This window comes from Mesorhizobium shonense, from assembly GCF_040545255.1.
Lineage (GTDB): Bacteria > Pseudomonadota > Alphaproteobacteria > Rhizobiales > Rhizobiaceae > Mesorhizobium > Mesorhizobium shonense.
The window spans coordinates 718,138-1,115,174 of record NZ_JBEPLM010000001.1; the positions used below are offsets into that span (position 1 = coordinate 718,138).

General features: G+C 64.1%; 358 protein-coding genes, 6 pseudogenes and 2 riboswitches (1 of these 366 running past the window's edge). Of the genes and pseudogenes, 162 read left to right on the plus strand and 202 right to left on the minus strand.

Annotated elements, in window-relative coordinates:
* The 3 genes from tldD to ABID26_RS03695 form a co-directional block, all read left to right on the plus strand.
* Positions 1 to 591 carry the final stretch of a metalloprotease TldD gene (tldD, locus tag ABID26_RS03685; protein WP_292372634.1) on the plus strand. It extends 822 nt beyond the left edge of the window, so the window shows 591 of its 1,413 coding nt (coding positions 823-1,413); the start codon falls outside the window, past its left edge; it ends in the stop codon at positions 589 to 591.
* Between the two features lie 34 nt (positions 592 to 625).
* Entirely contained in the window at positions 626 to 895 is a 270-nt protein-coding gene (locus tag ABID26_RS03690; RefSeq protein WP_292372632.1) for an AbrB/MazE/SpoVT family DNA-binding domain-containing protein, read from the plus strand.
* 135 nt (positions 896 to 1,030) lie between these two features.
* On the plus strand, positions 1,031 to 1,696 hold the full coding sequence (locus ABID26_RS03695) for a transglutaminase-like cysteine peptidase (RefSeq protein WP_189521314.1): 666 nt from the start codon (positions 1,031 to 1,033) through the stop codon (positions 1,694 to 1,696).
* A gap of 260 nt (positions 1,697 to 1,956) precedes the next feature.
* Here ABID26_RS03695 and ABID26_RS03700 read toward each other — a convergent pair whose 3' ends face one another.
* From ABID26_RS03700 to ABID26_RS03710, 3 genes are all read right to left on the minus strand, one after another.
* Positions 1,957 to 4,653 carry a caspase family protein gene (locus tag ABID26_RS03700; protein ID WP_354413888.1) on the minus strand — a complete coding sequence of 899 codons (2,697 nt, stop codon included), beginning with the start codon at positions 4,651 to 4,653 and terminating at the stop codon, positions 1,957 to 1,959.
* 167 nt (positions 4,654 to 4,820) lie between these two features.
* Positions 4,821 to 6,062 carry a class I SAM-dependent RNA methyltransferase gene (locus tag ABID26_RS03705; RefSeq protein WP_292372628.1) on the minus strand — a complete coding sequence of 414 codons (1,242 nt, stop codon included), beginning with the start codon at positions 6,060 to 6,062 and terminating at the stop codon, positions 4,821 to 4,823.
* Positions 6,059 to 6,832: a TlyA family RNA methyltransferase gene (locus tag ABID26_RS03710; protein ID WP_292372626.1), complete on the minus strand. Its 774-nt coding sequence runs from the start codon at positions 6,830 to 6,832 to the stop codon at positions 6,059 to 6,061. The genes ABID26_RS03705 and ABID26_RS03710 overlap by 4 nt, the downstream gene beginning before the upstream one ends.
* 110 nt (positions 6,833 to 6,942) lie before the next feature.
* Here ABID26_RS03710 and ABID26_RS03715 point away from each other — a divergent pair, with 110 nt between their 5' ends.
* Positions 6,943 to 7,344 carry a GFA family protein gene (locus ABID26_RS03715; RefSeq protein ID WP_126101459.1) on the plus strand — a complete coding sequence of 134 codons (402 nt, stop codon included), beginning with the start codon at positions 6,943 to 6,945 and terminating at the stop codon, positions 7,342 to 7,344.
* Positions 7,345 to 7,402: 58 nt separating this feature from the next.
* Here the strand turns inward: ABID26_RS03715 and ABID26_RS03720 are convergent, their stop codons facing one another.
* The 6 genes from ABID26_RS03720 to ABID26_RS03745 all read right to left on the minus strand — a co-directional run bounded on the left by ABID26_RS03720 (position 7,403) and on the right by ABID26_RS03745 (position 12,422).
* Positions 7,403 to 7,687 (minus strand): hypothetical protein, encoded by a 285-nt coding sequence (locus ABID26_RS03720; protein WP_292372625.1) that lies wholly within the window; start codon positions 7,685 to 7,687, stop codon positions 7,403 to 7,405.
* A gap of 209 nt (positions 7,688 to 7,896) precedes the next feature.
* Positions 7,897 to 9,810: a 1-deoxy-D-xylulose-5-phosphate synthase gene (dxs, locus tag ABID26_RS03725; protein WP_292366800.1), complete on the minus strand. Its 1,914-nt coding sequence runs from the start codon at positions 9,808 to 9,810 to the stop codon at positions 7,897 to 7,899.
* Between the two features lie 132 nt (positions 9,811 to 9,942).
* The gene (locus ABID26_RS03730; protein ID WP_292372623.1) at positions 9,943 to 10,863 is read right to left on the minus strand and encodes a pirin family protein; all 921 of its coding nucleotides are present in this window, start codon (positions 10,861 to 10,863) and stop codon (positions 9,943 to 9,945) included.
* A 9-nt stretch (positions 10,864 to 10,872) separates the two neighbouring features.
* Entirely contained in the window at positions 10,873 to 11,139 is a 267-nt protein-coding gene (locus tag ABID26_RS03735) for a DUF2277 domain-containing protein (RefSeq protein WP_126101463.1), read from the minus strand.
* A 101-nt stretch (positions 11,140 to 11,240) separates the two neighbouring features.
* Positions 11,241 to 11,492 (minus strand): exodeoxyribonuclease VII small subunit, encoded by a 252-nt coding sequence (locus ABID26_RS03740; RefSeq protein ID WP_126101464.1) that lies wholly within the window; start codon positions 11,490 to 11,492, stop codon positions 11,241 to 11,243.
* A gap of 3 nt (positions 11,493 to 11,495) precedes the next feature.
* Positions 11,496 to 12,422: a histone deacetylase family protein gene (locus ABID26_RS03745; protein WP_292372621.1), complete on the minus strand. Its 927-nt coding sequence runs from the start codon at positions 12,420 to 12,422 to the stop codon at positions 11,496 to 11,498.
* 114 nt (positions 12,423 to 12,536) lie between these two features.
* Positions 12,537 to 12,715: riboswitch (cobalamin riboswitch) on the plus strand.
* 43 nt (positions 12,716 to 12,758) lie between these two features.
* Between ABID26_RS03745 and bluB the strand changes: the two genes are divergently transcribed.
* The gene (bluB, locus tag ABID26_RS03750) at positions 12,759 to 13,496 is read left to right on the plus strand and encodes a 5,6-dimethylbenzimidazole synthase (protein ID WP_126101466.1); all 738 of its coding nucleotides are present in this window, start codon (positions 12,759 to 12,761) and stop codon (positions 13,494 to 13,496) included.
* 31 nt (positions 13,497 to 13,527) lie between these two features.
* On the opposite strand, the gene ABID26_RS03755 is transcribed toward bluB, so the two are convergent.
* Positions 13,528 to 14,508, minus strand: a complete 981-nt coding sequence (locus ABID26_RS03755) for a hypothetical protein (RefSeq protein WP_126101467.1) — start codon at positions 14,506 to 14,508, stop codon at positions 13,528 to 13,530.
* A gap of 130 nt (positions 14,509 to 14,638) precedes the next feature.
* Positions 14,639 to 15,229 carry a TetR/AcrR family transcriptional regulator gene (locus ABID26_RS03760; RefSeq protein WP_126101468.1) on the minus strand — a complete coding sequence of 197 codons (591 nt, stop codon included), beginning with the start codon at positions 15,227 to 15,229 and terminating at the stop codon, positions 14,639 to 14,641.
* Between the two features lie 121 nt (positions 15,230 to 15,350).
* Here ABID26_RS03760 and ABID26_RS03765 point away from each other — a divergent pair, with 121 nt between their 5' ends.
* Positions 15,351 to 16,571, plus strand: a complete 1,221-nt coding sequence (locus ABID26_RS03765; RefSeq protein ID WP_354413897.1) for an MFS transporter — start codon at positions 15,351 to 15,353, stop codon at positions 16,569 to 16,571.
* Between the two features lie 350 nt (positions 16,572 to 16,921).
* Here ABID26_RS03765 and ribB read toward each other — a convergent pair whose 3' ends face one another.
* Complete coding sequence (gene ribB / locus ABID26_RS03770; protein WP_126101470.1) at positions 16,922 to 18,022, minus strand: 3,4-dihydroxy-2-butanone-4-phosphate synthase; 1,101 nt, start codon at positions 18,020 to 18,022, stop codon at positions 16,922 to 16,924.
* A gap of 91 nt (positions 18,023 to 18,113) precedes the next feature.
* Positions 18,114 to 19,229 (minus strand): chorismate synthase, encoded by a 1,116-nt coding sequence (gene aroC / locus ABID26_RS03775; RefSeq protein WP_292342399.1) that lies wholly within the window; start codon positions 19,227 to 19,229, stop codon positions 18,114 to 18,116.
* Positions 19,230 to 19,442: 213 nt separating this feature from the next.
* On the opposite strand from aroC, the gene ABID26_RS03780 reads away from it, so the two are divergent.
* Complete coding sequence (locus ABID26_RS03780; RefSeq protein ID WP_292302861.1) at positions 19,443 to 19,697, plus strand: DUF1344 domain-containing protein; 255 nt, start codon at positions 19,443 to 19,445, stop codon at positions 19,695 to 19,697.
* Between the two features lie 291 nt (positions 19,698 to 19,988).
* Here ABID26_RS03780 and ABID26_RS03785 read toward each other — a convergent pair whose 3' ends face one another.
* The 4 genes from ABID26_RS03785 to ABID26_RS03800 form a co-directional block, all read right to left on the minus strand.
* The gene (locus tag ABID26_RS03785; protein WP_292343335.1) at positions 19,989 to 20,576 is read right to left on the minus strand and encodes a histidine phosphatase family protein; all 588 of its coding nucleotides are present in this window, start codon (positions 20,574 to 20,576) and stop codon (positions 19,989 to 19,991) included.
* A 56-nt stretch (positions 20,577 to 20,632) separates the two neighbouring features.
* Positions 20,633 to 21,451, minus strand: coding sequence for an enoyl-ACP reductase FabI (fabI, locus tag ABID26_RS03790; protein ID WP_126101474.1), 819 nt, complete (start codon positions 21,449 to 21,451; stop codon positions 20,633 to 20,635).
* Between the two features lie 108 nt (positions 21,452 to 21,559).
* Entirely contained in the window at positions 21,560 to 22,492 is a 933-nt protein-coding gene (locus tag ABID26_RS03795) for a J domain-containing protein (protein WP_292342401.1), read from the minus strand.
* Positions 22,493 to 22,611: 119 nt separating this feature from the next.
* Positions 22,612 to 23,076: an RT0821/Lpp0805 family surface protein gene (locus ABID26_RS03800; RefSeq protein WP_126101476.1), complete on the minus strand. Its 465-nt coding sequence runs from the start codon at positions 23,074 to 23,076 to the stop codon at positions 22,612 to 22,614.
* Between the two features lie 40 nt (positions 23,077 to 23,116).
* Here ABID26_RS03800 and pdxH point away from each other — a divergent pair, with 40 nt between their 5' ends.
* Positions 23,117 to 23,734: a pyridoxamine 5'-phosphate oxidase gene (gene pdxH / locus ABID26_RS03805; RefSeq protein ID WP_292372615.1), complete on the plus strand. Its 618-nt coding sequence runs from the start codon at positions 23,117 to 23,119 to the stop codon at positions 23,732 to 23,734.
* A gap of 201 nt (positions 23,735 to 23,935) precedes the next feature.
* Here pdxH and ABID26_RS03810 read toward each other — a convergent pair whose 3' ends face one another.
* Genes ABID26_RS03810 through ABID26_RS03825 form a run of 4 tightly spaced genes read right to left on the minus strand, consistent with a single transcriptional unit; the run spans position 23,936 to position 27,002 of the window.
* A complete protein-coding gene (locus tag ABID26_RS03810; RefSeq protein WP_292372613.1) occupies positions 23,936 to 24,505 on the minus strand; it encodes a hypothetical protein in 570 nt (189 codons plus the stop codon).
* Positions 24,506 to 24,515: 10 nt separating this feature from the next.
* Positions 24,516 to 25,094, minus strand: a complete 579-nt coding sequence (locus ABID26_RS03815; protein ID WP_292372611.1) for a hypothetical protein — start codon at positions 25,092 to 25,094, stop codon at positions 24,516 to 24,518.
* Positions 25,091 to 25,684 carry a hypothetical protein gene (locus ABID26_RS03820; RefSeq protein ID WP_292372609.1) on the minus strand — a complete coding sequence of 198 codons (594 nt, stop codon included), beginning with the start codon at positions 25,682 to 25,684 and terminating at the stop codon, positions 25,091 to 25,093. The genes ABID26_RS03815 and ABID26_RS03820 overlap by 4 nt, the downstream gene beginning before the upstream one ends.
* Complete coding sequence (locus ABID26_RS03825) at positions 25,677 to 27,002, minus strand: hypothetical protein (protein ID WP_354413906.1); 1,326 nt, start codon at positions 27,000 to 27,002, stop codon at positions 25,677 to 25,679. Before ABID26_RS03825 ends, ABID26_RS03820 begins: the two co-directional genes overlap by 8 nt.
* Before the next feature lie 246 nt (positions 27,003 to 27,248).
* Here ABID26_RS03825 and ABID26_RS03830 point away from each other — a divergent pair, with 246 nt between their 5' ends.
* Positions 27,249 to 27,881, plus strand: a complete 633-nt coding sequence (locus ABID26_RS03830) for a LysE family translocator (protein WP_292343340.1) — start codon at positions 27,249 to 27,251, stop codon at positions 27,879 to 27,881.
* A gap of 6 nt (positions 27,882 to 27,887) precedes the next feature.
* Here ABID26_RS03830 and ABID26_RS03835 read toward each other — a convergent pair whose 3' ends face one another.
* Both ABID26_RS03835 and ABID26_RS03840 read right to left on the minus strand, forming a co-directional pair.
* Positions 27,888 to 28,643 (minus strand): crotonase/enoyl-CoA hydratase family protein, encoded by a 756-nt coding sequence (locus ABID26_RS03835; protein WP_292343342.1) that lies wholly within the window; start codon positions 28,641 to 28,643, stop codon positions 27,888 to 27,890.
* Positions 28,644 to 28,670: 27 nt separating this feature from the next.
* Positions 28,671 to 30,440 (minus strand): acyl-CoA dehydrogenase family protein, encoded by a 1,770-nt coding sequence (locus ABID26_RS03840; RefSeq protein WP_292372604.1) that lies wholly within the window; start codon positions 30,438 to 30,440, stop codon positions 28,671 to 28,673.
* A 275-nt stretch (positions 30,441 to 30,715) separates the two neighbouring features.
* On the opposite strand from ABID26_RS03840, the gene ABID26_RS03845 reads away from it, so the two are divergent.
* The 3 genes from ABID26_RS03845 (at position 30,716) to ABID26_RS03855 (ending at position 32,415) form a co-directional block, all read left to right on the plus strand.
* A complete protein-coding gene (locus ABID26_RS03845) occupies positions 30,716 to 30,952 on the plus strand; it encodes a hypothetical protein (protein ID WP_292372602.1) in 237 nt (78 codons plus the stop codon).
* A 10-nt stretch (positions 30,953 to 30,962) separates the two neighbouring features.
* Positions 30,963 to 31,157 carry a type II toxin -antitoxin system TacA 1-like antitoxin gene (locus tag ABID26_RS03850; RefSeq protein WP_292372600.1) on the plus strand — a complete coding sequence of 65 codons (195 nt, stop codon included), beginning with the start codon at positions 30,963 to 30,965 and terminating at the stop codon, positions 31,155 to 31,157.
* A gap of 148 nt (positions 31,158 to 31,305) precedes the next feature.
* Positions 31,306 to 32,415 (plus strand): glycoside hydrolase family 25 protein, encoded by a 1,110-nt coding sequence (locus tag ABID26_RS03855; protein ID WP_292372845.1) that lies wholly within the window; start codon positions 31,306 to 31,308, stop codon positions 32,413 to 32,415.
* A gap of 119 nt (positions 32,416 to 32,534) precedes the next feature.
* Here ABID26_RS03855 and ABID26_RS03860 read toward each other — a convergent pair whose 3' ends face one another.
* Positions 32,535 to 33,377 (minus strand): AraC family transcriptional regulator, encoded by an 843-nt coding sequence (locus ABID26_RS03860; RefSeq protein ID WP_292372598.1) that lies wholly within the window; start codon positions 33,375 to 33,377, stop codon positions 32,535 to 32,537.
* Between the two features lie 247 nt (positions 33,378 to 33,624).
* Between ABID26_RS03860 and melA (ABID26_RS03865) the strand changes: the two genes are divergently transcribed.
* From melA (ABID26_RS03865) to melA (ABID26_RS03890), 6 genes are all read left to right on the plus strand, one after another.
* The gene (gene melA / locus ABID26_RS03865; RefSeq protein ID WP_292372596.1) at positions 33,625 to 35,091 is read left to right on the plus strand and encodes an alpha-glucosidase/alpha-galactosidase; all 1,467 of its coding nucleotides are present in this window, start codon (positions 33,625 to 33,627) and stop codon (positions 35,089 to 35,091) included.
* 96 nt (positions 35,092 to 35,187) lie between these two features.
* The gene (locus ABID26_RS03870; protein WP_292342412.1) at positions 35,188 to 37,266 is read left to right on the plus strand and encodes an ABC transporter substrate-binding protein; all 2,079 of its coding nucleotides are present in this window, start codon (positions 35,188 to 35,190) and stop codon (positions 37,264 to 37,266) included.
* Positions 37,267 to 37,379: 113 nt separating this feature from the next.
* Positions 37,380 to 38,387 carry an ABC transporter permease gene (locus ABID26_RS03875; protein WP_292372594.1) on the plus strand — a complete coding sequence of 336 codons (1,008 nt, stop codon included), beginning with the start codon at positions 37,380 to 37,382 and terminating at the stop codon, positions 38,385 to 38,387.
* Positions 38,388 to 39,527, plus strand: a complete 1,140-nt coding sequence (locus ABID26_RS03880) for an ABC transporter permease (protein WP_292372592.1) — start codon at positions 38,388 to 38,390, stop codon at positions 39,525 to 39,527. It begins immediately after the preceding gene.
* Positions 39,528 to 39,536: 9 nt separating this feature from the next.
* Complete coding sequence (locus ABID26_RS03885; RefSeq protein WP_292372590.1) at positions 39,537 to 41,207, plus strand: ABC transporter ATP-binding protein; 1,671 nt, start codon at positions 39,537 to 39,539, stop codon at positions 41,205 to 41,207.
* A 20-nt stretch (positions 41,208 to 41,227) separates the two neighbouring features.
* Complete coding sequence (melA, locus tag ABID26_RS03890) at positions 41,228 to 42,598, plus strand: alpha-glucosidase/alpha-galactosidase (protein ID WP_354413911.1); 1,371 nt, start codon at positions 41,228 to 41,230, stop codon at positions 42,596 to 42,598.
* Here melA (ABID26_RS03890) and purD read toward each other — a convergent pair whose 3' ends face one another.
* Positions 42,599 to 43,879 carry a phosphoribosylamine--glycine ligase gene (purD, locus tag ABID26_RS03895; protein WP_292302872.1) on the minus strand — a complete coding sequence of 427 codons (1,281 nt, stop codon included), beginning with the start codon at positions 43,877 to 43,879 and terminating at the stop codon, positions 42,599 to 42,601.
* Positions 43,880 to 44,057: 178 nt separating this feature from the next.
* Entirely contained in the window at positions 44,058 to 44,852 is a 795-nt protein-coding gene (locus ABID26_RS03900) for a phytanoyl-CoA dioxygenase family protein (protein ID WP_354413913.1), read from the minus strand.
* Between the two features lie 90 nt (positions 44,853 to 44,942).
* On the opposite strand from ABID26_RS03900, the gene ABID26_RS03905 reads away from it, so the two are divergent.
* Both ABID26_RS03905 and ubiA read left to right on the plus strand, forming a co-directional pair.
* Entirely contained in the window at positions 44,943 to 45,854 is a 912-nt protein-coding gene (locus ABID26_RS03905) for a LysR family transcriptional regulator (protein ID WP_354413916.1), read from the plus strand.
* A gap of 51 nt (positions 45,855 to 45,905) precedes the next feature.
* Positions 45,906 to 46,889, plus strand: coding sequence for a 4-hydroxybenzoate octaprenyltransferase (gene ubiA / locus ABID26_RS03910; RefSeq protein ID WP_354413919.1), 984 nt, complete (start codon positions 45,906 to 45,908; stop codon positions 46,887 to 46,889).
* Between the two features lie 154 nt (positions 46,890 to 47,043).
* Here ubiA and ABID26_RS03915 read toward each other — a convergent pair whose 3' ends face one another.
* The 3 genes from ABID26_RS03915 to ABID26_RS03925 all read right to left on the minus strand — a co-directional run bounded on the left by ABID26_RS03915 (position 47,044) and on the right by ABID26_RS03925 (position 50,220).
* Positions 47,044 to 47,610: a DUF6101 family protein gene (locus ABID26_RS03915; RefSeq protein ID WP_126101500.1), complete on the minus strand. Its 567-nt coding sequence runs from the start codon at positions 47,608 to 47,610 to the stop codon at positions 47,044 to 47,046.
* Between the two features lie 185 nt (positions 47,611 to 47,795).
* Entirely contained in the window at positions 47,796 to 49,238 is a 1,443-nt protein-coding gene (locus ABID26_RS03920; RefSeq protein ID WP_354413921.1) for an FAD-binding oxidoreductase, read from the minus strand.
* Between the two features lie 19 nt (positions 49,239 to 49,257).
* Positions 49,258 to 50,220, minus strand: coding sequence for an L-threonylcarbamoyladenylate synthase (locus tag ABID26_RS03925; RefSeq protein WP_354414237.1), 963 nt, complete (start codon positions 50,218 to 50,220; stop codon positions 49,258 to 49,260).
* Positions 50,221 to 50,609: 389 nt separating this feature from the next.
* On the opposite strand from ABID26_RS03925, the gene ABID26_RS03930 reads away from it, so the two are divergent.
* Positions 50,610 to 51,119, plus strand: a complete 510-nt coding sequence (locus ABID26_RS03930; RefSeq protein ID WP_354413924.1) for a hypothetical protein — start codon at positions 50,610 to 50,612, stop codon at positions 51,117 to 51,119.
* Between the two features lie 82 nt (positions 51,120 to 51,201).
* Here the strand turns inward: ABID26_RS03930 and ABID26_RS03935 are convergent, their stop codons facing one another.
* Together ABID26_RS03935 and glyS are read right to left on the minus strand one after the other, a co-directional pair.
* Entirely contained in the window at positions 51,202 to 51,516 is a 315-nt protein-coding gene (locus ABID26_RS03935; RefSeq protein ID WP_292304844.1) for an ATPase, read from the minus strand.
* A gap of 269 nt (positions 51,517 to 51,785) precedes the next feature.
* The gene (gene glyS, locus ABID26_RS03940) at positions 51,786 to 54,113 is read right to left on the minus strand and encodes a glycine--tRNA ligase subunit beta (protein ID WP_354413927.1); all 2,328 of its coding nucleotides are present in this window, start codon (positions 54,111 to 54,113) and stop codon (positions 51,786 to 51,788) included.
* 256 nt (positions 54,114 to 54,369) lie between these two features.
* Between glyS and ABID26_RS03945 the strand changes: the two genes are divergently transcribed.
* A complete protein-coding gene (locus ABID26_RS03945; protein ID WP_292301485.1) occupies positions 54,370 to 54,549 on the plus strand; it encodes a hypothetical protein in 180 nt (59 codons plus the stop codon).
* Here the strand turns inward: ABID26_RS03945 and ABID26_RS03950 are convergent.
* A complete protein-coding gene (locus ABID26_RS03950) occupies positions 54,546 to 55,607 on the minus strand; it encodes a glycine--tRNA ligase subunit alpha (RefSeq protein WP_354413930.1) in 1,062 nt (353 codons plus the stop codon). The genes ABID26_RS03945 and ABID26_RS03950 overlap by 4 nt on opposite strands.
* 177 nt (positions 55,608 to 55,784) lie before the next feature.
* Here ABID26_RS03950 and ABID26_RS03955 point away from each other — a divergent pair, with 177 nt between their 5' ends.
* Positions 55,785 to 56,246, plus strand: coding sequence for a GNAT family N-acetyltransferase (locus tag ABID26_RS03955; protein ID WP_354413933.1), 462 nt, complete (start codon positions 55,785 to 55,787; stop codon positions 56,244 to 56,246).
* 61 nt (positions 56,247 to 56,307) lie between these two features.
* Here ABID26_RS03955 and ABID26_RS03960 read toward each other — a convergent pair whose 3' ends face one another.
* The 8 genes from ABID26_RS03960 to ABID26_RS03995 all read right to left on the minus strand — a co-directional run bounded on the left by ABID26_RS03960 (position 56,308) and on the right by ABID26_RS03995 (position 63,053).
* Positions 56,308 to 58,086, minus strand: coding sequence for a tetratricopeptide repeat protein (locus ABID26_RS03960; protein ID WP_354413935.1), 1,779 nt, complete (start codon positions 58,084 to 58,086; stop codon positions 56,308 to 56,310).
* A gap of 189 nt (positions 58,087 to 58,275) precedes the next feature.
* Positions 58,276 to 58,692 carry a DUF1284 domain-containing protein gene (locus tag ABID26_RS03965; RefSeq protein ID WP_354413938.1) on the minus strand — a complete coding sequence of 139 codons (417 nt, stop codon included), beginning with the start codon at positions 58,690 to 58,692 and terminating at the stop codon, positions 58,276 to 58,278.
* Between the two features lie 6 nt (positions 58,693 to 58,698).
* The gene (locus ABID26_RS03970) at positions 58,699 to 59,298 is read right to left on the minus strand and encodes a biotin transporter BioY (RefSeq protein ID WP_292342016.1); all 600 of its coding nucleotides are present in this window, start codon (positions 59,296 to 59,298) and stop codon (positions 58,699 to 58,701) included.
* Positions 59,299 to 59,504: 206 nt separating this feature from the next.
* Positions 59,505 to 60,170, minus strand: a complete 666-nt coding sequence (locus ABID26_RS03975) for a GntR family transcriptional regulator (RefSeq protein WP_126101510.1) — start codon at positions 60,168 to 60,170, stop codon at positions 59,505 to 59,507.
* A gap of 329 nt (positions 60,171 to 60,499) precedes the next feature.
* Positions 60,500 to 60,832 (minus strand): hypothetical protein, encoded by a 333-nt coding sequence (locus ABID26_RS03980; RefSeq protein WP_354413940.1) that lies wholly within the window; start codon positions 60,830 to 60,832, stop codon positions 60,500 to 60,502.
* Positions 60,833 to 60,844: 12 nt separating this feature from the next.
* Positions 60,845 to 61,402, minus strand: coding sequence for a hypothetical protein (locus ABID26_RS03985; RefSeq protein ID WP_354413943.1), 558 nt, complete (start codon positions 61,400 to 61,402; stop codon positions 60,845 to 60,847).
* Positions 61,403 to 61,472: 70 nt separating this feature from the next.
* Positions 61,473 to 62,360, minus strand: coding sequence for a peptidoglycan-binding domain-containing protein (locus tag ABID26_RS03990; RefSeq protein ID WP_354413946.1), 888 nt, complete (start codon positions 62,358 to 62,360; stop codon positions 61,473 to 61,475).
* Between the two features lie 36 nt (positions 62,361 to 62,396).
* Positions 62,397 to 63,053: a hypothetical protein gene (locus ABID26_RS03995; RefSeq protein WP_354413948.1), complete on the minus strand. Its 657-nt coding sequence runs from the start codon at positions 63,051 to 63,053 to the stop codon at positions 62,397 to 62,399.
* A 543-nt stretch (positions 63,054 to 63,596) separates the two neighbouring features.
* Between ABID26_RS03995 and ABID26_RS04000 the strand changes: the two genes are divergently transcribed.
* Positions 63,597 to 63,779: a hypothetical protein gene (locus ABID26_RS04000; RefSeq protein WP_126101515.1), complete on the plus strand. Its 183-nt coding sequence runs from the start codon at positions 63,597 to 63,599 to the stop codon at positions 63,777 to 63,779.
* Here ABID26_RS04000 and ABID26_RS04005 read toward each other — a convergent pair.
* Positions 63,772 to 64,785 (minus strand): polyprenyl synthetase family protein, encoded by a 1,014-nt coding sequence (locus tag ABID26_RS04005; protein WP_126101516.1) that lies wholly within the window; start codon positions 64,783 to 64,785, stop codon positions 63,772 to 63,774. The genes ABID26_RS04000 and ABID26_RS04005 overlap by 8 nt on opposite strands.
* Positions 64,786 to 64,944: 159 nt before the next feature.
* On the opposite strand from ABID26_RS04005, the gene ABID26_RS04010 reads away from it, so the two are divergent.
* The 7 genes from ABID26_RS04010 (at position 64,945) to ABID26_RS04040 (ending at position 69,216) form a co-directional block, all read left to right on the plus strand.
* Positions 64,945 to 65,169, plus strand: coding sequence for a putative signal transducing protein (locus ABID26_RS04010; RefSeq protein WP_059186744.1), 225 nt, complete (start codon positions 64,945 to 64,947; stop codon positions 65,167 to 65,169).
* Positions 65,169 to 65,963 carry a tRNA1(Val) (adenine(37)-N6)-methyltransferase gene (locus ABID26_RS04015; RefSeq protein ID WP_292367703.1) on the plus strand — a complete coding sequence of 265 codons (795 nt, stop codon included), beginning with the start codon at positions 65,169 to 65,171 and terminating at the stop codon, positions 65,961 to 65,963. Before ABID26_RS04010 ends, ABID26_RS04015 begins: the two co-directional genes overlap by 1 nt.
* A gap of 108 nt (positions 65,964 to 66,071) precedes the next feature.
* Positions 66,072 to 66,929 carry a S49 family peptidase gene (locus ABID26_RS04020; RefSeq protein WP_126101518.1) on the plus strand — a complete coding sequence of 286 codons (858 nt, stop codon included), beginning with the start codon at positions 66,072 to 66,074 and terminating at the stop codon, positions 66,927 to 66,929.
* Positions 66,930 to 67,013: 84 nt separating this feature from the next.
* Entirely contained in the window at positions 67,014 to 67,199 is a 186-nt protein-coding gene (locus ABID26_RS04025; protein ID WP_066999017.1) for a hypothetical protein, read from the plus strand.
* 25 nt (positions 67,200 to 67,224) lie between these two features.
* A complete protein-coding gene (locus ABID26_RS04030) occupies positions 67,225 to 68,106 on the plus strand; it encodes a 4-(cytidine 5'-diphospho)-2-C-methyl-D-erythritol kinase (protein ID WP_354414239.1) in 882 nt (293 codons plus the stop codon).
* Positions 68,106 to 68,663 (plus strand): molybdenum cofactor biosynthesis protein B, encoded by a 558-nt coding sequence (gene moaB / locus ABID26_RS04035; RefSeq protein WP_354413958.1) that lies wholly within the window; start codon positions 68,106 to 68,108, stop codon positions 68,661 to 68,663. Before ABID26_RS04030 ends, moaB begins: the two co-directional genes overlap by 1 nt.
* 124 nt (positions 68,664 to 68,787) lie before the next feature.
* On the plus strand, positions 68,788 to 69,216 hold the full coding sequence (locus ABID26_RS04040) for a GFA family protein (RefSeq protein WP_292342021.1): 429 nt from the start codon (positions 68,788 to 68,790) through the stop codon (positions 69,214 to 69,216).
* On the opposite strand, the gene ABID26_RS04045 is transcribed toward ABID26_RS04040, so the two are convergent.
* Positions 69,217 to 70,191: a hypothetical protein gene (locus ABID26_RS04045; RefSeq protein ID WP_292342022.1), complete on the minus strand. Its 975-nt coding sequence runs from the start codon at positions 70,189 to 70,191 to the stop codon at positions 69,217 to 69,219.
* Between the two features lie 180 nt (positions 70,192 to 70,371).
* Entirely contained in the window at positions 70,372 to 70,875 is a 504-nt protein-coding gene (locus tag ABID26_RS04050; protein ID WP_292301459.1) for a glycosyltransferase family 2 protein, read from the minus strand.
* A gap of 149 nt (positions 70,876 to 71,024) precedes the next feature.
* Here ABID26_RS04050 and ABID26_RS04055 point away from each other — a divergent pair, with 149 nt between their 5' ends.
* Together ABID26_RS04055 and ABID26_RS04060 are read left to right on the plus strand one after the other, a co-directional pair.
* On the plus strand, positions 71,025 to 72,179 hold the full coding sequence (locus tag ABID26_RS04055) for a PA0069 family radical SAM protein (protein WP_292367712.1): 1,155 nt from the start codon (positions 71,025 to 71,027) through the stop codon (positions 72,177 to 72,179).
* A gap of 197 nt (positions 72,180 to 72,376) precedes the next feature.
* The gene (locus ABID26_RS04060; protein WP_126101526.1) at positions 72,377 to 73,075 is read left to right on the plus strand and encodes a ribonuclease HII; all 699 of its coding nucleotides are present in this window, start codon (positions 72,377 to 72,379) and stop codon (positions 73,073 to 73,075) included.
* A 221-nt stretch (positions 73,076 to 73,296) separates the two neighbouring features.
* On the opposite strand, the gene ABID26_RS04065 is transcribed toward ABID26_RS04060, so the two are convergent.
* The 7 genes from ABID26_RS04065 to ABID26_RS04095 form a co-directional block, all read right to left on the minus strand.
* Positions 73,297 to 73,788 carry a F0F1 ATP synthase subunit B gene (locus ABID26_RS04065; RefSeq protein WP_354413963.1) on the minus strand — a complete coding sequence of 164 codons (492 nt, stop codon included), beginning with the start codon at positions 73,786 to 73,788 and terminating at the stop codon, positions 73,297 to 73,299.
* A 10-nt stretch (positions 73,789 to 73,798) separates the two neighbouring features.
* Entirely contained in the window at positions 73,799 to 74,380 is a 582-nt protein-coding gene (locus ABID26_RS04070) for a F0F1 ATP synthase subunit B (RefSeq protein ID WP_126101527.1), read from the minus strand.
* Positions 74,381 to 74,442: 62 nt separating this feature from the next.
* On the minus strand, positions 74,443 to 74,667 hold the full coding sequence (locus tag ABID26_RS04075) for a F0F1 ATP synthase subunit C (RefSeq protein WP_027164582.1): 225 nt from the start codon (positions 74,665 to 74,667) through the stop codon (positions 74,443 to 74,445).
* 80 nt (positions 74,668 to 74,747) lie between these two features.
* A complete protein-coding gene (locus ABID26_RS04080; protein ID WP_126101528.1) occupies positions 74,748 to 75,509 on the minus strand; it encodes a F0F1 ATP synthase subunit A in 762 nt (253 codons plus the stop codon).
* A gap of 66 nt (positions 75,510 to 75,575) precedes the next feature.
* Positions 75,576 to 75,968, minus strand: a complete 393-nt coding sequence (locus ABID26_RS04085; RefSeq protein ID WP_126101529.1) for an AtpZ/AtpI family protein — start codon at positions 75,966 to 75,968, stop codon at positions 75,576 to 75,578.
* Positions 75,969 to 76,256: 288 nt separating this feature from the next.
* Complete coding sequence (locus ABID26_RS04090) at positions 76,257 to 77,438, minus strand: cell wall hydrolase (protein WP_126101530.1); 1,182 nt, start codon at positions 77,436 to 77,438, stop codon at positions 76,257 to 76,259.
* 129 nt (positions 77,439 to 77,567) lie between these two features.
* A complete protein-coding gene (locus ABID26_RS04095) occupies positions 77,568 to 78,842 on the minus strand; it encodes an MFS transporter (protein ID WP_126101531.1) in 1,275 nt (424 codons plus the stop codon).
* Between the two features lie 116 nt (positions 78,843 to 78,958).
* Between ABID26_RS04095 and ABID26_RS04100 the strand changes: the two genes are divergently transcribed.
* Complete coding sequence (locus tag ABID26_RS04100) at positions 78,959 to 79,879, plus strand: LysR substrate-binding domain-containing protein (RefSeq protein WP_292372550.1); 921 nt, start codon at positions 78,959 to 78,961, stop codon at positions 79,877 to 79,879.
* 264 nt (positions 79,880 to 80,143) lie between these two features.
* Here ABID26_RS04100 and der read toward each other — a convergent pair whose 3' ends face one another.
* The gene (gene der, locus ABID26_RS04105; RefSeq protein WP_354413974.1) at positions 80,144 to 81,574 is read right to left on the minus strand and encodes a ribosome biogenesis GTPase Der; all 1,431 of its coding nucleotides are present in this window, start codon (positions 81,572 to 81,574) and stop codon (positions 80,144 to 80,146) included.
* A gap of 6 nt (positions 81,575 to 81,580) precedes the next feature.
* Positions 81,581 to 82,246, minus strand: coding sequence for a tetratricopeptide repeat protein (locus ABID26_RS04110; RefSeq protein WP_126101534.1), 666 nt, complete (start codon positions 82,244 to 82,246; stop codon positions 81,581 to 81,583).
* Positions 82,247 to 82,448: 202 nt separating this feature from the next.
* Here ABID26_RS04110 and ABID26_RS04115 point away from each other — a divergent pair, with 202 nt between their 5' ends.
* Positions 82,449 to 83,462: a polysaccharide deacetylase family protein gene (locus tag ABID26_RS04115; RefSeq protein WP_292372546.1), complete on the plus strand. Its 1,014-nt coding sequence runs from the start codon at positions 82,449 to 82,451 to the stop codon at positions 83,460 to 83,462.
* Between the two features lie 17 nt (positions 83,463 to 83,479).
* On the opposite strand, the gene sbmA is transcribed toward ABID26_RS04115, so the two are convergent.
* The 3 genes from sbmA to ABID26_RS04130 all read right to left on the minus strand — a co-directional run bounded on the left by sbmA (position 83,480) and on the right by ABID26_RS04130 (position 86,310).
* The gene (sbmA, locus tag ABID26_RS04120) at positions 83,480 to 84,757 is read right to left on the minus strand and encodes a peptide antibiotic transporter SbmA (RefSeq protein ID WP_292367730.1); all 1,278 of its coding nucleotides are present in this window, start codon (positions 84,755 to 84,757) and stop codon (positions 83,480 to 83,482) included.
* A gap of 122 nt (positions 84,758 to 84,879) precedes the next feature.
* On the minus strand, positions 84,880 to 86,040 hold the full coding sequence (locus ABID26_RS04125; RefSeq protein ID WP_354413977.1) for a YbfB/YjiJ family MFS transporter: 1,161 nt from the start codon (positions 86,038 to 86,040) through the stop codon (positions 84,880 to 84,882).
* A 72-nt stretch (positions 86,041 to 86,112) separates the two neighbouring features.
* Positions 86,113 to 86,310, minus strand: coding sequence for a hypothetical protein (locus tag ABID26_RS04130; RefSeq protein ID WP_292304657.1), 198 nt, complete (start codon positions 86,308 to 86,310; stop codon positions 86,113 to 86,115).
* Positions 86,311 to 86,407: 97 nt separating this feature from the next.
* On the opposite strand from ABID26_RS04130, the gene ABID26_RS04135 reads away from it, so the two are divergent.
* From ABID26_RS04135 to ABID26_RS04145, 3 genes are all read left to right on the plus strand, one after another.
* Entirely contained in the window at positions 86,408 to 87,322 is a 915-nt protein-coding gene (locus ABID26_RS04135) for a LysR substrate-binding domain-containing protein (RefSeq protein WP_354413979.1), read from the plus strand.
* 239 nt (positions 87,323 to 87,561) lie between these two features.
* Entirely contained in the window at positions 87,562 to 88,818 is a 1,257-nt protein-coding gene (locus ABID26_RS04140; protein ID WP_354413982.1) for an aminopeptidase, read from the plus strand.
* A 79-nt stretch (positions 88,819 to 88,897) separates the two neighbouring features.
* A complete protein-coding gene (locus tag ABID26_RS04145; RefSeq protein ID WP_292367738.1) occupies positions 88,898 to 89,251 on the plus strand; it encodes a DUF488 domain-containing protein in 354 nt (117 codons plus the stop codon).
* Positions 89,252 to 89,495: 244 nt separating this feature from the next.
* Here the strand turns inward: ABID26_RS04145 and ABID26_RS04150 are convergent, their stop codons facing one another.
* Positions 89,496 to 89,843: an ArsC family reductase gene (locus tag ABID26_RS04150; protein ID WP_354413984.1), complete on the minus strand. Its 348-nt coding sequence runs from the start codon at positions 89,841 to 89,843 to the stop codon at positions 89,496 to 89,498.
* Between the two features lie 147 nt (positions 89,844 to 89,990).
* Here ABID26_RS04150 and ABID26_RS04155 point away from each other — a divergent pair, with 147 nt between their 5' ends.
* Both ABID26_RS04155 and ABID26_RS04160 read left to right on the plus strand, forming a co-directional pair.
* Positions 89,991 to 90,347 carry an ArsR/SmtB family transcription factor gene (locus ABID26_RS04155; RefSeq protein WP_292342028.1) on the plus strand — a complete coding sequence of 119 codons (357 nt, stop codon included), beginning with the start codon at positions 89,991 to 89,993 and terminating at the stop codon, positions 90,345 to 90,347.
* Positions 90,344 to 90,823: an SRPBCC family protein gene (locus ABID26_RS04160; RefSeq protein ID WP_354413987.1), complete on the plus strand. Its 480-nt coding sequence runs from the start codon at positions 90,344 to 90,346 to the stop codon at positions 90,821 to 90,823. Before ABID26_RS04155 ends, ABID26_RS04160 begins: the two co-directional genes overlap by 4 nt.
* 95 nt (positions 90,824 to 90,918) lie before the next feature.
* Here ABID26_RS04160 and ABID26_RS04165 read toward each other — a convergent pair whose 3' ends face one another.
* The 8 genes from ABID26_RS04165 to ABID26_RS04200 form a co-directional block, all read right to left on the minus strand.
* A complete protein-coding gene (locus ABID26_RS04165; RefSeq protein ID WP_292342030.1) occupies positions 90,919 to 91,272 on the minus strand; it encodes a nuclear transport factor 2 family protein in 354 nt (117 codons plus the stop codon).
* Between the two features lie 111 nt (positions 91,273 to 91,383).
* Complete coding sequence (locus ABID26_RS04170; protein ID WP_292367742.1) at positions 91,384 to 92,370, minus strand: 2-dehydropantoate 2-reductase; 987 nt, start codon at positions 92,368 to 92,370, stop codon at positions 91,384 to 91,386.
* Positions 92,370 to 93,899, minus strand: coding sequence for an acyl--CoA ligase (locus ABID26_RS04175; RefSeq protein ID WP_354413990.1), 1,530 nt, complete (start codon positions 93,897 to 93,899; stop codon positions 92,370 to 92,372). The genes ABID26_RS04170 and ABID26_RS04175 overlap by 1 nt, the downstream gene beginning before the upstream one ends.
* Before the next feature lie 50 nt (positions 93,900 to 93,949).
* On the minus strand, positions 93,950 to 95,536 hold the full coding sequence (ggt, locus tag ABID26_RS04180; RefSeq protein WP_354414241.1) for a gamma-glutamyltransferase: 1,587 nt from the start codon (positions 95,534 to 95,536) through the stop codon (positions 93,950 to 93,952).
* 22 nt (positions 95,537 to 95,558) lie between these two features.
* Entirely contained in the window at positions 95,559 to 96,359 is an 801-nt protein-coding gene (locus tag ABID26_RS04185; RefSeq protein ID WP_354413993.1) for an ABC transporter permease, read from the minus strand.
* Positions 96,356 to 97,279 carry an ABC transporter permease gene (locus ABID26_RS04190; RefSeq protein WP_292344383.1) on the minus strand — a complete coding sequence of 308 codons (924 nt, stop codon included), beginning with the start codon at positions 97,277 to 97,279 and terminating at the stop codon, positions 96,356 to 96,358. Before ABID26_RS04190 ends, ABID26_RS04185 begins: the two co-directional genes overlap by 4 nt.
* Positions 97,276 to 98,358, minus strand: a complete 1,083-nt coding sequence (locus ABID26_RS04195) for an ABC transporter ATP-binding protein (RefSeq protein ID WP_292344391.1) — start codon at positions 98,356 to 98,358, stop codon at positions 97,276 to 97,278. Before ABID26_RS04195 ends, ABID26_RS04190 begins: the two co-directional genes overlap by 4 nt.
* 78 nt (positions 98,359 to 98,436) lie before the next feature.
* Positions 98,437 to 99,477 carry an ABC transporter substrate-binding protein gene (locus ABID26_RS04200; RefSeq protein WP_292344382.1) on the minus strand — a complete coding sequence of 347 codons (1,041 nt, stop codon included), beginning with the start codon at positions 99,475 to 99,477 and terminating at the stop codon, positions 98,437 to 98,439.
* A gap of 233 nt (positions 99,478 to 99,710) precedes the next feature.
* Here ABID26_RS04200 and ABID26_RS04205 point away from each other — a divergent pair, with 233 nt between their 5' ends.
* A complete protein-coding gene (locus ABID26_RS04205) occupies positions 99,711 to 100,412 on the plus strand; it encodes a GntR family transcriptional regulator (protein WP_292344381.1) in 702 nt (233 codons plus the stop codon).
* 17 nt (positions 100,413 to 100,429) lie between these two features.
* On the opposite strand, the gene ABID26_RS04210 is transcribed toward ABID26_RS04205, so the two are convergent.
* The 6 genes and pseudogenes from ABID26_RS04210 to ABID26_RS04235 all read right to left on the minus strand — a co-directional run bounded on the left by ABID26_RS04210 (position 100,430) and on the right by ABID26_RS04235 (position 106,575).
* Complete coding sequence (locus tag ABID26_RS04210) at positions 100,430 to 101,572, minus strand: ABC transporter ATP-binding protein (protein ID WP_292344380.1); 1,143 nt, start codon at positions 101,570 to 101,572, stop codon at positions 100,430 to 100,432.
* Positions 101,562 to 102,170 carry a cupin domain-containing protein gene (locus ABID26_RS04215; RefSeq protein ID WP_292344379.1) on the minus strand — a complete coding sequence of 203 codons (609 nt, stop codon included), beginning with the start codon at positions 102,168 to 102,170 and terminating at the stop codon, positions 101,562 to 101,564. The genes ABID26_RS04210 and ABID26_RS04215 overlap by 11 nt, the downstream gene beginning before the upstream one ends.
* 207 nt (positions 102,171 to 102,377) lie before the next feature.
* Positions 102,378 to 103,448 carry an ABC transporter substrate-binding protein gene (locus ABID26_RS04220; protein ID WP_292344378.1) on the minus strand — a complete coding sequence of 357 codons (1,071 nt, stop codon included), beginning with the start codon at positions 103,446 to 103,448 and terminating at the stop codon, positions 102,378 to 102,380.
* Between the two features lie 27 nt (positions 103,449 to 103,475).
* Positions 103,476 to 104,297 carry an ABC transporter permease gene (locus ABID26_RS04225; protein WP_126101555.1) on the minus strand — a complete coding sequence of 274 codons (822 nt, stop codon included), beginning with the start codon at positions 104,295 to 104,297 and terminating at the stop codon, positions 103,476 to 103,478.
* Positions 104,294 to 105,180 (minus strand): annotated as a pseudogene (locus ABID26_RS04230) (ABC transporter permease). The gene ABID26_RS04225 and the pseudogene ABID26_RS04230 overlap by 4 nt, the downstream one beginning before the upstream one ends.
* A 111-nt stretch (positions 105,181 to 105,291) precedes the next feature.
* Positions 105,292 to 106,575: an NAD(P)/FAD-dependent oxidoreductase gene (locus ABID26_RS04235; protein ID WP_292344375.1), complete on the minus strand. Its 1,284-nt coding sequence runs from the start codon at positions 106,573 to 106,575 to the stop codon at positions 105,292 to 105,294.
* A gap of 443 nt (positions 106,576 to 107,018) precedes the next feature.
* On the opposite strand from ABID26_RS04235, the gene ABID26_RS04240 reads away from it, so the two are divergent.
* From ABID26_RS04240 to ABID26_RS04260, 5 genes are all read left to right on the plus strand, one after another.
* Positions 107,019 to 108,176, plus strand: coding sequence for a fumarylacetoacetate hydrolase family protein (locus ABID26_RS04240; RefSeq protein ID WP_292344374.1), 1,158 nt, complete (start codon positions 107,019 to 107,021; stop codon positions 108,174 to 108,176).
* A 275-nt stretch (positions 108,177 to 108,451) separates the two neighbouring features.
* Positions 108,452 to 109,384, plus strand: a complete 933-nt coding sequence (locus ABID26_RS04245; RefSeq protein ID WP_292304089.1) for a sugar ABC transporter substrate-binding protein — start codon at positions 108,452 to 108,454, stop codon at positions 109,382 to 109,384.
* Between the two features lie 208 nt (positions 109,385 to 109,592).
* The gene (locus ABID26_RS04250; RefSeq protein ID WP_354413999.1) at positions 109,593 to 110,579 is read left to right on the plus strand and encodes an ABC transporter permease; all 987 of its coding nucleotides are present in this window, start codon (positions 109,593 to 109,595) and stop codon (positions 110,577 to 110,579) included.
* A gap of 3 nt (positions 110,580 to 110,582) precedes the next feature.
* Positions 110,583 to 111,377, plus strand: coding sequence for an ATP-binding cassette domain-containing protein (locus ABID26_RS04255; RefSeq protein ID WP_354414002.1), 795 nt, complete (start codon positions 110,583 to 110,585; stop codon positions 111,375 to 111,377).
* Between the two features lie 43 nt (positions 111,378 to 111,420).
* Entirely contained in the window at positions 111,421 to 112,443 is a 1,023-nt protein-coding gene (locus ABID26_RS04260; protein WP_354414003.1) for a LacI family DNA-binding transcriptional regulator, read from the plus strand.
* A gap of 269 nt (positions 112,444 to 112,712) precedes the next feature.
* Here the strand turns inward: ABID26_RS04260 and ABID26_RS04265 are convergent, their stop codons facing one another.
* Positions 112,713 to 113,294 carry a TetR/AcrR family transcriptional regulator gene (locus ABID26_RS04265; protein ID WP_354414004.1) on the minus strand — a complete coding sequence of 194 codons (582 nt, stop codon included), beginning with the start codon at positions 113,292 to 113,294 and terminating at the stop codon, positions 112,713 to 112,715.
* Positions 113,295 to 113,547: 253 nt separating this feature from the next.
* On the opposite strand from ABID26_RS04265, the gene ABID26_RS04270 reads away from it, so the two are divergent.
* From ABID26_RS04270 to ABID26_RS04310, 9 genes are all read left to right on the plus strand, one after another.
* Positions 113,548 to 113,787 (plus strand): hypothetical protein, encoded by a 240-nt coding sequence (locus ABID26_RS04270; RefSeq protein ID WP_126101563.1) that lies wholly within the window; start codon positions 113,548 to 113,550, stop codon positions 113,785 to 113,787.
* A complete protein-coding gene (locus tag ABID26_RS04275) occupies positions 113,781 to 116,975 on the plus strand; it encodes an efflux RND transporter permease subunit (protein ID WP_126101564.1) in 3,195 nt (1,064 codons plus the stop codon). Before ABID26_RS04270 ends, ABID26_RS04275 begins: the two co-directional genes overlap by 7 nt.
* Before the next feature lie 14 nt (positions 116,976 to 116,989).
* The gene (locus ABID26_RS04280; RefSeq protein ID WP_354414005.1) at positions 116,990 to 118,144 is read left to right on the plus strand and encodes an efflux RND transporter periplasmic adaptor subunit; all 1,155 of its coding nucleotides are present in this window, start codon (positions 116,990 to 116,992) and stop codon (positions 118,142 to 118,144) included.
* A gap of 157 nt (positions 118,145 to 118,301) precedes the next feature.
* A complete protein-coding gene (locus ABID26_RS04285) occupies positions 118,302 to 119,006 on the plus strand; it encodes a GntR family transcriptional regulator (protein ID WP_354414006.1) in 705 nt (234 codons plus the stop codon).
* Positions 119,007 to 119,020: 14 nt separating this feature from the next.
* A complete protein-coding gene (locus ABID26_RS04290) occupies positions 119,021 to 120,124 on the plus strand; it encodes a mandelate racemase/muconate lactonizing enzyme family protein (protein WP_354414009.1) in 1,104 nt (367 codons plus the stop codon).
* A gap of 364 nt (positions 120,125 to 120,488) precedes the next feature.
* Complete coding sequence (locus tag ABID26_RS04295; RefSeq protein ID WP_126101568.1) at positions 120,489 to 122,153, plus strand: ABC transporter substrate-binding protein; 1,665 nt, start codon at positions 120,489 to 120,491, stop codon at positions 122,151 to 122,153.
* Positions 122,154 to 122,222: 69 nt separating this feature from the next.
* Complete coding sequence (locus ABID26_RS04300) at positions 122,223 to 123,176, plus strand: ABC transporter permease (RefSeq protein WP_292300158.1); 954 nt, start codon at positions 122,223 to 122,225, stop codon at positions 123,174 to 123,176.
* Complete coding sequence (locus ABID26_RS04305) at positions 123,173 to 124,057, plus strand: ABC transporter permease (protein WP_354414012.1); 885 nt, start codon at positions 123,173 to 123,175, stop codon at positions 124,055 to 124,057. Before ABID26_RS04300 ends, ABID26_RS04305 begins: the two co-directional genes overlap by 4 nt.
* Positions 124,050 to 126,071 carry an ABC transporter ATP-binding protein gene (locus ABID26_RS04310; RefSeq protein WP_354414015.1) on the plus strand — a complete coding sequence of 674 codons (2,022 nt, stop codon included), beginning with the start codon at positions 124,050 to 124,052 and terminating at the stop codon, positions 126,069 to 126,071. The genes ABID26_RS04305 and ABID26_RS04310 overlap by 8 nt, the downstream gene beginning before the upstream one ends.
* Positions 126,072 to 126,077: 6 nt before the next feature.
* Here the strand turns inward: ABID26_RS04310 and ABID26_RS04315 are convergent, their stop codons facing one another.
* Complete coding sequence (locus ABID26_RS04315; RefSeq protein WP_354414018.1) at positions 126,078 to 126,986, minus strand: LysR family transcriptional regulator; 909 nt, start codon at positions 126,984 to 126,986, stop codon at positions 126,078 to 126,080.
* A gap of 125 nt (positions 126,987 to 127,111) precedes the next feature.
* Here ABID26_RS04315 and ABID26_RS04320 point away from each other — a divergent pair, with 125 nt between their 5' ends.
* The 5 genes from ABID26_RS04320 (at position 127,112) to ABID26_RS04340 (ending at position 133,588) form a co-directional block, all read left to right on the plus strand.
* Entirely contained in the window at positions 127,112 to 128,767 is a 1,656-nt protein-coding gene (locus tag ABID26_RS04320; protein WP_354414020.1) for an ABC transporter substrate-binding protein, read from the plus strand.
* A gap of 2 nt (positions 128,768 to 128,769) precedes the next feature.
* Positions 128,770 to 129,660, plus strand: a complete 891-nt coding sequence (locus tag ABID26_RS04325; protein WP_354414022.1) for a DUF427 domain-containing protein — start codon at positions 128,770 to 128,772, stop codon at positions 129,658 to 129,660.
* A gap of 344 nt (positions 129,661 to 130,004) precedes the next feature.
* On the plus strand, positions 130,005 to 131,327 hold the full coding sequence (locus ABID26_RS04330) for an NAD(P)H-dependent oxidoreductase (RefSeq protein ID WP_354414025.1): 1,323 nt from the start codon (positions 130,005 to 130,007) through the stop codon (positions 131,325 to 131,327).
* 123 nt (positions 131,328 to 131,450) lie between these two features.
* Entirely contained in the window at positions 131,451 to 132,935 is a 1,485-nt protein-coding gene (locus ABID26_RS04335; protein WP_354414028.1) for a xylulokinase, read from the plus strand.
* Positions 132,936 to 133,009: 74 nt separating this feature from the next.
* Positions 133,010 to 133,588, plus strand: coding sequence for a hypothetical protein (locus tag ABID26_RS04340; RefSeq protein WP_354414030.1), 579 nt, complete (start codon positions 133,010 to 133,012; stop codon positions 133,586 to 133,588).
* Positions 133,589 to 133,597: 9 nt separating this feature from the next.
* Here the strand turns inward: ABID26_RS04340 and ABID26_RS04345 are convergent, their stop codons facing one another.
* Complete coding sequence (locus ABID26_RS04345) at positions 133,598 to 134,560, minus strand: sugar-binding transcriptional regulator (protein WP_354414032.1); 963 nt, start codon at positions 134,558 to 134,560, stop codon at positions 133,598 to 133,600.
* A 309-nt stretch (positions 134,561 to 134,869) separates the two neighbouring features.
* Here ABID26_RS04345 and ABID26_RS04350 point away from each other — a divergent pair, with 309 nt between their 5' ends.
* The 5 genes from ABID26_RS04350 to ABID26_RS04370 all read left to right on the plus strand — a co-directional run bounded on the left by ABID26_RS04350 (position 134,870) and on the right by ABID26_RS04370 (position 140,077).
* A complete protein-coding gene (locus ABID26_RS04350; protein WP_292300160.1) occupies positions 134,870 to 135,787 on the plus strand; it encodes an ABC transporter permease in 918 nt (305 codons plus the stop codon).
* A gap of 146 nt (positions 135,788 to 135,933) precedes the next feature.
* Positions 135,934 to 136,872: a sugar ABC transporter substrate-binding protein gene (locus ABID26_RS04355; RefSeq protein WP_354414035.1), complete on the plus strand. Its 939-nt coding sequence runs from the start codon at positions 135,934 to 135,936 to the stop codon at positions 136,870 to 136,872.
* 29 nt (positions 136,873 to 136,901) lie between these two features.
* Complete coding sequence (locus ABID26_RS04360; RefSeq protein ID WP_292372505.1) at positions 136,902 to 138,410, plus strand: sugar ABC transporter ATP-binding protein; 1,509 nt, start codon at positions 136,902 to 136,904, stop codon at positions 138,408 to 138,410.
* A 107-nt stretch (positions 138,411 to 138,517) separates the two neighbouring features.
* Positions 138,518 to 139,282 (plus strand): SDR family oxidoreductase, encoded by a 765-nt coding sequence (locus ABID26_RS04365; protein WP_354414038.1) that lies wholly within the window; start codon positions 138,518 to 138,520, stop codon positions 139,280 to 139,282.
* 9 nt (positions 139,283 to 139,291) lie between these two features.
* Entirely contained in the window at positions 139,292 to 140,077 is a 786-nt protein-coding gene (locus ABID26_RS04370; RefSeq protein WP_354414040.1) for a glucose 1-dehydrogenase, read from the plus strand.
* Positions 140,078 to 140,128: 51 nt separating this feature from the next.
* Here ABID26_RS04370 and ABID26_RS04375 read toward each other — a convergent pair.
* From ABID26_RS04375 to ABID26_RS04400, 6 genes and pseudogenes are all read right to left on the minus strand, one after another.
* A pseudogene (locus ABID26_RS04375) lies at positions 140,129 to 141,367 on the minus strand (NAD(P)-binding domain-containing protein); the annotation flags it as partial.
* Positions 141,367 to 142,487, minus strand: a pseudogene (locus ABID26_RS04380) (LLM class flavin-dependent oxidoreductase); the annotation flags it as partial. The pseudogenes ABID26_RS04380 and ABID26_RS04375, both read right to left, overlap by 1 nt.
* A gap of 191 nt (positions 142,488 to 142,678) precedes the next feature.
* A complete protein-coding gene (locus ABID26_RS04385) occupies positions 142,679 to 145,828 on the minus strand; it encodes an efflux RND transporter permease subunit (RefSeq protein ID WP_354414043.1) in 3,150 nt (1,049 codons plus the stop codon).
* 246 nt (positions 145,829 to 146,074) lie between these two features.
* A complete protein-coding gene (locus ABID26_RS04390; RefSeq protein WP_292372497.1) occupies positions 146,075 to 147,241 on the minus strand; it encodes an efflux RND transporter periplasmic adaptor subunit in 1,167 nt (388 codons plus the stop codon).
* Between the two features lie 53 nt (positions 147,242 to 147,294).
* A complete protein-coding gene (locus ABID26_RS04395; RefSeq protein ID WP_126101585.1) occupies positions 147,295 to 147,900 on the minus strand; it encodes a TetR family transcriptional regulator in 606 nt (201 codons plus the stop codon).
* A 228-nt stretch (positions 147,901 to 148,128) separates the two neighbouring features.
* Positions 148,129 to 149,769, minus strand: a complete 1,641-nt coding sequence (locus ABID26_RS04400) for an acyl-CoA synthetase (protein WP_126101586.1) — start codon at positions 149,767 to 149,769, stop codon at positions 148,129 to 148,131.
* A gap of 203 nt (positions 149,770 to 149,972) precedes the next feature.
* Between ABID26_RS04400 and ABID26_RS04405 the strand changes: the two genes are divergently transcribed.
* The 4 genes from ABID26_RS04405 (at position 149,973) to ABID26_RS04420 (ending at position 155,000) form a co-directional block, all read left to right on the plus strand.
* Complete coding sequence (locus tag ABID26_RS04405) at positions 149,973 to 150,938, plus strand: sugar-binding transcriptional regulator (RefSeq protein WP_292340051.1); 966 nt, start codon at positions 149,973 to 149,975, stop codon at positions 150,936 to 150,938.
* 82 nt (positions 150,939 to 151,020) lie between these two features.
* Entirely contained in the window at positions 151,021 to 153,075 is a 2,055-nt protein-coding gene (locus ABID26_RS04410) for a bifunctional aldolase/short-chain dehydrogenase (RefSeq protein WP_292340050.1), read from the plus strand.
* Between the two features lie 216 nt (positions 153,076 to 153,291).
* Positions 153,292 to 153,906: a hypothetical protein gene (locus tag ABID26_RS04415; protein WP_354414047.1), complete on the plus strand. Its 615-nt coding sequence runs from the start codon at positions 153,292 to 153,294 to the stop codon at positions 153,904 to 153,906.
* Between the two features lie 17 nt (positions 153,907 to 153,923).
* Positions 153,924 to 155,000, plus strand: a complete 1,077-nt coding sequence (locus ABID26_RS04420; protein WP_354414244.1) for a D-alanine--D-alanine ligase family protein — start codon at positions 153,924 to 153,926, stop codon at positions 154,998 to 155,000.
* 205 nt (positions 155,001 to 155,205) lie between these two features.
* Here the strand turns inward: ABID26_RS04420 and ABID26_RS04425 are convergent, their stop codons facing one another.
* The 3 genes from ABID26_RS04425 to ABID26_RS04435 all read right to left on the minus strand — a co-directional run bounded on the left by ABID26_RS04425 (position 155,206) and on the right by ABID26_RS04435 (position 158,881).
* Positions 155,206 to 156,258 (minus strand): substrate-binding domain-containing protein, encoded by a 1,053-nt coding sequence (locus ABID26_RS04425; protein WP_126101591.1) that lies wholly within the window; start codon positions 156,256 to 156,258, stop codon positions 155,206 to 155,208.
* 40 nt (positions 156,259 to 156,298) lie between these two features.
* Positions 156,299 to 157,294: an ABC transporter permease gene (locus ABID26_RS04430; protein WP_292340048.1), complete on the minus strand. Its 996-nt coding sequence runs from the start codon at positions 157,292 to 157,294 to the stop codon at positions 156,299 to 156,301.
* A 75-nt stretch (positions 157,295 to 157,369) separates the two neighbouring features.
* Entirely contained in the window at positions 157,370 to 158,881 is a 1,512-nt protein-coding gene (locus ABID26_RS04435; protein WP_354414052.1) for a sugar ABC transporter ATP-binding protein, read from the minus strand.
* A gap of 138 nt (positions 158,882 to 159,019) precedes the next feature.
* Between ABID26_RS04435 and mtnK the strand changes: the two genes are divergently transcribed.
* From mtnK to ABID26_RS04465, 6 genes are all read left to right on the plus strand, one after another.
* On the plus strand, positions 159,020 to 160,285 hold the full coding sequence (mtnK, locus tag ABID26_RS04440) for an S-methyl-5-thioribose kinase (RefSeq protein WP_292340046.1): 1,266 nt from the start codon (positions 159,020 to 159,022) through the stop codon (positions 160,283 to 160,285).
* Entirely contained in the window at positions 160,282 to 161,376 is a 1,095-nt protein-coding gene (gene mtnA, locus ABID26_RS04445; RefSeq protein ID WP_292340045.1) for an S-methyl-5-thioribose-1-phosphate isomerase, read from the plus strand. The genes mtnK and mtnA overlap by 4 nt, the downstream gene beginning before the upstream one ends.
* 209 nt (positions 161,377 to 161,585) lie before the next feature.
* Positions 161,586 to 161,730, plus strand: a riboswitch (FMN riboswitch).
* A gap of 77 nt (positions 161,731 to 161,807) precedes the next feature.
* A complete protein-coding gene (locus tag ABID26_RS04450) occupies positions 161,808 to 162,275 on the plus strand; it encodes a 6,7-dimethyl-8-ribityllumazine synthase (protein WP_126101595.1) in 468 nt (155 codons plus the stop codon).
* Between the two features lie 157 nt (positions 162,276 to 162,432).
* On the plus strand, positions 162,433 to 163,497 hold the full coding sequence (gene fba, locus ABID26_RS04455) for a class II fructose-bisphosphate aldolase (protein WP_126101596.1): 1,065 nt from the start codon (positions 162,433 to 162,435) through the stop codon (positions 163,495 to 163,497).
* Positions 163,498 to 163,619: 122 nt separating this feature from the next.
* Positions 163,620 to 163,778, plus strand: coding sequence for a peptide ABC transporter permease (locus ABID26_RS04460; protein WP_126101597.1), 159 nt, complete (start codon positions 163,620 to 163,622; stop codon positions 163,776 to 163,778).
* 121 nt (positions 163,779 to 163,899) lie between these two features.
* The gene (locus ABID26_RS04465; RefSeq protein WP_292340043.1) at positions 163,900 to 164,601 is read left to right on the plus strand and encodes an MgtC/SapB family protein; all 702 of its coding nucleotides are present in this window, start codon (positions 163,900 to 163,902) and stop codon (positions 164,599 to 164,601) included.
* A gap of 27 nt (positions 164,602 to 164,628) precedes the next feature.
* Here the strand turns inward: ABID26_RS04465 and ABID26_RS04470 are convergent, their stop codons facing one another.
* The 12 genes from ABID26_RS04470 to ABID26_RS04525 form a co-directional block, all read right to left on the minus strand.
* The gene (locus tag ABID26_RS04470) at positions 164,629 to 165,864 is read right to left on the minus strand and encodes a VWA domain-containing protein (RefSeq protein ID WP_292340042.1); all 1,236 of its coding nucleotides are present in this window, start codon (positions 165,862 to 165,864) and stop codon (positions 164,629 to 164,631) included.
* A complete protein-coding gene (locus tag ABID26_RS04475) occupies positions 165,857 to 168,115 on the minus strand; it encodes a DUF5682 family protein (RefSeq protein WP_292340041.1) in 2,259 nt (752 codons plus the stop codon). Before ABID26_RS04475 ends, ABID26_RS04470 begins: the two co-directional genes overlap by 8 nt.
* A 3-nt stretch (positions 168,116 to 168,118) precedes the next feature.
* Positions 168,119 to 169,198 carry an ATP-binding protein gene (locus ABID26_RS04480; RefSeq protein WP_354414059.1) on the minus strand — a complete coding sequence of 360 codons (1,080 nt, stop codon included), beginning with the start codon at positions 169,196 to 169,198 and terminating at the stop codon, positions 168,119 to 168,121.
* 20 nt (positions 169,199 to 169,218) lie between these two features.
* A complete protein-coding gene (locus ABID26_RS04485; RefSeq protein WP_354414062.1) occupies positions 169,219 to 170,664 on the minus strand; it encodes a DUF5691 domain-containing protein in 1,446 nt (481 codons plus the stop codon).
* Positions 170,661 to 172,055: an SWIM zinc finger family protein gene (locus tag ABID26_RS04490; protein WP_126101603.1), complete on the minus strand. Its 1,395-nt coding sequence runs from the start codon at positions 172,053 to 172,055 to the stop codon at positions 170,661 to 170,663. Before ABID26_RS04490 ends, ABID26_RS04485 begins: the two co-directional genes overlap by 4 nt.
* Positions 172,056 to 172,165: 110 nt before the next feature.
* Positions 172,166 to 173,443, minus strand: a complete 1,278-nt coding sequence (locus ABID26_RS04495) for an MGH1-like glycoside hydrolase domain-containing protein (protein WP_292344791.1) — start codon at positions 173,441 to 173,443, stop codon at positions 172,166 to 172,168.
* Positions 173,444 to 173,459: 16 nt separating this feature from the next.
* On the minus strand, positions 173,460 to 174,500 hold the full coding sequence (locus ABID26_RS04500; protein ID WP_126101604.1) for an ABC transporter ATP-binding protein: 1,041 nt from the start codon (positions 174,498 to 174,500) through the stop codon (positions 173,460 to 173,462).
* 21 nt (positions 174,501 to 174,521) lie between these two features.
* Positions 174,522 to 175,370, minus strand: a complete 849-nt coding sequence (locus ABID26_RS04505; RefSeq protein ID WP_126101605.1) for a carbohydrate ABC transporter permease — start codon at positions 175,368 to 175,370, stop codon at positions 174,522 to 174,524.
* A gap of 13 nt (positions 175,371 to 175,383) precedes the next feature.
* Complete coding sequence (locus ABID26_RS04510) at positions 175,384 to 176,229, minus strand: carbohydrate ABC transporter permease (protein WP_292340035.1); 846 nt, start codon at positions 176,227 to 176,229, stop codon at positions 175,384 to 175,386.
* A 93-nt stretch (positions 176,230 to 176,322) separates the two neighbouring features.
* Entirely contained in the window at positions 176,323 to 177,594 is a 1,272-nt protein-coding gene (locus tag ABID26_RS04515) for an ABC transporter substrate-binding protein (protein WP_292340034.1), read from the minus strand.
* 25 nt (positions 177,595 to 177,619) lie between these two features.
* Entirely contained in the window at positions 177,620 to 178,675 is a 1,056-nt protein-coding gene (locus tag ABID26_RS04520) for a substrate-binding domain-containing protein (RefSeq protein WP_126101608.1), read from the minus strand.
* 107 nt (positions 178,676 to 178,782) lie between these two features.
* Positions 178,783 to 180,174 carry a transaminase gene (locus ABID26_RS04525; protein ID WP_189521319.1) on the minus strand — a complete coding sequence of 464 codons (1,392 nt, stop codon included), beginning with the start codon at positions 180,172 to 180,174 and terminating at the stop codon, positions 178,783 to 178,785.
* 161 nt (positions 180,175 to 180,335) lie between these two features.
* On the opposite strand from ABID26_RS04525, the gene ABID26_RS04530 reads away from it, so the two are divergent.
* Entirely contained in the window at positions 180,336 to 181,082 is a 747-nt protein-coding gene (locus ABID26_RS04530; protein WP_126101609.1) for an IclR family transcriptional regulator, read from the plus strand.
* 5 nt (positions 181,083 to 181,087) lie between these two features.
* On the opposite strand, the gene ABID26_RS04535 is transcribed toward ABID26_RS04530, so the two are convergent.
* Both ABID26_RS04535 and ABID26_RS04540 read right to left on the minus strand, forming a co-directional pair.
* Positions 181,088 to 181,780: a glutathione S-transferase family protein gene (locus tag ABID26_RS04535; protein WP_292340030.1), complete on the minus strand. Its 693-nt coding sequence runs from the start codon at positions 181,778 to 181,780 to the stop codon at positions 181,088 to 181,090.
* Between the two features lie 85 nt (positions 181,781 to 181,865).
* Positions 181,866 to 182,852, minus strand: a complete 987-nt coding sequence (locus tag ABID26_RS04540; RefSeq protein ID WP_126101611.1) for a zinc-dependent alcohol dehydrogenase family protein — start codon at positions 182,850 to 182,852, stop codon at positions 181,866 to 181,868.
* 102 nt (positions 182,853 to 182,954) lie between these two features.
* On the opposite strand from ABID26_RS04540, the gene ABID26_RS04545 reads away from it, so the two are divergent.
* Positions 182,955 to 183,857 carry a LysR family transcriptional regulator gene (locus tag ABID26_RS04545; protein ID WP_354414071.1) on the plus strand — a complete coding sequence of 301 codons (903 nt, stop codon included), beginning with the start codon at positions 182,955 to 182,957 and terminating at the stop codon, positions 183,855 to 183,857.
* 28 nt (positions 183,858 to 183,885) lie between these two features.
* Here ABID26_RS04545 and ABID26_RS04550 read toward each other — a convergent pair whose 3' ends face one another.
* From ABID26_RS04550 to ABID26_RS04560, 3 genes are read right to left on the minus strand one after another with little or no spacing between them, the layout of a single operon-like run.
* A complete protein-coding gene (locus ABID26_RS04550; protein WP_354414074.1) occupies positions 183,886 to 185,376 on the minus strand; it encodes an aldehyde dehydrogenase in 1,491 nt (496 codons plus the stop codon).
* Positions 185,377 to 185,378: 2 nt separating this feature from the next.
* Positions 185,379 to 186,566 carry a cytochrome P450 gene (locus ABID26_RS04555; protein WP_292340028.1) on the minus strand — a complete coding sequence of 396 codons (1,188 nt, stop codon included), beginning with the start codon at positions 186,564 to 186,566 and terminating at the stop codon, positions 185,379 to 185,381.
* A gap of 55 nt (positions 186,567 to 186,621) precedes the next feature.
* A complete protein-coding gene (locus tag ABID26_RS04560) occupies positions 186,622 to 188,067 on the minus strand; it encodes an APC family permease (RefSeq protein ID WP_292372483.1) in 1,446 nt (481 codons plus the stop codon).
* A gap of 178 nt (positions 188,068 to 188,245) precedes the next feature.
* Between ABID26_RS04560 and ABID26_RS04565 the strand changes: the two genes are divergently transcribed.
* The 4 genes and pseudogenes from ABID26_RS04565 to ABID26_RS04580 all read left to right on the plus strand — a co-directional run bounded on the left by ABID26_RS04565 (position 188,246) and on the right by ABID26_RS04580 (position 192,340).
* Positions 188,246 to 189,019: an IclR family transcriptional regulator gene (locus ABID26_RS04565; RefSeq protein ID WP_292300146.1), complete on the plus strand. Its 774-nt coding sequence runs from the start codon at positions 188,246 to 188,248 to the stop codon at positions 189,017 to 189,019.
* A 28-nt stretch (positions 189,020 to 189,047) separates the two neighbouring features.
* Positions 189,048 to 190,298, plus strand: a complete 1,251-nt coding sequence (locus ABID26_RS04570; RefSeq protein WP_292372480.1) for a Tm-1-like ATP-binding domain-containing protein — start codon at positions 189,048 to 189,050, stop codon at positions 190,296 to 190,298.
* Positions 190,295 to 190,948 (plus strand): annotated as a pseudogene (locus ABID26_RS04575) (HAD-IA family hydrolase); the annotation flags it as partial. The gene ABID26_RS04570 and the pseudogene ABID26_RS04575, both read left to right, overlap by 4 nt.
* 33 nt (positions 190,949 to 190,981) lie before the next feature.
* Positions 190,982 to 192,340 (plus strand): aminotransferase class III-fold pyridoxal phosphate-dependent enzyme, encoded by a 1,359-nt coding sequence (locus ABID26_RS04580; RefSeq protein ID WP_292372478.1) that lies wholly within the window; start codon positions 190,982 to 190,984, stop codon positions 192,338 to 192,340.
* A gap of 51 nt (positions 192,341 to 192,391) precedes the next feature.
* Here ABID26_RS04580 and ABID26_RS04585 read toward each other — a convergent pair whose 3' ends face one another.
* Positions 192,392 to 193,264 (minus strand): helix-turn-helix domain-containing protein, encoded by an 873-nt coding sequence (locus ABID26_RS04585; protein WP_292372476.1) that lies wholly within the window; start codon positions 193,262 to 193,264, stop codon positions 192,392 to 192,394.
* Positions 193,265 to 193,355: 91 nt separating this feature from the next.
* Here ABID26_RS04585 and ABID26_RS04590 point away from each other — a divergent pair, with 91 nt between their 5' ends.
* Complete coding sequence (locus ABID26_RS04590) at positions 193,356 to 194,900, plus strand: 4-hydroxyphenylacetate 3-hydroxylase N-terminal domain-containing protein (RefSeq protein ID WP_126102817.1); 1,545 nt, start codon at positions 193,356 to 193,358, stop codon at positions 194,898 to 194,900.
* Positions 194,901 to 194,912: 12 nt separating this feature from the next.
* Entirely contained in the window at positions 194,913 to 195,422 is a 510-nt protein-coding gene (locus ABID26_RS04595; protein WP_126101620.1) for a flavin reductase, read from the plus strand.
* Positions 195,423 to 195,609: 187 nt separating this feature from the next.
* Here ABID26_RS04595 and hpaR read toward each other — a convergent pair whose 3' ends face one another.
* Positions 195,610 to 196,014 carry a homoprotocatechuate degradation operon regulator HpaR gene (gene hpaR / locus ABID26_RS04600; RefSeq protein WP_245460374.1) on the minus strand — a complete coding sequence of 135 codons (405 nt, stop codon included), beginning with the start codon at positions 196,012 to 196,014 and terminating at the stop codon, positions 195,610 to 195,612.
* 221 nt (positions 196,015 to 196,235) lie between these two features.
* Between hpaR and ABID26_RS04605 the strand changes: the two genes are divergently transcribed.
* The 5 genes from ABID26_RS04605 (at position 196,236) to hpaH (ending at position 201,090) form a co-directional block, all read left to right on the plus strand.
* Entirely contained in the window at positions 196,236 to 196,622 is a 387-nt protein-coding gene (locus ABID26_RS04605) for a 5-carboxymethyl-2-hydroxymuconate Delta-isomerase (RefSeq protein ID WP_126101622.1), read from the plus strand.
* A gap of 36 nt (positions 196,623 to 196,658) precedes the next feature.
* A complete protein-coding gene (hpaE, locus tag ABID26_RS04610) occupies positions 196,659 to 198,176 on the plus strand; it encodes a 5-carboxymethyl-2-hydroxymuconate semialdehyde dehydrogenase (RefSeq protein ID WP_292344786.1) in 1,518 nt (505 codons plus the stop codon).
* A 13-nt stretch (positions 198,177 to 198,189) separates the two neighbouring features.
* Positions 198,190 to 199,170: a 3,4-dihydroxyphenylacetate 2,3-dioxygenase gene (gene hpaD, locus ABID26_RS04615; RefSeq protein WP_126102818.1), complete on the plus strand. Its 981-nt coding sequence runs from the start codon at positions 198,190 to 198,192 to the stop codon at positions 199,168 to 199,170.
* A 244-nt stretch (positions 199,171 to 199,414) separates the two neighbouring features.
* Entirely contained in the window at positions 199,415 to 200,290 is an 876-nt protein-coding gene (locus ABID26_RS04620) for a fumarylacetoacetate hydrolase family protein (RefSeq protein WP_126101624.1), read from the plus strand.
* The gene (gene hpaH, locus ABID26_RS04625; protein ID WP_189521321.1) at positions 200,287 to 201,090 is read left to right on the plus strand and encodes a 2-oxo-hept-4-ene-1,7-dioate hydratase; all 804 of its coding nucleotides are present in this window, start codon (positions 200,287 to 200,289) and stop codon (positions 201,088 to 201,090) included. Before ABID26_RS04620 ends, hpaH begins: the two co-directional genes overlap by 4 nt.
* A 261-nt stretch (positions 201,091 to 201,351) precedes the next feature.
* Here hpaH and ABID26_RS04630 read toward each other — a convergent pair whose 3' ends face one another.
* On the minus strand, positions 201,352 to 202,371 hold the full coding sequence (locus ABID26_RS04630; protein WP_126101625.1) for an isopenicillin N synthase family dioxygenase: 1,020 nt from the start codon (positions 202,369 to 202,371) through the stop codon (positions 201,352 to 201,354).
* Between the two features lie 26 nt (positions 202,372 to 202,397).
* On the opposite strand from ABID26_RS04630, the gene ABID26_RS04635 reads away from it, so the two are divergent.
* A complete protein-coding gene (locus tag ABID26_RS04635; protein WP_354414083.1) occupies positions 202,398 to 202,670 on the plus strand; it encodes a hypothetical protein in 273 nt (90 codons plus the stop codon).
* Here the strand turns inward: ABID26_RS04635 and ABID26_RS04640 are convergent.
* The 7 genes from ABID26_RS04640 to ABID26_RS04670 form a co-directional block, all read right to left on the minus strand.
* Positions 202,658 to 203,314, minus strand: coding sequence for a methionine ABC transporter permease (locus ABID26_RS04640; protein ID WP_126101626.1), 657 nt, complete (start codon positions 203,312 to 203,314; stop codon positions 202,658 to 202,660). The genes ABID26_RS04635 and ABID26_RS04640 overlap by 13 nt on opposite strands.
* On the minus strand, positions 203,295 to 204,386 hold the full coding sequence (locus ABID26_RS04645) for a methionine ABC transporter ATP-binding protein (protein ID WP_292372472.1): 1,092 nt from the start codon (positions 204,384 to 204,386) through the stop codon (positions 203,295 to 203,297). The genes ABID26_RS04640 and ABID26_RS04645 overlap by 20 nt, the downstream gene beginning before the upstream one ends.
* Positions 204,387 to 204,469: 83 nt before the next feature.
* Positions 204,470 to 205,321 (minus strand): MetQ/NlpA family ABC transporter substrate-binding protein, encoded by an 852-nt coding sequence (locus tag ABID26_RS04650; protein ID WP_354414086.1) that lies wholly within the window; start codon positions 205,319 to 205,321, stop codon positions 204,470 to 204,472.
* Positions 205,322 to 205,527: 206 nt separating this feature from the next.
* The gene (gene cuyB, locus ABID26_RS04655; protein ID WP_292340014.1) at positions 205,528 to 206,325 is read right to left on the minus strand and encodes a cysteate racemase; all 798 of its coding nucleotides are present in this window, start codon (positions 206,323 to 206,325) and stop codon (positions 205,528 to 205,530) included.
* The gene (locus ABID26_RS04660) at positions 206,322 to 207,686 is read right to left on the minus strand and encodes a dicarboxylate/amino acid:cation symporter (RefSeq protein WP_354414089.1); all 1,365 of its coding nucleotides are present in this window, start codon (positions 207,684 to 207,686) and stop codon (positions 206,322 to 206,324) included. Before ABID26_RS04660 ends, cuyB begins: the two co-directional genes overlap by 4 nt.
* 2 nt (positions 207,687 to 207,688) lie before the next feature.
* Complete coding sequence (locus tag ABID26_RS04665; protein WP_354414092.1) at positions 207,689 to 208,519, minus strand: substrate-binding periplasmic protein; 831 nt, start codon at positions 208,517 to 208,519, stop codon at positions 207,689 to 207,691.
* A gap of 213 nt (positions 208,520 to 208,732) precedes the next feature.
* Positions 208,733 to 209,422 carry an SDR family NAD(P)-dependent oxidoreductase gene (locus ABID26_RS04670; protein WP_354414095.1) on the minus strand — a complete coding sequence of 230 codons (690 nt, stop codon included), beginning with the start codon at positions 209,420 to 209,422 and terminating at the stop codon, positions 208,733 to 208,735.
* A gap of 484 nt (positions 209,423 to 209,906) precedes the next feature.
* On the opposite strand from ABID26_RS04670, the gene ABID26_RS04675 reads away from it, so the two are divergent.
* The gene (locus tag ABID26_RS04675; RefSeq protein WP_354414098.1) at positions 209,907 to 211,022 is read left to right on the plus strand and encodes an anhydro-N-acetylmuramic acid kinase; all 1,116 of its coding nucleotides are present in this window, start codon (positions 209,907 to 209,909) and stop codon (positions 211,020 to 211,022) included.
* Here ABID26_RS04675 and ABID26_RS04680 read toward each other — a convergent pair whose 3' ends face one another.
* Together ABID26_RS04680 and ABID26_RS04685 are read right to left on the minus strand one after the other, a co-directional pair.
* On the minus strand, positions 211,023 to 211,451 hold the full coding sequence (locus tag ABID26_RS04680; protein ID WP_354414100.1) for a GNAT family N-acetyltransferase: 429 nt from the start codon (positions 211,449 to 211,451) through the stop codon (positions 211,023 to 211,025). It abuts the gene before it with no gap.
* Between the two features lie 69 nt (positions 211,452 to 211,520).
* The gene (locus tag ABID26_RS04685; RefSeq protein WP_292373832.1) at positions 211,521 to 212,708 is read right to left on the minus strand and encodes an MFS transporter; all 1,188 of its coding nucleotides are present in this window, start codon (positions 212,706 to 212,708) and stop codon (positions 211,521 to 211,523) included.
* A 48-nt stretch (positions 212,709 to 212,756) separates the two neighbouring features.
* Here ABID26_RS04685 and ABID26_RS04690 point away from each other — a divergent pair, with 48 nt between their 5' ends.
* Entirely contained in the window at positions 212,757 to 213,296 is a 540-nt protein-coding gene (locus ABID26_RS04690; protein ID WP_126101635.1) for an Lrp/AsnC family transcriptional regulator, read from the plus strand.
* Between the two features lie 22 nt (positions 213,297 to 213,318).
* On the opposite strand, the gene ABID26_RS04695 is transcribed toward ABID26_RS04690, so the two are convergent.
* The 3 genes from ABID26_RS04695 to ABID26_RS04705 form a co-directional block, all read right to left on the minus strand.
* Positions 213,319 to 213,633: an EthD family reductase gene (locus tag ABID26_RS04695; RefSeq protein ID WP_292373818.1), complete on the minus strand. Its 315-nt coding sequence runs from the start codon at positions 213,631 to 213,633 to the stop codon at positions 213,319 to 213,321.
* Between the two features lie 145 nt (positions 213,634 to 213,778).
* Positions 213,779 to 215,065, minus strand: coding sequence for a D-tagatose-bisphosphate aldolase, class II, non-catalytic subunit (locus ABID26_RS04700; protein ID WP_292373816.1), 1,287 nt, complete (start codon positions 215,063 to 215,065; stop codon positions 213,779 to 213,781).
* Positions 215,062 to 216,009 (minus strand): sugar kinase, encoded by a 948-nt coding sequence (locus tag ABID26_RS04705; RefSeq protein WP_292373814.1) that lies wholly within the window; start codon positions 216,007 to 216,009, stop codon positions 215,062 to 215,064. The genes ABID26_RS04700 and ABID26_RS04705 overlap by 4 nt, the downstream gene beginning before the upstream one ends.
* Positions 216,010 to 216,251: 242 nt before the next feature.
* Here ABID26_RS04705 and ABID26_RS04710 point away from each other — a divergent pair, with 242 nt between their 5' ends.
* Positions 216,252 to 217,274: a LacI family DNA-binding transcriptional regulator gene (locus tag ABID26_RS04710; protein WP_126101639.1), complete on the plus strand. Its 1,023-nt coding sequence runs from the start codon at positions 216,252 to 216,254 to the stop codon at positions 217,272 to 217,274.
* A 47-nt stretch (positions 217,275 to 217,321) separates the two neighbouring features.
* On the opposite strand, the gene ABID26_RS04715 is transcribed toward ABID26_RS04710, so the two are convergent.
* Complete coding sequence (locus tag ABID26_RS04715; RefSeq protein ID WP_126101640.1) at positions 217,322 to 218,470, minus strand: Gfo/Idh/MocA family protein; 1,149 nt, start codon at positions 218,468 to 218,470, stop codon at positions 217,322 to 217,324.
* 268 nt (positions 218,471 to 218,738) lie between these two features.
* Positions 218,739 to 219,500 (minus strand): DeoR/GlpR family DNA-binding transcription regulator, encoded by a 762-nt coding sequence (locus ABID26_RS04720; protein WP_126102821.1) that lies wholly within the window; start codon positions 219,498 to 219,500, stop codon positions 218,739 to 218,741.
* 162 nt (positions 219,501 to 219,662) lie between these two features.
* Between ABID26_RS04720 and ABID26_RS04725 the strand changes: the two genes are divergently transcribed.
* The 17 genes from ABID26_RS04725 to ABID26_RS04805 all read left to right on the plus strand — a co-directional run bounded on the left by ABID26_RS04725 (position 219,663) and on the right by ABID26_RS04805 (position 236,783).
* Positions 219,663 to 220,463 (plus strand): beta/alpha barrel domain-containing protein, encoded by an 801-nt coding sequence (locus ABID26_RS04725; RefSeq protein WP_126101641.1) that lies wholly within the window; start codon positions 219,663 to 219,665, stop codon positions 220,461 to 220,463.
* Positions 220,464 to 220,466: 3 nt separating this feature from the next.
* Complete coding sequence (locus tag ABID26_RS04730; RefSeq protein ID WP_126101642.1) at positions 220,467 to 221,417, plus strand: PfkB family carbohydrate kinase; 951 nt, start codon at positions 220,467 to 220,469, stop codon at positions 221,415 to 221,417.
* A gap of 83 nt (positions 221,418 to 221,500) precedes the next feature.
* Positions 221,501 to 222,646, plus strand: coding sequence for an ABC transporter ATP-binding protein (locus ABID26_RS04735; protein WP_126101643.1), 1,146 nt, complete (start codon positions 221,501 to 221,503; stop codon positions 222,644 to 222,646).
* A 111-nt stretch (positions 222,647 to 222,757) separates the two neighbouring features.
* Positions 222,758 to 224,005 (plus strand): ABC transporter substrate-binding protein, encoded by a 1,248-nt coding sequence (locus ABID26_RS04740; RefSeq protein WP_126101644.1) that lies wholly within the window; start codon positions 222,758 to 222,760, stop codon positions 224,003 to 224,005.
* Positions 224,006 to 224,144: 139 nt separating this feature from the next.
* On the plus strand, positions 224,145 to 225,041 hold the full coding sequence (locus ABID26_RS04745; RefSeq protein WP_292373811.1) for a carbohydrate ABC transporter permease: 897 nt from the start codon (positions 224,145 to 224,147) through the stop codon (positions 225,039 to 225,041).
* A gap of 5 nt (positions 225,042 to 225,046) precedes the next feature.
* Positions 225,047 to 225,889: a carbohydrate ABC transporter permease gene (locus ABID26_RS04750; RefSeq protein WP_126101646.1), complete on the plus strand. Its 843-nt coding sequence runs from the start codon at positions 225,047 to 225,049 to the stop codon at positions 225,887 to 225,889.
* A 107-nt stretch (positions 225,890 to 225,996) separates the two neighbouring features.
* A complete protein-coding gene (locus tag ABID26_RS04755) occupies positions 225,997 to 226,818 on the plus strand; it encodes a sugar phosphate isomerase/epimerase family protein (protein ID WP_126101647.1) in 822 nt (273 codons plus the stop codon).
* Positions 226,819 to 226,821: 3 nt separating this feature from the next.
* Positions 226,822 to 227,898, plus strand: a complete 1,077-nt coding sequence (locus ABID26_RS04760) for a Gfo/Idh/MocA family protein (RefSeq protein WP_126101648.1) — start codon at positions 226,822 to 226,824, stop codon at positions 227,896 to 227,898.
* Positions 227,898 to 228,716 (plus strand): sugar phosphate isomerase/epimerase family protein, encoded by an 819-nt coding sequence (locus ABID26_RS04765; protein ID WP_126101649.1) that lies wholly within the window; start codon positions 227,898 to 227,900, stop codon positions 228,714 to 228,716. The genes ABID26_RS04760 and ABID26_RS04765 overlap by 1 nt, the downstream gene beginning before the upstream one ends.
* Positions 228,713 to 229,540 carry an alpha/beta fold hydrolase gene (locus ABID26_RS04770; RefSeq protein ID WP_292373809.1) on the plus strand — a complete coding sequence of 276 codons (828 nt, stop codon included), beginning with the start codon at positions 228,713 to 228,715 and terminating at the stop codon, positions 229,538 to 229,540. Before ABID26_RS04765 ends, ABID26_RS04770 begins: the two co-directional genes overlap by 4 nt.
* The gene (locus tag ABID26_RS04775; RefSeq protein ID WP_292373807.1) at positions 229,537 to 230,259 is read left to right on the plus strand and encodes a ribulose-phosphate 3-epimerase; all 723 of its coding nucleotides are present in this window, start codon (positions 229,537 to 229,539) and stop codon (positions 230,257 to 230,259) included. Before ABID26_RS04770 ends, ABID26_RS04775 begins: the two co-directional genes overlap by 4 nt.
* Positions 230,259 to 231,290: an ROK family protein gene (locus ABID26_RS04780; RefSeq protein ID WP_126101652.1), complete on the plus strand. Its 1,032-nt coding sequence runs from the start codon at positions 230,259 to 230,261 to the stop codon at positions 231,288 to 231,290. Before ABID26_RS04775 ends, ABID26_RS04780 begins: the two co-directional genes overlap by 1 nt.
* Positions 231,283 to 232,374: an ABC transporter ATP-binding protein gene (locus ABID26_RS04785; protein WP_292373805.1), complete on the plus strand. Its 1,092-nt coding sequence runs from the start codon at positions 231,283 to 231,285 to the stop codon at positions 232,372 to 232,374. The genes ABID26_RS04780 and ABID26_RS04785 overlap by 8 nt, the downstream gene beginning before the upstream one ends.
* A 524-nt stretch (positions 232,375 to 232,898) precedes the next feature.
* On the plus strand, positions 232,899 to 233,885 hold the full coding sequence (locus ABID26_RS04790) for a sugar ABC transporter substrate-binding protein (protein ID WP_354414113.1): 987 nt from the start codon (positions 232,899 to 232,901) through the stop codon (positions 233,883 to 233,885).
* Positions 233,882 to 234,886 (plus strand): ABC transporter permease, encoded by a 1,005-nt coding sequence (locus tag ABID26_RS04795; protein WP_292373801.1) that lies wholly within the window; start codon positions 233,882 to 233,884, stop codon positions 234,884 to 234,886. The genes ABID26_RS04790 and ABID26_RS04795 overlap by 4 nt, the downstream gene beginning before the upstream one ends.
* Positions 234,883 to 235,647: an ATP-binding cassette domain-containing protein gene (locus tag ABID26_RS04800; RefSeq protein WP_292373799.1), complete on the plus strand. Its 765-nt coding sequence runs from the start codon at positions 234,883 to 234,885 to the stop codon at positions 235,645 to 235,647. The genes ABID26_RS04795 and ABID26_RS04800 overlap by 4 nt, the downstream gene beginning before the upstream one ends.
* Positions 235,648 to 235,697: 50 nt before the next feature.
* Entirely contained in the window at positions 235,698 to 236,783 is a 1,086-nt protein-coding gene (locus tag ABID26_RS04805; RefSeq protein WP_354414116.1) for a Gfo/Idh/MocA family protein, read from the plus strand.
* On the opposite strand, the gene ABID26_RS04810 is transcribed toward ABID26_RS04805, so the two are convergent.
* Complete coding sequence (locus tag ABID26_RS04810; RefSeq protein WP_292373795.1) at positions 236,749 to 237,309, minus strand: hypothetical protein; 561 nt, start codon at positions 237,307 to 237,309, stop codon at positions 236,749 to 236,751. The genes ABID26_RS04805 and ABID26_RS04810 overlap by 35 nt on opposite strands.
* A gap of 12 nt (positions 237,310 to 237,321) precedes the next feature.
* Positions 237,322 to 238,152, minus strand: coding sequence for a class I SAM-dependent methyltransferase (locus tag ABID26_RS04815; protein ID WP_292373793.1), 831 nt, complete (start codon positions 238,150 to 238,152; stop codon positions 237,322 to 237,324).
* Positions 238,153 to 238,235: 83 nt separating this feature from the next.
* Between ABID26_RS04815 and ABID26_RS04820 the strand changes: the two genes are divergently transcribed.
* Positions 238,236 to 239,183: a LysR family transcriptional regulator gene (locus ABID26_RS04820; protein WP_354414120.1), complete on the plus strand. Its 948-nt coding sequence runs from the start codon at positions 238,236 to 238,238 to the stop codon at positions 239,181 to 239,183.
* Between the two features lie 83 nt (positions 239,184 to 239,266).
* Here ABID26_RS04820 and ABID26_RS04825 read toward each other — a convergent pair whose 3' ends face one another.
* The 11 genes from ABID26_RS04825 to tssH all read right to left on the minus strand — a co-directional run bounded on the left by ABID26_RS04825 (position 239,267) and on the right by tssH (position 250,535).
* On the minus strand, positions 239,267 to 239,974 hold the full coding sequence (locus ABID26_RS04825) for a GntR family transcriptional regulator (protein ID WP_292339990.1): 708 nt from the start codon (positions 239,972 to 239,974) through the stop codon (positions 239,267 to 239,269).
* A 118-nt stretch (positions 239,975 to 240,092) separates the two neighbouring features.
* Positions 240,093 to 240,839: an aspartate/glutamate racemase family protein gene (locus tag ABID26_RS04830; RefSeq protein ID WP_292373790.1), complete on the minus strand. Its 747-nt coding sequence runs from the start codon at positions 240,837 to 240,839 to the stop codon at positions 240,093 to 240,095.
* Between the two features lie 12 nt (positions 240,840 to 240,851).
* Complete coding sequence (locus ABID26_RS04835; protein WP_292373788.1) at positions 240,852 to 241,574, minus strand: ABC transporter ATP-binding protein; 723 nt, start codon at positions 241,572 to 241,574, stop codon at positions 240,852 to 240,854.
* Positions 241,571 to 242,350 carry an ABC transporter ATP-binding protein gene (locus tag ABID26_RS04840; RefSeq protein WP_126101664.1) on the minus strand — a complete coding sequence of 260 codons (780 nt, stop codon included), beginning with the start codon at positions 242,348 to 242,350 and terminating at the stop codon, positions 241,571 to 241,573. The genes ABID26_RS04835 and ABID26_RS04840 overlap by 4 nt, the downstream gene beginning before the upstream one ends.
* A gap of 3 nt (positions 242,351 to 242,353) precedes the next feature.
* Entirely contained in the window at positions 242,354 to 243,334 is a 981-nt protein-coding gene (locus ABID26_RS04845; RefSeq protein ID WP_292367935.1) for a branched-chain amino acid ABC transporter permease, read from the minus strand.
* Between the two features lie 7 nt (positions 243,335 to 243,341).
* Positions 243,342 to 244,208, minus strand: coding sequence for a branched-chain amino acid ABC transporter permease (locus tag ABID26_RS04850; protein ID WP_292373786.1), 867 nt, complete (start codon positions 244,206 to 244,208; stop codon positions 243,342 to 243,344).
* Between the two features lie 184 nt (positions 244,209 to 244,392).
* The gene (locus tag ABID26_RS04855) at positions 244,393 to 245,595 is read right to left on the minus strand and encodes an ABC transporter substrate-binding protein (protein WP_292367937.1); all 1,203 of its coding nucleotides are present in this window, start codon (positions 245,593 to 245,595) and stop codon (positions 244,393 to 244,395) included.
* Positions 245,596 to 245,894: 299 nt separating this feature from the next.
* Complete coding sequence (locus tag ABID26_RS04860) at positions 245,895 to 246,167, minus strand: hypothetical protein (RefSeq protein ID WP_126101668.1); 273 nt, start codon at positions 246,165 to 246,167, stop codon at positions 245,895 to 245,897.
* Between the two features lie 94 nt (positions 246,168 to 246,261).
* Positions 246,262 to 247,059 carry a sigma-70 family RNA polymerase sigma factor gene (locus tag ABID26_RS04865; protein ID WP_292373830.1) on the minus strand — a complete coding sequence of 266 codons (798 nt, stop codon included), beginning with the start codon at positions 247,057 to 247,059 and terminating at the stop codon, positions 246,262 to 246,264.
* Between the two features lie 59 nt (positions 247,060 to 247,118).
* Positions 247,119 to 247,607: a carboxymuconolactone decarboxylase family protein gene (locus ABID26_RS04870; RefSeq protein ID WP_292373784.1), complete on the minus strand. Its 489-nt coding sequence runs from the start codon at positions 247,605 to 247,607 to the stop codon at positions 247,119 to 247,121.
* A gap of 90 nt (positions 247,608 to 247,697) precedes the next feature.
* Positions 247,698 to 250,535 (minus strand): type VI secretion system ATPase TssH, encoded by a 2,838-nt coding sequence (gene tssH / locus ABID26_RS04875; RefSeq protein ID WP_292373782.1) that lies wholly within the window; start codon positions 250,533 to 250,535, stop codon positions 247,698 to 247,700.
* 345 nt (positions 250,536 to 250,880) lie between these two features.
* Here tssH and tssA point away from each other — a divergent pair, with 345 nt between their 5' ends.
* From tssA to ABID26_RS04965, 18 genes are read left to right on the plus strand one after another with little or no spacing between them, the layout of a single operon-like run.
* Positions 250,881 to 252,062, plus strand: coding sequence for a type VI secretion system protein TssA (gene tssA / locus ABID26_RS04880; protein ID WP_354414128.1), 1,182 nt, complete (start codon positions 250,881 to 250,883; stop codon positions 252,060 to 252,062).
* Positions 252,063 to 252,068: 6 nt separating this feature from the next.
* Positions 252,069 to 252,605: a type VI secretion system contractile sheath small subunit gene (tssB, locus tag ABID26_RS04885; RefSeq protein WP_126101673.1), complete on the plus strand. Its 537-nt coding sequence runs from the start codon at positions 252,069 to 252,071 to the stop codon at positions 252,603 to 252,605.
* Between the two features lie 3 nt (positions 252,606 to 252,608).
* Complete coding sequence (gene tssC / locus ABID26_RS04890) at positions 252,609 to 254,114, plus strand: type VI secretion system contractile sheath large subunit (protein WP_126101674.1); 1,506 nt, start codon at positions 252,609 to 252,611, stop codon at positions 254,112 to 254,114.
* Between the two features lie 50 nt (positions 254,115 to 254,164).
* The gene (locus ABID26_RS04895; protein WP_126101675.1) at positions 254,165 to 254,647 is read left to right on the plus strand and encodes an Hcp family type VI secretion system effector; all 483 of its coding nucleotides are present in this window, start codon (positions 254,165 to 254,167) and stop codon (positions 254,645 to 254,647) included.
* Positions 254,634 to 255,389 (plus strand): type VI secretion system baseplate subunit TssE, encoded by a 756-nt coding sequence (gene tssE, locus ABID26_RS04900; protein WP_126102822.1) that lies wholly within the window; start codon positions 254,634 to 254,636, stop codon positions 255,387 to 255,389. Before ABID26_RS04895 ends, tssE begins: the two co-directional genes overlap by 14 nt.
* A 1-nt stretch (position 255,390) precedes the next feature.
* The gene (gene tssF, locus ABID26_RS04905; RefSeq protein WP_292373777.1) at positions 255,391 to 257,265 is read left to right on the plus strand and encodes a type VI secretion system baseplate subunit TssF; all 1,875 of its coding nucleotides are present in this window, start codon (positions 255,391 to 255,393) and stop codon (positions 257,263 to 257,265) included.
* Positions 257,229 to 258,290, plus strand: coding sequence for a type VI secretion system baseplate subunit TssG (gene tssG, locus ABID26_RS04910; RefSeq protein WP_126101677.1), 1,062 nt, complete (start codon positions 257,229 to 257,231; stop codon positions 258,288 to 258,290). The genes tssF and tssG overlap by 37 nt, the downstream gene beginning before the upstream one ends.
* Positions 258,290 to 259,744: a type VI secretion system-associated FHA domain protein TagH gene (gene tagH / locus ABID26_RS04915; protein ID WP_292373775.1), complete on the plus strand. Its 1,455-nt coding sequence runs from the start codon at positions 258,290 to 258,292 to the stop codon at positions 259,742 to 259,744. Before tssG ends, tagH (ABID26_RS04915) begins: the two co-directional genes overlap by 1 nt.
* 3 nt (positions 259,745 to 259,747) lie before the next feature.
* Positions 259,748 to 260,200 (plus strand): type VI secretion system lipoprotein TssJ, encoded by a 453-nt coding sequence (tssJ, locus tag ABID26_RS04920; RefSeq protein ID WP_126101679.1) that lies wholly within the window; start codon positions 259,748 to 259,750, stop codon positions 260,198 to 260,200.
* A gap of 37 nt (positions 260,201 to 260,237) precedes the next feature.
* On the plus strand, positions 260,238 to 261,572 hold the full coding sequence (gene tssK / locus ABID26_RS04925; RefSeq protein ID WP_126101680.1) for a type VI secretion system baseplate subunit TssK: 1,335 nt from the start codon (positions 260,238 to 260,240) through the stop codon (positions 261,570 to 261,572).
* A 4-nt stretch (positions 261,573 to 261,576) separates the two neighbouring features.
* Positions 261,577 to 262,905, plus strand: coding sequence for a type VI secretion system protein TssL, long form (gene tssL / locus ABID26_RS04930; RefSeq protein ID WP_126101681.1), 1,329 nt, complete (start codon positions 261,577 to 261,579; stop codon positions 262,903 to 262,905).
* A complete protein-coding gene (tssM, locus tag ABID26_RS04935) occupies positions 262,905 to 266,447 on the plus strand; it encodes a type VI secretion system membrane subunit TssM (RefSeq protein ID WP_292373773.1) in 3,543 nt (1,180 codons plus the stop codon). The genes tssL (ABID26_RS04930) and tssM (ABID26_RS04935) overlap by 1 nt, the downstream gene beginning before the upstream one ends.
* Positions 266,429 to 266,968 carry a type VI secretion system-associated protein TagF gene (gene tagF, locus ABID26_RS04940; RefSeq protein ID WP_126101683.1) on the plus strand — a complete coding sequence of 180 codons (540 nt, stop codon included), beginning with the start codon at positions 266,429 to 266,431 and terminating at the stop codon, positions 266,966 to 266,968. Before tssM (ABID26_RS04935) ends, tagF begins: the two co-directional genes overlap by 19 nt.
* A 2-nt stretch (positions 266,969 to 266,970) precedes the next feature.
* Positions 266,971 to 267,831, plus strand: a complete 861-nt coding sequence (locus tag ABID26_RS04945; protein WP_126101684.1) for a DUF4150 domain-containing protein — start codon at positions 266,971 to 266,973, stop codon at positions 267,829 to 267,831.
* Positions 267,832 to 267,842: 11 nt separating this feature from the next.
* Positions 267,843 to 268,265, plus strand: coding sequence for a hypothetical protein (locus tag ABID26_RS04950; protein ID WP_126101685.1), 423 nt, complete (start codon positions 267,843 to 267,845; stop codon positions 268,263 to 268,265).
* Positions 268,265 to 268,747, plus strand: a complete 483-nt coding sequence (locus tag ABID26_RS04955) for a hypothetical protein (RefSeq protein WP_126101686.1) — start codon at positions 268,265 to 268,267, stop codon at positions 268,745 to 268,747. The genes ABID26_RS04950 and ABID26_RS04955 overlap by 1 nt, the downstream gene beginning before the upstream one ends.
* A 3-nt stretch (positions 268,748 to 268,750) precedes the next feature.
* On the plus strand, positions 268,751 to 269,839 hold the full coding sequence (locus ABID26_RS04960) for a DUF2169 family type VI secretion system accessory protein (protein WP_292373769.1): 1,089 nt from the start codon (positions 268,751 to 268,753) through the stop codon (positions 269,837 to 269,839).
* The gene (locus ABID26_RS04965) at positions 269,836 to 270,885 is read left to right on the plus strand and encodes a hypothetical protein (RefSeq protein WP_126101688.1); all 1,050 of its coding nucleotides are present in this window, start codon (positions 269,836 to 269,838) and stop codon (positions 270,883 to 270,885) included. Before ABID26_RS04960 ends, ABID26_RS04965 begins: the two co-directional genes overlap by 4 nt.
* Position 270,886: 1 nt before the next feature.
* Here the strand turns inward: ABID26_RS04965 and ABID26_RS04970 are convergent, their stop codons facing one another.
* The 3 genes from ABID26_RS04970 to ABID26_RS04980 are packed head-to-tail and all read right to left on the minus strand — an operon-like array spanning position 270,887 to position 274,827.
* Complete coding sequence (locus ABID26_RS04970; protein WP_126101689.1) at positions 270,887 to 272,050, minus strand: hypothetical protein; 1,164 nt, start codon at positions 272,048 to 272,050, stop codon at positions 270,887 to 270,889.
* Between the two features lie 9 nt (positions 272,051 to 272,059).
* Positions 272,060 to 272,482 (minus strand): DUF6484 domain-containing protein, encoded by a 423-nt coding sequence (locus ABID26_RS04975; RefSeq protein WP_292302222.1) that lies wholly within the window; start codon positions 272,480 to 272,482, stop codon positions 272,060 to 272,062.
* Between the two features lie 17 nt (positions 272,483 to 272,499).
* Entirely contained in the window at positions 272,500 to 274,827 is a 2,328-nt protein-coding gene (locus ABID26_RS04980) for a type VI secretion system Vgr family protein (protein ID WP_126101691.1), read from the minus strand.
* A gap of 308 nt (positions 274,828 to 275,135) precedes the next feature.
* Between ABID26_RS04980 and tagH (ABID26_RS04985) the strand changes: the two genes are divergently transcribed.
* The 8 genes from tagH (ABID26_RS04985) (at position 275,136) to ABID26_RS05020 (ending at position 289,722) form a co-directional block, all read left to right on the plus strand.
* Positions 275,136 to 276,218 carry a type VI secretion system-associated FHA domain protein TagH gene (tagH, locus tag ABID26_RS04985; RefSeq protein ID WP_126101692.1) on the plus strand — a complete coding sequence of 361 codons (1,083 nt, stop codon included), beginning with the start codon at positions 275,136 to 275,138 and terminating at the stop codon, positions 276,216 to 276,218.
* Between the two features lie 544 nt (positions 276,219 to 276,762).
* A complete protein-coding gene (gene tssL, locus ABID26_RS04990; protein WP_354414143.1) occupies positions 276,763 to 278,007 on the plus strand; it encodes a type VI secretion system protein TssL, long form in 1,245 nt (414 codons plus the stop codon).
* Positions 278,008 to 278,032: 25 nt separating this feature from the next.
* On the plus strand, positions 278,033 to 281,557 hold the full coding sequence (gene tssM, locus ABID26_RS04995) for a type VI secretion system membrane subunit TssM (protein ID WP_189521323.1): 3,525 nt from the start codon (positions 278,033 to 278,035) through the stop codon (positions 281,555 to 281,557).
* A 135-nt stretch (positions 281,558 to 281,692) separates the two neighbouring features.
* Entirely contained in the window at positions 281,693 to 282,463 is a 771-nt protein-coding gene (locus ABID26_RS05000) for a PP2C family protein-serine/threonine phosphatase (RefSeq protein WP_126101695.1), read from the plus strand.
* A gap of 5 nt (positions 282,464 to 282,468) precedes the next feature.
* Positions 282,469 to 285,006 (plus strand): serine/threonine-protein kinase, encoded by a 2,538-nt coding sequence (locus ABID26_RS05005; protein ID WP_292373765.1) that lies wholly within the window; start codon positions 282,469 to 282,471, stop codon positions 285,004 to 285,006.
* Between the two features lie 90 nt (positions 285,007 to 285,096).
* Positions 285,097 to 285,507, plus strand: a complete 411-nt coding sequence (locus ABID26_RS05010; protein WP_189521588.1) for a DUF1036 domain-containing protein — start codon at positions 285,097 to 285,099, stop codon at positions 285,505 to 285,507.
* Positions 285,504 to 287,915, plus strand: coding sequence for a M23 family metallopeptidase (locus ABID26_RS05015; protein ID WP_126101697.1), 2,412 nt, complete (start codon positions 285,504 to 285,506; stop codon positions 287,913 to 287,915). Before ABID26_RS05010 ends, ABID26_RS05015 begins: the two co-directional genes overlap by 4 nt.
* Before the next feature lie 190 nt (positions 287,916 to 288,105).
* Positions 288,106 to 289,722 carry a caspase family protein gene (locus tag ABID26_RS05020; RefSeq protein ID WP_126101698.1) on the plus strand — a complete coding sequence of 539 codons (1,617 nt, stop codon included), beginning with the start codon at positions 288,106 to 288,108 and terminating at the stop codon, positions 289,720 to 289,722.
* Positions 289,723 to 289,814: 92 nt separating this feature from the next.
* Here ABID26_RS05020 and ABID26_RS05025 read toward each other — a convergent pair whose 3' ends face one another.
* Positions 289,815 to 290,348, minus strand: coding sequence for an OmpA family protein (locus ABID26_RS05025; protein WP_189521324.1), 534 nt, complete (start codon positions 290,346 to 290,348; stop codon positions 289,815 to 289,817).
* A 235-nt stretch (positions 290,349 to 290,583) separates the two neighbouring features.
* Between ABID26_RS05025 and ABID26_RS05030 the strand changes: the two genes are divergently transcribed.
* Entirely contained in the window at positions 290,584 to 291,150 is a 567-nt protein-coding gene (locus tag ABID26_RS05030) for a DUF6931 family protein (RefSeq protein ID WP_189521325.1), read from the plus strand.
* Between the two features lie 25 nt (positions 291,151 to 291,175).
* Here ABID26_RS05030 and ABID26_RS05035 read toward each other — a convergent pair whose 3' ends face one another.
* The 4 genes from ABID26_RS05035 to ABID26_RS05050 all read right to left on the minus strand — a co-directional run bounded on the left by ABID26_RS05035 (position 291,176) and on the right by ABID26_RS05050 (position 296,626).
* The gene (locus ABID26_RS05035; protein ID WP_126101700.1) at positions 291,176 to 292,414 is read right to left on the minus strand and encodes a caspase family protein; all 1,239 of its coding nucleotides are present in this window, start codon (positions 292,412 to 292,414) and stop codon (positions 291,176 to 291,178) included.
* A gap of 7 nt (positions 292,415 to 292,421) precedes the next feature.
* Positions 292,422 to 293,528, minus strand: coding sequence for an OmpA family protein (locus ABID26_RS05040; RefSeq protein ID WP_126101701.1), 1,107 nt, complete (start codon positions 293,526 to 293,528; stop codon positions 292,422 to 292,424).
* Positions 293,529 to 293,736: 208 nt separating this feature from the next.
* On the minus strand, positions 293,737 to 294,057 hold the full coding sequence (locus ABID26_RS05045) for a hypothetical protein (protein ID WP_292373762.1): 321 nt from the start codon (positions 294,055 to 294,057) through the stop codon (positions 293,737 to 293,739).
* 19 nt (positions 294,058 to 294,076) lie between these two features.
* Positions 294,077 to 296,626 (minus strand): caspase family protein, encoded by a 2,550-nt coding sequence (locus ABID26_RS05050; RefSeq protein WP_292373761.1) that lies wholly within the window; start codon positions 296,624 to 296,626, stop codon positions 294,077 to 294,079.
* A gap of 244 nt (positions 296,627 to 296,870) precedes the next feature.
* Here ABID26_RS05050 and ABID26_RS05055 point away from each other — a divergent pair, with 244 nt between their 5' ends.
* Positions 296,871 to 298,367: an HAL/PAL/TAL family ammonia-lyase gene (locus tag ABID26_RS05055; protein ID WP_292373758.1), complete on the plus strand. Its 1,497-nt coding sequence runs from the start codon at positions 296,871 to 296,873 to the stop codon at positions 298,365 to 298,367.
* Positions 298,368 to 298,402: 35 nt separating this feature from the next.
* On the opposite strand, the gene fghA is transcribed toward ABID26_RS05055, so the two are convergent.
* From fghA to ABID26_RS05075, 4 genes are all read right to left on the minus strand, one after another.
* The gene (fghA, locus tag ABID26_RS05060) at positions 298,403 to 299,239 is read right to left on the minus strand and encodes an S-formylglutathione hydrolase (protein ID WP_292373756.1); all 837 of its coding nucleotides are present in this window, start codon (positions 299,237 to 299,239) and stop codon (positions 298,403 to 298,405) included.
* A 548-nt stretch (positions 299,240 to 299,787) separates the two neighbouring features.
* On the minus strand, positions 299,788 to 302,067 hold the full coding sequence (locus ABID26_RS05065; protein WP_292373755.1) for a xanthine dehydrogenase family protein molybdopterin-binding subunit: 2,280 nt from the start codon (positions 302,065 to 302,067) through the stop codon (positions 299,788 to 299,790).
* A 2-nt stretch (positions 302,068 to 302,069) separates the two neighbouring features.
* Positions 302,070 to 303,092, minus strand: coding sequence for an FAD binding domain-containing protein (locus tag ABID26_RS05070; RefSeq protein WP_292373753.1), 1,023 nt, complete (start codon positions 303,090 to 303,092; stop codon positions 302,070 to 302,072).
* Positions 303,093 to 303,094: 2 nt separating this feature from the next.
* Positions 303,095 to 303,664, minus strand: a complete 570-nt coding sequence (locus ABID26_RS05075) for a (2Fe-2S)-binding protein (protein WP_292373751.1) — start codon at positions 303,662 to 303,664, stop codon at positions 303,095 to 303,097.
* A 635-nt stretch (positions 303,665 to 304,299) separates the two neighbouring features.
* Between ABID26_RS05075 and ABID26_RS05080 the strand changes: the two genes are divergently transcribed.
* Both ABID26_RS05080 and ABID26_RS05085 read left to right on the plus strand, forming a co-directional pair.
* Positions 304,300 to 305,247, plus strand: coding sequence for an HlyD family secretion protein (locus ABID26_RS05080; RefSeq protein ID WP_292373749.1), 948 nt, complete (start codon positions 304,300 to 304,302; stop codon positions 305,245 to 305,247).
* A complete protein-coding gene (locus ABID26_RS05085; RefSeq protein ID WP_292373747.1) occupies positions 305,244 to 306,842 on the plus strand; it encodes a DHA2 family efflux MFS transporter permease subunit in 1,599 nt (532 codons plus the stop codon). The genes ABID26_RS05080 and ABID26_RS05085 overlap by 4 nt, the downstream gene beginning before the upstream one ends.
* 103 nt (positions 306,843 to 306,945) lie before the next feature.
* On the opposite strand, the gene ABID26_RS05090 is transcribed toward ABID26_RS05085, so the two are convergent.
* The 18 genes and pseudogenes from ABID26_RS05090 to ABID26_RS05175 all read right to left on the minus strand — a co-directional run bounded on the left by ABID26_RS05090 (position 306,946) and on the right by ABID26_RS05175 (position 322,878).
* Positions 306,946 to 307,914 carry a D-2-hydroxyacid dehydrogenase gene (locus ABID26_RS05090; protein WP_292373745.1) on the minus strand — a complete coding sequence of 323 codons (969 nt, stop codon included), beginning with the start codon at positions 307,912 to 307,914 and terminating at the stop codon, positions 306,946 to 306,948.
* Position 307,915: 1 nt separating this feature from the next.
* Entirely contained in the window at positions 307,916 to 308,833 is a 918-nt protein-coding gene (locus tag ABID26_RS05095; RefSeq protein WP_292373743.1) for a dihydrodipicolinate synthase family protein, read from the minus strand.
* Between the two features lie 347 nt (positions 308,834 to 309,180).
* Positions 309,181 to 309,606: pseudogene (locus ABID26_RS05100) on the minus strand (O-antigen ligase family protein); the annotation flags it as partial.
* Between the two features lie 380 nt (positions 309,607 to 309,986).
* The gene (locus ABID26_RS05105) at positions 309,987 to 311,006 is read right to left on the minus strand and encodes an NAD-dependent epimerase (RefSeq protein WP_292373739.1); all 1,020 of its coding nucleotides are present in this window, start codon (positions 311,004 to 311,006) and stop codon (positions 309,987 to 309,989) included.
* A 33-nt stretch (positions 311,007 to 311,039) separates the two neighbouring features.
* Complete coding sequence (locus ABID26_RS05110) at positions 311,040 to 312,320, minus strand: nucleotide sugar dehydrogenase (RefSeq protein ID WP_292373737.1); 1,281 nt, start codon at positions 312,318 to 312,320, stop codon at positions 311,040 to 311,042.
* 310 nt (positions 312,321 to 312,630) lie between these two features.
* Positions 312,631 to 313,623 carry an IS481 family transposase gene (locus ABID26_RS05115; RefSeq protein WP_292369885.1) on the minus strand — a complete coding sequence of 331 codons (993 nt, stop codon included), beginning with the start codon at positions 313,621 to 313,623 and terminating at the stop codon, positions 312,631 to 312,633.
* Positions 313,624 to 313,786: 163 nt separating this feature from the next.
* Complete coding sequence (locus ABID26_RS05120) at positions 313,787 to 314,611, minus strand: D-glutamate cyclase family protein (protein ID WP_292373735.1); 825 nt, start codon at positions 314,609 to 314,611, stop codon at positions 313,787 to 313,789.
* 167 nt (positions 314,612 to 314,778) lie between these two features.
* Entirely contained in the window at positions 314,779 to 315,594 is an 816-nt protein-coding gene (sctT, locus tag ABID26_RS05125; RefSeq protein ID WP_292373734.1) for a type III secretion system export apparatus subunit SctT, read from the minus strand.
* 9 nt (positions 315,595 to 315,603) lie between these two features.
* Positions 315,604 to 315,873, minus strand: a complete 270-nt coding sequence (locus ABID26_RS05130; RefSeq protein ID WP_126085461.1) for an EscS/YscS/HrcS family type III secretion system export apparatus protein — start codon at positions 315,871 to 315,873, stop codon at positions 315,604 to 315,606.
* A gap of 18 nt (positions 315,874 to 315,891) precedes the next feature.
* Positions 315,892 to 316,545, minus strand: coding sequence for a type III secretion system export apparatus subunit SctR (gene sctR, locus ABID26_RS05135; protein WP_126101731.1), 654 nt, complete (start codon positions 316,543 to 316,545; stop codon positions 315,892 to 315,894).
* Positions 316,538 to 317,518: a type III secretion system cytoplasmic ring protein SctQ gene (gene sctQ / locus ABID26_RS05140; RefSeq protein ID WP_292373732.1), complete on the minus strand. Its 981-nt coding sequence runs from the start codon at positions 317,516 to 317,518 to the stop codon at positions 316,538 to 316,540. The genes sctR and sctQ overlap by 8 nt, the downstream gene beginning before the upstream one ends.
* A 152-nt stretch (positions 317,519 to 317,670) precedes the next feature.
* A complete protein-coding gene (locus ABID26_RS05145) occupies positions 317,671 to 318,159 on the minus strand; it encodes a hypothetical protein (RefSeq protein ID WP_292373730.1) in 489 nt (162 codons plus the stop codon).
* Complete coding sequence (locus ABID26_RS05150; protein ID WP_292373728.1) at positions 318,156 to 319,505, minus strand: FliI/YscN family ATPase; 1,350 nt, start codon at positions 319,503 to 319,505, stop codon at positions 318,156 to 318,158. The genes ABID26_RS05145 and ABID26_RS05150 overlap by 4 nt, the downstream gene beginning before the upstream one ends.
* A complete protein-coding gene (sctL, locus tag ABID26_RS05155) occupies positions 319,502 to 320,122 on the minus strand; it encodes a type III secretion system stator protein SctL (protein ID WP_292369249.1) in 621 nt (206 codons plus the stop codon). Before sctL ends, ABID26_RS05150 begins: the two co-directional genes overlap by 4 nt.
* Positions 320,122 to 320,745: a SctK family type III secretion system sorting platform protein gene (locus ABID26_RS05160; protein WP_292373726.1), complete on the minus strand. Its 624-nt coding sequence runs from the start codon at positions 320,743 to 320,745 to the stop codon at positions 320,122 to 320,124. The genes sctL and ABID26_RS05160 overlap by 1 nt, the downstream gene beginning before the upstream one ends.
* The gene (gene sctJ / locus ABID26_RS05165) at positions 320,742 to 321,578 is read right to left on the minus strand and encodes a type III secretion system inner membrane ring lipoprotein SctJ (RefSeq protein WP_354414161.1); all 837 of its coding nucleotides are present in this window, start codon (positions 321,576 to 321,578) and stop codon (positions 320,742 to 320,744) included. Before sctJ ends, ABID26_RS05160 begins: the two co-directional genes overlap by 4 nt.
* A gap of 10 nt (positions 321,579 to 321,588) precedes the next feature.
* Positions 321,589 to 322,209, minus strand: coding sequence for a hypothetical protein (locus ABID26_RS05170; protein ID WP_292373722.1), 621 nt, complete (start codon positions 322,207 to 322,209; stop codon positions 321,589 to 321,591).
* A gap of 12 nt (positions 322,210 to 322,221) precedes the next feature.
* Positions 322,222 to 322,878 carry a type III secretion protein gene (locus ABID26_RS05175; RefSeq protein WP_292373720.1) on the minus strand — a complete coding sequence of 219 codons (657 nt, stop codon included), beginning with the start codon at positions 322,876 to 322,878 and terminating at the stop codon, positions 322,222 to 322,224.
* A gap of 234 nt (positions 322,879 to 323,112) precedes the next feature.
* Between ABID26_RS05175 and ABID26_RS05180 the strand changes: the two genes are divergently transcribed.
* Both ABID26_RS05180 and ABID26_RS05185 read left to right on the plus strand, forming a co-directional pair.
* Complete coding sequence (locus tag ABID26_RS05180; protein ID WP_354414164.1) at positions 323,113 to 323,832, plus strand: L,D-transpeptidase; 720 nt, start codon at positions 323,113 to 323,115, stop codon at positions 323,830 to 323,832.
* Between the two features lie 3 nt (positions 323,833 to 323,835).
* On the plus strand, positions 323,836 to 324,813 hold the full coding sequence (locus ABID26_RS05185; RefSeq protein ID WP_292373718.1) for a LysR family transcriptional regulator: 978 nt from the start codon (positions 323,836 to 323,838) through the stop codon (positions 324,811 to 324,813).
* On the opposite strand, the gene ABID26_RS05190 is transcribed toward ABID26_RS05185, so the two are convergent.
* Together ABID26_RS05190 and ABID26_RS05195 are read right to left on the minus strand one after the other, a co-directional pair.
* Positions 324,786 to 334,583: a LysM peptidoglycan-binding domain-containing protein gene (locus ABID26_RS05190; protein WP_354414167.1), complete on the minus strand. Its 9,798-nt coding sequence runs from the start codon at positions 334,581 to 334,583 to the stop codon at positions 324,786 to 324,788. The two genes, ABID26_RS05185 and ABID26_RS05190, sit on opposite strands and share 28 nt — an antisense overlap.
* Positions 334,584 to 334,658: 75 nt before the next feature.
* Positions 334,659 to 335,519 (minus strand): MurR/RpiR family transcriptional regulator, encoded by an 861-nt coding sequence (locus tag ABID26_RS05195; protein WP_126101740.1) that lies wholly within the window; start codon positions 335,517 to 335,519, stop codon positions 334,659 to 334,661.
* 213 nt (positions 335,520 to 335,732) lie between these two features.
* Between ABID26_RS05195 and ABID26_RS05200 the strand changes: the two genes are divergently transcribed.
* From ABID26_RS05200 to ABID26_RS05230, 7 genes are all read left to right on the plus strand, one after another.
* On the plus strand, positions 335,733 to 335,915 hold the full coding sequence (locus ABID26_RS05200; protein ID WP_292299484.1) for a hypothetical protein: 183 nt from the start codon (positions 335,733 to 335,735) through the stop codon (positions 335,913 to 335,915).
* 125 nt (positions 335,916 to 336,040) lie between these two features.
* Positions 336,041 to 337,039 carry a SctD/MshK family protein gene (locus tag ABID26_RS05205; RefSeq protein ID WP_126101742.1) on the plus strand — a complete coding sequence of 333 codons (999 nt, stop codon included), beginning with the start codon at positions 336,041 to 336,043 and terminating at the stop codon, positions 337,037 to 337,039.
* On the plus strand, positions 337,036 to 337,476 hold the full coding sequence (locus ABID26_RS05210; RefSeq protein ID WP_245460068.1) for a hypothetical protein: 441 nt from the start codon (positions 337,036 to 337,038) through the stop codon (positions 337,474 to 337,476). The genes ABID26_RS05205 and ABID26_RS05210 overlap by 4 nt, the downstream gene beginning before the upstream one ends.
* Before the next feature lie 137 nt (positions 337,477 to 337,613).
* Complete coding sequence (locus tag ABID26_RS05215; protein ID WP_245460069.1) at positions 337,614 to 337,805, plus strand: hypothetical protein; 192 nt, start codon at positions 337,614 to 337,616, stop codon at positions 337,803 to 337,805.
* Entirely contained in the window at positions 337,802 to 339,958 is a 2,157-nt protein-coding gene (sctV, locus tag ABID26_RS05220) for a type III secretion system export apparatus subunit SctV (protein ID WP_292373714.1), read from the plus strand. The genes ABID26_RS05215 and sctV overlap by 4 nt, the downstream gene beginning before the upstream one ends.
* A gap of 48 nt (positions 339,959 to 340,006) precedes the next feature.
* Entirely contained in the window at positions 340,007 to 341,368 is a 1,362-nt protein-coding gene (locus tag ABID26_RS05225) for a type II and III secretion system protein family protein (protein ID WP_126101744.1), read from the plus strand.
* 12 nt (positions 341,369 to 341,380) lie between these two features.
* On the plus strand, positions 341,381 to 341,830 hold the full coding sequence (locus tag ABID26_RS05230; protein ID WP_126101745.1) for a hypothetical protein: 450 nt from the start codon (positions 341,381 to 341,383) through the stop codon (positions 341,828 to 341,830).
* Positions 341,831 to 342,000: 170 nt separating this feature from the next.
* Here the strand turns inward: ABID26_RS05230 and ABID26_RS05235 are convergent, their stop codons facing one another.
* The gene (locus ABID26_RS05235; protein ID WP_292373711.1) at positions 342,001 to 342,804 is read right to left on the minus strand and encodes a tetratricopeptide repeat protein; all 804 of its coding nucleotides are present in this window, start codon (positions 342,802 to 342,804) and stop codon (positions 342,001 to 342,003) included.
* 85 nt (positions 342,805 to 342,889) lie between these two features.
* Here ABID26_RS05235 and ABID26_RS05240 point away from each other — a divergent pair, with 85 nt between their 5' ends.
* Positions 342,890 to 343,930 (plus strand): EscU/YscU/HrcU family type III secretion system export apparatus switch protein, encoded by a 1,041-nt coding sequence (locus ABID26_RS05240; RefSeq protein ID WP_126101747.1) that lies wholly within the window; start codon positions 342,890 to 342,892, stop codon positions 343,928 to 343,930.
* A 225-nt stretch (positions 343,931 to 344,155) separates the two neighbouring features.
* Here ABID26_RS05240 and ABID26_RS05245 read toward each other — a convergent pair whose 3' ends face one another.
* From ABID26_RS05245 to ABID26_RS05335, 19 genes are all read right to left on the minus strand, one after another.
* A complete protein-coding gene (locus tag ABID26_RS05245; RefSeq protein ID WP_189521330.1) occupies positions 344,156 to 345,079 on the minus strand; it encodes a LysR substrate-binding domain-containing protein in 924 nt (307 codons plus the stop codon).
* The gene (locus ABID26_RS05250; protein ID WP_126101749.1) at positions 345,066 to 345,911 is read right to left on the minus strand and encodes an alpha/beta hydrolase; all 846 of its coding nucleotides are present in this window, start codon (positions 345,909 to 345,911) and stop codon (positions 345,066 to 345,068) included. The genes ABID26_RS05245 and ABID26_RS05250 overlap by 14 nt, the downstream gene beginning before the upstream one ends.
* Positions 345,908 to 347,014, minus strand: a complete 1,107-nt coding sequence (locus ABID26_RS05255) for a zinc-binding dehydrogenase (RefSeq protein ID WP_189521591.1) — start codon at positions 347,012 to 347,014, stop codon at positions 345,908 to 345,910. The genes ABID26_RS05250 and ABID26_RS05255 overlap by 4 nt, the downstream gene beginning before the upstream one ends.
* Positions 347,014 to 348,258 (minus strand): NAD(P)/FAD-dependent oxidoreductase, encoded by a 1,245-nt coding sequence (locus ABID26_RS05260; RefSeq protein WP_292373709.1) that lies wholly within the window; start codon positions 348,256 to 348,258, stop codon positions 347,014 to 347,016. The genes ABID26_RS05255 and ABID26_RS05260 overlap by 1 nt, the downstream gene beginning before the upstream one ends.
* Before the next feature lie 9 nt (positions 348,259 to 348,267).
* Positions 348,268 to 349,269, minus strand: a complete 1,002-nt coding sequence (locus tag ABID26_RS05265) for a fatty acid desaturase (protein WP_292373707.1) — start codon at positions 349,267 to 349,269, stop codon at positions 348,268 to 348,270.
* Between the two features lie 96 nt (positions 349,270 to 349,365).
* Positions 349,366 to 350,850: a sugar ABC transporter ATP-binding protein gene (locus ABID26_RS05270; RefSeq protein WP_126101753.1), complete on the minus strand. Its 1,485-nt coding sequence runs from the start codon at positions 350,848 to 350,850 to the stop codon at positions 349,366 to 349,368.
* A 5-nt stretch (positions 350,851 to 350,855) separates the two neighbouring features.
* Complete coding sequence (locus tag ABID26_RS05275) at positions 350,856 to 352,406, minus strand: xylulokinase (RefSeq protein ID WP_354414176.1); 1,551 nt, start codon at positions 352,404 to 352,406, stop codon at positions 350,856 to 350,858.
* A 21-nt stretch (positions 352,407 to 352,427) separates the two neighbouring features.
* Positions 352,428 to 353,447, minus strand: coding sequence for an ABC transporter permease (locus ABID26_RS05280; protein ID WP_292373702.1), 1,020 nt, complete (start codon positions 353,445 to 353,447; stop codon positions 352,428 to 352,430).
* Complete coding sequence (locus ABID26_RS05285) at positions 353,444 to 354,433, minus strand: ABC transporter permease (RefSeq protein ID WP_126101756.1); 990 nt, start codon at positions 354,431 to 354,433, stop codon at positions 353,444 to 353,446. Before ABID26_RS05285 ends, ABID26_RS05280 begins: the two co-directional genes overlap by 4 nt.
* A 75-nt stretch (positions 354,434 to 354,508) precedes the next feature.
* Positions 354,509 to 355,807 (minus strand): sugar ABC transporter substrate-binding protein, encoded by a 1,299-nt coding sequence (locus ABID26_RS05290; protein ID WP_292369213.1) that lies wholly within the window; start codon positions 355,805 to 355,807, stop codon positions 354,509 to 354,511.
* Between the two features lie 58 nt (positions 355,808 to 355,865).
* Positions 355,866 to 356,210, minus strand: a complete 345-nt coding sequence (locus tag ABID26_RS05295; protein ID WP_292369211.1) for a non-heme iron oxygenase ferredoxin subunit — start codon at positions 356,208 to 356,210, stop codon at positions 355,866 to 355,868.
* Between the two features lie 333 nt (positions 356,211 to 356,543).
* Positions 356,544 to 356,672, minus strand: a complete 129-nt coding sequence (locus tag ABID26_RS05300) for a hypothetical protein (protein WP_292373699.1) — start codon at positions 356,670 to 356,672, stop codon at positions 356,544 to 356,546.
* Between the two features lie 42 nt (positions 356,673 to 356,714).
* A complete protein-coding gene (locus ABID26_RS05305) occupies positions 356,715 to 357,680 on the minus strand; it encodes an ABC transporter ATP-binding protein (RefSeq protein ID WP_292369195.1) in 966 nt (321 codons plus the stop codon).
* A gap of 2 nt (positions 357,681 to 357,682) precedes the next feature.
* A complete protein-coding gene (locus tag ABID26_RS05310; protein ID WP_292373828.1) occupies positions 357,683 to 358,690 on the minus strand; it encodes an ABC transporter ATP-binding protein in 1,008 nt (335 codons plus the stop codon).
* Between the two features lie 4 nt (positions 358,691 to 358,694).
* Positions 358,695 to 359,612, minus strand: coding sequence for a dihydrodipicolinate synthase family protein (locus ABID26_RS05315; protein ID WP_126101761.1), 918 nt, complete (start codon positions 359,610 to 359,612; stop codon positions 358,695 to 358,697).
* Positions 359,613 to 359,626: 14 nt separating this feature from the next.
* Positions 359,627 to 360,499, minus strand: a complete 873-nt coding sequence (locus ABID26_RS05320) for an ABC transporter permease (RefSeq protein WP_292373826.1) — start codon at positions 360,497 to 360,499, stop codon at positions 359,627 to 359,629.
* 17 nt (positions 360,500 to 360,516) lie between these two features.
* Entirely contained in the window at positions 360,517 to 361,476 is a 960-nt protein-coding gene (locus tag ABID26_RS05325) for an ABC transporter permease (RefSeq protein WP_292373697.1), read from the minus strand.
* A 97-nt stretch (positions 361,477 to 361,573) separates the two neighbouring features.
* Complete coding sequence (locus ABID26_RS05330; RefSeq protein WP_292373695.1) at positions 361,574 to 363,160, minus strand: ABC transporter substrate-binding protein; 1,587 nt, start codon at positions 363,158 to 363,160, stop codon at positions 361,574 to 361,576.
* A 20-nt stretch (positions 363,161 to 363,180) separates the two neighbouring features.
* On the minus strand, positions 363,181 to 363,918 hold the full coding sequence (locus ABID26_RS05335) for a FadR/GntR family transcriptional regulator (RefSeq protein ID WP_292299489.1): 738 nt from the start codon (positions 363,916 to 363,918) through the stop codon (positions 363,181 to 363,183).
* Positions 363,919 to 364,009: 91 nt separating this feature from the next.
* Here ABID26_RS05335 and ABID26_RS05340 point away from each other — a divergent pair, with 91 nt between their 5' ends.
* Genes ABID26_RS05340 through ABID26_RS05350 form a run of 3 tightly spaced genes read left to right on the plus strand, consistent with a single transcriptional unit; the run spans position 364,010 to position 366,895 of the window.
* Positions 364,010 to 364,981 carry a Gfo/Idh/MocA family protein gene (locus tag ABID26_RS05340; RefSeq protein WP_292373693.1) on the plus strand — a complete coding sequence of 324 codons (972 nt, stop codon included), beginning with the start codon at positions 364,010 to 364,012 and terminating at the stop codon, positions 364,979 to 364,981.
* Positions 364,978 to 365,964: a Gfo/Idh/MocA family protein gene (locus tag ABID26_RS05345; RefSeq protein WP_292341448.1), complete on the plus strand. Its 987-nt coding sequence runs from the start codon at positions 364,978 to 364,980 to the stop codon at positions 365,962 to 365,964. The genes ABID26_RS05340 and ABID26_RS05345 overlap by 4 nt, the downstream gene beginning before the upstream one ends.
* The gene (locus ABID26_RS05350; RefSeq protein ID WP_292341447.1) at positions 365,957 to 366,895 is read left to right on the plus strand and encodes a dihydrodipicolinate synthase family protein; all 939 of its coding nucleotides are present in this window, start codon (positions 365,957 to 365,959) and stop codon (positions 366,893 to 366,895) included. Before ABID26_RS05345 ends, ABID26_RS05350 begins: the two co-directional genes overlap by 8 nt.
* A 465-nt stretch (positions 366,896 to 367,360) precedes the next feature.
* Here the strand turns inward: ABID26_RS05350 and ABID26_RS05355 are convergent, their stop codons facing one another.
* The 7 genes from ABID26_RS05355 to ABID26_RS05385 all read right to left on the minus strand — a co-directional run bounded on the left by ABID26_RS05355 (position 367,361) and on the right by ABID26_RS05385 (position 374,524).
* Entirely contained in the window at positions 367,361 to 368,137 is a 777-nt protein-coding gene (locus tag ABID26_RS05355) for an ABC transporter ATP-binding protein (RefSeq protein ID WP_435528541.1), read from the minus strand.
* Positions 368,134 to 368,862, minus strand: a complete 729-nt coding sequence (locus ABID26_RS05360) for an ABC transporter ATP-binding protein (protein WP_292373691.1) — start codon at positions 368,860 to 368,862, stop codon at positions 368,134 to 368,136. The genes ABID26_RS05355 and ABID26_RS05360 overlap by 4 nt, the downstream gene beginning before the upstream one ends.
* Positions 368,859 to 369,806 carry a branched-chain amino acid ABC transporter permease gene (locus tag ABID26_RS05365; RefSeq protein WP_126101769.1) on the minus strand — a complete coding sequence of 316 codons (948 nt, stop codon included), beginning with the start codon at positions 369,804 to 369,806 and terminating at the stop codon, positions 368,859 to 368,861. The genes ABID26_RS05360 and ABID26_RS05365 overlap by 4 nt, the downstream gene beginning before the upstream one ends.
* Entirely contained in the window at positions 369,803 to 370,666 is an 864-nt protein-coding gene (locus ABID26_RS05370; RefSeq protein ID WP_292373689.1) for a branched-chain amino acid ABC transporter permease, read from the minus strand. The genes ABID26_RS05365 and ABID26_RS05370 overlap by 4 nt, the downstream gene beginning before the upstream one ends.
* Positions 370,667 to 370,696: 30 nt before the next feature.
* Positions 370,697 to 371,905 carry an amino acid ABC transporter substrate-binding protein gene (locus tag ABID26_RS05375; RefSeq protein ID WP_292373687.1) on the minus strand — a complete coding sequence of 403 codons (1,209 nt, stop codon included), beginning with the start codon at positions 371,903 to 371,905 and terminating at the stop codon, positions 370,697 to 370,699.
* 367 nt (positions 371,906 to 372,272) lie between these two features.
* The gene (locus ABID26_RS05380; RefSeq protein ID WP_126101772.1) at positions 372,273 to 373,610 is read right to left on the minus strand and encodes an aspartate aminotransferase family protein; all 1,338 of its coding nucleotides are present in this window, start codon (positions 373,608 to 373,610) and stop codon (positions 372,273 to 372,275) included.
* Positions 373,607 to 374,524: a MurR/RpiR family transcriptional regulator gene (locus ABID26_RS05385; protein WP_354414186.1), complete on the minus strand. Its 918-nt coding sequence runs from the start codon at positions 374,522 to 374,524 to the stop codon at positions 373,607 to 373,609. The genes ABID26_RS05380 and ABID26_RS05385 overlap by 4 nt, the downstream gene beginning before the upstream one ends.
* A gap of 73 nt (positions 374,525 to 374,597) precedes the next feature.
* Here ABID26_RS05385 and ABID26_RS05390 point away from each other — a divergent pair, with 73 nt between their 5' ends.
* From ABID26_RS05390 to ABID26_RS05410, 5 genes are all read left to right on the plus strand, one after another.
* Positions 374,598 to 375,818, plus strand: a complete 1,221-nt coding sequence (locus ABID26_RS05390; RefSeq protein WP_292373685.1) for an ABC transporter substrate-binding protein — start codon at positions 374,598 to 374,600, stop codon at positions 375,816 to 375,818.
* Between the two features lie 71 nt (positions 375,819 to 375,889).
* Positions 375,890 to 376,789 (plus strand): branched-chain amino acid ABC transporter permease, encoded by a 900-nt coding sequence (locus ABID26_RS05395; protein ID WP_126101775.1) that lies wholly within the window; start codon positions 375,890 to 375,892, stop codon positions 376,787 to 376,789.
* Between the two features lie 11 nt (positions 376,790 to 376,800).
* On the plus strand, positions 376,801 to 377,784 hold the full coding sequence (locus ABID26_RS05400; RefSeq protein ID WP_126101776.1) for a branched-chain amino acid ABC transporter permease: 984 nt from the start codon (positions 376,801 to 376,803) through the stop codon (positions 377,782 to 377,784).
* On the plus strand, positions 377,774 to 378,514 hold the full coding sequence (locus ABID26_RS05405; RefSeq protein ID WP_292341443.1) for an ABC transporter ATP-binding protein: 741 nt from the start codon (positions 377,774 to 377,776) through the stop codon (positions 378,512 to 378,514). Before ABID26_RS05400 ends, ABID26_RS05405 begins: the two co-directional genes overlap by 11 nt.
* 1 nt (position 378,515) lies before the next feature.
* The gene (locus ABID26_RS05410) at positions 378,516 to 379,295 is read left to right on the plus strand and encodes a branched-chain amino acid ABC transporter ATP-binding protein (protein WP_292341442.1); all 780 of its coding nucleotides are present in this window, start codon (positions 378,516 to 378,518) and stop codon (positions 379,293 to 379,295) included.
* Between the two features lie 128 nt (positions 379,296 to 379,423).
* Here ABID26_RS05410 and ABID26_RS05415 read toward each other — a convergent pair whose 3' ends face one another.
* Positions 379,424 to 380,929 (minus strand): amidase, encoded by a 1,506-nt coding sequence (locus ABID26_RS05415; RefSeq protein WP_292373681.1) that lies wholly within the window; start codon positions 380,927 to 380,929, stop codon positions 379,424 to 379,426.
* Between ABID26_RS05415 and ABID26_RS05420 the strand changes: the two genes are divergently transcribed.
* Both ABID26_RS05420 and ABID26_RS05425 read left to right on the plus strand, forming a co-directional pair.
* On the plus strand, positions 380,907 to 381,743 hold the full coding sequence (locus tag ABID26_RS05420; RefSeq protein ID WP_292373679.1) for a beta-keto acid cleavage family enzyme: 837 nt from the start codon (positions 380,907 to 380,909) through the stop codon (positions 381,741 to 381,743). The genes ABID26_RS05415 and ABID26_RS05420 overlap by 23 nt on opposite strands.
* A gap of 158 nt (positions 381,744 to 381,901) precedes the next feature.
* On the plus strand, positions 381,902 to 382,894 hold the full coding sequence (locus tag ABID26_RS05425; RefSeq protein ID WP_292373677.1) for an IS481 family transposase: 993 nt from the start codon (positions 381,902 to 381,904) through the stop codon (positions 382,892 to 382,894).
* 337 nt (positions 382,895 to 383,231) lie between these two features.
* Here ABID26_RS05425 and ABID26_RS05430 read toward each other — a convergent pair whose 3' ends face one another.
* Genes ABID26_RS05430 through ABID26_RS05455 form a run of 6 tightly spaced genes read right to left on the minus strand, consistent with a single transcriptional unit; the run spans position 383,232 to position 386,577 of the window.
* Positions 383,232 to 383,516 (minus strand): hypothetical protein, encoded by a 285-nt coding sequence (locus ABID26_RS05430; RefSeq protein ID WP_126101780.1) that lies wholly within the window; start codon positions 383,514 to 383,516, stop codon positions 383,232 to 383,234.
* An 8-nt stretch (positions 383,517 to 383,524) separates the two neighbouring features.
* Positions 383,525 to 384,223 carry a hypothetical protein gene (locus ABID26_RS05435; RefSeq protein ID WP_292303021.1) on the minus strand — a complete coding sequence of 233 codons (699 nt, stop codon included), beginning with the start codon at positions 384,221 to 384,223 and terminating at the stop codon, positions 383,525 to 383,527.
* Between the two features lie 58 nt (positions 384,224 to 384,281).
* On the minus strand, positions 384,282 to 385,679 hold the full coding sequence (locus tag ABID26_RS05440; RefSeq protein ID WP_126101781.1) for an APC family permease: 1,398 nt from the start codon (positions 385,677 to 385,679) through the stop codon (positions 384,282 to 384,284).
* Between the two features lie 10 nt (positions 385,680 to 385,689).
* Complete coding sequence (locus ABID26_RS05445; protein WP_189350760.1) at positions 385,690 to 385,857, minus strand: hypothetical protein; 168 nt, start codon at positions 385,855 to 385,857, stop codon at positions 385,690 to 385,692.
* Between the two features lie 10 nt (positions 385,858 to 385,867).
* On the minus strand, positions 385,868 to 386,251 hold the full coding sequence (locus tag ABID26_RS05450; protein ID WP_126101782.1) for a hypothetical protein: 384 nt from the start codon (positions 386,249 to 386,251) through the stop codon (positions 385,868 to 385,870).
* A gap of 11 nt (positions 386,252 to 386,262) precedes the next feature.
* Complete coding sequence (locus tag ABID26_RS05455; RefSeq protein WP_126101783.1) at positions 386,263 to 386,577, minus strand: hypothetical protein; 315 nt, start codon at positions 386,575 to 386,577, stop codon at positions 386,263 to 386,265.
* Positions 386,578 to 386,719: 142 nt separating this feature from the next.
* Here ABID26_RS05455 and ABID26_RS05460 point away from each other — a divergent pair, with 142 nt between their 5' ends.
* The gene (locus tag ABID26_RS05460) at positions 386,720 to 386,929 is read left to right on the plus strand and encodes a hypothetical protein (RefSeq protein ID WP_126101784.1); all 210 of its coding nucleotides are present in this window, start codon (positions 386,720 to 386,722) and stop codon (positions 386,927 to 386,929) included.
* A gap of 224 nt (positions 386,930 to 387,153) precedes the next feature.
* Here the strand turns inward: ABID26_RS05460 and glyA are convergent, their stop codons facing one another.
* Together glyA and ABID26_RS05470 are read right to left on the minus strand one after the other, a co-directional pair.
* Positions 387,154 to 388,458 carry a serine hydroxymethyltransferase gene (glyA, locus tag ABID26_RS05465; protein WP_292373673.1) on the minus strand — a complete coding sequence of 435 codons (1,305 nt, stop codon included), beginning with the start codon at positions 388,456 to 388,458 and terminating at the stop codon, positions 387,154 to 387,156.
* A 44-nt stretch (positions 388,459 to 388,502) separates the two neighbouring features.
* Entirely contained in the window at positions 388,503 to 391,394 is a 2,892-nt protein-coding gene (locus ABID26_RS05470) for a phosphoenolpyruvate carboxylase (RefSeq protein ID WP_292341435.1), read from the minus strand.
* A gap of 176 nt (positions 391,395 to 391,570) precedes the next feature.
* Here ABID26_RS05470 and ABID26_RS05475 point away from each other — a divergent pair, with 176 nt between their 5' ends.
* Positions 391,571 to 391,915 (plus strand): BRA0787 family protein, encoded by a 345-nt coding sequence (locus tag ABID26_RS05475; RefSeq protein ID WP_126101786.1) that lies wholly within the window; start codon positions 391,571 to 391,573, stop codon positions 391,913 to 391,915.
* A gap of 182 nt (positions 391,916 to 392,097) precedes the next feature.
* Here the strand turns inward: ABID26_RS05475 and ABID26_RS05480 are convergent, their stop codons facing one another.
* The 5 genes and pseudogenes from ABID26_RS05480 to sucC all read right to left on the minus strand — a co-directional run.
* Positions 392,098 to 392,733 (minus strand): response regulator transcription factor, encoded by a 636-nt coding sequence (locus tag ABID26_RS05480; RefSeq protein WP_126101787.1) that lies wholly within the window; start codon positions 392,731 to 392,733, stop codon positions 392,098 to 392,100.
* Positions 392,734 to 393,061: 328 nt separating this feature from the next.
* The gene (locus ABID26_RS05485) at positions 393,062 to 394,348 is read right to left on the minus strand and encodes a glycerate kinase type-2 family protein (protein ID WP_292373670.1); all 1,287 of its coding nucleotides are present in this window, start codon (positions 394,346 to 394,348) and stop codon (positions 393,062 to 393,064) included.
* Positions 394,348 to 395,316 (minus strand): 2-hydroxyacid dehydrogenase, encoded by a 969-nt coding sequence (locus ABID26_RS05490; protein ID WP_292373668.1) that lies wholly within the window; start codon positions 395,314 to 395,316, stop codon positions 394,348 to 394,350. Before ABID26_RS05490 ends, ABID26_RS05485 begins: the two co-directional genes overlap by 1 nt.
* Positions 395,317 to 395,426: 110 nt before the next feature.
* On the minus strand, positions 395,427 to 396,326 hold the full coding sequence (sucD, locus tag ABID26_RS05495) for a succinate--CoA ligase subunit alpha (RefSeq protein WP_292341432.1): 900 nt from the start codon (positions 396,324 to 396,326) through the stop codon (positions 395,427 to 395,429).
* Between the two features lie 15 nt (positions 396,327 to 396,341).
* Positions 396,342 to 397,037: pseudogene (gene sucC, locus ABID26_RS05500) on the minus strand (succinate--CoA ligase subunit beta); the annotation flags it as partial.

Below are 397,037 nucleotides of genomic sequence, written 5' to 3' on the forward strand. Positions count from 1 at the left end.
CAGCAGGTCGCGGCAAAGGACGTCACCGTGGTCGATGACGGCACGATCGCCGAGCGGCGCGGCTCGCTCACCGTCGACGACGAAGGAACACCTTCGGCGCGCAACGTGCTGATCGAGGACGGCAGACTGGTCGGCTACATGCAGGACCGCCAGAACGCTCGTCTGATGGGCATGAAGGCGACGGGCAACGGCCGCCGCGAGGGCTACGCGCATCAGCCGATGCCGCGCATGACCAACACCTACATGACCGCGGGCGACATGCCGCCGGAAGAGATCATCGCCTCGGTCAAGAGCGGCATCTATGCCGTCTCCTTCGGCGGCGGCCAGGTCGACATCACCTCGGGAAAATTCGTGTTCGGCTGCACCGAGGCCTACATGATCGAGGACGGCAAGGTGACGCAGCCGATCAAGGGTGCGATGCTGATCGGCAATGGGCCGGATGCCATGCATCGCGTCACCATGGTCGGCAACGACATGAAGCTCGACAACGGCATCGGCATGTGCGGCAAGGCTGGACAAGGCGTGCCTGTCGGCGTCGGCCAGCCGCATCTCAGGATGAACCAGATGACGGTGGGCGGCACCAGGGTTTGAGGCATGGGGGCCGTTTCGGTATTATCAAGCCCAAATGACCGGCTCCAAAAAACTCACAACGACCGTCTCGACCAAGGGACAGGTGACCCTGCCCAGCGCCATACGGGAACGAAGGGGCTGGGGTGCTGGCACGCACCTGCAGGTCGAAGACACGCCAGAGGGCGTTCTTTTGAGGCCGGTGCCGGCCTTTGCGCCGACGCGGGCGGAGGACGTGTTTGGCGTCCTGCCGCATGGTGCGAAGACGCTGGAAGAAATGGACGCCGGCGTCCTTGCCGAAGCGCAGCGGCGCCACGCTCGCGATTGATGCCAATCCTTGAAGAGGCGTAGCGGCCTCGTCGGACGCGAACACGATCATGTTAGGAAATTATTAATTGTTCAATTGATTGGACCGCCGTTTCCGCGTTAACTCGTCACCAGTCTTCTCGTTGCGGTGTTGGCAGTGCTGCGTTTCCCTGGCGTCCTGACCTCTTCTTTCCTCCTCGGCCTCGTTTCGTTGATTGGTACGACGTCGCTATCCGTAGACACGGCAGCGGCGCAGTCGACACTGTTCAAGCGGCCATCGACTCAGTCTTCCGCAGATAGCGTTCGCTCCGCCTCGGTCGGGGGGCGCACCAGCGTTCCCTATGGCTGGCTCGATTTCTGCGGCCGCCGGCCGAAAGAATGCAAGGTGGCGGCTTTGCCGGCCGCTCACGTCAAGCTGACCGCGCAGAACCTGCGCACCCTCAAGCGGATAAACCAAAAGGCGAACCGCGCCATCAAGCCCGTCAGCAATTACGATCACTGGGGCACGATGATGGACCACTGGGACTATCCGGTGGACGGCAAGGGCGACTGCAAGATTTACGCGCTCTACAAGCGCAAGCTTCTCATGGAAGCGGGATTTCCCAGGCAGGCGCTGCTGATGACCGTGGTGCGCGACCTCAACAATGAAGGTCATACCATACTGACGGTGAAGACGGACAAGGGCGATCTCGTGCTCGACAATCTGGTCGATGAAATCAGGCCCTGGAACGCGACCGGCTATTATTTCCTGAAACGCCAGTCGCAGCAGAACCCGAACATCTGGGTGTCGATCAACCAGCGCGGCGGCACGCCGAAAACCTGACGGACGCCGCCAGGCGTGCAGGCTGAGCGGCCTGCGAGAGCCTAAAGCATGTCTCCCGAAAGTGGGCCCGGTTTCGGGACGAAGACATGCTTAAAATCAAGAACCTAAAGCAAGGTCGCGTGAATCCTTTTTCACGCGACCTACTTTAGGCATTCCACTTTTGACGGTTGATACGCGCTACAGACCGGCGCCCCTGCCTTGCAAGTTCATGGCCGAAAAATCGGTTCGCAAAGGTAAGGCGCAGGTCCGACCGCGCCAGCCTACTGGTTGCAGGCCGGCTCGCCCTGCTGTCCGCAAGAAGGCTTCTTCTTGAGCTGCGGTTGCTGCTGCGGAAGACGCCGTTCTTGCATCTGCGGTCTGGGCTGCGAACGGAATTCCGGCCGTGGCTCCGATCTCTGCCGCCGCAGCACCTGCTCGTCAGGCCTTTCCTGCCTGAACTGGCGCTGCGCATTCTCGTTCGGCCTGTTGACCTTGAAGTTGCGTTGGACGTTGACCTCCGGGCCGCCCGCCCCTTCTTCGTTCTGCAGCCGGCGCAACATCCTGCGCCTGTCGTTTCCGCTGACCGAGCCCTGATTCTCGTCGGAGAACACGGTCGGATTGTTCCTCCTGAGTCGCTTCTGGATGCTCGGCTCGTTGTCGGCCGGCTCACCGTTGACGGTCGGCAGCCTGCGGAACTTCCTGCTCTTGGCGTTGGCGGAGCCCTGATTTTCATCGGAGAACACGTCGGGATTGTTCCTCCTGAGTCGCTCGCGCACGCTCGGCCGGTTCTCGGCCGGCATCTCGTTGACGGCAGGCAGCTTGCGGAACTTCCTGCCCTTTTCGCGTACGCCGGCCGAACCTTGATCGTTCGGTTCGACAACGGACTGGCCTGCGGACAATTCCTTGCGCGTCAGCTTCCTCGGCTTGCCATTGTTGCGATCGGATAATGCCTTGGGATTGTTCTGCCTGAACCTCTCCTGCGCGTTCTGCCCGTTGTCGGCCGGCATGCCGTTGACGGTGGGCAGCTTGCGGAGCTTTTTGCCCTTCCGCTGACCGGTGTCCTGCTCTCCGGTCACGGCGGCACCGGCATTTCCCGTCGCCTCCTGGTTGCCGCCTACTATGCCTTGCTTACCGAGCTGCTTCCTGGACTTGTTGCTTGGCAAATTCTCGCCATTCAGCGCCGGCTTGCCGTTGACGAGCGGCAGCCTCTTGCCATTGGCTCCGGGCAAGGCGTGATCGGTTGAGAGCTTGCCGGTTCTGGACAGGGTCTCCGGCTGCGGGGTCACGGCACCAGGCTGCTGCTGGCCCTGGATAACACGCTGGCCAGGCTTCGGCGGCAAGGCGCCCTGTTGCTGATTGGACGGGGCCTGACGGACCTTGGCCGCCCTCTTCTGCAGAAGCGGCGGCAACGCGACCTTGGCCGCCAGCGCATCCGCGCGGGCACCAACGGCGCCTTCCATCGTCTTCTGGCCTGTTCTGCGGTCCACCTGGACACCGGCGCTAGGCTGCGCCGCCCGATTGATGGTCTCGTTTTTGATCGTCGTGTTGATGTTGTTGATGACGGTCGTGTTGTGGATGTTGTTGAAGATGATGTCGTTCGGCGGCCGCACGATGTGGCGCGGCGGGTTGATGAACACGGGTATCGGCACGAACACCGGAGTCGGTAGCACGAAGATGTCGACCGGCGGCGGCGGTGGCTCAAGCACGACGAAATCCGGCGGCGGCGGCGGCAGGAAGATCACAGTGATCGGCGGCGGCGGCTCGAAGTCGAAATCGGGATCGTCGAAATAGAGCACCGGCCTATCGACATAGATGATCTCTTCCTCCGGCGGCGGCGACACATCATAGACAATGACGGTGAATTCCTCCGGCGGCTCCAGGGCGGCATCGAAGTGCTCGAGGCGGCGGCGCGCGTCCCACGCATGCGGGCCACGCGGATAACGCCGCAAATAGGACCAGTAGGCTTCGGGCGTGTCCTGCAGCCAGGTCTCGCGCCAGGTGATCGCCTCGCGCCGCGCAGCGATGATAACGCGCACGCGCTTAGCCATCGGATCGTGTGGATAAGCGACGAGGAAATCCTCGTAGCCGCGCATCGTGTCGCGGTCGAGAGCCGCGACATAGGCATCATGGGCGTTGAAATCGCGGATCGCCCTGGTCCGATTGGACCGGGATTCGGCCTCAGAAACCTTGGGCGCGGGCGCGTCCGCAGCACGATCGAAGAAAACGAACGACGTGGTGATCTTCGAGGCGTTCCACGGCACTTCCGCGCCTTGCGTCACCTCGTTGACGCGCAGACGTGTGCGGTCGAAGACTTCGTCGAGCGACAAACCGCCTTCGCGGATCATCTCGGCGAGGGCCTGAGCATAGGCGCCGTAGGGGCCCTTGCCTTCCGGCGCGACCGTTCCTGGAGCCGCGTTGAACGCAATCAGCATGTTCGGATCGGGATCGACCAGCGCGAGACCACCGGCCAGAGGCTGGCTCATCTTCGGGAAGGCGTTCGGCCGCGCCGCGTCGAGCACGACGATGTTTACCTTCGTCGGCAATCCGGCCAACGACCTGGTGACATCGGAGAGCCGCATCGCCTGAAGCGGCACGTCCGCCGGACTGGCGATCTGGGCATCGACTGGTAGGAAGTAATTCTCGCCCTCGAACTGCACGCCGTGGCCGGCGAGGTAGACGAAGACGACCGCGTCGGGACCGGCGGCCGAGACCTTGCCGAGGAAGTCGCGCAGCGCGCCGCGCAACGAGTCCTGATCGACATCACGCGCGCCGACCACGTCGAATCCTGCCGCCTGCAAAGTTTGCGCGATCAGGCCGGCGTCATTGGCGGCAGTCGCGAGCTCGCCGGACTGATAGGCGCCGTTGCCGATAACGAAAGCGAGGCGTTTCTGCTCTTGCGCGAGCGCGCCCGTCGCGGACGCGACGCCAAACGCGGTAAGAACAACGATGAGGCTGATGAATTTTAGAAGCGTCTGCATTGCAATCCGCTGTCCATTATCTCCCATCCGCCATATTAGTAACGCCGGAAAGGCAGGAATGTTTCCCTAACGGCGCAAAATTAAAACCCGCAAAAAGGCGGCTTTGGGGCGCAATTTCGTCGAAAGAACAGGGCCTTCACAAATTTCCGCGAACCACCGGTTGTGAACTACCGGCGTCGTCTCGGTTTCTCCAGCAGCGCGACGGCCTCGACATGCGGCGACCACAGGAACTGGTCGATCGGCGTCACGCTCTTCAGTTGATAGCCGCCGTCGAGGAGGATGCGCAGGTCGCGCGCCAGCGTCACCGGATTGCAGGACACGGCAGCGACCAGCGGCACATCCGAACGTGCGATCTGCTTGGACTGGTCCTCGGCGCCGGCACGCGGCGGATCGAAGACCAGGCCGTCGAAGCCGTTCAATTCCTTGAAGGTCAGCGGCCGGCGGAAGAGGTCACGGCGCTCGCTGGTTACCCGCTTGAGGCCGCTGGCGAAACGGAAGGCGCGGTCGAGCGCCGCGAGCGCCGGCGCGTCTCCCTCCACCGCATGGACCTCCGACTTCGCCGCGAGCCTGAGCGCGAAGCTGCCACAGCCGGCAAACAGGTCGGCGACCTTCTTCGCCCGCGAAAGGTGCTGGCCGACGAGACCGGCCATCGCCTGCTCGGCGGCCTCCGTCGCCTGCAGGAAGGCGCCGGGCGGGACGGCGACGGCGACCGATCCAAACTGCACCACCGGCTTCTTCGGCTCGACGATGATCTCGCCATCGACGGAAAGCCTCGCCAAACCCTCGGCCATCACGAAATTGGAGGCGATGCGGCGCTGGTTCTCGCCAAGCTTGCCGGCATCCTGGACGGCGACGTCGAGGCCGGACGCCGTGACGGTGATCATCATGTGGAAGGCTTTCGGCGTGGCGCAGACCAGATCGGCCAGCCGCCGCAGGCGATCGAGTGCGGCAACGATCGCCGGCAGCGAGATCGGGCATTCCTCGATCGGGATGATCTCGGAGGAAAGCGCGCGCACGAAGCCGAGCAGCATGCCGGCCTCGGTACGCCGGGCGCTGAAGACGACGCGGCGCCGGGTGTGCGGCGCGCAAGGCACCAGCGCGTCGATCTCGCAGGCGATGCCCTTGACCTTCAGCGCCTGCACCACCCGTTCGCGCTTCCATTTGCGATAGGCCTCGGCCTCAAAATGCTGCAGCGCGCAGCCGCCGCATTCGGTGAAATGCCGGCAGGGTGGCTCGACCCGGAGCGGCGAGGCTTCCAGAACCGACATCAGTGCCGCGCGATCCTTCTGGCGCGCCGCTGTGACCGTCTCGCCCGGCAGCGTGAACGGGATGAAGACCTCGCCGTCGTCGGCAGCGGCGATGCCGTCGCCCTGCGCGCCAAGCCTGGCGATGGTGAAGCGCGAGCTCATCGCGGTGCCGCGTCCTTGACGGCACCAAGCAAAAACTCGCGATTGCCGTCGCCGCCTTCGATCGGCGACGGGTGCAGCCCGAGCACGCGCCAGCCCGGCAGAGTGGCAAGCCAGTCGCGCAAATCGACGGCAACATGCTCGGCATCGCCTGGGTCCTTGAGCAGGCCGCCCTTACCGATCGCTTCGCGTCCGGCCTCGAATTGCGGCTTGACAAGCAGCAGCGCCCTGGCGCCCTCGCCCGCCAAGGCGAGCGCCGGCGGCAGCGCCAGCTTCAGCGAGATGAAGCTGACGTCGCAGACGAGGAAATCCGGGATACGGCCGCCGAGATCGGCGGCGGTCAGGTCGCGGGCGTTGAGCCCTTCGATCACCGTCACACGAGGATCGCCGGCAATGTCGGGATGGATCTGGCCATGGCCGACATCGATCGCCGTGACATGGGCAGCGCCGCGCTCGAGCAGCACCTGGGTGAAGCCGCCGGTCGAGGCGCCGATGTCGAGCGCTTCGCTGCCCGAGGCATCGAGCCCGAAATGATCGAGGCCGGCAATCAGCTTCAGCGCCGCGCGCGACACATAGGCCTGCGCGGGATCGTCGATGGCGACGAGGCAGTCCGGCGCGACGGATTGGCCGGGCTTGCGGGCAACAGCACCGTCGACGGTGACCGTGCCGCGCTCGATCGCGTCGCGGGCGCGCGAACGGCTGGCGAACAGGCCGCGCTCGACGAGCAGTTCGTCGAGCCGCTGGCGCTGGCTGGCTGGCAACGGAGAGTTCATCTGCCTTCATTGGCGAAACCAAGCCGCGAAGGCAATGGCAGCGTGTTGAATATGGCGGATGACGCGGCAGAATGCGGAGGCGAAAAGCCGTTTCACCTTGGGAGGACGCGATGCTGAAGGGAACCTGCCATTGTGGCGCTGCCCACTGGACCCTGGAAGGCGATCCGGGCCCGATCACGGCCTGCAACTGTACGCTTTGCCGCCGCTATGGCACGCTCTGGGCCTACGACTATGTCGACGAGCGCATCCGCGTCGCGGGACCGGTGAGTTCCTATAGGCGTGCCGAAGTGACCGAGCCCGCGCTCGAGATCCTGTTCTGCCCGAAATGCGCCTGCGTGCTCGCCTGGCGCGGTTTGCGCTCCAGCTCCAGTGGCCGTACCCGTATTGCCGTCAATGTCAGGCTGGCGCCGCCGGAGGCCGTCGCCGACCTGCCGATCGACCATTTCGACGGTCTCGAAACATTCGACGACCTGCCGCGCGACGGCCGCTGCGTGCGCGATATGTGGTTCTGATTTTTGTTCGATGCATGTCGTTGTCCCAAAACCGCCAGGCACTTTTGGGCGACATGCATCAGAAAACCGTCCGCGAGACCGGGCGCTCGACGGCCGGCATCAGGCCGTCATTGTTGGAAGCCTGCTTACGCGGCTCAACCGGAACGGGCGCGGCCGGTGCGGCGTCCGGCAGCACCACGAGCTGAGGAACCTGCCTGTAGGAAAAGCCGCCGCGGATCTTGCCCATCTTGCCGGCGACGATGTCGACCACTGCCTTTTCGAGGTTGCGGTCATAACGCGTTTCGGCTGCCACCGGCGCGGCTATGGCCATCACAAGGGCCATGCCGCAAAGCAACGATTTCATTGTTCTTATCTCCCTGCCTCAGACCAAGGTCTTACCAGGGCGCCGTTGAAAATCGGCCAAAAGATACGGTAACCGAACCGCCAAACAGAAGCGTTAACAAATAGTTACGATTCTAGCTTTACGCAATTCGGGACGTAAAACCGCTTAACACTTTTTCTGGAATTGCTTCCGAAGCCGGCAAAGAGCTTCAGCACGGTTGAGATTTCGATTCAGGCGCGCTGCGCCTGAACGCCATGGCCAAGGGCGGCGAAGACGGTGCGCACGATGCCGGCGGTGTCGAGGCCCGCGTCGGCATACATCTTTTCGGGCTTGGCGTGATCGGTGAATTCATCGGGCAGGATCAGCGGGCGGACCTTGAGGCCGTTTTCCAAGAGCCCTTCATGGGCGAGGAAATGCAGCACCTGGCTGGCGAAGCCACCGACCGCGCCTTCTTCCACGGTCACCAGCACCTCGTGCGAGCGCGCGAGGCGGCGGATGAGATCTTCGTCCAGCGGCTTGGCGAAGCGGGCGTCGGCGACGGTGGTGGAAAGGCCCGCCGCGCCGAGCTCTTCCGCCGCCAGCAGGCAATCCTGCAGCCGCGTGCCGAAGGAGAGAAGCGCCACCTTGGTGCCTTCCTTCAGGATGCGGCCCTTGCCGATTTCAAGCACCGAGCCGCGCTCAGGCATGTCGACGCCGACGCCATTGCCGCGCGGATAGCGGAAGGCGATCGGGCCGCCATCGTAGTCGGCTGCGGTGCGCACCATATGGCGAAGCTCCGCCTCGTCGGCGGCGGCCATGACCACGAAGCCAGGCAGCGAGGCCAGGAAGGTGGTGTCGAAGGCGCCGCAATGGGTGGCGCCATCGGCGCCGACGAAGCCGGCGCGGTCGATCGGGAAACGCACCGGCAGTTTCTGGATCGCCACGTCATGCACGACCTGATCGTAGGCGCGCTGGAGGAAGGTCGAATAGATGGCGGCGAAGGGCTTGTAGCCTTCGGTGGCGAGGCCGGCGGCGAAGGTCACCGCATGCTGCTCGGCAATGCCGACATCGAAGGTTCGGGTCGGAAACACCTCGCCGAAGAGGTCGAGTCCGGTGCCGCTCGGCATGGCGGCGGTGATCGCCACGATGCGGTCGTCCTCGCGCGCCTCCTGGATCAGGCTTTCGGCGAAGACCTTGGTGTAGCTCGGCGCGTTGGCCGGCGCCTTGGCCTGCGCGCCGGTGATGACGTCGAACTTGTTGACGCCATGATATTTGTCGGCGGCGGCTTCCGCCGGCGCGTAGCCCTTGCCCTTCTGGGTCACGACATGGATCAGCACCGGGCCGTCGGCATTGTCGCGAACGTTCCTCAGCACCGGGATCAGGTGCTCCAGATTGTGTCCGTCGATCGGGCCGATGTGGAAAAAGCCCATTTCCTCGAACAGCGTGCCGCCGGTGACATAGCCGCGCGCGTGCTCAACGGCGCGCGTGATGGCGTTGTCGGCGCGCTTGCCGAGATAGGAGGTCAGCTTCTTGCCGAAATCGCGCAGGCCGAGATAGGCCTTGCCGGAGGCGAGCCGGGCCAGATAGGCGCTCATCGCGCCGGTCGGCGGGGCGATTGACATGTCGTTGTCGTTGAGGATGACGATGAGGCGGGCATTGAGCGCGCCGGCATTGTTCATCGCCTCATAGGCCATGCCGGCGGACATGGCGCCATCGCCAATGACGGCGATGACGTTGTTGCGGCCGCCCGAAAGGTCGCGGCCCATGGCCATGCCGAGGCCGGCGGAAATCGAGGTCGAGGAATGCGCCGCGCCGAAGGGGTCGTATTCGCTCTCGACTCTCCGGGTGAAGCCGGAGAGGCCGCCCTCTTGGCGAAGCGTGCGGATGCGGTCGCGGCGGCCGGTCAGGATCTTGTGCGGATAGGCCTGATGGCCGACATCCCAGATCAGCCGGTCCTGTGGCGTGTTGAAGACGTAGTGCAGCGCAACCGTCAGCTCGACCACGCCCAGCCCGGCGCCAAGATGGCCGCCCGTGTGTGACACGGCATCGATCAACTCGGTGCGCAGTTCGCTCGCCAGCTGCGGCAGCTCACTTTCCTCGAGCGCCCGCAAATCCGCAGGAATGCGGACCTTGTCGAGGAGCGGCGTATCGGGCTTCGGGTTCACTCTGTTGCGGCCTGTTAACTTAACCTTGGGTTAACCTTCAAATATGCGCTTTGATATGAGCGAGATAGGCTGACGGCGCGCCAATGTAAATGCGTGTCAGTGACGCGGTTGGCGCAGGATGTCCATCCTGCTCTAACCTTCCGGCAGCGGAATGAATTCTTCCTCATCGCCAGGAACGATATCGAAGCGGCCCGTCTTCCATTCTTCTTTGGCCTGCTCGATGCGTTCCTTCGAGGACGAAACGAAATTCCACCAGATATAACGCTTGGAACCCAGCGACGCTCCGCCGAACAGCATGAAATGCGCGCCGCGCTCGGACGAGACGACGATTTCCTCGCCCGGTTTGAACACCAGAAGCCGCTCAGCCGGAAAACGATCTCCGGCGATCGAAACCTCGCCTTCCAGCGTATAAATGGCGCGTTCCTCGGCATCGGCGGGGATTTTCACGCTCGCGCCAGCCGCCAGCCGCAGATCGGCATAAAGCGTCTCCGAGGCGGTCGCGACCGGCGAGCGCAGCCCGGAAAATTCGCCGATGACGACGCGGCCGCTGACCCCTTCGGCATCGATTTCGGGCAGGCGGATCACCGATGTGTTCGCGAACACCGGGGCGATCTCTTCCTGGCTATCCGGCAGCGCCAGCCAGGTTTGCAGGCCGGAGATCGACATCGGCGCGCCGCGCAACTCCTCCGGCGTGCGCTCGGAATGGACGATGCCGCGGCCGGCGGTCATCAGGTTCACGTCGCCGGGCGCGATCACCATTTCGGTGCCGAGCGAATCGCGATGCCTGATCTTGCCGTCGAACAGATAGGTGACGGTGGAAAGCCCGATATGAGGATGCGGGCGCACGTCGATCGCGTGGCCGGCGCGCAGGATCGCCGGCCCCATGCGGTCGAAGAAGATGAACGGTCCGACCAGCCTGCGTTTTGCGGTCGGCAAGGCGCGGCGGACCTCGAAGCCGCCAATGTCCTTGGCGTTGGGGATGACCATCAATTCGATCTGGTCGCAGGCGAAGACATCGCCGGCCTCAGGATCGTTGCCCGGAAAGAAGCTCATGTCACGACCTCAGGCAAAGCGGAGCGCGGACCTGGCTTTCGCCTTGGCGGCCTCTTCCTCGCGGTTGCGCGGCTCCTGGGTGGTCTCAAGCGAATCGATGAGCTCGCGCGCGGCGGCGGCGATCGCCTCGACGGCGTGGTGGAAGGCATGCTCGTTGCGCTTGGACGGCTTGGTCGAGCCGCTCAGCTTGCGCACGAACTGCAGGGCCGCGTCATGAACCTCGTCGTCGGTCGCCGGCGGTTCGAAATTGAACAGGGTCTTGATGTTGCGGCACATGCTTGCTTGCCTCCTGTCTATCGTTTCCCGCCGTTCGAGATTATGCACCAAGGTGTGTTGAGATTCAGGTCAGGCCGACCTCACCTGAATATCAATACAGCTTACTCGGCGTCGAGCGGCTCCGTTCCCACCGGCTTGCCGTCGCGCGAGAGCCTGATCTTCTCGACCTTGTCCTCGGCCGCCTTGAGCAGCCGATCGCAATGCGCCTTCAGCGCCTCGCCGCGCTCGTAGATGCGGATCGACTGGTCGAGCGGGACATCGCCGCGCTCCAGATCATCGACGATCTTCTCCAGCGCGTCGAGCGCCTGTTCGAAGCTCATCGCCTTGACGTCCTGGTTAGCTTCATCAGCCATAATTCATCCCTTCATCAGCCGCCCGACATGGGCGGCGACCGAAAATGCCAGTCCCTGCAGATCGTAGCCGCCCTCCAGCAGGCTGACGAGCCGGTTGCCGCTATGGCGCCCGGCGCGGTCCATCAGCTGGCCGGTCGCCCAGTCGAAATCATCCTCGGTCAGGTTGATCTCGGCCAGCGGATCGCGATGGTGCGCATCGAACCCAGCGGAAATGATGATCAGGTCGGGGGCGAACGCATCGACGGAGGGCAGCACGCGCGACAGGAAGGCGTCGCGAAACGTCTCGCTGCCGGTGCTCGGCGCAAGCGGCGCGTTGACGATGTTGCCGGCGCCGGTTTCGCTCTTGGCGCCGGTGCCGGGATAAAGCGGCATCTGGTGGGTCGAGCAATAGAGGACCGACGGATCGTCCCAGAAAATGTCCTGCGTGCCGTTGCCGTGATGCACGTCCCAGTCGACGATGGCGACGCGCTCGGCCTGATGCTTCTTCTGCGCATGGCGGGCGGCGATCGCCGCGGTGTTGAACAGGCAAAAGCCCATTGCGGTCGTCTTCTCGGCATGGTGGCCGGGCGGGCGGGCGGCAACGAAGACATTGGCGGCTCGGCCTTCGAAGACATCGTCTATCGCCGCATTGGCGGCGCCGATCGCGGTCACCGCGGCCTGCCAGCTCTTCGGGCTGGCGCTGGTGTCGGCATCGATCGAGACAATGCCGCTCTCTGGGATGGCCGCACGCACGCGGGCGATAAAATCTTCCGGATGCGCATAAAGGATGGTCGCCTCGTCGCCTTCCGGCGCCTTGACGCGGTCGAGCGCCGAAAAAGCCTCGTCGTCCAGCACGCGCTCGATGGCGCGCAAACGGTCCGGCCGCTCGGGGTGGCCGGGCGGCGTCAGGTGTTCCAGGAATACCGGATGGCTATAGAGACGGGTGGTCATGGCGCCTAATCTAGGCATGCCTAGCCCGGATGGCCATGTTTAAGCGCCGAATGGCTGGGGAAAATCGCGTCTTGATATGTCGCCGACGGCATTGGCGCGGCCGAAGCTTCGCGATAAGGTCGCGCCGCTGCCTGGTGCCCGCAACGCGGGAGAATCGGGAACACGGTTGAACTCCGTGGCGTGCCCAACGCTGTAAGGGGGACCGCGCCGGCAAAGCCACTGTCTCAGACGGGAAGGCGCCGGACGCGGGACGATCCCAAGCCAGAAGACCGGCCCGGCAGACATGGTCGTCCGCATGGTCAGGTGGAGGACTGCTTATCGCCAAGGGGAAAAGCGATGCAGGCACAAGCGGCCGCCACCGGCGGCGATGACTTTGACCAATTGGCGCGCGACGCCGTCTACCGGGCGATGTTCACCAGGCGGGACGTGCGCAGCCATTTCGTTTCGGACGAACTCGACGATGCCGTGCTGGCGCGATTGCTGACGGCCGCGCACCACGCGCCATCGGTCGGCTATATGCAGCCATGGAACTTCATCGTCATCCGCGATTCCGAGCGGCGGCGGCAGGTGCGCGACCTGTTCCTTGCCGCGCGGGAGCTGGAATTGCCGGCGATCGAGGCGGAACGGCAGGCGCTCTACCGCAAGCTGAAGCTGGAGGGCATCTGCGAAAGCGCCCTCAACCTCTGCGTCACCTGCGACCGGCAGCGCTCGAAGAATTCGCCGCTCGGGCGCTGGCATAACCCGGAGATGGACCTCTACAGCACCGTCTGCGCGGTGCAGAACTTCTGGCTGGCGGCGCGGGCCGAGGGCGTCGGCGTCGGCTGGGTGAGCATCATCGAGACAGAAGCGCTGAAGCGGCTTTTGTCGATTCCCGAGCATGTCACGCCGATCGCCTATCTCTGCGTCGGCCGCGTCTCGGAATTCGCGCCGCGGCCGGATCTCGAAGCGCATGGCTGGGGCCGGCGCCTGTCGCTGCCCGAGCTGGTGATGAGCGAGACCTTTTGCGGCGCCGGCGAGGCGCCGCTCAAGTCGGCGATTGCAAAGCTTCGTGGCATAGAGCTGCCGAAGCCGTGATCATGCTGTCCTTCGTAGGTCAAGCTGCTGATCAAGCAGCCCGGGGCGCATCCCAGCGCGAGCCGCCGAAGGAGCCGAGGGCCTTGTCGCGAAGCTCCCTGAATTTCGACGAGGCCTCTGCCAGGCGCAGATCCCACTCCGGATTGGGCACCTGGCCCTCGATGGTGTCGAAATAGACCTGCATCAGCGAAGCGATGGCGAAGGGTTCGATGAAGGCCGCCTTGAAGGCCCAGGCAAAGACGATTGCCAGCACAAAGGCCCAGCCGGCGAGTTGCCCGGGCATCACCCAGAGAATGGCGGCTGCCGGGGCCAGCATCAGCAGGAAGATGACGAAGGACACACCCCACATGATCACCGCCAGCCAGACGGCGTTCTTGACCATGTGCTTGCCGTTCTGCGCGTAGAGCACGACGCCTTGCCTGGCGGTCTCGAAAGGCGAGTTGGAATTGATGCGGATGTTGTAGCCGAGGATGATCTCGTCGACATAGGTCAGCGACAGGCGGATCACGGTGTTGATGAAGCTGACGAGGCCGCTCAAGCCCGGAATGGGCAGGAAGGCGGCGATGCCGCCGAGCAGTCCGGTGATGGCGCGGATGGCGCCCTTGACCAGTTGGTCGACGACGAAAAGGATATTGGCCTCGGCAAAACGCTGGGTGACAACCTCCTTCGCATAGGCGATCTGGTTCTGGCCGTCGGGAACGTCGTGGCCGTCGATCAGATGGACCATGACGGCGATGTGGCCGGCCTTGAGCACATAGAGGATGTATTCGCGGATCCAGTAGACGGCGATCGAGACGACGCCGAAGCCGACGACGCCGCCCCATAAGGCAAACGACATCGGCCCGTCGGGATCGGTCGAGATGTGTCCGACGCCATAGCCGACGCTGGCGCCGGTGCCGGTCGCCATGATGTAGGCGACCGTGATGCCGAAATAGACGATCATACGAAAGACGATGAACGGCCATGTCCGCATCATGATGGACACCGACCGGCCGATGCTGAAGTCCCACATGGCCCCGACTCCCCGCCTCAGAGAATGGCCGGGAAGGATGCGCTCACCCCTGCCATTGTCAATGTCGGCGCGATTTTGAGCGGGGGACAATTATTGAAGAAGTTGCTGCCCCTCATCCGCCTGCCGGATGCTACTTACTTTTCAAGCCTTCGAGCAGTTGCTTGAACGCCGCCACCACCTGTTTCGATGTCGCTTCCGGCTCGTCCGAATTGGCGATGCGTTGCGAGGCCTGGCTGCTGGCGCCGTTGATCAGCCGCGCCGCGGTCTCGGGGTCGAGGTCGGGAACGACGACGCCCTCTTCCTGCAGCTTGGTCAGGTGATCGGTCATTGAAGCCGTGCAGGCGTTGGCGTTCGGCCACTGCGCCGGATCGCCCAGCACCGCCGGGCCGTCGCGGAACATGATGCGCTGGATCTCCGGCTCCAGCGCCATCTCGATATAGGTGGTGCATTCATCGACGAAGTGCTGCCATCGCGTCGGGGCCCGCGCGGCAACTTCGTTCACCCGCGCAGCCATCTCGCCGTCGATCTCGGCGATCACCGCCTGCAGCAGCCCCTTCTTGTCGCCGAAGTGATGATAGAGCGCGCCGCGCGTCAGGCCAGCCGAGGCAGTGAAATCGTCCATCGAGGCCTCGGCGTAGCCGATCGTGCCGAAGGCGTGGCGGGCGGCTGCGATCAGCTTGGCGCGCGTCTCGGCGATCATCTCCTTGCGGGGTCGGTGCATTGCTTCTGGCCCTATTCACATACGCAACGTATGCCAATTGACATACACGACGTATGAACTATCTGACATTCATACGCTGCGTATGTAATTGCGGCGCCTTCCCTTGTCGAGGAGCAGGACCATGCGAAACCCCTATTCGGAAATCTTCCAGGCTCCCGGCACGAAAGGCTTTGCCGCGGCGGCCTTCATCGCACGGCTGCCGATCGCCATGGCGCCGATCGGCATCGTGGCGATGCTGTCGCAGACGCATGGTGAATACTGGCTGGCCGGCGCCGTTTCGGCGACCTACGCGCTGGTCAACGCCTTCCTGTCGCCGCAGATCTCGCGGCTCGTGGACCGGCTCGGCCAAAGCCGGGTTGCCGTGCCCACGACCCTTGTTTCGGTGCTTTCCTTCGCGACCCTGATCGCGGCGGCGAACCAGCACTGGCCGGTGTGGACCTTGTTCCTGTCCGCGCTGCTTGCCGCCGCCATGCCCAGCATTCCGGCGCTGGTCAGGGCGCGCTGGACCGAGATTTTCCGCAATCGCCCCGAGCTCAACACCGCCTTCGCCTTCGAATCGGCGGCGGACGAATTGGTCTATGTCGCCGGCGCGTCGCTCTCAGTCGGCCTGAGCGCCGCGCTGTTTCCGGAAGCCGGCATGCTGGTGAGCACGCTGCTGCTCGCTCTCGGCTCGGCGGCATTCCTGCTGCAGCGTTCGACGGAGCCGCCGGTCCGTCCGACGGAGCATGGCGCGGGCGGATCGGCGATCCGCTTGCGGCCGGTCCAGATCATCACCTTTGCCCTGATCTTCGTCGGCGCGACCTTCGCCACCACCGAAGTGACTACGGTGGCGATCACCAAGCAGCTCGGCCAGCCCGAAGCGGCGAGCCTCGTCATCGGCGTCTATGCGCTGGGGTCCTTCGTGCTCGGCATCATCGTCGGGGCGCTCAACCTGAAGGCGCCGCTGCAGCGGCAACTGGCGATCGCGGTCGCCGTCATCGCGCTCACCACGCTGCCGCTGCTCTTTGCCGATACCGTGCCGACGCTGGCGCTTGCCGTCTTCGTCAGCGGCGTCGCGATCTCGCCGACCTTCATCACCGCCTTCGGCCTGATCGAGCGCCATGTACCGGCGGCGATGCTGACCGAAGGCGTCACCTGGGTGACGACCGGGATCGGAATCGGCATGGCGCTGGGCTCCTTCGCCGCCGGCTGGGTGGTCGACACTTTTGGACCGCAGAACGGGTTCTTTGTGTCGGTCGCGGCAGGCGCCATTGCTTTGGCCACCGTGCTCGCCGGCCAATGCCGGCTGGCGACGGAAGACTGCGATGTGGACAGGGGTGAAGCGGTAATGCCCGCTGAGTGACGGTACGAGCGTACAGCCATCCGGTGATCATTGCAGAGGTCGGAAGTTGGCCGTGGCCTCCGGGACGGCGTCATCCACGGGCGGAGCGACGCGAAGCGGGGCGCAGACCCGAGGATCCATTCCGTTACCTTGATCGTAAAGCGCAGCGGAGCAGAATTCTGAACCGTCGCAACGCTTCGAAGTCACGGAATGGATCCTCGGGTCTTCGCGCGTCGCTTCGCTCCTTGCTCCGCCCGTGGATGACGCCGTCGCGGAGGCTCCGGTCAATCGCCTACGTCGCGGAGGCTTCGGTCAGCCAGCAACGCCGGCGGGCTGCCGTAGGACCTCCGGCGCGTCAATCCCTCGACGGCCTAAAGAATCTCGGTCTTGGCGATATGAATGCCAAACCCTTCGAGGCCGACATAGTGGCGCTCGCGCGAGGCGATCAGGTTGATCGAGGAAATGCCGAGGTCCTTGAGGATCTGGGCGCCGAGGCCGATCTCGCGCCACTCGTTCTCGCGACGGCGGGCTTCCTCATGATCCTCGCGGTCGCCGCTCTGCGGCCGCTTGCGCTCCTGATGGGCGACGCCGACCGAGCCTTCGCGCAGATAGACGATGACGCCGCGCTTGCGCTCTCCCATCGCCTTCATGATTGTATCCAGGCGGTGGCTGGTGCCGAAGACGTCGGTCACGACATCTTCCGAATGCAGGCGCACCGGCACTTCCTCGCCGTCGCGTATGTCGCCGAAGACGACCGCGACGTGATGCATGGAATCCCAGGGCAGCGTGTAGGTGAAGACCTGCGCCTTGCCGCCGGGCGTGTCGATGTCCGAGCAGGCGACACGCTCGACCAACGTTTCCTTGCGCTGCCGGTAGGCGATGAGGTCGGCGACCGACACCTGCTTCAGGCCATGCTGCTCGGCGAAAGCCTGAACTTCGGGCCCGCGCTTGACCGTGCCGTCGTCGTTGACCAGTTCGGAGATGACGCCGACCGGCGGCAGGCCGGCGAGCTTGCAGAGATCGACTGCGGCTTCGGTATGGCCCGAGCGCATCAGCACGCCGCCTTCGCGCGCGATCAGCGGGAAGATGTGGCCGGGGCGCACGAAATCGGAGGCGCCGACATTGCCATTGGCGAGATTGCGCACGGTAAGCGTGCGGTCATCGGCCGAAATGCCGGTCGTGGTGCCGTGCTTGAAGTCGACGCTGACGGTGAAGGCCGTGGTGTGGGCGGAATCATTGTCCGCCACCATCGGCGCCAGGTTCAGCCGCCTCGCATCCTCGCGCAGCATCGGCGTGCAGACGATGCCCGACGTGTTGCGCACGATAAAGGCCATCTTTTCCGGGGTGCAGTGGACGGCGGCGACGATCAGGTCGCCCTCGTTCTCGCGCCCGTCATCATCCATGACGACGACGATCTCGCCGCGCTCGAAGGCGCGGATCGCTTCGACGATCTTCTTCTGGTCGTATGGCATGGGGCGCTCGCTTCGCTCGCAGGGAATAGGAATTAGGCAGTAGGCAGCAGGGAAGGAAAGGTTGTGCTAGGCTGGGCCGCGTCCCTACTGCCTATTCCCTACTGCCTACTCCCTTTCCTGTCTGTCCTCTATGCCGCAAATAGTGGTCCGCAATCGCGCAGGCAACCATGGCCTCGCCGATCGGCACGGCGCGGATGCCGACGCACGGGTCATGCCGGCCCTTGGTCATGACCTCGACGTCTTTGCCGTCCTTGTCGATCGATTTCCGCGGCGTCAGGATCGAGGAGGTCGGCTTGACGGCGAAGCGGGCGACGATCGCCTGTCCGGTCGAGATGCCGCCCAGGATGCCGCCCGCGTTGTTGGATAGAAACACCGGCTTGCCGTCATTGCCGATGCGCATCTCGTCGGCGTTCTGCTCGCCGGTGATGCGCGCCGCCTCGAAGCCGTTGCCGATCTCGACGCCCTTGACGGCGTTAATCGACATCAGGCCGGAGGCGATGTCCTGGTCGAGCTTGGCGTAGATCGGCGCGCCGAGACCAGCCGGAACGCCGTCGGCGACGATCTCGATGACCGCGCCGACCGAAGAGCCGGCCTTGCGGATGCCGTCGAGATAGGCGGCGAATACGGAAACCGAGGCCGGGTCCGGGGTGAAGAACGGGTTTTCGGCATCACTGACGAAATTCCAGTTCCAGTTGGCGCGGTCGATGGATTTTTCGCCCATCGAGACCAGCGCGCCGCGCACCACCATGCCAGGCACCACCTTGCGCGCCAGCGCGCCCGCCGCCACCCGCGCGGCGGTCTCGCGTGCCGAGGAGCGGCCGCCGCCGCGATGGTCGCGCAACCCGTATTTGACGTCATAGGTGTAGTCGGCATGGCCCGGCCGGTACTGGCGGGCGATCTCGCCGTAATCCTTGGAGCGCTGATCGACATTCTCGATCAGCATCGACACCGGCGTGCCGGTGGTGATCATCGTCTCGCCGTCCTCGTCGAGGATGAAGCCGGAGAGGATCTTCACCTCGTCGGGCTCACGCCGCTGGGTGACGAAACGCGACTGGCCGGGGCGGCGACGGTCAAGCTCGGCCTGGATATCCTCGCGCTTGAAGCGGATGCCGGGCGGGCAGCCGTCGACCACGCAGCCGAGCGCGGCGCCGTGGCTTTCACCCCAGGTGGTGACGCGGAACAGATGGCCGAAGGTGTTGTGAGACATGGAAAAAACGCCTTGCCCGGCGGCGAAGCCGGTTCGCCGGTTCAAGGGTGCCTTCTATTGGCGTTTTCCACAGCGGTCAAACGGTGATCGGACGCAGCAATCTGTGATCTGGCGGATTTAGTTTTGACACATTCGATTGGTTTCTGCTCTCTTCCATCCGCCGTTGAGGATCCGCCGTTGCTCATGCCGGCGCAATGACCAAAGAGGACGACGATGCGTACCCTGATTGGCGCTGTTGGCGCCATGCTCATGATTTCCACAGCCGCGTTCGCCGGCCAGACCGAAGGCCTGATCAAGAAGGTCGACAAGGACACGCTGACGCTGACGCTCGACGACGGCAAGGCCTACAAGCTCAACGCCGAGACCGATCTCGACGCGCTGAAGCCCGGCATGGATATCGTCATCGCATATGACGTGACCAATGGCGAGAACGTCGTGACCGATATGCAATTGCCGGACAGCGACTAGGACTAATCTAAGCCGCGAGGCCTTAGCCAACGCGGTACGCCGGTAAAGGACCCTTTAGGCATTGGCCGCAACGCCGAAAGCTTCTCATTCTAGGGCGAAGCAAGGAGCGGAGCGACGCGCGCAGACCCTAGAATCCATGCCGTTGCGTCGGAGTTTTGCAGCGGTGCAGAACGACCTCTGTTCTGCACCGCTTTTGTCATTCGGCCTAGGTCATGGCATGGATTCCTAGGGTCTCCGCAACGGAGCTTCGCTCCTGCTCCGCCCTAGGATGACGATGCTGAGGCGCGGCCCCTACAACCACTCCAGTCTCCGGCCCTGCAGGCGGAGCAGACGGTCCTGCGGGATCTCGAGACTGGCCGCTTCCTTGTTGGACATCCCTTCGACAAAGCGAAACAGGCAGCGCATGACGCCGCCATGGGTGACGCAGACGGTCTGCCGGTCAAGCGCGTCGAACCACGGCTTGATCCGCTCGAGCAGCATTTCGTAGCTTTCCGCGCCCTCGCCCGGCGGCTGGAAATCCCATTTGGCGGCGCGGCGGCCATGCGTCGAGCCAGGATGCCGGGCCTCGAGCTCGGCGAAAGTAAAGCCCTGCCAGTCGCCGAAACTCAATTCCACCAGACGCGGTTCTGTCCGGTAAGCGAGCGGATCGAGCCCCATCGCGGCGCGCATCAGCTCCATCGTCTCGCGCGTGCGCCGCATCGGGCTGGCGACAAAGTCGAAATCCGCAGGATTTCTGACGAGCGCTGCCAGCCGACCGCCATTATGCGTCGCCTGCTCGCGGCCAAGCGCATTCATGTCGGTGTCGGCCTGGCCCTGCAGCCGACCCTCGGCATTCCACTGCGTCCGGCCGTGGCGCACGATGTAGACGAGCGGATACATCGGATCTCCCGGAGGTCGGGCCACGGCCTGGGCGGAGAAGGAAAAGGTGGAGAGAGTTAGTCCTTGACGGTGGAGATGTCCGGCGCGTCGACCGCCTTCATGCCGACGACATGGTAGCCGGAATCGACATGGTGGACCTCACCTGTCACGCCGCGCGACAGATCCGACAGGAAGTAGACGCCGGAATCGCCGACTTCTTCCTGCGTCACCGTCTGCTTGAGCGGTGCGTTGTACTCGTTCCACTTGAGGATGTAGCGGAAGTCGCCGATGCCTGAGGCGGCGAGCGTCTTGATCGGGCCGGCCGAGATCGCATTGACGCGGATCTTCTTGGCGCCGAGGTCGACGGCGAGATAGCGCACGCTGGCCTCGAGCGCCGCCTTGGCAACGCCCATGACGTTGTAGTGCGGCATCACCTTCTCGGCGCCGTAATAGGTCAGCGTCAAAAGCGAGCCGCCTTCGCTCATCAGCGGTTCAGCGCGCTTGGCGATGGTGGTGAAGGAAAACACCGAAATGTCCATGGTGCGCAGGAAATTGTCGCGCGTCGTCTCGACATAGCGGCCGGTGAGCTCGTCCTTGTCGGAGAAAGCGATGGCATGGACGAGGAAATCGATCTTGCCCCAATGCTTGGCAATGTCGGCGAAGACGGCGTCGAGGCTTTCCGGATCGGTGACGTCGCAATGGCCGGCGACATGCGCGTTGAGTTCGGCCGCCAACGGCTCGACGCGCTTCTTGAACGCCTCGCCCTGATAGGTCAGCGCGATTTCCGCGCCATGATCGACGCAAGCCTTGGCGATGCCGAAAGCGATCGACCGATTGTTCGCGACGCCGAGAATAAGGCCCCGCTTACCGGCCATCAGGCCCTGTCCACCCGCCATGTGCGCGTTCTCCGCAAGAATGTCTGCTTCGTGTGGAGCCCTATCGCACAGGCACAGGGCCCCTTCAAGCGTCGAAAACAGACTGGCTTGAGGAGAAAATCGCCTCGATCAGCCTTTTCGGTTGCGCATCAGGGCTTCGAGATCGGCATCTCCACCCTCCGGCAGCATCAGCCGCACATGGGCGTAGAGGTCGCCGTGGCCGCCCACTTTTTCCGGCAAACCCCTGCCCTTCAGGCGCAGCACCTTGTCGGAACTCGACCATGCCGGAACGTTGACCGCGAGCTTGCCGGTCGGCGTTTCGACCGCCACCTTGGCGCCAAGCACGGCGTCGGCCAGGTCGACGGGCAGGTCGACATGCAGGTCGCGGCCCTCGATGCGATAACGCGGATGGCGGCGGATGTGGATCTTGACCAGCGCGTCGCCGGGCTGCCCAGGCCCCTGCTCGCCCTGGCCCTTGAGCCGGATGGTCTGCCCGTCCTCGACATAGACAGGAAGCTTGACCGCCATCTTGCGGCCATCGGGGAACATCGCCGTCACCTTGTCGGCGGTGGCCGCCTCCTCGACGGTGATGTCCAGCGTGACGTTCAAATCGGCGGCCTGTACCGGCTGGCGGCGGTCGCCACGGCCGGCGCCGCGGGCGCCAGAAAAGGCATCGCCGAAGATCTGGCTGAAAATGTCGCTGTTGCCGTCGAACGGATCGCCGCCCGGACGGCCGGTGCGGAATTCGAAATGCTGCGCGCCGCCAGGGCCCTGCTGACGGCGGAACCCGGCGAACGGATCGCCGCCGCCTGCCGTGCCCTCGAAGCCCTGGAATCTCGGCTTGCCGTCGGCGTCGATCTCGCCGCGATCGTAAGCGGCGCGTGTCTTCTCGTCGCCGACGATCTCGTAAGCCTGGTTGGCGGCGGCAAAACGCTCCTTCGCCTTCGGATCATTCGGATTCTGGTCCGGATGATGCTGCTTGGCGAGCTTGCGGTACGCCGATTTTATGTCCTTGGCCGATGCGTTCCTGGCAACGCCCAGCACCTCATAGGGGTCGCGCATGCTTCCTGCCTGAAAGAGAGAATGGGTCCACGGTTGCCCCCTATATGCGCTCGGATAGGAAGAAATTCCAGTAGCGCAAGTGGGATCGGCGAGCGAAAATCAGAGCGCCCCGAACTAAATCAGAGCGCCTTGAATTCTTGCATGCGCCAGCCGCCGGCGCCAGCCATGCAAAGCTCGCCCCTGTACAAGGCGACGCCGTCGAAGCTCTCGCGCGTGGCGGTGAAGCGACGGCAGCTGAGGCCGCCATCCTTGAGTTCCACCAGCTCGGTGATCGCGCCGCGCGAGCCGGTGCCGGCGTTGGCCCATGGCACGGCCTGGCCGCCGAGTTCCTGGATGTCGGCGGAGGAGACAGCGTTGCCGATGGTGGTCTGGTCAGAATCCTTGTCGCTGCTTGCCGGCTGGACTGGCGAGTAAGGCGCGCTGGAGGTGATGATCGAGCGGTCGACCTCCGCTTTCTCGAGGCTGAAGCCGCCGGCACCGCAACCTGCAAGGGGGAGCGCCAACGTCAGCAGCGCAGCCTTGGCACTGGCCGAAGCGATAACGCTCCATTGCCCGCTGTCAAAAGCTTGCGCGATACGCGACAATCGGCGAACTCCTCCCGCAATGTTAAAAATTTGGAAAACTATGAACGAAACCGAGTTAACAAGCAGTGACTTCACCGAGGCGGCGGAGCCGTTCCGGCTCTTTGCCGCATGGCTGGCGGATGCCACCAAGAGCGAGCCAAACGACCCCAACGGCGTGGCGCTGGCAACCGTCGATGCCGACGGCATGCCGGATGTGCGGATGGTGCTGCTCAAGGGGTTCGACGAAAAGGGGTTTGTCTTCTACACGAATTTCGAGAGCGCCAAGGGCCGCGAGATTCTTGGCAGCATGAAGGCGGCGATGTGCTTCCACTGGAAATCGCTGCGCCGCCAGGTGCGCGTGCGGGGGCCGGTGGAGATCGTCAGCGACGCCGAGGCCGACGCCTACTACGCAACGCGGCCGCGCGGCAGCCGCATCGGCGCCTGGGCCTCGAAACAGTCGCGGCCGCTGGAAAGCCGCTTCGCGCTGGAGAAGGCGGTGGCCGAGTACACCGCGCGCTACGCGATCGGCGAGATCCCGCGGCCGAAACACTGGTCAGGCTTCCGCATCCTGCCGCAGACGATCGAGTTCTGGCACGACCGCCCGTTCCGGCTGCATGACCGCATCGCGTTCTCGCGCAACGACAAGGGCGGCTGGGACAAGACGCGGCTGTACCCCTAGAGCAGTTCACCGTTTCACGGAAACGCCGAACTGCTCTAACTATTTGTTTCTACGCAATTCCGGACGGAAAACCGTTACACACTTTTCCTGGAATTGCTTTAAAGTGCGTCGCGATCTTTCAGATTCGCTCCGTGCGCTTCAGGTTTTTGATTTTACGCATGTCTTTGTCCCGAAACCGGTCCCACTTTCGGGAGACATGCCTTAATCTTTTTCCAGCTGGAACAGCAGGAAATGCGGCCGCTCGCTGGCGACACCGACGGCCGGGCGTATTGATTTGGTCGCCTCCTTCGGGACCAGAAACGTCTCGCGCAGATTGAGCGTGTCGCCGCTCTTGGCGCCGGAGAAGATCGCCGAGGTGCAGGTCTGCACGTTGTCCGGCGTCTTCAACGACACGACGGAAGTCGAAAGCCAGCGTCGGCCGTCCTTATCAATCAGCATCGCCTTGCAGCCGAGCCATCGGCGCTGCAGATCGGGATCGCCGATCTTCACCTGGAAGTCGGCCAGCACCGGCACCGAATCGGGCGGCAGCTTCGACATCCCGAAAGCGCCGCGCAGATCCGTCAGCTTCCAGTCGCTGCCGCCGAAACGGGCGCTCTCGCCCCAGGCAACGCGGCGTGGGAAGAGGTCGTTGTCGCCAAGCAGCGCCTTGACGCTGTCATAGGACTCAATGGCCAGGCTCAGCGGGATGAGCAGAACAAGCGACCAAAGGCCGCGGCGGCGCCATTTCCGCTCGCTCGTCCCGCTCTCGCGATCCAGAACCTGTGCCGTCATTCGATACCTCTCAGATCGGCTCAGCCATATCCAGCATGCCGACCGTGCCGGGCGGCAAGCCGTCGGGTCCAATGGCGACCGGCCCGAGCGATATTTCGGCTTGCGAGTCGAGCGCGGACATCAGCTTTTCCGAAACCAGCAAGGTGGCATCGCTGACTTCGTCCGCCCGCAACTCGAAGATCAGCCTGACCTTTTTCGGCAGGCCGGGGTCGATGGCCACCGGAAGCAGCCCATCGGCGAAGGACAGCCGCTCGGTCTGGTCATAGGTCAGGCCGGTCGCCCCGCGCCAGGACGCAACCGCCACCGTCGTCGATTGCGCCCGTGCCGCAAACTCCACCGTGACAACGGCCCAAATACCGCCCGTGGTCAGAACCTTGCTGTCACCGAACCTGTCCACTTTCAGGTTGCGGGCGAATTCCACCTTTTCGGCGCGCAGCTCGAAGCTACGCCCGACGACCGTGTCACCCAGATCGCCACGCGCAGGGATCGGTCCGATCAGGTCGCCATAATGCGGCTTCGAGACCTGCAGGCCGTAGCAGAGCGAGACAGCGGCGAGCAGCAGCACGATGTTGGCGAGCTTGCGCATCATGGCTGGATATCCGTTGTGTCGGGGCCGCTGCCAACAGGCAGCTTCAGCGTGCCGATCGGCGCCGGATTGAACCAGCCCGGCAGGCCATAGAGATTGTCGCGCTGCTTGTACGTCTTGCGGATGACGGTCAGGTCGACTTTCGCCGGCGGCGCCGCTCCGTCCGGCAGTTGCCAGATATAGGCCATGCGTTCCGGCAAGCCGGGGTGCAGTTCCGGCGACAGCGTGGAATCGCGCATCAGCGCGATGAAGGGTTTCGTCGCCGGATCGATCGTTGCCTGGTTTGCCTGCAGGACGTCGAAATAGTCCTTTGTCGATCTGGCCGTCCGGTTGATCATCTCGACCTCGAGGACGAGCGCCTTCGCGCCGGGCCTGAGCGGCACGCCGTAGAGGTTATCACCTTCGGCGGCATAAGCCTTGAGCGGTCTCAGCAGCCATTCGCCCGTTTCAATCTGGCTGGCCGGCGCCAGGACAAGCAGCGGCTCGTGCCTTACGCCGAATGCGCCCATGACGCCGGCGACGGCAATCGCCGCCGCGGTGCCGATGCCGGCCACCAGCCAGGCTTTCAGGCGGGAACCGGCATTCTCAAGCATTGTAGGCCCCGACTTCCGCACCGGCGGGGGAGCCCGCCGGTCGAGCGTCTTCGCCGGTCCGGCGCTTCGGCAGCGCGAAGGCCGTTTCGAGGATCGCGGCGAGGAAGCAGATCCTGAACGGCTCGACGAGAATGCCGGTCGATGAGTCCTGGAACGGGCTGCCGAACAGCAGCGAGACGCCCTCGGACAGCACCTGCCAGACATCGAGCTCATGCGGGCCGATGAGACGCGTCATGCCGAGCCATGCCCAGGCCGCCAACCAGTCGATCAGCCGGTAGCCGACGATCAGCGTGACGATCAGCACCACGCCCGAGCTCAGCGTGATGCGCATGCCGTTGGCGATCGGCAAATAGCGAGAGCGGTAGCCGGAGATGAAATGCTCGACGAAGTCGCGCAGGAATTTCGGAATGGCGCGGTAGCGCTCGCCAAAATGCATGATGCGCCGATGCATGCGCATCAGTTCCTTGTCGTCGCGCACGTCGTAGCCGTAGATCAGCGCGGCGAGCACCAGCCAGATCACCGGCAGGAGCATGTAGAAGAACAGGTTGACCAGCCTGGCGGTCGTGTCGATGGACGTGACCTCGACGGGAACCAACTGAGCGGCAAAGGCGCTTGCGATCGGATTGGCGATCCCTTCAGCGGCGGCCTGCAGGACGGAAAAAATGTTGCGGCTCATGATCCAGCCGACGGCCTCGTCCTTCCAGCGCGAGATCACGTAGAGACCGATGAAGATCCAGTTGGTCTCGCAGATAACCACGACGATCTGCCAGAAGGAGCGCGATGCGCCGCGCGCCTGCATCATGATGGCGAAGCGCCGGATCAGCCAGGAGATCGCGACCGAAAAGATCAGCCAGCGCGAATCGAGCACGTCGAGAACGTTGCCCGCCCCTTCGCCGAAGGGCGCCATGTCGAGCGCGACGCGCGAATACTGCCGCACAGTGTCGCCGAGAAAGCCCCAGGCGGCGTAGTAGGCGAAGAAGGGCAGCATCGCGACGGTGACCATGCGCGCCAGCCGTGCGCCGCCGGTCCGAGGTTCGCCTGTGCTTTCGCCACGCGCCGCCTGCTGCGCGGCACGTGTCGCCGGCAGAGCCGGCGGCAGCGTCTGGAACATGGCGACGGTGACGATGAGCTGGGTCAGCGCGACAAGCGTCAGCAAGGCGAGCCCCGCCATGTGATTGACAAGGGCGGTACGCGCGGCGATCTGCATGAACAGGTCGCCGAACACGATGCCCAACAGCACCATGGCGACCAGTTGCGGCCAGAAGCGCCACCAGAGCCTGAATGTCAGCACCAGCGGCTTTGCGGCATCGGCAAGCATGTCGAGGCGTTCAATGCGTCAGTGAACGTCCTCCAACCGCTCTGGCGGGTTCGGCGGCAGCGTGTCGGATCATGTCCCCTCCATTCCACGAGCCCCCGCCACGCGTCGTCGAGACATAGGGCAAACCGGATTGCTTTGACACCCCTGCACCAACCTTTAGGCGAAATTGGCCGGCCGCCTCGCCTTACGCTTGGTGCCATTTCCGGCCATACTGTCGCAAAGGCTTCAGGCCTTCGGAGGTTCGGCATGGCAATCTTCCTGGCATTCCTTGGCGTCTCTATCGTGGTGATCGTCACCCCCGGTCCGGATACCGCGATCACCATCCGCAACACCTTGCTCGGCGGCCGTTCTGCAGGAATCTTGACTGCGCTTGGTGTCGGCTGCGGGCTGACGATCTGGGCGCTGGCGACAAGCGCCGGTTTGGTCGCCTTGCTCACGGCTTCCGAGCCGCTCTTCCTGACCGTCAAATATGCCGGCGCCGCCTATCTGATCTATCTCGGCATGCAAGCACTGCGTGAAGCCATCTGGCCGACGCAAAGCCAACATGCGCAGTCACCGGCCATGCCGCATATGCGGCTTGCCCCAGTTGCCGCATTCCGGCAGGGCTTCGTCAGCGATCTCGGCAATCCGAAGATAGCGGTGTTCTTCCCCAGCCTGTTGCCGCAATTCGTGCCGGCCGGTCAGCCGTCCTTCCTGTCACTTTTGCTGCTCGGCATCGTCTTTGCGCTGATCACCTTCGCCTGGCTGACCATCTATGCGACCGTCATCGCCAAGGCCGGCGACTGGCTGCGCCGGCCGAATGTGCGCCGCGCCGTCGAAGCAATCAGCGGCACGCTGCTGATTGCCCTTGGCATTCGAATCGCGGCCGAGCAGCGCTAGATCCCCTCAGCTCGGCTTCTTTCGCGTCATGAAGGCGGTGAGCGCGGCGCGCGCCTCGTCCGACTTCAGCCGCTCACGGAAATGCTCGCTTTCGACCTTGATGCGGGCGATCAATTCCTCGCGCGGCTCACGCATCAGGTCGCGGGCGATCTTCAGCGCCTGCGGCGGCTTGGCGGCGATTTCGTTGGCGGCCGCCAGCACCGCGCCTTCCAGCGCCTCTTCCGCGACCACCTCGTAGATCAGGCCGGCGGCCTTGGCGCGCTCGGCCGAAAAGCCTTCGCCGAGACCCAGCAGCGCGAAGGCGCCCTGCCGGCCGAGGATCCATGGCGCCAGCAGGCTCGATCCGGCTTCAGGCACCAGGCCGAGGTCGACGAAGGGCGTGCGGAAGAGCGTGCGCGGCGTGGCGAAGGTCAGGTCGCAATGCAAATTGAGCGTGGTGCCGATACCGACCGCGATGCCGTCGACGCCCGAGACCGTCGGCTTCTCCGCCTTGGCCAGCGCCATGAGAAAATCCCAGACCTCGTTGCCGCCCTCGCCGCCTGTGGCAATGACCAGGAAATCGGCGAGATCGTTGCCGGAGGAAAAGGCGCCGGGGACGCCGAGGAAGACATGGACGCGGACCGCCGGATCGGCGTCGCCTTCGGCAAGAGCGGCCGACATTTTCGCGTACATGGCGCGGGTCAGCGCGTTCTTCTTGTCCGGCCGGTTCATGCGGATGATCTGCACGGCGCCCCGGCGCTCGACGAGGATATGGTCGGTCACGGTCGGTTCCTTCGAATGCCAGGATGTTCAGGCGGAGATCAGCATCTTGCCGGCCGCGGCGAGGCTATCGGCGCCGTCGATGACGCGCTCCTTCAGGGCACGCGTCTCGCCAAGCAGGTTTTCGGCAAAGAAGCGGCAAAGCGGAACTCGGCCGCGGTCGGCCAGCCCGCCCTGCGCCAGATAGGCGCCGCCGGCAGCGAGCGAGATCAGGCGCAAGTAGGGCGTGGCGCCGGCCATCGCGGTATCGGCCTTGCCGTCGGCCAGAAGCCCTTGCAGGAAGCGGGTCGCTTCGTCGAGATCAGTGAGCGCACGATCGAGATTGTCGGCGGTGCGCCCAAAACCCTCGATGTTGGAGGTGCGCACCGCATCGGCCACGGCTTTCAATTCGCCGATGTAGCGATGGACATGCTCGCCGCCGCCGAGCGGCAGTTTTCGCGAGACGAGGTCGATCGCCTGGATGCCGTTGGTGCCTTCATAGATCGGCGCGATGCGGGCATCGCGATAAAGCGCGGCAGCACCCGTCTCCTCGATGAAGCCCATGCCGCCATGCACCTGCAGCCCAAGCGATGCAACCTCGACGCCGACATCGGTGGAGAAGGCTTTCGCCAGTGGCGTCAGCAGGTTTGCGCGGTCGCTCCAGGTGGCGGCGGCCTCGCCCTCGGCGACGCGCGCCCTGTCGATGGCGTGCCCGCAGGAATAGGCGATGGCGCGCGCGATCTGGGTCAGCGCCCGCATGGTCAAAAGATTGCGCTGCACGTCCGGGTGATGGACGATCGGCGCCATGCCTGAGCCGGCATAGTCCGAGGCCTTGCCCTGGCGGCGCTCATTGGCATAGGCGATCGCCTTCTGTGTCGCCGTCTCGGCCACCGCCACGCCCTGCATGCCGACGGCAAGGCGGGCGTTGTTCATCATGGTGAACATGCAGGCGAGACCTTTGTTCTCCTCGCCGACCAGCCAGCCGATCGCGCCCGGGGCCGCGCCCTCAAAACCGTCGCCATAGATCATGGTGCAGGTCGGAGATGCATGGATGCCGAGCTTGTGCTCGAGGCTGGAACAGAAGACGTCGTTGCGGGCGCCGAGCGAGCCGTCGTCATTGACCAGGAATTTCGGCACCAGGAACAGCGAGATGCCGCGCGTGCCGGCCGGCGCGTCGGGCAGCCTGGCCAGCACCAGATGGACGATGTTGTCGGTGAAATCGTGCTCGCCATAGGTGATGAAAATCTTCTGGCCGAAGATGCGGTAGGTGCCGTCGCCGGCGGGCTCGGCGCGGGTGCGCAGCGCCGCGAGGTCCGAACCGGCCTGCGGCTCGGTCAGGTTCATCGTGCCCATCCACTCGCCGGAGACGAGCTTGGCGAGATACTTCGCCTTGAGCTCCTCCGACGCGTGCTTGTCGAGGGCTTCCACCGCGCCGATGGTGAGCGTCGGGCCGATGCCGAAGGCCATGGCGGCGGAGTTCCACATTTCGAGCGCGGCGACGGCGAGCATTGTGGGCAGGCCCTGGCCGCCGAATTCCTCCGGCCCCGACAGCGCGTTCCAGCCGCCGTCGATCCAGCGGCGGTAAAGCTCCTTCCAGCCGGGCGGCGTGGTGACGGAAGCGTGCTTCAGCACCGCGCCATGCTCGTCGCCGATCTTGTAGAGCGGCGCCACTTCCTCGCTGGCGAAGCGACCGGCCTCGGAAAGGATCGCGTCGACAAGGTCCTCGCCGAGCTCGCCGAAGGTGCCGGCGTCCAATGCCGGCTTCAGGCCGGCCACATGCTTCAACGTGAAGGCGATGTCCTCGACCGGTGCGCGATACATAACTGCTCCTCCTCCGTTCCGGCCGATGGATCGTAGGATCTCAGCCGCCGCGAAACCATCCGCCTTTGGGTCGGCCTCGTCGGCTTCTTTTTACGTAAACGTCAAACTTTGTCACGCGGATTTTGCAAGCGAAGGCTTTGGCTAATTTTCAAGGCTGCTGATTGCCACTGAAAGGTACAATCCAATCTCTCGAAATTTCTGCGATAACGGACTACATCCGACTGGTATTATCTGCCGTTGGCAGACCAGAGAGACATCGTGCACTGGGAACTCCCATGCTTGCCAGACCTGAAGTCTATCGCTGCATCGAATGCGGCCTCCCTTACCGGGCCACGGGGTTCTGGTACCACGAGGGCAAGATCGAGCATGGACCGGCCTACTGGACCGATCGCGGCATATTGTGCTCGCCGCAATGCTCGCTGGCGCATCACACGAAGCGCGCCGCCGAAGGCACGCTGCCGCAGGAGCCGGCGCCCGATCCATTCGAGGTGCAGTCGCTGTTCCGGCGCTGAGGTCGCTACAATGCCAAGCCAACGGACTCCCCGTAGCGCCCTCCTCGATGCGGTGCAGCAGATCAGCAGCGGGACCACCAGCATCCGGCTGTCGGCCGCAGATCAACTCGCTTTGGTCGAGGCAATTGCGAACCCGCCGGAGCCGAATGAAGCGCTGCACCGAGCCTTCGACGCCTACAAAAGCCTGGTCATTGAATCACGGTAGCCACTATGGGCCCCAGTGCTAAAGCTCTTCGGACCTGAAAGCACTTCCTTAACCATAGCGGTTCAGGATCGTCCCCTGGTCAGTGGGGACACCCTGATTGAAAAAGCCGGCGCGCCCTCTTCGCCGCCTGGCGCTTCTCGCGGCGGCGATGGCGCTGGGCACGGCGGCAAAGGCCTCGGATTTCTCCGAGCCGTGGAAGAATGCCGACCGGGCGCTGGTGATCGACGCCTACGAGTACAACGCAATCGACTGGGCGCAGCTTGCCACCGACAAGCGCGTCGTCGGCTTCATCAACAAGGCCTCCGACGGGCTGCCACCGCCCTATTTCTGCTTCGGCGGCGAGACCGACGTCAAGCTCTGCAAGGCGTTGTGGAAGCGCTATGCGGTGACGCGCGAGCTGTTCCAGACGCGCAAGGTGGTGGCCAAGGCGCTCGGCCTGAAATGGGGCGCCTATCACCTTGCCCGTCCCGGCAATCCTGTCGAGCAGGCCAACAATTTCGTCGATTTCGCCGAGCCGGCGCCGGACGATTTGATTGCCCTCGACATCGAGGGCATCGACCCGACGCAATGGATGTCGCTCGAGGACGCGGAAGAATTCGTGCGTCAGGTGCACAGGCGGCTCGGCCGCTTCCCGGTGCTCTACTCGAACGGCAAGACCGCCCAGTACATCGCCGACAACCGCTACACTTACCGGCTCTTGTCGCGGCTGCCGCTCTGGTACGCGCGCTACAAGCCGGACATCGAGGTGCATTTCCCGATGGGCAACTGGCAGGGCTACGCGCTCTGGCAGTTCTCGGCGCGGGCGAATTGCGGCCGCTTCAGTTGCCCTTATCGCGTGCCGGGCACGCCCAACGATATCGACGTCAGCGTCGCGCCGATGAAGGCGGAAGAATTGCGCCGGCAATGGGCCGTCGGCGGACTGATCGATGTGCCGCCGGATTACCTCGCCTCGATCCCGGTGCCGATCCCGCGCGAAGCGGGCCTCGCCGGCAAGGTCACCATCACCTATGCCGATGTCGCGACGCCGCCGACCATCGAGGAGCTGGTCGCGGTGCTCGGCGCGCGCTGGAATAAATTCCGCGACGGTTTCCGCATGCCGGTGGTGAAGACGGTGCCGCAGCGCCCAGGTTTCGGCATCGTCCAATATGTCGCCTGGAAGCGGGCCGGGCAGCGCACGCCCGAACAGCTTGACGCAGCCTTCGCCGCTGCCGACCCGGTGAGCACCGCATCGACGACACCCGATCGGTCGCGCCGCTGATCATTCTAAAGCGCGTCGCGATCTTTCAGATTCGCTCTGTGCGCTTTAGTTTTTTGATTTTACGCATGTCTTCGTCCCGAACCCGGTTCCCACTTTCGGGAGACATGCTCTAGATGCCGTCAGCGATGGTTGCCCAGGCTGGCATACATGCCGGTGGTGCGAAACTGCGTCGGCGTGATGCCGTAGCAACGGCGAAACACCTTGGAGAAGTAATTCGCGTCCTCGAAGCCGCACAGCATCGCGACTTCCTTGACCGGCAGGAAATCGGCTTTGGTCAGCAACTTCGCCGCGCGCTGCAGCCTTTGCTGCAACACGAATTCGGCCGGCGGCAAGCCCTCGCTCTCGGCAAAGCAGCGCGAGAAATGGGCGCGGCTGAGGCCGCTGATCTCGACCAGCTCCGCCACCGGCAGCGGCTTGTCGAGATTGGCGTTGATGTGGTCGATGACCGGCTGCATGGCGCTTTGCTTTTCCGCGAAAGCGTGCGAACCGAAGACATCGTCGTAGAGCGCCATCGCTGCCTCGTAAGCGACCGCAGAGGCGGCGCCCGGCGAAGCGGCACCCTTGATGAGGCGGAGACTGCAATCTGCTAGGTGATCGATGGTCGCCGGCTGCAGCCGGAACACGGGACCGGAGACGCTAAGAATCGATTTGTGGATGCGCAGCGCCTCTTCGCCATTCATCGAAATCCAGAAATATTCCCAGCGGTCGCCCTTGCCCAACCAGTAGCGATGGTTGTGCGGCACCAGCACCAGCAGCGTGTCGTTCGCCTGCAGGCGATAGTTGCGGCCCTCGTAGCGCAACTGCCCGGTGCCGCTGATCGTGTGCTGGAGCACGGTGAACGGCGTCTGGCCACGCCTTCGCCCGTCCCAGTCATAGGTCTCGTCCTCGCGCACCTCATAGCCGGTGCTGGTCGGCATGGCATGCAGGCGCTGGCGGCCGCGCGGCAGCGAGATCGTGCGCATCAACTTTCCATTGGCGATCAGGTCTCGCAGCACAAAATTACCCTCGAAAGCATAATCCTTCTCTGGCCGCGCCGGCGAATAAGCGCATAATCCGGCTTCTCAGAACGCGAGAGACCCGCGGTCGAGGAGCGGGCGGGAGGAGAAAAAGCCGGATTTCCGGCTTGAATGGCACGCACGCCGTTGGGCGGCGGCCATATCCTCCCTTGTTGCTCCTTGCCTAGCATTTGATTGGATCGAGGTGAAGGTGATGAGCTTCAAAATCGCTATTATCGGCGCCGGCAGCGTCGGATTCACCAAGAAGCTGTTCACCGACATTCTATGCGTCCCGGAGTTCAAGGACATCGAATTCGCGCTGACCGATGTCAGCGAGCACAATCTCGGGATGATCAAGGCGATCCTCGACAGGATCGTGGAAGCGAACAATTTGCCGACCAAAGTGACGGCGACCACGAACCGCCGCGAGGCGCTGGAGGGGGCGCGCTACATCATCAGCTGCGTGCGCGTCGGTGGCCTCGAAGCCTATGCCGACGACATCCGCATCCCGCTGAAATACGGCATCGACCAATGCGTCGGCGACACGATCTGCGCTGGCGGCATCCTCTACGGCCAGCGCAACATTCCGGTGATCCTCGACTTCTGCAAGGACATAGGCGAGGTCGCGGAAACCGGCGCCAAGTTCCTCAACTACGCCAACCCGATGGCGATGAACACCTGGGCAGCGATCGAATACGGCAAGGTCGACACGGTCGGGCTCTGCCACGGCGTCCAGCACGGCGCCGAACAGATCGCCGAAGTGCTCGGCGCCAAGTCGCCCAAGGAGCTCGACTATGTCTGTTCGGGCATCAACCACCAGACCTGGTTCATCGAATTGCGGCTGAACGGCCGGCCGATCGGCAAGGACGAGCTGGTCGCCGCCTTCGAGGCGCATCCGGTCTATTCGAAACAGGAGAAGCTTCGCATCGACGTGCTGAAGCGTTTCGGGGTCTATTCGACCGAAAGCAACGGCCACCTGTCCGAATATCTGCCCTGGTACCGCAAGCGCCCCGACGAGATCACGCGCTGGATCGACATGTCGGACTGGATCCATGGCGAGACGGGCGGCTATCTGCGCTACTCGACCGAAACCCGCAACTGGTTCGAGACGGAATATCCGCAATTCCTCGAAGCGGCTTCGAAGCCGATCGACCCGGCCAGGCGCTCCAACGAGCATGCCAGCCACATCCTCGAGGCGCTGGAGACCAACCGCGTCTATCGCGGCCACTTCAACGTCAAGAACAACGGCGTGATCGCCAACCTGCCGCAGGACGCCATCATCGAATCGCCCGGCTTCGTCGACCGCTTCGGCATCAACATGGCCGCGGGCATCACGCTGCCGGAGGCGTGCGCGGCCACCTGCATGGCCTCGATCAACGTGCAGAGGATGTCGGTGCATGCCGCGATCGCCGGCGACATCGACCTCTTGAAGCTCGCGGTGCTGCACGACCCGCTGGTCGGCGCGGTGTCGACGCCGGAGGAGGTCTGGCAGATGGTGGACGAGATGGTCGTCGCCCAGGCCGCCTGGCTGCCCCAATACGCAGATGCCGTTCCGGCGGCAAAGGAGCGGCTTTCGAAATCCAAGGTCAAGACACGCGAATGGGCGGGCGCGGCGCGGCGAAGCGTACGCTCGATCGAGGAATTGCGCGCCGAAAAGGCGGCACTCAAACAGGCCGGCTGAGATGGCAGGCGCACGTGCAGGAGGCACGTCCGCCAAATCAGCCGTCCAGAACAAGAGGCGGGCAGCAGCAGGCGTCCAAACAACTGGGAGGAGACGATGAGGACCTTACGCAAAATTGGCTTTGCCGCCGGACTGGCGCTGAGCGTTGCCGTTCCGGCACACGCCTTCGCATCCGAGCCGACGATCCCGCCCGAGCCGGCGACGTTCCCGGCCGAGGGCAAGATCCACTATGTGGCGCGCGACTCCATCCTGGAGTTCAAGGCGCTGCCCGAATATCACGAGCCGGACTGGGTGACGGAGAAATACGTCAAGACCGGCAAGCTGCCGCCCGTGAAGGACAGGCTGCCGAAGGAGCCGCTGGTCTTCAAAACCGCCAACATGACGGACGGCACAGGCGTCTATGGCGATACGATGCGCCATGTCATCGGCGGCCGGCCGGAGGGCTGGAACTACGGCGCCGGCCAGACGCAAGGCTGGGGCGGCATCGATATCGGCCTCTCCGAATGCCTGACGCGCACGGCGCCGCTGTTCCAGGTCGAGGCGAAGGACACCGAGCCGCTGCCGAACCTCGCCAAGAGCTGGGACTGGTCGAGCGACGGCCACAAGCTGACCATGCATCTGATCGAAGGCGCCAAATGGTCGGACGGCGTGCCCTTCAACGCCGACGACGTCATGTTCTACTGGGACGACGAAGTGGTCGATCCGAACGTCTCGCCGCTCAACGGCGCGACACCGGAAACCTTCGGCGTTGGCACGACGCTCAAGAAAGTCGACGACTACACCGTCGAGTGGACCTTCAAGGAGGCCTTCCCGAGACAGTATCTCTACGCGATGGCCTACGGCACCTTCTGCCCCGGCCCGGCGCATATCCTCAAGCCGCAGCATCCGAAATATTCGAAGAACACCTACGACCAGTTCAAGAACGCCTTCCCGCCGGAATACATGAACCTGCCGGTAATGGGCGCCTGGGTGCCGGTCGAATACCGGCCGGACGACATCATCGTGTTGCGCCGCAACCCCTACTATTGGAAGGTCGACGAGAAGGGCAACCAGCTGCCCTACCTCAACGAGCTGCAATACAAGCTCTCGACCTGGGCCGATCGAGACGTGCAGGCTGTGGCGGGTTCGGGCGACTTTTCCAACCTCGAACAACCGGAGAATTTCGTCGCCTCGCTGAAGCGCGCGGCTGACAAGAATGCACCTGCGCGCCTCGCCTTCGGCCCGCGACTGATCGGCTACAATCTGCGTATGAACTTTTCCGCCAATGGCTGGGGCAACCCGGACGAGCGCGGCCAGGCGATCCGCGAATTGAACCGCAACGAGGATTTCCGCAAGGCCGTCACCATGGCGGTCGACCGCAAGGCGCTCGGCGATTCGCTGGTCAAGGGACCGTTCACCGCCATCTATCCCGGCGGCTTCTCCTCCGGCACCAGCTTCTATGACCGCAAGTCGACCGTCTACTATCCGTTCGATCTCGAAGGCGCCAAGGCCGAGCTCGCCAAGGCCGGGCTCAAGGATACCGACGGCGACGGCTTCGTGAACTTCCCGGCCGGCACCGCCGGCGGCAAGAATGTCGAGATCGTGATGCTGGTCAACAACGACTACACCACCGACAAGAGCCTTGCCGAAGGCGTCGTGGCGCAGATGGAGAAACTGGGCTTGAGGGTCGTGCTCAACGGGGTCAACGGCACGCAGCGCGACGCGATCCAATATTCCGGCCGCTTCGACTGGCTGATCCGGCGCAACGACCAGGAGCTCACCTCAGTCGTGCAGAACACGGAGCAACTCGCTCCCGTCGGCCCGAAAACCAGCTGGAACCATCGCGCGCCGGAAAGCGGCGAAGTCGATCTGATGCCGTTCGAGAAGGACCTCGTCGACATCGTCAACAAGTTCGTCACGACGCAGGACAACGACCAGCGCGCGGATCTGATGAGGCAATTCCAGAAGATCTCGACGGAAAACGTCTACAATGTCGGCCTGACGGAATATCCAGGCGCGCTGATCATCAACAAGCGCTTCTCGAACATCCCGCAGGGAACGCCGATCTTCATGTTCAACTGGGCCGAGGATTCGATCGTCCGCGAACGCATCTTTGTCGCGGCCGACAAGCAGGCCAAGTATGAATTGTACCCGGAAGAGCTTCCCGGCAAACCGGGTGACAAGGGTCCGATGTAAGGTTTACCTCCCTGACGAAGAGACGTCCGGCCGCGCCGCGGCGCGGCCGGACAAATAGAACCTCCGAACGCACCCGAGGGAGCGACCGGCCAGACAAAGGAAGCGGACCGTCCATGCTGCGATTCCTGCTCATGCGCATAGCGTCGGCGCTTCCCGTCCTCGCCATCTTAAGCCTCGTCACTTTCGCCATCATCCAAGCGCCGCCCGGCGATTATGCCGACTATATCCGCTCGCAGTTGATCAACCAGGGCGGAGCCTCCTACGCCCAGGCCGAAGCGCAGGCGCAGGCCTATCGGAAGGAACATGGCCTCGATAAGCCGCTGCCCGTCCAGTATCTCAACTGGATCGGCGGCATCGTCACCCGCGGCGATTTCGGCTACAGCCTCTATTACAACAAGCCGGTGGCCGACGTGGTCGGCGAGCGCCTGCCGCGCACGCTGCTTCTGGCGCTGGTCTGCCACCTGCTCGCCTCGGTGCTCGGCATAAGCTTCGGCATATGGGCGGCGACCCGGCAATATTCCTGGATCGACTCCACACTTTCGGCCATCTCCTTCCTCGGCATGACGGTGCCGCGCTTCCTGATGGCGCTGATCATCGTCTATCTCTTGGTCTTCCAGTTCAACGTGTCGGAGATCGGCTCGTTCTTCTCGCCGCAATATGGCGGCGCGCCGTGGTCGTGGGCGAAATTCGTCGACCTCGTCAAGCACGTCTGGCCGGTCGTGGCGATCGCGACCTTCGGCGGGCTCGCCTACAACATGCGCGTCATGCGCGGCAATCTGCTCGACACGCTCAACGCGCAATATGTCGAGACGGCGAAGGCCAAGGGTCTGACCGGCGGCGCGGTGGTGATGCGCCATGCCGTGCCCAACGCGCTGCACCCGTTGGTCATGTATCAAGGCGTGGTGCTGCCCTACATGCTGACCGGCGAGATCGAGACTGCGATCATCTTCGCGCTGCCGACCGTCGGGCCGGCGATCGTCGGGTCGATGGCGGTGGGCGACGTCTATGTGACGGCCACCTTCATGATGGTGCTGTCGGCAACGCTGATCGTCGGCAACATCATCGCCGACATGCTGCTCGCCTTGCTCGATCCGCGCGTGCGCCAGTTCGGAGAGCGTTAGATGCTGGCGCGCGATCCCTCACCCCCACCAATGCCGGCCGAAGGCGTCGCCGTTGCCGAGCCCGCGCACGGCAATGAAAGCTACATCGCGCTGGTCTGGCGCCGGCTGAAGCGCTCCTGGACCGGCATGGCCGGGCTTTGCCTGGTCGTGCTGCTGCTTTTGATGGCGGTCTTCGCGGAATTCCTGGCGCCTCTGGACCCTAAGGCGACCGATATCGCCTTCGCGCCGCCGGAGGTGCCAAGCTTCCACGACAAGGACGGCAATTTCATCGCGCGTCCCAGGATCTATGCGCTGGCCGAATCGACCGACCTCGACCCGGTGACCTTCCAGCCGATCCTCGGCCCCGACTATGACCATCCGCGCCTGCTCGGCTTCTTCGTCGAGGGCGCGCCCTACAAGCTCCTCGGGCTCATCCCGGCGAACCGGCACTTCTTCGGCTCGATGGACGGCCAGCCGGTACATTTCCTCGGCACCGACAAGTTCGGCCGCGACGTGCTGTCGCGCGCCATCCATGGCTCGCGCGTCTCGCTGATGATCGCGCTCACCGTCGTCTTCATCATCACCGTCATCGGCACCAGCGTCGGCATGGCCTCCGGCTATTTCGGCGGCCGGTTCGACGTCTGGACGCAGCGCTTCGTCGAACTTGTGCTCGCCTTCCCGCAACTGCCGCTCTATCTCGCGCTGACGACGCTGATCCCGGTCACCGCGCCGACCAACGTCTTCCTCGCCTTCGTCATCATCGTCATGTCGGCGCTGGGCTGGGCGCAGATGTCGCGCGAGGTGCGCGGCAAGACGCTGGCGCTGGCGCGGATCGACTATGTGCGCGCCGCCATGGCGGTCGGCGCCACCGACCGGCGCATCATCATGCAGCACATCTTCCCCAATGTGATGAGCCACGTGATCGTCGCCGTGACGCTGGCGATCCCGACGGTGGTGCTTCTGGAATCCTTCCTCGGCTTCCTCGGCTTCGCGGTGAAGCCGCCGCTGATCTCCTGGGGCCTGATGCTGCAGGACACCGCGACCTACTCGGTCATCGGCACCTATCCCTGGATCCTGTCACCGGTCGGCTTCGTGCTTGTCACCGTCTTTGCCTTCAACGCGCTGGGCGACGGCCTGCGCGATGCCGTCGATCCTTATTGAGGTGGTTGGATGACAACCGTCGCGCTAGCCGAATCCTTCGCTCCAGCCGTCAGGCACGACCACAATGGCCGCCATGACCAGCCCGTCATCGACGCCCGCAACATCGAGGTCGCCTTCAAGGTCGAGCACGGCATCGTCGAGGCGGTGAAGGACGTCTCGTTCCAGCTCTATCGCGGCGAGACGATCGCGATTGTCGGCGAATCCGGCTCCGGCAAGTCGGTGACGGCGCGCACCGTGATGGGGCTGCTGTCGCGGCGAGCGACGGTGTCGCCGCGGTCGAGCGTCGACTATCACGGGCAGAACGTCCTGAAATTCTCCGAGCGCGCCCGGCGCAAGCTGCGCGGCAACCGCATCTCGATGATCTTCCAGGAGCCGATGAGCTCGCTGAATCCGATCTACACGGTCGGCAGCCAGATCGTCGAGGCGATCAGGGTGCATCGCAAGGTAAGCCGCAGGCAAGCCTGGGCGCGGGCGCTCGAGCTTTTGCGGCATGTCCAAATCCCCGAGCCGGAAGCGCGGCTCAAGCAATATCCGCACCAGCTCTCCGGCGGACAGCGCCAGCGCGTGATGATCGCCATGGCTTTGGCCAACGAGCCCGACGTGCTGATCGCCGACGAGCCGACGACGGCGCTCGACGTCACGGTGCAGGCGCAGATACTGAACCTGATCCGCAACCTGCAGAAGGAACTGCGGATGGCGGTGATCCTGATCACGCACGACCTGACCGTGGTGCGCAAGTTCTCCGACTACGTCTACGTCATGCAACATGGCGAGATGCGCGAGCATAACGTCACCGAACGGCTCTTCGCCGATCCGCAGCACCCTTATACGCAGCGGCTGCTCGCCTCCGAGCCGCGCGGACGGCCGAAGGCGCTGCCCGAGGGCTCCGGCACCATCCTGGAGGCCAATGGCGTGCGCGTCTGCTTCACGCTGCGCCACGGCAACTTCCTCAAGCCCGACTGGCGCGAGCTGGTCGCGGTCGACGACCTCGACCTGAAGCTTTGCCGCCACGAGACGCTCGGACTGGTCGGCGAATCCGGCTCCGGCAAGACCACGTTCGGCCAGGCGCTGCTTCGGCTGCTGGACGCCAAGCGCGGCGAAATCCGTTTCGACGGCAAGCCGATCGAGGGCCTGTCGCGGGCCGAGATGCGGCCGCTGCGCTCGCGCATGCAGATCGTCTTCCAGGATCCGTTCTCTTCGCTCAACCCGCGCATGACGATCGGCCAGATCATCGAGGAAGGGCTGGTGGTCAACAGGTTAGGCGCGACGCGGCGCGAGCGCATCGAGCGGGTGCGCGAGGCGCTGGTCAGCGCCGGCATGCCCGGCGATATCCTGTCGCGGTTTCCGCATGAATTCTCCGGCGGCCAGCGGCAGCGCATCGCGATCGCGCGGGCCATCGCGCTGGAGCCGGAATTCATCCTGCTCGACGAGCCAACATCGGCGCTCGACCTTTCCGTGCAAGCGCAGATCATCGACCTGTTGCGCAAGCTGCAGGACGAGCGCGGCCTGAGCTATCTCTTCATCTCGCACGACCTCAAGGTGGTGCGGGCGCTGTGCCACCGCGTCATCGTCATGCAGCACGGCAAGATCGTCGAGCAGGGACCCGTCGACGAGGTCCTCACCAATCCCAAGACCGCCTACACCGAACGGCTCGTCAGGGCCGCTTTCGACGTGGCGTGACCATATGCCGGAGGTTCATAGTGGCTAGAAATCCCAAGATCACTTTCATCGGCGCCGGCTCGACGGTGTTCATGAAGAACATCGTCGGCGACGTGCTGCAGCGGCCGGCGCTGTCGGGCGCGACGATCGCGCTGATGGACATCAACCCGCAGCGGCTGGAAGAAAGCGCCATCGTCGTCAACAAGCTGATCGCGACGCTCGGCGTGAAGGCCAAGGCCGAGACCTATTCCGACCAGCGCAAGGCGCTCTCCGGCGCCGACTTCGTCGTCGTCGCCTTCCAGATCGGCGGCTACGAGCCTTGCACCGTCACCGATTTCGAGGTGCCGAAGAAATACGGCCTGCGCCAGACGATCGCCGACACGCTCGGCGTCGGCGGCATCATGCGGGGCTTAAGGACCGTGCCGCATCTGTGGAAGATCTGCGAGGACATGCTCGCCGTCTGCCCGGAGGCGATCATGCTGCAATATGTCAACCCGATGGCGATCAACACCTGGGCGATCGCCGAGAAATACCACCAAATCAGGCAGGTCGGGCTCTGCCATTCGGTGCAGGGCACGGCGATGGAATTGGCGCACGATCTCGACCTTCCCTATGAGGAGATCCGCTACCGCTCGGCCGGCATCAATCACATGGCCTTCTATCTCAAGTTCGAGCATCGCCAGCCGGACGGGTCCTATCGCGACCTCTATCCGGATCTCGTCCGCGCCTATCGCGAAGGGCGGGCGCCGAAGCCGGGCTGGAACCCGCGCTGCCCGAACAAGGTGCGCTACGAGATGCTGACCCGGCTCGGCTATTTCGTCACCGAAAGCTCGGAGCATTTCGCCGAATACACGCCCTATTTCATCAAGGACGGCCGCCCCGACCTGATCGAGAAATACGGCATTCCGCTCGACGAATATCCAAAACGCTGCATCGAGCAGATCGAGCGCTGGAAGGGCCAGGCGGAGGCCTATCGCTCGGCCGACCGCATCGAGGTCGAGCAATCCAAGGAATACGCCTCCTCGATCATGAATTCTGTGTGGACCGGCGAGCCGTCGGTGATCTACGGCAATGTCCGCAACAATGGCTGCATCACCTCGCTGCCTTTCGACTGCGCGGCGGAAGTGCCGTGCCTGGTCGATGCCTCCGGCATCCAGCCGACCTATATCGGCGAGCTGCCGCCGCAACTCACCGCACTGATCCGCACCAACGTCAACGTTCAGGAACTGACGGTGCGGGCGCTGATGAGCGAAAACCGCGAGCACATCTACCACGCGGCGATGATGGACCCGCACACGGCGGCCGAGCTCGACCTCGACCAGATCTGGTCACTGGTCGACGACCTTCTCGCCGCTCACGGCGACTGGCTGCCGGCCTGGGCGCGCAAGGATGGCAGGAGCAAGGCCGCCTGATCAGGCGCCAATCCTCTCGCGCTCGACGGCGCGCCAGCCGATGTCATGGCGGAAGAAACCCTGCGGCCAGTCGATATGGTCGATCGCCGCGTAGGCCTTTTTCTGCGCCTCGCCAACCGTGGCGCCGGTTGCCGTGACGTTGAGCACGCGGCCGCCATTGGCGACCAGCGCGCCGCCGTTGATGGCGGTGCCGGCGTGGAAGATCTCGGCGCCTTCGCTCGCGGCCTCGTCGAGGCCGCGGATGACCGAGCCCTTTTCCGGCGTGCCGGGATAGCCCCTTGCCGCCATCACCACCGTCAGCGCCGCTTCGTCGCTCCAGCGGACTGACATGTGCGCGAGCTGGCCGTCGACGGCGGCATTGAGCAGGACCAGCAGATCGTCCTTGAGTCGCATCATCAGCACCTGGCATTCCGGATCGCCGAAGCGGGTGTTGTACTCGATCAGCTTCGGGCCCTGGTCGGTGATCATCAGTCCGGCAAACAGGATACCGGCGAAGGGCGCGCCGAGATTGGCCATGCCGCGCATGGTCGGCTCGATGATCTCGCGCATGGTGCGCTCGGTCATTTCCGCCGTCATCACCGGCGCCGGCGAGTAGGCGCCCATGCCGCCGGTGTTCGGGCCGGTATCGCCGTCGCCGACGCGCTTGTGGTCCTGCGCGGTGCCGAAGGGCAGCGCGGTGGCGCCATCGCACAGGCAGAAGAAGCTCGCCTCCTCGCCGGTCAGATATTCCTCGACGACCACCTCGGCGCCGGCGGCGCCAAAAGCGCCCTCGAAACAGGCCTCTAGCGCGGCGAGCGCCTCCTCCAGAGTCATGGCGATGGTGACGCCCTTGCCGGCAGCGAGCCCGTCGGCCTTGATGACGATCGGCGCGCCCGTCTTCTCGACATAGGCCTTGGCCGAGGCGAGGTCGCCAAAGCGGCCATAGGCGGCGGTCGGGATGTTGAATTTCGCGCAAAGGTCCTTGGTGAAGCCTTTCGAGCCTTCGAGCCGCGCCGCAGCCTTGGACGGTCCGAAGACGCGGATGCCCCAAGGGCGCAGGTCATCGGCGATGCCGGCCACCAGCGGGCCTTCCGGACCGACCACGACGAGGTCGATGTTCTTCTCCTGGCAGAAGGCGGCCACAGTGGAATGGTCGGACATATCCAGCTTGACCAGTTCGGCGACGCCGCCGATGCCGGGATTGCCGGGCGAGGCATAAAGCTTCGTCAGCAGCGGCGAGGCGGCGATCTTCCAGGCAAGCGCATGTTCGCGGCCACCCGAGCCGAGAAGAAGAACGTTCATGGCCACCTCTTGCTGATCGTCTCCCTGAACCCGCTATTGGTCCGCGAGCGACGGGTCAAGGCGTCTTGGCGTTTTGGTGGCGATTGCACACGGGAACATGGCCCGCATCAAGACGTGATCGGGCAATTTTGCCGGTCAAGAAGAAACCGATCCGGCCTGGTTAGCTCCGGAAGATGACTTAGCTTCGGAAAACGACGGGGAACCAGTCCTCGCGCAGTTTCTGGCCGGGCTTCATGTCGTGGCCCGGATAGGGCGGCGAGGTGCGGCCCGGCCGCTCGACATAATGCGCGTCGTCACCGACCCAGCGCAGCGACAGCGCCCGGCGCCTGGCCGAGGTCATGTTGCCGCGCGCCCCATGCGCGGTGCGGAAATCGAACAGGATGGCGTCGCCCGGCTCCATCTCCCATTCAAGCACTTTCATCGAAGGGTCGTTGTCGGGATCGGGCACCGGCAGATAGTCGCCTTCGCCGGCATAGAAATTGGCGTCGTTCAGCCAGCGCACCGGCAGGACCATCTTTTCCCATCTATGCGAGCCGGCGATCAGCCTGAGCGTCGCCTCCTTCACCGGATCGATCGGAATCCAGAAGCTCACCGTCTGGCTGCCGTCGACGAAATAATAGGGAATGTCCTGATGCCAGGGCGTCGGCTTCTGCGTGCCGGGCTCCTTGACCAGAACGTGGTCGTGGAAGAATTGCGCGCTGCGCGATTGCATGACGGCTGCCGCCAGTTCGGCGGCGGGCGATTCCCGCACGATCCTGACGAATTCCGGGATGCGCTCCCAGTTGCAGTAATCGTCGAAGAAGCTGCCCTTGCCGCCGGCGATGTCGGAGGCGGTGGCGCTGCGGTTCTGTATGTTGCGCTCGATGCCGTCGGCGATGACGTCGACCCAGTCCTTGAAGGCGCCGCGGATGCAGACCGCGCCGTCGCGCCGGTAGTCGGCAATCGTTCCGGCATCGATTTTTGGGTTGGCCATCGCACTCTCCGTGGGTTCGATAGCCGACTATCGCAGGCGCCCCATATCGAGTAAAATAATAACTTGTCATCTCACTTATAGTTTTACTCTATGGCTTTGACCCTCACGCAGTTGCGCTATCTCGTCGCCGTGGCGCGCTATGGCAGCGTCACCATGGCCGCCAGGGCGCTGAATGTGTCGCAGCCTTCGATCTCGGTAGCGATCGACAATGTCGAGGATGCGCTCGGCCAAAAACTGTTCGTGCGTCAGCGCGGGAGCGGCATCGCGCTGACGTCGTTCGGCCGCAGCGCCGTGGCGAAGGCCAGGCAGGTTCTCAGCGAGGCGGATGAATTGGCCGCGCTCGGATCGCGCGAGGCCGATGTCGGCGGCGAGCTGGTGCTCGGCTGCTTCGAGGATCTGGCGCCCTACTTCGCGCCGGCGCTGATCCGCTCGTTTTCGGAACGCTGTCCCTCGGTGACCGTCATTGTCCGCGACGAGAGCTTCGAGACGCTCGGACGACGACTGGCCGACAGCGCCATCGATCTCGGCCTGACCTACGATCTGGGCCTGCCGGCGCATTTCAAGCGCGTCCTTCTGCATGAGCTTCGGCCGCACGCGCTGCTGCCGGCCGGTCACGTGCTGGCGGACAAGCGGACCGTCAGCCTGGCGGATCTCGCCGCCTATCCGCTGATCAGCACCGACCAGCCGCACAGCTGGCAGCATATGCTCGATCTTTTCCTCAGCCGCGGCCTGTCGCCCATCGCGCAGTCATCGACGAGCTCGTTCGAGCTGCAGCGCTCCATGGTGGCCAACGGCTTCGGCGTCGCCGTCAGCTATACGAGGCCGCATGGCGACAGGAGCTATGACGGCTTGCCGCTGGTCTGCAAACCGCTCTCCGATCCGCTTCCCATGCAGCGCATCATCCTGACCCATGATACGCGCCAGCGCCTGCCGAAAGCGGCGCTAGCCTTTATCGAGGTCGCAAAAGGGTGGTTCGCCAGTCACGATGTTTTCACTGCTTGAGCGACAACGCGGCCGCTTGACGCCGCCTGCCGCTGCTGCCACTCCAGCACAATGGAACCCATCCAGTCGAAAGCGGCCCAGGGCCGCGTCGCCGATGCCCCGAGCGGCCATTGGGTCTACCGGGTGCTGCCGCGCTGGCTGTGGCCCTACGCGCAGCTTGCGCGCTGGGACCGGCCAATCGGCTGGCAATTGCTCTTATGGCCCTGCTGGTGGTCGGCGGCCCTTGCGGCAAGCGCCTATCCGCGCCCGACGGACCCGCTGCTCACGTTGCTGCCGGCGCCCTGGTACCTGTTGCTGTTCTTTGTCGGCGCCGTCGCCATGCGCGGGGCCGGCTGCACCTACAACGACATTGTCGACGAGGACATCGACAACCAGGTCGAGCGCACCCGCTCGCGGCCGCTGCCGGCCGGCAAGGTGACGCGCCGCCAGGCATGGGCGTTCCTTATCGTCCAGGCGCTGGTGGGCTTGGCGGTGCTCTTGCAGTTCAACAGCTTCGCCATCCCGCTCGGCATCGTCTCGCTCGCCATCGTCGCGGTCTATCCATTCATGAAACGCATCACCAACTGGCCGCAATTCGTGCTTGGGCTGGCCTTCTCCTGGGGCGCGCTGATGGGATGGGCGGTCGAGTTCGGCGATCTCGATGGCCCCGCCATCATGCTCTATATCGGCTCGATCCTGTGGGTGATCGGCTACGACACGATCTATGCGCATCAGGACAAGGAAGACGACGCCATCGTCGGGGTGCGCTCGACGGCCCGGCTGTTCGGCGACGACACCAAGACCTGGCTGGTCGGGCTCTATGGCGGCACCCTCGTCTGCTTCGCCATCGCCTTCGCCTCGGCGCAGGTGCCGATGCCAGCGCTAGCCGGACTGATCGCCGCCGGCGCGCATATGACGCGCCAGATCATCCGGCTCGACATCAACGATCCGGACCAATGCCTGAAGCTGTTCAAGTCGAACAACCAGGTCGGCTGGCTGATCTTTCTGGGACTGATCGGCGGCGCGCTGTGGGTGGCGCTGAAGCCGCTGGTGTAGCGGGGCGTCCCCTTCTCCCCTTGTGGGAGAAGGTGTCGCCGAAGGCGACGGATGCTCCAGGGAAAGCCAGCGTCTCACTCCACTGGAACACCCCTCATCCGTCTCGGCGCTGCGCGCCGATCCACCTTCTCCCACAAGGGGAGAAGGAAGACGCCTACTCCCTTGCGATAATCTCCTCACCGCCGATGACGAGCCGCAGGCCGAGATTGCCGGTCCTGCGGCGGGCGAGGAAGCGCGGGCGGCGCATGTTGGAGACACGGCCCTTGCGGCGTTCCTGCGGCGGCAGCGCCTTGATGGCGGCGCCGAGCGATTCCTCAAGCGTGCGGGCAATGCCGTCGGCCTCGATCAAAAGCATCGGCAGGCGATAGGCGTCGGCCCAGGCGCGCCAGTCGGCGGCAACGTCGTCGAGATCGTCGGCGACCAGCAGCGGCACCGACAGCATCGGATCATTGTGCAGAAGTTCCAGCGTCACCGTGACGTTGCCGTCCGGATCTTCCATGGCGCGGGCGGCGACGCCGCGGAACGCGTTGGCGGGCAGCGCGATGATCGCCGGCAGGTTGCTCATCTCCAGCATGCGCCGGATGACGGCGCCGCGCTGGTCGATGGTGAAGGTGACATCGCCGTAGTCGTCGCGCGTGGCATAGCTTACCATCTGCGGCAGGCGAAACGGGTCGAGACGCATGTTGCGCCCCGCCCAGACTGGCTTCAGTCCAGTGTTCATCGAATGCCTTCCTGTTTCTCCTGAGGGCCGTTTTCCGGTTCTCTCCGGGCCGGTTTTTCCGGCCTCGTTATGGGCAGAAACATTAGCGCTCGCTTCTTACCGCCGCGCTTAAGAAAGTCGGTTAAATTTTGCTGATCGGAGCCGATGGTTATCGGAATGCGACCAGCCACCAGATGTTGGAAGGATCAGATAACCTTACCGGGATTCATGATGCCGGCCGGATCGAACGCCGCTTTGATGCGGCGCATCAGGTCGATCGCCATCGGCGGCGCGGTGGCGAGCAGCTCGTCGCGCTTCAGCTGGCCGATGCCGTGCTCGGCCGATATCGATCCGTGGAAAGAGCGCACGACGTCGTGCACGGCATTGTTCATCGGGCGGTAGAGGCCAAGGAACGCTTCGTCGTCACCGCCTTCGGGGCGCGAAATGTTATAGTGCAAATTGCCGTCGCCCATGTGGCCGAAGCAAACGACGCGCGCGCCGGGGCTGACGGACGCGACGGCGACAGCCGCCTCCTCGATGAAATCCGGGATCGCGGCGATCGGCACCGAAATGTCGTGCTTGATCGAGGCGCCCTCCGGCTTCTGGCACTCGGGCAGCGTCTCGCGGAAATTCCAGAATGCGTCGCCCTGGGCAAGGTTTGCGGCGACCACCGCATCGCCGACGATGCCTTGCTCGAGGCCGGCCGAAAGAATCTCCTCGATCAGCGCCCTGCCGTCCTCTTCAGAGCGGCCGGAGGAAACCTGCATCAGCACATACCATGGCCAGTCGTCGGCCAGCGGCCGCTTGATGCCTTGCCCGTGCCGAAGCGTGAAGTCGTAAGGCCTCTTGGCGATTAGCTCGAAGGCGGTGAGCGCCGCGCCGGCGCGGTCCATCGCCAGGGTGAACAGCGAAAGCGCTGCCTGAGCCGAAGACAGGCCGGCAAAGGCAACCTCCCTGCCCTTCGGCTTGGGAAAGAGTTTCAGCACCGCGGCGGTGATGACGCCGAGTGTGCCTTCGGCGCCGACGAAGAGGTTCTTCAAATCGTAGCCGGTGTTGTCCTTCTTCAGCTTGCGCAGATCGTCGAACACTTCCCCCGTCGGCAGCACCACCTCGACGCCGAGGCAGAGCTCGCGCGCATTGCCATAGGCAAGCACGCCGGTGCCGCCGGCGTTCGAAGAAAGATTGCCGCCGATCTGGCAGGAGCCTTGCGCGGCAAGCGACAGCGGAAACAACCGGCCGGCGGCGTCGGCCGCTTCCTGCAGCGTCTGCAGGATGACGCCGGCCTCGGCGGTGACCGTGTTCGACAGCACATCGATCTCGCGGATGCGGTTCAGCCTGGACAACGACAGCACGATGTCGTGCCCGGACTTGTCCGGCACCTGGGCGCCGACCAGGCCGGTATTGCCGCTTTGCGGCACGACCGGCGTTCCGGTCTCGGTCGCGAGCCGCATGATGCGGCTCACTTCCTCGACGCTGCCTGGCCTCAGCACCAGGGATGTCCGGCCATGCCAGAGGCCGCGCCGCTCGGTGATGTAGGGCGCGATATCGGGCTGATCGCGCAGCGCGTATTTCTCGCCGACGATGGCCGCGAAGCGGTCGATAAGGGCGGGATCGAGCTCGAAGGGCTGGTCGTCGGTCAGATCGTTCATGCGCCAGAACCTATGGCGCTCAGGCGATCTTGTCACGCGGGGCGGCGGCGCGGACGAGCCGGTCGTTGATCGCCTCGCCCAGGCCGTCGAATGGAATAGGCTCGACGGCGATGGTGGCGGCGCCGCTGCGGTCGAGCGCCTGCATATAGGCGAACAGATTCGTGGCCGCCTCGCGCAGATCGCCCGCCTCGGAAAGATTGCGCACCGCCACCGCATCCTGCCAGCCTTCGGCGCGATCGCGGCCGAAGGCGAGCAGCGCCTCGCCGCTGGCGATCTTGCCGGCATTGAGCCGCATCGATGCGCCCGGCGCATAGTGCGAGGCAAGCATGCCCGGTGCCTCGATGCCGGCGGCGCCGCGCATGAGTTTTTGGCCGGAAACAGCTTCAATGTCCTCGGCGGCGATGCCGCCGGGCCTCAGCAGCGTCAGCCTGCCGTCCTCGACCTTGACGATGGTCGATTCCAGGCCGACTGGCGTCGCGCCGCCGTCGACCACCAGCCTGATCCTGTCGCCGAGATCGGCGGCGACGGCTTCGGCCGTCGTGGCGCTGATTTTGCCGGAGGAATTAGCGCTGGGCGCGGCGAGCGGCCGGCCGAGCCGCGCGATCAGCTCGCCGCCAAAACCCCTGGGCATGCGCAGCGCGATGGTGTCCAACCCGGCGGTGACCAGCGGATGGATGCCGTTTTCCGCGCGCTGCTGCAGCACCAGCGTCAGCGGGCCAGGCCAGAAGGTCTCGGCCAGTTTCGCCGACAGCGGATCGAAGTCGGCGATGCGGCCTGCCATGGCGAGATCGGCGACATGGGCGATCAGCGGATTGAAGCGTGGGCGGCCCTTGGCCTCGAAGATACGCGCCACGGCAACGCCGTTGGTGGCGTCGCCCGCCAGCCCGTAGACGGTCTCGGTCGGGATGGCGACGACATCGCCGCCTTCGAGCAGCGCCAGCGCCCGCTCCATCGCCTCGCCGACGGCAAGTATCTCAGCCAAATTCACCACCGTTCCTGAACACGCGGGTCCCGTAATACGGCATGGAACGAGGGGCAAGGGCGGGTATTGGCGATTTATCAATCCCTAAAATGTTAAGTTTCGATGCAAGCCGGCATCAATTCGCCGTCACTAGGCTGCGGATTTCCGGTTGTTGGGCTCGGGGAGTTATCGTGATGCGTATGCCTTGCTTTGACGCAATTCCGCATGGCAGGCTACGGCGAAGTCGCCGAGCCCAGCCGTTACACACATTTCCTGGAATTGGTCTAGAGCGGTTCACCGTTTCACGGAAACGCCAAACCGCTCTATATCTTTGTTTTTACGCAATTCCGGACGGAAAACCGCTACGCACTTTTCCTGGAATTGCTCTAGCAGCGGTCGGTATCGGCCTTTTGGCGACGGCCGGTCTGGCACAGGCTTCGTCCATCGTGGTGCTCGGCGTTTCGACATCGACGCCATCCGTGGTCAGGCCGGCCGCGATCGAACCCGGCAACGTCTCCGCGGCTTCCACGCCATCCGTGGTGGCGCTCGGCGAGCCGGTGCCAGCCGTCACCGATGAGAAGGTGGCCGCGATCCCGGAGAAATCCGGGCAGAGACACGCGCAGGCGCCGATGATCATTCGCGGCGGCATCGTCGGCGGCGCCCCCGCGACGCCAGCGGCGACCGCCTCAGCCAAGTCCACCGCGCCCGCGGCCGCGACACCGGCAAACGACACCGCGCCTGCTGCGGCCACACCTCCCAACGGCACAGCCGCGGCTGCTCCCAACGGCGACGCCAAAACGACCGACAACAAGGCCGCCGCGACGGCGGATGCGTCGGACGACCAGGCGCAGCCGCAAGCTCAGCCACAAGCTCAACCGCAAGAACCCCCGATATCGCCGCGCTTCAGCAAGGCGATGTAGGCACGCAGCCTTTCAGGACCGATAAAAAGGGGCGACGCCTGCCGCGTCGCCCCTTTCTTCTTTTCAAGCGGCAAGAAACGGCTCAGGCCGCTTCTTCCTTGTCGTCATCGTCGGACTCGTCGTCCTCGTCCTCGCCGTCTTCGTCCTCATCACTGCCCGAGGCCGTGGCGTCTTCGTCGGCGTCCTCATCGTCGTCGCCGTCTTCGTCGTCCTCGTCGCCGCCCGAGGCTTCCTCATCGGGGTCTTCGTCGCCTTCTTCCTCGTCGTCTTCAGACGGTTCGGCGGCTTCGATCGCCGCGGCGGCGGCATGGTCGAGGATGTTGTCGGAAGCGGATACGATGCCCTCGGCGGCGGCCGGGGTCTCTTCAGTCAATTCGGTATCGTGAACGGAATTCATGGCATGCCTCCGTGGTTTGGGAACGTCTTAAATCGCGTCACGCTGAAACGGATTCAGGCGACGCGCTTTAAGTCTTTGTTTGATGCATGTCGTTGTCCCAGAACCGCTGCACATTTCTAGGCGACATGCATTGGTTCTCCCACGCGGAGGTCATCGTCATATGACTGTAAGCCGGCTCCGGCGCATCAAATTTCGGGCGATGAAATTGTCGAAGCACATCCCGCGCCTTATGAGGCGCAGGCAGCTTCGGATCACGCGATTTTGCGCTGTCAGCCGACGATTTTTGAAAAATCGGCGACCTGGTCGGTGGCGGCGCGGATGCGGGCAAGCAGCGCCAGGCGGTTGGCGCGCACGGCCTGGTCCTCATCATTCACGAGAACGCCTTCAAAGAATGAATCAACCGGTTCACGCAAAACGCTAAGCGACAGCATGGCGGTGGAAAAATCTTCGTTTTGAATCGCTTGTCCGGCTTCCTTCTCGGCCTGATTCACCGCTGCAAACAGTTTCTTTTCCGCGTCTTCGCGGAATAGCGCTGGCTCAACGCCATCGGCGACCAATGTTTTCTTCTTCTCCTCGGCAGCCAGGATGTTGGCAGCGCGCTTGGTGCCGGCGAGCAGGTTCCTGCCATTCTCGGTGTCGAGCAAGGAGCCCAGCGCCTCGACGCGGCGGACGATCTGCAGAAGGTCGTCGGACTGCGGCGTGATGACGGCATCGATCAGATCGTAACGCGCGCCCTGGTCGCGGAGATAAACTTTCAGGCGGTCGTGGAAGAAGGCGAGGAGGTCCGACGTCTGGCCGGCGCCGCCGGCGAAATTCGCAAAAGCCTTGGCGAAGATCGAGGTCAGTCCCAGGCGAATGCGGTTCTCGACCAAAATCCTGACCACGCCGAGTGCAGCCCTTCTGAGTGCAAACGGATCCTTGCTGCCGGTCGGCTTTTCATCGATCGCCCAGAAGCCGGTGAGCGTGTCGAGCTTGTCGGCAAGGGCGACGGCAACCGACACCGGGTCGGTCGGCACCCGGTCGGAGGGCCCTTGCGGCTTGTAGTGCTCCTCGGCGGCCGCGGCCACGGACGGATGCTCGCCCTGCAGCAGCGCGTATTTACGGCCCATGGCGCCCTGCAATTCCGGGAACTCGCCGACCACCTCGGTCTGCAGATCGGCCTTGGCGAGCACTGCGGCGCGGGCGACGAGCGCGGCAATCTCCCTCTCAAGGGGGGAGATCGACTTCGCCACCGTCGGCGCCAGTTCCTCGGCCAGGCGCTTGATCCGCGCGACCCGCGCGCCCTGCGTGCCGAGCTTGGCATGGAAGGTCACGTTCAGATGATCGAGCCGCGCCATACGCTGGTCCAGCGGCTTCTTCAGATCCAGGTCGAATTTCGCCGCCGATTCCTTCAGCTGATCGAGGTCCGGCAGGTCGCCCTGGTCGGTCTTCCAGAAATAGAGCGCGTCGGAGAGCCGCGCCCGCACCACCTTGCCGTTGCCATATGCGATCTCCTTGCCGCCGTCCTTCGCCTCGATGTTGGCGACGAGGATGAAGCAGTTGGAGAGTTGGGTGATCTCCCCCCTCGAGGGGGAGATGGCCGGCAGGCCAGAGGGGGTCGCTTCGGCTGGCTCGACGCGTTCTGGTCTTTCGAAGACAGAAGATGTTGGCGCTCCACGCGAGACGACCCCCTCTGTCGGCTTCGCCGACATCTCGCCCTCAAGGGGAGAGATTTGGCGTCCGGTCACAAAACACTTCTGGTTGGCGCGGATGGTGAGCCGGATGACCTCGGCCGGAATGATGAGAAAGTCCTGTTCGAACTCGCCCATGAGCACGACCGGCCATTCGACCAGGCCGGAGACTTCCTCGAGCAGGCCTTCGTCCTCGACAAGGTCGAGGCCGTTGGCAAAGGCGACGTTGCGCGCGTCCGCCAGGATGATCTCCTTGCGCCGATCGGCGTCGAGTACGACCTTGGCCGCCTCGAGCTTGGCCACGTAGTCGTCGAAACGGCGAACGGTGATCGCGCCTGGCGCGTGGAAGCGGTGGCCGTAGGTGATGTTGCCGGAGCGGATGCCGTCGATCTCGAAATCGACCACCACCGGCTCCTCGGTCTCGGGGCCGAAGGTGCAGACGATCGATTGCAGCGGGCGCACCCAGCGCAGCGAACCGGGCTTGGCCGATGCCGGCCCCCAGCGCATCGACTTCGGCCAGGGGAAGTTCTTGATGATGCCCGGCACCAGCTCGGCGATGATTGCTTCGGCCGCCCGGCCCGGCTTCGCAATGTGGGCGACGTAGAAGTCGCCCTTCTTCGGATCCGAATGGACATGCGCCTCGGCGATCGATGAAAGGCCGGCTTTGCGCAGGAAGCCTTGCACGGCCTGCTCGGGCGCCGTGGTCGAGGGGCCCTTGATCTCCTCGCGAATGTCCTTCGAGCGCGCGGTCAGCCCGCGGATGTCGAGCGTCAGGCGCCGCGGCGTCCAGTATTCGCGTGCCGCCTCATAGGTGAGACCCGCCTCGACCAGACCGTCGGTCAGCATCTTGCGAAGATCGCCGGCAGCCTTGCGCTGCATACGCGCGGGAATCTCTTCCGAGCGGAGTTCCAGAAGCAGGTCAGGCATTGGTTAGCTCCTCACCCTCCCCTCGATGGGAAGGGTCGGCGCGGCCGCGCCGGTGTCACGAATGCGCGGGAAATAGCAACTCGGCCGGCCGCTGTCACCCCGCAAGCAGATCGCCTCTTCGTTCGATTTCTGGAAATTTTTCAGCCGGCTGTCGGGACAGATCAAGCCCGCCCGTCCTTTGAGCAGAAATTCCCATGAACCAAACGCAGCACTGAAGCGACCAACGCTCAGACAGAGAACTATTGGCTGAACGACGATGAAGACGGCATCGAGAACCCTGCAGATCCTGGCGCTGAGCGCCTGCTTCGCCGCCCAGGCGCATGGCACGATTACGATGCCGGGGGTGAGACAGGCGCTGCGCACGATCGATGGCGCCTTCAGCCAAAGTGCGTTGCCGGTCGCCACCGTTGAGATCGCAAAAGTTGTTTTGAGCTAAGCCGCCAGGCCGCCCGCCTTCGTCTTCAGGAACGCCTCCCCGCAAGCCTTGGCCAGATTGCGCACGCGCAGGATGTAGCTCTGCCGCTCGGTGACGGAGATCACGCCGCGCGCGTCGAGCAGGTTGAAGACATGGCTCGCCTTGATGCACTGGTCATAGGCCGGGAAGACGAGGCGGTGATACCCCTCCCCCTTGAGGGGAGGGTCGCCCGAAGGGCCGGGAGGGGTCGCCGGCGACAAGCTCGACGCCTCATTGGCGGTGCCTTCTGCTGCGACCCCCTCTGTCGGCTTCGCCGACATCTCCCCCTCGAGGGGGGAGATAGGCGCGCCGGCGGCAAGAAGCGCCTTGCACTCGGCCTCGGCGTCCTCGAAATGCCGGAGCAGCATCGCCGTGTTGGCGAATTCGAAATTGTGGCGCGAATATTCCTGCTCGGCCTGCAGGAAGACGTCGCCATAGGTGACCTTCTCGGCGCCCTCGCGGCCGTTGAAGTTCAAATCGTAGACATTGTCGACGCCCTGCACATACATGGCGAGGCGCTCGAGCCCGTAAGTGAGCTCGCCCGCCACCGGCGCGCATTCGATGCCGCAGACCTGCTGGAAATAGGTGAACTGCGAGACCTCCATGCCGTCGCACCAGCACTCCCAGCCGAGACCCCAGGCGCCGAGCGTCGGGCTTTCCCAGTCGTCCTCGACGAAGCGGATGTCATGCAGCAGCGGATCGACTCCGATCGCCTCGAGCGAGCCGAGATAAAGCTCCTGCAGGTTCGGCGGGTTCGGCTTCAGGATCACCTGGTACTGATAGTAATGCTGCAGGCGGTTCGGGTTCTCGCCATAACGGCCATCCTTCGGGCGGCGCGACGGCTGCACGTAAGCCGCGTTCCAGCGCAGGGGCCCAAGCGCGCGCAAGGTGGTCGCCGGATGGAAGGTGCCGGCGCCGACCTCCATGTCGTAGGGCTGCAGGATGACGCAGCCGTAAGCCGCCCAGTAATTGTGCAAGGTCAGGATCAGCCCCTGGAAGGAGCGGCTGGGATGCATGTGGGCAGGAATCTCGATGGTCACGGCGGCCTCGGAAAGCGCTGGGATTCAAGCATTCCCTAGTTGCCGGGCCGGCGAGCGTCAAGGCAGCGCCTTGCGCCACAGCTCCGAGATGTTGAACGCTTTGCGGCCGGCTGGCCCATTGCCGGGCGGTCACGCCCGCCGTTTGCTCGGATAAGCCGCAACGACAAAGGTTCCGCCATGCCCGGTCAACTCACCGTCCGCCCCGTCACCCGGCAGGACTACGAGCAATGGCTGCCGCTCTGGGATGGCTACAACGCCTTCTACGGCCGTTCGGGCGAGACGGCCCTTGCCGGCGAGATCACCAGGATGACCTGGGCGCGCTTCTTCGATACCTATGAGCCGGTGCATGCGCTGGTGGCCGAGCGCGACGGGAACCTTCTCGGCCTCGTCCACTATCTCTATCACCGCTCGACCACGGCGATCGCGCCCAACTGCTACCTGCAGGATCTTTTCACCTCTGAGGCCGCGCGTGGCCAGGGCGTCGGCCGGGCGCTGATCGAAGGCGTCTATGAGCGCGCCAAGGCCGCCGGCTCAGGCCGCGTCTATTGGCTGACGCACGAGACCAACCACACCGCCATGCAGCTCTACGACAGGATCGGCGAGCGTTCGGGGTTCGTCGTCTACCGAAAAATGTTCTGACAGAGCCGCTGAAAGAATTGCGGGGCCCGAGGGCCCCGCAAAAATGCATGATTGCGAAATCTCAGCCCTTCGGCGGCGCTGTCGGCGGGACCGGCTTCACCTTCGGGGTCTCCTGCGCCGTGTTGGATTCGATCGGCGGCAGGCCCTTGAGCAGCTTCTGCTGCAGGGTAGCGAGCACGTCCGGATCCGGCTTCAGGTCGCGCGCCTGGGTCCACTGGAAGGTCGCTTCCAGCTTGCGGCCGACGCGCCAGTAGGCGTCGCCCAGATGGTCGTTGAGGACCGGATCTTCCGGCTTCAGCGACACGGCGCGCTCCATTTCGCGCACGGCGTCGTCGTAGCGGCCAAGGCGGTAGTAGGCCCAGCCCAGCGAATCGACGATGTAGCCGTCGCTCGGCCTGAGATCCACGGCCTTCTGGATCATCGCCAGGCCTTCCTTGAGGTTCATGTTCATGTCGACCCAGGAATAGCCGAGATAATTCAGAACCTGAGGCTGGTCGGGCTGCAGCTCCAGCGCCTTGCGGAAATTGGGCTCGGCCTTCGGCCATTCCTTCAGCCGCTCATAAGCGATGCCGCGCTGGTAGAAGATGTTCCAGTTGGCGGCGGTCGGCGCCTTCAGCTCCTCGACCGCCTTGTCGTAGAGATTGGCTGCCGAACGGAAATCCTCCTTGGAGGAGTAGACGCCGCCGAGCGCCAGATAGCCGCGCATGTCGGTCGGATGCGCATCGACATAGCCCTTGAGGTGCGCGATGGCTTCGTCGTGGCGGTCGATGTCGGCAAGGTTCAGGCCAAGCTGCAGCTCCGAAAGCTCTTTCAACGGCGAGGCGTTCGGAATGCGGCGATAGAGCGCGATCGCGCCTTCACCGTCCTTCAGCTGCTCGGCGACGGCGGCAAGCTGCACGAGGGCGGCGTCGCTGTCCGGCTTCAGCGCCAGCGCATATTGCAGATAGAGCCGCACGAAAGGCTCGCCGCCGCCACGATTGAGCGCGGTGGCGAGGTCGAGCAGGATTTCCGAGGCGCCGTCCGCCGGAGTGGCGACCAGGGGCTCGATCTTGTCGCCCTTGTTGATCCGGTCGCGCAGCGTGGTGATTTCCAGCTTGCCGGGCGCGAAGGCCTCGGCCTGGTTGAGCACCGCGATCGCCTTCGACTTGTCGCCCTTGCGGGCGAGGAACGAGGCATAGGCCTGCGCGTTGCGCATCCACGTCTCGGGCGCGGAGCCGCCGGCGGCGGTGTCGGCCAGGGTGGCGGCGTAGATTTCATCGGCCTTGTCGGAAAGGCCGGCGGCATCGGCGATCAGCGCGCGGTGGTAGGACTTGAACAGGCCGAACCAGTCCGGCCCCTTGAGCTTGTCGATCGAAGCCATCGCCTCGGAGGCATCGCCCGCGCCTTCCTTGGCCCAGCCGTCCATCACGCCGGAGAGCAACCGGTCGAGATCGGATTCGAGCGAGAGCTTCAGCCAGTACTGGGCCTTGGTGTAGTCCTTCTTGTGGAAGGAATCGACGGCAAGCGCCAGCCGCGAGAAGCGCTCGACATCGGGCACTTCCTTGAGCTTGTCGGCGTAGACCAGCGATTCCTCGAAGCGGCCTTGCGCGACCAGCGCCAGCATCAGGCTCTGCTGCAGCTCGGTGTCGTTGGGGGCAAAGGCCAGCGCCTGCTTGTAATAGGCAATGGCGTTGTCGAGATCGTTGTCGCTCTCCGCAGTATGAGCAGCAAGATAGGCGCCCGAGAAGGACGTGATCTGGATCGGTTTGGCGTTTTCCTTGGCATGGGCAGGCAGCACCGAAAGCGCCACACCCGTCAAAAATGCCAGCCTTGTCAGCCAGCGCGCACGTCCTTGCTGCATCTTATCCCTTTCAGCCAGACGGGATCCCGCCCTCGGCGGACCGCCCACAGACTTGACCTTTTCCAGACAAAGCATGGCCTTTTTGGGGACAGGCTTCAATCCGGCGCGAATCACAATGCAATCATCCGGCTTAAAAAACGATGCCGCGCGAGCAAAAAGTCCGGCGCGGGGGACACCGATGGGTGTTGCCTAAAGGCGCGTGTCGTGAAATCCGCTGCCGGCAACCGCGCTGCACAGGCCGGACCATTCGCAGCCTGAGCACGCCTGGCGCGTCAGGCCGGCGGAAAACGCCTTGCGCATCCGTGACAGGCCGGAAGCGTCCAATACGAGCCGGTCACCGGCCTGGATCGGCCGGCCGAGGAGAGCTCCGACATCGCGCGCGGCGAGCCCGTCCCGCTCGGCGGCGCCCTCGCCCAGGCAATGCGGCTCGGGCTCGCTCAGCATCGGGGCACAGATGTCGTCCGGCCCGGAAACGATCAGGACCGCCTCGCCCTCGCCCAGCCGCCCCACCACCTTGTCATAGTTGGCGGTGAAGGCGGGCGAGTAACCCTTGCCGACATAGGTCAGCAAGCAGAGCAGATGATGGGCGCGCAGCCGGACGGTCATCGCGTCCTACGCGCGTGGGTCGCGCGGTTCCGCCCGATAGGTGGAAAAGAGCTTCAGCGTCGCGGCGCCCAGCGCCGACTTCAGCAGGCCGCCGACGATGAAGGGCAGGAAGCCGAAGGTGATCGCCTTCCCAGCGCCGATCATGGCGGCAAGCCAGGCAGTGCCGAGAACCAGGCACAGAAGATTGCCGATGAGCATGGCGGCGAAGGCGAGCATCACGCGATTGCCGTTCCAGCCGCGTTCGGCCAGCCAGCCGACGACAGCGCCGACGACCGGGAAGGAGAAGAGATAGCCGCCGGTCGGGCCGACGAAATGCTCAACGCCGGCAGCGCCGCCCGCCAGAACCGGGAAGCCGGCCGCGCCCTCGACGAGCCAGGCCGCGATGGTGAGCGCACCGAACCGCCAACCATAGAGCGCGCCGACCAGCGTCACGGCAAAGGTCTGCATGGTCACCGGAACGGGCACCATCGGCACCTCGATATAGGACGACAGCGCCAGGAACAGCGAGCCGAGAATGACGGCGCCGGCCTTCCAGGCGACGGAGCGGCTATCCAGCCGGAGCGGGCTGAAGGAGGGCTTGCGGGTCGAAACGGCGATGTTTGTCACGGTGATGTCCCTGGTTGAGTTGAAATTATAGATAATTTCCGTATTCGATCTATTATCCAATCCACATTTTTGGAGAGATGGCAAGCGTTGCATTGCGGAAGGCAGATCGCACGAGTGGTGAGGCTGAGCCATTCACGGGGCGTTGGGGCGCCCAAAACCGACATTTGACTGCGATAGAGCGCAGAAAGGTAGCTGTGTGTGCCTCGCTAGCCGACGATGGCGAAGGCGTCGCGGGTTCTGCCGGAGGCGGTCTTGACCGGTTTCTGGCCGATCCATTGCACATGCCGGCCAAGCGTGGCGGCGGCCGATTCAGTATTGCCCTGCCGGAGCGCGCTGAGAATTGCCCGGTGATCCTGGTCGGTTCGGGTTTCCCATTCGGAACGCCAGGCCGCGAACAGGAAGCGGGCGCTTGCGGCATGCAGATCGTCGATGGTGGAAAGAAGGCGCGGCATGTTGCAGGGCGCCAAGATCAAGCGGTGGAAGGTACGATTGGCCTCTTCCCAGGAACGGACGTCGCGGGACTTGTCGCCCGCCTTGGTGGCTTCCTCGGCCAGGTCGAGGATCGCCGGCGTCAGATGCGGCGCGGCGTGCCGCAGCGCCAGCACCTCGAGCGCCGCGCGCATCTCGGCGACTTCCCTGACCTCGCCGAGGTCGAAAGCGGCGACGCGCACGCCGCGGCGCGGCTCGCTGATCGCCAGGCCTTGCGCCTCGAGGCGGCGGAAGGCCTCGCGCACCGGGACGTGGCTGGTGCCGAATTCCTCGGCGACATGGTCCTGGCGCAGCCGCGATCCGGGCTCGATCGCGCCCGAAATGATGCGGTCCGCCAGTTCCTTGCTGATGCGGACGGCGATCGTGTCCTCTGTGTTGGCCATATTTTATAGATAATTTGCGCGGTGACCGTTTGTCGAGACGGACAAATCGGGAATTCAAGACTTTCGCAACCACCCGTCTTAAAGCGCGTCGCGATCTTTCAGATTCGCTCCGTGCGCTTTAGGTTTTTGATTTTACGCATGTCTTTGATTTTACGCATGTCTTTGTCCCGAAACCGGTTCCCACTTTCGGGAGACATGCTTTAGCCGCCCGAACAAGACAAGTGTTCGCGCCGATCGCAGGCGACGGCGATCCGGCACTGGCTCGGGCGCCCACCCCCGCCGCAGCCCTGCGGAAGGGACGGCTGATTGCAACGTGACCGACGCGATCTTTAAATCAACAGTGCAAATCCAGCAGCCTTGTTGACGCTGTCCTTCACGATCGCAAGCGCGCCGTTCACGATCTTTTCGATCACGGCATCCGTCATCACTGTCATCATGGCGATCGTGGCGATGACATGGAACCTGGCGGTTCGCAGATGCTGCTTGGCACGCGCTTGGCTGAGTTCCCCGTCCGCATACGCCTCCACGATCAAGACTATACGCTGTGCCAGTCCCCGCAGTTCCACGGTTGCCGCGGTAGCCATTGCCTTCCAGCCGTCCCCTGCTACCTGCGCAGCCTGGGCGACGATTTGGGAGCCGATAACGCCGACGTCGAGGGCCATTTCAGTTTCCTCCTAGTATTTTTTCGCGCGCAACGCAGTCAGAGCAACGCGTACCGCCGCGTCGATCTCCTGACTGTCGAGCAATGCAACCGTTGGGGTCAGTTTGCTTGCTTCCCGATGATCGGCCTCAAGGTCGCTCTCGGCCATTCGCACGCCGCGCACCACAATCGCGATGCAGTTGCCCGAGACATCGAGAGCTTCAGAATCGGCGGCGCCGCCGACCCGCTTTTCGGCATTCGCTATCGCTGCCTGGCTCGTATCGACGCCGGCCGATGCAAATAGCTGAAGGGCCTTCGACGTGGGACAGGTCCGGCTGCTGAGAACATCCGCGCGAAGCTGCAGATTGGAAAGGCTCGCCGCTGCCGAGGCATAGTATTTTCTGGCTTCATCGGACTGATAGGATCCCCTTGCCGTGCCGGCATTCATCTGCATGCTCTTGATGAACTCCGCCGTCGACTTCTGAAATACATTCAGCTCGTCATCGATGGCCTTGTCGTACGGCTCCCCGATCACAAAGGATGTGCAACCGGACAGAAGAAGGCCAAACACGACGGGCAGGATCCTGTTCATGCGACGAAACATTGATGAAAACCCAGGTTAGCCGGTTAAAATCGGCAGTTGCGTTTCAATCAGCGGCCTCTCAATGGCCGATGACTCCGCTTCCGGGCACAACGGCCGTCATGAACCGGTAGGATGAATTGGCCTGATGTCTGGGGTCGGACTTGACCTTCGCCATGAACTGGACATGGCCAGCCCTGGTGCGGCCAACCAGGCACCCTGCGCTGGTGCGACCCAAATCGTCCTTCGGCGCGTCGTAACCCCAATGCTGGTTGACCGCGAAAAGCCCGAGGTCGACGGCGTCGCCCTGGCGCTTGAAGTCCTTGTTCAGGTCGCGATAGACCAGAATTGGCTCGACCTGAACCAGCGCTTCATGCGCCGCGGCCGTGCCGGGGTGATGGGTTCCGACAACCCATGACTTGTACTGTCCGAACGCGATGCGCGCGGCGCCCTTGGGGCTCATCGGATGCGTCGTCCAGTAAAGGCCCGGCTCGGTCGTTCCGTCCCACATCTGCGTAACCGGCAAGCCCGTGGAATCGATGGAAAATACGATCCGCACGTCATTGAACAGGTTGGGCTTGTTGTCGTTCGGAGTGCCGTCGAGATTGGTCCCCTCAAGATAGACGATGTTCAGCGCGAGCGGGTGTCGACAAATCCAGTGCTCCTTGGCGTCCATGTAGGCGATGACATCGTCGAACCAGTCGCCCCGCTTGCGAATGGCCGGAAGCGACGGACTGCCGACGTCCAGAAGCGCCCGGGCCAGCGCCTTGGTAAGACCCTGGCCCGTCGAAAGGCCCTTGCGGTAGGCGAATTCCGACAACGCCCAATTTGAGACGCCGCCGAACTTTCCGTCCGCCGGCGGATCGAGGTAACCATGCGTCGTCAGAAGTTGCTGGATCTGTTTCACGAGGTCGATATCGCCGCCGAGGACCGATATCGGGATGGAGTCGGTTACGTCTTCGAGTCTCATCGAGGTCCTCCGCCTGCCTCAAGCCACCTTTGCGCTTCATGTATCGGCAGGAAGCAGCAGCGCTCCCGCCTGCACGGATTGATCGAGATGGGCAGCATTGCCTGGATTGGAAGTGTAATAGTCGGTCGCCATCAAATAGCCCCGCATGTCACTCCCACCGACAAGCTGCGGAGGCTTCGGCAGCGGATGCTGCAGATGCGGATCGTCGCCTTTCAGCCATGTCAGGAGCTTTGACGGATGGCCGGACATGTTGATCCACAGCGCAGCATACAACAGAGCCTTGGCGCTGATCTTGCGATGAGCTTTTGCGGCCGCCTCGATACACTTGTCCAGATCGGAATAGACGTCGGCGGCAATTGCCTGGTCCATCGCATCGACCTTCGCACTGCCCGTCTTGAGCGCGTTGTTGACGAATTTTGTATCAGCGCTTGAAAGCGGATTTCCAATCAGGTGCACCGACAGCTTGTCGAGATAGCGCTGAATATCAGCCTTGCTGGCGTCGGCGTCCGCCAATATCTGCCTGAACGTCTTTGTGACGATATCCTGACCAGCGGCGAGATCGCCCTGCATGAATCCGAACGAACCGCCACTTTTTCCTTTGGCGGCGAAGTAGAGCTGGTAAGGGCTTTTCGTGCCGATCTCGTGCATACGCAGCGCGGCACTGATGGCTGCTATGAGCCTGGCTTCCGGCATTCGCTGCCCCCATCGCACGCCAAGCAACCGCTCGGCTATGCCACACCCCAGGTCGGTCAGGAATCCTCTGCGCTGAACGGGCGCGGCTTATGAATAGCCCTCAATCCCGTTCAACCCAGGCCAAAGAAAAATACTTTCCGGAGGAATTCGGCGGACTATTCTCTCGCCAACCCCTAGAAACCCAACGCCCATAGTTATTAAAACTACATCAGTGCTTTAAAGTCAATACTTAAAAACAACCTCTACTTCGGCCTCTGCCAATTGGCTTAAAGCATGTCTCCCGAAAGTGGGACCGGTTTCGGGACAAAGACATGCGTAAAATCAAAACCTAAAGCGCATGGAGCGAATCTGAAAGATCGCGACGCGCTTTAGGGCTAGTTAGTGGCGACATGCCAGCAAACAGCAAGCATCACGATGCCACAGGAGAATATGGGGCGAGCAGGCTTATGATGCACGACTATTTCCCACGAATGCAGGAATGGTTCAGTCGACCAGCCCAATGCATGTCGCCCGAAAAGTGTTCAGCGGTCTTGGGAAAACGACATGCATAAAAACAAAGACTTAATGCATGTCGCCCAAGAAGTGCGCAGCGGTTCTGGGGCAACGACATGCATCAAAACAAAAAGGCTTAAAGCGCGTCGCCTGAATCCGTTTCAGCGCGGCGCGCTTCAAGTCAAGCTGGCCGACACCGCACGCGCTGCCTGCGGTCGGAAGGGCCTCAGCTGACGCGGCTGATGCAGAAATCGATGACGTCGATCAGCGCCGACTTCTGCGGCGTCGCCTCCAGCGGCGCCAGCGCGTCGCGGGCGATCTCGCCGAAGTGACGGGCGCGGCCGATCGTGTCGGCGATGGCGCCGTGACGGGTCATCAGGCCGATCGCCTTTTCGAGCCCGGCATCGTCGGCGACATTGTCCTCGATGGCGCGCTTCCAGAAGGTGCGCTCGGCCTTGGTGCCGCGCCGGTAGGCGAGGATCACCGGCAGCGTCACCTTGCCCTCGCGGAAATCGTCGCCGACATTCTTGCCAAGGTCCTGGCTGGAGCCGCCATAGTCGAGCGCATCGTCGATGAGCTGGAAGGCAAGGCCTAGGTTCATGCCGTAGGAACGCAGCGCGACGCGGTCGGTGCGGGAGGCCTGGGCGATCACCGGGCCGACCTCGGCGGCCGCCGAGAACAAGGCGGCGGTCTTGGCCTTTATGACGGCGAAATGCTCGTCCTCGGTGGTCTCCAGGTTCTTGGCGGCGGCAAGCTGCATCACCTCACCCTCGGCGATGATGGAGGCGGCGCTCGACAGGATGTCCAAAGCCTCCAGCGAGCCGACCTCGACCATCATGCGGAAAGCCTGGCCGAGCAGGAAATCGCCGACCAGCACGCTTGCCTGGTTGCCCCAGATCATGCGCGCCGTCTTCTTGCCGCGGCGAAGCGCGCTCTCGTCGACGACGTCGTCATGGAGCAGCGTCGCGGTGTGCATGAACTCGACCGCGGTGGCGAGCTTGACGTGGCCCTCGCCCGCATAGCCGAACATCTGGGCGGCGGCGAGCGTCAGCATCGGCCGCAGCCGCTTGCCGCCGGACGAGATCAGGTGGTTGGCGACCTCCGGGATCATCTCGACGTCGGAGCCGGCCTTCGACAGGATCAGCTCGTTGACGCGTCCCATGTCGGCTGCCGTCAGGTCGATGAGATCCTTGATGGAAGCGGGTTCCCGCTTGCCTTCGATATTCAGAACGACACCCACCACGATCACTCCCGTCCAATTGACGCGCACAACACCCTGGTCCCTGTGGGACTCTAGGTCGGTACAACCGAGCACGGCAAGAGGCGAATTGGCGCGGCTTGGCTGGAACGGGCCTACCTCAACGTTTACATGAACGCCGCAACCTGCGATTTTCATTCCATGATTGAACTCGTCCGCACCAACGACGCCGTCCTTATCTCCTTCGTCGAATCGCTGATGCGCGACGCCGGCATCGCCTGCTTCGTCGCCGACCAGAACATGAGCGTGCTCGACGGATCGATCGGCATCCTGCCGAGGCGCATAATGGTCGACGCCGACAAGGCGGACGCGGCGCGCCGCATCCTGAAGGATGCGGGCATCGAGAACGAAATCCGCCGGAAATAATGGCAGCTTCAACCGCCCTTGCCCCGGATACGCCGGCCCACACGGTCGATGCCTTCCATCGCGGGCGCTTCTGGCTGGTGCAGCCACGGCAAGGCCATCGCGCCGGCATGGATGCCATGATGCTGGCGGCAGCCGTCCCGTCGGCTTTCTCCGGCAAGCTCGCCGATTTCGGCGCCGGCGCAGGCGCCGCGGCGCTCGCCGTTTTGTCGCGCTGCCCTGAGGTGCAGGCGGTGCTGGTCGAGCGCTCCGCCGAGATGGCGGCGTTTGCCGCCGCCACGCTTGCGCATCCGGGCAATGCGCATCTGGGCGGCCGCGCCTCGGCGCTTAAGGCCGACGTCACGCTTGCCGGTCGCGCGCGGACCGAGGCCGGGCTTGCCGATAATTCCTTCGACTTCGTCATCATGAACCCGCCTTTCAACGCCACCGAGGATCGCTCGACGCCGAACGCGTTGCGCAGGGAGGCGCATGTCGCAGAGGACGGGCTGTTCGAGCGCTGGATCAGGAGCGCCGCCGCCGTCGTCAAGCCGCGCGGCGGGCTTGCGGTGATTGCCCGGCCCGAGCAGCTTGTCGCCATCCTCGATGCGGTCGAAGGCCGCTTCGGCGATGCCGAGATGCTGTGCGTGCACCCGCGCCCGGACGCGGCGGCGATCCGCATCGTCGTCAGGGCGGTGCTCGGCGCGCGCGGCAAGCTGTCGATCCGGCCGCCGCTCACCCTGCATGGCCCATCGGGCAACGGGCCGACGGAGCGGACCGAGATGATCAACAATGGGCTGGCGTCGCTGTTCGGCGATTGATCAAAGGCCGGCAATGCGGCATTGCCGTTGGCTGTGGAATTCCTACATGCCGGGGGCAAGGATGAGGTCCCGCCTTGCTCTTTGCACCTCTTGCGGAGACAAGCTTTCGTGAAACGCCTCTTCAACCGCCTGCTGCCGAAATCCTGGCGCTCGACAGTCGTCACCATTCCCGTCATCCGGCTGCATGGCACCATCCTGCCCGGCGGCGGCCAGTTCCGGCCGAGCCTGTCGCTCGCCTCGACGGCTGGCGTTATCGAAAAGGCGTTCGGCTTCGACGCGCCGGCGATTGCGATTTCGATCAACTCGCCGGGCGGCTCGCCGGTGCAGTCGCGGCTGATCTTCAAGCGCATCCGCGATCTGGCCGTGGAAAAGAACAAGAAGGTGCTGGTCTTCGTCGAGGACGTGGCGGCCTCCGGCGGCTACATGATCGCGATCGCCGGCGACGAGATCTTCGCCGACCCCTCTTCGATCGTCGGCTCGATCGGCGTCGTTTCGGCCTCGTTCGGTTTCCCGGAACTGTTGAAGAAGATCGGCATCGAGCGGCGCGTCCACACCGCCGGCCAGAACAAGGCCGTGCTCGACCCGTTCAAGCCGGAGAAGAAGGAAGACGTCGAGCGGCTGAAGGCGCTGCAGCTCGAAGTGCACGAGACCTTCATCGATCTGGTCAAGGAGCGGCGCGGCACCAAGCTCAAGGACGATCCGGACCTGTTCACGGGGCTGTTCTGGACCGCCAAGAAGGGCCTGGAACTCGGCCTCGTCGATGCGCTGGGCGACATGCGCAGCGTGCTCAAGACCCGTTTCGGCGAAAAGACGCAGCTCAAGCTGATCACCGCGCCGCGCGGGCTTTTCGGCCGTTTCGGCCTGTTCGGCTCGCGCTTTTCGGCGCCCGACATCGCCGCGGCGGCGGCTAGCGGCGTCATCGATGCGGCGGAAGAGCGCGCGCTGTGGGCGCGCTTCGGCCTTTGAAAAAGTGCTGAAAGCGTCTAGCATAATCGCTTGACCGACCCGTACGGCCGGCCTTGCCGCGAGAAACGCGGAAGGAGTTTTAGGATGCCGCAGATCATTTTCTTCGTTGTCGTCGGCGCCGCCGCCTATTTCGGCTATCGCGCTTTTGTGCGCGAGGCCGAGCGTGTGACGGCCAAGATCCGCCGCACCGAGAAACAGGCGGCCAACGGCACGATGGGCACGCTGGTCAAGGATCCGAAGACCGGCGAATACCGTCTGGCCAAGGACTGAAGCCATCTCGCCAGCAGCCGACATTCTGGAGTCCGAGGCCAGGTCCCGGACATGGCTTGCGCCTGCCAAGATCAATCTGGCGCTGCATGTCACCGGACGGCGTGCGGACGGCTATCATCTCATCGACAGCCTTGCCGTGTTCACCCGTTTTGGCGACCGGCTGCAGATCGAGTTGGCGGAGCGCGACGAGTTCTCGATGTCGGGCCCCTTCGCCGCCGGCGTACCGCTCGACGGCGACAATCTGGTCGTCAAGGCGCGCGAGGCCCTGCGACGGCAAGCCGGCGCGCAGCCGATGCCGCCCGTCGCCATCCGGCTTGAAAAGAACCTGCCGATCGCTTCCGGCGTCGGCGGCGGCTCGGGCGACGCGGCGGCCGCGCTCAGCGGCCTTTCGCGCCTCTGGGCACTCGATATCGACGAAGCCGGCCTGGCGCGGATCGGGCTGACGCTCGGCGCCGACCTGCCGATGTGCCTCAAGGCAAAGCCGCTGATTGCGCGCGGCATTGGCGAAGAATTGTCGCCGCTGGCAGGCTTTCCCGCGCTGGCCCTGGTGCTGGTCAATCCGGGTGTGGCGGTTTCGACGCCAGACGTCTTCAAGGCGCTTTCCAAGCGCGACAACGAGGCATTGCCGCCCCTGCCCGGCCGCCTGGATTTTCACACCATCCGCAACTGGCTCGAGACGACCCGCAACGATCTCGAACCTGCCGCTCAAGCCATCCAGCCAGCCGTCGGCGAAGCGCTAGGGGCGCTGAAAAAAGCAGGTGCCGCCTTCGCCCGTATGTCAGGCTCCGGCGCCACCTGTTTCGGCCTGTTCGAGACCGGTAATGTCGCCAAGCGCGCGGCGATCGAGATCCGCGGCCGCCATGCCGGCTGGTTCGTCGCCGCGACGCGCAGCATGGAGGCTGATTGATGGCGAGGACCGACGGCAGCCGCCCCTTCATCCCCGTGCGCATCGCGGTGCTGACGGTTTCCGACACGCGCGACCTTGCCGACGACAAATCGGGCCAGACGCTGGCCGACCAGATCGCGGAAGCCGGCCATATTTTGGCCGCCCGCGATATCGTCACCGACGACCGGGAAAAGATCCGCGAGAAAGTGCTCGGCTGGTCGAAGGATCAAGCGGTGGACGTCGTCATCACCACCGGGGGCACCGGATTCACCGGCCGCGACGTGACGCCGGAGGCGCTCGAGCCAATCTTTGAAAAGCGCATGGACGGTTTTTCGGAGGTCTTCCACCGCATCTCCTACGACAAGATCGGCACCTCGACGATCCAGAGCCGGGCGACCGGCGGCGTCGTGAATGCCACCTTCGTCTTCGTGCTGCCGGGCTCCCCCGGCGCCTGCAAGGACGCCTGGGACGGCATCATCAAGGCGCAGCTCGACTACCGGCACATGCCCTGCAACTTCGTCGAGATCATGCCGCGGCTGGACGAGCATCTCAGGCGCGGCGGCAAGCCTGCCTCGTAAACCGCAGGCAAAACATTCAATCGGCATCCGGTTTGCAGGCGGAATGGCGCTCCCGCCTTCGCGGTGCCATTCCGAAGCCGATGCGGGCAAAGTACCTTGTGCGAGGAAACAAGGGACCTTTGCCATGGCCGTTCACAGCGGCGGATGCCATTGCGGCAATATCCGCCTGAGCTTCTCCACTGCGCTCGACCCTACGAGCTTGGAGATCCGCGCCTGCCAGTGCTCGTTCTGTACCCGTCATGGGTCGCGCGCTGCCGCCGATCCGAACGGGCATCTGACCATCTCGGTCGAAGACAAAGCACGGCTGCAGATCTATCGCTTCGGCCTGCGCACGGCCGACTATCTCCTGTGCCGCGAATGCGGCGTCTATGTTGCCGCGATTGCCGGCGACGGTGACGGAGCCAGGGCGATCGTCATCGTCAACGCACTCGACGATCGCGAGCAATTCTCTCGCGAACCGATCCCTGTCCGATACGATGCCGAAAGCCGCGAGCAGCGTCTGGCGAGGCGCCGCACCGCCTGGATGCCGGTCGAAATCCGGGGAATGACCTGATCAGCGAATGACGGGCTCGCCGTGGAAGCGGCGGCGCGATGGCCGCGAGACGCCGAAGCCGATCTCCATCATCAGCCTCGGCGTATGCGCCGGCACCGTGCCCATGTGGAAGCCGAACGGGTCCTCGACGAATCCGAGACCCGCCTCGCCCGTCAGCGTCACAGGGCTTTCCTGGCCGTAGACGTCCAGCACCTCATCCGCGGCGTGGCCGACCAGAAGCGTCAGCTGGTGCTTGAGAGCGCGGCGCCTGTGGCTGCCGCGGACATAGACATGCGGGCCGGTGCCGGCATCGCAGGGCTTCAGATAGAAGAAGAACTTCAGCATGCGCCAGTCGTCGAGGTCGAAATGGTATTTGCCGAGCGAGGCGAGGTTCTTGTCGGCGTTGGAAGCCTTGCCGGTCGGGAAGCTCCACCAGACGCGCGTCGTGATCAGCTTCGCCTGGCCGCCGAGATAATGCCGGGCGACGTCGAGCAGCAGCGGATCCTTCTGGATGGCAAGGGCCGCCGGACAATCCAGGATGCGCTCGAAATAGTGCCCGCTGAGCAGCGAGCGGCCTAACCGCTTTTCCGCCTCGTCATGCTCGCCTGGCATGAATTCGAGACGGCGGTCGAAATTGCCGAAACAGGGCGTGCGCTGCGCGAAAGCAGCGATCTCCTCGTGGATCGCCGGCGGCAGCATGAAGCCCGAAAACAACCCATCGGAGCGCAGCGCCTCGACCACGACCCCGCGCTCGATGCCGGTGAATATCGTCTCACCCGCACTGCCGAGCGGACGGGCTCGCTTTGCACCCAGCCAGTGGATGCGGCGCCCCGGCATGGTGCGAGCCAGCACGAACATCGGCAGCCAGGCCGGGTTTTCGCGCAGGTCCTTCAGATAGGTCGGTATGCGCACGACCATGCGCCTGAGCAGGCTGCCGTCGCGGGCGATGGCCTCCAGGCTGGCCGCGCCGGAATTGTCTGGGGGAGCAAGATTCATCGGGGGTCCTCATATGCATTGACGTTCGACGAAGCGACGCCCGCCTATCGCTTCGGCATTACCCAATCCCGATTGTCCCGCATGCCGGGATGCTAACCTCGCCTTTATTTTTGTGCAATGCACAATAAAGCAATGAAGACTGAAATCTGCTGCCCGGCTTTCCTCTTGCGGGCGCCTGCATCACTTCGGCGGCGCCACCCAGATCTCGGCATTCAGCCTCCTGGTCGCGAGACCGCGTGCCAAAGCTTCGGCGCTGCGCGCGCTTTTCGCGAGCGCCGCGGCCTGGCGCTTGGTGATGACAAGGCCTTCGGCCAGCGCCCGGTTGCCTGAAAAGACCCGGGCTAGGAACGGCACGCGATTGGCGCGCGCGCGGGAAAAACGCGCCGGCATCGTCTGCTTGGCCGTGTGGGCGGCGACCTCCTCGATCCAGCCTTCGGCCAGCCGCGCGCCTGGCTCGAGCAACAGCAGCCAGTCGCCCTTGGCCTGGCCGATGCCGTCGGCGACGCCGCCGGCCATATAGTGGCAGCCGGCATGCTCTGCGACGTAGTGAGTCTGGTCGGTCGAACCAGTGTCGCAGACGATGACGTCGCGCACCACGCCTTCGACCGCGCCGCCGATCAGCGAGGCGAGCGTGCGGGCAAGACCCTCTTCGTCGTTGCGGGTTTCGATGAGAACGCTGAGCATTCCTAGCCGAATAGCGGAAAGCCGGGCGCGGCGCCAGTTGCGCGTCCCAATCGAAAAAGTTCTTGCTTTGTTCTCATCGACAAAATAGGAATAGTTTCATGAACAGAGCGATTCGACAGCCTGCCGACAGTCCCTGGGAGAGGGCGAAAATGGAACAAATCGTCCGCGCCGATATTGCCGCCTTCGGAGCAGGCAGAGCCGAGATGGCGAATGCCGTGATCGAACAGAGCGGCATGCGCGTTCGCCCCGAGCGCAATCGCGGACGCTCCGCCGGCATCAACCCGTCCGGCCGCTTCGAGCCGGTCAGCCGGCATGTGTTCGACGACGGCTGGAACTCGCTGGAAGATCTGCCGCCGTTCAAGACGGAAGTGCAGGTCGAAAAGCCGCGCACCATCATCACCCGCAACGAGTCGCCGGACATTTCCTTCGACCGTTCGATCAATCCCTATCGCGGCTGCGAGCATGGCTGCGTCTATTGCTTTGCCAGGCCAACGCATTCCTTCATGGGGCTGTCGCCGGGGCTCGATTTCGAGTCCAAGCTGTTCGCCAAGCCGGACGCGGCACGCATGCTGGACAGGGAATTGTCGAAGCCCGGCTACCAGCCGCGCACCATCGCCATCGGCACCAACACCGATCCCTACCAGCCGATCGAGAAGCAGTACCGGATCATGCGCGAGATCCTGGAGGTGCTGGAGGCGCGCGGCCATCCGGTCGGCATCGTCACCAAGTCGGCGCTGGTGACGCGCGACATCGACATCCTGTCGCGCATGGCCGAGCGCGGCCTTGCCAAGGTGGCGCTATCGGTGACGACCCTCGACCGCATGCTGGCGAGAACGATGGAACCCCGTGCGTCGACGCCGACGAAGCGGCTGGAAGCGATAAGGCAGCTTTCGGATGCCGGCATCCCGGCCTCGGTGATGGTGGCGCCGATCATTCCGGGCCTCAACGATCCGGAGATGGAGCGCATCCTCGATTCGGCACGCGCCGCCGGCGCCAGGGAAGCAGGCTATGTCGTACTGCGGCTGCCGCTGGAAGTGGCGCCGATCTTCAAGGACTGGCTCTTGCGGCATTATCCGGACCGCTACCGGCATGTGATGTCGCTGATCCGTTCGATGCGCGACGGCAAGGACTACGATTCGGAATGGGGCAAGCGCATGAAGGGCGCCGGTCCTTATGCCTGGCAGATCGGCCGTCGCTTCGAGATCGCCGCCAAGCGGCTCGGACTCAATGTCGAACGGCGGCAGCTTCGGACCGACCAATTCGTCGCAGGCTCCGGCGCCGGCGAGCAGCTGATGCTGCTTTGACAATTGTGCCGGCCGCAGGAGGCCGGCGCCAAGCAATTCCAGATAAAGCGATTTTTCTCTCTGGAATTGCGATCGATTTCAAGAATCCCGTCCGGCCCTTGTCCCCCGGCCGTGAGACGGTGCCCTCCCGGTCCGACGCCCCATCCGACCCGGAGGGACTTGCGGAGAATCGGAGCCGATGCGAACCTCGCCGCACCATGGCTCGCGCGCGTTCCGATTCTCCGCTTTTGTTCGAAATGGTCGAGAAGCCCGACTTCTCCGTTGAGACGAAGGCGATGGCCGACGGGCTGTGGCCGGTCGCCGGCATGGACGAGGCGGGCCGCGGGCCGCTCGCCGGTCCGGTTGTGGCAGCCGCGGTAGTGCTTGATCCCGCCAACATTCCGGAAGGCCTCGACGACTCCAAGCGCCTCACCCATTTGCAGCGCGAGGCCCTGTTCCTGAAAATCCTGGGCTCGGCGCTCAGCGTTTCGATGGCCTCGATCAGCGCCGAAGGCATCGACAACAGCAACATCTTGAAAGCCAGCCTGGAAGCGATGCGTCGCGCCGCCGCCGGCTTGTCGCTGCAGCCGAAGCTGGCTTTGGCCGACGGCCGCGACGTGCCGCCCGGTCTGCCCTGCGAGGGCCGCGCGCTGATCAAGGGCGACCAGCGCTCGCAGTCGATCGCCGCCGCCTCGATCGTCGCCAAGGTGATGCGCGACCGCATGATGTGCGGCTGCGGCGGCCATCACGAACATTATGGCTTCGAGGTGCATATGGGCTATGCGACGGTCCGGCACCGCACGGCAATCGAGGCGCATGGCCCGGTGGCACGATTGCACCGCGCCTCGTTCGCGCCGTTCAGGCTGGGTGGCGTCGAGGTGCTGGAAGAGGAAGAGAGCTTCGCCGGGCTGGAATAATCTCCCCCCTCGAGGGGGAGATGGCCGGCAGGCAGGGAGGGTCGCCGCGCGTGAAGCGCCAACGCCCTCTTTAATCGTACAAAGCGTCGAGCTCTACGCGCAACGACCCCCTCTGTCGCCTTCGGCGACATCTCCCCCTCGAGGGGGGAGATTATCCGCGCAACAACAAAAAGCCGCCGGGTTGCCCAGGCGGCTTTTTCGATTCCGTAAAGCGAAACTCGTCAGTTCAGCTTGGCCTTCACGTCCTGCAGCGCCGACTTGAAAAGGTCTGCACCGGCCTTGGCGTCGACCTTGGCGGCAAGCAGCGCGCGGGCGGCTTCGACGGCGATGTCGACGGCGCTGGCGCGCACCTCGCCGATCGCTTCGCGCTCGGCCTGGCTGATCTTCTGTTCGGCCAACGCGGTGCGCCGGGCAACATAGTCCTCGGTCTTCTTGTGCGCCTCGGAGGCAAGGAGTTCGGCCTCGCGCTTGGCGGCGGCGACGATGTCGGCGGCCTCCTTCTCGGCTTCCTTGCGCTTCTGCTGGTATTGGCCGAGCAGCTGCTGGGCCTCCTCGCGCAGGCGGCGCGCTTCATCGAGCTCGCTGCTGATCTTGGCCGCACGGGTGTCGAGCGACTTGGCGAGCATGCCCGGCACCTTCAGATAGATGACGGCGCCGATGAAGATGATAAGGGCAATCGTTGCCCAGAGCGTAGCGAGTGATGTGGCGTCCATGATGCGCTCCTCACCGGGTCGCGGATTTGACCGCGGCCGAGATCTCGGCCTTGTCGGTCTTGCCGCCGACCAGCGCCTCGACGATGGCCGACGTGGTGTCCTCGGCGATCGTGCCGACTTCCTTCATGGCCTTGGCCTTGATCGAGGCGATGCTCGCCTCGGCCTCGCCGAGCTTCTTCTCGAGTTCGGCCTCGAGCTTCTTGCGCGTGCTTTCGGCTTCGCTCTTGGCGGCGTCGTTCGCCTGCTGGCCGATCTTGTTGGCGTTGGCCTTGGCTTCCGCCAGCTCCTGCTCATAGGCGGCAACGGCCGCATCGGCCTCACCCTTCAGCCTGGCGGCATGGTCGAGATCCTGGGTGATGCGGTCGTTGCGGACATCGATGATACCGCCGACGCGCGGCATCACAACCCGCTTCAGGAACAGATAGAAGAGCCCGAAGGTGATGACCAGCCACAGGATCTGCGACGGGAAGGTCTCGGCATTGAACGGCGGGAACGTTTCATGCGCCTCGGCAGGCACGGCGGTGCCGGCATGCGTATCGCCTTCGGCCGCAGCCGGCGCGGACTCTTGCGCAAAGGCAGATGTCACGAACATCTCATTCCCCTGTCCATACGGCGGGGCCGCACCATGCGGCCCCTTTCGTCAGCGTGTGCTTCTTACTTGAAGACCAGCAGCAGCGCGATGAGGAGCGAGAAGATGCCCAGAGCTTCAGTCACGGCGAAGCCGAAGATCAGGCGGCCGAACTGGCCGTCAGCGGCCGACGGGTTGCGGAGCGCGCCCGAGAGGTAGCTGCCGAAGATGTTGCCGAGGCCGATGCCGGCGCCGCCCATGCCGATGCAGGCGATACCAGCACCGATAGCAGCTGCTGCAGTTGCGTCCATTTCAAAACTCCTGTGGTTTTTCGTAATCGTTGCGGTTGGTATGTTGGGTATGCTGGCGCCGGGGCGCCGGTGAAAATCGATCAGTGACTCGGGTGCAGAGCGTCGTTCAGATACATGCAGGTCAGCACCGCGAAGACGTAGGCCTGCAGGAAGGCGACCAGCAGTTCCAGCGCCGTCAGCGCGACGGCCATGGCTAAAGGCAGAACCGAGCCGGCGACGCCGACGGCGCCCAGCGCGCTGAGGCTGACGACGAAGCCGGAAAACACCTTCAGCGTGATGTGGCCGGCCAGCATGTTGGCGAAAAGACGAACCGAGAGGCTGACGGGACGCGAAACGAACGAAATGATCTCGATAGCCACCACCAGCGGCAGAAGATAGCCGGGAACGCCGTGCGGCACGAACAGCTTGAGGAAGCCGAGGCCGTGCTTGGCGAAACCGTAGACGAGGACGGTGCCGATGACCAGGATCGCCAGCGTGAAGGTGACGATAATGTGGCTGGTGACGGTGAAGAAATAGGGGAACAGGCCGATGAGGTTGGCGACCAGCACGAACATGAACAGCGAGAACACCAGCGGGAAGAACTGCATCCCCTGCTTGCCCGCTGCGTCGCGCAGCATGTTGCCGACGAACTCATATGCCATTTCAGAGATCGACTGCAGGCGGCCCGGAATGAGGCTGCGGCTGGCGGTGCTCATGTAGAGGAAGGCGGAAGCAACGACGATCGTCGCGACCATGAACAGAGAGGAATTGGTGAAAGAGATGTCGTAGCCGCCGATGTGAATCGGGATGATCGGATGGATCTGGAACTGGTGGATCGGATCGACCTTGTCAGCAGCAGCCACTTTTAATCCCCGTCAAAGCCACAACCGGCTTCTTAAGTTCGCTTTCGCGCCTTGCGGCGCCTCATCTCATTTCTTCGGCTCGGGCGGCTCGCCGCCCTGACCGAATTGCGGCGCCAGTCCCGCCGAACGCAGGACATTGAGTATACCGGCGCCAAAGCCCAGCAGCAGGCCGACGATCAGACCCCATGGCGCTGTTCCCGCCAGGCGGTCGATGATCCAGCCCAAGCCGACACCGACCACCACTCCGGCGATGAACTCGCTGGACAGCTTCAGTGCCTGACCGTAACCGGTCGCAGCTTTCGCTTCGTCTTTCCCCTCGAGCCGGTCCGTGCGTCTTGATGCAAGCGATGCTTCAAGCTCGCGCCGGCGGCGCTCAAGTTCGTCGTCGCGGATGGCGGCTTCATGCTGTTTGCCGCGGCCGGTTTCTCCGGTTCCGTCTGGCCCGTTTTTGTTGGCCATCGCAACCCCCCTGCCCGGGCAGACTGTCATCGTCCGTCCGCTTCTAAAGTCGCCGGCAACATAGTTAGAGGGTCCGCCCCCGTCAAGCCACGGGCCGAACTTCGAAGTGCTGTATTTTTGCTTTTTAAATCAATGGCTTATTGAGGTGCGACATCGTGCCCGTTATGCCCGCGCGGGGACTCGGCGCGAATCCGCGCGGCAAGCCGCGCCGATTGGTGCGCGCGGCGAGCGATAAACGGTGTTGACGGAGGCACCGATTAAGCGGCTCAGCCGAGCCGCCCAAACGGCTCAGCTCCAGCCGCCGCCATAGGTGCGGTAGAAGATATGCAGGCCGATCCTGGTCATGCGCTGCATGGCGCGCGCCCAGCCGGGATGGACGTAGTTGGCGTAGTAATGCGTCGAGGAGCCGACCTCGGGAATGAAGATCTTGCCGGCAGTCACCGCCATGGCGACTTCCTGGGCGGTCTTATAGGAGGCCGTGTCGGTGATGCGCTTCTTCCTGCCGTCGCAGGCGAAGGAGAACTGGCAGCGGTTGAACCAGTCGTCGTTCTGGTAGACGACGCCGCAGATCGTCTTCGGATAGGCCGGGTTGCGAACGCGGTTGAGGATCACCTGCGCCACCGCTGCCTGGCCGCGCACCGGCTCGCTGCGCGCCTCGAAATAGATGCCCTTGGCGAGGCATTCCTGTTCCGGCTTGGAGAAGACGGCCGCCGGCAGCGGGTTCTGCATCCATGCGTGGTCGCCCTTGCCCATCGGCGGGATGAAGCGTCCGTTGTTCGGATCGTCCTGCAGCAGCGCCTCGAAGGGCGAGGCCTTGGCATAGTCCGGCGCCGACTGGGCATAGGCGGTGGCAAGGATATCCGGCTTGTCGTTGTTGACGAGAGCGACGAGAGCCGCCGGCAGGCCGGGATCCGGCTTCTTGTCCTCGCGGATATGGAAGGCCTGGGCGATCTGGACTTCCTTGCCCTTGATCTCAGGCTTGGCGAAGGTGAGCTTCAGGTTGCTGTCCATCGCGGGACGGAGCAGCGAGGAGCTGCGCTCGAAGATCGAACCGGCGCTGAAATTCTTCGGCGGCGCCACCGGCGACACCTGGACAAGGCGGCCCTTCTTATCGGCGCGTACGACGCGGTCCTCGTCGGGCGTGGCGCCGGCGACGTTGCCCTTGCCGCGAAACGCCACCGTGCCGACGCCGGGCAATGCCACGCCGGAACCGGAGATCGAGCCCGTGGCGGCCGAATCGACGAACGGCATCTCGGCGGCATGCACCGAACCTGCGACGGATTTTTCGACATAGGCGTTCCAGCGATGGCTGGGCGACTCCAGCCCGGAAACGAGGCTCGCCATGTCCTGATAGGCGACGACGGACGGAAAGCCGACCCAGAAGCCGAGCCCCAGAACCAAGGGAGGAAGGAAGGAAGGTTTATTCGCAACGGCGGCGGCGACGAGCCGCTTTAAAACGCGTCGATGCACGGAACTCTCCAGAAACGCTACTGACCCCGGAGAGCCAAAATGAAGCATTAACCTTGATGCGGGGTTAACGGCATCGATCGTGTTTTTTTCATGTTGAAGGCAAGCCGGCCAAGAATCAGGCTGGGTTAATCAGGCAGGGCGCAGGAAGATCGGCCAGGCGATCGCCGCGCAGATCGCGGCCGCCAGCCACACGCCCGGCCATGCGAAGACAATCAAGAGCCAGGGAATGGCGATCGGCACCAGGCAGAAGCCGACGAAGACAAGGGTGTTGGCGAGGCTGAGCGCGGTGCCGACATGGCCGGCGCCGGCGAGCGTGGCAAGCTCGGTATAGGCAACGCCATGCCAGGCCGAGACGGAGATGCCGGCTACGACCACCATGACGGGCAGGAACACCATCAGCGCCGGCTGTCCGGCCGCCGCGATCGCCAACAGCCAGAGGACCAGGAAGGCCAGCGCGCTGAGCGCTGCGCAGAGCCTCAGGAACGGCCGGCGGTTGCCGTGGCGGTCGGTGAAGCGGCCGCTCCAGACGCGCATCGCCATGGCGCCGGTCTGCACGATAGCGAGGCTGGCGCTGGTCGCCCACGTGCCCATGCCGGCGAAGTCGTGCAGGAAGACCGACGCAAAGGTGAGCACCGCCACCTGCGGGAAGCAGAGCAGGCCGATGGCTGTCGAGATGCGCCAGACGTCGATGTTGCGCAGCGGCGCCGGGCCGCTCGCTGCGGCGCTGGCGTGAGCGCCGCCTTGCGCCGGCGGCTCGTGCAGCCAGCGCCAGGCAAAGAAGGCTGACAGCGCGGATAGAGCCGCCAGGAGGCCGAACACCGCGGCAAAGCCCAGGGTAAGCGCCAGCGACGGCAGGACCAGCGCGCCGAGCCCGCCGCCGAGCGGCACCGCCGTCTGCCTGATGCTCATGGCAAAGCCGCGCTCGCCCTCGCCGAACCATCCCATGATGGCGCGGCCGCTTGAGCCGTTGACGCTGCCGCCGAGCAGGCCGGCAACGAGCAGGCTTGCCGAAAGCAGCGCAACGCCCGGAACGGCCGTTTTCGCCGGCACGACGAGCATCGCCATGATGAAAAGCCATGCCGCCGTGGCGCCGAGCCCGGTCAATAGCACGCGGCGGTCCCCCCAGCGGTCGGTGAGCACGCCCCAGGGCAGTTCGCTGAGCGCCACGCCGAGGCCGAGAAGCCCGAGCGCCAGGCCGAGCTCGGCATTGCCGAGATGGTAGCCCTGGCGCATCGCCACCGCGGTTGCCGGTATGCCGGAAAAGGTCGCGGAGAAGCCGGCGTTGGCGGCGACACCGATGCCCAGCACTTTCCAGCGATGATTGGGCCCGAAGGTTCGGCCGGTCGAAACTCCGGTGTCTCGCGCAGGCGGTTGGCAGTCGTTGCGGGTGACGATGGCTGACATGATTCCATTCCCGTGATGCCGGTCGACCGGCCTTGACGGGGTGGATGTAGCGCCATAGCTTCATCCATAAAATCAGGAAGTTTTTGATCGGCAATCCTGAAAATAAGGACGGTTCCATGCGACGCATCACATTCGACCTCGACGTCCTCAGGACCTTCGTCACCGGCATGGAGCTGGGCAGCTTCGCCAAGGCGGCCGAGCGGCTTGGCCGCTCGACCTCAGCCGTCAGCGCGCAGCTGAAGAAGCTGGAGGAACAGGCGGCAACGCCGATCTTCCGCAAGGCGGGGCGCGGCCTGGCGCTCACCGAAGCCGGCGAGACCATGCTCGGCTATGCGCGGCGCCTGATCGAGCTCAACGACGAGGCGGCCTCCGCCATCCGTGACGTCGAGCTGGAGGGCTGGGTGCGGCTTGGCCTGCAGGAGGATTTCGGCGAAGCCGTGCTGCCGGAAGTGCTCGGTCGCTTCGCCCGCGCCCATCCCAAGGTGCGGATCGAAGCGCGGATCGGACGCAGCCACGAGCTTGCCGAGCGCGTGCTTTCAGGCAGCCTCGACATCGCGCTCGCCTGGCACGACGGCACGACGCTGCCCTATAGCCGGCACGTCGCCGACGTGCAGGCGCGCTGGATCGGTCCGGCCAAACCGGTTGCGCCGGCCCCCCGAGACCGCGAAGCGCTGCCGCTGGTGGTGTTCGAGGCGCCCTGCCTGCTCAGAACCGTGGCGACCGAGACGCTCGACCGTGCCGGCCTCGCCTGGCGCATGGCCTTCTCCAGCCCCAGCCTTGGCGGCATCTGGGCGGCGGTGGCGGCGGGGCTCGGCCTGACGATCCGCACCGATATCGGCCTGCCGGCCAATGTCAGGGCGCTCGCGCCCGGCGTGCTCGGGTTGCCGGCGCTGCCGAAGATGGCGCTGCATCTGCATCAGAAGGACGCCGAGCTCGATCCGGTGGCGGCGCGCCTGGCCGACATTCTGCTGCAGTCGGCGCTCGAGGCGCTGCCGGAAGGGGCGCGAACCGGTGAGGGGCTGCGGAAGGTCGCTTAGCTTTTTCGGACAAGCAGCGCCGCGAATCGGAGCATCCAGCGTCGCGTTCCGTCACACCCCCCTCTGTCCTGCCGGACATCTCCCCCGCAAGGGGGGAGATTGGATTTCGCCACTGCTTTCGCCAATCACCAACGTTGAAAAGGGCGCGCCAAGAACAAAGCTGCTGATCTCCCCCTTGCGGGGGAGATGTCCGGCAGGACAGAGGGGGGTGCTGTCCCGCCAGCGTTGCGAAAATCCTAGCTACCCCGCGATGGACGATAACCTTCAGCGCTTCTTCGCCCTGCCGGCGAAAGGATTGTCCGAGGTGCGCAGCGCCATGCGGATCGGCACGCCGGGCATGTCGAAGGCCTCGCGCAGGCTGTTCGACAGGTAGCGGACATAGGATTGCGGCATCGCATCCGGGCGCGAGCACGACACCACGAAGCCCGGCGGGCGGGTCTTTGCCTGCGTGACATATTTGATCTTCAGCCGGCGGCCGGCGACGGCGGGCGGCGGATGATGCGCAAGGATGCCTTCCAGCCAGCGGTTGAGCTTGCCGGTCGAGACGCGGCTGTTCCAGACCTTGTGTGTCTTGATGACGGCATCCATCAGCCGGTCGAGGCCGCGCCCGGTCTCGGCCGAGACCGTCACCGCCTGGATGCCGCGCACCTGCGGCAGCAGGCGTTCGGTCTTCTCGCGCAGCTCGGCCAAAAGCTCCTGCGGGTTGTCGATCAGGTCCCATTTGTTGAAGGCGATCACCGGCGCACGTCCCTCGCGGATGATCAGGTCGGCGATCTGCAGATCCTGCTTCTCGAAGGGGATGGTGGCGTCGAGCACGATGATGACGATCTCGGCGAAGCGGATGGCGCGCAACCCGTCCTGCACGGAAAGCTTCTCGAGCTTCTCCTGGACCTTCGACTTGCGCCGCATGCCGGCCGTGTCGAAGAGTTTTATCCGGCGGCCTCGCCAGTCCCAGTCGACCGAGATGGAATCGCGGGTGATGCCGGCTTCCGGGCCGGTCAGCAGCCGCTCCTCGCCGATCAGCGCGTTGATCAGCGTCGACTTGCCGGCATTGGGGCGGCCGACGACGGCGATGCGCAGCGGCTTGGTGTCGTCATAGACAGGCTCGGCATCTGGATCGGCGATGTCCTCGCCGATCAGCACCTCGCTGACGGCGATCTCGTCGCTTGCCGCTTCCTCGTCCTCGCCGAAGGCGCGCTCCTCGCCAATGGCCGCGATCACCGCGTCGCGCAGATCGGGCATGCCCTGGCCATGTTCGGCCGAGACGGGGATCGGCTCACCAAGGCCAAGCTCCCACGCTTCCAGCATGCCGCCCTCAGCGCCGCGGGCTTCCGCCTTGTTGGCGACCACCACGACCGGCTTGCCGGACTTGCGCACCACCTCGGCAAAAGTCCGGTCGTCGGGCATCAGGCCCGACTTGGCGTCAATGGTGAAAAAGATCAGGTCGGCGTCGCGGATCGCGATCTCGGTCTGCAGGCGCATGCGGCCGGGCAGCGTGGAAGCCGCCGCATCCTCGAAGCCGGCGGTGTCGATGACGTCGAAGTGGAGATCGTAAAGCTTGGCCGCGTGGACGCGACGGTCGCGCGTCACCCCCGGCGTGTCGTCGACAAGCGCCAGCTTCTTTCCCACCAGCCGATTGAAAAGAGTCGATTTGCCGACATTAGGCCGGCCGATGATGGCGACTTTGAACGACATCCGGGGTCACGAAGCGTTGCCCGACCCGCGGATCAGTTCGGCCATCAACTGCGCCCGCTGGCGCACATTGCGCGGAGCGCCGTCATCCGAAGAGATCTGGTCGAACAGTTTGAGCGCGTCCGCAGACTTGCCTTCCTTCCAGGCGGCAAGGCCAAGCGCCTCGCGCGCCGAGCTGCGCAGCGGGTTGGTGTCGGCGGTCAACGCCTCGACACGGCTGGAGACATCGGCGAAGGAGCCGTGATCGACCAGCAACAGCGCCGCCCTCAGGCGGGCCATGTCGCGGATGCCGGTCGGAATGGCAGTGTCGGCTGCAACCTCGTCGAAATCCTTGACGGCGGCGTCGACGTCGCCCTTGTCGGCCTTGACGGTCGCGGCGCGCATGCGGGCGAGCAGCGGATAGGCGCCGTAGCCATCCTTTTCCAGTTGGTCCAGAGCGGCGATCGCCTCGTCGTTCTTGCCGTCATTGGCAAGCTTGAGCGCCTGCGAGAACGCATCGCCCGAGCGATTGGCGCGGGTCTCGTCCCAATAGCGGTAGCCAACGACGGCGGCCGTGCCCACCACCACCAGGATGGCGAGGCCAAGCAGCGCCGGGCCAAAACGGTCCCACAGCGCCTGCGCCTGCTCGCGACGAATCTCTTCGTTCACTTCGCGGATAAAACTGTCGTCCGACATCAATCAAAAAACCATTGCGGCCCCGGATGAGGCGCTTCTTGAGCCCCGCGTTTTAGCGAAATTTTGTCGGCATGGAAGGGGGATGCGTGGAAAATCGGCGGGACGAGCCAAGGCGGTTTCCAGGCGAGCCGGAACGCACCGGTGCCACATTTGGCCGATAGCCGGCTTTGGAATAGTCCGAAAGATCGCCCAAAGGTTGCCAGTGCCACATCCGTTCCGCGTCCTTGCGTTCAGTCTCGCCGCGTTTGCCACCATTGGTGCGGCTTTCGCCGATCCGCCCAAATCGCGGCAGCCCATATCGGCGAAGCCAAAGCAGATCGTGCTGATCTCCTTCGACAGCGCGCGCGAGATCTCGCAATGGGAACGCAGCCGTGCGCTGGCGAAGCGCACCGGCGCGCGCTTCACCTATTTTCTGTCCTGCGTCTTCCTGCTCTCGCCGGAGACGCGCGGACAATACGTCGCGCCCGGCAAGGGCGCCGGCAAATCCAATATCGGCTTCGCCGCCTCGAAGCAGGAGGTGGCGGACCGGCTGGAGCAGATCGGGCTCGCGGCAAGCGAAGGCCACGACATCGGCAGCCATGCCTGCGGCCATTTCGACGGCAAGGACTGGAGCAAGGCCGACTGGCTGGCAGAGTTCGGCGCGTTCCGGCACATCCTCGAAAATGCCTATGCGATCAACGGCATTTCACCCGAGCCGCCCGGCTGGCGCGAGTTCGCGCGCCATGCCGTGACCGGTTTTCGCGCGCCGTACCTGTCGACCGACAGGGCGCTTTACGAAGCGCTGCCCGAGGCCGGCTTCCACTATGACGCAAGCGGGGTCTCGAACGGCCCTGCCCTGCCGCCGACGAAGAACGGCACCACCCGCTTTGCGCTGCCGCTGATCCCGGAAGGGTCGAGGTCGAAGCCGGTGGTCGCCATGGACTACAACCTCTATGTCCGCCATTCCGGCGGCTTCGAGATGCCGGCCAAGGCGGACGAGTTTGCCGACCGCGCCTACCACGCCTTCCGCGCCGCCTTCGATGCCCAATACGACGGCAAGCGCCTGCCGCTGGAACTCGGCTTCCACTTCACCCAGATGAATGACGGCGCCTACTGGAGCGCGCTCGAGCGCTTTGCCGATGAGGTCTGCGTCATGCAGCAGGTCGAGTGCATCAGCTTCCGCGACTATGTCGCGCGGCAGCGAGCGGGCCAGGCACAGGCAGCAGTGGGCGGCTGACGGGACACAGCCGCGCCCTAACTTACCGGCTGATCTTCGGGGCGCATGCCAGCCTGCTCGCGTTCTAGATAATGCTGATCGATAACCGGCAGCTGTTCGCCTTGCAGCGTCGCCTCGAAGGCACGCAAACGTTTGTGCACAGATTGCAGTTCGACAATCGTCGACCAGGAATTCAACAGGAACTGCAGCGAATTCGTCACCTTGCCGAACGCGTTCGATATCTGGTTCAGCGCGCCGAACGTGATCTTGTGCGCGACCAGCGAAGGCCCGAGGATCAGCAGCGAGAAGATGTTGTCGGCCTGCAGGTAGGTATAACGAACAACGTTGAAATAGATGTAGTGGAAATATAGCTTGAAATAATTGCGGCGGACATTGGTGAACAATTGTGTCGTCGTCGCCGGCTGAGCCCGGTCGGCATGATCTTCGCCGTAGACAAGCTCCTTACGATAGGCTGCCTCGACACGCTGGTTGCGGAACTGCAAGCCCGGCAGCTTGAGACCCGCCACCATGACGGAAATCGTTCCGAACAGACACCAACCCAATGCGGCAATGACCAGTGGCTGCGGGACCGTGCCGATGATCGGCAATTCGGTGATGTGAGCCTGCAGTTGAATCAAAACCGGAAGGAAGGCGATCAGGGTCATGATCGACTGAACGAAGGTCGAGCCGAGATCCTCCATGATCTGCGAGAAGCGCATCGTGTCTTCCTGGATACGCTGTGAAGCGCCCTCGATGTGGCGCAGCCGGCCCCAGTTGGCCATGAAGTAATCATTCATCGCGGTGCGCCAGCGGAAGATCCAGTGGCTGACGATGAAGGCATTGACCACCTGCACGTTCATGCCGACCAGCGCCAGCCAAGAGAAATCGGCCAGCCCCTTGTAGAATTCCGTGTCGGTCGAGGCCGTCGTTCCCGACATCAGGCCCTGGACGTAGTCGAAGAACGGGCCATACCAATTGTTGACCGCAACCGAGACCTGAACGTTGAAGTAGATGAAGAACAGGATGACGGCGGTCATCAGGATCGACCAGTTCTGCCACGGGTGCGGGGCGTACCAGCTCCAGAAGGCGTAGAAGATCACCACGCAGGCGGCAAAGTAGATGTAGAACCACAGGAACGGCTTCGACCACAGCACCGCGATGCCGATGATGGGCGGCGTGCCTGCCGCAGCAGGAGGGAAGCCTAAGACAGCGCCCAGCTGCTCGCCGCCGAAGAACCAGAACAGGATCCCCACGAGGCTCCAGACGGCGGCCGAGGTGAAGAAAAGCTTCGGCTGCGGGAAGAAGGATACGAACACTGTGACGGGTTTCCTCGGTCTGACCGCAAATCAGCGGCGTTGCTGTTTGGCGGGCATAAGGTCACACATTAGTGGGAAAGAAAATGCCCTGCCCGATGCCCGGCACCGAGCAAGACCACAAATCATGGCGATTTTGGTGCAGCCGACCAGGCAATGACGCCAGACACCAGCAAAGCGGCAGCCGCCATTGCCGAGGCAAGCACGTAATTGCCCGAGGCCTGCGCGAGCAGGCCGGCAGCGATCGGGCCAATGATCTGGCCGAGGCCGAAGGCGGCGGTCATCACCGCGAAGATGCGGCGCGGCGCCTGCGGCGCGAGCTGCCTCGCCGCCTGCAGGCCAAGTGCCGTGATGGCGATGAAGGTGCCGCCGAGCAGGATGCCGGCGAGCAGCGGCCCGGTGAAACCCTTGACGACGACGCTGGCGGTGACGCCGACCACCTCGACCAGGCAGCTCACGGCGTAAGCCGCATAGAGCCCGGTCCTGGCGGCGAGCTTCTGCCAGAACCAGGTCGAGGGAAAACCGGCAAGGCCGGCGACCATCCAGACAGTGGCCTCGAAGACGCGTCCGCCGCCGCCCTGGCGAACGATGGCGACCAGGAAAGTGGCCGTCACCACATAGCCGAAGCCGAACAGCCCGTAGGCAAGGATCATCTTCGTCAGCGACCTGTCGTTCGGCAATGCCGGCTCAGGTCCATCGACGCCGTTGGCCGGCGTGGCCGACCCTGCGAGCAGCGTGACGACGAGCAGGCCAGCCGCCGAAAGCGCTCCCGACCAAAGCCATCCGGCGGCCCAGCCGGCATGTTCGGTAACGAGAATGGCCAACAGCGCCGAGGAAGCCGCGATGCCCAGGCCGACGCCGCCGAAATGCAGCGCCTGCAGGTCGCCGCGACCGGCCTCGGCGAGATGGCTGAAGACGATCGACGACATGAACACCATGACGAAGGCGCTGGCCAGCCCGGCAAGGAAACGGACGACGAGGAAAGCACCCATCGTCTCGTTCAGACCCATCAGGGCCGCAAGCACTGCGCTGGCGGCAAGGCTGGCGAACATCAGCAAACGCTCGCGGCCGTGCGCCCAGCCGCCGGCAGCGGCAAGCGCGCCGATGAGGTAGCCGAGATAGTTGGCCGAGGCGATCCAGCCGGCATCGGCCGGCGTCAGGTGGAGCTCCTCCATCATGCCGGGCAGGATCGGCGTGTAGACGAAGCGGCCGATGCCCATGGCGACGGCGAGCGCCACCATGCCGGCGACGGCAAGACGCAAAGGGGATGGCGAGGCGGCTTTCATTGCAGCGCAACATAAGTGTGTGCGCAGGCGAAACAACCGTGCTTGCGTTGGGCCAGTTCGGTCAGGCCGCCTTCAGCGGCAGGCCGTCTCGTATGCCGTGCGGCGGGCCGTCAGGCGGAATGGCATGTCGCCGAGCTCGCGCTCCGACATGGTGTCGAGCACCGGGTGCGACAGCGGGTCGACGACCCAGCGGGCGATCTCGTCCTCGCCATACCGGCCCTGTTTGGGCTCGGTGTTGGAAAGCGCCCTCAGCAAAGATAAAATCTTCATTGGATTTGCCTCCAAGCTCTGACCAGCCTCGCTAAAATCAGCCTTTTCTTGCCAAGTTTCAATTGAGATTTCGGCCCCACGGGTTTAGAAAAACTGAATGGCTTTGCTGAACCGCGTCCATTTGAACGGCCTGCGTGCCGTCGAAACCGTCGCCCGGCTGGGCTCGCTCGCCGCCGCGGCCGCCGAGCTCAATGTCTCGGTCAGCGCGGTCAGCCAGCAGATCAAACGCACGGAAAAGCAACTGGGACAGGCGCTGTTCGAGCGAACGTCCGGCGGACTAGTCCCGACCGAATTCGGCAATGTCTTCACAGCGCGGCTCAGCGCAGGCTTTCGTGAGCTCGCGCAAGCGGTGGCGCTGGCCGGCGAGGCAAGCGAGTGCACGCTGGTTGTGTCGGTGGCGCCGGCCTTTGCCTCGAAATGGCTGCTGCCAAGGCTGTCGCGGCATTTCGCCCGGTACCCGAACGTTTTGCTGCGCATCGACGCATCAGGGCGGATCGCCGATCTCGACCATTCCGACATCGACATAGGCATCCGGATGGGCGACGGCAAATGGCCGGACGTGCGCGCGGAACTGCTGCTGGCGCAGGAAATGTTTCCAGTCTGCGCACCGTCGATCGCGGCCAAGCTGAAGTCGATCCAGGATCTGGCGCAGACCTGCGCCATCACCGACGAACGGTCGATGATCAGCTGGGACAGCTGGTTCGAGGCGGCGGGGGTGAAGCCTGTCACCTTCCTCAAGGGGGCGCGCTTCACCGATCCGATGCTTTGCCTGGAGTCCGCAATCGCCGGCCATGGCGTGATGCTTGCCTGGCAATTGCTCACCGCAGATGCATTGGCCGACGGTCGGCTGGTCGCGCCTTTCGGCGTGCGGGCTGAGAGCGGGCTCGGCTACTGGCTTGTGACATCGGAAACAAAAAGCGAGAGCCGCAAGGTGCGCGACTTCAAGGTCTGGATCCGCGAGGAGATCGCGGCCACCATGGCGCAGTTCCGCGCATTGGACAGCGCCGCCTAAGCTCGTTTGAGCATGGTCCTTTCCAAACCGAAGGTCAGCGCAGCAAAAACCGCCGCGCACTTTTCGCTGACGCGGTCCTCCGGTTCGGGATCATGCTTTTTTCGAGCATGATCTTTCCGAAAACCGCTGCCCACTTTCCGGGATCATGCTTAGAGAACAGGCCCAGTCGATCGCGGTGGAAAGGTCAGGCTCACCGGTCTATGTAAGAACCAGACCCCAACATAATGGCAGGCAGGATCATGACCACACATTCGCGCGGCGTCTCGGCAACAATCGACCCGGTGAAGCTCGACAGGCTGGCCGAGGTGGCCGTCAAGGTCGGGCTGCAGCTGCAGCCGGGACAGGACCTGGTGCTGACCTCGTCGATCGCGGCGCTGCCGCTGACCCGGCGCATCGTCGAGCATGCCTACAAGGCCGGCGCCGGGCTGGTGACGCCGATCTTCAACGACGACGAGATCACAGTGGCGCGCTTCCGTTATGGCGCCGACGCCGGCTTCGACCGCGCCGCCGGCTGGCTCTATGAAGGCATGGCAAAGGCCTTCGCCAACAATGCAGCGCGGCTCGCGGTGCGCGGCGAGGACCCATCGCTGCTGTCTGAGCAGGACCCGGCCAAGGTGGCGCGCGCCAACAAGGCGAATTCGATGGCCTACCAGCCGGCTTTGGAAAAGATCACCGGCTTCGACATCAACTGGAACATCGTCGCCTATCCCGATCTTGCCTGGGCGAAGCAGGTATTTCCTGGCGAGCCCGACGACGTCGCGGTGGCGAAGCTGGCGGACGCCATCTTCTCGGCCTCGCGAGTGGATGTCGAGGATCCGATCGGCAACTGGAAGGCGCACAACGCGGCGCTGGCCGAGCGCACGAAATGGCTGAACGAGCACAATTTCCATGCGCTGCATTTCAGCGGACCGGGCACCGACCTAACCGTCGGACTGGCGGAAGGCCATGAATGGATGGGCGGCGCCTCGACGGCCAAGAACGGCGTCACCTGCAATCCGAACATCCCGACCGAGGAAGTCTTCACCACGCCGCATGCCTGGCGGGTCGAAGGCCACGTCTCCTCGACCAAGCCGCTCTCCTACCAGGGCACGCTCATCGACGAGATCTCGGTGCGCTTCGAGGGCGGACGGATCGTCGAGGCCAAAGCCTCGAAGGGCGAGGACGTGTTGAAGAAGGTGCTCGACACCGACGAGGGCGCGCGCCGGCTCGGCGAGGTGGCGCTGGTGCCGCATTCCTCGCCGATCTCGAAGAGCGGCCTGTTGTTCTTCAACACCCTGTTCGACGAGAACGCCGCCTGCCACATCGCGCTTGGACAGTGCTATTCGAAGTGCTTCGTCAACGGCGCTTCGCTCAGCCAGGACGAGATCGCGCAGCGTGGCGGCAACAAGAGCTTTATCCACATCGACTGGATGATCGGCTCGGACAAGATCGACATAGACGGCGTCGGCAAGGACGGCAGCCGCGTGCCGGTCATGCGCAAGGGCGAATGGGCCTGAGAGGGCTCATTGTTTTGCGCAATTCCGGACGGAAAACCGCTGCGCACTTTTCCTGGAATTGCTTGGCAAAGGAGGCGTAATGGCCTTCGACATAGCGGTGAAGCGCATCTACGAGGCGCCTGAGAAGACAGACGGCCAGCGCGTGCTGGTCGACCGCATCTGGCCGCGCGGCGTCGCCAAGAAGGACGCCGCCCTCACCCTTTGGCTAAAAGAGATCGCCCCGAGCGACGCGCTGCGCAAATGGTTCGGACACGATCCCGAGCGCTGGGCGGAGTTCCAGAAGCGGTACCGTGTCGAGCTCGACCGGAACGAGGAGGCGGTGGCGCAACTGCGCAATGTGCTTCGCGAGGGCAAGGTGACGCTGCTCTACGGCGCGCATGACGAGGCGCACAACAATGCGGTGGCGCTGGCGGGGTATTTGCGAGGGGCGTGAGGAGTCTCACAGCGTTGGCGATTGGCGAAGGCCGATGCGACGTCCAATCTCCCCCTTGCGGGGGAGATGCCCGGCAGGGCAGAGGGGGGTGCTGTCCCTCCGGCCTCTCAACCATTCGCTGCCGCATACCAAGACAGATTCGCGCTGGAACACGTTCGGCCAAGGTCGCGTTCCTTCACACCCCCTCTGGCCTGCCGGCCATCTCCCCGCAAGGGGGGAGATTGGCAGCTTCGCCGTCCCGCCTCTACTTCACCGCCTCTTCATATACATCGGGCTTGAACCCAACGAGAACCCGATCCCCCACCTCCAGCACGGGGCGCTTGATCATGGTCGGCTTCGCAAGCATCAGCTTCTTAGCCTTCTTCTCGTCGAGCGCTTCCTTGTCCTTCTCCGGCAACTCGCGAAAAGTGGTGCTCCCCTTGTTGAGCAGCTTTTCCCAGCCGACCTTGCCGACCCAGCCGTTCAGCCTTTCCGCCTCCATCCCTTCGGCGCGATAGTCGTGGAAGCGATAGGGAACGTCGCGGCCCTCCAGCCAGACGCGCGCCTTCTTGATCGTGTCGCAGGTGGTGATGCCGTACATGGTGATCGTCAACAGATGCTCCTCGTGCGGACGTTGAATTCCGCGGCACCGTAGAACCACCACTTACCCATTGCCAGCGGAATGCGGAGATTTGGTCTTGCCAACACTAAGGTTTTTTCCTAAGTATTTGCCGCGGCAGCAACGAGAAATGGACAGTCGATGATCAGCCCGCAGACCGCCACTCAGAGCACGCCGCCGATCGACGGTATTTTCCGCGCGCTTGCCGATCCGACACGCAGGCGTGTGGTGGAGCGACTGAACAGAAGCCCCGCCTCGGTCAGCGAACTGGCAGAGCCGTTCGAGATGGCCCTGCCCTCCTTCGTCGAGCACCTGAAAGTGCTGGAAGGCTGCGGACTGGTGCGATCGGAAAAGGCCGGCCGAGTGAGGACCTACAGGCTTTCGCCCGAACCGCTGAAGCTCGCGGAAAACTGGCTCGCCGAACAGCGCGCGCTGTGGGAGCGCCGCCTCGACCAGTTCGACGCCTATGTGATGAACCTCAAGGAGACAGAAAAGTGAGCTATCCGTTCAAGCCCAACCCGAAGCTGGATCTGACTCTGGAGCGCTTCCTGGATGCGCCGCGCGAATTGCTGTGGCGCGCCTGGACCACGCCTGAGCACGTCAAGCAGTGGTTCACGCCGAAGCCGTGGATCATCACCAATTGCGAGATCGACCTTCAGCCTGGCGGCCTGTTCCGCACGCGCATGCAGTCGCCCGACGGCAAGGAGGTGAGCGATCGCCATTGCTGCTATCTCGAGATCGTGCCGAACGAACGACTGGTTTGGACCGACGCGCTGCTGCCTGGCTACCGGCCGTCCGGCGAGCCCTTCATCACCGCGGTCATCGCGCTGACGCCCGAAGGCAAAGGCACGCGCTACACCGCCACCGCCATCCATCGCGACGAGGCGACCCGCAACAACCACGAGGAGATGGGTTTCTTCGACGGCTGGGGCACGGTGGCCGACCAGCTTGCAGAGTATGTGAAGACCATTTGAGAAGCTGGCATGGCGGCCAAGATATCATCCTGGCCGCCACGCCTGATTTTTAGATCTGACAGCGAGAGACGCGAGATGCTACGGGCCGATCGGCCTCAATAATAGAAGCGCTCTTCGCTGATCTTGCCGTTCTTGACCGTGTAGAGGCCAACCTCGTCCATTTTGACGCGTTCGCCGGTGGATTTGGGTGTCACGTCGAAGGTGAAGCGCAATGCGAACTGGTCGCCATTGACATAGGGGCCATCGATCGAGCCGCCGTGAACCTCATGGTTCGCTTCCCACCATTCGCCCTTCTGCTTCACGGCTTCCTTGCCGTTGCAAACGGACATCGGCCCTTCCATTGCCTCGTAGCTGGTGATGTCGTCGGCATTGTATTTCGCGGCAGCGCTGTGGCTGTCGCCCTGCTTGAGGAGTTCGGTGAAGTCCTTGGCAATATCCGCAGTGGTCATGATTTCCTCCCGTTCGAGACGAGACTTGAAGTAGGGTACCGCCCGCTGGGCCGCCACCGCCGACCCCGCTGGTAGCTGACACTTCGTGTCAGGATGGATCGACGGTTGCGATCAACCTTCGCGATAGCACCCGCGTTCGATTGCCAAGCGACGTACCAGCGCCAGCACGCTGTCGATGGTCGGCGTCGGCTTGCCGGTCAGGCGGCCGAGCTCCTGCACGGCGCCCACCAATGCGTCGATCTCCATCGGGCGGCCGCGTTCCAGGTCCTGCAGCATCGAGGTCTTGTGCTCGCCGACATCGCCGGCGCCCTTGATGCGCCGGTCGACAGGGATGAGAAAGCGCACGCCGAGGCTCTCGCCGATCGCCTGCGCCTCGATCATCATAGAACGGACGACTGCCCGCGTGCCTTCATCGGCGACGATGGCCGCCAGCGTGCTGCCGGTCAGCGCCGAGATCGGGTTGAAGGAGAGATTGCCCCAGAGCTTGACCCAGATCTCCGAGCGTATGTCTTCGCGGACCGGCGCCTGCAGCCCGGCCTTGACCATTTCGCGCGCAAGCGCTGCGACACGGTCGCTCTTTTCGCCCGAAGGCTCGCCGAGCGAAAAGCGCGTCCCCTCGACATGGCGAATGAGGCCCGGCGCATCGACCTCGACGGCCGGATAGACGACGGAGCCGATGACGCGTTCGGGCTCGATGGCTTCCCAGATCCTTCCGCCGGGATCGACCGCATCGAGCCGCGTGCCCTCGAGCGCGCCGCCGGTTTTGTAGAAATACCACCAGGGCACGCCGTTCTGCATGGTGACGACCGCCGTCCCCTCGCCCAGCAACGGCGCGATTTCCTGGAGCGCCGGCGCCAGCGAATGCGCCTTCAGCGCCAGCACGACATAATCCTGCTTGCCGAGTTCTTCGGCCCGCGCGGCGGCTCTCACCGAAGCCACCGTCTCCTTGCCGTCCTCGATCAGGCGAAGACCGCTAGCTTTGATCGCTTCGAGATGCGCGCCGCGCGCCACGATCGACAGATCGACCCGGCCGGCGATCGCCAGCTTGGCGGCGAGATAGCCGCCGATCGCGCCGGCGCCAAAAACTGTAACGCGCATCAGCCGAGACCGAGCTTTGCCGCGAGTCCGATGCGCTGCAACTTGCCGGTCGCGCCCTTGGGGATCTCGTCCAGGATCACCACCTTCCGCGGCACTTTGAAATCGGCGAGCCGCATCGCCGCAAAACTGCGGATATCGGTCTCGCTGGCGCTCTGGCCTTCGCGCAGCACTATCGCCGCGGCGACCTCCTCGCCGAGCTTGTCATGCGGCATGGCGAAGGTGACGACCTGCGCGACGGCCGGGTGGTCCATCAGCACGCCGTCGACCTCGAGCGGCGAGATTTTTTCGCCGCCGCGGTTGATGATCTCCTTCAGCCGGCCGGTGACGCGTAGGTAGTTGTCCTCGTCGAGCACGCCTTGGTCGCCGGTGTGGAACCAGCCATGGGCGAAGGCGCTGGCGTTGGCGTCCGGGTTCTTCTCGTAGCCGGCGGTGACGTTGGGACCGCGAATGACGATCTCACCGGTCTCGCCCGCTTTGAGCAGCCGTCCGTCCGGCGCCATGACGGCCACTTCCGGTCCCGCAGATGCGCCGACGCTGCCCGGCTTGCGCTGGCCGGGCGGCAGGCGGTTGGACGCCATCTGGTGAGCGGCCTCCGTCATGCCATAGGACTCGATCACCGGACAGCCGAAGGTCGCCTCCAGCTCGGCCATCACCTGCGCCGGCAAGGAGGCCGACGACGAGCGGATGAAGCGCAAATTTGCTCCGGCGAGCTGTTCGGCGTTGCGCGCGGCGCGCGGCAGGATCGCCTGATGCATGGTCGGCACCGCCGTGTACCAGCTCGGCTTCGCTTCGGAGAGCCACTGGAAGAAGCGCAGCGCGTTGAAGCCCGGCGTGCAGAACACGCTGCCGCCGGCGGCGAGCGAGGAGAGCACGGCCGCGATCAGCCCGTGGATGTGGAACAAAGGCATGATGTTGAGGCAGCGATCGGCCGGCCTTAGGCCAAGTGTCGCGCCGATGTGGGCGGCCGAAGCGGCGAGATTGGCGTGGCTGAGCGGCACCAGTTTCGGACGCGAGGTGGTGCCCGAGGTGTGCAGTAGAAGCGCGGTGTCCCCATCCTCGGCCAAGCCCGACGAAACAGGCGGGCCGACCGGGTCACCCTCGATCGCGAAGACACCGGCCGGGGCGCCGGCCGGCACGATCAAGCGCAGCACGGGGATGCCGAGGCGTTCGGCAACTTCGACCGAGGGACCTGCCTCGTCCTTGCCGACGAGGATCGCCTTGACGCCGATGTCGCTCAGATAGAAATCGAGCTCGTCGGCGCGATAGGCAGGATTGAGCGGTGCCGTGGAAGCGCTTGCTGCGACCGCGATGAAGGCCGTCGCCATCTCGGGGCCGTTCGGCAGCACGATGGCGACGCGATCGCCACGGCCGATGCCGAGCGCGTTGAGCCGCGCCACCGTCTCGCCAATCAGCCGGCGCAATCCGCCATGCGACAGAGCCAGCCGGTCGGGCGCCGCGATGGCCAGCGCGTCTTCGGCGCCGGGGGCCAGGCGATGGGCGAGATCGATGGAGTTTTCGCTTGTTGTCATGGTTCCAGACTATGTTTCGAACGATCGGCCGATGTCCAGCAATGGGCCGCTCAAAATCCGAGCGCCAGTCCGTCCTTGCGCGGATCGGAAGCGCCGGTCAGCGTGCCTTTTTCCCAATCGATCAGCACCGCCTGTCCGCCGCCAAGCGGATGGTCGGGCTCGACGACACGATGGCCACGGCCACGCAGGCCCTCGATGGCGTCGGCACGAACGCTGCGCTCGGCCTCGACGACGTCATGGTTGTAGAAGACTCGCGCGGCATCCAGCGCCTGCTGCGGATCCATGCCGAAGTCGATCATGTTGGTCAAAAGATGCACATGGCCGAAGGGCTGGTAGCCACCCCCCATGACGCCGAACGGCATCACCGCGCGCCCGTTCTTCGTCATCATCCCCGGCATGATCGTATGCATCGGCCGCTTGCCCGGCGCTATTGCGTTCGGGTGCTTCGCATCGAGCCGGAAGCTCGAGCCGCGGTTCTGCAGCACGACACCGCTCTTGGGACCGACGACGCCGCTGCCGAAGGAATAATAGGTCGAGTTGATGAAGCTCACCGCGTTCAAGTCGCGGTCGACGACGGTGATGTAGACCGTGTCGCTGCCCGGCAGGTCGAGGCGCGGAAGATTGGTCATGGCACGCTCAGGATCGATCGTGGCGCGGAGACGATCGGCATAGGCGCTGGAAAGCAGCTCCTTCACCGGCACCGCGACATGGTCCTGGTCGGCGATCAGGTTGTCGCGATCGCGATAGGCCAGCCGCCCGGCCTCGATTTCCAGATGCAGCCGCTCGGCGCCATTCGGGTCGAGCATGCCAAGATCGAAGCCGGAGAGCACGTTCAGCATCAAGAGCGCGGTCAGGCCCTGGTTGTTGGGCGGCATCTGGTGGATGTCGTGGCCGCGATAGGAGGTGCCGACCGCGGTCTTGTAATCGCCCTTCGTGGCGGCGAAGTCGTCGAGCGTGTGCAGTCCACCCAGTTCGCGAAGCCGGCCGACAATATCCTCGGCAACAGCGCCCTCGTAAAAGCCGCCGCGGCCCTTTGCGGCGATGACGCGCAGCGTCTCGGCGAGTTCCGGCTGGCGATGCACATCGCCGGCCTTCGGCGGCTTGCCGCCCGGCAGGAAGATGCGCGCTGCCACCTCGTCGGCCGACAGATCGGTTTCCGGGTCATGCCAATCGAAGGCGACGCGGTCATGCACGACATAGCCGTTCTCGGCATAATGGATGGCCGGGGCGAGAGCATCGGCGATGCCCTTGCGGCCATGGTCCTCCAGCAGCCGGCACCAGGCGTCGACGGCGCCGGGAACGGTGACCGCGTGCGGGCCTTGTTTCGGCAGCTCGCTAAAACCCTTGTCCAAGTACCAGTCGACAGCGGCTGCCTGAGGCGCGCGGCCCGATCCGTTGAAGGCAAGCACCTCGCCCTGCCCCTTCGGGCAATAGAGGACAAAGCAGTCGCCGCCGATGCCGGTCGATTGCGGCTCGACCACAGCCTGCACGCCAGCGGCACAGACCGCCGCGTCCATGGCGTTGCCGCCGGAGCGCAGCATGTCGATGGCCGCAAGCGTCGACAGAGGATGCGAGGTCGCGGCCATGGCTTCGGTGGCGCGGACCGGCGAGCGGCCTGGGAACTGGAAATCACGCATGCTGGTATTGGTATCCCTCACTTCAACGTCCGCGGCCGAAAAGCTGGGCGGCGGACAACAAGACGATCGATAGCACGATCAGGCAAGTCGAAATGGCGGCAATCGTCGGATCGATCTGGTCGCGCAGCGCATTGAACATGCGACGCGTCAGCGTCGTCGTCTCGCCGCCGGAAATGAACAACGAGACCACGACCTCGTCGAAAGAGGTGATGAAGGCGAACAGCGCGCCCGACACGATTGAGAAGCGCAGCTGCGGCATGGTCACCTGGAAGAAGGCCGCGAAGCGCCCGGCGCCGAGGCTGCGCGCGACCATCTCCTGGTTCATGTCGTAGGAGCGCAGTCCCGACAGGACTGTGAGCACGACCAGCGGCAGCGCTTGCACGGTATGGGCGATGACGAGGCCGGTCAGCGTGTTGTTGAGGCCGATGCGGGCGTAGAGAAAGAAGGTGCCGATGCCGATCAGGATGACCGGAATGATCACCGATGCCGTGAGCAGCGCGTTGATGGCGCCGGTCAGCCGCAGCGTGCCGGCGTTGATGGCGTAAGCCGCGGCGGTGCCGAGCGGCGTCGCCACGATCGCCGTCATCACCGCCACCTTGACCGAGACGATGGTGGCGTCGCGCCATTCGACGGAGCCGAAATAGGCTTCGTACCAGCGCAGCGACCATTGCTCGGGCGGGAACTGCAGCAGCGTCGAGCCTGAGAAGGACATGATGACGATGATCACCGAAGGGGCGATCAGGAACAGCATGACGAAGCCGCCGAGCAGATAAAGCCAGAGGCGTTGCCAATGCGAGATGGGCAGGCTGTTTTCCGCGCTCATCGCCGGCTCCATACGCCGGTGGCGCGGGCACCGAGCAGCCACTGGAACAACCCTAAGAGCGCCAGCGTAACGGCAAGCAGCACGACGCCAAGCGCGGCGCCCGCGCCCCAGTTGGAATAGAGGCTGGTGGCCTGCTCCATGCGCATCGCCCACATGATGACCTTGCCGCCGCCCATCAGCGCCGGCGTGACGAAGAAGCCGAGGCAAAGCACGAAGACGATGACCACGCCGGACGCCAGACCCGGCAGCGACAGCGGGAAGAAGATCTGCCGGAAAGTGGCGGCGGGGCTGGCGCCGAGATTCATGCCGGCGCGCAGGCAGTCGACGTCGATGGTCTTCATCGAGGCATAGAGCGGCAGAACCAGGAACGGCAGCATGATGTGGGTCATGCCGATGACGACGCCGGCGAAATTGTTGGCAAGCGGCAGCGGCTGGCCGATCAGCCCGAGGTCGATCAGCCAGTTGTTGATGAGGCCCTTGCGCTGCAGGATGACCAGCCAGGCATAGGTGCGCACCAGCACCGAGGTCCAGAACGGCAGGATGACGAAGATCAGGCAGATCGAGGCGGCGCGGCGCGGCAGCTGCGACAGCATGTAGGCCAGTGGATAGCCGAACAGCACGCAGGCGCCGGTGACGACGAAGGCGACCTTGAACGTCGTGGCAAAAGTCTTGATGTAGGACGCCTGCTCGAAGAAGCGCGCGTAGTTGGCGGCGCTGAGCTGACCGGTCTCGTCGAACAGCGAGAGCCAGAACAGCCAGCCGATCGGCACGATGATGACGGCGAAGACCAGGAACAGCCCGGGCGACAGCAGCGCCAGCAGCCCCAGCGCCTGGCGCCGGGCATCGGCGCGCAGCGCATCGGCGTTCAGCACGCCGTCCGGCCTGCCGGCATGGTCGAGGCTGGCGGACCCGACGCTCATTGATCCACCACCAGCACGACATCCTGCGCGTCGATGCCGAGCGTGATCGGCTCGCCCGGAGCCGGCAGCTTCGCCAGCACGTCCGAGCGGCAATAGTCGCGCAGCGTCACTTGCCGGCCGTCGCGCAGCGTCGCGTAGCAGATGAAGCTGTCACCCTGATAGATGACATCGCCGACGGTCGCCGGCAGCATATTGAGTGTGCCGGCCTGTTCCGCCTCGGCGACCAGCCGCAGCTTTTCCGGCCGCACCACCATCAGATGCCGGCCGGCGGACGGCGCCGCACCGTTCATGCGCAGCTTCCTGTCCTCATGCCAGACGCTGCCATTGCGGCATTCGACCGGGATGAAGTTGGATTCACCGATGAAGCTGGCGACGAATTTTGTCCGTGGCCTGGCGTAGAGGGCTTCGGGCTGGTCGATCTGCTCGATGCGGCCGGCGTTCATGACGGCGATGCGGTCCGACATGGTGATCGCCTCACGCTGGTCGTGCGTGACATAGACGGTCGTCATGCCGAGCCGGCGGTGCAGGTTGCGCAGCTCGATCTGCATATGCTCGCGCAGGCCTTTGTCGAGCGCCGACAGCGGCTCGTCCATCAAAACGATGCGCGGCTCGAAGACAATGGCGCGGGCCAGAGCCACTCGCTGGCGCTGGCCGCCGGAAAGCTGGTCGACGCGGCGCTCGCCCAGGCCTTTCAATTGCACCAGGCCCAGCGCCCTCTCCACACGCTCGGCCGTTTCCGCTGCCGACACGCGCCGCTGCTTGAGCGGAAAGGCGATGTTGTGGAAGACGTTCATATGCGGAAACAGTGCGTAGTTCTGGAACACCATGCCGATGTTGCGCTTGTGCGGCGGCATGGTGATGATCTCTTCGCCACCCACCTTGATTGAGCCGGCATTGGCCCGCACGAACCCCGCCAGGATCATCAGCAGCGTCGTCTTTCCCGACCCTGACGGACCGAGCAGCGTCAGGAATTCGCCCGCGGCGACGTCGAGGCTGAGGTCGCTGAGGATCGAGAGAACGCCGAAGCGCTTCTCGATGCCGTGGATGCCGATGGGAAGCGCGGACGGCGCAAGAGACAAGAGCATCTCCTTCAACTCCGGATCATTGTCGGCGAACGGTGCGGAGCGGCGCATTATGCGCCGCACCGAACACGTTCATCATTGCTGGATCAGGTTGTTGAATTTTTCCGTCGCCTCGACGAGGTTGTCGCGCCAGAACTCGGGATCCTGCAACACCTGCTTCTTGACGTTTTCCGGTGCGGAATTGATGTCCTTGATCCGCGCCTGCGGGATCTTGCCGGTCTCGAAGGCCTTCTCGTTGGCCGGGCCGTTGTCAACATAGAGCGGCAAATTGGCCTGGAGATCGGGGCTGACGAACTTGGCCAGCGCCTTCATGGCGATGTCCTTGTTCTTCGATCCCTTCGGGATGACCAGGCAGTCGGCGGTGAGCACACCCTGGTCGAAGGAGAAACTCACCGGTGCGCCTTCCTTCTTCAAAGTGCCGGCGCGGCCGTTCCAGATGCTCGCCATATCGACCTCGCCGTCCTTGACGAGCTGCATGGCCTGTGCGCCGGACGTCCACCAGGCGTCGATATGGCCCTTGACCTTGTCGACGGATTGCAGCGCGCCGTCGATGTCGACCGGATAGACCTTGTCGATCGGGAGCCCCTTGGCGAGCGCGGCGACGCTCAGCGTTTCCGTCGCCTGGCTGCCGGACAGCGCGCGGCGGCCCGGGAATTTCTCGACGTCCCAGAAATCGGCCCAGGTCTTCGGTCCCTTGTCGCCGAAAACATCGGTCCGATAGATCAGCACGACGGACGTATACGAGACGCCGACCCAGTCGTCATGGACGAGCTTCGGGTTGATGCCGCTCTTGTCGATGAGATTGTAGTCGAGCTTCTCAAACAGGCCTTCCTTGGAACCGCGCGCGCATTCATCGGCGCCAAGCTCGGTGATGTCCCATTTGACCGCGTTGCCGGTGACCTGCAGGCGCACGTCGTCGAGGCCGTTGGTGGTGTCCTGCTTGATGGTGATGCCGAGCTCCTTGGCCGTAGGATCGAAGAAGGCCTTGGTCTGCGCCTCCTGATAGGTGCCGCCCCATGAGGCGACGGTGATGGTGTCAGCGGCCGATGCCGGAACGGCGACTGAGGCCAGCAGGCCGGCGGCGGCCAGGCCGCGCATGCAAATTGTCTTCGTCATTTTCGCTTCTCCAACCGGTGTTCCCGTTATCGTTGATTTGGTATGCGAATTTGTATACAATTTTGAGTGTAATTCGCCACGAGCCGATGTCAACATGGGTCGTGCGGTTTTTAGCGGCGATGCACAAAGGCTCGGCCCGGAGCGTTTGCTCCTGTCGAAACGGCGCCTGTTTCAAGCAGGCGCTAAAAGGCACTAGACTGCGAATCCATAACTGACCGTTGGAGGCGGGACGTTTGAGCAAGGAACGGAAAAACACGCTGCGCGACTCGGTGTTCGAGAAGCTGAAGGCGATGATCATCACCGGCCAAATCCCGCCGGGCGGTCGCGTGACGGAAAGCGACATCGCCGAGCGTCTGAAGGTGAGCCGCACACCGGTGCGCGAGGCCTTCAACCGGCTGGAACGCGACGGCCTGGTGATCGGGCGGCCGCGCCAGGGCTATGTGGTCGCGGAATTCAACATCAACATGTTCCGCGAGGCCTTCGACATTCGAGAATTGCTTGACGGGCGCGCGACCGAGCTGGCGGCTGCCAACGCGACCGCCGCCGACAAGGCAAGGCTGCGCGATATGCTCGCCGAATGCGAGCGGCTGGCGGCGATCCCCGACCGCAGCACCAGGGAGAAATTCGAGGAATTGCAGGTCGGCATCGACCTGCACCGGGTGATCGCCGAAATCAGCGGCAACGAGATGCTCTACGGCATGCTTTGCGGCATCCTCGACAAATGCCAGCAATATGTCTGGACGGAGCTTTTGTGGCTGGACGAGTGGAAGCTCACCCGCGAGGAGCATACCGGCATCGTCGACGCGATCTGTGCCGGTGATGTCACCCTTGCCGGCGAGCGCGCCCGTGCGCATGTGCGCGGCTCACGCGAGAACATCCTACGCCTGCTGCAGGCAAAGTCCGATTACCAGGGGTTTTTCGCCAAGGCGTCGTGAGCCGGCGCCCTATCGCATCAGCTCGATAGCACCGGGCAGTTGGCGCCGCGCCGCAGGCTGACATGTGCCACGTCGCCGACGCTGAATTGAAAACCGTCGGCGCGGCGTGGAGCATCGATGACGATCGGAGTCCCCTGCCCGAGCTCGGCGTGCAGGCGCAGCGTGCGGCCGTGGAAGACGATGCCGCTCACCCGCGCCGGCGCGGTGCCTTCGGCGGCCTCGGTGGCCGCCAGCAGATCCTCCGGCCGAACGCCGATGGTGCGCGTATCGCCCGCCGCCGGCGTTTCGCCGGTGTCAGAGACTGCCTCCAATGGCAGCTGGCCGGCGGCGAAGCGCAGACGCTCGCCGTCGCGGCCGACAAAGCGCGACTGAAGAAGATTCATCGTGCCGATGAAGGACGCGACGAACTTCGTCGCAGGCCGATCGTAGAGCGTTGCCGGCGGTGCGATCTGCTCGATGCCGCCCTTGTTCATGACGACGATGCGGTCCGAGATCGACAGCGCCTCGGTCTGGTCGTGGGTGACCATGACGAAGGTGGTGCCGAGCCGCGACTGCAGCCGCTTCAGCTCCACCTGCATCTGCTCGCGCAGATGCGCGTCGAGCGCCGACAGCGGCTCATCAAGAAGGAGCACGCGCGGCTCGCAGACAATGGCGCGGGCAAGCGCCACGCGCTGGCGCTGGCCGCCGGAAAGCTCGGAGATACGGGCGCCGAGCTTGTCGGCGAGCCCCACCATGTCGAGCGCTTCGCCGACGCGGCGCGCCTGCTCGGTGCCGGACAGTTTGCGCAGCGACAGGCCGAAGCCGACATTCTCAGCGACATCCATATGCGGGAACAGCGCATAATCCTGGAAGACGGTGTTGACCGGCCGGTCGAAGGGCCTCAGGCCGGTGATGTCGCGGCCTTCGAGCAGGACATTGCCGCTGGTCGGGCTCTCGAAGCCGGCGATGACGCGCAGGCTCGTCGTCTTGCCGCAGCCGGAGGGGCCGAGCAGGGTCAGAAACTCGCCAGCGGCAATATCGAGGTCGACGGTATCAAGACCGACCACGCCACCTGGAAAGACCTTTGAGACTTTCTGCAGCCGAACCAATGGTTCCCGCAATTCCGGACGGAAAACCGCTTCGCGCTTTTCCTGGAATTGCTCTGAGGCATCAGGCGCCATCGCGCACCTCGGACGGCTTTGTCGTGTTGACCCAGAGGATCTGGCAGCGCTCGGCGCCGGGATTGCGGAAGGCGTGCAGCAATGTGCTCTTGAAGGCAAAGCTGTCGCCGGCCTTCAGCACATAGGTCGTGGCATCCACCACCAGCTCGACCTCGCCCGTCATCACGAAGCCGAATTCGTGGCCGGCATGGGCGTAGGCTTCCGCCGTGCCGCCGCCGGCCTCGACCGTCACCAGCATGCCGGTGAGCGTCGCGGCGGGAGGCGACAGCAACGCCTTGGCGATGCCTTCCGACTTCACCGGGATCGAGCGCCGCTTGTCGGCCCGTACACAATAGAGATCGTTGACAGCTTCGTTGCCGTCGGCGATCAGCGCAGAAGGCTCGATGTCGAGGGCGGCGGCCAGCGGCCAGATCACCTTGACGCGCAGCGAGGACATGCCGCGCTCGATCTGGCTGAGCGCGCCGATGGAAATGCCGGCTTTGGCCGCGAGCTCGGCCAGCGACAGCTTGCGCTCTAACCTCAGCGCCCGCACGCGCCGGCCGACGCGGACGTCAGCATCGTCCTTCGGTTTCTCGGCTGTTTCGTCGACTATGTCCATACGTTGGTCCTCGTTCAGTCTCTTCACTGGCGCGGAGCAGCGCCGACAGGCTCCTCTTTCTCCCCTTGTGGGAGAAGGTGTCGCCGAAGGCGACGGATGAGGGGTGCTCCAGCTCGGCAGCGACGGCGATCCGTCACCCACCCCTCAACCGTCTCGGCGCTGCGCGCCGATCCACCTTCTCCCACAAGGGGAGAAGGGGAGTCGCGCTCACCCGCCAGCCTTCACTTTCTCGAACATCTTCGCCACATCGTCATTCTGCTTCATCGGGCCGGTGAAGATGGTGCTCTTCAGCATCACGTCCGGATCGGCCGGCAGCTGCAGCTTGTCCAGCTCGTCCTTCGACACGCCGGCGAAGGCGGTGGAGAGCGAGCTGCCATAGCCGTAGGACTGGATCAGGTATTTGCCCGAGTCCGCGTCGAGCCGGCTGTTGATAAAGTCATAGGCGAGATCGACGTTCTTGGCGTCTTTCAGCATGACGAAGCCGCAGGCCCAGGTCAGCATGCCTTCCTTCGGCTTCATGAACTCGACCGGAACGCCCTGCTTCTTGAGCGAGGTGGCCGAGGCGTTCCAGGTCATGGCGGCGACGAGCTGGCCGCTTGCCAGCGCCTGCTCGACCGAGGTCATGTCGGTGGTGTAGCTCGACAGCAGCGGCCGCTGCTCGCGCAGTTTTGCGGCGACCTTGTCCATCTGCTCCGGCGTCATGTCGAAAGGATTAACGCCCGCCAGAAGTGCGGCGACGATCGGCGTGTCATGGACCGCGTCGATGGTCGCCATGCGGCCGGCATATTGCTTGTCCCAGAGAAGGTTCCAGCTCGCCTCGGGGTTCTTCACAAGATCGGTGCGGTAGAGGATCGAGGTGTTGCCCCAGTCCCACGGCACCATCCAGACCTTGCCGTCACCGGCCTGCAGGTCGGGCAGGTTCTTGAACACCGGGAAGATCGAATCCCAGTTCTTGATGCGCTTGGTGTCGATCGGCTGCAGCAGGCCTTCCTTGTTCCAGCGCGCCACCTTGTCATAGCAGGGATGCGCGATGTCCGGCCGGAAGCCGGCCTTGACCTTGGTGAAAGCGTCGTCGTCATCGCCGAAGATCGAGGCCTCGACGCCGTCGGGATGCGCGGCCAGGAAGCTCTTGTTGAAGTCCGGCAGTTCGTAGCCCGACCAGGTAAAGTATTGCAGCTTGTCGGCGGCCAAAGCGACCGTCGACGACAGGGCCAAAGCCAATGCGGCAAGGCCGGCCCGGGTTTTGTGCCCGGCGATCGATTTCAGGTGGAATGTCATTTTCGTTCTCCTCTTCTTTGTTGTGGTTCAGGCTGGATTGCGGCGCGCGGCGCCGAGACCGCGATGGCGCAGGATTTCGGCGAGCGCAGCGATGATGAAGGACACGGTGAGGATCGCCGTGCCGAGCGCCATCACGGTCGGCAGCGAGCGCGGGAAGCGCAGTTGGCTCCAGATGTAGAGCGGCAGCGTCGGCTGGGTGCCGGCGAGGAAGAAGACGACGATGAACTCGTCGAAGGAAGTGAGGAAGGCGAGCATGAAAGCCGACAGCACGGCCGGCGCACTCAACGGCAGCATGACGCGCCGGAATGTCGTCCAGTCGGAGGCGCCGAGGTCGAGCGCCGCCTCGCGGATGGTTTTGGGAATGGCTGCGAAGCGGCTGCGCATCACCACCACCGTCGTCGGCAGCGCCACCAGGATGTGGCCGAGCACGATCGCGATGCGCGATGGTCCGAGGCCGATGAGGTTGACCAGGATCAAGAGCGAAATGCCGACGATCACGCCGGGGATCAGGATCGGCAACCGAGCCGCGGCGCTGATCGTGGCCGCCAGCGGCGAGCGGCCATAAAGATCCATATAGGAGACGGTGATGCCGCAGAGCGTCGCGCCGGAGGCGGCGATGACGCCGATGACGAGGCTGTTGGCCAAAGCACCGGACAGCGCCGGATTGCCGTAGAGCGTCTCATACCAGCCCAGCGTAAAACCCTGCAGCGGAAACGCCGCCTGGATGGAGTCGTTGAAGGAAAACAGCGGGATCAAAAGGATCGGCAGATAGAGGAACACCAGATAGGCAAGCACATAAAGGCCGAGCCAGCGGCCGCCTGCATTTGCCTCTTTGCGTGCCACGCTCATGTGCGGCTGCCAAATCTGCGATCGGCGCCACGCGCGACCAGCACCACGCACAGGATGACCAGCATGACGCAGACCGAGAGTGCCGCGCCGAACGGCCAGTCATTGGCCTTGCCGAATTGCGACTGGATCAGCGTGCCGATCATGGTGCTGGCCGGGCCGCCGACCATGGCCGGCGTGACATAGTCGCCGACGGTCGGCACGAAGACGACGAGGGCCGCAGCCAGAACGCCGGGCATCGAATTGGGCAGCACGACGCGGCGGAACGAAGTGAAGGGCCGCGCGCCGAGATCGGAGGCGGCTTCGAGCAGCGATTTCGGGATCGTGTCCAGCGCCACGTAGATCGGCAGGATGGCGAAAGGCGCGTAGGCGTGGGCGAGCGTGACCACCACGGCGGCCGGCGTGTTGAGGAAAGCGAGCGTCGGTTCCGACCAGAGCCCGCTTTCGATGAAGGCCGAATTCAGCACGCCGTTATAGGCAAGCACGATCTTCCAGGCGAAGACGCGCAAAAGGTAGCTGGTCCAGAACGGCAACGTGACCAGGAAGAGCAGCAGGTTGCGCCGCCGCCCGGCATGGAAGGCGAGATAGTAGGCGACCGGATAGGCGGTGACGACGGTCGCCAGCGTCACCAGGCGGCGATGACCAGTGAGCGCAACGTCACTGTCCAATAGAGCGGGTCGGTGGCCACGGTGACGAAATTCGCGACCGTCAGGCCGGCGCCGAGCAGCGAGCCGTCATTGCTCCTGAAGGCGAGGAAAATCACCAGGCCGAGCGCGAACAGGATCAGGAAGAAAGTGACCAGCCCGCCCGGCAGCAGCATGGCGAAGCGGAAGATCGGCGAGGTGCGGTTTTCCGGCGATAGCCGCGCTGCAACGATGGTCGACATCCTATTGCCTATCGGGGGCTGCCCATCGGATTTTTGAAATCCGCTAATGCTTTTTCATATTCATGAAACTGTCAAGCTGAATCGTTTGTGCGCTGCAATACCGGCGAAAGCTCAGCGTTCGAACGCATCGAGCATTCGGTACCAGGCGATCGTGGCGGCGACGCCGACCTGGCGAAAAGCATGGAACGGGATCGGCCGGATCGGCGACAGCGGGAACGGCAATTGCCTGGCATCGCCGCTTACGAGGTAGTTAGCCATGCGTTTTCCCAGCGCGCTCATCAGGCCGACACCCCTGCCCTGGCAGCCGACCACGGCGAGCAGGCCCTTTTCCGGTTCATGCAGATGCGGCAGATGATCCGGCGTCATCGCCACACGGCCGAACCAGCGCTTTTCGATGGCGATGCCGGCAAGCGCCGGGTAGAGCCGGATGAGCGCGCGCTCGAGATGCGCCCAGTCCGAAGCGCTGGAAGGCAGCGCCATGCGGCCGCGACCGCCGAGCACCAGCCGGCCGTCCGCGCTCTTGCGGTAATAGACGAGGATACGGCGCGAATCCGAGACGGCCTGGCCACCCGCCAGGATGCTCGCGGCGAGCTCGGCCGGCAGCGGCGCGGTGGCGATCTGGAAGGAATGCAACGGCACGATCGTCTGCGCAAGGCCAGGCAGCAGGCTGTCCGTATAGGCGTTGGTGGCGAGCACGACGGACTTGGCGCGCAGTTCGGCGCCGCCTTGTGTTGAAACCCGCCACAGGCCGGCTCCCTTGCTGAGCTTCACCACTTTCTGCTGTTCGGCGATATTCGCCCCTGCAACCGAGGCGACGCGCGCCAGTTCCAGCGTGTAGGACAGCGGATCGATGACGCCGGCGCGGCGGTCGAGCCAGCCGCCAAGATAGCCCTTGGCCCCGGTCATCGCCGCGATCTCGGTCTGGTCGAGCAGCTTGACGTCGGCGCCGCGTGTTCGCCATTGGCGATCTCGGTTCGCTGCCGCTGTCAAAGCGGTTTCGGTATGCGCGGCCTGGATCCAGCCGTTACGTGTGAACGGTACCGGGAGCTTCTCCTCGCGGATCAAGTCGAACACGGCGTCGGCGGTCGAGGCGGCGAAGTCGACCAGGGCCTCGCCGCGCTCCTTGCCGAATTGCCCGATCAGCCATTCCGGATCGTATTTGAGGCCTGGAATGACCTGGCCGCCATTGAGCCCGGAAGCGCCCTGCCCGACTGCTGCAGCCTCCAGCACCTGGACCGAAAGACCGGCGCGGGCTCCGTGCAAGGCGGTCGACAGCCCCATGATGCCGGCGCCGACAATGATCGCGTCTAGCGTGCCGCCGGACGAAAGCTCGGGCTTGAACGCCGTGGCCGTTTTGGGCTTCTGCCAGATCGGATCGGAAAAGGCTGCGGACAAGAGGGCACCCTCGCGCTGGAACTTCGTGAAAATCCTATTGTCGATTTCATGGATTTGAAAGTGCGTTTCGATTTCGTCGTTTGGGGCACGGGGAACTCGATCAGGGGTCCAGCGGTCGCCAATCACGTGCTCGCCGACAGCCAATCGCCAAGGCCGGCGCTGCCCCTCATCCGCCTGCCGGCACCTTCTCCCCGTGAAAAACGGGGAGAAGGGAAGCGCTCCAGCGCTGGCGACCCTCTCCCCGTTCTTCACGGGGAGAGGGTAAGGGTGAGGGGCAGCGCAGACATCGGCGATCTGCCTCGACCAAAGGGACAAGGCATCAATCGGGGTGGACCTTTGGGAAGAATTTGTTGAGATTGCCCCCGAAGAACGGCGGGCTCGCGATCACACTGACCGTGAGCGGAATGCTGAAAGCCGATCAGCCGACTAAGAGGACCGACACCATGACCGACCCGACCCGCCTCCCCGCCGACGGCCTGTTCGTCGGCCGTGCCAGGACCGGCGATGCTTCCCACCCGCTGGTGGTCACGGTGCGCGACGGCGAGGTGATCGACATCACCTCAAGCGCGGCGCCCACAGTGCGCGACCTCTGCGAGTTGAAGGACCCGGCTAGCCACGTGCGCTCGGCCAAGGGCAAGGCGATCGGTGCGCTGGAAGACATTGCTGCAAACAGCTTCGAGGCGAAGCGCGATGCGAAGAAGCCCATCCTGCTTTCGCCCGTCGACCTGCAGGCGGTGAAGGCTTCAGGCGTCACCTTCGTCGTCAGCCTGCTCGAGCGCGTCATCGAGGAACAGGCGCGCGGCTCGGCCGAGAAGGCCGACGCCATCCGCGCCGACATCGCCGGACTGATCGGCCATGACCTCTCGAAGCTGAAGCCGGGCTCGCCGGAGGCGATGGAGATCAAGGCCAAGCTGATACAGCGCGGCGCCTGGTCGCAATATCTGGAAGTGGGCATCGGGCCGGATGCCGAGATCTTCACCAAATGCCAGCCGATGGCCTCCGTGGGCTTCGGCGCCGATGTCGGGCTGCACCCGGTCTCGACCTGGAACAATCCGGAGCCGGAGATCGCCATGATCGCCGACAGTTCGGGCCGCATCGTCGGCGCCACGCTCGGCAACGACGTCAATCTGCGCGATGTCGAGGGGCGCTCGGCGCTGCTGCTGGGCAAAGCCAAGGACAACAACGCTTCCGCCTCGCTCGGGCCGTTTGTCCGGCTGTTCGACGAGACCTTCGCAATCGCCGACGTGAAGCGCGCGACGGTGCGGCTCAGCGTCGAGGGCGAGGACGGGTTTTCGCTGGAGGGCGCGAGCTCGATGGCCGAGATCAGCCGCTCGCCAGAAGAGCTGGTGAAGGCCGCGATGGGACCGCACCACCAGTATCCGGACGGGCTGGCGCTCTATCTCGGCACCATGTTCGTCCCGTCGAAGGACCGTGGCGAGAAGGGCAAGGGTTTTACGCACAAGGTCGGCGACATCGTCACCATCTCGTCCGAAAAACTCGGCGCGCTGGTCAACCGGGTGCGGCTCTCGCCCGATTGCCCGCACTGGACCTACGGCGCCAGCCATCTGATGCGCGACCTCGCCAAGGCCGGCCTGATCTAGCAGCGGATCACAGCGGCCATATGCTTGTGATCATCACGACAGGCTGATGGAGCGCAATGGCGGGGTTTGCGGCAAAATATCATCGCAACTGATGCAATCTGATGGGTTCGTTGATGGCGTGTGGACCTGTGCCAACATCCATTGGCGATGGAGGCTTGCCATCGGCCCAAAAAGGGAATGCTCTTAACATTCCGGTCGGCGCTGGCAGGAGATGCGGTTCTCGGGCCGCATCGCGCTCGATGTGGAGGAGAGTTTTCAACATGGGAGGAAATCGAATGCTTTCGAGGCTGAGACTCATCGTGCTTGGCTTGATCGCGGCACTCGCCATTCCGGCGATGGCCGAGGCCAAGACGTTCTACTGGATTTCGCATGGCGGGCCGGCCGATCCGGTCTGGACCTACTTCCTCGCCGGCGCCAAGCAATGGGCGACCGACACCGGCAACAAGGTGAACACCTCGTTCCACAATGGCGACGTCGCCTCGCAGCAGGAGGCCGTCCGCGCCGCCATCTCGGCCAAGGCCGACGGCATCGTCACCACCAGCCCCGATCCGGGCAGCCTCGTCGAGATCGTCAAGGAGGCCCGCGCGGCCAACATCCCGATCATCAACTTCAACACGCCCGATCCAAAAGCCAACTTCAACGCCTATGTCGGCGGCGACAACGTCACCTTCGGCAAGCACTGGGCGCAATATCTGGTCGACAAGGGCCTGGTGAAGAAGGGCGACTTCGTATGGATGCCGGTCGAGGTTCCCGGCGCCACCTATGGCGTCCAGGAAGAGGAAGGCATCAAGAGCGTGTTCGAGCCGGCGGGCATCACCTATGAGGTGACCGAAGCGACGCTCGACCAGGCCGAAGTGATCAACCGCATGGTCGACTACCTCACCGCGCATAAGGGTAAGGTGAAGGCCATCATCGGTCTCGGCGATCTCGTCACCGGCTCGATCAAGCGCGTGTTCGATCAGGTCGGCGTCAAGCCGGGCGAAATCCCGGTCGTCGGCTGGGGCAACTCGCTCGACACCACCCAGGAAGTGCTGAACGGCTACGTCAACGCCGCGCAGTGGCAGGACCCCCAGGCGACCAGCTATGTGGCGCTCTCGCTCGCCAACATGGCTGCCGCCGGCATTCCTCCGGGCTTCAACGTCATCACCGGCGCGCTCTATGAAAAGGACACCGCCGGCGTCTACGACAAGATCCTGTCCGGCAAGTAATCCGCGACCAATGGCCGTGACCGCTCCGGCGGCCACGGCCATTCCTTTCGCCGAGCCTGCGGCCGCGCGGGCTTCAGCTAAAGCACGTCGCGTCGAAACGGATTCGAGCGACGCGCTTTAAGTCTTTGTTTTTATGCATGTCGTTTTTCCCAAAACCACTGCACACTTTTGGGCGACATGCATTAAGTTCACTCACGTCGCGGGCCCAATGGAAAACCGTTCCTTCATCCAAAGTTTCATCGCACGGCCGGAATTCGGGCCGCTGGTGCTGCTCGTCGTCGAGCTCGTCGTCTTCTGGGGCATCAATCCCGACTTCCTGTCGCCGCAGAACATCTCCAACATCCTGGCCTTCACCGTCGAGCTCGGCCTGATCGCGCTGGCGATGACCTTGCTGATGACATCGGGCGAGTTCGACCTTTCGGTCGGCTCGCTGTTCGGCTTCTCGCCGGTGCTGATGTGGACGCTGTTCAACGGCGGCGTCACCTCGCTGGAAATGGGTTTCCTGATCGCGCTGGTGGTCGCGGCCTTCATCGGCCTGGTCAATGGCTGGTTCGTGACCCGGCTCAAGATCCCGTCCTTCCTGGTCACGCTCGGCATGCTTTTGGTGGTGCGCGGCACCGCGCTCTTCGTCACCGACGGCTTTCCGCAGCGCACCTGGAGCGCCGAAGGCAGCTTGCTGGCGGACACACTGGTCGGCGATTTCTACATCGGGCCGTTCCGCATCTACGCGTCGCTGTTCTGGTTCCTAGGTGCTGCGATCGTGCTCGGCTATGTGCTGACGCAGAGCCGCACCGGCAACTGGATCCAGGCCGCCGGCGGCAACCCAAATGCGGCGCGGGCGCGCGGCGTCAACGTCAACCGCGTCAAGGTCGGCCTTTTCGTCCTGTCGGCGGTGATGGCCTCGCTCGCCGGCGTCATCTCCTCGCTGCGCACTTCGGCCGCCAACCCCAACAGCGGCACCGGCTACGAGCTGGAAGTCATCGCCATGGTGGTGATCGGCGGCACGGCGCTGACCGGCGGGCGCGGCACCATCATCGGCACGGTGCTCGGCATCCTGATCCTGCGCGTCATGCGCAACGGCATCGTGCTGATCGGCGTGCCGGGGCTCGCCTACAACATCTTCATCGGCGCGATCATCCTCGGCATGATGGCGCTGCATTCATGGCTCGAACGCCGGCACCAGGCAGGGACGTGACCCATGGCCGAACCGCTCATCCGCATGACGAACATCCGCAAGTCCTACGGGCGCGTGCAGGCGCTGGTGGATGCCAATTTCCATGTCAATGAAAGGGAGATCGTCGGGCTGCTTGGCGACAACGGCGCCGGCAAGTCGACCTTGATCAAGGTGCTGTCGGGCGCGGTGCCGCTGACCAGCGGCGACATCTTCGTGCGTGGCAAGAAGGTGGATTTCCGCAGCACCAGCGACGCCATCGCTGAAGGCATCGAGACCATCTACCAGGACTCGGCGCTGGTCACGCAGCTGTCGATCGCCCGCAACCTGTTCCTCGGGCGCGAGCCGATCAAGCCGCCGCGCTTTTTGAACCGCATGGACCAGGACGCCATGAACGTGGTGGCGCGCGACCTGCTCAAGCAGGTCGGCATATCGAAAAACATCCCGCCGACGACGCCGATCGGCTCGCTCTCGGGCGGCGAGCGGCAAGCGGTGGCGATCGCGCGCGCCATGCATTTCGACAGCGACCTGATCATCCTCGACGAGCCGACCAACAATCTCGGCGTCGCCGAGACGCAAGGCGTTTTGAGCTTCGTGCGCAGCGCCCGCGATTCCGGCCACTCCTGCATCTTCATCGCCCACAACATCCACCACGTCTTCCAGGTGGTCGACCGCATCGTGGTGATGCGGCGGGGCAAGGTGGTGGCCGACGACATCGATCCGAAAAAGACAACCGTCGCCGAGGTCGAGCGGATCATCACCGGCATGTCGGACAAGGAAATCCGCGACGCGATTTCCGACGGCCCGCGGCCGCATGGCTGATCGGGCCTGAGACGGGCTCGGATCCCATCCTATGGCTGGAGCCATGAAAGCTACCGTTGCCGACATCGCCAGGAGCTGCGGCCTGTCGACCGCGACGGTCGACAGGGTGCTCAACAACCGTCCAGGAGCGAGCGCGGCCAACCGGCAGCGCGTCATGGAGGCGGCCAAGCAACTCGGCTACCTGCCGACGCTCGACCAGGTCGTGCTGCCGTCCAAGCCGGCGCATCTGGAATTCTTTCTGCCGATCGGCAGCAATGCCTTCATGGCCGATCTCGCGCATCATATCGAGGACTATGCCGCGCGGCTGCCGCTGGTCGCCTCCTGCCGCATCCACAACCTTGCCGGCATCTCGCCGGGGGCGCTGCAGACCGCGGTCGAGAACCTTTCTCTCAAAGCGAATGGCGTCGGCGTCATCGCCGTCGACCATCCGCGCACGCGCAACATTTTGCGCGAGCTGGTCGAGGCCGGCATCCGGCTGGTCACGCTGGTCTCGGATGTGCCCGCCGCCCCGCGCTCGGCCTATGTCGGCATCGACAACCGGGTCGCCGGGCGCACGGCGGCGCTGCTGATGGGCCGCTTCCTCGGCGGCCGGACCGGACATCTGGCGATGGTGGTCGGCTCGCGTTCCTATCGCGGCCATGAAGAGCGCGAGATGGGTTTTCGGTCGGTGCTGAACGAAGAGTTTCCCAACCTCACCATTTCGAGCGCCGTCGAGATCAACGACGAGCCCGACGCCAGCTACGGCGCAACCATGAAGGCGCTGCACAACGAGCCGGAACTGCTCGGCATCTATTGCGTCGGCGCCGGACGCTCCGGCGTGGCGAAGGCGTTGCTCGAAGCCAGGCCGTGCAAGAAACCGGTCTTCATCTGCCACGACCTGACCAAGGAAACGCGCCGCTATCTCGTCGACGATCTCGCCGATGTCGTCATCGACCAGAACGCGCGGTTGATCGCCGAACAAGCGGTGATCTGCCTGCTCGGCTCGATCGCCTCATCGGCACCGTACCTGACGAAAAAGTTCATCGAGCCGCGGCTGATCTTCAAGGAAAACGTGCCGGTTCAATGAGTTAGCGCGCCGACAAAGGGCGGCTTTTTCCTGATTTGTCGGAGGATTGGCGGATGGTGCGGCAATTCTGCACACCTGCTATGCACGTTTCGTAGTTGCCGAATCGTTGGGCAAATCGTAAATGTTGCGGTGTCGGATGTCTTCCTCCTCCCAGACACCGACGAGGAATGCGGTGCACCTCCTCCCGCACCGTATTCGAAATCGAGCCCGCTGCCTTCTCCTCCCGGCAGCGGGCTTTTCTTTGCCCGCACCAAAATCGAACCCCAAAGTCAGCGCGCCCTGAACGACGCGATGAGGCTCTCGGCCATGCGTACGAATTGCGCACTCGGGCCTTCGGCGCCGACGCTCTGCATACTCACACGCGCGCCTTCGAGCAGCAGCGACAGCGTGTCGGCGAGCAGCTCGGCCTGGCCGATGCCGGCATCGTGGCAAAGCGCAACGAGCTTTTCGCGCTGGGCTTCCTTCAGTTCCTTGATGACGCGCCTTGCCGGGTGATCGGTCTCGCTGAGCTCGACGGCGGCATTGGCCATGTCGCAGCCGCGACAGTCGGCGCTGAGCATTTCCGAAGCCTTGTGGACCCAGGCATGCAACTGCGCGAGCTTGTCGCCGGGATGCTGAGCCTCAAACTCGTCCCACACCTTTGATGCCTTCGCCGCCGTGGCGCGCAGGCATTCGATGATCAGCTCGTCCTTGGATTCGAAGTGACGATAGAGCGTCATCTTGTTGGTGCCGGCAGCCTCGGTGATGGCGTCGACGCCAACACCCTTGATGCCGTGCTTGTGGAACATGTCCTGCGCCGTTTCCAGGATCCGATCCCGGGGGCGGGAACGCTCCGCGACGCCGTCAGTCATCATGCTCTCCTTTCGTCGTTTCCAAAAAAAACCGAGGTCACCTCTTGACTAGGGTGTTACCGGTCTGTAACTTTTATATGTTACTTACTGGTAACACCTATATCACTCCCCGTCAAACGACAAGGCCCACCGATAGCCCTGCCAGAGTGAGTTAGGACAGAAAACCTGCCTGTCATGCGGCTTCGGCCGGTGAATTAGAGAAGAAAACGGTCCGTGATCATCCGATGCGGGCCGCAAGCAAGGAGCTACTCCTATGCAAAAGCGCAAAGACCTGACGATCGACGAGGCCATCCGGGATCCGATGATCCGGCTGGCGATGAAGGCGGACGGGATCGACCCCAAGGCCTTCGAACGGATGCTGCGCTCGCGCGCGGCAGAACAGGCGCCGGACGACGAGGGCCTGCCATCCTTCCTGCAGGACTCCGGCTCCGGCCGGGCCCGGCGCCTGCGCCACTTCGCAAAGCCGTTCGGCGAGGCATCCGCGTCATGGTAAACTTCTTCATCCACCGTCCGATCTTCGCGTCGGCGATCGCCATCATCATGGTGCTCGCCGGCGCTATCGCCTATTTCCTGCTGCCGGTCTCGCAATTCCCCGACATCACGCCCCCGCAAGTCGTGGTCAGCGCCCACTATCCCGGCGCCAGCGCGCAAGTCGTGGCCGATACGGTCACCACGCCGCTCGAGCAGCAGATCAACGGCGTGCAAGGCATGACCTACATGTCGTCGACGAGCTCGAATGACGGCTCCTCGACCATCACCATCACCTTCGATGTCGGTTATCCGCTGAGCACGGCGGCCGTCGACGTGCAGAACCGCGTCTCGCAGGCCGCGTCCTCCCTCCCGGCTATCGTCAACCAGGGCGGCGTGACGATCAAGAAACAGAACCCCAATTTCGTTTTGATCGTCGACCTCACCTCGCCGGACGGCTCGGTCGATCCGGTGGCGCTGAGCAACCTTGCCTATCTTCAGGTCGTCGATCCGCTGAAGCGGCTACCCGGCGTCGGTGACGTGCAGATCTTCGGCGAACGCCGCTATTCGATGCGCGTCTGGCTCGATCCGGACAAACTGGCCAATCTCGGCATCACCGCCGTCGACGTGCAGAACGCCATCTCGGAACAGAACGTCCAGGTGGCGGCGGGCAAGATCGGCCAGTCCCCGGCGCCTGCCGGCACCGCCTTCGAGATGCAGGTCAACGCGGTCGGCCGCCTCAGCGACCCGAAGGAATTCGGCGACATCGTCGTGCGCGCCAATTCGCAGAACGGCTCGCTTGTCAGGCTTCGCGATGTCGCCCGCATCGAGCTCGGCGCGCTGCAATATTCCTCCTCCGCCTTCTTCGGCAAGGACCCGACCGTGGTGCTCGCCGTCTATCAGATGCCCGGCTCCAACGCGCTGGACCTGCAGCAGAGGGTCAAGGACAAGATGCAGGAGCTGTCGGCGCGCTTCCCAAAGGGCGTCCACTACGCCATGCATTACGACACGACGCGCTTCGTCTCGGCTTCGATGCATGACGTGCTGATCACGCTCGGCGAAGCGCTGGTGCTGGTCGTGGCGGTGGTGTTCATCTTCCTGCAGAGCTGGCGCACCACCATCATCCCGACCATCGCCATCCCGGTGTCGCTGATCGCGACGCTGGCTATCATGTACATGCTGGGCTTCTCGCTCAACATGCTGTCGCTGCTCGGCATGGTGCTGGCGATCGGCCTCGTCGTCGACGACGCCATTGTCGTGGTCGAGAATGTCGAGCGACAGCTCGAGGCCGGCCTCAAGCCGCTTGCGGCGACGCGCGCCGCGATGGCCGAGGTGACCGGGCCGATCATCGCCACCACCGCGGTGCTCGCGGCGGTGTTCATCCCTGTCGCCTTCATCCCCGGCGTCTCCGGACGGCTCTACAACCAGTTCGCGCTGACGGTAGCGATCTCGGTCGGCATCTCCGCCTTCAATTCGCTGACGCTCAGTCCGGCGCTCAGCGCCGCCTTCCTGCGCCATCGCGGCGAGACGCAATTCGTGCTGTTCCGCTGGTTCAACGCCGGCTTCGACTGGCTGTCGCATGCCTATGCCCATGGCGTGCGCATCCTGATCCGGCTGCGCTGGGCCATGCTCGGCCTGTTCGCGGCGGGCCTGGTCGCCACCTATTTCGTCTGGCAGAAGCTGCCTTCGACCTTCCTTCCCGTGGAAGACCAGGGCTATTTCTTCGTCGTCATCCAGTTGCCCGACGGCGCTTCGCTGGAGCGCACCGACGCGGTGGCGCAGAAGGCGCGCGACATCCTGCAGAACACGCCCGGCGTCGACATCGTCGGCTCGATCAGCGGCCTGAACTTCCTGACCAGCGCCGCGCAGTCCAACTCGGCGGTGGAGTTTGCCATCCTGAAGCCGTGGGACGAACGCGGGCCCGACCAGAACGCCTCGAAGCTGGTCGAGCAGGTGCGCGGCAAGCTGCTGCAGCTACCGGAGGCCTTCGCGCTGTCCTTCGATCCGCCCTCGATCCCGGGCCTCGGCACCACCGGCGGCTTCGAGTTCCAGGTGGAAGACCTTTCGGGCCGCGGCAGCGCCGCGCTGAACGAGGTGACCCAGGCACTGATCGCCGAGGCACGCAAGCAGCCGGAGCTCAACCCGCAGCAGCTGTTCTCGTCCTTCTCGACCTCGACGCCGCAGTTCAACTACGACCTCGACCGCAGCAAGGCGAAGCTTCTCGGCCTCAACCTGCCCGACGTGTTCAACACGCTGCAGATTTATCTCGGCTCGCTCTACGTCAACGACTTCAACCTGTTCGGCCGCACCTTCCGGGTGACCATCCAGGCCGATAAGGACGCGCGCGCCGACGCCACCGACATCTCGCGGCTCTACGTGCGCAACGCGTCGGGCGGCATGGTGCCGCTGAGCACGCTGGGCAAGCTGGTGCCGATCGTCGGTCCGGAGACGGTGCCGCACTACAACAACAATGCGTCAGCGCTCATCAATGGCGGCGCCGCTCCGGGCTTCTCGTCCGGACAGGCGGTGGCGGCGATGGAGCGGGCGGCGGCAAACGTGCTGCCGCGCGACTTCGGCTATGAGTGGACCGGCATCACCTATCAGGAGCTCAAGGCCGGCTCGATCGCCTCTGTTGTCTTCGGGCTGGCGATCGTCTTCGTCTTCCTGATCCTGGCGGCGCAGTATGAAAGCTGGGCGATGCCCTTCATGGTGCTGCTCGCCGTGCCGCTCGCATTGTTCGGCGCCTTCGTCGTGCTTTTGCTGCGCGGCATGCAGATCGACGTCTACTCGCAGATCGGCTTTGTCATGCTGATTGGCCTGGCGGCGAAGAACGCGATCCTGATCGTCGAGTTCGCCAGGCGACGGCGCGAGGAAGGCCTGACCATCGTCGAGGCGGCGATGGAAGCCGCGCGGCTGAGGCTGCGGCCGATCCTGATGACGGCCTTTGCCTTCATCCTCGGCGTGCTGCCGCTGATGTTCGCGACCGGCGCGGGTGCCGCCAGCCGGCAGTCGATCGGCACCACCGTCTTCGGCGGCATGGTGGCGGCGACCATCCTGTCGCTGGTCTTCGTGCCGGTCTTCTACGCAGTCATCGAGCAGCTGCGCGAGCGCGGCGGCGAGACCGAGCCTGTCGCGGGGCATCAGTATGCCCCGCACCAACAAGAGATTGAACCGACCGCCGAGCCCGTGCGGCTCGCCGATGCGGCCGAATAGGATGGAGAGACTTCATGCGTAAATGGAAAATCGCTTTGGGAACGGCCGTCGCGCTGGGCGCGATTTCGGTGGCAAGTGTCCACCTGCTCGACATGGGCAATCTCAGCCTCAACGCCAGCACGGCGGGCGCTGCACCTGCGCCCAAGGCCTTCGTCATGCCGGTGCCGGTGGTGAACGTCGTCAAGAAGACGCTGCCGATCTATCTCGACTACGCCGCGCGCGTCGAGCCGATCCGCAGCATCACGCTGCAGGCGCGCGTGCCGGGCTATCTGCAGGAGCAGACGGCGCAGGACGGCAGCGACGTAAAGCAGGGCGACCTGCTCTACAGGATCGCGACCGAGGACTATCAGGCAGCGCTTGACCAGGCGAAGGCGCAGGTCGAGCGCGATACCGCGACGCTCGACTATGCGCGCTCCAATCTCGGCCGTGGCAGCGAGCTCGCCAAGAGCGGCTATCTCGCCAAGGACAGCTTCGACCAGCGCACCAGCACCTTGCGCGGGGCGGAGGCGGCGCTGTTGCTCGACAAGGCGGCGGTGCGGACCGCCGAGCTCAATCTCGGCTATGCCGAAATCAAGGCGCCCTTCCCCGGCCGCATCGGCCGCAACCAGGCCTCGATCGGCACGCTGGTCAGCGTCGCCGGCACCGTGCTCAACACGCTGGTGCAGCTCGACCCGATCTACGTCACCTTCAATCCGAGCGAGACCGACCTGGTCCAGATCGAGGAAGCGAAAGCAGCCGGTCCGATCGCGGTCGACGTGCTGTTGCCTGGCGAGACCGAGCCCAGCCAGAAGGGCCAGCTCACCTTCATCGACAACACGATCGACCATTCGACCGGCACGATCACGGCGCGGGCCACAATCGGCAATGCCAAGTTCAGGCTGCTGCCCGGCCAGTATGTCCGCGTGCGGCTCCATGTGAAGGAACAGCCCAACACGCTGATGGTGCCGCAGGTGGCGCTCGGCTCCAGCCAGCTCGGCAAGTATGTTTATGTTCTCGGCAAGGGCAACACGGTCGACCAGAAGCTGGTCTCGCTCGGGCCGACCGACGGCGATCTGATCTCCGTGACCTCCGGCATCTCCGAGAGCGACCAGGTGATCACGGGCAATCTGCAGAAGATCGGACCCGGAATGCCGGTTTCTCCCTTGCCGCAACCGAAACCGGCCAGCTGATAACCCCCATCAGTCCCGGTCCGACGGCGCCCTCGGCTCCCACGCCGAGGGCGCCGTTTTCTTTGTGCGTCGCAATCTGAAAAAATTGATCTCCATCCTCTTGTTGGATTGTCGACAATCTGCTTGTCTTGCAACCGGTTCATCCGGAGTGGAATGCATGGCGAAGCTGGATTTCAGTCCGATCGCGGATACGACGCGCAGGGCGGAGATCGTCGCGCTGCTCAGGCGCGCCATCCTGACCGGCCAGTTGGAGCCCGGGCAGAAGCTCAACGAGCTGCGCATCTCCGAGCAGATGCGGGTCAGCCGCGCGCCGCTGCGCGAGGCGATGCGCGAGCTGGTGCAGGAAGGCATCCTGACCAGCATCCCCTATGCCGGGACCTTCGTCATCGACGTCACCGCCAAGGACATCGTCGACGCCTATTCACTCAACAAGGTGCTCGACGACTTCGCCATCGAGCTCACCTGGCCGCAGCGCGACCAGCGCTTCCTCGATGAGCTCGACCGCCGCCACGAAGCGGTGAAGCAGGCAACGCGTTCGCTCGACACCACGCGCCAGATCGAGACCGCGCTGCAACTGCACGGGCTGGTCTACGAATGGGCCGACAATTCGGTGCTGCTGGAGACCTGGCAGCGGCTGACCAGCCGGCTGCAGATGTATTTCGCGCTGCATCAGCGGGCGCGCAACGAGCCGGTGCCGGCCGAGGACCTGCACGAAACCTATGTGGCGCTGCTCAAGGGCACGGACATGCGCGCCGCACAGCGCCATGCGCGCGAGCATATCGACGACGATTTCGAGGAGCTTCTTGCCTATGCGCGCGGCCTTGAAGAGCGCGCCTCGAAGGCCGCTGAACGACGTCGCTAACAACGGACAACAACGTGAAGATCAAAAGCATAAAAGCCTACCATGTCGTGCAGCCCTTCGTAGACGGGCCCTACCGCATGTCCAAGGGGCGCGTCGCCGATTGCTTCGACGCGGTGATCGTCGCCATCACCTCCGATACAGGCGTGACCGGCTGGGGCGAGATGGCGCCGCTCGGCAATTTCTACTCGGCCGCGTTTCCGGCGGGAACGCGCGCGGGCGTGCCGGAGATCGCGCCGCATCTCATCGGCCACGATCCGCGCGGACTGGCCGGCATCGGCAGGCTGATGGACACGGTGTTCAAGGGCCATCCCTACATCAAAGCTGCCCTCGATATGGCATGCTGGGATCTCGCCGCCCGCGCGGCCGACGTGCCGCTGGTGACGATGCTCGGCGGCCGCGAGAGCGAGACGGCGGAGCTCTACCGGGTCGTCACCCACGGCACGGTCGACCAGATGGCCGCACTTGCCAAGCGCATCGTCGCTGAAGGCTACCGCCGGCTGCAGGTCAAGGTCGGCGGCAATGTGCGCGACGACATCGAGCGGGTGACCGCGGTGGCCTCGGCCGTGCCGAAAGGCACCGTGATCTTCTGCGACGCCAATGCCGGCTGGACGCCCTACCAGGCGCGACAGTTCGCCGATGCAACGCGCGGCATCGACTACACGTTCGAACAGCCCTGCACGACGATCGACGAAAACATGTCGGTGCGCCGCATGCTCGACAAGCCGATGGTGCTGGATGAATCCGTCACCTCGCTGCAGGAGATGCTGGAAATCCACCGACGCGGCGCGGCCGACGGGCTGACGCTGAAGATCTCGCGGCTGGGCGGCGTGACGCAGACCCGGTTGATCCGTGACGTTGCCGTCGATCTCGGATTCATGATCACGGTCGAGGATACCGGCGGCGCCGAGATCGACACCGCCGCCATGGCGCATCTGTCGCTGTCGACGCCGGAGGAGCGCCGGCTGCACGCGATCGCCTTCCACGAATGGGTAACGGTGCGTACGGCCTCCAACAAGCCGCCGGTGACAGGCAGCCGCATGGGCATTCCCGAGGGGCCCGGCCTCGGCATCGATGTCGACCCGGATTTGCTCGGCAAGCCTTTCTTCGAGATCGGCTGAGATGAGGATCCAGCGCATCACGGCAACGCCGATCAACCACAGGCTGGAAGCGCCATACGTATGGGTGTCAGGCGAGATCGACGGCTTCTCGCCGACCTGAACTGGCAGGTGGTCATAGGAAAGGAGGCGGAAAGTACCGAATGAAAAAGCGGCCGCGATTTCGATCCGACCGCAAGACCGAACAGGGCATGCATCAAGAAAATCTGACCTTCCCGCTTCAAGGAGCGGATGGACCCGACCAAACCGCATGCTAGAGTTCGATCGACTGAAATTGTTGACAATGGCCGGGACAGGAGAACTCCACGGAATTCGTCAACCGGAATGCACTCGCCAACCACAAGAACTGGGGAAAGGGTTTAGACCCATGAGCAAGAACCATCGCATTCTCGATCTCATCCGGCGCAACCGCACGCCGCTCGAAAATCACCTCATCGACGGCCTCATCGACGGCCGCGTCAGCCGCCGCGACTTCGTCCGCCACGGCAGTCTGCTCGGCCTGTCGCTGCCGCTGCTCGGCCGCATCGGCATGGCGGCGGGCTTCGGCGCCGCGCCCTCGCTTGCCCGCGCCGCGGGCGCGCCCGGCGCCACCATCCGCGTCGGCAGCAACGTGCCGTCCGCCGCGATCGACCCTGTCACCATCGCGGACGCCGGCGGTCTGCTCGTGCTGCAGCAGGTTGCCGAATTCCTCTGCATCGACGGGCCGGACCTGGTGCTGAAGCCGGCGCTGGCCGAAAGCTGGAAGCCGAATGCCGACGGCACGGTGTGGACCTTCACGCTGCGCAAGGGTGTGAAATTCCACTCGGGCGGCGAGATGAAGGCCGACGACGTGGTGGCCAGCATCGACCGGCTTGCCGATCCCGCCAATTCCTCCAACGCACTGTCGGTGTTCACCGGCATCCTGCAGAAGGGCAACTCCAAGAAGGTCGACGACTATACGGTCGAATTCCATCTCGACGCGCCGAACGGCAACTTCCCCTACATGCTGTCGTCCGACAACTACAACGCCGTCATTATCCCGGCGAGCTACAAGGGCGGCTACGAGCAGAGCTTCGACGGCACCGGGCCGTTCAAGCTGGAGAAATACACGCCCAAGGTCGGCGCCTCCTTCGTGCGCAACGACGACTACTGGGGCGAGAAGGCGCTGCCGGATCGCACCGAGTTCACCTTCTTCTCCGACATGCAGGCACAGATCCTGGCGCTGCAGGGCGGGCAGATCGACATCATCAACCAGATGCCGGTGCTGGCCGGCGTCGCCATCCTCAACGATCCGAATTTCGACGTGATCAGCTTAAAATCGTCCGCGCACCAGCAGTTGCATATGCACTGCGACGAGGGCCCGACGAAGGACGCTCGCGTGCGCCGCGCCATCGCGCTCTGCCTCGACCGCGAGAAACTTGCCGCCGGCCTGATGAAGGGACGTTCGGCGCTCGGCAATGACAGCCCGTTCGCCGCCGTCTACCCTTCGACCGATACCAGCGTGCCGCAGCGCAAGCAGGATATCGCCCAGGCCAAGCAGCTGATGGAAGCGGCAGGCGCCGGCAAGGGCTTCAAGATGACGCTGACCACGGAGCGCTATCTGGAGATCCCCGAATACGCCCAGCTCATCCAGAACTGGGTCAAGGAAATCGGCATCGAGCTCGAGCTCAACATTCTCGACCAGGGCGCCTATTACGGCGACGCGGTGTTCGGCAAGTCGAACTGGCTGGATTCGGCGATGGGCATCACCGACTACGGCCACCGCGGCGTGCCCAACGTCTATCTCGCGGCACCCTTGAAGAGCGACGGCACATGGAACGCCGCGCACTTCAAGAACAAGGACTACGACCAGCTTGCGGCAAGCTATATCGCGGCCCTCGACCTCGAGGCGCAGAAGGCCGACGCCGGCAAGATCCAGAAGCTGCTGCTCGAGGAAACGCCGGTGATCTTCGGCTATTTCTACGACTATCTGACGGCGACGGCGAAAGGCGTGGCGGGCGTGCAGCCCACCGCCATGTCGCAGCTGTTCCTCGATAAGGCCTCGAAGGCCTGACGCGAGCGACTAGCTTACCCCTGACGGCCGGCCCTCCACGGAGAGCCGGCCCCAATTGGAGTATTCGCCATCCTCGCCTTTCTCGTCCGGCGCCTCGCTCTGTCGCTCGTCACGCTGTTCCTGCTCAGCGTCATGGTGTTCCTCGGCGGCCAGGTGCTGCCCGGCAATGTCGGGCGCGCCATATTGGGGCCGTTCGCCGACCAGCGCGCCGTCGACGCGCTCAACCATTCACTCGGCGTCGACCGGCCGCTGCTCGTCCAATACGGAACCTGGATCTGGAATTTCCTGCATGGCGACATGGGCACGTCCTATATTTTCCGCGCGCCGGTCGCGCCCTTCGTCATCGAGGCGCTCGGCCATTCGATGAAGCTGGCGCTCGTCGCCTTCGTGCTGGTGGTGCCGATCGGCATCCTCGGCGGCGTTATCGCCGCGCTCAACCTCAACCGGCCGCTCGACCGCATCATCAGTCTCGGCGGCCTGTCGGTGACTGTGCTGCCGGAATTCGTCACCGGCATCATCCTGATCCTGATCTTCGGCGTCTGGCTGCGCTGGCTGCCGATCGCCGCCGCCTGGCCGAAAGGCGCCGGCTTCTTCACCCAACTCTATTATCTCATCCTGCCGTCGCTGCCGCTGTTCCTGGTGCTGTTCGGCTACATCGCCCGCATGGCACGATCCGGCATGATCGAGGCGCTCGATTCCGACTACACGCGCACCGCCGTGCTCAAGGGCCTGCCGTGGCGCACGGTGATCTGGCGGCATGTGCTGCGCAATGCGCTGTTGCCGACCATCACCGTCATCGCCACGCAAACCGGCTATCTGATCGGCGGGCTGGTCGTCATCGAGACGCTGTTCCGCTACCAGGGCATCGGCTCGCTGATCTTCACCGCCGCGCGCGGCAAGGATTTTCCGATGCTGGAAGCCGGCATCCTCACCATCGGCATCGTCTATGCGGTGGCCACACTGGTCGCAGACTTCCTCTATTCGGTGCTCAATCCGCGCATCCGGTTGGGGGCAGAGCAATGACCGCGACAGATACTCCCGCGAACCTGCCGGCGCCGGACGCCGCGTCGTGGCGCGGTCCCTGGGGCGAGGTGCTGCACTCGCTCCTGCGGTCGGGCACATTCCTCACCGGGCTCGCCATCGTCTTGTTCTGGGTCATCTGCGCGCTGTTCGGCGAGCATTTCGTGCCCTACGACCCACTTGCCGACGACATCATCAACGCGCTTGCGCCGCCGTCGGCCGAACACTGGTTCGGCACCGACCAGATCGGCCGCGACGTCTTCTCGCGCGTCATCGTCGGCTCCCGCGACATCCTGACGGTGGCGCCGCTGGCGACATTGCTTGCGACCATCGCCGGCACAGCGCTGGGGCTGCTCATCGGTTATTTCCGGGGCATCGTCGACGACATCGTCAGCCGCGTGCTGGAAGCCTTCATGGCGATCCCGGTTGTGATCATCGCGCTGCTCGCCATCGTCGCACTCGGCACTTCGAAGATCACCGTCATCGTCGTCATCGGCCTGAGCTTCGCGCCGATCATCGCCCGCACCGTGCGCTCGGCGGTGCTTGCCGAGCGCGAGCTCGACTATGTCGCGGCGGCAAAGCTGCGCCACGAGGGCGCGCCGCACACGATGTTCGTCGAGATCCTGCCCAACGTCATCCCGCCGATCCTGGTCGAGACGACGGTGCGGCTCGGCTATGCGATCTTCGCCGTAGCAACGCTCTCCTTCATGGGCTTCGGCATCCAGCCGCCCTCCCCCGACTGGGGGCTCTCGATCTCCAGCAATTACGGCATGATCGGCGGCGGCTTCTGGTGGACGGTGCTGTTCGACGCTTTGGCCATCGCCTCGCTGGTGATCGGCGTCAATCTGGTGGCCGACGGCGTCCACGGAGCGTTCAATGACTGAGAAGAACGCGCTCGAACTCAACGATCTCTCGGTCGCCTATCGCGTCGGCGGCCGCAACCGGGCGGTGCTGCGCAATGTCAGCCTCAAGATCGGCCGGGGCGAAGCCTACGGGTTGGTCGGCGAGTCCGGCTGCGGCAAATCCACCGCGGCGCTATCGGTGGTGCGCTATCTGCCGCGCAACGGCTCGATCACCGGCGGTTCGATCGCGCTCGACGGCCAGGACGTCATGAAGCTCGACGCCGAAGCGCTGCGGCGGGCGCGGGCGGAAAGCGTGTCGATGGTCTATCAGGACCCCGGCAAGGCGCTGAACCCGTCGCTGCGCATCGGCCGGCAACTGACGGAGATCTTCGAGCTTGCCGGCATCTCGGGAAAGGCCGCCGCCGATAAGGCGATTGCGATGCTGAACCTTGTGCGGATCTCCGATCCGGCCAGCGTCATGCAGCGCTATCCGCACCAGCTTTCCGGCGGCATGCAGCAGCGCGTGGCAATCGCCATGGCGTTGGCCAACGATCCGTCGATGCTGATCCTCGACGAGCCGACGACCGGTCTCGACGCCACCGTGGAGGCCGAAGTGCTCGACCTGATCGGGCAATTGCGGCGCGAGCTGTCGGCCTCGATCCTGTTCATCAGCCACAACCTCGCCGTCGTCTCCAACATGTGCGACCGGGTCGGCGTGCTCTATGCCGGCATGCTGGTCGAGGAAGGCTCGACCAAGGACGTGTTCAACGATCCGCGCCACCCCTACACGGTGGCGCTGTTGCGTTGCCTGCCGCGCGGCGGCCAGCGCAAGGACCAGGGCCGGCTCGACACCATCCCGGGCTTCCTGCCCGGCATCGGCGCCAATATCGTCGGCTGCGCCTTCGCCGACCGCTGCGCGCTGGCGACGGAGCGCTGCCGCAGCGAGCCGCCGCCGCTCTACGAGCTTGGAGACGGCCGGCTGTCGCGCTGCCATTACCACGACAAGGCGCAGTCGCTGCCGCGCGCGACGCCCGCCGAGATTCCTGCCGCAGCACCCAAGCAGGCGCCGCCGGTGTTGCAGGTCGAGGGCTTGAACAAGACCTATGCCAGCCACGGCCGTCCGCTGAGAGCCGTGAAGGATGTTTCGGTCAGCCTGCGGCCCGGCGAGACGCTCGGCCTGGTCGGCGAATCCGGCAGCGGCAAGACCACCTTCGCCAGGCTGCTGCTCGGCCTCGTCCAGCCGGACGAAGGCGGCAGCATCGAGCTTGAGGGAAAGCAGTTAGCGCCGCGGCTTGCAAGCCGCTCCGAAGACCAGGTCAAGGCGGTACAGATCGTCTTCCAAAATCCGGACTCGGCGCTCAACCGCTCGCATTCGATCAGGCATATCCTGAGCCGCGCCTTGAAGCGGTTGGGCGGGCTCACCGGCAAGACACTGGACACACGGCTGGAAGAACTTGTCCGCTCGGTGCGGCTCACCGACCGCCATCTCGCCGTCAAGCCGCGACAGCTGTCGGGCGGGCTGAAGCAGCGCGTGGCGATCGCGCGCGCCTTCGCCGGTGATCCGCGCATCGTCGTTTGCGACGAGCCGACCTCGGCGCTCGACGTTTCGGTGCAGGCGGCGATCCTCAACCTGTTAGCCGACCTGCAGTCGAAGCAGGACGTCAGCTACATCTTCATCTCGCACGACCTCGGCGTGGTGCGCTATCTCTCCGATAAGATCGCCGTGCTCTATCTTGGCCGCATCATGGAGTTTGGGCCATCGGAGGCAGTGTTCTCCGGTCCGCACCATCCCTATACCGAGGCGCTGCTGTCGGCCGTTCCGAAGCTCGACCGGGCGGAAAGCGCGCGCATCCGCCTCGATGGCGAGATCCCGAGCGCAGCCAACCCGCCGACGGGCTGCGTTTTCCACACGCGCTGCCCGCGCAAGATCGGCGCGATCTGCGAGATACAGGAGCCGGAACTGGCCGAGGCCGAGCCCGGCCACACGATCCGCTGCCACATTCCGTTTGAGGAACTGGCGAGGCTGCAAAAGCCGAAAGCCGTGGAGCCCGCGTGATCGCCTTCAGGATGCCGCCGCACCCGTCATACTGAAGGCGCGGTCGCTCTCGGCGAAAACCTGATCGCTGGACAGGTTCCTGGCCAGCGTGCGCAGACCGGTCAAAGCGATGTCGAGAGCGTCGGACGAGGCCGGATTCTCCGGATAGGCGAGATAGATCGGGCGCTGGAACACCGGCGTGTCCTCGACGCGCCGCAACTCGCCGCGCTCGATATGGGGGCTCACGGCACTCAGCGGCAGATAGGCGGCTGCCCGTTGCGACAGCACATGCTGCAGGCCGATGAACACCAGTCCGGCGGAGATCGCCGGCTTCACCATGCCGGCAAAGACGCGGTCGTGCTCGACGCGGAACTCCAGTCCCCAGTCCATCAGGATGTAATTCTGCGTCCACGATCCGACCTGCGCCGTGTGCTGTACGAGGACCACCTGATCGACGGCCAAGGTCTCATAGACGATGCCGGGATGCGGCTTGGGCAGATAGAGGATGCAGATGTCGAGCAGGCCTTCGGCCATCTGGTCGATCGCGAGATCCGGAAAACTGCCTTCGAGCCGCAGCGCCACGTTCGGCCGCTTCGCCCGCATCCAGTCGATCCAGGGCGAGGTGATGCTGTCCCAGAGATAGGCGGGCGCGGTGAGCCTGAGAAGCGTCTCGTAGCCATCGGGAACGGCGATGTCCTGGCGCGATTGCTCCCAGGTCCGGGTGATCGTCGAGGCATGCGGCAGGAACTGCCGACCTGCCGGGGTAAGTGAAACGCCGTCGCTGTCGCGCACGAACAGCTTGCGTCCCAACTGCTCTTCCAGGCCGCGAATGCGTGCGCTGACGGTGGACTGGGCAAGGTTCAGCCGATGGGCGGCAATGGTGAAGCTGCCATGCGCCGCGACCTCCAGGAAACTGCGCAGATTCTCGGTATCCATGGCTTTCGCTTTCGGCTCGGCGGCAATCGAAGATTCCGATGGCCCTCATCAAAAAATATCGCTTTTCGGTCGTGGTCAACAGTGAACTAGATGGCGAAGCCCCACGCCAGCCAAGGAATGCAGCCATGCCGAAGCATTTCAGGACGATCGACGCCGCTCGCAGAAATCTCAGCGCAATCGAAAATTCCGCTATCGACCAATTGCTGGCCGGCAAGATCGGCAGGCGCGAGTTCCTGCGCCATGGCAGCGTGCTCGGTCTGTCGCTGCCCTTCCTCGGCGGCATCGCCTCGGCGGTCGGACTTGGCGCACCGCAGGCGCGTGCCGAGGGCAAGCCGGGCGGCACGGTGCGCGCCGGCGTCGCCGTGCCGGGCGGCGCCATCGATCCGGTGACCTTCTATGACAGCGGCAGCTATCAGCTCGTCTTCCAGACGGCGGAATTCCTGTGCGCGACGCAGCCGGACTTGACGCTGAAGCCGGTGCTGGCGGAAAGCTGGTCGCCCAACGCCGACGGCAGCGTCTGGACCTTCAAGCTGCGCAAGGGCGTAAAATTCCACAATGGCGAGGATTTCAAGGCCGACGACGTCGTGGCGACCTTCGATCGCCTTGCCGACCCGAACGGCACGTCCAACGCGCTGTCGGTGTTCAAGGGCCTCTTGTCGAAGGGCGGCACGCGCAAGGTCGATGATCACACCGTCGAGTTCCATCTCGACGCGCCGAACGGCAGCTTCCCCTATTCGGTGTCGATCGACAATTACAACGCCGTCATCCTGCCGGCGAGCTACAAGGGCGACTACGAGAAAACTTTTGAAGGCACGGGACCATTTCGGCTCGAGAGCTACACGCCGAAGGTCGGCGCGAGCTTCGTTCGCAACCCCGACTATTGGGGCGAGAAGGCGCTGCCCGACCGGCTCGAGTTCAAGTTCTACGCCGACGTGCAGCCGCGCATCCTGGCGCTGCAGGCGGGGGAGGTCGACGTGCTCGACGCCATCCCGCTCGACGTCAGCCAGGTGGTGCTCGGCAATCCCGACATCACGGTGCTGCGCGTAGCCTCGACCGCGCATCGCCAGCTCCACATGCGCTGCGACATGGCGCCCTTCACCGACAAGCGCGTGCGCCAGGCGCTGGCGCTCTCTATCGACCGCTCCAAGCTGGTCGACGGGCTCTGCCGCGGCATGGCGGCGGTCGGCAACGACAGCCCGTTCGCGCCGGCCTTCCCCGCCACCGACAAGTCGGTGCCACTGCGCACGCAGGACATCGCCAAGGCAAAGCAGCTGATGGAAGCGGCGGGCCTGGGAAGCGGCTTCGACATGACGCTGACCACGTTGCGCTATTCCGACATTCCCGGCTACGCGCAGCTGTTCCAGAACTTCGCCAAGGAAATCGGCGCGCGCATCTCGCTCAACATCGAGGACCAGGACAAATATTACGGCAAGGCGGTGTTCGGCCAGTCGGACTGGCTGGACAGCCCGCTCGGCATCACCGACTACGCGCATCGCAGCGTGCCGAACGTGTTCCTGAAAAGCCCCCTGGTCAGCGACGGTCCGTGGAATGCGGCGCATTTCAAGAACGCGACCTATGACGGGCTGGTCACCAGCTATCTGAAGGCGCTCGACCTCGACGCACAGCGCAAGGCCGCTTCCGACATCCAAAAACTGCTGCTCGACGAGACGCCGGTGATCTTCAGCTATTTCCCGGATCTCTTGGTGCCTGTGCGCAAGAATGTCAGCGGCCTGCCGCCGATCGCCGCCGGACTGCTGCTCGATCGCGTATCGGTAGGTTGATCATGGTCGCGCGCAGGAACCTGGCGGCAAACGACGAGAAAAGGACGACTACCATTCGCAAGCCTCATTTGCGCGGCCGCGGGCCGCATTTCCCGCTGCTCGACACTATCGTGCAGTACGAGTTCGAGCCGGGCTATGTCGCCTTCACCATGCCCTCACCCAAGCGGCTGCGCGTGCAGGTCGGGCCGATGATCGTCGCCGACACCACCAAGGCGCTGGTGTTTTACGAGAGCGACCACCTGCCGGTTTATTACTTCCCGGTGAGCGACGTGCGCGAGGAGTTCCTGCTGCCGAGCCGGACGACGACGGAAGACCCGTTCAAGGGCACCGCCACGCATTATTCGCTCAACACCGGCATCACGCTGGTCGAGGATGGCGCGTGGCGCTATCTCGATCCGGTCAAGGGCTGCCCGCCGATCGCGGACTACATATCCTTCTATTGGCCGAAGATGACGCATTGGTACGAGGAGGACGAGGAGATTTTCGTCCACGCCCGCGACCCGTTCCGCCGCGTCGACTGCCTGCCCTCGTCGCGGCGGGTGCAGGTGATCCTCGACGGCGAGCAGGTCGCCGATTCACGGCGCGGCGTGTTCCTGTTCGAGACCGGCCATCCGGTGCGCCATTATCTGCCGATCTCGGATACGCGGCTCGATATGTTTTCGCCCAGCCGCTACATCTCGCGCTGCCCCTACAAGGGCATCTCCAATTACTACCATGTGACGACGCCCAAGAAGCGGCACGAGAACCTGGTCTGGTATTATCCGGAGCCGGTGCATGAGGCCGAGCGCATCAAAGGGCTGGTGTGTTTCCATCACGAACTGGTCGACAAGATCCTGGTCGACGGGGTTGAGATTCCGAAAGAGGCGACAGCGGCGTCCGACGGGTATTTTTGAGTCCTATCTAGCCTCCGCAGCGTTCCTTCGCGCCCCCTCTGTCCTGCCGGACATCTCCCCATTTGGGGGAGATTAGCAGCTTGGGCGCTCCGCTCCTCCTGCGACGTTGAAAAATAGCGAAGACCGCGATGACGGCTAGGCTAATCTCCCCCTTGTGGGGGAGATGTCCGGCAGGACAGAGGGGGCGCTGTCCCGCCGACGATTCCGCGTTGCTGCGAGCGCTCGTCCGCCGGTTTGATTCCTGCGCAACTTTCCGAAATGCCGGTTGAAATATTTTTCAAATAGAAATAGGAATGTTCAGACGATTACGGCGCGGCGGCGCGCCAAGGACCGGAGGAAGCGACATGTCCCATCCGCAATTCGCAGCGGAACTCCTGCAGCGCGCTGAAAAACAGGGACCGATCACCATCGGGCTCGCCGGCGCTGGGCAGATGGGGACGGATATCGTCGTCCAGGTCGCACTGATGCCGGGCATGCGCATCGGCGCCATTTCCGAGGTCCGGCCGCAAGCGGCGATCGACGCGGCACTTCTTGCCGGCCATGACCGCTCCGACATCGTGCAGGCGCCCAATGCGGGGGCAATCGACCGCGCCATCGAGGCAGGCAAGATCGCCATCACCGAAGACCTGCATGCGCTCGCCGCCGCCGGCCGCATCGACGTCATCATCGACGCCACCGGCAATCCCAACATCGGCACGCTGTTCGCGCTCGAAGTGATGAAGAACGGCAAGCACATCGTCATGCTCAATGTCGAGGCCGACATCACCATCGGCCGCTTCCTCAAGGAGGAAGCACGCAAGGCCGGCGTGGTCTACACCGGGGCTGCCGGCGACGAGCCCGCCTGTACGCTGGAGATCATCGGCTTTGCCAAGAGCCTCGGCTTCAACATCGTGGCCGCCGGCAAGGGCAAGAACAATCCGCTGAACATCGACGCGATGCCCGCCGATTACGAGAAGGAGGCCAATGAGCGCAACATGAATGCGCGCATGCTGGTCGAATTCGTCGACGGCTCGAAGACGGCGATCGAGATGGTGGCGATCGCCAACGCCACGGGCCTGGTGCCCGACGTGCCCGGCATGCACGGCCCGACAGCGACGCTCGAGGAACTGGCAAGCGTGCTCTGCCCGCGCGAGGATGGCGGGGTGCTGCACCGCAAGGGCGTGGTCGATTATTCGATCGGCAAGGGTGTCGCGCCCGGCGTGTTCTGCATCATCGAAACGAAGCATCCGCGCGTGCTGGAGCGCATGATCGACCTCAAGGTCGGCAAGGGCCCCTATTTCACGATCTTCCGCCCCTATCACCTCACCAGCCTCGAAGTGCCACTGTCGGCAGCGCGCGCGGTGGTCTACAAGCGCGCCGACATGGAGCCGCTCGACCATCCGGTGGCCGAGGCAGTGGCGGTTGCCAAGACCAATCTCGGCACCGGACAGTCGCTCGGCATGATCGGCGAGAACGACTATCGCGGCTTCGCCATGACCTGGGAGGATGCGCGTGCCAAGGGCGCGCTGCCGCTCGGGCTTGCGGAACGCGCCAAGGTGGTAAAGCCGGTCAAGGCCGGCGATTTCCTGACCTATGAAAATTGTGTACCCGACGATTCGATGGTGATAACCCAGATCCGCCGTCGTCTCGACCAGTCGGACGGACGGTTCGTAACCAACGCGGCCTAAAGCGCGTCGCGCTGAAACGGATCCAGGCGACGCGCTTTAGGTCTTTGTTTTTATGCATGTCGTTTTGGCAAAACCGCTGCACACTTTTGCCGGACATGCACTAACCTTCCGGATCCTCGGCTGATGGACGATGTCGTAATCGGGATCGACGCCTCGACGACGGCCGTGAAGGCGATCGCTTTCGCGCGCGACGGCGCGGAACTATTCCAGGCGCGCGAGACCTACCCGCTGTCCAATCCGGCGCCCGGCCATTTTGAGCAGGACGCCGAGCACTGGTGGACGGCGCTGATATCGGCGCTGAAAGAGGTCGCCGACAGAGTCGGCGCGGAGCGCGTGAAGGCGATTTCGGTCGCCCACCAGCGCGAGAGCTTCACGCTGATCGACAGCGCCGGCAAGCCGCTCATCCCCGCCATCCTTTGGTTGGACGAACGAGCCCGCCGCCAGGTGGCGCGGCTTTCGGCCGAGCTCGGCCGCGAGGCGATCCGCGACTGGAGCGGCAAGCCGCCGGACCCGACGCCCGCGCTTTATGCCCTGGCCTGGCTGATGGAGCACAAACCGCAAGCGCTCGCCCAGGCGGCAGCGCTGGTCGATGTCCACGCTTTCTTTGTCCACCGGCTCACGGGCCGGCTTGTCACCAGCACGGCCAGCGCCGATCCGCTCGGCCTGCTCGACATCGCTCACGGCAGTTGGCATCCGCGACTGGTCGAGGCGGCAGGCCTGAGGCCGGAGCAGTTGCCGGAGCTCTCTGCCCCCGGCGCGGTCTGCGGCCGGCTTTCGGAAGACATCGCGGCGGTGTCGGGCCTGAAGGCCGGCACGCCGGTCGTGGCAGGCGCCGGCGACGGCCAGGCGATGGGCCTCGGCATGGGAGTCTACGGTCCCGGCAAAAGCTATCTGTCGCTGGGCTCGGGCGTCGTCAGCGGCAACTATTCCGGCACGGTCACGACTTCGGATGCGTTCCGCACGCTGGTTTCGCCGACCGGCTCCGGCTTCAATCTGGAAACCGTGCTGCGCTCCGGCATGCAGCTTGTCGACTGGATCGTGCGCACCACCGGTTCGCCTTCGGCCGCCGTGCTGGAAAAGGCGGCGATGGCGGTTGCTCCGGGCAGCGACGGCCTGCTCGTCATGCCCTATTGGGCCGGCGTCATGAGCCCCTATTGGGACGGCGCGGCGCGCGGCGCGATCGTCGGCCTGTCGCTCGACCACGAGCCGAAGCATCTCTTCCGCGCCGTGCTGGAAGGCATCGCGCTGGAACAGGCTATCGCCACCGACGCGATGGAGGAGCAGACCGGCAAGGCCGGCGCGATGATCGCGGCCGGCGGCGGCACCAATTCGACGCTCCTGATGCAGATCATGGCGAGCGTGCTCGAGCGGCCGCTCTTCGTCTCGCCGGTCAACGAGGCGGCCGCACTTGGCGCCGCCATGCTGGCGGCCTCGGCAATCGGCTGGTTCGCGTCGCCGGAAGACGCGGCAAAGGCGATGGCGGCACCACCGGCAAGACAGGTCGATCCCGTCGAGACACTGGTTCCGACCTACCGCGCGCGCAAGGCGATATACCGCGACCTCTACCACGCGACGCGCGACATCCACGCGCGGCTGGGCGCGGCCTGATTTCTATGTGAACCAACGCATTTTGCGCCCTGCCCCGCTGATGCTAGGTTCCGGCGCGCGGCGGACGATTGCACATGAAAATAAGAATTCATCATGCAGCCCTGACCTTGACTGTCGCCTTGGCGACGACGCCGGCGCTTGGCGGCGACAAGCCGGCGTTCGAGCTTGCGCTCGATATCGACCAGGACGGCACAATGGACCGCGCCGTGGTGATGCAGGACGATGGTGCCCCGGCCGATCTCTACATCTATCTGGCGACGGAAAAGCCCGATCCCTCGCGAAAGCCCGACTTCGTCAAGAAGGCGCTGACCGAGGACCGGATCCTCGATCTCGAAGCCAAGGGCAAGGGATCCCTGGCGATCACCTCCTGCTTCGGCTGCGGCGCCATCAAATCGACGGAAGACACGCTGATCATCGTCCATCGCCGCGGCCAATTCATGGTCGGCGGCTACCGCCGCTACTGGGACTGGAACACCCACAAATCCGACGGGACCGTCGAGACGACGGTTGGTGACTGCGACATCAATTACCTCACCGGAAAGGGCAAAGCTTCCAAGGATTTGGAGGACGGCAAGCCGGTCAAGGGCAGCTTCAAGCCCGTGCCGCTCAAGGACTGGTCATACGAGAAGCGCCCCGAGGCCTGCGACTTCTAGCCGGCCGGTCTACCGGCCGAGCAGCCCCTTGGCGGCGCCCTCATCGGTGATCAGCACCGAAACCTTCGTGTTGGCGAGCGCCGCGCGCATGACGGCGATCTTCTCCTGCCCGCCCGAAACCAGGATGGTGGTGGGAATGTCGGAGAGATCCCCTAGCGGATAGGCGCAAACGCGGCGGTTGACCTCGTGATCCACCGTGCGGCCCTCGGCGTCGATGAAGTGGCAGAGGATATCGCCGACCGCGCCCGCCGCCTGCAATTCCTCCAGCTCGCTCGGCTTGATGAAGCCGTAATTGGCGATTGGGCTGTCGCTGGAGAAGGAGCCGACGCTGAGCACGGCGATGTTGGCGCGCCGCGCCCTAAAGACGACGTCCTGGACGCTGCGCTGGCTCATGAAGGCATCGCGCTGCTCCGGCCTGTCGGCATAGACCGGCACAGGCAGCAGATAGCATTCGGCGCCGATCTTTTCGGCGAACTCCCAGGCGCTCTCGGTCGGGTTGAGCGGCTGCGCATGGGTGAGGCCGCCGAGCATCGAGACCACCGTCGTCCTGGCGATCGGCCGTCTGGGCAATTCGTTGATGGCGAATTTCAGCGTCCTGCCCCAGCCGAGCGCAATGACGTCGCCGGGATTGACGTTGTCGGCGAGATAGGCGGCGGCGGCGTGGCCGACCAGCAGCGGCGTGTTGCTCCTGTCGGCGGCAGAAGGCACGACCACGGCCTGGCTGAGGCCGAAGCGCTGCTTCAGGCTTTCCTCCAATTGCACGCATTCGACGACGCTGTCGCGAATGCGGAACTGGACAATACCCTCCTCGCGCGCGGCCGAGAGAATCCGGTGCACCTTGATGCGGCCGACACCGAGGATCTCGGAGATCCGCTCCTGCGTCAGTCCTTCGACATAATAGTGCCAGGCAGCGCGGGCCTTGAGCTCGGCATCCGGGAAGCGCGAGGCCTTCTCGTTCTCGATCACCGCCATCCTTATGCCTCCCGCATGTGCTGGGCTTTCCCTATGGCAAACCGTCGGTTCGTGCAAACCGCCGCCGAAAGCGTCGGTGGCACTTGACAATTTTCTGATGAACGTTTTAGCTGAACAAAATTGCATATCAAAGATAAATTGTTCACAAGGGAGGTGCCTGGTGAACAAGAGCAGCTGGCGGGCCATCGCCGGCTCGCTGACGGAGGAGACGAAGTGGCCGTGAGCAACGAGACGAGCGAGTTGAAGGCTGGCACCGGCGCCACGCAGGCGGCTTCCGGCGCGAAGCTTTCGGCGCTGTTTGCCGGAACGATGGGACCGCTGATCGGCCTGGCGCTTCTTTGCCTGGCGCTGGCGCTGACCACCGATACCTTCCTGACCTTTCGCAATATCCTGAACGTGCTCGACCAGGTGACCGTGCTCGGCATCATGGCGATCGGCATGACGCTGGTCATCCTGATCGGCGGCATCGACCTTTCGGTCGGCTCGGTGCTGGCGCTGGCCTCGATGGTGATGGGATACGTCGCCTATCCCGACTATCTCAATCTCGGTGTTCCTGTGGGCATCGCGGCCGCGCTCGTTGTCGCGGCCCTCTGTGGCCTGGTCTCGGGCCTGCTGGTGACGGTGACGAAGCTGCCGCCCTTCATCGCGACGCTTGCCATGATGTCGGTGGCCCGCGGCCTCGCCAACATGATCACCGACGGTTCGCAGATCGTCGGCTTTCCCGACTGGTTCACGAATCTCTCGATCGTGCGCCATTTCGGCTTCCTGTCGGTCACCGTCGGGCTGATGATAGTATTGGCGATCGTCTTTGCCATCTTCCTCAACTATCGCGCCACCGGCCGCAGCCTCTATGCGATCGGCGGCAGCGCCGAGGTCGCCCGCCTTTCCGGCATCCCGGTGAAGTCGCTGACCAACTGGGTCTATGCGATCTGCGGCCTGCTGGCGGGGCTCGCCGGCATCGTGCTCGCCGCTCGGCTCGATTCCGTGCAGCCGAGTTCGGGCGTCGGCTACGAGCTCGACACGATCGCGGCGGTGGTGATCGGCGGCGCCAGCCTTTCGGGCGGCATCGGCTCGATCGGCGGCACGGCGATCGGCGTGCTGATCATCGGCGTGCTGCGCAACGGGCTCAACCTGCTCGGCGTCTCGCCCTTCATCCAGCAGGTGGTGATCGGCGTGGTGATCGCGCTGGCGGTCGCCACCGACACCTGGCGTCGCCGCAGACAATGACGAATGAGGCCCCAATGGATGGGGCGCAATAGGGATTCGCCCGGATGTCCGGGCGAAACGGATCGGTCGATCCGAGACTGGGACTGTCCGGCCGGGGGCGCCGCGATGCGCAGGCGGGACAGATCGAACACCAACGGAGGAAAAACATGCTGACCAAACGTTCACTGCTGCTTGCGGCCGCGGCCATCGTCCCGCTGCTCGGCCTGTCCGACGCCGCTTCGGCCAAGGACGCCAAGAAGCTCGGGCTGGCCGTCGCCAATCTGCAGGCGGATTTCTTCAACCAGATCAAGCAGTCGGTCGAAGCTTACGCCAAGGAGAAGGGCATCGAGGTCATCACCGTTGACGCCAAGGGCGACTCGGCAACGCAGGTCAGCCAGGTGCAGGATCTCGTCACGCAGAACATCGACGCTTTGATCTACATCCCGGCCGGCGCCACCGCCGCGACCGTGCCGACCAAGACCGCGAAGGCCGCCGGCATCCCGGTGGTCAATGTCGACCGCAATGCCGACGGCGCGCCCGGCGACACCTTCATCGCCACCGACAGCGTCAACTCCGCCAAGGGCGTGTGCGACTACATCGCCAAGCAGGCTGGCGGCAAGGGCGAGATGGTGATCATCCATGGCCAGAAAGGTACGACGCCGGAAGTCGACCGCTCCAAGGGCTGCGGCGAGGCGCTGAAGGCCTATCCGGACATCAAGGTGGTCGGCGAGCTCTGGAGCGACCAATGGCACCAGGACGAAGGCTTCAAGCTGGCGCAGGACCTGCTGCAGGCCCATCCCAATGTCTCGATCATCTTCGGCCAGGCCGACGCGCTGGCGCTGGGCGCAGCGCAGGCGGTCAAGGTCGCCAATCCCGACCACAAGATCTGGATCGCCGGCTTCGACGGCGACGTGGCGGCGCTGAAGGCGCTGAAGGACGGCGTGTTCGACGTGACCGCGACGCAGCAGACGCAGGGCATGGGCCGGCTCGCCGTCGATTCGGCGGTCAAGCTGGTGGCCGGCGACAAGCTGCCTGCCGGCCAGTTGCAGGACGCGACGTTGACCACCAAGGACAATGTCGCCCAGTTCATCGAGAAACACCCTTGAGGGCTGGCTGAGACCTAAAGAGCGCCACGATGTCCCTTGATCCTCACACTGGCGAGAGCCCGCACAACGGGCTCTTCGTCAACGGCCTCTGCAAAAGCTACGGACCGGTCCAGGTCCTGGCCGATGCGAGCTTCGAGGTGCGGCCGGGCGAGGTCGTGGCGCTGCTCGGCGAGAACGGCGCCGGCAAATCGACGGTGTCCAACATCATCGCCGGCTCGACCAAGCCCGATGCCGGCACCATCATCTGGCGGGGGCAGCCCTATTCCCCCGCCAATCCCGCGGCGGCCATCGAGGCCGGCGTCGGCATGATCCATCAGGAATTGAAGCTGCTGCCGGACCTGTCGGTGGCGGAGAATGTCTATGTCGGGCGCTTGCCGATGCGCGGCGGCCGCATCGACCGCGCGACCATGAATGCGAAAGCCTCGGCGCAGCTGAAGCGCCTCGGTCTCGACGTTTCGCCCGAGCGCAAGGTACGCACGCTGCGCGTCGCCGCCCAGCAACAGGTCGAGATCGCCAAGGCGCTGACGCTGAGCGCCGAGCTTTTGATCCTCGACGAGCCGACCGCGGCCCTTGGCGGCGAGGAGACGGAACTGCTCTTCAAGCAGATACGCAAGCTGAAGGCCGAAGGCATGTCCTTCATCTATATCAGCCACCGCCTGGACGAGATCGCGCAGATCGCCGACCGCGTCGTGGTGATGCGCGACGGCCGCATCGTCGCCCGGCACGAGCGCGCCGACATCCCGGTGCGCACGGTGGTCGAGCAGATGGTTGGGCGCAGCGTCGAGCGCATGTTCCCGAAGCTGTCGCCGCCCGGCGACCAGACGCTCCTCGAGGTCGAGGGCCTGTCGTCGCCCGAGCGCAGCTTCAACGACGTTTCCTTCGCGGTGAAATCGGGCGAAATCTTCGGCATCGCCGGACTGATCGGCGCCGGCCGCACCGAACTGGTGCGGGCGATCGCCGGCGCCGATCCGATCTCTTCCGGTGCGGTGCGCGTCGCGGGCCAGCCGGTGCATCTCAGCGGACCGGCGGCGGCGATCAAGGCCGGCGTCGTGCTGGTGCCGGAAGACCGCAAGGCGCAGGGCGTGGTGCTGGAACAGACGATCGGCGAGAACCTCGCCATCGGCAATTTCGATCATGTCGCGCCCAAGGGCTGGGTGTTTCCCAAAGCGGTGCAGAGATTCGCCGAGGCCGGCATTTCGAGGCTTGGCGTCAAGGGCAGGCCGAACCAGGCCGTCTCAAAGCTTTCCGGCGGCAACCAGCAGAAGGTGATCATCGCCAAATGGGTGTCGCGGCCGCCCAAGGTGTTCATCCTCGACGAGCCGACGCGCGGCATCGATGTCGGCGCCCGCGCCGCGATCTACGACGTGATTGCCGACCTCGCCCGCTCCGGCATGGCGGTGGTGGTGGTGAGCTCGGATCTCGAGGAAGTGCTGGGGCTTTCGCACCGCGTGCTGGTGCTGAGCCGCGGCCGCCAGCGCGGCATCCTCGATCGCGAAGAGGCAAGCAATATCGCCGTAATGGAGCTCGCCACGAGCTGAGGCACGGCGGATGGGAACAAAGCGCAGCAGGTGATACCCTCCCAGGCACCGGACCGCGCGGGGCGCCAGCAAAGTTGGCGCCCCTTCATTTAGGGAGAGGGAAAGAGATGAAACTGTTCGATCTACATGGCGACGTAGCGCTGGTGACAGGCGCAGGCAGCGGCATCGGCCAGGCGATCGCCGTCGGCCTCGCGGAGGCCGGCGCCGATGTCGCCTGCTTCGGGCACAGCTCGAAGGGCGGGCTGGAAGAGACGGCCGGCAAGATCAGGGCGCTTGGCCGCAAGGCGCTGGTGCTGACCGGCACTGTGACGTCCGAAAGCGATCTCGCGGCGGCAATTGAACGCGTTGAAAAGGAACTCGGCGCGCTGACGATCGCCGTCAACAATGCCGGCGTCGCAGGGGCCGAGCCCGCCGAGACGCTGCCGATGGAGAAGTGGCAGAAGATCTACGACGTCAATGTCAGCGGCGTGTTTCTGTCCTGCCAGGCAGAGGCGCGCGTCATGCTGCCTCGCCGCAAGGGCTCGATCGTCAACATCGCCTCGATGTCGGGCTCGATCGTCAATCGCGGCCTGACGCAGGCGCACTACAATTCCTCCAAGGCGGCGGTGATCCATATGTCGAAGAGCCTCGCAATGGAATGGGCCGATCGCGGCCTGCGCGTCAATGTCGTCAGCCCCGGCTACACGCTGACGCCGATGAACAAGCGGCCGGAAGTCGCCGAGCAGGTCAAGATCTTCGAGCGCGACACGCCGATGGGCCGCATGGCGACGCCGGAGGAAATGATCGGGCCGACCGTGTTCCTGGCCAGCCGGGCCGCAAGTTTCGTCACCGGCATCGACCTGATCGTCGATGGCGGCTTCGTCTGCTGGTAGGGAGAAAAAATGCAGAAGCGTTTTGAAGGAAAGACAGCGGTCGTCACGGGCGCCAGCGGCGGCATCGGCGCAGCCATGGCCAGGCGCTTCGTGACGGAAGGCGCTGCGGTCGTGGTCAGCGCCATCGACCCACGCGTCGATGAGGTCGCGGCTACCCTTAAGGCTGCGGGCGCGAAGGTCGCCTCGATGCGCATGGACGTGACGAAGAAGGATGAGGTCGCGGCGCTCTACGATCTCGCCGAGAAGGCGTTCGGCCGCGTCGACATCTCGGTTCAGAACGCCGGCGTCATCACCATCGCCAAGATCGAGGCGATGACGGAAGCCGAGTGGGACAAGGTGATGGCGGTGAACACCAAGGGCGTGTTCCTGTGCTGCCAGGAAGCGATCTCCCGCATGCGCAAGCATGGCCAAGGCGGCCGGCTGATCAACACGGCGTCCGGCCAGGCGCGGCAGGGTTTCATCTACACGCCGCATTATGCCGCCTCGAAGTTCGGGGTCGTTGGCATCACCCAGAGCCTCGCCAAGGAAGTGGCCAAAGAAAAGATCACCGTCAACGCCATCTGCCCGGGCATCATCGACACCGACATGTGGGCCTATAACGACACCGCCTGGGGCAAGTTGCTCGGCGACTACAAGCCGGGCGAGTTGATGGCGGAATGGGTGAAGAACATCCCCATGGGCCGCGCCGGCAGCGGCGAGGATGTTTCCGGCCTCGTCAGCTTCCTTGCCAGCGACGACGCGGCTTATATCACCGGACAGACGATCAATGTCGATGGCGGCCTGATCATGTCTTAGGGCTACCGGCTGCCCGGCGATCCGGGCAGCCATGCCAGGCGCAGGCCGAGTCTACTCGGGCGCGACGCCCCTCACCTGCAGATAGCTCTCCATGGAATCGTCCATCGCCTGCAGCCAGGGCGTATGGTGCTTGGGCGCCATCGTGCCGGTCATCAGCGAGCGGTAGGCATTGTCGCGGAAGGCCATAATGTTCTCCATCTTGTGGTGCTCCCATTCCATGAAGGTGTGGTTGACCGCCTCGACGTCGAAGCCCGGGTAATCGGTCTGGTCCATGAGCTCCTTGGTGTAGTCGCCCTGGAACCAGATCATCTGCTCGGCGTCTTCGAGCGTCTCCTCGCGCCCGCGCCACTTGGCGCTGTGCTCGGCCATCGCCGCGGCGGAAGGCAGCTTGATGCGCCCCATGATGACGTTGCGCGCGTACCAGGCCTGCGCGTCGAACATGTTGAAGGTGTAGAACTGGTCCTGCATGCCGATATAGAACAGCTTCGGGTTCTTCTCCCAGACGACGCCTTCGTAGAGGTCCAGCGGCCACATGCGGTTGGCTGTCTTGAGTTTCAGGTCGTCGGTGAGGAACGGGAAGGAATGCAGGTAACCGGTGCACAGGATGATGGCATCGACCTCTTTGGTCGTGCCGTCCTTGAAGTGCGCCGTCTTGCCGACAACCTTTTGCAGGAGCGGCACCTCCTTCCAGTTCTCCGGCCATTTGAAGCCCATCGGCTTGGAACGGTAGCTGGAGGTGATCGACTTGGCGCCGTATTTGTAGCACTGCGAACCGATGTCCTCGGCCGAGTAGGAGCGGCCGATGATCAATATGTCCTTGCCCTTGAACTCCATCGCGTCGCGGAAATCGTGGCTGTGCAGGATGCGGCCGTTGAAGGTGGCGAAGCCCTCGAAAAAGGGCACGTTGGGCACCGAGAAGTGGCCGGAGGCGACGACGACGTTGTCGAACTCTTCCGAATAGGTGACGTCGTTGGTGCGGTCATGCGCGGTGACGGTGAACTTCTTGGTCTCGTCGGAGAAAGTGACCATGCGCACGGGCGTGTTGAAGCGCACCCATTTGCGCACGCCCGACTTTTCCACGCGTCCCTTGATGTAGTCCCACAGCACGGCGCGCGGCGGATAGGAGGCGATCGGCCGGCCGAAATGTTCCTCGAAGGTGTAGTCGGCGAATTCGAGGCATTCCTTCGGCCCATTCGACCACAGATAGCGGTACATCGAGCCGTGCACCGGGTCGCCATGCTCGTCGAGGCCGGTGCGCCAGGTGTAGTTCCACAGCCCCCCAGTCGGACTGCTATGGTTTTGGGCGTGCCAACGAAGGCGAGGCCTGAATAACCGCCAAGCCGCTGGGCGAGCTGACGGGCCGTGAGGTTCTCCCTGTGCGCCAGCTCGATGACGCGCTCGCGACTGCTTTTCGAGGCATTGGTGTCCGGCACATCCGGCAGCGGACCGTCGGGATCGAAGCTGGACGCATCATGGCCGAGCGCGATCGACAGCGAGGCGATGCCGCTCTCGTAGTAGACCAGGCTGTCGAGCTTTGCCCGCTTGGCGCGCGCTTCCTCGATGCTGTTGCCGACGATGACGAAAGCGCCAGGCAGGATCTTGATGTCGTCGCGCGAGCGGCCGAGTTTTTCTGCGCGGCCCTTCACATCGGCGAAGAAGCGCCGGCCGGATGCAAGGTCGGACGGCGCCGCGAAGATCACCTCGGCGGTTTCGGCGGCCAGCTGGCGCCCGGCCTCGGACGCGCCAGCCTGAACAACGACCGGCCAGCCCTGAATGGGCCGGGCGATGTTGAGCGGTCCGCGCACCGACAGATGCTCTCCCGTGTGCGCCAGCACATGCAGCTTCGAGGGGTCGAAATAGAGTCCGCTTTCGGCGTCGCGGATGAAGGCATCGTCCGCAAAACTGTCCCACAGACCGGTCACGACATCGTAGAATTCGCGCGCCCGGTGGTAGCGTTCGTCGTGCTCGAAATGCCCGTCGAGGCCGAAATTCAGGGCTGCGTCGGGGTTCGACGTCGTCACGATGTTCCAGCCGGCGCGCCCACCGCTGATGTGATCCAGCGAAGCGAAACGACGCGCGATATGGCGGGCGCGTCGAAAGTGGTCGAGGCGGTGGCGACAAGGCCGATGTGATCGGTGACAGCAGCGAGTGCCGACAACAGCGTGAACGGCTCGAAGGAGGTCACCGTATGGCTTCGCCGCAGCGCCTCGATCGGCATGTTGAGCACGGCCAGATGGTCGGCCATGAAGAAGGCGTCGAACTTCGCCGCCTCGAGCGTCTGCGCGAAACGCTTCAAATGCGCGAAGTTGAAGTTGGCGTCGGGATAGGCGCCCGGGTAGCGCCATGCGCTGGTATGAAGACTGACCGGGCGCATGAAGGCGCCGAGACGCAATTGCTTTCGTTCAGCCATGCGAAGTGATCCAGCGACGATGGGCGTTGCCGCTCCGTATCAGCACAGGATCGGACTGCGGTGGTCCGCTGAAAAGGAATTCTTTTTTGCTTGGCCGCTGCCGAGGAGCAATTTTCGCGCGTCGCAGGGTGAGATGCGGATCATCCGCCACCGATTCTCGCCGATGGCGGATGATCCTAGGTTGCCACCTTTTATTCCGCAGCCAGTGCCAGCTGCGGTCTTTCGATGCCTTCGATCTGTTCCGGCTCCGGCGCCTGCTCGTCGGTCTTGGCCTTCTTGGGCGCGCGGGCGAAGAACAGCGCATAGCCTGCCGGCAGCACCAGGATGGTGAGCACGGTGGCGACCAGGATGCCGCCCATCATGGCGTAGGCCAGCGGCCCCCAGAAGACGGCGCGCGAGATCGGGATCAGCGCGAGCACCGCGGTCAGCGCCGTCAGCATGATCGGCCGGAAGCGGCGGACGGCCGCGCCGACAATCGCCTCCGATCGCTCCATGCCCGCCGCGATGTCCTGATCGATCTGATCGACCAGGATGATCGAGTTGCGCATGATGATGCCGAGCAGCGCAATGACGCCGAGGATGGCGACGAAGCCGAACGGCGCGCCGCTGATCAGAAGCGCTGCCGCGGCGCCGATGATGCCGAGCGGACCGGTCGCCAGCACCAGCATCGACTTGCCGAAATGCTGCAGCTGGACCATCAGCAAGACGACGATGATGGCCAGCATGATCGGCGCCTTGGCCGCGATCGAGGCCTGGCTTTCGGCCGAGTCCTCAGCACCGCCCTGGATCTCGATCTTGTAGCCGGGGGCAAGACCGGCGCGCAGGTCCTTCATGTCGTTGTACATCTTGGTGACGACGTCGTTCGACTGCACGCCGTCCGGCAGCGTGCCGCGCACGCTGATCGTGGGCAGGCGATCACGCCGCCATTCGATGCCCTGCTCCATGACGGGCACCACCTTGGCCACCTGCGACAGCGGCACCGAGCCGCCGAAGTCGGTCGGGATGTAGACCGAGTCGACCGATGAGAGCAGATGACGGCTCGCCTCCGGCTCGCGGGCGACGATCGAGACCGTCTCCTCGCCGTCGCGGAAATCGTCGAGCGGCGCGCCGGACATGGTCGCCTGCAGCATCTGGCGGATGCGCTGCGAGGTGACGCCGAGCGCGCGGGCGCGGTCCTGGTCGATGACCAGCTTCATCGCCGGCACCGGCTCCAGCCAATCGTCATGGACGGCGCCGAGCAGCGGGTTCGCCTGGAACCTTGCCTTCACCTCATCGGCGATGCGGCGCACTTCCTGTCGGTCCGGACCCATGACGCGCATCTGCACCGGCCAACCGGTCGGAGGCCCAAGGAACAGGCGGTCGACCTTGGCGCGGATCGACGGGAAATCCTTGGCCAGGATCGAGCGCAGCTTGACAATCAACCGCTCGCGCGCCGGCTCGTCCTTGGCCATCACCAGGAGCTGGGCGAAGTTCGGGTTCCTGAGCTGCTGGTCGAGCGGCAGGAAGAAGCGCGGCGCACCCTCGCCGATGTAAGTGGCGATGAAGCGCTTGTCCTGATCGTCCATCATCCTTGATTCCAGCGCCTTGGCCTGCGCCTCGACCTCCTTGATTGAGGTGCCTTCCGGCAGCCAGAGATCGACCAGGATTTCCGGGCGCGAGGACTGCGGGAAGAAGTTCTGCGGAATGAACTGGAAGGCCCAGAGACTGGTGCCGAAGGTGACCAGCGTCATCACCAAAACAATGATGCGGTGGCGCACCGCCCAAGTGACCGTCGCACGAAGCCGCCGGTAGAAGCGCGTGTCGAAGACGTCGTGATGGGTGCCGGCGTGCTTGCGCTGCTTCAGGATCATGTAGCCGAGCCACGGCGTGAAATAGACGGCGACGAACCACGACACCACCAGCGCGATGCCGACGACATAGAACAGCGTGCGCACATATTCGCCGGCGGTTGAGGCGGCGAAGCCGACCGGGATGAAGCCGGCGGTGGTGATCAGCGTCCCGGTGAGCATCGGGAAGGCGGTCGAGGAATAGGCGAAGCTTGCCGCCTCGATCTTGACCAACCCCTCTTCCAGCTTTCGCTCCATCATCTCGACGACGATCATGGCGTCGTCGACCAACAGGCCGAGCGCGATGATCAGCGCGCCGAGCGAGATGCGCTGCAGGTCGATGCCGATCTCATACATGATGGCGAAGGTGGCGGCTAAAACCAGCGGAATGGCGATCGCAATCACCAGGCCGGAGCGCCAGCCGATCGACAGGAACGAGACGACAAGCACGATGAGCAGCGCTTCGCCGAGCGCCTCCATGAACTCGTTCACGGCGTCCTTGACGACCTCCGGCTGGTCGGAGATCTGGTCGACCGCCACGCCGTAAGGCAGGCCTTCCTCGAAGCGCTTGTAGGTCGCTTCGACATCCTTGCCGACGTCCCTAACGTTAAAACCCTTGGCCATGACGACGCCGACCTGGACGCTCTCGTGGCCGTTGAAGCGATATTTGCGCTGGTAGGGATCCTCGAGGCCGGAGGTGACCGTGGCGATATCGCCGAGGCGCGTCACCTGGTTGCCGGCGCGCAGCCTCAGCTCGCGGATGTCGGCGGCCTTGGCGACGTCGCCCTCGACCGAGATGCGGACCGAGCGCAGGCCGGTGTCGACCGAGCCGGCCGGATCGACGGCGTTCTGGCCTTTCACGGCGTTCTGCAGGTCGACTATGGTCAGGCCGCGCTCGGCGAGCGCCTTGGACGAGACGTCGATGTAGATCTTCTCCGGCTGGTCGCCGATGATGACGGCCTTCTCGACGCCCGGCGTCGCCAGCAGCATGTCGCGCGCCTGGATGGTGAACTTCTTCAGCTCCGGATAGCTGAAGCCGTCGCCGCTGATCGAATGCAGCGTGATGAAGGTGTCGCCGAACTCGTCGTTGAAATAGGGGCCGAGCAGGCCCTGCGGCAGTTCATTAGCGATGTCGCCGACCTTCTTGCGCACCTGGTAGAAGGCGTCCTTCACCTCTTCGGCATTGGTGTCGCCTTTCACTTGGAGCGTGATGATGGCGCTACCGGCACGGGTGTAGGAGCGCACGAAATCGAGATGCGGCGTTTCCTGCAGCTTGCGCTCGATCTTGTTGACCACTTGGTCTTCCATGTCCTGGATCGAGGCGCCAGGCCACACCGCCTGCACCACCATGACACGGAAGGTGAAGTCCGGGTCTTCCTTCTGGCCCATGCGCATCAGGCCGAGCGCGCCGGCCAGGATGATCAGGCCGAACAGGAAGCGGGCGATGCTCGGATGTCCGATCGCCCAGCGCGAGAGGTTGAAGGGCCGCTTTTCGATGCTGCTGTCGGTGGTCATGGCGCAAGTCCAGTCCAATTGGCCGGCAAGGCACGCTTGCCCTGCTGCTCATGAATTCTCGGTCGGGCTTCCGGGCGGCGAGGCACCTCAAGCGGAGAGAGACTCGCAATCGCGTTCGAAGCGGCCGTGGCGCGGGGGATACCAACATGCCGGCATCTCACGATCGGGCGCCTGCCGCCCGGAACCCATGCCCTTCCCGGCTCGCGGCTTGCGCAGCGAGAGCGGGAAAGGCGTTCGTACGCCTGGCTAGCGCAGGCTGCTGGTGGTCGCGACGTCGCCCTCCGCCGAGGCGGACTGCTGGGCGACGTCGCCGGAAAACTTGACCTTCAGGTTTTCGGTCATGAACTGCGTGCCGGCGGCTACCACCACGTCGCCCTGCTTCAGGCCTTCGGCCACGGCGACACCGTCGGCGGTGAAATTGGCGATTTTGATCGGACGCGGATGCACCGTGTCGCTCGCACGGTCGACCGTCCAGACGATGTGCTTGCCATCCTTCTCAGCCATCGCGGTCAGCGGGATCGACACGAGCTGAGCCTTGCTGCCGACGGTCGCCGCGACATTGGCTGTCATGCCGAGCAGCACGCGCGGATCATTGGGCAGCGAAACACGAACCGCGAAGGTGCGCGACTGCGGATCGGCGCTGCCGGCCACCTCGCGGACCTTGCCGTCAAGGGTCAGCGCATCGTCCGACCAGAAGCTCGCCTTGACCTCCTTGCCCGGGCGGAACCCGGCGATGTCCATTTCGGGCACCGCAATCAGCACTTCCTTCTCGCCGTCGACGGCGACCGTCATGACAGGCGTGCCGGCGCCGACCACCTGGCCGATATCGGCGGAGATGGCGGTGACGATGCCAGCCTTGCTGGCCTTGAGATCGGTGTAGTGGACCTGGTTCTCAGCCTGGGCCAGCGTCGAACGGGCGGCATCGCGCGTCGCCACCGCCTGATCGTAGCTCAGCGTCGCCTGATCGAGCTGCGACTTCGGCGCGAAGTTCTTGGCATAGAGCTGCTCTGCGCGCTTCCTGGCGAGATCGACCGTCTCGACCTGCCGCTCGGCGGCATCGAGGCTCGCCTCAGCGCTCTTCACCGACAGCTCGTAGTCGGATGGATCGACGCGGGCGAGCACGTCGCCCTCGTTCACATGCTGGCCGATGTCGACGAGACGCTCGGTGACCTTGCCGGCGATGCGGAAGCCGAGATTCATTTCGGTGCGGGCGCGCACAGAACCGGAATAATCGAGCTGGCGAGTGGTTTGCGCCTCGCCGATCTCGACCACTTTCACCGGACGGATGACTTCCTGGACGACCGCCGCCTTCTCCTGGCTGCAGCCGGCAAGGCCGAGCGCCGCGATGACGAGGCCGGCGACCGGGAGGCCGGCGACTGATAGCCTGCGGAGGATGGAATTGGACAAAGACACCTTAGCACTCCCGAACTGGAAATGAACGTCGACCGGCACCCGGCGGGCAGCGGCTATTTCAAGGCTCTGATTGCGTATTCGATGAGGTCGTCGGGCATCGCCCGGTTGGTCTTGGCAAGGCACTGCGCGACCATCTGCGGATGGCACAGAATGACGGTGGCGGCGCCGAAGCAGCGCGACGCAATCACAGGGTCCTGCTTCCTGAACTCGCCGGCCTCGATGCCCTCGCGGATCACCTCGGCGAACAGGTCGTGGATGCGATCGACATGCTTGTCGATGACGCCCCAGTCGCGTTCGAGCGCAACGATGACCATCTCGTGGACCTTCTGGTCGTCGAGCATGACTTCCAGCGTCATCTTGTATTGCGCATGCACATAGCGGCGCAGCCGCTCCTCGGCGCTGAGCGGCAGGCGCGAGATCTCGTAAGCCATCGCGTAGCTGGCGCCGAGCATGCGACCGCAAACGGCCTGGTGGATTTCCACCTTGGAGGCGAAGAAACGGTAGATGTTGGCCGGCGACATGCCGAGCTCGCGGGCAATGTCTGCGACGTTGGTCTTGCCGTAGCCGTAGTGCCGGAACAGGCGTTCGGCGCAGTCGAGAATGCGGGTCACATTCTCCTGTCTAGCGGGATCGGCCACGATGTTGGCGGCTTCTGACATGACGCTTTCGTTTGACGAGTGACGAATTTCAATTTTCATCACTCGTAAATCGAAAGAAGTGAGATGTCAACGCGAAATCGACGTACGCGTATAATTGGTGACAGATGGTGACAGCGGGGAGCTGTTTAAGAGTGAAAGGGCGATATGCCGCGATCCTTCGCGCCCCCCTCTGTTCGGCAGGACAGAGGGGGGCGCTGTCCCGCCGACGTCGAACTTGGCCTCGCCGAGCTACGCTCCCTTCGCCATTTCCCGCAGCCGGAACTTCTGGATCTTCCCCGTCGAAGTCTTCGGGATCTCGGCGAATACCACCGCTTTCGGCACCTTGAAGCGGGCAAGCAACCCTCGGCAATGCTCGATCATCTCGGCTTCGGTGGCGGTCTTGCCGGGCTTCAGCTCGACATAGGCGACCGGCACCTCGCCCCATTTCTCGTCGGCACGGGCAACCACGCCGCAGGAGGCGACGGAAGGATGCTTGTAGAGCGCGTCTTCGACCTCGATCGACGAGATGTTCTCGCCGCCCGAGATGATGATGTCCTTGGAGCGGTCCTTGAGCTGGATGTAGCCGTCGGGGTGCATGACGCCGAGGTCGCCGGAGTGGAACCAGCCGCCGGTAAAGGCCTCGTCGGTCGCGTTGCGGTTCTTCAGATAGCCCTTCATGACGATGTTGCCGCGGAACATGACCTCGCCGATGGTCTCGCCGTCGGCCGGCGTCTCCGTCATCGTCTCCGGGTTCATCACCGTGAGCCCCTCGAGTGCGGCATAGCGCACGCCCTGGCGTGCCTTCTTCGCCGTCCTCGGCCCTTTCTCGAGTTCATCCCACTCATTGTGCCATTCGTTGACGACGGCTGGCCCGTAAGTCTCGGTCAGGCCGTAGAGATGGGTCACGCCGAAGCCGGCATCGGCCATGCCGGAGAGCACGGCCTCCGGCGGCGGGGCGGCAGCCGTGTTGAAGGTTACCATCTGTTGGAACTGGCGCTTGTCCTCGTCCTTCGCGTTGATCAGCACCGACATGACGATCGGCGCGCCGCAAAGATGGGTGACGCCGTGGTCGGCGATCGCATCATAGATCGGCTTTGCCCGCACCCAGCGCAGGCAGACATGGGTGCCGGCTTGCACGGCAAGCGTCCAGGGAAAGCACCAGCCGTTGCAGTGGAACATCGGCAGCGTCCAGAGATAGACCGCGTGCTTGGCCATGCCGGCATGGATGGTGTTGGTGTAGGCCATCAGAGCTGCGCCGCGATGGTGGTAGACGACGCCCTTCGGATTGCCGGTGGTGCCTGAGGTGTAGTTGAGCGAGATGGCATCCCACTCGTCGTCGGGCATCGACCAGGCGAAGGCTTCGTCGCCGCCGGCCAGAAAATCCTCATAGTCGAGCGTGCCGATCCGCCCGCCCTTCGGATAGGGCGCGTCGGCGGCATAGTCGGGGTCGTCATAGTCGATGACCAATGGCTTGGCCTTGGCCAATGCCAGCGCTTCCCTGACCACTCCGGAGAATTCGCGGTCGACGATCAGCACCTTGGTGTCGGCATGGTCGAGCTGGAAGGCAATCACGGCGGCATCGAGGCGGGTGTTCAGCGAGTGCAGCACCGCTCTGGTCATCGGCACGCCGAAATGCGCCTCCAGCATCGGCGGCGTGTTCGACAGCATCACCGTCACGGTATCGCCCTTGCCGATGCCGCGTTTCGAAAGCGCCGAGGCGAGCTTCAGCGAGCGCCGCCAGAAATCGCGATAGGAGATGCGCTGGCTGCCATGGATGATGGCGACGTGGTCGGGATAGGTCTTGGCCGCGCGCTCAAGATAGGTGAGCGGCGTCAGCGGCTGGTGGTTGGCAGCGTTCCGGTCGAGATTTGTATCGTAGGGATTGGCCATCCCATCCTCCCCAAAAGTCTTTTCGAGCTTTCTAACCATTGCCCGGCGATCATGCCATCCCCCCTGAACGACCGGGAAATGCTATGATATGAGCGCCCGGTAGAATGGCTGTCTCGATCAAGCCGCGCCGGAGGGCGATTACACCGGCCATCGAGATTTGACTTTTGTCGAGAGCCGTGACTAATGTCAGCCGAGGAGGCGGCATGGCGATCAGACCGGCAGAACAGCTCATCCACAAGGCCGCCTGGCTCTACTATGCCCATGGCCTTCGGCAGGACGAAGTGGCGAACCAGCTCAAGATTTCGCGCGCGTCGGTCGCCATGTATCTGCGCAAGGCGCGCGAGACCGGCATCGTCAACATCTCGACCTCGACGCAGCTCTTCACCGACGACGTCATGGCGCGCAAGGTTGAGGATGCCTTCAAGCTCGACGCCGTCTGGATCGCCCCGGAAAACGCCTATGTCGCCGATCCGTCGACCGACATCGCGGTGCTGGCGGCAAGCGTCTTCCTCGAATTGGTGAAGAAGGGCGACCGTATCGGAGTCGCCTGGGGCCGCACCGTCTACACCATCGCCGACATCATGTCCTATGCCGACCTGCAGGACGTCACCGTGGTGCAGCTCTGCGGCAATCTCGGCGCGCCCTATTCCTATCGGCCTGACCAGTGCACGATGGAAATCGCGCGGCGGCTCAACGCCAAGGGCCTCAATTTCTACGCACCGCTGGTGCTGTCGAGCGAGGCACTGGCGCAGGGCCTGCGCGCCGAGCCGGTGATCCGCGACCAGCTTACCGGCGTCAGCGATTGCGACCTCGCGCTCTACTCAGTGGGCGCGGTCGACGCCGACAGCCATCTGGTGAAATGCGGCGCGCTGACCCCGGCCGAAATGACGGCGCTGCGCAGCCAAGGTGCAGCCGGCGTCATTGCCGGGCAGGTCATCGACGCCAACGGCGAAGTGCTCGACTGCGATTACAACCGGCGTGTCATCTCCGCCGAGCTCGCCTCGCTGCGCGCTATCGGCAAGCGGCTGATGGTGGTGCAGGAGGACAGTAAGTTCGAGCCGCTGCTCGCCGCGATAGCCGGCGGGCTCTGCACGCATCTGGTGATCGGCGCGCATATGGCCGGGCGTCTTCTCGACCACGCCGGCGCGGCAAGCAAGATGGCCTCCTAGAACCTTCCTCGCCACGACTGTCATCAAAGCGTCGCGGCTTCCTGTTCATGAGCAACAAAAAGACGAAATCGGACGGAACGACATGAAGAACCTTTGGAATGACGCCGACGCGGAAAAGATGGTTGCCGACTACGCCAAGAAAGGTGTCGGCCGCGACCTTGCGCTGCGCGTCTACACGACACGCCTGCTCGGCGGCGAGCCTCGGCTGGTGCTGCATGGCGGCGGCAACACCTCGTGCAAGACCAAGGCCACCGACCTGGTCGGCGACGAATGGGACGTGCTCTGCGTCAAGGGCAGCGGCTGGGACATGGCCGTGATCGAACCGCAAGGGCTGCCCGCGGTGAAGATGGGCGCGCTGCTCAAGGCGCGCGCACTCGACAATCTCTCCGATGAGGACATGGTGGCACTGCAGCGCTCCAACCTCATCGACCCCGCCTCCCCCAACCCGTCGGTCGAAACACTGCTGCATGCCTTCCTGCCGCATAAATTCGTCGACCACACGCATTCGACGGCGATCCTTGCCATCGTCGACCAGGAGGACAGCAAGGCGCTGGTGGCCAAGGTGTTCGGCGACAAGATGGGCTATGTGCCCTACATCAAGCCGGGCTTCGACCTCGCCAAGGTCGCCGCGGAAGTTTTTGACGCCGACCCCAGCGTCGAAGGCCTGATCCTCGACAAGCACGGCATCTTCACCTTCGGCGACGACGCCAGGCAGGCCTACGACCGGATGATCCACTATGTGAACGTCGCCGAGGAGTATGTCGCGAAGAACGGCAAGCCGCAGGCGGCCAAGGCGGCGCTCCCGGCGAAGCTCGCCAGGCCAGGCGACATCGCGCCGACGCTGCGCGGCGCTGTCGCGGTGGCACGCGGCGAAGGCCGCTTCGACCGTATGATCAGCGACTTCCGTACCTCGGACGCGATCGTCGATTTCATCAATTCGGCAAAGATCGCCGACTATGCCGGCCGCGGCGTGTCGACGCCGGACCTGTCGATCCGCATCAAGACCGGTCCGATGGCGGTGCCCGCGCCGGACGCCGACAAGCTCGGCGAGTACAAGGCGGCGATCCGCAGCCATGTCGAGGCCTTCGCCAAGAACTACCGCGCCTATTTCGAAACCAATGACGCGCTGGACGACGTCAAGCGCACCATGCTCGACCCGATGCCGCGCCTGACGCTGGTGCCAGGGCTGGGCATGTTCGGCCATGGCCGCACGCTGAAGGATGCCAAGATCGCCTCGGATGTCGGCGAGATGTGGATCGAAGCGGTGCGCGGCGCCGAAGCCATCGGCAATTTCCAGCCGCTCTCCAAGTCGGACCTCTTCCCGCTCGAATACTGGTCGCTGGAGCAGGCCAAGCTCGCCTCCAACAAGCCGAAGCCGCTGACCGGCCAGGTGGTGCTGATCACTGGCGGCGCAGGCGCGATCGGCGCGGCGACAGCAAAACTGTTCGCTGCGAATGGCGCGCATGCCGTCATCGTTGATCTCGATCCGGCCAAGGCCGCCGAGGCGGCGAAGGCGGCCGGCAACAACTCGATCGGCGTCGGCGCCGATATCACCAACCCGGCCGAGATGCGCGCCGCCTTCGACAAGGCGGTCGCCGTCTATGGCGGCGTCGACATCCTGGTCTCGAACGCAGGTGCGGCCTGGGAAGGAAGGATCGGTGAGCTCGACGACGCTCTCCTGCGCAAGAGCTTCGAGCTCAACTTCTTCGCCCACCAGTCGGCGGCGCAAAACGCCGTGCGCATCATGCTGGAACAGGGCACGGGCGGCGTGCTGCTCTTCAACACCTCCAAGCAGGCGGTCAATCCCGGGCCGAAATTCGGCGCCTACGGCTTGCCCAAGGCGGCGACGCTGTTCCTGTCGAGGCAATACGCGCTGGACTATGGCGCGCAGGGCATCCGCTCCAACGCGGTCAATGCCGATCGCATCCGCTCCGGCCTTCTGACCGACGCGATGATCGCCAGCCGTTCCGGCGCGCGCGGCGTCTCGGAGAAGGAATACATGTCCGGCAATCTGCTCGGGCAGGAAGTGACGGCCGACGACGTGGCGCAGGCCTTCCTGCATCAGGCGCTGGCCGAACGCACCACCGCCGACGTGACGACGGTGGACGGCGGCAACATCGCGGCGGCGCTGCGCTGAAGACGTAAAGACGCCCCCGGACTGGTTCGTCGTTTTACGAAAACGACGAACCGCTCCCTCTCCTTGTCTTGACGCAGTTCCGGACGGAAGCCCGTTTCACACTTCTGCTGGAAAACTGCTCTAACTGGTCAAAATCCGCTCAAATCCTTCGCTTATTGCTCGAACAGCTTTAAGGGGTGCCTTGCGCCTCTCATGCGACACAAGGCCGGAGCCGGTATGCAATCCAGGGAAGTGCCCTATTTCAGCCAATGGGAAACACCCGACATGACCCTGCCGCTGCTCGCGGAAGGGGTGGCGGCTCTGCACCGCGACCCGCTTTGGCGCAACTCGGGCGCCGAGACGGTCGAGGACTACGCCCGCTGGGCCGTCAATGTCTGCGGCATGGCCTGCCTGAAGATGATCCTGGCCGCGCGCGGTGAAATCCACCCCACATTGGAACTTGCCCGCGCCTGCACGACCTATGGCGGCTATGTCGTCAATGAGATCGATGGTACGATCAAAGGGCTGATCTATGAGCCCTTCGTCTGGTTCGTCCGCGAACGTTTCAGCCTCTCCGCCGAGACGATGACGAATGTCGATATGGCCATGGTGCCCCGACTTCTTTCCAGGTGGCGCTATTTCATCGCCTCGGTGCATCCCGGGATCCGCTGGCCCGAGCGCGAGCCGCCATCGAAGGGCGGACATCTGGTTCTGGTGACGGCAGCCTCGCCGAGCGAAATCCGCTTCCACAACCCGTCCGGCCACGATCCTCAGAGCCAGACGGACGTCACGCTGCCGCTCGCCAGCTTCGACCGCTTTTTCGCCCGGCGCGGCATCGCCGTCGGGTTCTGATCTTGAGCATTGTGGAGATGTCGATGGCCGAGAAAAGACTGCGTATCGGTGTGCTCTTTGGCGGGCGCTCCGCCGAGCACGACGTGTCGTTGCTTTCGGCGACCAATGTGATGCGCGCGCTGGAGCCGGCGAAATACGATGCTGTTCCGATCTTCGTCAGCCGCGAAGGGCAATGGCTGCTGAGCCGCTTCGAGGACGGCGCGCTGGCGAAACCTTCAAGTGGAGTAGAGCTCTGTCTGGTGCCGGGCGGACATGGACGGATGCTGGCCGTCCCGGCCGACGGGCTGCCTCACGAACTGCCTGCAATCGACATCCTGTTTCCCGTCCTGCACGGTCTCCATGGCGAGGACGGCGCCGTGCAGGGCCTGGCGGAAGTGGCGCGCGTGCCGCTTGCCGGCTGCGGCATCCTGGGCTCGGCCACGGCCCTCGACAAGGATATCGCCAAGCGGCTGCTGAAGGCAGCGGGAGTGCCTGTCGCGCGTTCGGTGACGATCGACGCGGGCGCAGCACCTTCCCTCGCCGTGCTGGAAGATCAGCTTGGTCTGCCGCTGTTCATCAAGCCGGCGCGGCAAGGCTCGTCGGTTGGCGTCGCAAAGGTCAACGCCAGCCAGGAATTCGATCGGGCGCTCGAGGAAGCCTTCCAGCACGATCGCAAACTGCTGGCGGAGGAATTCGTTCGTGGCCGCGAGATCGAGTACAGCGTGCTGGAAGATCCCGAAGGCGAACTCTTCGTCTCACGACCGGGGGAGATCGTGCCCGCCGAAAGTCACGGCTTCTACGACTACAATGCCAAGTATATCGACGAAAATGGCGCGGCATTGATCGTGCCTGCCGAACTGCCGCCGGAGGTCGAGGACGCCATGCGCGACATGGCCGCCAAGGCCTTCAGGGCCGTCGGTTGCGATGGGATGGCCCGTGTCGACTTTTTCCTGATGCCGGACATGACGTTCCTGGTCAACGAACTCAACACCATTCCTGGCTTCACCGACATCAGCATGTACGCCAAGGCCATGGCGGCAAGCGGCATCAGCTACCCGGAGGTCATCGACCGCCTGGTGGCGCATGGGCTGGCGCGTGCTGCGCGATCGGCCTGAAACAGAAAGAGCGACCCAAGAGCCGCTCCTTCACTGGTACTGGCGTCGCTTTAACCCGCCCACGCGAGGCGCTCTGATCATATTTCGCCGGTCAGCGCCGCCCCTCATTGCCCTGCCGGGCATTTCTCCCCGTAAAGTGACGGGGAGAAAGACGCCGTCATCGATGGTTTCGCTAACTGTCGCCGTTGCAGAATGAGGCGCCAGCTTACTTCGCGTTCGGGTTCGGCATCCAGGCAGGCATGGCGACATCGGCATGGGCGAACTGCGGCAGCTTGGCCGACAGGTCCTCCATGTTCTTGATGTCCTTGTCGACCAGCTCCTTCTGGGTGATCAGCGTCGGCGGCACGATGACGTTGTGGCCGGGATCCTCGCCTGCGAGTAGTTGCGCCAGGGCCCTCACCGAAACCTGGCCGACGACAGCCGGATTGGTGGCGGCGGTCGCCGCCCAGGCGCTGTCCGGTTCGCGCATCGCGGCGATGTCGGAGGTCGAGATGTCGGCCGAGTAGATCTTGATGCCCTTGTTCAGCCCTGCCTCGTCGACGGCGATCTTCACGCCCTTGGCGAACTCGTCATAGGGGGCGAACATCACCTTGATATCGGGATGCGCCTGCAGCACCGAGCGTGCCTGGTTGGCGACGGAATTGGCGATCGGGTTGTCGAGCGTGCCGAACATGGCAACCTCGCTGATGCCCGAATGCTTCTTCTTCACGTCGACCCAGGTTTCGTTGCGTCGGTCGAGCGGAGCGATGCCGGCGACATAGACATAGCCGGCCTTCCAGCTGTCGCCATTGTCCGTGACCGCCTGCTCGAGGGCGAGCCGCGCAAGGTCGCGGTCGGACTGCTCGATCTGCGGGATCTTCGGGTTCTCGACATTGACGTCGAAGGCGACGACCTTGATGCCGGCGTCGACCGCGCGCTGGGCGGCGTCCTTCATCGATTCCGTCAGGCCGTGCTGAATGATGATGCCCTGCACGCCGAGCGCGATCGCCTGGTCGACCATGTCGGCCTGGAGCGCCGCGTCCTGGCGGCTGTCCAGCACGCGCAGGTCGACGCCGAGCGCCTTGGCCTGCGCCTCGACGCCGGAGAGATAGGCCTGGAAGAAGTCACCGGTCGAGAGATAGCGCACCAGCGCGATCTTGACGCCCGGCTTGTCGAACGGCGCCGGGCGGTCGGCCGCCAATGCAGTCCCCTGCATCAGCAGCGCCGCGCCTGCAAGGCCGAGCGCGGCCTTCCCCAAAAGTCTTCTTGTGATGCTCACTTTTTCCTCCGTTGTTTTCTCATCAATGCCCCGGTCGAAACTATCTCTTGCCCCTGCCGGAAAGGGCGAAGGTGAAGACAAGGGCGACGACCAGAACCGCGCCCTTGACGAAATCCTGCGTGTAGTACGGGGCATTCATCATCGTCAGGCCTTGCAGCAGGACGCCGACGAACACCGCGCCGACGGCGGTGCCGAAGGCGTTGGGCTTGGCGGCGCCAAGCACCGCGTAGCCGATGAGCGCCGCCGCGACTGCGTCGAGCAGCAGATTATTACCCGAGGCGATGTCGCCGCGTCCAAGCCGGGCGGCGAGCAAAATCCCGCCGATCGAGGCAAAAACTCCCGAAATGACGTAGGCGCAGATTTTGTATGCCTTGACAGGCGCGCCGGCGAGTTCGGCGGCGCGTTCATTGCTGCCGACCGCATACATCATGCGGCCGAAGCGGGTGTATTCGAGGAAGAACCAGATCAGCACGGCCAGCACGACGAGCACCACCACCGAGACCGGGATCAGGCTCGGGATGAAGAAGTCGATGCGGTGGCGGCCAAGCGCCAGGAAGGCTTCCGAGAACTTGCCGTTGGCGACCGAGCCGTCGGGCATGGTCATGCCGGTGGCGATGGACCGGCCCTCGGTCGGAATGCGCTGCAGGCCGAGGAGCAGGAACATCATGCCCAGCGTCGCCAAAAGATCGGGCACGCGCATGTAGACGATCAGCCAGCCATTGATCAGGCCGACGACCACGCCGATGACCAGGCAGGCGATGACGGCGACGATGGCGTTCTGCTCCAGCACCACCATGGCATAGGAGGCAGCCATCATGGCGCTGGTGGCGACCGAGCCGATCGAGAGATCAAAACCGCCGACGACGAGTGTCGCGGTGACGCCGAGCGCCAGCACGCCGGTGATCGCCACCGACTGGAAGATGAAGACTGCGCTTTGCGGCGAGGCGAAGCCGTCGGCGGCGATCGCGAAATAGGCGATCAGCCCGACAAGCAGGACGATGAAACCATAGCGGATGGCATAGTCGCGCAATGTCATCGAACGCTCCCGCGCTGTCGCCCTCTCCGCCAAACTTGAACTCATGCCTGCACTCCAAATCTCGTCATCCGGATCTCACGCCGCGCTGGTGAGCGGCCCGCCGGCCACCTCGGCCAGTAACCGATCGAGGTCGATGTCGGCGTTCCTGTGCTCTCCGACGATCGTGTGTTCCGACATCACCAGGATACGGTCGGCGGTCTCCAGCGCCTCGTCGAGCTCGGTGACGAAGATGAGCGTGGCGCGACCGTCGGCATTTGCCCTGAGCTTCGCCGCGATGTCGCGCCTTGCCGAGATGTCGACGCCCTGGAACGGCTCGTCGAGGATAAACAGGCGCGAGGCCTGCGACATCCAGCGCGCCACCATCACCTTCTGCTGGTTGCCGCCCGACAGCGCCGAGAGCTCGTCCTTCTCAGAGCGGCAGACGATGCCGAGTTCGTCGATCTGGCGGCGGGCGGCGATGCGCTCGGCGCGGCGCCTCATGACGCTGAAGTCCGACATGCGCTTGAGGAAAGGTAGGCTGATGTTGCGCTCGATGTTGAAGCCGCTGACGATGCCGCTCATCGCGCGGTCCTTGGCGACGAGGAAGACGCCGGCGGCGATCGCCGCTCGCGCCGAGTGAGGCGCATAGGGTTGGCCATCCATATGCATGGTGCCGGCAAGCGGCCTGCGCACGCCGAACAGCGTTTCGGCGAGCGCCGTCTTGCCGACGCCTACAAGGCCGGTGATTGCTACCACTTCGCCGGCCCCGAGCGTCATCGAGATCGGTTTCGCGCCTTGCGCCAGTTGCAAGCCCTCGGCGGTGAAGACCGCGCTCGCCGAACTTCTGGCGACGACGCGGTCGAGATGGATCTTACGGCCGAGCATGGCGTTGACCGCGCCTTCATAGTCGAGCGGCTTCCGATCGAAGACGCCGGAAATAGCGCCGTCGCGCATCGAGACGATGCGGTCGGCAAGCCGCCTGATGTCGGACATGCGGTGCGAGATGTAGAGGATGGCGACGCCCTGCCCGCGCAGCCGGTCGATCAGCGAAAACAGTCGGTCAGCTTCGGCGCTCGACAGCGAGGAGGTCGGCTCGTCGAGGATCAGCACCTTCGGCTGGTGCGCCATGGCGCGGGCGATGGCCACCATCTGCCGGTCGGCGAGCGTGAGGTCTGCGACACGCGCCCTGAGGTCGATGGTAAGCCCCATGCGGTCGGCGACGGCCTTGGCTTCGGCGCGGACGTTGCTCGGCTTGAACAAAACCGTGGCGCCTTTGCCGCTCAGCCTATCCAGCGTCAGATTGGTGGCGACGTCGAGATCGGCCACCACGCCGTCATTGATGTTCTGATGCACGGTGACGACGCCGGCGCGGATCGCTTCGGCCGGCGTGCGGGGATCGAAGGCGTCGCCGGCCAGCCGCATCATGCCGCCGCTGCGCTCATAGACGCCGCTGACGATCTTGACCAGGGTGGATTTGCCGGCGCCGTTGGCGCCCATCAGCACCGTGACCTCGCCTGCATAAAGGTCGAGCGAGATGCCGCCAAGCACCTCGTTCTGGCCAAAGGATTTCCTCAGGCCCTCCACACGGAACACGGCATCTGCGCCCATTCGTTCCTCCCTGGCCTGTGACGCTATGGGCTACATCGGCAATTGTCAACACGATTGACATTTGCCAGAGCGCTTCCTAGCTTGGCCCCGCCGCCGTGGCTCCGCTATCGTTGGAAACCACGAGCAGGAGGGGAGAGAATGACCGGGAAGTTCGAAGCATTGTCGGTGGAGACGCTGCCGAAGCGCCTTGGCGAGAACGCGGCGCTGAGCGAGCGCATCGGCAAGGACTCGAGCCGTTGGACAGTACGCGAGGTCGGCGACGGCAATTTGAACCTCGTCTTCATCGTCGAAGGCGACAAGGGCGCGGCGGTGGTGAAGCAGGCGCTGCCCTATGTGCGGCTGGTCGGCGACAGCTGGCCGCTGCCGCTCAAGCGTTCCTTCTTCGAATATCATGCACTGACTAGGCAGGAGCGCCGAGCGCCGGGCTCGGTGCCGGCGATCTACCATTTCGACGAGGACCAGGCGCTCATCGTCATGGAATATCTGTCGCCACACGTCATTCTCAGGCGCGCTCTGATCGACGGCCGGGAACTGCCGAACATCGCGCGCGACATCGGCCTGTTCATGGCTCGCACCCTGTTTCGCGGCTCGGACCTGTCGATGGTGACAAAGGAGCGCAAGGCCGACCTCGCGCTCTTCGCCGACAATGTCGAGCTCTGCGACATCACCGAGAACCTGGTGTTTTCCGATCCCTATTTCGATGCCGAGATGAACCGGCACACCAGCCCGCAGCTCGACGGCGTGGTCGCCGAACTGCGCGCCGACCGCGACCTCAAGGTCGAGGCGCAGCGGCTGAAGCACCTCTTCGCCGCAAATGCCGAGACGTTGCTGCATGGCGACCTGCATTCGGGCTCGATCATGGTGACCGACACAGAGACCCGGATGATCGATCCGGAATTCGCCTTCTACGGCCCGATCGCGTTCGATGTCGGCATGCTGCTCGCCAATTTCTGGATGGCCTTCTTCTCGCAGCGCGGCCACGAGGAGAAAGGCAGCCGGGATTCCATGCGCGCCTACCTACTCAACGTCACGGCCGAGACCTGGGCTATCTTCCGCGCCGAGTTCTCGCAGCTGTGGCGCACCGAGCGCACCGGCATGCTCTACCACAGGAGCCTGTTCGAGGATCAGGGCGACCGGCTCGCGGCCGAACAGGCGCTCGACCACGTGCTCTCCGGCATCTGGACCGACCTGCTCGGCTTTTCCGGCATCGAGGTGCACCGGCGCATCCTCGGCCTCGCCCACAATGCCGATTTCGAGACCATTGCCGACGAAAACCTGCGCGCCAGATGTGAGGCCAAGGCTTTGCGCTTCGGCCGCCACATCGCCGTCAACCGGCGCCAGATCCACAGCATCGACGAGGTCAACAACCTGGCCGCGCTGATTGAACAGGAGAGCAGAATTTGAACGTCGGCGATCGCCACTACCGCACCATCTGGCTGAGCGACGACAAGCGTTCGGTCGAGATCATCGACCAGCGCTGGCTGCCGCATGAGTTCCGTATCGAGACGATCGGGACCGTCGCCGGCATCGCCACCGCGATCCGCGACATGTGGGTGCGCGGCGCGCCGCTGATCGGCGTCACCGCCGCCTATGGCGTCGCCATCCAGATGACGGAGGATGCGTCGGACGAAGCGCTCGACGCGGTATGGGATACGCTGCACAAGACACGGCCGACGGCAATCAATCTGCGCTGGGCGCTGGACGAGATGCGGCGGCACCTGAAACCGCTCGCGCCGGAAAGGCGCGCCGAGGCGGCCTACCGGCGGGCGGCCGAGATCGCCGACGAGGATGTCGGGCTGAACCGCGCCATCGGCGAGAACGGGCTTGCGATCATCAAGGAAATCGCGGCGCGCAAGAAGCCGGGCGAGACGGTCAACATCCTCACCCATTGCAATGCCGGCTGGCTAGCGACGGTCGACTACGGCACCGCCACCGCGCCGATCTATCTGGCGACGGAGGCCGGCATTCCGGTCCACGTCTATGTCGACGAGACCCGGCCACGCAACCAGGGCGCCCAGTTGACCGCCTGGGAGATGGCCGGGCACGGCGTGCCGCACACGCTGATCGTCGACAATGCCGGCGGGCATTTGATGCAGCATGGCGATATCGACATGGTGATCGTCGGCACCGACCGCACCACCGCCAATGGCGACGTCTGCAACAAGATCGGCACCTATCTCAAGGCTTTAGCCGCTGCCGACAATGACGTGCCCTTCTACGTCGCGCTGCCCTCGCCCACCATCGACTGGACCGTCGCCGACGGGCTTGCCGAGATCCCGATCGAAGAGCGCTCCGGCGACGAGGTTTCCCTGGTCTGGGGCAAGACGGCGGACGGCAAGGTCGCACAGGTGCGCGTCTCGCCCGACGCGACGCCGGCCGCCAATCCTGCGTTTGATGTGACGCCGGCAAGGTTGGTCACAGGGCTGATCACCGAGCGCGGTGTGGCGAAGGCCTCGCGCGAAGGACTGAAGGCGATGTTCCCGGAGCGCAGTTGATCTCCCCCCTTGAGGGGGAGATGGCCGCGAAGCGGTCAGAGGGGGTCGCCTCGCATAGATCGCCAACGTTTACTTCTTGTCATGAAAGATGCTGGCGCTTCACGCGCGGCGACCCCCTCTGTCGCCTCCGGCGACATCTCCCCCTCAAGGGGGAGATTCCCTGCGCTCCCAATTGACAGCGCCGCCCTCCTCTTCCATACCTGCCCGCGTTAAGTTCTCAGGGCGGGGTGAAAGTCCCCACCGGCGGTAAGAGCTTCGGCTCAAGCCCGCGAGCGCTTCCTGGCAACAGGAGGGTCAGCAGATCCGGTGCGATTCCGGAGCCGACGGTTACAGTCCGGATGGAAGAGAACGTACGTGAGGACGGCCCGCTTATGCGGGCCGGTTTTTGCGTCGTGCGTCCTGATTCTGGTTCGAAACGGAAGGAAGGACCCATGAATCAGCATTTCCCCAAAACCAATGAAATCCGCCGTGTCGCCGTTGTCCGGGCGCGTTGGCATGCCGACATCGTCGACCAATGCGTGACGGCCTTCGAGGCGGAGCTTGCCGCGCTCGGCGGCTTTGCCGTCGAGATCTTCGACGTGCCGGGCGCCTATGAAATCCCGCTGCACGCCAAGACGCTTGCCGAGACCGGCCGCTACGCCGCGATCCTCGGCACCGCTTTCGTCGTCAATGGCGGTATCTACCGGCACGACTTCGTCGCTGGCGCGGTCATCGACGGCATGATGAGTGCGCAGCTTGCGACCGGCGTGCCGGTGCTCTCGGCCGTTCTGACGCCGCACAACTATCATGACAGCGCCGAGCACCATCGCTTCTTCCATGAGCATTTCAAAGTGAAGGGCAAGGAAGCGGCGAAGGCCTGCGTCGAGCTCCTTGCCGCGCGGGAGCGGATCGCCGCTTAAGCTCGAGAAGGCCGGATTTCAGCCCTGCAACAAGAATTGCGGCCGAAAAGGCTCCAAAAGGTTGCGGTAACTCCGAAATCCGGCCAGAAGCAACGGGGCCGCCCGCCCGGGCGGCCTTTTCAAACACGGGCTCGAACCAGATACGGGAGACTATTCGTTGGCTCGCATCACACTGAGACAATTGCTCGACCATGCCGCCGAACACGGCTATGGCGTGCCTGCCTTCAACATGAACAATATGGAACAGGGGCTCGCCATCATGGAGGCGGCCGAGGAGACCAAGTCGCCGGTCATCCTGCAGGCCAGCCGCGGCGCGCGCGCCTATGCCAATGACGTGGTGCTGGCCAAGCTGATCGACGCGCTGGTCGAGATCCATCCCGACATCCCGGTCTGCATGCATCTCGACCACGGCAACAACGAAGCGACCTGCGTCACCGCGATCCAGTACGGCTTCACCTCGGTGATGATGGACGGCTCGCTGAAGGAGGACGGCAAGTCGCCGGCCGACTACGCCTATAATTCCGGCATCACCCGACGCGTCGTCGACATGGCGCATTGGGGCGGCGTCTCGGTCGAAGGCGAGATCGGCGTGCTCGGCTCGCTGGAGAGCGGCGGCGGCGAGCAAGAAGACGGCCATGGCGTCGAAGGCGCGATCAGCCACGACCAACTACTGACCGACCCGGTGCAGGCCGAGCAGTTCGTGCGCGACACCCATGTCGACGCGCTGGCCGTCGCCATGGGCACGAGCCACGGCGCCTATAAATTCTCGCGCAAGCCGGACGGCGCGGTGCTGGCGATGAACGTGATCGAGGAGATCCACCGCCGCCTGCCCAACATGCATCTCGTCATGCACGGCTCGTCGTCGGTGCCGGAGGAATTGCAGGAGATCATCAACAAATATGGCGGCCAGATGAAGCCGACCTGGGGCGTGCCGGTGGAAGAGATCCAGCGCGGCATCAAGCACGGCGTGCGCAAGATCAACATCGACACCGACAACCGCATGGCGCTGACCGGCGCCATCCGCAAGGTGCTGACCGAGAACCCTAGCGAGTTCGATCCGCGCAAATATCTGACGCCGGCCATGGCGGCGATGAAGAAGCTCTGCATGGAGCGCTTCGAGCAGTTCGGCACCGCCGGCAACGCGCCGAAGATCAAGCCGATCCCCCTGTCGGACATGGCCAAGCGCTACAAGTCGGGCAGCCTCGACCCGAAATTCGGCTAAGCCATCGGCTCCCGCGACCGGCTGAACCCGGTCGCGGGGGCCACATCCGGCGGAACTTCACGCCACCAAATCGGTTCCTGTCCTGACACCTCCCGCGCCCGCCAGCAGGGAAGGAGCAGATCATGAGCAAGGATCGCGACGAGGAAGGCCCGGTCTTCTCCGGCCAGGACGCGCGGCAGGGCGAGATCATCCTGCGCACGCGCACAAGACGCATCATCTTCATCGCCGGGCTCGTCGGCATCGTCGTGCTGGCGTTGGTGCTGAGCATCGTCGTCCGGTGACGGCTGTTGGTTGCCAGGCACGCCAAGGAACCATCCGCGCCAAGCCAAGTTGAACAGTCCAGATGCAATGGAGGGCGTTTTTGCGCCGCCGTGACGGATGTTCGAGCCGCTTTGCTGCGACATGCCGCTTCATCCGACCTGGCCGGATCTCGTCGCGCGGCTATTGCTGACGCTTCTGGCAGGCTTCCTCATCGGCTTGAACCGCGAGGCGCGCGGCCATTCCGCCGGGCTGCGCACCACCATTTTGGTTGGCCTCGCGGCTTGCGTCGCCATGGTTCAGGCCAACATGCTGCTCGATGTGTCCGGCAAGGGGCCGGAGTCTTTCGTGCGCATGGATGTGATGCGCTTCGCGCTCGGCGTGCTCACCGGCGTCGGCTTCATCGGCGGCGGCACCATCCTGAGGCGCGGCGATCTCGTCACCGGCGTCACCACAGCCGCGACCATGTGGATCATGACGATGATTGGCCTCGCCTTCGGTGGCGGCCAGTTCGGCCTCGGCGGGATCGCGACGGTGCTGACCTTGGTGACGCTGCAGGCGCTGAAATGGGTCGACCTCAAGATCCCGCGCGCCCACAAGGCGCTCCTCTCTGTGTCATGGCCGAAAGGCTCGCCACCCGACATCGGGGACATGGTACGGCCGCTCGGCTACGATACACGCTTCGTCGGTATGGAGCACGACCCCGACCGCAACCGCTTCATGTTTTCCTTCAATCTTCAATGGAAGCAGCCCGACGCGGTCGAGCCTTCGACGGACGTGCTGGCGGTTGTCGCCGAGCACTGCGCGGTCGAGCGCTTCGAGGTGATCAGCGAGAAGGAGACCTGAGTATGCGATGCCAGAAGGCTGGCAAGCTTACTCGGCCGCCTTTGGGGTCTCGGCGTCGGCGCGAACGAGCTTGATGTCGGCGCTCGCCGCCCAGGCGCCAATGTCTTCCCGACGAAGCGCCGCCGCCATCATGTCGGGAAAATGGTCCGGCGTGCAGGCAAAGACCGGGATACCCAATGCCGCAACCGAACCGGCCATGGACGGATCATAGCCGGGGCGGCCCTGATCGGTGAGCGCCAAGAGTACGACGACATTGACGCCCGACCGCACCAGCGTTGCCAGTCGGCGCAGCAGCTCCTGACCGTTGCCGCCCTCGTAGAGATCGGTGATCAGCACGAAGTGGGCCTTGGTCGGCCGTTCGATGCGCTCGGCGCAATAGCCGACCGCCTGATTGATGTCGGTGCCGCCGCCGAGTTGGACGCCGAACAGCACCTCGACCGGATCGCTGAGCTCCGCCGTCAGGTCGACGATCGCGGTGTCGAAGCAGACGAGTTTTGTGCGCACGACCGGCAGCGACGCCATCACCGCCGCGAAAATCGAGGCATAGATCACCGAGCTCGCCATCGAGCCGGACTGGTCGACGCAGAGCGTCACCTCGTCGAGGTCGACCAACCGGCGCTGGCGGCGCATGAAGCCGACCAGCTTTTCCGGCACCACGGTCTTGTGGTCCGGCTGGTAGTGGCGAAGGTTCGCCGCGATGGTGCGTGGCCAGTCGATGTCGCGCTGCCTTGGCCGGTTGGTGCGCCGCGACTTATCGAGCGCGCCGCGGATCGCCTCGGCGGTCTTCTGCTCGAGACGCTGCATCAGCTTGGCGACGATGTCGGAAATGATCGAGCGCGCGATGTCCTTGGTCTTGTCCGGCATCGCCGAGCGCAGCGAGACGAGGTCGGCGACGAGATTGACGTCGGCCTCGATCGCCCTGAGGAACTCCGGCTCCATCAGCATCTGCTTCAGGTTCAGCCGCTCGAAGGCGTCCTTCTGCACGATTTGGACGACCTGCTCGGGGAAGAACGAACGGATATCGCCCATCCATTGCGCGACGCGCGGCGCCGAACGGCCGAGCCCGCCGCGGCGCTTGCGCTGGTCGGCGGCGGTGTCGCCGCTGCCATCGCCATAAAGCGCATCGAGCGCCGCCGACAATCGTCGATCCTCGGCCGAGAGCGCCGAGGAGGCCTCGTCGTCGGCGCCGATCGCCAGGCGCCAGCGGCGCTCTCTGGTTCCTTCCGTGGGATCGAGCTCCGGCCCGATTGTCCCATCATCCATGGCTGGGCTCCCCTGCGAGCAGCTTGCCGAGGAGATCAAAATGCCTGCGCCACGCCTCGCCGCCATCGGGCGCCGGCGTCAGCCCGGCGGGCAGGCTCGCTCTCTTGCCAAGCACGGCCTCGATCAGGCGCCGGCGCTCCATGCTGTCGAGGTTGGAAAAGACGCGGCGCAGCAGGGGCAGGTGCGCAATGAAGGCTTCCTCGTCGAGCGAGGCCAGCCAGCCATCGACAGCGCCGCGCAGCCCCTCGTCGTAGATCAGCCTCTGGCCGGCGCCGCTGAAGAAGCCCTCGAAGAAGGCGGCGGCATCGGCGACCGGCGTTCCAGGCGACAGGCGCTTCCCCAGCAGGTCGGCCGTGGCTTCGGCGGAGAGGCACCCGGCCTCGTAGAGCAGATGCGCGGCGCAACCGGCAACGAGCGCCGTCGAGCGCGACGAATCCAGCGCGGCTGCAAGCCCGTTGCGCCAGGCCTCCAGGACATGCTCGTCCGGCTCCACCAGCTTGATCGCCTCGTCGGCCTTGCGCAGCGCGCCCATCAAGGCTGCCGCGGCCTGCGCGTCGAGATCGCGCGCCGCATAAGGTAGCGCGATGGAGCCCTCGATGATCAGCCGTTCCAGCAGGCCGGCGAGGCGCTCCGTCTCGGTCTTGCGCGCTTCGCCATAGCGGATGATGTCGGCGAGCGGCGGCACCGAGGCCAGCAGCTCCAGGCATTCGCTGCTGTGCCCCGCCTTTTCCTCCAGTGCAGCAAGGCCGGCCGCGGATGCCTCTCTCAAGGCTGCGGTGATCGCGTTCTGGACCAGCGTGGCCAAAGCATCGAGCGTCGAAGCAGTGCCGATCATCTGGATCAGGCGGCCGTTGGCGGCTTTCTCGATGGTCGGTCCGTAGACCAGGTTCTCCACCAGGCGAACGGCGTATTCCGGCTGCCAGGCCAGCATCCAGCGCTCGCGGAACGTGCCGCGGCTGCGGCCGATGTCCGTCAGCCTGCCCCAATTCACGCCGAGCACGTTCAGCCGGTGCAGCAGCGTCGAGCGGAACAGCCCGCTCTCGCTCCGGAGATCGACGGAAAGTTCCCGCTCCAGTGCCTCGGGCTTCAGTCGCGCAGCCTTCTGGTTGCGCTGCAGGTCGTCGATCAGCGGCGCAAGCGGCGTGTCGGACGGAATCTCACCGACATCGGCGCCGAGCAGCAACTCCGCCTCGACCATCTTCCACAGCAGCGCCTCGCCGTTGAAAAGCGCCGCGATCGAGGCGTCGCGCAGCTCCTCAAAACCTGGCTTCGGCCGTTCGCGGATGGCGGCGAGCGCTCGCGCCAGACGCTCCGCCTCGATCAGCGACGCGGTGGAGATCATGTGGCCTTTCGCTCGAAGCACCGTGGCGATGCGCGACAGCCACAGGACCGAGGCATCATCCTGCCCACGCGTCTGCCACAAATGCTTGCACCAACCGGGCGCGACGACACCGGCGCCGTAGCCATAGCCCGACGCCAGGCGTGGTCCGGTCCATGGCGCGAAGGTCATCGTGGTCTTGCGCCGGCCGATGCCCTTGAGCAGCACCTGGTCGCTCTTGTGCGTATGGGCCGCTTGCAAGGCCGGCACATGCCAAGCGCCGCAGACGACGGCCAGCGGCCCGTCGAACTCCTTTCGCGCGGAGGCGATCTCGAGGCGCATATGCGCTTCGCGCATGGCCTCGAACTTGCCGATCGCACCCTCGCCTTCGCGCAGCGTCGTCATCGCGTCGGCGATGGCCGCGAAGATCGGGCCGGGCTCGGGGTTCTGCTCGATGATGTCCGACCACCAGCTCTCGCCGTCCTCATAGCCGGCGGCGCGCGCCAGAGTGCCGATCGGATCCTGGATGCGCATGGGTTCTTCGCCCTGCCCTTCCGTGATTTCTGCTTCAGCCGCGTCGGCGTCGGTCAGACTTTCGGACGCCTTCTCGGCAAGCCGCGCCGCGGACGGCAGGTCGATGAAGCGCAGCGCCGCCTTGTTGGCGACGGCCCACAGTGCCGCCTGATATTCCGGGGAGAATTCGGCGAACGGCCAAAACCTCGTCGCCGAGGGATCGTCCTCCGGATAGCAGAGCAACGCCACCGGCGGTTTCATGTCGGGACTGGCGAGCAGCGGCAACAGCGGCGAAGCATCCGCCGGCCCCTCGATCAGAACGGCGACCGGCTGCAACTCCTGCAACGCCTCGACCAGGCTCTCCGCGGAGCCCGGCCCGTGATGGCGAATGCCGAAATAGCTGATGCCGCCCTGTGTCATGGCTCAGATGGCTTCATTCAGCGCCGCGTAATAGCCGGCGTAGTCAGGGCGCTTCTTCAGCACCGTCTCCAGATATTCCTCCAGCACGACCTTGTCCTGGACCGGATCCTTGACGATCGCGCCGACGAGGCTTGGCGCCAGGCCTTCGGCGTGGAGCTTGCCGCCGTCGAACCACGCCGCCTGGCTGAGGCCGCTGATAATCGTGGCGATCGCTTCGGCGGTCGAGAGCGAGCCCGACGGCGTCTTCAGCGTCACCTTGCCATCGGCAGTCGCGCCGGAACGGAGCTCGCGGAAAATGGTGAGCACGCGGGCGATCTCCTCGCCGACATTTTTTGGCACCGGCAGGTCCAGCCCGCCGGCCATCTCGCCGACGCGTCGGGAGACGATCGAGACTTCTTCGGCCATGTCCTCGGACAGCGGCAGCACCACGACATTGAAGCGCCGCTTCAGCGCCGAGGAGAGCTCGTTGACGCCCTTGTCGCGATTGTTGGCCGTGGCGATGATGTTGAAGCCGCGCTGCGCGTAGATCGACGTGTTAAGCTCCGGCACCGGCATCATCTTTTCCGACAGCACGGTGATCAGCGTGTCCTGCACGTCGGAGCCCATGCGCGTCAGTTCTTCGAGGCGGCAGAGCTTGCCTTCCTGCATGGCGCGGTAGAGCGGCGTCGGCACCAGCGCGTCCTGGCTCGGGCCTTTTGCCAAAAGCTGGGCATAGTTCCAGCCATAGCGGATCTGGTTCTCGTCGGTGCCGGCGGTGCACTGCACGATCAGCGTCGAGTTGCCCATGATGGCGCCGGCGAGATGTTCCGAGACCCAGGATTTCGCCGTCCCGGGAACGCCGAGCAGAAGCAGCGCCCGGTCGGTCGCGAGCGTTGCCACCGCGGTTTCCATCAGTTGCCGGCGGCCGACATATTTCGGCGTGATGGGCGTGCCGTCGCTCGCCTTGCCGCCCATCAGGTAGGTCAGCACGGCCTTGGGCGACAGGCTCCAGCCGGCAGGCTTCTGCCGGTCGTCATCCTGCGCAAGTGCCAGCAGTTCGGAGGCATAGACCTGCTCGGCCGGGAGGCGGATGGCTGCGTTCATGCGATCTTCTCCGGGTTGATTCATCTGTCGGATTGGGAAGGGCTTTCGGCCAGCGCCGCATTGAGCCGCAGCAGGCCGAGCGAGGGGGATGCGGGCGGCAGGCCCGCGGCGACGATTTCGCCGATCAATTTTTCCGCCGTAACCGGATTGGCCAGAAAGCCGATGGCTTCGAGATACTGCTCGGCGCTTCGTTTCGTGACGTCGTTGTCACCCGAGACGGCGGAACGCAGCGCCGAAAGCGTCTTGCCGTTTGCGAGATCGCCCCATTCCAGCCAGCCTGCTTCCGCCCCTTCGACCAGGTTGAGCGCGGCCAGATTTTGCGCGTCATTCAGGATCTGCCTGATCAGGACACGCTTCCTGCCGCCGTCCAAACGCAACATGAGCTGGAGGACGAGAAGCGCCAGCTTGCCGCCAGCGGCAACAAGCAAATCCGCCAAGCAGGCCACCGCCGCATCGCCGCCGGACACCGAGACCATTCGAACGAGGAAGAGATCGGCACCGTCATCGACGCCGAACTGCCATGCGCCGATGAAATCAGACTCCGTCTTGCCGAAGCGGGCGACGAGATCGCCGAAGTAACAGGATACGAACAAGTCGGCGCGACGTGCTTGTTGCGCAGGCGACTTGAGTTTTATCGGCGCGTAGGTTGTGCGGCGGCGGATGAACCCGGATTTGCCCTCCTCGATGAAAGCGGCGAGCTCAGCTATCGGATCTTCGGACCCGCCATCCGTTGGATTGCCACGTTCACCCAACCTTGCCAGGAGGCGGCCGGCCATTTCACGCACCTTGCCTGAGCGATCGGCGGACAGGCTCTTCAGAAACGGAACGTCGTCGGTGCCCAGGCCGAAGCGCATGAGTTCGATGAGCGCAAGCCTGACCTCCGCCGTTTCGCTCGCCCCCTTGGTCTCGATAAGAGCCCGCGCCAAGGCAGGCATGGTGCGCCGTAAATCGACCAAAGCTGTACGGCGCGCTGCTGGATAAAAATCATCCCAGGTTTCCGCCGTCAGATGCTCGCGTCGGGATTGTTTTTCGCTTTCCGCGCCTGCCTGCCAGTCGACCCAGGGAGCATAGACGTCCGGACTTTCCTGATATGACGCGGCGGGCATCCAATCCATCGGATGCAGCACGAAGCCGCGGCTGGCGACGAGCGTGGCCACGCGGGTCTTGAGCCTCGCATCGGCTGCATATTTCAGTGCGGCCCGCAGCGGTGGCCGCAGGCGATCGGGAAGCATCGGCAAAGCGAGCACCGGCAGAGGCGGGCGTCGCTTCAGCACGTGGGGAGCCGCCGGCCGAAGCGCGACATCGAGCGCCTGAGCGGCGATGGCCAACAGCCGCCGCTCCTGCTCGTCCGGGCTGGAAGCGGTGGCGACCCCTTTCCACTCGACCGGGGCGAATTCGAACATTGCGCCGCCCGAAATCCAGCCGTCGCGCAACCTTGCCAGCCCTGCCTGTTCGAGCTCATTCACGACAGATCGAGCCTCCCGATGCTGCTCTGCGAGGCCAGAAGTTCGAGCCTGGCGCCGTTCCAGAGCGCCGCTGTCGCGGCAAGGTCGAGGCCGAGCAAGGTCTGATTGACGGAGCCCGCGACAGGCAAGGCAATGCCATGCGGATTGCTCGCCGCCTGCCACCAGGCGCCATCCTTTTCGTCCAGCGCGATCGCGCCGGCCGGCAGGATGACCGGGCAGTCGGACAGCCAAGGCGCGCCGTCCTGGAAGGCGGCATAGGCGGCCAGCGGATCGCCGGTAGCGGCTTCAGCGAAAGCTGGCCACGCGCCCGGCGTCACATCGCCCAATCGTTCCGCGATCAGCGCCCGCAGCGGGTTGCGCGAGGGATAGAACACCAGCCTTGCCTTGAAGCGGTCTCCCGGCGCGAAGGCGCCGGAGCGCCGGCCTGCCGAAGCCGGGAAGAAATCGAGCAGCACGGCAAATCGCGGGGTTGGGCTCCTGAGATCGAGCAGCCAGGTCGCATGGCTGACGAGGCCGTCGCGGCGGGTCTCGATCTTCTCACCGAGCACCTCCCAGTCGCTCTCGACCTGGACGGCATCGGGGTTGGCGAGGATCTGCTCACGGGTCTCCGATGTCGAGACAAGGCGTTTCAGTTCGGCGTCGTCTGGCGCGGCGCGCCAGGCCTTGGCGAGCAGCACCAGCTTGCCGAGCTCGCGGATCGCGGCATCCGGCCTCTCTTCGCTGCGCAGCGCCATCAGCCGCGCCGGCAGCTCGTCGATACGCCCGGCGAGCGCCGTGGCCTTCAGGTCGACAAGCCGTGCGGCGATGCGCCGGCAGCGCTCGCTGCTGGCATCGACAAATCCGGCGAGGCCGAGCCGAAGCTGGTCGGCAATCCACTGGTCGAGCTCATCGAGCGCGGCAGAAACCGCGCTTCGCGTATCCTCGGCCCGCTTGCGCTGCGCCGCCCCGCGGCGTTCGGCAGCGGCGGCGTCCTCGACCGGGGCGCTTTCCTCAGGCCGCGAGGCCTCGTCGATGCTTTTGGCTTCGGAACGTGTTTGCGCCGGCGGCTGCCCCGGCTTGCGGCGCCGGCCGAGCCAATCGTTCACCCAGTCCGGCGTCTGATCGACACGCTGGAAGCTGTCGAGCGCCGTGGCGCCGATCCACATCAGCGCCAGGATGTGCTTGCACGGAAACTTGCGCGACGGACAGGTGCATTTGTAGCCGTGATCGGACGTGTCGAACGCGACGCGATAGGGATTCGAGCCGGACCCCTGGCATTCGCCCCAGATCAGCGGCAGCTGTTCGTGTGCCTCAAGCCGAGGCCAGTTCGACCGCTTGGTCAGCTTGGCGGCGGCGCCAAGCGAGGCCTGGTCGGGGGCTAAAGCCTCGATTGTTTTCAGATCCAGCTGCAAGCCGCCCCCTCATGACCCCGAAGCATGATATCGCGACGATTGATAGCCGTTTGCGGCGCGCCGGTGTAGCTCCCGCCGCCGCAAAGTTTACAGGCTCGATGAACGCGCGCTTACATTCCGCGCAAAAACTCGATGACCATCGCCGCCGTCCAGGTGAAACGGCCGCCGCCGAGCGGTTCACCGGTGAGCGGGTCGTAATATTCGGCGAAGCCGCTTTCGGTGATCAGGTCGAGACTGGAGCCAGTGATGCGCCGGGCGACCTCGGCGTGGCCGGCGGCGAGAAGGCCGTCGGCGATCATGTAGTTGACCACCAGCCAGACCGGGCCACGCCAGTAGCGCCTGGCGTCGAAACGCGGGTCGTTGGGATCGTGCGAGGGCACGATGTGGCGCGCCTTCCCGGCCAGGCGTTCGATGGTTGCGGCGATCGCTGCGGCGCGCGCCTGCGGGATGGCAGCGAAGGCCGGCAGGACGCCGCCGACGGAGGCGCTGTCGACAAGCTTGCCGGTCAGGCGGTCGAGGCAGAGATATTGGCCATGCGCCTCGCTCCACAGGCGCTCCATCGCAGCGATGCCCTTTTCGGCGCGGGCGCGATTGGCTTTGGCGATCCCGGTGTCGCCCAGCGCCTCGGCGAGATCGGCAAGATCGGCCGCGGCGCGGATCAGGATGGCGTTGAAGCCGGGATCGACGATCTGGAATGGCGAAGCGTCGTGCAGCAGGGCGTTGTCCCAGCCCAGCCCGCGGAAATGCTGCACCAGCCAGAGATAGCGATCATATTGCGCCTGGGTCGGGCGATGGGCCGGGTCGGCATGCAGGATGTCGCGACGGATGTAGGGTTCGACCCCTTCGGTCGGGACGCGCTCGAAGGCTTGGTCCCAGTCGATGGAATTGTCGCGGCCGGACTCCCAGGGGTGGATGATCGCGACCAGCCCCTCCCCCTTGGGGTCCCGATTCTCATAGAACCAGCGGTGCCAGGCGTCGATCTTGGGCAGCAACCTGCAGGCCCGCTCGACCGCCAATTTCCTGTCGCGCGCCCTGTCGAACAGGCGGCGCACGGCAAAGCCGGCGACGGCCGGCTGCGTGATGCCGGAAGTCGCCGTCGGGCGGCCGGTGCGCCAGACCTCGGGCCCGGGAAAGTAGCCATCGTTCCAGACATGGAAGACGATGTGCGGAACCATGCCGTCGGGCCATTGATGCGCGAACAGGGTCTCGATCTCGGTCCAGGCCCGCGCTTCGTCATAGTGGGCGAGGCCAAGCGCCGTCAGGCAGGAATCCCAATTCCACTGGAACGGGTAGAGGCCTTTCGTCGGGATGGTGTAGTCGCCGTGGTCGTTTTCCTTCAGCACCTCGACGGCGCGGGCAATGATGTCTTGGGCGGCAGTGGCTGTCATGGCGGCTCGAGGTCTTTCAGAGGGCATTGGTGGTTTCGGGGTCGAACCAGCGGATGCGATCGGGCTTGGGGGCGAGCCGCAGACGGTCGCCCACGGCAACGGCGGCGCTGGAGTCCAGCACGGCGCGAAACAGGCCGCCCTCGACATCGCAAGTGACCAGCGTGTGCGGCCCGAGCGGCTCGATGACGCGCACGGTGGCCTGCAACCCATCGTCGCCGGCATCGACGTCCTCGGGCCGGATGGCGAATTCGATCGCTTGCCTGTCCGACTTCGGTCCCGGCAGCGTCAGCCCGGCTACGTTCCAGTCGCCGTTCGCGGCTTTGGACGCGGGCAGGAAATTCATCGGCGGGTTGCCGATGAAGGAGCCGACGAAGCGCGCGGCCGGATTGCGGTAGACCTCGACCGGCGAGGCAGCCTGGACGATGCGGCCCTGATGCATGACGGCGATGCGGTCGGCGAGGCTCATCGCCTCGACCTGGTCGTGGGTGACGTAGATGGTCGTGGTCTTCGAGGCCGCGAGCACGCCTTTGAGCTCGGCGCGCATCTCCAGCCGCAGAAGCGCGTCAAGGTTGGACAGCGGCTCGTCCATCAGGATGACGTCCGGCTCCATGGCGAGTGCGCGGGCGACGGCGACGCGCTGGCGCTGGCCGCCTGACAGCTGGCCGGAATAGCGCTTCAACAGTTGCTCGATATGCATCAGCTCGGCGGTGCGGCCGACGCGGCGCTCGACCTCGGCCTGCCCCAGCTTCTTCATGCGCAGGCCGAAGGCAATGTTCTCGAACACGGTCAGATGCGGGAAGACGGCGTAGTTCTGGAACACCATGGCAATGCCGCGGTCGCGCGGCGGCAAATGGTCGACGCGGCGGCCGCCGATCCAGACCTCGCCCTGGCTCGGCGTCTCCAGCCCGGCGACGATCCTGAGCAGCGTGGTCTTGCCGCAGCCGGAGGCACCGAGCAGCACCATGAACTCCTGATCGGCAACCGTGAGGTCGACCTGATGCAGCGCGGTGAAGCCGCCGAAGCGCTTGGCCACTCCCTTGATGGCGATTTCAGCCATGAGCGTTCTCCGTCTGGCGCGTCATCGGTTGGCGATCCCCCACATGGCGAAGAGATATTTCCTGACGGCGAAGATGAAGATCAGCGCCGGCACGACCAGCGCCGCGCCGCCGGCGAATTTGAGATAGAGCGGCGACTCGCCAAGGCTCTGCAGCAGGAAGGCGGTCAGCGTGCGGTTCTCGATGGTGAGCACCGCGGCGGCGAAGACCTCGTTCCAGGAGATGGTGAAAGCAAACACCGCCGAGGCTGCGATACCGGGTAGCGCCAGCGGCAGGATCACCTTGCGAAACGCCTGCCATCGGGTGCAGCCGAGCGTCCAAGCCGCTTCCTCCAGTTCGACCGGTATGCCGGAAAACAGCGAGAAGGTGATGAGCACCGCGAAGGGTAGCGCCAGCGTGGTGTGCACCAGCGCCAGGCCGATCGCGGTGTCGTCGAGGCCGGTGCGGATGAACATCACCGCCAGCGGCAGCGCCAACAACGGCAACGGGAAGGCCCTGGTCATCAGCACCAGGAAGCGGAACGCGCCCTTGCCCGGAAAGTCGAAGCGCGACAGCGCGTAGCCTGCCGGCGCGCCGAAGCCGATCGACAGGATCATCGTCAGCGTGGCGACGAGCACCGAGTTCCACAGCGCCCTGGCAACGCCGGCGAAGTTGATGAAGAAGGACAGGCTGCCGAGATCGAGGGACGGGAAGAAGCGCTTGGGAAAGGTAGTCACGTCTTGCGGCGACGAAAGCGCGTTGACGATCAACAAGTAGATCGGCAGCAGCACCCAGACACAAAGCAGGATGGTGGTGGCGACGAGCAGCCAGTCGCCGGCTTTGCGAGCATCGACGGTTGCAGCCGTGACAGGCGCTTCGGCGACAGCACTCATATGCGCGCCTCCTTCATATCCGTGCCTCCTTGGGCACGCGCAGCACTCTCAGGAAGAACAGCGTGAAGCCGATCGAGATGGCGAGGATGAGCAGCGCCGAGGCGGCGGCGACGTTGCGGTCCTGCAGCGTGAATTGCCAGTTGTAGGTCTCGCCCATCAGCACCGGCAGATTGGTGCCGCCAAGGGCGGCGACGACGGCGAAGACCTCGAAGGCGAGGATGACGCGCAAGATGATCGCCGTCTGCAGGCTGGGGCGCAACAGCGGCAGGGTAACGCGGACGAAGCGCTTCCATGGGCCGGCGCCGAACACCTCCGCCGCCTCGTAATATTCCTTGGGGATCAGCCCCATGCCGGCGACGAGGATGACCATCATGATGGCGGTTGCGCGCCAGATCTCGGCCAGCGCGACGGCGATGAAGATCGTCAGCTTGCTCTGGTAGCCGAGGAACATGATCGGGCGATCGACGATGCCTAGGCCGGAAAGCAGCGTGTTGAGGAAACCGGACTGGTCGAAGATGGCCAGCCAGATCAGGCCGGCGGCAAGGTCTGAAATGCCGAGCGGAATGGCGAAGATGTAAAGTGCTGCACTGCGCCCGCTCTCCAGCCGCGACACGACGCTCGCCATCAGAAGCGCCATGGCAAGCTGGATCGGCACGACGATTGCGGCAAGCAGCAGCGTGTTGCGGACGGTGGCCGGAAACTTCCAACTGCCGGCCATGGTGCGGAAATTGTCGAGCGTGAAGGCGCCGTCGCGGGTGACCGCCTCGAAGGCGACGAGTGCGAACGGATAGAGGAAGAAGACGCACAGGAACAGCGTCGCCGGCATCAGCAGCAGGTAGGGCAGAGCCTTGCCGTTCATGGTGTGTCCTTTGCGCTGCGGTCGAGGGCCGCGGTCCGGGCGCCCGGAGCGCAACAAACTCCGGGCACCCCTTGGGAGGATCTCTGGTGACGACTAGTCGACCGGGCAAGCGCCCTCGGACGGCTTGTCTGGCGCCCAGCACGGCGCCTTGGCCTGGTCGATGATCGCCTTGAGCGCGGCCGCCTGCTGTTCCAACACGCCGTGCACATCCTCGCCGCCGAGCACGATGCGCTCGAAGCTGTCGGTGTAGACCTGGTTGAACTTGCCGCCGAGATCGCCAAGACCCATCGGCAGCAGTGCCGGCAGCGCGTCGCGAGCGCCGGTCATGGTGGCGATGGCCGGACCGAACGCCTTCACCGAGGCCGGCATGCCGTCGGGAAGCTTGACATCGACCACAGGGAAGAAATTGGTCGCCTTCAGCGTGGCGATCTGCGTTTCCGGCTTCAGCATATAGGCGACCAGCGCCTTGGCCTTGTCGATGTCCGGGGAGGTCTTCGGAATGGCGACGCCGGCCACCACCGGCATGAAGCCGCGACCGGCGGGACCGGCCGGCGCCGGGAAGGCGACGAAGTCGTCGGGCTTCTGATTGAAGGCGTCGGCGAGACGGGCGACGTGGTCGAACGCAATCCACACCTCGCCGCTCAGCAGCGGCTCCTGCATGAAGGCGTAGTTGGTCGAGTTCGGATTGGTGTACTGCCAAAGCTCCTTGAACTTGTTCCAGGCGGTCTCGGCTTCGGGCGAGCGGAACTTGGTCACCATCGAGCCGGTGTAGGACGGATAGAGGAAGCCCTCGAAGAAGCGGTGCTTCAGCCCCTTCGGACCGGCCGGAAAGCCGAATTTCGGCGAGCCGGTCTTTTCGGCGATGTTCTTCGACCATTCGATCAGCTGGTCGTAGGTGATGGTGTTGAGATCGACGCCCGGCGGCAGATATTGCAACGCCTGCTTGTTCGCCGCCATCAGATAGGTGGCCTGCATCCACGGTATATATTTCTGCTCGCCGGTACCGAGCATGCCGAGCTTCTTGTAGGCCTCGTTGATCTTGACCCCGCCAACGTCGACGGCGGAGAGATCGACAAGGCTAGCGCCGACGGTGGAGAAATCACCATGCAGGCCACCGAGCACGCCGATGGTTCCGGAGCCCGCCTGCAGTTCGGCTTGCAGTCGGGTGAGCCAGGGGCCGTCCTCCGCGACCTGATAGTCGACCGGACCGCCGAAGCCTTTCAGCACCTCATCGCGCATCTTTTGCGTTTCCTCGACCGGGCGCGCCTGCGTCGACCAGAACAGCACCTGCTGGGCCTGGGCGCCGCCAACGGCAAGCGACAGCGCCAGCGCCGCACCCGACAGCTTCTTCAAAATATTGGTCATGCTCTTCCTCCCTGGATTGACGCCGTCATGCCGGCGTCAGCTTCTTTGTCAGCGGCGCCGGTCCATGGCTTGCCCTTGGAACCAGCGTCGGCCGGATCAGCCGGGTCAGCGGCGCGGCCGGTTTCTCGGCGACGACGGTGAGCAGCATGTCGGCGATCTCGCGCGCGCACTGGCGGATCGAGGCATCGAACGTGGTGAGGCCGGGCGGCGCATAGGCCGAGGCGACGATGTTGTCGAAGCCGATGACGGAAAGGTCGCGTGGGACGGTAAGGGCGGCGCGGGCCGCCTCTTCCATCACCGTCAGCGCCAGCTCGTCGAACAAGGCGATGATCGCAGTCGGCCGATTTGGAGCCTTCAGCATCCGGTTGACGGCCTGGATGCGGGCGCCGCGATCGAAGCGCGGTGCGGTCGCCACATCGAGCCGCACCGCCGGATCGCCGCGTCGGGCGATCGCGGCGGCGAGACCATCCTGCCTGAGATGCCGAAAGGTCATCGGCTCGGAAATCGTCACCAGGCCGAAATGGCGGTGGCCGAGATCGTAAAGCATGTCGAAGGCTTCGCCGAAGGCATGGGCGCCATCGGTGTCGAGCCAGTTGTAGTCAAAATCGCTGTCGAGCAGCCGGCCATGCGCGACGAACGGAAAGCTGCGCCGGCGCAGATAGTCGAGACGTTCGTCGACCTCGGCGATGCGGGTGACGACGACGCCGTCGGCGCGCCCGGATTCGACGACATGGCGCAGCACGGCAAGCTCGGCCTGGTCCTGCGCGGCGGTGGCGAGGATGAGGTCCGAGCCATGCGCCACCAACCCCTCGCCGAGCCCGGTCACGAACTCACCGAGGAAGGAATCGACCAGGTTCGGCCCGCGGATCGGCAGCACCAGGCCGACGAAGCCGCTGCGGCCGGAAACCAGCGTGCGCGCCGCGGTGTTAGGCACATACCCGGCCTGGCGCGCCGCCTGGGCGACACGCTCGCGCGTCTTCAGGGCGATCTGCTGATGGCCGGCAAGCGCCCTCGATACCGTCGTGATCGACAGGCCGAGGCTGGCGGCAAGCTCCTTCAGCGTGGTGACACGGGCCGGCAATCGTTCCTCCCGAACGCGATGTTGAAACGTTTGTAATCGGCTTTTGCCGAATTGCAAACGTTTTAAATTTTTGCGTAAGGGTGAGTTCGAACGGGTTCGCCATGGTCTCAGACGACGCCCGCGCCGCGGACAAGATCGACGAAGCGGGAAAAGACTTCCGTGTGGCGATCGACATCGGCCGCCGAGGTCGCCGGGCACATCAGGAACATGGTGTGGAACGGCGTCACCAGTATGCCTTCGTTCATGTAGAAGGCGTGCAGCAAGGTCTCGAGATCGCCTCGACGCCCGGCAATGACGTCGGCGCCGCTGCGCGGCGGGTTCGGCATGAACATGATCTCGGCGCGGGCGCCGACCTGCGTCACATGCCAGGGCAATTTGTTGTCGGCGATGATTTTCCGCGCGGCCTCGGCAAGCCGTGAGGCGTTGGCGATCATGAGCTCGAAATTGGCCGGCGTCAGCACCTCTTCCAGCACCGCGCGCATGGTGGCGACGGTGAGCGCGTTGCCGGCTAGCGTGCCGCCGATGCCGAGATGCGCCGACTGGCGCACGCGCGGATTGACCATCGGCACGATTTTCCACAGCCGCTCGGCGATTTCCCGCGCGACGCCAAAGATGCCGGCCGGAAAGCCGCCCGCGATCGCCTTGCCGGCAACGAGAATGTCCGGCTCCAGCCCGTGCAGCGCGGTATAGCCGCCGGGACCGCTGGAGATGGTGTGCGTCTCGTCGATGACGAGCACCGTGCCGGTGCGGCGCGTGATCTCGCGAAGCGCTGTATGAAAACCGTCGGCGACCGGGATCATGCCGAAATTGGTCATCAGCGGTTCGGTCAGCACGCAGGCGACGTCGCCATGCGACAGCGCTTCCTCGAGCGCCGCGACATCGTTGAACTCGACCACCCTGGAGACGGCGGAATGGTCGACACCGTTCGGATGGATCATGTTGCGCATGCCGATCTTGCCGTCGCGGATCTCGACATGCGCCTCCTCGACGCCGCCATGGTAGCAGCCGGAGAAGACCAGCACCTTGTCGCGGCCGGTGATCATGCGCGCGATGCGGATGGCGCCACGGTTGGCATCGGTGGCGGACGTGGTCAGCGTCCAGTAAGGCAGGCCGAAGCGGCGCGTAAGCTCTTCGCCGACCCAGAGGCTGTCCTCGGTGGGCAGCATCATGGTCGTGCCGTTCTGCAATTGGTGCAGCGCTGCGCGCGTCACCGCCTCCGGCGCGTGGCCGCACATGCCACCCGTGTCGCCGAGCGCGAAGTCGACATAGTCGTGGCCGTCGATGTCGCGGATATGGGCGCCTCTGGCCGAAGCGGCATAGACCGGGAAGCCGCCGGCCCAGCGCCGCATCCAATGCGACGGCCCGCCATAGAGGAAGTGCTTCTTGCCCTCTTCCCAGGCAGCCGCCGAGCGCGGATGCGTATCGAGGAATCGTGCCTGCTCGCGGTCGAGCAGGTCTTCGATCGTCGCGGGTTGCAAATCGGTTCTGCTGGCGGCCATCACGGCGCTGAACTCTCCCTGACGCGCAAAATTTGCGACGCGTAGTTGTTCCCATGACGGTTCATTATTTGAACCGTTGTTTTGTATGTTATAGACACACTGAAGGCAGGAGCGGCGCCTGTCAAGTTAATTCACATGCGAAGTATCTCGGAGAATACGCAATGAGCACGGTGGGCAAGGCGGTGTCGCTGCTAGAACTGTTCACGCTGCAGGAGTCGGAGATCGGGCTGTCCGATCTCGCCCGGCGCGCCGGCCTCGACAAAGCCACCGCCCGGCGCCTCCTGATGGCGCTTGCCGCGCACCGGCTGATCGAGCAGGAGCCGCGGAGTCGCCGCTACCGGCTGGGCGCCGGCCTGTCGCGGCTTGCCCGCATCCGCGACGCGCATTTTCCGTTCGTGCGGGTCGCGGCGCCGGTGGTGCGAGACCTGTCATTGGAGACCGGCGAGACCGTGCACCTGTCGGAATTCAGCGCCGGCGCGCTGCTCACCGTCCATGTCGAACTGTCGGCCAAGGCCAACCGCGTCAATGTCGATGTCGGTCAGGTGCTGCCGCTGCACGGCACAGCCTCGGGCATCGCCTTCCTCGCCGCCTCGCGGCTGGAAGTGGTCAGCGCCTATCTCGAAAGGCCTTTGCAGGCCTTCACCGCGCATACGATGACCGGGCCTGACACGCTGGCCAAAGCCATCGCATTCGCCGCCGCCAGCGGCTATTCGCGCAGCGCGCAGGGCTATGAGGAAGGCGTGCACAGTGTCGGCGCCGCGATCCTCGGCGCCGACGGCCAGCCGATCGGCACGCTGTCGGTTGCCTCCCCCGTCTCGCGCGTCGACGACGCGGTCGCGGCCAGCCAGGGCGGAGCCGCAATCAAAGCGGCGCGGCTGATCTCGGCTCGGCTGACCGGCGAGGCATGATCATCTCAGCCGCGAAGGCATGACGCTGGAGCGCTTCGTCCTGTGCCTCCTCCAGCCGACGCCGCCATGGCAACCGCCAACTGCGCATCGAAAGCGCGCTTGAACGCAGGCCGCGCTTCGCCGCGGGCGACGTAGGCGGCGAGGTTCGGGAATTCGCCCAGCAGGCCTGACATGTTCAACCTGCGCAACACCGTCACCATCAGAATATCCCCGGCACTGAAGTCGCCATCGAGCCAGTCGGCGTCGCCGAGGCAAACGGAAAGTTCGCCGAGCCTGTCGCGGATGCGATCGTGGACCATAGGCAGACGCCGCTCGTGCCAGCTCTCGTTGCGCTCCGCGAACTTTGCGATCTGCAGGTCGAGGATCGGCGGCTCCACGGTGTTCAGCGCGCAGAACATCCAGCTGATCGCGCGTCCCCGGGCATTCGCGTCGTCGGGCAGCAAACCGGCGTGATGCTCTGCAATATGCAACACGATCGCGCCCGTCTCGAACAGAACGAGGCCGCCCTCCTCATAGGTGGGTATCTGCCCGAAAGGCTGAAGCGCAAGATGAGCTGGTTGCTTCATCTCTTCAAACGAAACGAGGCGGACATCGTAAGGCTGACCCACTTCTTCGAGCGCCCAGCGAACGCGCATGTCGCGCGCCTGTCCCCGGCCGCGATCGGGCGATCGTTCAAAGGCGGTGATGGTGGGGGTCATCGGCAGGCTCCTCTTGATTGCGCTTTGCGGCCAGAGGACGAACAACCGACGCGGTTTCCGACAACCCGCCTCGCTTTCTTGGGCCTCAAACCGTCACGACGATCTTACCGAACTGCTCGCCCGATTCGAGGAAGCGGTGCGCCTCGACGATTTTGTCGAACGGAAAAGTTTTGGCGATCAAGGGCTTCAGCGCGCCCGACGCGAGGCCGTCGAGGATGAAGCGTTTAGCCGCTTCCAGCCGCTCCGGATCGCCGGTGATTTCGTGCACCAGATAGCCGCGCAGCATCAGCGTCTTCGCCAGCACCTCGAACAGCGGGAACGGCGTCGGCTCGGGACTGAGGCCGCCATATTCGATGAGGATGCCGCCGCGCGCCATCGCCGCCGCCAGCGGCGTGAAGATCGGACCGCCGACCGCATCGAGCACGACGCGCACGCCCTGCGGTGCGAGTGCCTTCAGCCGCGCTTCGAGATCCTGCTCCTGCGAGGCCACGACATGGGCGGCTCCGGCATCGAGCAGCGCTTCTTTCTTGGCCAACATCCGCGTGACGGCGATCGGCACGGCGCCGATCACCTTGGCGATCTGGATCGCGGCCAGCCCGACGCTGCTCGACGCTGCGGTGATGACGACAGGCTCGCCACGGCCGAGACGGGCGACATCGACCAGCGCGCCATAGGCGGTGAGATATTGCATCCATGTCGCGGCGGCGGCTTCGAAGCCGAGCGACGGCGGATGCTTGACCACGAGCTCGGCCGGAAAGGTGACGAGCTCGCCATAGGCCGGCCAGCGCGCCATCGAGCGCGGCGGGATGACGCTGACGGCATCGCCCGGCGCAAAACCATCGACGCCGTCGCCGACCGCCTCGACGCTGCCCGACGCCTCGAGGCCAAGGCCTGACGGCAGCGCCGGCGTCTCGATATAGGCGCCCCTGCGCATCGAGGCCTCGGCGCGGTTCAAGCCCAGCGCCTTGACGCGGATACGCACCTCGCCGGAGCCCGGCGGCGGAACCTCGACATCCTCGATGCGCAGCACCTCCGGCCCACCGTGAGCGTGAAAGCGAACAACCCTTGCCATCCATGCAACTCCAAATCCAGTTGATGGAATGGACTATGCAGAGGCATCGGGATGCGATAAATCGCGCGGCAGGCAGGACAGTCGAAACGATTGGTTTTGAATATGGATCGCCTCGAAAGCATGGAAGTGTTCGTCAAGGCTGTCGACCTCGGCACGTTCGCGGCCGCCGCGGCGGCGCTCGACCTGTCGGGCCCGATGGTCGGCAAGCATGTCCGCTTCCTTGAGGAGCGGCTTGGCGCGCGCCTCATCAACCGCACGACGCGCCGGCAGAGCCTGACCGATTTCGGGCGCGCCTATTACGAGCGCTGCCGGATCGTGCTGGCGGAGGCGCAAGCCGCCGATGCGCTGGCCGCCGACCAATTGTCCGAGCCGCGCGGAAAACTGCGAGTGACGATGCCGGCGCATTTCGGCCGCCACTGCGTCACGCCGATCCTGCTCGCGCTTGCCCGGTACTATCCCGCACTGGAGCTCGACCTGTCGCTCAGCGACCGCTTCGCCGATCTTGTCGAGGACGGTCTTGACCTGGCGATCCGCACCGGAACGCTGGATGACAGGGCCGGCATCATCGCGCGGCGCGTCGCGCGCCAGCGAATGATCGTCTGCGCTTCGCCGTCATACATTGAGAGGTTCGGCCAGCCGCTTCGGCTCGACGATATCGCCGGCCATCAGGCGATCATCTACCGGCGGCTCGGCCAGGCGCTGCAGCCATGGCTGTTCCCGCGCGACGACGGCTCCGTAACGGAGATCGCGCCGGCCGGCCGGCTTCGGTTCGACGACCTCGACGCCATCGCCGATGCGGCGACCGAGGGCATGGGCCTGGCCTGGCTTCCATACTGGCTGGTGCGCCAGCGCGTCGAAGCAGGCAGGCTCATCCGGCTGCTGCCCGACCAGTCGGACTATCTCTACGACTGCCACGCGCTCTGGCTGCAGACGCCGCATCTGCCGCTGAAGGTGCGACTGGCGGTCGACGCGCTGGCGGCGGGATTGCCGAGAATGATGTCGTAGCGGCATCAGGCCGACCCGCCGCGAAGGGTCAAGCGAGACTGATCCACGCCGTCTTGAGGTCGGTGTATTTCTCGATGGCGTGAAGGGACTTGTCGCGGCCGAAGCCGGACTGCTTGACGCCGCCGAGCGGCACGGTGATGTCGGCGCCGCCGTAGGTGTTGACGTGGACGACGCCGGCATTGATGGCGCGGACCATGCGATGCGCGGTGGACAGGTTCGAGGTCCACACGGCGGAGGCGAGGCCGTAGACGGTGGCGTTGGCGAGGCGCACCGCCTCCCCCTCGGTGTCGAAGCGCATCACGCCGAGCACCGGTCCGAACACTTCCTCACGGGCGAGCTGCATGGTCTCCGTCACGTTCTCGAAGATGGTCGGCGCCATGTAGCTGCCGCCGGTCTCGCTCAGGATGCGTTCGCCGCCGGTGACGAGGTGGGCGCCCTCCTCCGAGGCTTTCGCGACGAAGCCGAGATTCTTGGTCAGTTGCTCGGCGCTCGACACCGCGCCGATGTCGCTCGAAAGATCCAGCGGATCGCCGACTTTCAGTTTCGTCGTCGCCTTGAGAAGCTCATCCATGAAGCGGTCGTAGATCGAGGCTTGGACGAGCAGCCGCGAGCCGGCGACGCAGACCTGACCGGAATTGCGGAAGATACCGTTAGCCGACACCACCGCCGCCTGCCTCAGGTCGGGCGCATCGGCAAAGACGGTGTTGGGCGACTTGCCGCCGAGCTCGAGGAAGACGCGTTTCAAATTGGATCGCGCGGAATATTCGAGCAGGCGGCGGCCGACCGGCCCGGAGCCGGTGAAGGCGATGGCGTCGACATCCATGTGCAGGCCGAGCGCCTCGCCGGCGACCGAGCCGCGGCCGGTGACGACGTTGAACACGCCTTCGGGCAAGCCGGCCTCGGCGGCAAGCTCGGCCAGCCGCAGCAGCGTCAGCGAGGCGATCTCCGGCGGCTTGACGACGATGGCGTTGCCGGCAGCCAAAGCCGGCGCGATCTTCCAGGCGCCGATCATCAACGGGAAATTCCATGGCACGATGACGCCGACGACGCCGAGCGGCTCCTTGTGGATCAGGCCGAGCACATTGTCGGCCGTCGGCGCGATCTCGCCATAGACCTTGTCGATCGCCTCGGCATAGTAGCGGATAGTGCCGGCGGCAGAGAGCGGCTCGGCCTTGTAGGCCATGTTGATCTCGGTGCCGTTGTCGCGCACGCCGAGCACGGCGAGCTCGTCGGCATGCTTCTCGACCAGCTCGGCGAATTTCGTCAGCACCTTCTTGCGGAAGGCAGGCGCCGCGCGGGACCAGGAGCCTTTCGCGAACGCCTTGCGCGCCGACGCGACCGCGCGGTCGACATCGGCGGCGCCGCCATCGGCAATGCTGGCGAAGGCGCGGCCGTCGATCGGCGAGATCACCGGCAGGCTGGCGCCGCTTTGCGCATCAACCTGGGTTCCATCGATGAACAGATGCCGCGCGCCGACGTCGGCCTTGCGCAGCGTGTCGATGGTGTCCTGGCTGATCATCGTCAATTGGCTCCAAGGGTTACATGAAGCGTCGCCGGCGCGCGGAACTCCCAGCCGCGGAACACCGGCTCCTTGCCCGGCACCAGCCGCAAATCCGGAAAGCGCTCCAGCAGCAAGCGTAGCGCAAGACACATCTGCTCGCGCGCGAAGAAACGGCCCGAGCAGAAATGGTGGCCGAAGCCGAAGGCGGCGTGGTTGCCCTCCTCGCGGCCGATGTCGAACCGGTCGGGATCGCTGAAGCGGCTCTCGTCGCGGCTTGCCGAGGAGACGAGCGCGGCGACCGGCGCGCCGGCGGGGATGGTGACGCCGCCGAGCTCGACAGGCCGTGTCGTCTGGCGCGTCTGCGTGCCGATCGGCGCCACCCAGCGCAGGCCCTCGTCGACGGCTTTCGGCACGAAGGTCTCCAGATCGCTGAGCACCCGGCGCAGTTGTTCGGGATGGGTGAGCAGGCCGACAAGAATGGAGCCGGCGCCGTGGCCGGGCTCCTGCATGCCGCCGAGCAGGATGACCTTGATGGTCGGCATCAGGAAATCGATGGAGCGGATCGAGCCGTCCGGCATGCCGTCATGCAGCATGTGCGACAAGGCCGAGTCGTCCGGCTCGCGGGTAAGCCGCTCCAGCGTCGGCCGAACGGCGGCGCCGACCTCGGCGCTGATTGCGTCGGCGATTTCCTGCCGCTTCGGATCGTTCTCGAAATTGATGGCGCCCTGGGCGAGGCCGTAGAACCAGCTCCGCAGGGTCGGCATGTCGACATCGGCAAGGCCGAGCGAGCGCGCGAGAGCCAGCGTCGACACCGGCTCGAAATAATCGGCCATCAGCTCGGCCGAGCCGTGCGCGGCGATCTTGTCGAGATAGGGTTCGGCGATCGACCGCACGAGATCGTTCGCATAGGACGCAACGGTGCGCGGCCGGTATTTCGGATCGACGCCCTGCCGCAGCTGTTTGTGGACCTCGCCGTCAGTGGTCAGGATGGTCGGCCTGCCGAAGGAGCGCTCGACGGGCGAGGTGCCGACAGCCGCGGAAAAAATGTCGGGCGATTTCGCGACGCTCTCGACATCCTTCCAGCGGGTGACGAACCAGAGGTTCACCGCCGGCACGAAGGCGACCGGCGCGCTGCGCCTCAACTCCGCATAGATCGGATAAGGATCAGCCTCGAGCGCCTCGATGGTGATGCTCTCGGCAAAACTCATGTCGCTGCTCCTGCTGTCTGGGAAGGGCGGCGACGAGCGCCGCCCTTTCTGTCCATCAATCCTTCAGCGGCTTGCCGAGGCTTTCGAAGGCAACCGGATCGCGACTCCTCAAAGCACTCGCCAAGAGCAGTCCGACCACGGCCGCGATCAGCACCAGCGCCGGCAGGAACACGCCGAGGAAGCCGGCGGCACCCGACAGGCTGCCGAAATTGATGACGATCAGGTAGATGATGATGACGAAGGCAATGAAGGTGAGTCCCGGCAGGACGGTGGTCTTCAGCGCGTTCTCCTGGCTCGACGGGTTGGCGCGGAAATACATCACGACGGCAAGCGAGGCCACCGCCATCATGACGATGACGCCGAGCGTGGCGACGTTGGTGAGCCACGAGAACAGTGCCAGCACCGGATCGAGGCCAAGAACGGCGAAGAGCCCGACGACTATTGCCGCAAGCACGGTCTGGATGACCGAGGCGACATGCGGGCTTTGATGCGCCGAATGCGTGACGCCGATGGTCTGCGGCAAGAGCTTCTCGCGGCCGGCGACATAGATGTAGCGGGCGACCGCGTTGTGGAAGGCCAGCACGCCGGCGAACAGGCTGGAGACGAAGAGGATGCTCATGGCATGGGTGAGCAGCGTTCCGGCATAGCGGTCGGACAGGCCGAACAGGAAGGTGGTCGGGTCCTGCAGGCCCTGCAGCGACGGCAGCAGCTTGTCGACACCGGCGCCGACCGCCATCAGCCATGCTGTGATCATGTAGAAGAGGCCGATCAGGATGACGGAGAAATAGGTGGCGCGCGGAATGGTGACCTTGGGGTCGCGCGCTTCCTCGGCATAGATCGTCGTCGCCTCGAAGCCGATGAAGGCAGCAAAGCAGAACAGGATGGCGATCGCCGGCGCGCCGCTGGTGATCTGGCTCCAGCTGAAGGGTGCGGCCGACAGGCCGCTATCGCCGCCGGTCTTGAGGATCGTCAGGTCGAGGATCAGCACGACGACATATTCGGCAAGCACCAGCACCGTCAGGATCTTGGCCGACAGGTCGACCTGGCGGTAGCCGAGCACGGCGACGATGGCGATGGCGATGAAGCTCCACACCCACCAGGGCAGCGTGATGCCCCAACCGGCGAACAGGCCTGCGGTGGCGGCGCCGAGCAGGCCCATGACGCCGATCTGCATGGCGTTGTAGGACAGGATCGCGATCAGCGCGGTAGCGCCGCCGGCGAGACCGCCGAGGCCGCGCGCGGCATAAGCATAGAAGGCACCGGCATTGCCGATGTGGCGCGACATGGCGACATAGCCCACCGCGAACAGCAGCAGCAGAAGCGTGACGATAAGATAGATGCCGGCAAAGCCGGCGCCGTTGCCCATGAGCATACCGAGCGGCGTGCCGCCGGCGACAGCCGTGAGCGGGGCGGCAGCCGAGATCACCATGAAAGTGATGGCGCCGACGCCGAGGCTGTTCTTCCTCAGCCGGTTCCCTTCGCCGGCTTCAAGTGTGGTCATTTTTTCCCTCCATTCCGCGCTGCGGAAACCAAGTGTCCCTGAGATGCCGAGGGCCTTCTGGCGGGCCGGTGATCATTTCATTATTTGCAACGGCATTTCGATATTAGACTTGCAAAGGAATCGACTTGCTGTCAAGTTAATTCGCACGTTAAGTATCTGATGGAGGGTCGGGCACGCGATGAGCACGGTGGGCAAAGCCATTTCGCTGCTGGAAATGCTGGGCAGCGGCGCGCCCGAGACGGCGCTCGCCGACCTTGCCAAGGGCGCCGGCTTTGATAAGGCGACGACGCGCCGCCTGTTGGTTTCACTTATTGCGCATGGGCTGGTGGAACAGGACGAAACCACGCGTCTTTACCGGCTGGGCGCCGGCATCGCGCGGCTGGCGCTGATGCGCGAGGCGCAGTTTCCGTTCCTGCGCATGGCGGCGCCGGTGGTCGAGCAACTGGCGGCGGAGACCGGCGAGACCGTGCATCTGTCGGAATATTCGAAGCGCGGCCTGATCACCGTTCAAGTCATCGAATCGGCTAAGGCCAACCGTGTCAGCGTGCAGCTCGGCGATGTGCTGCCGATGCATGCGACGGCGTCGGGTATCGCCTTCCTCGCCTTCACGGAAGAGCGCGTGCGCGAAGGCATTCTCACCGGGCCGCTGCCCGCATTCACGCCCTTTACGATCGGCGACGTGGAGACACTCGCCGAGCATATTGCGGCTGCTCGCGCTCGGGGTCATTCGACCGGCTCCCAGGGCTATGAGGAAGGCGTGCTCAGCGTGGCCTCCCCCATCCTCGGCGCCGATGGTTTTGCCATCGGCACCATCGCCATCGCCGCGCCTCGGGTGCGCATCCACAAGGGCGACATTGAGCGCTACGGCGCCAGCGTCGCGGCGGCGGCGCGCGAGATCGGCGAACGGCTGTTCGGGCGGCAAAATCGGCCCGGCCAGAAGCGGGCATCATAACCAACAAGAAACTGCGAGGAGACCTGACGTGGAGGAGACACGCCGAATCCTGGTTATCGGCACCGGCGACACCAAGACCGACGAACTGCTGTTCATGCGCGAGCGCATCGAGGCGGTCGGCGGCGTTGCCGTGATGATGGACGTCAGCGTGCTTGGCGATCCGCCCTACAGGCCGGAGCATGACCGGCATGCCGTGGCCGGTGCTGCCGACACGACTATCGAAGCGATCATCGCCAGCGGCGACGAGAACTCGGCAATGACGCTGATGGCGCTCGGCGCGTCGCGGCTTGCCCGCTCGCTTCATGACAAGGGCGAGATCGACGGCGTCATCGCGCTCGGCGGCTCTATGGGCACCGACCTCGCGCTCGACGTCGCGCTTGCGCTGCCGCTCGGCGTGCCGAAATTCGTCGTCTCGACAATCGCCTATTCGCATCTGTTGCCGCCCGAGCGCATCGCCACCGACCTGATGATGATCCTGTGGGCGGGCGGCCTCTATGGCCTCAACAGCGCCTGCAAGGCGGTGCTGTCGCAGGCTTGCGGCGCGGTCGTAGGCGCGGCGCAGGCTGTCGTCAAACCCGATGTATCGCGGCCGAAGATCGGCATGAGCTCGCTGGGAAAAAGCTGCCTGCAATATATGGTCACGCTGAAACCGGAGCTGGAAAAGCGCGGCTATGAGGTGATCGTCTTCCACACCACCGGCATGGGTGGACGGGCGCTGGAAGCGATTGCCGCGCAGAAGGGTTTCGTCGCGGTGCTTGACTTCAGCCTGCAGGAGCTTGCCAACCAGCTCACCGGCTCGGTGGTGAATTCGGGCAGCGACCGGCTGGAGAATGCCGGGCGCCAAGGCATCCCGCAGATCGTCGCGCCCGGCGCCATCGACATGGTGGATTTCCCGACCTGGCAGGCGGTGCCGTCGCGCTTCACCGAGCGGCCCTATCATGCGCACAACCGGCTGCTTGCCTCCGTCACGTCGGACGGGGCGACACGCAAGGAGATCGCGCGCGCCATTGGTGAGAGGCTAAGTACGGCAACCGGCCCGACCGCCTTCATCCTGCCTGTCGGCGGCATCCAGCAATGGGACAAGGAAGGCGAGCCGCTCTATGAGCCGGAGGCGCTTTCGGCTTTCGTTGAGGAGATGCGTGACCGCGTACCGCAGAATGCCGAGCTGCATGAAATCGCCGGCCACATCAACGACGCCGCTTTCAGCGCCAAGGCGCTGGAGATCTTCGACCGCTGGGTCGCCGAAGGCATCGTTCCGCCCGGCAGGCAAGCGGCATGAGCGAGGCGAAGCCAAAAGCGCTGGTGCTCGATTTCGGCGGCGTCGTGACACGCACGCTGTTCGAGACGCATGCGCTGACCGAGCGCGCGCTCGGGCTCAAGCCCGGCACGCTCAACTGGCGCGGGCCGTTCGACCCGGCCTCCGATGCGCTCTGGCGCTCGATGCAGGCCGACGAGATCAGCGAGCGCGACTATTGGAAGACGCGCACGCGCGAGGTCGGCCGGCTCATTGGCGAGGACTGGCAGGACATGTCGACCTTCGTGCAGCGGGCGCGCGGCGCCGAACCGCAGGCCGTGATCCGGCCGGAGGCCGAGCGGGCGATCCGTATCGCGCATCAGGCCGGCGTCAGGCTCGCGATCCTCTCCAACGAGCTCGACCTCTTCTACGGCAAGTCCTTCCGCGAGCGGCTGCCGCTGCTTGCGCTGTTCGACGCGATCGTCGATGCGACCTATACCAAGGTCCTCAAGCCCGACCGCCACGCTTATGCGATTGTCGGCGAGGCGCTCGAGCTTCCGCTTGCTGCCTGCGTCTTCGTCGACGACCAGAGACGCAATGTCGACGGCGCGATTGCCGCCGGCATGCCCACCGTTCATTTCGACGTCGCCCGACCGGCGCAAAGCTATGCCGAGGCGCTGGGCCATTTCGGCCTGACGCTCCTGATTGGAAAACCGGAGTCCCTCCCGATGCGTGACATCAACTTCCTCACCGAAAACAACGCCAAGCCGATCTGGCACCCGATGGCGCATCCGGCCGAAATGCGGGCGACGCCGCCGAAGATCATCATGAAGGGCGAAGGCGTATCGGTCACCGATGCCGAGGGCCGCACCGTGCTCGACGCCGTCGGCGGCTTGTGGAACGTCAACCTCGGCTACAGCTGCGATCCGATCAAGCAGGCGATGGCCGCCCAGCTCGACGCCCTGCCCTATTACTCCGGCTTTCGCGGCACCTCCACCGGACCGTCTATCGAGCTTGCCTATGAGCTCACCGAATGGTTCGCGCCGGAAGGCATGGTGCGCGCCTTCTTCACCTCGGGCGGCTCGGACTCGGTCGAGACGGCGCTCAGGCTCGCGCGCCAATATTGGAAAATTCGCGGCCAGGGCGACCGGACGAAATTCCTGGCGCTGAAGAAGGGCTATCACGGCACGCATTTCGGCGGCGCCTCGGTCAACGGCAACGCGAATTTCCGCCGCAACTACGAGCCGCTGCTGCCAGGCGTCTTCCACACGCCGGCACCGTGGACTTATCGCAATCCGTTCGACGAGACCGATCCGGCGAAGCTGGCGAAACTTTGCGCGCGGGCGATCGAGGAAGAGATCGCCTTCCAGGGCGCCGACACCATCGCCGCCTTCATCATGGAGCCGGTGCTCGGCGCCGGTGGCGTCATCGTTCCGCATGAGAGCTTCATGCCGATGGTGCGGGCGATCTGCCACCGCCACGACATCCTTTTGATCGCCGACGAGGTGGTGACCGGCTTCGGCCGCACCGGCGCCTGGGCAGGCTCGCGGCTATCCGGCGTGAAGCCCGATTTCATGACCATCGCCAAGGCGATCACGTCGGGCTATTTCCCGCTCGGCGCGACCTTGATCGGCGCCAAGGTCGCCGATGTCTTCGAGGCCGACAAGACCAGCTTCGGCGCGATCGGTCATGGCTATACTTATTCCGGTCATCCGGTCGGCTGCGCGGCTGGTCTCGCGGCGCTCGCCGAAACCAAACGGCTTGCCCTCAACGAGAACGCCGCGGCGCGCGGCGTCGAGCTCGGCAAGGCGCTCGAAGCGCTGAAGGCCAAGCATCAACTGGTCGGCGATGTCCGCTACCAGGGTCTGATGGCCGCGCTCGAACTCGTCTCCGACCGCGCCGCCAAGAAGCCGGCCGACAAGAAGACGATGGCCGCTGTCGCCGACGCCGCCTATGGCGCCGGCGTCATGCTGCGCGTCTCCGGCAACACCGTCATCCTGTCGCCGCCGCTGGTGATTTCGGCGACAGATGTGGCGAAGATCGCGGAAGGGTTGGATGTGGGACTGGCGGCTGCTGCGGCAGCCTAGCGAATAGGGAATAGCGAGTAGCGAATAGGGACCGAGCTTTTCCCCTACTCGCTATTCGCTACTCACTATTCGCTCCCTCCGCCATGCCGCCGGCGACACCCCAACCGCCTGCCGGAAGAAGCGTGAGAAATAGGCGGGATCGTTGAAGCCGGTCTCGTAGGCGATGTCCTCGACCGTGCGGATGGTGAAGAGCAGCAGGCGCTTGGCCTCGACCAGGCGCCTTTCGCCAATCGCCTGGCGCACGCCGGAACCCAGCACCTGATGCGCCGCCTTGTCGAGCAGATGGCGCGTGGTGCCGAGTTCCTCGACATAGCGCTCGACCGGCCAGTCGTCGCGAAAATGGCGGTCGATCAGCCGCCTGAGACGGCCGCCCAGCGCAACCGCGGCCGGCACTGTCACCGCATGCGATTGCGCATCGAGGCGGGCGATGTGCGACAGCGCGACGGCGACCAGCGGCGGCAGGATTTTTTCCGCGCCGGATTGCGCCTCGGCATATTCAGCCTGGATCATCCTGACTGTGTCGCCGAGCCTTTGCCAAAGCGCTGCCTCGCCCCGTCCGGTGACGAAAACCGGCTGGTCGAGCGGCAGCGCGGAATGTTCGGCGATCGTGGCAAGCGCCGCATCCGCGACCGAGACGACAATCGCGTCCGTGCCCGGCTCGATGTCGAAGCCATGCACCACGCCGCTCGGCATGAAGCTCACCGTCGGTGCCGAAAAACTCCAGGTTTCGTCCTCGATCCGGTAGATGCCCCGACCACTCGTCCAGAAGGTGACCTGCGCCATCTGCGGATGCTTGTGAGCCAGCACCCGGCCGCGATGCACGGAGGCGCGGGCTTGAACAGTTTCGACGTGCAAAAAGCCGATATCAAGGGCCCGCGCCGGTTCGCCGTAGACGAAGAATTCGGGAATGAGGGACTGGGTCATGACGCCGGAAAAAATCCAACCTATTTTGGATTTTGTCCATAACCCGCGGCAGTCAAATTCGCTAAACTTAACATGTTAAGGGAGGATGATGATGCGATCGGAAGATTTCCGTGCCGACACGTCGCGGCCGTTCACGGGCACCGAATATCTGGCGAGCCTGCGCGACGGGCGCGAGGTCTATATCAATGGCGAACGGGTGGCCGACGTCACCAGCCATCCGGCGATGCGCAATTCGGTGCGTTCGCTGGCGCGCCTCTACGATGCGCTGCACGATCCCAATCAGCAACCGGTCCTGACCTCGCCGACCGACACCGGCTCGGGTGGCTACACGCACAAATATTTCCGAGTTGCCCGCTCCGCTGCCGAGCTTGCAGCGCAGCAAAGCGCGATCGCGCATTGGGCGCGCATGACCTACGGCTGGATGGGCCGCACCGCCGACTACAAGGCGGCGCTGATGAACACGCTCGGCGCCAATGCCGAATGGTACGGGCCGTTCAAGGACAATGCGCGTGCCTGGCACAAACGCGCCCAGGAAGCGGTCCTGTTCATGAACCACGCGATCGTCAATCCGCCGATCGACCGCCACAAGCCGGCCGAGCAGGTGAAGGACGTGTTCGTGCACATCACCAAGGAGAACGACGCCGGCATCTGGGTGTCCGGCGCCAAGGTGGTCGCAACGTCGTCGGCGCTGACCCACTACAATTTCCTGGCGCAGAGCTCGGCGACGGTCACCGAGGATCCGTCGCTTTCGGTGATGTTCATCGTGCCGATGAACGCACCGGGCATAAAGATGTTCTGCCGCGTCTCCTACGAGCAGACGGCGAACAGCGTCGGCCACCCCTTCGACTATCCGCTGTCGTCGCGCTTCGACGAGAACGACGCGATCCTGGTGCTCGACAATGTCTTCATCCCCTGGGAGGACGTGCTTGTGCTGCGCGACGCGCAAAAAATCCTGTCCTTCCATCCGGCCTCCGGCTTCATGCATGGCTACTGTTTCCAGGGCTGCACGCGCTTCGCCGTCAAGCTCGACTTCCTCGCCGGCCTGCTCGCCAAGGCCTTGCGCGCCACCGGCGGCGACGCCTTCCGCGGCAACCAGGCGGCGCTCGGCGAGGTGATTGCGCTGCGCCATATGTTCTGGAGTTTTTCCAATGCAATGGCGCACAATCCCATTCCATGGGCGAACGGCGCGGTGCTGCCCAATCTCGAGGCGGCGCTCGCCTATCGCACCTTCATGTCGGAGGCTTATCCGCGCGTCATCGATACGGTGCGCCGGGTGATCGCCTCGGGGCTGATCTACCTGCCCTCCTCGGCGCGCGACTTCGACAACCCGGAGATCGACCGCTATCTCGCGCAATATGTGCGCGGCTCGAACGACATGGGCCATGTCGAGCGCATCAAGATCATGAAGCTTTTGTGGGACGCGACCGGCACCGAATTCGGCGGCCGTCATGCGCTCTACGAGCTCAACTATGCCGGCGCGCCCGAAGAGGTGCGGCTGCAGGTGCTGAAGGGCGCCGAGCGCGGCGGTCGGCTGAAGCAGATGGAGGAACTGGTCGACCAATGCATGGCCGACTATGACGAAAAGGGCTGGACCGGCGATAGCTGGCTGCCGCCGCTTGCCGCCCAGGCCAACTGACGGAGGCAGGCGATGGAGGCGCAAGTCGCGAGGCTGGAATTCCGCGAGGCCATGGCGCGGGTCTGCGCGCCGGTCAACATCGTCACCACCGACGGCCCGGCCGGGCGCGGCGGCTTTACCGCGACCGCCATGTGCAGCGTCTCCGACGATCCGCCGACGCTGCTGGTCTGCATGAACGAGCGTTCGGCGCAGACCGGCATGTTCCTCGCCAACCAGCGTTTTTGCGTCAACGTGCTGACCCAGTCGCACATGCATCTGGCGGGAAAGTTCGCCGGCGCGATCCGCGACATGGCCGAGCGTTACAGCGCCGCGCGCTGGCAGACCATGCCATCCGGCATGCCGGCGCTGCTCGATGCCATAGTGAGCTTCGATTGCGAGATCGGCGCGGTGAACAAGGTCGGCACGCACAATGTGATGTTCGGCCGTGTGGTCGACATCCGCCACGGCAGCGACGAGGCGGCGCTGCTCTATGTCGGACGCAATTACATGCAGCCGAGCGCGCTGGGCAGTTTTGGTGGGTGAGCATCTTCCCTTCTCCCCTTGTGGGAGAAGGTGGATCGGCGCGCAGCGCCGAGACGGATGAGGGGTGTTGGAAGGAATGAGGCTGCGGTGATTTCGTGCGTCTCGCCAAGCTGGAGCACCCCTCATCCGACCGAGCTTCGCTCGGCCACCTTCTCCCACAAGGGGAGAAGGGAAGTCCCGCCAAGGATCACCCCTCCGTCGATTCCGACTGAATCAGGCTCTCCAGCATATCCAGCAGGCGCTCGTGCTCTTCGGCGCCGTAGCGCTTCTCGATGGCGTCGTAGATGGCGATGCGCTCGGGCGCCAGTTCCTCGATCAGCGCCACGCCGGCCGGACTGATGGCGAGCAGCGCTCGGCGGCCGTCGTCCTTGACCTTGTTGCGGGTGATGAACTCCCGCTCCTCCATCGCCTTGATGATGCGGGTCAGGCTGGGCGGCAAGATCGAGGCGCGGTTGGCGAGCTCGGTCGCTTCCAACGGCCCTGTCTCCGCAAGCACACGCAGCACGCGCCATTGCTGCTCGGTGATGTCGTGGCGGGCAAGCATCGGCCGGAAATGCGCCATGATCACTTCGCGGGCGCGAAGCAGAGCCATCGGCAGCGAACGGCGAGTGCTGGGCGGTAGCAAAATCAGGTCTCCGAAAAATCCAATCCAGTACGACTCGCGGCAAATATTAAGGCTCGGGTCGCAGCTATATCCGCGATTTTGCCGGGAGCGGCAATCCCACCCCGGAAGCTGCATTGGCATAGAGAACGACGCTTGACATTCGGCCGTCAAGATGTAATTCACATGTTAATTACAAGGTGGAGGAACCCTTGCCGCACATGGCGATCGAATATTCGGCGAATCTCGACGCGAAGGTCGACATGGGCGAGCTCTGCGCGCTGGTCTCGCGCACCATCCTCGAAACCGGCCTGTTCGAGCCGGGCGCGGTGAGAGTGCGCGCCTTCCGCGCCGAGGCCTACGCGATCGCCGACCGGCTGCCCGAGAACGGCTTCATCGACATGAATTTCCGCATCGGCAAGGGCCGCAGCGCCGAGGAGAAGAAGCGCGCCGGCGAGGCGATCTTCGCGGTCGTCACGGATCATCTCGGGTCGCTGTTCGCCACGCCGCATTTCGCGCTGTCGCTGGAGATCCGCGAGATCGACGCCGAACTCAGCTGGAAGAAGAACGCCATCCATCCGCGCCTGCGTGGCAAGTAAACGGGCGCGGCAAATAATCGAGAACAGGAAAGACCCATGGCGGCACTGGACGACAATCTGAGAAAAGCCGAGGCCTATCTCGAACGCTTCCGCACAGACGGCGTGCTCAACCAGATCGGCGGCGAGGCGGTGCCCTCCGCCGACGGCTCGACCTTCGAGACGCTCTCGCCCGTCGACCTCAAGCCGCTTGCCACGGTCGCGCGTGGCAAGGCCGCCGACATTGACCGCGCCGCTAAGGCTGCCAGGGCCGCCTTCAAGGACTGGGCGGCGATCTCGGGCGACGCCCGCAAGAAGCTGCTCCACAAAATCGCCGACGCCATCGTCGCGCGGGCGGAGGAGATCGCCTTCGTCGAATGCATGGACACCGGCCAATCGCTGAAGTTCATGGCCAAGGCAGCACTGCGCGGCGCGGAGAATTTCCGCTTCTATGCCGACCGCGCGCCGGAAGCGCGCGACGGCCGCTCGCTCAGGGCGCCAGGCCAGCTCAACATGACGACGCGCGTGCCGATCGGCCCGGTCGGCGTGATCACGCCGTGGAACACGCCCTTCATGCTCTCGACCTGGAAGATCGCGCCGGCTTTGGCCGCCGGCTGCACGATCGTCCACAAGCCGGCGGAGCTATCGCCGCTCACCGCCCGGCTGCTGGTCGAGATCGCCGAGGAAGCAGGGCTCCCCAAGGGCGTCTGGAATCTCGTCAACGGTTTTGGCGAAGACGCCGGCCGGGCGCTGACCGAGCACCCCGATATCAAGGCGATCGGCTTCGTCGGCGAGAGCCGCACCGGCTCGATGATCATGAAACAGGGCGCCGAGACGCTGAAGCGGGTGCATTTCGAGCTCGGCGGCAAGAACCCGGTCATCGTCTTCGCCGACGCCGATTTGGAGCGCGCCGCGGACGCCGCCGTCTTCATGATCTATTCGCTGAACGGCGAGCGCTGCACCTCGTCCTCGCGCCTCTTGGTCGAAGCGTCCGTCCACGACAAGTTCACCGATCTGGTGGCGGGGAAGGCCAGGCGCATCAGAATAGGCCATCCGCTCGACCCCGAAACCGTGGTCGGTCCCCTCATCCATCCGATGCACGAAGAAAAAGTGCTGTCCTATATCGAGATCGGCAAATCGGAAGGCGCGGTGGTTGCCGCCGGCGGCGGCAAGTTCGCCGGCCCCGGCGGCGGCTGCTATGTCAGCCCGACGCTGTTCGTCGGCGCCACCAACAAGATGCGCATCGCCCAGGAGGAAATCTTCGGGCCGGTGCTGACCGCTATCCCGTTCAAGGACGAGGCCGAGGCGCTGGCTCTGGCCAACGACACGCGGTATGGCCTCACCGGTTATCTGTGGACCTCGGACGTCACCCGCGCGCTGCGCTTCACCGATGCGCTCGACGCCGGCATGATCTGGGTGAATTCGGAGAATGTGCGCCATCTGCCGACGCCGTTCGGCGGCGTCAAGAGTTCGGGCATCGGCCGCGACGGCGGCGACTGGTCGTTCGACTTCTACATGGAAACCAAGAACATCGCGTTCGCCACGGCGCCGCATTCGATCCAGAAGCTCGGCGGCTGACCGGAGACACATGATGGCCCTGCCTCAACCCAACCTCTACCCTGCCTTCAATATCGTGCGGCTCTCCCATGTCGAGCTGGCCGTCACCGACCTTGCCAAATCCCGCGCGTTCTATGTCGACACGCTCGGCCTGCAGGTGACCGACGAGACCAGCGACGCGATCTATCTGCGCGCGCTGGAAGAGCGTGGCCATCACTGCATCGTGCTGCGCAAGGCGACGACGCCGGAAGCGCGCGAGCTCGGCTTCAAGGTCTTTTCCGACGAGGACCTCGACAAGGCAGCGCACTTCTTCGCGGCCAAGGGCCTGCCGGTGGAATGGGTCGAGCGTCCCTATCAGTCGCGCACCTTCCGCACGCGCGATCCGCACGGCATTCCGCTCGAATTCTATTCGAAGATGGAGCGGCTGCCGCCGATCCATCAGAAATACGCGCTGTATAAGGGCGTGAAGCCGCTGCGCATCGACCACTTCAACTGCTTCTCGCCGAATGTCGATGAAGCGGTGGCCTTCTACAACGAGCTCGGCTTCCGCGTGACCGAATACACAGAGGATGCCGAGACCGGGAAGCTGTGGGCCGCCTGGACGCACCGCAAGGGCGGCGTGCACGACATCGCCTTCACCAACGGTCTTGGCCCACGGCTGCACCACGTCGCCTTCTGGGTGCCGACGCCGCTCAACATCATCGACCTGCTCGACCTGATGGCGACCACCGGCTGGCTGCCGAACATCGAGCGCGGACCTGGACGGCACGGCATCTCCAACGCCTTCTTCCTCTACATCCGCGATCCCGACAACCATCGCATCGAGATCTATTGCTCCGACTACCAGACGGTCGATCCGGACCTGGAGCCGATCAAGTGGGACCTGAAGGATCCGCAGCGCCAGACGCTGTGGGGCGCGCCGGCGCCCAGGAGCTGGTTCGAGGAAGGCAGCCTCTTTGCCGGCGTGAAGCCGCGCCAGTCGGATCTGGCAGCATCGCCGATTATTGCGCCTTGATAGGCTATTGGGAGATGTTCGCGTTCCTTCGCGCCCCCCTCTGTCCTGCCGGACATCTCCCCCTCAAGGGGGGAGATTGGATGTCACCTCCGCCTTCGCCAATTTTCACCGCTGCAAGAAAAGCGCCGGCCGCGAATTCTGCTGATCTCCCCCCAAGAGGGGGAGATGTCCGGCAGGACAGAGGGGGGCGCCGTAGAGCTCGACGCTTCCGGTTGGCCAACAGAACCCACTGCGGAGCATCAGCATGAGCGCGGGACGTCTCGCCACCTTTACCGCCGGCGGCAAGACGCGCTACGGCGCGATCACCGGCAAGGGCGTCGTCGACCTTTCGGCGCGCCACAGCGAATGGCCGACATTGCGCCAAGCGATCGAGGCCGGTGCACTTCGGAAACTGGCAGATGAAGCGCACAGTTTTGCCGCCGACTTCCGGGTCGAGGACATCGCCTACGAGATCCCGATCCCCTCCGCGGAAAAGATCATCTGTGTCGGCGTCAACTATCCGGACCGCAACGAGGAATACAAGGACGGGCAGGCAGCGCCCTCGAACCCGTCGCTGTTCATCCGCTTCCCGCGTTCCTTCGTCGGCCACGGCGCGCCGCTGGTGCGGCCGCCGGACTCTTCGCAGCTCGACTATGAGGGCGAGATCGTCATCGTCATCGGCAAGGGCGGCCGCCGCATTTCGGAGGCCGATGCGCTCGGCCATATCGCGGCGCTTTCGCTCTGCAATGAAGGCACCATCCGCGACTGGGTGCGCCACGCCAAGTTCAACGTCACGCAGGGCAAGAATTTCGACCGCAGCGGCTCGATCGGGCCATGGCTGGTGCCGTTCACCGATGAGGCGCAGATCGCCGATATCGGCCTCACCACCCGCGTCAACGGCGAGGTGCGCCAGCAGGACCGCACCGGGCGCATGATCTTTTCCTTCCGCAAGATCATCAACTACATCTCGACCTTCACCACGCTGGTGCCCGGCGACGTCATCGTGACCGGCACGCCGACCGGCGCGGGAGCGCGCTTCGAGCCGCCGATCTGGCTGAAGCCGGGCGATGTCATCGAGGTCGAAGCCGACGGCATCGGCCTGCTGCGCAACGGCGTCGTCGACGAGGGAACCGCCCGATGATGACCGACGAGCAAATCGAGGACGCCGCCCGCAGGCTGTTCGAAGCCGAACGCGGTCGCCGCCAGATCAGGCTGCTCAGCCTCGATTTTCCGCATGCGACGATGGATGACGCCTATCGCGTGCAGGCGGCGCTGGTGAAGCGGAAGGTCGCATCGGGGCTCACGGTCAAGGGCTGGAAGATTGGCCTAACCTCGAAAGCGATGCAGTCGGCGCTCAGCATCGACATCCCGGATTCCGGCATTCTGTTCGACGACATGTTCTTCGAGGATGGCGGCAGGGTGCCGGCCGATCGTTTCATCCAGCCGCGCATCGAAGCCGAGATCGCCTTCGTCATGAAGGCGCCGCTCGCCGGCCCGGACGTTTCCATCGACGATGTGCTCGACGCGACAGATCATGTCACTCCGGCGTTGGAAATCCTCGACACCCGCATCGAGCGGATGAACAAGGAAACCGGCAGAATCCGCACCTTCTTCGACACGATCTCGGACAACGCCGCGAATGCAGGCATCGTCGTCGGCGGCCGCGCGGCCGGACCGCGCGAGGCGGACCTGCGCTGGATCGGCGCCATCGTGTCGCGCAATGGCGAGGTCGAGGAGACCGGGCTCGGCGCCGGCGTGCTCGATCATCCGGCCAAGGGCATCGTCTGGCTCGCCAACCGGCTCCACCAGTACCGCATGCGGATCGAGGCCGGCCAGGTGGTGCTGTCGGGTTCCTTCATCCGTCCGGTCGAATGCCGACATGGCGACCAGATCCTCGCGGATTTCGGACCTTTTGGTGCGATCCGCATCGCCTTCGCCTGATCCCGTTAATCTTCTCTTCTTTTTGTGCAGTTCCGGACGGAAAACCGCCGCGCACTTTTGGAAAGAAAAAGGCCGGGCGCGAAAAGCGGCCCGGCCAAGAAATGAAGGTCATAACCTTCAGAGGGGAACATCGTCCGGCGCAATGGGAGGAAAACACCGGACGACACCCGTTATGTGGGCTTTGGCCGACCCGTTTGCGACGAACAGTATTCCAAAAACTGCCCAAAACGCGAAAAAATCTCGCTCGGGCAGTGCAAATGTTCAGCTGGCGGCCGCTGCTTTTTCCAGCAGATCGGCATAGTGCCGGCGCGCGACGTCCGGATGCGATCTCAGCCGGCTCTTCAGCACGTTGGTTCCGACGTTGCGGAAGAGCGGATTATCGGGATCGCTGGCCGGGCCGCGCGCTTCGGCCGCCAGTTCCTCCGGCAGGTCGAGCAGCGGGATGGTCGCGTCGAGACGGGCGCTGAAGAAGAACGGCACCGAGATCCGCTCGACACCCGCCGGCGGCGTGACGACGCGGTGCACGGTTGCCCTCAGATAGCCGTTCGAGGCCAGCTCGAGCAGCTCGCCGATATTGACCACGAGCGTTTGCGGAATCGGATCCACATTGACCCAGCTGCCGTCATATTCGACCTGCAGCCCCTTGTTCTCGTCCTGAAGAAGAAGGGTGAGGAAGCCGCCGTCCTTGTGCGCACCGACACCCTGGTCGTCGCCGGTGGCGTCGCGACCGAGGTAGCGCACGATCTTCATGCGGTGGTTCGGTTCGCCGCGATAGATCGGATCGAAGGCGTCTTCCGGCTGATCAAGCGAGAGCGCGAAGGCCTTGAGCAGGCGGATCGCCACCTCGGTCGCCTTGGCCTGCCAGGCAAGCAGCGCAGGCTTGAGATCGGGGAGCGCTGCAGGCCATTGGTTCGGGCCCTGCAGCCGTGTCCAGGCCGGCACACCTGGCCCTTGCGGAAGTGTCGCGCGCTCGACGCCGATGTCGAGCTGCTCGCGCCAGTCGGCCTTGCCCTTGGTCAGTTCGCCGCCGGCGCGCGTGTAGCCACGGAACTGCGGCGACTTCGCCATCTCGATGGCGAGCTTGTCGGCTTCCGGCAAGACGAAGAAACTTCGCGCGGCATCGAGCACAGCGTCGATGTCCGGCTGACTTATGCCATGGCCGCTGAGGTAGAAGAAGCCGACATCTCGAGCTGCCGTGCGCAGATCGAACAAGAAAGTCCGCCGTTCCGACGCGCCCTGCTCCAGGCGGTCGAGATCGAGCACCGGAATTATTCTGGCCATGGACAGGTTCCTCTTGCGGCAACTCTTTGTTTTTCGCAATTCCGGACGGAAAACCGCTGTGCACTTTTCCTGGAATTGCTCTGGCGTTTTTCGCAATTCCGGACGGAAAACCGCTGCGCACTTTTCCTGGAATTGCTCTGGCGACCCCGCCGCACGATGACATGCGCGGCATTGCGGGTGAAGAAACGCACCAACCAATCTCGCTGCAAACGGAGCAAGCCGGCGCTCAATTCACGGGCTTTGCGGCAAATAACGTTCGATGCGACCACCGCTTGCCGCGCGTCGCTCATCCGCGATGATCCAGCCGCGCCACCAGCCGGTCACCGATCCACTGGATGCCGCAGACCAGCACGATCAGGACGACGACCACGGCGACCATCACGCTGGTCTCGAAGCGCTGGTAGCCGTAGCGGATGGCAAGGTCGCCGAGACCGCCTGCGCCGATGGCGCCGGCCATGGCGGAGGCGCCGACCAGCGTCACCAGCGTCACCGTGAAGCCGGCGACGATGCCGGGCAGCGCCTCCGGCACCAGCACCTCGCGGACGATCGTCCAACGGTTGCCGCCCATGGCGCGCGCCGCCTCGATCAGACCGTGATCGACCTCGCGCAGCGACACTTCGGCGATGCGGGCATAATAGGGCGTCGCCGCGATCGACAGCGGCACGATCGCCGCCCAGGTGCCGATCGACGTGCCGACGATCAGCCGCGTCACCGGGATCAGCGCCACCAGAAGGATGATGAAAGGGACGGAGCGGAAGCCGTTGATCAAAGCGCCGAGGATGCGGTTCACCCACAGGTTTTCGGCGATGCCGCCGCGATCGGTGGCTACCAGCGCCAGGCCGAGCGGCAGGCCGAAGACCAGCGAAATCAGGCCGGAAGCGCCGGTCATCAGCACGGTCTCCCAGATCGAGCGGAGCAGGAGTTCAAACAGGACCGGCGACATGGCCAAGCACCTCCACCCGCGCGCCGCGATCTTTGAGGAATGCGATTGTCCGCGCGAGACGCGCGGCGTCGGCGCCGGGGACGGCGAGAAACAGTGTGCCGACAGGCTGCTCTTGGACATGATCGATGCCGCCATGCACGAGGCGGATCGGGCCAGGCACGCTGGCGCTCAGATCAGACAGCAGCGGACCACGCGCCGCTTCGCCCGCCACATCGATCCTGAGGATCGTTTCCGCGCCTTCGCCAGTGGCTAGCCGGCTCGCGATCTCGAGTGGCAGTTGCGGCCGTATGCCTCCGAGCAGGCTTCTGGTGATCTCGGATTTCGGATTGGCGAAGACCTGCCAGACCGCGCCCTCTTCGACGATCCGGCCGGCATCGATCACCGCCACGCGGTCGGCGATCGAACGGATCACCTCCATCTCATGCGTGATCAGCAGGATGGTGAGGCCGAGCCTGGAATTGATGTCCTTGAGGAGCGCCAGGATCGAGCGCGTCGTCTCCGGGTCGAGCGCCGATGTCGCCTCGTCGGAGAGCAGGAGCGCTGGACGAGCGGCGAGCGCCCTGGCAATGCCGACACGCTGCTTCTGCCCACCCGACAGCGAGGCTGGATAGGCCTTGGCCTTCTCCGACAGGCCGACAAGCTGCAGCAGTTCGGCGGCGCGCGCCATGCGCTCGGTGCGCGGCCGGCCTTCGATCTTGAGCGGCAGCGCGACGTTTTCCTCGACGGTTTTCGCCGACAGTAGGTTGAAGTGCTGGAACACCATGCCGATGCGGCGGCGCAGCGGCTGCAAGTCACGCTCGCTTAGACGGCTGATCTCGCGGCCCTCGATGAAGACCTCGCCGGAACCCGGACGCTCCAGACCGTTCAAGCAGCGGATCAGCGTCGACTTGCCGGCGCCGCTGCGGCCGATGATGCCGAGGATCTCGCCCTTGCGCACCGTGAGCGAGACGCCGTCGAGCGCGGCCGTCGCGCCGAAGCGGCGCTTCAGGCCGACGAGGCGGACGACGTCCTCCAGCCCCGTGGGCGGGATGTGGACCGGATCGGCCATTTCGGCCGTGACATGCTGGTTCATCTCTCTATCCGTTTTAGCGCCTCGCAAACGCGACGGCGGCCCGCTCAACGGCGGACCGCCCGTTCCTGCCAGCCAGGCGCCGATCAATAGGCACTGATCCCGGTGCCCTTATAGACCTTGTCGAACTCGGCCTTCACGGTGTCGTTCTGATAGGCGGCGACCAAGGTCTTCACCCAGGGCTCGTTCTCAGCTCCGGCCTTGACGGCGATGAAGTTGCGGTACGGATTGTCGGCTACCGCCTCCTGCGCGATGCGGTTTTCGGGCGAAAGCCCGCTCTTCAGCGCCCAGTCGGTGTTGACCACGGCGGCGTCGAGATCGTCGACCGAGCGGCCGACGATGCCGGCGTCGAGTTCCTTGATCTCGAGCTTCTTCGGGTTGTCGGCAATATCGGCGGTCGTCGCCAGGATGCCGGTGCCGTCCTTCAGCTTGATCAGGCCCTCATGCTCCAGCACATGCAGCGCGCGGCCCTCATTGGAGGGATCGTTCGGCAGGCCGATGACGGCGCCTTCCGGCAGGTCGTCGACCTTGGCGTGCTTCTTCGAATAGAGGCCGATCGGCCAGACGCCGGTATAGCCGACCGGCACGATATGATAGCCTTGAGTCTTGATCTGGTTGTCGAGATAGGGCTTGTGCTGGAAGGCATTGGCGTCGATTTCGCCGCGCTCCAGCGCCTCGTTGGGCTGGGTGTAGTCGTTGAAGACCACGGTCTCGATCGTCAGCCCCTTCTTGGCCGCCTCGGCGGTGACGACGCGCCAGACATCCTCGTCCTCGCCGCTGATGATGCCGACCTTGATCGCCTTCTTGTCCTCGGCGAAGGAAGGCGACGGCGCGGCGAGCCCAATGACGGTAAATGTGGCGGCGAGAAGCGCGGCAAGTCCGACGCGCCTGGTGAATGCCGTAGCGAGAGAATTTGAAGCGTTGCCGCGTTCTGACATGATGCGTTCCTTGCGATCCTGAAATCATTTCGGCCTGGCGGAATGCGAAGCCTCGATATCAGCATCACCAATGCTGCCCGCTTGGGCAAAGCAGCGCATTTCCTATCGAACGGAACGTGGAAAATATTCTCTCAAAGATTTTGTGACTTGGAGAATGCTGGCCGCCGGCGAGCAGATGCTCGATCTTCGACAGGTCGAAGCAGCGGCTATGAAGCCCGTTGCGCGGCGCGCCAGGGCAAGGGGTCATGCCCCGGCAGCCTCGATACGGTCGGCAGACCTCTGGCTTCCTGAACGCCGAAGCCCAATCGTGTCAGGCAGGCTCGCGCCAAGGCCGCATTGCTGTCGATGACGATCAATCCGTTCGCATCATTGAGGCTGGCGGCCACCACCGATAGTTCGGTGCAGCCGAGCAGCGCGGCATCGGCGCCGGCCAATTGCGCGAGATGAAGCGCGCGCTCTGTCTCGGCCGCCGCATCGGCGATCGAGCCGGCCTTGACGAGGGCGATCGCGCTATCGACGCGTTCCTGAAACTCCGCGTTTGCGGGAAGGCAGAGCTCGAACCCCGCCGCCGATATCTTGTCCTGGTAGAAACCGGAGACGAGCGTGCCTCGGGTTGCGAGGTTCGCAATCCGGCCGCGGTTCAAGCTGCAACCTATTTCCGCCACCACCGCGTCGCCGATGTGGATGATCTCCGCATGCGAGTTCGCAGCCAGTTGATCGTACCAATGGTGGGCAGTATTGCACGGCATCGCGATGCAGGCGACGCCGAGCGCATCGAGCGTCGCGACCGCGGCTTGCAGAGGCGCCAGCGGCCCATCATGGTTGCTGAGGATCGCTTCGGTCCTGTCCGGCAGTTGCGGCACGCTGAGGATGACGGCCGGCACATGTTCGTTGTCGCGCAGCGCCTCGGTCATCCGGGTCAGCTTGAAGTAGAAGTCCGCCGATGCAAGCGGCCCGAGACCGCCTATGATGCCGAGCTCAGGACGGATGCTGTCGTCGATCATCGGACGGGCTCGGCTTCGGGCACTTCCGAGACGGCTTCAACAGTCTGCGCCCCCTCCCTGTGGCTGGGCGCGATCATTGCCGTGCTCGCCGCGACGGTGCTGACGCTGGACAGCGTCATCAGCGTATCCACGGCCGCGTCCACCGCGACGAACAGGGCGAACGCCGCTTCGAAGGGAAGCTTCAGGTAACCGCACACGATGGACATCTGGGACAGGATGAGCAGGCTGCCCATGCCGCCGGTGGTGAGCGCGAGAAGCGCCGAAACAATGCCGACGAGCAGGAGGTCGGGCACGCCAAGCGGATGGCCGTAGAGCTGGGCGATGAACAGGGTGCCTGAGGTGTAGAGAAGCGCGGGGCCGGTCCGCAGCAAGGCCGCCTGCAGCGGCACGAGCAGCTCGACGACCACCAGGCTGAACCTCAGCCGCTCGCTCAACAGGTTGATGACCCACGGCAGCGAGGCGACCGTGGAGCGCGTGGTGATCGCCACCATGAGAAGGGGCTGAAGGGTCTTGATCGTGGTCCAGTAGCTGCGTCGCGACCGGATGGCGATAATTGCAAATGCAACGGCGAGGAATGTGAGGCAGGACAGGCCCATCACCAGCAGGTAGCCGCCCATCAACGTTAGCGGCTTGGTTCCGGTCGAGGCGGTCTGGTCGGCGATCAGGACGAAGGTTGCGAAGGGCAGTCCCCAGACGAACCAGTTGGTGAGCACCGTGCAGGCCCGGTAGACGGCATTGAGCGCCTGGGACAGGCTCATGGACGAGGGCTGAGGGATCTTGCCCATTGCTAGGCCGAAAAGCAGGCAGAACAGCAGGACCTGAATGGTCTGGCCGGAGGCGAGCGCGTTGAAGACGTTGTTCGGCACCAGGTCGAGCAGGATCGAATGCTCCCCGTTTGCGTTCCCGTTGGACGGCGGTGGCTGGAACGGAAATGCGAGATCGGTGGATACGCTGCCCTGGGAATTGATGAACTCGCCGAGCTCGATGCGCGACTGCGGATTCTCGATCTGGCCGGGCTGCAGGATGAGCGAATATGTGCCGCTCACCAGCACGGCCAGGAACGAGACGACCAGCACGGCTATGCCGACCTTGCCCAGGTAACGGACGGATTTCGGGTCCTGGACCATCGCCGTGATGGAGAAGATGACCGACGACACCAGGTAGGGCAGGACGACCATCTTGAGGAAATTCAAGTAGACCTGCGCGACCGGGCTGATCGCATGGGAAAACCCGGGATAGTAGAGACCGCACAGGATCCCGGCCAGGATCATCGCGATCGTCGTCACGGGCGAGCGCAATATACGCCTCGCCGCCAGGCGCCGATCGAAAGGCAGGGGCGCGGCTAGTTCGGAGACGGCCATGGTCAGGCTTTGCTCCCCTGGCGATAGCGCGCGATGATCTCGTCGCTGTTGAGAACCTGCTGGCCGCGCGCGAGATCGAGATAAAGATCGACAAAGGCCGCGAGATGCGGATTGTCCGGCCTCACACCGACCGCGACGGTGTCGACCTTGTCCGTCAGCGTGATCGAACGCGCCACGACGGTCATCGACGGATCGTCGACCATCAGCTTCTTGATCTCGAAGTCGTCGCGATAGGCCATGTCGATCGTGCCGCTCCGGATCGCGTCGACAACCGTATTCCATCCCGCGAAGCGACGGATCCGGGCGTGCGGGAAGGTCGTGGCCGCATAGGTGGCGAATGAGGAGCCCTCGATCACGCCGAGATCGCCGGAGAAGTTGCGGATGATCTGTTCCGGCGGCTTGCCCTGCGTAATGCGCGCCAGGTTGAGGCGGTTGGCGAGCAGCCCCTGGTGCAGCATGGCATAGGGTCGCGAATAGAGGATCGAGCGTCCGCGCTGAAGGGTGCGACTGAGCTTGCCGATCGCCATGTCCGCCTGGCCGGACATCAGCTGTTTCACCATGCCGTCGAACGTCACGGCCGATCGATCGAACACCGGCTCGACGCCAAGCTCAGCGGCTATGCCGCGAGCCAGTTCCATGTCGATGCCCTTGTCCCCCGCCCCGTCGGCCGGGAAGAACGGATCGGAAGCGAAAGCCGGCATGGCGATGCGCAGCGCATTGTTGCCCGTGGCAGGCTTCGGGGCGTTCTCCGCCTGAGCGTTAGCTGACCGCACCTGCGCGATCAGCAACCCGCCGCCTCCGGCCGCAAGCAAGGTACGACGTGTAAGCGACATGCGCGTTCTCAATTCGTGCAAGAGAGCCGGACAAACAGATCTGACCAATTCGCAGTATGCACGGCGAAGTTAAACAAACGTATCCTTTAAAGCTTTAAATATACTAGTAGACACAGCAACCCCAACATCGCTGAACATGCAATTTCTCTAATGTATCGAGAGCCGCGCAAGCACCGTCCAACGTCCGCCGATCGCGCTACCCGGCATGGATCGTCAGAACGTCTCGACCCATGGCCTGAGTTCGACCTCGAAGCTCCAGGCGCTGCGATGCTGGCGATGGACCGCGAGATAGGTCTCGGCGATTGCGTCGGGCGACAGGCGGCGATCGGGACGATCGGGATCGGCCGCCTGTCCGGGCGGTTCGATCTGGCCGTCGATGATGAAATGCGCGACGTGGATGTTTTTGGGGCTGAGCTCGCGCGCCATCGACTGCGCCAGTCCGCGTAGCCCGAATTTCGGCATGGCGAAACCGGCCGAGCCGGAGAACCCTTTGAGGCTTGCGGTCGCGCCCGTGAACAGGATCGAGCCTGAGCCGCGCGCAACGAGCCGGCGCGCCGCCTGCTGGCCGACGAGGAAGCCGCCATAGGCACCGACGAGCAGGGCCTGCTTGACCGCCGCGGGATCGAGCTCGGCGATCGGGCCGCGCGTGCGCCCGCTGGCATTGAAGACGGCAATTTCGAGGGGTCCGGCCTTGTCGGCCGCCTCAAACAGCCGTGCCACCGAGGCGGCATCCGACACGTCGGTTTCCACCGCCTGCGCGCCGGTCTCCTCAACCAGCGCCGCGAGCTTGTCGATATTGCGGGCGGCAAGGACGACGCGATAGCCCTCCTTGCCGAGGAGCCGCGCCAGCGAGGCGCTGAGGCCAGATCCAGCGCCTGCGATCACCGCGACATTGGCTGCCATGTCGTTTCCTCCTTGCGATGTGACGTTCGGCCGGTGCCGACGGTCGCACAGGCTCGCGCCTTCCGCGGCAGGAGGCAAGAACGGCGTTGCTCGATTTTCACCGTTCGACGCAAAAAGCCGCCGGCACATGCGACAAGTCCATCAGAGCCAAGGCAATCGCCTCTGGACGACAGATCGTCGACGTCGGCGCCGCCCCTCATTGCCCTGCCGGGCATTTCTCCCCGTATAGTGACGGGGAGAAAGGGGCCGGCCGCAGCCTCGGCGCTGTCATGCGAACATTGGTGATTGGCGAAACCATCGATGAGAGCGCCCCTCTCCCCGTCACTATACGGGCAGAGGATGCCGGCAGGCAGGTGAGGGGCGGCGCAAACGCTCGGAAGCAATTCAAATCCTGAAGCGACTGGCTCGATCAGCGATCGCGAAAGACTTGCCTGCCGGACCGATCCGTCCGACAGGTGGTTCAACGGAGATTCGAGGAGCGACCATGGAACCAATCTGGGCCGTCGGCCTGATGACCGGCACGGTGCTCGACGGCAATATCGACGTGGCGCTGATCAAGACCGACGGCGAGCGCATCGCCGACTTCGGCACCTATACGCTTGCACCGTACCCGCAATCGATCCGCAGCCTGCTCGAAGAGACGCTGCGCCAGGCGCGCGCCTGGAATTTCGAAGGGCCGGAGCCAGCGATCTTCCGCGAGGCCGAGGAAGCGCTGACGCGCGCTCAGTCAGCCGCGGTCAGGGATCTCGTCGAGAGCCATGGGATGAGCATGGCCGATATCGGCGTCGTCGGTTTCCACGGCCAGACCGTGCTGCATCGTGCCCCTCAGCCGGGACGGATCGGCCGGACGCGCCAGCTCGGCGACGGGGGACTGATGGCTTCGCTTCTCGGCACCAAGGTCGCCTATGACTTCCGCTCGGCCGATGTGGCCGCCGGCGGGCAAGGCGCGCCGCTCGCAGCCGGCTACCACGCGGCGCTGCTCAAGGAGGCCGACGCCAGCGGCGACACCGCCGTGCTCAATCTCGGCGGCGTCGGCAACATCAGCTGGTGGGACGGCAAGGACAACATCATTGCCTTCGACACCGGACCGGCCAATGCGCCGGTCAACGATTTCATCAAGTCGAAGGGTCTCGGCGAGATGGACCGCGACGGCAAGCTCGCAGCCGCAGGCACTGTCGACGAGGCAAGGCTCGAGCGGCTGCTGCAGCATCCCTATCTCTCAAAACCTTACCCGAAGTCGCTCGACCGCTTCGATTTCACGGCGGCGATGGCCGAGGGGCTCGGCGCGGAGGATGGGGCTGCCACGCTGACGGCCTTCACCGTCTCGGCCGTCGGCAAGGCGCTCGACCTGTTGCCGCGCCGGCCGAAGCGGCTGGCGGTCAGCGGCGGCGGCCGCCACAACCCAACGATGATGGCGATGCTTGAGAGCCGCGCCGGCGTCGAAGTGGTCCAGGCCGAGACGCTAGGGTGGAAGGGCGATGCGGTGGAAGCGGAATGCTTCGCCTTCCTGGCGGTGCGCGTGTTGCGCGGCCTGCCGATCAGCTTTCCGAGCACCACCGGCGTGCAGCAGCCGATGCGCGGCGGCCGACTGGCCGGCTGATCAGGTTGGAGCGAGATGCTTCTGCAGGAAGATGCGGCTGCGGCCGACCGGAAAGTCGGGAAGCGTGCCGAACGGCCGGTAGCCCTGGCGCTGATAGACCTTGGCGGCGGTAGGGTTGAAAGTGTCGATCCAGGCGGCCTTGCAGCCGCGCGCCACCGCCTCCCGTTCCGCGGCATCCAGCATGCCAGCGGCGATGCGCCGGCCGCGCAGCTTTTCGTCGACCCAGAGCCACTGCACATAGAGCCAGCCCCAGGCGGTGTAGCCGGATATGCCGGCGACGATCGCTCCGGCATCGTCGCGCACGAAGACGGCGAGCGCCTTCCGGGCCGAAGCGCCGACATCGCCGTCATTGAAAGCGGTGAGGCTCTCGCCGAGAAAAGCGAGGTCCCGAGGCAAGGGCTCGGCGGTAATCTCGAGCGTCGTCTTCATCGTGGCCCCGGGTGCTGTTCGGAAGCCAGCCTTAGCGAAGGAGCAATCAGGGACGCAAGCCTGTTGCCCTCATTGCCGGGCGCTGCCCGAGCGCCATGCCGCGGCCGACGCCGCCACCAGCATCAGCCCGGCGGCGATCAGCGCGCAGTTGGCGAAGCCGAGGCCTGTGTAGAGCGGACCGAAACCGGCGGTGCCGACAGTGACCGCGAGATAAGTGACCGCGCTGTTCAGGCCCATGATTGTGCCGCGCCGCGCGGGGTCGAGCGCCGTCAGGCGCATGACCAGCACGTTCAGCCCGAAATGGTTGGCCAGGCCCCAGGCGGCGATCGTCGCCATCAGCGGGCCGAAGCCACCGCTAACCAAGGCCATAGCGACATAGACGGCGGCGACCAGCAGATAGGCGAAGGGCATGACGCGGCGAGCGCTAAGACGGTCGATGACGCCGTCGAGCAGTGCGGCCGCGCCGAAGCCGAGGCCGTAAGCGATAGCCGCGAGGCCGTTGGCGCTGACCGGCTCGCCGAGGTCTTTGTGGAGGTGGTCGCCGAGATAGCCGTAGACGCCGTAGAAGGCGGTCATGAAGGCGCCGCAGGCGATCAGAAGCGGAATGATCCCAGGCACGGCCAGCGCGCCAAGCGGCGAAGGTGCGGGACCGCTCTTCCTGGTGTCGCGCAGCGAGTTCATCGTCAGACCTGCGACTGCGGTTCCGGCGAGAAGCGCGACAGTGGCGAAGACGGCGCGCCAATGGATGAGATCGGCCAGCACGGCTGACAGCGAGACGCCGGCGACCATTGAGAGCGTCCAGCCGGTCAACACGACGCCGATCGTGCCGCTCTCGCGGCCGGGCGGCGCGATCGCCGCCGAACTGGCATAGATCGCCGGCATGGCGATGCCAGCGGCAACGCCGGCAACAAGCTGGGCCGCCACCAGCGCCGTCACCGTCGGCGCGAGCGCGCTGGCCACCAGCGCCAGCGCGAGCAAAAGCAAAGCGCCCTGCAGCATCCGGCGCGCGCCGATCCTGTCGATGTAGCGGGCGAGAAAAAGCGCGCTGGCCGATGTGCCAAGGCCAAAGGCGGCGGCCGCCGTCATCACCGCAGGCACGCTTGTCCCGAACGATGCCGCGACAGCGGGCGCGATCGGGCCGAGAACCAGCGAGTTGGAGCCGATGACGGCGATGCAGCCGGTGAGCAGATAAGCGGCCGCCGGGATGGGCGCGCGCGGCGCCGCAGTCAGAAATGCTGATTGATCACTGTTCGACATATCTCCATAATGGCAGAATTGAATTCAGCATCAATGGAGAACTTCCATATGGACGCAGAAACAGATGACGTTCAGCGGAACAGGCAACCTGCCCGCGAGGTCGACCCGATCGACCGAAAAATATTAGGTGCGCTGGTCGATGACGCGACCATCAGCTATGCCGAGCTCGGCGAGCGCGTCGGCCTGTCGCCGCCGGCGGCGCATGAGCGGGTGAAGCGGCTCAGGCGCAGCGGCGCCATCCGCGCCACCTCGGCGATCATCGATCCGAAGGCGGTGAAGAAGCCGCTGCTTGCCTTCGTGCATATCGACACAAGAGGCTGGGGCAAGACACCGGAGCTGATGGCGATTTCGGAATGCCCGGAAGTCGAGGAAATCCATTCGGTCGCCGGCGACACCTGCATGCTGCTCAAGGTGCGCACCGAGGACACACGCGCGCTCGAAGGTCTGCTGTCGCGCATCTACGAGACACCCGGGGTGGTTTCGACACGGAGCTATGTGGTGCTGTCGACCTACCTCGAACGGCCGGTGCAGCCCGAGATCACGGCCGAATGGCCGGCGCCTCGGCATATGGCGACGCCGGTGTACTAGACTGCCGTCAGACGATCCGGGGTCAGACTTCCCTGTTGTCGAAAAGGAACATCTGGACGCCCGAGTCATCAGGTGCGTAGATTCGGCGATCCGCCCCGGCCGCCCGTCCCTCCGGACTTGCGAACGCCTTTTCGATCGCCGCAAGGTCGTCGAAATACAGCGTTCCAATCCGATGGATATTGGATGTTCCTACCGGCGTCGCGATGGGGCCGTCGCTGACTTCGTATTTCCTGAGACCTGGAATCTTCTTGGCGAGAGGTACGTGGATTTCGAAGTAATGTCGGTCAAATGCCTCCGCGTCCTTCGGTGTCGGGTAGATTACGACCATCCGGGCCATTGTGGTGCTCCTTCTGTTCGGACACACCAAGGACGAGCCGAAGGATCGAAATGGAACGCGACGTAGAAGATTTTTTGAAGACCTTGAGGGCGCGTGCTTTGCCGAGCGTCGCAACGACCAACGCAGCTGCCGCAACCGACCGGTCTTACAGGTTCGTGGCGTCGCGGTAGATGTCGAGGACACGCGTGACGCTGCCGATCAGAAGCTCGTGTGCGGTCGGCTCGATCCGGCCGGCGCCGACCTCGGCATCGAGATGCCCGAGATACTGGCTGATTAGCGGGCGCGGAATCTCCCGGTCGCCAAGTGCGGCCAGCAGCGCTTCGACGGCATGCTGCGCGTCTGGAGACGGCCAGTAGTAGCGGATGCGGTCGCTGAAGGAGAAATGTCGCTGCAGGCGCTGCTCGTCGGGCGTGCCCGGATAGTAGTTCTGCCAATTGCCAGGCGAGGCCAGCATGATGCGCTCCATGGCGGCCGGCAGGTTTTCGCGCGATGGGTGGGCTGCCAGCTCGTCGGCGATGAAACTCAAGCCATAGAGCGCCTCGCGCAGCGCGAAGGTGAGCCAGGGGCCGACCTTGAGGATGGCGAAGCCGTCGCGCACCAGCGCGGCAAGCGCTTCCGCCGGCTGATAGTCGGTCGAATGCGCCTCGAAGACGAATTGCGGCATGCCCTCCAGCGATGCCACCAGCTTCGTCGCCTTCTGAGGCGCATAGGCGATGATGTCGGCATTGCCGAACTCGACGCCGGGCTGGACGACGACACCGATGGCGCGGGCGAAGGCGGCATCGAGGCCGAGGCGGGAGAAAGCCTGGCGATGGACCTCGACGGTGCGCAGCGCATCGGCGGGCTCGGTCACATGCATATGATCGAGCGCTTCCAGCGCGCCGCCGGGCACCGGCACTTCGGTGCCGATGATGTAGACGGGTTTTTCACCGCCCGTGCGTGTGACCGCGGCCTCGGCGACCGCCGCGAGATCGGCCGCGCGCGCAGCGATCGTTTCGTCGGGCAGCACGACTGAATCGTCGGCGCAGGCCATGCTGGTGTCAAGATGCAGCTTGGTGAAGCCGGCAGCGGCATAGGCGTCGATCATTGCCGCAGCCTTCCGCATCGCTTGCGCCGCGGGCAGGTGCTTCCACGGATTCGGGCCGAGATGGTCGCCGCCAAGGATCAGCCGGTCGAGCGGAAAGCCGGTCTTGCCTGCATGCGCCTCGACGAAAGCGCGAAAAGCGGCCGGCGTCATGCCGGTATAGCCGCCCTCGTGATTGACCTGGTTGCATGTCGCCTCGATCAGCACATCGGCGCCATGCGCTGCACCATGGCGGAGCGTCGCTTCGACCACCAGCGGATGCGCCGAACAGATCGAGGCGATGCCGCCCTTGCCGCCTGCCAGGCGGCGCGCGGCGATCCCTGCGAATCTTGTCGTGGCGGCGCTCATGCGCGTGGCCCTGACTTGGCGATAAAGGCCTCGACATCGGCGAGTCGGCGAATGCCTTCCATCGGCCCCTTGCGGGTGACGGCGAGCGCGCCGCAGGCATTGGCGATGCGCAACGCATCCGCGGGTGCTGCGCCGCGCAGCCAGAAGGAAACAAAGGCGGCGCCGAAGCAATCGCCGGCGCCGGTCGGATCGATCTCCTCGACGGCAAAGCCAGGCATGACGACCGTGCCCTGCCGGTCGTGATAGGCAGCGCCTTCCGCACCCTTCTTCAGCACGACACAGGAGATGCCTCGCCCCAACAGTTCGCCAACCGCGCCCTGCTCGTCGCCGGCCGAGGAAAATAGAAACAACTCGTTGCCGCTCGGCAGGAAGACATCGGTCTGCGCCAGCACTTTGTCGAGCGCCTGACGCATGCCGGAATCCTGCATGATCTCGCGGCGGATGTTGGGGTCGAAGGACACCGTTCCGCCTTTGGCCTTCACGGCCGCGATCGCGCCAAGCGCGACTTCGGCGGCGCGGTCGGAAAACAGCGAGGAGCCCATGACATGGACATGGTCGGCGCTGGCCAAGAGCCGCTTGGCCGCGTCGTCCATCTCCAGCAGGCCGGCGGCGCTGTTGCGGATGTTGAAAACGAAATGCCTGGAAGCATCGGGCCGATAGGTGACGAAGGCGGTACCGGTGGCATGGCCCTCATGGACCGCGATCGCCGAAACGTCGGCGCCGAGCGCGCTGAGCCGGTCGATGTTCAATTGGCCGAAATCGTCCTTGCCGACGGCGCCGATGAGACCGGCGGGCTGGCCGAGCGCCGCCGCCTGGCCGATGAAGATCGCCGGCGCGCCGGACGGGAACGGCCCGACCAGCGGCCCGGGTTCGAGAAAGCTCTGGCCAATGCGCTCGGCCATGATCTCGACGAGGATCTCGCCCGCTGAGACCAGCTTCTTCATCCATGTCCTCCCGGCATTCGTCCGCGGAGTCCGCTCTCTGGATCACCGCAGATACCAAAAATTGAATACGGCCTTGGGTCTTTCACGTCAATTAATAAATTTACGCGTGGAATAATTTCAAAAGGCGCGTTGAAACTTGCAAAGTTGTCTGTAAAGTTTCAACTTGCAGTCGCGCGCCGGCGCACCGTATGTAGGCACCGGGGCAGCGCATGGAGCAAGGATTCCATGTCGCGAGGATTTGAATGCCGATGACGCATAAGACTATGGAGGATTTTGCCCGTTCCTGCGGCGTCTCCAGGCCGACTTTGTCGAAGTATTTCGACGATCCGACCAGCGTCAAGCCGGCGACGAGAAAACGCATCGAGGATGCGCTGCGCTCGTCCGACTACCAGCCCAATCTGTTCGCGCGCAATCTCAACCGCAAGCGCACCCGCAGCATCGGCATCGTCGTGCCGACGGTGACCGATCCCTTCTATTCCGAGATGGTCAGCCGCATCGAGCTCCGGCTGCGCGACGAAGGCTATTGGCCGATCGTCATTTCCTCGCACGGGTCGAGCGAGCTCGAGGCGGAAGCGACCCGAACCATCCTGTCGCTGAAGGTTTCGGGCGCGCTGATTGCGCCGCTCGGACGGCGTTCGGACCAGCGGGCGATCGAGAAGCTGACGCAGGCGATCCCGATCGTCTATTTCGACACCTATCTCGAAGGCGACACGCCTTTCGTCGGCAACAACAATGTGCAGAGCATGTCGACCATCGTCGACTACCTTTGCCGTTCGGGCGATGCCCCGGTCTATTTCGACATCCCGCACGTCAACCACAATTCGCGCGAGCGGGTGGAAAGCTATATCGATGCCATGAAGCGGCTCGGACAGGAGCCGGCCGTGTTCGGCAACATCGAGGACTACACGTGGGAGTTCGAACGGATCGGCTACGAGCAGACGGAGAAGATGCTCGGCAATGGCGGCCTGCCGGGCAAGACGATCCTGTGCGCCAATGACCGCCTCGCCTTCGGCGTGATGGCGGCGGCCTTCTCGAAGGGGCTGAAGGTGGGCCGAAAGGCCGATTGCGACCTGCGCGTCGCAGCCCACGATGACCATCCGCTCAGCCGCTACACTTGCCCGGCGCTCACCACCATGGCGCAGGATTTTGCGGCGATGGCCGGCCGCAGCGTCGAAACGCTGCTTACCCTGCTCGACGAAGACGGCACGACCGTCGCGCCGAAGGTCAACCTCGACGCGACGCTGGTGATGCGTCAGTCGGCCTGATATCGGCCGGAAGCCCGCTCGAACTCTCACGGGGCGAACGCGGCGCCTCAGGCAAGCAGGCTCGCCGCCTCATCCTCGCCGAGAAGCGGCGGCTGGTCGACCGTGCCGACGACGGCGACAAAGTTGCGGCTCTCGCCGGAGGCGAGGATCGCTTCCATGATCTCCAGCACGTGCAGCGCAAGCTCGCCGGATGCGCGCGGCCTCCTGTCTTCCGCCAGCGACCGCGCCAGGTCGGCGACGCCGAGCATGCGGTAGTTGGCGCGGTCCGGCCCGGCATAGGGCCAGTTGCGCGCGCCGTAGAGCTCGTTCTCGCTGGCAAAATCCTTCCAGTCGTCGCCGCGCGCCGACAGCGAGACGGTGCCGCCGAAGGTGTCGGGGTCGGGCAGCCTGAGCGAGCCTTCCGTGCCGTGCAGCTCGATCGGATGGTTGGAGTGCCTGAAGACATCCCAGGACGCACCGAAGGCGACGGTGGCGCCGGAGCGGAATTCGAGCAGCGACAGGATGTTGGTCGGCGTGCCGACCCTGAAACTGGTGTTCTTGTATGGCCCCTCGGCGGTGATCAGCCGCTCCTCCTGGCCACGCGTCGCCATCGCCATGACGCGGGCGACCGGACCGAGCAGGTTGACCAACATGGTCAGATAATAAGGCCCCATATCGAAGACCGGACCGCCACCCGGCTGGTAGTAGAATTGCGGATTGGGATGCCAGTGCTCCATGCCGCGCCCCATCATGAAGGCGGTGCCGGTCACGGCGCGGCCGATCGCGCCCTGGTCCATCAGCCGGCGCGCCCGGCGCCCGGCGGCGCCGAGAAAGGTGTCGGGTGCCGAGCCCAGCAGCAAACCGCGCTTGGCCGCCTCGGCGACCAGCCGGCGGCCATCGCTGGCCGAGGTCGCGAGAGGTTTTTCGGTGAAGACATGTTTTCCGGCCGAGAGCGCCGAAAACGAGATGTCGAAATGCGCCGAGGGAATGGTGAGGTTGAGGACGAGATCGACCTCCGGATCGGCGAGCAGCGCATCGACGCCGAGCGCGCGGATGCCATAGTCCTTGGCGCGCAAGGCGGCCATGTCGGCGGAAATATCGGCGCAGGCGCGCAATTCCACACCGGAAAAAAGTGCCGCGTTGCGCAGATAGGTCATCGATATGTTACCGCAGCCGACAACGCCGATGCCGAGCTTTTCCCCTGATTTTGCTTGCATTTTCCTTTCGACCTCCCAATGCGGCAGCGCCCGAGACAGCCCGCCGCAATGGCGGCGGACAATTTTCGTGACTCGCTATAGCGCATTTTAAATCTTGACGCGCGTAAAATTTTTATAGAGCATGTGAAAACGCTGGCGCAGCGTCGGAGGCCGCCAGCCTTGAGGAGGAGAAAATGACTGACATGAAAAAACGGCCGACAGCCGGCACCAAGCCCGTGGGTCATGCGCGCATTGGATTTTGTCGTCGCGGTCAGGGACCGCGACGGGTTCAGGCATAGATCACCTTGGCCCCGATCCTATCGAGCTGGCTGCGCATCGGACCGGGCAGGCCATCGTCGGTGATCACCACATCGACGGCCGACAGCGAAAATGCCTTGGAGGTCCCGCTGACGCCCCATTTGCTCGAATCCGCGAGGAGGACGACGCGCCGGGCCATGCGAACGAGGTTTCGCTTCGTTCGCGCCATGTCTTCGTTCACGTCGACCACATCCAGCGACGAGTCTATCGCATGCGCTCCAACAAAGACCTGATGCGCCACCAAGCCGCCGAGAGCCGTGTCGGCATCGGTGATCAGCGTGCTCACCGTGTCGGGATAGACCCGGCCGCCGATCATGTGAACGTCGAGTCCGGGACGATGCATCAGATGCTGCACGATATTCATGGCCGTGGCCGCGACCACGACATTGCTGAGCGGCGGTAACTGCATGGCAACCTGCATCAATGTCGAGCCGCCGTCGAAGATGACCGATTGGTTGTCCTCGAACAGGTCTACCGCCGCCCGGGCGATGCGCATCTTTGCATCGAGGTTGGTTTGCATCCGCCGGGCGAACGCGGCCGTGGTCGAATCGGTGGTCCGGGTCACCGCCCCTCCACGGGTCTTGGTCAGCAGTCCCTTGCGGTCCAGTATCTCGAGGTCGGAGCGCACCGTGACCTCGGACACGCCAAAACCGTCCGACAGGTCCTTCGTGCGAACCTGTCCGCTGCGTTGCACCTCGCTCAGGATCGATTGGCGTCTCTGCTCCGACAACATTGCCCTGCCCTTGCCTCCCTGCGCCAAGCAACCGCTCCGGCCTCGGCTCACCTTGCCAAAAATACGCGAATTCGAAAGCTTTCGAAAGATTGCATTTCTCATTTCTTTCGCAAACACTGAGTTCAGGATTTCGAAATCAAACGATTGGGGAATTTTGCACTCATGAGCCTAGGAACCAAGGTGCGTCTTGCACGCCTCTTCTCGCATCCATCGGGGAATCTTTTTGGAGGCGCGGTCGACCACTTTGTCGGCTATGGCGACGTGCGCAAAGGCGGTCTTGCCGACCTGCCGGGCGCGCTCGCGCGCGTCATGGTGGGCAAACCCGACTACGTCAGCATCCAGCCTGGCACCGCCCGCCATCTGTGGCCGCAATACGCGGGCAAGGCTTCGCTGGTGATCCAGGCTGGCTGCTTCACCCCGGACGATCGCATCAGTGAGTTGATTGCAACGCCCGAGGATGCGGTACGCGCGGGCGCCGATGCGTTGGCCGTGGCCATCCCGGTGCGTGGCGCGACCGAGGGCAAGTACATACGCTGGCTGACCGATTCGGTGAATGCGGCGGCCCGCTACGGCATGCCGGTGGTGGCGCATATCTACCCTCGCGATTTCACCGACGGAGCAAAGATCGTCTTCACCCCTGACGAGATCGCCTATGCGGCGCGCATCGGCTACGAGTCCGGCGTTGACGTGATCAAGATCGGCTACACGGGCGATTTCGAGTCGTTCCGGGAGACCGTCCGGACCTGCCCGGTTCCGGTTGTGATCGCGGGTGGTCCGAAGACCGATACGCTGCTCGGCGCCCTTCAGCAGACGGCGGACGCCATCCGTGCCGGCGCGCGCGGTGCCGTGGTGGGCCGCAATCTCTGGGGGCATGGCGATCCGCAGAAGGCAGCGCTTGCCTTCCGGGGCGTCATCCATGACGGGCTTTCGGCAGAAGACGCCCTGGCGAAGGCGGGTGCCTGACCGATGCCCACCGTCCCTTCAATCCTCGGCTTCGGCGCTATCGCGATCGACGACATCGTCTATGTCGATCAGCCGTTGTCGGCGGGCAAGGGGAAGGTTCTGCAAAGCGCCCGCGCTTTCGGGGGAAATGTCGCGACAGCCCTTGCCGCCGTCGCGCGGCTCGGCGGAACCGCCGGGTTCGTCGGATGGCTGGGCAGTGCCGCGGACGACGCCACGCTGTGCGATCTCGTTGCGAGCGGCGTTGAAACCGCATTCGCGCCGCGCCACCCGCACGCATGCCCGGTGCGCTCGCGGATCACCGTCGGCTCGGATGGGGAGCGTTTCATCGCGTATGACGACGACGCGATGCTGGGCACCGCGCCGGACTTTCCGGACGAGGTCCTCGGCCGCGCGACCGTCCTGATCGTCGATAGCTACGCGATCCGGTCGTTGGATGTCGTGGCTCGGGCCCGCGATCTCGGCCTTGCGATCCTCGGCGATATCGAATGGAGCGGCGGGCCAGTCACCGAGAGGCTGATCGCGCTCTGCGACCATCTCATTCTCCCCCTCGGCTTCGCGCGGGCTGCCACGGGCCGCCGATCGCCCGCCGAGATGCTCGATGCATTGTGGTTGCCGTCGCGGTCCGCCGTGGTTCTGACCGATGGCGGCAGAGGCGTCTATTATCGCGGACGCAACGAGACAGGGCTCTGGCACCTGCCTCCGCACGGGGTTGCCGTCGTCGACTCGACCGGCGCCGGCGACTGCTTTCACGGCGCCTATGCCCATGCATTGACGCGCGGAGCCGACATCGCAGGCCGGGTCGCATTCGCGGCCGCGGCGGCGGCTCTTTCGATAACGGGGCGTGGCGGGCGCGAGGCGCTTCCGACCGACGACCAGGTCACGGAACTCCTGGCATCGACGGGCGCTCCGTCAGCAGTCGAACTGAAACATGCGCAGCTCGATACAGGAACATAGCCTATCCGAGGAATATCTCACAGGTGAACACAAGCCGAGGATAATTATAAAAATCAGTGGCTTAGACTTGTGGAGGGAGGAAGATGGCAGAAGTCATTCTTGAGAATATCTGCAAGACCTACGGGAACAATTTTCACGCAATCGACCAATTGAACCTGTCGGTCGAGGACGGTGAGTTTTTGATTCTCGTCGGGCCGTCCGGCTGCGGCAAATCCACCGCGTTGCGAATGATCGCGGGATTGGAGGACATCACCAGCGGCAGCCTTCGCATCGGCGGAGTGGACGTCGTCGACATGCCGCCCAAGGACCGCGACATCGCGATGGTCTTCCAGAGCTACGCGCTCTATCCACATATGACGGTGTTCGAAAACATCGCCTTTTCGATGCGGCTGGCAGGCAAGCCGAAGGCCGAGCGCAAGAAGCGCGTGGACGAGATCGCCAAAACCCTTCAGCTGACGTCTCTGCTGGACAGCAAACCCGCGAACCTTTCAGGCGGACAGCGTCAAAGGGTTGCCATGGGCCGCGCCATGGTACGCGAGCCGGCCGCCTTTCTCATGGACGAACCCCTTTCCAATCTGGACGCGAAACTGCGCGTGCAAATGCGCGCCGAAATCACCGGCCTGCAAAAGCAACTCGGCGTAACGACCATATACGTGACCCACGACCAAACCGAAGCGATGACGATGGGGGACAGGGTCGCGGTATTGAAGGGCGGCGTGCTGCAGCAGGTCGACACACCCAAGAGGCTCTATGAATCGCCGGTGAACGCCTTCGTTGCCGGCTTCATCGGGTCTCCTTCGATGAACCTTTTCGAGGCGACCCTGACGGGCGACGAACTGATGTCCGGCACCTTCGCCATCCGGCTGCAGGATGCAGCCTTCGTGCGCAGGCCGGGCTTGAGGTCGTATGCGGGGCGCAAGGTCGTGTTCGGGATCCGACCGGAGGATCTCTATGATAGCAGCCTGGAATCCGGCCGCAAGTATCAGACGATACCGGCAAAGGTGACCTCGATCGAGGAACTCGGGTCCGAACATATCGTCCATCTGAACATCGGCGCGGTCCGGGTGGACTCCGGCGACCCGGACGCGGCGCAGGATTTCGGCCTGGCGTCGAATGCGGTGGCGAAATTCGAACCGGTCAGCGTGGTCCACGCCGGCTCGGAAATCCGGTTGGCCCTGGATGATACCAAGCTCCATTTCTTCGATCCCGAGACGCATCTGGCGATCTGAAGATCTGCGGCAGAGCCGGCAGGCGAGAGCGAGGCGCCTGCGAATGAAGACTTCTGAATAAACCAGACGATCGTCCGCATTGTGCGACCGATCTTAAAGAAGGAGGAGAAAATGACGTTTCGGATACGACCCGCGATGCTGAAAATGGCCGCGGCCGCATGGTTGCTCGGCGCAACCGGCGCCATGGCGGACACGACGCTGGAATTCACCCAGTGGTGGGAGCCCGAATTACCGGCCGGCTCCTTGCGGAAAATCATGGATGATTTCGAGGCCGCAAACCCCAGCATCAAGGTGACGCTGGTCAGCGGCCCCTATGCGACCACGCGAGACCAGATTTCGGTCGGTGCGGCAACCGGAACGCTCAGCGACGTCGTCGGTCTCGACGGCGCCTGGGTGAACAATCTGAACGCGCAGAACGCGCTGGCCGACATGAACCCGATGATGGATGCGAGCGGCTTCGACAAGAGCCAGGTCGCCGATATCATCAAGGTTGACGGCAAGGCGGTGATGTTTCCCGTGGCTTCGTTCGTCTATCCGGTCTTCGTGAATCTGGACCTCGCCGCCCAGGCGGGCGTCACCAAGCTGCCGTCGACCCGCGCTGAGTTCCTCGAAGCCGCCAAGAAGATGACCCATGCCGACAAGAACCAGTATGGCTGGGTGCTGCCGCTGTCGCTGCAAACGCCGTCCGGTGTCCAGAACGACATGATGTCGTGGGTCTGGGCATCGGGTCAATCCATGATGGCGGACGGCAAGCCCGCCCTCGAGGGCAAACCCGTGGTGGATATGCTCACCTTCGTCAAATCGCTCAACGACGCCGGCACCATCTCGCCCGGCATCGCCACCAAGACCGAACAAGAAAAGGTCGAGGAGTTCGTCAACGACCGGGTCGGGATGATGATCGACTCGCTCGCGCATGTGAACCTCATCCGCAAACGCAATCCCAAGCTGAACTTCGACCTCATCCCGGTCCCGGTCGTGGAGAACTACAGCGGCAAGCGCGGCCTTCCCTATGCCTCCTGGGGCATCGGCATCTCAGCGGGCTCGAAACATCAGGAAGAGGCCTGGAAACTCGTCCAGTACCTGATGAGCGAGAAGGTGAACGCCAAGCTCGTGTCGCTTGCAAACGCCTTCCCGGGCAACGTCAACGCCAAGCCCGATTTCGTGACCTCGGACAAGGCTTTCGGCAAGGCTTTCGAAATCTTCAAGACCGGTTATCTCGCCAACGAGTTCACGGGCCTGCCGGTGGCTGAAGACCTGATGACCCAGTTCGACGTGGAAGCCCAGAAGATGCTCACCGGCGGGCAATCTCCGGAACAGGCGGCCGCGGCCGCCCAGAAGGGCTGGATGGCGAAATTTTGATCGGCCTGTTCCCCGTTTGCTATCTTCGACCGGGTGGCCCGACTTCGGGCAGGCCACCCGGCAACAACGGATCGGCAATTTGAGATGGCCCTGTTTCCGAAGCTTACCTTCTCTTGAAGGCGTATCCCAAGGTTGGCATATGACCCGGCAAAAGCGCTCCCACCACAAGCTGAAACGAGCGGTCGCACCCTACCTCTATTTGTCGCCCTCGCTGCTCATTATCGGCCTTCTGATGCTCCTGCCGATGGTGACGGTGATTGGCTATTCCTTCCAGAACAGCGCGGTGCTGCGTCGTGACCCATCCTTTGCCGGACTGAAACACTACCAGGCGATCTTCGACGATCCGGTGTTCTGGGCCTCGCTGTGGCACACGCTCTACTTCACATGCATGAGTGTCGTTTTCCACATGACCATCGGCATGGTCTTCGCGCTCATGCTGAACAGCGACCGCATCAATCCGAGGCTGCGCAATATCCTGCGCGTGCTCTACATACTGCCCTGGCTGTTCACCGCGGTGATCATCGCGGTGATCTGGCGCCTGCTGCTTGAGCCGGACGGTGTCGTGAACAGCATTCTCATGCAGATGGGCATCATCGGTTCCAAGGTCGAGTGGTTTTCCTCGCCCGAGACCGCGCTGCATGCCGTCACCTTCGCCAATATCTGGGCGGGCTACCCGCTTTTCATGGTCAGCCTGCTCGCAGGCCTGCAGGGCATTCCCAAGGATTTCTACGAAGCCGCCGATATCGACGGGGCGAAGGCCTACCAGAAGCTGATCTTCATCACCATCCCGCAGCTGATGCCGATCATCATAAGCATCTCGCTGCTCGACTTCATCTGGACCATGCAGGTCTTTCCGTTGATCTGGATAACGACGGGCGGCGGCCCGATCTACTCGACCGAGGTCCTCAGCACCTACACGTACAAGCTGGCATTTTCGAGCTACAACCTGTCGCAGGCGTCGGCGAGCGCCGTGGTCATCTTGTTGATCTCGCTCGGCCTTACGCTGTTCTACATCCGTTATCAAAAGGCTCGGTAGTCACCATGAGGAAAAGGCACACGCCGAAAGACAGGCTGATCACCGTCGCGCTCCATGCAGCGCTTGCAGCGGGGCTCTTTTTCGCAGCCTTCCCGATCTACTGGATGCTGAGCAGTTCGTTCAAATCGAATACCGAAATCTTTGCCCTGCCACCAACCATCCTGCCGAAGGCCTTCACGCTGGAGGCGTATGCAGCCATCCTTGGCGATCCGGTAAAGCTGCGCTTCTTCTTCAACAGCTACTTCGTGGCTGGAGCGGTGACCGTGCTGACGGTGCTGATCGCGTTGCTGGCGGCCTATGGGTTCAGCCGCTTCAACTTCCGCGGCAAGGGCAGCCTGAACACACTCATCATCAGCACGCAGACGATTCCGCCGATCACGCTTCTGATCCCCTTCTTCGGGCTTGTCGTCTCCTACGGCATCTTCGACACCTACGTCGCACTGATCCTGACCTATCTGGTGTTTACGCTGCCCTACGCGATCCTGCTGATGACGGGATATCTGAACACCTTGCCCCGCGATCTCGATGAAGCGGTGGCTGTCGACGGCGGCACCAGTTGGACAGCGCTCTGGCGGGTGATCGTGCCGATTTCACTGCCTGGTATCGTGGCGACGTCCGTCTATACCTTCCTGTTGTGCTGGAACGAATTTCTCTTTGCGCTGACGCTGACGAAGTCAACATCCATGCGCACCGTGCCGATCGGCATCCAACTGTTGATGGGGCAGCACGCCTTCGAATGGAACCAGATGATGGCGATGAGCGTGCTCGGCTCGCTACCGCTCCTGCTCATCTACCTCGTTGCCCAGAGGTTCTTCCTCGCCGGCATGACAGCGGGCTCGGTCAAGTAGGATGTCGATCCCACGGAAAACTGACGGTCTAGGCCGCGGATCGAAATCGATGGATTGGACCTTCTCTGCTGGCAGGGCCTACGCAGGTGGAATCAAGGAATGAAAGGATGAACGTGAAATACCTCAAAGTCGGCTGCCAGACCTTCACCTGGGAAATGCTTGGAGACCGTTTTGCCGGCGGCCCCGACGACCTGCTCAAGGCGATCGCCGATGGCGGCTATGCCGGCATCGAGATCACCGACACGATGATCGGCCGCTACGCCGGCAAGCCGGGAGAGTTCGCCGCGGCGCTGCGGTCATCCGGCCTGACGCTCGTCTCCTTCGCCTTCGGTTCGAAGAGCGGCTTCACGCTGAAGGACAAGATCGGCGCCGACCTCGACACCGCCAAACGCTGGATCGATTTCGCCGCCGCCTTTCCCGGCGCGCTGGTGTCGATGGGCTCGGCGACCGTCGTCTCCGACGGCGCGCGTGACGACAAGTTCGCGATCGCGGCGGAAGTCTACAACAAGGCCGGCGAACTCGGCCGCAAGGCCGGTGTCCAGGTCGCAGTGCATCCGAGCTCGCACCACAACACGCTGCTCTTCGATCGTGCCGACTATGACCGGATCTTCTCCCTGATCGACGCCTCGCTGGCCGGCTGGGTGCCGGACACCGGCCACATATTGCGCGGGCACAAGGACATGGCCGACACGCTCACCACCTATCGCGACCGCATCCGCTACGTGCACCTGAAGGACGTCGACGCGACCGGAACCTGGGCGATGCTCGGCAAGGGCGTCTGCGACACGGCGAAGGTGATCGAGATCGCTAGCGCCGCGCCCAACTTCAACGGCTGGCTGGTGCTGGAGGAGGAGTCCGAGGCGGCCGCCGCCGATCCGGCTGGGGCCGTGAAGACCAACCGCCAGACCATGCGCGGCTACGGGGCCTGAACGATGATCCGCAAACAAGACCGTCGCCTTCGTGTCGGTGTGCTCGGCTGCGGGCCGATCGCGCAGTTCGCGCATCTGGAATCCTGCGTGAAGGCGAGCAATGCCGATCTCTACGCGATCTGCGACGCCGCGCCGGACCTGCTCGCGCGCATGGGCGCCACCTACGAACCGGAAAAGATGTATGGCGATTATGACGAGATGCTCGCCGATCCGGAGCTCGAGGCGGTGATCGTCGCTACGTCGGACGCCTATCACGTGCCGATGTCGATCAAGGCGCTCGAAGCCGGCAAGCATGTGCTCTGCGAAAAGCCGATCGGCGTTTCGGTCGAGGAAGGCAAGACGCTGGTCGAAGCGGTCAAGCGCTCGGGCAAGGTGCTGCAGGTCGGGCACATGAAGCGCTTCGATCCGGCGCTGGAAGCAGCGCGCGATTTCGCCCGCGACGAGATGGGCGAGATCCTGGCGCTGAAGGCCTGGTATTGCGATTCCACGCACCGCTACACCAACACCGATGCGGTGCAGCCGCTGCCCGTCACTAGCAAGCTGGCGAGGAAGCCGTCCGGCAATCCGAAGGCTGACTTGAGGCAGTATTTCATGTTGGCGCATGGCTCGCATCTGGTCGATACGGCGCGCTTCCTGTGCGGCGAGATAACGGCCGTCCGCGCACGGCTCAACGAGCGCTTCGGCGCCTATTGCTGGTTCGTCGAGACCGAGTTCGCCAACGGCGCGCTCGGCCATCTCGACCTGACCGTCGCCGTGCGCATGGATTGGCACGAGGGCTTCCAGCTCTATGGCGAGAACGGCTCGGTGATCGCGAAGACCTTCAATCCCTGGTATTTCCGCGCCAGCGAGGTCGACATTTTTCACGAGAAGGATACGACATCGCGAAGGCCGCTTGGCGCCGACGGCCATTTCTTCCGCCGCCAATTGGAAGGTCTCGCCGAGACCGTGCTCGACGGCAAGCCGCAGCGCGGCGCCACTGTCGAGGACGGGCTCGCCTCGATCCGCGCCATGGTGGCGATCGCCCGCTCGGTCGAAAGCGGCGAACGCGTCGAGATCGCCGGCGTGACGGGAGCGGTCTGATGCAGGTCGGGGTCTTCGCAAAAACCTTCCCGGGCAGTGAGCCGGCCGGCGTGCTGGTGGCCGTGCGCGATGCCGGCTTTGCGGTCACCCAGTTCAATCTTGCCTGCGCAGGCCTGCCGTCGATGCCGGACGCGGTTCCGGACGAAGCGATCCGCACAATCGATGCCGCCGCCAAGGCTTCCGGCGTCGGCCTCGTCGCGCTGTCGGGCACCTACAATATGGCGCATCCGGACAGTCGGGTGCGCCATGACGGGCTGCGCCGGCTGGCGGTCATCATCGAGACTGCGGCGAGGCTTTCGATCCCGCTTGTCACGCTCTGCACCGGGACGCGCAATGTCGAGGACCAGTGGGCGCATCACCCCGACAATGCCGATCCTTCGGCCTGGGCCGACATGGCGCGCGAAATGGAAAAGGCGCTTCAGCTTGCCGAACGCCACGGCGTCGATCTCGGCATCGAGCCGGAGCAGGCCAATATCGTCACCTCGGCCGACGACGCGATGCGGCTGATTTCCGAGATAGGCTCGAAGCGGCTGCGCATCGTGCTCGATCCCGCCAATCTGTTCGAACAGGCGAATGCGGAGACGGCGCGCGCCGTCGTTGCCGAGGCGGTGGAGCACACGGCTGGTCATGTCTCCCTGGCGCACGCCAAGGACCGTTTCGCCGACGGTCGCTTTGCCACGGCCGGACAGGGCGTCATCGACTTCGCCGACTTCATCGCTCGCTTGAAGGCCACCGGCTTCGATGGACCGCTGGTGACGCACGGGCTTTCGGCCGAAGAGGCGCCGGACGTCGCCCGTTTCCTCAAGGGACTGGTATGATGCCGAGCCAAACGCTTCTTCGCGACGGCGCGACGCTGCTGGCCACCGACACGGGCGAGGGCCTGGCGGTGCTGTTCCAGCACGGGCTCGGCGGCGGCGAGGCGCAGGTCGCCCAGACTTTTCCCGCCGGCTTCCGCCGCATCACGCTGGAATGCCGCGGCCATGGCGGCTCCGGGCTCGGCGAGAGGCGGCCTTTCTCGTTCGAAATGTTCGCCGATGACGTTCTGGCCGCCGCCGATCAGGCCGGCCTCGACCGCTTCGTCGCCGGCGGCGTCTCGATGGGCGCTGCGATTGCGCTGCGCCTCGCCTGCCTTCATCCACGGCGAGTCGCTGGCCTGATCCTGGTGCGGCCGGCATGGACGTTCTCGCCGGCGCCTCCGAACATGCAGCCGATTGCCGAGGTTGCCGAGCTCATCCTCGACCACGGGACCGACAAGGGGCGCACGATCTTCGCGCAATCCGAGACCGCCGCGCGGCTTTATCGCGAGGCGCCAGACAATCTTTCCTCGCTGCTCGGCTATTTCGACCGGCCGGACGCCAAGGCCTTCGCGCAAGTGCTGGCCAACATCGCCGGCGACGGACCCGGCGTTTCCGAACGCGACGCGGCCGCGCTCGACATTCCAGCACTTGTCATCGGAAACGAAATCGATGCCGTGCACCCGCTGTCGACCGCCTACACAATTGCCGCCGCGATACCCGACGCGGTCTTCGCCGAGATCACGCCCAAGGCGCGCGACAGCGCGAAGCATTTCGGCGAACTGCATGAGCAGATCAGTTCCTTCCTCCAGTCCCACTCGAATACCCGGAGCCTCATTCCGTCATGACCGCCAAACCCCTCTCCGGACCCGCGGCAATAGCCGCACTGCCGCGTAACAGGCTCATTGGCGAATTCTCGCTGTGGTCGGCGGATCTCGCCAACATGGAGCGCGACCTGAAGCGCATCGAGGCCCATGCCGATCTGCATCACATCGACGTGGCGGATGCTCGCTTTACCCCCGGCTTCCTGTTCTTCCCCGACATGGTGGCGCGCATCGCCAGGCTGACGGTGAAGCCCATCCATGTGCATCTGATGGTCGAGGCGGAAATCGTCGAGGCGCAGACGCGCCAGTTCATCGAGGCCGGCGCCGACCTCGTTACCATCCATGCGGAGAACGGCGAGGCCGGCTTGCGCGCGGTCAAGCTGGCGCATGAGCTCGGCGCCGAGGCCGGCGTGGTGCTGCGGCTGGAGACGCCGGTGTCCGCCATCGAACCCTTCCTGCCGGACGTCGCCTTCGTGACGCTTCTCGGCACCTCGATCGGCGTCAAGGGCCAGAGCCTGTCGGACCAAGCCTGCCCGCGCCTGATCGAAGCGCGCGCTCTGATGAGAAAAGCCGGCCGCGAAGCCGACATCATCCTGGCCGCCGATGGCGGCATCCGCCATGAGACGGTGCCGCTGCTGCGCGCGGCCGGCGCCGACACCGTGGTGCTGGGCTCGCTCGCGTTCGGCGATCCCGACCTCGCCAAGCGCATGGCCTGGCTGCACGGACTGAAAGCCGCCGCCTGATGAGCACGCTCGCACTTGCCTTCGATCTCGGCGGCACGGAGCTGCGCGGCGCGCTGGTCGAGCGCAGCGGCGACGTAGCCGCGCGCGTATCGGCGCCGACATTGGCCGGCGCCGGATCGGAAGCGGTGATCGGCCAGATCATCGCCCTCGCGGACAGACTGCTCAAGGAGCATCCGCAGGCGAAGGTGATCGGCATCGGCATGTGCGCGCCGGGGCCGCTCGACCCCAAGGCAGGCATCGTCATCGGGCCGCCGACGCTCGCCGGCTGGCACAATGTGCCGCTGATCGACATTCTCAGCCGACAATTCGGCCTGCCGGTGCGGCTGGAGAACGACGCCAACGCGGCAGCGCTCGGCGAATGGCGCTTCGGCGCCGGCCGCGGCGCCGGCTCGCTGGTCTTCGTCACCGTCTCGACAGGCATCGGCGGCGGGGTGGTAGCCGACGGCCATATCTACCATGGACGGCGCGGGCTGGCGGCCGAGATCGGCCACATGACGATCACCGGCGAAGGCGACCGCTGCTTCTGCGGTAATGTCGGCTGCTTCGAGGCGGTCGCTTCAGGCACGGCGCTTGGGCGCCGGGCGACGCGGCTCACCAAGCCCGGCGACAACTCGCTGCTGCGGCGCCTATCGAATGACGGCGACGTCTCCGCCCGCCACGTCGTCGAGGCTGCGCGTGCCGGCGACGCCACAGCGCGCGAGCTTGTCGAAGCGGAGGCGCGGTGGCTCGGCATCGGCTTCACCAATCTCCTGCATCTCTACTCGCCTGACCTGATCGTGATGGGCGGCGGCCTTGCCAACGGGTTTGACCTTCTGGCGCCCGGCATCAGGGCAACCGTCGACGAGCGCGCCATGCAGGCCTATCGCGACGTGCCGATCGTGCCGGCCGAACTCGGCGACCGCGCCGGCCTTGTCGGCGCTGCAAGCCTGATTCTCTGGGAGGGCGAGCCGGGCACGGCGCTGGCGATGGTGCAGGACGAGGAGACGAAAGCGGGCGGACTGTCCGGCGCCAGGGAGGCAAGCCATGGCTGAGCTCAAGCTGCGCGGCGTGCGCAAATCCTATGGATCGGCGGAGATCATCAAAGGCATCGACCTCGACGTTGCGGACCGCGAGTTCGTCGTCTTCGTCGGCCCGTCCGGCTGCGGCAAGTCGACCTTGCTGCGCATGATCGCGGGGCTGGAGAAGATCACCGCCGGAGACCTCACCATCGACGGCGCACGCGCCAACGACATCGATCCGTCCGAGCGTGGACTGGCCATGGTGTTCCAGTCCTACGCGCTCTATCCGCATATGAGCGTGGCCGGGAATATGGGCTTCGCGCTGAAGATCGCCGGCGTGCCGGCGGCGGAGCGCGAGCGCAAGGTGAAGGAAGCGGCCGACGTGCTGCAGCTTGCGCATCTGCTCGACCGGCGGCCGAAGGCGCTGTCCGGCGGCCAGCGCCAGCGCGTCGCCATCGGCCGCGCCATCGTGCGCAACCCGAAGGTGTTCCTGTTCGACGAGCCGCTGTCCAACCTCGACGCGGCGTTGCGCGTCAGTATGCGGCTGGAGCTGATGCGGCTGCACGAGCAACTGCAGGCGACGATGATCTATGTCACGCACGACCAGATCGAAGCCATGACCATGGCCGACAACATCGTGGTGCTGAATGGCGGTACGATCGAGCAGGTCGGCTCGCCGCTCGACCTCTACAACCGGCCGGCCAACATTTTCGTCGCCGGCTTCATCGGCTCGCCGAAGATGAACCTGATCAAGGTGAAGGTGACATCAACCGGAGCCGACGGCGTGGGCGTCGGCCTGCCCGGCGGCAAGACGCTTACCGTGCCGGTCGAGGCAGGGGGCACCAAGGCCGGCGACGAACTGCTGCTCGGCATGCGGCCGGAACACCTCAAAGTCGCGTCCGGCGGGCCGTTCAAGGGACAGGCCGCGCTTGCCGAGCGGCTCGGCAGCCTGACCATCTTCCATGTCGAGACCGCGCCTGACGTCACGCTGGTGGTGCAGGCCGAAGGCGGCGACGCGACCCCGCTGCACACGTCGATCGCGCTCGATATCGCGCCCTCCACCTGCCATCTGTTCCGGCCGCAAGGGCCGGCGCTGAGGCCGCTTGGGACGGCCTAGGCTTTCCTCGTCATTCCAGGGCGAAGCAGGAGCGAAGCTCCGTCGCGCAGGACCCTGGAATCCATGCCGTGACTTTCGAGCGTCGCGGCCGTGCAGGTATTTTCCTCGGCCGCAGGCGCAAAATTCCGCATCCCCGCGGTGCGTCAAGGGAACGGAATGGATCCTCGGATCTGCGCCGCGTCGCTTCGCTCCTTGCTCCGCCCGAGGATGACGAAAACCACGGTGCTCCCTTCCTCCCTGCTGCACCGCAGCACATCAAAATGCGCAGCACACCACTTTAATTCTTGACGCATGTCAAAATTTTATAAAGCATGCGGAAATGCTGGCGAGGCCTAGGCCAGCGCTCTGGGAGGAGCAATGCCCGACGTAGGAAAACCCGAGCCGGGGGTCGCAGCCAGCGCAGGTCGCGGTCGGCGCCCGGTCACGACTTCCGCAGGACAAGCGCCGGGGTCGCTTGTGTCACGTCAGGCATTCGCACTCGCGGAAAACGAGGCGAAAACCAAAAATTCGGAGGAGGAATATCCATGCGCATCTTCAACGGCCTGACGCTTGGCGCGGGCCTGCTTGCCACGATCATCTCGGCGCCGGCCTATGCGGGAGAAGCGAAGGTCGCGGCGATCGTGAAAGGTCTCGACAATCCCTTCTTCCAGTACATGCAAAAGGGCATCGAGGAGCAGGCCAAGACCGACGCCGTCGCCGTCACCGTTCAGGCTGCCGCCAATATGGGCGACGCGACCGGCCAGGCCGACAAGCTGACCGCCATGGCGATGCAGGATTATGATTGCTACCTGACCAACCCGATCAGCGTCTCCAACCTGGTGCAGGCTCTGGTGCCGGTCGCGCAGAAGAAGAAGCCGATCGTCAACATCGACAGCACCATCGATGCCAAGCAGGCCAAGGCCGCGGGCTTCGCCGTCTCCACCTATATCGGCACCGATAACGTTGCCGCCGGCGCACTGGCCGGCGAGGAAATGCTGAAGCTGGTGCCGAAGGGCTCCAAGGTCGCGCTGATCGCCGGTATTGTCGGCGACGTCGGCTCCAATGCCCGCATCAAGGGCTTCAAGCAGGCCGTCGAAGGCAAGCTCGAGGTGGTGGTGATGGTGAGCGCCGACTGGGACCGCGAGAAGGCGCTGACGGCGGCCACCGACATCCTGCAGGCGCATCCCGACCTCGCCGGCTTCTTCGCCGCCAACGACATCATGGCGCTCGGCGTCGAGCGCGCCGTGCAGACCTCAGGCAAGGACGTCAAGGTGATCGGCCTCGACGGCATCGTCGACGCGCTGAAGTCGGTCGCCGCGGGCGAGCTTTCCGCCACTGTCGCGCAATACCCTTATGTGGTCGGCGCGATGGGCGTCGAGGCTTGCAAGGCGGCGGCGATGGGCAAGGAGCTGCGCGCCAACGTGCCGGCGCCGGTGCTCTTGATCAACAAGGACAACGCCGAAGCATCGCTCAAGAACTTCCCGCGGCCCGGCGGCGACTATCCCGATCCCTTCCGCGAGATGCTGAAGTGAGCCTTCCGACAGACAACGCGCCCGCCAGCCCACAGGCGGGCGCGATGGAGGAGAGCCGTCCCTCCCTTGCGGCTCTCCTCCTCGATCCTTCCTTCTGGGCCGACTGGGCATCCGTCGTCGGTCTGGTCGGCCTCGTCATCCTGTTCGGCATCACCCAGCCGGTCTTCCTCAGCATCGCCAATCTGCAAGCGCTGCTGCTCGCGGCGGCGATCCTGGTGGTGCTGTCGATCGGCCAGACCTTTGTCGTCGCGACCTCCGGCATCGACCTGTCGCTCGCCGCTTCCGTGATGCTCGGCGCCGTCATCCTCGGCCTGGTCCACGCCGCCGGCTGGAGTGTCTTGGCGGCCTGCGTGCTCACCGTCGTCGCCACCAGCGCGATCGGCCTGCTCAACGGCGTGCTGATCACCGCCGGGCGCATTCCCGATTTCGTGGTTACGCTCGGCACGCTTTCCGGCATCACCGGGCTTGGCCTGATCATCTCCGGCGGCGAGCCGACCATGGTAGGGTCCACCTTCCTGCTCAAGCTCGCCTCGGGTTCCTTCGGACCATTCGGCTATCCGGTCTGGGTGGCGATCGCGGCAGTCGTCGTCGCCCATATCGCGCTCTATCACACACGCTTCGGCGTGCATCTCTTGGCCACCGGCGGCCAGGCCGAAAGCGCTGCCGCGCTCGGCATCCGCACCAACAGGGTCAAGATCGCCGCCTACACGATCTCGGGCTTCTGCGCCGGCATCGCCGCAATTCTCTTGGTTGCGCGCATCGGCTCGGCCGAGCCGCAGATCAACACCAGCCTCTTGTTGAATTCGGTGGCGGCCGTGGTGCTCGGCGGCGTCAGCCTGTTCGGCGGCCGCGCCAGCATCCTTGGGCCGGCCATCGGCGCGCTGATGCTGACGGCGCTGGTCAACGGGCTGACGCTACTCTCCGTTTCTGCCTTCTACCAGCCGCTTGCCGTGGGCGTCATCGTGGTGCTGGCGGCGCTGATCATGCGGTACCAGAAATGAGCGCCGTCAATCACATCCCGCCCTCCGAAGCGATCCTTGCCTGCCAGGGATTGAGCAAGCATTTCGGCGGCATCCGCGCCTTCACCGATGTCGGCTTCGAGGCGCGCCGCGGCGAGGTCACCGCGGTGATCGGCGACAACGGCGCCGGCAAGTCGACGCTGATCCGCTGCCTGGTCGGCGTGCATCGACCCGACGGCGGCGCGATCTATTTCGACGGCCGCCAGCACCCGTTCTCCAATCCGGACGAGGCGCGCAAGGCCGGCATCGAGACGGTGCACCAGAACCTGGCGCTGATCGACGAGCTGACGGTGGCGCAGAACCTCTTCCTCAATCGCGAGATCGTGCGCCACATCGGCCCGTTCGCCCTGCTCGACCGCAAGGCGATGAAGAACCAGGCACGCGCGATGCTGTCGAAGCTGTCGATCAACGTGCCCTCGGTGAGCCAGCGCGTGCGGCGCCTTTCAGGCGGACAGCGGCAGGCGATCTCGATCTGCCGCGCCGCAGGCTCCGGCGCCAAGCTGGTGGTGATGGACGAGCCGACGGCGGCGCTTGGCGTGCAGGAGACGGCCAATGTCGAGGCGCTCATCCGCAAGCTGCGCGAGCAAGGCGTGAGCGTCATCCTGATCAGCCATAATTTCGATCAGGTGCGGCGCCTCTCCGACCAGATCTGGGTGATGCGCGCCGGCAAGATGGTGGCGACGGTGCGCGCCTCCGAAACGACCGGCAACGAACTCGTGGCGCTGGTGACCGGTGCGGCGTGACGCGCGGTGCCGCGGAACCTGAAACAATTGCGTGAAATAGGAGTGTTGCCGTGGCGCTGATCCGTGTCGGGCTTGTTGGTCTTGGGGAGGTCGCGCAGTCGATCCATCTGCCGGTGCTGGCCGACCAGCGCGACCGATGGGTCATCGCCGGCGTACACGATGTCTCGCCGGGCCTGGTGTCGCTCGTCACATCGGAGTATGCGACCGCCAGGGCCTATGAGAGCGCGGAGGCGCTGATCAACTCGCCCGACATCGACGCGGTCTTCGTGCTCTCCTCCGACGACACGCACAGCCGCTTCGTGCGCTCCGCGATCGCGGCCAGCAAGCATATCCTGCTCGAAAAGCCCGCCTGCCTGACGGTCCGCGAGATCGACGATCTGCTCGCGCTGAGCAAGGACTACGGGAGGACGATCTTCGTCGGCTACATGCGCCGCTACGCCCCGGCCTATCTGGCGGCGCGGGAAGAATTGCCGGCGCATGGCGACATCACCCATGTCCGCATCTTCGACCTCATCTCGGAGGGCCGGCACTTCCTGAAAAAAAGCCAGAACATCCTCTATCCGAACGATATCGACCCGGCGATTCTTTCGCGCGGCGCCAAGGAACGCGACGCGCTGATCCGCGAGGTTGTGGGGCGGGATGCTTCGACCGACCTTGTGCGCGCCTATCGCGGGCTGACGGCGCTTTCCTCGCACCACATTTCGGCGATGCGCGGGCTGATCGGCGAGCCGAAACGCGTGGTGGCGGCGCACCGCACCAATGGCGGCGCCAATACAAGCGTGACCTTCGACTACGGCCATTTCGCCTGCCTCTACGACGCGGTCGTCGACGATCTCGGCCTGTTCGACGCCATGATCGAGGTGCGCTCGAACACCAAGCGAGTGCGCATCATCTACGACACGCCCTATATCCGCAGCCTGCCGACGCGGCTGGAGGTGACGGAGGCCGGCCCGCTCGGTCCGGTGACGAAGGCGTTCGGGCCGCTCTACGGCGACGCGTTCTCCAACGAGCTCGAGACTTTCCACCGCCACATCATGGAGGGCACCAAGCCGCTCACCGACCTCGCGGATTCGCGCCGGGATCTGGCGCTGATGGCCGAGATCATCGAGCGGATGAAGGAGAGCGGCGGGAACTGAGGCCGCCTCCTGCTTCCTTATCGCCGGCGGCCGGCGCCGCCTTGGACTGCGGGCGCGCCAGCAGGTAGAAGGCGGCGACATGCGTGATCATCAGCAGGGGCACATAGACGATCGGGATCACGTAGGTGGCGCCTAGTTGCCCCGCCAGGGCCGGTAGATCGAGCACAGTGCCGTGATAGTAGTCGACGAAAAGGTCGACTACTCCGACAAGATTGAAAGCGACGACGAGCGGCCAGAAGATCGAAGGTCTCCTCATCGCCAGCAGCGCTAGCATGGCCAGCAAGCCGGTCGCGAAGTCGCCATAGGCGGCGAAGACGGCGAAGCCTGCGGGCAGGTTCGGGCCGACCACGCCGGGAAGCAGGAAGACCAACCCGAAGAAGCGAAAGCTGTGCAGCGTGGCGATGGCGCGCTGCGCCTCGACGCGGTCCATGAGCTTGAGCCTTGGCCAGATATAGGCGCCGAAGCAAAGCAGCCACGGCACGTAGCCCAGGACGAGATGAATGTTGAAGATCGTCGCCGGCGACATTTTCGCCTCCTATCAAGCTTTGGCTGGAGCGGCTTCGAACACCGCCGTCAGGACGCCGAGCCGGCCTTCCATCAGGTTGCGTCCGAGATTGGCGGCAAAACCCGCGAAACCCGGGCCCATGACGACGCCGAGGTTCAGCGAAGGGGGCGGCCCGGACGCGCGCAGCGCCGCGAACCAGGTCTTGGCGTCCGCGGTATCGTCCTGCTGGACAAGCATGCGGAACCCGGCCGCCTCGATCGCCTCGCAAGTCGCGGCGGCAGAAAGCAGAAAGCTTTCCGCCGGCGTCTTCGCCCAAGGAACCGGATAGTGCGGGTCGCCGCCGTTGAGCACGACGTCGAAGGTGGCGAATTTCCCGCCCGGTTTCAGCATGCGCCTGATCTCGCGATAGAGAAGCGGCCGGTCCGCGATGTTCATCGCCACATGCTGCAGCAGCACGACGTCGAAACCGCCGTCGTCGAGGGGAAGCGCCAGCGCGGTGCCGGCCTTGAACGACACCTTTGCGCTCTGCCCGGTCCGTGTGGTCAGATAATTCGCGGCTTCGACGAAGGGCTCGCTCAGGTCGACGCCCGTCACCTCGCAGCCATAGGTCGCGGCGAGAAAACGGGCCGGCCCGCCCACCCCCGATCCGACGTCGAGGACCGACATGTCGGCAGTGATGCCGGCCAATTTTGCAAGCTCCGCAGTCGCGGCGAGCCCGCGTGTGTGGAACTGGTCGAGGGTCGCCAGTTGCTCGGGCTTCAACCGCTGCTCCTCCGGCCCTAACACCGCCAGCGCCGTCTTCAGTCGCTCGGCCAGGCCGGTTGCGCGGTAGTGATCGCGAACGCCATCCAAATCGTCCGTCATTGCTATTCCCTTCAGGCTGCCAGTCCACAAGAAAGGTACGACCGCTTTGTGCCGGCAACTATCCGCGATAATGTCGATGGGTCATGAAGCAGAACTTCACAGTCCGGCATGGCGCGCTCGACGGCGTCGAAGCGTTCCTGAGCGTCGCCAAGCATCGCAACTTCCGCAAGGCGGCGGCTGAGCTTGGCGTCACGCCGTCGGCGATCAGCCAGGCGGTGCGGACATTGGAAGCGCGCGTCGGCGCCGCGCTCTTCACCCGCACGACACGCAGCGTCGGCCTGACCGAAGCCGGCGAGCGTTTTTTCTCGCGCGCGCGGCCGGCTTTCGAGGAATTGATCGCCGCGAGCGAGACCGCGCGCGACATCGGCCAACGGCCGGCCGGACTCTTGCGCCTTTCGGTACCGCCCGCGGTGGTGCCAACCCTGCTGGAACCGATGATCGCGTCCTTCTGCCAGGTCTATCCCGAGATCGAGCTTGAGATCGTCGCAAGCGGCGAGTTCGTCGACCTCGCCGCCGAGGGGTTCGACGCCGGCATCCGAATGGGCGATCTCATCGCGGCCGACATGGTAGCGGTTCGACTGACGCCGTCCTTCCCGATGGTGGTGGTCGGCAGTCCCGATTACTTACGCCACCGAACGGCACCGGAGCGCATCGAGGATTTGCGCAACCACGCCTGCCTGCGCCTGCGCCGATCGAACGGTTCGGTCGCGCCGTGGCGCTTTGCCAAAGGCAACAAGGCGATCGAGGCAATCGTCGCCGGACCGCCCATCGCGCACGACTACCCCACGCTTCTTGGGGCCGCGATCCAGGGGGCCGGACTTGCCCAGGTGCCCAGTCCGATTGCCAGCTCGGCGATCGCGGAAGGGCGCCTGGAGATGCTGCTTTCGGCATTCGCCGTCACATCGCCGGGTGTCTTTCTCTACTACCCGGAACGGCATCAGGTCCTGCCCAAGCTGCGCGCGTTCATCGATCATATCCGCTCGCAAGGCGGCGATGCTTCCCGCAAACAATCACGCGGACGGCAGGCCTGAGGTATCGGACAGGGCTTGATCGAAGACGCTTATGGTCCCGGATATCATATCGGTCCACGGCCGGATACCAACACCACCGCTCGCTATGCCCGCAGCAGATCCGCCAGGCTGTCCGACTTCTCCACCTTGTCGGTGAGGTCGAGCCCGGACAGCAAGTCGACCAGGTGGCTGTTCATCAGGGCGGCGGCATCGGCGCTGTCGCCGGCTTCGATCGCATCGACCAGCGCGTGGTGGGCGTGCTTCTCGCAGGTTGCGTCGCGGCGCTTCCAGTAGAGCGCGATGATCAGCGACGAATGCGAGACGAGGTCGCGCACGAAGTTGGTGAACACCGAATGCGCGGCGATCTCGGCGATGCCGACATGGAAGCGCGCCGACAGCATGATGGCGTCGCTGTCGCGGCCGTCATGCAGCGCCTCGTGCTCCTTCTCGAGGTGCGCCCGCAGTTGCGCGATGTCGGACGGCACCGCCGTCCTGGCGGCAAGGGCCGCGACCTTGGGCTCGATCAGCGCGCGTGCCTCGAACACCTCCCGCGCCTCGATCTTCGACGGCTGCGCGACGAAGGCGCCCCGATTGAGCTCCAGCCGCGCCAGCCGGTCATGCGCAAGGGCCTGCAGGGCGGCGCGGACGACGGTGCGGCTCACCGAATAGATCGAGGCCAGCTCGTCCTCAGGCAGCTTGGTGCCCGGGGCAAGGCGATGGCTGACGATGGCGTCTCTCAGCCCATAGTAGATCGGCGACCAGCGCGCTGCCGGCTTGTCGTCGCGATCTTCTTCCCTGAGTACCGTCAACATGCTTTCAATGCGCAGGCCCTGTCCGGCCTGATCTGCCCCAAATCGCCAGCGGCCAGTCCAATCTAATGGCGCTCGCGCCCCGGTCAATCCCGAGGCATCCGATCTCCTAGGGCCAGCGCTAGCCCGGCGAACCAGCGCCCATCGGCGATGCAGACGCAAATATGCCGGCGAAACGCTTGCCGCGCGGGGCGGCATAGCCGCCTACCTTCGATGTCCTCAAGCCCACCTTGAACAGGCTCTCTGCCAGGGTAACCGCGCAGACGACGCCGTCGAGGACCGGAACGCCGTGCTGCTGCGACAGGCTGTGCGCGAGGTCGGCCATGCCGGCGCAGCCCAGCACGATCGCCTCCGCGTGATCCTCGCGAATGGCGCGTGCGATCTCGTCCGAAATCTTGTGCCTCGCGTTCGAGCCCGGCTGTTCGAGGTCGAGCACGGCGACCTCCGAAGAGCGCACCTTGGCGCAGCGCGAGGCAAGCCCGTATTTCGCCAGATTGTGTTCGATCGCGGGAACCGAGCGGGCAAGCGTGGTGACGACGCTGAACCTGCCGGCAACGAGGCTGGCGAGATGGAATGCCGCCTCGCCGATGCCGATGACCGGCGCTTCCGTCGCGCAACGCGCCGCATCGAGCCCGGTGTCGTCGAAGCAGGCGATCACATAGGCGTCGGCCGCCGGCGCCTTTCCCATCTCGGCGATGATGCCTGGTATGGCGAAGACCTCGTCGAAATAGCCCTCGATGCTCGGCGGGCCGTCGGCCGGATTGACGGCGATGATTTCGGTCCCCGTTGACGCGACGCTCGCCGCCGCCTTGCCGATCTTTTCGGTCATCGATGCGGTCGTGTTGGGATTGATGACGAGTATGCGCATTAAAAATCAGCCTCAGATCTCGCCGCCGAGATAAAGACGCTTGACCCGGTCGTCGGTCAGCAATTCGGCGGAGTTGCCGCTCAGCGCGACGCTGCCGGTGGTCAGCGCATAGGCGCGCTGCGAGATGCGCAGCGCCATGCGGGAATTCTGCTCGACCAGGAGAACGCTGACCTTCTCGTCGCGATTGATGGCGACAATCGAGCGGGCGATGTCCTGGACGAGTTTGGGCGCGACGCCCAGCGACGGCTCATCGAGCAAGAGCAGTTTCGGCTTTGCCATCAGCGCGCGGCCGATGACCAGCATCTGCTGCTCGCCGCCGCTCATCGTGCCGGCAGCCTGCGAGAAGCGCTCCTTGAGCCGGGGGAAACGTCCCAGCACCATCTCCATCGTCGCCGCGATCTCGGCCTTGCTTGAACGGGTGAAGGCGCCCATCAGGAGGTTGTCCCTGACCGTCATATAAGGGAAGACGCGGCGTCCTTCCGGCACCATGGCGATGCCCATCTTGACGATCGCGTCGGGAGCGGTGCCGTCGATACGCTTGCCGTTATAGTGGATTTCGCCGGACCTGATCCGGTTGAGGCCGGTGATGGCGCGCAGGATTGACGACTTGCCGGCGCCATTGGCGCCGATCAGCGCCACGGTCTCGCCCTCGTTGACCTCGAGGGAGACGCCTTTCAGCGCATAGACGTGGTCGTAGTAGAGCTCAACGCCGGCGAAGTTCAGGATCTGGTTCATAGGCCGATCGCCTCGTCTTCGCTGCCGAGATAGGCTTCGATCACCTTGTCGTTGGCCTGGATTTCCGACGGCGTTCCCTCGGCGATCTTCTGCCCGAAATTGAGGACCACGATGCGGTCCGAGATCTTCATCACGGCCGGCATGTCGTGCTCGACGAGCAGAATGGTGAGGCCGAGATCGCGCAGGCGCCGCACCATCGCCACCATGCGCATCGTCTCCTCGTGGTTCATGCCGGCGAAGGGCTCGTCGAGCAGCAGAATCGAGGGATCGGTGGCAAGGCCGATGGCGATGCCGAGCGCCCGCAAATGGCCGTGCGGCAGGTTACGGGCGATCTCATTGGCGAGCGAAGCCAGACCGAGCAGCGCCAGGATCTCGTCGGCGGACTGCCCGAATGCCGCTTCGTCGGCTCTCGCCGCGCCGGTGCCGAGGAAGAAGCCGGCGAGGTTCGCCTTCGAGCGCAGATGGTGCGCGATGATGACGTTGTCGCGCACGCTCATGTTCTTGAAGATCGTCGTTTCCTGAAAAGTGCGGACCACCCCCTTGCGGGCAGCGATGTGCGGGGCCATGCCGGAAATGCGCTCGCCTTTGAGGCGCACTTCGCCCGATGTCGGCCTGAGGAACGACGAGATCAGCTTGAACAGCGTCGACTTGCCGGCGCCGTTCGGGCCAATCACCGACAGGATCTCCTTCTCGCGCACCGAGAAGGAGACGTTGTTGACCGCGACCAGACCGCCGAAGCGCTTGGTGATGCCGGAAACTTCGAGCATTTCGGCCATGGCTCAAGCCTTCTTCCGGGTCGGGACCGTGAGGCTGAGCAGGCCGTTGGGCAGCACCAGCATCAGGACGATCATCAGGCCGGAATAGATCAGGAGCTGGAACTGACCGGTCTGGAACAAAAGGTCCCAGCCGAAATAGAGCACCAGGGTGCCCAGCATCGGCCCGAACACATAGCCGAGGCCGCCAAGGAAGCAGTTCAGCATGAAGTTGACGGAATCGGTGACCGTGAAGCTCGACGGATAGATCGACTGCGAGATCGCCGCGAAGATCGCGCCAGCGACGCCGCCGAAGAACGACGAGACGGCGTAAGCGATGACGCGCAGATAGGCGATGTTGACGCCGATCGAGGAGGCGAGCTCCTCGTTCTGCTGCAGCGACTGGCAAAGCTTGCCGATGCGCGAATGGACCAACCTGTACATGACCGCGAAGCAGACCACCATCATCGTGACTGCCAGCAGGTAGAAAGCGAGCCGCGAATTCTGCAGCGTGGAAAAATCAGGGATGATCGTCAGGCCGAACACCGACAACGCGCCGGGCAGCGGGATGCTGACGATGCCCTTGGCGCCGTTGGTGATCGGCAGCGCCAGCGCCAACAGCCGCGCGACCTCGGTCAGCGTCAGCGTTACCATGGCGAAATAGACGCCGCGCAGCCGCAGGATCGGCAGGCCGATCAGCACGCTTGCGGCGGCGCAGAAGAGACCTGCCACGGGCAGCGTCAGCCAGAACGACCAGCCGTGGTCCATCACCAGGATCGCCGAGACATAGCCGCCCATCAGCGCGTAGGCGCCCTGGCCGATGTTGATGCGGCCGATATAGAAGGTGAGCCAGACGCCGGCGCTGGCGATGCTGAGCAGCGCCACCGAGGTCAGCGTATAGTAGAGGTCGAGGCGGCCGCTCAACGAGATCGCGGCCGGCACGGCGATGAAGACGACCGCCAGGAAGGCGACGACCGAAGCGATTTTCATGTTGCGATTGCGGGTCATGGCGCGGTCAACCCCACGGCTTGCCCATCAGCCCGTTGGGGCGGATCGACAGGAACACCATCAGGGCGGCGAAGATGACGAGGTAGGTGACGTCGCCATATTCGCGCAGCGCGGTCAGGCCGACCGATTCCATCATCCCGAGGATGAAGCCGCCGGCGATCGCGCCGCCGACGACACCGGCGCCGCCGATCATCACCATCAGGAAAGCCTTGATCGAGATCGGCCCGCCGATGCCGGAATTGACGCCGGTGATGGTGACCAGCAGACCGCCGACAATGCCGGCGAGCATCGCCCCCATGGCAAAACCGATCATCGAATAGCGGTCGACCCGCACCCCCATCAACTGGGCCGCGACGCGATCCTGGGCGAGAGCGCGCATGGCGCGACCGACACGACTGTATTGCATGTAAAGGACGAAAGCCGCGATGAAAATGATGGCGAGTGCGCCGACGACTAGGCGGTCGTAAGGCATGATAATGCCGGCCTCGTTGAAGACGCCCTTGACGATCTTGGGCACGCCGCGCTGCTTCTCGCCGAAGAGAAGCAGGATGACGGCGTCGAAGAAGAACGCCGTCGCGGCGGCGAGCAGCATAGTGCTCTCCTCGCGGTGGCTTCGCCTGATGACGGTTCGAAAGAGAAACTTCTCCATCAGCGCGCCGATGACGGCAAGCGTCGCGCCGGACGCCAGCAGCGCCACGACGAAAGGCAGGCCGAGCTGACCGTAGACGGTGTAGGTGATGAATCCGCCCAGCACGTACATCTGTCCGTGGGCGAAATTGAGCACGTTCATCAGGGCGAAGATCAGGGTGAGCCCGAGCGCGATCAGCGCGTATTGGGCACCGAGATACAATCCGTTGGCGATGACCTGTTCCATGGACACCTTCGATCTTCCGCGGGGTCCGAGCATCGCCCGGACCCCCGGCATTCGGGAGGAAGCAACCTTAGGAACCTAACCCTAAAGCGCGTCACGATCTTTCAGACTCGCTCATGCGCTTTAGGTTTTTGATTTCACGCATGTCTTTGTCCCGAAACCGGTTCCCACTTTCGGGAGACATGCTTTAGTCGACGGAGCCGACGAATAGGGTCTGGAAAGCACCGTCCTTATATTCATTGACCACCATCGGCACGGCGAGCTGGCGCTTTTGGCCGAACGAGGTCGAGCCGACATAGCTCAGCTTGGCGTCGCCTTTCAGGAAGGGATTGGGCGCCGAGAAGGTGTCCATGGTCTTCTTGAATTCCGCGACGTCGTTGATTGCCGCCGGATTGGCCTTCAACGTGTCGAGGATATATTCCAGCGCGTAGACCTTGGTGTTGGATTCGTCGTTGTATTCGCCGAACATCTTGGTGTAGCGGGCGACGAACTCCTTCATCTCGTCAGAGGCGATCTCCGGCGTGGAGGCGCCGCCGACGGAGATGAAACCGTTGGCGTATTCGCCGGCGCCTTCCTCCAGAACCTTGGCATCCTGCGCCGTCTCGGTCGAGATCAGGCCTTCGTAGCCGAGCTCGCGGGCGGCGCGGATGAGCAGCGGCGCATTTGCGGGCGCCACGCCCGACAGCACCAGCAGGTCGGGCTTCAGCCCGACGATCGGCGTCAGCACCGGCGTGAAGTCGCGGGTGTCGTTCTGGTAGGTGTCGTTCTGGGCGACGATCTCGAGGCCGAGCGCCTTGGCCGCCTCGACGCCGCTGTCACGCTGGCTGAGCGGGTCGGATTCGTTGGCCGCGACAAAGGCGATCGTCTTAACACCCTTGTTTTCCTTGAGGTATTTGTAGATCGCCGGACCCGACTGATAGTTGGCGATCATGCCGAGCACGGCATTCGAGGCCGGCTTCTGGTAGAGCGCCTTGGGGAAGGCATAAGGGAAATAGATGATGCCGTTGGCCTCGGCGACGGGGCGCACCGCGGCGGCGCCGTCGTCGACATTCGGTCCGACCACGTAGTGGATGCCTTCCTGCGCCATCTTCTCCATGCCGGCGATGGCGCGCTTGGGGTCCTTCTGGTCATCGAAGGTGACGATGTTGATGTTGTAGGTATCGTCACCGATCTTGACGCCGCCTTTTTCGTTGAGCCAGGCGGCGCGCGTCTGCATCGAGCGCACATTCGAGGTGCCCCAGGCGGCGGCGGGGCCGCTGGTGACGCCAACGAAGCCGATCTTCAGCTCCTTGTTCTCGGCCTGTGCGGACGGCATGCCAACGGCGGCGATGGCCAGGGCCGAGACGGCGCCAAGCACCATCGATTTCAGAGTCGAGCGTCGATTGATCATTTTTGCAGTTCCCCTTTGGTTATCGCGCTTTGTGTTTTGCTCGTAGGCTGCGCGGATAGCCTAAGGGAAACCTACTGCGGCATATTGTCAACATCTTTCTTATGTTTTGTATACAATGTTTGAGCCGAATGTGTGCGACGACCCACGGCCCCGATCGGAAACGGCGGCAGCAGAAGTTGGCGGTCCGACGAGCGCAGCGCCTCGGCAAACCCGATCAGGATCTCCAGGATCACAAAATAGCGGTGGTCGCGACTTGTCGAGCCGGCCGCGCGAAATGAAAGAGCTGCCGCAAGCGGCTCCTATTTTCCGCAGTGATGGTCGTTGATCTTGTTCAACGCGTTCGCGTCCGGCCCTGTCCGATGGTAGGAGCAGGCGCCCGCCGCGGTGGTGACCAGCATGGCGTCATAGTAACGAGGACCGCCGAACAGGATGTCGATGAGGTCGCCTTCGGCCGGAACATAGCGCTCACGCTCGACCGGGCGATCATGATGCCGGTGGCCAGCGAATGCCGGGGCGGACATGGCAGCGGCCGTGGCCAGAACGAGGGCGGAGACTGCAAGGTATTTCGTCATCGTCAGCAACCCTTCTGGCCATCTGGTACCCAAGCATATAGCCAAAATCGCCAGCGCAACAAAGGTTCCGTCGGCTGGCTTGCAAGTGGCTCTGCTAATGCAGATGCCTCAGCTTGTCGGGATTGCGCATCACATAGATGGCCGCGATCTTCCCGTCCTCGATGTCGAGAGCGGTCGTCTGCAGTTCGCCGTCGGCCTCAAGCGTGACGAAACCGGGCAAGCCGTTGATGAAGCCAAAGCGGACAAGCTGCGAGCGATTGTCCTGAAGCCAGGCGACAACGGTCTCGTACTGTTTGATCACGGCATCGAAGCCGAAGACCGGCGCAATAGCCGCCCGACGCTTGCCGCCGCCGTCGGCGTAAGCGCTGACATCGGCGCTCAGCATCGCGCCCAGTGCCTTCATGTCGCCGCTGCGCGAGGCGTTGAAGAAGGCCTCGGCAAGCTTCAGGCCGCGCTCTTTCTCGACCTTGAAGCGCGGCCGCGCCTCGCGGATATGGCTGCGGGCGCGGGCGGCGAGCTGGCGACAGGCGGCGGGCTCGCGCTCGATCTCCGCCGCGACCTCCTCGAATTGCAGCCCGAACACGTCGTGCAGCAGGAAGGCCGCCCGCTCGAGCGGTGACAGGCGCTCCAGCGCCAGCATCAGCGGCAAGGTGACGTCATCCGGTTGGTCTTCTTCGACGACGGGATCGGGAAGCCAGGAGCCGACATAGGTCTCGCGCTGGCGGCGGGCGGATTTGAGTTGATCGAGACAGAGGCGGGTGACCGTGCGGCGCAGGAAAGCCTCGGGCTCGCGCACCGCGGCGCGGTCGGCCCTCATCCATCGGAGGAAGGCCTCCTGCACCATGTCCTCCGCGTCGGCGACGGAGCCCAGCATGCGGTAGGCGACCCGCATGAGCTTCGGGCGCAGCGGCTCGAAAGCCGCCGCCGCGCCCTCAGATGTCGGCTCCGCCGTCAAGCGGCGGCCGCCTTGCTGACGGCCTTCGTGTTGCCGGCCTTCACCGCCGCCGGATCGACAAAGCCGCCGAAGCCGACCGCGATGCGGTTCCAGCCGTTGATGATGTTGATCATCAAGGTGAGCTTCACGCGTTCCTCCTCGGTGAAATGGTCCTTCAGCGCCTCATAAGCGGCTTCATGCGTATGGCCTTCGCTGATCCGCGTCAGCGCCTCGGTCCAGCCAAGCGCGGCGCGCTCGCGGTCGGTATAGCACGGCGCCTCGCGCCAGGCCGCCAACAGGTAGACGCGCTGCTCGGTCTCTCCGCGTTCGCGGGCATAGGTCGTGTGCATGTTGATGCAGTTGGCGCACCCGTTGATCTGGGAGGAGCGGATCTCGATGAGCTCGGCTAGTGCCGGATCGAGGCTCGACGCGATGGCTAGAGAGGCACGGTGCCACTCCTTCATCAGCGAAGGGGCGGCGGCAAGGGGGTCAAGTCTGGCAGTCATGGTCGGTTCCTTTCGTTGGTTCCGACCTCAAGACGAGCGAGGCTTCCGCCAATGTGACATGGCGCCGAATTTATTGCGCCCCAAGCCCCACTATTCGAACGAGTAGGTAAATCCTTCCGCCGAGGCGCCGACAGTCACCTTCGTCATCTTCGCGCCCTCGAGCGAGCGGTTGAGCACGCCGCGGCTGAGCTCCGGCAGCAGCGTGTTGGTGAGGATGGCGTCGATCATGCGGCCGCCGGATTCGATCTCGGTGCAGCGCGCCTTGACAAGGTCCATGACACCGTCGCCGATGACCAGCTCGGCATCGTTGGTTGCCCTGAGGCGCCGCGCGATCTTGGCGAACTGGTGCCCCGCGATCGCCTCGATCATCGAATCCGACAGCGGATAGTAGGGGATTGTCACCACGCGGCCGAGGAACGCCGCGGGGAACACTTTCAGCAACGGGGCGCGCAGTGCGGTGTCCAGGTCGTCAATCCCGGTCCGCAGGGCGCCATTCTTGGTGCGCTCCATGATGACGTCGGAGCCGACGTTCGAAGTGAGCAGGATCAGCGTGTTCTTGAAATCGATGCGACGGCCCTCGCTGTCGTCCATCATCCCCTTGTCAAAGACCTGGAAGAATATCTCGTGCACGTCCGGATGCGCCTTCTCGACCTCGTCGAGCAGGATCACCGAATAGGGTTTGCGGCGCACCGCCTCGGTCAGGATGCCGCCTTTGCCGTAGCCGACATAACCGGGCGGCGCGCCCTTCAGCGTCGAGACGGTATGCGCTTCCTGGAACTCGGACATGTTGATCGAGATCAGGTTCTGCTCGCCGCCATAGAGCGTTTCGGCGAGCGCCAGCGCGGTCTCGGTCTTGCCGACGCCGGACGGGCCGCAGAGCAGGAACACGCCGACGGGCTTTTCGGGGGCGCCGAGGCCGGCGCGGCTGGTCTGCACGCGTTTGGCGATCATCTCCATCGCGTGGTCCTGGCCGACCACCCGCTCGGACAGAGTGGCGGCGAGCCTGAGCGCCTTCTCGGTCTGGCTGGACAGCATGCGTCCCGTCGGGATGCCGGTCCAGTCCTGCACCACGGCGGCGACCGCGTTGCGGTCGACCGATGGCAGGATCAGCGGCGTCTCGCCCTGCGCCGCGGCGAGTTCCGCCATCAGTTCGCGCAGCCGCGCGAGGTCGGCGGCGGAATCCGCCGATCCCTCGGCAATTGCCTCTGCGACAGGCGCCTCGGTTTTGGCCGCTTCGGCCTTGGCTGCCTTGGCTTTCGAGCCTTTGGATTTCACGGGCTCGGCGTCAGCCGCCTTGCTCTCAGGCGCTTTTGACGCTTCGGACCCGGCCGGATCGGCCCCAGCGGTTTCCTCACCCGCCTCCTCGCTCTCGACCGCATCGAGCGGCACCCCTTCGCCGCGCAGTCTGGCGCGCAGGTCGAGGATCTCGGCCACCAGCGTCTTTTCCCGATCCCAGCGCGCTTGGGCGGCGGCCAAAATGGTCTCGGTTTCCGCCAGCCCGGCCTCGACCCTGGCTTGCCGGTCGGCGACATCGATGCCGATCGCCGCCTCGCGGCCGATGATGCCGCTCTCCACTTCCAGCGCCTGGCGGCGGCGCAGAATGTCCTCGACCTCGGCGGGCGTCGCATGCTGCGAAATCGCCACCCGTGCGCAGGCGGTGTCGAGCAGGCTGACCGCCTTGTCCGGCAATTGCCGCGCCGGGATGTAGCGATGCGAAAGCGCGACCGCCGCCTCGATCGCCTCATCCAGGATCTGCACCTTGTGGTGCTGCTCCAGCACGCCGGCGACGCCGCGCAGCATCAGCACGGCCACCGCTTCCGACGGCTCCTCGATCTTGACCACCTGGAAACGGCGCGTCAGCGCCGGGTCCTTCTCGATATGCTGCTTGTATTCGGCCCATGTCGTCGCGGCGACGGTGCGCAGCTCGCCGCGCGCCAATGCCGGCTTCAAGAGATTGGCCGCGTCGCCAGTGCCCGCGGCACCCCCGGCGCCGATCAGCGTATGCGCCTCGTCGATGAACAGAATGATCGGCACCTCGGAGGCCTGCACCTCGTCGATGACGGCCTTCAGCCGCTTCTCGAACTCGCCCTTGACGCTGGCGCCAGCCTGCATCAGCCCGACGTCGAGCATGCGCACGCTGACGTTCTCAAGCGTCGGCGGCACGTCGCCCTGGGCGATGCGCAGCGCAAAACCCTCGACCACCGCCGTCTTGCCGACGCCCGCCTCGCCGGTCAGGATCGGGTTGTTTTGCCGGCGTCGCATCAGGATGTCGACGATCTGCCGGATCTCGGGATCGCGGCCGACGACCGGATCTATCTTGCCGTCGCGGGCGCGCTGGGTGAGGTCCGTGGCGTATTTCGCCAGCGCCGAATCCCCGCCCGGACCGCGCTTCATCGGCGTCTCGGCGGCGGCCGCGGCGGAAGGCGAGCCGGCTTCGAGCGAGCCTTCGGTGACATCGGCGAAGCGGGAAATGACCCCGTCGGCGTCGATCTTGTCGAACTCCGCGCTGATCTTCGACACCAGGCCTTCGAGTACCGGCGTCTTCAGGCAGGCAAGCAGGATGTGGGCGCTGCGCACCTCCTCCACGCCGAACTCCAGCGTCGCCAGGTTCCAGCCTTCCTGGATGGCGTGGAAGATGTGGTCGGAGAATTCCTCCACCGAGGTGGCGCCATAAGGCAGCTTGTCGATGGCCCGCGTCATGTCGGCTGTCAGCCGGCTGACATCCAGCCCGGCATCGGCGATGATCATCTGCACATCCGAGCGCTCGGACAGCACCAGCTGCTGGATGAAATGGACGAGCTCGACATAGGGATTGCCGCGCAGCTTGGCCGTGTCGGCCGCGGCCTTGAAGGCACGCACCCCCGTGGCGTTGAGCTTGGCGACCAGTTCCTTACGCTTGAAGCTCTGCGATGACCGGCGCTGTTCCATCGAACCTGCTCCCGCAATCTGCCGACAGTACCCTGCCATATAAGCGGCTACTTGACAAAGCCGTGTGATGGGCCGTGTGACGGATAAGGCGTTTGGATCCATCCGGGCGGCACCGCCCGGTTACACAAGCCTTGCAAACTCATCCAACAAACACCGGATTACTGTCCGGACTATGCGAGCCATTTCACATACCCGGTCCGGCAATCGCGCAATGGGTTTCGCCGAAGAAGACGGTCGCGTTTAGCTTCCGTTAGTTTTTGAGCGGCTGCTCAATTGTGGTAGAGTGAGACCGTGTGATAACGTCGCGTCACATAGGGGTCTCAGGGCCGCTGGCTGGGGGTTAGTGTGATTGATCTCGCACTCTGGCTGAATCCTCTGAACGGTGAGAATCCGTCGGGAGAGGACTTGCGCAACGACCCGGCTTTCCACGAGCTGGAGCGCCTGACCGAGCCCCAGGTCAAAGTCGTTCATGACGGCAACAACAAGCCTACCTCGCAATCCAGCCCGGTCGACTGGGCGGCTGTCCTCGAAAAAGCGGAAGAGCTGCGCGCCCGCGGCCGGGATTTGCGCCTGCTGGTCATCGTCGCGCGCGCGCTCGCCAACGAAGAAGGGCTGGCCGGCCTGGCGCAGGGCCTGACGCTTATCGCCAGGACCTTCGACCAACATTGGGACACGATGCATCCGGCATTGCGGCCGAACGCGCCGCCGCGCGATGCCGCCCTGCGCCGCATCAATGCGCTGCTGGATCTCCAGAACGGCCAGGAAGGCCTGCTGGCGAACCTGCGCGAGACGATCTTCTTTTCGCCACGCCAGGTCGGACCGATCAGCGGACGCGATCTCGAACAGGGCGCGCTCGACGAGCGCGTCAGGCTGCAGGAAGCGGCTTCCGGGCTGGGCGCATCCGAAAAAGCAGCGCTGGCGAGCGCTCATAGCCAGCTCTTGAACCGGGTGCGCAGCGGCTGCGCGGCACAGATCGACCAGGCCGGCGACGCGATGGCGTCGCTGCTCGCTGACGCCCGCGCGGCCATCGCCGCCCTCGACGAGGTCGATGCCGCCCTTAACAAGCGTATCGACGGCAATGGCCCCGCCATCCCGGAATTGAAACGGTTCCTGCAGCGTTTGCTGACGACGCTGGAGCGGAATTCGGCCGCCGGCGTCGCGGCGAACGGAGCCGCAAAGCCAGCCCAGCAGCCGGCGGAACCGGCTGCGCCAGCCCGAAACGGTTATCAAGCCGAGGGAGCCGAAGCGATGGCAAGTGCCGCAAGCCATGCTGAACCGGGTGCCGGACTGCCCGACCGGATCACCTCGCGCGACGATGTCGTCAAATGTCTCGACCTTGTCGTCGCCTTCTATGACCGCACCGAGCCGTCCAGCCCGATACCGCATCTCGCCCGCCGCGTGCGCCGCATGGTGCACATGGATTTCGTCGAATTGATGGAAGATCTCGCCCCGTCGGGGCTGAAGGAGTTCCGGCAGCTTGCCGGTGTCCCCGATCCCAAGAAGCCGGCCCAGAAGGATGAAAGGTAGAAAAGCATGCCAGCAGAGAGCAAAGCGAAGGTCATCGAAAGAAACCGCGCCCCGCGCGTGCAGATCGCCTACGACGTTGAGACCTACGGCAGCCCGACGACGATCGAACTGCCGTTCGTCATGGCCGTGATGGCCGATCTTTCCGGCGCTTCACAGACCAAGGAAGCGATGAAGTCGGTTCTCGACCGGACCCTGGTCGAAACCGACGCAAACCGCTTCCCCAAATTCATGGAGGCCATGGGGCCGCGCGTAAAAGCGCGGGTGAAGAACACGCTGCCGCAGGCCGAGGGCGCCGAGCGCGACGAAGAGCTCGCGGTCGATCTCACCTTCTCGAAGATGGGCGATTTCGCGCCGGACAAGATCGCCGAGCAGGTGCCGCAGCTGGCCGAGATCCTCAAGATGCGCCGCCAGCTCGAGGAACTGCTCGGCTTCATGGACGGCCGCGTCGACGCCGAAAAGCGCATCGCGCAGCTTCTGAACAATGAGCCGCTGCTGAGCAAGATCGCCAGCCAGGCGATGGATGACGGCAAGGGCGAGGAGTAAGTCATGGCTGAACAGCAAAAGACCGCAGCCGCCACCGCCGAGGCGGAAGCAATAGATCTCGGCGAATTCAGCGGACTCCTTGAAAAGGATTTCAAGGTCAAGAAGGACGACAGCGAAAAGCTGCAGCAGCTGGTGCGCAACCTGGCGCTGGCAGCGCAATCGCGCTCCGAAACCACCACGATCTCGTCCAACGCGATCAAGTCGATCAAGTCGCTGATTGCCGGCATCGACAAGATGCTGACGACGCAGGTCAACGAGATCCTGCACGCGCCGGAAGTGCGGGAGATGGAGGGCACCTGGCGTGGCCTCTGGTATCTCGTCAACAACACCGAGACGGATACGAAGCTCAAGATCCGGGTGATGAACATCTCCAAGGAGCAGCTGGCCGATACGCTTGAAGACTATGAAGGCCAGATGTGGGACCAGAGCCCGATCTTCAAGAAGGTCTATACGGACGAGTATTCGATGCTGGGCGGCGAGCCGATCGGCTGCATCATCGGCGCCTACGAATTCTCCAACCATCCGCGCGACGTCGGCTTGCTGCGCAACATCTCGGGCGTCTGCGCCTCGGCGCACACGCCTTTCATCGCCGCCGCCTCGCCGCGCCTGTTCCGCATGGACAGCTGGCAGGAACTGCCGAACCCGCAGGACCTGCAGATGATCGTGAACAACCCGGCCTACGCCTCGTGGCAGTCGCTGCGCGAGAGCGAGGATGCCCGCTATATCGGCCTCACCATGCCGCGGGTGCTGGCGCGCCTGCCCTACGGCACCGAGACCGTTCCGGTGAAGGGCTTCACCTTCGAGGAAGAGGTGGGCGGCGACCACAACAAATATGTCTGGATGAACGCCGCCTTCCCGATGGGGGTGAACATCAACCGCAGCCACAAGCTTTACGGCTGGGGCACGCAGATCCGCGGCGTCGAGAACGGCGGCACGGTGCTCAACCTGCCGGTGCATGCCTTCCCGACCGACGACGGATCGATCGCGATGAAATGCCCGACCGAGGTCGCCATCGACGACCGGCGCGAGGCGGAACTCGCCAAGCTCGGCCTGATGCCGATCCTGCACCGCAAGAACACCGATCTCGCGGCCTTCATCGGCGCGCATTCATTGCAGGACGACGAGACGCGCGCCGGCCGTCTGGTCGATCCCGACGCGCAGTCGAACGAGCGGCTCAGCGCCAACCTGCCCTATCTTTTCCCGGTGTCGCGTTTCGCGCACTACCTCAAGGCGATTGCGCGCGACAAGATCGGCTCGTTCAAGGAACGCACCGACATGCAGATCTGGTTGACCGAATGGATCAACCGGTACGTGCTGGCCAATCCAGCCTTTGCCGACGACAAGGCGCGCGCCAAGCGCCCGCTTGCCGCGGCCGAGGTCCAGGTCGACAGCGTCGAAGGCCGGCCCGGTTACTACAATGCCCGTTTCTACCTGCGTCCGCACTACCAGCTGGAAGGCATCAATGCCTCGCTCCGGCTGGTGTCGGAACTGCCGTCAGTGAAGGGCTGAACTCGCAAGCATAGTCATCTTGTTTCGTTTGAAAGCGGTGGAGAAAGACAATGCCGACAACAGTGAGAACCGATGGGCCTTCGACGAAGATCGATGGTTTTTTGAAAGTGCCGGACATCAAGGGCCCCAGCAAGCGCGACGGCCATGAAGACGAGATCGAAATCCATGGCGTCGACTACAAGATGGTCGCGCCCTACGACCCCAATTCGCTGTCGCGGCGCGGTCGTGTTTCAATGGGAATGATCAAATTCATCAAGCACTACGACAAGTCTTCCCCCTACCTGAAGAAGGCGCTGTTCGAGAACAAGGCGCTCGACGAAGTGGTGTTTTCGGCCCGCCGCACCATCGACGGCGAGACCAGCGACTATCTGGTCGTGACGCTCACCGACGCCTCGATCATGGAATACGACATGCGGCAGGCCGCCGATGAGGCCGACCTGATCGAGGAAGAAGTCAGCTTCGCCTACAAGAAGATCAAGTTCGTCTATGACAAGGACGACGAGATCGAAATGGATGTCTATGTCGGCAAGTGAGGCCAAACGGCCCGGCGCAAACAAGGCGCAGCTTGCCGGCAGTTCGCGGGCAAAGCGCGAGGCGGTCCAGCCCTCCCTGTGGGACCGCCTCGTCAACGACCTGCCTGGCCTGACCTCGGAGATCGACGGGCTGCGCCGGTTGCTGGAAGAAGAACTCGGCGCCGAGCGCGTCGAGGCTCTTCTTGCCGGCAGCGCCCGTGCCATCGATGCGGATGCGGAACTCACCCCCGATCAGAAGCGGCGCCTGCAGCGGCTGATCTTCCAGACCGAGCATCGCGCCGAGATCGAAAGCCGCGGCGTGGTGGTGTCGGCACGCGTGCTCAGGGAAGCCGTCCGGCGCGACATCGAGGCCTTGTTCAACACCGAGCGCTTCGAGTCCGTGCCGCTGCTTTCCGATGCCGAGCACGAACAACCCCTGGACGAACTGCCGCCGCTCGCCGACTTTCCGGAGGTGCGCCGCAGCGTCGTCAACTACGGCGTGCCGTCGTTTTCCGGCCGCTCGTCGCGGGATTTCGACCGCGATACTTTGGCGCGCGAGATCCGCGCGGTGCTCGCCACCTTCGAGCCGCGTCTCAAGGAGAGCGCCACCACCGTCAACGTCACCCTCGGCGACAAGACCGTCGGTCTGAAGATCGAGATCGACGCAGTGCTGATCATGACGCCGACGCCGGAACGCATGCGGCTGCGCACTACGGTCAACCTCGACAACGGCCTGGCGCGAACCGAATTCAGGGAGACCTGAGATGGATCGGGTCTTCGTGGAATACTACGAAGAGGAACTGACACATATCCGCGCGCTCGCCGCGGAATTCGCCGACATGCACCCGGCGGTCGCCCGCAATCTTTCCCTCGACACCGTCCCCTGCCCCGACCCCTATGTCGAACGGTTGCTCGATGGCGTGGCCTTCCTCGCCGCGCGCACGCGACTGAAGGTCGATGCGGAGCGCTCGCGCTTCTCGCGCGCCGTGCTCGATGTGCTCTATCCGGACCTGGTCACGCCGGCGCCGGCAACGGCGATGGCTGTTCTGAAGCCCGGCCAGCAGGTGCAATCGATGATCGCCGGCCACACCGTCGCGCGCGGCACGCGGCTGGTCTCCGGCCTGCATCCGGGGCTTTCGACGCGCTCAACCTTCACCACCGCGCAAGAGGTCACGCTGTGGCCGATCGCGATCACCTCTGTCAGCTATTTCCAGGATCGCAGCGCGCTGGCTGCCGCCGGCATCGCACCGATCGGCGGCGTGCGCGGCGAAGCGGCCTTTCGCATCGCGTTCGCCCGGACTGGAAAAGGCAAGCTCAGCGAATTGTCGCTCGACCGTCTCGACCTCTATTTCGCCGGGCGCACCAAGGCGCCGCTCATCTTCGACGCGATCTTCGGCGCCGGCTCGGCCGTCGGCGCGCGGGCCGAAGGCAAGACCAATCCGCTCTCGGCCCTGCCCGAGCCCGAAATGGTCGGCATCCGCGACGACGAGGCGTTGATGCCGCGCACCCGCCCGACCTTCGAGGGATACAGGCTGCTGCGCGAATATTTCATGATCCCGGAGCGCTTCCACTATGTGCGGGTCGCCGGCCTGCAGCCGGTGGTGCGCAAGTGCGAGGCGGGCATCGAGATCATCTTCCTGTTCCGGCGCCCGGTGCCGGAACTCGCCGATGTGACGCCGGCCGATTTCGAGCTCTTCGCGACGCCGCTCATCAATCTCTTCGAGCGGGAATGCAACGTCATCGAGATCGATCCGCGCAGGACGCGGCAGGTGGTGCATGCCGACCGGACGCGGGCGCGAGACTTCGAGATTTTTCGGCTCACCCGGGTCGAGGATGCCGACGCTGAAGGCAGCGAGGCGGAAATTCCGGAGCTGTTCAGCCTCGGACAGAACCGTGGCAGCGGTTGGGTCTACTCGACCGAGCGGCGCCCGCGCCGAGCCACCGAAGACGAGCGGCGCGACGGCCTGACCCGCACCTCCTATACGGGCGACGACGTGTTCCTCGCGGTCTCGCGTCCCACGGGGAACCCGGCGAACCGGCCGCTCAAGCGCCTCGACGTCATGGCGCTCTGCACCAACCGCGACCTGCCGATCCTCGACGACACCCCGACGCTGACGCTGGAGACGGCCGACCCGGTCGAAGCGGTCAGGCTGCTCGGCGCATTGCGGCCGCCGCAGCCGGCGATCCCGGCGTCTCTGCCGGCGAGCGCCGAAGGCGAATCCCGCGCCGACAATCTCGCCTGGCGGCTGGTGGCGCAGCTCTCGCTCAACTTCCTGAGCCTCGCCAAGGAAGGCCGCGGTGTCGATCCGCTGCATGCGCTGCTCGACCTCTATGCCGACCGCGGCGATCCGAGCCTTGCCCGCAATGTCCATTCGATCACGCGCATCGACTCTCGTCCGGTCATCGAACGGCTCAAGATCGACGGTCCGATGTGCTTCGGACGGGGCACGGAGGTGACGCTGCATGTCGACCAGTCGGTGCTGGCGGGGCAAAGCACGCTGCTGCTTTCGGCCCTGCTGGCGCGGTTGTTTGCCCGCCATGCCGGTATAAACGGCTTCGTGCGGACCCGCACGCGGCTGCTGCAGAAGCAGGAGGATGTGCCATGGCCGATGACGCCCGGCAATCGCTACCTGATCTAGCGAAGCCTGCCCCGAGCGAAGCTGCTCTCTCGGAGGGCTTCGACTTTTTTGAGCTGATGCGTCGTCTGGAGCAGGGGGGCGGACTGTTCGGCTATTCTGGCCAGGCCAATCGCGAACCGGCGCGGCTCGGCCAGCATGTGCGCTTGAGCTTTTCGGCCAGGGACGTGGTCAAGTTCCAGGAGGCGAGCGAAAAGGCTCCGGCGCGGGTGACCGTCGCCAATCTCGGGCTGCTCGGACCTGAAGGACCGATGCCGCTGCATCTGACGCGCTGGGTGCTCGACCGGCTGTCGCAGCGCTGGTTCAGCGGCGCCGATGCCGAGCAGACCAGCGACACGACCTTCGTCGACTTCGTCAACATCCTCCAGCATCGGATAATCGCGCTTTACTACCGCGCCTGGGCCGACGCGCATCCGGCGGTGCAGGTCGAACGTTCCGTCGGCGGACGCGTCCGCGCCATGCTGGAAGCGATGGCGGGGATAGGCCTTCCCGGCACCCAGGATTCAGAACTCGACATGGTTCGGCTGCGCCAGGCCGGATCGCTCGCCAACCAGGTCGACGGCGCCGAGCGGCTGACGCTGTTCCTCGCCACAGCCTTCAAGGTGCCGGTAGAGATCAAGGAATTCGTCGCTGCCTGGATCACTATTCCGGCGGCGCTGCAGAGCCGCGTCGGCAAGGCCTATGCGGCGCTCGGGCGCGGCGCCACGATCGGCCCGCGCGTCTTCAGCCGTCAAAGCCGGATCGAATTGCGCGTCGGCCCGCTCAGCCTCGACGACTTCAAGTCGTTCCTGCCCGGGGAGCGGCGCCTTGCCCTGTTCAAGAAAGCGGTGCGCGACATGATCGGCGAAGCGCTCGATGTCGATTTGCGCATCGTGCTTGCGCGCGACGCCGTGCCGCCGCCGAAGATCGGAACCGTCCAGCTCGGCCGAACGTCCTGGCTTGCGCGCCCCGCCGAGAAGGGTGACGCCGACGACCTCAAGCTGCGCACGATCGTCGGCTGGCGGCCGGAAATGGCGGAGGCAGCCTGATGAGCCTGCTGCTGACGCTCGAACAGGGTCCACGCTCCCAGGTGGTGAGACAGACCAAGCTTGACGAGGGCGAGTTGGTGATCGGCCGCAGCGCCGATGCCGGCTGGCAGATCGACGATCCGGACATGTTCGTCTCGCGCGCGCATTGCAAGATCAGCGGGGGCCATGACGGCTACTTCGTCACCGACACATCGAGCAGCGGGCTGTTCATAGATGATTCCGACAGCCCGCTCGGCGCCGGCAGGTCGACGCGACTGCAAAGCGGCATGCGGCTCCGCTTGGGCGACTACGTGCTTTATGTCGAGGTCCAGTCCAAAGCGAGCCAGACGTCGGCCGGCCAGGCGCCGGCAGCTAATCGTTCCACACTTCAATCGTCGTCGCCGGAAGCGCGAAAGCCGCCCAGCATCGGCGGCGACGACTTCTTCTCGGCCAAGGTCGAGGAAGAGCCGCGGCGGCCGCGTCCGGCCGACCTGCCGGACCCGTTCGAGCAGCCTGTGCCCGGCGCTTATGATCGCGCTTCGAACCAGCGCAATTCGCCCGCCTTCGATGACCCGTTTAGCCTGGACCCGGTGGCGACACCGGCACCCAACGATGCCGCAGCGCCCCGCCCATCGGATCCGTTCGGTTTCGATGAGATGCCGTCTCGTGGCGGCACGGCGGAGCCCGCGTCGAAATCGGCTGGCTTCGATGACGATTTTGGGTTCGGGCCGGCGGCGACACCTGCTCAAAGCAACGGCACGGGCCCTGCTGATCAGCGCGAACGACAAGCCGAACCGCCGCAGGCCGCTCGTCCCTGGGATGTGCCAAGCCAAGCGGTCGAGCCTCCGCTGCGCTCCGCTCCGGCCCCCAGGCAGTCCCGCCCAGCACACGCGGCGCCTTCGACGGAGATGGCGCTGCGCACCGCGTTCCTGCGCGGCATGGGTGTCGAGGAAGCCGATTTTCCCGGCCGCGACGCGGTCGCCGAAATGGAGAAGTTCGGCCGCGAATACCGGCTGATGCTCGATGGCCTGATGCAGCTCCTGCGCAAGCGCGCCGAGGAAAAGGGCAGCGCACGCGTCGCCCAAACGATGGTCGGGGCATCGGAGGTCAATCCGCTCAAATTCCTGCCGACGGTCGAGGACGTCATCGTCACCATCATCTCGGAACGAAGCCCGGGCTTTCTGTCCGGCGAAGCGGCGATCTCGGACGCCGTGCGCGATCTCGCGCAGCACCATGTGCGCGCCTGGCGCGGCGTGCAGGCGGCGCTGCGGCGCATGATCGACCGCTTCGATCCGGCTGCGATCGAGGAAGAGCTCAAATCCAATTCCGCGATCGGCAACCTGCTTTCGGGCGGGCGCAACGCCAAGCTGTGGGAGCTTTACCAGAAACGCCATCGCGACATCGCCCAAAGCGCGGAATCGAGCTTCCTGGGCGAGATCGGCGCGGACTTCAGGGATGCTTACGAAGAGGAGTAGGACATGATCGATCGACGCGAATTCATCGTTGCCCTCGGCGCGACGGGGCTGCTTGCGGCTTGCCAGAGCGGCCCGCCGAAACCATCGGTCATCTCGGTCAATGTGAGCGGTGGCGCCGGCATGAATCCGGGACCGGGCGGCGGCGATCGACCGGTGACCGTGCTGGTGATGCGGCTTGCCAGCACCGGCAAGTTCAATTCGGCCGACTATTTCGCGCTGCAGGGCGATGCGGGCTCGGCGCTCGGGGCCGACCTCATCGGATCCGACACCATCTCCGTCGCGCCGGGAAAGACCGCTGCCAAGACCATCACCGTCGAGCCGAACGCGACGGCGCTCGGCTTCGTCGCGCTCATCCGCGAGCCCGGCGGACGCAACTGGCGCACGACCAAGTCGGTATCGCCCGGGTCGAAATTCACCGTCAACGTCAGCCTCGGCAGCGGCGGAATTTCCGCCTGACGGCGACACAACAGACGGCAGTGCAGAGAGTGGCAGCATGAGCGACGCAAACAGGGTGCTGTGGTCCGAGGGGCTCTTCTTGAGGACCCAGCACTTCCAGCAGCAGGACCGGTTCTTCGAGGGGATGGTGCGCGGCGCGTTGCAGGCCGGCCAGCTCCAAACATTCGGCTTCCAGCAGCTGACGCTCGACCAGTCGCTGCTCGACGCCGGCCAGGTCTCCATCGTGTCGGCGCGGGGCATCTTCCCGGACGGCACGCCCTTTGCCATCCCGGAAACCATGGACGCGCCGAAGCCGCTGCCGGTCACGGCCGACACCGGCGCCGGGCCGGTGCTGGTCGCGCTGCCGCTCGAACCGCCCGGCGGCGTCGGTTTCGATCCGGCGCATGCCGCGTCGACCGGCGCGCGCTATCACGGTAGGATCGTTTCGGTGCGCGATGCCGTGCAGGGCGGTGCCGATCCGGAAGAGATCGAGATCGCCCGGCCGCAGGCAGTGCTGCTCGCGCCCGGCAAATCGGTCGGCGGCTATACCGCGCTGCCGATCGCCGACATCAAGGGTGTTCGCGCCGACGGCGGCGTCTCGCTCGACGAGAGCTTCCTGCCGCCGACACTGATCACCGGAGCGGTCGCCTGGTACCGGCAATTGCTGCAGGAGGTCGTCACCGGCCTCGACCAGATCGCCGAGGCGCATGGCAAGATGGTGATGGGCGGCCCCGGCCGCAGCGTCGAGGATCTGTTGATGCTCCACCTCGCCAATGCGGCCAAGCCGCGGCTTGCGCATATGCTGGCGCAGGACGTCTTCCATCCGGCCGAGCTCTATCTCGAGCTTGCCGGGCTTGCCGGCGAAATGGCGACCTACGGCTCCAGCTCGCGCCGGCTCGGCGAACTGCCGGCCTATGACCATATGGCGCCCGGCCCGGCCTATATGGCGCTTGCGGATGCTCTGCGCTCGCTGATCCTCAGTCTGCGCTACATCGAGCCGAAATCGCGCGCGCTGCCGGTCATGCGGCACGCGACCAATGTCTGGAAGGTGCGCATCGACAACCCGAAGCTTCTGGTCGCCAGCCGCATCGTCATCCGGGTCGGATCGGAATTGTCCGAAGACGCGTTGCGAAAAATCTTCGTCAACCAGGCGACCGTCGGCGCCGCCGACCAATTCGAAGGCCTGTGGAAGTCGCGCCTTCCCGGCATTCCGCTGAAGCCCCTGCATTCGCAGCCGCGGGAGATCCCCTATGACGGCGACCGGCTGTGCCTGGAGCTGGACCAGAAGAGCGAGCATTGGGCCTCGCTGCTCGACGCCCCCGGCTTCGTTATCGGCGTTTCCGGTGTCCTGCCGAGCGAGCCGCAGGTCGACTGCTATTCGGTGAACAGGTGAGGCCATGAGCCGGGATGATCCTTTCGGACTGTCGGAGGATCGCGAACGCACGCGCATCAGGCTGACGGGTGCGTCGCCGCGGCCGATGGCGCCGCTGATGCCAACCGCGCCGGTGAAGCTGGCGCGCGCCCATCCCAACATACTGATCAACACATTCGCGCCGTTGCTCGAATTCGCCCCCGAGCTCGAAAGCGCGCTCGCGCCCGAGAACCCTGAAGTGATGCGCACGCGGCTGCTCGACGAACTGGTCCGGGCGCGCGATGCCGCGATGGCAGCCGGCTCCTCGCTCGAAAGGGCCGACCAGGCCGCCTGGGCGGTGGCGGCTCTGCTCGACGACCTCGCGCTCAACACGCCATGGGGCGGCGCCAGCGCATGGCCGCGCCAGCCGCTGGTCGTGATGCTGCGCGGCGACGTCGATGCCGGCACGCAGTTCTTCTCGCGTCTCGACGAGTTGGAGCGGCACCCGAACCGCGACCGTGAAATGCTGGAGCTGCAATATTACTGCCTGGCACTCGGCTTCCGCGGCAAATATCGCGTGCCCGGCCGCGCCGGCGACCGCTCGCTCAACGCCGTTCGCGTGGCGGCGGCCCGCTTCCTGCGCAATGCCGACGCCGAAGACGCGCCTGTGTCGCCGAACTGGAAAGGCGTGATCGCTTCCGACGAGCCGCAGCGCTTCATCGTGCCGATCTGGGTGATGGCGCTGGCGGCAGTGGTGATCGCGGCCGCCGCTTATATCGGCTTGTCGATGGGACTGAGCAGCCAGGCGGTCGAGCTTACCGCGCTGGTGCGCACGCTGCCGCCTCCCTCCCGAGGCGAGGTTACCCGCGCCGCGCCCAAGCCCGATGCACCCGAACCGGAACCGCCGCAGCCGGTCGATTTCGCGTTGCTGCCGGAATTCAAGGCCGAGGCGCCGGATAGCCTCAAGGGAGCGCTGAGCGGCACCGAGAGTGTGTCGCTTGCCAAGCTGGTCATCCAGTCTTCCAACCCCGAGCTGTTCCAGTCGTCGCGGCCGACGCTCACACAAGGCTACGAACCGCTGGTCGAGTCGATCGCCAAGGTGATCCTCGCCAATCAGGAGCTAATCGGAAACGTCACCGTCGTCGGCCACACCGACAATGTGCGCCTGCAGAAATCCAACCCGCTTTCGTCCAACCAGCGGCTGTCGGAAGCACGCGCCGAGACCATAGCCAACCTTCTGGTTCAGGCCGGCGTGCCGCAGGAGCGCATCCATTCCGAAGGCCGCGCCGATACCGATCCAGTGGCCGACAACTCTACGCGTCAGGGCCGCGCGCTCAACCGGCGTGTCGAGATCCTGGTCGAGAAGAGGCTCTGATGTTCATCCTGCGCTTCCTCTGGGCCGTTCTGACCTCGCGCTTCCTCTGGACGCTGATCGGCATCGCGCTGCTTTCGCTGCTGATCTGGGTGTTCGGCCCCATCGTTCAGGTCGGCCCTTATGCACCGTTCGAATCCGACAATGTGCGCATCGCCATCATCGCGGGGCTGATCATCCTGTGGCTGATCTGGCTTATCATCGCACAGCGCCGCGCGATCCGCGCCAACCGCATGTTCGTGGCCGAGATCGCCGCGCCTGTCCAGGAAAAGCAGCTCACCCCGGGCGAGGAGAGCGTCGCGGCGGTCGGCGCCAAGTTCGGCGAGGTCATGGCGGAGCTCAAGCGGCGCAAGCTCGGCGGCCGCAAATTCCTGCGCGAGATGCCGTGGTATGTGATTGTCGGGCCGCCGGCCACCGGCAAGACGACGGCGTTGCGGCAATCGGGCCTCAACTTCCCGATCGACCTCACCGATGATCTCCAAGGCGTCGGCGGCACGCGCAACTGCGACTGGTTCTTCTCGGAGAACGCGGTGCTGATCGACACCGCCGGCCGCTATGTCCAGCAGGAAAGCCAACCGGATGTCGACGCGACCGAATGGCTGGGCTTCCTCGATCTGCTCAAGAAGCATCGCGGGCGGCGGGCGCTCAACGGCGTCATCGTCGCGCTGTCGATCGACGTACTCTCGGAAGGCGACGAAGCCATCAAGGCGCATGGCCGCAAGATCCGCCGCCGGCTGGCCGAGCTGAACGACCGCCTCGAAATCCGCCTTCCCGTCTACCTGATGCTGACCAAGGCCGACCTGATCAAAGGGTTCGAAGCCTTCTTCGGCGGCTTGTCGACGGCCGCCCGCGAGCAGGTCTGGGGCACGACCTTCGCGCTCGACGCGCGCGTCGACGCCAAGACCATCGAGAAGGAGCTCGCCACGCTCGCAACGGAACTGGAACGTCGGCTGGTGCCGCGCCTCGAGGACGAGGACAAGCTTGGCTCCCGCGCGGAAATCTTCCGTTTCCCGGCCCAGCTCGCAAGCCTTTCCGAGCCGGTCCAGGTGCTGGTCGAGGCGATGTTCGGCGAAAGCCGCTACGAAGAGGCGGCCTGGCTGCGCGGCCTCTATCTGACGTCTGCGACCCAGGAAGGCGCGCCGATCGACCGGCTGACCGCGGCGTTGTCCTCGTCCTTCGGCCTGCCGCCGCGCCGCGCGATGCTGGCGCCGCGTGTCGAGAAGCGCAGCTTCTTCCTCAGGAATCTTTTGACCGAAGTCATCTTCAAGGAAGCCGGCTTGGGCACGTTCGATCCGCTAGCGCAGCGCCGCCGCGCCTGGATCTGGCGCGGCGCGGCGGCCGCCTGCGCGCTTGCCGCCCTGCTTGCCGGCGGACTGTTCACCTGGTCCTATCTCGACAACCGCAATGCCATCGCCGAGCAGGCCGGCCAGTTCGAGGCGCTGCAGGCGCCCCTCACGGAAGTCGCTGCCACGCCGGCGTCGGTGGAGCAGCCGACGATGGACGGAGCGCTGGCCGCGATGGACGCTGTGGCCACGGCCCGCACCACGCCGCCCGACGCGGTTCACAACCTGCTCGGACCAACCGCTTCGGCCGAGCTCGTGCGCGCGCAGACCGACACCTACGACCACGCGCTGCGCAACGTGCTGGAGCCGCATATGGTCGCGCTGCTGGAAGCCACGATGTGGCGGCAGATCCGCGATCCGGATTTCATGCTCGGCGCGCTGAAGACCTATCGCATGATGACAGGCCTGTCGCAGATGGACACCGACTTCGTGCAGAACTGGTGGGTGAACAGCCTGCCGGAATTCGCGCCCGCCCCGCCCTTCCCCACCGCCGACGCCGAAGAGCACCAGCTTGCCGCGATCCGCCGCATGACGGTCGACGACAGCTACATCGCCCCGGACAAGGAGCTGGTCGCCGAGGCGCTGAAGACGGTGTGCACGATCTCGCTGCCCGAGCGCGCCTACAAGCAGTTGCTCGCCGATCCGGAAGTGGCGGCCGTCAAGGAATGGGTGCCGGCCAATTTCGCCGGACCGAACGGCGCGAAAGTGTTCGCGCGCCGGTCCGACAAGACGCTGCGCGTCGGCGTTCCCGGCGCCTTCACCTATGCCGGTTTCCACGACGCCGTCCTCGACCGGGTCGAAGATGTGGCCGCGCAGGCGGCGCTCGACCGGGCGGTATTCGCCGGCGGCTGCTCGGAGAACTCCGAGACCTCGGTCTCGGCGCTGTCCGAAGACATTCTAAAACTCTATTACGACGACTATATCGCGCAGTGGGACAGCTTCCTGCGCGACATGCGGCTGGCGCCGCTGAGCGACCTCAATGTCGCCAGCGAAAACCTCAAGGACCTTTCGAGCGCCGATTCCGCGCTGAAGCGTCTGCTGACGGCGGTGGTGCAGGAGACCGACCTGACGCGGTCCGACGAAGCGCCGGCCGACGACAAGGGCGGCGCCGCCGCCAAGACCGGCTCGAAGCTGCTCTCCAAGCTCGGCAAGCTGGGCAAGGTGGTGAAGACGGGTGCGAAACTACTGCCCCGCGCGGGCTCGGCCGACCAGGTCGACATGACCGGCGGCCTGGTTGCCGAGCACTTCAAGCCGCTCAAGGGCACGATCGCCCAGGTCGACGGCCAGCCGCCGGCGCTCGACGCCGCGGTGGTGGCGCTGACGGCGCTATCCAACGTGCTGCAGACGGTGACAGCCAATCCCGACCCGCAGGATGCCATCAAAAAGCAGGGCGGCCTCGCCGAGCTGACGGGCGCGGTGGCCCGGCAGGCGCAGATCCTGCCCTCGCCCATCAACGACTGGCTGGGCGGGATTGCCGGCGACACCAGCGGCCTGTCGCAGAAGGCCGTCACCAACGAGCTCAACGCCATCTGGCGCGCCGACATCCTGCCCTTCTGCCAGGCCGCGCTCAACAACCGATATCCGTTCAGCCCAGAGAGCGCGGTGGACGTGAATGTGCGCGATTTCCAGCGGCTCTTCGGTCCCGCCGGCCTGATCGACGCCTTCATCAACGACCATCTGATCAACTATGTCGACACGGCCAGCCAGCCGTGGAAATGGCGCGCCGATTTCGGCCTCGACCCGGCGGCGCTGGCGGCGTTCGAGCAGGCAAGACACATCCGCGACGACCTCTTTCCCGGCGGCACCGGCCCGGTGATGAACTTCACGCTGGAGCCGAAGGACCTGTCGCCCAACGTGGGGCGCGTGACGCTCAACCTCGATGGCCAGAACCTCGTCTACTACAACAATGCGACGAGGCCGCAGCCGATGACGTGGCCCGGCAAGGACGGGACGGGAGTGATCTCGCTCGCCTTCCAGCCGGTCGACGGCTCGCCCGAGGTGATGCTCAACGAGACCGGCAGCTGGGCGTGGCTGAGGATGCTGCGCGGCGGCAAATTCGCCGGCACCAAGCTCACCGACGTCTACACGCTACGGCTCGGCACGAAAGGCATGTACGCCGATTTCGAGCTCAAGGCGGCCAGCGTCGAGAACCCGTACACGCTCGAGATGTTCAAGAAGTTCACATGTCCGCCGCAGATATGAACACCGGCTTCTACGGCAAGATCCCAGCGACCGGAGATTTCGTGGCCGCGAACCTGCCGCGCACTTTCATCGACCGCTGGGACCGGTGGATGTCGATGGAATTGCGCGCACGGCCCGACGAGGGGGAATTGGATCCGCGTGTCTGGCGCTTCACGGTGCCGGCCGGCATCTTCTGCGACCAGCCTTGCGCCGGCGCGTGGCGGATGAGCGAGGATCGCGTTGGGCGCAGATATCCATTCGTGGTCGCCACCGTCGGGCGATCGCCCCGCATGGACGACCAATGGTTCGATGCCGTGTCCAAGATCGCAGGTGATGCGGTGTCGCACTACTGGACGAGCGCCGTGGTCGCCGAGCGGATCAACGCTGTTCAGCCGCCGCCTACCAACCACGTGGAGCCCAAGATCGTCTTTTGGAGCGACAACTGGAACGTCCACGAGTGCCATTTTGAAGATATTCATGATCTAGCCGAGAACGGCCTGCCCATAATGCGCACGGTGCCCCTGCCGGCGGAGGAAAGCTGATCATGGCCATTACCGTCTTTGCCGAGAACATGGGCTTCTTCCACAAGGGCAGCAATGGCAAGGGCATTGCGCCCGGCGACGTCTGTCTGTCGCCGCCGTCACCGCCTGCAGGCCCGGTTCCGGTGCCCTACGTCAACATGCTATCCTCCTCCGACCTGTCGAACGGCACCAAAAGCGTCAAGATCGACGGCGAGCCTACGGCGATCGAGAATTCTTCAGAGATTTCAACTAGTACCGGCAACGAACCAGCGACGCAGGGACTCGGTGCGGGCGTAATCACCCACAAAATCAAGGGCAAAGGCGTCTTCAAACTGTGGTCGTTCACGGTCAAGGCGGAGGGCAAGGGGGTCGACCGTCATGGCGACATGATGGCTCAGAACACGGCAAGCGATCTGCCCAACTGTATCGACCAGACGGCGATCAATACCTTCAAGGCACTGCTCAGACGCAAGGGCATCCCGCCCGGTCCCTGTCCGAGCAAGCCTTACGATGCGAAGGTCCACCGGCCGGATAAGGATCCTTCCCCGGCTCAGAAGAAGGCTGTTCGGAACAAACCGTGCTGGGAATGCGCCCGGGACGACAAACGGGTGTCGCGGGCTCATTGGCGCACCACACGATCAAGCACGGGAGCGATCCAACGGTACGAGGATCCTACCCACGGAAAAGACATGGCGCGCGGCCCAGGCCATATGACCCACGACCATCAGCCACCGCTGTGTGTGGCCTGGGCGCTCGGCGGATGCAACATGAAACTTGCCGATTTCAAGAAGTACTTCGAACGCGCAAGCCGGGTCAAACCTCACTGTGAGGCGCATTATCGAAGTCAAGGAAGTCAGGCGGAAGCCTACGCGGCCACGCTATGAGAGAGTGAACCATGATCGTGATCGCCAAGAGCTACGACGATATCCAGCAGCGCTACATCGCCGAACTGCGGGGGCTGTTGCCTGAAGTCAAAGCCTGGTGGGGCGCGATAGCTGCAACGGACACCTCCGAGGCGATCTCACTGGTCTGGCCGACCGGAATTTCTGGGCATCCGCGCTTTCTGCATACCTTCCGGACGTACTATTTCGAGGTGGAGAACTTAAACCGAAAGAACGAACATGAATTCGTCGAGCAGGCCGAGAAATCGGCCGAGGAAAAATGGGGTATAGACGACCTCGGCGACAGCCCGCGCTATGTCGGCCACATAGATTTGTTGATCGATGACATTCCCAGTAAGGCGCCCGATTTGGTCGAGGTGGTCAACGGCTTCGTTTTCCTGCCGATCGGGCTAGACCAAGACCAGGAGATCACCTAATGGCCCTGATCACCTATTTTGAGACCGATCGCGGCATTCACCGCCTGCTGCGCCAGCCCGGTTGCGTCGAGCCGAGGGATGCAAAAATCGCGGCGCGCAAGCTCGCTCAGAGCTCTCAGCGGCACCAGGACCTTTTCGATGGCTACTTGGAAGATATCCAGACGGCCTACGAGATCGCGGCGCCCTGGTGGGCCGACACGGTCAGGGCGCAGCAACAACTGGGATTGAATCGTGAAGAGGCTATTCGCTCGGCGTTCAACAAGCGTGCCGCCGGCGCAGCCGCGCATGGGAATGTAGTCTGGATCGTACGCAACTACTGGCTCGATTGCTGCGACGCCAACAAGAGTTCCGAAGAGATCGTCTATCCCGAAACCTTGCTCCTGCAATGGCTGATCGACGCCAAGAAGAAGGAACTGGTGCGCCTGATCGCGTGTATGCCGTACTGGCCGATAGGCATGGACAAGAACAAAGCCTGGTGCTGAGCAATGAGCTTTGCTGTCTGGTTGGAGAATCGCACGCCCTTCGCGGTCGGATCTTACACATTGCCCGATGCCGACGGACAGGAGGTTTACCTCGGGCTCTTCTCGGCGAGCTTCGAAGGTGTGGACGAAACGAGCGCCTTGGAGCCGGCTGACAAACAAATGCCGGTGACGCTCAGCGATGTTTTTTTCGGCGATCCGGCCGTTTCTTCGACGCGCTATGAGGCCGATATCGCGGTGCTTAAGCCGGGCGTCGACGTCATCGTCAACGGCACCGCATACGCGCCGCACGGGAAGTCGGTTCGAGAAATGCAAGTGGGACTGAAGCTCGGACCACTGCAAAAGGTGCTCAATATTGTAGGTGACCGCATCTACGATGCCGGCAGCTACAGCGCTCCACATCCGTTCACGCGGATGCCTATCGTCTACGAACGCGCTTATGGCGGTACCACGGCCGACCTGAAGACTGATCCTCGCAATCCGCTGGGAGTGGGTTTCGCGCATGCCCGCTCGGCTGATCCAGCAGTCAAGACGCAAGCGCCAAACATAACCTACCCGGCCGAGCCATTCATGAGTCCCTTGGACAAGCCGCGGCCGGCAGGCTTCGCAACGCTCGGACGCGGCTGGCAGCCGCGTCTGCCGTTGGCTGGGACTTATGATCAGGCTTGGATCGACACCCAGTGGCCCTTACCTCCGAAGGATTTCGATCCGCGTTACAATCTCGCAGCACCGTCGGACCAGCAACTGCCAAATCTCAACGGCGGCGATCAGGTCACCCTGATAGGACTCACTCCAGACGGCCGGTGGAACTTCAAACTCCCACGCGTCGTCGCGCCCATCCGCCTGATCTTCGATGACCGCGTCGAGGACCAAATTTTCAAAGCGGATACGATCATCATCGAGCCTGACATATTTCGGGTGACGCTGAAGGCGCGGGTAGCTGTGGCGACGCGGCGCAACCGGCCCGCGCTACGCGAAGTCGTCTTTGGCCATGTCACGCCAGCGCTGATTGCGGCGAAGCAAAAAGGCAAGGACTATTTCGCGCTGCGCGGGACTGACGGTACCATTACCAATCGTCTGGCATGGCTACCATGAAACGGCCACTCTACATCACTGGCGGCGGCGCAGTGACACCGGGCGGCTTGAATCGGAGGCAAACGCTGGCCGCGATCCGAGCTGGGCTCTCCGCCTATGAAGAGTTCCTGCTGTCCGAACCCATGGGTGCGTCGCAAACTGTCTCGCGCATTCCTACTCACTGGTCATTGAGAGCCACCGATTGGGACTGGCTAGTGAATATGGCGGCGCGCGCCATCATGGACGCGCTTGCATCGCCAGCGGCGGATCCACGCACCACCTTGCTGATGCTTGTTTTGCCCGAGAAGTTCAGGAACCATCCCGCCTTCGAAGAGATTGATCCGTCCGGCTTTCTAAATGCCGTAATGCAGGCATGCGGTGGCCCATTCCACGAGGCGTCGCGTGCGATCGACGGCGGTGCAGCAGCTAGCATCGGGGTGCTCGATCAACTGTCCGAAACGCTTGCGCGGCCTGACGTCGAGCGCATCCTGCTCGGCGGAGTCGATAGCCTGGTCAACGACAAGGATATCGCGCGGCTGGGTGCCGCGGGGCGGCTAAAGGGCTCCGACAATGCTCAAGGCGTTGTTCCGGGAGAAGCAGCCGCCTTTGTTTGCCTGCAATCAAGGCCCGATCCGAAGTCGCCGGGTGTCGCCTCCATCCACGGCGCCGGTTTTGCCCAGGAAGCCGATAGCGTCCTTACTGAGCGATACAGCCAGGGCAAGGCGCTGCTCGGCGCGCTTCAGGGGACGCTAAATGGAGCTGGCAATGGCCCGCGAGAGCCCGATATCGTCTTTGTAGTCAGCAATGGCAACGGAGAGCGATATAGCGGATGGGAGGCGAACATAGCGCGGTCTCGCTTCTACCGTACACGCCGCGAAATCCTGCCGATTGCCTATCCGGCAATGACCGTTGGCGACGTGGGAGCAGCCAGCGGAGCTTTGGCGCTGCTTGTGGCAGCAGACAGTTTCACTGCCGGTTATGCGCCCGGTCCGGTGGCCATGTGCGAGATCGCCTCCGAAGCCGGATTGCGCGCCGCCGCGTTGGTCAGCCGGGTCAATTTCGGCTGAGCTACATCCAGGCCGGGAAGCGCTGGGTCCGTCGCCAGTTAGCCAAGGGCAGGTCGGGGTTCTCGAAAGAGGCCCTAATGGCAGCGAGCCGCTGTTTGCGCATCGAGTGGAATACTTTGTGTTTGCCTGGTCCCCGTCCCTCGTCCCACCATGCCTTCGCTCGATCCGCGAACGGAAGCGGCGACTCCTCGATGTCGGCGAATGGCTTTCCAAGTAACGCGGGATCGACAGTGAACAGGTCTGTATCGTTGAAATCGACGTCGAAGAGGTCGCGCCAGGCTAGACCCGCGCCATAAGCGGACTGAGGTTCGCGCATGCGTTCGATCAGCCATGGGACTATCGATCTGTCGCCGAGCACTCCGGTGGCAGCCAGTGCCGGCCGCCGTAACGAAAGTTGGTTGAGGCCCTCCTGAAGCCAGGTTTTCGCGGAAGTTCCCGCCGAGGCTAGCAGCCGGATGTCGAAAACCTCGCCGGGGAGAATATCGGTATGGGCGAGCAGTTCGTCGAGGACAGGCAAAGCCGTGCGGCCGGCGTCAAGCAGACAGGCGGCGAGCGAGGCCGCTAGCCGTTCCTTCGGCTGGCCGGCAGCGAGGCGCTCTATTGCCTGGGGAAGGAGATCGCGGCGGCGCAATGCACCGGCCAGCCGGAGTGCCCTGACCCGGACCTCGGCATGGCCATTCGCGGCCAGTTCGCCCAGGCGCGGCCCGGCATCGGCCCGATGATGCCAAAGCGCCGCAAGTGCAATGCATTTGAGCATTGCTTCTTTGGAATCGATCCATCTGGCGACAAAGGAACGAAGTTTTTCCCGCGGCGTTCGGGCGATAGCGCCCGAAATAGCATTGATACCGGTTTCGCCGAGCGCCGCGGCGGCCTCGAACACCTTGGCGAGCTTCGTTTCCTCTTCCCAGTGGAGGGCCAGACAGGCCATGACAAACAGTTCGGGGGCTTGCGGATAATCGGAGAAGCGGGCGTTCGCCGCTGCCCACGCGGCTTCGCCCGATGCGAACAGGCCTTCGAGATCGGCATCGAGCCTCTGGTCGATACGGCCAATATCGATTTCGTTCAAAAGCGGTCCATCAATTTCCCGGCGTCGGCGCGACCAGAGGAAAGCGGCATCCTCCGCGTGCTGGTCGACAATTGCTGGGATCGTCGCAAGGCGCTGCATCGGCTCAACCTAATTCAGGTGGACAGCCGCCCCTCGTATCCAGTTCGTACCGGTCGCGTGGCTGTTGAGTTGTGTACCGCGAATTGAGATGCGCCCATTCTTCTCCAGGATGATGGACGCCAGGCCACATCTGAACTCGATACGATCGCGCGCATCCACTGTCACCGTCTCACCGTCGCGCATCACTTCGACGTGACGCTGATCTGGGCGTGGGTCCACTATCCGTCCAACAACAAGGGGGCAGGTCGGGTCGCCCCCTTCGAACAGCAGCGCCACCTCCGAGCCGACAGAAGAACCGTCGAGGACAGCGAGGCTGCGGGCTCTGACCGCCGTGTCGCTGGGGTTGCCGACGAAAACGACAAGCGGCGAGCCGTCATCAAAGCCGATGAGCAACCCTATGACAACGCCGTCAATACGCCCCGCTACGTCCATCGCACGGCCGCCTTCTTTCAATTGTTGTGAACACTGCTGCCTTTGATCTTGGTCTTTCCGTCTGCTTTCACGTCGATGTCGCCGCTACCGTCGAGCCTTATGTCTTTGCCCTTGAGGCTGATCGTGCCGTCCTTTTTGAGAACGATACTGGCATCGCCACATTTCAGCGTAATCTCGTCGGCCGCCTCGACGTACAGCTTCTTGCCGTATTTCATCACGCCGTCTTCGCCGACTATGACAGAGCTTGCCTTGGCAACTTTTAGCGAATAGCCCCCGCCGACCTCGATTCCCTCGTCCGCCGCAATCTTGGCCAGGCGCGCCTTGCCCACTTGCGAGGAATGAGCGCCGCCAACAGTAAAGCTCTGATCGGCGGCGACGTCCACTGTCTGGCCCGCGCCGATCTGCCAGCTATCGGCAGCGCCAATTGTGTGGCTCTGCCCTGTCCCTACCGTGACACTTCGCGACGCTCCAATTGTGTTCGTCTGCACCGCTCCGACACTACGCGTCTCGGTCGCGCCGACGGTATCGACACGAGCCGCCCCGACGGTGATGGTCTGCACAAGGCTGACGGTCTGCGAATGGTTCTGACCAATCGTTTCGGTGGAATTGGCGCCGATGCTGATTGTCTCGTTGGCACCGACCGTCAGCGAGCGGTTCTTGCCCACCGTTTCGGTATCATTGCTGCCGATGTTGGTGGTCTGGTCGACGCCGATCTTGACCGTCTTGTTGTTGCCGACATCCTCGTCGAGGTTGTGGCCGACGGAGTGCTTGGCGTCGTGGTCGATGCGGTCGGACTGGTCGTGCTGCACCGTCTTGTTGCGGTCGTGCTTGATCAGCAGATGGTGGTCCTTCTGCGCCTGGAAATTGACCAGCTCGGACCCCGCCTTGTCCTCGAACATCAGCTCATTGTAACCGCCGCCGCCCTTCGAGGAATTGGACTTCCAACCCGATTGCGTCGCATTGCCCGGCAGGCCATAGGGCGGCATCTCGGCGGCGTTGTAGACGCGGCCGGTGATGATCGGCAGGTCGGGGTCGCCCTCGATGAAATCGACGATGACCTCCTGGCCGATGCGCGGGATCTGGATGAAGCCCCAGCCGCTGCCGGCCCAGGTTTGCGACACGCGCACGAAGCAGGAAGAGTTCTGGTCCTTCTTGCCGAGGCGGTCCCAGTGGAACTGGACCTTCACCCGGGCATATTTGTCGGTGAATATCTCCTCGCCCGAAGGACCGACCACGGTCGCCGTCTGCGGGCCGCGCATGATCGGCCGCGGCGTGATGCGCGGCGGGCGGTAGGGCAATTTGGTGGGTGCCATGCCAAGCACCACCTTGAAGTTTTCGCTATGGGCCTCGTTCTGGGTCCGATAGCCCGGATCGAACAGGCGGTATTCGGCGCTGACCACCAGATAGTCCTGGTTCTGGTCGTCGCGCGGAAAGCTTTCCAGCTTGAACTTGCAGCCGGAAAAGAGCCCGCGCACGGTACCCACCGCCGTGCTGCGCTGGTGGACCGCCTGAAGTTCCTCGCGGCGAACCCCGGCAATCGCGTCGCCTCGCCCGACATCGAGATGCGCTCCGGGCTGGCGGTAATTCTCGCCGGCGGCCTCCTTGTGGCTGAATGGCTGGGCGGACTTCGCCATCAGATCGGCGCCCGGCTTTTCGAAATCATAGTCGGTGTGGGCATAAGCGCCGGGCCGCACTGAACTGCCCGGAATCCATTCGGTGATATATTCGACATCGCGCCGCGAAGCCTGCCCCTCGAAATTATAGAGCACCTTCTCGTAGCCAGGCGCCGGCTTCAGCTTGCTCATCGCATCGCAGAGGACCAGCGTGTGCTTGCCCTCGTCATGCTCGAAGAAATAGAAGATGCCCTCGTGCTCCATCAGCCGCTGCACGAAATCCAGATCGCTCTCGTCATACTGGACGCAATATTCGCGCGAGGGGTAGGAGCCTTGCAGCCGCTTCTCGAATTTCGCGATGCCGTATTTCGAGAAGATCTTTTCTACGATTTCGACCGCCGTCATGTTCTGGAAGATGCGGCAGTCGGTGGTGTTGCCGAGGAACCAGAGCCATGGCCTGACGACGGCCTCGTAAAAGGCCAGCCGGTCCTCGATGCGGGTGAGCTTGAACTCCGAGACGAGGCCGCTGAACCAGCGTTTCGGATCGGATTCTCCTTCGACCGAAACGACGCCGCCCAGCACCTTCAGCGGATCGACATCATGGCTCTTCGAGACGAAGCCGACGGTATAGGCGAAACAGCGGCTGATCTCGTCACGCCCGACGAGATGGGTGAAGGTCAGCACATCGCCGCCAACCGGCGTCTGCACAACCGTGGCACGTTCGTTCGGCATGGGTCGTGCCCCTCCTGGACGCGGCCGCCAGTGTGATGGATCGAAGCCCCCGCTCTGTAAACTGCATCACGTTCGGGAAGTTTTCGAATTCACCGCACCGGACGGATTCAGCCTAGCACATGTTTGACCGCGGCCAAATAACAGGGACAGCTTAACCATACCCCACGCATGGGTGTGAAACGCTCCTCTCCCACCGTTCCCGCAAGATGCTAGAATGCCGGTGCAATTCCGGGAAAAGCGCGCAGCGGTCTTCCGTCCGGAATTGCGTGAAATAAGTATCTATTTACCAAGTTCGGCGACGCTTCCGGATGTTCATCTCGCTCCAGATCAGCAATGTCGACAGGCTGCCCGCGGGCACGGCGGCGAGCTATGGCGCCCGCGACCGCAGCTTCGAGATCGGCCGCGAGAATTGCGACTGGACGCTTGCCGATCCGGACAAGTTCATCTCGGGTCGGCATTGCGAGGTCCGCTTCCAGGCGTGCTCCTTCTGGCTCTATGACATCTCGCGCAACGGCACCTTCATCAACGGTTCCAGCCAGCGCATGGCCGGTCCGCACCGGCTGGCTCCTGGCGACCGGGTGCTGATCGGCCGCTATGTCATTTCGGTTTCGATCGACGAGGAACGCATTGCCACCGACCATCCGCAAGGCCGGACCGGGTCGACGCAACGCGAGCTGCCGCCATCGACAGGCAGGCCGCTGGACCTCGGCAACGAGCCGTTTTTCAGTCCAACGGAACAGCGCACCGGACAGGCTGCTCCGGTATCGAGGTCCTCGGCGCTGCAGCAACCGGCCCCGGCCGCGTCGGCAGCCAGGCCCGAGGAAGCCGACAGGCTGCTGCGGGATATCGCGAGGGCGGCCGGCATGCCGCCTGACCTGCTTCAGTCGCGCGATCCGCATGAAGTGGCCGCCGAGATCGGCACCGTGCTCAGGACCACGGTCGAGCAATTGTCCCTGCTGCTCAAGGCACGCGCGGCGGCCAAGGTGCTGGCCAAAAGCGCGAACCGCACGATGATCGGCGCCGAAAACAACAACCCGCTGAAATTCGTTCCCGGCACCGACGACATACTGGAGATCATGTTCGCCAAACGCCGAGCCGGCTATCTCGACGCCGCGCACAGCGTCGAGGACGCCTTCCGGGATCTCAAGACGCACGAATTGGCCACTTACGCCGCCATGCAGGCGGCGCTCTCCAAGCTGCTCGACGATCTGTCGCCGGAGGCGATCGCCAGGAAGCTGCCGCCGGCTTCTTTTTCATCCAAGAAAAGCCAGGCGTGGGATGCCCTCGTCGCCACCTGGCGCACCATGGAGGAGAAGCACGAAAACGGCATGCTCGATGTCTTCCTGGCCTATTTCAGCGAGGCTTACGCCAAGGCCGGCAAGCAGAAGTAGCACCCCGGCGCTATGTGACCGGTCTCACAGAAGAAAACGCCGCTTTGAGCATCCTGCTTTCCAATTCCAATCAGCTGCCCGATTTCAATTAGGTGCTTGGGCGGCTAGAATGGCGCACGGAAGCTTGCCAGGCGGGCAAAGCGGCGTGACTTGGGGCGTGTGCAGCAATGTCATGTTTCGGCGAGATGAGCCTTTCCATCCGGCCCGCCGCCAAATGTTGGCATAAAAAGCGCGAAGCCGCTCTTTTTCCCCGCCGAAGACCTGTTCGCCGCACCTCGACGGTGGACCGCCGATGAGCTCGAAGGACGATCCCTCCCGGCCGGCGGACAAGACCGTCATCCGGGCGCCAAGGCCAAAACAACGGTCGCCTGCGGCTCCTCAAAGCTACTCTGCGGGCAGCGTTGCGCCTGCTTCGCCGGCCGCCCGGGAATCGACGGTATTCGACCCAGGCATCGGCCGGCAGATGCCGACCGGCTGGTCGTCCGGAACCATGGTCGTTCAAGGTTCCGCAGCCGCTGCGTCAACGCCCGCGTTGCAACAGGAAATGCTGATCCACGCCACGGATGGCGTGAAATACGCCGCGGCAAATCCAATTCTCGCGGCTGCGGCGCCGCTGCTCGTGCTGTTCGGCCAGTTGCGACTAATGCCAGTCGAGCGGCAAGCGGCGCCGTTGGCGGAGCACATCGCCGAAGCGATCGAGACGTTCGACCGGGAGCTGGCGAAAGCCGGCATCGCCGAGGAGGAAGGCAGAATCGCGAAATTCGCCCTTTGCGAGACGGCCGACGATCTCATCGGCAACCTGCCCTGGCCGAAGGACGATGCCTGGAGCGGCCACAGTCTGGTGGCAAAGGTCTTCCACACCAAACCCACCGGCGCCGGTTTCTACGAGGCGCTGAACAATATCCTAAGCAGCCCGGAGGGTCATCACGATCCGCTCGAACTGATGCATGCCTGCCTGTCGGTCGGGTTCGAAGGCCAGTATCGCGAACGGGCCGGCGAACGGGACACTCTCGAACGCATCCGGCGCGACGTCTACGACACGATCCGCTACTTCAGCCCGCGTGCGGGGGACGACATCTCGCCCCATTGGCAAGGCATGGCGGCGACGCTGTCGAAGCCAAGGGCGCGGCTGCCGCTATGGGCGGTCGCGGCTGCCGCCGCGACGCTGGTGACGGCGGCGTTCTTCGGGTTGCGGGTATTGATCACCGACGAGGGCGATGCGACGGCCGGCGAATTGCTGGCGCTCAATCCGTCGACGCCGGTCACCATCGAGCGGGCCAGCGTTGCGGCGCCGGCCGAACCCGCGCAAGCCGCTCCGCCGCCGTCTACCGTCCCGACGACCATACAGATCGACCGCATCCGCGCAGCTTTGGCCAAAGAGATCGACGGCGGCGGGCTGACGGTCGGCACAAAGGGCAACTTCATCGTCGTGGAGGTCAGCAACCAGCTTTTGTTCGCGCCCGGCCAGGCGGAGCTGAAGGCGCAATTCCAACCCGTTGCGGCCGATATAGCCGCGGCTCTGGATGCCGAGCCCGGGCCAGTCCGCATCGTCGGCCACACCGACAATGTCAAGCCGAAGAAATCGAGCCAGTTCAAATCCAACTTCGATCTTTCCGTCGCTCGCGCCAAGGCCGTCCAAACGATGATGGCCAAGCAATTGAAAGACCCGTCGCGGCTGAGCGTCGACGGCAAGGGTGAGGACGAACCGATTGCCGACAACGGCACGGTTGAAGGCCGCGCCAAGAACCGCCGCGTCGACGTGATGATCCCGAAGGAGGAGACGTTGTGAGCGGGCGCGGCGGGAAGCGGCACTGATGCGCTGGATGCTCAGGATATTCAGCCTGCTGGCGCTCGCCGGTTTCGCGGCGGCGGTCTGGTATGCCGGACCGCTGATCCGCTTTGCCGATAGCCGTCCGCTCGGACCGGCCTGGCTCAGGGCAACGATCATCGGCGTGACCGTCGCGCTGCTCGCGCTCTTCTACGGCATCCGCCTCTGGCAAGGACGCAAGGCGCAGAAGGCGCTCGAGAAAGCGATCGTACACAGCGACGACCGGAACGACGATGCGCAGGTGCTTGAGGCGCGCATGAGCGAGGCCATCGCGTCGCTGAAGCAGTCGAGCGGCAAGCGCAATTTCCTCTATGACATCCCCTGGTACGTCATCATCGGACCGCCAGGAGCCGGCAAGACGACGGCGCTGGTCAATTCGGGTCTGAAGTTTCCGCTTGCGGGCTCCGGCAACGCCCAGCCGGTGGCCGGTGTCGGCGGCACGCGGTCGTGCGACTGGTGGTTCACCGACGAGGCCGTGCTGATCGACACCGCCGGCCGTTATACGACGCAGGAGTCGGACGCCAAGCGCGACAAGGCGAGCTGGCTCGCCTTCTTGGGACTTTTGAAAAAATACCGCACCAGGCAGCCGATCAACGGCGTGATCCTCGCCATCAGCCTTGCCGATCTCATCGGCCTCGACGACCAGCAGCTCGATGCGCATGTCACCGAGATAAGAAGCCGCCTGCGGGAACTGCACGAGACGCTGAAGATCCAGTTCCCGGTCTACCTGCTCTTCACCAAGGCCGATCTCATCTCCGGCTTCATGGACTATTTCGGCGATTTCGACGAAGCCCGCCGGCGCAAGGTGTGGGGCGCGACGTTCCAGACCACCGACCGCAACAGGAACATGATCGGCGAGGCTCCGGCCGAGTTCGACGCGCTGGCCAGGCAGCTGGCGGACGAGATCGCCGACCGCCTCCAGGACGAGGCCGACCCGGTGGCGCGCATCGCGATCTTCGGCTTCCCGGCGCAGTTCGGCGCGCTGAGGGTACGCATCGTGCGCTTCGTCACCAGCCTGTTCGACCCGTCCCGAAGCCAGGTCAATGTCAGCCTGCGCGGGCTCTATTTTTCGTCAGGCACCCAGGAAGGAACGCCGATCGACCAGGTGCTGGGCGCGATCGGCCGCAATTTCGGCAGCGCTTCCCAGGCGCATCTTTCCGGCACCGGCAAAAGCTTCTTCCTGCATGATCTTCTGGCGAAGGTGATCTTCCCGGAGGCCGGCTGGGTCTCCTTCGACAGGGCCGCGGAGCGGCGCGCCAGGCTCGCCAGATTTGGCGGCCTCGCCGCTATCGCGCTGGCGGCTTTGGCGGCGCTCGGCGTGCTCGGTCTCAGCTTCTCGGCCAACAAATCGCTGATCGCCTCCACACGGCAGGCGATGGCGCAGTATCGCGACAGTGCGGATTCACTGCTCAAGAGCACGACGGTGACCGATGTCGATCTCGAGAACGTCATCGGGCCGCTCGATCAGTTGCGCAACCTGCCGGCGGGATATGAAACCGCCGGCCAAACGAGGCCGGTCGAGGAGAGTTTTGGGCTCAGCCAGCGGGAGAGACTTCTATCGGCGTCCAAGACGGCCTACCGGCAGGCGCTGGAGCGAAGCTTCCGCTCGCGGCTCCTGGTTCAGGCGGAACGGACGATCCAGGCAAAGATGGCCGATCCGATCGCGCTCTACGAACCGTTGAAGATCTATCTGATGCTGGGCGGCAAGGCGCCGAAGGTCGACGACGAGCTGATTATCTCCTGGATGAAGCAGGACTGGGAGGAAAACCGCTATCCAGGCGAGAACAACCGCGAGGGCCGCGCGCAGCTCGAAAAGCATCTGCGCGCCATGCTCACGCTCGACGACGCCTACGACCCGGTCTTCGATCTGAACCAGCCATTGGTCGAGGCGGCGCAGCGCTCGCTCGGACGCATGAGCCTTGCCGACCGCGCATCGGCGCTGATCAAATCGGCGGTCTACGCTGCAAAACTCCAGGACTTTTCCGTTGCCGCGAAAGCCGGTTCGGAGGCGCAGCTTTTGTTCGAACGCATGGACGGCAGCGAGCTCTCCGACCTTCGCGTTCCCGGACTCTACACCCGGGCCGGCTTCAACGGCTTCTACCTGCCGCAGCTCTCGCGCATGGCGCAAATGCTGGTCGACGACCAATGGGTTCTCGGCGGTGGCGGCGAGCAGGGCGGCATCGACCAGGACCTGCCCAAGCTCGGCCCCGAGCTCATCGACCGCTACGGCAAGGAATTCGCTTCCGCCTGGAACGGCGCGCTCGACCGGCTGAAGTTCAAGGCGATGCTGAAGGACAAGCCGCAATATATCGCACTTTCGGCCGCCGCCTCGCCGGGCTCGCCGCTTGACCGGCTGTTCACCGCAATCGCGGATGAAACCGCGTTGACGATGGATAACACCGTCTCCGAGACCAGCGCGCCACAGCAGGATCCAGCTATTATGGCCAAGGGCCTGGCCCGCATCGGCCTGCAGATCGCCGGCGGCAAGTCGCAGAGCCGTGCCGGGACAAGCTCGTCCGCCACGCAGAACGCCGGCGCTACTGTGGAAGCACAGTTCAGGCCGTTCCAGGCGCTGGTGAGCGGCTCCAGCGGACGCCGCCCGCTCGATGCGCTGACGCAGAATTTCCACGACGTCTACCAGAGCGTGAAGCTCGCGGCGGACGTGCCTTCGCAGACGGAGCGCGTCAACGCGAACCTGAAGCTGCAGATTTCGACGCTGCGCGCCAATGCTTCGCGCTTGCCCAAGCCGCTCGCGCGCATGGTCGATGCTGCGGCCGACGAGTTCGAGGGCAACGTTGCCGAAACCTCGATCGCCAATCTCAACCAGACGCTCGATGAGGCGGTCACGCGCCCCTGCGAGGAGGCCGTCAACGGTCACTATCCCTTCGCCGGCGACAGCACGGAGGAAATCTCTCTTGCCGATTTCGCCAAGCTGTTCGCGCCGGGCGGCCTGATGGACCGGTTCTTCGCGCAGAACCTGGCGCCGCTGATCGACATGACGGGTCAGGACTGGACCTGGAAGCAGGACGCGCGCTCCGGCCGCGACCTTGCCAAGTCGACCCTGAAAGCGTTCCAGTCGGCGGCGGAAATCCGCAATGCCTACTTCCCGTCCGGCGGTTCGGCGCCGTCGGTCTCGATCACCTTCACGCCTACCTCGCTGAACAGCGAGGCCGACAGCGCGGTGCTCAATGTCGACGGGCAGACCGTCCAAAGCGCGCAGGCCGGCAACGCGCCAAGCATCGTGACATGGCCGAGCGGTGCCGCTTCCGGATCGGCCAGTCTCAGCCTGACGCCGGAAATGCCGGGCCGCGAATCCGCCCTCAAATTCGAGGGGCCATGGGCCTTGAAGCGGCTGCTGGACAAGGCGACGGTCACCGGCGATGGCGGCAACACCGAAGCGCGCTTCGTGATAGGCGGACGCGACGTCGCCTACAAGATGGAGACCGGGTCGGGGGCCAACCCCTTCCTGCTCCCGGCGCTGTCCGATTTCAGCTGCCCGAAGGCGTTCTGACATGGCAGCGCTCCAGAGCATCGCCGGCGCCAGCCTTCATTTCGGTACTCTAATGTATGCGCTTGTGGCAGAGTGGCCTGGGCACGCGGCCCATGGTTCGTCACAGAGGACGCTCGCGAAGCGCTTGGTGGCAAATTGAGCATTGTCGCCCTCCCCATCGAAAGCTTCGGTGTGAGCCATAAAGGCTGCGTGCGCGACCACAACGAGGACAATTACCTCGTCGATCCTCGGACCGGCCTTTGGGTGGTGGCCGACGGGATGGGCGGGCATGAGGCCGGCGAGGTCGCCTCGGCCAGCATCGTCGATCATCTGGCGACGATCGGCATCGCCAGCTCCGCGCCGGACCTTCGCGCGCGCTTCGAGGACCGGCTGAGCCGCGCCAATGCCGAGATCCGCAACATATCGCGATCGCGCGGCATCACCATCGGCTCCACCTTCGCCGCCCTGCTCGCGATGGACGGGCGGTTCGCGGGCCTGTGGGCCGGCGACAGCCGCATCTATCTGGTGCGCGGCGGGGCGATCTCGCAGATTTCGAGGGACCATACCGAAGTCCAGGAACTCGTCGATCGCGGCATGATCAGCGCGGAGGAAGCGCTGGTCTGGCCGCGTCGCAATGTCATCACACATGCCGTCGGGGTCAGCGACGAGCTCGAGATCGATTTCCAGCAAGGCGAATTGATGCCGGGCGATGTTTTCGTCCTCAGCACCGACGGGCTCACCGCGCATGTCAGCGACGCCGAGATCGAGGCGGCGGTCAAGTCCGCGCCGCCGCAGGAGGCGTGCGAGAAGCTCCTGGAGACGGTGCTGGCGCGCGGCGGAACGGACAATGTCACCATCGTGCTGGTCAAGGTCGGCGACGGGCGCAACGGACCGCTTCATGCAGGTCGGTCCAGGGCGGAAGGCTGAGATAGATGAGCGACGACGACAATAAGACGCGGATTTCGCCTAGCCTCGCGTATACCGGCGTCGGCACGCAGCTCAGCGGCATCTACGAACTCGACGAGCGGATCGCGTCCGGCGGCATGGGCGAAGTCTATCGCGGCCATAACATCCAGACCGGCGATCATGTCGCGATCAAGATCGTGCTGCCCGAGTTCGCCCGCGACCAGACGATCCTGTCCCTGTTCCGCAAGGAAGCGTCGATCCTCAACCATTTGTCGCATGATGCGGTGGTGCGATACCACGTCTTCACCATCGATCCGGGGATCGGCCGTCCCTACCTCGCCATGGAGTTCGTGGACGGCCAGTCGCTGTTCGATGTCATGCGGCGCGGTCCCATGTCACCGCCCGATGTGCGCAGGCTTTGCCATCGCCTCGCCTCGGGCTTGAGCGCCGTGCATCAGGCCGGCGCGGTCCACCGCGACCTCTCCCCCGACAACATCATCCTACCGGGCGGTCGGGTCGAGCGCGCCAAGATCATCGACTTCGGCATCGCGCGCTCGGCCAACGTCGGCGGCGAGACGCTGATCGGCGGAAAGTTCGCCGGCAAATACAATTACGTCTCGCCCGAACAGCTCGGTCTCTATGGCGGCGAAGTCAGCGAGCAATCCGACATCTACAGTCTCGGACTGGTGCTGGCCGCCGCGCTGCGCGGAAAGCCGCTCGACATGAGCGGCTCGCAGTATGAAGTCGTCGAGAAGCGCCGGACAGTGCCGGACCTGTCGGATATCGACCCCGACTTCCGCATGCTCATCGAAGCGATGCTGCAGCCGGATCCTCGCGAACGGCCGGCAAGCATGGCCGAGATTGCCAGGGCAACGCGCGACGACGATCTCGACGCAACCTTGCCACCGCCCGCATCTTTCGCGCCGCGCGAGCGCTCCGGCCTGCCGCGCGCCGGCTGGACCGCGCTGCCGAATTCCAGCCCTCCGGCTTCGACGGTTCCCGGCGAACCGCGCTTCGTCCCGCATGTACGGCCGGCGCTTCTGTCCGAGCCGCGGCCTTCGCCGCAGGCAACTCCGCCGCGAGCCGCCACGGCTGCGGTGCAGAAAAAAGCTTCGAGGACCCCAGCCATCGCCGTCGGCGCGGTGGCGGCGCTGACTATCGTGGCGGGCGCCGGGCTCTATTTCAGTGGCGTCATGTCGCCTCCGCCGCCGGTGACCGAAAAACTCACGCCTCTTCTGCCGAAGCCTTCGGCAGAATCTGTGACGGAGGCACCCAAGCCTCAGCCAGAGCTGGCGAAGCCCCTGCCACAGAACCCCGACAATGCCACCGCCAATGAACCGGCAAAGCCTGTTCAGACTACGCCATCACAAACAAAAGCCGAGGCGCCCCCCGTGGAAAAGCCGGCGGATGCGGCGGCCGATCAGACGCCGGCACAGCCTGCCGAAATTCCCGGGCCGACCCCGAAATCTCAGCCGCCGGCCGCAGAGGTCCAGCCCGCCGAAAAAGCGCCACCGGCGGCCCAGTCGGGGAACCTCGCCAACAATGAGGCGCCGATGCCGCAGCCAGCTGAGACCGAGCCTGCGAAACCGTCAACCCAGACGTCACCGTCGCCCGCTCCCGCGCCGAAGGCTGCGGACAGCCAGAGACCGGCGCAACCGGCCGGCGAGCCGCCGGCCGCCAAGCCCAGGGTATCGGACATCATCGAAGCTCTGTCCAAGCTGCCCAAACCACTGACCCCCTCGCCTACGGAAAACCATGCACAGGCGTCGCCTCCCAACCAGCCGACCGAAGCGCCGGCCAGCCAGCCGGCAACTCCGAGCGCCTCGACACAACCGGCACCACTGCCGCAGCAGCCGCCTGCAGCCAAGGAGCCTCAGAATACGGACGTCGCCATCAACCTGCCCAAGCCGCAGGTTCCGCCGCCGACAAACGAGCTGGCTCAGCGCGCCTCATGGGTGCGCGACTTCAGCGGCGGCGACTGTTTTTATGCGAGCCTGACATCGGCAACGGACAGCGCCGCGGCAATCGAAGGTTTTGGAACCGCCGTGCAGCCCTTCGAGCAGATGCTCAATGATTTCCAGGCGAAATTCCATCTCGAACCGGACATCAGCGTGCGCCTCATCGACCAGCCGCAATGCGAGGTGACCAACTTCCTGCGCTTTCTCGACCGGAGCGGGACCGAGCGGCCGCAACTCGTTCTCGACCGGATGTCCGTGCCGGACGGCTCGCCGATCAGCGGCACCCTGGCGACGCGCGGCGGGCTCATTTCCAACGTGATGCTGATCGATCACAAGGGCATCGCCTTCAACCTCGACGACCGTATGGTCGCGCAAGCGGACAAGGCGACGTTCAGCATCCCGATCGGGCTCGGCGGCGCGGACAAGGCGGCCGGCAAGGCCGTGCCGCAGATCATGTTGGTCATCACCGGGCCCAAGGACATCCAGGCCGCAATGTTCTCGCGGCCGACGCCGGCCTCGGAGCTGTTGCCGAAGATTCTCGAGGAGATCGAAGCCGACGGTTCCCAGTTCTCCGCCACGGCCAAGTATTTTCGGCTTGGCGGATAGACATGGACGACGATGGAACTCCGCCGCCCGCGTTCATCTTTCCAGCCGCCGCCACGCAAGAAGTGTGGCTTGCCACTTCTGCCTGACCCCATGAGGCTTGCCGCGTTTCTAGGCACGGCACTGCTCTCGATCTTTCTGACCGACCGGGCGCATGCCGAATTCACCGTCTGCAACCAGACGCTCGACGTCGTCAATCTCGCCGTCGGACAGAAGGTCGACGATGCCGACCAGACCGACGGCTGGTGGACGATCGGCGCCAACCAATGCGTCAACGTCATCCGCGAGGAGCTGACCAACCGCTACATCTACATCTACGCCACGGACGTCTTCGGTCACGCGATCCTCAACGGATCGATCGATATGTGCATCGACCGGCGCCGCTTCTCGATACGCGGCATCGACGAATGCTGGCAACGCGGCCATATCGCCGCGCGCTTCGTCGAGGTCGACACGCTCGAGCAGGTGCGCTGGACGTATTTCCTGACCGGAAACAGCCCGTGACGCACAGCATCGACACGAGCTTCAAATTGAAGAAGCAGGCGCGCCTGGCCGAGCGCCGGCGCAAGCACTGGCGCTGGGTCCTTTCCGGCTTTGCCACGATTGCCGTCGTTTCGATCGCGGCGGGTTTCTACCTTACCAGGGACTACTGGTCGTTCGGCGACGAGGACGAGGAGTTGCACCCCGTCGAGGGTATGGAAGACGTGCCGCCCGACGCTTCGGTTTATGTGCCGGCGATCATCGACCTCGCCGGAGACCCGATGTGGATCACGCTCGCCCCCGACACCGAAACGGCAACAAAAGGCCGCACGGTCGCGCGTCCTGCCGAGCTCGACAGTTCCGGCGCCTCGCCGCAGATCGAGATCCTCTCCGACGCGATGCTGAGCGCCAGCGAAAAATTCATGACGACGATCCCCTCGACACAGGAGGATTTCGCGTTCTTCCAGGCGCAGCGGCAGACCGCGCCGAAATCTCCGGCCACGGCGCCTGACGATCAGCAAGCCGCGCCTCCAGCTCCGGCAGCAACCGACGATCAGCAAGGCGATCTGGAGAACGACCTGCAGCCGGCGCCAGACGAGGGCGAAGCGCCTGCCGGTTCAGCGCCCAAGGCAGACGCCGACGATCCGGAGGCCGGCTGGGGCGAGACCGTCGATCAGGGGGAAGCCGCCCTACCCGCCTTCAAGAAGACCGCGATCGAAAACAATACGACCGTCGCGACCGTCACCAGCGAATACCAGCGCTTCGAGGCGACCGAGGACACGTTCGTAAAAATCCTCAACGACCGCAGCCTGGACAGCGTCGTCGCCGATGCGCATTTCTCCGCCGACGACGCGAAGCTGGCGGGCGAGGCGCTGAAGGCGTTGTTCAACCGCGATGGATTGCAGGCGGGCTACGTCGTGGCCATGCGCGGCTTCAGGCCGAACCGCGAGACGGCGACTATGTCGCTCATGCAGGTCTCGATTTATGCCAGGAACGTCTATGTCGGCACGCTGACGCGCAATGCGGCGGGCGCGTTCGTGTCGGGCGTCGACCCCTGGGTGCGCGAGGACCTGTTCAACTATTCAGGCGCTTCCGACGAAGGCGGGCCCAAGCGGCAGTACCGCCTGCTCGACGCGATCTATTCGACGGCGGCGCGCAACAAAGTTCCGACCAGCGTGATCGGCGAGGCGATCATGTATCTGTCGCGAGGACAGGATCTCGACGCCTTTGCCAGCGAGGACCAGCGCCTGGTGCTGATCTATTCGCGGACGCCGCGCGGCCAGGGCGAGATCTCCGGACGGGTTCTCTATGTCGGCGTCCAGGGCGCGCAGAAGAGCCTCGACTGTTTCGTCTTCCAGCAGAGCGACGGGCAGTATGCATGCGTCACCGGCAATGACGAAGTTCGTTCGCTGACCGTGACCAACGGCATGGTCACGCCGGTCGCCGGGGTGATGACCTCCACCTTCGGCCCGCGCAAGCATCCGATCCTCGGCACGGTCCGCATCCACAAAGGCGTCGACTGGGCCGCTCCGGTCGGCACGCCGATCGTGGCCGCCTTCGACGGTGAGATCACCTTCCAGGGTGATGGCGGCGGCTATGGCAACCTGGTGAAGATCGCGCACGCCAACGGGCGCGAGACGCGCTACGCGCATATGCAAAAATTCGCCATCGCGAGCGGCGTCGGCACCAGGGTGAAGGCCGGCGACGTCATCGGTTATATCGGCACCACGGGGCTTTCGACCGGACCACATCTGCATTTCGAGCTCTACCAGAGCGGCGAGGCGATCGACCCGCTGGGGACGGTCACCACGGTCGCCGCCTACGCTTCCGGTGGTTCCGGTGATGCAGCCGTCGAGACGCTGACCGACCGCATCGTCCATGTCGAAAGCGGCGGCAGCGCGCGGGCCAAGAACCCGCTTTCCTCGGCGACGGGCGCCGGGCAATTCATCACCAAGACGTGGATCCGGATGATGAACACCTACCGGCCCGATCTCGCCCGCTCGCTGTCGACCGCCGACCTGCTGGCGCTTCGCTTTGACGCCACGCTGTCGCGCGAGATGGTGCGCAACCTGGCGCGCGAGGGCGAAGCCTATCTTCGCGCCCGCGGCCACCAGATCACCGCCGGGCGGCTCTATCTCTGCCATTTCCTGGGCATGGAAGGCGCGGCCCAGGTGCTGGGGGCGCCGGGCTCTTCGCAATTGAGCGCCGTGCTCGGATCAGCCGTCATCCAGGCCAACCCTTTCCTGACCGGCAAGACCACCAGCTACGTCATCGACTGGGCCGAACGGAAGATGGGGCAGAAGGTGACCCGCTTGGCGTCCGATCAGAGCCAGCAGACGACCACGACACAGATCCGGCAGACCTCGCCGGAGTTCGAAAAATACAAGCAGGCCGTCACGGCTCTCATAAACTCGATCCAGACCACCCTTTGAAAGTTGGGTTTCGGCGTCAGGCCATTGGTGTCGCTGCGGGCCGATGTTATTATGACCCACTTTTTTCGGGCTCCTTGTGAACCAAAACTGTGGTCGGGATCACATACGCCCAAGAGCCATTTTTGGCAGAAGCGAAATTTAGCATGCGCAGACACCGATAGCGCGCCCCAGAGGGGCGGAGGGCTGATCCATGAAAACGTTCGCCGTCCTTGTGAGTGGATTTATCCTGTTTGTCCTTGCCGCGTTCAGCGCAGAGGCCGCCACGCCCGAAGCCGCCAAGCGCGTCGCGCTGGTCATCGGCAACAGCAAATATGTCAACGCGGTGCCGTTGCCCAACCCGGCCAACGACGCGCAACTCATCGCATCGACGCTGCGCAATGCCGGCTTCGACGTGATCGAAGGCGTCGACCAGGACAATCAGGGCATGCATAGCCTGATCAGCCGGTTCACCGAGGAATCCTACAATGCCGACCTCGCCGTCATCTTCTATGCCGGCCACGGCATGCAGGTCGACGGCAAGAACTACCTGATCCCGGTCGATGCCGAGCTGACGTCGCCCGCCTATCTCAAGACCCGCACCGTCCAGATCGACGAGTTCATGGCGGCGCTGCCGCCCGATCCAGCCGTCGGCGTCATCATCCTCGATGCCTGCCGCGACAATCCGCTGGCAAGGACGCTGGCCGCCTCGCTGCCGAAGAGCCGCTCGCTCGGCGCCGGCCTTGCGCCGGTCGAAGCGAAAGCGGATGGCGTGGGCACCGGCGGCGTGCTCATCGCCTATGCGACCGACCCCGGCGCCATCGCCTTCGACGGCAACGGCGTCGACAGCCCCTATTCGCTGGCTTTGGCCAAGCACCTGACCGAACCCGGCGTCGAGATCCAGAGCGCCTTGACGCGGGTGCGCGGCGAGGTGACGGAGGCCACGCAAGGCCGTCAGCGGCCATGGCACAATGCGTCGCTGGGACGCGAGGTTTTCCTCGGCAAACCCGCGGAAGCCACGCCAGTCGAGGCACCGGTGGCCGATGCGGCCAAGACGACGGCAGCGCCGGCTCCGGTGGCCAGCGAGCCGCCCTCCTGGGAAGTCGAGCAGCGCCTGTGGGACGAGGCCTCGAAGAAGAATGCCATTCCGTTCTACGAGGCCTATCTCGAACAATTCCCGAACGGCCGCTTCGCCACGGTGGCCAAGCTCAACATCGACCAACTGAAGGACCCGAAGGCCAACAAGCGGGTCGCGGCCCTCGATGCGAATGGGGCTGAGGCCAATGCCGGTTCGGCCGTGCGCACCTCGGTGGGCATCACCGATGCAATGAAGCAGACGCCGGGCACCGAGCAGACGGAAGGCGCGATCGGGCTCGATCGCGACGGCCGCATCGACCTGCAGCTGCGCATCGAGGCGCTGGGCAACGAGCTCGGCCAGGTCGACGGCAATATCGGTCCGCGGACGCGCCAGGCGATCGGCGTCTGGCAAGGCAAGAACGGCCTGCCGCAGACCACCTATCTGACGGGCGATCAACTGGCGTTCCTGGTGATCCAGACCGACCCGATGATGGATGCTATCCGCGCCAAGAATGCCGCCGATCAGGCACGCGCGGCGGCGCCGAAGAAGCCGGTGGTGCAGAAGACCCGCACGCTGAAGCCGGTGGCGGAAAAGCCGCGCAGGAAGCAGCAACAGGTCGTCCAGCGCAGGCGCGACCGCGAGACCGTGGTTCGCGAGGAAGGCCCGCCGCCGAACGACAACAACGACTTCCTGACCAAAGCGCTGATCTTCGGTACCGGTGTCGCGGTGGGCGGTGTGCTCAACAAGCCCTGATTGTCCGCTTTAACCGAAACGGGAGCCCGGCCTGTTGAGGCCGGGCTCCCGTTGATCGCTATGTGAGGCGTCGGATAACTTGTGCCGGCGCTCTACTCCGTCCTGATCCGCATCTCCACCCGGCGATTGACCGGATCGTAGGGATTGGCGACGCGCGGGTGCGACTTGCCCAGGCCTATCGCCTCGAGCCGGGCGGCCTGAACGCCATTCGCGGTCAGGAAGGCAGCCACCGACTGCGCCCTTCTTTGCGACAGGTCCTGATTGTAGCGTGTCGAGCCGGAAGCGTCGGTATGGCCTTCGACGACAAAGCTGAACGTGCTCAACCGGTTGTCCTTCAGCGCCTTGGCGAACTCGTCGAGCTCGGTGCGCGCGGTCTGGTCGAGCTGGGCGGAATCCAGCGCAAAATTGATCATCATATCGAGCCCCGTCTTGGAGGGGGCCGCGCTCTTGTCGTTCTTGCTCTTGCATTCTTCCTCGGTGCCGACACAGATGCCGCGCGATGCGCCGAGATTGCCAGCGCCGGTGAAGAACTTCACGATGTCTTCGGATTTCTGAAGCGGATCAGCGGAAACGTGCGTCGAAAAAAGCACGGCCGCCAATGCAAAGGCTGAGCTGGCCAACCTCATGACCGTTACTCCCTGTTTGAGCGGATCTCGCTGCGACGGAAAATATCAAATTTCGCGACCGTTGTCTGTGAACAAACACACGCTTGGGGCGGCGGCCATTTGTTAAGCTATCGCTTGACCAGCGCCCCCGCCGGGGTTTCAGTATCTTCTTCCTAGGTCTTTGTTTTTTGCATGTCGTTTCCCCAAAACCGCTGCGCACTTTTGGGCGACATGCACAAGTGAGGGCGTGGCAGCCATGGCCAAGGGGCTTCGGTTCAGGACGGCGCGGGATCTCTTCAGCGCTTACCCTGCCGTCGCCCAAGACATGAAAGCCGCCCCCACCGAACAGCCGTCGATCGAGTTTTGCCGCGCGCTGCTGGCCGGGCGTGTGCCTGAGGAGGCAGTCACCTTCTGCGCCTATCTCCTGCCCGAGCGGGCCGCGATCTGGTGGGCGCATGAGTGCTTGAGCAATCTTGCGGAACTCCTCGGCGACAGGGACCTCGAATTGCTGGCGCTCGTCGGCGACTGGGTCGGCGAACCCGGCAATCCCGACCATAGCGAGGCGGTCGCCCAGGCCGTGGAGGTGCCGCCCACGACGCCCGTTTCATGGATCGCGCTGGCGACGGGCTGGCGCGACAACGGCTCGGCCATCGACACGGCGGCGGCCGGATCTCCAGCCGCCCACGCCGTCAGCGCGGGCATCCTGGCGGGGCTGGCGCGGGTATCGCTGGCGGACCGTTTTGCCGTGCTTTCGGCCTTTGTCGAAATGGGCATCCAGATGGCGGAGATGGAGGCGCAGCGGCAAGCGGCCGACGCCTACTAGGCGAAGCTCAGTCAGATATCCGCGATCATTTGCAGCCGCCTTGCGCCCATTTCGCCAGCGCCACCTTGAAGCGGGTTCCCAGCGGGTGCTGCAGGCGCAGCACCGAGACATCGTTGGCGGCGAAATTCTTCGCCTGCTCGCACAGCCGCGCCTCGTTCCACTCATGACAGCCGTCACAGTGCTTGCCTTCCCAGGCCGACTTGTCGAGCCCCTCGACCGGGCTGAACAGCGGCTTGCCCTTGATCAGTTGGGCGATGCTCTTGCCGTCGATGGCCGGATCGCCGAACTTGACCGGGCGGTCGAAAAGGATCGGCTCGTCCGTCGCCAGTTTCGGGATCTTCTGACGCAGCAGGTTGAGCGCAAGCTGGTCATCGCTCTGGCCTGGCGCTGCTCCGGTGTTGCGCGTATCGGAGCCTGCTTCGGTCTGCGGGGCGCTCGCCTCGCCGACGATCAGCGGCGCGTTGAGATCGACCTTGTGCAGGACGACCTCGGTGGTCAGCGAGACGTTGATCCAGGGACGCTGCTTGCCGGCCGTCGCCTTGAAGACGTCGCTTGTCACCCTGTTCATCGCTTCGGTGATGGAGATGTTGGATTCGCCGATATGCTGGATCAGCGCCGCGGTGAAGGGCGAATGCTCGCCCGATCCGTCAAAGGCAAGCTGGTTCGGACTGGCGGCGAAGGCGACGAGCGTGCCGGCACCGCCATTCTCGATCGGAATTTCGGCCAGGCCGCTGGCCGCGCCCTTGACGCCGGCTGTCCTGGCCAGCACCTCGGCAAGCGGGTTGTCCCGGCAGGCATCGAGGAACACCAGCCTGATGCTGGTCTCGCGCGACATCTGGCGCAGCACGAAATCGACGGACACGGCCTCGAAGTCGAGCGAGGTCTCGTCCTCGAGCGCGGCATCGACCGGCAGCAGATAGTTCTTGCCCGAGACCTGCAGGCCGTGGCCGGCGTAGAAGAACAGCGCGACGTCGGCGCCGCGCACCTCTCTGGCAAACTGCGCGACGGTGGTCTGCGTCTGCTGCTTGGTAAGGTCGAAACCGGAGACTACCTCGAAGCCCAAATCCTTCAGGCGCTCGGCCATGGCTTGAGCGTCACGCACCGGGTTGGTGAGCGGCGCCGCGTGCTGGTATTGCGAGTTGCCGAGCACCAGCGCGACACGGCGCTCGGCACCGGCGGCGGTCAAAGCCAGGAACATGGCAAGCAGCGCGAGCCCGACGGCGCGAAGCAGCCGGCCGCAGCGGGCGATTGGGCCGGAGACCATCCCGACCTCAGTTCGCGAGCCTGGTGGCGGAGAATTCGATCCGCCGGTTGAGCGCCTTGTTCTTGGGCGTATCGTTGGCGGCGACCGGCCGTTCCTCGCCATAGCCGGCGGCGCTGATCTGGTTGCGCGGCACGCCGTCGGCGACCAGCGCGTCGGCGACCGCCTGGGCCCGCCGCTCGGAGAGCGCCTTGTTCGCCTCTGGCGATCCGTCGGAGTCGGTGTAGCCGGACACCTCGACCTTGAGGGCCGGGCATTTGCCGACGACGCCTTCGACCTCCGCCAGCAGCGGGCGGCTCTTGGCATCGAGCCTTGCGCTCGCCTGCCGGAAGTAGATGGCGCCGGTGCGCGAGAGCACGGCGAACCTGTTGAGGCACTCCTCGTCGCTGAAATTCGATTTCGCGGCATCGGTGGCGACGGGCCCGACATCGGCCGCACTTGCCGCGACGGTCTGGACCGCGGCCGGCTTGCTGCCGTCGGCGGTGAAGACGAAATCGAAGGACACAGATGCGGTCGGCACGATGTTGGTGACATTGGCCGCCTGCTGCAGCTTGTCGACGTTGGGCAGCAGGCCGAAATCCTCGACATGCACCGCGACCGGCGCTTCCGAAGCGACGGAGACCTGGGTGTCACTGATCATGGTGACGACGATGCTGGCTTCAAGGTCCTTGTCGACGCCGTGCAGGCTGAGGCGGAAGGGCAAGGTTGCCTTGATCCTGCGTTTGGCCGGCAGGTCGGCGAATGCGGCGGGGTCCACCTTCGCCGTCAGTTCGGCGGTCGGGTACTTGAAGGTCTCGAAGAACAGGAAGCGCATGCGGACGTTGCGAAGGTCGACGCCGGTGTCGACCGAATTGAGGTCGAAGCTGACCTTTGCATCGCCGGCCGCGCTCAGCGTGCCGGTGATGTTGCGGATCTTGTTGGTCTCGACGATCGTGTTCTTCTTGACCGACTGGTAGGTGAGCACCGAGGCGGAAGGATCGAGCGTCCAGTTCGGCACTGCGTTGGCGGCTTGTGGCTCGAATAGCAGCAAAGCGGACAGCGCGGCGACGATGAAAGCGGCGGCCCGCTCGGCGGTTTCCAACCGCATAGTCCGCCAGAATGCGACGACTTCGACCATGGAACGCCCCCCAAGGACAACCCTATATCGATACCGGCACGTGCCGAGAGCATAGAGGAGTTGCTCCCGCTTGGCGAGCGGTCGTGGTTGCTCTCCAAGTCTAAAATCCTGGCTGCGGAAATGGCTGACAAGACGGAGCCAGGCGAGCGATGGCGAGCAATGCCAAGGTCAAAAGCCACGTCGCGACGGGCTGGCGGCCGTCAAACGCTCATCCCCAACCACCGCTACCACCACCACTACCGCCGCCACTACCGCCGCCACCACCGCCGCCGCCACCCAGAGGTGGCACGACGACAGGTGTGGTTTCTTCCTGAACGGGTTTGATCAGTTTCTTGGCAGCGGCCTTTCTCTGCGTGACGACCTTTTTCTGCGTGACGACCTTTGGCGCGGTCGTCGTGCGGACGACCTTCGTCCTGTGCTTCACCGTCGGGGTCGGCTCGACGGTGGGCGTCATGGTCGTGCAGCCCGCGACAGCCAGAGCACCGGATAGGATTGTTGCGACGATTGCCTGTTTCGATGCCCAGCCCACCGCATTGCCTCCTTGCTGATCAGAACAAGTCCCGACGCGGATTGGCTTGTTCCCAGACCGCCCTGGCCGTCTTGACCAGTTGGTCGTCCAACGAGCCGTCCGCCGAAATCTTCGATTTGAGTTCTCCACGCAGCTGTTTCAGGGCCGCCGTTTTCGCCTTGGCTCCGAATTTCGCCAGCGTGCTCCTTGCATCCGGAATTTCGTTGCGAAGATCGAGCGCTGCCGCGAATGCAAGGTAGCGCACGGCCACCGCCTGGTCGGCCTTGTCGCCCCTTTGCATCTCCAAGGCCGCGCGATCATAGGCAGCCGACTGGTCGCCGCGACCGGTCGCCAGCTCGAACAGCCTTTGCGCTTCGGCAAGATCCTGCTGAACGCCGACGCCGTCCCTGTACATGCGTGCCAGGCTGCCGGGAGCGTAGGGCTGGCCAAGATCCATGGACTTCTGGAAAAGCGACTGCGCCTGCTTGGGATCCTTCTCGACCCCCGTGCCGGCGAGATAATTGCGACCAAGCAGGTTCATCGAATACATGTCCTGCCGTTCGACGCCGGCCTTGAGGAAAGCCACGGCGCGAGCCGGATCGGCGGGCACGCCGTTACGACCTTCCGTGAAGATCGCGGCAAGATCGTTCATGGCATAGGTGTGCCCCATCGCCGCCGCCTTGAGCAGCAGGTCCAGGCCCTTGCCGGTGTCACGCTCCACGCCGTAGCCGTTGAACAAGGCGCGGCCCCATGACGTCATCCCGTAGGGATCGCCCTTGTCGGACGCCGCCGCGTAGAAGGTGTTGGCCTGCTTGCGATTGGCAGGCATCCCCGTTCCGGTCGCGTTGAGGTAGCCAAGCTCGAACACCGCGCGGACATGACCTTTGTCGGCCGCCTCCTGAATGGCCTTCCTGGCCTCGTCGACCTTGCCGACAACAAGCAGCGCCCGACCGAGCTGGTAGCGGAAGCGGGCGACGTCCGGATAGGCTTTGACCGCCGCCCGGCAGACGTCCACGGCGTTGCTGCTGATTTCGTTCGGCAGCAGGCCCGGGACGACGCCCTGCAGGTCGAGAGGTTCGCCGGCCTCCCTGTCGCAGGGCTCGACGCTGGGCGACAGCTTCATCGTCGCCTGTTTTGACGTAGCGTTGTCAGCCCTGATCTCGACACCGACAATGAGTGGTTTGGCTTCGCCTATCTGGGGTTCGTAGCGCAGATGGTCGACTTCATCGGCCATCAGGCTGGAGTCCGGAGACAGGGTCCGGTCCGGCAGCGACAGCGTGCCCGTCGCCGGATAGCTCGCGAACTTCAGGCTGACCGCGGGATCCTTGGTCGGGAAATCGATCTTCAGCGGAACGGGACCGACACCGACAGGGACGGCGATGTCGTGGTTCTCGATCGCCTCGGCGGCGCCGGCGATGTGGATGCCGCGCTCCAACACCTGCTGCTTCTGCTCTGCCTCGAGCGAGGCGACGAGCTGCTGCCCCTCGGCGCCCTCGCCGTTCTTGACCCGGAACACCAGGATGCCCTGGGATTGGCCGCCCCAATTGTCGCGCGTGGCATAGGCGAGCATGTCGACCTCTTCCTGCGCGCCGGAGCCCTTCGGCACGTCCATCTCGAGGCGCGGCAGGTCCTTGCCGGCGATCGGCTGGCCGGTAGCGACAGGCTTGCCGTCCAGCATCAGGCGTCCAAGCGCCGGCGGTCTTTCGATGCTGACGGTGACCGCGCCGCCATCGACATCGACCGGCTCCGGCAGGTCGAGCGCGACGGGCCCGACGCCCGACGGCACAACCTTCTCCAGCACCGGCGGCAGCGCGGGTCGGCTGGCGCGGCGCATCAGCACCACCTCGTCGATCAGCGAGGAGTTTTCCCACGGAACCTGCTTGCCGTCGGTGGCCTTGACCACGTCGCGGCGAACCGCCGCCATCACTGTGCGTATCTCCTGGTTCGGCGCCAGCGCGCGGCGGGAAAAGGCGGACGAGAAGGGACTGAGATCGCCGGTTCCATCATAGGCAACCGCTCCCGGCTCGGTGGCAAAGGCAATGAGCGTATTCAGCGAGCTCTTCACCTGCGCAAGGCCGGCGCCGCCGGCGGCGATCAGCTGGTCGCGCAGCCAATAGTCCTTGCGCGGGAACGGATTGTTGCGGCAGGCATCGAGGATGATCACCTGGATCTTCGACTTCGAGCGCATCTGCTCCAATACGTCGTCGAGCTTGATGGCCTGGACCTCGATATCGGCCGCGGCCTTCAGCGAGGCGTCGACCGGGATGAGAAAATTCTCGCCGCCGATCTGAAAGCCGTGGCCGGAATAATAGACGACCGCGAGATCGGCGCCGTCCGCCGCCGCAAGATAGTTGCGGAACTGCTCCTCGAACTGGAGCTTGGTGAGATCCTTGGCAACGAACACGTCGAAACCGGCCAGGCGGAACGTGGTCGACACATCCTCGGCATCCTTGTCCGGATTCTTGAGCGCCGGGATGTCGCGGTATTCGGAATTGCCGATCACAAAGGCAACCCTGCGATCGGCGTGAGCTTCGAACGCCATGAAGCCCATGAGGACCAAGGCTGCAAGGAACGCGCAGCATCGCAGCATGGCAAATCCTTAACTGCTATGACCTGTCGGCCACAGGAATGCAGCTTGCGGCGCCGAGGTCTGTTAAAGAGTTCACAATCTGCCAAGACGGAGCAGACCGCATGCATAACGACAACAGGCATGCGTCTTATCCAATCAAGTTCTAAAATACTCCAGAGACATGGTGGCTGCAATGACGCTGCGCTGCGTCCAGGAGCGGCGTGGCACATTTGCACGGCGCCGATCTTGGGATAGATGCAAGGACATGACAGCGAGAGTGATCGTCCTCGACGCCAGGCCGCTCAGCGCGGCCGATGTCGCCGAGATCGCGCGGCGCAACGCCCGCCTCGTGCTTGGCGAGGAGGCCGTGCGCCGCATCCGCGCCAGCCGCGCGCTCGTCGAGCGCCTCACGCAGCTCGGCAAGCCGCTCTATGGCGTCACCACCGGGCTCGGCGCCTGTGTCGACACGCCGCTCGCCGAGGCCGATCTGGTCGCCTTCCAGCACAGCGTGCCGCTCAGCCATTCGATGGGCGCCGGCCCTGCCCTGCCGACCGAAGCGGTGCGGGCGCTGATGACGGCGCGCATTTCCGGAATGGCCGCCGGCGGCACCGGCGCCTCCGAGCGGGTCATCATGGGCCTGCTTGCGGCGCTCAACGCCGGCGTCCATCCGGTGATCCCTAGCTGGGGATCGATCGGGGCGGCGGATCTCGCGCCGCTCGGCCACATGGCGAGGGCGCTTGGCGGCGACGGCGATGCAGAATTCCAGGGCAGGGTCATGCCGGCCGCCGAAGCGCTGAAGCTTGCCGGGCTCGAGCCGCTCGACCTGCGCGAGAAGGACGGCCACGCCATCATCGTCGCCAACAGCCTTTCGACCGGAACGGCGTGCCTCGCCCTCGAGGACGTCGCTTACCTCATCGACTGGTCGCTGGCAGCCGTGGCTCTCAACTATGAAGCGTTCCGGGCGTCCCTCAAGGCCATCGACGAGGACGCCTTGGCCGCGCGGCCGGCATTCGGCCAATGCGAGATCGGCGCGCGGCTGAGGGCGGAGCTGGCCGGAAGCGGGCTTTGGCACGACACCGCCGCGCGGCGCCTTCAGGATCCGCTGAGCTTCCGCTGCGTGCCGCAGGTGTGGGGCGGCCTGCTGCACGCCTACGAGCAGGCCAGGCTGGCCACGGAGATCGAGCTCGGCCATTCGGGCGACAACCCGGTGATCCTGCTCGAGGCCGAACGGGTCGTTTCAAACGGCAATTTCGACCTCACCGCCTTCACGCTGGCCTGGGAACAGCTCGGCCAGGCGCTGGCGCATTGCGCGGTCGCCACCGCCAACCGCTCGATGAAGCTGATGTCGCCGACGGTGGCCGAACTGCCGCGCTTCCTGTCGGCCAGGGGCGGCAGCCGCCAGGGCTACGCGGAACTGCAGAAACCGGTCGCCGCACTGGAGGCCGAGATCCGGCACCTCGCCAACCCGATGTCGCTCAGCCCGCTTGCGGTTTCCGACGGCATCGAGGACCAGTCGTCGATGGCGCCGCGGGTGGTGGCCAAGACCGCAGGCATCATCGAGCGGCTGCGCTATCTTGTTGCGATGGAACTGATCTTCGCGGCGACCGGCGTGGAGTTGCGCGGCGTGGTCGACAGCATGGGCGAAGGTCCGCAACGCAGCTATGCCGCTGTCCGTGCTCTGGTCGCCCCGCTCGACGACGACCGCGAAATGAGCGCGGACATGGCGCGGGTCGCGCGGATGGTGGCGGGGCCGCGGTTCTGAATCGGACCTTCACCAAGGAGCCCGCTGCACGCCCTCTACTTCGCCAGCCGCGCTGCGTGCCACTTCAAATGGTCGTCCATGAAGGTCGACATGAAGTTGTAGGAATGGTCGTAGCCTTCCTGCATGCGCAGCGTCAGCGCGATGCCGGCCTTCCTGCAGGCGTCCTCGAGCAGCCACGGGCGCAGACCATCCTGGAGGAAGCCGTCGGCGGTGCCCTGGTCGACGAGCAGCTCACCGTAGCGATGGCCATCCTCTATCAGCAGCGTAGCGTCATAGGCGCGCCAGCTCTTTTCGTCCGGCCCGAGATATTTCTCGAGCGCCGGCCGCGACCAGCCCGCCGTCGTCGGCTGCACGATCGGCGCGAAGGCCGAGCAGCTCCGGTACCGTTCCGGATTCCTCAGCGCGATCGTCAGCGCGCCGTGACCGCCCATCGAATGACCGAAGATCGACTGGCGCGAGATGTCGACGGGGAAATTGGCCGCGACCAGCGCCGGCAGTTCCTCGGTGACGTAGGAATACATGCGGTAGTTTTTCGCATAGGGCGCCTGCGTGGCGTCGACGTAGAAGCCGGCGCCGCAGCCGAACTGCCAATTGTCCTTTTCGTCGGGAACATCGGGCCCGCGCGGGCTGGTGTCGGGGCAGACGATGACGAGCCCCAGCTCGGATGCCATGCGGCGGTATTCGCCCTTGTCCATGACATTGGCGTGGGTGCAGGTGAGCCCGGACAGATACAAAAGCACCGGCACATGGCCTTTTGCGGCCTGGGGCGGAGCGAAAACGGCAAAGGTCATGTCGCAGGCGCAGGTCTCCGAGACGTGCGAGTAGACGCCCTGGACACCGCCATGCGATTTGGACGTTGAAAGAACTTTCATCGGCTCCGCCTTCCTGTCATCTGTCTCGGCCCCGGCATAGCCGCCAGACCTCGCGCTCGCAACCTTGCACCTCGCGAAAACGATATCGACGGCGCGATCGAGCCACAGAACGGCGGACGCTTCCTCCACTCTACTCCGCAGCCAGCGCCGCCACCTCCCGCCGGAAAGGCAATGCATCGCCTATATCGGGCTCGTCCAGCTCACGGGCGAAGCGGTGGCTCCCCTATGGCTGTGTTGCCGGCATCGGCCCTTTCAAGTGGCATATGCCGGGCTATCTTTTCGGCAGCCGCTTTGTTGTACGCGTAGCCTCCCAGGCAGGCCCTTGTGTTCTAAGGTCCGCAAGAGAGCATCCGGGTCGGATCGCAAAAAGAAGTCTTTTTCTGTTCTTTGCTTCGCCGAAACCGAAGCAGAGGGCGCTTGCGTTCCGCCGCAAGCGAGGCAGGGCAAACTCCCGGGCTACGGCCCCAAACTGTGGCCGCCTCGTGAGATCGTTACGAAAACCGGAGACTTGCGCCGGATGGGAGGATCAATGCCGCTCACCGGTATCGTCAAGCGATAAGCTGGTCGATCCTGATCGGCAGATCGCGGATGCGCTTGCCCGTTGCGTGGTAAACCGCGCTGGCAACGGCGGCGGCGGTGCCGACATTGCCCAGCTCGCCCAGGCCTTTGACACCGGCCGGATTGACCGCGTGGTCCACTTCCGGGACCAGGATGACCTGCAGGTCCTTGATGTCGGCGTTGACCGGCACGAGGTAATCCTGCAGGTCGCGGTTGACGTAGCGGGCATAGCGCCTGTCAACCTCGGTCGCCTCGTGCAGCGCCTGGCCGATGCCCCAGATCATGCCGCCCATCAGCTGGCTGCGCGCGGTGCGCGTGTTCATGATGCGGCCGGCCGCGAACGCGCCGACGATGCGCGGCACCTGGATTTCCCGCGTATGGCGGTTGATGCGGACTTCGACGAATTCGGCGCCGAAGGCGTATTTCACCGAATCCTCATCCTGATCGCCGCCATGAAATTCCGGCAGGCCGGCGTAGAGCTTCTTCAGCGCCCCAGGCGTCGCGCCTTTGGGCGTGAACTCGGCATATTCATCTATCGCGCCGACCTGCATGATCTTGAAGACATCCTCGATCTTCGCCGAGGCACCGCCCTTCGCAACGATCTTGCCATCGGCGAAGTCCAGTTCCTCGTTGTGGGAACCGGCAAGCGGAGCGCCCTCGTTTGTCGCGGCCGCGGCAAGCTTCGTCCGGATCGCATCGCAGGCCTTCAGCACCGCCGAGCAGACGCTCGCGGTGGAAATCGAACCGCCCGACACCGGGGCCGGAGGCAGGCTGCTGTCGCCCATTTCGACATTCACCTTGCCGATCGGGACGCCAAGACGTTCCGAAGCCATCTGGCCGGCCACGGTGCGGACGCCGGTGCCGATCTCGTGCGAGCCGCATTGCACACGCACTTCGCCGTCGGACGTCAGGCGCACGCGCGCCGCGCAGGGCGCCGCGGCGGTTGGATAAATCGCCGTGGCGCAGCCCATGCCGACCAGCCAGTCGCCGTCGCGCATCGCCCCGACCTTCGGGTCCCGCTTCGCCCAGCCGAAGGCGTCGGCCGCCTGTTCGTAACACTGGATCAGCGAGCGACTGGAGAACGGCTTCTTCCCGATTGGTTCCGTCTTTGGTTCATTGATGCGGCGGAACTCGACCGGATCCATGCCGAGCGCCACCGCCATCTCGTCCATGGCGTTTTCCAGCGCGTAGACGTAGGGCGTCTCGGGCGGCGAGCGCATGTAGCCCGGCGTATTGCGGTCGGCCTCCACCAGCGAGACATGGGTCAGCACCGAGCCGTAATCATACATGCGGCCGGTCGCCGACGTGCCGCCGACAACATAGGCGTCCGTGCGAGACGTCATTTCCCAGCCTTCATGCGCGAAAGCGGTGATGCGTCCGTCCCTGCCGGCGCCGATCCGGATGCGGTGTCTAGTTTCGGCCCGGTAGGTCTGTGTGCCGAAGGCCTGCATGCGGCTCGTCACGCAACGCACCGGCCTGCCGAGCCGCTTTGCGGCGACGGCGACAATTGCGGTGCGCGGCGTCATCGGCCCCTTCGAGCCGAACGCCCCGCCGATGAAGGGGCTGAGAATGCGCACATTCGCCGGATCGAGCTTCAGCTGCCTGGCAAGCTCGACCTTCCAACCGGTGACGTTCTGCGACGGCTCATGGACGACAAGCTGATCGCCCTGCCAGAGCGCCGTCGTCGAGAACAGCTCGATCGGATTGTGATGCTGGGTCGGCGTCGAATAGCGCGCGTCGATCTTGACCGGAGCCGCCGCATAGGCGGCGTCGAAATCGCCCGCTTTGACGTCCTCCTTCAGCATCGGGCTCTTGCCGGCAGCGGGAACGGTCTTGGTTCCAGGGCTGTCGAAGCTTGCCGTCGGCTTCTCCTCCTCATACTCGGCGCGGATCAACTGCGCGGCCTCTTCGGCCGCCTCGAATGTCTCGGCAACGGCCAAGGCGATGATCTGCCCATCGTGGAAGATCGTCCGGTCGTGCAGCGGTCCGACCGAGGTTGCGCTGCCATTGTCGAACTTCGGCCTGTCGACCCTATCCATATCGCCGTATGTCACGATATCGAGCAGGCCCGGCACCGCGCGAGCCTCATCGAGATGAAGCTTGGTCACTCTACCTTTGGCGATGCTGCTCGTTGCAAGCGCGCCATAGGCGAGGTTGGCCGTCGGCAGATCAGCCGGGTAGCCGGCCTGCCCGGTGACTTTCAGCCGCGCATCGACGCGCGGCAGCGGTTCGCCCTGGTTTTCCCTGGGTTTGGGAGCGGCTGCGTCCATGGTCACACCTTCATGTCTCGGGTTTCGAGCAGCGCGCGCACCAGCGTTCGTTTGCCGAGTTCGACCTTGAACGCGTTGTGCTGGCGCGGTTCGGCATCGGCAAAGGCAGCTTCCGCCGCCGCACTTGCCGACGCCTGGTCGAGTTTCTTGCCTTGCAAGGCCGCTTCGGCCTCCTTGGCGCGCCAGGGCACCGTCGCCACGCCGCCAAGCGCGATCCGCGCCTCGCGGACGCTGTCGCCGTCGAGGTCGAGCGCGACAGCCGCCGAGGCCAGCGCAAAGGCATAAGATTCGCGGTCACGGATCTTCAGGTAGCGCGACCGCCAGGCCCACGGCATGGCGGGCACTTCGATGGCGGTGATGATCTCGTCGGCCGCGAGATCGGTCTCGATATGCGGCGTGTCGCGCGGCAGCCGATGCAGCCTGGCAAAGGGTATTTTGCGCGTTCCGCGCGAGCCCTCGGCCCGAATGACGGCATCGAGCGCGATCAAGGCCTGGGCGAAGTCGCCGTGATAGGTGGCGATGCAGGCGTCGCTGGCGCCCAGCACCGCGTGCTGGCGGTTGAAGCCCTCCATTGCCGCGCAGCCCGAACCCGGCACGCGCTTGTTGCAGGCCCATGAGGTCTCGCGGAAATATTCGCAGCGCGTTCGCTGCAGCACGTTGCCGGCAAGGCTCGCCATGTTGCGGATCTGGCCGCTGGCCGCCAATCTCAAACTATCGGCAATGACCGGATAGCGGCGTTTGACTTCACTGTTGTCGGCGGCTTCCCCCATCCGCACCAAGGCGCCGAAGCGTATGCCGTCATCCGTGACCCTGATCTGTCTGAGCGCAGGCTCTTCGAGCCGGTTGAGATCCAGCACACGGTTGGGTGCGGCGACACCAAGCTTCATATAGTCGGCGAGATTGGTGCCGCCGGCGATGAACTGCGCGTTCGCCCGCGTCGGCTGATCGTCGTCGGTCGTAAAGCGGGATGCGGCGGCGACCGCGGCCGAAATATCCGCCGGCTGTTCATAGATGAAAGGACGCATCGTCAGGCTCCCCTCGTCTGGTCACGCGCCTGGACGATCGCGGCGACGATGTTCGGATAGGCCGCGCAACGGCAGATGTTGCCGCTCATAAATTCGCGGATGTCGTCCTCGGAGTTCGCGTGGCCCTCGTTGATGCAGCCGATGGCCGACATGATCTGACCCGGCGTGCAGTAGCCGCACTGGAAGGCGTCGTGGTCGATGAAGGCCTGCTGCATCGGATGCAGCTTGCCCTCGCTCGATGCAAGCCCCTCCACCGTCGTCACCTCCTTGCCCTGGTTCATCACGGCGAAGCTGAGGCAGGAGAGCACGCGTTTTCCGTCGACAAGCACCGTGCAGGCACCGCACTGGCCGTGGTCGCAGCCCTTCTTCGTGCCGGTCAGGCCGACATGATCGCGCAACGCATCCAGCAGGCTCGTCCTTGTATCCAGCGAAAGCTCGTAAGGCTGCTTGTTGATGCGCAGCGATATGGCGACCGCTTCCCTGAGTTTGGAACGGGTCGCAACCGGCGCTTCCGCCTTCGCCGCGGAGGTCAGCAACGGCGCGGCAGCGGCGGCTGAAACGGTTCCGGTCATGAAGCTTCGCCGGCTGAGGCCAGTCGCGCTCGAGGCGGGATTTGGGGACATGGCTCGCTCCCTGGCTGGCGGGGTATCAGCGCTAACCTCTCAGGCAGGGCATTGTTCCGGATTTATCCGCGCAAAAGCAGGTCACGAAAGAGTGACCCCGGAAGCCTCCAAGGCACCCACGATGGCCAGCGCCCTGGGCAGATGTCTGGGCCAGGTATCTGGGGATTTGAGACAAAGCCGGGTGTGACGGCAAAGGAACCTTTCCGAATGCCGGAGGTTGACCCTCGGCCTGGCGATGCGCGGCGGCGCCGCGCAAGATCCCATGCGAGCAATTCCAGGAAAAGCGCGCAGCGGTTTTCCATCCGGAATCGCGGAAGAACCAAATACTTCGATCGAAAGGCATGCCGGTGGATACGAATTCTCCAGTTGCCGAACCCGTGGACGAAACGCAGCGGCCGACGCGCCGCGCCGACACCCGAAGGGGTGCAGAGGCCGATGCCTCGAGGGATAAGGCCGACGCATCCCGTGGAGATGGGAGTGCTCCGCAGGACAAGCGAAGCGGAAGCCTTTTCGGGTCCATCAAACGGCATCCTGTCACAGCGGGAACCGTCCTGCTTGTCGTCCTGCTGGCCGCGGCGGGCGCAGTGCTTTGGTGGCTGAACGCGCGCAACTACGAATGGACGGACGATGCCTTCATCGACGCGCGCACGGTGACCATCGGCGCCGAAATCGCCGGCCGCATCACGGAGCTGGCCGTCACCGACAATCAGCCCGTCGAAGCGGGCGCGGTCCTGCTTCGCATCGACGACAGCGACTACCAGGCTTCGCTCAAGCAGGCGCAGGCCAGCGTGGCGGCGGCTCAGGCCGAGATCACCAATGTTGAGGCCCAGACCAAGGCGCAGAACGCCAAGATCGATGCCGCGCAAAAGCAAGTCGCCCAGGCACAGGCGGCGCTGGAATTCGCCAAGTCGGAGGATCAGCGCAACCGCGAGCTGCTGGCCAGGGGCACCGCCACCCAGCAGCAGGCGCAGCAGGCCGCGTCAACGCTGGGCCAGGACCAGGCCGCCCTCGATACGGCCACGGCGAATGCAGGGGCTGCGAAAAGCCAGCTCGCCGTGCTGCAGGCGCAGGGCAAAAGCGCCGAAGCCAAACTGCAGCAGGAGCGCGCCAGCGAGGATCAGGCCAGGACCACGCTCATGCGCACCACTGTCGTGGCCCCGGTCGCCGGCCGGGCGACCAACATCACCGTTGCAAGAGGCACCTACGCGCAGCCCGGGCAGGTGCTGATGATGTTCGTTCCGAAGGATGTCTGGGTGAAGGCCAATTTCAAGGAGACCCAGCTCGGCCTGATGCGGCCCGGCCAGCCGGTCGACATCGCCATCGATGCCTACCCGGAAAGGACCTTCCATGGCCGTGTCGATAGCGTGCAGGCCGGCAGCGGCACCGCCTTCAGCCTGCTGCCGGCCGAGAACGCGACCGGCAATTTCGTCAAGGTCGTCCAGCGCGTGCCGGTCAAGATCGTCTTCGACAAGCCGCCGGATGCCTATCTCGGTCCGGGCATGTCGGTGGTGCCGACGGTCACGGTGCGATGACTGATGCGGCACTGGCCCAGGGCGGCGAAAGCCGCTCCGCCGCCGGCGGGCGCAACCCCTGGCTCATCGCGGTCGTCGTCTCCATCGCGACCTTCATGATGGTGCTCGACACCTCGATCGCCAACGTCGCGTTGCGCAACATCGCCGGCAGCCTTGCCGCCGGGATAGACGAGAGCACCTGGGTCATCACCACCTATCTCGTCGCCAACTCGGTCATCATTCCAATCAGCGGCTGGCTCGCCGGCGTCATCGGCCGCAAGCGCTACTATATGCTCTGCGTCGCCACCTTCACCGGCGCTTCGCTGCTCTGCGGCCTGGCGCCAAATCTCCAAATGCTGATCCTGTTCCGCATCCTCCAGGGGCTTGGCGGCGGCGGCATGGCGCCGAGCGAGCAATCGATCCTCGCCGATACCTTCCCGCCCGAAAAGCGCTCGCAGGCCTTCGCGCTCTACGGCATCGCGGTCATCGTCGCGCCGACGGTCGGCCCGACGATCGGGGGATGGCTGACGGACAATTTCTCCTGGCATTGGATCTTCTTCATCAATGTTCCCTTCGGCATTCTCTCGCTGGCGCTCGTGCAATGGCTGGTGGTCGAGCCGGATGTGCTGGAACGCGAGCGCCGGGAGAGGCTGAAAGGCGGCCTCAAGGTGGATTGGATCGGCTTCATCCTGGTGGTGCTGGCGCTCGGATGCCTGGAAGTCTTCCTCGACGAGGGCCAGCGCAACGACTGGTTTTCCTCGAGCTTCATCCCCAGCTTCGCGGTGATCTCCGCCGTCTCGTTGCTCATCCTGATCCCCTGGGAGCTGACGCGCCGCGATCCGATCGTCGACATGCGGCTCTTGTTCATGCGCCAGTTCGGCACGTCGTTCCTGGTCATGATGGCGGTGGGCGCGGTGCTCTACAGCACGACGCAGCTCCTGCCGCAGTTGCAGCAGACCGCGTTCGACTATACCGCGACATGGTCGGGGCTCTCGATGATGCCGGGCGGCATCGCCATGCTGATGCTGATGCCGATTTCGGGCTTTGCCTCAGGTTTCGTGCAGCCTAAATACCTGATCATGATGGGCATGTCGGCGGTGGCGATAGCGCTCTGGCATCTGACCTCGCTGGCGCCGGATGCGAGCTTCAGCTTCTTTGCCTTTGCCCGCCTCTTCATGATGGCCGGCCTGCCCTTCCTCTTCATCCCGATCTCGACGGCCGCCTATCTCGGCCTACCGCCGAGGAAGACCAACCAGGCTTCGGCGCTGATCAATGTCGCCCGCAACATCGGCGGCAGCATCGGCGTCTCGCTGACCAACACGGTGATCGCGCAGAACGCGCAACTGCATCAATCGAACCTGATCGCAAACACTGCACAATCATCGTCCACGTATCAGCAGACGCTGCGGCAGGTCAGCGAATTCTTCACCGCGCAAGGCTCCCCCGCCGTCGAGGCCAAGGCGCAAGCGGTCGGCTGGGTGGGCCAACTGATCGGCCGCCAGGCGACGCTCCTCGCCTATGTCGACGTCTTCCGCTACACGGCGATCGCTACCGCGGTACTCGTGCCTCTGGCGCTTCTATTGCGGTCGTCCAAGGCGTCCCAGCCACCGAAATAGCTCACCGGTTCTGATGAAGGATCGTTTCGGCGGCAATGAAGCCCCAGGTCATGTTGGGGCCGAGGGTTGTTTCGAAGCGCCGTACCGAATGCCGAGGTTTTGCCTAGTAGCCGCGCCCTGGATCGACGACATTCGCCAAGGGCTCGCCGCGCCGGTAGCGGGTGAGATTGTCGGCGAACATGCGTGCCGACTTCACGTCCCAGCCGTCATAGACCGAGGAGCAATGCGGCGTGACGATCACATTGTAGTAGCCCCACAGCGGATGTGCCGGCGGCAGCGGTTCCGTAGCGAACACATCGAGCGCTGCGCCCTTGATCCGACCGCCGTCTAGCGCCGTGAGAAGTGCCGTCTCGTCGACTACGCCACCGCGGGACACGTCGATCAGCACCGCCGAAGGCTTCATCGCCGCGAAGGCCCCGCGTCCCACGATGCCGCGGGTGCTTTCAAGCAGCGGCACCGCGCACAAGATGAAATCGGCACGGCCCCACAGTTTTGGCAGATCGGCCATGGCGTGAACCTCATCGATGTAGCCGGTCGGTTTCGGGTCGGCGCGCACGCCCAGCGTCGTCATGCCGAAGGCCTTGGCCCGGCTGGCGACCGCCTGCCCCGTCTTGCCAAGCCCAAGGATCAGCAGCGTCTTGCCCTGGATCGGCTCGACCTTGCCGGCCGTCCAGTTCCTGGCCGCCTGCTCGCGCGCGAAACCGCGCAGGCCGAGCGAGAAGGAGAGCATGGCGCCGAAGACATATTCGGCCATCATGTCGGCGGCGACGCCGGCCGAATTGGTCACCGTCACTCGCGCCGGATCCCAGGGTCGCAGATGATCGGTGCCGGAGCCGCCGACCGAGACCCAGCGCACGGTCGGGCTCTCGACCAGCGCCGCGCGCGGATAGAGCGATCCGCGGTCGAACTTGATGGTGAACACCACTTCGGCGTCGCTTTTTGAAATCAGGTCCGGCAGCGCCTCGTAGCTGTCGCAGCCCAGTACCGTGATGTCCGGATGGGTTTTGGCAAGCACGGCCATCGGCCCGTCCGGCGCGTCGCTGCTTACGACGATTGTTGGCCGCGCGGACATTTCAACCTCGCCTCGGACCGGGAATGTGATCGGCGAGAGAACCCAAAGCTTCGAGCAAGGCCTTGCCTGCCTGCGTGTTGGTGTTCTCATGCGGCGCGCGCAGATTGAGCCAGCGATGGTCGCCGGAGCGCAATGCAAGGGCCGCCTTCATGCCGCCGATCAGCCCGGCGTCCTGCACCGCCTTGCGAAATGCCTTGATGGCGGCATCGGCGGCGGAGACGTCGCGGCCCGCGCGCGCCCCCTCATACACGGCCCGGATCGCCTTGGCGTTGAGGTTGACCGAGGCAGAGATGCAGCCGGCCGCGCCACTTGCCAGGCCTTGGGTGAGCTGGCCTTCGGAGCTCGGAAAGACCGAGACGTTCGGTGCCGCCGCGATCACGGCGGCGGTGTTGTCCCAGCTTCCGGCGCTGTCCTTGTAGGCGACGACGATGTCCGGGAAGGCCGCATTGAGCCGCGCCGTCAGCGCCGGCGATACCGGCACGCCGGAATTCTGCGGGATATGATAGAGGATCAGCTTGAGCTTCGGGCTGGCGACTTTCTCGATCAGTTCCGAATAGTAGCGCGCTTGCCCATTGTCGCCTGCCGCCGTGTAGAAGAATGACGGCAGCACCATGACGCCGGCGCAGCCGAGTTCCAGGGCATGCTTGCTGAGCTCGACCGTGTCGGGCAACGCGGTGACGCCGGTGCCAGGCATCATCTTGTCGGCCGGGATGCCGGCCTCGGCCAGCCACTCCAGCGCCTGCATGCGCTCGCGCGGCGACAGCGACAACGCCTCGCCGGTCGTCCCGAACGGCGAAAGGTAGTGCGCGCCCTGGGCAAGCACCCATTTGGCGTGGCTCACCCACAGGTCGCGGGCGACGCTGCCGTCTTTCTCGAAGGGCGTCAGGATGGGCGCTATGACGCCTTGCACGCTTTTCATCGATGGTTCTCCCGGATCGTCGTATCGCCGGCGGCGAGCTTCGCCGCCGCGGTGACTGTTCTGATGAAGAAGGCTGTCGAGGCAATGTCGAAGAAGACATCGGAGCCTCGCTCGCCTCGCGCCAGCACGGCTTCGAGGTGGGCGACGCGTGTCTGCGCAATCTCGTCGTCGGCTGGCTAGTCTAAGCTCCCCGCATCGCGCGAAAAGCTCAAATAGAATTCTCACTCAAAGATCGGATCCGATATCTAAAGCATGTCTCCCGAAAGCGGGCCCGGTTTCGGGACGAAGACATGCTTAAAATCAAAAACCTAAAGCAGGTCGCGTGAATCCTTTTCACGCGACCTGCTTTAAAGGACCACCGACTGGCGATCGGCTGGAGAGCCTACCCCGATCGGGGACACCGTCCTTCCGCAAGCCAGATACGTTCCCGAAACCAGGAATATCATCAGCGTCGAATCAAGAATGTCGTGGCCGACAAGGATGCCGGTCAGCCCACCAACAAGGTATATTATGACGGTGATGACGATCATCGTCGCCCCAAATCGCTCAAGCGGGTCGGCACTGAAGCGTAAGACTCTTGTTGCGTTCCAGAGCGCAACGACGAAGATCGCCGCCAGCGCAAGGGCGCCCACAAGGCAGGCCTCCACAACCGCCGTCAAAAACCCGTTGTGAAAGTGGTTGAAACCTTGGTTCCCTCCAAACCGCTCCTTGAACCCCTGCTTCGTAAGCGCCCGACTTGCAGAAATGCCGTGGCCGAAAAGCGGGGCCTCGCGGACGCCCCACGAATAGACGATGTCGAACGTCCCGATGGAAGCGACCCCTTGTCGAGGATATCGGCTCGCTCCACGCTCCATTCGGCTTCCGGCGCGAACCGGGAAAGGACGGCCCTCGTCGTTTCGACGCAGTCGGTGTCATAGTCCAGCGCCCGGACCCTCGCCGCCCCAACCGAAGCGCCGCCGCCGAATGCAAGCCCGATCCGCAGCCAATGTCCAGGAATGTCTTGCCTGCCACATCGCCCAGCAGGCGGCGAAGGTCCTCGCAAGCCCGGTCCAGATGTTCGTTCTCGAAGCGCGCGGCGAGGTCGGACCAGTTGCGGCCGAAATCATAGCGCGCCTTCATGGACGTCTCACCCGTCGTCCGCCGAAGCTATCGGTCATACCTGATAGAATTCGCGATACCACTTCACGAAACGTGGAACTCCGATCTCGATTGGAACCTTCGGCCTGAAGCCGGTCGCCTCCTCAAGCGAACTGACATCGGCGAAAGTCGCCGGAACATCGCCGGGCTGGATCGGCATGAGGTTGCGGTTCGCCTTGCGTCCGAGCGCGTCCTCCAACACCTCGATCAACCGGTTCAGCTGAACAGGCGAATTGCCACCGATGTTGTGGATCCGGAACGGCGCGTTGCTGGTCGCCGGATCCGGCGTAGCGCTTTTCCAATCGGGGTTGGCGGTCGCGGGCTGCTGCGTAACGCGGACAATACCTTCAACGATGTCGTCGATATAAGTGAAATCCCGCCGCATGTTGCCATAGTTGAACACGTCGATCGGCTCGCCGGCGAGGATGGCCTTGGCGAAGATGAACAGGGCCATGTCCGGCCGTCCCCACGGGCCATAGACCGTGAAGAAACGCAATCCCGTCGTCGGCAGCGCGAACAGATGGCTGTAGGTGTGGGCCATCAGCTCATTTGCCTTCTTGCTGGCGGCATAGAGGCTGAGTGGGTGGTCGGCCGAATCGTGGACGGAGAACGGCATGCGCGTGCTGCCGCCATAGATCGAGCTCGACGAGGCATAGACCAGATGGCTGACCGAGGCGTAGCGGCATCCTTCCAGGATATTGAGGAAGCCGTTCAGGTTGCTTTCCGCATAAGCGTGCGGATTGGTCAGCGAATAGCGCACACCGGCTTGCGCCGCGAGATTGACGACAATTTCCGGAGCGGCTGACAGAAACAGCGCCGAAATACGGTCGCGCTCCGTGAGATCGACATGCTCGAAACGAAAGTTTGGGAACCCGTTCAGCCGGTCGAGCCGCGCCCGCTTCAGGTTCACGTCGTAGTACTCGTTCATGGAATCGAGGCCGACAACGTGCCGGCCGTCTGCGAGCAGCCTCTGGCAGAGGTGAAAACCTATGAAACCAGCCGCGCCGGTGATCAGAATTGGTCTGCTTGATGTCACGGCGTATCCCTGGCGTTGATTTCAGGCCGAGCCTCACAGGCTCCAATATTTTATGTTGTCGGGAATTTCATCCGGCTTGATGGCAGACTTGATGTCGAACAGCGTTCCACCTGGCCTGATCATCTGAAAAATACGAGACTTCTCGCCCTCCAGATAATCCTTGTGAGGAACCGCCAGGACAAGCGCCTGCAAATCGTTCATCTCCTCAAGCGGCAGGATTGTTTCGCCATGGTCGCGTCGAGCGGTTTCGGCATCGGCAAGTGGGTCGTGGACTTTAGGGACAATCCCGAACTGCCTTAGCTCCCTGACCATGTCGAAAACGCGGCTGTTGCGCAAATCCGGCACGTCCTCCTTGAAGGTCAGGCCGAGGATGCCGATCGAAGCTCCTTTGACTGGCATGTCCGAGCGGATCAGTTGCTTGACGACCTGTTGGGCAACAAAGGCTCCCATGCCGTCATTGATGCGACGACCGGCGAGGATGATCTGCGGATGGTACCCCTCAGCCTCCGCCTTGGCGGTCAGATAGTACGGATCGACACCGATGCAGTGGCCACCCACGAAACCCGGCTTGAAGGGAAGAAAGTTCCATTTTGTCGATGCGGCATCAAGGACGTCCTGGGTCCGAATCCCAAGGCGCTCGAAGATCATTGCCAGTTCATTCATCAGTGCGATGTTCAGATCGCGCTGGGTGTTCTCGATGACCTTCGCCGCCTCGGCCACCTTGATCGACTGGGCGCGGTAGACGCCGGCATCGATGATACGGCCGTAGATACCCGCCACGCGTTCCAATGTCTCGGAATTCTCGCCAGAAACGACTTTGACGATCCGTTGCAGCGAGTGTTCACGATCGCCGGGGTTGGCTCGCTCAGGCGAATAGCCGAGCGCGAAGTCGTGAGGATGCCGCAGACCGGAAATCCGCTCGATGATCGGCCCGCAGAAATCCTCGGTCACACCTGGATAGACCGTCGATTCGAAAATGACGACGGCGCTCCTGCTTATCGCTTCGCCGACGAGTTCCGATGCCAGTTTCAAAGGAGCAAGATCGGGAGCGCGGTTGATGTCGATAGGGGTTGGCACGGCAACGATGAAGACGGTCGCGCCTTTCAACATCTCCCGGTCGGCCGTAAGCACGATCGACGATTCCTTGAGCGCCGTCGTGTCGACCTCTCCAGTGCGGTCGACGCCATCGCGCAGTTCATTGATCCGACATTCGCTGATATCAAACGCAATCGTCCCCGGAAAAACCTTTCCAAACGCGACGGCTACCGGCAGGCCGACATATCCCAGGCCGATTACAGCGATGCGTTCCGACATCCGCGGATTTCCTACGTCAAACATGGGCCGAGGCGTTTGTATGGCAGGCGATGGGTCAATTCAACGATGCGCCGTTGCGAAGGTGATGTCTCCACTCAAAAACGGTCCGCGACCACCTCGATGCGCGTCCGAGATTTGGGAGAGGTCGAGACGTGACTGAAACAGCGCCGCCAGTCATGACCAACTTACGAAGATTAAGCTTGGCCCTGACGTCCGGTGGTGGCGTACCCCGTCGGTAAGGCGGTAGTTGATCGGATCGGTTGACACGGTCCGCTTCGGGGCCGCAAGCGGACTGACGAGTTTGGGACGGCTAGATGTTTAGTCCCAGCATTTGCTGGAGCGGATTTAGTCTGAAGCGTTCGGGCTGATTGGTCCACGCCTTGCAGACGAACTCGTAGGGTGTGAGCCCTTTGAGGGTCTTCAGCCTGCGGGCGAAGTTGTAAGCCGTAACGAAGTCGGCAAGGTGCTGGCCCAGCTGATCGTGGCTCTCGTAATAGAAGCGCTTGACGGTGGCGTCCTTGATGGTGCGGTTCATCCTCTCGACCTGGCCGTTGGTCCACGGATGCTTGGCCCTGGTGGTACGGTGCTCGATGTCGTTGGTGGCGCAGGTGTATTCGAAGGCATGAGCCCAGAAGCGCTCGCCGTTGGCGATGGCCTCTTTGATCAGCGGCACGGCTGATCCTCCTGCGCCGGGCGTGGTGAACTGGATGCCGTTGTCAGTGAGCACGGTGTGGATCTTGTAGGGAACGGCCGCGATCAACCGAAGCAGGAACTCTCGCGAGACGGCGGTGGTGGCCTTTTCATGCAATTCGACGAAGGCGAACTTCGAGGTGCGGTCGATGGCCACGAACATGTGCAGCTTGCCCTGTTCTGTCCGCACCTCGGCAATGTCGACGTGGAAGTAGCCGATCGGGTAGCTCTTGAACTTCCTCCTCGCCGGCCTGTCACCCTCGACATCGGGCAGGCGGCCAATGCCATGGCGCTGCAGGCAGCGGTGCAATGAAGATCGCGTCAGATGCGGGATCGTCGGCTGCAGCGCATAGAGGCAGTCGTCGAGCGGCAGTAGCGTGTAGCGCCGGAAGGCGACGATGACCGCCTCCTCTTCGACGGAAAGAACCGTCGACCGCGGCTCTTTCGGCCCCGTCGGAAGGTCGGCTGTTGAGGTCCGCTCCCGCCACTTCGCGACAGTCTTCTGGTTGATCCCGTAGCGCTTGGCTAGGGCTCTCAGGCTCTCTTGACTATGTTGTATCGCTCGACGGACCGCCTCTGTCGTCGTGGCGCTCCCATGGAGAACCTGGCCCATAGTGCCTCCTTCGATTCGGAGGACAAGGATGCCCCATCAAAGCCTGGGATCAAACACCTAGGCTAGAAAAGCGGACGGATGCTTCCGGAGTATCCCGATCGTAGGCGCCCCGTCAGCGGCGCCGGAACCGACAGCGGTATCGGAGAGGGCCAGAAGGCTGGTATCAGACCTTGAAGACACCGGCATCCGCTTGTGCGTCGACGTCGGTGATCAGCATATGCCCTGGCGATACTGTGATCGATACCGCGAGCTCGGCACGAGCAAGCGCATCTTGCGCGGTCAGGCTGCTCGCCCAGAACACCGGGACCTCCCCTTCCATGATTTCGACCGCGTCGCCCCAGTCGGGAGCCATCAGATCCGCTATTCCGATGATCGATGGCTCGCCGACATGGATGGGCGAGCCGTGGGCACGCGGGAAGCGCGCTGTAAGGGCGCGAACCTTGTCGACATCGCTCAGTCTTATCGGACGCATGGAGACGACCATCTCGCCGCCAAACGGTCCCGCGTCGCACGTCGTGATCTTGGTTCGAAACTTGGGCAGGGCATTGCCGCGACCTCTGCTGCGCAGCTTGACCCCCTTTTCGATGAGGGCAGCTTCCACGGTAAGCGAACTGCCGAGGGCGAAGGCGGCAAAATCATCCCGCCATAGGTCGATGATATCCGTCTTCTGACGGATCATCTCGCCGAAATAATAGATGTTGTACTGGGGGGCATCGGTGCGGATATCGATATCACCCAGGGCCGGGAGCAATGGGCTGCCGGCACGGCTCACGCCCACCAAAGGACAGGGCTTGGGATTGCGCACGCAAAACTGATGGAAATCGCCGGCAAAGCGGCTGGGGACAATCACGACATTGGCCTGCAGCTTGCCGCGCGCAAGCCCGCCCGTGTGCCCTTCATAGGCACCTGTTCTGACCAGCATGCGCAGCTTATCCGCATCCACCAGCCGCAAATTGTCATAGAACAATGAAGTGGTCTGGCGAGCCATGGCTTCCTGAAGTATGCACGTTTCGCGGACGCGTCGAAAGAGCGTAAGATCATCGGCAGGCTAGTCGCTTGTCAAATCGTCAGAATCTTTCCTCTTCGATAAATTGTGTTTATTGATTAGCCAGCGAACCCCTTATTATTAGCATTTTAGCATAGACATACTGACTCTCACTGACAGTTTATGCAGCTGATCGCTTCTATCTGACGGCCTGCTTCCCACAGGAAACCGAGGTCACGGTTCATGTAGGAAAGCAGGAAAGCCGCGTAGAGGACAAAGACGAGGCTGAAGACCAGCGTCTTGACGACCAGCGAAAGCGCAAAAACATTGAGGTGCGGCGAGGCGCGCGCCAGAAAAGCCAGCACGATGTCGGACAAGAGCATGCTGATGACGAGCGGGAAAACGAGGGTCAGCGCCATCACCAGGATGCGGTTCAGCAGATCGAGGAAGATTCCGGCCGCGCCCTTGCTGAACACCGGCAGAAGTCGGTCGATCGGCCAAAGGCCATAGCTGTCGTAGAGGCCGGTCAGGGAAAGTTGCAGGCCGCCGGCTGCGAGGTAGATCGTGACCATGATGACTGCGAGGAAGGTGCCGGTAGCACCAGTCTCATGGGTCATCATCGGATCGATCAGCGTCCCCAGCGTGGAACCGCGCTGTAAATCCAGGATGTCGCCCGCCGCCTCCGCCGCCCAGAACGGTATGCCCATCGCCAGGCCGAGCGTCACCCCGACGACGACCTCCTTGAGCATATAGAGCACGATCATCGTCGTCGGAAGGTCGGTGCTCGTCAGCTTGTTCACGATCATCGGAAAGACCGGGACCGCCAGCGCCAGCGCCACGCCATTGCGCAGAAGCCCAGACAGCGGCACGCGCGAAAAGAGCGGCATCAGCAGCATGAACCCGGTCAGGCGAGCGAGCGCGAAAGCGCCTGCCAGGAGGTAGAACTGAAGCTCCTTGACCGAGGTGAAGAGTGGTTCGACCGGCATCCGCGTGCCTCAACGCGTGACGACGGGGAATTCGTCCAATGCTGTCGAGGCCTGCTGCGCGATCTGCTGGCCAAGCAGCGGACCGAAGACCATGATGACGAGCAGGATCACGACGAGCTTGATGGTCTGCGGCAGCGACTGGTCCTGGATCTGCGTCAGCGCCTGGGCAAGTCCGACGAGGATGCCGACGGCCAGCGCCGCGATGATCGCCGGGCTGGACGCTAGCAAAACCGTCAGAAGCGCGCCTTGGACCTTCGCCAGGATGAAGTCGTTGCTCATGCAAAACCTCCAGCGGCGTCAGCCGTAGCTCAGGATGAGGCCGTGCATCAGCCGCGACCAGCCGTCTATGGCGACGAAAAGGAACAGTTTCAGCGGGATCGAAATGAGGACCGGCGAAACCATGATCATGCCAAGCGTCATCAGGACGTTCGCAACGACGATATCGATGATCAGGAAAGGCAGATAAAGCAGGAAGCCGATCTCGAAGGCGCGGGTAAGCTCGGATGCGACAAAGGCAGGGACAAGTATCGAGAGATCGTCGTCCTTGAGATTCTGCCGGGCCTGTTCCGGCCACAGGCGGTTCGTTCCGTCGAGAAAGAACTGCCGCTCCTGCGGCTGGGTGAATTTCATGAGGTGGCGCTGCAATGGTTCCCTGGCCAGTTGCGCCGCCCTGGCGAGGTCATCGGTGGTCTGGAACTGGACCTGCCCTTCCTGAAGCCGGGCCGACATTTCGCTCAGCAAAGGCGTGGTGACATAGACCGTCAGCACGAGCGCTATGCCATAGAGTACCAGATTGGGCGGCATCTGCTGAACGCCAAGCGCGTTGCGGATCAGAAACAGCACGACCGAAATCTTCAGGAAGCCCGTCATCGTGACGACCGCCAGCGGCAGCAATCCGACCACGCCGACGGCGATCAGAATCCCAAGCAGGTTGGGCGAATTCTCAAGCATTATCGAACATGCGAACGATCCGCACGCCCATGCTTTCTCCGATCCGCACGATCTCACCACGACCGACACGCCTGCCGTTGGCGAGGATGTCGACAGTCGCCCCGGCTACATCGGCGAGCGGAACGATAGCGCCGGGCGCAAGCTGCCTCACTTCTCCGAGCGGCATTGCGGTGCGGCCGACCTCGAAGGCAAGCGCGATCGGCAGCTCGTCGATCGTTGACTCTTCCAGGGCCTGCACGGCCGGCTGCTGCTCGGTCTGGTTCATGGTCCACTCCCAATTCGATCCAGCGATTGCGGTCGGCGCGGCAAGCAATTGCGGGCCGTCGGCCATCAGGGCCACCGGCGCATAAAGGCGCTCGGCAATGACGAGCGCCGCCATGCGTTCCTCCACCGCATCGCTGAGAAGCACCACATCGTCAGTCTGCAGGCTTTGAAGCTCGCCAAGGGTGAGCGTAAGCGGGCCGCGCCGAAGGCAGACCGGCAGCGGAATTTCGTCCGGGACCGGCGCCCTGGTCTTGCCGAGCTCGTCGAGAAAGCGACCGATCCGCACCGCCAGAGCGGCATTATCCGCGGTCAAGACGCAGCCTATCGTTTCATCCTTACCGGTCAGGACAAAAGCGAACGGAGTTTCGCCGGAAACTGCATCTTCCGGCGCGACGGAGATGATCGCGATCCGCTCATCCAGCTTGCCCTCGATCCACGCGAGATCATCTTCGAACGCGGCCTCTAGCAGAAGCGCAGCATGAGCCGGCGCCAGCCGTTTGATATCGACCGATCCGTCGACCCTGGCGAGGCCCCGCTCGACAACGGAAAGCGGCAGGCGCAATTGTGCGGCCATATCCCCGACGGCGAACCCGATCGAGCATTGCGGCTGGTCCGCAGGGCCGGGCGCCGGCCAGATGGCTGCGATCGCCATGGCCTTCTGCGCAATCGTGATCTGCGCGGCGTTGCGGCGACGGTAGAAGGCGTTCAACGCCCCGACATCCACGGACGCGACAATTTCCAGCGTCAGCCGTTCTCCACCGCTTGCACGTGCGGCGGTCCGTTTCGCCGGTTTTACCCGCGCTTTCCTTTTCGCCGGCGCGACGTCTTGAGGCATCACATTCATATCGATCACGGATCGGGCTATCGTTGCGCGGGCAATCGCGACTGGCCGCGCTCCTCTTCCTCGGACAGCTCGGCCTGGGCCAGGCGACGACTCACGTTGCGTCTGGCCAGTTGCTCCGACAGCCTGTCCAGCTTGGTTACAGCCTTCATGCTCGCGCGGTGATCGTTGCGAGCCACCGACAACTCGGCATGTCGTCGCTGCTCGGCGAGCGCCGCAGTCTTCGCGCTTTCCCGCAACTCATCGGTTTTTCTCGCGGCGCCCTCGAACCGTCGCTGGAGCCGATGGAGGCTGGCAGCCTTTACCGGCTGGCCTACGAGCGCGCCGAAGGCCGCATCTTCGGCGTCGAGCATACGCTCGAGATGATCCGTCACCGCGGCGGCGGCCTCCTGGCCTTGCCTTGCCGCCCGCTGCGCCGCCGCGTGCCTTCTGATCACATCTTGCCTGGCGCGTTCTTCACGGCGGCTTCTGAGGTCGCGCAATCGGGCGATCATGTCGGGCTCCTTCATCCGACGATCTCCCGCATCAATTGGCGAGTCTTCTCGATGCTCTCGTGCATGGCGGACGGCTGACGCAGGAAGGCGTTGATGGCATCGTTCTTCGCCACCGCCTCGTCCGCCACGGCATCGCTGCCCTTTTCATACTCACCGACACGCAAGAGAAGTTCGATGTCGGCATAGCGGGCGAGCAATTCGCGCAGACGGCCGGCGTCGGCCCGATGCGTGGACGGCACGACGGCATCCATCAGACGGCTTCTGCTGCGCAGGACGTCGATGGCAGGGAAATGGTTCCGCTGCGCAAGTTCGTTCGACAGGAAGACATGGCCATCGAGCAGCGCCTGAATTTCCTCAGCGACCGGATCCAGCGTGCCATCGCCTTCCAGGAGGACGCTGTAGAGGCTTGTGATGGACCCGACGCGACCGGGCCCGGAGCGCTCGAGCAGGCGCGGCAGCACCGCGAACAGCGAAGACGGAAAACCGCGCCGCGTCGGCGGCTCGCCCGAGGCCAGGCCGATTTCACGCTGCGCACGGGCAAACCGCGTTATGTTGTCCATCGCAAGCAGCACATGCTTGCCCTGGTCGCGAAAAAATTCGGCAATGCTGGTCGCCACATAAGCGGCCTTGACGCGCTCGATGGCGGGCCGGTCCGACGTCGCGACGACGACGATCGCCCGCTGACGCCCTTCCGGTCCAAGCTGGTGTTCGAGGAATTCGCGCACCTCGCGCCCGCGCTCGCCGACGAGGGCAACCACGGCGACATCGGCGTCGGTGCCGCTGACGATATCGGAAAGCAGGATCGACTTGCCGACACCAGGCTCGCCGAAGATGCCGACGCGCTGCCCGCGCGCGCAGGTGAGCAGCCCATCAAGGGCGCGGATCCCAAGCTGGATCGGCTCGGAAATCAGGCTGCGCTCCAGCGGGGATGGCGGATAGGCATTGACGGGATAGCTGCCGACTATGCCTTCCGCCGAAAGCGGCTTGCCATCCAATGGTTCTCCGAAAGCGCTGATCACGCGGCCCAGAAGGCCGGGACCGACGGGCACCAGTTGGTCCTTTCCGGTCGCAACGACCTCGGTCAGGCTTGAAAGGCCGGTCAGATCGCCTAACGGAACAAGGATCGCCATCTCGTCCATGAGCCCGACGACTTCCGCCTTGGTCGTCCTGCCGGTTTTGGGGTCGACTAGCTCGCATATCTCGCCGATCCGGGCTTCTTCGACGGTTGCGTGGATGACCGTCCCGATCAACCGCCGCACACGCCCTTTCCGAGGGCGGCTGGAATCGTCGCGCAGGCCGGAGCGGAGATTTGGAATGATGGACGCCAGACGGCCTTCGATATCGATTGCTAGACCTGTCATGCCGGCGCCTCGGCCTTTGACGAGATTGCGGTGGCGATGGCATCGAGCTGAGCGTCAATGCTGGCGTCAATGACGGCGACATCGGTCGAGAGTATGCAAGCAGCCGGCGCCAGCGCATCGTCGACATCGATTTCGACCGTCATGCCCAGATCACTCTTGCGCAAGGCCGCGTCCAGCTCTTCGCGAACCCGGTCCACGGATGCGGGATGGATGCGGACCTTCAGATATTTGGCCCGGCGAATATCGGTCACCGCCTGTCCTGCTGCCTTGGCGACAAGCGTGCCGACGTCGAACTCTCCCAGAATCCGCCTGACGACATCGAGGGCGAGACTGGTGACTTCGGCTTCCAACCCGCCAAGATAGCGATCCACCTTGACCGCCGTTTCGCTTATCAGCCGGGCGGCATCGGCATCGCCTTGCGCCTTGCCGTCTTCGTAGCCCTGCGCGTATTCGGCCGCATAGGCTCGCCGGGCGGCGTCGCGCATCTGGTGGGCATCACGCCTCGCCCCATCGAGAAATGCATAGCCATCCTGCCAGGCGCGCGCCTCGGCGGCGCGCAGAATGCGGGCGTAAGGCCGCCTTGGCATATCGTTGGTCGCAGTGTCCGGTTCGACCATCACGTCAACCCCATCGCGCGCCGGACGATCGCCGGACCGCACTCGACGAACGGCTTGGCCGTCCGGTCGACGAATTCATGCGGCATGAGCTTGAGGCGAACGCGCATGCCCGTTTCGCCAGGCATTGCCTGACACCACCCGCCAAGGCAGCTCAGGCCATCGGCATAGACACGATGGCGGATATCTTCCAAGGGCTCCGACGGCCGCACTGGACCGGCCAGGTCACGGTTGGCGACTGCGAAAGTACAGAGATCCACGCCGAGCGCTGCCTGCAGCGCGTCGGCCTCGCGTCCGTCAATGACGGCGGCAAGACTGCCGGCCCAGTAGATTGCTCCCGAGCGAAGCGCGAGGTCCTCCAGTTCCTCGCCCGAAGACAGGGCGATCGCCCGATCCACTTCGTCGGACGGTTCATCGACCGCGCAAGAGAGGCGGTAACGCTCCAGCAGAAGCTTCGACAACCGCTCATGCAGGCGTTGCGACTGCAGCATGCGATGGCACGCGGCTTCGCCGATCGCGCCGTCAAAGCAGTCCGAGAGCCGGGCCGCGTCCGCATAGGATGCGGGGCCGGAGACGAATGCCTGCCACTGCGGGCTGGCGGCTTGCTCCGAGCGGGCGCGGATCATGTCTTCTTCACAGCTATTGCGGAAGCGTCGAGGGCATAGACACCGAGTCGTCGGTACCACTGCAGGTAGGCCAACCGCGCAGCCAGCGCGACTATCGCCGCCGCCATGCCGTAGAACAGCCACATCGCGGCCGCCACGCTGTCCGGATGCAGCCAGAGGCCAAGGAAGGTTGTAAACCCTGCCTCGGATTCCTGCTCCGGGGCTGTCGTGGCGACCGGAATGAGCGTGACGGAGACGTTGTCATAGGTCAGCCCGGCGATACCCTTGGCCACCAGCATCTTGACCTGTGGGATCAACGCATTCATCGGCACGGATGCCCGATGCCGGATGAAGACGGAGGCGGATGACGGCACCAACTGCTGTCTCAGCGGATCGTTTTCGGGCAGAACGAGATGAACGCGCGCGGAAAGCACGCCGTCGATGTCCGAGATCGTCTGCGAAAGCTCCTGGCTTAGGCCATAGATCATCGTCGCCCGCTCTTCCACCGGCGAGGACACAAGCCCGCCCCTCTTGAACACCTCGCCGAGCGACTGGAATTCCTGTTTGGGCAAACCGCTTTCGTCGAGGATAGCCATGGCTTCGGCAAAACGGCCCTTCTGTACCGAAACCGTCATCTTGCCGTCCTTGCTGGCCTCGCGTTGGGCCGGAATCCCATGACGCATCAGCGTGGCCACGATCTCGTTGGCCTGCCGTTGATCGAGGTTGGAATAGAGCTCCACCGAGCAGGCCTGGAGCATAAGCATGCCCACGACAACAAGCGCGACGCGGCACCCGGCGACGCATCGACTGAACAGCGCTGACCGCCGAGGCAGGACCAATTCGGGCACGAACACTCCGCAGCGCCTATTGTTGCTTGATCAGGGTGCTGGTGGACGAAGTCACGGCCTTCACGCTGCTCGTCACGACTTCGAGATTGGCTGCCGCCCACATCACCGAAATGGACCGTTCGAGCAGTTGCTCGGCATTCTTTGCCGGAGCATTTTCGGCTTCTTTGCCTGACGGTGCGGCATCCTGCGTGGCGGCCGTTTCAGCGTGCGCCGGCGTGTTCGCCCTGCCGAGCGCCTTCTGGACCTGCTGCATGGTTCCTTCCAGCGACTGAACGGCGGAGCCGAACAGGGCCGAGGGATCCGCGATCGTTCCCCCTCCGGACTTCTCCACCTCGGCCAGATAGTCGAAGAGTTTGCGCTCGACGATCGGCTCCGTCTTTTCCGATTTGGGAGACTGGCCGGCCATTGCCGGATTGGCTCCGGACGATGCCTGCGCCAGTTGCTGGCCTGCGCGTGTGGCGACATCGCCGCGCTCAGGCGCGTTGGACCGCGCGGCTTCGTGCTCTTCCTGCTTGGCGCCTGCCGCTCGGTTGCCCGGCTGCGCCGCCGCGCCGGCGTTGATCTGCTGCTGCGAGCCTATGCTGGTGGTCAAGTTTGCCAGCGTGGCCTCCAGGGCTCCAATCGGCGCGATCTGCATGAAGCTGCCCTCCTATTCCTTAATCGGTTTTGCGGAGGGGACATTTTGCGCCTCCGCCTGCCTTCCGCGAAAAACGCGGACCGAAGCAACCTTGCCCGCTTCCTGCTTGGCGCCCTGTGCGGCCGGAACTCCGAGCGTCTTCCTGACGAGTTCGATATAGGACGGCGGCCCCGATACCGAGACGACGTCGTCCTGCCTGGAAACCTTCACCGGAAACTTCGGATCGAGGACGCCCAGTCGCGAAAGCCGATCTTCCGCGTCGCCAGCCGTATTGGCGTCAAGCGGGATCATCTCCGTCTGGACCTCCGCTTCTGTCGCGACGTTCATGACGATACCGTCGAAATGCCAGACGAGGCCGTATCGATTGCAAATCTCTTCGAGAAACTCACGGGCCGTTCCAACGGGCATGCCGTCGCTCAGGCGCCCCTTTACAAGCTTGCTGACGCGCATGGGCACCCGCATGTTGCGGCCAAGCTCGACAAGCGCATCCGTCACCGACTGATCGATGGTGATGTATTTGTAGGGACCGGGAGGCCAGCGCGGCTCGGCGGCATTGGCCGGCGAAGCAGCAAGGCCGAACATCAGAATCACCGCGATGCCGCCGGCCACGAAGGCAGCGTTGGCTTTCGACAACTGGTGCACATGGCAGGTACCGCGTGCCGTCAACATTGGGTCCTATCGCAGGGGCGCGGAGCAATAGCCCGCGTCGCCCGTGTCATGGTTTACCCGCCGAGTTCATCCTATCGCGCGCGTTGCCAAATTGGAAGTCCAATTGGATTGCATATGTGTGCTTGGTTCCAAATGTTGCGAACGGTGAGCAAAGCGATATGGTGCGCATGGAATCAGGCAGAAGCGGTTCTTGGTCGCCGGCTCCATGCTCGAATATGAAAGGGATCGGCCTGGGTGGCGGGACAGAAGTACCTTCTCTCGAGCTTAAATGATCCCGCCGGCACTGGGCGCTGGATCCTGACCGGTTCGCGTCTCGTGAGGGGCTTGGGTAATTCGGTTCTGGTCGCGGCCACGTTGACTGCCGCCATGGCGCCGGCGCAGGGTCAATCGAATAGCGGCTATGACCCGCGAAGCTGGAGCTACGATCAAGCCCGAAATGTGCTGGTCTCGCCATCCGCTCCCGACCGGGCTGCTGGCGGAGAATTGCGGCCTGCATGGTCGGCAATCGCTAGGGAGATCGTTGATTTCGGTGAGGCTCAACCGAAGGGATCAATTGTGATCGACACCACGGAGCGACGCCTTTACTACATTCTGGGGGACGGCAAGGCCCTGCGATATGCGGTGGGCGTCGGAAAGGAGGGGCTCGAGTGGTCGGGCCGCGACACGATTTCGAGCAAGAAGGACTGGCCGGATTGGCGGCCGCCGGCCGAAATGCGCTCCAGGGAAGCGTCGAAAGGCCGCTTCCTGCCCGCTCTTGTCGCGGGAGGGCCGAACAACCCGTTGGGCGCGCGTGCGCTTTACATCGGCAACACGCTTTATCGCGTTCATGGCACCAATCAGCCATGGACCGTCGGACAGGCCAACTCCTCCGGTTGCATCAGAATGACCAATGACGACGTAATCGACCTATATGACCGAGTGAAGATCGGCGCCCAGATTATTGTCCGGCATTGAATCGTGATCCCTTTCAACATCAAGCAGCTCGAAACCTTTCTTCTGGTGGCGACTTTCGGAAGCTTCCGAAAGGCTGCGGAACGCCTGAACACAACACAGCCAGCGGTCTCGACCCGAATTGCCAGTTTGGAAGGAGCGCTCGGCGCCAAGTTGTTCGAGCGGCAGAGCAGCACCGTAAGACTGACCGCCGAGGGACAAAGGCTGCTGCCGCCGGCGCAACGGGTCCTGCGCGTGGCCGAACAGCTGCAGTTGACGGCAAACTCTCTTTCGGAGACCGCGGGAGTGCTCAGGCTCGGGGTTGCCGAGACCATCGTGCACACCTGGCTTCCGGATTTCCTCAAGGAATTGCAGGCGAACTATCCGCTTGTCGATACGGATATCGTCGTCGACACGACGACGACCCTTCGCAACGAGCTGATGTCCCACCGGCTCGATCTTGCGGTGCTGATGGGGCCTATTCTGGAATACAGCATCGAGAATATGGAGCTGCCATCCTTTCCGCTCGTATGGGTCTGCTCGCCTGCCTTGAAACTGCCCAACCGAGGCAAGCTGACGCTGAACGACCTGATGCAATTCCCAATCATCAGCTACGCGCGCACGACCAGACCCTACAGCGAACTTTACCGCAAGTTGACCGGCGAACTCGAAGCGACGCCGCGCATCTTTCCAGCCAATTCGCTGGCCGCTTCCATCAAGATGACGCTGAACGGGATCGGCATCGCCTCTCTCCCCAGGGAGGTCGTCCAGGATCATACCGCCAACGGCACGCTGCGCATCGTTGACTGTGAATGGCATCCCTCCGACCTGCGGTTCACCGCCTCGTACTCCTCCGAACCATCCAATCCGATAGCGGAGCGGGCGGCAAAGCTGGCCGGTTGCATCGCACATGCATATGCCGCGAGAATCGGCGAGGCGCAGCCTGCCAACAACTCCCGAGTTGAGCCCATGGCGTCTCAGCCGACCGACGCAATCGGCAGGTAGATGCGGTCGCCGGAGAAAATCATATCCGGGCTCAGAATGTGATCCATGTTGAGCACCACTGTATCCGCCACATCGGCTGAATGCGCCTTGGCGATCAGGCGGATGCTATCGCCATTCCTGACCTCGACCCACGGATAACCGTCCTTCTCCAGTGTCGGGTTCGTGCGGCCCTCCGGATTGCTGCTGCCTTCGGGATGAACCTCGACATAGTCGCCGGAAACCCAGCCGCTATGCTTTTTGCCGTCCGGCCCGAATCCTTCGACGGGTATCCAGGCCTCTCCCGACGGATCGGTCGAGGGCTTCGCGGTCTGTTCGATGAACGTGCCGGGTAGCAGCACCGTCACCACGGCAGAGCTGTCGTCAGGCTGGCTCCGCAAATTCAGGCCGTCATCCGCCGACACGACGAGTTGCGGAAGGTCTTCGGGCGGGGTCTTCGGCTCATCTGGAACATCCGAGTGATCGCCGGGCTGCTGGGACGACGCATCGCCATCCGGTTTTTTCGAGTCGGACGGAGCGGTCGTTTTCGAGTCCCAGGGCTGCGCGAGCAGGGAGTCCAGAGAGAAGAGGAGCATTCCAATGCCGAAGGTGATGCCCAGCGTCCATCGATCCGCTGTAGCCCATCGTTTGTCCGATTTTGCCGCCGCCGCGATATCGGCATCGGTTCGCGGCACCGAATGGCGATTCATCCGGTCCGTCCTTATGGCCGACGCCCAGAACTCCGCGCAGCCAAACGTGAACATGGTGCCGGCGACCGTGGCGATCGGCGCCGGCCAGGAGTGTAGCGTATAGACGGCGCAGCCGAGCACGTAGCCGGGCCCAGCCAGATGTTCGGCAAGGTCGCGGATCACCGGCCTGCCGGTGAACGACTGCAGCATCGACTTCGTGCCATAAACGACGTTGCCGAGCGAGAACGTGCTGTTGACGACAAGGTCCTTGCCCTGGATAGTCCCGGCCGCGGCACCTGGCGCCGCGGCAATGAATGTGGCTCCGCCGAGCGCATTGAGGAACCGCCCGAACGGCTTGTGATTTGCAGTCGCGTTGGGGAAGATCGCCTGCGTGCCGAAAACGAGGCCTCGCACGCCAAATGCCACGGCTCCGGCAGTGGCGGTCCAGGTTGGGGGCAACGAAGTCCATAACATGTAGGAGGTGGTCGACATGCCGCCAAAGGTGGCGAGCGCCTGAGCGTTTTCGCGCATCCTGGCATGGCTCAGTGCCAGATCGACGCTGGCGGCCTGATCCGGCGTCATCGCCTTTTTATGGGTCGCCCGGAAGGTCGTCAGCTGCAGCACGGAGAGAGCGTTCGTCTGATCCCCGCTCATCCATTCGAACTGCTCAAGCGTGAACTTGCGGAACTGGCCGGAGCTCATTTCCTCGAACTGTTTCGGTGTCACCGCTTCGATCTGCGGCTGGGTCAGGGCCTCGATGTGGTGGATCGTGAAGGCGCCCCATTGATCGCGGGTCAGCGCCGGGATCTGCTTCCCGGTCAGCCACGGCACCTGCCTGGGATCGAGTTTCGCCATGTCCACGGAACCGATCATGGGTCCAGGGATCGCCTGAACCTGGCGCTCGGCAAGGTTGTTCAGCAATCCGGCCTCGCCCAGATCCTTGAATTGCGGCGACGTGAACTTCGCGGCCTGGCCGGGCTTGAACCACGGCACCTGGCGCGCATCCAACTTCGACACGTCGACGAGCCCGACTTTGTCTCCTTTTATCGCCTGCAACTGCGGTTTCGTCAGGTGGCGGATCAAACCCGATTTGCCGAGATCATGGAATTGCTGGTCGGTCAGATTACGGATATGGCCTTCGGTCAGCCAAGGAACCTGCCTCTCGGCGAGGCTGGCTATGTTGACATAGCCTATCTTCGCCTTCGGGATACCGCGCAGTTGGCTCTTGGTCACAGAGGGCAGCAAGCCCGCCCGATCCATGTCGCGGAACTGTGGTTCCGACAGCTCGGCCACCTGCTCGCGCTTCAGCCAGGGAATCTGGTTCGGCTGGAAATCGCCCATGACGAGATCCGGCACCTGATCAAGCGGGGTAGCTCTGACGCCGTCCCGGGTGAGCGGCCCATTATTCCCCGGCACGTGACCGTCGGAAGCTCCGCGTATCCAGGGCAGCACCACGGCCTCGCCCGTATCGGGGTCGTACACCAGTATGTGCGTCTTGTCCGCCACCTCCGGGGCATCGCCCGACACGCGCGGGCCGTCTGAGGGCGCAACATAGACCTGCTCCGGGCTCCTCGGCCCGGTGCCCAGCATTGTCGCCGTAATCACATTGCCGCTTTCGTCCTCGAGCTGAATGGTCCGGCTCGAGCCGCTTTTGGTCGCCGCGGGCGGAGGTTGCGGTGTTGCAGCGGCAGGTTTGTCGTGTCCGAAGATGTTTCCGACAATCCGGGCATCGTCGAGCGCCCCTTGCAACTCGGCCGAAGGCGGCGCGTCGAGGAAAACCCAGCGCGGTTGATAGCCTGGGTTCTCATTCCGCAGCGCCACATCCTTGTTGATCTGCTCCTGCAGTTTCGGCGTGAGCGGCACTTCGCGCATCTGCGCGACACCGTTGATCGTCGTCCAGCGATGGTAGGTCTTGACCTCAATCGCCTCGATCACATCCTGGCTCTTGAAGACCGGCGCATCCACGTAACGCCCGCCCTGGCCGGTAACGGAGTAGGGACCGTCCGGGTTGGCCTCGACCGGGAAATGCACTTCTCCAAGCGACCCGTTCAGCTCGCGCGTGTAGATCTCGCCCGCTTTCCACTTTTCGGGCTGCCGCATGTTGCGGATCTGCTGCAGCGAGTAGGTTGTCGGTGGCGCCGCCTCGATGGCTTTCCTGACTGTATCCGGTGGCACCGCATCTCCCTTTGGCGTTCCTTGACCGCCCGGCACATGGTCCTCGGAGGCGCCGCGTATCCACGGCAGGACGTATGCTTCTCCCGTCTCCGGGTCCCGAAACAGAATATGCGACTTGTGGATCAACTCCGGTTCGTCGCCACGCGCTTGCGGCCCGTCGGCCGGCGGCACATAGACGTTCTCCGCGCTCTTTGGCAGCGGTCCATAGCGGGTGGCGGTCACGGACTGCCCATTCTCGTCCCTTATCTGGATCGGCCCGCTTCGGCGGCTGCCCACCTGCGAGGAGAGGAACGTCAGCACGCCGTCGGCAACGTCCTGGCGCATGAAACCGCCGTCGACGATCGAAGCGCCGAAATCGCTCTTGAACTGCTCGATCGCGACGAGCTGATCCGGCCGTGCCGTCTTTTGCAGGTCGACCAGGAACTGGTCCAGCGAGGCTTTGCCGCCCTTGGGTATGGCCGTCGAGGCGCCGTCGCGAGACGTTTCCACCGCACGGGCGAGCCAGGCCGGGATCGTCACCTGCTCGGATTGTCCGCCGGCGCGATCGAAAGTCAGCGTCGCGGTTTCGTTCTTGGCGATCGAGGGCGCGGTCTTGGCTGCCTTCGACTTGTACTGGAATCTCACCTCGGCACTGAACGCCACGGCGCCTGCCGGCAGCGGAGGCGTGGAGAACGAGATCGTGTAGCGCGTCGCCGGAGTCCCGTCGGAACCATAGAGGTTTCGGTAGATGTTGCCGGCGCTCGGCATGTAGCGCGACTGCGGTGAGCCGTCCGGAGTGAAACGCGCCGGAAGCCAGGACTGCACTGTCGATTTCACCTTGTAGGTCGCGGAGGTGGCCACCCGATCCGGATTGAGGCCCAGCGCGCCCGGCAGCCTGTTGCGATCATTGAAGATGACGTCGACCAGCATCGCCTCGGGGTTCACCACGCGAGCCTTCTCGCCGGTCAATAAAACAATGTCCGCCGTGGGCGACTTGCCCGGCACAGCTGAAAGCCGCAGTCCGCTCAGTGTCGGCTCATCGACAAGGGAAACCGTGTTCGACGGATCGATCTGACCGGACTTGACGAGGTCGCGGATCGACCGGACGCCATCGCCCTGCCCGATCGCCGTAACGAGTTTGGATGCCTGCGCCGGGTCCTTGACCGCGAACTGGATCTTCAGACTTGTCGAACCAAGGGCCGACTGGATCTGGTCGAACGCCTGCGTCGACACGACGTCGCCCGGCTGCAGCGTGTCCTTGACGGGCAGTTCAGGACGCCTCTCGAAACCGATGCGCGGCATCTGATCGACCGCCGCGACATGATTGGCCACGATCGGCAGGCGTATGCCGGCCTTGGTCTCGGTCATGACGCGATCGAAAGGCAGCGCGGCTTGCAGCGTGACATGGCCGGAGCTGTTTTCCGCCGGCACGCCAAAGAAATCGTGCTGGCCGGGCGCGAGGGTAACTTCCTTGCCTTCGAGCAAAGGCGTGTAGGTCATCTCGACCACGGTGCCCTCGCCGTCCGGCGTCAACCCGACAATCGCGGCATCCAGCGGTCTGGCGTCATAGCCGGTCCCGTCGCCGAACAAAGCCCTGCTCGCCGCCGCCGATAGATCGCTGGCACGGACCGGCAGGGCCGTCTGATTGGACACAGGCCAGACGCCGGCCTGGAGGCCGGTGATGTTCCTGTACTCGCGCGGCCTGTAGGAGATGACGCCCTGGGTGCCGAGTGCGTCCTTGACCGGCGTCAGGCTGCGTTGGCTGACGCTGTCGACGATCGACCATCCGATCATGCCGAAATCGGTTTTGGTGCCGACGCCGAAGCCAACGGCAGCAACGGTCGGCGACCCGATCCCGAACGCCTGGCCCGTGTTCAGCCGGACCCGGAAGGTGACGCCGACGCGGAAGTCGGGCAATGTCTCGCGAAGCGGCGTGCGCGGTATCTGAACGCCGTCCGGACCATAACGCTCGGCCATCTCGCGGCTGGAATAATAGCCTTTCTCCTGTTCATGGCGGTTGACGAGCTGCTCGACGGTCAGGCCGTCGAGATAGGCCGACGGCGTCTTCGGATCCTTGCCGCTGGTGTAGATGTAGCCGCTCGTGTCGCACTCGGGCATGCCGGCAAAGCTGCGTGTCTCCGGATCCCAGACAAGACGTACCGGCCCGTCCTTTCCTGTCGGCGCGCCCGGCACGACAATGGGATCGCCGTCGGCGAGGTGCGGTGTGCCGGAGGCAGTCGAACCATCGGGATCGCGGTCCGGCGACGCCGTCGAGCCATTGCCGCTGCCGTCATCGGTCTTGATCACCTCTCCTGGGATCACCGGGTGGCTGGGATCGTGGAAGACCTGTTCTCCGGTCGGCCTGTAAACGCCGTCGGCGCCAATTTCGTACACATCCATCGGACGTCCCGAAGGGCCGGGTTCCAGCGCCAGTTGCGACGGTCCTTTACCGCCGGGCGGCTGCTGGAACGGTCCGTCGCCGCCGGGCGGCGGATTGGCATCAGCGCCGGGAGCGTTGGGGTCCTGCGTGCCCGTTCCTGGCCGCATCGTCCGCAGACCATGGATGCCGAGCCCCGTGCCGGTGACGCCGGTGCCGAGACCCGTAAGCGCATTGGCAAGCTGGAGACCGTTCATCTGGTCTCCGTTGGCGGCGAGATCGTAGGCTGATGTTGCCAGTAACGGTGAACCGACAATCACCGAGCCGACATCCATCCCCCACGCTGCCTTGTTCAGTCCGGCGGTCGATTGCATGTATGTGCGGGTTTCGGATGCCAACACCCAGTTCGATCGTGTTGCGCCGATGCTGCCGGCGAAGGCGCGGGGGCTGGCGGCAACGCCTGCCAAGAATGACTCACTCTTCGCCGCCATGCCGATGGTGCGCAGGCCGCTGGAAGCCATGGGCAGCGCCGTGGTTGCTGCACTGGCGATGTTCGTCAGTGACTCGCTATCGTACCACTCGCCGCCATGGTCCAGGTGGTTGACCTCGTTTATGACCGCTCGGGTTCCGAGATAGGCCGCGCCCGTATAGGCCAGCGGTGCCGCGACCGGCGCGGCCGGTGTGAACGACAGGATGGTGGCAATGCCGGTGCCGATGCCAACCAGCGGATCGACGACCTTGTCCCAGACGGAGACGTTTCGCGCTTTCACTACTTCAAGCTCGATCTTGCCGTCGGCTCCCGCTTTCATCTCCAGGCCTTTGGGAACAACGAGCTTGCCGTTCTCGCCGAACTGGCTGTTGTTGTCCTGGAAATCGCCGAGGTCGTCGAACTTTTTGCCGGTCGCGTCGACATAGCGGGTGTTGCCGTCCCCGCCGCGCACCGCAAACAGGATGACCTGCTGCGTTCCGACCTGGTCGTCGACATAGAAGATCGGCACGCTGCGCACATACGGATTGTCACCGCCGATATCGCGGATCTCGTCCGTCACATTCTCTATCGCGTCGCGGCCGTCATCGGTCGAACTGTCCAGGCCGAGCTTCCGGGCCACCATTTCATCGAGATCCGTGCCACGCTGCTCGCGAAATTCGTTGTCGTGGCCTCTGGTGAGCAGTTGCTGGAATTTCGGCTGATAGATGGCGTCGAGCGTCTGCTGCTCGTGCTCGTCCAGATAGGTCTTGTCGACAGTGGTGTTGTCATCGGCCAGCAGAGACGGCTCGCTGAGCCGAAGCTCATGATAGTCGTTGAAGCCCTGCAACTGCCTGCGCAGATCCTCGATCTGACTTATCTGAAGCCTTGTCGCCTCCAGCCTGAGCTTGGCGACCGCCAGTTCGGGATCGACCCAACGGCCATTTTTGTCGTCATCCTGCGTATTCAGGTCGATCCAGATTGCCTTGCCGCCCTGGGTCAGGGCGTCGATCCCATTCCGCTTATAGTTCTGAGCAACGTCCGGCGCCACCTTGATCGTCTGCCCGCCGACGTCGATCTCGACCGGCTGCGCGCCGTTGGGCAGCGTGCCTTCGGGAGCATCGACCGATCCCGGCTTGTGATGCGTCAGCGCATTGTCGAAATTGGTCTGCAACGTCGGCAGCTTGGCGTTCAGATCGGCGAGGCTGTCGCCGAGCTGCCGGTCCAGGACGTCATTCAGGCTCTTTGCCGCCTGCTCCTCGCTGGACCTCACCGACTGCAGACCATTTGCCGTGCAGACTTTTGCATTGGAATCGTAGCCGGCCAGAAGTGCCTGCCAGTCCTTGTTGAGTTGGCGATCGCGATATTCACCCCTGACATTCTTGTCGTTCAGGCTGTAGGTCAGCTGCTGTTCGGTGGTTCCCTCATCGAAATGATTGACGACCCAGAGCTGGCCGTCACGGATCTCGAGCGTCGAGTTCTTGTAGTGCCCGAGGTAATCGCCGCTGATGCGATTGTACTTCTCGTCAAAGTTAAACTTCTGTTCGCCTAGATATTCGCTGGCCAGCTTCTGCTGGAGGTCCGTCTGCCGCGCGCTGACCTGCGCGGCATCGGCATGGGCGTCGAAATAGTTCTGGTAGGACTGAGCCAGTTCGAGCTGACTGCCTGCCGTCGTCTGCAGGGCTTTGAGGTCCTTGTATTCCTTGGAGTCCGCCGGAACGCCGGCGAGCTCGGCCTGCCCCACCAGGAAGTCGATGGTGAGCTTGTCGCCCTTGCTCAGATGCAGGCCGACCTCGGAAAACAACTTGTCGACGGCGGCATGATCGGCGACGCCTTGATCATATTGCGGATGAAGGTCGGGAGTGCCCCGCGCGCGGACTGCCGGCGCATTCGGATCGCCCAGAGGAGTGAGCTTGCCTTGCCCGGCAATGGCATCCTTGAGGGCGCGCCCGGCATTCTCATACTCGCCTCGGGCATCCTGCGCGTTCTGCAGGAGGGTGTTGGCTTTGGTCAGCCGCGCCTGCGCATCGGCAAGAGTGCCCTTGGGTTTCTGCGGCGTCCATTGCAGACCGTTAGGCGCCAACGCCTTGTTTATGATCGTCTGCGCGCCATCCAGCGCATCCTTGTAGGCGGGATCGAGCATATCGACGTTGAGCTGCTCCTGCCGCTGGCCGGCCAAAGCTCGCGTTTCAGTGACGCGCGACAGTGCGACGTCGTGGGTAATGATAGCCTGGGCGACCTGCGGATCGACCCAGGTCCAGACACCGTCGATCTTCATCGGCGTCCACTTTCCGCCGGAGGGCGCGTTGCCCTGCGGCGGATCGCCAAACGGATCGACAACCCTGTTCTGTCCGTCCAACTTGGGCTTCGCGGCAGGGCCTAAGGGGTATTTGTCGATCAGAGCCTGTTTGTCTTGTCCGGCTTTCTCGGCGGCGTCGATGAGACTGGGCAGGGTCTCGCCCGCCAGGAGCCCTTCGACGAAGGTCTTCACGACCTCGCCCTCTTTTGCCTCCTTGGGATCGCTGCTGTTGGGATTGACCGCCAGCAGCGTCCTGGCCAGCGCCTCCTGGGTGGTTCCTGCCTCGATCTTCAGGTCGGTGCCGGTGGTGTTGTTGTGCAGCGTCATGCTGCCATCGGGCTTGGTGGTCAGCGTATAACCGTTGAAGGTGATCTCAACGGTCGTGCGCGTACCGTTCTCGATGGTAATTTTTTCGCCCGTGCGGATTATGTTCGGGTCGCGCGAGGAACCGAAAAGCTCCGGATTCGTGCGCCTGAGGTCATCCAGCGTGACGCCATATTGCCGCGCAATTTGGGTCAGATTGTCATCCGGCTTGACCTCGTACTCGACCGGCTTGCCGCCATTGATCTTCTCGGTGGTGGTCGTCGTCACCCGACCGTCCTTGTCGGTGACCGTCTCGGTTTCAGTTCCGCTGCCGTCGATGGATAGCGACGTTTGCTTGCCGCCCGCCGTGGTCGTGACGGTGCGCACGTCGTGCTGGTAGTCGTGCGAGTAGACGGTCTTGTCGCCGGTGCGCGGATCGACCGTCTCGATCGACTGCCCGTCGCTGCTGCTGGTGCTCGTGACCTGATATCCGGCGGCTTGCAATTCGGCGATCACCTGGTCGTTGGTGAGGCCATTCTCCTTTGCGATCTGGTCGATGCTTTTTCCGTCGGCAAGATCGTGCTTGATGTCCTGCGTGCTGGATCCGCCCGGATCCTGGGAGGGCGCCAATATGGTTTTGTGGCCGTCCGGTCCTGTGACGGTGGTCACGGGAAGAGAGGGGCCGGCGCCTGGCGTCACCGTTTCCACCGACGCACCGTTGGGCAATGACGTCCGCTCGGTGACAGTTCCTGTCCCGAGATCGTCCTCATAGCGCGTCGTTATGGCACCGGTGTCGGAATTGTAGCTGCTGGTTTCCTTGCGTCCGAGCCCATCCCGGGTCGGCGTCGTGGTCGTTGCGCCGTTAGGCTGTTCCTGGACGGTCGCATAGTAGCTGTCATGCTGGTAGTCGTAATATTGCGTGACGGTGCGGCCGATGGCATCCGTGATTTTCGTCGCCTGGACATCGCCGTTGCCACTTGTCGGGTCAGTGGTCGACACGGTCATTCCGCCGGACCTGAGCGCAGTGATAACCTGTTCGCGCGTCATGCCGCGCGCAGCGGCAATCTGGTCGATGCTTTTGCCGCCGGTGACGTCCTTGACGATGTCGCGGGCAGTCGTCGCTGCCGCGGCGCTGTCTTCGGGCTTGCCGCCGTCGAGGTCCACCGGCGTCAGCGCGAGCGTCGAATCGGGCCGTGCGAAGAGGGCTGGCGTGACCGTCGTTCCATTGCCGGACGTGCCATTGCTGGCGTTCACGACATTGACATCCGGCGTCGCCGGAGCCGTTGCCGGCCGCGTCTGAAGGGAGCTTAGTTGTGTGTTTACATGCGCCAATTCCTGGCGGGCTTGTGCCGCCCAATCGCGCTCGCCCATTCTGTTGGCAAGCCTGATTTCTTCCCGCAGCTCCGCTGCCTGCGCCTCCAGCCGCGCGATCTGCGCTGCGTCCGCCTTCGCATTGACTTTCTGCGGCTGAAGCGGCGGCTTGGTGAGCGTTATCGGGCGAACCATCTGGACGACCTCCGGAAATCACTGTTGCCGGCAGCCCGGCCGCCGCCACGCCCGCCCCGACCGCAGCTTTCGCTGTTATCGAGGGGGCTTCCAATAGATGCCGAAAGCAGCAAGCTGTTCTTCCGACTGTTTCACGCGTTCCGCTGCATTTGTTCCCAACCGCGCTGCCGTCAACGCCGCCAGGATTTCGACAGCGGCGAACGCCGGCGACATGCTTTGGAAGAACGATTGCGAATTTGAGGTGACGACGATCGTTTCCCGCGCGACCCGGGTCAGCGGCGATACACTGCTGTCGGTTATCGCCACCACGCTGACGCCCTGCCGGGCCGCCTGGCGCGCCACTTCTATCGTTGTGCGTTCATAGGGCGACATGCCCACGGCAAGAAGCACGTCGCCGCGCTTCGCATGCTGAAGAGCATCCAGACCCTGTCCGACCATCTCGCCGACAAGCGTGACCGTGCGCTCAGGGCCAGCCGCGAACGACATGACGCGGACGAAATGGCTGGCAATTGCATAGGCCGAGCCTGAGCCGAGACCGAAAAGCTTGCCCGCTGCCGCAAGCAGCTTGGCGGCGGCGATGAATTGCATGGCGTTGCCGTATTCGCCAAGACTTGAAATCTGGGCAGCGAGAGTGTCGGCCACGACCCCGACCGTCGAAAATCCCGAATCGCTACCCTGTCCGACACCCTGCCGGGCCGGTTCTCCGGCTATCGTCTCACGCAGCGCGCGCGCATAGAGGCTGCGCATGTCCTCATAGCCTTCAAGACCGAGCCACCGCGCCAGCCGCATCATCGTGCTGTGCGAAACGCCGGCCTGCTGCGCCTGCTCGCGCATCGACATCAGCGCCACATCCTTGGGGTGATCCAGCACGAAACGCGCCGCCACCCGCAGTTGCGGCGGCATATTCTCAAACCGTTCGACCAACAGCTCCGCCAAGGGACCTTTTTCCATTCCCATTACCCCATTAAAACCCCGGCGATCAGGCTACTCCGTGATCGCCTGAAACGCAACAGTTGGAACAAACAGGACTCAAATATTCCAAGTGGACTTTCATTTCCGATCGTCCTGCCCTAAGTTGTTATAGCAAGTTCCGGACCGCAGGCGTGAGCCCGGGCCTCGCAACCTGAATAGCCCCTCAAGGAGACAATGATGGCTGCTACCCCTCCCATTACGTCCGGCTCTACAGGGTCGCCGGAACAAAACCTGGACAAGATGATCAAGCAGCAGGAGCGCATGTTCAGCCTGGAGATCACGAAAGAAATGGCAAAATCCCAGCACGACATGCTGATGAGCACCGCCAAGACGCTCGGCGAGTCGGCTGAAAAGGCTTGACGCAGGAGATGCTCGAACTCATGCGCCGCCGCGAGCAACCGGCGGCGTACTCGCATGGCGGTAATTTCCAAGCGCCATCGTCCGGCTGCATTTGAAATCCTCATCGGCGGGGGAGATGAAGTGGCATGACCGCTAGTCCTATCGGCAGATATCTGGACGCCGCGCCAGGGCGTCGGCTCCGATCGATCATTTCCCCATCGCCGGCAACGGCACGGTCCGTCGCGCTCAGCGTAACCCACGGTTTTCATGCCGGCGCCGAACTCAGTCTGGTTGGGCCCCTGTATACGATCGGCTCCAGCACCGAATCGGACGTTGTCCTCAGGGATGCCGGCATCGCTCCGATCCACGCGAGACTGCGGCGCAAGGGCAGCCAGTTTGAAATCGAAGCCGTCGGCGGAGATGTCGCGCTCGCCACAGGCGAAATCATCCGTCAAGGACAGGGTAGTCGCTGCCGGTTACCGCTCGTCATTGCTATTGGCGACGCCCGCATCCGGCTGGTCAATCCGGAACAGGCCGCGAGCCGGTGGTCGATCGGCAATCGCCCCATGCTGGTTGCAGGCAGCGTTCTCTTTGCCGTTTTCGCCGTTTCCGTCGCTGCCAACGGGTTCTCTCTTGCCAAGTCCGACATTGGCGTGCAGGCGCCTTCTAAAGACGATCAACCGGTCAGAATGGCTTTCGCCGGCGAGCGGGACCAGCAAGTGCTGGACGATTCATCGCCAGCGCAGATTCAGACCGCCGAAGCGGAAAACCAGCTCAAACAGCGTCTCGATCAGTCCGGTATAAGCACCGTAACCGTCCAGCGATCGCCCGGGCGCCTGGTGGTTTCTGGCATGATACCGAGCGACAAGAGTAATGTCTGGACGGAAACGCAATCCTGGTTCGACCAGGCATTCGGCGCTCATGTCCCCTTGGTGTCCAATGTCATGATCGGCGACGCGCAACAGGCGCCGCGTCTGACGCTGCAGGCGATCTGGTATGGCGAGCGGCCTTACGTCATCGCAGCCGATGGCGCGCGTTACCACGAAGGTGCATTCACGGCTGACGGCTGGACCATCAAGCGCATCGGCGAGACGGAACTTCTCCTGACCAAGGGCGGCGCCACGGTCGCGCTGAAATATCCGTGAACCGCCGGCTCGAAGGGCCGCGCCTCGATTCGGCCAGGATGGACACTGCCGGCCGCGACGTACATCAGGCGGAAGGCGTGCGCGCGCAGACAATCAACCGGCGGCGGATGAATGGCGTCGACGAAGGCGCAAAGCGCCCTCAGGGGACGAAATCGGCAGCGGCCGCCGAAAGGCCTGAAACGGCGGAATTCCAAGCCTCTCGAGATGCGGCAGGAGAATCGTTGGATGACATACTCATCAACTTCGTCATGCCCACTAATCCGGAGCCGGCCATCCTGCGCCGCTCCGTGCCTATTCTCCAGCATTTCATAACGAACCTGGTTCCTGACCTTGAGGGGGGCGAGCAGCTCAAGACGCTCGCCAGAGCGCTGATCGAGGGTGAGATCGAGCGTCATCGCGATCTGCTTGGTCGCATGCAGGAAGGAATCGAGATCTGACCAACCCGCACGACACGGTCCATCTGCTGCATGTCCTGGGCTATCTCTACGGGTGTCATGGGCAGGCCAAGCGGGGCGCGACGTACCTGCTCATCGCCGCACAGCTGGCGCCGGAAAATGCCGGTCTCCTGAGGACATTGGCGCACCTGCTCATACTTGATGGCGAGGCGGAAAAGGCGTTGGCCACGATTGCCAGGCTGGAGACCTTGGAAGAAATGGACCACCCGGCGCTTACATTGCTGAAGAGCCGCGCCCTGCTGGTGGCCGGGCGCAAGACGGAGGCTCACAGCGCCTTGCTGCGCTTCCTGTCGCAACGAGGCGTTGAATGACCATGAGCGTGTCCGAGCGGCTTCTGCAGTTCCTTGCCAGGCTGTCGCTCCGCAGCGATCTGGTCATCGCCGTCCTGTTGCTCGTGGCCGTGGTGATGATGCTCATCCCATTGCCGACATTTCTCGTCGACATTCTCATCACCGCGAATATCGCCATCAGCGTGCTTATCCTGCTGGCTTCGTTCTACGTTTCTCATCCGCTGCAGTTTTCGTCGCTGCCGTCGGTCATTCTCATCGCCACCTTGTTCCGGCTGGCGATCACGATCACGACCACGCGGCTGATCCTGCTCCAGGCCGACGCGGGCGAGATCATCACCGCCTTCGGCACCTTCGTCGTCGGCGGCAGCATTGCGGTCGGCCTCGTCATCTTCCTGATCATCACCGTCGCGCAGTTCATCGTGGTTGCGCGGGGTGCGGAACGCGTAGCCGAGGTGGCCGCGCGCTTCACGCTCGACGCGCTGCCGGGCAAGCAGATGAGCATCGATGCGGAACTGCGCAACGGCGATATCGATCAGGCGGAAGCACGCCGTCTGCGCCAGCAGCTGGAGCGCGAGAGCCAGCTGTTCGGCGCGATGGACGGCGCCATGAAATTCGTCAAGGGCGACGTCATCGCCGGGATTGTGATCATCCTGGTCAACCTTGTCGGCGGTTTCGCTGTCGGCACGCTGCAGCACGACATGTCGCTCGGCGATGCGGCAGCGACCTACTCGCTGCTCACCGTGGGTGACGGGCTGGTGGCGCAGATACCGGCACTGCTCGTCGCCGTCGCCGCCGGCACGATGGTGACGCGCGTCGGCAGCGCGGATGGGACAGGCGACCTTGGCCGGCAGATAACCAGCCAGCTGCTGCGGGACTCGCGTGCACTTGCCCTCGCAGCGGCGATTATGGTCGGCCTTGCCATGGTGCCAGGCTTTCCTTCCATCGTGTTCCTGGTCCTTGGTGCCTGCTTCGGGACAGGCGCCTATGCAATCAATCGCCGCAGCACGCAGGACTCCGAACCCAAGGACATTGACCTGATCGAGGTGCAGGAACAACGGGGCAGCTCCGCAATTCCCACCGCAACGCTGCCTGCTTCGTATCGCGTGGTCGCACGCCTCGGCTCCGAACTGGCGGACGCGATTGCGGAGCCCGAATTCGCCGCGCTCGCCGACGGCGTCCGCCGCGAGCTTTTCGGCGATCTCGGTGTCGACGTTCCAGCCATCGGCATGCAGGTCGACGAGATGCTCTCACCACGAAGCATCCGTATCGACCTCGAAGGCGCGCCTATCCTGGATGTCGAAATTCCCGCCGGCCGCGTTCTGGTCGAAGCGGACCTGACGCACCTCGATCTGCTCGAAGTGACCTACGAAAAGGCCGCCTCGATTGCCGGCCAGCGCAAATTCGTATGGGTCGATGACCGCCACATCCCTGCGCTGAAAGAAGCCGGCTTCGTTTTCGCCACGCCACCGGAAACAGCCGCCAAGTGGACCGGAAACGCACTTCGGCTCTATGCCGGCCATTTTGTCGGTATTCAGGAGACCCGCAGGCTGCTGTCCGACATGGAGGCGGAATATGCGGATCTGGTCAGACAGGCTCAGGAGATCGTGCCGCTGCAGAAGATCGCGGAGGTGCTTCGCCGGCTTGTCGGCGAAAACGTGCCGATCCGCAATCTGCGCCTGATCCTCGAAGCTCTGATCGAATGGGGCCAACGCGAACAGGACGTTGTTTTGCTGACGGAATACGTCCGCACATCCCTGAAGCGCCAGATCAGCTTCCGCTGCGCCGGCCGCAACAACATCATTGCGGCCTATGTACTGCAGCGGTCGGCGGAAGATGTTCTACGCAACGCTGTGCAAAGCACATCGACCGGCACATTCCTGAACCTTTCGGATGACGATGCGCAGGCTTTGGTCGGTGAAGTCGAGCGCGCGCTGTCGCACAATTCCGCCGACGTCTCGCCGGTCGTCCTTGCAGCGATGGACGTGCGCCGTCACATGCGCAGCCTGCTCACGCACAATGCCATCGAGCTTCCGGTGCTGTCCTTCCAGGAACTTGCACAGGAATTCAACGTCCAGCCGCTGGCCACGATCACCGGCCGTAGCGGAAGAGCCGGCGCGCGCACCCAGGCGCTGCCGTCGGCTCAGGCGAAAGCCGCGCAGGAGGCAACCTCATGACGGCAGCCGGACGATCGGGGACATTTGGGGAATCAGGAGAGGAACGGCATGACAATCCACGATACCGCAGCAGGCGTTCGATCCGCCGCTTCCGCCTGGCGGACGGACATGCGCTGGCTCGCTATCGCGACGGTTGGCATTTTGGTGGCTTTGCTGTTTATGATCGCCGACGCGAGGGCGCAGAACGTATCGCCCCTGCCGAGCAAGCCAACGCTCGACCTGCCGGTCGGGCAAGGACGCTTGCTGCGGTTCAATGAGCCGGTCGAATCCGTCCTGGTCGCCGACACCACGATCGCAGACCTCCAGGTCGTGTCGCCAAGCATGGTCTATGTCTTCGGCCTCAAGCCCGGCCTGACCAATCTCATTGCAGTCACGGCCGACGAGCGTATCGAGGCAACGGCTCAATTCCGCGTCACACCCGATATCACGCCCGCCGCTGAAGCCAAGCATACGATGCAGCCGAATTCGGCGACAAATCTTCACATTTTCGGAACCCGCATCGTCATCACGGGTGAGGCACGAGGCGTCGATGAGGCAAAGGATCTGGACAATGTCGCAAGAACGTTTTCACCGCCGGAAACGCCGCCGCTGAACAACATGACCGTGCAGGGGTCGCAGCAAGTCAACATCCGGGTCCGCTTCGCCGAAGTCTCACGCACGGAGTTGCAGTCATATGGTGTCGACTGGTCCGTCGGCTACAAAAGTGGCGGCTTCGAATTCAACATGTTCCAGGACAATGGCGTGCCTTCAGGCAGCGATGGGAATTTTGGTCTGAGCCTCAACCAGGCTCACGGCCTCAATTTCGACGTCCTGATCGAAGCCCTGCAACGCAATGGCGTCGTCAAGATACTGGCCGAGCCGAACCTGACCGCCGTGACCGGACAGACGGCGAACTTTCTAGCCGGTGGAGAAATTCCGGTGCCCATTGCGCAGGGATCCGACGTGACGACCGTTCAATACAAACCTTTCGGCGTATCCCTCGGCTTCACCCCGACGCTCATCGGCCGCAATCGCATCGCGCTCCATGTCCAGCCGGAGGTCAGCTCTTTGTCGGATTCCGGCTCTGTAACCGCCAACGGCTTTGCCATGCCGAGCTTCGTGGTCCGAAGAGCCGACACGACGGTGGAGGTGGCGAGCGGCCAGACTTTTGCGATCGCGGGGCTTTTCCAGCAGCGGACCTCGCGCAACCTGGAGAAATTTCCTGTTCTGGGCGATGTGCCCGTGCTTGGCCCGCTCTTTCAATCGCAGCGCTTCCAGCATGAAGAGACCGAACTGGTCATCCTGATCACGCCCTATCTGGTGGCGCCGGTGCGGGACAGTCTGGCCACCCCGCTCGACCGTCCGGCAGCCAAGCGCCTCAGCCGCAAGCACGCCAATGACGCGTCGGCGACCGGTCTGATCATCAAATAGCAGGAAACGACCATGACATCGCGCACCGCTTTCTGCTCCGTGCTTCCCGCGCTGTTTCTGGCCGGCTGCGTAAACAGCCCGCAACAGCGGCAGGATTATTCGCCCGGCTACAGCTATGTTTCGACCGATACCGGCGGCTCCGAGAAAGGCGTCAGTGGCTCCATCCTGGCTCCCAATGCGTGTCTGGCCGAACCGGCCGACGACGACAACACCGCCGCCAAGACCGACCTCACCATCGTCTCTGGCGTCGGCTCTCATCTGCCGGCCGGCTGCGCCAATGCCTACAATCTGCAACGCATGACCGAAAGCCAGCGTGACCTCGTCGAGGGCCGTCGCATGGGACCGGCAGCCGCCGCGCCAACTGCGCGCGCGGCCCGTCGTTACCTCGATGGCGAGGAGGCTCCGGTCGGCGGCGCCAACAGCGCGCCGGCAACGCCGCAAACGACGCTTCCAGTCGAATGAGCCGGCGCGATCATCGCCCATGTGGCACCTGTTTGCGCGGCGGGCTTTGCAAAAGAGCGCCTCAGGCGCTAGAGCGGTTCTCCGTTTCACGAAAGCGCCGAACCGCTCTACCTCTTTGTTCTCACGCAATTCCGGACGGAAAACCGTTACATACTTTTCGTGGAATTGCTCTAGCCGAGGATGGAGCCGAGCGTCTTGGCCTTGGCCTGCGTGCTGCCCTTCGACCGGATGGTTCTGGCACGCGCCAGCAAGGTGGCCACCTCCTTGGTCGTCAAACCGATGGGTGGCGAGGCCTTGACCTGATCGGCTTGGCCAAGAAGTCCATAGACCATCACAATGTTGCGCTTGTGGTGCAATTGCGCGTTGGGCGCGGCGGCAATCTTCTGCACCAGCGGCAGTGCCGTGGCGGAGTTGTCCTCAAGGGCTGCCGCCAAAGCCATGTTGGTCTCGACGTCGAGATCGCCGGGCGCAAGTTTCAACGCCTGGGCGAAGGTCGCCTGCGCATCGGCAGTCCGGCCGGCGAATGTCTGCGCCACGCCCAGACGGTTGTAAGCGGCGCTGCTGTTGACCAAAGGCGCTGCCTGGGCGAGCGCGCGCATGCCGGCCTCGACATCGCCGGCCTCTATCATCGCCGAGCCAAGCCCGAGCATCGCTTCGCCGTCATTGGGCGCTTTGGCGAGCGCTGCCTGATAGGCTTTGGCGGCATCGGTCGGGTATCCCGCCCGCATATAGGCGTCGCCTGCCTTGACGAGCGCGCTCGGCTTGGCGTCCGGCATCGCTGCCGCACGCTGGTAGAGCGCTATCGCGGTATCATTTTCCCCGCGCGCATCGATATCGTCGGCAAGCTTGATCAGCCGATCCGACTGCGAGGCCAGGACCTGGTCCTTCGCGTTGACCGAGCCGGTTTTGGTCGTCTGGCAACCGGACAACGCCAGCATGACGGCGACTGGCAAGAACACGACATGCAACCGCATATCCACCTCTCCGTATTCAAGCCCGCTTTCACCTTACACAGAGCATCAACGGACTGGAACCACAACAGTGCGGTAAGATTGCAACATGGCCGAAGAAGCTGAGGAAAAGAAACTACCGGCTTCCGACAAGAAGCTGCGGGACGCCCGCCGCAAGGGCAAGGTTCCGCAGAGCCGCGACCTCACCTCGGGCTTCACTTTCCTCGCAGCGCTCGCCTATCTCTATTTCTTCTGGCCGACGCTCTTCAAGCACCTCTCGGACCTCGTGCAGACCGTAACCGTGCCCGGCGGTTCGTTCGGGGATGTCAGCCTGCGCGCCATCCGTCATACGTTCTCGCTGCTGATGCTTGCCACACTGCCGCTGGTCGGCATCGTCGTCGTTCTCACCGCGGCTTTCGGCATGCTAGGCACGTTCGGACCGGTCTTCTCGTTCGAGCCGCTCAAGCCGCAGTTCGACCACATCAACCCGGCCAAGGGCCTGCAGAAGATCCTGTCGCTCCGCAACGTCATCGAGTTCGCCAAAGGCGTGATCAAACTGGTGCTGCTGGCATGCCTTTTCATATTCGTGCTGATCACATGGCTGCAGCCGCTTTTCGATGCGCCGGGCTGCGGTCCGTCATGCCTGGCCCCGACGATCAAAGCGGTGCTGACGCCTCTCGGAATCGCCGCCGGCCTGGCCTTCGTCGTCATCGGCGTGATCGATGTTCCTGTTCAGCGCTGGCTGTTCCTTCGCGACATGCGCATGACGACAACCGAATACAAGCGCGAGTACAAGGATATCGAAGGAGATCCGTTGATCCGTCATGAACAACAGCGGCAGCGGCGCGAGGCGGTGATGCAACCGGCGAAGCTGGGCGTGAAAAATGCGGTCATCGCCTTTATATCCGGGGACCAGGCCGTGGCGCTGCGTTACGTCAAGGGCGAAACGCCGGTGCCGACAGTCGTCGCCAAGGGCCAGGGGCGTGCCGCCAACGAGCTAGTGGCTCAAGCGCGCCTAGCGGGTATTCCCGTCGTCGAGGACAGCGCCGTCGCCGAAGCACTCTTCGAGAATGCGAATACCGGATCCTATGTCGGCCAGCAGATGTTTTCGCCGATCGTTCGCCATCTCGTCCGACATGGCCTCACTTGAGGCCGGGATTGCCCACTCAGTCGCTGCCAATCTCACGGCATGCGTTGCTGGCGGCCTGGCCGGCAGAGCGGGGCCGAGAGCGAAGCATTTGGAGCGGACATCAGGTTGATTTGGCTAATTCCGCGACCCGATCCATTGTAGACTTGGCCCTCCAGCCACGTCGCCACTTTCGCCGATAGCTTGAAGGACCTGTCATCCTAGCGCCTCTGGCTGAGGTTCATTCCTTCAAAGGACGGCGGCAGCCATTTGGTTGAACTTCGGATTTGAAACTTCAGTCACAAGTTTCATGAAGGCCCCGATTGGACGAAGTTCTTGACGTGCCTTTAGGCACGTTGCGAAAGACTCGGTGAATGGCTTGTGATCTGCGATCGACAATGGCGTCAACCGGTCGTCGAGCTGGAACTCGGTCTTTGACACAATGCCGGCGCCCAAGCCTGCCGCGACTGCTTCGCGAACACCATCGCGCGGGATCTCCATGACCACGTTTGGTCGGATCCGATGCAATTCCAGCATCTCCTCCAGCGCCCGACGCGTCATCGAACCCGGTTCGCGAAAAATCATCCGCTGCCCGTCGAGTTCCTCAAGATCGATCTGCTGCCGGCCCGCCCACGGATGGTTGCGGTGGACGAAGATGATGACCTCATGGCGGCCGAGTTGGATGAGGTCGAGACGCGGATCGTCGTAGTCCCGGCCGATGATGGCGACATCCACCTCGTAATTCATGAGCTTGTTATAGACGACGTCGGAATTGCCGCTTTCGAGCGAGACCTGCACCAGGGGATATTGAGCATGAAACGCCGAGAGCAGTTCCATGACGAAGAACGGACCTACCGTGCCGACGCGCAATTTGCCGGAAATTTGATTGCCTTCCGCCCGCAAGATACCCACCGCCTGCTCCTCCAGCGAGAAAATCTGGCGCGCCACGGTCAGAAGCGCTTCGCCCGCATCCGTCAGTTTCAGGCCGCGCGGCGATCGCAAGAAGAGCTGAACGTCATAAGTCTCTTCAAGCGCTTTCACCTGCGTGGTCACCGTCGGCTGGCCGATGCAGAGCAGATCGGCAGCCTTCGTGAAGCTAAGTTCGCGACCCACCGCGTAGAAGGAACGCAGCTGGCTGAAATTGACGAAATGAAGCTTGTTAATGCCGCCCACGGCCTGTCTCCCTGCGAAAGGCTTCAGCCATCCGCACGATTTCTTCAGCGATTTCCGAGCGTTCCTCCAACAGATCGCACAATATCGTATAGTGGTTTTTTCCGTGCATCGGAACCAGTTCGGCGTGCTGGCCCGAGTCGCTCCAATAGGAAGAGAACCGCTGGGACTGTTCGCGGAACTCCTGGGTCTCGTCCGTGCCGACAATGGCCGCGAGCCGGCAATGCGGCACTGGCCAGCGGATCGGACTGATCCTTGCGGCCCGCTCGCGATCGAGCCCAAGCGCCGCATTGAGTGACGTCTCCGCCAGCGGCTCGACATCGAAGATGCCGCTGATCGGAACGCAAGCTGCCAGCGGCACGCTTGCCATAGGGCTTCTCATCGCGAGTGTGGCAGCAAGATGACCGCCGGCGGAATGGCCGGTCGCGATCCAGAAAGCCGGCGGCGTTGGGAGGGCTCGCAAAATCGCCGGCAAGAACGCTCCGATGCCGGTAACGATCGTCTCGATGGGTGTCTCCGGCGCCAGCGGATAGCTTGGCAGCGCCACGGAGAAGCCGCGGCCAACGAGCACGGAGGCAACGAAGGAATAACGGTCCTTGTCGAGGCTCTGCCAGTAGCCGCCGTGCACGAAAACCACCAGCGGCGCACGCTCGCCGGCCGGAAACAGATCGAACACTTCGCGCGGATGCGCGCCGTAGACGACGTTGCGCTGGCATATCAGTGAACTGCGGGCAGCGGCGCTCGCCTCATCGAAGAGTCTATAAACGTCCGTTCTTTCCGGATGACGGTCGCGGAAGACGTAGCCACATTCCGTGCTGGAATTCTGGCCATTCATTCGAACAGAACGACGCTGCGCACCGACTCTCCGGCTCTCATCAGATCGAAGCCACGATTGACCTGATCGAGGGCCAGCCTGTGTGTGATCTGCCGGTCGAGATCGACCCGGCCGTCCATATAGTAGTCAATCAGTCTGCCCAGTCCGCCGCGTCCTTTGACGCCGCCGAAATAGCTTCCGCGGATCGAGCGGCCATAGCGTACGCCGACCGGCGGGAACCCCATTTCGGCGCCCGGCGGCTCGACGCCGAGCAACACAGCGGTGCCCCAGGCCGGCTGGCAGCAGTCGAAGGCCTGCCGCATAACCGGCACGATGCCCGTGCATTCGAAGGCGACGTCGACGCCGCCGTCTGTAAGATCCCGAACCGCCTGCACGACCTTGTCGCCGTCGCGCGACGCATCGACAAAATCGGTCATGCCATAGGAGCGGGCGAGTCTTGATTTGCCATCGGTCACGTCGATGCCGATGATCCTTCCGGCACCGGCAAGCCGCGCTCCCTGCACAACATTGATGCCAATGCCGCCCAGCCCGAAGACGGCAACGGCGTCACCCTCGCGGACCTCGGCCAGCGCCGCGCCGACGCCCGTCGTGACGCCGCAGCCGAACAGGCAGACCTTCTCCAGCGGCGCATCCTTGCGGATCTTCGCCAGCGCAATTTCAGGGACGACCGTGTAGCGGGAAAGGGTCGAGGTGCCCATGAAATGATGCACCGGCTGCGATCCTATCGAGAAGCGCGAGGTTCCATCCGGCATGACGCCCTTGTCGCGCATCGGCTTGATGGTCCAGCAAAGATTGGTCCGTCCGCTCTTGCACATGCGGCAATGTCTGCATTCCGGACCATAGAGCGGAATGACATGATCGCCCGGTTTGAGATCATAGACCCCCTCGCCCACTTCGATCACCCGCCCTGCGCCCTCGTGCCCGGGAATGAGAGGATAGACGCTGGTCGCGTTGACGCCGTCGAGCGCAGTGAGATCCGTATGACAAAGGCCCGACGCGACGATCTCGACGAGTGCTTCGCCGTGACCGGGCGGCGCTACTTGCACTTCTTCTATTGTGAGCGGCTTGTGGATCTCGAAGCAGACCGCTGCCGGTGAACGGATCATGATGCCTGCCTCTCGAGCGCATCGCCGAGGCGGGTGAACCCCCTGCAAACGAGCTCGGCGCCGTCCGGCCTTCCGCCCGCCTTGATCATCTCACGCGCGATGCGGATGTCGCGGCCGCAGCCGATGCCGATTGCGCCGATCAGCCGGCCGCCAGCCGTGAAATATGCGAGATAGGCAAGGTCGCCTGGCTTGCCACGCTCAAATGCCGGCTCTCCGGCGCCTGGCACCCCGGCCACCTGGACGTTGAGGCCGTACTGATCCGTCCAGAACCAGGGCACCTCGCTGTATGGGGCCGGGTTGCCGCACAGATAGGACGCGACCGCCGCCGCCTGGTCTTCCGCATTCTTCCAGGACTCCAGCCGCCAACGCCCACCGAAGAGATGATTTTCGTGAGCCGCGATATCGCCCGCTGCGAAAATGTCGGGATCGCTAGTCTGCCCAAATTCGTTGACGACAACACCGTTGTCGGTGTGCAGGCCGGCTTCGCTGGCGATCCGGTCGTTCGGCGTGCCGCCGATGCCGACCAGAATAAGGTCGGCCTCAAACCTTGACCCGTCGTCGAGGTGGAGGCGGCCCGAAGCGTCCAAGGCTTCGGACGAGATGACTTGCCGGCCGCACAGGATACGCACACCCGCCCGCTCATGAAGCTCGGCGAGCCATTGCGAAAGATAGCGCGGGAGCAGTCGACCCAAGGGGCGCTCGGCGGCCTCCAGGACCGTCACCGCCGCGCCGAGTTTGACCGCGCTTGCGGCGACTTCCAGGCCGATCAGCCCTGCTCCGACAAGCACCAACCGCGCGCCAGGCACGATGCGGCTGCGCAGCGCAAGCGCATCCGAGAATGAGCGAAGATAGAAGGTGCGCGCCGCGATGGGCTCAAGCGGTCGGATCCGGCGGGGCGACAATCCTGTCGCCAAAACCAGCTTCCGATAGCAGAGGCTGGCGCCATTGGAAAGAGCCACGGTCTTCTCTTGTCTATCGATGCCGACCGCTTCCACACCCAGATGGAACCGGACGCCGATCTCGTGCCACCGCGCCGACGGTAGCAGATAGGCATTTGCCGGCACGCTCGGCGATGTCAGCACGCCCTTGGACAAAGGCGGCCGCTCGTAAGGCAGCTCCGTTTCGGCCCCGGCCACGTCGATCGGTCCGACGAAGCCGCCGTGCCGCAGCCTCTCCGCGACGCGGCCGCCAGCGTGTCCTCCACCGACGATAACGACGCCGGGCTTTCGTCCTGCGCTCACCACTGTCGTTCAGGCCCCCTGCCCGGCAGGCGTCGCGCCGGCACGACCATTCCGGAGCACCTCGCGGATGATCTCGCGATGCACATGGAAATAACTCTTGCTGACGCATTGAAGATGCGGCGAGACCTCGTCGTGAAGCCTGCCCAGCGCATGAAACGGCACCGAGGAAGCAAGGTGGTGCTCCGCATGGAACGGCATGTTCCAGTAGAGCATCCTCAGCAATGGGTTCGCGAGCGTGGTGCGCGTATTGGCAAGCAGATTCGGACTTTCTTCGGCGCCCGTGTGCTCGGCCATGCGGATGGCACGCAGAACCGGCTCGCCCATCACGCGGGGCAGCAACCAATAGACCAGCGCGATCGTGCTGCCGAAATAGATCGAGACGGCGGCGATAGCGACGTAGAGCAGGACGAGCAGCCGGATTTCCAGCATCACCTGCCTCCAGACCGATTTCGGCAGAAATTCACGTTCTTCCTCAGTGAAGCGTCCGGTCGTGCCGCGCCACAGCGTGCCGACCAGCTTCGGCCAGAAGGAGAGGCCGATTATCTGCCCGAAATAGTCGCGAAGCGATGTCGGGAACGGCACGATATCCGGGTCATGGTCCTCGTGCTGGGTGAACGTGTGATGCGCTGCGTGCCGGTATTTGAAGTAGAGAAAAGGACGGAACGTGAAGGCGGCGACCGCAAATCCGACGATGTGGTTGATCCATCGCGAATGGAAAGCGGTGCCGTGCGAGCATTCATGCAAGGGTGCGAACAGCAGCACGATGACGATGCCGTAAGCGAGCATTGACGGTATCAGCAGCCACGGCGTTCCGCCGGAGAGGTAGACGGCAAGTACGCCGAGAGCCAGGGCCGTGAGATGCACCGCCAGTCTAATCAGCCCCGGTCCGTTGGATCGGGTGCGAAGCGTCTTCAGCTTTTCGCGCGAAATGATCTCCGGTCCCGTCAGCGGCCATATCTTGCTGCCGATGCCACCGATCCCAGCATAGCTCGCGGAATTATCGCCTTGCATGCCGATCCTCCTTCAGGTTGCCATTGTCGCGACAGGTCTAGCGGGCCGCCGCATCGAAGAAAAATTCATTGTTCCCATGGCGTTATCGGTTCGGCGTCAGGCCACGAAGCAATGCGCGATCGCTTCCGCGGAGAAGTCCTTGCGGTGAAAATGTCCGGTCACCCGACCGCGGCTCATGACGAGGATGCGGTCGCAGGCATCCATCATCTCCTGCAATTCCGTGGTCAGCAGCAGAATTGCCTTGCCCTCTTCCGCCAGATCCTGGATGGCACGCCATATCTCGAACTTGGCGCCCACGTCGACGCCGCGGGTTGGGTCCTCGGCGATCACAATGTCGCCGCCACGTGCGATCCATTTGCCAATGACGATCTTCTGCTGGTTTCCGCCGGACAATTGTGACGCCAGCTGCGACAGGCCATTGGTCTTGATTGCCAATGTGCGCACCAGGCCGTTGGCCATCGCGTTCCTGTGCCGACGCTTCATGAAGCCGAGGCGGCCGAGACGCCGCAGGATCGTCATGCCGATATTGTCGCCGACGCTCATCGGCAGGACGAGGCCCTCGCGCTTGCGATCGGCCGGCATGAAGCCGACGCCAAAGGCAATGGCGTCCCGCGGAGAGCGCAGCTGCACCTTGCGTCCATGAACGCGGATTTCGCCGCGATCGATGGACGTGGCGCCGAAAATCGCGCGCACGACTGCTTCGCGCTGGCAGCCAAGCAATCCGGCAATGCCGACGATTTCGCCCGCCCGCACCTGCAGGGAAATATCGTCGAAGAGGCGAGCCTTGCCGATCCCCTTTGTTTCCAGCGCGACGTCGCCACAGCGCCTCTCTTTGTAGGCGGACTGGCCCGGCTTATGTTCACGCCCGACCATCAACGCGACAAGAGCAGCCTCGTTCAAGCCGGCAATGTCCCGGGTGGCGACGACGTGACCGTCGCGGAGCACGGTAACGCGATCCGAAATCTGCATCACCTCGCTCAACCGGTGCGAGACGTAGACGATGCCGAGACCATTAGCCTTCAATTTGCGAATGATGGCGATGAGATGCGCGACCTGGTCGTCGTTCAGCGAGGCGGTCGGCTCGTCAAAGACGAGGACGCGCGGACGGCTCGCCAAAGCGCGGCATATCTCGACGATCTGCTGCTCGTTGAGGCTGAGTTCGCCGACGGCCCGCGAAGGATCAAGGCTGACATGAATCTCATCGAGCAGGTCCTTCGCCATACGGTTGAGCATAGCGCGCGTCTTGCCAAGACGGCCGGCCGGTTCACGGCCGAGAAAGATGTTCTCGGCGACGCTCAGGTTCGGACATAGCACCAGCTCCTGGTGGACCAGTGCCAGCCGGTTGGCGAGCGCCACTGTGGGATCGTCGAGAACCACAGGCTGGCCGTCGATCCTGATTTCGCCGCTGTCGGGCGCGACGAGGCCATTCATCACCGACAGCAGCGTCGACTTGCCGGCGCCGTTCTCGCCGACCAGCGCATGCACTTCGCCGGCCTTCAGATCGAAGGTCACGTCGGAAAGCGCGATGACACCAGGATATGTCTTGCGGATTGACTGGACCTCGAGCAGCGGGGCGCCCATCGCGATCACGCCGAATGATATTTGTTGAGAAGCGCGCGATGGCGATCCATGTCTCCGCGCAAGTTTTGATAGACCGACGACCAGACTTCGAAGAAATCCCGGTAACGCTCGTGCAGTTTCGGATCGGGGTCGATCGTCTCCTTGATGCGGACGATGCTTTCAAGAGGGTCGGTCGGCGATTTGTAGATTCCGGCGGCGACGCCGGCAAGAATGGCGTCGCCGATCGGAGCGGCTTCGCCTATGTCCGGGGTCTTCAACGGCAGGTTCACCACGCTGGCGGTGATCTGGTTCCAGAACCGGCTCTTCGTCGGCCCACCGTTCAGGATCAGGCCGTCGACCTTGACGCCGGCCGCGTTGGCGACGCGGACGTTGGAGTAAAGGTCGAAGGCGACGCCCTCGATCAGTGCTCGAATGAAATGCGCCCGTGTTGTCGTTGGGCGTACGCCAAAAAAGTTCCCGCAAGCATTGCTGTTCCAGTTGGGCGACAGCGTGTTGCCGAGATACGGCAGATAAAGCAGGCCGTCGGAACATGCCGGCACGCGCCTCGCCTGCTCGGTGAAAAGGTCGAAGACATTGTGGCCCATGCGCTCGGCTAGGCGGAATTCGGCATCGCCGAACTGGTCGCGGAACCATTTCAACGACGCGCCGGTAAAGGCCATCGGGCCATCGAACATAGTCAGGCCGGGCAGCACGTGCGGCCATTTCAGGATACGGTATTCCTCGACGTTCTGCTCGGTCGGGATCATGATGCCGAGGTTGGAACCCGTGCCCATGGAGTAGTAGGCCTCGCCGGCCTTGGTGACACCGACGCCAAGTGCCGCCGAACTGATATCGGTGCCGCCTGCGGCGACGATGGTGCCGGGCCGCAGCCCCGTCTCCTCGGCCGCTTGTCTGGTCACCTCGCCCACCACTTCATGGGATTGGTAGAGCCGCGGCAGCTTCTCAAGCGGAATGCCGATCGCCCTGGCGACCGACTCGTTCCAGCGCTCCTCGCGATATTCGTAGGCGTAGGCGAGCCCCGCATCGCCGGTGTTCATCGTGAAGTTGCCGCACATCCGGTAGGTGCAATAGCCGGAGGGCGACAGGAACTTGTGCGTGGCGTTGAAGATATGCGGCTCGTGCTTCTTGATCCATAGAGCCTTGGGGTCGATGAACCAGGGCGCAATGCGGTTGCCGTTGTTCTTGTTGATGGTTGCCTCGCCGACGCTGCGGCGGATGTCTTCGCACTCTTCCTCGGAGCGCGAGTCCATCCAGATCATGGCCTGACGCAACGGCTTACCCTGGTCGCTGACCGGGAGAGTTACGCCAACCAGGCCCGAAAGCGCCACGGCCGCGATGTCGTCGGCGAAACGCCCCTGTTCCAGACATTGCCTTATGGACGAGACCACGGCGCCCCAGTAATTCGACGCATCCTGTTCGGCCCAACCGGGAAACGGGTGGAACAGAGGATGCTCCTGCGAGCCGGACGCCACCACCTTGCCGGTGTTGGTGTCGAGAATCGCCGCCTTCACATTGGTCGTGCCGATATCGATGCCGAGCGTGAGATGTCCGCCCATAAATCGCTCCTCCCAGAGTGTCTATGCTTGTGTTTTCTTGCGGCTCATCTTCGACAAGCCGACCGACAAGATGAGAACAACGCCGATGGCGAGGTTCTGATACCAGGTCCCGACGCCCCAGATGGCGAGCAGGTTGAGGCCGGCGGCAAACGCAATGCTGCCCATCAGCGTACGCCAAGGCGATCCGACGCCTCCAGCCAACGCCGTGCCGCCGATGACGGCAATGGCAATGGCGGTTAATTCATAGCCGGCTGCGAGCGGCGCATCGACCGACTTCAGCCGCGCGGTGAAGATGATGCCGGCAACGGCGGCGCACAATCCGCTGATAGCATAGGCCAGCACCACGTAGCGCTGCGTCTTGATGCCGGCATAGAGCGCGGCTTTTTCGTTGCCGCCTATGGCGTAGAAGCGGCCGCCCCGCATGCTGCCGTTTATGAACCCCATGAGCGCAAGAAGAACGAGAACGAAGACCACGAAACTGATCGGGATGCCGACTATCTTGCCATCGCCGATCCAGCTGTAGAGTGGCGCCTTGAGATAATAGGGATGGCCATTGGTGAGCACATAGTTGAAGCCGCGCAAGGCCGTCAGCGACACCAGCGTCATGATGAAGGACGCGACCTTGAAATATGCCACGCCAATGCCGTTGAGCGCGCCGACCGCGATACCGGTCGCCAGCGCGATCAAAATGACCGGGACGATCGGACCGGCGTAGGTGTTGCCGCGCACCAGCCAGCGGCTTCCCAGCATTGGGCCGATCTCGGCCATGACGACTACGCCGACAATGACCGAAAAGATCATCAGCGCCGCGACCGACAGATCGATGCGGCCGGTAAGCAGCACCACCGTCATGCCAAGTGACAACAGGCCGATCACGGCGATGCTGCGCATGAGGTTTTCGATGTTGAGCGCGGTGAGGTAATACTCGGACGTCAGGGCACCGACCGCGAAGATCAGCAGGATCAGCCAGATGATGGGATCACGAAGCAAACCCTGCAGGAAAGGCGCGCCGCGCGGAGCGGAAAGTTCCAGGGCGCTCATTTCGCGATCCCCCGCTGCCACATGCCAGGTATCACGACGGCAAGGATGACCGCCGCGGTCACGACCTGCTGCAGATAGATGCTGACACCGAGTTGATTGAGAAGGTTGTTGACGATGCCGATGATCAGGGCAGCCACAACCGTACCGATGATCGAGCCCGCGCCCCCGGACAGCGCCGCGCCTCCCAATACGGTGACCGCCAAAACCGAAAGCTCCATGCCTTCGAAGCCTGCTGGATTGATGTAGGACAGCCTGGCGCTTTCAAGCATGCCGGCGAGCGCAGCGCAGACGCCGGAAATCGCGAACACGGCGGCGCGCACGCCGACGACATTGATACCGGACAACGCGGCCGCCTTGACGTTGCCGCCGGTCGCGTAGAGCGCACGTCCGAAGATCGAGTATTTGGTAAGCGCGATCGCGGCCGCGCCCAGCACGACGAGCAGCACGACCGGCAGCGGAATGCCGGCGAGGTCGCCGCGGCCGAACCAGAGGTAGGCGGCGATCGGTTCGGGATAAAGCGCCTGGCCGCCTGAGAAGATGTTGGCTAGCGCGCGGCTTATGCCGAGCATGCCGAGCGTGGTTATCAACGAGGGAATACCCAATGCGGCGACAAGAATGCCGTTGACCAGGCCGATGGCAAGGCCCGTGAGCAAGGTGGTGCCGATGACGAGCGCTGCGGAGCCTGTCGGGATCAGCAGCCCGCCGGCGATGCAGGATAGGATAGCAATCCCGGCGATGGACAAGTCGATCTCACCGGTGATCACCACCAGTGTCATTCCGTAGGCCATGATACCAATCGCGGCTACGGCCAGAAGTATGACATGGATGTTGGCGAGGGAGAGAAAGGACGGTGTGATCGCCTGCCCGGCAATAAGCAGGGCGATCAGCACCGCGACGCGGCTCATGTCGCCGACGCCCAGGTGCCGCCAGGCGTCGGAAGGCTGCGCCTGTGAGGCGACCTTGGTTTCAACGGTACTCATGGTCATGACGTGCTCGCCTGCGTTTTCGGTCAGCGCCTGCCGGCTCTCACGAGAGAACCCGGCAGGCGCGGGAGCTGCCGATCAGCCCGCGACTTCCGGACCGTAGGCGTAAGGCCACTCGTCCGGCGTCAGCGTCTCGATGCCCTCGATGTTCATCTTCTCCCTGGTGATCATTGGCAGGTTGGGTGTCATGATCAGCTTCGGCGGCGCTTCGTTGAGGCCTGCCTTGGCGCCGATATGCATGACAACGGCGCGGATGCCGATGTCGCCGATCAGCGGCGTGTACGGCGACACCATCTCGATATTGCCGGCCCTGATCTCCTTCAGCACCTCACGGGCATCGTCATTGGCGAGGATCATGATCTTCTTTCCGCCTGGCGCGCTGTTCAGCCGGTTCGCTTCACGGATCGCGTCGAGTGCGCCCATGGCTTCCTCGCCGCCGGTGTTGAACGACACCGAGATGTCCTGGAAGGCCTGCAGCGCGTCCGCCGTCGACTTGAAGGCCAGCGTGCGCTGGCTGTTGGTGTGATAGTTGGCGAGCACCTTGTAGCCCGGCGTGTTGCCGATCGCCTCCAGGAAGGCGCCGGTGCGGATCGAGTCCGCCGTGCTGCCGAGATCCTTGCGATTGAAGATGATGTTGCCCTCGGGCGCAGCATGCTTGAGATAAAGGCCTTGCTGCAGACCATTGGCATAGAAGTTGCCAAGCACCTCCGAGCTGATCTGCTCGGACGAAGTCCGGCGGTCGAGGCTCACTACCGGGATGCCGGCCGCGATGGCGCGGTCGACCGGCGGCCCCATCGGCGCTTCGCGGTTCGGCCAAAGCACGATTCCGTCATACTGCTTGGCGATCCAGGTATCGATCACCTGGCCCATCTTGTTGTCGTCGAACTCGGCGTCGATCACCTCGAGCTCGATGTTGGGATGGCGTTTGGCCTCCCACGCGGCGGTGTCGGCGAGGCTGATCAGCCAGGGATGGTTGAAGCCGTGGAAGACCAATCCTATGCGGTACTTCTTGCTGTGATCCAACACCGGACCTTCGGCAAGCGGCAGATAGTCGGTGAAAGGCGACTTGATCTGAAGCTTGCTGTAAGGGCCGACGAAACTCGCCCCCATGCCGGGCTTCCATACGAACCCGCCGGCGAGATCACCGACAGGGTAGACGTCGAGGTAATCGCGAAAGCCATCTTTTTCGAACAGCGCGCTCACGTCCCCATTCGACATTCCGGCCTTTGCCTCGTCGGAATATTTCTTGATGAGCGCGTTGATGACGGAATGGACCGATTCCTCGGCGGCCGCCGGAGCGATTGCCAGCGGGGCGGCAGCAAGCACGGTCAGTGTCGCAGCCGTCTTCAACAGATGACGGCGAGATAGTTTCAGCATTTAAGGTTTCCTCCCAATTTTTGGTTTCAGCCCGGGATATGCCCCGAAGAAGTCAGTGCTAGTCTCCTCCTTCCACCAGGATGTGGACGTAGCCGTCCGCCACCTTGGTTTCGTAAGTCTTCAGCCGCTCGGTGACCGGCGGCGAAAGCGGCATGCCGGTCGGGATATGGAACAGTCCCTGATGCAGCGGGCATTCAATCGTCTGGCCATCTATGTAGCCCTCGGAGAGAAAGGCGTGTGCGTGCGTGCAGACGCCGGCTGTCGCGTAGAACCGGCCGCTGAGATTGAAGATTGCGATGCACGCGCCGCCGTGCTCTATGCGCGTCGCGTCGCCGACGGGCAGGCTGTCAACGCGGATCGCCTGTATCCACTGCATGTCCTTGATTGTCGTTTCCGCCGCCATTCATTTCCTCGCAGTCGTCATTCTGTTTCGTTTATTTTCGTTGTCTTTCCAAAAGCGGCCAATTCATTGTGAGAATGCCGGTATTGATGACTCCGATAAGGCTCGCCTGAGCGGACCTGCTCGCCACAGTAACGACGGGAAGGAGCCCGAGGTGATCGGCGTCTGGATTGCGGCTCCAGCGGGTCGTGGCGCACGAGACAGCACGAAGCAGCGCGCTTCGACATGCGGGATGGGCCGGTCCCTGTCGCGGGGTGTACAGCAACGATGCCAGAGGAAGCCGTTGCGGAGCCGCCGCGCACGATCGAGGAACTAAGGGGCGCAGCCGCTTACGTGTCAGAAGCGGTCTTCGGCGGAAGACCCGAAGCGCCGCCCCTGGCCTTCCTCTTCCTCGCGCCTCGTGATGCCCATGCCGAGATCAGAACAGCCGCACGGGCTTAGCGGCGTCTTCAGATACTCGATCACCACCGGATCTTCGAGCGTGCGCGGCCATCTTCCTTATTCGCTTCACTCGATGTCGTCGCGGATGCAGGCCTTGCGGTGCCGGGGAGCGACCTCTGTCAAGACAGGCGACACCGCGGCGCAGGCTTCGATGGCGTACGGACAGCGTGTGCGGAAAACGCAGCCCGACGGCGGATTTGCCGGGCTTGGTATGTCGCCTTTGAGAACCTGGCGCTGCCGCTTGACGGCGGTGTCGAGCGAGGGAATCGCGGAGAGCAGAGCCCGCGTGTAGGGATGTCGCGGTCTCGCATAAAGCTCGGCGGCCGGGGCCACTTCCATGATCCGCCCGAGATAGAGCACCACGACCGTGTCGCAGATATATTCGACCACGGCGAGGTCATGCGAGATGAACAGCATCGTCAGACCAAGGCGAAGCTTGAGGTCGTGCAGGAGATTGACGACTTGCGCCTGGATCGAGACGTCGAGCGCGGATACCGGCTCGTCCGCGACGATGAATTCCGGCTCGAGCGTGAGAGCGCGCGCAATGCCGATGCGCTGCCGCTGACCGCCGGAGAATTCGTGCGCATAGCGGTCGAACGCGTCCGCGGGCAGCTCCACCGCGAGGAGAGCCTCCTTCGCTCGCACACGGCGCTCGGCTTTGCTGCCGATGCCCTGGATATCGAGCCCTTCGGTCAGGATCTGTCCGATCGTCATGCGTGGCGAGAGGCTGGCGAAGGGATCCTGGAAGATGTACTGCATTTTGCGCCGCTGCCGGCGCAGCTCGGTCGCACCGAGCTTGGTGATGTCGATCCCCTCGAATCTGATCTCGCCTGAGGTCGGCTCGATGAGCCGGAGCACCGAGCGTCCGATCGTTGTCTTGCCCGAGCCGGATTCGCCGACGAGCCCGACGACTTCGCCACGCCCGATGTCGAAAGAAACATCCTGAAGCGCCTTGACCACCGGACCACGTGAAAAGGCTTGGGGTGCGAAGTGCTTGGTCAGGTTGCGGACAGAAAGATAGGGGGCCGGCATCGCTAGAGTTCCTCCCATCTGAGACACCGGCTCTCCTGGCTCGGCGGCACCTGATGGAGCGGCGGCACGGCGGTACGGCAGGCATCGATCGCCATGCTGCAGCGTGGCGCGAAGGCACAGCCCTTCGGCAGCATGGCCAGCGAGGGAACATTGCCGGCGATGGTGGGCAGCGGAGTGCCGGCGGCCTTCAGCGCGGTCGCCTCGCCGAGGCGCGGCGCGGAACGCATGAGGCCCACCGTATAGGGGTGGCGCGGGCGGGAAAATACCTCCGCCACCGGTCCGGATTCGACGATGCGTCCCGCATACATGACGGCGACCCGGTTGGCGATCTCGGCCACGACGCCGAGATTGTGGGTAACGAAAAGAATGCTCATGCCGCGCTCGGCCTGCAGCTTTTCCAGAAGCTCCAGGATCTGTGCCTGGATGGTCACGTCGAGCGCCGTCGTCGGCTCGTCGGCAATGAGCAGCGTCGGGTCGCAGGCGAGCGCCATGGCGATCGTCACGCGCTGGCGCATGCCGCCCGACAACTCGTGCGGATATTGGAGCGCCCGCCGTTCGGAATCCTGGATGCCGACCTGCACCAGCAGTCGCACGGCATCCAGCGCAGCCTCGCGTCGCGATTTGCCAAGATGGACGCGGATCGGCTCCGCGATCTGCTCGCCGACCGTGAGGACCGGGTTGAGGCTGGTCATCGGCTCCTGGAACACCATGCCGATGTCGTTTCCTCTGATGCGTCGCAACCGTTCGGCATCGAGCGTGGTCAGTTCAGTTTCGGTGCCGTCCTTGCGCCTGAGCCTGATCGATCCCTCGACGATCTTGCCGACGCGCCGCGGCAGCAGGCCCATGATCGACAGGCTCGTCACCGACTTGCCGGATCCTGACTCGCCGACGAGCGCGACGGTTTCGCCCGGCGCGATCGTCAGGCCGACATCCTGGATGGCGGCGATCTCGCGTCCCGCGATGCGGAAGGCGGCGCGCAGGCCGGAGACGGCAAGGGTAGGCGCGCCCACGGCTTCAGCCAAGCAATCCGACGTCGCGCAGGATGGCGTCGATCTTCGCCGCCTCCTCGTCATTCAACGTGCGCTGCGGGCGCGCCATCGTGTTCGAGGCGATGATCCCCAGGCTGCGCATCGCCGACTTGAAGGCACCGACGCCGGCCGAGCCGGCGCTTGTGCGGCCAAGCGAGATCGTCACGATCTCGAACAGTTTCAGGAGGCGCTCCTGTTCGGTCCGAGCAGCCTTGTGGTCACCCGCCTGCAACAGATTCCAGACCTTGACGTAGCCACGCGGGTCGACATTGGCGAGCCCCGGAACGACGCCATGGGCGCCCATCGACAGCGCGGTGTCGACCATGATCTCCGACCCTGTCATGCCGAAGAAGCCGCGGTCGCTGGCCATATCCTGCAGCACGTAGCGGAGATTGCCATCGTCGCCGCTGGAGTCCTTCAGTCCGGCCACGATCCCTTCCCTGGCCATGGTCACGGTCGTCTTGCGCTCCAGCTTGACGTGGACGCAGACCGGAATGTCATAGGCGATGATCGGGATATCGACCGCATCCTTGATGTAGCGGAAGTGGTCGATGATTTCGGGCTGGCTGGTCCGTGTATAAAACGGCGCGGTGACGACGATGGCATCGGCACCGGCCGCCTTGGCGATCCGGGAATGCTTGATGACGCGATCGGTCGTCGGGTCGATGACGCCGACGAAGAGAGGCACTCGCCCGTTGTTGACCTTGACCGCATGCTCGACGATCGCCTGGCGGGCGGCTTCATCGTGGAACACGACCTCACTGGTCGAGCCGAGCACGAACAGGCCGTGCACGCCACCATCCAGGAGATTTTCGACACCCCGCGTGAATGACGGGAAGTCGACGCTGAAATCGGGATTGAGCGGGGTGACGACGGGTGGCACGACGCCGGTGAAGAGAGGCATTTTGAACCTTTTGGTCAATTGAGATCGGATCTGGGGTCGAAGGCGTCGCGCAGGCCGTCACCGATGAAGTTGATGGCCAGAACGGTGAGCACGAGGGCCGCGCCGGGAAACATCCATTGCCAGGGATACTGTTCCAGCACGATGGTCGAGCGGGCGAGGTTGAGCATGTTGCCCCAGCTGGCCTCGGGCGGCGGTATGCCGAGCCCAAGGAACGAGAGGCCTGCCTCCAGCAGGATCGCGTTGGCGATCTGCAAGGTGGCGTAGACGACCAGGATGTCGATTGAGTTCGGCAGGCCATGGCGTAACAGGAGGTGCGGCATCCGCGCGCCCATCCCGCGCGCCGCGACGACGAAATCGCGTTCGCGCAGCTCCATGAGGCGCGCGCGGACCATGCGCGAGAGCACCGGCCAGGACAGCAGCGAGATGACGAGAATGGTCGGCATGATCCCCGTCCCCGCGATCGAGGCGAGCACCAGGAGAAAGATCACCGGCGGCAAGGTCATTGCGAGATCGACGAGGCGCATGACGGTGCTGTCGACCACCCGGCCGCCGAAACTGGCGATCGCACCGACCAGAAAACCGATGACTGTCGAGATTGCAACCGAACCCACAGCAACGATCAACGAGACGCGGCCGCCCTGCAGGACACGGGCCATGACGTCACGGCCGACGCCGTCGCTGCCCAGCCAATGCACCGCCGATGGGCCCTTGTTCATTGCCCTGAGATCGATTGCGTTCGGCCCGATCGGCCACCACAGGTGATAGGTCGAGACAGCAAGCAGGATCGGGATCAGGATGATGAGGCCAGCGCGTGCCGCGCGGTTTGCGATGAAGCGGCCAAATGCGCGACGCAGTGGACCTTTTGTCCGTGGCACACCCTCTCCCATGCTTGTGGTCAGGGCCATCACGACACCCGAACGCGCGGGTCGACAAACGCATAGGCGATGTCGGTGAGAAGATTGACGAGGATGACGCAGGCGCCGACCACCAGGGTCGCGCCCATGATGACCGGATAGTCGCGGGTGCCGACGGCGTTCACCAGCAGAAGCCCCATACCCGGCCAGTTGAAGACGCTCTCGAGAAAGATCGCTCCGCCCACCGCGATGCCGATGGTCGAGCCGATCAAGGTGATCACGGGAAGCAGCGCGTTGCGCGTCGCATGTTTCATGATCACCCAGAACTCGCGCACGCCCTTGGCCCGCGCCGTGCGCACATAATCCTGACCGAGAACCTCGAGCAGCGAGGAACGCATGTACCGCATGATCATGGCCGCATGGCCGATCGACAGCAGGCAGGCGGGAAGAATGAGATGTGTAAGCACGTCAAACAGCGAGAATGGCGTTCCGGGCGTCTGCATGCCGCCGGATGGAGCCCAGCGCAGCAGAACCGAGAAGAAGTACAGGCCCAGCAACGCGGTCAGGAACGCCGGACTGGAAATGCCGACAAACGACAGCACCGAAAGGGAAATGTCGGGCCATGCGTTGCGTCGAACAGCGCTGACGATGCCGCCGGCAATTCCGACGACGATCGCTATTGCGAGGCCGGTCCCCATGAGAAGCACCGTCGGGCCGACGCGTCCCAGCACCAGCGGAAGCACCGCAACGCCGCTCCGCTGGATCGAATAGCCGAAATCTCCCGACAGGGCGGCGCGAAGCCAGCCGAGATACTGGATCGGTAATGGCTGGTCGAGGCCAAGGCGCAACCGCAGTGCCCCCAGATCTTGCGGCGACAATGGCACCGACGGATTGATATAGGCGTCGATCGGATCGCCGGGCGCGAGCCGCAGCAGGAGGAAGATCAGGACGCTCAATGCGAGCACCATCAACAATCCTGCGGCGCTGCGGCGGGCGATGAAGCTCAGCATGGCTTTCACGTCTGGCGGCTGACCAGGCCGGCACCACGGTGATGCCGGCCTCGGCCAAATGGCGAAGTTATCTATTTCACTGGATGTCCCAGAGTTTTCACTGGATGTCCCAGAGTTCGGGATGGGCCGCATAGGGGCCGCCCGCCGGAGCCGGCGTCCACACGAAATCCTTCAATTTCTTGGAAGCGACGCCGTAGCGGTTTGCCACCCACAAGGTCGCCCAGGGCAGGTCCTTGTTCATCGCCTTGCAGACATCCTGCCAGGACGCGTTGACCTTGGCGGGATCGATCTGCCCGAGAGCGGCATCAAACGCTGCGCTCAGGTCGTCGAACTCGATGCGCATGGTGTTGAAGCCTGCCGGGGGAAGCTGCGACTTGTTGAGGCCGGGATTGAGTCCCGCTGGATTCGGACCGTTCTGCAGGCCGGCATAGATCATCGGAAACGCGTTCCAGTCCGGTGTGCCTTGCTTGTAGACGATGCCGTTATAGGTGGGCGTATCGACGACACGCGGCACGATGTTGACGCCGACCTGGGCGAGCATCGACTGGATGGCCGCCGTGACGTTGGCTGCCTGCGGCGAGCCGTAATAGGTCAGCAAGGTGATCGGCTTGTCGCCGTTGATCTTGTCCCAGCCAGCCTCGGCGAGCAGCGCCTTGGCCTTTTCCGGATCGTAGGCGAAGGGCTCCAGCCCTTCCGGCACCAGATGCGGCGCGACGTAGCCGCAGTTCGCGACTTTGGCGGCACCGCCATAGAGGCTCTCGACGATCGCATTGCGATCGATCGCATACATGATGGCCTGGCGCACCTTCGGGTCCTTGAAAAGGTCCACCTTCTGGTTGAGGCCGATGTAGTTGACCACGTAGGAGCCACCTTCGATCAGCGTGTAGTTGCTGTCGTTCTTGAATGTGGCGGCGTCGTCCGGCTCGACATAGGTGAACTGGATTTCGCCGGCACGAAGCGCGGCGACGGCCGCCGCCGGGTTCTCGAAATAGCGGTTGATGAGCGTGTCGACCTTGGGCTTGCCGCCGCGGTAGTCGTCATCCGCGGAGAGCTCGACATACTGGTCCGTCACATATTGCTTGAATTTGAACGGACCGGTTCCGACCGGCGTCGTCGACCACCACTTGCTGTTGGCCAGCTGCTCGGGCGCGATGCCGGCCAGTGCATGCTCAGGCAGGATCAGCACCTGGGTGATGACAGCGAGGAAGGAGCCATTGGGCTTCGACAGCTTGATCACCACGGTGCGGTCGTCCGGCGTCTCGACCGATTGGATGTCGCCCAGGCGGGCAGCAAACAGGCTGCCCGACGCCTTGTTCCTCGCAAGATCGAATGTGAACTTCACGTCCTTGGAGGTGAAGGGCTTGCCGTCGTGCCAGGTCTCCTTGGCAAGGTTGAATGTGTAGGTCAGCTGGTCGTCGCTGACCTTCCAGTCCTTGGCAAGGCTGCCTTTCAGCTCGGTCAGCTCGGCGTTCCAGATGATCAGCGGCTCGAAATAGGTGCTGAGCCAGGTGAAGCCGGCGGTCGACACGAGCGGGTTGAAGTTCTTGGGCAAGCCGCCCGGGCCGACATCGAAGCCGCCGGTGATGGTCTTGCCGGACTGTGCCGCAGCGACTGTGGCGAAAGCGGTGCCGGCGATCAGCAGGCCGGCAAGGGCCAGACGACGTGCGGTGCTACTTATGCCCATGATTTCCTCCCTTGGCTTTTTCACGTGTTTCGGTTTTTGGCGATGACTTGCTGGATTCCCCGATAGTGATCGTCGAGGCGCTGGCGCGCGCGCTCGACATCCTTGGCCGCCACGGCCTCGACGATCTCGTGATGGTCCCGCCAGGTGGCGAGCGGCGTCGGATTGTCCAAGTTCGCGAAGTTCGATGCCTTGTTGAACGCGATCCAGAAGATGTCGATCAGCGCGCTCAGCATGCGGTTGTTCTGGCAATGGAACAGCAACTGGTGGAACTGCTGGTCCTCGGCAGCGAAGCTTTCGTTTCGCTCGGCGCGCCGGCGCATTTCCTCGGTCAAGCCGCGCAGAGCCTCGATGTCCTCGGCGCTGATCATCTCGACCGTCTTGCCGATGAGCCCTGTCTCCAGCACGCGGCGCATTTCGCGGAGCTCCTCGACGTCGCGCAGCGAGTCCTGCAAGCCGTAAGCGAGATTGTCGAGCAGCGGTTTGAAAGAGAACTCCTTGACGAAGACGCCGATGCCCCGGCGCGTCTCCAAAATGCCGATCGACTCCAGCGCCTTGATGGCTTCGCGAACGGAGTTGCGTCCGACACCGAGCTGCTGGGCTAGAAATGTCTCCGGCGGCAGCGCGTCCCCGGCCTTGAGCCTGTTCGCCTCGATGTAATTCCTGAGGCTCTCCTGCACCGTGACATGCAGCAAGGGTGGGCGGTTGAGTGGCTCGAGCGACTTCATCGCCTGCACGTTTGCTCCTTCATCCTTGACCATTTCCGCATGCTTCCACGAAACGGGCGTTGTCGACTTGTATTGATAACGACTTGTAGGATATCCTGCAAGCGATAAGGGAAAGTGCCTGCACATGAAGATCATCCTTGCCGGATCGAGCCACTGGCACGCCGGAATGCACCTGGACGCTGCCCGCGCCGCCGGCGGCGAAATCATCGGCGTTTGGGACGAGGATCAACAACACGCAAAGATGTTTGCGCGGTCGAATTCGCTGCGCTCGATCGATCGCTTCGACGATGTGCTCGCTGCCGGAGCCGGCGTCATTCTTCTGATGGGACATCCCCACGGCGTGCCGGGGCGGGCGCGCCGGATCATTGAAGCAGGCATTCCGCTGATCCTTGAGAAGCCGGCGGCAAGCAGCACCGAAATCTTGTCGGAACTGCTCGAACTGACTCGGCGACGAGATGCCTTCGTCAGCGTGCCCTTCCCCAACCGCTTCGGGCCAGCGGTGGTCGCATTCCGGAAGCTGCAGCAGCAGGGGCGCGTCGGCACGATCGCGCATGGCCACTTTCGGATCGTCAACGGCCCGCCTCAACGATATGCGCAGGATGGAGTGGCATGGATGATCGACCCTGAAATCGGCGGTGGCGGTGCGTTGCGCAATCTGGGCATCCACGGCATCGACGCCGCGCTCGACCTCGCAACCGGCCGCCTCAGGCTGAGAACGGCATGCGTAGGCAACCGCATTCACAATTCAGCTGTCGAAGACTATGCGCTGTTGGTGCTCGAGGATGAGGCCGGTGCGATGTTCACCGTCGAGGCGGGCTATACCTTTGCATCCATGCGCCCCGGCGGTGATTTCGAATGGCGCATCGTCAGCGCCAACGCGACTTTGATCGATCACGGCGACAAAGCGATCTCAGCCACGCTTGATGATGGGGCAGGCACAGAGCTCACGCCGGAACCGACGGCGACGCGCTACCGCCTCTGCATGCGCGACACTTTCGACCGGCTGGCGCGAAACGAGCCGGCGACCATCTCTCTCAATGACTACGTCGCGGCAATGTCGCTGATCGATACCGCTTACCGGAAGGCCAGAGAATGATTGGAGTTGGGATTATCGGCGCCGGGCATTTTGGCGCCGCACACGCGCGTGCGATCGAGAAGGTCGATGGCGTCCGCCTTGTCGCGGCATGCCGCAACGACGAGCCCGCACTTGGCGCCTTCACCGCCGAGCACGGCGGCCGCGGCTATAGGGACTGGCGCGCGCTTGTCGAAGACAGGGAGGTCGATGCCGTTCTCATCGCCACGCCGCACCATCTGCACACGGAGATGGCGATCGGCGCGGCGCAGGCTGGAAAGCACATCCTGCTCGAGAAGCCGATGGCTCCGACCGTCGCTGCCTGCGACACGATCAATGCCGCGGCCTCGGCGAATGGCGTCAAGCTGATGGTCGGGCATCTGATGCACTTCTCACGCCCTTGCATGACGGCAAAGGAGGCGCTCGCCGAGGGCTCGCTCGGCCTCCCGCTGATCGCTTCGAGCTGGATGATCAAGTTGTGGATGGAGCAGAACCGGCGGGATTGGCATCTCGGCCATGGAACCGGCGGCGGCATGCTCATGACCGCGGGCATTCATGCGCTCGACCGGCTGGTCTGGCTCATGGACGACGACGTCGTCTCCGTCGGCGCCATGCTCGGCGCCAAATTCCATGACCAGGAGGCAGACGATGCTTCGATGCTCAGCCTCCGCTTCGCGGGCGGTGGCATCGGCCAGGTCCAGAGCGTGGGCTATCGCGACGGAGCCGTAAATTTCGCAATGGATCTGGTCTGCGAGCACGGAACGCTGAGGATCGACATGGACCGGGGCACCTCGCTCGGTCGTGGCACCCGATTGACCGACCTGCCGAATTCATTCGAGCCAGACTGGATGCACAACGCCGTCATCCGCGAATGGACGCACATGCGCGACGCGATCCTGGACGATGCGCCGGTTCCCGTCACCGGCGACTATGGCCGCAACATTATCGCGATCATCGAGGCCGCCTACCGGTCGAACGAAAGCCGCAGGGAGGAAGAACTTGTCTGATCATCTCGCCGCGCTGCCCACCAACGCGCCGCGGGGCATCTGGGGCGCCGTCCTGCTCGCCATCGGCAATGACGGCGAGATCGACTGGAACGCGACGCGCGAAACCGTTGCCAACCTGTGCGCCTCCGGCGTCGGTGGCATCTATTCGAACGGCACGGCATGCGAGTTCCATTGTCAGACGGAGGGCGAGTTCGATCGGCTGAGCGCGTTGGTCGCCGAGGAGGCAGGTCGTGCCGGTCTTCCCTTCCAGATAGGCATCAGCCAGTCGAACGCGCGCGTGGCGCGCGAGCGTCTGCGGCGCGTTGTGGAGCTGTCGCCTTCCGCCGTCCAGTTCACCCTGCCCGACTGGTGGCCGCCGAGCGACGACGAGATTGCGCGCTTCGCGAAGGGCCTCGCCGAGACGGCACCAAGCCTCCCCCTTGTCCTCTATAACGCGCCGCATGCGAAACGACGGCTCACGCTGGAGGGTATCGCGCGCCTCCGCGAGGCAGTGCCGACGCTGATCGGCGCCAAGCTGTCCGGAGGCGACGAGAACTGGTTCGATGAGATGCGAAAGCTGCTGCCGGGATTCTCGGTATTCGTGCCGGGACACACGCTGGCGACAGGTTACGCTCAAGGCGCCCACGGCAGCTATTCCAATGTCGCCTGCCTCAGTCCAAAAGCCGCATTATCCTGGTGGCGGCAGATATTGAGCGGCGCACCGGATGCTGTCGAAATGCAGGCACGCATACAGGCATTCCTGGCCGATCACGTATTGCCTTTCCGCGCGCGCTATCAGGTCAGCGACGCCGCGCTGGACAAGGCAATGGCTGCGGCCGGCGGCTGGGGCAAAATCGGCCCACGCCTTTTGTGGCCATACTCTTGCGTCCCCGACGCGGAGATCGTGCCGTTGGCGAAGGCGGTTCGTACGAGATTCCCGGAGTGGTGGTAGAGGGCCGCCTCCGTCGCGACAATGTACCAGTCGAAAGACGCGCTGTCCGCTAGGCCATCATCGGGCCTATTCGGTCAAAACCGCAGATTCCGAAGCGTCCCATCACCGTGGGGCCAACAACGCCTATGTGCTCCGGCAACCGTTGGCTTCCCCTTCGGGAGAGATCGGGCGAGGACGCTGAGTGACGTGGCCGGTGGAACAGGTGTCACCCTTCTGAAGCCGTGGCCATATCGTTGGCCAGAAACTCCCGCCGGAGCTGCGAGAGGAAATCTCGTAAACCTTGCTGTTCAACTCGGCGTTGTTCTCTGATTGAAGCTGCTTCCTCGCCGGACGAAACTTAGTCGACGTCGCGCGAAACGATGCGTGCTGGACGGTCAGATCGTCGCTTAAGACCAAGCTTGTGTCGCGCTCCACTTTTTGCTTGGAGAGGCCCGCTCATGGCTGCACGCGAGCGAGTCGCCCCACCTACAGTCCGAGATATGCCCGGCGAACCTCCGGGTCGTCGATCAAATCCTTGGCCGCGCCATGGTGGACGATGCGGCCGGTTTCCATGACATAGCCGCGGTCGGCGCCCGACAGCGCCAGGTGCACGTCCTGCTCGACCAATAGGATCGTTACCCCGTCCTTGCGGATCGCGGCCAGCACCTCCATCAACTGCTCGACTACGACGGGCGCGAGGCCAAGGCTCATCTCGTCGATCATGAGGAGCACCGGCGCCGCCATCAACCCGCGTGCCATGGCGCACATCTGCTGCTCGCCGCCCGACAGCGAGCCGGCAAGCTGTCGCCGGCGCTCGCCAAGGCGCGGGAACAGGCCGTAGATGCGCTCGAGGTCCCGCCCGATCGCCCGGCCGGCGCCGCGCCGATAGGCACCCATCAGGAGATTGTCCTCGACGGTCATCCGATCGAAAAGCTGGCGGCCCTCCGGCACCTGCACCAGCCCGGCGCCGAACGCCTCGTCGGGCGTCATCGGCGAAAGGTCGCGGCCGGCGAACTCGATCGTGCCAGTCGAACCGATCACTCGCGACAGCGCCCTCAGCAGCGTCGTCTTGCCGGCGCCGTTGCTGCCCACCAGCGCGACGATCTCGGCTTTGTCGACCTCCAGCGAGACCTCGCGCAGCACCGGCATGCCACCATAGCCGGCGCCGAGACTGGACACCTTCAGCAGGGGCGCCGCATTGCTCGGCGCCTTCGCCTCCGCATCGCTTCCGCCGAGGCCGGCATTTGGCTTCCTGCCGATCATGCCCGCCTCTTGCCGAGATAGGCCTCGATCACCGCGCGGTCTGCGAGCACCGCATCGGGCGCGCCGTCGGCGATCTTCACGCCGTGGTGCAGGACCAGCAGGCGGTCGGACAGGCTCTTGATCGCCTTGATGACGTGCTCGATCACCAGGATCGAAATGCCGCTGTCGCGAAGTTTTCGGATCACGCCGATCACCTCGTCGATCTCGACATGGTTCAGGCCCGCCATCACCTCGTCGCACAAAAGCAGCTTTGGCCGCATGGCCAGCGCCTTGGCCAGTTCAAGCCGTTTGCGACCTGGCCCCCCGAGCTCGTCGGCGCGCTGGCTGGCGAACCTGCCGAGCCCGACGAAGTCGAGATGGCCTCGCGCCCGCTCGCGCGCCTCTGCCAGGCTGCCTTCGTTGCGGCCGAACAGGGCGCCGACGGCGACATTGTCCAGCACAGAAAGGCCGGGAAACGGCCGCATGATCTGAAAGGTGCGGCCGATGCCGAGCCGGGCTCGGCGATAGGCCGGCAGCCCGGCGACCGACTGTCCCTCGAAGACGATGTCGCCCGAGCTCGGCATCAGCGTGCCGCTGATCAGGCTGATCAGGGTTGTCTTGCCGGCGCCGTTAGGACCGATGATGCCGAGGATCTCGCCTTCCTCCAGCGTGAAGGAGACGTCGTTGACGGCGACCAGCCCGGCGAAGCGGCGCGTGGCATGGCTGATTTCCAGAATCGTGCTCATATGCGGTGCGCCCTGATGTTCTCGGCGAAATAGCGCCAGCCCGATTTGCGGAACCGCCGCACCACATCAGCCAGCCCGCGCGGCATCAGCACCACGGCGGCGACCACGACCAGGCCGAAGAACAGGCTGGCGAGGCTGGTCACTTCGCTCGACAGGACCTCCGAGACAACCGACAGGCCGAGCGCGCCGACGACTGGGCCGAGCACCGTGCCCGGGCCGCCGAACACCGCCATGATGATCATCTTGACGTTGAGGCTGATGTCGAAGGCGCTTTCGGGGTCGAGGAAGGTGATCCAGTATGCGTGGATGCCGCCGGCCAGCGCGCACAACACGCCCGAAAGCGCGAAGGCCAGCACCTTGTAGAGCGTCGTGTTGACGCCCATCACCGCCGCCGCTTCCTCATTCTCGCGGATGGCGATCAGTCCGAAACCGAAGCGGCTCTTGGTCAGCCAGTAGACCGTGAGCGTCGCCAGCACCAGCAGGCCGAGCGCCAGCTCGTAGAACAGTGGATCGTTGTTGAGCGGCGGCAGCACCAGGCCAATGTTCTGGCCGGCGAGCTCGACGTTGGAGACGATGGCGATCATCACCTGCGCCAGCGCCAGCGTGGCGATGGCGAAATAATGGCCCTTGAGCCTCAGCACCGGCAGGCCAAGCAGGAAGGCGAAGGCCACCGCCATCGCCACGCCGAACGCCAGCCCGACGGCGAATGGCAGTTCCCACTGCACCATGGCGATCGCCACGCCGTAGCTGCCGAGGCCGTAGAACACCGAATTGCCGAAGGAGGCGTAACCGGCATAGCCGCCGATGATGTTCCAGCCTTGCGCCAGCACGGCAAGCAGCAGCGCGTTGATGCCGAACTGGACCAGCACGTCCGAGCCGAACCAGGGCGCGGCCGCCAGCACCGCCACCGCCAGCGCGCAAAGGCCGATGCGCGCCGCGCTCATGCCGTCTTGCCGAGCAGGCCGCTCGGCCGCGCGATCAGCACCGCGACCAGCACGCCGAAGCTCGCCACGTCGCCGAAGGTGGCGCCGATATAGAGCACGGCGAGCGACTCGATGATGCCGAGCACCAGACCCCCGACCAGCACGCCGAGGGGATTATCCAGCCCGCCGATGATGGCGATGGCGAAGCATTTGGCCGTCAGCGTCGCGCCGATGTAGGGGTTGATCTGCGAGACCGTGCCGTAGAGCCCGCCGGCAGCACCCGCAAGGCCGATGCCGATGCCGAAGGTGACGGCATAGAGATGGCGCGGCTCGACGCCATAAAGCCGCGCCGCGGTCAGGTTCTGCGCTGTCGCCCTGATGGCGCGGCCGAGCCTGGTGCGCAGCAGAAACGCCCACATCGCCGCCGTCAGCGCCAGAGCCACGCCGAAGGCCATCAGCCGCGCCTGCGGCAGCGCCAGAGGCCCGAGCGCGATGCTGTTGCCGGCATAGGGCGGGTTGATGGTGCGGAAGTCGGCGGAAAAGGCAAGCTGCGCCAGATAGGTCAGCACCACCTCCAGCCCGAAGGTGATCAGCAGCGTGTTGAACATCGGCGCCCGCACCACGAGGTTTAGCAGGCCGCGCTGCACGCCGTAGCCCAGCGCGAACATGAGAACCGCGGTGAGCGGCAGGCCGAGGAACGGGTCGATGCCGAGGTAGCTGTAGAGGTGCCAGGAGAGATAGGCGCCCAACATGATGAAGGCGCCGTGCGCCAGGTTGACGATGTTGAGCACGCCCCAGACCAGCGCCAGCCCGAGCGCCATGACGGCGTAGAGGCCGCCGAGCAGCACGCCGTTGATCAGGATTTGCGCGAGCAGGTTCAAGGTCGCCCTCCGCCGACGGGTGCCCCTGGTCTAGCGCGCGTTCCAGGCCGGCATCGGATATTTCGGCTTCTCGATCAGGCCGTCCGGCCCATAGATCGCCTTGAGCTCGCTTCCCTGCACCTGGATGACCGTCTGCGGCAGGTCGATCTGCCCGTTCTCGCCGAAGGCGATCTTGCCGTAGAGGCTGTCGAAATTGAGCTTGGCCAGGGCATCGCGCACCTTGGCTGGATCGGTGTCGCCGGCGTTCTCGATCGCCTGCGCCAGCGCCTCGACATCGGCCGCGCCCGATGCGGCGTGGTAGTCCGGATCGTAATTGAACTTGGCCTTGTATTCCTTGGCGAAGGTGGCGGCATCGCCGAACCATCTGTCCTTAAGCTTGGCCGAGGGCAGCCAGGCGGTCATGCCGAAGGCGTAGTCGGCGTCCGCGCCGAGCGCCTTGCGGAAATCCTCGCTCGGCACGCCGACGGTGAAGGAATACATTTTCGGCGCCACCGCCAGGCTCTTAGCCTGGCGCACGAAGTTGAGGATCTCCGTTTCGTGGCCGGCCACCAGCACGACCTCGGCGCTGTTGCTTTTGATCTGTGACAGGAGCGAATTGAAGTCGCTGGCATTGGAGCTGTATTTCTCGTCCATGACGATGTCGAAGCCGGCCTCCTTGAGCAGCGGTCGCGTACCCTCGGCGACCGACACGTCGAATGCATCGTCTGCATAGAGGAGCGCGACAGTCTTGGGTGCCGGCTGAAGCTCCTTCAGCATCTTGACGGTCGAGCCGAAATAGTTGCTGGCCGGCGCGAGTGTTCCAAATATGTATTTGAATTTGCGCGAGAAAATCTGGTCCGAGGCACCGCCGCCTTGGACCATCGGGACTTGGTATTTCTCCGATACGGCCGAATCCGCGAGCGCGAAGTTCGACGCGAACGGCCCGAGCAGCAGCGCAACCTTGTCCTTGGCGACGAGCTGCGTGTACTGCCTGACGCTCAAATTTACGTCCGATTGGTTGTCGTAGATCTTCAGCGCCAGCTTGCGCTTTTCGCCGCCGACACTGACGCCGCCCGCTGCGTTGATCTTCTCGATGGCGAATGCGTAAGCGTCCTTGTAATAGCGTCCGGTATTGGCCGAGGATCCGGTCATCTGCACCGATGCGCCGAGCACGATGTCGTCCGCGGCTGCCGGCGAGGTTGCAAGTGCCGCACAGACCAACAGGGCGGCGCCGAGCAAGGAAACCATTCTGTTTGACATAGCGATTCCTCCCTACGAATGTTTCCCCTAGAGCGGACTCCGCCGCAGGCTGAAAATTGTCAAAATGCTCTAACTGTCGAATGCCTGTGTTGGCTGCGCTGTTCTTGAACATCCTTATCGAGAGAAATCTGGAGCTTAGTTGCTTGAAGGCAATAGAGGCGGTGCCGCACTCGTCTTAAGCAAACAAATACCTGATCCGGGGTAAGGCCTGGCGGCATCCCGTGATGGTAGACATGCTCTCGCATGGGCTGCCCACTGGCGTTGGAGCGGGGCTCATGATCGGGCCGAGAAGAGCAACGAGTGGACGATAGGGTTTGGGCCGGGAGCTGACGGTGCCGCGATTGCTAAGCCGATACCGACTTGGCGGTCAACCGGACCGCGCGTCTTCTATCGCCGCGTCGACGGCATCGCCCAGTCGTTCCACGATTGCGTCGATATCGCGGGATGCTGCGATGAAGGGCGGGGCGATGAGCACATGGTCGCCGGACCTGCCGTCAATTGTTCCGCCCATGGGGTAGACCATCAGGCCATTGCCCATCGCCTCCTGCTTTATCCGAGCATGCAGTTTCAGCGCCGGATCGAACGGTGCCTTCGTGCTGCGGTCGGTGACGAGTTCGATGGCTTGGAACAGGCCGCGACCGCGTATGTCGCCGACATTGTGATGGTTGCCGAATCGATCGTTCAGGCGGCGCGAGAGGTGCTCTCCCATGGCTCGAACGTTCTGAAGGAGATCGTCGCGGCGAATGACCTCCTGCACGGCAAGTGCAGCCGCGGCGGCCATCGGATGGCCCATATAGGTATGGCCGTGCTGGAAGAAACCGGAGCCGCTGGCGAAGGCGTCGAAGATCCTGTCCGAGAGCAACACCGCGCCGATCGGCTGGTATCCGCCGCCGAGCCCCTTGGCGATGGTCATGAGGTCCGGTGCGACGCCTTCCTGCTCGCAGGCATGTAGTGTGCCGGTGCGGCCCATTCCGCACATCACCTCATCCAGGATCAGAAGTACCCCGTAACGGTCGCATATGGTGCGGATACGCTTCAGATAGTCGGCGACCGGCGGCAAGGCACCGGCGGTGGCGCCGACAACCGTCTCCGCGACAAAGGCGATGACCTGGTCGGCGCCGAGCTCGACGATCTTGTCCTCCAGCGCTTGCGCGGCGCGCACCGCATAAGCCTCGTCGCTTTCTCCGGGTTTCTGCAGCCGGTAGGCATAGCAAGGGTCGATGTGATGGGTTTCGATCAGCAGCGGCTTGAACTGCGCACGCCGCCACTCGTTGCCGCCGGCGGCGAGCGCTCCGAGCGTGTTGCCGTGATAGCTCTGCCGGCGGGCGATGATGTGGCGCCGCTGCGGCTCGCCCTTCTCGACGAAATATTGCCGCGCCATCTTGAGCGCTGCCTCGATCGCCTCCGAACCACCACTGACCAGATAGACATGGCCGAGGCCCTCGGGCGCGTCGGCAGCCAGCCGATCGGCGAGTCTCTCGGCCACGTCGGTAGTGAAGAAGCTCGTATGGGCGTAAGCGATCCGGTCGAGTTGATCGTGCAGCGCCGCCAGCACATCAGGATGGCTATGGCCAAGGCACGAGACGGCGGCGCCGCCAGATGCGTCGATATAGGTTCGGCCCTCCTGGTCGAAGATTTCGATGCCCTTGCCACCGACGGCGACGGGCAACCTGGCCTTGATGGATCGATGGAGGAGATGGGTCATGGGATCTGACGGCCTCGGATATGGGTGGAAAGGCTCTGGAACTGGCGTTCCATGGCGCGCACGGCCTCCAGCGCTGGTTCTCCGGCGGATGCGGCCAGCATAGCGGCAAGCGTCTCAGCGACCGCGAAGGCCGGCGCCATGGTGTGAAAGAAGGATGGGCTTTCAGTGGGAACGATGACGGCTGCCCGCGCCCTTGCGACAAGCGGCGAAACGACACTGTCGGTGATCGCGACGATTTCGAGCCCCATGGCCAACGCATAGTCCGCGAGCTCGACCGCCGCGCGCGTGTAAGGTTTCACACTGACGGCCAGCAACGCGTCTCCCTTTTTTGCTTCCCGCAAGGCGTCTGGACCGGTGCCGCCAGGACCGTCGAGTAGCCGTACTGAGCCTCCCGCCAAGCCATAGACATAGGCGAAATGGCAGGCGACCGGGTAGCTCGAGCGATAGCCGAGTACGTAGATAGATCCCGCCGCGGCGAGCGCCGTAGCGGCCCCTTTCACCGCATCGAGCGCCTCCGGCCGGCAAAGCGCCGCCATATGACGCTCCAGCGTCTCCGCCAGATCGAAGGCCAGTGCGCCATCGCCACTCTGACGTCGGCGTGCGACCAAGGCCTCTGCCTTTCCGGAGAACTCCGTCTCGCCACGCCTCAGGGTCTGCGCATGGAGATCGCGCAACCCCTCGTAACCGCTGAAGCCCATGCGCTGCGCCAGCCGCGTCATCGACGCCGGATTGACCCCGGCCAGCTTGGCCTGCTCGCGCATGGAGAGAAGCGCCACATCGCGCGGATTGTCGAGCACCCACTGCGCCGCCGCGCGCAGTTGGCGCGGCATCGCGTCGAAGGCTTCCAGCAGCCGCGAACGGAAGGCGGGTTCCAGCATGAAGAGGAATTTACGCCTGCGGGCTTCGTGCTGCAATGAATATTTCAATTTCCTAAAAATGAGTGTAGTGTTTCATCCAAACCAATCAGAAGCAGGGAGGAACACACGCATGAAACGCACACTCGAATGCTGGCTGGGCGCCGCCGCGCTCACTCTGGCGGCGCTGCCGTTCGCGGCCGCGCCGGCGCAGGCCGAGGAACCGATCGCACTCGGTTGGGTCGGGCCGCTGTCACCGCCCGGCAACTATTCGGGCGGTCAGGAGATGCAATGGGCCGTGCAGCTCGGCGTGGATGAGGTCAACAAGGCCGGAGGCGTGCTCGGACGGCAGATCAACGTCACCTACGAGGATACAAAAGGCCAGCCGGCCGACGGCAGCGCGGCTGCCATCAGGCTCATCACCAAGGACAATGTCGCCGCCATCTTCGGTGAATTCCATTCCTCCGTCGCATTGGCCGAGATCGAGGAGGCGCATAAATACGGCGTCGCCTGGGTCGGTACCGACGTGTGGGCGGACGCCATCACCGCCAAGCAATATCCGGAAGTGTACCGCCTGGCGCCTGCCAATTCTCTCGTCTACGTCAAGGCGGCCGACTGGACCGTTGAGCAGGGCTTCAAGAACGTCGCCATCATTGCCGAGAACACCGATTTCGGCCAGGGCGGCGCCAAAGTCATCGCCGACGAGCTGGAGGTCAAGAAAGTTCCCCACACGCTGGTAACGATCGACCTCGCCCAGCAAGATTTCACGCCCGCGCTTCTGAGGCTGATGAGCCAGGACCCGAAGCCGGACGCCATCCAGATGGTTGTCGCCGGGCAGGCGCAGTACCAGCTCGTTAAGCAGGCCTGTCAGCTGGGATTTGCGCCTACCGCCGCGACCAAGCTGATCGGCTCCTCGGGTCTTCTTCAGAAGGAAGTCTGGGAAGTCGCGGGCGAATGCGCGAAGAACCTTCTGATCGTGAATGTCGCGCAGCCGACGTCGCAGTGGAACGACAAGACCAAGGCCTTCGTCAAGGCTTTCACCGAGCGCTTCAATCGCGCGCCCACCGGTGTGGCGATGGAAGCCTACGATACGTTCAACGTCGTCGTGGAGGCGATCAAGAAGGCCGGTTCCGCCGACCGCGGCGCGATCGTCAAGGCGCTGGAAGGGATCAAGTACGAAGGCACCAACGCCACTTACAACTTCCCGACGACCAAGGCGCCGGATTGGGCCTATCATCAGTTTGTCGACGTGCCCTTCACCATCATCCAGTATACGGCGATGAACCAGGCGCCAGGGGACGCGGCGGTCGTCTATCCGAAAAAATGGGCGACCAGCGACAAGATACTGCCCTGAGCGGAGCCAAGCCGGCGGCCTAACGGCCGCCGGCCATTTTATGCGCCCTCAGCGAAACAGGCGATGCAACGATGAGCTATTTCCTTCTCCTGGCAGTCAACGGCCTCGTCATCGGCCTCATCTACGCCCTGACCGCCGCCGGGCTGACGCTGGTCTTCTCCGTGCTGAAGGTGGTCAATTTCGGTCACGGCTCGCTCTATATGCTGGGCGGCTACGCCTCCTACTACATCATCACCGCATTGCATGTGCCGCCGCTGGTCGGCGTTGCCGGCGCCATGGTTGCGCTTTTCATCTTCGGCGTCGTCTTCGAGCGGCTGGTGATTGCACCCATGTACACCGACAAGGTCGAGCGCAAGGACGAATATGCCATCATCGTCACCTTCGGCCTCACTATCCTGCTGACCAATCTCGGTCTTGTCGTCTTTGGCCCCTTCGCCAAGTCGCCACCCTCCTTCATGACCGGCGCGCTGATCCTCGGCCCGTTGATCCTGCCCTATGACCGGCTGATCGCGGCCGTAACCGCGGTGGTGCTGTTGGTCGGACTTGCGCTCTTCCTCAAGCGCACATCGCTCGGCCAGGCCCTCGACGCGGTGAGCCAGAGCCGGGAATCGGCCGCCGTCATCGGCATCGACCCGCTTCGCATGTACACTGTAGCCTTCGGACTCGGTTCGGCGCTGGCCGGAGGCGCCGGCGCGCTGATCGCGCCGATCTTCGCGCTGTCACCGTCGATGGGCGACCTGCCGGCGGTGCAGGCCTTCATCATCATCGTGCTCGGTGGCATGGGCTCGGTCGGCGGCAGCATCGCCGGCGGCATCCTGCTCGGCCTTGTGCAAGGGCTCGGCGTCGGTTACCTGCCGGACCCGAACCGGGCGCTCGCCTACACGCAAGCCTTCGGCGCGTTGCTTCTGGTGGTTACGCTGCTGGTGCGGCCGACCGGCCTTTTCGGCCGCTCGCATCTCCGCCTAGAATAGGAGTGCCGGCAATGACGCGCTCTTCCCTCTTTTCCCGGGCGACGCAGGCGATCCTGCTCATGGCCGCGGTCTTACTGCCTGTCCTCGGCATCGGCCCATATTGGACGCATGTCGGCGCGATCGCATGGTACTACGCGCTGCTCGCGGCAAGCTGGGCGCTGCTCGCCGGCTTTGCCGGCCAGTTTTCTTTCGCCCATGTCGCCTTCGCGGCGCTGGGCGGCTACGCCTCGGCGTTGTGCATCGCGCGCTTCGGCCTGCCGCTGCCGATAGCCATTATCGTCGGCATCGTGCTTGCCATGGTGACCGGCGCGCTGATCGGCGCGCTGGTGCTCAGATTGTCCGGACCTTACCTGGCGCTCTTCACGCTCGCCATCTCCGAGATTTTCCGCATGATGCTGATCGCCGAGGAGGATTTCACGCGCGGCATGCTCGGCTTGCCGGTGCCGGGCCTGTTCCCGGGCCGCTCCGACCTTCCCTACTACTATCTTGGCCTCGGCCTAGTCGTACTTGCCGTGGCCGGCATGAACTGGCTGCTCGCCACCCGTGTCGGCCTTTTCCTGCGCGCCATCCGCGAAGACGAGGGCGCGGCGCGGGCCAGCGGTGTCGACACAACTCGCTACAAGATCCTCGTCTTCGTCGTCACCAGCGTCATCGCCGCCATTGCCGGCATCTACTACGGCCATTTCATCGGTATCCTGACGCCGAACATGGCCATCCTGCCGGAAATGGGTCTGGTCGTCGCCATGGCGGTCATCGGCGGCATCGAGAGCCTGCCCGGCGCGGTCATCGGTGCGGTCGTCGTCTACCTGCTGTCGGAATCGCTTCGTTCCTACGGAGAGTGGCGCTTCGTGCTGATGGGGCTAGCTCTGATCCTGGTGCAGCGCTTCGCCCAGAACGGCCTCTTCCCCATCCTCGAACAGTGGAGCCGGCCGCGACGGATAGGTCGCAGCACCGCAAAGACGGCCTCGATAAAGGAGGAGCGCCATGCCGGCTGACAACAACGCGCCTTTCTTCTCGGTCGAGGGGCTTGCCAAGCATTTCGGCGGGATCCACGCCGTCGAGGGGCTTTCCTTCACCCTTTCGCGCGGTGAGATCGTCGGATTGATCGGCCCGAACGGTTCGGGCAAAACCACGACTATCAACATGGTGACGGGAGCGCTGAAGCCAACTGCCGGCGCGATCGTCGTGGAGGGCACGGACATGGCGCGCTCGGCAGCGCACCTCTATGCCCGGCGCGGCGTGGCCCGCACCTTCCAGGTGCCTCGCCTGTTCCGGCGCATGACGGTGCTGGAAAACCTTATGGTGCCGGCGCTCTCCGAGGCGGCGGCGCGCCATGCAGCCTCGGAAACGCGAGCCCGCGAAGTGCTGGCCTTCCTGCGTCTTGATCATCTCGCCGACGACTATGCGCGTTCGCTCTCGGGCGGCCAGCAAAAACTTCTGGAGCTCGGCCGGGCGCTGATGCTGAAGCCGCGGCTCCTGTTGCTTGACGAGCCCTTTGCCGGCGTGCATCCGCGCCTTCTCGACCAGATCGCCGAGCACATCCGCAGCCTTAACCGCGATGGCTACACCATCGTGCTGGTCGATCACAATTTGGAGGCGGTCCAATCCGTGGTCACGCGCGTCATGGTCATGGCGCGCGGCCGCAAGATTGCCGATGGGCCCGCCGCGGACGTGCTGCGGGATCCGGAGGTCGTGCGCGCTTACACCGGAACGCGGGTGCACTAAGATGGCCGAAGTCGCCTCCACGTCTCAATCCCACGACTGGCCCCGGTCAGCACCGCTGCTGTCGTGCGAAAACCTCGTCGCCGGCTATACGCGCGACATCGACATTCTGCGCGACCTGTCCGCCAAGGCCTGGGCCGGGCGCATATCCTGCGTCGTCGGCCCGAACGGCACGGGCAAATCGACCCTCCTCAAGGCGCTGTTCGGCTTTCTCAAGCCGAGCAGCGGCCGCGTCAGGCTTGGTGATAAGGACATCACGGGCCAGCCGCCCTTCCGCATGCTCGCCGCCGGGCTCGCCTACCTGCCGCAGCGCCCGAGCCTGTTCCCGCACTTGACGGTCGAGACCAACCTCAAGCTCGGCCTGTGGCACGCGAGGCCGAAGAAGGCGGTGCTCGCCGAAAAGCTGGAGCGCGCCTATGCGCGCTTTCCCATCATCCGCGAGAAACGCGCGCAGCCGGCCGGCCAGCTATCCGGCGGCCAGCAGAGGCAGGTCGAGATCGCCCGCAGCCTGATGACCGACCCGTCGATCTATCTCATCGATGAGCCAACCGCCGGCGTCGACCCGCAGACCAGCGAACTCATCTACGAGATCGTCCGCGACCTGGCGCGCGACCTCGGCAAGGCGGTGCTGCTGGTCGATCAGGACATCCGCGCCGCGCTCGCCATCACCGACTATGTCTACGTGGTCAAGAACGGAGCGGTCTTTTCGGAAGGCGCGCGCGAAGATTTCGGCAGCGACACGGACGCGCTGGTCGCACGCTGGCTTTACGCCAGCGGTGAATGACATTCGTTCGCATCTGCAGCCCGCTCTTGGGCATGTCTCCCGAAAGTGGGAACCGGTTTCGGGATAAGGACATGCGTAAAATCAAGGACCTAAAGCGATGGAGCGCATCTGAAAGATCGCGACGCGCTTTAGGGCTGCCCGTAACCTTGAGGCGGTTCGAACAGTCCGCCTCGCGCAACCTCGAGCGCACGCCCGATCCTGAGCGCGACGGCGTCATCGAAGTGGCGCACCACGATCTGCAGCGCGGCGGGCAGACCTGCGACAAGCCCCGCCGGCACGCTCAGCGCCGCCATGTCCATCAGGTTCACCAGGCGCGTGAAAGTGCCCAGCGGGGTCTTGGCCTCGTCGATTTCCGCCAGCGGCGGTGCCAGGATCGGCGCAGTTGGCGTCAGCAACGCGTGCGCGCCCTCCAGATAACGGAGAAATTCGGCCTGCAGGTCTCGCCTCAGCCCGAGAAGCTCCTGATAGCGCGCCCCGTCGATTTCCCTGCCGCGCAGAATCCGTGCCCTGATGACCGGATGGACGACACTCGTCTCAGACTCCACATATTCGCGCAGGTGATGCCATGCCTCCGCCGCCATGAGGTCGCCGGTCGTGGCCATGTATTCCTCGGGAGATCGCGGCATGGCTTTTTCTTCGATCTCGGCGCCAAGCCCGGCCAATTGCTGGACAGTCGCCCGAAAAATCGTCAGCACGCCATCTTGAACCGAGCCGAGGTCGCGCTCCGAGGGGATGCGCAGGCGCAGGCCCTTGACCCCATGCTCCAAGGTTTGCAGCGGATCCGGCGCAGAGACGCCGAATGTCGCGGGATCGCTCGGGTCCGGCCCTTGCAGAAGAGAGAGCAGCAGTGCCGCGTCTTCGACGGACCGGACCAAGGGGCCGACGCTGTCGAACGATGCGGCCAGAGGCAGCAAACCGCCGCGCCCGACCAGGCCGACGGACGTCTTCAGGCCGACGACGCCGCACATGGACGCAGGGTTGCGCACCGATCCGCCGGTGTCGGTGCCGAGCGCGACCGGCACAAGGCCGGCGGCCACCGCGACGCCCGAACCGCTCGACGAACCTCCGGGAGCCCTTGCAACATCGCAGTCGCGCGGGTTGAGCGGCGTGCCCAGGATGGCGTTGGTACCCCAGCCTCCGAATGCGAATTCCACGGTATGCGCCTTGCCGAACGCGATCATGCCCGCCTGCGTCAGCCGTCGCACGGCATTGGCCGTTATGGTCACGGGCTGCCCGGAAAGAGCCTTCGATCCGGCCGAGGTCGCGTAACCCGCCATGTGGAACAGGTCCTTGACGGCGAAAGGGATGCCGTCGAGCGGGCCGAGCACAGCTCCCCGGCTTCTGCGCTCATCGGCAGCAGCCGCCGCCGCAAGTGCTGCCTCGGAGAAAATCTCCACGAAGGCATGCAACTGCCCGTCATGCATCGCCGCCCGGCCCAGTGCGCGCCGGACAATATCGGTCGACGTCGTTGCGCCGATGCGCAGCGACGCGGCAAGCTCGCTCGCGGTGGCAAATGGCGACAGTTTTTCGGCTGTGTCAGTCATTGTGATTCCAGGTCCGTCTTGCCAAAGACCATAGATTGAAGCCGCCTGGGAAACAAAGAGGTGAAACATGACCGCCGATCCCTTGCTCATCATGGTTGCGCCGAATGGCGCCCGGCGCACCAAAAGCGACCATCCCGCCCTGCCGATGACGGTTCCGGAACTGGCGGAGACGGCAGCGGCATGTTTGGCCGAGGGTGCGGCCGCAATGCATGTTCATGTGCGCGACGAGGCGGGAGCGCATGCGCTCGACGCCGATCTCTACGCTGAAGCGCTCGCCGCGATCCGTGAGCGCACGAACGGCGGAATGATTGTCCAGGTCACGACGGAAGCGGTCGGCCGCTATTCGCCCTCAGAGCAGATGCAACTGGTCCGCGCGCTCCGCCCCGCCGCGGTTTCGGTCGCGCTGCGCGAAATCCTGCGCGCGGGGGAGGCGGCGGCGTCCGCCTTCTTCGCCTGGACAGCCGAGCAAGGCATCGGCGTGCAGCACATCCTCTATGACGAGGGCGATCTCGAGAAATTCGCGCAATTGTCTCGACGGGGAGACTTTGGCGATATGCGCCGGCCGCGGTTGCTTTTCGTGCTCGGCCGCTACGCGCGCGATCAGGAAAGTCGACCTGAAGATCTCGATGCTTTCCTTGCCGGCCTCCAACGCCACCGACTCGCTACGGACACGGTCTGGTCGGTCTGCGCTTTCGGTCGCGGCGAAACCTCCGCCCTGGCGACGGCCATCGCACGGGGCGGTCATGTTCGTGTGGGGTTCGAGAACTCGCTATGGAATGCCGATGGGGAGGTAGCGCGCGACAACGTCGAGCGCGTCGCTGTCATCGCCCGCGTAGCCGCCAATGCAGAGCGGCCGCTTGCATCGGCTCAGCAGGCCAGGGCCATCCTTGGAATTGCCTGTTGATGCGGCCGCGAAAATCGCCGCCGAAACTACGCTATTGCCGCCGTTTTCCCTCTACTCCCACTCGATTGTCTAAATACCCTATAACATACTGAAATCACTAGGTGTTTGATCCCAGGCTTTGATGGGGCATCCTTGTCCTCCGAATCGAAGGAGGCACTATGGGCCAGGTTCTCCATGGGAGCGCCACGACGACAGAGGCGGTCCGTCGAGCGATACAACATAGTCAAGAGAGCCTGAGAGCCCTAGCCAAGCGCTACGGGATCAACCAGAAGACTGTCGCGAAGTGGCGGGAGCGGACCTCAACAGCCGACCTTCCGACGGGACCGAAAGAGCCGCGGTCGACGGTTCTTTCCGTCGAGGAGGAGGCGGTCATCGTCGCCTTCCGGCGCTACACGCTACTGCCGCTCGACGACTGCCTCTATGCGCTGCAGCCGACGATCCCGCATCTGACGCGATCTTCATTGCACCGCTGCCTCCAGCGCCACGGCATTGGCCGCCAGCCCGATGTCGAGGGTGACAGGCCGGCGAAGAGGAAGTTCAAGAGCTACCCGATCGGCTACTTCCACGTCGACATTGCCGAGGTGCGGACAGAACAGGGCAAGCTGCACATGTTCGTGGCCATCGACCGCACCTCGAAGTTCGCCTTCGTCGAATTGCATGAAAAGGCCACCACCGCCGTCTCGCGAGAGTTCCTGCTTCGGTTGATCGCGGCCGTTCCCTACAAGATCCACACCGTGCTCACTGACAACGGCATCCAGTTCACCACGCCCGGCGCAGGAGGATCAGCCGTGCCGCTGATCAAAGAGGCCATCGCCAACGGCGAGCGCTTCTGGGCTCATGCCTTCGAATACACCTGCGCCACCAACGGCATCGAACACCGTACCACCAGAGCCAAGCATCCGTGGACCAACGGCCAGGTCGAGAGGATGAACCGCACCATCAAGGACGCCACCGTCAAGCGCTTCTATTACGAGAGCCACGATCAGCTGCGCCAGCACCTTGCCGACTTCGTCACGGCTTACAACTTCGCCCGCAGGCTGAAGACGCTCAAAGGGCTCACACCCTACGAGTTCGTCTGCAAGGCGTGGACCACTCAGCCCGAACGCTTCAGACTAAATCCGCTCCAGGAAATGCCGGGACTAAACATCTAGCAAATTTATTCTGATGGCACGCAAACTCCGACGCCGAGGCCGCCAAAAAGTTACGCTTTTGATTTTAAAGGAAAAATCGCCGCAAAAATATTCTTGAGGGCTCAGGACCTATCGGTATCGGCCGGGACGAATTTCGGTTATTCGGCCGAGCAGTAACGCTTCGAAGGTGTCGCCGAAAGTACCGTCGCCGCCGATGAATAAGACGCCTCGCTGGGCAGCGCCATTCGGCGGCACGCCGCGGCGAAATACCGACAATAAGAGGCATCGTTGCGGCTTGGGTTGCCCTGGCGATTGCCGGCGCGAGCACGAACCGGCGCGAGTCTCGCAGTATCTTCGCTCAAGCGAGACGGCTTTGATGCCTCGCGCTTGATGCCGCCGTCGCCAGGACCCGAGCCCGACGATAGGCATCTGGGATCGACAGTGCCCACACGAACAACCCGAACGCATGTCGCCCGATGAACGATTGATCCGGGGTGGTCGTCACGTAGCTAATCGCCGAAAAGAAAAGCACGAAGAATGCAAACGCTAGCCCGCGCCTCGGGTCGCGGACGGCAAAATGACCGGCCCCGGGGCAGAGGATCGCCATGGCGAGGACCAGGTATGGATTGATTGGCTTGGCCATCGGCGACCTCAGGCGGCTTCGTGGACAGCAGTGATGGCGCCGCCCGCGGCCAGCGCCTCGCTCAAGGACTGCGCCTCCGCGACTGCCTTGCTGACGAGATCGGCGGAAATCGTGGTGACTGCAAAGCGGATCTGCCGCAGCAATAGATGTGCTCCGCGCTCGCCCTGGGCGACCTGGCGAATCACCCGGGTACCGCGCGGCGAAATGACGGCTTCCTTAAGGGCGGGATCGGAAAAGAGGTTACGGAAGATCGCTATGGCGCGCTCAACCTGGCAGGCAGTGGCGCGACCATCGCCGCGCATCAACACTGATGCGTCCATCTGTGGTGGCGCCATCCATTCAGGCAAGTCATGGACAAGCGAATAATATTCAGCACCGGTCGGGCGGGCGAGCACGCCAATCGCTGGCCGGCTGCGTTCGCTGACTTCGCTGAGTGTCACCCGGAGCCAGAGCTGCGGCAGTCGACGTGTGACCATTGTGTCGGCAAGGAGTTCGATCCGCACCTGTCTGCCGTCCTCAAGGCGGCTGACAAGAATGGGAAAGTGATCGGGGGCGAAGCTGATCCGCGCATCGGGAAAAGACCTCGCCGCCTCATCAAGAAGCCCCCTGCGTTTCGCGAGGGAGGCACGATGGTCGCTGATCGCGCGCTTGCCTATCCAGGCGCCAGCAGCAGCGATGAAAGCGGAAAGAGCGATGGTGGTGATCATCGAGATCGCCTTGATGAGGACGTGGCGGCGCAAGAGCGCGCCGCCACGTCTGACAGGTTCAGTAACCGCGCGGCTTTGGCCAGGGCATGGTGAACTGGTCGCCCCGACGCACGAACCGATAGCGCCGGAAATGGAACCAGAGCGATGCCACGATGTAGAAGCACATCATCGCGCTGAGCTGCGTGCCGTAGCCGAGGAACACAGCGAAGTACGCGGCAGCGCACAGCGTCAGCAGGACGATAGTCGGCAGTGGGTGGAGCGGATGCACATAGCCGCGCTTGATCGTTTCGAGCGGCCATTTGCGCCGGAACATGACCATATTGAAGGTCATGAAGGTGTAGCCGAGCAGGCCCGACAGGATCGAGAATGTCACGACCTGGTCGAGTGGCGCGCCAAGCGCGAAGATGAGGGCAATGGGAACCAGGAAAACGATCGACCGATACGGCGTGCGGTAGACCGGGTGCACCGCGCCGAACCAGCTCGGCAGGTAGCGGTCGCGGCCCATCGAGAACCAGGCGCGCGATGCATCGTTGATGCATCCGTTGGCCGATGCGAGCGTCGAAAACATCGTGCCGACGAAGAGGAGCACCATCAATCCGGTGTTACCCGTGACGCGCGCGGCGTCAAAGAGAGGCGTTCCGGCCTGACCGAGATATTCCCAAGGAAGGAGGCCGGAGCAGACGTACCAGGTCATGGTCGCGGCAATCAGCAGCGTCATGATGCCGGCCATGGTACCGTAGGGAAGCGAACGCGCTGGCGACCGCACTTCTTCCGCGGCCTGGCAGGTGCCCTCGATGCCGAGATAATACCACAAGCCGAAGTGCAGCGCTGCGACAATGCCGATCCAGCCGTAGGGCAGCGGGGCTGTGGTGATCGCCGAAAAGTCCATCGGCACGGCAGAGGCCCCGAGTTGCACCGAGACGAACAGGGCAATGATCGCCAGGAAGGCAATGGCAGTGATGACCAGATTGAAGGTCAGTGTAGCCAAAACGCCGCGGAAATTGAGCCACGCCAGGAACATGATGGAAAGGATGATGAACGGCTTCTGGTTGAGGCCGGTATGGCCCATCATCCCCGCGACCGTGTCGAGCAGATAGCCGACGGTAATCGCGTTGGCCGCCTCGAGCATGGTGTAGGCCATGACCAGGAACAGGCCGACATTGAAGGCCATCAACGGCCCGACAATGTGCTTGGCTTGAGCGTACTGGCCGCCAGCCGCGGCAATGGTTGACGTCACTTCGGAATCGATCATCGCCACGCATGTGTAGAGCAGGCCTGCCACCCAGCAGGCGGCAAGTCCGGCGATCATGCCGCCTTTGCCGACAGAGAAGTTCCAGCCCATATATTCCCCGACAAGCACGATGCCGACGCCGAGGGCCCAGATATGGGCGGGGCCGAGCACGCGCAGGAGCTGAAGTCGCTCGGTTGCGGGTGCGGTTGCAGTCACGTTTGCCATTTCCGTCCCCTCAGATCTGGTGGCGCTCGGCCGTCACCTCGATCTCGCCTTCGCGTGATGAGGTTAGCAGCTCGTTGTCGTAGGTGGTGTCTATGCGAATGAGGTTCATGAGCATCAGCGCACCAAACATGGCTGAAAGGGCCCAGGCGACGTATTCGAGAATGTTCCAGATATCCATGGTCGCCTCCCTATCGCCGCTTGGGATCGAAGCGCTCTTCGATCACTTCGCGGTATTCCCTGTCGGAAAGCCGCACGACCAGGACAAAATAGCCAACAACCAGCACCGCCATGACGATCAGCGGCAGCCAGTTGAAGCTGTAATCGAAGCGCGCGGTGATGATGTCGTTCGCGGCAGCCGGGTCGGCAATTCCAATCGCCGCCCATTGTTTGGCCTCGGTCGCATTCTGACCAAGCGCTTCCCAGGTCGGATTGGCGATGGGGTTAGGTGTTTTGGCGGCGCCGGCAAAGCCCAGGTAGAGGGGCAAATAGAGGGCGCCCACGGTCAGCACGAGCAGGGTAATGACGTCGAATACCTGACCGGCGAGGCCTTGCTTGGGAGGTTGATATGCCATTTTCTAGCTCCTTAGCCCCGACGCCTGCGCATCTCGTCGAGATGCTTGATGTCAAGTCCGTAGATGAAGTGCTTGTCCTCGACGTAGTGGCGCAGCATGGCGATTATCGCCGCGGTGTTGAAAACCAGCACCAATCCGCACGCTACCGACAGGATAACGCGCATGGCAGGGATCGAAATGAATGGCCACACGCTGAACAGCGCGAAAAGAAGTGTGCCCCACAGCACGACAACGAAGACCAGCAGGCCAGCGCGATCGCGGGCATGCATCCTATCGATACGCTGGCTGAGGCTGAGTTCGTCAGTTCTACTGAGTGTTGCTTCCATTTGTTCTCCTCCAGACGGCCATTTTCGGCTTCGTTTCGCTTTTTCGTATGGGAAAATTAATTTCCCAACAGGAATATCAGGCAAAGTTAATTTCCTGTCAAGTGACGCGGTGCAGATAGTGGATGGCGTCGGTAAGGCAGAGATGCTCCTGAACAGATTGAACCTTGATATGGGTTTGCATTCGCGCGCACGCGTTCGCGACACCTCAGACCAGGTCGCGATCGAACGCATCTTTCGCGCGACCATCAGAAGCCTTGCCACTCGCGTTGCTTCGGTGGGAATTGAAGCCGTCGTCACGATTGATAGTCGCTCGCTGGCCGACATCTCGGGCGAACTCGCGCCAAGCGCGTAACGATTTCCGTCCGGAATAGCGTAAAAAAGCTGGAGCAGTTCAGCGATTATACCGAGCGCTTACCTGCTCTAGATTAGACTAAATCCGGTCGTCTTGCCGAGTACTCCGCACGCGATGCGACTCGGCTTCACCGGCGAGGAAAGGCGTTGCGGCTTTCCGTCTGGAGTTGCTTGAGAATCAACTTTTGGACGACCAATTCTATCAAAACTGAGCTGCTCCAGGAATCAGTCGTAGATCGGGAATTGGCTGACCAAATCGTGCACTTCCTCGCGCACAGCCGCCTCGATTGCTGCGTTGCCGGCCTCGTCATTGGCAGCCAACCCATCGATCACGCTCATCGTCAGGCGTCCGACCTGACGGAATTCTTCCGCGAGCAAGCCGCGTGTGGTGCAGGCCGGGCTGCCTAGGCGGATGCCCGACGTCACCATCGGGCCCTGCGGGTCGAATGGGATGCCGTTCTTGTTGCAGGTGATGTGGGCTCGACCTAGTGCGGCCTCAACAGACTTGCCAGTCAGTCGTTTGCGCCGCAAGTCGACCAACAGCAAATGCGTGTCGGTACCGCCCGAGACGATATCAACGCCCCCCTCGGCGAGGGTCTCGGAAAGGACCTTGGCATTGGCCACAACGTTTGCCGCATAGACCTTGAATTCGGGCGCCAGCGCCTCGCCGAAAGCGACGGCTTTTGCGGCGATTACGTGCATCAGCGGTCCCCCTTGGAGGCCGGGGAACACCGCCGAATTGATCTTTTTCCCGATCTCCTCGTCGTTGGACAGCACCATGCCGCCACGCGGGCCGCGCAGGGTCTTATGGGTGGTTGTGGTCACCACGTGGGCGTATTCGAGGGGGTTGGGGTGGACGCCACCAGCAACTAGGCCGGCAAAATGCGCCATGTCCACGAACAGCTTGGCGCCGACCTCGTCGGCTATCGCGCGAAAGGCCTTGAAATCGATCATGCGCGGATAGGCGGAACCGCCGGCAAGGATCACCTTGGGCCGGTGCTTGCGTGCCAGATCGCGCACCTCATCGAGGTCGATGCGATGAGTATCAGGGCGAACCCCGTAGGAAACGACATTGAACCACTTGCCGGATTGGTTGACCGGCGCGCCGTGGGTGAGATGTCCGCCGGCGGCGAGGTTGAGACCCAGAAAGGTATCACCAGGCTGCATCAGCGCCATGAAAACCGATTGGTTGGCCTGGCTGCCAGAGTTTGGCTGGACGTTGGCGAAGGAGCAGCCAAACAGCGTCTTGGCGCGCTCGCGCGCCAGATCCTCGACCTCGTCCACGAAATGGCAACCGCCATAGTACCGGCGGCCCGGATAGCCCTCTGCATATTTGTTGGTCAGCACCGAACCTTGTGCCTCGAGCACCGCCTTGGAAACGATGTTTTCGGAAGCGATCAGCTCGACCTCGTCACGCTGGCGTGTGAGTTCGCGCTTCATGGCGTCATCGACGGCACGATCCGTAATGGCCACGCCCGCGCGGAAGAACCGACCTGCGGAGCTGGTGCCAGGCTTGGTCGAAATATTCATAAGGCTCCTCCCTTGCGACGCGACGCTTGCGTCAAGATTGCTATTCACCCAGTCCAGCCAAGACCGGTTGAAATGCAGTTGATCGAAAGCAAAAGCGCGTTGACCGCCCGCTTTGGTTTTGCGGTGGAGCCGTCCTGTGCGCGGACCTCGCGCAAGAGCTGCACCTGCAATCGGTGTATGCTGTCCATCTGCGGCCTAATGCGATCGAAGTGCCGCTTGAAGGTGGGGAAGCGCTGCGAGACTTTCAGGCCACCATTGACCTCTGCGATCATCTTTCGGGTCAGCAGATATTCGGTGGCGATCTTGCCGTAGATCCGTTCACCCACCTCGCGATCTTGGACCAGACCGGCATAGAGCCGGCCGATTTCCATGTCGGTCTGGTAAATTCCCTTGTCGACCTCGTCGACGATGAGACGGAAGAAGCGCGAGCGCTCGAACATCTGTCTGAGCAGCTCCAATCCGGCGTTGCCTCGAACATTGAGGAAGGAATTGAGCGCGCTGCCGATGCCGTACCAATTGGTCAGCAGATGCCGGTTCTGGCTCCAGGCGAAAACCCAAGGAATGGCGCGCAGGTCGGAAATGTCGCGAGCCCCGAAGCGGCGTGCCGGACGCGATCCGATCTTGAGCAGTGACAGCTCCTCCACAGGACTCGCCTGATGGAAATAATCGATAAAACCGGGCTCGTTGATAAGGCTCGAATAGGATGCCTGCGACATGCCGGTCAACGCCTCCAGAGCCTCATTGAACTCGGGAATGTCCCTCAGTTCGGGCTCGTTGGCCGACTTGACGCTGTGGGCGAAAACGCTCGCGGCGAAGATTTCGAGCTGGTAACGCCCCGTGCCACGGTTGGCGAATTTCGACGACACCACCTCGCCCTGCTCCGTCACGCGCATCGCTCCGTCGACCGTGCAGGCGGGCTGGGCGGCGATCGCGCGGCCCGTCGGCGCACCGCCCCGGCTGACCGAACCGCCGCGGCCATGGAAGAAGCTGATCTTGATCTTCCGCTTCTGGCCCAGGGCGTGGATACGCCTTTGCGTCTTATTCAACTCCCAGTTCGAAGCGAGGAACCCGCCATCCTTGTTCGAGTCGGAATATCCCAGCATGACTTCCTGCCGGTTGGAGAAGTCGCGCAGCGAGCGGCGTACGATCGAGACCGCCAGCAGCCGATCTAAAATGTCGGGGGCGGCACGCAAGTCGGCAATGGTCTCGAAAAGGGGCACGACGCGCAGTCCGATTGTGCCGCTGCCGTCGAGCGCGGTGGCCATGCCGCTGTATTGGCCGAGCAAATAGACGGCAAGCAAGTCATCGCAAGAGCGTGTCATGCTCAAGATGAAGGCGCCCACCGCACCGCCGTTCAGTCCAGACGCGGCCTCGCGAATGACGTCGAACAGGTCAAGGAGCTCGCGCGCCTCCGCGGAAAGCGCCCCCCGGTCGATACCAAGCTGTTCGCCTGTGCTGAGCGCTGTACGAATGCGCGTGCTCCATTGTGGCGTATCCGGCGCGGGCGCCTGATCCGCGTCTGTAAGTCTGAAAAGTTCGGCCAGCACTCGATTGACGACCGTCGAGTTCTGGCGAATGTCCAATGCGACCGTTCGGAAGCCGAAGGTTTCGACCTGCTGTCGCAAGGGGCGGACGAAGCGTCGCCCGACGAGGTTGCCACCCAGTTTGGCCAGCACCGTTTCGACGTGGCGTAGGTCGGCCTTGAGCAATTCCGAGCGGGCATACGGCTTGGCCGCGGTCTCACCGAGCATGGCCCGCAAGCGATCCAGCATCGCGGCCGCGAACTGCCGCAGCGGCTCTCCAGGATTGCGCGCCACAATCTCGCGAGCCGCACCGCTCCGATGCAGCGCCTGGCCCAGCGCCTTGGTGAAGTCCTCAGGGATGTCGACGACATTGGCGCTGACGCTAAGCACCGTGACCAATCGGCGAACCTGCTGGATGTACCAGCCGATAATCGCCTGGCGCGATTCCTTGAGCGCACAAGCGGTAGTGCTTGCGGTCACATTCGGATTGCCGTCACGGTCCCCGCCGATCCACGACGCATAGTGCATGAAGGATGGCACCTTGAGGTCGTAATCCGGGTAGTGACGGGCGAGCGCTTCCTCCACGGCATCATAGATCTTCGGAGTCGCCTCGAAGATCACCTCGCGGAAGAAATGCAGGCCCCAAGCAATCTCACTTTCAACCGAGGGGCGTTCAAGCCGCAACTCACCCGACATCCACAGCAGCTCGATCTCGCTCCTGAGATCGTCGATCAATTGCTGATGCTCGCGTGGTGCCCAGCGCTGCTGCTCGAGCTCGGTGAGCTTGCGGTAGATGCGCCGGTGGATTTCGAGAACTGTGACTCGCTTTGCCTCCGTCGGGTGGGCGGTCATGGTTGGACCGACACTCAGCTTATCGAGGGTGGCTTGGATCTCCTCGGCCGGGTAGCCGGCGGTTTTTATTTCGCCTATGACATTGGCGAAGGAGCCAATCACCTCGTTTGCGCCGCCCATTTGCTCAAGCTCGCGGCGTGAACGCATTGCCAGCAATTCGTTAGCGATCGCGACGAGCTGGAACCATATCCCTGTCGCCTGCAGGGCAGGAATGCGCTGGGCGTCAGTGAGGGTGTCGAGGCTTGCACGCCCGGTCAGAACATCCCCCATCCCGGGTTCCCGTTCGCTGACGACGGCCGTCAGGAGCCTGAAAAGCAGGCTCCTGACGTCCTCGTGACAGCTGATTGGTCTGCTGTCGTTCAAAGCGGCACCCATTCTTCCAAGCGTTGTCCCGAGCTTGCCGAATGAGGCGGATATCTCGGGATTCTCCACCTGGAAGCAGATAGACTTTCCGCCTTCTTGAAAACGCCCGGACGGGTAGATTTGCCATTCGTTCGGGTGGGTTGGATCACCGACCGAATGATGATCCGCAAGGCCGACCTGGGCTGTCGAACCAAGCATGAATCACGATCTTGCCAACATTGGTCCAGCGCGTTTTGGATCTGGACGTCATTTAACTGTTATGCAAAGATGTTGCCTCATAGGAAAAGAAGGCAAAGCATCTAAGACTGAGGTTCAGATCCCACTAACCGCTAGCTCAGCGCGTTTCACAAGGGGACCTCGGGAGGGACTTGGACATGGATATGCACAAGGTGTTTCCAGATCTCTTTGAAGGGCATGCGCCGATCACCCTTCAGAACGCCTTTCACGAAGCGCTCGAGGCGCTCGAGGAATGGGGCGAGAAAGACGAAGAGCCGCTCGTTCCGATCCACGGCATTGCCATGCCGATCAGCAGCGTTTTCGCCAGAATGAGCGACTGCACCGATCTGATGCCGCTCAGAACACAAGGTGTTCTGGAAGCGATCATCGGCAGGGATCTGGTTCGCGCCTCAGGACGGATGCTTTACGCTGACGCAGCAAGGCTTGCGATGCCCCTGTTCGCTGCGCGGGTAGACCGTGGCGCCCTTCCCGCTTATCCTTGACAGGGACGAACGCACGCGACCGCAGCACCCCGGACTTCCTTGGAGAGGCTCTAGCCGTCACGTATTGCTTCAAAGCCGCCGAACACGGCGGGGACCGGGTAACCCCAGGCCGTGATGGCTGTCCCGCATATAGGATTGCCAAGAACAGCGACGCAGGCCATGGCAAAACCCTCACGGCGGGTTCAAACGCGCCCTCGATTTTTCTCGCCGGCGTAGAGCGCCACAGCCATCGCCCTGTTGCGGACATCAAGTTTGTCGTAGAGGTTTCTGAGGTGGTACTTGACCGTATTCTCGGAAATTCCGGTGCGGGTCGCGATCTGCAGATTGGTCCAGCCGTCGGCCAGAACCGAAAGCAGCTCGCGCTCGCGTATCGTCAGTCGCGACATCGGCGTGTCGTTGATTTTCGAGACGTCCAGGTAAGGGACGCAAATCCGGCCATTGGCGACCGCGACAAAGGTGTCGAAAAGGATCGCCGGGTCATCGAACTGATAGCAGAACCCCTGAACGCCAAGGCGCACGCACTGCTTGAGGATAGCAATGTCGTGATCGTTGGAAAAGATCACGAGGCGCGCATGCAGGCTGCGCCGCTGCATCTCCGTCATGACAGCGCCGGCGTCCATATCCGACAATCTCCACCCGAGCACGGCGAGGTCGAACTGAGGAGTCGAGGCTGACGCCGCCCGGAGAAAAGCCTCACCGGCCTGGACGCTGCCAACGAGATCGAAGCGGTCATCTCGCGAGATCATATCCCCAAGGGCAGCGACCACGAGCGGATTGCGCTCTCCGATCAAGATCCTGAATCTGCTCTTTTCGGGCATTCACTCCACCTAAGTCCCGACACATTGGCGCTGATCTTAGACTCGGCGGCATTCATGCGCGTTCCCGGCCTTCGGCTCTTGCGCCTTCTCCCCTGCAGTCCCCTATGCTGGCCGACCGCTTTTCCTGCTTCGACCACCCTTCGGCATTGATCCCCGCTCGACGCGATCCGCCATGATCTCCATTCATAGCATGAATCTAATTTTCCTTCTAGTACAATCGATCAGGTCGACACACGGTTGGATTGGGGCCTTCGCGAGGCGTGGGCCTTGCGCGCGCTCTGGCCGGCGCGGCTTCATGTTATTGGACGGCGTGGAATGCGACGAAATGCTACTGCATCAACAATATCTGCAGGTCCGCGACATTGGTGCCGGTAGCGCCCGTCATCAATAAATCTCCAGACGTTGCCAACGCGGCATAGGAATCATTGTTGGCCAGCAGGACGGCGGGCTCCTGACCGAAATTGCGCATTCGGAACGTGGACCCTGCGTCGACGATAGCCCCGGCCGCATCGGTGGGACCATCCCGGCCATCGGTACCGCCGCTCAGAAACACCCAGTCGCGGCGGATCGCTTTCTCTTCATTGGCCAGCGCAAACCGCAGCGCCAGTTCCTGATTGCGTCCTCCCTTGCCCGTGCCTGAGACCTCGACGGTTGTCTCGCCGCCGGCGACCACCGCCACCGGCCCTGCATGGCAGGCATGTTGGAGTGCGATACCGTGAAGCGTGCCAGCAGCGTCACGGACATTGCCGGACAACCAGTCGGTGGCCTTGACGACACGAATGCCGTGTTGCCGGGCTTTTGCCATCACGCTTTCAACACTAATGCGGTTGGAACCGACGACCACATTCTCGATGCGGTAGGACATCGCTTCTGAAAAGCGCTCATCTGGCGAAAGAAGAGCCCCCTTGAACGGCGGATCGATACGATATTTCGAAAGCACTCTGCGCGCGTGGGAAACGGAAGCATAAAGTGGAGCTGTAGGGCCGCTAGCCACCAGGCGAACGTCATCGTTGGGCACATCCGAGACAATGAGCGCCAATATGTCGGCCGTCGATGCCAATTGCGCCAAGCGTCCACCCTTCAGGCGCGAAAAATGCTGCCTGACAGTGTTGATTTCCCGAATGTCGGCGCCCGAACGAATGAGGGTGTCGTTGAGCGAAATCTTGTCGGCCAGCGACAGCCCGGCCGAGGGAGCGCATAACAGCGCCGAGCCGCCCCCGCTGACGAGAACGAGAAGAAGATCGCCATGCTCCGCCGACCGGGCGAGGTTCTCGACGGCGCGGCCCGCATCGAGGCTGCCCTGATCCGGCAGCGGGTGGCCGGCCGTGATGACCGCCACGCCATCGATCGCCACGGCATTTTCGGCATTGGTGACAGCTACGGCCTTGTGCAGCTTGCCGCCAATCAGCGGCAATGCCGCGCAAGTCATCGCGCAAGCCGCCTTGCCGAAGGCGATAACGATGACGCGCCTGGCCTTTTCAAACCGCTCAGAGTGCCGTTCCAGCGCAGCGACAACCGCAGGGCCCGGCTCAGCCGCGGCGACGCCCATCCGAAACAGGTCGATCGCCTGCTTGCGGAGGTCCATAAATGCCGGCGCAGGGCCGGGCAGCACCATCACACCACCCGATCCGGAGCGGGTTTGCCGTCGAAGAAAGCGATGAGATTGTCCAGGGCCTTCATGCCCATCGCCTCTCGTGTCTCCGCGGTCGCGCTGCCGAGATGGGGAAGGAGAACCACGTTCTCCCGCTCAACCAGGCCTCGGGGCACTGCCGGTTCTTCCGCATAGATGTCGAGTCCGGCGCCGGCGATCATTCCCTTGTCGAGCGCGCGGACGAGGGCGGTCTCGTCGACTACATCTCCGCGCGCCGTATTTATGAGGAAAGCGCTCGGCTTCATGATTGAGAGCCTTGCTTCGTCAATCAGATGCTTGTTTTCGGCTCCGCCGGGACAATGCAGCGAGACGAAGTCGGACTCACCGAGCAGCGCCTCGATGGAAGGAAGTTGCCGGGCAGACATTGATCGGGTCTCGTCGTCGTCAACCTTGGAACGGTTGTAGAAGACGACATCCATGCCAAAGCCGAAATGCGCTCGACGTGCCATGGCCTTGCCGATGCGTCCCATGCCAATGATCCCGAGCTTCTTGCCTGAGACCTTCGTGCCGATGAGATGTGTTGGACACCATCCCTTCCAGCCGCCGGCGCGCAGTTGCCGCTCGCCCTCCCCGGCGCGGCGTGCGACGGACAGAAGCAGGCTCATCGCGATGTCCGCCGTGCAGTCCGTCAGCACACCCGGTGTATTCGTCACCGCGATGCCGCGTTCGCGGGCAGCCGCCACATCTATGTGGCTGAAACCGACCCCGAAATTGGCGAGCAGTCTAGTGCGACAGCGGTCAGACGGAAACACCGAGGCAGGCAGTCGATCGCTGACCGTCGGAAGGATTGCGTCATAGGTCTGGAACGCCGTTGCGAGTTCCGCTGCCGTCAGGGGCACATCATCTTCATTCAGCACGGCGTCAAACCGCTCTACCAGGATCCTCTCCACCTTGGCCGGCCAGCGGCGGGTTACGATCACACGCGGCTTCATTCATAACCTCTCAACTTGCGCAATCGCACGGCGAACCGCCGGACGAGTCCAGCAGTTCGCGATGCTGCCAGCGATTTCGACGCACCACCTCGGCCGGGCCAGGCGCGGGCTTAAGCCGCCTTCAGCCTCTGTTTCAGGACATCGGCGACCGTTGCACCGAACGCTGCCGGGGTCGGCACGATGACGACGCCCGCGTCCTTGAGGATCTCCACCTTCTCCTGCGCCGACTCGCCGAAGGCCGAGATGATGGCGCCGGCATGGCCCATGCGGCGGCCCTTCGGGGCAGACAAGCCCGCAATGTAGGCGATCAGCGGCTTCCTCATATTGTCGCGCGCCCAGATCGCGGCTTCGGCCTCCTGCGGTCCGCCGATCTCGCCGATCATCACCACGGCGTCGGTCTCGTCGTCCTGCTCGAACAGTTTCAGGATGTCCTTGAAGGACGAGCCGTTGATCGGATCGCCGCCGATGCCGACACTGGTCGACACGCCGATGCCCAACGCCTTCATCTGCGAGGCGGCCTCGTAGCCGAGCGTGCCGGAGCGCCCGACGATGCCGACGCGGCCGGGGAGATAGATATTGCCGGGCATGATGCCCATCAGCGCCTGTCCGGGGGTGATGACGCCGGCGCAGTTCGGGCCGACGAGGCGCATGCGGTCCTCGAAGCGGTAGCGGCACATGTAGCGCTTGACCTGCATCATGTCCTGCGAGGGGATGCCGTCGGTGATGCACACGCAAAGCTTGATGCCGGCATCGGCCGCCTCCATGATCGAATCGGCGGCGAAGGGCGGCGGCACGAAGACGATGCTGGCTTCGGCGCGGGTCTCGCGCACCGCGCCCTTGACGGTGTTGAAGACGGGCAGGCCGAGATGGGTCTGGCCGCCCTTGCCGGGCGTGACGCCGCCGACCAGCTTGGTGCCGTAGCGCTTCATGTCGTCGGCATGGAAGCTGCCGATCTTGCCGGTGAACCCTTGCACGATGACGCGCGTGCTGCGGTTGAGCAGGATTGCCATTTTTTTCTACCTCCCTCAGGCTGCTTTTTTGTTCTTGGTGACTTTGCGCCACGCGGCGACGGCCTTTTCGGCGGCTTCGGCCAGCGTGTCGGCGACGATCACCTTCTCGCCGGAATCGGCCAGGATCTTGCGCCCTTCCTCGACCTTGGTGCCGGAGAGCCGCACCACCAGCGGCACGTCGACGCCGACCTCGCGGATCGCCTTGATGACGCCTTCGGCGACCCAGTCGCAGCGGTTGATGCCGGCGAAGATGTTGACCAGGATGGTCTCGACATTCTTGTCGCCGAGCACGGCGCGGAAAGACTTCGCCACCCGCTCGGGCGAGGCGCCGCCGCCGATGTCGAGGAAGTTGGCCGGCTCGCCGCCGGCGATCTTGATCATGTCCATCGTCGCCATGGCGAGGCCTGCGCCGTTGATAATGCAGCCGATATTGCCGTCCAGCCCGACATAGGAGAGGCCGCGGTCGCTGGCGAAGGTCTCGCGCGGGTCTTCCTGGCTCTTGTCGCGCAGCTCGGAGATTTCCGGGCGGCGAAACAGCGCGTTCTCGTCGAACGACATTTTTGCGTCGAGCGCCACGAGGCTGCCGTCGCGGGTCACCACCAGCGGGTTGATCTCCAGCATCGAGGCGTCGTAGTCGCGGAACACCTGGTAGCAGCCAAGGATGGTCTCGGTGGCCTTGCCGATCAGATTGCTCTCGAGCCCGAGGCCGAA

What these genes read in the sequence shown, in the direction of transcription:
- ABID26_RS03690 (WP_292372632.1), top strand. Translation starts at nt 626, where the DNA reads ATGACCGGCTCCAAAAAACTCACAACGACCGTCTCGACCAAGGGACAG.
- ABID26_RS03860 (WP_292372598.1), bottom strand. Translation starts at nt 33,377, where the DNA reads ATGCGCACGATCTCGCTGCCGCGCGGCCGCCAGCGCCTGCATGCCATG.
- ABID26_RS04015 (WP_292367703.1), top strand. Translation starts at nt 65,169, where the DNA reads ATGGCAGCTTCAACCGCCCTTGCCCCGGATACGCCGGCCCACACGGTC.
- ribB (WP_126101470.1), bottom strand. Translation starts at nt 18,022, where the DNA reads ATGCCATACGACCAGAAGAAGATCGTCGAAGCGATCCGCGCCTTCGAG.
- ABID26_RS05010 (WP_189521588.1), top strand. Translation starts at nt 285,097, where the DNA reads ATGAGGCTTGCCGCGTTTCTAGGCACGGCACTGCTCTCGATCTTTCTG.
- ABID26_RS04840 (WP_126101664.1), bottom strand. Translation starts at nt 242,350, where the DNA reads ATGGCCGAAATGCTCGAAGTTTCCGGCATCACCAAGCGCTTCGGCGGT.
- ABID26_RS04715 (WP_126101640.1), bottom strand. Translation starts at nt 218,470, where the DNA reads ATGCAAGCAAAATCAGGGGAAAAGCTCGGCATCGGCGTTGTCGGCTGC.
- ABID26_RS05305 (WP_292369195.1), bottom strand. Translation starts at nt 357,680, where the DNA reads ATGCCGGCCCCCTATCTTTCTGTCCGCAACCTGACCAAGCACTTCGCA.
- ABID26_RS04960 (WP_292373769.1), top strand. Translation starts at nt 268,751, where the DNA reads ATGAGCTTTGCTGTCTGGTTGGAGAATCGCACGCCCTTCGCGGTCGGA.
- ABID26_RS04870 (WP_292373784.1), bottom strand. Translation starts at nt 247,607, where the DNA reads ATGACTGCCAGACTTGACCCCCTTGCCGCCGCCCCTTCGCTGATGAAG.
- ABID26_RS05325 (WP_292373697.1), bottom strand. Translation starts at nt 361,476, where the DNA reads ATGCTGAGCTTCATCGCCCGCCGCAGCGCCGCAGGATTGTTGATGGTG.
- ABID26_RS03885 (WP_292372590.1), top strand. Translation starts at nt 39,537, where the DNA reads ATGACAACCGTCGCGCTAGCCGAATCCTTCGCTCCAGCCGTCAGGCAC.
- tagF (WP_126101683.1), top strand. Translation starts at nt 266,429, where the DNA reads ATGTCCGCCGCAGATATGAACACCGGCTTCTACGGCAAGATCCCAGCG.
- ABID26_RS04800 (WP_292373799.1), top strand. Translation starts at nt 234,883, where the DNA reads ATGAGCGCCGTCAATCACATCCCGCCCTCCGAAGCGATCCTTGCCTGC.
- ABID26_RS04050 (WP_292301459.1), bottom strand. Translation starts at nt 70,875, where the DNA reads ATGCTCAGCGTTCTCATCGAAACCCGCAACGACGAAGAGGGTCTTGCC.
- ABID26_RS04895 (WP_126101675.1), top strand. Translation starts at nt 254,165, where the DNA reads ATGCCGACAACAGTGAGAACCGATGGGCCTTCGACGAAGATCGATGGT.
- ABID26_RS03915 (WP_126101500.1), bottom strand. Translation starts at nt 47,610, where the DNA reads ATGAACACTGGACTGAAGCCAGTCTGGGCGGGGCGCAACATGCGTCTC.
- ABID26_RS04540 (WP_126101611.1), bottom strand. Translation starts at nt 182,852, where the DNA reads ATGGCAAGGGTTGTTCGCTTTCACGCTCACGGTGGGCCGGAGGTGCTG.
- ABID26_RS05320 (WP_292373826.1), bottom strand. Translation starts at nt 360,499, where the DNA reads ATGGGAGAGGGTGTGCCACGGACAAAAGGTCCACTGCGTCGCGCATTT.
- ABID26_RS04535 (WP_292340030.1), bottom strand. Translation starts at nt 181,780, where the DNA reads ATGACCCCCACCATCACCGCCTTTGAACGATCGCCCGATCGCGGCCGG.
- ABID26_RS04070 (WP_126101527.1), bottom strand. Translation starts at nt 74,380, where the DNA reads ATGTTCGTGACATCTGCCTTTGCGCAAGAGTCCGCGCCGGCTGCGGCC.
- ABID26_RS03715 (WP_126101459.1), top strand. Translation starts at nt 6,943, where the DNA reads ATGCTGAAGGGAACCTGCCATTGTGGCGCTGCCCACTGGACCCTGGAA.
- ABID26_RS04000 (WP_126101515.1), top strand. Translation starts at nt 63,597, where the DNA reads ATGCATAAAAACAAAGACTTAATGCATGTCGCCCAAGAAGTGCGCAGC.
- ABID26_RS04010 (WP_059186744.1), top strand. Translation starts at nt 64,945, where the DNA reads ATGATTGAACTCGTCCGCACCAACGACGCCGTCCTTATCTCCTTCGTC.
- ABID26_RS04325 (WP_354414022.1), top strand. Translation starts at nt 128,770, where the DNA reads ATGGTCGCGCGCAGGAACCTGGCGGCAAACGACGAGAAAAGGACGACT.
- ABID26_RS05145 (WP_292373730.1), bottom strand. Translation starts at nt 318,159, where the DNA reads ATGAAGGAGCCCGACATGATCGCCCGATTGCGCGACCTCAGAAGCCGC.
- ABID26_RS04200 (WP_292344382.1), bottom strand. Translation starts at nt 99,477, where the DNA reads ATGACGAAGACAATTTGCATGCGCGGCCTGGCCGCCGCCGGCCTGCTG.
- ABID26_RS05175 (WP_292373720.1), bottom strand. Translation starts at nt 322,878, where the DNA reads ATGTTGACGGCACGCGGTACCTGCCATGTGCACCAGTTGTCGAAAGCC.
- ABID26_RS05445 (WP_189350760.1), bottom strand. Translation starts at nt 385,857, where the DNA reads ATGGATATCTGGAACATTCTCGAATACGTCGCCTGGGCCCTTTCAGCC.
- tssG (WP_126101677.1), top strand. Translation starts at nt 257,229, where the DNA reads ATGGCCGATGACGCCCGGCAATCGCTACCTGATCTAGCGAAGCCTGCC.
- ABID26_RS04405 (WP_292340051.1), top strand. Translation starts at nt 149,973, where the DNA reads ATGGCGATCAGACCGGCAGAACAGCTCATCCACAAGGCCGCCTGGCTC.
- hpaH (WP_189521321.1), top strand. Translation starts at nt 200,287, where the DNA reads ATGATGACCGACGAGCAAATCGAGGACGCCGCCCGCAGGCTGTTCGAA.
- mtnK (WP_292340046.1), top strand. Translation starts at nt 159,020, where the DNA reads ATGACCGGGAAGTTCGAAGCATTGTCGGTGGAGACGCTGCCGAAGCGC.
- ABID26_RS04515 (WP_292340034.1), bottom strand. Translation starts at nt 177,594, where the DNA reads ATGACCAATATTTTGAAGAAGCTGTCGGGTGCGGCGCTGGCGCTGTCG.
- ABID26_RS05480 (WP_126101787.1), bottom strand. Translation starts at nt 392,733, where the DNA reads ATGCCCGAAAAGAGCAGATTCAGGATCTTGATCGGAGAGCGCAATCCG.
- ABID26_RS04595 (WP_126101620.1), top strand. Translation starts at nt 194,913, where the DNA reads ATGGAGGCGCAAGTCGCGAGGCTGGAATTCCGCGAGGCCATGGCGCGG.
- ABID26_RS03810 (WP_292372613.1), bottom strand. Translation starts at nt 24,505, where the DNA reads ATGACGGCACAGGTTCTGGATCGCGAGAGCGGGACGAGCGAGCGGAAA.
- ABID26_RS04720 (WP_126102821.1), bottom strand. Translation starts at nt 219,500, where the DNA reads ATGTTGTCGGAGCAGAGACGCCAATCGATCCTGAGCGAGGTGCAACGC.
- ABID26_RS04950 (WP_126101685.1), top strand. Translation starts at nt 267,843, where the DNA reads ATGATCGTGATCGCCAAGAGCTACGACGATATCCAGCAGCGCTACATC.
- ABID26_RS04630 (WP_126101625.1), bottom strand. Translation starts at nt 202,371, where the DNA reads ATGGCCAGAATAATTCCGGTGCTCGATCTCGACCGCCTGGAGCAGGGC.
- ABID26_RS04685 (WP_292373832.1), bottom strand. Translation starts at nt 212,708, where the DNA reads ATGTCGAACAGTGATCAATCAGCATTTCTGACTGCGGCGCCGCGCGCG.
- pdxH (WP_292372615.1), top strand. Translation starts at nt 23,117, where the DNA reads ATGAACGAAACCGAGTTAACAAGCAGTGACTTCACCGAGGCGGCGGAG.
- tagH (WP_292373775.1), top strand. Translation starts at nt 258,290, where the DNA reads ATGAGCCTGCTGCTGACGCTCGAACAGGGTCCACGCTCCCAGGTGGTG.
- ABID26_RS04750 (WP_126101646.1), top strand. Translation starts at nt 225,047, where the DNA reads ATGAGGAAAAGGCACACGCCGAAAGACAGGCTGATCACCGTCGCGCTC.
- ABID26_RS05235 (WP_292373711.1), bottom strand. Translation starts at nt 342,804, where the DNA reads ATGCGGTTGCATGTCGTGTTCTTGCCAGTCGCCGTCATGCTGGCGTTG.
- ABID26_RS05075 (WP_292373751.1), bottom strand. Translation starts at nt 303,664, where the DNA reads ATGACCGGAACCGTTTCAGCCGCCGCTGCCGCGCCGTTGCTGACCTCC.
- ABID26_RS05410 (WP_292341442.1), top strand. Translation starts at nt 378,516, where the DNA reads ATGGCCGAAGTCGCCTCCACGTCTCAATCCCACGACTGGCCCCGGTCA.
- ABID26_RS05150 (WP_292373728.1), bottom strand. Translation starts at nt 319,505, where the DNA reads ATGACAGGTCTAGCAATCGATATCGAAGGCCGTCTGGCGTCCATCATT.
- ABID26_RS04145 (WP_292367738.1), top strand. Translation starts at nt 88,898, where the DNA reads ATGGCCTTCGACATAGCGGTGAAGCGCATCTACGAGGCGCCTGAGAAG.
- ABID26_RS04245 (WP_292304089.1), top strand. Translation starts at nt 108,452, where the DNA reads ATGCTTTCGAGGCTGAGACTCATCGTGCTTGGCTTGATCGCGGCACTC.
- ABID26_RS04675 (WP_354414098.1), top strand. Translation starts at nt 209,907, where the DNA reads ATGGAACCAATCTGGGCCGTCGGCCTGATGACCGGCACGGTGCTCGAC.
- ABID26_RS04690 (WP_126101635.1), top strand. Translation starts at nt 212,757, where the DNA reads ATGGACGCAGAAACAGATGACGTTCAGCGGAACAGGCAACCTGCCCGC.
- ABID26_RS05380 (WP_126101772.1), bottom strand. Translation starts at nt 373,610, where the DNA reads ATGACCCATCTCCTCCATCGATCCATCAAGGCCAGGTTGCCCGTCGCC.
- ABID26_RS04755 (WP_126101647.1), top strand. Translation starts at nt 225,997, where the DNA reads ATGAACGTGAAATACCTCAAAGTCGGCTGCCAGACCTTCACCTGGGAA.
- ABID26_RS05415 (WP_292373681.1), bottom strand. Translation starts at nt 380,929, where the DNA reads ATGAGCAAGGGATCGGCGGTCATGTTTCACCTCTTTGTTTCCCAGGCG.
- tssL (WP_126101681.1), top strand. Translation starts at nt 261,577, where the DNA reads ATGAGCCGGGATGATCCTTTCGGACTGTCGGAGGATCGCGAACGCACG.
- ABID26_RS04360 (WP_292372505.1), top strand. Translation starts at nt 136,902, where the DNA reads ATGTCCCTTGATCCTCACACTGGCGAGAGCCCGCACAACGGGCTCTTC.
- ABID26_RS05170 (WP_292373722.1), bottom strand. Translation starts at nt 322,209, where the DNA reads ATGCAGATCGCGCCGATTGGAGCCCTGGAGGCCACGCTGGCAAACTTG.
- ABID26_RS05485 (WP_292373670.1), bottom strand. Translation starts at nt 394,348, where the DNA reads ATGGTGCTGCCCGGCCCTGCGCCGGCATTTATGGACCTCCGCAAGCAG.
- sctL (WP_292369249.1), bottom strand. Translation starts at nt 320,122, where the DNA reads ATGGTCGAACCGGACACTGCGACCAACGATATGCCAAGGCGGCCTTAC.
- ABID26_RS04185 (WP_354413993.1), bottom strand. Translation starts at nt 96,359, where the DNA reads ATGAGCGCGGAAAACAGCCTGCCCATCTCGCATTGGCAACGCCTCTGG.
- ABID26_RS04525 (WP_189521319.1), bottom strand. Translation starts at nt 180,174, where the DNA reads ATGGCCGCCAGCAGAACCGATTTGCAACCCGCGACGATCGAAGACCTG.
- ABID26_RS04705 (WP_292373814.1), bottom strand. Translation starts at nt 216,009, where the DNA reads ATGAAGAAGCTGGTCTCAGCGGGCGAGATCCTCGTCGAGATCATGGCC.
- ABID26_RS03975 (WP_126101510.1), bottom strand. Translation starts at nt 60,170, where the DNA reads ATGGCCAACACAGAGGACACGATCGCCGTCCGCATCAGCAAGGAACTG.
- ABID26_RS05340 (WP_292373693.1), top strand. Translation starts at nt 364,010, where the DNA reads ATGAAGATCATCCTTGCCGGATCGAGCCACTGGCACGCCGGAATGCAC.
- ABID26_RS04495 (WP_292344791.1), bottom strand. Translation starts at nt 173,443, where the DNA reads ATGACAGCCACTGCCGCCCAAGACATCATTGCCCGCGCCGTCGAGGTG.
- purD (WP_292302872.1), bottom strand. Translation starts at nt 43,879, where the DNA reads ATGAACGTTCTTCTTCTCGGCTCGGGTGGCCGCGAACATGCGCTTGCC.
- ABID26_RS04580 (WP_292372478.1), top strand. Translation starts at nt 190,982, where the DNA reads ATGCGTGACATCAACTTCCTCACCGAAAACAACGCCAAGCCGATCTGG.
- ABID26_RS05455 (WP_126101783.1), bottom strand. Translation starts at nt 386,577, where the DNA reads ATGGAAGCAACACTCAGTAGAACTGACGAACTCAGCCTCAGCCAGCGT.
- ABID26_RS04475 (WP_292340041.1), bottom strand. Translation starts at nt 168,115, where the DNA reads ATGACACAGGGCGGCATCAGCTATTTCGGCATTCGCCATCACGGGCCG.
- ABID26_RS05230 (WP_126101745.1), top strand. Translation starts at nt 341,381, where the DNA reads ATGACATCGCGCACCGCTTTCTGCTCCGTGCTTCCCGCGCTGTTTCTG.
- ABID26_RS05430 (WP_126101780.1), bottom strand. Translation starts at nt 383,516, where the DNA reads ATGGCCAAGCCAATCAATCCATACCTGGTCCTCGCCATGGCGATCCTC.
- ABID26_RS05290 (WP_292369213.1), bottom strand. Translation starts at nt 355,807, where the DNA reads ATGCTGAAACTATCTCGCCGTCATCTGTTGAAGACGGCTGCGACACTG.
- ABID26_RS04085 (WP_126101529.1), bottom strand. Translation starts at nt 75,968, where the DNA reads ATGGCCAACAAAAACGGGCCAGACGGAACCGGAGAAACCGGCCGCGGC.
- ABID26_RS04040 (WP_292342021.1), top strand. Translation starts at nt 68,788, where the DNA reads ATGGCCGTTCACAGCGGCGGATGCCATTGCGGCAATATCCGCCTGAGC.
- ABID26_RS04810 (WP_292373795.1), bottom strand. Translation starts at nt 237,309, where the DNA reads ATGTCGCCGGCGACGATCTTCAACATTCATCTCGTCCTGGGCTACGTG.
- ABID26_RS05110 (WP_292373737.1), bottom strand. Translation starts at nt 312,320, where the DNA reads ATGTCGGAACGCATCGCTGTAATCGGCCTGGGATATGTCGGCCTGCCG.
- ABID26_RS05420 (WP_292373679.1), top strand. Translation starts at nt 380,907, where the DNA reads ATGACCGCCGATCCCTTGCTCATCATGGTTGCGCCGAATGGCGCCCGG.
- ABID26_RS04970 (WP_126101689.1), bottom strand. Translation starts at nt 272,050, where the DNA reads ATGCAGCGCCTTGCGACGATCCCAGCAATTGTCGACCAGCACGCGGAG.
- ABID26_RS04110 (WP_126101534.1), bottom strand. Translation starts at nt 82,246, where the DNA reads ATGTCGGACGACAGTTTTATCCGCGAAGTGAACGAAGAGATTCGTCGC.
- ABID26_RS04590 (WP_126102817.1), top strand. Translation starts at nt 193,356, where the DNA reads ATGCGATCGGAAGATTTCCGTGCCGACACGTCGCGGCCGTTCACGGGC.
- ABID26_RS04735 (WP_126101643.1), top strand. Translation starts at nt 221,501, where the DNA reads ATGGCAGAAGTCATTCTTGAGAATATCTGCAAGACCTACGGGAACAAT.
- tssF (WP_292373777.1), top strand. Translation starts at nt 255,391, where the DNA reads ATGGATCGGGTCTTCGTGGAATACTACGAAGAGGAACTGACACATATC.
- ggt (WP_354414241.1), bottom strand. Translation starts at nt 95,536, where the DNA reads ATGCGTGATTTCCAGTTCCCAGGCCGCTCGCCGGTCCGCGCCACCGAA.
- ABID26_RS05065 (WP_292373755.1), bottom strand. Translation starts at nt 302,067, where the DNA reads ATGGACGCAGCCGCTCCCAAACCCAGGGAAAACCAGGGCGAACCGCTG.
- ABID26_RS04660 (WP_354414089.1), bottom strand. Translation starts at nt 207,686, where the DNA reads ATGGCCGTCTCCGAACTAGCCGCGCCCCTGCCTTTCGATCGGCGCCTG.
- ABID26_RS04620 (WP_126101624.1), top strand. Translation starts at nt 199,415, where the DNA reads ATGAGCGCGGGACGTCTCGCCACCTTTACCGCCGGCGGCAAGACGCGC.
- ABID26_RS05020 (WP_126101698.1), top strand. Translation starts at nt 288,106, where the DNA reads ATGAAAACGTTCGCCGTCCTTGTGAGTGGATTTATCCTGTTTGTCCTT.
- ABID26_RS03705 (WP_292372628.1), bottom strand. Translation starts at nt 6,062, where the DNA reads ATGAGCTCGCGCTTCACCATCGCCAGGCTTGGCGCGCAGGGCGACGGC.
- tagH (WP_126101692.1), top strand. Translation starts at nt 275,136, where the DNA reads ATGTTCATCTCGCTCCAGATCAGCAATGTCGACAGGCTGCCCGCGGGC.
- hpaR (WP_245460374.1), bottom strand. Translation starts at nt 196,014, where the DNA reads ATGGCTCTGCTTCGCGCCCGCGAAGTGATCATGGCGCATTTCCGGCCG.
- sucD (WP_292341432.1), bottom strand. Translation starts at nt 396,326, where the DNA reads ATGGCAATCCTGCTCAACCGCAGCACGCGCGTCATCGTGCAAGGGTTC.
- ABID26_RS05490 (WP_292373668.1), bottom strand. Translation starts at nt 395,316, where the DNA reads ATGAAGCCGCGTGTGATCGTAACCCGCCGCTGGCCGGCCAAGGTGGAG.
- ABID26_RS03760 (WP_126101468.1), bottom strand. Translation starts at nt 15,229, where the DNA reads ATGCACCGACCCCGCAAGGAGATGATCGCCGAGACGCGCGCCAAGCTG.
- ABID26_RS04585 (WP_292372476.1), bottom strand. Translation starts at nt 193,264, where the DNA reads ATGACCCAGTCCCTCATTCCCGAATTCTTCGTCTACGGCGAACCGGCG.
- ABID26_RS04945 (WP_126101684.1), top strand. Translation starts at nt 266,971, where the DNA reads ATGGCCATTACCGTCTTTGCCGAGAACATGGGCTTCTTCCACAAGGGC.
- ABID26_RS05035 (WP_126101700.1), bottom strand. Translation starts at nt 292,414, where the DNA reads ATGGTCTCCGGCCCAATCGCCCGCTGCGGCCGGCTGCTTCGCGCCGTC.
- ubiA (WP_354413919.1), top strand. Translation starts at nt 45,906, where the DNA reads ATGGAACCCATCCAGTCGAAAGCGGCCCAGGGCCGCGTCGCCGATGCC.
- ABID26_RS04305 (WP_354414012.1), top strand. Translation starts at nt 123,173, where the DNA reads ATGACCGCGACAGATACTCCCGCGAACCTGCCGGCGCCGGACGCCGCG.
- ABID26_RS03945 (WP_292301485.1), top strand. Translation starts at nt 54,370, where the DNA reads ATGAAGACGGCATCGAGAACCCTGCAGATCCTGGCGCTGAGCGCCTGC.
- ABID26_RS04560 (WP_292372483.1), bottom strand. Translation starts at nt 188,067, where the DNA reads ATGACCACACTTGAAGCCGGCGAAGGGAACCGGCTGAGGAAGAACAGC.
- ABID26_RS05335 (WP_292299489.1), bottom strand. Translation starts at nt 363,918, where the DNA reads ATGGTCAAGGATGAAGGAGCAAACGTGCAGGCGATGAAGTCGCTCGAG.
- ABID26_RS05400 (WP_126101776.1), top strand. Translation starts at nt 376,801, where the DNA reads ATGACGCGCTCTTCCCTCTTTTCCCGGGCGACGCAGGCGATCCTGCTC.
- ABID26_RS04980 (WP_126101691.1), bottom strand. Translation starts at nt 274,827, where the DNA reads ATGCCGAACGAACGTGCCACGGTTGTGCAGACGCCGGTTGGCGGCGAT.
- ABID26_RS04665 (WP_354414092.1), bottom strand. Translation starts at nt 208,519, where the DNA reads ATGTCGCTTACACGTCGTACCTTGCTTGCGGCCGGAGGCGGCGGGTTG.
- ABID26_RS04095 (WP_126101531.1), bottom strand. Translation starts at nt 78,842, where the DNA reads ATGTCAGCCATCGTCACCCGCAACGACTGCCAACCGCCTGCGCGAGAC.
- ABID26_RS04450 (WP_126101595.1), top strand. Translation starts at nt 161,808, where the DNA reads ATGAATCAGCATTTCCCCAAAACCAATGAAATCCGCCGTGTCGCCGTT.
- ABID26_RS03780 (WP_292302861.1), top strand. Translation starts at nt 19,443, where the DNA reads ATGCGTACCCTGATTGGCGCTGTTGGCGCCATGCTCATGATTTCCACA.
- ABID26_RS04815 (WP_292373793.1), bottom strand. Translation starts at nt 238,152, where the DNA reads ATGACGGACGATTTGGATGGCGTTCGCGATCACTACCGCGCAACCGGC.
- ABID26_RS04745 (WP_292373811.1), top strand. Translation starts at nt 224,145, where the DNA reads ATGACCCGGCAAAAGCGCTCCCACCACAAGCTGAAACGAGCGGTCGCA.
- ABID26_RS03850 (WP_292372600.1), top strand. Translation starts at nt 30,963, where the DNA reads ATGCCAAGCCAACGGACTCCCCGTAGCGCCCTCCTCGATGCGGTGCAG.
- ABID26_RS04220 (WP_292344378.1), bottom strand. Translation starts at nt 103,448, where the DNA reads ATGACATTCCACCTGAAATCGATCGCCGGGCACAAAACCCGGGCCGGC.
- tssM (WP_189521323.1), top strand. Translation starts at nt 278,033, where the DNA reads ATGCGCTGGATGCTCAGGATATTCAGCCTGCTGGCGCTCGCCGGTTTC.
- ABID26_RS04175 (WP_354413990.1), bottom strand. Translation starts at nt 93,899, where the DNA reads ATGACAACAAGCGAAAACTCCATCGATCTCGCCCATCGCCTGGCCCCC.
- ABID26_RS04430 (WP_292340048.1), bottom strand. Translation starts at nt 157,294, where the DNA reads ATGACATTGCGCGACTATGCCATCCGCTATGGTTTCATCGTCCTGCTT.
- ABID26_RS04330 (WP_354414025.1), top strand. Translation starts at nt 130,005, where the DNA reads ATGTCCCATCCGCAATTCGCAGCGGAACTCCTGCAGCGCGCTGAAAAA.
- ABID26_RS04315 (WP_354414018.1), bottom strand. Translation starts at nt 126,986, where the DNA reads ATGGATACCGAGAATCTGCGCAGTTTCCTGGAGGTCGCGGCGCATGGC.
- sctR (WP_126101731.1), bottom strand. Translation starts at nt 316,545, where the DNA reads ATGCTTGAGAATTCGCCCAACCTGCTTGGGATTCTGATCGCCGTCGGC.
- ABID26_RS05190 (WP_354414167.1), bottom strand. Translation starts at nt 334,583, where the DNA reads ATGGTTCGCCCGATAACGCTCACCAAGCCGCCGCTTCAGCCGCAGAAA.
- ABID26_RS04135 (WP_354413979.1), top strand. Translation starts at nt 86,408, where the DNA reads ATGGCTTTGCTGAACCGCGTCCATTTGAACGGCCTGCGTGCCGTCGAA.
- fghA (WP_292373756.1), bottom strand. Translation starts at nt 299,239, where the DNA reads ATGAAAGTTCTTTCAACGTCCAAATCGCATGGCGGTGTCCAGGGCGTC.
- glyS (WP_354413927.1), bottom strand. Translation starts at nt 54,113, where the DNA reads ATGCCTGACCTGCTTCTGGAACTCCGCTCGGAAGAGATTCCCGCGCGT.
- ABID26_RS04565 (WP_292300146.1), top strand. Translation starts at nt 188,246, where the DNA reads ATGAGCACGGTGGGCAAAGCCATTTCGCTGCTGGAAATGCTGGGCAGC.
- ABID26_RS03820 (WP_292372609.1), bottom strand. Translation starts at nt 25,684, where the DNA reads ATGCTTGAGAATGCCGGTTCCCGCCTGAAAGCCTGGCTGGTGGCCGGC.
- ABID26_RS05435 (WP_292303021.1), bottom strand. Translation starts at nt 384,223, where the DNA reads ATGATCACCACCATCGCTCTTTCCGCTTTCATCGCTGCTGCTGGCGCC.
- ABID26_RS04345 (WP_354414032.1), bottom strand. Translation starts at nt 134,560, where the DNA reads ATGGCGGTGATCGAGAACGAGAAGGCCTCGCGCTTCCCGGATGCCGAG.
- der (WP_354413974.1), bottom strand. Translation starts at nt 81,574, where the DNA reads ATGTCGTTCAAAGTCGCCATCATCGGCCGGCCTAATGTCGGCAAATCG.
- ABID26_RS03830 (WP_292343340.1), top strand. Translation starts at nt 27,249, where the DNA reads ATGGCAATCTTCCTGGCATTCCTTGGCGTCTCTATCGTGGTGATCGTC.
- ABID26_RS05285 (WP_126101756.1), bottom strand. Translation starts at nt 354,433, where the DNA reads ATGACCATGAGTACCGTTGAAACCAAGGTCGCCTCACAGGCGCAGCCT.
- ABID26_RS05115 (WP_292369885.1), bottom strand. Translation starts at nt 313,623, where the DNA reads ATGGGCCAGGTTCTCCATGGGAGCGCCACGACGACAGAGGCGGTCCGT.
- ABID26_RS04100 (WP_292372550.1), top strand. Translation starts at nt 78,959, where the DNA reads ATGCGACGCATCACATTCGACCTCGACGTCCTCAGGACCTTCGTCACC.
- ABID26_RS05200 (WP_292299484.1), top strand. Translation starts at nt 335,733, where the DNA reads ATGGCTGCTACCCCTCCCATTACGTCCGGCTCTACAGGGTCGCCGGAA.
- ABID26_RS04215 (WP_292344379.1), bottom strand. Translation starts at nt 102,170, where the DNA reads ATGGACATAGTCGACGAAACAGCCGAGAAACCGAAGGACGATGCTGAC.
- tssH (WP_292373782.1), bottom strand. Translation starts at nt 250,535, where the DNA reads ATGGAACAGCGCCGGTCATCGCAGAGCTTCAAGCGTAAGGAACTGGTC.
- ABID26_RS04820 (WP_354414120.1), top strand. Translation starts at nt 238,236, where the DNA reads ATGAAGCAGAACTTCACAGTCCGGCATGGCGCGCTCGACGGCGTCGAA.
- ABID26_RS04295 (WP_126101568.1), top strand. Translation starts at nt 120,489, where the DNA reads ATGAGCAAGAACCATCGCATTCTCGATCTCATCCGGCGCAACCGCACG.
- ABID26_RS04365 (WP_354414038.1), top strand. Translation starts at nt 138,518, where the DNA reads ATGAAACTGTTCGATCTACATGGCGACGTAGCGCTGGTGACAGGCGCA.
- ABID26_RS04825 (WP_292339990.1), bottom strand. Translation starts at nt 239,974, where the DNA reads ATGTTGACGGTACTCAGGGAAGAAGATCGCGACGACAAGCCGGCAGCG.
- ABID26_RS04640 (WP_126101626.1), bottom strand. Translation starts at nt 203,314, where the DNA reads ATGTCGCCGGTCCTGTTTGAACTCCTGCTCCGCTCGATCTGGGAGACC.
- ABID26_RS03735 (WP_126101463.1), bottom strand. Translation starts at nt 11,139, where the DNA reads ATGTGCCGCAACATCAAGACCCTGTTCAATTTCGAACCGCCGGCGACC.
- ABID26_RS04125 (WP_354413977.1), bottom strand. Translation starts at nt 86,040, where the DNA reads ATGAAAGCCGCCTCGCCATCCCCTTTGCGTCTTGCCGTCGCCGGCATG.
- ABID26_RS04730 (WP_126101642.1), top strand. Translation starts at nt 220,467, where the DNA reads ATGCCCACCGTCCCTTCAATCCTCGGCTTCGGCGCTATCGCGATCGAC.
- ABID26_RS04765 (WP_126101649.1), top strand. Translation starts at nt 227,898, where the DNA reads ATGCAGGTCGGGGTCTTCGCAAAAACCTTCCCGGGCAGTGAGCCGGCC.
- ABID26_RS04650 (WP_354414086.1), bottom strand. Translation starts at nt 205,321, where the DNA reads ATGTCAGAACGCGGCAACGCTTCAAATTCTCTCGCTACGGCATTCACC.
- ABID26_RS04760 (WP_126101648.1), top strand. Translation starts at nt 226,822, where the DNA reads ATGATCCGCAAACAAGACCGTCGCCTTCGTGTCGGTGTGCTCGGCTGC.
- ABID26_RS05440 (WP_126101781.1), bottom strand. Translation starts at nt 385,679, where the DNA reads ATGGCAAACGTGACTGCAACCGCACCCGCAACCGAGCGACTTCAGCTC.
- ABID26_RS03995 (WP_354413948.1), bottom strand. Translation starts at nt 63,053, where the DNA reads ATGCCGGAAGCCAGGCTCATAGCAGCCATCAGTGCCGCGCTGCGTATG.
- ABID26_RS04550 (WP_354414074.1), bottom strand. Translation starts at nt 185,376, where the DNA reads ATGATCAGCCAGGACACCATCGACACGCTGCGCAAGGCCGACGTCGGC.
- ABID26_RS03920 (WP_354413921.1), bottom strand. Translation starts at nt 49,238, where the DNA reads ATGAACGATCTGACCGACGACCAGCCCTTCGAGCTCGATCCCGCCCTT.
- ABID26_RS04190 (WP_292344383.1), bottom strand. Translation starts at nt 97,279, where the DNA reads ATGAGCGTCGGGTCCGCCAGCCTCGACCATGCCGGCAGGCCGGACGGC.
- ABID26_RS04775 (WP_292373807.1), top strand. Translation starts at nt 229,537, where the DNA reads ATGACCGCCAAACCCCTCTCCGGACCCGCGGCAATAGCCGCACTGCCG.
- ABID26_RS03710 (WP_292372626.1), bottom strand. Translation starts at nt 6,832, where the DNA reads ATGAACTCTCCGTTGCCAGCCAGCCAGCGCCAGCGGCTCGACGAACTG.
- melA (WP_292372596.1), top strand. Translation starts at nt 33,625, where the DNA reads ATGAGCTTCAAAATCGCTATTATCGGCGCCGGCAGCGTCGGATTCACC.
- ABID26_RS04155 (WP_292342028.1), top strand. Translation starts at nt 89,991, where the DNA reads ATGATCAGCCCGCAGACCGCCACTCAGAGCACGCCGCCGATCGACGGT.
- ABID26_RS03785 (WP_292343335.1), bottom strand. Translation starts at nt 20,576, where the DNA reads ATGTATCCGCTCGTCTACATCGTGCGCCACGGCCGGACGCAGTGGAAT.
- ABID26_RS03980 (WP_354413940.1), bottom strand. Translation starts at nt 60,832, where the DNA reads ATGGCCCTCGACGTCGGCGTTATCGGCTCCCAAATCGTCGCCCAGGCT.
- ABID26_RS05225 (WP_126101744.1), top strand. Translation starts at nt 340,007, where the DNA reads ATGACAATCCACGATACCGCAGCAGGCGTTCGATCCGCCGCTTCCGCC.
- ABID26_RS05160 (WP_292373726.1), bottom strand. Translation starts at nt 320,745, where the DNA reads ATGATCCGCGCCCGCTCGGAGCAAGCCGCCAGCCCGCAGTGGCAGGCA.
- ABID26_RS05275 (WP_354414176.1), bottom strand. Translation starts at nt 352,406, where the DNA reads ATGGGCGGACATCTCACGCTCGGCATCGATATCGGCACGACCAATGTG.
- ABID26_RS04510 (WP_292340035.1), bottom strand. Translation starts at nt 176,229, where the DNA reads ATGAACGGCAAGGCTCTGCCCTACCTGCTGCTGATGCCGGCGACGCTG.
- ABID26_RS05050 (WP_292373761.1), bottom strand. Translation starts at nt 296,626, where the DNA reads ATGCTGCGATGCTGCGCGTTCCTTGCAGCCTTGGTCCTCATGGGCTTC.
- ABID26_RS04500 (WP_126101604.1), bottom strand. Translation starts at nt 174,500, where the DNA reads ATGGCTGAAATCGCCATCAAGGGAGTGGCCAAGCGCTTCGGCGGCTTC.
- ABID26_RS04415 (WP_354414047.1), top strand. Translation starts at nt 153,292, where the DNA reads ATGCAATCCAGGGAAGTGCCCTATTTCAGCCAATGGGAAACACCCGAC.
- ABID26_RS05090 (WP_292373745.1), bottom strand. Translation starts at nt 307,914, where the DNA reads ATGTCCGCGCGGCCAACAATCGTCGTAAGCAGCGACGCGCCGGACGGG.
- ABID26_RS03880 (WP_292372592.1), top strand. Translation starts at nt 38,388, where the DNA reads ATGCTGGCGCGCGATCCCTCACCCCCACCAATGCCGGCCGAAGGCGTC.
- ABID26_RS05085 (WP_292373747.1), top strand. Translation starts at nt 305,244, where the DNA reads ATGACTGATGCGGCACTGGCCCAGGGCGGCGAAAGCCGCTCCGCCGCC.
- ABID26_RS04045 (WP_292342022.1), bottom strand. Translation starts at nt 70,191, where the DNA reads ATGAATCTTGCTCCCCCAGACAATTCCGGCGCGGCCAGCCTGGAGGCC.
- tssK (WP_126101680.1), top strand. Translation starts at nt 260,238, where the DNA reads ATGAGCGACGCAAACAGGGTGCTGTGGTCCGAGGGGCTCTTCTTGAGG.
- ABID26_RS05475 (WP_126101786.1), top strand. Translation starts at nt 391,571, where the DNA reads ATGGATATGCACAAGGTGTTTCCAGATCTCTTTGAAGGGCATGCGCCG.
- ABID26_RS04670 (WP_354414095.1), bottom strand. Translation starts at nt 209,422, where the DNA reads ATGGCAGCCAATGTCGCGGTGATCGCAGGCGCTGGATCTGGCCTCAGC.
- ABID26_RS04555 (WP_292340028.1), bottom strand. Translation starts at nt 186,566, where the DNA reads ATGAGTTTTGCCGAGAGCATCACCATCGAGGCGCTCGAGGCTGATCCT.
- ABID26_RS04860 (WP_126101668.1), bottom strand. Translation starts at nt 246,167, where the DNA reads ATGACGAAATACCTTGCAGTCTCCGCCCTCGTTCTGGCCACGGCCGCT.
- ABID26_RS04370 (WP_354414040.1), top strand. Translation starts at nt 139,292, where the DNA reads ATGCAGAAGCGTTTTGAAGGAAAGACAGCGGTCGTCACGGGCGCCAGC.
- ABID26_RS04140 (WP_354413982.1), top strand. Translation starts at nt 87,562, where the DNA reads ATGACCACACATTCGCGCGGCGTCTCGGCAACAATCGACCCGGTGAAG.
- ABID26_RS03700 (WP_354413888.1), bottom strand. Translation starts at nt 4,653, where the DNA reads ATGCAGACGCTTCTAAAATTCATCAGCCTCATCGTTGTTCTTACCGCG.
- ABID26_RS05095 (WP_292373743.1), bottom strand. Translation starts at nt 308,833, where the DNA reads ATGAAAAGCGTGCAAGGCGTCATAGCGCCCATCCTGACGCCCTTCGAG.
- ABID26_RS04645 (WP_292372472.1), bottom strand. Translation starts at nt 204,386, where the DNA reads ATGAACCAGCATGTCACGGCCGAAATGGCCGATCCGGTCCACATCCCG.
- ABID26_RS03900 (WP_354413913.1), bottom strand. Translation starts at nt 44,852, where the DNA reads ATGGCCAACCCAAAAATCGATGCCGGAACGATTGCCGACTACCGGCGC.
- ABID26_RS04065 (WP_354413963.1), bottom strand. Translation starts at nt 73,788, where the DNA reads ATGGACGCCACATCACTCGCTACGCTCTGGGCAACGATTGCCCTTATC.
- ABID26_RS04420 (WP_354414244.1), top strand. Translation starts at nt 153,924, where the DNA reads ATGTCGATGGCCGAGAAAAGACTGCGTATCGGTGTGCTCTTTGGCGGG.
- ABID26_RS03985 (WP_354413943.1), bottom strand. Translation starts at nt 61,402, where the DNA reads ATGAACAGGATCCTGCCCGTCGTGTTTGGCCTTCTTCTGTCCGGTTGC.
- moaB (WP_354413958.1), top strand. Translation starts at nt 68,106, where the DNA reads ATGGCGAGGACCGACGGCAGCCGCCCCTTCATCCCCGTGCGCATCGCG.
- ABID26_RS04275 (WP_126101564.1), top strand. Translation starts at nt 113,781, where the DNA reads ATGGTAAACTTCTTCATCCACCGTCCGATCTTCGCGTCGGCGATCGCC.
- aroC (WP_292342399.1), bottom strand. Translation starts at nt 19,229, where the DNA reads ATGTCTCACAACACCTTCGGCCATCTGTTCCGCGTCACCACCTGGGGT.
- ABID26_RS03815 (WP_292372611.1), bottom strand. Translation starts at nt 25,094, where the DNA reads ATGATGCGCAAGCTCGCCAACATCGTGCTGCTGCTCGCCGCTGTCTCG.
- ABID26_RS03990 (WP_354413946.1), bottom strand. Translation starts at nt 62,360, where the DNA reads ATGAGACTCGAAGACGTAACCGACTCCATCCCGATATCGGTCCTCGGC.
- ABID26_RS05395 (WP_126101775.1), top strand. Translation starts at nt 375,890, where the DNA reads ATGAGCTATTTCCTTCTCCTGGCAGTCAACGGCCTCGTCATCGGCCTC.
- ABID26_RS04165 (WP_292342030.1), bottom strand. Translation starts at nt 91,272, where the DNA reads ATGACCACTGCGGATATTGCCAAGGACTTCACCGAACTCCTCAAGCAG.
- ABID26_RS04710 (WP_126101639.1), top strand. Translation starts at nt 216,252, where the DNA reads ATGCCGATGACGCATAAGACTATGGAGGATTTTGCCCGTTCCTGCGGC.
- ABID26_RS04320 (WP_354414020.1), top strand. Translation starts at nt 127,112, where the DNA reads ATGCCGAAGCATTTCAGGACGATCGACGCCGCTCGCAGAAATCTCAGC.
- fabI (WP_126101474.1), bottom strand. Translation starts at nt 21,451, where the DNA reads ATGGCGGGTGGACAGGGCCTGATGGCCGGTAAGCGGGGCCTTATTCTC.
- ABID26_RS05345 (WP_292341448.1), top strand. Translation starts at nt 364,978, where the DNA reads ATGATTGGAGTTGGGATTATCGGCGCCGGGCATTTTGGCGCCGCACAC.
- ABID26_RS05405 (WP_292341443.1), top strand. Translation starts at nt 377,774, where the DNA reads ATGCCGGCTGACAACAACGCGCCTTTCTTCTCGGTCGAGGGGCTTGCC.
- ABID26_RS04060 (WP_126101526.1), top strand. Translation starts at nt 72,377, where the DNA reads ATGGCTCGCGCGCGTTCCGATTCTCCGCTTTTGTTCGAAATGGTCGAG.
- ABID26_RS04225 (WP_126101555.1), bottom strand. Translation starts at nt 104,297, where the DNA reads ATGAGCGTGGCACGCAAAGAGGCAAATGCAGGCGGCCGCTGGCTCGGC.
- ABID26_RS04055 (WP_292367712.1), top strand. Translation starts at nt 71,025, where the DNA reads ATGGAACAAATCGTCCGCGCCGATATTGCCGCCTTCGGAGCAGGCAGA.
- ABID26_RS05315 (WP_126101761.1), bottom strand. Translation starts at nt 359,612, where the DNA reads ATGCCTCTCTTCACCGGCGTCGTGCCACCCGTCGTCACCCCGCTCAAT.
- ABID26_RS04505 (WP_126101605.1), bottom strand. Translation starts at nt 175,370, where the DNA reads ATGAGTGCTGTCGCCGAAGCGCCTGTCACGGCTGCAACCGTCGATGCT.
- ABID26_RS04695 (WP_292373818.1), bottom strand. Translation starts at nt 213,633, where the DNA reads ATGGCCCGGATGGTCGTAATCTACCCGACACCGAAGGACGCGGAGGCA.
- ABID26_RS04435 (WP_354414052.1), bottom strand. Translation starts at nt 158,881, where the DNA reads ATGGGCGCAGATGCCGTGTTCCGTGTGGAGGGCCTGAGGAAATCCTTT.
- ABID26_RS05360 (WP_292373691.1), bottom strand. Translation starts at nt 368,862, where the DNA reads ATGAGCACGATTCTGGAAATCAGCCATGCCACGCGCCGCTTCGCCGGG.
- ABID26_RS03745 (WP_292372621.1), bottom strand. Translation starts at nt 12,422, where the DNA reads ATGACCACCCGTCTCTATAGCCATCCGGTATTCCTGGAACACCTGACG.
- ABID26_RS05055 (WP_292373758.1), top strand. Translation starts at nt 296,871, where the DNA reads ATGACAGCGAGAGTGATCGTCCTCGACGCCAGGCCGCTCAGCGCGGCC.
- ABID26_RS05265 (WP_292373707.1), bottom strand. Translation starts at nt 349,269, where the DNA reads ATGCAAGGCGATAATTCCGCGAGCTATGCTGGGATCGGTGGCATCGGC.
- ABID26_RS04250 (WP_354413999.1), top strand. Translation starts at nt 109,593, where the DNA reads ATGGAAAACCGTTCCTTCATCCAAAGTTTCATCGCACGGCCGGAATTC.
- ABID26_RS04280 (WP_354414005.1), top strand. Translation starts at nt 116,990, where the DNA reads ATGCGTAAATGGAAAATCGCTTTGGGAACGGCCGTCGCGCTGGGCGCG.
- ABID26_RS03960 (WP_354413935.1), bottom strand. Translation starts at nt 58,086, where the DNA reads ATGCAGCAAGGACGTGCGCGCTGGCTGACAAGGCTGGCATTTTTGACG.
- ABID26_RS04740 (WP_126101644.1), top strand. Translation starts at nt 222,758, where the DNA reads ATGACGTTTCGGATACGACCCGCGATGCTGAAAATGGCCGCGGCCGCA.
- ABID26_RS04385 (WP_354414043.1), bottom strand. Translation starts at nt 145,828, where the DNA reads ATGACCACCGACAGCAGCATCGAAAAGCGGCCCTTCAACCTCTCGCGC.
- ABID26_RS04780 (WP_126101652.1), top strand. Translation starts at nt 230,259, where the DNA reads ATGAGCACGCTCGCACTTGCCTTCGATCTCGGCGGCACGGAGCTGCGC.
- ABID26_RS05040 (WP_126101701.1), bottom strand. Translation starts at nt 293,528, where the DNA reads ATGGTCGAAGTCGTCGCATTCTGGCGGACTATGCGGTTGGAAACCGCC.
- ABID26_RS04335 (WP_354414028.1), top strand. Translation starts at nt 131,451, where the DNA reads ATGGACGATGTCGTAATCGGGATCGACGCCTCGACGACGGCCGTGAAG.
- ABID26_RS05025 (WP_189521324.1), bottom strand. Translation starts at nt 290,348, where the DNA reads ATGAGGTTGGCCAGCTCAGCCTTTGCATTGGCGGCCGTGCTTTTTTCG.
- cuyB (WP_292340014.1), bottom strand. Translation starts at nt 206,325, where the DNA reads ATGATCGACGACAGCATCCGTCCTGAGCTCGGCATCATAGGCGGTCTC.
- ABID26_RS04965 (WP_126101688.1), top strand. Translation starts at nt 269,836, where the DNA reads ATGAAACGGCCACTCTACATCACTGGCGGCGGCGCAGTGACACCGGGC.
- ABID26_RS03720 (WP_292372625.1), bottom strand. Translation starts at nt 7,687, where the DNA reads ATGAAATCGTTGCTTTGCGGCATGGCCCTTGTGATGGCCATAGCCGCG.
- ABID26_RS03740 (WP_126101464.1), bottom strand. Translation starts at nt 11,492, where the DNA reads ATGGCTGATGAAGCTAACCAGGACGTCAAGGCGATGAGCTTCGAACAG.
- ABID26_RS04460 (WP_126101597.1), top strand. Translation starts at nt 163,620, where the DNA reads ATGAGCAAGGATCGCGACGAGGAAGGCCCGGTCTTCTCCGGCCAGGAC.
- ABID26_RS04240 (WP_292344374.1), top strand. Translation starts at nt 107,019, where the DNA reads ATGACCGACCCGACCCGCCTCCCCGCCGACGGCCTGTTCGTCGGCCGT.
- ABID26_RS04270 (WP_126101563.1), top strand. Translation starts at nt 113,548, where the DNA reads ATGCAAAAGCGCAAAGACCTGACGATCGACGAGGCCATCCGGGATCCG.
- ABID26_RS05460 (WP_126101784.1), top strand. Translation starts at nt 386,720, where the DNA reads ATGCTCCTGAACAGATTGAACCTTGATATGGGTTTGCATTCGCGCGCA.
- ABID26_RS04850 (WP_292373786.1), bottom strand. Translation starts at nt 244,208, where the DNA reads ATGGAACAGGTCATCGCCAACGGATTGTATCTCGGTGCCCAATACGCG.
- ABID26_RS05365 (WP_126101769.1), bottom strand. Translation starts at nt 369,806, where the DNA reads ATGAGCGCGGCGCGCATCGGCCTTTGCGCGCTGGCGGTGGCGGTGCTG.
- ABID26_RS05130 (WP_126085461.1), bottom strand. Translation starts at nt 315,873, where the DNA reads ATGAGCAACGACTTCATCCTGGCGAAGGTCCAAGGCGCGCTTCTGACG.
- ABID26_RS03855 (WP_292372845.1), top strand. Translation starts at nt 31,306, where the DNA reads ATGGCGCTGGGCACGGCGGCAAAGGCCTCGGATTTCTCCGAGCCGTGG.
- tssC (WP_126101674.1), top strand. Translation starts at nt 252,609, where the DNA reads ATGGCTGAACAGCAAAAGACCGCAGCCGCCACCGCCGAGGCGGAAGCA.
- ABID26_RS04975 (WP_292302222.1), bottom strand. Translation starts at nt 272,482, where the DNA reads ATGGACGTAGCGGGGCGTATTGACGGCGTTGTCATAGGGTTGCTCATC.
- ABID26_RS04845 (WP_292367935.1), bottom strand. Translation starts at nt 243,334, where the DNA reads ATGACCCGCAATCGCAACATGAAAATCGCTTCGGTCGTCGCCTTCCTG.
- ABID26_RS05070 (WP_292373753.1), bottom strand. Translation starts at nt 303,092, where the DNA reads ATGCGTCCTTTCATCTATGAACAGCCGGCGGATATTTCGGCCGCGGTC.
- ABID26_RS04530 (WP_126101609.1), top strand. Translation starts at nt 180,336, where the DNA reads ATGAGCACGGTGGGCAAGGCGGTGTCGCTGCTAGAACTGTTCACGCTG.
- ABID26_RS05030 (WP_189521325.1), top strand. Translation starts at nt 290,584, where the DNA reads ATGGCCAAGGGGCTTCGGTTCAGGACGGCGCGGGATCTCTTCAGCGCT.
- ABID26_RS05250 (WP_126101749.1), bottom strand. Translation starts at nt 345,911, where the DNA reads ATGAATGGCCAGAATTCCAGCACGGAATGTGGCTACGTCTTCCGCGAC.
- glyA (WP_292373673.1), bottom strand. Translation starts at nt 388,458, where the DNA reads ATGAATATTTCGACCAAGCCTGGCACCAGCTCCGCAGGTCGGTTCTTC.
- ABID26_RS04255 (WP_354414002.1), top strand. Translation starts at nt 110,583, where the DNA reads ATGGCCGAACCGCTCATCCGCATGACGAACATCCGCAAGTCCTACGGG.
- tssL (WP_354414143.1), top strand. Translation starts at nt 276,763, where the DNA reads ATGCTGATCCACGCCACGGATGGCGTGAAATACGCCGCGGCAAATCCA.
- ABID26_RS04265 (WP_354414004.1), bottom strand. Translation starts at nt 113,294, where the DNA reads ATGACTGACGGCGTCGCGGAGCGTTCCCGCCCCCGGGATCGGATCCTG.
- ABID26_RS05005 (WP_292373765.1), top strand. Translation starts at nt 282,469, where the DNA reads ATGAGCGACGACGACAATAAGACGCGGATTTCGCCTAGCCTCGCGTAT.
- ABID26_RS03730 (WP_292372623.1), bottom strand. Translation starts at nt 10,863, where the DNA reads ATGAGCTTCTTTCCGGGCAACGATCCTGAGGCCGGCGATGTCTTCGCC.
- ABID26_RS05375 (WP_292373687.1), bottom strand. Translation starts at nt 371,905, where the DNA reads ATGTCAAACAGAATGGTTTCCTTGCTCGGCGCCGCCCTGTTGGTCTGT.
- ABID26_RS05205 (WP_126101742.1), top strand. Translation starts at nt 336,041, where the DNA reads ATGACCGCTAGTCCTATCGGCAGATATCTGGACGCCGCGCCAGGGCGT.
- tssM (WP_292373773.1), top strand. Translation starts at nt 262,905, where the DNA reads ATGTTCATCCTGCGCTTCCTCTGGGCCGTTCTGACCTCGCGCTTCCTC.
- hpaE (WP_292344786.1), top strand. Translation starts at nt 196,659, where the DNA reads ATGGCGGCACTGGACGACAATCTGAGAAAAGCCGAGGCCTATCTCGAA.
- ABID26_RS05240 (WP_126101747.1), top strand. Translation starts at nt 342,890, where the DNA reads ATGGCCGAAGAAGCTGAGGAAAAGAAACTACCGGCTTCCGACAAGAAG.
- ABID26_RS04470 (WP_292340042.1), bottom strand. Translation starts at nt 165,864, where the DNA reads ATGGATGATGGGACAATCGGGCCGGAGCTCGATCCCACGGAAGGAACC.
- ABID26_RS04310 (WP_354414015.1), top strand. Translation starts at nt 124,050, where the DNA reads ATGACTGAGAAGAACGCGCTCGAACTCAACGATCTCTCGGTCGCCTAT.
- ABID26_RS04465 (WP_292340043.1), top strand. Translation starts at nt 163,900, where the DNA reads ATGCCGCTTCATCCGACCTGGCCGGATCTCGTCGCGCGGCTATTGCTG.
- ABID26_RS04480 (WP_354414059.1), bottom strand. Translation starts at nt 169,198, where the DNA reads ATGAACGCAGCCATCCGCCTCCCGGCCGAGCAGGTCTATGCCTCCGAA.
- ABID26_RS03765 (WP_354413897.1), top strand. Translation starts at nt 15,351, where the DNA reads ATGCGAAACCCCTATTCGGAAATCTTCCAGGCTCCCGGCACGAAAGGC.
- ABID26_RS04830 (WP_292373790.1), bottom strand. Translation starts at nt 240,839, where the DNA reads ATGCGCATACTCGTCATCAATCCCAACACGACCGCATCGATGACCGAA.
- ABID26_RS04700 (WP_292373816.1), bottom strand. Translation starts at nt 215,065, where the DNA reads ATGAGCGCCGCCACGACAAGATTCGCAGGGATCGCCGCGCGCCGCCTG.
- ABID26_RS03825 (WP_354413906.1), bottom strand. Translation starts at nt 27,002, where the DNA reads ATGCTTGCCGATGCCGCAAAGCCGCTGGTGCTGACATTCAGGCTCTGG.
- ABID26_RS05120 (WP_292373735.1), bottom strand. Translation starts at nt 314,611, where the DNA reads ATGGCTCGCCAGACCACTTCATTGTTCTATGACAATTTGCGGCTGGTG.
- ABID26_RS04955 (WP_126101686.1), top strand. Translation starts at nt 268,265, where the DNA reads ATGGCCCTGATCACCTATTTTGAGACCGATCGCGGCATTCACCGCCTG.
- tssJ (WP_126101679.1), top strand. Translation starts at nt 259,748, where the DNA reads ATGATCGATCGACGCGAATTCATCGTTGCCCTCGGCGCGACGGGGCTG.
- ABID26_RS05390 (WP_292373685.1), top strand. Translation starts at nt 374,598, where the DNA reads ATGAAACGCACACTCGAATGCTGGCTGGGCGCCGCCGCGCTCACTCTG.
- sctV (WP_292373714.1), top strand. Translation starts at nt 337,802, where the DNA reads ATGACCATGAGCGTGTCCGAGCGGCTTCTGCAGTTCCTTGCCAGGCTG.
- ABID26_RS04855 (WP_292367937.1), bottom strand. Translation starts at nt 245,595, where the DNA reads ATGATCAATCGACGCTCGACTCTGAAATCGATGGTGCTTGGCGCCGTC.
- ABID26_RS04210 (WP_292344380.1), bottom strand. Translation starts at nt 101,572, where the DNA reads ATGGCGCCTGATGCCTCAGAGCAATTCCAGGAAAAGCGCGAAGCGGTT.
- ABID26_RS05280 (WP_292373702.1), bottom strand. Translation starts at nt 353,447, where the DNA reads ATGAGCGCCCTGGAACTTTCCGCTCCGCGCGGCGCGCCTTTCCTGCAG.
- ABID26_RS04355 (WP_354414035.1), top strand. Translation starts at nt 135,934, where the DNA reads ATGCTGACCAAACGTTCACTGCTGCTTGCGGCCGCGGCCATCGTCCCG.
- ABID26_RS04865 (WP_292373830.1), bottom strand. Translation starts at nt 247,059, where the DNA reads ATGCGGGTCGCCTACCGCATGCTGGGCTCCGTCGCCGACGCGGAGGAC.
- ABID26_RS04785 (WP_292373805.1), top strand. Translation starts at nt 231,283, where the DNA reads ATGGCTGAGCTCAAGCTGCGCGGCGTGCGCAAATCCTATGGATCGGCG.
- ABID26_RS03935 (WP_292304844.1), bottom strand. Translation starts at nt 51,516, where the DNA reads ATGAATTCCGTTCACGATACCGAATTGACTGAAGAGACCCCGGCCGCC.
- ABID26_RS03955 (WP_354413933.1), top strand. Translation starts at nt 55,785, where the DNA reads ATGCCCGGTCAACTCACCGTCCGCCCCGTCACCCGGCAGGACTACGAG.
- ABID26_RS04770 (WP_292373809.1), top strand. Translation starts at nt 228,713, where the DNA reads ATGATGCCGAGCCAAACGCTTCTTCGCGACGGCGCGACGCTGCTGGCC.
- ABID26_RS04075 (WP_027164582.1), bottom strand. Translation starts at nt 74,667, where the DNA reads ATGGACGCAACTGCAGCAGCTGCTATCGGTGCTGGTATCGCCTGCATC.
- ABID26_RS04680 (WP_354414100.1), bottom strand. Translation starts at nt 211,451, where the DNA reads ATGAAGACGACGCTCGAGATTACCGCCGAGCCCTTGCCTCGGGACCTC.
- ABID26_RS04170 (WP_292367742.1), bottom strand. Translation starts at nt 92,370, where the DNA reads ATGCGCGTTACAGTTTTTGGCGCCGGCGCGATCGGCGGCTATCTCGCC.
- ABID26_RS05470 (WP_292341435.1), bottom strand. Translation starts at nt 391,394, where the DNA reads ATGCTTGGTTCGACAGCCCAGGTCGGCCTTGCGGATCATCATTCGGTC.
- ABID26_RS05270 (WP_126101753.1), bottom strand. Translation starts at nt 350,850, where the DNA reads ATGGGCGCCCCGCTGCTCGAGGTCCAGTCAATCCGCAAGACATATCCT.
- ABID26_RS04350 (WP_292300160.1), top strand. Translation starts at nt 134,870, where the DNA reads ATGGGACCGCTGATCGGCCTGGCGCTTCTTTGCCTGGCGCTGGCGCTG.
- ABID26_RS04725 (WP_126101641.1), top strand. Translation starts at nt 219,663, where the DNA reads ATGAGCCTAGGAACCAAGGTGCGTCTTGCACGCCTCTTCTCGCATCCA.
- ABID26_RS05355 (WP_435528541.1), bottom strand. Translation starts at nt 368,137, where the DNA reads ATGATCGGCAGGAAGCCAAATGCCGGCCTCGGCGGAAGCGATGCGGAG.
- hpaD (WP_126102818.1), top strand. Translation starts at nt 198,190, where the DNA reads ATGGCCCTGCCTCAACCCAACCTCTACCCTGCCTTCAATATCGTGCGG.
- tssB (WP_126101673.1), top strand. Translation starts at nt 252,069, where the DNA reads ATGCCAGCAGAGAGCAAAGCGAAGGTCATCGAAAGAAACCGCGCCCCG.
- ABID26_RS03845 (WP_292372602.1), top strand. Translation starts at nt 30,716, where the DNA reads ATGCTTGCCAGACCTGAAGTCTATCGCTGCATCGAATGCGGCCTCCCT.
- ABID26_RS05425 (WP_292373677.1), top strand. Translation starts at nt 381,902, where the DNA reads ATGGGCCAGGTTCTCCATGGGAGCGCCACGACGACAGAGGCGGTCCGT.
- ABID26_RS05330 (WP_292373695.1), bottom strand. Translation starts at nt 363,160, where the DNA reads ATGGGCATAAGTAGCACCGCACGTCGTCTGGCCCTTGCCGGCCTGCTG.
- ABID26_RS05295 (WP_292369211.1), bottom strand. Translation starts at nt 356,210, where the DNA reads ATGGCGGCGGAAACGACAATCAAGGACATGCAGTGGATACAGGCGATC.
- ABID26_RS04340 (WP_354414030.1), top strand. Translation starts at nt 133,010, where the DNA reads ATGAAAATAAGAATTCATCATGCAGCCCTGACCTTGACTGTCGCCTTG.
- tssE (WP_126102822.1), top strand. Translation starts at nt 254,634, where the DNA reads ATGTCGGCAAGTGAGGCCAAACGGCCCGGCGCAAACAAGGCGCAGCTT.
- ABID26_RS04400 (WP_126101586.1), bottom strand. Translation starts at nt 149,769, where the DNA reads ATGGCCAATCCCTACGATACAAATCTCGACCGGAACGCTGCCAACCAC.
- ABID26_RS04410 (WP_292340050.1), top strand. Translation starts at nt 151,021, where the DNA reads ATGAAGAACCTTTGGAATGACGCCGACGCGGAAAAGATGGTTGCCGAC.
- ABID26_RS04130 (WP_292304657.1), bottom strand. Translation starts at nt 86,310, where the DNA reads ATGAAGATTTTATCTTTGCTGAGGGCGCTTTCCAACACCGAGCCCAAA.
- sctT (WP_292373734.1), bottom strand. Translation starts at nt 315,594, where the DNA reads ATGCCGGTCGAACCACTCTTCACCTCGGTCAAGGAGCTTCAGTTCTAC.
- ABID26_RS05450 (WP_126101782.1), bottom strand. Translation starts at nt 386,251, where the DNA reads ATGGCATATCAACCTCCCAAGCAAGGCCTCGCCGGTCAGGTATTCGAC.
- ABID26_RS04260 (WP_354414003.1), top strand. Translation starts at nt 111,421, where the DNA reads ATGAAAGCTACCGTTGCCGACATCGCCAGGAGCTGCGGCCTGTCGACC.
- ABID26_RS03755 (WP_126101467.1), bottom strand. Translation starts at nt 14,508, where the DNA reads ATGTGGGACTTCAGCATCGGCCGGTCGGTGTCCATCATGATGCGGACA.
- ABID26_RS04285 (WP_354414006.1), top strand. Translation starts at nt 118,302, where the DNA reads ATGGCGAAGCTGGATTTCAGTCCGATCGCGGATACGACGCGCAGGGCG.
- bluB (WP_126101466.1), top strand. Translation starts at nt 12,759, where the DNA reads ATGCAGGCACAAGCGGCCGCCACCGGCGGCGATGACTTTGACCAATTG.
- ABID26_RS03840 (WP_292372604.1), bottom strand. Translation starts at nt 30,440, where the DNA reads ATGTATCGCGCACCGGTCGAGGACATCGCCTTCACGTTGAAGCATGTG.
- ABID26_RS04395 (WP_126101585.1), bottom strand. Translation starts at nt 147,900, where the DNA reads ATGTCAGAAGCCGCCAACATCGTGGCCGATCCCGCTAGACAGGAGAAT.
- ABID26_RS03795 (WP_292342401.1), bottom strand. Translation starts at nt 22,492, where the DNA reads ATGCGCGACCCCTATGAGGTGCTGGGCGTTGCCAGGAACGCATCGGCC.
- ABID26_RS04790 (WP_354414113.1), top strand. Translation starts at nt 232,899, where the DNA reads ATGCGCATCTTCAACGGCCTGACGCTTGGCGCGGGCCTGCTTGCCACG.
- ABID26_RS03965 (WP_354413938.1), bottom strand. Translation starts at nt 58,692, where the DNA reads ATGACCGTCCGGCTGCGCGCCCATCATCTGCTCTGCTTGCTGACCTAT.
- ABID26_RS03870 (WP_292342412.1), top strand. Translation starts at nt 35,188, where the DNA reads ATGAGGACCTTACGCAAAATTGGCTTTGCCGCCGGACTGGCGCTGAGC.
- ABID26_RS04545 (WP_354414071.1), top strand. Translation starts at nt 182,955, where the DNA reads ATGGATCGCCTCGAAAGCATGGAAGTGTTCGTCAAGGCTGTCGACCTC.
- ABID26_RS03905 (WP_354413916.1), top strand. Translation starts at nt 44,943, where the DNA reads ATGGCTTTGACCCTCACGCAGTTGCGCTATCTCGTCGCCGTGGCGCGC.
- ABID26_RS04835 (WP_292373788.1), bottom strand. Translation starts at nt 241,574, where the DNA reads ATGAACCAGATCCTGAACTTCGCCGGCGTTGAGCTCTACTACGACCAC.
- ABID26_RS04025 (WP_066999017.1), top strand. Translation starts at nt 67,014, where the DNA reads ATGCCGCAGATCATTTTCTTCGTTGTCGTCGGCGCCGCCGCCTATTTC.
- ABID26_RS03875 (WP_292372594.1), top strand. Translation starts at nt 37,380, where the DNA reads ATGCTGCGATTCCTGCTCATGCGCATAGCGTCGGCGCTTCCCGTCCTC.